Here is a 449,709-nt window from a genome sequence, read left to right on the forward strand (position 1 = left end):
CGGCTGCCGCCACCGGCTCCGGCGCGGCCTCGACGCCGAAGAACCCCTGCACGTCCTGCACCCGCTGCGTGCGCCGGAAGGGCGGCAGCGAATCCAGGAACACGCGCCCATACGGCTTGCCGGTCAGGCGCGGATCGCACAGCACCAGCACGCCACGATCGGTCTCGCTGCGGATCAGCCGGCCGACCGCCTGCTTCAGCGCGATCACCGCCTGCGGCAGTTGCTCATCGCGGAAGGGATTGCCGCCGGCGCGACGCACCGCTTCGAGCCGCGCTTCGAACACCGGGTCATCCGGTGCCGCGAAGGGCAGCTTGTCCACCACCACCACGCTCAGCGCATCGCCGACCACGTCAACGCCCTCGCGGAAACTCGCCGCGCCCAGCAGCACGCCGTTGCCGGATTCACGGAAACGCTGCAGCAGCGTGCCGCGTGGCGCCTCCCCCTGCACGAACAGCGGCCAGGGTCCACCGCGCAAAGCGTCGGCCGCCTCGCGCAACGCGCGATGCGAGGCGAACAGCAGGAACGCGCGCCCCCGCGAGGCTTCCAGCACGGGCCGAAGTGTGGCGATCAGCGACTGGCCGTAACCCGGTGCATTCGGATCGGGCAGCCCGGTGGGCAGGTAACACAGCGCCTGCCGAGGCCAGTCGAACGGACTGGGTTGCAGCAACGTGGGCGGATCGTCCAGCCCCAGCCGCACGGCGAGATGGTCGAAGCGACCGCCTACCGCCAGCGTGGCCGAGGTGAACACCCATGCCGCGCGCGATTGCTCGCGGTGCTGGCGCAGCGGGCCGGAGACATCGAGCGGCGTGCGCTGGCAGCGGAAGGCGCGCGGCGTCAGTTCGTACCACAGCACGTCGCTGGCGTCGTCGGCCCTGGAGGTTTCTTCGTCAAACGCGCCTCCGCCCGACGGTGCCTCGTACCAGCGCGACAGCCGCGTGCCGAATTCCTTCGCCCGCGCCGCACAGGCTTCCAGTCCGAGCGAGGCCGCCGCCAGCGGAGCAAGGGCCGCAGACAGGTCGCCGAGCGCGCCGGCGAGCGCGTCGAAGCCTGTCCCCACCTCCGGCTTCGCCAGCAAGCGCTCGCGGGTGCCGCGTGCCGGCAGTCCTTCCATCGCCGCGCGCAATTCGCGCAAGGACTGCTCCAGCGCGCGCACCGGCGGCTGCAGGACCGACAGAGCGCCCGCCGCGTCTTTCGATTCGGCCAGGCAGTCGCGTGCCAGTTCCTGCAGGGGGCGCATGCCGAAGCCTTCGCCAAAGAAATTGGCGGCGAGTTCGGGCAACTGGTGCGCTTCGTCGATGACGAAAGCCTGCGCACCGGGCAGGATCTCGCCGAAGCCTTCCTGCTTCAGCGCCAGGTCGGCGAGCAGGAGGTGGTGGTTCACCACCACGATGTCGGCGGCCTGCGCGCGCTGCCGCGCCTGCACCACGAAGCAGTCGTCCCAGAACGGACATTCGCTGCCCAGGCAGTTGTCGATGGTGGACGTGACCAGCGGCAGCAGCGGGGAATCGTCCGGCAACGCGGCCAGTTCGGCCATGTCACCGAACTGGGTGCGCCCGCCCCAGGCAACGATGCGCTGGAACTGGTCCACCTGCTCGCGGCTGGTGAAAGTGGTCCGCAACGCCTGCGGATCGCCCTTGGCCTGGTTGAGGCGGTAGCGGCACAGGTAATTGCTGCGGCCCTTCAACAGCGCGGACTTCAGGCCCGCGACCCCGAGCGCATCCCGCACGCGCGGCAGGTCGCGATGGTAGAGCTGGTCCTGCAGCGCGCGCGTGCCGGTGGAAACGATGGTCTTCAGTCCCGAGAGCAGCGCAGGCACGAGGTAGGCGAAGGTCTTGCCGGTGCCGGTGCCGGCCTCGGCGAGCAGCACGTCGCGCGCGTCGAAGGCATCGGCGATCGCCGCCGTCAGGCGCTGCTGAGCGTCGCGGGGGGCAAAGGCGTCGAGTCGTTCCGCCAGCGCACCGCCCTCGCTGAGGGCGTCGCGGCTGGCCTGGGCTAGCTGGGACATCGTGGAAACGTAGGGCGGCGTGCAGCGACAAGGGTACCGCGTCGCATCGCGCGCAGCATGCGCTTCACATGCGCTCGATCACGGGCACGGTGCAGGCATCGCGCCGGCTTTCGGCGTCGGTGATCGCCGCCCGCGTGGTCGCTGCGCGGGCGGCATGCTGTGCGGCATCTTCGGGCGTGTGGCGGGCGGGCAGCGATGGCTGCACCGCAAACTCGTGCTGGCGCACCTGACGCACGGTTTCCCAGTGCTGGCGGCACAGCGGTCCCACCTGCGACCCCAGCTGGAAAGCACGCTGCGCCAGCGTGTCGGCACGCGCATAGTCGCCCTGCGACAACGCCACTTCGGCCCGTTCCTGCAGCACGGCGGGATCTTCGGGGACCAGCAGCAACGCCTGGTTGAGCGCCTCGGCCGCCCCCGCGTAATCGCGGGCCGCACGGGCTCGCTGCGCCTTCTCACGCAGGTCCTCGACCTGCGGATCGCGCAGCGGCTGCACCGCGAGTTCGCGGTCGTCGTCACCTGCAGCGGCCAGGATGGCGGCAACGCGCTGTTCGGGCGTCACAGGATCGCGGGCGACCGGGGTTTCCGGCACGGGTGCGGTCGCGCAACCGGCCAGCATCATCAGGAACAGGAGGAATACGTACTTCATGGTCACGGCTGCTGCGGGGGAGTCTCTTCGAGCGGCGGCGCGGCTTCTTCCTCCCGGTCCAGGCCGAACCAGCTGCGCCAGCCGCCACCTTCGGTCTCCTCGCCATCGATCACCGGCTGCTCGACCACGCAGGCCGCATACGCGGGCGCGAAGCCTGAAACGAAGGGCAACTGGCGTGCGCCGGCGCAACCGGCATCGGTGCTGTTCGAACCGACGACCCATTGCCAGTCCAGCCCCTTGTCCGACACCTTCAACGGTGCGGTAGGCAGGCGAGCGAACAATCCGGACCACACGCGCATCGCGCCCGTACCACCGTACAGTCCGGTCTGTTCGTTCTGGTCGTTGCCCATCCACACCACGGCCAGGTGATCGCCGGTGTAGCCGGCATACCAGCTGTCACGGCCATCGTTGCTGGTGCCGGTCTTGCCCGCGGACTGCAGGCGGCCCAGCCCGTCGCCGATCAGTTGGCGGCCGGTGCCGTTGGACACCACTTGCTGCAGGGCCACGGAAATCAGGTTCGCCGCGATGGAATCGCCTTCCTGTGCCGGGGCGGGCGTCTTGTCGTAGCGCTTGAGCAGCTTGCCATCCGGGTCGAGCACGCCGCGCACCGCGTGCAACGGCTGGATTTCACCGCCCGACGCGAGGAACTGGTACAGCTGCGCCATCGCGTACGGGCTCTGGTCGGTCGCGCCCAGTATCAGCGCGGGATTCGGCTCTGCTTCGATGCCGGCCAGCACGCGGATCAACTGCGCCAGGCGTTCCGGCTCGACCTTCATGCCCACGCGCACGGTGGCCTGGTTGTACGAGCGCGCGAGCGCATCCACGAGGCGCACGGTGCCATGGCTGCGACGGTCGGAATTGGCCGGCGTCCAGCGCCGGTTCTTGCCGAGCTGGACGGTCACCGGCGAATCGTCGACCCACGATGCCAGCGAATACTGGTCCGGCTGCGCAAGCGCGAGCAGGTAGACGAACGGTTTGAGCAGCGAGCCCACCGGACGTTGCGCTTCCACCGCACGGTTGAAGCCCACCTCCGACACGTTGCGGCTGCCGACCACCGCCAGCACGTCGCCATCATGCACGTCGGTCACCACCATGCCGGCCTGCAGCGGGGGCCGGCGCTTGTTCTCCAGCGCCTTGATCGTGCGCGTGACCGATGCTTCCGCGTAGGCCTGTGCCGACGGCGACATGCCGGTCAGCACACTCAGGCCCGCCCCCTGCAGCGCGCTCTCGGGGTAATCGCGCGCCAACTGGCGGCGAACGAGGTCGACATACGCCGGGAAGCGGTTAGCGGCGGCCATGCCCGGCGTCTTCGTCACCCCGAGCGGCGCGGCGAGTGCGCGCTTGTATTCGGCGTCGTCGATCAGCCCGGTCTCATGGAGTTTCAGCAGTGCGTAGTCGCGGCGGTCCTTGGCGCGATCCGGATTGCGTCGTGGATCGTAGTGCGACGGCCCCTTCACCATGCCGATCAGCAACGCGACCTGTTCGGTGGTCAGGCTGTCCAGATCGCGACCGAACCAGAATTCCGATCCTGCGGCCACGCCATGGATCGCCTGGCTGCCGCGCTGGCCCAGATACACCTGGTTGAAATACGCCTCCAGGATGGTGCGCTTGTCGTAGCGGGCCTCGAGGATCAACGCATACAGGATCTCGTTGAACTTGCGCGTCGGCGTCTGTTCCTTGCCGATGCCGAGCAGGCCGCTGCGCGCCAGCTGCTGGGTCAGCGTGCTGGCGCCCTGGCGCGTATCGCCACCCGAACGCACCAGCAGCCACGCCGCACGCACCATGCCCGACAGGTCGACGCCGTGATGATCCTTGAAGTCGCGGTCCTCGACGGCCTGCAGGCCCGTCACCAGCAGTTCCGGCACTTCCTCCAGCCGCACCAGCCGGCGCTCTTCCTGCTTCTGCCCGTACAGCGTCGCGATGCGCGCCGGATCCAGCCGCGCCGCTTTCAGCGCCTGCTTGCGCGCGATGTCGCGCACGCTCGCCACCCGGCCGCCGGACAGGCTGACCTGGATGCGCCGGGGCGCCACGCGGCCATCCACGTCGATGTAGCCACGGCTGGAAATGGTGAAGCGACCACCTTCCCGGGCGTAGGTGCCGGGGGCCTGGCCCGTGCCATCGTCGCGATACGACGCGGCATCGAGCTCGGTCTTCAGCGTCTGCGCGTCCATCGCCAGCCCTGGCGCGACCTGCAGCGGACGCGCGTACACCCGGGTGGGGATCTGCCAGCGCAACTCGCCGAAGCGCTCGGTGACCTGGTGGTTCAGATACAGCGTGTAGGGGATCAGGAATCCCAGGCCCAGACCCACCAGGGCCAGGCCCCACGTCAGCAGGCGCTGCCGCCAGCCGGGGCCGCCGCCGTCATCGATGTCGTCTTCGTCCAGCGCTTCGTCGTCGTAGTCGTTGCGGGCCACAGGGGATGCGACAATGGGAATTCGGGCGAGTCTAGCGCAGTCCCAAGGGTGCGTCCGGCCCGGTTTCCCCCTTCGCTCAGCTGGAGTTGCAACGGAATGTCGATGTCGTGGGCCCACGTGCGCTTCATGCTGGAACGCGCGCGCGGCCTGGTCCGTCGAGGTCTGGCCAGCCTGCGCACGCGCGGCCTGGGCCCGACCTGGGCGCGGGTGCGCAGGCAGTTCGCGCGACGTGCGCCGCCGGCCTCCGGACCCCTCTACTTTCCCCATGCCGGCGCATTCCAGCCTTTTGCGGTGCCGGCCAGCGGCGCGCCGCGCGCCAGCATCGTGATCCCGGTCTACAACCAGGCGGCGCATACCCTCGCCTGCCTGCGGGCACTCGCCGAACACCCTCCCACGACCGCCTGCGAAATCATCGTGGTCGACGATGGCTCCCACGACGAGACGCACGCATGGATGCCGCAGATCACCGGACTGCGCTACCACCGCCGCGCAGTCAACGGCGGTTTCATCGCGGCCTGCAACGACGGCGCGTCACGCGCGACCGGTGACTGCCTGGTATTCCTCAACAACGACACCGTGCCGCAACCCGGCTGGCTTGACGCGCTGCTCGCCACGTTCGATGCACACCCGGAGGTGGGCCTGGTCGGTGCACAGTTGATCTATCCGGATGGCCGCCTGCAGGAAGCCGGCGGCGTGGTATTCAACGATGGATCGGCCTGGAACTACGGGCGCTTCGACTCGCCCGACGACCCCCGCTACGCCAGCGTGCGCGACGCGGACTATTGCTCCGGCGCGGCGATCGCGGTGCGCGCGGCGCTGTTCGAGGAAGTGGGCGGATTCGATACACGTTACGCGCCGGCGTACTACGAGGACACCGACCTCGCCTTCGCCTTGCGCGCGCTGGGCCATCGCGTGCTGTACCAACCGGCGTCGCGCGTGGTGCATCTGGAAGGCGTCACCTCCGGCACCGATACCGGCAGTGGCACCAAGGCCTACCAGGTGCGCAACCGCAGTGTGTTCGCAGAGAAATGGGCAGCGGCGCTTGCCACGCACCCCTCCGCGGACAGCCTGCCTTCGGCCGGCTCGGTCGTCCAGCCGCAGCGGCAGATCCTCATCATCGATGCGGAAACACCGCGACCGCAGCATGATTCCGCGTCCCTGCGCCTTGCCAACCTGATGCGGCTGCTCAATGCCGACGGTGCCCACGTGGTGTTCCTGCCGGCAGATCTCCGCTATGCGGGCGACGACACGGCGCGCTTGCGGCAACAGGGCGTCGAAGCCTGGCATGCGCCGTTCGTGCAACGCCCGTCCGCGTGGCTGCATGAGCACGGCCATCGCTTCGACCTGGTGATGCTGTCACGCCACTATGTGGCGGCGGAATTCCTGCCCCTCGTCCGACGATTCGCGCCGCAGGCGCGCGTGGTGTTCGACACGGTCGATCTGCACTTCTTGCGCGAGATGCGTGGCGCGGAACTCGCCGGTGACGCCACGCTGCGCCACGCTGCCGAAAGGACGCGCGAACGCGAGCTGTCGGTGATCCGCGCCTCGGACACCACGCTCGTGGTCAGCCCGGCCGAGCGCGACATGCTGTCGGCGCTGTTGCCGGGGGCCGATGTCGAAGTCCTGGCGAACCTGCACGAAGTGGCGCATACCGGGTTGCCCTTCGGGCAGCGGCACGATCTGGTCTTCGTGGGCGGCTTCCGCCATCCGCCCAACGTCGATGCCGTGCTGTGGTTCGGCCGCGAGGTCTTCCCGCTCATCCACGCGCGGCAGCCGGACATCCGCTTCCACTGCATCGGCACGGCGCCGCCGGCCGACGTGCTCGCACTGCAGGCGCAGCCCGGCATCGTGATCCATGGGCACGTGGCGGACCTGGGGCCCTACATGGACGGTGCGCGCGTCGCGGTGGCGCCCCTGCGTTTCGGTGCGGGCGTCAAGGGCAAGGTGAACCTGAGCATGGCGCACGGCCAACCGATGGTGGCCACGGCCTGCGCCGTCGAGGGCATGCACCTGACAAGCGGGCACGACGTGCTGGTCGCTGACGACGCCGCGGGATTCGCCGATGCCGTCCTCACGTTGTATCGCGACGAAGAACTGTGGGAACGACTCGCAGCCCATGGTCGCGCGAACATCGAGCAGCATTTCTCGATGCAAGCGGCACACGGCACCGTGCAGCGTGTTTTCCGGCGCTAGCGTGCGGGCGCGGCCTGCGCCACCTTGACGCGCGCCTCGAAGTCATCCAGCCCGGGCGAGTCGACATCCAGCTTGCGCGCTTCCTCGAGCGCCTGCGTCGCGAATGCCACGTCACCTGCGCCCAGTCGTTCCGCACCCACCGCGATCCATTTTTCCGCCAGCCGCCTGCGTACATCGGCCAACGCAGGATCGCGGGGCTGCAAGGTCTGCCATGCCTGCTGGCAGGCTTGCGCACGACGGATGCGATTGGCGCGCAACTCGTCTTCGTAGCAGTCGCGCACCGCCGGCAACAGCCGCGCTGCGGCCTGCCTGACCGCGGGGTGGTCAGGCGACAACGCCTGTGCCGCGCGCAACGTGTCGTAGGCGCTCTCCCCGGGAGGGGTCAGCCATTGCCCTTTCGTCTCGGCCTGCTCCATGGCTGCGAGCAATGCACGCACGCGCTGCTCGCGCTCGCGCGCCGGCACGTTGGACTCCCGGCCCTGTCGTTGGTGCGCCTCGCGCGCACGTGCCACGGCCTGCTCGGCCTGTGCCACGCGCATCGACTGCGGCGCCAGGGTGCGCGCCAGACCGAGTTGGTGCTCTGCCGGCCCGAAGCGGAAATCGGCCGCCTGCCGTTCCGCCTGCCGGGCGTATGCAATGCCCACCTGCTCCAGTCCCTGCCTCGCGGCGGCGTCTTCCGGCAAAGCCACCAGCACCGCCTCGTATGCCGAGCGTGCGGACTCCAGGCGTCCCCGCGCCAGATCGCGTGCGCCAGCACGGCGCCGCGCGTCCAGCGCCTCCGTCAACGCGGCTTCCGCCTGGGGGAGATCGACGTGGCCGGCGTCGAATCCGCGCGCCGCCGCGATCCGCGCAGCGGCTTCTGCGAGTTCATGGCGCTGGAGATGCCTGTTCGCTTCCTGGAGGAGATCGGACAACGCATCCTCCCTCCCCTCCAGCGCCTCGATGCGTGTCGGCTGCAGGGCGAGCACGCGCTGGTAGAGCGGGAGCGCGGCATCGTCACTGCCCAACAGCCGATGCGCGGCATGCGCCTGCGAGGCCGCCTGGAGCACGCCGTCGATGCCTGCGTGTTCGGCCTCGCGCGCGCGCAAGCGTGCGGCGAGCGCATCGGCCTGTGGGCGCGGCACCTGCAGTTCACGCGCCAGCAGAAGGTGCGCGCGCGCCTCGTCGAAGCGATTCTGTTGCAGTGCCTGCCCCGCCGCGCGCAAGGCTGCCTGGGCGACGCGCGCAAGACCCTTCGCGGCCTCGTTGCGATCCGCATCGAGCGCTTGGGCCGCTTCGTAAAGCTGGCGCGCGCCCGTGCCGTCGGCGGCATCCAGGCGCCCCTCGCGCAGGGCATGATCCGCCTGGCCAAGCAACGCCTGTACGCGCGTCTCCGGCCACAGCACATCCGCCAGTGGGCGGCGCAGCAGCATCACCAGTACGATCAGGACGAGGACCGATGCCGCCGCCCAGCGCCAATACCGGCGGCTACGCCATGCGGGGACCGGCGCGACACGGGATGACACCTCCGGCGCCGGTGCGCGGGTCCAGTCGATGCGCGGCTCGATACGACGGCTCCGTCCGGCGTCATGGTGGTCTTCGCGGGTCACGCCCGCAGCATAACCAGTCAGCCTGAACGTCGCGCGTCTTCAACGCCCGGCAGCGCGTCCAACTTCCCCAGCAATGTCGACAGCTGGCCAAAATCGGCCACCTTCAGGCGCAGTCGCAGATGAACGCGCCCGTTGGCGCGGTTGCCCTGGCTGTTGATGTCCAGCACGTTGGCTTCTTCCTGCGCGATCAGCGTGGTGATGTCCTTGAGCAACCATTTGCGGTCAAGCGCGGTGACCTGCACGTCGACCTCGTAACCGCCGCCCGCCTGCCCCCACTCCACCGGCAGCACCCGCTGCGGACTGGCCGCCGCGAGCCGGGCGAACGCCGCGCAATCGGCGCGATGCACGGTGACCCCGCGCACGCGGGTCAGATACCCTGCGATGGGTTCGCCCGGCACCGGCTGGCAGCAGCGCGCCAACTGCACGAGCAGGTTGCCCACGCCCTGCACGGTGAACTTCGATTTGCCTGGTGCAGCGACTTTCCTCGGAGGCCGGCGCAGCGGCAGCGACGTTGGATCGGGCTCGGCGGCGGCGCGCTGCTCCTCGTGCAGCGCGCGGCCCACCTGGTGCGGCCCCACGTCGCCGAGGGCCACCTGGATGTAGAGCTCGTCGACGCTGTCGGCATGGAACTTCTTCGCCGCGCCGGTCAGGTCGGCGTGGTGCAGTCCCAGCCGCTTGAGTTCCTTCTCCAGCAGCTCACGCCCGGCCTGCAGATTGCGTGCCCGGTCCAGCTTGTGGAACCAGGCCCGCACCTTGTCGCGCGAGCGCCCGCTGGCCAGGAATCCATTCGCCTGCAGCAACCAGTCGCGACGCGGCTCCGGTTCCTTCGAGGTCAGTATCTCGACGCGATCCCCGCTGCGCAGCACGTGATTGAGCGACACGATGCGGCCATTGACCTTCGCGCCGCGCGTGCGGTGCCCGACCATCGTGTGCACGTGATATGCGAAGTCGAGCACGGTGCCGCCCTGCGGCAGGTCGACGACCTCGCCCTTCGGCGTCAACGCGTAGACGCGGTCCTCGACCAGCTCCGCATCCAGGTCGCCGGCCAGCGCGCCGTCGCCGGCGGCACCTTCGGCCGCCCCGTCCAGCAGCCGGCGCATCCAGGCGATCTTGCGATCGAACGCATCGCCACCGCCCTTGCCTTCCTTGTATTTCCAGTGCGCCGCCACGCCCAGCTCGGCCTGCGCGTGCATCTCGTGCGTGCGTATCTGCACTTCCAGCGTGCGGCCTTCGGGGCCCACCACGGCGGTGTGCAGCGACCGGTAGTCGTTGGCCTTGGGCCGTGCGATGTAGTCGTCGAACTCGCTGGGAATCGGCACCCACAGCGCATGCACGATACCGAGCGCGGCATAGCAGGCAGCCACGTCGTCCACGGCGATGCGTACCGCGCGCAGGTCATAGAGCTCGTCGAACGCCACCTGCTTGCGCTGCATCTTCCGCCAGATGCTGTAGATGTGTTTCGGCCGCCCGCTGACATCGGCACGGATGCCGTTCTCGCCAAGGGCGGCGCGGAGCGCTTCGATGACCGCGCCGATGTAGCGCTCCCGGCCCATCCGCTTCTCGTCCAGCTGCGTGGCGATCTGCTTGTAGGTCTGCGGCTGCAGGTACCGGAAAGCCAGGTCTTCCAGCTCCCATTTCAGCTGCCAGATGCCGAGCCTGTTCGCCAGCGGCGCGTGGATGTCGCGCGTGAGCCTGGCCAGCGCCTGGCGTTCCTCCTCCGGCAGGGCGCCGGCGGCGCGCATGCGCGCCAGTTGGCGGGCCAGCAGGATCGGCACCACGCGCAGGTCCCGCACGATCGCCAGCAGCAGCCGGCGCAGGCCCTCGGTATTCACCCCGCGCGCCTGTTCCGCGTGCAGGGCCCACACCTGCGCCGCAGCGACCTGGCCTTCCAGCAGATCGGCCAATCCGGGCGCAAGCCTGGCGACAGCGGGCTGCACGGCCGGCAGCCCATGCAGGATCGCCGCGAGGATGACATCGCCATCCGCGCCCAGCGTCGTCAGGGTATCCAGCGTGTCCGCCAGCACGCCCACCGGATCGGGCATGCCCTCGCCGGCGCCCGGTGCGGCCGAGGCATCCGCGAGCGCACGTCGCAGCGGTGCAGGCAGCGCCTCCAGGGCGGGCCTCTGCAGCAGCGTGGCGATGTCGGGATCGGGGGAGGTCATCGGGATTCGGCGTGGCGGTCAGTCGCCGCCAGAATGACTACACTACCGGCCAGTCGCCCAAGGGAACAACCATGAAGATGAGCCGCTTGTTTCTGTCTGTCGCACTACTGGTGGCCACATCGCCGGTGTTCGCGCAGGACGCCGCGAAGGACGCGCACCTGGGCAAGCTGCGCGAGGCGATGACCGACACGGAGTTCAAGGCGGCCGGCCTGGACAAGCTCAGTCCCGCCGAACTCGCAGCGCTGGACGAATGGCTGCAACGTCGCGTCGGCCAGCAGACGGCGCAGGCCGTACGGCAGGCCAAGCAGGAAGGCCGCAAGGAAGTTGAGCAGGAGACGCGCGGCTTCTTCGATTTCGGCACCGCCGAACCCATCAAGAGCACCATCGTGGGAGCCTTCACCGGCTTCGCGCAGGGCCGCCAGTACACGCTCGCCAACGGACAGGTCTGGGAGCAGGTCGAAGCGGTCTCCCTGGCCGGGGTGCGTCGCCAGGACCCCACCGTGAACATCACGCCCTCCCGCTTCGGCAACAAGTGGTTCCTGAAGATCGACGGCTACAACACCGCCGCCCCCGTCCGCCGCATCAAGTGATGCCCACCTCGAGGATGCCCATGCGCCCGATCCGTCTTTTCCTGCTCGCCGCACTGTTCGCCGCCACCCTGCCCCTGCAGGCCCGCGAGTACGTCGCCATCGAGAAACGGCTGTCCGCCGACCAGATGAAAGCCACCGGCCTGGACCAGTTGACCGGGCAACAGCTCGACCTGCTCAACCGCCTGCTCAGCGACGACCAGCAAGCCGTCGTGAAGGCCGCACGCGAAGACAGCGCCACGAAGGTGCGCGGCGCTTCGTTCTCGGACGAGGGCGTCAAATCCATCTCCAGCGCCCTGGTGGGCGAGTTGCGCGGCTGGACCCGCGGCACGGAGTTAACCCTCGCCAACGGTCAGCGCTGGCGCGTCACCGAGGGCGACTACACCTCGATGAAGCGCATCTCCAACGCGAACGTGACCATCACGCCGGGACTCGTGGGCGGCTGGTACCTGCAGGTCGAGGGACATGTGCCCAGGCCCAAGGTCACCCGCATCGACTGACGCCCGCGACATGCATCAACCGCGCAGCGCCTGCAGGCGCTGCGCGAGCTTCTTCGGCGACACGCCCGCGCGCGCGCCAAGCTCCTGCGCAAACACCGACACCCGCAGCTCTTCCAGCTCCCACCGCAACGCCTGCCAGCCGGCGTCATGCGCCACGCCGGACGCATAGGCGCCCTGCAAGGCATCCACGAAAGGTTTGAGTTCGAGCATCCGTGCCTGGTCACGCGCCGGATCGCGTTTGGCACGTTCGGCACGCAGCGTCATCGCCTTCAGGTAACGCGGCAGTTGCGCCAGCGCATCGGCGGGCGTCTCGCGCAGGAAGCCCGGATGCACCAGCGCCGCCAGTTGCTCGCGCAGGTCATCCAGGTTGCCGCGCGCCCACCCCATCAGCGGCGCCTCAAGCTGCGGCTTCAGTTCCGCCACCGCGGACAGGATCGCGTCCGCCAGTTTCAGGCGTTCCATCGCTTCGCCGAACAGGCGTCTGCCCGCCTCGTCACGCCGCTGCTCGAAAGCCGGTCGGTCGCGGATCCCATCCAATCCTTCCGCCAACACGGCGTTGATCGCCGCATCCACGATGTCGCCGCGCAGGCGCTCCTGCGATTCGATGCTGGCATACAGCAACCCTGTCTTCGGCGACACCGGCAACTGCTTGCGCGCCTGCTTCATCTTGTCGGCCAGCGCGAATTCCAGCAGGCGGCGCACGCCAAGCGGATGCGCGGCCTGCGCCTGCGCGCGATCGGCGAACACGTGCAGGGCCACGCTGTCGCCGTCATCGCGCAACGCGGGGTACGCGGGCACCCCGGCCTCGCCCGGTACCTGCAGTGGAATCGGCTGCGCCGGGAAATCATGCAGGCCGGTCGCCGCCATCTCGCGGCCCGCGCGCGCGGCGAACGCCTGCCCGGCGCGATCACCGAAGCGCGCACGCAAGTCCTCGAGATCGCGCGACTCGGCCAGCACGCGGCCTTCACCGCCGCCTCGCGGGTCTTCGCGCAGCCGCAGGTTCATGCGCAGGTGCGGCTCCAGCGCGATTTCGTCGAAATCGATGGCGGCGACCGCCACGCCGGTGGCGCGGGAAAGGAATCGCGCGAGTTCGCCACGCACATCGTCGGCGCTCGGCTTCGGGAACGCCTCGAAGAACGCCCGCGCAAAATCGGGCGCCGGCACGTAGTTGCGCCGCATCGCCTTGGGCAGGCTGCGGATCAGGCCCGACGCCTTGTCGGCAACGAAACCCGGCGCCAGCCACGACAGGCGCGCGGGGTCGAGCGCATTGAGCAGGTGCAACGGCACCTCCAGCGTCACGCCGTCATCGGCTGCACCCGGCTCGAATCTGTAGTGCAGCGGCAGCCGCGCATCGCCCAGGGCGAAATACTTCGGATAGCGATCCTCTTCGCTGCCCTCGCCGGGCAACAGGTCCACGAGTGACCAGTGCAACGCACGGCGCTTGTCCGCCGGCAGCGCCTTCCACCACGCATCCAGACCGGCGGCGGAATGGATGTCGGACGGTACGCGGTCCAGGTACCAGCGGGCCTGCCAGTCCTCGTCGGCCACCAGGCCGGCGCGGCGCAGTTTGGCTTCTTCCTCGCGGGCCTGCTCCAGCGTCTTCAGGTTGTCGGCCACGAACGCCGCACGCGTGTTGATTTCGCCGGTGACCAGGGCCTGGCGCACGAAGATGTCGTGCGCTTCGCCGGGCGCGATGCGGCCGTAGTGCACGGGCTTCTTCGGCGCCAGCACCAGTCCGAACAGGCTGATCTGCTCCGACGCCAGCACCTGCCCTTGCGCGCGCGACCAGTGCGGATCGAAATGCTTGCGCAGCAGCAGGTGCGGCAGCTCGGTGATCACCCAGTCCGGCTCGATCGCCGCCAGGGTCATGCCCCACACCTTCTGGGTGTCCAGCAGGTTGGCCGCCAGCAGCCACGGCGGAGGTCGCTTGGACAGCGCCGAACCGGGAAACGGCAGGAAGCGGCGCTGGCGTGGCGCCTGGAAGTCGCCCTTTTCGGTGCGATGGCCGATCTGCGTCGGCAGGCCGGCGATCAGCGTACGGTGCAGGGTCTGGTAGGCACTGGCGCGCGCGCGTTCGCTGTAGCCGCCAGCGGTCGGCACCTGGTCCTGCTGCGCGCGCGCGGCCACCGGTGCAGGTGCGACATCGGCCTTCCCTTCGCGGGTCAATCGTGCGGCGCGATGCAACTGGCCACGGGTCGCCTTGACCGCGGCGGCGGTGTCATCGCGCACGACCGGCGGCGCACGGCTGCCGTCGAGCAGCGGCGCCATCGAGGCATCGGCGTCTTCTTCCTTCCAGCCCAGCTCCTCGCACAGCAGGCGCAGCTGGCGATGCAGCTCGCGCCACTCGCGCATGCGCAGGAAGCCCAGGAAATGGCGGCCGCACCAGTCGCGCAGCTTCGACTGGGTCAGGTCTTCATGGGCCTGCCGATAGGCATCCCACAGGCGCAGGACACCGACGAACTCGGAGCGGCCATCGGCAAACTGCGCGTGCGCGGTATCCGCCGCGCCGCGCGCATCGGCCGGACGCTCGCGCGGATCCTGGATCCCCAGGAACGACGCGATCACCAGCATCGGCCGCAGGCAGCCCGCGGCCTGCGCGGCGACCAGCATGCGTGCCAGCTTCACGTCCACCGGCAGCCGCGCCATCTGCTTGCCGATGGTCGTCAAGCGGCGTTCGCCGTCGATCGCGCCCAGTTCGGTCAGCTGCTGCCAGCCATCGGCGACGGCGCGTTCGTCGGGGGCCTCCAGGAACGGGAAGTCCTCGATCCGCCCCAGGCCCAGCTGCAGCATGCGCAGGATCACCCCGCCCAGGCTGGAACGGCGGATTTCCGGGTCGGTGAACTCGGCGCGGGACTGGAAATCGGCCTCGGCGTACAGGCGGTAGCAGATGCCTTCGGCAACACGGCCGCAGCGGCCCTTGCGCTGGTTGGCGCTGGCCTGCGAAATGGGCTCGATGTGCAGGCGGTCGAGCTTGTTGCGCGGGCTGTAGCGCTTGACGCGGGCGAAGCCGGGATCGACCACGTAGCGGATGCGCGGCACGGTCAGCGAGGTCTCGGCCACGTTGGTCGCCAGCACGATCCGACGGCTCGGTCCCGGGTTGAACACGCGGTCCTGGTCCTGGTTGGACAGGCGCGCGTACAGTGGCAGCACTTCGGTCTGGCGGTACTTGCGCCGCTCCAGCGCCTGGTGCGCATCGCGGATCTCGCGCTCGCCGGGCAGCAAGACCAGCACGTCGCCGCGCGCGTCCAGCCGGGTGATTTCGTCGATGGCGCCGACGATGGCATCGTTGACCGTGCGATCGCCGCCGCGGTCTTCCTCGCCCTCGTGCGCTTCCCCTTCCAGCGGCCGGTAGCGGACCTCCACCGGGTAGGTGCGGCCTTCCACGCTGATCACCGGCGCATCGTCGAAGTGGCGGGCGAAGCGTTCGGTATCGATGGTCGCGGAGGTGACGATGACCTTCAGGTCGCGGCGCTTGCGCAGCAGCTGCTTCAAGTAACCGAGCAGGAAGTCGATGTTGAGGCTGCGCTCGTGCGCTTCGTCGACGATGATCGTGTCGTAGGCCGACAGCCAGCGGTCGCTGGCGATTTCCGCCAGCAGGATGCCGTCGGTCATGAACTTGATGTGGGTGTCTTCGCCGACCTGGTCGTTGAAGCGCACCTGGAAGCCCACACCCCGGCCGAGCTCGGTCTTCAGCTCTTCCGCCACGCGTCGCGCCACGGCGCGTGCCGCAATGCGGCGCGGCTGCGTGCAACCGATCATGCCGGCCACGCCGCGCCCGGCCGCCAGGCACAGCTTGGGCAGCTGGGTGGTCTTGCCGGACCCGGTCTCGCCGGCGATCACCACCACCTGGTGATTGCGGATCAGCTCGATGATGCGCTCGCCCTCGCGGGCGATCGGCAGCGACGCGTCCAGCGTCACGGCCGGCACGGTGGACTCGCGGCGCTCGCGGGTGGCGATGGAGGCATTCAATGCCTGTTCGAAGGCCTGCCGTGCGCCCGCATCGGCCGGCTTGCCCTGCCAGCGCGACCACAACCCGTGCAGGCGGCCGCGGTCGCGGCTCAGGGCGCGATCAAGCGATCGCCGCGCCTGCTCGAGAACGGCGCGGTCGGGGCTGGCAGGGGAAGGGTCGCGGGAAGTCGTCATCTTTACAGCAAGCGCTTGAAACTCTTTGCTCACGCCACATGTTCTAGTGTGTCTATTGTGCCGTCTCAACCCACCCTCAGGAGAATCCGCATGGCCAAGCCGAAGACCAAGCCCGCCAAGACCAAGGCCGCGCCCGTCACCGCTCCCCTCGCATCGGCCCCGTCGGCGCCGAATATCGATATCGGGATCAGCGGCGGCGAACGCAAGAAGATCGCCGACGGCCTGTCGCGTTTCCTGGCCGACAGCTACACGCTTTACCTGAAGACCCACAATTTCCACTGGAACATCACCGGCGCGATGTTCAATTCGCTGCATACGATGTTCGAGACGCAGTACACCGAGCAGTGGACGGCGCTGGACGAGATCGCCGAGCGCATCCGTGCGCTGGGGTTCAACGCCCCGGGTTCGTACCGCGAATTCGTCAACCTGACCTCGATCCCGGAAGAGCCGGGCCTGACCGACAGCGCCGACTGGCGCGAGATGGTCCGCCAGCTGGTGATCGGCAACGAGGCGGTCTGCCGCACGGCGCGCAAGGTGCTGGACATCGCCGACGACGCCGACGATGCCCCGACCGAGGACCTGCTGACCCAGCGCCTGCAGACCCACGAGAAGTACGCCTGGATGCTGCGTTCGCTGCTGCAGTAACCGGAGCCCGAGTGAAGCGCGAGACGCCCGGCTGGTCCGGGCGTTTTGCTGTCAGCCTCTCCCTGCTGTCAGGCCCCTTTTCCTGTTTTTGAGCCCCTCTCCCCGCGGGAGAGGGATTGGGGTGAGGGCCAACGGAGTCCGTGTCCTTCCCTGCCTCAGGCCGCAACTACATCCGCGAAGGCTTTACGTTTGGTGGCCTTACGGGATGGACTTCTTCTTGGATGCATGGCGCCGCTCGCCGCGGGGGCATTCTTTCTTTGCTTGTGCAAAGAAAGAATCAAAGAAACGCACCCCAGGCGGCGCGCCCTGCACTTCGCTCCGGGTTTGCGAGCGGGTCGGGAATTTCCGTAAGGCACATCCCTTTGCCATACGGAAACGCCGCCCATCCAGGGCGGCGCCCTTCGGGTTTTACCCGGCCCACTCGCCGTGCCTCATGGGGCCCAAAGGCAAGAGCAAAAAACCAAGCCCGCTCACGATGCTTCAGGTGCCGCTCTTGGGGCCCCTGAGGTCCGGCAGTCACGTCGGGTCAAACCCGGAGGGCGGTGCACAGGCCAGCGGCACCATGCTTAGCCTCAGGCAGACCCACCCCGAAAGATGCCCTCCATAGGTTCGTCGAGGGGGAGCGCTCCGGTGAATCGCGGATGCTATGGCGTCGCCGGCTGTCGATCTTGACTGACTTCGTTGACCCTCACCCCAACCCTTCTCCCGCGGGGAGAGGGGCTTGATCTCGTCCCGCTCAAACCCGGACGAATTCCTACCCCGCAGCACGCCCGTTTCCGATCGCTCCCGACACCAGAGAATCAGGCTGCCGCACCCGCTCGCGGTATCCTGTCCCCATGTCATCCCCCGCACTTGAAACACTGCAGCGCGTCTTCGGTTACAGCGCCTTCCGTGGTCACCAGCAGGCCATCGTCGAACACCTTGCCGCCGGCCACGATGCCCTGGTCCTCATGCCCACCGGCGCCGGCAAGTCCCTGTGTTACCAGGTGCCGGCGCTGCTGCGCGAAGGCACCGGCATCGTCGTCTCGCCGCTGATCGCGCTGATGCAGGACCAGGTGGACGCCCTGCGCCAACTCGGCGTGCGCGCCGCTTTCCTGAACTCATCGCTGGAAGCCGCCGAAGCCGCACAGGTGGAACAGGCGCTGCTCGGTGGCGAACTGGACCTGCTGTATGTCGCGCCGGAGCGCCTGCTGACCGGCCGCCTCCTGTCGCTGTTGGACCGCAGCCGGATCGCCCTGTTCGCCATCGACGAGGCGCACTGCGTCTCGGCCTGGGGCCACGACTTCCGCCGCGAATACCTGGAACTGGCCCTGCTGCACGAGCGCTGGCCGGACGTACCGCGCATCGCCCTGACCGCCACCGCCGACCCGCCCACCCAGCGCGAGATCGCCGAGCGCCTGAACCTGGTCGATGCGCAGCGCTTCGTCAGTTCATTCGACCGCCCCAATATCCGCTACACGGTGGTGCAGAAGGACAACGCCCGGCACCAGCTGCGCGACATGCTGCGCAAGCACAAGGGCGAGGCCGGCATCGTCTACTGCCTGTCGCGCAAGCGGGTCGAGCAGTTTGCCGACTACCTGGCCGAACAAGGCTTCAATGCGCTGCCGTACCACGCCGGGCTGGATGCCGGCGTGCGTGCGCACAACCAGCGCCGCTTCCTGCGCGAAGACGGCATCGTCATGGTGGCGACCATCGCCTTCGGCATGGGCATCGACAAGCCCGACGTGCGCTTCGTCGCGCACGTGGACCTGCCCAAGTCGATGGAGGGCTACTACCAGGAAACCGGCCGCGCCGGCCGCGATGGCGAGGCCGCCGAAGCGTGGCTGTGCTACGGGCTGGGCGACGTCGTGCTGCTGAAGCAGATGATCGAGCAGTCCGAGGCCGGCGAGGAACGCAAGCGACTGGAACGGCGCAAGCTGGACCAGTTGCTGGGCTACTGCGAATCGACCCAGTGCCGCCGGCAGGTGCTGCTGGCGGGCTTCGGTGAAACCTATCCGCACGATTGCGGCAACTGCGACAACTGCCTCAGCCCGGCCGAGACCTGGGACGCCACCGAGGCCGCACAGAAGGCGCTGAGCTGCGTGTACCGCAGCGGCCAGCGCTTCGGCGTGAACCATGTGATCGATGTGCTGCGCGGCAGCCAGAGCGAACGCATCCAGCAGTGCGGCCACGAACATCTGACCACCTACGGCATCGGCAAGGACCTGGATGCCACCACGTGGCGCAGCGTGTTCCGCCAGCTGGTGGCCTGCGGGCTGCTGGAAGTGGAGGCCGAGTTCGGCAGCCTGCGCCTGACCGAAGGCAGCCGCGCCGTGCTGAGGGGCGAGCGGCGCCTGCAGTTGCGCAAGGAGCAGCGCGAGCGCCGCGAACGCGAGCGTGGCCCACGCAGCGGACTGCCGGTGGAGGCCGCGGACCTGCCGCGCTTCCAGCTGCTGCGCGACCTGCGCGCGCAGCTGGCGCGCGAGCAGAATGTGCCGGCCTACGTCATCTTCCACGACAGTACCCTGCGCAACATCGCCGAACTGCAGCCCGCCACCCTGGACGAACTGGGTCGGGTGGGCGGCATTGGCGGGGCCAAGCTGGAGCGCTATGGGCAGCGCGTGCTGGAGGCGCTGGCTGCGGCGGGCTGAAGTTCCCGATCGCCGACCGCCGCCATCAGCCGGCATTCAATCCACGGCTGTTACGTTGCCATGCAGGTCCGCCATCCGGCGCACCACCGCTCCGGGATTCCCCATGAAGACCCTGCCCCTCGCACTGCTGGCCCTGCTGACCACCGTGCCCGCGTGGGCGCAGTCGAGCGCGGAGGCATTGGACCTCAGCCTGCCGCAGGCAGCGGCCTACACCAAGGATCCGCCCGGCACGTGGTACGGCGACACCCGGCCAACGCGACCGAAATCGACGGCACCTGCAACGCCCGTCGACCCCTGCGTCTGGTACGGCGATGACGACGGCGACGGCGTCTCAGGCAGCGTGACCACCGGCATCGGCTACAGCAAGGGGCACGGCCGCAGCACCTACAACGCGGTCAACCTCAACCTGTGCAAGACCACGTACAACGACGAAGGCAAGCCGCGCACGTTCAACTTCAACATCAACGTCGACCGCTATGACGGTCCCGGCGGCTACTACGGGCCCTACGATGCCTATCCCGGCGGGCCGATGATGCGCGGCACGCCGCGCCGCTAACGCGGCAGCAGTTCGAAACTCACCGCCTCGCCAACGGCGCTCGAGGGCGCCACCCACAGGTCGAACAGGCCGGGCTCGGCCACCGGACGATTGTCGACCCCGTGGAATTCCACATCGGCACGGGTCAGGGTGAACTCCACGTCCTGCGATTCGCCCGCTGCCAGCGTGATCTTGCGGAAACGCTTCAATTCGCGCACGGGCCGCACGCGGCTGGCGGTACGGTCGCGCAGGTAGAGCTGCACCACTTCTTCTCCCTCGCGCATGCCGGCATTGGTGATGCGGGTGCGGATGGTCAGCGTGTCGTCCCAGCCGAGCGCTCCGGTGCTGAGCTGCGGTACGCCGTAGTCGAAGCGCGTGTACGACAAGCCGTGGCCGAACGGATACAGCGCGGCGTGCGTCACCTCGCGCCAGCGCGTCTGGAAGGCGCGGGGCGTGCCCGGCACGTTGGGACGCCCGCTGGCGGGATGGTTGTAGAAGTACGGCTGCTGGCCCGCGTCCTGCGGGAAGCTCACCGGCAGGCGTGCGGACGGGCTGTAGTCGCCGAACACCACGTCGGCCACCGCCGGCCCGGTCTGCGTGCCGAGGAACCACGTGACCAGGATCGCCTGCGCATCGCGTACCGCGCCCTCCAGCGCCAGCGCGCGGCCATTGCGCAGCAGCACCACGACCGGCGTGCCGGTGGCGGCCACCGCCTCCGCCAGCGCCTGCTGCGGGGCAGGCAACACGATCTGCGTGCGCGACTGCGCCTCGCCGGAAAACTCGTGCGGCTCGCCCACGGCCAGCAGCACCACGTCGACACCGCGCGCAGCGGCGACTGCTGCGTCGATGCCACCGTCGAGGGCCTCCTCGATGCCGCTGCCCGGCACGATCGTCAGCGCGGATGGATCATCCAGCGCGGCGAGCAGCCCGGTTTCCAGATCGATCATGCGCGCTGCGTCGCCGAAGATGTTCCAGCAGCCACCGAGGTTGGCCGTGTCCTGCGCAAACGGACCGATCAGCGCGATGCGCTGGCCGGACTTCTTCAACGGCAACAGGTCGCCGTCGTTCTTCAGCAGCACGATGGAGCGCCGCGCGCAGTCCCGCGCCAGTGCATCGTGCACGGGGATGTGCGACTGGTCGGCTTCGCGTTCCGCGTCCAGGCAACGATAGGGATCGTCGAACAGGCCGACGGCGGCCTTCACGTGCAGTACGCGCCGCACCGCCTCGTCCACTTCGGCCATCGTCAGCCGGCCCTGCTCGACCAGCGTGGCGACATGGCCGGCATAGATGCCGCTCTGCAGGCTCATGTCCAGGCCGGCCGACAGCGCCTTCTGCGCCGCGTCGGCTTCGTCGCTGGCGTAGCCGTGCGCGACCAGTTCCAGGTCCGAGGTGTAGTCGGAGACCACGAAGCCCTCGAACTTCCATTCGCCGCGCAGGATATCGGTCAGCAGTTCGCGGTTGGCCGAAGCCGGCACGCCGTTGATGTCGTTGAACGAGCTCATCAGCGTCAGCGCGCCAGCGTCGATGGCGGCCTTGAACGGCGGCAGGTGCACGTCGCGCAGCGTCTGTGGCGCCATGTCGACGAAGTTGTAGTCCAGGCCCGCGGAGATGGCGCCGTAGGCGGCGAAGTGCTTGGGCGTGGTCAGCAGCGAATCGGGGGCGGTCAGGTCGGCGCCCTGGAAGCCGCGCACGCGGGCGGCGGCGAATTCGCACGTCAGGTACACGTCTTCGCCGGAAGTTTCGGCGACGCGGCCCCAGCGCTGGTCACGCGCGATGTCGACCATCGGCGCAAAGGTCCAGTGGATGCCGGCGGCGGTGGCTTCCTTGGCGGTCGCGCGCGCGGTGCGTTCGGCCAGGTCCGGCTCGAAGCTGGCGGCTTCGCCCAGCGGAATCGGGAACACGGTCCGCATGCCGTGGATCACGTCGGCGCCCAGCAGCAGCGGAATACCCAGCCGGCTCTCTTCCACCGCGATGCGCTGCGCCTCGCGGCCTTCCGCCGCACCCACGCCATTGAACAGCGCGCCGACGCGGCCGCTGCGGATCTGCTCACGCACCTGCTCGGCATCACGGGCGAAGGTTTCCGGATTCACCTCGAAGGCGAACGGCCGCAGCGCATCGGCGAAGGCGCCGAGCTGGCCGATCTTCTCCTCCAGCGTCATGTCGGCGATCAGGCCCTCGATCCTTCGCTGATGCGGCATGTAAGCGATCCTCCCGGGAACGCGGGTGTTACGGGGAAGCCATTATGAAAACGTTTACAGTTACGGTCAAACCCGTCCGGACCCTGGGTGGACCGCCCTCGTCGCCATCCCCTCGGATCGCTCAGCCGGCCATCCCGGAATGCCGCAGCAGCGCCTCGATGCGCGGCGCCCTGCCGCGGAACGCCCTGAAGTTCTCGGCGGCACCGCGGCTGCCGCCCCTGGCCAGGACCTCGTGCCGGAATCGTGCGCCGGTCTCCGCGACCTGGCCCGGCGCTTCCTCGAACGCCGCGTAGACATCGGCGCTGAGCACTTCGGCCCATTTGTAACTGTAGTACCCGGCCCCGTAGCCGCCGGCAAAGATGTGGCTGAACTGGTGCGGGAAGCGGTTCCATTCCGGTGGCACGTTCACCGCCACCTCGCCGCGCACGCGAGCAAGCAGGGCGAGCACGCTGTCGCTCGCCGCGTTGAAACCACTGTGCAGCTGCATGTCGAACAGGCCGAACTCCAGTTGGCGCACGGTCGCCATGCCGCTCTGGTAGTTCTTCGCTTCCACCATCCTGTCGAACAGCGCGCGCGGCAGTGGCTCACCGGTATCCACGTGCGCGGTCATCGCCTGCACACGCTCCCATTCCCAGCAGAAGTTCTCCATGAACTGGCTGGGCAGCTCCACCGCATCCCATTCCACGCCATTGATGCCGGCGACGCCCAGTTCGCCCACCTGCGTGAGCAACTGGTGCAGGCCGTGGCCCATCTCGTGGAACAACGTGGTCACGTCGTTGTGGCTGAAGGTGGCCGGCTTGCCGTCCATGCCCTTGCCGAAGTTGCAGACCAGATAGACGATCGGCGTCTGCGCGCCACGGGCGGTATCGCGACGGTTGCGGCAGTCATCCATCCACGCGCCCCCCCGCTTGCCCTCGCGGGCATACAGGTCGAGGTAGAACTGGCCCACCAACGCGCCGTCACCATCGACCAGGCGGTAGAAGCGCACATCGGGATGCCAGGTCGGCGCCTGGTCCTGCTCCACGCGCAGCCCGTACAGATCGCCGATCACGCCGAACAGGCCCGCCAGCACCGCCGGCTCGGTGAAGTACTGCTTCACCTCCTGTGCGGAGAAGCTGTAGCGCGCCTGCTTGAGTTTCTCGCTGGCGTAGGCGATGTCCCAGGCTTCGAGCGTTTCAAGGCCGAGCTGCTCGCGCGCGAAGACGTCCAGCTCCTCGCGGTCGCGCTGCGCATGGGGCCTGGCACGTGCGGCCAGGTCACGCAGGAACTGCAGCACTTCGTCCGGAGTATCGGCCATCTTGGTCGCCAGCGAATACTCGGCGTAGCTCCCGAAACCGAGCAGCGAGGCGAGTTCGGCACGCAGTGCGAGGATGCGGTCGATCAACGCGGAGTTGTCCAGCGCCTCGTTGTCGGCGAGTTCCGATGCACGCACCGCATTGGCGTGGTACAGCGTCTCGCGCAACGCGCGATCATCCGCATACGCCTGCACCGGCAGGTAGCACGGCATCTGCAGCGTGAACTTCCAGCCCGGCTCATCCTCGGCCTTGGCCGCGGCACGCGCGGCAGAAACGACGTCGGAAGGCAGTCCTCCCAGGTGCTGCTTGTCCTTGATCCAGAACTCGTACTCGTCGGTGGCATCGAGCACGTTCTGCGAGAACTTCGCCGACAGGCCGGCCAGTTCTTCCTTCAATGCGCCGAAGCGCGCCTTCTGCTCATCCGGCAGTTCGGCGCCGCCGAGGCGGAAGTCACGCAATGCGTTGTCCAGCACCTTGCGGCGCGCTTCGTCGTACCGGGCTGCCTCCGGCGCCCCGGCCAGTGCGCGGTACTGCCGGTACAGCGCGAGGTTCTGCGCGAGCCCGCTCCAGAAGCGCGTCACCTTCGGCAATTGTGCGTTGTAGGCGTTGCGGAGTGCGGGGGTATTGACCACCGCCTCCAGATGGGTGACCTGGTTCCAGGCACGCGCGAGCCGTTCGGTGGCGTCGTCCAGCGGGACGACGAACGTGTCCCATGTCACCGGCGCGACCGCTTCCGCCGTCTTAACCGCGATGTCGGCCTCGGCCAGCAGTTGCTCGATGGCGGGCGCGATGTGCTCGGCGCGGATCGCGTCGAAGCGCGGCAGACCGGAAAAATCGAGCAATGGATTGGTCATGGGAACACCTTCTGCAATGGGAAATCAGTTCGGCCAGTCGGCCATCGCCAGCGTTGGCAGCCCGCGTCCGGCGACGGCGGCCGCGATGGCATCGTCGCTTTCCACGATGGGGATGCCGCGCTCCAGATACCAGTCCCGGTTGTAGTAGCTGTGCGCGTAGCGTTCACCGCTGTCGCACAGGATGCTGACGATGGAGCCGGTCAGGCCCTCGTCGCGCATGCGCGAGGCAGCGGCGAGGATGCCGACGAAATTGGTACCGGTCGATCCGCCGACACGCCGCCCCAGCACCGCGCTGACGTGGCGCATGGCGCCCAGGCTGAGTGCATCAGGCACCTTCACCATCGCGTCGACGCAGGCCGGGATGAAGCTGGGCTCGCAGTGCGGGCGTCCGATGCCTTCGATGCCCGAGCCGCGCTCGCAGGTCAGTCCATCGTCGGGCTGGCCGGCGCAAGCGCCGCGATAGTGGTCGAAGAACACCGAATGCTCCGGGTCCGCGCACAGCACGCGGGTGGGATGGCGGCGGTAGCGCACGTAGCGCCCCAGCGTGGCGCTGGTGCCGCCGGTGCCCGGGCTGCACACGATCCATGCCGGGACAGGATGCGGTTCTGCCTCCATCTGCTTGAAGATGGATTCGGCGATGTTGTTGTTCGCGCGCCAGTCGGTGGCCCGTTCGGCATAGGTGAACTGGTCCATGAAATGGCCACCGGTCTCGCGCGCGAGTTGCCGCGACACGGCGTTGATCGCGCCAGCCTCCTCGACCAGATGGCAGCGACCGCCCTGGAACTGGATCGCGGCGACCTTGTCGGGCGAGGTGGTGGCCGGCATCACCGCAATGAAGGGCAGGCCGAGCAGCCGCGCGAAATAGGCCTCGGAGACTGCGGTGGAGCCACTGGAGGCTTCGATCACCGGCGCACCCTCCCGCAGCCAGCCATTCGCCAGCGAGTACAGGAACAGCGAACGCGCCAGCCGGTGCTTCAGGCTGCCGGTCGGATGGCTGGATTCGTCCTTGAGATAGACGTCGATGCCGGGAAAACCAGGCAACGGCAGCGGGATAAGGTGGGTATCGGCGGACCGGTTGAAGTCCGCTTCGATGCGCTGGATCGCCTGCGCCGTCCAGTCACGCGCTGCCGTGGTCACGCCGATTTCCTCGCGGGCGCCGACGCGGATACGGCGCGATGATGACGCGGCGGGATGTGCGTGGTGGGCCGTGAAGGATTCGAACCTTCGACCAAAAGATTAAAAGTCAGCACGGCAGACCTTGGATATCAAGGGGATACGGGCCGAATATTTACGGATAGGACGTCGTGAAACGCTTACTATTGGGCGGCCCACATGCTCTTTTTTACGGACCGGCGCAGTTGCGTACAGCTGTTTCCGGGCCCACTTGGTTCACCACTGAAGATTGGCGAACACATCCATCATGGGCTGGCTCAGGTAGTTTTCTATGTGTGCCTGGGGAATGCCGTAGCGCCGTGCAATAGCAGAGAAATCCGGGTTTCCGTTCGAAGCCAGAAGAATGGCGGCTCGCTCGGCGTACGGGAACAGGAATTCCATGGCGGCGACTTCCGCAAGGATCTCCCACGCCACGGGACTATTGGGGCGCGAGTCTTGCGTAGAGAACGAGGCCGTCGCCTCTTCGAGGTGACGATAGATGTCCATGCTGCGGCAGCGCTCCTGATCGAGCACGACATGGAATAGTTCTTTGCAGAGCACGAAGCGCCGCTCGCGCTCACCCAACTCGGCGAGTACGTAAATTTCAAACGTGCCGTCGGCCAGTGCAGCAAACATTGCGCGAATGACACGGTCTTCTGCCGGCAGATTCAGTTCACGGATGCGAACCGTCTTCTCAAGATATTCCCCGCAGATCTTGACCAGGTCATCGACCGACCGCGCGTCGCGGTCTGCCGCAAGCGTGTACAACTTGTACTGCTCCGCGATTTCCTTGGCCTTTTGGAGGCCAAAGATGACGTCGCCCGAGTCCAGAATCATTCCCTTCCCCCAACAAAAAAGGACACCCCCGCTAGGGAGCGTCCTTTTATTTCAAAAAAGTGACGGCCTTACGTTACCGCGCAGAATCATTCAGCGGCTTCAAATTGTCAAAGCGGCTCCCCAGCACGGCTTCGAACAGATCCACCACCTCAGAAACCACAGAGGTCAAGGGCTTGTTGTTGTGGTCGAAGAAGAACTTGACGTCCACGACCCCACGCTCACGGAGCGCGGACTCAAGAGTCTGCAGCTGTGCCTTAGCGTTCATGTCGTTCTCCACCATAAAGTCCCTACCTATCTCGTCTATGAAAATTTGCCTAACTCAGTGAAAGTGCGGGCGATTCTGACGCATGCAACCGCCGATTATAGGCCACCGTTGCTAAACCATTCAACCCGGCTCATCCCAAGTATTGAATAGGTCATCGGACCCTACACTGAATTCTTTAAAGATTTGGTGAAACGCAGCGTGCCACCGAAGTGCATTCGCCCCCCCCCTGCTCGTCCGCGTCTCACCGGCGATCGAGACTCAAGCATGTGCCCCTTGACATCTCTTGTACCCGATAAGAATTGGGCCGCGCAAGTGTTGGGAGACACCCGGGGAGGTTCAGGAGTACCAACGGTACAGAGTGACTCTGGCGGACACAGGCCGGTTCCCGCAATAGGGGTTTCCCTGACACGGATGGGCCAAATCGCCGTCCGAATGGAGCGATCCCCCGCTAGGGCCCTGCCTCCCACCACGCGGTCAGATAGCGCACAGCCTAGAATGAGGCCAAGTCATCCTTTTTCAACGCCCTAATCCCCTGCTCACGGGGAAGCGCGGTTGAGCGGCCGAAGGCCCGCGCCGGGCGGTGGCCAAGATCCTCCATTTGCCGTCCTGCGCAAATCGGCAAAGTCCGCGTCAGCTCGTAGGACTTGCCCTACTCGGGCATCAACATGCCCAATCCGGGTATGGTCTCCCGCATGGACCGAGATCCCCCAAATCCCTACCGCGACATGCCCCTGCGGGTGCTCCACCAGGTCATGAACGAGCGCGCCGGCGAGCTGCTGAAGGGCGCTAACGTTAGCAGGCGGGATATCGCCTACCTGCTGCTCGCCGCGGCCTTCCCGCTGGCGACGGGGGAGAACCGGCCGGGGTCACCGGCGCACCGGGTCCGCCAGGGCGCCGACATCGCCGATGCCTTCTGGCCCGAGCTCCAGCAGGACTTCCGGGCGGTGATGCACTTGACCTTTGAGCATGCGCGGGAGGCCGCCCAGCTCACCTGGGAGGACCTGCACCGGTACGGGGAGACGCTCTTGGCCCAAGGCGTTCCGAGTTGCTGGGGCACGGACACGGAAGCAGATCTCCGCCGCTCCCTGGAGCAGCTGCAGGCCGCAAAGGAACTGAAGGCGGCGGGCTGGCAGAGGTCTTGACGCCGTACCGGCAGCGCCCCGGTATAGTCCGCGCCATGGACACCCAGAGCATCGTGCACGAGCGCCTGAACGGGCCTGAGTGGCTGGCCTTCCTGGAAGGCGTTGGCATTGCGATCGCCGACCTCTCCGCAGGCGCGGCGGCGTTCCAGCGTGCCGTCGACATCGCCAAGGCGCCGCTGTTCGACGGCGTGACGGAAGAAGATGGCCAGCTCCTCGAGGCGGCGGTGATGGCCGAGCTTGAGGCGCGGAATGTGCTGGACGAATACACCAGGGAGCTTTGACCCCATGTGCTATTCCGCCATGATCCAGGCCGACTACGACAAGTTCTGCCGCCACCACGGGGCGATCATGAGCTTGGAGGAATTCGCAGCGAACGTGTGGGCCGCGCCCGACCGGGAGCGCAAACGGACGACCCGCCGCCGGATGCCCAAGGCGATCGAGGACTGGTTCCTGCGGCCCCAGCGCGAGGGCCTGGGACAGGAGATCGGCCTGGCGATCCGCGACGCCCGCGCCGAGGAGATGGCCGAACACGCCACCGACCTCGCTGGCCAGCGCGAGCGCCTGGCCGTCAACGCAGCGAAGCTCGCGGCCAAACCGACGAAGACAGCCTCCGAGGAGGTCCGCAAGGCCGGCAATAAGATCGCGCAGATCGAGCGCTGGATCGCCGACGCCGAGCGCGTGCAGCAGCTGCCGCGCGATTTCCGGTTCTTCCCGCAGTGGTGGGTACCAGTGATGGTCATGGAAGACGACCAACTCGTGGTAAAGCCCATGCGCTACCAGCTCCGCAAGCCGGGCCTGCCGGCATCGGCGGACTGGATCGAGGGCAAGACCCTGGCCAGCGGCAAGAAGTCCCCGCGACGGCTGAGCGGTACCTACAACGCCAGGCGCGACAACCTCACGCGCTACTGGAAGAGCCAGTTCGGCCATAAGCACGGCGTCCTGGTCATCGACAGCTTTTTCGAGAATGTCTCGTTGCACAAAGCCGAGGGGCGCGAACTGGCGCTAGGTGAACCCGACGTAGGAGTAGAGATCGAGTTCACGCCACAGCCCCGTGAGCCGATGCTCATCGCCTGCATCTGGGATCACTGGGAGGGCGCGGAGGAAGATCCTTTCGACAGCTTCGCCTTCATCACGGATGACCCGCCACCTGAGGTGGCAGCCGCCGGCCACGACCGCATTCCGATCCGCCTGCAGATGGACAACTTGATGGCGTGGTTGACGCCACAGGGGCGCTCGTCGGAAGAGCTGCAGGCCATCCTCGACAATCGCCCCGAGGCCTTCTACGGCCACACGATACCCAAGGCGGCATGATGAACAACGACGAGCTATCGCAGCGCATCGCAGGCCTGGAAGCTTGGGTGATCGAATTCCGGCGAACCAAGCGGCATTGCACGTATGGGGAGTTCTGGGCCGCCTACAAGGCACATGACCCTGAGCTCCTGCAGGTCATCAACGGGCCGGAAGCGGCGAGTTTTCCCGCGAGCATCCGATCGCAGCTCGACGCGCTTTTTGACGGGATGGAGATACTGATGGACGGGCAGAGGCATCCGGACCGCCGCATCAATGATCTATCCCCCATCGATGAGTAAGCCGGGCGGGGCGAGTTGCTCCGACCAAGGCACACGGAACGTGCGCGCGGCGCTGGATCCAGTCCAGCCCCCTTCTCCCATCCCAGCGCGAGCCTGAGCACCTATACTCAACCCACTCAAGGAAAGGGGATCTCCATGCGCAAGACCATTCTCTGCCTCGCCCTGCTTCTGGCCAGCGCCGCTGCGTTCGCCAACACCTACAACTTCGGCAACCGCGTGGTCTCCAGCGGAGACAGCATCGGTCGCCTGGTCGAGATCGCCGGCAAGCCGGATCTGGTGACGCCCATCCAGAACGAATACGGCGCCCAACGCGGTGAGAAGTGGACCTACTTCCGTGATGGCAAGACCATCGTTTTCACGATCGACACCAACGGAAAGATCGTCGCAATCAGCGAATCGCGCTGATCAGATATCCAGATCCACCAACGGCAGGTTCGGGCCCGTCTCGATGGCTTTTCCGTCCTGCACCCAAACGTTGTAGGGGATCGTGCCGCCCAGCTGGTTGCGCACGCGGGTCGTGCTGCCGTCGATCAGGGTGACGCTGCTGGTGCCGTCGCCGTTGTGGGCGGTGACGGTGGCCAGCAGGCGCGGTGCTTCCTGAATCAGGTCGCCGAATTGGCCCCACAGGTCAGTCCGCATCGGTGTAGTGCCTTTCCAGGGTGATGGTCTGCTCGACCACGAGTGCCTTGTCGTCGGCGCGCGCCTCGAGCTGGTAGCCAGTGCAGACGCCGTGCCAGGTCTCGCCGGCCTCCTGCACCTCACCCAGCATCAGCGGCAATACGCGGCCGGTCTGGCCCGCCAGCAGCGGCGCAGCGAACAGCGGGTGCGTCAGCGTGATGGCCGCCTGCTCGCCGCGATCGCTGATGACGTTGCGCCCGCGCTCGCGCGCCGCGGCGTCGGTGTTGATCAGCGGGCTGGCCGCCTGCGGCGCGTAGAGCGTGCGCGGCTCGCTGGCGCGACCGACGCGAGCGGTGACACCTTTGCCCTGGATCTCGCCGGTCACGACCACCGCGTCATACGGCGGCGCACTGCGCACCTGCAGCGTCTCGCTGGTGACGATGTCGTCCAGCAGGGTGAAGTCAGGGGCTGTCGCCGGCCAGTCCCATGGACTCACCGGGTAGCGAGGTCGGATGACCAGGTGCCGGTCGGCCGGGTCGGATTGGACGACGGCGCCGCTCGCTTGCGCCAGCCGCGTGATCGCCTCGATCGGTGTCAGGCCATCGTAGAACCAGGCGCCGGCGGGCACCTCCCAGTCCACGGTGTCGTAGTCGGCGGTGAACCCGGTGCCTGCCAACTCCTCGTCCACCAGCTGCGCGACGGTACGCGCCTCCGTCGTCGTCTTGCTGCGAGTCGGCGCAAATGGCGCACCCAGAAGGGCGGTCGACGATCGCCCACTGACGCTGATGCCGCCGGCGTTGAACTGTCGCTGGCGCTGGTAGTCCTCAATGATGAAGACATGCACGTAGCCGTTGACCGTCACGCGCACCTCGCGCGGCCCGTCGACGGTGGGCTTCAAGAGTGCAAGGTCGGACGGCTGTAGCAGCGACATGGAGAGGGTCAGGCACCAGCTGCCGGCGTCGCCGGCGATGCTGATGCCGTCCACCTCGATCGGCGCCAGGTCGGGCAGGCGCACCACTTCGATTTCATTGATCACGATGTAGGTCCTGCGACGCGGGCGCACGGCGTAGCAGGCCGTGACGCCCAGGTTGAGGGGTGCGTGGCCACCGATGCCGACGACAGGACAGCCCAAGTCCAGCCCCACGTAGTTGCCGGGCGGGAAGATAGACGGCGGTGTAGGCGGGTCCGGTGGGACAGGCGGCGTGACAATCCAAGGCAGCCGGCCGGCCTGACCCCAGCGCATCCGCCAGTTCCGATCGCGATGGGCCAGCTGCGCCCATGGGAAATTCCGTCCGCGAAGCAGGGCAGACAGTCGCGACCCAAAAGGCACCAAGCGGCCCTGCATATGCTGGCCGAGGTTTCGCCAAGAGACGCCCGCAGACTGCCGGGCGGACTTCATGGCGGACCAACGTGCCAACGTCTCCTCGGCCGTGCGTGGGAGCGCTGCCCAGCGCGACTCCATCCCACGTGAACGGCGCAACGATCGTGAGGGCCACGGGATGGCCGTTCGGCTCGCACGGCGGCGGAGATCGCCCCACGCGCTCAGCACCGTCCGCGCTCGCGACGCTCCCTGACCCCATGGCATGCCGGCGACCATCCGGGCACGCGGCGCCTCCGCCCACGCCGAAGAGATTATGCGACTCGTGACCCTCGCCATGCCCCAGGCGATACCCACGCCTTTCTGTGGTCCAGAAAGGCCGGGCTCCGGATCGGGCCCTGGGTTGTGCCAGTGCACGCCCAGATTGAGCGGGACGTGCGAGCCCTGTCCAAGGTACTTCGGACCCAGATCCAGCGATGCGTACTGGGCAGGAACGGGCGCCATCGATCACGGCGCCGGCAAGGCCGGTCGCACCCAGTCCTGGATCGCGGCGTTCGAAGTGCCAGCATCGTTGAAACCGACGACGAAAAAGTCGCGGGAGGGATCCAGGCGCTCGATTTGCCATGTGCCGTCCGCAGCGCTGCGTACCCCGGCCACAACTACCATAGTGAGCCGATCGACCGCGACGATCCGCACGCGCGAGGGGACATTGAGGATCTTCGCCCGACCGTCGAGGTGGTCAGGATTGGGGTCGGGAGGCAGGCTGCCGGCCAAGTAGCCTTTGCCTTTGAACCGTTCCCGGTCAGAGATGATCATGTCGAAGATCAGCGCCGGCGTGCTCACGACTGCGCCTCTGTCGTAATGTCGAAGATGCCGACACCCCAGTTCGTAGCGGACGCGCCGCACGGCAACGTGAGCGCGAGAAAGCTAACCCCCGGGAAGCCCTCAAGATCGGTCACTGGCGTGTCATTCACGAACGGCCGGTAATGCAGTGGCGCGTACACATTCGGAAGAAAGCCGCGAATGCGCCACGCGCCGTCCACGACATGTACGCGCTCGATCATCAGCCCGCCGCCGACAGGGTCGGGATAGGGGGGAGCCGCGCTGTAGCCGCCCAGCGTGATGTTGCTCGCCACAGTAAAGCGACTGAGGGAGGGAACTCCGTTGCAGCACCACTTGCTGGGGGTACCATCAGATCCTTGCAGCACCACCAGGGACCTCTGGGAAATGACCTCTGCGGCGTATCCCGCGCCAATGGCGAACGTGCCCGAGTTGAAAGTGGCATTCGTCGTGTAGGTGATGGTAGGCGACCATGAAACCGCGAAATTCGTGGTATCTCCCGGCAGACGCGAATCCAGGTCACCTGCAAAAAATGGAACGTTTCGGAACTGCTCGTTGGTCAGCCCGGAAGAACTGACGTTGACGAACAGGTAGAACCACTTCTCGGTGGCGATCGCAAGCCACGCATTAGCGGCCGACGTGAGCAGTCCACTCTTCAGCCAGAGAGATCCGTTAGCGGCATCGGCTGGCGGCGGAATCTGGCCCGCCCCCGTGTCGATATCCGACATGCTCGCGAAACCCTTGATCGCTGCCGTACGCGCGTTGTTGACGGCGCCGGTGTCGTCCACACGCAGATAGCTGCCGGTACCGGTGATCGGGTTGTTGCGATAAACGCGCTTGTTGCTGGACGTATAGGTGATCGTCCACCCGGCAGCAGGCTTGGCATCGGAACCGGATCCGTAGCCGTTGACCAGAATAGCGTCCAGCAACGCCACCATGTCGCCCGCAGTGCCGCTGATCGTCGGTGCGCCAGCATCCGTGCTTCGGTAGACGCGGGGCACGAGGCTCATACTTCGATCTCCTCACTGTTGCCGATCACCTCGAAACGGAACGAGTCGATCGCCGCCTCAGGTGTACTCGGCCTCACGGTGCGAACGAACCACACCGGCGCCAGTCCACCGATCGTGTTGTGGCGAAGCGCATTGCCACTGACCCAGCCCAGCCCCCACCCTCTCCGATCAATGAACATGTACGGCTCCCCCGTGCGTGGATTGATTGGCGCGAAATCCGCACCCGTCGAGCCCGTCGCAATGGTGCCCACCGTTTCGCCGCGGAGCTCGAACGCCGTTGCGCCGGTGAACACGATGGCCCACCGCTCAGTGATGGCACTGCGGTTGTCCACAAGGATCGGGTAGTCGATGTCGTTGTACGTCGCAGCCGCCGGCGAGCCGACCACGGTGTCGGACCAGATGCTCGAGCTGCTCCATGTGGCCTGGTCGAACAGGTTCTCCACGCGCGCCACGAGGTTGAGCGACCCATTTGCCTCGCCCAAGCGCAGGCATGTGCTGAGCAGCGTGCCCTCAGGAAAGTCGCGCGATAGGGCACTGTTGAGCTCGATCACGCCATTGATCTGCACGCCGGCGCACAGCCGGCGGTTGTCGATTCGGTGGCGGATACGCACAGGCATGGCGTACGCGGCCAAGTTGAGCGGGTCCGACCACTCGACCGTGCCAGCATCCAGGTCGATCGTGTACCACACGCTGTCGATCGGCGTTCCCTCGCTGTCACGCACTTCGCAGTACGACAGGTTGATCCGGCCCAGATCCGTCGTGGTCCCGGCGACAGGCGTGAGGCTGGTTTCCCCCGTGTGGTGCACCAGAACGGTCTGGCCAGCCTTGAAGCACGGCACCCGGCCGTCCGGCGGCAGTCGCGTCGGATCCAGACCCACGACGACCGAGGACAGCGGCAGGGACTTGAACACGACCGCGTTGTAAAAGATGGTCGAAGCCACCACCAGGTGCGGCTTCCACACGTTGCCGCCGACCACGTTCTCGACGTCGTACCAGGGTTCGCCTTCGTTGCCGGCGGCGGTCACCATCTCGCCGAACCGCACCCGCACCACCCCCGTTTCCCAGTCTACGGTGCCGTCGATCAGCGAACCCGTGATCACGCCCCCGACGTCGCCGGTGGCAGTCAACAGATCACCTTCCAGCGTTGTCGCGCGTAGCGTGAACTGGCCCGGCGCCAGCGGAGAACCGAGCGTTCGGAACGTCACCACGTCCAGGCCCACTTCGAAAGCAGTGGTGAGCAGCGCCTTCATGGTCACCGCGTTGGTGCCGCCGGCTTCCCACAGGGCGAGCGAGGCGATGCCGCTGCCATAGTCGATCGAGCCTGCGTACGTGCCTGCACCGGTAACCGGGTCGATGGTGCGGTAAAGAGACCCGCTGCGGTCCACGTACGTGTGCCCGCGAAACACGAATCGCACGCTCCCCGGTACCACGGCATCGATGATGCCCGGCGTCAGGTCGAGCGTAACGTCCGGCAGTGGGATTGCCTCATCGGCGTCGGTGTCGGCCACTGCGGCCGTCTGCCAGTCCGCGCTGAGCTGCGTGCCCGCGGAGAATGCGCCGGTGCCGTTGGCGCGCGTCACCGACGACACACGCCAGTAATCGCGGCCGCCGGTCTTCGTATAGACAGGGAACGGCACGTTGGCGATGGACAGGCTGCCGGCCTGCAGGCTGATCGCGCCGGAGGTGTAGTTGATGGTGCCCAGTGTGCCGGTTAGCTTTGCGCCGCCGGCGAACGTGGCCACCAGCTGGCCCGCGCCGTTGTCTTTCGCCTGGATCCGCAGGGAGACCGTCGGTGCGCCGAGATCCGTGTTGTTCGATGGACGAACGGTCACCATCCATGCCAGCGCCACGCTGCCCGGGCGCACGGGCGCCTCTGGCAAGGTGAACGCGACAATGCCGCCGCCATCAGGCGTCGGGGTGAAGATCTCGTTCTCCAGCGCGGACCACGCGTACTCGCATACGATCTGGGTGCCTGCGTCAGGCAGCGTGGCCGGACGAATGTGCACCTCGCCCGTGGCATAGACGATCCGACCCCGGTCCACGCCGCCGATTAGGAGGACCCCGTCACCGCCGCTGTCGCTGGCCACCACTGGGCTGGCACCCACCGTAAGGGTGGCGGTAAAGGTGCCGGGATTGACTCCCTCGTTGGCAAGGAAGAAGTGCAGCTCGGGCGGCGTGATGGTCACATCGCCGTCGCGACGCTCCGCCGTGACGCCCGTGCCGTGCCCGACCAACATGTCGGACTCCAGGTCCGGAAGCGCGCCACAGGTCACCAGCAGCGTACCCGTGGCGTAGTTGACGGTGCCGGTGCCCTCGCCCGGGTTGCCGACCAGCGTGCCGGTGCCGTTGTCAGTGAGCTGGATCCACTTGCCCAACGCCCGATAGTTGACGGTGGTCGTGCCCGGCGCCGGCAGCGGCGACAGGCTGAACACGTGGTTGTAGGTCTGGCTGGCCAGCTCAATCGTCTTGCGCTGGGTGTAAGCCTGCTGCGCCACCATGCCCGCCGCTGTCGCCGTGATGCTGGCTGACGTCAGACCAGCACCCGCGTCGTTGCGCAGGCTGATGGCGCCACTGGCGTAGTCGACGGTCCCGCCCCAGGGCGTGGTGGACCCCGTGACCAGATTGCCTTCGCCATCGTCGCTGAGCGTCACGCTGGCGACCACCACCGACACGCTGCCCTTGGCCAACGAGCTGCCCAGGAAGCGCGTCACTGCCACGCCTGCCGTGTACACGGCGCTGTAGGTCAGGGCCAGGTCATTGGTCGGCCCCGCCTGCACATAGGCGGTAGCACCATTGCCGGCCAGCTCATCGACCACGGGCGTCTCGGCCAACGTCGACGGGACGATCGGCACGTATGGGCTGTCGATCTTCACCGACAGATCGCCTGCCTCGGCAACCTCGCTGAGCGCCTTGACCGAATAGAAGCTTGCGGCCTCCACCACGTTGGTACGGAACACGCGGGTGGGCGGCTTCGTGGCAGAGATCCGGACCGGCTCTTGGCCGTAGAACGGATAGAGCAGCGCCGAGCCGATGCCCATGATGATGACGTCGCGACGGAATACGCCTTCCCCGTCAGTGAACTCCTCGGTAGTGCGCTGCAGGACCTCGCTCACGCGCACGTATTGCTCGTTCGGGGTATAGCCCACCGCGGTGGTGGACAAGCAGAAGTTGTCGTTGATGTCCGGCGTCGGCGCATCCGGCATGCAATACACGCTGATGGCCTGCTGTCCGATGAAGTGGTTACCCATCAGCACATAGCGAGACTCGACACCCTTCGTGATGTAGCTCTCGACGATGTTGCGCGCGTCGGCGCGGACGTCGCTGTAGCTGCCCGTGCTGAACATGGTGACGCTGATCGCGTCGTCCTCCGGCGGCTGAAGGATGATGCCGATGGCGTCGGTCAGGATGTCCCGGTTGGGCGTATCGAGGTGCACGAAGGCTTTACGCAGCGTGCTGCGACCGGTCGTGCGCTCCTCGTCGCCGATATTCGGGAACAGGTTGTTGAGCTGGCCGTCGACAACTTCGGCCTGCACCATGCGGCCACCGCCGTCAGGGTTGTCGGTCAGGCGTTGCGACTGGCGAATCTTGATGTTGGCGGCGGAGATGGCCATGGAGGTTCCTGGTCAAACGGTCATGAGCCGTAGCGAGACGGCGAAGAAGTCGGAATCGAGTGCGGGCGCGGCGAACCGGATGGGCGTGGCGGTAATCGCCAGGCCGCCTTCCCGGTTGAAGGCCACGGTGAAGCTGCGCGTGCCCCCGTTGTGCGCAGGCATCACCAGCGTGTACGTGGCTCCGGGGATTTCCTCTAACGCCTGGAGAGCGCGCAGCACGGCCAGGCGCAAGGGAGCGACGTAGGCGGCACCGGCGCGCGTGGTGTCCAAGGTGATCGGACGGCCTGCCTGCAGGGCCGCTTCCTGCACGATGCGGGCGCCCGTCAGCGAGGTCTTGATGTTCTGGCCGACCTTCCATGCCGTGAACTCGTCGGTCCATTGCAGGTCGCCCGGCAGCGTGACGCCACCCAGCACGATATCGCTCATCGGCTCCCCCGATTGCTGCTGGCCCGGGCGCGCGAGATGGCCTGGATGATCTTGGGCGTGGCCAGCTTGACGACCACGTCCGCCAGTTCGTTGAGGATCTTCTGCAGGTTGGTGACCTGCGTGTTGGTCGGGGTGATGAATTCGATCCGGATGGCCTCGTCCCCAGATTTCACCGTGTCGCTACGGCCCGCCGCCTGTTCGGCGGCCTGTTGCAGGCCCTGCGCCGTCTTGAGGCGCGCCTCGTCCCGCTGACGCTGCTGATCCTGCTCCTGCTGGTACGCCTGGGCCTGCGCCTCGCGCGCCGACTTGATGGCCTGCTCCTTCTGCAGGATGGCCTCGATCTCGTCCTTGCCGACGAAAGAGAACTTCCGCTGGAGCTCTTCCCGCCGCTGGGCCAGCGCGTCGAAGGATTGCGCGGTCTTGTCCAGCTCTGTAGCGTAGTCGCGCAGTTCCCTCCGCTCGCGATTGAGCGTTTTCAGCATCTGGGCCAACGCTGCAATGGGATTGCTGCCCGGCTGCATCGCCCGGCTCATCTGCCGCCAGGTGTCCCAAAAGGCCTCGCCCACCTGTCCAATAGAGAAGGCCATGCCCTGTGCAGCCTGCGCGCCTTGGGCGAGCTGGCCAGTGGCGCCCGCGGCTCCGGCCCCGACGGCCTGAACCGCGTCGGACGCCGCACCTGCGGATGCCGCGACATTGTCCAGCGCACCGGCTGCTGCACTTGCGCCGGCACTGACCGCCTCACCTGCGGCACCGCCCTGCTCCGCCAACCGCTCGAGCGCGCGACCACTGTTGATGACCGCATCCATGACGGCCAGCTCGGAATCGACCCGGTCACGCGCTGCGGCGTCGCTGTCGGCGACCGTGGCACGGGCTGTGCGCGCGTATGCTTCGAACGCACGGCGGACATCCTCGACGCTGGCCTTGCCGCTGGCGGCTCCGCGGCGGATCGCATCGAACGCGTCATAGGCCGCGTCCTTGGCTGCGTTGAGCGAGGCCTGGGATTGGATGCCCAACAGTGCGAACTCATCGACCAGGGGGTCGACGGCCGCGGTAATGGACCTGATGCGCGCGTCCACCAGCTGCATCGCGCGGGCGGTCTGGTCGAAGCCGATGGCGCCCTGCTCGCCCGCTGACCGCAGGAGGTCGCCCAGCACGCGTACTTCATCGACCGTGGCCACCTTGCTCAGAGCGGCCCGGAACGCGGTCTCGATCTGTTGGCTGGTGGCGTTCGCGTTCTCGAGGATGGCACTGAAGGCAGCGGTGGCGTCACGCCCGCTCTGGGTAAACTGCGTGCCCATCCGCTCGGCGGCAACATTGAGCCGCTCCATGGCCGCCACGAGTGTGGCCTCCAGGACGGCAGCGGCCTGCGCAGGACCGATTTGCCACACGTCGAATGCCGCCTGTGACGCGGTCTGGAAGCGCAGCAGCTCTTCGCCAGACAATGTACGCAAGGTCTCCAGCAGGCCCTCGCGCACATTGCGATCAGCTACCGCACCACCGGCTGCAATCTGGGCGAGCGCCACACCCACGTCGCCCAGCTTGTTGCTGTCGGCGAAATTGAGACCCTCAAAGACCTTCTTGATGGATTCGCGCGCCGCCTTGGCGTCGCTGTCGATGCCACGCAGACCATCGGCCACCGCCTGCGCGCCGACGCCGATGCCGTTCTTCAGGGCGTCACCCGCCGTGCGCGAGGCCTGCTCCAGTGCGGAGATGCCTTGGCGCACCTCCTCGAGCCGTGCCTTGACGCCCTCCCATTGCTTGGCCAGGTCGGGCGTGAGCGCGCCCGCACGCTGCATGGCCTGGTAGTAGCGATCGAGCTCCACCAGGTAGTCGCGCAGCCCGCCTACGCGCGCGGCATACGAGGCGCGCTCCTCTTCGCCCAAACGTGCCGCCGCCTCGGCGCTGAGGACCTGTTGATGCGCATTCGCCTCCAGGCCTTTTGCCGCCTCGCTCGCCGCCCGCGCGGAGGCCAGCCACTGCTTTTCGATCTGTGCTTCGACCTCGCGCAGGCGCGCCGTGCCTTCGCTGTACCGCGCCAGCCAAGTGCCTAGCCGCTCGCCGGCCTTGTAAGCCTGCTCAATGCCAACCAGCGCCACGCCGATAGCGATGCTGGCGGGCAGCCCCCGCAGCAGGGCGCCGAAGCTGAGCGCCGACTTGCCTGCGGCGTTGATCGCCGTGTTGGTGCGCACCAACTCGTTGGTGGCGTTCCACAGCGAGATCCGCCACTGATTCATCTGGACCAGCGCTTGGCCGATCTTGAACGCGGCATAGGCCTTGGCAGCCAGCAGCAGCGCACCGCGGTGTTCGTACAGGAACTGCGTGCCTGTCTTCAGCGAATTGGCCACCGAAATCACGGCGTCGGACACGCGCTGCGCCCACTGCGCCAACGCGCCGTCCGCCGACATACGCGCGATGGTGTCGCGGATCTCCGACAGTTGCGCCTTGAACCAGTCCAGGGCGCCGCTGTTGGCCACGTCGCGCGCGAAGCCCTGCACGTCGTCGACGAAGCCGCGCCACAACCCGCTCAGCGTGTTGATGTTCTCGGCTGCCGCGCCATCGGCCGAGCGCGCCATCTCATCCAGCAGCTGCTTGATGACGTCGCGGCCCAGCTCGCCGGCGCTACTCAGCCGCTGCAGCTCCGTGACGTTCTTGCCCGTGGCCTGCGCCAGCAGGTCCCACACCGGGACGCCTCGCTCGACCAGCTGCAGGATTTCCTCACCCTGCAGATTCTGCTTGGACCAGGCCTGCCCGACGGCCAGGATGAGGCCATCGAGCGATTCCATGGATCCACCCAGCAGGGCGTTCTGGTCGACCAGACCTTGCAGCGTGCCGTCGAGCGGTTCCAGACCGAACGATTTGAGCTTGAGCGCGGACTGCAGCAGGCTGTCGAACTGCAGGCTGGCGCCACGCGCCAGTTGCTGGATCGTGTCGAATGCCTGGTCGCCCGCACCTTCACCATACAGCCGGTTGAGCCGCTTGCGCGTCTGCTCGGCCGCATCGCCCAGGCCGAGCATTTGCTTCGTCGCGTTCCATGCGCCCTGCACGCTGAAGAAACTGGTCAGGCCGCCGACCACTGCAGCGAAGCGCGCCATGAAGCGCGAGCCGGTCTGAGAAGCACTGGCCAGCTCGCGCGTGCCACGCTCGGCCGCCGCGGCTCGCTCGCGGTACTGCCGGAGGCTCTCGCCTGCTGCGCGACTGCTCTCGGCTTGCTTGCGGAAGGCGGCGTCGCCGTCGGCCATACGCTGCTTGAGCTCGCCGACCGCGGTAGATTCCGCACGCACGGACTGTGCCTGCCGCTCGATCGCCACGGCCGTGCGTCCGATCTCATTGCGCAACTGGGCCTGCAGAGCAGCCAGGTCGCGCGTGTCGGCGCCAGTGGCCTGCAATGCTCCATCGGCCTTCAGAAGCGCGGACCATTGACTCGCGTACGCCTTCTCGAGGCGCTCCACTTCGGTACGTGCCGCCTTTTGCGCCTGCGTCAGCTCGCGGGATGGCTTGTCAGTGGCCGCCAATTGCAGGGTGAGCTGGTAAGCGGCCTTCTGGGCACTGTCCAGCGCCTCTTCGGTGCGCTGCAGCTCGTCGGTCATGCGTTGCAGGTCGGTCGCCTTGGCCGCCTGCTCATTCAGACCGGTAATGCTGTCCAGCAGCTTGTTGGTGTCCGCCAGCGTCTCCGCCGAGACGTCGCCCACTTCGGCGAGTGCACGGCGCAGCGCTTCGACACCCTCGGTGCCTGCGGTCTCCAGGACGATACGGATGGCTTCTTCGAGGCGATCGCCGGCCATCACGCAGCTCCCAGCTTGAACTGGCGACTCAGCTCCGCCAGGTAGAACGTGCGCAGCGTGCCGAGCAGCGCTTCGCTGGCCGCGCGGGATCCACGGTGATCGAGCCCGGAGATCATCTCGAACGGGCTAGGGCCGTAGAGCATGCGCACCGGCCCGCGCCCATGGCGACGGCCGGTGCTGGCGAACGAGCGCACGCGGATCGCGCGGCGCCCTTGGATCGTGGCAATGAAGGCGCTGTCGTAGGTCTTGCTACGTCCGGCCTGGATGCTGGCCACCGCACCTGCCGTCCGGGCGCCCCCCCAGCGACCGCCGAAGGCGAGCAGTGGGATGGCGCGCGTGCTGGCCCACAGGCCGATGTAGTCCGAGCGGTCGCCGCGCCGCCCGCGGCTGCCCATCTCCGCGCGGTACTTGCCGGACAACGTGCGCGCCTGTACCCCGTACTGCTCGCGGACGGCCCGGTTGGCCATCGCCACCGCGCGCCGCTGCGTGCTGACGGTCGCGCGGATCACCGAGGTGTCGTACGCCGACAGGACGCGGCCCGCTACATCCGTGATGCCATGCAGATCTTTGGCGCGACGGCCATTGACGTAGAACTTGAGCGCGCTGTTGCGCCGATTGCTGGCCATGGATCAGACCGCCGCGCAGAAGAAAAGCGGCGGCAGCGTTTCCGCTGCCACCGCCCCCGGACCCACCAGGGCGCGAGCTTCGACCATGCGTTACGCGGCCTGCTCGTAGACTTCGAACGTGTACAGCGCCGACTCTTCCGACCGGAACACGACGTTGCCCGTCAGCGTCACCTGGATCGGCTCGGCGCTGAACCAGTCGACGTCGCCGTCGACGGTCAGGTCCACCTGCGGGATGCGCAGCAGGCCGTTCTCGCCGCTGATGCGGTCCTGCACGTCGCCCATGATCAGGAACTTCTCGTTGGGCGTCGCACCGCCGTTGATGGCCGTCCGTACGTAGTCGTCGTAGCTGTAGCTGATGGTCAGCTCGTCGCCCGACTCGATCGCGCCGCCGGCCTTCGGGATCAGCAGACCCTGGCGATTGTCGATGGTGTAGTCGGTACCGGCGACCAGCGGCGTGCCGGCCTTCTCCACGACGGGCGTGGGGCTGGCCAGGAGGAAGCGGTGCGCCAGCTGCAGCGGCACATCCGCGGAAAGTACGGTGTACGCGACGTCGGTCACGGCGCCTGCGGTGACCGCGCCCGACTGGCCGCTGCCGTACAGCATGCGGGCCAGGATCAGCGGCGGCACTTCCAACAGCGTGATGCTGATGCCGGTGGTGCCCGGGTTGGAGTCGGACTGAATGATCTGGCCGTAACGATCATCCCGACGCTTGCTGGTGACGTTGGTGGTGTCGCCGGCTTCGTACGAGAAGACGAGCGAGGTCTGTTCGATCGGCTGGTTGCCGAAAGCGTCGGCCGCTTCGGGGATCACCGGGATGCGCTCCGGGCCGGTGCCGTGCTGCCAGATGCGCAGGTCGCCGGCGAACTTGCGAACTTTGGGTTGTGCCATGGGAGTGTCTCCAGTTACAGGGCGGGCGCGTGGGTTTCGGTCAGGCCCGCCCGCGCGGTGACCTGAGCCAAGGTGAAGGGAGTGCCGGCCTCGTCCGCGTCCGACAGGAAGCGGGAGCCGGTGATGTCGAGCTTGTTGAAGCGCACGGCCAGGCCGCGCAGATCCACGCCCAGGGCGCGCACGATGTCGGCGCGCGCGCGATGCGCGACGAGCTCGGGGTTGTCGCTGCCGAAGGGCACGGCGACCTCGATGGTCAGGTCCATCTCGCTGACCGTCGTGCGGCCACTGCTCGCCGCGGCGCTGACACCCAACTCACCGGCCACCACCAGCGTGATCGGGGCGTTGCCCTCGAGCTTCAGACGTGAGCGGTCCGTGAGGATCACGCCCTGCCCAATGGCGGTATGCCAACCGGTCGTGCCGTCGATCTGTTCCAGCAGGCCCTTGATGGCCTGCAGCGCCTCCCAGGAGATCGGCTCAGCCACCGCGCACCAGCCAGCGGCTCAGCGAGCCGTCGTTGCTGATCTCGTAAACGTTGGTTAGCGTGTCGCCGTCGACGACCAGCACGCCCTCGGCGGCAGGAACCGTGGGCGTCATGGAAGACAGCACGTAGACCACCTCGGTGCGCGAGCTGCGCGCCTGGCCGAGGTCACCGACGTCCTGCACGCTGCGGTCGACGAACACATCGCACGACACCGCTGTCCCGCCCTTCGGCGTGTATTGGCCGTGGTCTGCCATGCCCGCGGCAGCAAATGCTGCGTGCGCGCCCTGGTCGAATTGAGCCATGAAGTCTTTCTGGCTCATGGCTTCACCTCGGCAGGCCGCTCGTAGCAGACGTTGAGCAGACCCTGCGCAGCCTTCAGTCGGGCGATGGCTTCGCTGTACTGGGCGTCGAAGCCGCCGGCAAGACCAAGAACTCGGCCGATAGCGTCTGCTCGGCCTCGATCGACGAGGGCAAACCCTCCAGCAAGTTCGGTGCCTTGCCAGGCATTGGCTTGCGGACAACGGTCTCGCCAGACGTCCCGCACCCGCTGAGTGCCAGCAGCAATAGCAGCGCCAGTGCGGCGCCCACGTTCATACGCATCGTTCATCTCCTGAGCACGCGTGGCTGCAGCCACGCCCTTCTCGTTGTGATAAGTCGCCTTGGCTTCTGCAGCCTGTACGGCCAGCTGTGCCGATTGCTCCGCCACCACTCGCGCGTCACGCGCGACCTCCGCCAGTGTTTCGGCGCGGTCAGCCTTGGCCACTTGGAGCCTGTAGGACTGCAGCGCAGCGATGCCACCGAGCACCAGCGACAGCGCTGCCAGCGCGTACAAGACGGGCGCGGTCAGAAAGCGCGTCATGGTGCGTCGTCCCACAGTCCACCGCCCACGCACCAGGCCGTGAAGCAGGCGCCCAATACGAAGCCAACCACGCCGCCCGCGGCCGCAGCGATGAGCGCTTGGCCGGTCAAGACGCATCTCCCAGGCAGACGCGCAGCTCAGCCTTACGGCGATTGGTCAGCCCGCGAACCTCCCGCAGCTGGCCATTCACGCGCGCCTTGTTCCACCTCAGCAGCTCGGGGCACCACGCGGCGCCCGGCTGCCCTTGATTGATCTTGCGCACAAGCGTGGAAGCGCACGCGTTGGCGACCCCGACGTTGTAGGTCCAGCTCGTGACCGCCGCCATCTCGTGCACCTGCACGGGCCGAGTTATGCAGCGGGACACGCCGGCATAGTGCTTACCGATCTCGCTGTCCAGCAGCGCGTCGCAATCAGCATCGGAGTAGCGACGGCCAGGGATAACGGCCTTGCCCGTTACGCCCTCGCACACCGTCCAGATGCCGACGAGATCGCGGTACGGCACATGCTCCCTGCCCTCCCACGGCTTGATGATGCCCGCCGCTAGCGCCAGCACCGCGGCGACGAGCGCGCCGGCAGCGGGAGCGATGGGTGCAGAGCGTGGAGTAGCGCGGTCAGCCATCGCCGCGCACCCGACCGTAAAGCCGACGCACATCGGCCCAGCGGCTCTTCCACCAGCCGATCCACTCGCCCCAGTTCTTGATGACCGTGGTAAACAGCAGCGCCGCCGTGTAGAGCACGGACAACCACACCAGAATCGATTGCGGCGAGATGGCGCCCGCTTCCGTCGCGGCGGCGACAACGGCAGGCGGTGCGACCTTGGCACCCATGACCGCGAGGTCCTGGCTGATCTGTTCTTTCACGTGGGTCCCCTGTGGACGCTTCATAGGAGGCCCCGCCGCCACGCACGCCACCCGGGCTTCTGTGCGCGACGGCGGGCCTGGGCTTAGGTCAGCGCATCCAGCATCGCGGCGAAGCTCTCCGCGTGCCGCACGGCGACGTCGACGTCCTGGTGGACGATCACGCGCACAGTGCCGGCCGCGCCACCCGTGTACGGATCCACCAGCAGGTCCAGCCCGCCCCACATGCCGATGATCAGATCCGCCCAGTTGCCGAACACGATGGCCGAACACACGTCGGCGGAGGTGCCCTTGTCGAGGTTCGACGGCACGGCGTTGGTCACACCGGCACGGTAGCCGTTCAGCGGCGCATCGCCCTGCTGCCACACGCGCTCGCCGGCGCCCGGGCCATCGACGAAGGTCTTCTTCAGCTTGCCCCGCACCTTCGCATTGGTCAGGTAACCCAGCGTGCCGACGTCAGCGTTCGCGACCGCGACCGCCGTCTCGAGATCGACGATATGGTCCCAGGTCGGCGCGAGGCCATTGGTGCCACCGGCCACGTTGCCGATCCCCACCGTACCCAGGATGCCGAGCGGCTGGTTGCTGGCGCCCGACCCATTGATGGCAGCCTGCTGGATGCCCAGCGCAAGCGTCGTGGCGAGGTCGCGCTGCGTGAATGCCTCGACGTCGATGCTCGACTGCAGCAGCAGCTTGCGGCTGATGTCCGTCATGGCACCGATGGTCTTCGGGCTCATGGTGACCTGGTCGAAGGCCTGCTGGCTCTCGGTCACGCCGCCACTTTCGGCCACCCAGTAGTAGGTCGCGCCGCCGGTCTGCCGGGGGATGGCGATGTTGCCCTGCAGGCCCGTCAGGTACTGGGCACCCATGCCGGCGATCACCTGCGCATTGCGCAGCATGTCGATGAAGCTGCCGGAGAGCAGGTTGGTGGACACGGTATGACCGCCTGCGGTGGCGGTGCCGACGGTGAGGTCGCGCGCCAGCACATCAAACGGGACGATCAAGCCGCGCGAGGCCTTGCCCGACTTCTGCGCGGCAGCCAGCGAGCATTCGATCTCGAAGCCCGCCGCGTTGCGAGCGGCCGCATCGTTCGGGTTGGCCAGGAAGTGCAGTGCGCGCACCAAGCTGTACTGGCGCTTGTCCTTGTCGGACATGCCGATATCGGCCGACGGCATCGGCGCCGAGGTCATCTTCTCCATCGCCTTGGCGCGGAACTCGTCCACGCTCATGCCGGAGCGGACGGCCTCGTTGGCGAGTTCGCCCAGGTTGTAACGCTTGTAGCCCTCATTGTTGGCGATGGCCAGGATGGCGCTGGTGCGCTGACGTTCGGCGTCCGCGCCCTGCGCGACGAACTTGCTCGTGTCGACGGGCTGCGCCGGCTCCGCATTGCGCTGCTGCTGGTTGTTGTCCATTTTCGGTTCCTTGCTGGGATGGGAATCGTCGTTGTCGGCGCTGCGGCCCACCCCGACGTTGATGTCTGCCGGTACGCTCACCACGCTGATCTCGTGGGGCTCCCAGTCCGTGATGCGGTAGGTCTCCACGCCGTCCTCGGACTTTTCCAGCACCGCCTTGTGGATGCGGTAGCTGACCGAGATGTTGGTGCGGATGCCGTCCTGCACGTCCTGGAAGATCTCGCTGGCACGCGCGCTCCTCCCGAAGCGCACCACGGCGCGGCCTACCCGGTCCGCGTCGATCCGTACCGACTCGATGACTCCCACCTGGTCACGCCAGTCGTGGTCCATCAGCAGGGCACCGCCCCGCTTGATGCGCTTGTCCCGCATCGCGCCAGTGGCGTGATCCAGGATCTCCATGCCCCACCAGCGCTCCACCGGCGTCTCGCTGGAGAAGGCGATCTCGACCGTACGCGCGTCGATGTCGATGGCTGCCCGATCGAACAGGCAATTCGCACGAGTGACGGTTGTTCCCGGCTGGACGTCTTTGGGCAGGGGCTTGTTCATGACGCGATGCTCTCGTGGTCAGGGCGAAATGGATAAGACAAACCGTTTCGCATCACGCGTCCGCTTCCTCCGCCTTCTCCGGCGGACGCGGTTTGGGTGATGCCGGCATTGGGATCTGAAGGCCACGCTCCTCGAGCAACTCGTGGTAGCGCTTGATGTCGTCAAGCACGTCGACGATGTCGCGGCCGGTCTGCGCCGCGATCTGCTGCGGGCTGGCCAGGTTGTTCTCGATCGCAATGACACTGGCTTCGACGTCCTTGAGCGGGTCCACCCACGCCCAGCGCCGCCCCTGCCACGTGTGCTCGCGGAACTTGTCGAGCTTGCCGGCCGGCAGCGCCGAGCCGTTCGGCAGCCGGATGCTGCCCTGCATGAGCGACCAGGCCAGCCAGTCTTCGAACACCTCCACCAGCGTGGTGGCGATCAGCCAGGCTTGGATCACCATCCACTCTTCGCGCTCCTCCAGCACACCGCTGCGGATGCTGCTGAAATTGACTCCCTCGAGGTCGTTGCCGAGGCTGGGATAGGCGACGCCGATGCCGCTGGAGATGCCGCGCAGCGCCGCCTTGCAGAAAACATCGAACTGGTCGTGCGGGTAGTTGGGATCCCAGGTCTTCAGGTCGTAGCCGTCGGGCGCAACCTCGAACGTGCCGGGCTCGGCGCTGGTGATGAAGTTTCCGTCGGCGTCCTCGCCCTCGTTGGGCGGCTGGATATCCTGGCCGGTGCGGGTATAGATTCCCATCTTGCTGGCGCCGATGCGCGCAGCAATGACCGCCGCCTCCCGATAGCCGCCGAGCTGGCGGAGCAGATGCATCGCCGAGTGCATCCACGGCAGTCCGCGCGTCTGCTCGATTTCCCACGGAATGAAACGGTGGATGATCTCCGCCGCCGGCACGCGATCTCGCTCACGACTCGAGGCACTGGCGCGCAGGTGCTTGAACAGGTGATAGGCCACCGGCTTGCGGTAGCTGTCAACCTCCACACCCATGATGATGGCATTGCTGCCCGGCGTCGCTTCGCGATTGAAGTTGGTGTCCAGGCGTGCCGGGTCCAGCAGCTGCAGCTGGTAGCCGTATTCGCCACGCCCATTTCCTCGAACCTTGCGCGCAAGCAGTTCGCCGTCGCGCGCCACGCCGCAAATGGCGGTGCGCCAGAAGTCATCGGCCGATAGCTGGCCGGTAACGTCGAAGCTTCCCGGCCGGCACTGCCGGTACCATGCGGCCTCGATCGCCTTGTTTGCCTGCGTATCCGGCTTGCCGTCGTTCTCCACGGCCGCGCACTGCAGGACGAAGCCCTGCGCGCCAACGACGTTATTGCGCACCATGCGCATGAACTTGGCCGCGTATGCGTCGTTCTTGCAGAGATCGCGCGAGCGGTTCCGCAACGCGTCGAGGTCGCGCCTCAGCTCCTCGTCGATGCTGGCGCTGCCGGCCATCCAGGACGCAGTGAGGCGACTGATCTGCGCGCCCTCGAATCGGCGCACGCCGTGACGGCCTGAGGGCGCCTCTCCTTCCTTCAGGCGCGCCATGCGTAGTTCCGCCTGATCGGCCGGCACGATGGCGAGAAGCCGCTGCCTCGCTGCCGCCGCGCTCACAGCTTCACCAGCATGCGGCGCACCAGGCCCTTGTTGCCACTCAGCTCATTGGCGACGATCGCCGCATAGCGGTCACGCAGGGCCAGCAGTTCGGCGAGCGAGTGGTGACGGACTCGCCGGCCATCCAGTTGCATTTCCCCGGCAGTGGCAGACTTACCCTCCAACCACGCATTGAGGTTGTCCAACACGCGCTGTGCATGGGACCGCGTATCGACGGCGCCGGTCGCTTCCGCGAGGTTGGGCAGCACGCGGACCGCGTACGCGCCCAGCGTGAACCGCTCACCGGCCTGCTCTACGTATTCCACGAGCGTGTAGGGACCAGCCGACCATTCGCGCGTGGCGCTGGCCGACACCGTCACGCGGTGCTCATCGCCTTCGGCCGCTGCGGCGAAGCTTTTCACTCCCGCCGCGCCGACGAGCGTGTACTTCAGCTCCCAGCCGGCGGATGCAGGGCGATCAGGGAGTGAGCGCAACCAGGATACGGTGTCACCCGCACGGAATTCATGCGGGACTTCGGGAGGGCGGGCGCTGGGCATGCGGCATGCTGGTCGCCGACATGCGAAATGGATAAGACAAACCGTTTCGCGTCACGCTTTCAGGATCTGCTGTATGCGGCGAAGCGATAGCCCCCACTTGCGTGCCAGCAGGCCAGGGCGCTCACCTCGCCTCGCGTCCTCCCGAATGGCCAGTTCTCGACGTGATCGCTCAAGGCGCCCCACCTCGCCGGCCTTTGCGATGTAGGGCCTGTCGCCGCCCCAGTCCCGCCGGATCTCGCCCTCGACCTTCTGCAACACCTCGTTCGCTGGCGCTCCTTCCCAGCAGGCGATGACCCGCTGAATGATATCGGTGACGATGTCGTCGGGCGGGTCAGTAGCGGCTGACGAAGCTTCCGGCGGCGCGCTTTCGTTTGGTTTCACGGGAATCCTTGGCGGGTGCCGGGAGGAGCGGGTGCGGTTGGTCATGGCGGTCTGCCGGGATTGAGGTTTCACGGGGATCCAAAGGCGCCGAGAAAAGATCGTCGGCGGGCTGGACCTGCTGTTCGAGCTGCTGCCACCACTTCGCCTTCCTGGGCCCCCAGAGGTCGAGGCGCTCTTCCAGCCAGATGGTGTAGGTGAGGCAATCCTTCACCTCGATGCGCTTGCGCGTCGGCGTCCAGCGCGTTTCCGTTCCGTGGGCCATGCGGCGCGTCGCGCGGATCTCGCCCGCCAGCTGCTTGAACCACTCGGTCGACAGGTCAGCCGACATGTGGACGTAGCCCGGGCCAGGGGCTGTCACTTCGAGACGGCTCTGGAAACGGTCCTTGGCTAGGTTCGTGCCCACGTGCCACAGCACCGGACCGTTCTTCTCGACCTTGCCGTTCCACTTGTAGCCGACACGGCTGTTGCCATTCTCGATGGACCGCTCGCGGCTGCTGGCGCCCTTGACCGCATGCACCCGCAGCGCCTTGAGCCGATGCGCGAAGGCGTACACTGCGTCGGCGTGGTGGCCACCGGAGTCGATCGCCGTCGCGTAGATTCGCTGCGGCCGGCCGCTGGCGTGGCTGTACTCCTGCGTACGCAGGAAGTCTTCGACCTCCGCCCAGATGTCCTGCTGGGCGGGATTGCCGAAGAAGACACGGTGGTCGATGGTCCACATACGACCGCCGCGCCCGTAGCCCCACACGGCCAGCTCCAGTCGGTTGTCCTGCGTATCGATCGCGCAGAGCAGGAGCAGGCAGTCCCGCGGCATGTGCTTCAGCGGGAACGGCTCAGCGCGCTGCTTGAGCTCGTCGGCGTCCGTTCGCTCGACCTCGCCTTCCCACGCGTTGCCCAGGGTGGTGTTCACCCAGGCTTTCATCTTCGTGTCGTCACCCTCGAGCTGCTTCGCGTAGGCCGCAAGGAACTCGCTGACGATCTGATGCCACGACACCGCCGGGCTGTAGGCCGTCCAGACATGCAGGCCGATGTGGCGCGGCGCCGGCAGCGCGTCTCCAGCCGGCGTCGTGAACTTACCGTCCGCGCGCAGCCACACGTCGCCGCGCTCGTTGATGTATTCGCCCAGCTCGGCGGCGGCCAAGTAGCCGGACTGCGTCAGCGGAAACGTGCAGTGCGGGCACATGTGGAACACCGCGAGGACGTTGCCGGCGTCATCGCGCTCGAACTTGAAGCCGTGCGGCTCGTCCTTGCCGCCCCAGCTGAGCGCATGCCGCACGCCGCACTGCGGGCATGGAATCTGGAAGGTGAAGCGCTCGTCGGCGAGGGTGAAGCGCGTGTCGATCAGGCTGAAGCCCTTGAGCTTCGGCGTGCTGCCGCAGATGAACTTCGGGAACGTAGCGCCCTCAAGGCGCTTGAAGGCCAGGGAGTCCGGCGCGCCTTCCTTCTCGATGTCGTTGTCGAAGGCATCGAGCTCGTCGAGGTAGCCGACGTCGATCGAGATGCGGCGGTAGTTCTTCGATGCCTTGCCGCCGCGCACGCGCAGCATCGAGCCGATGAACTTCTTCTGCTGGAGGGTGTTGTCCTTGTGCCGCGCCAGGTAGGACGGGAACACCGCGCGCATCGCTTCGACGTCGCGCAGCATCGGATCGAGCTCAGACTTGACGAAGTCCTCGGCGTCGTCATCGGTAGGCTGCCACACGCACTGGTTGCGGCGGCGATGCTCGGCGTTGTACCCGACCGAGGCCAGCAGCATCTTCGTGTAGCCGATGCGCGCGGACTTCTTGAGGTCGACGGCCACGACGTCGTCGTTGCTCATCACCGCGAGGACTGCGCGCTGGAATGGCCACGGCGTCCAGCTCTGCTCGACGTAGCTCGACTCGGCGGACAAGTAGAAGTTGTCCCGCGCCCACTGCTCGAGCGTGATCGGTTCCTTTACCGACCACGCCTCGAGCCCCTTCTGCAGGTGGCGCTCGACGGCCTCGAGCTGCGATGGGTCAATGTCGCGCAGGATGCTCATTCGCCGGCGACCTCGGCGGCCAGGTCCACGGGGTCGCCTGCATCATCGTCGGTATCAACGTCGGCCAAGCGCATGTTGGCGGCGATGTTCCGCGCCTTGGCCACGACCAGGGTGACGGCGGCGATGTCGTCGGACGTGAGCCCCGGCAGTCGACGGCGCAGGAGGCCCGGGATCGTCTCCAGGATCCTCCCCGCGCGAGCGCCAGCCTTCGCGAGCACCTCTTCCAGCAGGTAGGCGGGCGCCAGCTCGCCGCGCGTCACGGCGTTCTGCATCGCGACTTTGTCGGCCTGCTCACGCGCGAGGCGCGCGCGCTCCGTGGCCAGCACCAGGCTGCCCTCACCACCGCGGCCGGCTGCCATCTCGCGCAGGTGATCGGTGTACGCCAGCAACCACTCGCGCAGCGGCGCACCATCGCGCAGGATCTCGCGATACACCAGGTTGCTGACAGCCTGCTGCGAGATCCCAACGATCTCACCGAACACCGACTGCGACGATGGCGCGTCGAGGTTAACCACCACAACCCCCTAGGAAAACCCTCGTGACTAGGGAGATTTCGCGCGTCTGATTACCCGTGCAGGCAACCTCGGGAGAGGACCCGCAGCCGCGGCCGAAGCTGAACGGAATGAACGGCCTGTCCGACCTCCGCCCGCCCCGCTGGATTCCCGTGGAACACGACGCGCGCCCAACCTGCCCGACCACAACGACTACGTTGGGACACCCGAAACCCTTGCGGCACAATGACTGTCCCAACCTGACCAACCTGCCTAACCTGTTTGAGTTGTTGTGATCGAAGGAATGGCGGCGCAATCCCCATGCGTGCACGCGAGAAAGGTTGGGCAGGTTGGGCAACGCCCACGGCGTAACGCTCGAGGTCGGGACACGAGGTTGGGCAGGTCGGGACAGATCGCAGGAGGTTGGGTCAGAAGTCCGGCGCATCCTCACCTCCCTGGGCAAGCTTGCCCCTCTGATCAGCGATCCAGGTCTTGACGTCTACGCTCGCGCGGAACCAGCGCCTCTCTCGCCCGCCGTCCGGCCATCGCTCACGGTGATGCTCGAACCCCAGCGACCGCATGATGTTGGCCACGCGCATCTGTTCCGGCCGGCCATGCTTGGCCGCGTCCATGCCGATGGCATGACACAGAATCTCGTCAGTGGTGACCCACTCGGGCTTACCCGCACTGAACTTGAGCCGTGTCGGATAGCGCTCCTCTGCCGCGCGGCCATCGACCCACCGCTCCACTCGATCCTCCCAGCTGTCGCCCACGTACCGCGCCGCCTGTTCGTCTGCCGCGTCTGCGGGCAGATCCCACCATGGCGCCCCCTCATCGAAGAGGTGGACAGCCTCGGCCCACAGCTGGTCACGTTGGCGTGAGATCTCGTCGATCAACACCTCCCCGTCCGTACGCACAGGCAGGAAGCGCCGACCACCGGTCGGATCGCGCAGGTACTGGTGCTCGTTCGTCGTACCGGCGAACACGCACTCACGTCGATAGGATCGCGGCACACGCTCGTACGGCGCACGGAACTTGTCCACCCGTCGGGTGATGGCGGTCTTGACGCTGGTCACGTCCGCCTTTGAGAAGCTGTCCATCTCCCCGATCTCGACACCCCAGCATCCCTGGATGACCTGGTAGAAGTCCTTGCCGCTGGGCGATTCGGATGTCTCCACAAACCAATTGCTGCCGAACAGCGCCCGCAGCGCGCTCGACTTGCGCTTGCCCTGCTCGCCCTCCAGCACCAGCATGAAGTCCACCTGCGCACCCACGAAGGGCTGCTTGGCGTCGAACCAGAGGACGCGCGCGATGGCACCCACCATGAAACATCGGGCTGCGCCGTGGCTGTAGGCGTTGTCTGGCGCACCGAAAAGATCCACCAGCATGCGCTCGACACGCATCTGTCCATCCCATTTCAGGCCGGTGAGGTATTCACGGATCGGGTGCCGGCGATGCCGGCGCGCCACGGCGATGACCGCCTTGAGCACGGTCTCATCGCCGCACTTCACCCAGTACGTGTCGGGATCTTGCAGCCATGCCGCCAGCTCGCAACTGTCCGCGTCGGTGAACTCGTCGCGATTGCCCCCCTTCCAGGGCGGATCGCGGGAGAGCACCACCTGGTTGCTGGATTCATTGAGCCACCACAGCCCAGCCAAGCGCTCGTCGTTCTCCAGGATCAGCAGCAGGTTGTGCAGCGTACCCTCGACGTTGCCGTCACGGTTTCGCGTGAGCTGCTGCACCCATGCATTCGAGTCTGGTGCACCGCCGTCCGGTGGGCCACTGCCCTTTCCGCCGTCGATGACCGTCATGGATTTACGTGCCGCCAATGTCATGCCTGCCCTGCTGACGGCTGCGCGCCAGGGCGCACCACGTTCAGTTCGATCACACGACCCGCCGCCCACGCCGCCAGCTGACGTGGCGTCCATCCCTCAACTTCGAGGGCGTCGGCGACGTCCCAGCCGTGCGGCCGGCCGGCCGTATCGATCATGCGAATGGAACGAGCGCCCACCCGCGCCGCAAGCTGCGCGATGCCTGGCTGGTAGGCGCCGCCATCGTTGCTCCAGCCCCGCATGGCCTTGTCGCCGGCAGCATCCGCATCGGGCCACAGCACAACATCACGGCCCGCCAAGGGAGACCAATCGGCCTTCGCGACGCCATGGCTTCCGCCGGGCCAGCTGACCACCGCGTATTGCGGCCACGCGCCAGCGCCAGCCGCGCGGCATTTCTCGCCCTCCACGACCAACACGGGCGCTTGCGGTCGCGCCGCCAGGTCGTCGAGGCCAAGCAGCGGACGCGGGCGCGGGAAGTGCTGCAGGCACCACTGACGCTTGCCATCTGGTCCCACGCACCAGGTCACCTGCGGCGTCCACTTCTTCGTCTTGCCGGTGGCGCGATCGACAATGTCGGCGCGCAGCACGTATCCCAGCAGCTCGCCGCTGGCATCGCGGTACGCATCCAATCGGGTGGGCTTGAGGCGCGTCACGCGTCCTCGCTTCGGATTCCAGATCGGCACCGTCCAGCCACCGGTCGACATGATCTCCGGGGCATCAACAGGCACTGGCATCAGCGGCACCCAGGTCACGTCGAGGGGCGCTTCGACCTCAATCCGCACCCCATCGCGCGCCGACGAGAACTCCCGCGCGCCGAGCTGCACGCACGCCTCCTTGAAGTCGCATCCCGTGATGTGCATCAGGAAGCCGATCACGTCGTGATGTGCCCCGCAGCCGAAGCAATGCACGAAACCCTTGCCGGGGTTGACGGTGAAAGACGGGCTGTTCTCGGCGTGGAACGGACACAGGCCTGCGTACTCACGTCCCTGCTTTCGCAACTGCACGTAACGCCCGACTACGGCAACCAGGTCAACGCCGGCCTTGAGCGCTTCGACGTCCAGATCTTGCCGGCTCACGTGCGCACCGTCCCGCGACGGTTGGCGTCGCGCCTGGACTGCATGCGGTACTGCGTGCGCAGGTAATCCCGCACGCGCTCCCTGCAACCCTTTCCACCCGTGCAGTCGGTGTTCGGGCAGATCTCGGGGAGCTTCTCGCTCGCCTCACCCCAGCCAGCTCGCGGCTGCTGGGCGATGGCCATGGCGTGGTGCATGCAACGGCTCACGCTCACGGGCTACCTCGCAACGGCAAGACACCCTGTCCCGATCGGCGCGCTTCATCCTCGCATCGAATCCGCTCGCGCTCGGCCAGCGCCTCTTCGTGCGTCAGCACCGGCAGAGCATCGTCGTACAGCGCCGCCATCGCAGCCAGCAGTCCGGGCACATAGCGGCGTGCATTCGGCAAGCCCGGTACGAGCGGGCGGTAGTGAGTCCCCCTGTCCATGCGACTATGCCCCCGGAAGGATGTTCTGTACCTGTCGCCGCACGCTCAACACGGCGCTGATCAGGTCGTCGGATTCGTTGAGGATGCGGCGCGCGAACTGCGCGTCGGCTTCACTAATGCGGCCATCTGCGAGCGCGGGGCCAAGGGCCTCGACGAACTGCCCGAACTCCAGCAGCAGCCGCGCAAGACCCACCGCCTCCCCCGCCTCGTCGGTCTGCAGTTGATGCACGACCAACAGGCCACGGCGCCGCGACAGGTCACGTTCGCACTCACCGCGATAGGGCTCCGGCAATGCCATCACCCACGCGTCTTCCAAGTCGGCCGGCAGCGCCTTGACGGTGCCGTCGAGATAGCGGCGCAGGATCTGCGCGTTGTGCTTCATGTCGGCGGACGGGTCGTCGCCGAGGCGGAACGGAACGCCGCGCACGTCCGGCGCCACGCTGCTCAGGTAGCTGTCGGCCAACGCCATGGCGAAGGACTGATAGTTGGTCGCGGTCTGATCCAGCATGCGACGCGTATGTCCGTAGACAACGGACTGTCGCGGGGGCAGGAACTGACGCATGGGCTTCATGCGCTACCCCCACGCGGCGCAGCAGACTGCGCGCCATGCCCAACATCCTTCCCTTCCCCACGCGCTTCGTGTTCACCGCGTTGCGCGCATTCCACACGCGCACCGGACCAGGCGCCGTCATCGCAGTCCTGTTCGGCCCATCGCACGGCCTCCCACACAAACGTACCGGCCAAGGCCAGCAGGGTCAGGGCAAGGGCAAGGGCCAACCACAGGAACATCGCCGTGGACGAGACTGAATCCCGCCGCCGGTCTTCCGGCCACTCACCGCGTAGGCGCTTGGCGTCGCTGGTGCTCAGGACCATGGAGAGAATTTCGGATTGCGAGAGATTGCGACGGGCACGCGGCATGTCAGCGGGCCTCCCGTTCGGCGGTCTGCCCCAGCGGAAATTTGTCCGCCATGTGGAGATGCAGCCACGTCCGCCGTGGCTCGGGCAGTGGGTCGTCCTCGCCCCATTGCGCCACCGCTGCCCGGGACACGTTGAACATCCTGGCCAGGGCAGCGTCGCTCTCCAGGCCCAGGCGTTCGCGAACGAATTTCTTTGTCAGCTGGCTCATGGGACGTGGAGGCTAAGCCGTCTTAGCTTAAACGTCAAGCCCGCTTGGCACGTCAGTCGCTAAGCTGGCTTTACTATGACGAAGCCCACCATAGGAAGCCGTCTGAGGTCCGCCATGGAGCGGAAGGGTCTCATTCAGGCCGAACTCGCCCGTAGGGCGGGAACTTCCCCCGAGACGGTCGGCAACTACATGCACGACCGCGTTCTGCCGGATCACGTCAAGGCTGCGCAGCTGTTCGCGATCGCCAACGCCGTGGACCTAAGCGGTCATCAGTTGCTTACCGGCCAGCCCGAACCATGGACTGCAGACGCCAGATCGATCGCCGAGCCGCAGGCGTCATATCAATCTCAACCGGTGCAACTCGAAGAATGGACAGTCGCTTTCCAGCTGGTAGCGGAAGTCCTTGACGAGCGAGGACTGCAGTTGCCACCCGCAAAACGAGCAGAAGTCACGCTTCTCGCACACGATCTGCTCATCGAGGGAATGCAACGGGCGAAGGTGCTGCGCTTCGTCCAAGCAGCGGCGGCGTAAGCGCCGCCAAAGGGGAAGTCCATGTCGCGTGAGAAGGTCAGTCGCCTTCGGCAACTGCTGAGCGAAGCCGTGCCTCAAACCACCGTGGCGCCGTCCGTTGAAGAGACAGATGCTTGGCGCCGATACCAAGCGTTCGCGGAGAACGACCCGCTCCCCGATCACGACACCTCTCCGCGCGCTCGACGAGTTCGCAATGTCAATCGCATTGCGATCTGGTACGGCTGGACGAGGGAAATCCAGCGATTCCTGGACAACCACGACGCGGTCAGCATTTCCTCGCTCGACGACGAGCTGGTCGAGCGTTTGCATGACCACTTTGTCACTTTGGAGCAGTGCGTCCAGGAGGGATGCGACCCGCCGGATACCCCCGCCGCGCGCTAAGTGCGAGCAATGCTAAGCCCTCTTGACATGCGAAGCTAAGACGGCTTATCGTCCATCCCGCCAGCCCACCAGCTGGCGGGCGACCGGCGGGTCGCCACCCTGCCGGACCTCCCCTTCCGGCCGCTGACCGGCCCCTCCCCAGGCCATAGGCACTGACCCGCCGGCGCCCTCCCTTCATCCGGAGAGCGCCATGTCCAATGCCGAAGCCCGCTTCACCTACCCCACCGGCGACGCCGCCACCAGCCTGACCGTCGTCGACACGACCACCAGCCTGGAATGGCTGCGCAAGCCGCTGGCCGGTCGCTACGAACACCAGCAGGCCATCGACGCCTGCGAAGCCGTGGCCCTCGTGGGCGGCGGCTTCCGCCTGCCCACCCGCGCCGAGCTGCTGACGCTGGTCGACATCACCAAATTCGACCCGGCCATCGACACCGAGGCCTTTCCCGACATCAAGGGCGGCTGGTTCTGGACCAGCGACCTGTGCGCCTGGTCCTCGGCGTCCGCGTGGTACGTCTACTTCGACTACGGCGGCGTCGTCAGCTACCACCGCTACGGCTCCGGGTTCGCGTTGGCCGTGCGCCGCGTCGGTCAGTAATTGGCCCCTCTGCCTACCTGACCGGAGACGCTGCCATGTTCGACGCCCATACGCCGTCCGACGACCAGCAGACCGACACGCTGGTCCCGCTTCCGCACGCCGCTGCGCGCTGCCTGCGCACCTGCAGCAACCATGACCACGCGCATGCCGAACAGCTGCGCGCGGGCCACAACCGCCGCCACGTGCCGCGCCTGCACGTCCGCAGCGAGCGCGAGGAAGTCCGTGCCCGCGAACTGGCCAGGGAGGCGCGCTGATGGCCGCCTTCGCGATCGACTTGGAAGCCGTGCGCCGCGCCCACCGTGAGCTGGATCGCGCTGGCCTTCCCAACCTGCGCCGCGACGCCACGCGCCTGGTGATCTCCGAGAACCAGCACGGCCGCACCGGCAACTACGTGGCCAGCCACATCCGGCTGCTGCGTAGGCAGGCCGAGTGTGCGCAAGGCGGTGCGGCATGAACGCAGGCGCGGACCTCCAGCGCGCCGGTGTCATGGTGCAGTTCGAGTCTGTCGACGGCGCCCCCGACTATCGCGGCTGGGTCAAGGATGCAATCCGAATCGGCAGCTTTCACGTCCACCGAACTGTCTACGGGAACCATCAGACTCAGGACGTGGGTGGTGAGTACTACGGCTTCACGCTGACACATTCGCTCACCGGCATAGCCGTGGCCCGTCACGTCCCCAGCGCTGAGGCCGCTTGCGAGCTGGCGGCCTTCATGGAGGCGCTCCAGATCAACTGGCAGTCGACCGACTACCAGGCGATCCGTGCCAGTGCGGGCCCTCTACTTCGCACCGATATTCGCGCACGGGTAACGGCATGTGGTGGTCGGCTATGAACGAAGCCCCCGCCTTCGACCGCCGCCGCGACGCGGCCAACGCCACGCTGCCGCCCTACCTGCACCTGCAGGACCACAGCGCCTGCGACCACCACCCGTGCTCGGCCTGCATTGGAGTGCGCATCGTCAAAGGCAATCGCGACATCGAGCCCAGCAGCCGGTGGGCCGTCGCACCCAGGAGCCACGCATGATCACCACCATCCTTGCCGCGACTGCAGTCGCGCTCCACATCCTGCTCGTCGTGCTGGTCACCCGCCGCCATGATTGCGAACTGGCCGACGCCGAGGCCAGTGCCGACGAGCACGGCATCACGCTGCAGCAGCGCGCCGATGCCGTCGCCATGGCCCACCAGGCATCGCTGGACAACCTCAAGCGACTGCGCCTGGTGCGCGACGAAGACCGCAAGCGCCTGTGGCTGACCGTGCGCGACGCATGCGATGCCGAGATCCAGGACGTGCACGCCGCCCTGCAGGCAGGTGTCGCATGAAGCGCACGCCCTTCCTCGGCGCGCTGGAGAGCATCCAGCACACCACGCCCGACTTCACCCCGCCCACCCGCACGCGCCTGCGCGCGGCCGGTGCCATCGGCTGGCTGCTGCTGGCCACCCTGATCGTCCTCACCCTGGCCGCTGCCGGCGGCCGCTGGAGCTGACATGCCCGAGTTGCAACCCAAGATGCGCGACGCCCTGCTCGCCGCCATCGCCACGCCTTCCCACACGCTGCAGCGCGCCTGCGGCGGGTACGTCGCCCTGGGCACGTCCACCGTGCGCCACAGCGGCCCGAAGCTGTTCCAGGCCTTCACCCGCCGCACCGTCAACCGCCTGCTCGACGCCGGCCTGGTGACCTTCGACGAGCCCGAGTTCCCCACCCGCATCACGTTGACCGATGCCGGCGTGCGTAGCGCGCAGGAGCTGGCGCAGGCGGGAGGCCGCAATGGCCTGTGATACCTGCGGCCGCACTGGCCTGCCGCTCGTTGACCTGCTCAGCATCTACCAGACGGACCGCGTGAAGCAGGTGTGCCGTGAGTGCGAGGACCTCATCAATCGACAGCTGCGCAACGCGCAGGATGTCGCGGCGAAGATCCAGCGCAGCCTGATGACCCGCTTCCTCGATCACCTTCGCTGGCGGAACTGGTCCTGCGCTGAGCGCTGCCTGCAGCCGGGTTGCACACAAACCGACGGCGCGCCGTGCGCCTATCCGGAGTGCCCGCAGCGGAGTCGCCAAGGATGATCCTGCCGCCCCGCAGCCGTCAGAAGCAGGCCGAGAGCGACGCGATCGCCGGCGACCTCCAGCGCTTTCTCAAGAAGAAGGGCAACACCATCGAGGTGCTCGGCAACACGCCCATCCGCGAGGGCAAGTCCATGAAGGCCATCGAGCGCGCCAAGCTGCTGATGATCAAGCGGCAGAACCGCGAGCAAAAGCGACGGCGGCTGTCCGACGAAGAGGAATGACCACGCCGTCCGCCCCGCGCCTGGGCAAGCAACTGAGGCGCGCCAACCAGCTTCTGCGAGACGCCGAGCGCGTCTTCCACGACCTACCCGACCACCACTGCCCTCGCCTGCTGCTGGAACGCATCCAGCTGCACCTGGCGAAGGACCAACCACCGCCTGGAGAACCCGAATGCCCAAAGAACTGACCGGACCCGACGCCCTCGGCGCGCTTGCGAACGCCGCCGAAGGCAAAGGCCTGCCCATCGACGCCAACCACTTCGAGCGCCTTGAAAAGCAGTGGCGTGCCGACCAGCAGTACATCGAGGTGCTTGAGACGCAGCTCGCCGACCAGGGCAAGCCGATCCCTGATCGCGCCATGCCCCAGCACGCCATCACGCCGACCGACCGGCGCCACTGAGGACCACGCCATGGACAACATCACCATCCACGCCGAACACGTGACGCTCAACCTGCACCCGCAGCCCGAAGCCAACTCCGGCCGCCCGGTCGTGGCCCCGCTGAAGGTGAACGTCGACCGCAACGCCGTCGCTGAGCTCGTAAGCGAGGCGGTGACCCAAGCCAAGGCGCAGGCCACCGGCGCGCGCTTCAGCAAGGTCCTCGCCGACGACACAGAAGTGTCCGCCGAGGATCCGCGTGACACCCATGTCGCGGTGATCGATCACCATGCGGGCCTGATGTGGTCCGTCGAGTCGCTGGGCGATCCGAACGACGAAGACAGCGGCATGTCGCAGGACAAGTGTGTCGAGCTGGCACGGGAATACACGCTGCTGGGCTACGAGGACTGGTTCCTGCCTACGCGCGCACAGCTGGCCAGCCTGGTCGACGACACGCGGCACGAGCCCGCCATCGACACCAACCTTTTCCCGCGCGTGAAGCCGCGCTGGCACTGGACCAGCACGCCCTGCGCCTGGTCCTCGGCGTCCGCGTGGCTCGGCTTCTACGGCGGCAGCGTCGGCGACAGCCACCGCTACGGCTCCGGGTTCGCGTTGGCCGTGCGCCGCGTCGGTCAGTAGTTGGCCCCTTTGCCCTTCCATCCAGGAGCACACACCATGAAAAAGCCCACCCTCATCAAGCTGGCCGCCGATGGCCAGGAACTGCCCGCCGACGCGACCGACTGGGTCGCCGTGAAGCTGCCCGAGCAGGGCCTGATCTTCACCGCCACCCAGATCAACGAGGAGGAGACCGACCAGGAGTCGCTGCAGGCGCAGGCCGTGGCGCTGGACCTGCTGGGCGCGACCGACTGGGACCTGCCCACCATCGACGAGCTGCAGCTGCTGATCGACCGCGATCGGTATGACCCGGCCATCGACACGGCGTTCTTCCGCGACATCCAGAGCGACTGGTACTGGAGCAAGACCCCGGCCGCCTGGTCCTCGGCGTCCGCGTGGGGCGTCGACTTCGTCAGCGGCGACGTCGGCGGCCTCCACCGCAGCAACTCCGGGTTCGCGTTGGCCGTGCGCCGCGTCGGTCAGTAATTGGCCCCTTTGACCTGATCTGACCGATGACGTCCCGCTACCAGCCACCGCCGATCATCAAGGCCGCACAGCGTTTGCTCGTGGACATCGAGCAGTTCGTGCGCGGCTTCGACCGCTACCACAAGTACCAGATCGGCAGCGACCTGCGGCGTGCGGCCAGCACCGTGGTGCAGCTGGCCTCGCGCGCATGGCGCGACCAGGCGCACCGTCGCCGTTGGGTCGGGCAGCTGATGTGGGCCGTCGACGAGCTCAAGCAGCACATGCAGACGGCCAAGCTGATCAAGGCCTTCCGCAGCTTCCGTCACTTCGAGCACCTCGCACGCCAGGCTGAAGAGCTCGGCGCGCAGGTCGGCGGGTGGAACCGCCAGCTTTCCCCTCAAGCCCAGAATGCGGGCGGCGGTCGTGCCGCCCCGCAGCGTGGCCAGAAACTGAGTACCCATACCGCCTCTGCGGGGGCCAATCGATGACGAAGCCACGCTACCCACATCCGGGCTGCGTGGCCTGGTCGCAAGTGTATGGGGAGGCGGCCGCCTGGTCCTCGGCGTCCGCGTGGAACGTCAACTTCAACAACGGCAACGTCAACAACAACCACCGCAACAACTCCGGGTTCGCGTTGGCCGTGCGCCGCGTCGGTGAGTTTCAAGGGGAACGGAAGCCCTCGCTGCTGCAGGGGCTGTACTACGCATGGAAGCGCGCACGCCGGCAGAAGGTGCCCAGCCACAACCAGCTGCGCTTCGATGACCGGTGGATGGACGGGCTGCTCCAGATCGAACGCGAGATCCTCACGGGCACATGGTCGCCACGCCCATCCACCTGCTTCATCGCCACACGCCCGAAGGCGCGCGAGATCCACGCACCGGACTTCGCCGACCGCATCGTGCACCACTGGCTGGTGCCGCAGCTCGAGGCTGTCTGCGAGCCGCGGTTTATCCACGACAGCTTCGCCAACCGGCGCGGCAAGGGCACGCACGCGGCGGTGAGGCGTGCGCAGGCGTTCGCCCGGCAAGTGCACAGCGGCCAAGGCGGCGGCTACTACCTGCAGCTGGACATCCACAACTTCTTCAACAGCATCCACCGCACCACCTTGTGGCGCATGCTCAAGCCGCGCCTGAAGCGCGCCGGACTGCCCGATCAAGCGCTGCGCGTGGCACATGCGCTGCTACGCCACGATCCGGGCAAGGCTGGCGTGCAGGTTCGTGCGACAGCCGACGAGCTGGCGCAGGTGCCGCCACACAAGCGGCTGGCCAACGCCCGGCCGGGCTGCGGCCTGCCGATCGGCAACCTGTCGTCCCAGTTCTTCGCCAACGTCTACCTGGACGCGCTGGACCAGTTCGCCAAGCACGTGCTCAAGGCCCAGCGCTACCTGCGCTACGTCGACGACTTCGTGCTGTTCCACCACGACCGCGCGCAGCTTGAGCGCTGGCAGACGCAGATCGTCCAGTTCCTCGCCACCGAGCTGCGACTCTCGCTCAAGCCCGAGATCCGCCTGCGCCACCTGACCGATGGCCTGGACTTCCTCGGCTACGTGATCTACCCCACACACACGCTGGCGCGGCCGCGTGTCATCGCTCACCTGCGCAAGGCACTGGCCGAGTGGGAAGGCACCCACGTCGCTGGCGGCCGCATCCGCGCCACACCCAACGATCTCGCCCGCATCCGCTGCGTGGTGTCCAGCTACGCCGGCCACCTGCAGCACGCCAACAGCCACCGCCTGCGCACGGCCATCCGCCGGCGCTTTCCGTGGCTTCGCACCGCCGCGGCCCCGCGCCGCTTCCATCACCGCCTGTCTGCCAGGCGCATCACGCTGAAGATTCGCACATGATTTCTCAGCGCCAACACGGAACGGTGATCTCATCGACGCAGGCCGAACTGTTCACGGAGTGCGAGTACCGCGCCCTCGGCGCGCCGCCGCGGCCGAACGAGCACGGCGTCTTCGAACCCGACGAGGTGCTCGCCTGCTCCGCCACCCGCAAGCAGTACGACGTCGGTGGAGCCGTCATGCGCCGAATCCCGGTCGCAGAAATCCGCCTCGTGCATATCCCTGAGGGTGGCTGGTTGTTCGCCTACTCGTACAGCCTTTCGGAGTGCGGATCCGGGTTCGCGCCGTCGTTGAAGTGGCGGGACACGCTGCGGCCGACGCGCGAGGAAGCCATCGACGCCGCGCGAGCCTCGATGGCCAAGTCGCTGGCCGGGCAAGGGGACAGCAGCAAGTGCAAGGTTGGACGCGTGGTCACCGCGTGGCTGGCCAGCGGGTGCACACAAGCGCCTGGAGACCCCAAGTGATCGGCCCTGTCCTCGAATTCTCCGACCTGCAGCAGATCAGCGGCTACACCAGGCGCGCTGACGTCGAGCAGTGGGCCGAGAAAACGGGCGTACCGGTCAAGCCATGCCGGGGCGGCGTGTGGACCACGCTGGACGCGCTGAACCGGGCGCTGGGCGTGCGGCCGGCCAACGAAGATGCGGGCGCCTACGGCCCGGATGTAGTCTGACGCTATGGCTCCTCGCGGTCGCGCTCGCAAGCACAACCCCTCCATCCCGGCCCACATCGACCAGGCCGCGCTTCCGGCCGGCGTGTACTGGGATCCCACCGGGCGCGGCCGGTGGTACGTGTTCGTCCGCAAAGAAGGTCGGCCCGCGCGCGAGACGATCGCGGGCCCGACAGCCAAGCTGTCCGAGCTGCATCACCTAGTCGAGGAGCGTGACGGCGGCCCGAAGCACGGCACCGTCACCTGGGTGCTGGCCAGCTTCGAGGACAGCGCCCGCTTCAATGAGCTGGCGCCCGGAACCCAGCGCAATTATCGCCAGGCGCGAGCGGTGGTGGAGCAGTTCCCAACAGCGATCGGCGTGAAGTTCGGCGCGCTGGTGGCTGCCCGGCTGACGCAGACCAACGTGCAGCGCTTGCACGAGAGGATCGTAAAGCAGGGCCATCCCACGAAGGCCAACCAGGTGCTGCGGTACCTGCGCCGCGTGTTCAAGTGGGCCGGCCCGCACCTCGGTTTGACTCACAACCCGGCCAAGGGCATCGAGCAGGCCAGAGAACGCAAGCGCCGCCGTCTGCCCACGCCCGAGGTCTACGCCGCCGTCGTGGAGTACGCACGGACGCGCGGCGCGCTGGTGCCGCATTCCAAGGGATCGCAGCCGCCGTACCTCTGGATGGTGGCCGAGCTGAGCTACCTGTGCCGGCTGCGCGGCATCGAGACCGTCACACTGGTGGAAGCCCAAGGCGAAGCCGACGGCATCCGCACCGATCGCCGCAAGGGCAGTCGCAACAACGTCGTGGAATGGACTCCGCGCTTGCGCGCCGCGTGGGACGCAGCACTAGCCCACCGCGCCGCCGTCATCGAGCGCCGTCGGCAACCGCTCCAGCTGCGCCCGGAAGCCCGCTTCCTGTTCCTTTCCGAGGACGGCGAGCCTCTGACCAAGGACGGCCTAGACAGCGCCTGGCAGCGCCTGATCAAGGCCGCTATCCGAGATCGTGTGATCATCGACGAGCAGCGCTTCAGCCTCCACGACTTGAAGCGCAAAGGCGGCACCGACACCGCCGGCAACGTCGCTGACAAGCAGACGGCGCTGGGCGTCAGCCCGGCCATGATGAAGGTCTACGACCTCAGTGTGCCACGTGTGAAACCTTCCGACGCTACCTAGCTAACGCGGCGCGGATCTGGGCCGTAGTGATCGTCCATTTCGCGAACCATTGCCGCCGTCTCACGTTCCACGAATTCCGGCGTCACGCCAAGGGTCAGCCATACCTGCTCATACAACGGGGTCACTTGCTCATCCGCCCGCTGGAACAGGTCGATCATGTCAATCAGCATGGACAGCATGTGCCGCTTCCCGCCACCGTGCATCAGCTCGGCCGCGTGCTCCCGAAAAAAAGCATGCGCGAGGTAGTTTCGCCTTGCTAGAGCATCGTCCAGCAACTTGTCCAAGTCGGGTGCGACAGGTATGAGCAGACGCGCTGCCTTCAACAGTCGGCCCAGCGTCTTAGCCTCCAAGCCTTGGAAGGTATCTGCGAACACCTCCCGGATGATTGCCGGCTCCTTCGCCAGCCGCAGTCCTGCCGCCAGGTTGATTAGGCTTGTCTCCAGTAAATTGGCCGCGTAGAGCGCGAGCCCAGCGAAGGCATAGAGTTCCTTCGGATCGTCGTGGTCGGGTGTCGGGATAGCGGCGGGCATGGGCGCACGTTACCGCGCCCCTCCCTCGCGAGAAACCTCTCGCCGCAGCTGATTTTTACGGAGGATCTTTACGGAGCGCGCACCGCGAAGCTCGTAAGTCTTTGATGTGCGTGGTGGGCCGTGAAGGATTCGAACCTTCGACCAAAAGATTAAAAGTCTTCTGCTCTACCGACTGAGCTAACGGCCCGGGAACGCATCCCGGCCTTGCACCGGGATGCGCATTCTAACGCATCGCCCGCGATGGGGCGAAACCCGCCCGGTTCACGCGTAGTGCGTGGGGTCCGCCACGCCGGCATCGGCGAAGCCGGCGGCACGCAGGCGGCACGCATCGCAGTGGCCGCAGGCGCGGCCCTGCCCGTCGGCCTGGTAGCAGGACACGGTCTGCGCGAAGTCGACGCCCAGCCGCATGCCCTCGCGCACGATATCGGCCTTGCTCATGTGCAGCAGCGGCGCCTGGATGCGCAGGCCCGCCCCCTCGACACCCGCCTTGGTGGCCAGGTTGGCGAGCGTCTCGAATGCTTCGATGAACTCCGGGCGACAGTCGGGATAGCCCGAGTAGTCCACCGCATTGACGCCGCAGAAGATGTCGCTGGCGCCCAGCACCTCGGCCCAGCCCAGCGCGACAGACAGCATGATGGTGTTGCGCGCCGGCACGTAGGTCACCGGAATGCCCGGGCCGCCGGCTTCCGGCACGTCGATGTCGTCGGTCAGCGCCGAGCCACCGATGCTGCGCAGGTCGACGTGCACGGTCTTGTGCGCAGCGGCACCGAGCGTGGCGGCGACGCGCGCGGCGGCATCCAGTTCCGAGGTGTGCCGCTGGCCATAGCGCACGCTCAGCGCGTGCACGGCGAAACCCTGCTCGCGGGCGATGGCGACGACGACGGCGGAATCCATGCCACCGGAGAGAAGGACGACGGCGTTTTTCATGGGGTACGCGATTCGTTATGAAGGTTACGGGGCCGGGGATCAGGCTCGTCATCCCAGCGCACGCTGGGATCCATGTTGCCGTTGCGTCCGCTCATTGTCCAAGCGAAGAGCGAATGGATCCCGGCGTGCGCTGGGATGACGGCAACCTCTAGGGATCACCGCCCCGGCTCGTCGTTCCACAGCAGCTTGTGCAACTGCATCTGGAAGCGTACCGGCAGGCGGTCGGCGATGATCCAGTCGGCGAGCTCACGCGGCTCCAGTTCGGACTTGCTGGGCGAGAACAGCACGTCGCAACGCTCGGCCAGGCGGTGCTCGGCGACCATCCCGCGCGCCCACTCGTAGTCGGCGCGGCCGCAGAGCACGAACTTGACCTGGTCGCGCGCGGTCAGCTGCGGCAGGTTCTCCAGCCGGTTGCGGGCCATTTCCCTGGAGCCGGGTGTCTTCAGGTCCACCACGCGCGAAACGCGCGGATCCACATCGGCGATGTCGATAGCGCCAGAGGTTTCGAGCGAGACGTCATGGCCGGCATCGCAGAGCTTCTTCAGCAGCAGCAGGCAGCGCTTCTGCGAGAGCGGTTCGCCGCCGGTCACGCAGACGTGGCGGACGCCATGGCGGGCGACCTCGGCCACGATGTCGTCGATCTCGCGCCACTGCCCGCCATGAAAGGCGTAGGCCGTGTCGCAATACTGGCAGCGCAGCGGGCAGCCGGTCAGACGGACGAAGACCGTCGGCCAGCCGACCGCATTCGCCTCTCCCTGCAGGGAGAGGAATATCTCGGTGATCTTGAGGCGTTCCAGCGGGGACTGGACGATCTCGCTGGGGCGGGCGGCGTCATTCATGGGGTGCGCATGATACGCCCTGCCGGCCCGGCGGCCCCAGGTGGGGCCGGAGACGGCGTTTCTTCAGCGCAGGCGGCCGAGCTGGATGGCGCGCAGCCGGTCGTCGGCGGTGCGGGCGACATCGGTGCCCGGATACTTGGCGACGACCTCGCCGAGGATGCGCTCGGCTTCAGGCAATTTGCCCAGGCCGTAGTCGCAAAGGCCCATCTTCAGCAATGCACCGGGCGCCTTGTCGTGGGTCGGATACTGCGCCAGCAACGCACGGAACTGGTCCGCAGCCAACGCGTAGTTCTGGGTGACGTAATAGCTCTCGCCCAGCCAGTACAGGGCGTTGGGCGCGTACACGCCGCCGGGGTAGAGCTGGAGGAAGCTGGTGAACAGCTGCGCGGCATCGGCGTACTCGCCCGCTTTCAGGCGGTCGAAGGCGACGTTGTACGCGGTGCGCTCATCGCCGGCAGCGGACATCGCCCCCATGTCGCCATGGACGCTGGGCGGCGGCTCGGCGGTGGCTACGGCGGCGGGCGCCGGCACAGTGGCCGGCGGCGATGCGGGAGCCTGGCTACCGAGGGGCGGGCTGGCAGGCGTGGTACCGACGGGGGCCGGCGCAGTACCGCCCTCGAGGCGGTTGAGGCGACCGTCCAGGTCGAGATACTGGTCGCGGCCGCGCTGCTTGAGCTGCTCGTTCTCGTTCTGCAGCTGTTCCAGCTGCGCACGCAGTTCGCGCAACTCCGCTTCCTGCTGCGTGAGCTTGTTGAGCAGGTCGAGGTTCTGTTGCGGGTTGTTGGCCTTCGCTTCCAGCGCCGCAACGCGGTCAGCCAGGCTGACGCGTTGCGCCTGGGCGGGAGCGGCGGCCACCAGGGCCGCCGCCAGTACCAGCATGTACTTCTTCGCGATCATCGTGGCGATGACGGCTTACTTCGCCGTGTACACGATCTCGACGCGACGGTTCTGCGACCAGCAGGACTCGCTGGAATCGGTGCAGACCGGACGCTCTTCGCCGTAGCTGACCACGGTCAGCTGGGCGGCCGAGCCACCGCTGGCCTGCAGGGCCGAGTTCACCGCGTTGCCGCGGCGCTCGCCGAGGCCCAGGTTGTACTCGCGGCTGCCGCGCTCGTCGGCGTGGCCTTCCAGCGAAATGCGCGAGGACGGACGGTCACGCAGGTACTTGGCGTGGCAACCCATGATGGCCTGGAACTCCGGCTTCAGGGCGTCCTGGTCGAGGTCGAAGTAGACCACGCGCTGGCGCAGGCAGGCGTCGGTGTCCAGGTCGTTCGGGCCGTAGACGCCCGAGGTGGTCGGCGTGGTCGGGGTGGTCGGCGTCGTCGTGGTGGTGTCGGTCGGCGCTTCCGGCTTGACGGCTTTCTTGCAGCCTGCCAGCACGGCAACGGACATCAGGGACAGCATCAGAACACGGGCGGTGTTGTTCATGGTGATTCCTTCGTCGATAAAACGGGGGGTCAAGGGAACGGACATTGTAGACAGAAACTTAACGCACGGTGCGATAGGGCGACCACGCCGGCTCGCGCACATCGGCGTTGGCCACGACCAGACGCTGGCGTACGCGCGCATCGGCGGAGACCGCGTACAACACGCCCCGCCCGCCTTCGCGCGCGGCGTACAGCACCATGCTGGCGTTGGGGGCGAAGCTGGGCGATTCGTCCAGCGAGCCCGGCGACAGCGACGACCAGCGCGCGCCACCCAGGCTGCTGTCCATCAGCGAGATGCGGTAGTTGTTGCCCGCACCCTGCACCACCGCGATCTTCTTGCCGTCATACGACACGCTGGCGGTCGCGTTGTAGCTGCCGTCGAAACTCACCCGGCTCGCACTGCCGCCACCGGCGGGCACGCGGTAGATCTGGGGGCGGCCGCCGCGGTCGGAGGTGAAATAGATGCTGCTGCCATCGGGACTCCACACCGGCTCGGTGTCGATGGCCGAGGTGTTGGTCAGCTGGCGCAGCGACCGGCTGCCGAGGTCCATCACGTAGATCTCGGGATTCCCGCTGCGCGACAGGGTGAGTGCCAGCTGGCGGCCATCCGGCGAGAACGAGGGGGCGCCATTGATGCCGCGGAAGCCGGACACCTTCTCGCGCGCACCCGTCGAAATATCCTGGATGTAGATCGCCGAGTTGCCGCTCTCGAAGCTGACGTAGGCCAGCTTGCGGCCGTCGGGACTCCATGAAGGCGACAGCAGCGGCTCGGCGGAGCGGACCACGGTCTGCGGATTGAAGCCGTCCGAATCGGCCACCATCAACGCGTAACGCGTGGCCTTGCCGGTACCGGCGGCGGTGATGTAGGCGATGCGCGTCCAGAACGCGCCACGCACGCCGAGGATCTTCTCGTAGATGGCATCGGCCATCTGGTGGGCGACATCACGCAAGGCGTTCGAGCGGGCCGTCATCGCCAGGCCGAGCATGCGCTCCTGCTTGGCGACATCGAACAGTTCGTACTCCACGCGATATCCACCATCGCCCGCATCCACGACCCGGCCGACCACAATGTAGTCCTGGCGCAGCGCGCGCCATGTCGGGTACTGGATTTCGCCACCGCGCGTCGGGCGCTCGGTGATGCTGGCTTCGGGCAGCGTGCGGAATGCACCCGAACGCTCCAGATCGGCGCGCACCACGGCCGAGACATCCGTCGGCGGCGTGCCCGCACTGCCCTGGTAGGGCATCGGCACCACGGTGATGGGCAGGGCGGAGGCATTGCCGCCGATGATGTCGATCTCGAGCCCTTGCTGCTGGGCGGACGCCAGGGCGGGCACCAGCGTGAACAGGAACAGGGCGAACCAGCGCAGCGGTTTCTTCATGGGCAGCGACTCTGCGGTTGTGCGGGGCGGCAAAGGGATACCAGCCCGCGCGTGAACGTTTTAACAATTGTGAACGGAGGGCAGCGAAACGCCGCGTGAAGTCAGCGGTCGCGGGCCTCGAAATTCAGGGTAAGTGTCCGGGCGAACACGGATTCGAAGCCCTGGTAGGGCAATGGCCGGGCCTTCAGGACCGCACGCTCGATAGAATCCTGCCCGGCGGCGTCCATGGCACAGCCGGGCTGCACCTCGGCACTGACCACGTCACCGCCGGGCAGCTGGCGGATCACCACGCGGCAGCGCGTGCCCACCGGCACCGATTCCGGGCGCGTCCACTGGCGCAACACCGCCTCCTGGATAGCGGCGGCATAGCGGCCACGCAGGTCTTCGTCGGTCCCGCCAGTACCTGCGGGGCCGGTCGCCGGTGCAGGCGTGGAGGCCGCTGCGCCCGCCGCCTGGCGCGCACGCGCATCCGCGAGCTGGCGCAGTTTCTGTTCGGCCAACTGGGCCTCGCGCGCGGCCTGGGCGCGCTGGCGGCGGATCTCCTCCAACCGCTTCTGATCCGCCGCCTTCTGCTGCGTTTCGGCGGCCACGCGCTTCTGGCGATCTTCTTCCTGCTGCGCGGCGAGGCGGCGCTGCTGCTCGGCCTGCTCCTGCCGCTTGCGCTCCGTCAGGTCGATCTGCTCCTGGCGCCGCTTGGCTTCCTGCTCCTGGCGGGCCTTCTCCTGCGAGATGGCATCGCGGCGGGCTTCGTCCTGGTCGACCGTATCCGGCACCGGCACGCGCTCCTGGGCCTGCGCCTGACGCTCGACCGGCGCATCCTGCGGGGCCGGTTCGGGGATCGGCTGAGGTGGCGGGATGGTGTCCTCGGGGGCCGGCTCCTGCACGGGTTCGGGCATCGGCTCCGGTTGGAAATCGAGTGCCTGTGCGACCGCACGCTGGTCGGCCGCGGACACATCAAGCGTGGCTTCCATCGCCTGCGAGCCTGCCGCATTCAGGCGATCACGGTCCCAGGTCAGGAACGGCGACACCAGCAACAGCACGAGCAACAGCACATGCAGGCCGATGGCCCATGCCACCGCCCTGCCCAGCCCTTCGTCCTGCACGGGCCGCTGGCGCTGGAGGACTTCAGCGTGCATTGCCACCCGCGTTGGTCATCAGGCTGACATTGCCCACCTTCGCGCGCCGCAGCACATCCATCGCGTCGAGCACCTTCTGGTACGGCGCTGCACCTTCGGCCGCGACCATGATGCGGAGCTCATCGCCCTGCTGCGCGCGGATCGCCGCAACCTTGGCTTCCAGCGCTGCCGCGTCCAGCACTTCCGGCAGCTTGGCTTCGGGCAACTTCAGGCCGTACCGGCCGTCGGGGTAGGCAATGACGATCACCGGTTCGTTGCGCGTCTCCACCGCCTTCGCGTTGGATGACGGCAACTTGACGTCGACGCTCAGCGTGAGCAGCGGTGCGGTCACCATGAAGATGATCAGCAGCACCAGCATCACGTCGATGTAGGGGACGACGTTGATCTCGGATTTCAGCTTGCGCCGCTTGCGATGGAAGATGCTTCCGGCCATGGTGGGCTCCGCTTACTCGGCCGAATTCTGTCGCTGCAGGATGGAGCTGAATTCCTCGGCGAAGCTCTCGTAGCGCACCGACAGCCGCTCGACGCGGGTGGTGAAGCGGTTGTAGGCCCACACGGCCGGAATGGCCACGAACAGACCGATGGCCGTGGCGAACAGGGCCTCGGAAATGCCCGGCGCCACCGCGGCGATACCCGCCTGCTCACCGCTGTTGAGCATGTCGTGCATGGTCACCATGATGCCGAATACCGTGCCCACCAGGCCCACGTAGGGCGCGGTCGAGCCGATGTTGGCCAGCAGTTCCAGATTGCGTTCGAGCTGGTCGACTTCGCGCGTGTAGGTGACGCGCATCGCACGCTGCGCGCCTTCCAATTGCGCGCGCCCGTCGAGGCCGCGCTTGTCGCGCAGGCGGGTGAACTCGCGGAAGCCGGCTTCGAAGATCGCTTCCAGCCCGGTGACCACGCGGTTGCGGTCGGCGGCGCCGGCATACAGCTTGTGCAGCTCCGCGCCGGACCAGAACCGGCCCTCGAATTCGTCGGCATCGCGGTTGGCGGTCTTGAACACGCGCGCCTTGCGGAAAATGATCACCCAGCTGATCAACGACCCGGCCAGCAGCAACAATACGATCAACTGGACCGGCAGGCTCGCCTTGAGCATCAGGTTGATGTAGTTGATCCCGCTGTGCACGGTGCCTGCCGTGGCCTCGGCGGCGGCGGCGGCGGTCTCCGGCGGCAATGCCTCCACCACGGTGTCCTGGAAGGCCAGCAGCGTTGCGATCATCCGTTGTTCCTCGAGTCTCGGTTCGTGTTGCGTATCGGGTTAGAGCGGACGGCCCGGTGTCTCGAGCCGGCGGAACTCCTCGTACAACGCCCCAGGCAGCGCGACGGGTCTGAAACCCGAGGCGCTGAGCGCGGCGACTTTCACCTCGGCGGTCAGCAGCACTTCGCCATCCCGCTCGATGGACTGGGCGAAGATCACGCTGGCCCGCTTGCACTGGTGGATGCGCGCGCTCACCTGCAGCAGATCGTCCAACCGGGCGGGGCGCAGGAAATCCAGGCGCATCGCACGGACGGCGAACACCAGGTCGTGGGTCTGGCGCAGTTGTTCCTGGGCGTATCCACGGGCCCGCAACCACTCGGTGCGGGTCCGCTCCAGGAAAGCCACGTACTGCGCGTGGTACACCACGCCACCGGCGTCGGTATCTTCCCAATAGACGCGTGTCGGAAAGATGAACGGAGCCGGATCCCCGGCGATCATCGGCGAATCAGTCGTCAAAGCATGCGCTCCCGCACGTTGTCGTGCATACCATCCTGAAACCAGTGGCCGTCAGAAGAGTTCGCCGGGCGCATCACCCGCATCGGGCACGCGGCCCTTCGGCGTCAACCCCAGGTGCAGATAGGCCTTGCGGGTGGCCATCCGGCCGCGCGCGGTACGGACCAGGAAACCCTGCTGGATCAGGTAGGGTTCGATGACGTCTTCCAGCGTGCCCCGCTCTTCGCTCAGGGCGGCCGCCAGCGACTCCACGCCCACCGGGCCGCCGTCGAAGTTGTCCACGATGGTGCGCAGCATGCGGCGGTCGAGTTCGTCGAAACCCTCCGGGTCCACCTTCAGCATCTGCATGGCGGCGCGCGCGACGTCGACGTCGATGTGGCCATCGGCCTTGACCTGCGCATAGTCGCGCACGCGGCGAAGCAGCCGGTTGGCGATGCGCGGGGTGCCGCGCGCGCGCCGGGCGATCTCCCCTGCCCCTTCCGGCACGCAGTCCATGCCCAGGATGCGCGCCGAACGCTGCACGATGCGGGTGAGCTCGTCGGGCGTGTAGAACTCCAGCCGCTGCACGATCCCGAAGCGGTCGCGCAGCGGCGCGGTCAGCAGGCCGGCTCGCGTGGTGGCGCCGATCAGGGTGAAGGGCGGCAGGTCCAGCTTGATCGACCGCGCGGCAGGCCCCTCGCCGATCATGATGTCGATCTGGAAATCCTCCATCGCCGGATACAGCACTTCCTCGACCACGGGCGACAGGCGATGGATCTCGTCGACGAACAGCACATCGTGCGGCTGCAGGTTGGTCAGCAGCGCGGCCAGGTCGCCCGCCTTCTCGATCACCGGGCCGGACGTGGACCGCAGGTTCACGCCCAGTTCGTTGGCGATGACGTGGCTCAAGGTGGTCTTGCCCAGCCCCGGCGGCCCGAAGATCAGCACATGGTCGAGCGCTTCACCGCGACCTTTCGCCGCCTGGATGTAGATGTCCAGCTGCTCGCGGACCGGCTTCTGGCCCAGATACTCGTCGAGCCGCTTGGGGCGGATGCTGGCCTCGATGGCCTCGTCTTCGCGCGTGGCGGACGAGGTGATGATGCGGTCTGCGGTCATGCGGGGATTATGCGTGAAACCGCCCGCCATGCTTCATCTTTCCCGCGCCGCGCAGGTCAGATTTCGACCTGCGCCCCCAGTTCCACCAACCGGTTGCCGGGAATGCGGAAGAAGCCGGTCGCGGGCGCGGCGTTGCGGTGCATGACCGCGAACAGCTTGTCGCGCCAGACCGGCATGCCGCCGTGGCGCGCGGCCACGATGGTTTCGCGGCTGGCGAAATAGGTGGTCTCCATCGGGTCGAAGTACACACCACCCTGGTCACAGGAGCCCATCAGCGCCTGCGGCACGTCAGGTGTCTCGGCGAAGCCATAGCTGATCACGACGCGGTAGAAATCGTCGCCGATGGGCTCGATCTTCAGGCGCTTCTTCTTGGGCGCATAAGGCACCGTCAGCGTCTCGACCGTGAGGAACACGTTGCGCTCGTGCAGCACCTTGTTGTGCTTCAGGTTGTGCAGCAATGCGTGCGGCACCACGCCCTTGTCAGCCGTCAGGAAGATCGCCGTGCCGGGCACGCGCACGGGCGGCGCCAGCATCAGGCCCGGCAGGAAGGTGTCCAGGCGGATGCCTTCCTTCTGCACTTCGCCATGCAGCAGTTCGCGACCGCGGCGCCAGGTACGCATCATGGTGAACGCGGTGATGCCGATGAACAGCGGCACCCACGCGCCGATTCCGGTCACCAGTTTGGCGCCGTTGGCGAACAGGAAGGCCAGGTCGATCACCAGGAACACGCCGCACAGCGGCAGCACCCATTTGCGGGAATCCGGCCAGCGCGTATACGCCACGATCGCCAGCAACAGCGTGTCGATCAGCATAGTGCCGGTGACCGACAGACCGTATGCGGTGGCCAGCGCGCCGGAGCTCTGGAAGCTCAGCACCAGCACGATCACAGCCAGGTAGAGCATCATATTGACCGAGGGCACGTAGATCTGTCCGATCGTGTCCTTCGAGGTGTATTTGATGTGCAGGCGCGGCAGGTAGCCCAGCTGGATGGCCTGGCGCGTCACCGAGAACGCACCGGTGATCACCGCCTGCGAAGCCACCGCTGCCGCCGTGGTCGCCAGCACCAGCATCGGGATCTGCGCCCACCCGGGGATCGACATGTAGAACGGATTGGCCACGGCTTCCGGATGCTTCAGCAGCACGGCGCCCTGGCCGTAGTAGTTCAGCACCAGCGCCGGCAGCACGAAGGCGAACCAGCCCCAGCGGATGGGACGCTTGCCGAAGTGGCCCATGTCGGCATACAGCGCTTCGCCACCGGTGACGGTCAGCACCACCGCGCCGAGGATCAGCACCGCGTGCCAGTCGTGGGTGACGAAGAAATGCCAGGCCCAGTAGGGATTCAGCGCGGCCAGCACCGAGGGGTTGTGCGCGATGTTGTAGATGCCGAAGCCGGCCAGCACGATGAACCAGATGATCATCACCGGTCCGAACGCCTTGCCCACCTTGGCCGTGCCGAAGCGCTGGAACGCGAACAGGCCGGTCAGGATGACCAGGCTGATCGGCACCACCCATTGCTTGAACACCGGCGAGACCACCTCCAGGCCCTCGACCGCGCCCAGCACGGTGATGGGCGGCGTGATCATGCCGTCACCGAAGAACAGCGCCGCGCCGAAGATGCCCAGTATGCCGACCGTGTAGCTGAGCCGCGAGCCCTTGGTGAGGCTGCGCTGGGCCAGCGCGGTCAGTGCCATGATGCCGCCCTCGCCATCGTTGTCGGCGCGCATGATGACGATGACGTACTTCAGCGTGACCACCAGCAGCAGCGACCAGAAGCCGAGCGACAGCAGGCCGCGCACGGTGTCCGCGTCCGGCGTCAGGCCGAAATGGGGATGGAACATCTCCTTGATCGTGTACAGCGGGCTGGTGCCGATGTCGCCGAACACCACGCCGACGGCGCCGGCCACCAGCGCGGCCATGCCGGCTTGCGTATGACCGTGCTGCCCGGTGTTGCCGGCGTCGGTATGGGGAGAGGAAGGGCTGGACATGGCGGCCGGAGGGTAGCGCTCGATGAGTGAAGAGGTGCTCTAAAGCCGCGATCAGCGCAAGGCGGACTGCAGGGCCTTGCGGATGATGGTGGCGGCATCGTCGCCGGCCGCGGTCGCGTCGCGTGCCATGCGGGTCGCTTCCGCCGGCTTGTAACCCAGCTGCTGCAGGGCGATGGTGGCTTCGGACTGCGGATCGGCCGGCAGCGCGCTGATGCCGCCCACGCCGGTACCCATCAGGTCGGCCGCGCGGTCGCGCAGTTCCACCACCATGCGTTCGGCGGTCTTCTTGCCAATGCCGGGGATGCGCGTGAGCGCAGTGATGTCGCCGGCCTGCACCATGCGCGCGAACTCGTCCACGCTGGCGCCCGACAGCACCGCCAGCGCGATCTTCGCGCCCACGCCGCTGACCTTCTGCACGTCGCGGAACAGCCTGCGTTCGCCTTCGCGCAGGAAGCCGTACAGCGACACGCTGTCTTCTTTCTGCGCGTAATGGGTGAACAGCAGCACCTCGCGGCCGACATCGGGCAGATCGTAGAAGGTGCTCATCGGCGCTTCCAGCTCGTAACCGACCCCGCCCACATCGATGACCAGCCAGGGGGGCGACTTGTACGCCAGGATCCCGCGAAGACGTCCGATCATGGAGAAACTCCTGCGTTTCCCTTCTCCCACCGGGAGAAGGTGGCGCGACGCGCCGGATGAGGGCCGAACCGAGTCCATGGCGGCGAACAGCGGAGCGCGGTCTGTCGCATGAGTCCTCGATCATCCGGACTTCCGCTGCCCTCACCCCAACCCCTCTCCCGCCGGGAGAGGGGCTCGCTCAGCGAACGCCGACCGATCATTTCCTGCTCCAGGCCAGTTGCGAACTCACGCCCAGCCGCTTGGCCGTGGCGCGTACGTGCGCGTGGGTGATGGCGACCGCCAGCGCGTCGGCGGCGTCGGCCTGCAACTTGCCGTGCAGGTTCAGCATGATCCCGACCATGTGCTGGATCTGGCCCTTCTCGGCGCTGCCGCGACCCACGACGGCCAGTTTCACTTCCTTGGCCGCGTACTCGTGCACGGGCAGGTCGCGCAGTACGACCGCGCTGATGGCAGCGCCGCGCGCCTGCCCCAGCTTCAACGCCGAATCGGGATTGCGCGCCATGAACACCTTCTCGATCGCGACTTCATCCGGCTGCCAGGTGGTGATGATGTCGGCCAGGCCGTCCAGCAGGCGACGCAGCCGCTGCGGGAAATCGTCGGCACCCAGCAGCACCAGCGGCGCATGATAGACGTGCGTGGTCTTGCCCGCCGCATCCACGTCGATGATGCCCACGCCGGTACGCTGAGAACCCGGGTCGATGCCGAGGATGCGGGTCACGGGACGTGATGGCCCGCCATCACCCGTTCCCGCGCACGGCGACTACACATACGCATCCGCGCCCAACTCGGCGTTGGAGTAAACGTCCTGCACATCATCCAGGTCTTCCAGCATGTCCAGCAGCTTCTTCACCTGCATTGCCGTGTCGCCCTGCACGGCGATGTCGTTGTCGGCGCGGAAGGTGATCTCGGCGTGGCCAGGCGCCAGTCCGGCGGCTTCCATCGCGTCCTTCACCGACGAGAACGCCTCGGGCGTGGTGACCACGTCGATGGATCCGTCATCGGGATACACCACGATGTCGTCGGCGCCGGCCTCGATGGCGGCTTCGGTGATCTTCTCTTCGTCCGCGCCAGGGGCGTAGCTCAGCACGCCCAGCCGCTTGAACATGAAGGCCACCGAGCCTTCGGTGCCCATGTTGCCGCCGCACTTGCCGAACGCATGGCGGACTTCGGCCACGGTACGCACGCGGTTGTCGGTCAGGCAGTCGACGATCACCGCCACGCCGCCCGGCGCATAGCCCTCGTAGCGGATCTCCTCGAAGACCACGCCTTCCAGCTCACCGGTCGCCTTCTTGATGGCGCGCTCGATGACGTCCTTGGACATGTTGGCCGACAGGCCCTTGTCCACCGCTGCGCGCAGTCGCGGATTGTTGGCTGGCTCGCCGCCACCGGCGCGGGCCGCCACGCCGATCTCGCGGATGATCTTGGTGAAGATCTTGCCGCGCTTGGCGTCGGTGGCGTTCTTGCGGGCTTCGATGGACGGGCCTCTGCCCATGGTGACTTCCGGAGTGCACTGACAAGGGCGCGGATTATACGCGCCCCCATGCGCACGTCAGTCCTGCCCGTCGAAGCGGCCATCACGCAGGAAACGGGCCGCCTGGCGTGCGGCATCGGCCGAGAACACCAGCCCCGTATGGCTGGCCGGCACCACGCAATGCGCGGCCAACCCCGGCAGCCGGGTTTCATCCAGCCCGACGGTGCCATCCGATTCGCCGTCGAAACGGGTGATCAGCCGACCGATGCCGCGCGCCACGTTCCCGGCCACCATCCCCACCGGCACCGTTCCCTGCCAGGGCACGCAACCTGTCTGCAGCAGCGCACCGCTGCGGCCGAGCACGGCCGCCGTCCATGCACGCCGGCCCAGGCTGCGGGCCGCGCCGCTGCCACACAGCGGCGACCCCAGGCAGACCATGCGCTGCACGGGCAGGCCGGGCGCGCGGCGCAGCGCTTCCAGTCCGATCAGCCCGCCCAGGCTATGGCCCACCAGATGGGTGGGCGGGCCGTCCTGCAGGCGGCGGATCAGTGCGGCGATCGCCGGCTCGGGGCCACCCAGGATGCTCGGATAGCCGAACACCTCCACCTCGAAGCCCTCGTGCCGCAGGCGCCGCGCAAGCGGCGTCAACCAGGACTTCGCGTTCCAGATGCCGTGCACCAGCAAGACACGTGGCCTTGAACCCGCCTCGACTTTTTCCATGGTTCCAGTCTGGCGTGGCCGCCGCCGGAACACCACCGCATCAGGAGGCGGGCTTCTTCACCGTCACCCGCGTCCCTGCCTGAAGCAGCGCATTGGGCGACAACACGACCTGGTCGCCCACGCTCAGTCCGTCGAGCACTTCGACATCGCCCCCCAGGTCGCGCCCCAGCAGCACGGGCCGGAATTCGAGCACCGAATCCGCACCCACCCGGGCCACGCGCGAGCGCCCGGCCGGACCGGAGATCGCCGACAGCGGCACGAGCACCGCCGGCGCGGCGCGCGGTACTTGCAGGCTGACCTGGCCGACCATGCCCGCGGGAATGCGGTTGTCCGGGTTGGGCAGGCGCAACTCCACCCGCATCCCACCGGCCTCGTCGGAAATGCTCTGCGCGCTGCGCACGATCTCCGCGGCGAAGCGCTGGCCCGGCAACTCGGGAAAGGTCACTTCCGCCTGCAGGCCCGGCCGCACCTGCAGTGCGGCGCCCTGCGGCACGTCCACCAGGATCCGCAGCGGATCGAGTGCGTTGAGTTCGAACAGCGGTGCGGCGGTGGCGGCATCGCCGACCACGCGGTCGCCCCGGTCCACGTTGCGCGCGGCGATCACGCCGGCGAACGGTGCGCGCACGCGCTGGAACCCCTGTCGCTCGCGCGCGCTCTCCAGTCGTGCCTGGGCCGCTGCCAGCGCGGCCCGTGCGGCATCGCGGTTGGCGCTGCGGTCGCTGTACAGCTCGCGCGAGATCGCGCCGGATTCCACCAGCGCCGCGGCGCGGTCGTAGTTCACCCGTGCCAGGTCCAGCGCCGCGCGCAGGCGGACCACTTCGGCCTGCGCTTCGCGCACGGACTGGTCGGCCTCGGGATTGGCGATCACGGCCAGCACCTGCCCTTCCGCAACGTGGTCGCCCAGGTCCACCAGGCGCTCGCTGACGAAGCCGGTGGCCCGCGGATAAAGCTGCGCGGTTTCGCCGGCCAGCGCGCGCGCCGGCAGGGTCATCGCGAAGTCCGCCTCGGCGGCGCGCGCCTGTGCCGTCAGCACTTCCGGCACGGCCTGCGCCGCAGGCGCCTCCGCCGCGCTGCGGCTGCAGGCGGACAGCAGCACCAGCGCGACCGGCGCCAGCGCGATGGGGAAATACTGACGCATGGCAAGCATCGGCTTCATATCGCTACTCCTGCATCGGCGCCCTGAGCGCCGGCTTCGATTCGGGATTCGGAACGCCGCAGGCGGCGGCCCAGCACGGCCAGGATGGATGGCACGATGATCAGCGTGGCCGGCGTGCCGAACAGCAGGCCGCCGATCACCGCACGACCCAGCGGCGCGTTCTGCTCACCGCCCTCGCCCAGGCCCAGCGCCATCGGGATGATGCCGAGCACCATCGCGCTGGCCGTCATCAGTACCGGACGGAGGCGCACGGCCGCGGCTTCGTACGCGGCCTGTTCGGGATCGTGGCCGTCGGCGATCAGGCCGCGGGCGAAGCTGGTGACCAGCACGCTGTTCGCGGTGGACACGCCGATCACCATCATCACGCCCATCAACGCCGGCACGCTGAGCGGCGTGCCGGTGACCAGCAGGCCGACCGCCGCGCCGGCGATCGCGATGGGCAGACCGGACATCGCCACCAGCGGCTGGATCCACGACTGGAAGTTGACCACCAGCACCAGGAACACCAGCACCGCCGACATCAGCAGGCCCGTGGCCAGTTCGCCATACGCGTTCTGCATCTCGCCGGCCTGGCCGACGATCTCGATGCGGTTGCCCGGCTTCAGGCGCGGCTCCAGGTCGGCGACGATGTCGCCCAAAGCCGCATGCACGGCGCCGAGATCGGTGCCCTGCACGTTCGCCATCACGCTGGCCGTGGGCGCCATCATCGTGCGTCCGACGCTCGCCGGCACCGTGCGCGGCGACACCTGCGCGATGCTGCGCAGGAGCACCGTCTGGCCGTCGTCGCCGATCCGTACCGGCGTGTTGAGCAGCGTCTCCAGCCCGGCCAGGTTCGCCGGCGGCGCCTGCACCTGCACCGTGTACGACGTGGCATTGGCCTGGTCGACCCAGTACACCGGGCTGACCGTGCCGGCCGAGCCCAGCACCGCGAGCACCGCACGGCTGGCGTCCTGCGCGCTGATGCCCAGCTGCGCGGCCCGCGTGCGGTCGATGGCGATGTAGTACTCCGGCAGGTCCAGCACCTGGCGCAGCATCACGTCGACCGCGCCGGGCACGTCGCGCAGGCGCGATTCCAGTTCGCGCGCCAGCACCAGGTTGCCGGCGGCATCGCGGCCGTTGACGCGCACTTCCAGCGCACCCACCGCGGAGCCGGCCAGCGTGCGGCTGGTGGCATCCGGTGGACGCTCGAATACCTTCGCGTCGGGATACTTCTGCGCCACGCGCTCGCGGATCTTCGCCAGGTAGTCCGCGCTGGGTCCGTGCGGGCTGCGCAGCTGGAGCATCACTTCGGCCTCGAACGAGCCCACCACCGCGCTGTCCACCCACGCCAGGTTCACCGCGTCGGGAATGCCGATCTGCTCGTAGACCGTCTGCAGTTCGCTCGCCGGCACGATCTCGCGGATCTCGCGCTGGATGTCGGCCAGCCGCTGCGCCGTTTCCTCCAGCCGCAGGCCGCTGGGCAGGCGGACCTGCAGGCGGATCTGGCCCGCATCCACGTGCGGAAAGTACTCGCGGCCCAGCGACAGCGCCGACACCGCGCCCGCGCCGATCATCAACAGGGCCACCACCAGCAGCACGCCACCATGGTGGCCGAGCTTCACCAGCAGCGCGTGGTGGCGGTCGCGCAGGCCGTCGAGTACGTGCTCCACGCGGTGATTGACCGCCAGCAGGCGGCGCTCGGCCGCCCAGCGCGGCGCCTGCCGGCTGCGGATGTCGGCCGGCAGCAGCAGGTAGCACAGCACCGGGATGAGCGTGCGCGAGAGCAGGAACGAGGCGGCCATGGCGAAGATCACCGCCAGTGCGAGTGGCGTGAACACCCACGCCGACAGGCCCGTCATCAGCAGGATCGGCGTCAGCACGATGCAGATGGAGACCGTGGAAACGAATTCCGGGAACACGACTTCCTTCGCGCTGGCCAGGATCGCGCTGCGCACATCCTTGCCCTCGGCGATGTGGCGGTTGGTGTTCTCCACGTCCACCACCGCGTTGTCGACCAGGATGCCGATGGCCAGGGCCAGCCCGCCCAGCGTCATCACGTTGAAGGTGTAGCCCAGCAGGTAGAGCATCGTCACCGAGGCCAGCAGCGCCAGCGGGATCGCCGACAGCACGATCAGGCTGGAGCGCCACGAGCCGATGAACACCAGCACCACCAGCGCCACCAGCACGCCGACCAGCATGGCCTCGTGACGGATGGAGCCGATCGCGTTGTCGACGAACACCGACTGGTCGAAGATCGGTTCGATCCGCATGCCGGGCGGCGCGGAAGCCTCGATCTCGGGCAGGCGCTCGCGCACGGAACGCACGATCTCCACCGCCGAGGCGCCGCCCATCTTGATCAGGGCCACCGACACGGCATTGGCGCCGTCCATGCGCGCGATGTTGGTCTGCAGCGCGCCGCCGTCGCGCACCGAGGCGACATCGCGCACGTAGATGACGTTGCCGCCGCGCGTAGTGATGGGCAGGTCGAGGAACCCCGCGGCGTCGGCCGGGCTGGTTTCCAGTGCGATCTGCAGTTCACGCGTGCCTTCGCGGATCGTGCCGGATGGCAAGGTAGGGCTGCCGCGCTCCAGTGCGCCGGTGACCTGTGCGGGCGTCAGCCCATGGGTCTGCAGCGCGCGCGGATCCAGGTCCACCATGATCTGCCGCGCAGCACCGCCGTACGGCAGGGTCATGCGGATACCGGGGATGGACTGGATCTGCGAACGCAGCTGCAGGCGTGCGTAGTCGTACAGCTGCGCCTGGCTCAAGGCATCCGACGACAGCACCAGTTGCAGCACCGGCGTGCTGGAAACATTGTTGCGCACCACCAGCGGCGGCGACGTGCCCGGCGGCATGCGCCGCAGGATCGTCTGCGAGACGGCGGTGATCTGCGCCAGCGCACGTTCCAGGTTCACGCCCGGCTGGAAGTCCACCCGCGCGATGCCGATGCCGCTCAGGCTTTCCGAGCGGACTTCCTTGATGTCGTCGACGTTGTTGAGGACGGCGATCTCGGAGAACGAAGTCAGCTTGGCCGCCATCTCCGCCGCGGGCAGGCCGCTGTACGTCCAGATGATGTTGACCGACGGAATGCCGACCTCCGGCAGGATGTCGGTGGGCATGCGGCGTGCGGACTGCACGCCGAACAACAGGATCAGGATGGCCAGCACGCCGATGGTGTATCGGCGCGACAGCGCGTATTCGACGATCCACATCGGGATGTTTTCCGTCAGCCTTGGGGGAGGAGATGCCGCCGCATCGCGCAACGCGACGACATGCAGGCACGATAGGCCAGCGCCTGCCCTGGCGGTTAGTGCATTGCTGCGCGAAACTTGCCCGATTCTGCAAACCACGCAGGCGCGACGATGCACGCCCACGCTTCGTCGCGCTAAAGTCACGCTTCGCCGCATGGACCCCCACGCCATGAACGACAATGCTTTTCCCGACAGCGTCGCGCAACTTCCGCGCCACGCACCGCAAGCGGAACTCGCCGACCGGATTGCCCGATTGGCGACCGACGACGGCGTGCATGCCACGGCCATCCCGTCGCTTTTCCTCATGCGCTTCAGCGAACCGCGGCCGTGCAGTGCCGTGCTGTACGAACCCCGCCTGTGCATCGTGGCGCAGGGCCGCAAGATCGCGATCCTGGCGGGCGAGACCTACCACTACGACCCGCTCCACTACCTGGTGGTGTCGATGACGCTGCCGGCACTGGGCCAGATCATCGAGGCCACGCCGGAGCACCCCTACCTGAGCCTGCGCCTGGACATCGACATGGACCAGCTGGGTGCGCTGATGCTCGAAACACCGGCTTCGCGCACGGCCGAAGCGGTGGACCGCGGCCTGTACTCGGCGCGCGCCAGCGGCGCCCTGCTCGATGCGGTGCTGCGGCTGATGCGGCTGCTGGAGGAACCGGAGGATGTGGGCGCACTCGCCCCGCTGATCCAGCGCGAGATCTATTACCGCGCGCTCACCGGCGACCTCGGCCACCGCCTGCGCGAACTGGTCACCGCCGGCAGCCGTTCGCACCGCATCGCCCGCGCGGTGCAGGCCCTGCGCGACCGCTTCCACGAGCCGCTGAGCATCGATGCGATGGCCGAGTCGCTGCACATGAGCGTGTCGTCGCTGCACCACCAGTTCAAGGCAGCCACCTCGATGTCGCCGCTGCAGTTCCAGAAGCACCTGCGCCTGCACGAGGCCCGCCGCCTGATGCTGGGCGAAGGCCTGGAGGCGAACACCGCCGCGCGCCGCGTCGGTTACGAGAGCGCCTCGCAGTTCAGTCGCGAATACAAGCGCCTGTTCGGCGCGCCGCCGCGTTCGGAGATCGTGCAGCTGCGTGCGCAGCCGGCCGCACGCCGGCAGGACGCCTGACGCGGCTCAGGCAGCCGCTCCGGCCTGGCGTTTCCATTCGCGCGGCGACAGGCCGCTGTGCGCCTTGAACGCACGCGACAGCGCGGCCTCGCTGCCATAGCCCACGTCGGACGCAACCACCTTCAACGGCTTGCCGCGCTGGAGCGCCTGCTGCGCCAGGCCCACGCGCCAGCCCTGCAGGTACTGGCCCGGCGTGATGCCCAGCGCCTCGCGGAAATGCGTGGCGAACACGCTGCGCGACATGCCCGCCACGCGCGCCAGCTCATCCAGCGTCCAGTCCTTCGACGGCGCTTCGTGCATGGCGACGATCGCGTTGCGCAGGCGCGGATGGGAGAGGCCGGCCAGCATGCCGCCCTTCACCTCGCCCGTTTCCATCAGCTGGCGCAGGATCTGGATCATCACCACTTCGAACAGCCGGTTGACCAGCGCGGTGCGCCCACAGCGCTGGGTGAAAGCTTCCTCGAACAGCAATGCCAACACGTCCGACGCGCCGAAGATGCCGTCCAGCGGCAGGCACACCACGTCCGGCAGCGCGGCACAGATCGGGTTCTGCGCGCCACCTTCGAACCGCAGGTTGGCGCACGCCATGTCCGCGCCTTTTTCCGCATCGCTGACAAACCGGTGCGACATCGCGCGCGGGTAGAGCAGCAGGCTGGGCTGGTCGATGCCCAGGGACGTGTTGCCGTGGAAGACCTCCAGCGGCCCACGCCGGATCAGGTGCAACTGGCCCACACCCGCCTCGCCTTCCAGCGTGTTGATGCCGCACAGCGCGCCGGCATGGAACACCTGCGCCGTGACCGAGAAACGTTCCAGCAGGACCGCCAGCCTGTCGACCATGAAGAAACTCCTGATCAAGTTTTCAGGATTCTACATCACCCTTCGTACTGCCTGGCGGCGCAAAGTACACCTCACCGGACGACACCCCGTCTGGACCACCCACTCACCAGAAGGAACACCGCCATGTCCGTCGAAAAGATCCTCTACACCGCCACCGCCACCGCCACGGGCGGCCGCGAAGGCCAGGCCACCTCGTCCGACGGCGTGCTGGACGTCAAGCTGTCCACCCCGCGCGAACTGGGCGGCGCCGGCGGCGACGGCACCAACCCCGAACAACTCTTCGCGGCCGGCTATTCGGCCTGCTTCCTCGGCGCGCTGAAGTTCGTCGCCGGCAAGCAGAAGGTCGCCCTGCCCCCCACGACCACCGTCACCGGCAAGGTCGGCATCGGCCAGATTCCCACCGGTTTCGGCATCCAGGCCGAACTGACCATCGCCGCCCCGGGTGTCGCCCGCGAGCAGCTGCAGGCCCTGGTCGACGCCGCCCACATCGTCTGCCCTTACTCCAACGCCACGCGCGGCAACATCGACGTGACGCTGGTGATCGCCGACTGACCTTCCTTCCTGACCCACCACCCCTCGCAGGAACCGACACCATGAACGCCTTCACCCGCACCCTCGCCGCCACGCTGCTGGCCGTCGCCACCCAGGCCAGCTTCGCCGCGCAGCCCGCATCCACCACCGCCCCGGTCGCTGTCGAACGCACGGCGAGCTACATCACCACCGCCGATGGCGTGCACCTGTACTACAAGGACTGGGGCCCGAAGAACGGCCCGGTCGTCACCTTCAGCCACGGCTGGCCGCTGTCCTCGGACAGCTGGGAATCGCAGATGATCTTCCTGGCCTCCAAGGGCTACCGCGTGATTGCGCACGACCGCCGCGGCCACGGACGCTCCAGCCAGCCGTGGGACGGCAACGACATGGACCACTATGCAGACGACCTGGCCACCGTGATCAACACGCTGGACCTGAAGGACGTCACCGCGGTCGGCTTCTCCACCGGTGGCGGCGAAGTGGCGCGCTACATCGGCCGCCACGGCACCGGCCGGGTCAAGAAGGCCGTGCTGATCAGCGCCGTGCCACCGCTGATGCTGAAGACCGCCGACAACCCGGGCGGGCTGCCGATCGAAGTGTTCGACGGCATCCGTAACGGCTCACTGGCCAACCGCTCGCAGCTTTACCTGGACATCGCCTCCGGCCCGTTCTACGGCTTCAACCGCCGGGGCGCGAAGGTGTCGCAGGGCTTGATCGACAGCTGGTGGGCACAGGGCATGCAGGCCGGCCACAAGAACACCTACGACTCGATCGCGGCGTTCTCGGCCACCGACTTCCGCAGCGACCTGAAGAAGTTCGACATTCCCACCCTGGTGATCCACGGTGACGACGACCAGATCGTCCCCATCGACGCCTCCGGCAAGGCCTCGGCCAAGCTGATCAAGGACGCCCACCTGATCGTCTACCCCGGCGCCCCGCACGGCCTCACGGACACCCACAAGGACCGCGTCAACCAGGACCTGCTGACCTTCCTGCAGAAGTAAGCACAGCTCCACCAACAGCAACGGCCGCTAACGCGGCCGTTTGCTTTTGATTTTCCTGCGTCGATGCGCCAGCGAGCCGACCAGACCCGAAGGGCGGCGGGCAGGACGCCCGCCGTTTTCCGATTCGCCAGGAAGGCGAACCGGAAAATCCACATAGCGCCCGAGTTATGAGATTGCTTCGTCGGGAAAAGCGCTTTCTTTTGGTAACTTTTCTTTGCGCTTACAAAGAAAAGTTGCCCGCTGGCCCGCAGGGCTAGCGGAATGCTTTTGCGTCAGCCGAATGAAGCATCCCGCCGCAGGATGAACTCATCATCCAGCGTCTTCCCCACCGCAAACTTGTACCCACCCACGCGCGAGAACCCCTGCCGCTCATAAAACCGCTGCGCGCCGAAATTCTCCGACCACACCCCGATCCACACCGTCCGCGGCCCATCCTTCATCAACCACCGCTCGACTTCCGCGAACAGCTTCCCGCCCCACCCACCATTCTGGTGCGACGCCAGCACATACAACCGCTTCAGCTCACCATCACCGACCTGCACCTCCGGATGCGGCAACCCGCACGGCCCGGCGGCGGCATGACCCACGGCCACACCGTCGTCTTCCAGCAACCACACCGCGTAGTCCGGGTGAGACAGGATCGTCCGCTGCTTGCCCACCTCGTAGGCATCGGCGAGGAACGCCGCCAGATCCTCGGCGGGATACAGATGGCCGAAGGTCTCGGTGAACGTGCGCGACGCCAGGTCCGACAGCACGGCAGCGTCATCGACGGTGGCGCGACGGATCCGCACGCTCAGGCGTCCTCTTCTTCCTCTTCGTCTTCGTCCGCCTCGTCTTCCTCGTCGGCGTCCTCGTCTTCTTCCTCTTCGTACTCTTCTTCGTCTTCTTCTTCGTAATCGTCTTCGCCGAAGTCCTCGCCGTCCCAGCGGCCCTGGCCGTCCGGCACGAACGTCACCGCCATCGCCGCCGGCGACGTGCCGACGCGCACCAGCCAGCCACCGAACACGCGCGCGCGTTCCGTCACCAGCGCTGCATCGGCGCCTTCATTGCCCAGGCGTTCCCACTCCAGCGAAAAAGCAACTTCCGTCATTTCTTGGTTCTCTCGATCAGTCTTTCTTGGGGCGCACTTGAATGTGCACTTCCGCCAGCTGCTCATCCGGGATCGGCGACGGGGCGCCGGTCATCAGGCACTGCGCGGTGGTGGTCTTCGGGAACGGGATGACGTCGCGGATCGACTCCGTGCCGGCCATCAACGCCGCGATGCGGTCGATGCCGAACGCGATGCCGCCGTGCGGCGGCGCGCCGAAGCGCAGCGCGTCCAGCAGGAAGCCGAACTTGGCTTCCGCTTCTTCCGCGCCGATGCCGAGCAGCTCGAACACCGTGCTCTGCATCTCGGGGCGATGGATGCGGATCGAACCGCCGCCGATCTCGTTGCCGTTCAGCACCATGTCGTAGCCGCGCGATACCGCCGTCTTGGCGTTCGCGCGCAGGTCAGCGATGTCGTCCACCGCGGGCGCGGTGAAGGGGTGGTGGAGCGCGACGTAGCGCTGTGCTTCGTCGTCGTACTCGAACATCGGGAAATCGGTGACCCACAGGGGCTTCCAGCCGTCCTGCACCAGGCCGAAGTCCTTGCCGGCCTTCAGGCGCAGCGCGCCCATGAAGTCGCTGACCTTGTTGTAGCCGCCCGCGCCGAAGAACACGATGTCGCCGTTGCCGGCGCCGACATGCTTCACCAGCGCCGCGAAGGCGTCTTCGGCGAAGAACTTCTGGATCGGCGAACTGACCGCGCCCGCCTCGTCGATCTTGATGTAGGCCAGGCCTTTCGCGCCGTACTTGGCGGCATGCGCGGCGTACTCGTCGATCTGCTTGCGGCTCAGCGACGCCCCGCCGGGGATGCGCAGCGCGGCCACGCGGCCGTCCGGATCGTTGGCCGCACCGGTGAATACGGCGAACTCGCTGGACTTCACCAGCTCGGCCACGTCCACCAGCTCCAGCGCGATGCGCAGGTCCGGCTTGTCCGAACCATAGCGACGCATCGCCTCGGCCCAGGTCATGCGCGGGAACTGTGCATCCAGCTGCACGTCCATCACTTCGGCGAAGATGTCGCGGATCATGCCTTCGACCGCGTCCTGCACGTCGCGCTCGCGCACGAAGGCGAACTCCATGTCGAGCTGGGTGAACTCCAGCTGGCGGTCGGCGCGCAGCGCCTCGTCGCGGAAGCAGCGCGCGATCTGGTAGTAACGGTCGAAGCCGGCCACCATCAGGATCTGCTTGAACAGCTGCGGCGACTGCGGCAGCGCGTAGAACTCGCCCGGGTGCATACGCGCCGGCACCAGGAAGTCGCGTGCGCCTTCCGGCGTGGCCTTGGTGAGGATCGGCGTTTCGATGTCCTGGAAGCCGCGCGCGTCCAGCCAGCGGCGCAGCGCCTGCACCAGCTTGATGCGGGTGCGCTGCTTGCGCTGCATCTCGGGCGTGCGCAGGTCGAGGTAGCGGTACTTCAGGCGGATGTCTTCGCCGGGGTTCTCGTGCGCATGGAACGGCAGCGGCTCGGCCTTGTTGAGCACGGTGATCCTGGTGGCGATCACTTCCACCTGGCCGGTGCGGATCTTGGTGTTGACGGCTTCGCGCGCACGCACGACACCCTCGACCTGCAGCACGTCCTCGTAGCCCAGCGACGCGGCGACCTTGAACACCTCGGCATTGGACGGGTCCACGGTCACCTGCACGATGCCCTCATGGTCGCGCAGGTCGATGAAGCACACGCCGCCGAGGTTGCGGGCGACGTCGGTCCAGCCGCACAGGGTCACGGTCTGGCCGATCAAGGCCTCGTCGACGAGGCCGCAGAAATGGGTACGCATGGGGGCTCCACAGGTCGTCCGGCAGTGCCGGAAGGTTTCAAAACAGCCACTGGCTGGTCAAGCCGGCTAGTTTACCCCGTCATCCGCCCGCCTACCCTCCCGGCCTTCCCTGCATGGCCTTAACGGCTCCGGCGTATGCTGGCGCCTCCCTCGGAGGGTACCGCCATGAAGAAGCCGTTGTTGCAGTCCGTCCTCGTACTGTTGCTGGCCTTCATGGCCGGCAGCGCGTTCGCCCAGGTCGGCACGCGGGCCTACGCCCCGGAAGACCTGCGCCAGTTGTCCGTCCAGGACCAGACGCGCGTGATCAGCCTGGAATACTCGGAGCAGTCCCGCGGTCGCCGCATCCCGGACGACCAGCTCCGCTTCTACCTCGACCAGGTCAACCGGTCCCGTTGGACCTTCAGTCGCATCAAACAGGACATCGCCCAGTCGCTCGGCGGCAACAATGGCGGCTGGAATCCGAATCCACCCGCCAACGGCCAGGTCACCTGCGAAAGCAAGGACAACCGTCGCCGGGAATGCCGGACCGGTTTCCGGCGCAACGCCGTGCTCGCGCAGAACCTCTCGAGCACCCGCTGCGTGGAGGGCCAGAACTGGGGCAGCGGCAATGGCGTAGTCTGGGTGGATCGCGGCTGTCGCGGCCGTTTCACCGAAGGGTCGGGCGGAGGCTGGGGCGGTTCGGGCGGCTCCACCGTGGTCTGCGAAAGCGCCAACAATGCCTACCGCGAATGCCGTACCAGCTTCCGCGGACGCGCGGTGGTCCAGCGCAACCTGTCTTCGACCCGCTGCAACGAGAACCAGAACTGGGGCCAGCGCCAGGGCATGATCTGGGTGCGGAGCGGCTGCCGCGCCGAGTTCCGCGACTCGGGCAACGGGTGGGGCGGTGGTGGCAACAACGGCTACACCATTACGTGCAGCAGCGACGACAACCGTCGCAAGACCTGCGCCTACGACCCACGCCAGGGCCGGCCGATCCTGCAGCAGCAGCTGTCCAACACCAGTTGCCGCGAAGGCTACAGCTGGGGCTACTCCGGCACCCAGGTGTGGGTGGATCGCGGTTGCCGCGGCCGTTTCGGGCCACGCTGACATCCGGTCATTCGCCCCCTTCAAGGCAAGCGACGACAGCAGCAACATCGATTTGGGTCCCGGCTTTCGCCGGGACGACGAAAGTGCACAACACCTCTTACCGTCGTCCCAGCGAAAGCTGGGAACCCTTTCGGCTCCCGCCTCTCCCGCCTGGCGATGGGGCCGGGCGCCTCATCCGCCCTCGCCACTGCCCCACGGCGCCGGTGGCAGGGTCACCGGCGTGGTGAGGTCGAACTCCACCCGGAACAGGCGGCCATTCGGCCGGCTCAGTTCATAGACGAAGGTCTTCGCGGGCACCAGTTCCATGGCCCAGGTGTTGTTGAGCGAGGCATTCAGGCCTTCGCGCTTGAACATCGCCACCGATTCGGCATCCACGGGAAACGCCTGCCGCTGCGCCGTGCCGGCATCCACCGTGCCTCCACCGTACATCGTCACCGCGTCCGGACTGCCGTCTTCGTGGCGATGGTCATGCTTCAAACGCAGGCCGGCCGTCGTACGCGTGACCACCCAGGTGCGCGAGTGGTCGTCGCCGACATGGAACGGCACGCGGATCTCGCGCGCAGGGTCATCGCAGCCACGTACATGCATCACCAGCGCCTTGCCCTCGAACGCGTCCGGCGTGGTCGACGCGGGCTGGTTGGCGGTGATACGGCCCGCATAGGCCTTGCCGCACTGGGCCCCCAGCGCAGCGAGGAAGGCGTCGGCAGGCGTCGATGACGACGCGCCCGTGGATGACGTGGCGCAGCCGGCGACGGACAACGCAGCGAACGCGAGCAGGGTCTTCTTCATGGCATCCCTTCATTTGCAGGAAGGGATGCACCTTACACCGCCGGCCTCAGGTCGAGGACGTCGACGACGGCGTTGCAGGCTTGGCGTCGGTCTTCGCAGGCGACGACTCGGCAGGCTTGGACTCGCTGGAAGGTTTGGCGCCTTCGCCACCGTCGGCCAGGTTGCGCTTCTTGTCGCCGTCCTTCTTGAAATCGGTCTCGTACCAGCCACTGCCGGCCAGCCGGAACGATGGCGCCGTCAACTGCCGTTTGACCGTCTGCGCGCCGCAGGACGGACAGGTATCGGGGTCGGGATCGGACAGCTTCTGCAGTCGGTCGAAACTGTGGCCGCACTGGGTGCATTCGAAAGCGTAGATGGGCATGGGAATGATGGGCCGAGCGGACGGGGGGTGGTGTGGGGATGCCAGGTGCGCGATTCAAGCGTCGTCGTACAACGCCGACCAGGCCTGCTCCGCCTTGGCCAGTTGCTGCTGCAGCGCCTCGCGGTCCCGGCCCAGTCGCGCGGCCAGGTCGGCATCGGCATAGGTTTGCGAATCCGCGAGTTGCGCGTCCACGTCCGCCAGCTTTCCTTCCAGTTCCGCGACTTTCGCTTCGGCCTCGGCGAGTTTGACGGGATTGATCTTGCGCGACGGTGCCGGCACGGACTTCGGCGGCGGCGCAGGCTCGCTGCGCAGCGGCTTGCTGCCCTGCGCGGAGGCACGCGTGCGCAGCCAGGCGGCGTATTCGTCCAGGTCGCCGTCGAACGGCTCGACCACGCCATCCGCCACGCGCCAGAACGTGTCGCAGACCAGGCCGATCAGGTGGCGGTCGTGCGAGACCATGACGATGGCACCATCGAAGTCGCTGAGCGCTTCGGCCAGCGCTTCGCGCATTTCCAGGTCGAGGTGGTTGGTGGGTTCGTCGAGCAGCAGCACGTTGGGCTGCTGCCACGCGATCAGCGCCAGGGCCAGGCGCGCGCGCTCACCGCCGGAGAAGCCATCGACCGGTTCGAACGCGCGGTCGCCGGGGAAATTCCATTTGCCGAGGAAGTCGCGGAACGACTGGTTGCTGGCGTCCGGCGACAGATCGCGGAAATGGTCCATCGGCGACTGGCCTTCGTGCAGCGATTCCACGGTGTGCTGCGCGAAGTAGCCGATCCGCAGGTCCGGGTGCGCCATGCGGTCGCCGGCCAGCGCGGGCAACTCGCCCACCAGTGTCTTCACCAGCGTGGTCTTGCCGGCGCCGTTGGGGCCGAGCAGGCCGATGCGCTGCCCCGCTTCCAAGCCGAAGCCGACGTTGTGCAGGATCACCGCATCCGGCCCATAGCCGGCTTCGACATGATTCAGGCGGATCAGGGAGAACGGCAGCTTGGCCGGCTCGGCGAACTCGATGCGGAACTCGCGCTCGGCGCGCACCGCCTCGGTGCCGGCCAGCTTGGCCAGGCGCTTCATGCGGCTCTGCGCCTGCGCGGCCTTCGAGGCCTTGGCCTTGAAGCGGTCGATGAAGCTCTGCAGGTGCGCGCGTTCGGCCTGTTCCTTCTCGTGCGCGATCTGCTGCTGGCGCAGCTGTTCGGCGCGCTGGCGCTCGAAGTCGGTGTAGCCGCCGGTGTACAGCTTGGCGCCGCCGCCGTGCAGGTGCAGCGTGTGGGTGGCGACGTTGTCGAGGAACTCGCGGTCGTGCGAGATCAGCAGCAGCGTGCCCGGGTATTTCAGCAACCATTGCTCGAGCCACAGCACCGCATCCATGTCGAGGTGATTGGTGGGTTCGTCGAGCAGCAACAGGTCGCTGGGCATCATCAGTGCACGCGCCAGGTTCAGGCGCACGCGCCAGCCACCGGAGAACGACGACACCGGCCGGTGGTGCGTATCGGCCGGGAAGCCCAGCCCGTGCAGCAGCTTGCCGGCGCGCGCCTCCGCGTCGTAGGCGCCGATCTCCGCCATGCGGGTATGCGCGTTGGCCACCGCCTCCCAGTCCTCGCGCGCGGTGGCGTCGGCTTCGGCCTGCAGCACGGCGGCCACCTCGGTGTCGCCCCCGAGCACGAACGACAGTGCCGGATCGGGCAGCGACGGGGTTTCCTGCGCCACGCTGGCGATGCGTACCTTGCCGGGCAGGTCGAGGTCGCCCTTGTCGGCTTCCAGTTCGCCCTGCACGGCGGCGAACAGGCTGGACTTGCCCGCGCCATTGCGGCCGACCACGCCCACGCGGTAGCCCGCATGCAGGGTCAGGTCGACGTTGGACAGCAACAGGCGCTCACCGCGGCGCAGCGCGAAATTACGAAGGGAGATCAAGAAACAACCTAAGGGGATTTGGGGGGAAGCGGCCGCGTAGTTTATCGATAGCGCCTCTGTCCACAGTTGTTAAGAAACCATTGACATCCATGTCATGGCCCTGTAACCAGAGTCTGTAGCGCCTAAGTCCATGGTTTCAAAGGAAACTTTGCAAGCCCTGATCCACTTCAAGCATCACTTCGCAGTCCTTCCCGGAGCCCCCCATGACCCGCAAGCTGTCGCCCCTGACCTTCGCCATCAGCCTGGCGCTGGTCGCCCCCGCCGTATTCGCCCAGGAATCCGCCCCTGCCGAGGCGCGCACGCTGGACACCCTGATCGTCACCGGCACGCGCGTCTCCGACCGCACCGTCGCCGAATCGCAGTCGCCGATCGACATCATCACGCCGGAGGCCCTGCAGGCGACCGGCACCACCGAACTCGCAACGGCACTGGCACGCGCCCTGCCCTCGCTGAACTTCCCGCGCCCGGCCGTCACCGACGGCACCAGCGGCGTCCGTCCGGCGCAGCTGCGCGGCCTGTCGCCGGACCAGGTGCTGATCCTGGTCAACGGCAAGCGCCGCCACATCTCGGCGCTGGTCAACGTCAACGGCAGCATCGGCCGCGGTTCGTCGGCGGTGGACCTCAACGCCATCCCCGTGTCGGCGATCGAACGCGTGGAAGTGCTGCGCGACGGCGCTTCGGCGCAGTACGGTTCCGATGCCATCGCCGGTGTGGTCAACATCGTGCTGAAGGGCGCAGGCGAAGGCGGCCGCCTGGCGGTGGATGTGGGCGGCTATTCCGCCGGCGACGGGCGCAGCACGCAGCTGTCCGGCGATACCGGGGTGTCCTTCGGCGGCGGTCGCGGCTTCGTGCACGTCGCGGGGCAGCTGACCCAGCAGGACGAAACCAACCGCGCCGGCCCCTACCAGGGCACCGCGCCCAACACCGGCAACAATCCCGCCATCGGCACGGTGGCCTTCGTCTACGGTGATCCGCAGGTGGATGCCGGCGCGGTGTCGGCCAACGCAGGCTTCGACTTCAGCGACAACGTCAGCGCCTACGCAACCGCCATCGCCAGCAACCGCGACATCGTCTCGTTCGCCTTCTACCGCTCGATCGGCCACAACGCGCTGGTGCCGCAGGTGTATCCGGAAGGTTACGTGCCGGAGATCAACCAGCTCTCGCAGGACCGCTCGCTGGTGGCGGGCGTCAAGGGCGACACCGAAAGCGGCTGGAAGTGGGACGTCAGCTACAACTACGGCTACAACCATTTGAAGTTCCACACCCAGAACAGCATCAACTACAGCCTGGGCGCGACCAGCCCGCGTCGCTTCTACGACGGCGCGCTGGAGTACACCCAGAACGTGCTGAACGCCGACATCAGCAAGGCGCTTGAGATCGGGCTGGCGTATCCGGCCACGCTGTCGTTCGGCGCGGAGTACCGCGAGGAGAAGTGGAACCAGTCGCCTGGCGAACTGGCCTCCTACACCGGCAGCGGCGCACAGGGTTTCGGTGGCTTCACACCGGCCAACGCGGTGCATTCGGACCGCGACAGCTATGCGGCCTACGTGGGCCTGGAAGCCGACCTGACCGAGAAGTTCTCGGCCGGCATCGCCGGTCGCTACGAGGACTATTCCGACTTCGGAAGCGAGGTGTCGGGCAAGCTGTCGGCGCGCTATGCCTTCACCGATGCGGTGGCGCTGCGCGCGACCGTGGCCAGCGGCTTCCGCGCGCCGGCGCTGGCGCAGCAGTACTACCAGGTGGTGACATCGCAGTACAACGCCACCCTCGACCGCTTCTTCGAATCGGGCACGTTCCCCGCCACCGGCCCTGTCGCGCAGGCGCTGGGAGCCGATGCGCTGACCGCCGAGACCTCGCTGTCGTACGGACTTGGCCTGGTGCTGCAGCCGGTGGACCGCCTGTACGTCACCATCGATGCGTACCAGATCGACATCGATGATCGCATCGTGCTGTCCTCCAACCTGCTGCTGGGCGGCAACGCGGCGGCGCAGGCGCTGCTGGCCAGCCTCGGCGTCAATGGTGTCACCAGTGCGCGCTACTTCACCAACGCGGCCGACACCCGCACGCGCGGCGTCGACGTGATCGCGCAGTACACCGTGCCGCTGGCCAACAGCAGCCTCGCCCTGACCGCCGGCTACAACTACAACAAGACCGAGATCCAGCGCATCGCACCGAATCCACCGGAGCTGACCGCCCTGGGCGCGAACCTGTGGCGCATCGGCCGCGATGAGCAGGGCCGCATCGAGGAAGGCTATCCGCGTGACAAGACCACGCTGACGGCGGCATGGAACCTGGCACGCTGGGACTTCACCTTCGGCGCCACCCGCTACGGCGAGTTCACCACCCGCGTCAGCGAGACCGGCAATCCGGTCAACGACCAGACCTACGGCGCCAAGTGGATCCTGGATGCCTCGACCAGCTACCGCCCGAGCGAGAACTGGACGCTGACGCTGGGCGCGGACAACCTGCTGGACGAGTATCCGGACCGCACCATTTTCCCGAACTCGAACAGTGGCCAGTTCCCCTACAGCAGCCAGTCGCCGGGCGGTTTCAACGGCGCGTACGTGTACGGGCGCATCGCTTACACGTGGTAACACGCTGCGTTGCCTGATGCACCCGGAACGCCCCGCCCCGTGCGGGGCGTTTCCGTTGTGGCGGTGACGAAAGGCGCGGGACACGACACGCCCGACGGCCTGCGCCGGTTTGCGGCGGAGCGTCCGCATCGGCGACACTCGACGCTCATGCCGAGGAAAAACGCCCATCGATGCATCATGACACCGACCTGATCAACATCATCGCGGTGGGGTTGGCCCTGGCCTTCGTGCTGGGTGCGATCGCCCACAAGCTGCGCTTGTCGCCACTGGTCGGTTACCTGCTTGCAGGCATCTTCGTCGGTCCGTTCACGCCCGGCTTCGTGGCCGACCAGGAGCTGGCCAACCAGCTGTCGGAACTGGGCGTGATGCTGCTGATGTTCGGCGTGGGCCTGCACTTCTCGCTGGAGGATCTGCTGGAGGTCAAGGCGATCGCCATCCCCGGCGCCATCGCGCAGATCGTCGTGGCCACGGCGCTGGGCTGGGCGCTGGCATGGGGCATGGGTTGGACGCCGTTGAACGGCTTCGTGTTCGGGCTGGCGCTGTCGGTGGCGAGCACCGTGGTGCTGCTGCGCGCGATGGAGGACCGACGCCTGCTGGATACAAAGCGCGGCCGCATCGCGGTGGGCTGGTTGATCGTGGAAGACATCGCGATGGTGCTGGCGCTGGTGATGCTGCCGGTACTGGCGGAAACCTTCGGCGACACCGCAGGCGGCGAACCCGCCAGCTTCGGTACCTTCGCAGTGGCCATCGTGTGGACGCTGATCAAGCTGGGTGCCTTCGTCGCCTTCATGCTGGTGGTCGGCCGCCGGGTGATTCCGTGGACGCTGGAGAAGATCGCCGCCACCGGTTCGCGCGAGCTGTTCACGCTGTCGGTGCTGGCGATCGCCCTGGGCGTGGCGTTCGGCTCGGCCACCCTGTTCGGGGTGTCGTTTGCACTGGGCGCGTTCTTCGCCGGCATGCTGCTCAACGAATCCGAGCTGAGCCACAAGGCGGCCAACGACTCGCTGCCGCTGCGGGATGCCTTCGCGGTGCTGTTCTTCGTATCGGTCGGCATGCTGTTCAACCCGGCGATCCTGGTGGCGCATCCATGGCAGGTGCTGGCCACCTTCGGGATCATCGTGGTGGGCAAGTCGGTGGCGGCGTACTACATCGTCAAGGCGTTCAAGCACCCCACCGGCACCGCGCTGACGATCTCGGTCAGCCTGGCGCAGATCGGCGAGTTCTCCTTCATCCTCGCCGCCCTGGGCGTCTCGCTGAAGATCCTGCCCCCGGAAGGCCGCGACCTGATCCTGGCCGGCTCGCTGCTGTCGATCATCGCCAACCCGTTCCTGTTCTCATGGCTGGATCGCTGGCAGAAGAAGCAGGAGGCGCTGGCACCGGTGCCGGCGGAGCCCGAGATACCGCCCGGACCCTCGCTGGATGTCACCGACCACGCCATCATCATCGGCTACGGCCGCGTGGGCAGCGAACTGGCACGCGTACTGCGCGACCGCGGCGTACCGCTGATCGTCATCGACGACAACGGCGACCACGTGGCACGCGCGCACGATGCCGGCATTCCGGCCATCCGCGGCAGCGCGGCAGCCGACAAGGTGCTGGCCGAAGCGCATCCCGAGCGCGCCAAGATCGCGGTGCTGGCGATCCCCCAGCCCCTGGAGGCCGGCGAGACCCTGGCCAAGCTGCGTGCGATCAATCCTTCGCTGACCCTGCTCGCCCGCGCGCACAGCGAGGGCGAAGTGAAGCATCTGCTCGAGCACGGTGCCGACGGTGCCGTGCTGGCCGAACGCGAACTGGCGTTCTCGCTGGCGGAGATGGTGATGTCGACACCGCCCTACCGCCCGCAACGCATCAATGGCTGAGCCGGCGGATCAGCTGCGGAAAACGGCGGCCTCTGCGGCAGTTTCCGCCAGCACCTCGGCCAACGGCCGCGGGGCACCGTACAGGTAACCCTGCACGCGCTGCACGCCCAGTTGCCGCAGGCAGTGCTCCGTGGCTTCGTCCTCGACGAACTCGGCCACGGTGATCGCGCCAAAGGCGTTGGCCACGGCAACGGATGCCTGCACGACCGCATGGTCCTTGCCCAACTGGGCTACGTTGCGGACGAACGAGCCATCGATCTTGATGACATCGACAGGGAGTTCGCGCAGGCGCGCGAAACTCTGCATGCCGGTGCCGAAATCGTCGATGGCGATGTGGCAGCCCAGCGCGCGCAGGTCGGCCAGCAGGTGGCTGGCGGCGGCCGTGTTGGAGATGGCGGCAGTTTCGGTGACTTCGAAACACAACGCGCTCATCGGCAGCGGCGAACCTGCCAGCAGGGTGCGCAGTTCCACCTGGAAACTCATCGAGGCCAGGCTCTGGCCGGTCAGGTTGATCGCGATCTCGCGGCAATGCGGCAGCGCGGCGGGCGACTTGCGCAGCAGACGGAACAACGCGCGCACGACCGCCAGGTCCAGTTCCGCACCCCGGCCAGCCGCTTCCAGCGGCGCCATGAAGCGCGCAGGCGACATGATCTCGCCCCGCTCGTCCAGCAAGCGGCACAACACCTCGCCCGTCAGCCCACGTGGCTCGCCATGGACATCGGCAAGTTCGCGGATCGGCTGGAAGTACAACACCACGCGCTCATTGCGCAGGCTCGCCAGGGCCTCGGTGGCGTCGTGCAGTTGCCGGCGATGCGTGCGCCGCAACTGGCTATCACCGATATCGGTGTAGCGGGGCCTCAGTTCGCCGTGGTGGCGAGCCTCGAAGGCCAGATGCGAAGCGGCGACCACCGCCGCATCGATCACGCTCGCCTGCGTACCGTTGAACGCGGCCACTCCCAGGTAGGGCAGCAAGCGCATCGGCTGCCCGCCCGCATCGATCTCCGCATGCTCCACGCGCGCCATGACCCGCTCCCACAGGTCGGCGTCGCGCGAGAACTTCGGCAACAGCGCGAACTGGCCGGTGCCGACGTAATACGTCTCCACGATGTCCTCCAGGCGCCGTGCGGTCGCATTCATCGCCTGCGCCTGCGTATCCAGGCCGAAGCCCGCCACCAGCGTGTCGGTCTGGTCCAGCAGCAGGTACCCGAGTTCGGTCCGCGCGAGCGGCCGCGCCACCCGCTCGCGCAACGCCTTCAGGTTGGGCAGGCCGGTGATCTGGTCGCGCAGGGTCTCGCTGGAAAGCCGTTCGGCCAGTTCGAAGCGGTCACGGTTGGTCAGCCACAGGTACATCATCGCCAGCAGCAGGATGTTCAACTCCAGCGTGATGTGCAGCAGGTTGAAGAAACCCACCGGACTGTTCGCGTATTCGGCCGTGCCCGCCACCATGCCCACCAGCAGCAGCAAGGTCAGCGACAGGGCCGCCATCGCCCACCGCGACGACAACCGCAGCATGCTCCAGCCCAACACCAGCAGCAGCGCGAAGCGATAGTCCATCAGCACCATGCGCGGCGCGGTGCCGTCCGCCATGTAGGCCTGCCGCACCAGCACCGCCATCCACACGCTGAGCACCAGCCCGGCCGCCAGCGCGACCGGCCACATCCAGTGCGAAGCAGCATCTAGCCTGGGCGCGGGATACCCGCGTTCCCGCCACGCCACCACCAGCGGCAATGTCACCACGGCCACGCCGAACTGCTTGGCGAAGAACATCTGGAACGCCGAACTGATGGCCAGCGCGGATGTCGAAATCGCCGCGATGCTGAAGCCGGCAAGCGCGAGCACCAGCGGATAGAGCAACAGGCCTATCGAAGCGAACCGGACCAGGTCGCGCCGTTGCACGCGCTGGCCGGGCGCACGCGGCCACCGCATCCATCGCGCGCACGCCAGGCTCCAGCCCAGCGTGAAAAGATAGCTGGCCGCGCCCCAGGCGAGCACCGGACCCGGTTGCCACTGGTCGAAATAAAGCTGGCGCACGGTCCAGCCCACGAACGTCAGCAGGAAACAGCCCGCCACCACGCGGCGGTCCCTTTCCAGCATGGCGATGGCCAGCAGCAGGCCCGCATGCAGGTGGACCAGTGAAGCGTGGGCCAGCTCGCCGAAGAAATCGATGCGGTAGCTGACGGGGATCTGCTGCAACAGCAGGCACAGCCCTCCCAGCAGGAGCACTTTCGTGCTTCCACCCATTCCGTGCTCTTCCCTGTGGACACCGTTGGCAACCATCAGTCTGCTGGTCCCCCGACGCGTCGCCATCCTGCCACGGATTCCTGAGGGCAGGCCATCGCCATCGCACTTGCCCAGATTCAGGCTAAACGGAATGGGCGGCGCCGGCCGGCCACCACCGGAAAACGAACATCAGCGCGCGTGGAGGCCGGAATCGGGCAGCAGCCAGTCGAAGATGGGGCGGGGGCGACCCAGATGGTAGCCCTGCCCCCACTGCACCCCCAGCGCGCGCAACTGCAGTACCTGGCTGGCGTTCTCCACATATTCGGCAACCGTCGCCAGGCCGTGAGCCTTGGCGACCGCTACGGCCGCCCGCACGATTTCCAGGTCACCCGGCTCGGTATCCAAGTGGCGGATGAACTGGCCATCGATCTTCAGGCTGTCCACCGGCACCTGTTTCAGGCGCTCGAAGTTCTGCACTCCGCTGCCGAAATCATCCAGCGCCAACCGGCAGCCATGTGCCCGCAGCTCCTGGAAGAGCTTGAGGGCGGAATCCTGGCTCGCGATCACGGCGGTCTCGGTCAGTTCGAAGCACAGCGCGCGATGATTCAACGGCGAGCATCGCAACAGGTCGGCAAAACGCGCGCGGAACGAGGCGGACGCCAGGCTGCGACCGCTCAGGTTGATGCCCAGGCGCGCGATACCGGGCATGGCGTCGGGATGCGCCTTCAGCCAGTCGAACAGGCATTCGACGACGGCGATGTCCAGATCCGCCACATGGCCGCTCTCCTCCAGGTCGGGGATGAATTCGGCCGGCATCAGCAGCCGCCCCTGCGCTGTGCGCAGGCGGCACAACACCTCGCCCTGGAACCCGGACAGCGCGGCGCCTCCATCAATACGGACGATAGGCTGCAGGTGCAGTTCGATGCGCCCTGCGTGCACGCACTGCAGGGCCTCCGCAGAGGCCACCAGCCGATGCTGCCTCGCCAACACGGCGCTCCCCTCCCGCGTGGATACGTAGTGCATCGGACTGCATTCCCCCTCGCGACGTGCGCACAGGGCTGCATCGCACGCGTTGGCAAGACATTCGTCCAGCGACTGCGCGCCCAGCCGTTCGGGTCGCACCAGGCCCAGATAGGGGTTCAGCCGCAACTGCGCATCCTTCCACTGGAACACACGCCCCTGCAGGCGTTTCAGGATGTCGTCCCACGCGCACGTCTCGCCGCCCGTGCCGGCAGGCTGGCGTGGCAGCAGGACGAAATGCCCACCCCCCAGGTGAAAGGTGCGCGCCAGTGGTGCCATGATCCGCCCCGCTTCGCGCAGCAACAGCGTTTCGGCGCGCCAGCCATAGCTGCCGAGGACACGTTCCACCTGATCAAGCAGCAGGAAGCCCATGACGGGCGGCGTCGCGGGAAGCATTCGCCAGGCTTCCTGCAGGGCGTGGGCATTGGCCAGTCCGCTGCTCGCATCATGCCGTCCCATCTTGCGCACATGGCGATAGCGTTCCATGCGTTCGCGGTTGAGCAGGAACAGCAATGCGAGCACCAGCACCATGAAATTGCACTCGACCATGTGCACCAGCAGGCGCTGCATCTGCATTGCAGACTCGGCCTGCTGGGCCTGGTCCGTCAGCGCATGCAACAACAGCAGGTGGGTCACCGTCAGCAACGGCATCGAATACTCCACGCGCCAGAGCAGCATGGCGATGGCCATCAATGCGCCGATCAACGTGCGGTATTCGTAAACCAGTTCAAGCCATGGCCGGACCACGCCATCGCCCGAGTACTCAAGCAGCGCCCCCACCACCAGCACCAGACACAGCCATGCCACGATGACGAACCAGCGATGCCCGGGAACCTGTCGCAGGCGTTCATCGCTCCACACCAGCAGGAAAGGCAATGTCAGCATGCCCACGCCGACATGCTTGGCGAGCAGCAGTTGCAGCGACGCGCTCGCCACTACGGGCGGGCCCTGCCCGATCAATGTGTACAACGCGGCTGCCAGGGTCGCCCAGCCGAAAGGAAACAGCAGCAGGCACACGAGCAGGTAACGCCCGATGCCCGACACCTGCATGCGTCGGCGACGGCCCATGGGGCCGCCGGCCCATCCTGCACATGCCACGGTCCAGCGCCATTGCAGCATCATCGCCGCGGCAACGGCCACGATGTAGAGGAGCGACAGCGGCACCTGCAGCTGCGCACGCCACCACCACTGCACGAAATTGGCCAGGAACGCCATTGCCAGCACCCGCCAGTCGCCCCCCAACAGGGCGATCGCCATCAGCAGGCCGGCATGGGCGTGCAGCAGCGAGGCCTGTCCGCCCTGCCAGCGTTCACCGAAGAAGTGCGCGCCATACCCGACCTCGATGCTCTGCAGCACCAGACAGGCCAGCGATACGAGGCCAGCATCAATCCACCAGGCGCGGGGTCGTGTGTCCATCGTGGCGCGCATCCCTTCACGTGATGACGGGATGCACGCATCGACGCGCTACCCCCGCTAGGGAGGCACACTACTCTGGCATTCGTGCATGCGCGATACCGCGCATGCAAGTGTGATTTGAACCGCGCACGATGGCGCGGTCACCCTTCACAGGTCAGACGTCCGCAGTGCGCCGTTCGAACTGCAAGTGCCCGCCGTCGGCGTGCACACGCACCTTGTCGCCTGCTCCGAATTCGCCCGACAGAATCTTGTGGGCCAGCGGATTCTCCAGCTGCGCCTGGATCGCGCGCTTCAGCGGCCTCGCGCCATACACCGGATCGAAGCCCACGTTGCCCAGCAGCATCAACGCCGAATCGTCCAGCTCCAACACGATCTGGCGCTCGGCCAGGCGCTTGGCCAGGTAGCGCGTCTGGATGCGGGCGATCTCGCGGATCTGCGCCTTGTCCAGCGGATGGAACACGACGATGTCGTCCAAACGGTTGATGAATTCGGGCCGGAAATGCGCCTGCACCACGCCCATCACGGCCGCCTTCATCTGCGTGTAGCTCTCCGGCGTGTCGCCTGCGCCGCCACCATCGCTCATGTCCTGGATCAGGCTGGAGCCCAGGTTGGAGGTCATCACGATGACCGTGTTGCGGAAATCCACCGTGCGGCCCTGGCCATCGGTCAGGCGACCGTCGTCCAGCACCTGCAGCAGGATGTTGAACACGTCCGGGTGCGCCTTCTCCACTTCGTCCAGCAGGATCACGCTGTACGGGCGACGACGCACGGCCTCGGTCAGGTAGCCGCCTTCCTCGTAACCCACATAGCCCGGAGGCGCGCCGACCAGGCGGCTCACCGCGTGCTTCTCCATGAACTCGCTCATGTCGATGCGGACCATCGCGTCGCTGCTGTCGAACAGGAATTCGGCCAGCGCCTTGCACAGCTCGGTCTTGCCCACGCCGGTCGGGCCGAGGAACAGGAACGAGCCGCTCGGACGGTCGGGATCGGAAATGCCGGCACGCGAACGGCGCACGGCGTCGGACACGACCTTGATCGCCTCTTCCTGGCCGATCACGCGGCCGCGCAGCGACTGCTCCATCTGCAGCAGCTTCTCGCGCTCGCCTTCCAGCATCTTGCTGACCGGGATGCCGGTCCAGCGGCTGACGACCTCGGCGATCTCCTCATCGGTGACCTTGTCCTGCAGCAGGCGGAAGCCCTTCTGCTCGGCCTCCTGCGCGGCGGACAGCTGTTTTTCCAGTTCCGGCAGCTGGCCGTACTGCAGTTCGCTCATGCGCGCGTAGTCCTGCTTGCGCTGCGCGGCTTCCAGTTCCAGCTTCACGCGTTCGATCTGTTCCTTGATCTTCGTGGCGCCGGTCAGCGTGGCCTTCTCGGCCTTCCAGATTTCTTCCAGGTCGTTGAACTCGCGCTGCAGCGATTCGATCTCGGTCTCGAGATCGGCCAGGCGCTGCTTCGACTGCGCGTCCTTCTCCTTCTTCAGCGCCTCGCGCTGGATCTTCAGCTGGATCAGCCGGCGCTCCATGCGGTCCATTTCTTCCGGCTTGGAGTCGATCTCCATGCGGATGCGCGATGCCGCTTCGTCCATCAGGTCGATGGCCTTGTCGGGCAGCTGGCGGTCGGCGATGTAGCGGTGCGACAGCGTGGCCGCGGCGACGATGGCGGGGTCGGTGATCTCCACGCCATGGTGCACGGCGTACTTCTCCTTCAGCCCGCGCAGGATGGCGATGGTGTCCTCGACGCTGGGTTCGCCGACGAACACTTTCTGGAAACGGCGCTCCAGCGCGGCGTCCTTCTCCACGTACTTGCGGTATTCGTCCAGCGTGGTCGCGCCGATGCAGTGCAGTTCGCCGCGCGCCAGCGCGGGCTTCAGCATGTTGCCGGCGTCCATGGAGCCTTCGGCCTTGCCGGCGCCGACCATGGTGTGCAGTTCGTCGATGAAGAGGATGATCTGGCCTTCGTTCTTGGCCAGGTCGTTGAGCACGGCCTTCAGGCGCTCTTCGAATTCGCCGCGGAACTTCGCGCCGGCGATCAGGGCGCCCATGTCCAGGCTCAGCACGCGCTTGCCCTTCAGGCCTTCCGGCACCTCGCCGTTGACGATGCGTTGCGCCAGGCCTTCGACGATGGCGGTCTTGCCCACGCCGGGCTCGCCGATCAGCACGGGATTGTTCTTGGTGCGGCGCTGCAGGACCTGGATGGTGCGGCGGATTTCCTCGTCACGACCGATCACCGGATCCAGCTTGCCGATCTCCGCGCGCTCGGTGAGGTCGATGGTGTACTTCTCCAGCGCCTGGCGCTGGTCTTCGGCATTCTCGGATTGCACTTTCTCACCCCCGCGCAGACGATCGATGGCGGCACGCAGCTTCTGCTTGTCGGCGCCGCTGGCCTTCAGTTCCTGCCCGGCGGCCCCGCTGTCGTCCAGCGCAGCCAGCAGGAACCACTCGCTGGCGATGTAGGTATCGCCACTGTCCTGCGCCAGCTTGTCGGTGACGTTGAGCAGCCGCGACAGGTCGTTGCCGATGGACAGGTTGCCGGCCTGGCCGGTCACCTTGGGCAGCTTGTCGAGCGCTTCGCCCAGCCGCTCGCGCAGCAGGGGCACGTTGACGCCGGCCTGCGACAGCAACGGACGCGTGCTGCCGCCCTGCTGTTCCAGCAACGCGGTGAGCACGTGCACCGGTTCGATCATGGTGTGGTCGCGGCCCACGGCCAGCGATTGCGCGTCGGCCAGCGCCTGCTGGAAACGCGAGGTCAGTTTGTCCATCCGCATCGGGAGAACCTCAAGGAAAGTAGGGGCCGGCGAACGCCAGCCGATGCTACCCAGATGAGGTTAAGCAGCGGTGTTTCAAGGCCGACTGAGACCCGGATTCACCGTAGGGTGGGCCCTGGCCCACCTTCTTGCACGTGCCGAATGGCGGGCCAGGGCCCGCCCTACGCTTTCTTCTGCAAGGACAGCAGGCCCAGCAGCACGGCCAGCGCGGCGTAGGCCCCTGCGAACTGCCACAGGATCGTCGCGCGCAGTCCTTCCACGTCCCACGGCAGATAGATGCCACCGCGCGGGTCGACCGAATGGATGATGCCGAACAGCGTCAGCACCGCGCCGACCAGCAGCGCGACGACGGCGCGGCCGTTGCGCCCGTCGATCATCGCCACCAGCGCGGTGGTCCAGATCATCGCGGTGATGATGAAGCCGTTGCCCAGTGTCACGATGGTGGCCAGGTCGGGCAGGCCGTGGCCATCGACGCCTTCGTACAGGCCAGCGAAATGGTCGGGAGCGATCCACGCCGGATTGCCGAACTTGATCGTCAGCAGGTAGGCCACCGACGGCAGGAAGCCCAGCGCCACTGCAATGGCGTGCTTGCGCGGCGTTTCGGTGAAGGCCTGCACGGTGATGTCGAGGCCCACGTAGACGATGATCGGCGCCAGAACGGCGACCGGCAGCCACTGCACCAGCCCCGACACGTAGCCCAGCACGCCGCCCAGGCCGATGAAGAGCCCGGTCAGCAGCGTGTAGCCCTTGCGCGCGCCCATGTGCTTGTACGCAGGCTGGCCGATGTAGGGCGTGGTCTGCGCCACGCCCCCGCAAAAGCCCGCGACCAGGGTGGACACCGCCTCGGCCAGCAGTACGTCGCGTGTGCGGTAGTCGTCGCCGGCGGCGCGCGCGCTTTCGCTGACGTTGATGCCGCCGACCACCATCAGCAGGCCGAACGGCAGCAGCAGCGGCAGGTAGGGCACCGTGTAGGCCAGGCCGTCCAGCCAGCCCAGCGTGGGCAACGGCAGCGTCACCGCCAGCGGCACGGCGTCCGGCACCTTGAAGCCCGGCGCGCCAAGGCCAGCGAGACCCAGCGCGTAGTACAGCGTGGTGCCGACGATGAAGGCCAGCAGCACGCCCGGGATCTTCACCGGCAACTTGCCCTTGGCCACCAGCACATACAGCAGCAGGCCGAAGGTGACGAAGCCGACGATGGGCTGACGCAGCGTTTCGATCAGCGGCAGGAAGCCCAGCAGCGTCAGCGCCGCGCCACCGATGGAGCCCAGCAGGCCCGCGCGCGGCACCGCCCGCGTGACCGCATCGCCGAAGAACGACAGCACTAGCTTCAGCACGCCCATCACCACCAGCGAGGCCATGCCGAGCTGCCAGGTGGCAGTGGCCGCGGCCTGTTCGTCCAGGCCCGCCTGCTTGAAGCCGACGAAGGCCGGGCCCAGCACCAGCAGCGCCATGCCGATGCTGGTGGGCGCGTCCAGGCCCAGCGGCATCGCGGTGACGTCATCGCGCCCGGTCTTGGCCGACAACCGGTGCGCCATCCACGTATAGATCAGGTTGCCGACCAGCACGCCCAGCGCGGTGCCGGGGAACATGCGGGTGAACACCATCTCGGCCGGGAACTGGAAGATGCCGATCAATGCGGCGGCGATGAAGCCGAGGATGGACAGGTTGTCCACCACCAGGCCGAAGAAACCGTTGAGGTCGCCGGGAACGAACCAGCGGCGCACGGGAGAAGCCGATGCGGTCATGGGAGGCCGAAGAAGGAAAAGGGAAAGGAGGGAATGGCGGACCACAGGATAAGCCGCCTTCCCCCGCACGCGGGGGAAGGAGCAGATCGACTCAGAACGATACGTCCACCGCGTGGCGCGACCACAGCACCGACTGGTGGCCGGTGGCCTGCTTCCACGCCAGGCGGATCGCCTCGACATCGGCGCGGCGCTGCGGCGTGTCCTCGTGCAGCACCACCAGCACCTTGGTCTTCAGGCGATTGGGTTCCTTCGCACCACGGAACAGCCACTGGCCGTAGGCATCGAACACGGTCAGGCCGTCCGGGAAGCGCGAGGTCACTTCCTTGTCGAGGAAGGCGCGCCACGTCGCTTCGGTGATGGGCTCGGCCTGGGGGCGGTCCGCCGGTCCCGTCTCCTCTCCCACCCCGAAGTACAGCTCGCTGCGCACCCAGCCACTCGCGCTGGCCGGACGCAACGTGTCGCCTTCCAGCGTGGCGGTGGTGGCAGAGGGCGATGCGACAGGCGGCGTGGACGCACACCCGGCAAGCGCAAGAAGGACCAGCAGCCAGACAGCACGGTGCGACATGGGGGAAGACCTCGTGGGAGAAGGACAGGATGGAGCATGCCGCCGCGATGGCCATATGACGCGGCGGCATAAGGTGATGGAGAGCGGAGATGACACACGGTCCGCAGCGGCGGTTAATATATCGCTTCATCGCAATATAGCGATAGACTCCGCCCTGCTCCCTCCCTCGCCCCACGAGACCCGCATGTCCCACCCCGTCCTTGCTCCGCTCGGCGCCGCCATCGTGCTGGCGCTCGCCGTCCCCGCCCATGCCCAGACCGCGCCTGCCGGCGCCACCGACCTGGACGCCGTGATCGTCACCGGCACCCGCGCCACCGACCGCACCGCGCTGGAATCCACCTCGCCCATCGATGTGCTGACCGCCGAAGACATCCGCCAGGCCGGCGTGCTCAACGGCGAGCTCGGCAGTGCGCTGCAGGCGCTGCTGCCGTCGCTGAACTTCCCGCGCCAGTCCAACTCCGGCGGCGCCGACCACATCCGCGCCGCGCAGCTGCGTGGCCTGAGCCCCAACCAGGTGCTGGTGCTGGTCAACGGCAAGCGCCGCCACACCAGCGCGCTGGTCAACACCGACAGCAAGATCGGCAAGGGCAACACGCCGGTGGACTTCAATGCCATCCCGGTCAGCGCGATCAAGCGCATCGAAGTGCTGCGCGACGGCGCTGGCGCGCAGTACGGCTCCGATGCCGTCGCCGGCGTCATCAACGTCATCCTCGATGACACGCCGGAAGGCGGCGCCATCGAAGCCAGCTATGGCGCGCACCACACCAAGGTGGAGCCGATCGACCAGACCGTCACCGACGGCCAGACCGGCTTCTTCAGCGCGCAGGTCGGCGACCGCATCGGCGACGGCGGCTTCTTCCGCGTGGGCCTGGAGTACAAGCAGCGCGAAGGCACCAACCGCGCCGGCTTCGACCAGATCCCGTTCTTCGAGGAGCAGACCCCGGACAACCTCGCCCTGGCCGGCCAGCGCAACTACGTGCTGGGCGACGGCAGTTCGAAGGACATCAACGCGTGGCTCAACGCGGCCGTGCCGCTGGGCGAATCGGCCGAGCTGTACGCCTTCGGCACCTACCACCAGAGCGATACCGAAGGCGCGAACTACTTCCGCTACCCCGATGGTGTGGCGAACTGGAAGGAGGTCTATCCGAACGGCTACCGCCCGATCTCCGAAGGCGAGAACCTCGACCTGGCCGGGGTGGCCGGCGTGCGCGGCCAATGGGGCGAATGGGATTACGACGCCAGCCTCAATCATGGCCGCAACGAATTCACCTACCGGCTGCGCAATTCGCTCAACGCCTCGCTGGGCCCCAGCAGTCCCACGCGCTTCAAGACCGGCGACTACGAGTCCGCACAGACGCTCGCCAACCTCGACCTGAGCCGCGTGTTCGGCGCGCATACGTTCGCCACCGGCCTCGAGTTCCGTCATGAAACCTTCGAGACCGGCGCAGGCGATCCTGCCTCGTACGCAGCCGGTCCCTTCACCGACCGCCCGACCGGCTCGCAGGCCGGCGGCGGGCTGACGCCGCAGGACACCGCCGACCTCGACCGCGATGTGTCCAGCGTCTACGCCAGCCTCAGCAGCCAATGGGGCGAGAAATTCACCACCGACATCGCCGCGCGCTACGAACATTACGACGACTTCGGCGGCGAACTGACCGGCAAGCTGGCCGCCCGCTATGAGTTCGCGCCCGCCTTCGCGCTGCGCGGCTCGGTGTCGAACAACTTCCGCGCACCGTCGCTGAGCCAGATCGGCTTCGAATCCACCTCCACCGGTTACGACGCGTCCGGCCAACTCACCCAGGGCCGCCTGCTGTCGGTCAACAACCCCATCGCCCGCGCCCTGGGCGCGCAGGACCTGGACCCCGAGAAGGCGCTGAACCTCAGTCTCGGCTTCACCAGCCGCATCGGTGAGCATTTCGACGTATCGCTGGACGTGTTCCGCATCGACATCGACGACCGCGTGGCGATCACGGAACGCATCACCGGCGATGCGCTGACCGATTTCGTGCTGGACAATTTCGGCGTGCCGGGCGTGCAGAGCGCCAACTTCTTCATCAATGCCGCCGACACCCGTACCGAAGGTGCGGAGCTGGTGGCCAACTGGCGGCAGGTGCTGGGTGACGGCAACCTGCTGTTGACCGGCGCCTACAGCTACGCGAAGACGGAACTGAAGAACATCGCCGTTACGCCCGCCGAACTGCTCGCCATCGACCCCACCTACGTGCTGTTCGGCGTTGAGGAGAGCAACACGCTGACCGATGCCGCACCGCGCACGCGTGGCATCTTCACCGCGAGCTGGAACAACACCGATTGGTCGCTGCTGGGACGCGTCAGCCGCCATGGCAGCGCCAAGCGCGTGTTCAACTTCGGCGGCGGCTTCGAGCCGGAACAGACCTACGGCGCCGAGTGGCAACTGGACGCGGAAGTGGAATACCGGTTTTCGCCGCAGTGGAGCGTCGCGCTGGGCGGCCTGAACCTGACCGACGAGTACCCGGACCTGTCCAGCGCGGACATCGCCTACTTCGGCAACCTGCCCTACGACGTGCTGTCGCCGATCGGCAGCAACGGTGCGTATTACTACACGCGGGTGCGCTACACCTTCTGAGTGCCACGGGCATCGCCGCCTCCCTCACGGAGGCGGCTCGACGAACTGATCGTCCGGGGGCCGCAGACCACGAACGCATCGCAATGCGCCCGGACGGTGAACAACAGGGACGCCGCCTTGCAGCCAAGCATGAAGAACTCGCCGCCACGCGCCCGGATGACGAACAACCTGTAGGAGCAGCTTCAGCCGCGACCGGATACCTGCACGCCGCAGGAAACACATGCGCATCGGCTGCCATCGCCCGCGACAGGCATCATCACGAGCACGGTCGCCGTGCGGTCGCGGCTGAAGCCGCTCCTACAGGAAGCGCGCCCGCTCCTCCTCCGTCGGCACCCGGCATGCCGTCATCCCGAACCACCGGTACCGGTGTCGCGCGATCCAGCGGTATAGCGGATCGCGCACACCACGCGGCACCAGGGCGATCACCAGGGCAAGCCGCCACGCACCGCCCAATCCCATCAGCACGCGACGGATCGCATCGCTGTCGGTCCATGCGCGATGACCATCGACCAGCAGGAACGACGCAGGATCGTCGGGATCCAGCCCATGCCCTGCCAGCAGCGCGCGCCCTGCGTCCGACTGCATGGCGGCGAAGCGATAACGTCCCACGCGATCATGCTTCAGCAGGAAGCGTACCCATCCATTGCACAGCACGCAGATGCCATCGAAGACGATGATGGGGCCTTGTGCAGCGGAGGGGTCGTTTGGGGTCATTCAACCTCTCCGTGACGCTTGAGGGCTCCCCTCTCCCCGCATGCGGGGGGAGAGTGCCAACGACGAGTGAGGGGCGAACGGAGTCCGCCATCCGTCGGCCCACTGCGGTGATGCAACAGGCGACGCACGGACATACGCTCGTCTTGCGAGCGACGAAAAGCGCCCCTCATCCGCCCTCCGGGCACCTTCTCCCCCGCGCGCGGGGAGAAGGAAGGCCCATCACGCGTCGCGGACATCGAGCCACCCGCGGTAGTGCACCAACAATCCGGTGAACGGCAACGACGCCCAGACGTCGAACCGGTAGCGCCCGTCCTCGCCGAACTCTCGTGCGCCCACGCCCGTGAACCAACGCGCCGGCAACGACACGCCGAACACACTCACCCGGACGACGCGCCATGCGATGGCGTGGTCCACGACCTCCAGTCGGAAGCCGAACGTCGCCAGGCCCAGCCGCTCGCACAGCACCTCACCGTCGCGCCACAGGCGCGAGGGCATCGCACGCCCGCCGATGAAGCGCGTCCAACGCTCGGTGTCAGGCGATGCCTCAATCTCCACGCATAGCGGGCCGGCGCCAGGGGGCGGAAGATGGGTGGCCGCGGCGATCAGCCGCGACAGCCATCGACCGCCGCGCTCGACCTCGACGCCACCCCGGTACCGATTCACGCCCTGCGCCATGTGCAACGCGCGCACCGGCGCCGGCAGCCCGTCGAACGCCGGCCCCAGCACCTGCGCGAACAACGACCTTACGGCTGCATCCATGCCAGCGTGGCGATGCGGCCGCTGCGGCCATCGCGGCGGTGCGAGAAGAAGCGCGCTGGCTCGCTGATCGTGCAGAGATCGCCGCCGTGGATGTCCGCGGGCGTCACGCCATGCGCGACCAGCCGTCGGCGTGCCAGCGCCGGCAGATCGGCCAGCCAATGGTTCTCGCGTGTCGGCACGAAGCAGGCTTCGGCATCCGCATCGTGTGCGACGAACACGTCGAAGACGTCCTTGCCCACTTCATACCGCCGCGGCCCCGCAGCCGGACCTATCCACGCCATCACCTCCGCCGCCGGCGTCGTCATCGCGTCCAGCGCGGTTTCCAGCATCCCTTTCGACAGGCCGGGCCAGCCGGCATGCGCGGCCGCGATCTCGCGACCGTCCTTCGCGGCGAACACCACCGGCAGGCAGTCGGCGGTGAGGATGGCCAGTACCACGCCGGGTGTCGCCGTCACCAGCGCGTCGGCCACCGGTTCGTCGGCATCCGGATCGGCGGGCGCATCCACACGCAGCACGTCGATGCCATGCACCTGCTTCAGCCAGTGCGGCACCGACGGCAGGCCGGCGAGTTCGACCAGTTGCGCGCGATTGCGCGCCACCGTGGCCGGGTCATCGCCATCGGCGGCGTAGCGGTTGCCGAGGTTGAAGGTGTCGAACGGTGCCGCCGAGCATCCCGCGCCATGACGCAAGGTGGTGAAGGCATGCACGCCGGGAGGCGCGGGCCAGCCGGCGGACACGACCGGCGCGCGGTTCATCCGCGCTGCGCCTTGCTGTCCGCGCGCAGGGCCGCCAGCAGCGCCACCATGTCGGCCGGTACGGGCGCGGTGACGCGGACCGGTTCACCGGTGGCGGGGTGGGCGAACTCCAGGGTCTCGGCATGCAGCGCCTGTCGCCGGAAGCTGCGCAACACGGCGATCAGTTCCTCGCTGGCGCCCTTGGGCAAACGCAGCGGCCCGCCGTACAGCGGATCACCGATGATCGGGTACTTGATGTGCGCCATGTGCACGCGGATCTGGTGCGTGCGGCCCGTTTCCAGCCGGCACTCCAGCGCGGTGTGCGCGCGGAAGCGTTCGCGCAGGCGGTAGTGGGTGACCGCATCGCGGCCATCCTCGCGCACCGCCATCTTCAGCCGGTCGCGCGGGTGGCGGTCGATCGGCGCATTCGCCGTGCCGCCGGAGACCATCGCCCCGACCACCACGGCCAGGTACTGGCGGTGCACGTCGCGCGAGGCCAACTGCGCCACCAGCGAGGTATGCGCCGGCACGGTGCGTGCGACCACCATGACGCCGGAGGTGTCTTTGTCCAGCCGGTGCACGATCCCGGCGCGCGGCAGCGCCGACAGCGACGGGTCGCGGAACAGCAGGGCGTTGACCAGCGTGCCGGTGGGGTTGCCCGCACCGGGATGCACCACCAGCCCGGCAGGCTTGTCCAGCACGAACACATGCTCGTCCTCGTACAGCACGTCCAGCGGGATGTCTTCGGGGAGTGCGTGGGTCTGGGTGTCCAGTACCACGTCCAGGCTGGCGGTCTCGCCGCCGCGCACGGGGTCGCGCGGGCGCACCACCTGGCCGTCCAGCAGGGCGTTGCCGGACTTGATCCACTCGGTCAGGCGCGACCGGGAGAACTCGGGGAACAGCTCCGCCAGCGCGGCGTCAAAGCGCCGGCCGGCCGCGCTGGCGGGCACGATGGCGGTGCGGAGGCTGTCGGGGGAATCGGTATCGGTCATGCGGAAAGACATCCAGGGAGGCCATGCTCGGTCCGTATTGGCCGATTGTTCATGGCGAAGGCGGCGCCTAGGCTATCATCGACAGCCTGTTTCCCTGCCGCGGCCTGCCGCCAGCCCATGACCCAGCGTGCCCTTCCCCGCTCCACCCGCCGTTCCGCGCCCGCCCGTTTCGTCCTGCTGGCGCTGGTAATCGCCTTCGCCGGGACCGGCTGCGGCAAGATCTTCAAGAAGAAGGAAGCAGCGGAAAACCAGCCTGTCGAGGTGATGTACCAGGAAGCCCACCAGGCGATGATGAACAACAACTGGGACCGCGGCCTGCAGAACTTCCGCCGCCTGATCGCCCAGTATCCGTACGGCCCCTATACCGAACAGGCATTGATGGAATCGGCCTACGCCGAGTACAAGTCGGGCAAGCTGGACGATGCGGTCACCACCATCGACCGCTTCATCCGCACCTATCCGACCCATCGCAACGTCCCGTACATGTACTACCTGCGCGGGCTGGCCAACTCCAACCGCGACACGGTGTTCCTGCAGAAGGTCTGGCGCCTGGAAGCCAGCCGTCGCGACCTGGCCACGCCGATGCAGGGTTACAACGACCTCAACCGGGTCGCCGAGAACTACCCCAACAGCCGCTATGCCGCCGATGCGCGCCAGCGCATGAGCGTGCTGCGCAACCAGTTCGCCCTGCACGAGCTGGACACCGCGATCTACTACCTGCGCCGCGATGCGTGGGTGTCCGCCGCCAGCCGCGCCAAGTACCTGCTGGAAACCTACCCGCAGAGCAGCCACCAGAACGACGCCATCGCCGTGCTGGCCGAGGCCTACACCCAGCTGGGCAACGAAACCCTCGCCGCCGACGCCAAGCGCGTGCTGGAAATCAACGATCCGCAGCACCCCTGGCTGGCCGGCAAGTGGCCCGACTACCCGTGGATGGTGCGTCGCCTGAACCCGTTCGGCGCCGAGAAGTCGATCAATACCGCCGACAGGCGCAACGACGACTGATCCAACCGGACACGGAAACGGAAAAGGGCCGCAAGGCCCTTTTTCATGTGCGGATGCCTGCGCGCCCTGCATGCGCAGGTGTTCCGGCTCCGCCCGGAGCGCGGCGACTCACTCGTCGTCCGCAGCACCTTCCCAGTCGAAGCGCGTAAGCACCGCCAGCTGCTGCGGTTCGATCACGCCGTTGTGCTCGATGCCATCGATGACCCAGGTGGGGAACACGGTCACGCCCGCCGCCGCACAGGTAGCCGTCATCGGCGCGTTGCGCCCGCCGGGTGAGCATTCCACGTAGGGCAACTGCTCCGCCGCGTGCCCGAAATGGCGCTTCTGCCGGCTGCACTCCACGCACCACGAAGCACCGTAGAACTTCGCGCCATACGCGGACAGATGCTGCGCCAGCGCCTCCGCACGTCGACTCTCCGGACGCTGGTGCAGCAGTCCGCTCTGGTGCACATGCAGGATCGCGACCACCAACAGCACCGGCAGCGCGTGGACGCCCCACCAGCGGCCCCAGGACTGGCCTGGCGCGGACGCGGGGCGACGCGCCTGCAGCCACGCGAACATCGCCACCAGCACCGCCAGCGATGCCAGGCAACCCATGCAGAAGGCATCCAGTACCCATGCACCGACCACCGTCAGGTAGACGCTGATCGCCAGCCCCAGCAGCACCAGCCGCCACTGCCGTTGCCAGCGCAGCAGCGGCGATGCCTTGCGCATTGCCGATACCAACGCGACCACCGCATACAGTCCGAAGCCCCACAGCGCCATCGGCACGCCGAGCAGGGTCGACCAGCCGCTGCGCTGGATCGCATCGCAGCCGCCGTCGCTGGTGCAGAACGCCGAAGCCGAACCGCTGCCCGCCGTCCAGGCCAGGTAGCCGGTGATCAGCAGGCCCAGCGCCGCCAGTGCCAGCATCACCCGGTCCGGCGGCGTCGCGGGACGGGGTGCGGGGGATGCCGTGCGGTCGCGGTGCGGCGAGCGCTTCTTCTTCCTTGCCATGCCGTTTCCTTCCTACAACGCGTACTTGTTGGTGATCGGGTAGCGGCGTTCGCGACCGAAAGCCCGGCGCGACACCTTGGGGCCGGGCGCCGCCTGGTGGCGCTTCCACTCGTTGATGCGCACCAGTCGCAGCATGCGGTCCACGGTCGCTGCATCGAAGCCGGCAGCGACGATCTCGTCCCGCGACTGCTCCAGGTCCACGTAGCGGAACAGGATGGCGTCCAGCACATCGTACGGCGGCAACGAATCCTGGTCCTTCTGGTTCTCGCGCAGCTCCGCGGACGGCGGACGGTCGATCACGGCAGGCGGGATCACCGGCGCACCGCCCACGGTGTTGCGCCAGCGCGCCAGCGCGAACACCTCGGTCTTGTACAGGTCCTTGATCGGCGCATAGCCACCGCACATGTCGCCATAGATGGTGGCGTAGCCGACCGCGTATTCGCTCTTGTTGCCGGTGGTCAGCAGCAGGCCGCCGAACTTGTTGCTCAATGCCATCAGGATCACGCCGCGGCTGCGCGACTGCAGGTTCTCCTCGGTGGTGTCGGTGGGCGTGTCGCCGAACACCGGGCCGAGCGCTTCAAGGAACCCCTTGAACGGCGCCTCGATGGAGATCGCCTCCAGCTTCACGCCCATCGCCGCGCACTGCTCGGCGGCCAGGTCGTTCGACAGGCCGGCCGTGTAACGCGACGGCAACCGCACCGCGGTGACGTTCTCCGCGCCCAGCGCATCCACGGCCAGCGCCAGCACCAGCGCCGAATCGATGCCGCCGGACAGGCCCAGCCACACCTTCGAAAAGCCGTTCTTGCCGCAGTAGTCGCGGATGCCGCGCACGATGGCGCGCCACGCCAGCGCATCGCGGCTCTCGTCGCCATCGTCCATCCAGACCACCGGACTGAACTTGCGCGTGGCCACGTCGAAATCGACCACCAGCCACTGGTCGGTGAATGCCGCCGCCGCAGGATGCACGGTGCCGTCGCCATCGGCGACCACGGAGGCCCCGTCGAACACCACCGCATCCTGTCCGCCCACCACGTTGAGGTAGGCCAGCGCCATGCCCGTCTCGCGCGTACGCTCGGCGATCAGTGCGTCGCGCTGCGCATGCTTGTCGCGGTCGAACGGCGAGGCATTCGGCACCAGCGTGAGCACCGCGCCGGCCTTCCCGGTTTCGGCCAATGGCTCGGGGAACCAGAGGTCTTCGCAGATGACCAGCCCCACCTGCGTGCCTTTCACCTCGAAGACACAGCTGCCACCGTCCGGATCGACATCGAAGTAACGGCGCTCGTCGAATACCGCGTAATTGGGCAGTTCGCGCTTGCGGTAGGTCACCTCGACCGCGCCGTCGCGCAGCACGCTGGCCGCGTTGTAGACCACGCTGCCCGCACTCTGCGGCCAGCCGACCACGGCGACGATGCCGTGCGTGGTGGCGGCGATCTCCGTCAGTGCCGTCTCGCAGTCGGCCAGGAAGCGCGGCCGCAGCAGCAGGTCCTCCGGCGGATAGCCACTGATCGCGAGTTCGGGAAACAACACCACGTCGGCGCCGTATTCGTCGCGCGCCTCGGCGATCATGCGCTGGATGCTCGCCGTGTTCTGCGCGACGCCGCCGACCGGGAAGTCGAACTGCGCCATGGCGATGCGGAGGGTCTGGGTCATGTCGGCCTTCTGAAACTGCCCCTTCCCCCGCACGCGGGGGAAGGCTGGGATGGGGGCGAGTGTCCTAGCCAACTGAGTATCAGCGCCCGGACACCTTCAAGATTCGCCATGACCTCATTATTCCAGAAGCGCAGGGTGCAGAACCCTTTCCCACGGAGAAACGCATCGCGCGCGCAGTCTGTCTCGGCGTCCATATGCTGTCCGCCATCCACCTCGACGACCAGTGCGCCTTCGAGGCACGCGAAATCGGCGATGTATGGGCCTATCGGAACCTGCCGAAGGAAGCGGAAGCCTTCAAGTTGCCGACGACAGAGGATGCTCCGGAGCCGGCGTTCCGCGAGCGTCATGCCGCGCCGCAGTTCGCGCGCGCGGTTGCGTTTCTGTCCTTGTCGCATAGTGCACGTCCTGTGCTTGGGCTTCGTGGCCATTTTGCCCCCATCCCAGCCTTCCCCCGCAAGCGGGGGAAGGGGCGGACCGCGCGCGGGATCGGGATCGGGATCGGGATCGGGATCGGGATCGGGGATCTTGGACCGGAACCGGGAAACTTTGCGGACCCCGGACAAGGCCCCCTCCTCCGCTTGCGGGGGAGGGTTGGGGTGGGGGCAACGAAGCCTGTGTCCCCACACTTGCCCGGAACAACCCGAACGTCACTCCCTTTCACCCGCCGCCCAGAAAGCAGAAAGCCGCCCGAAGGCGGCTTCCTGCGTGACGCGCGACAGCGAGGCTTACTTCACCAGCTTCGCGATCGCCGCGCCCAGGTCGCCCGGCGAGCGGACGGTGACCACGCCTGCGGCTTCCATCGCCGCGAACTTGCCTTCCGCCGTGCCCTTGCCACCCGAAGCGATCGCACCGGCGTGGCCCATGCGCTTGCCGGCCGGGGCCGAGGCGCCGGCGATGAAGCCGACGACCGGCTTCTTCACGTACTTGGCGATGTACTCGGCACCGGCTTCCTCGGCGTCGCCGCCGATCTCGCCGACCATGATGATGCCTTCGGTCTGCGGGTCTTCGTTGAACAGCTTCAGGCAGTCGACGAAGTTCAGGCCGTTGATCGGGTCGCCGCCGATGCCGATGCAGGTCGACTGGCCCAGGCCCACTTCGGTGGTCTGCTTGACCGCTTCATAGGTCAGCGTGCCGGAGCGCGACACGATGCCGATCTTGCCCGGCTTGTGGATGTGGCCCGGCATGATGCCGATCTTGCATTCGCCCGGGGTGATCACGCCGGGGCAGTTCGGCCCGATCAGCACGGTGTCCGGGTGCGAGCCCTTCAGCACGTTGTCCACGCGCAGCATGTCCAGCACCGGGATGCCCTCGGTGATGCAGACGATGACCTTGATGCCGGCCGCGGCCGCTTCAAGGATGGCGTCGGCCGCGAACGGCGGCGGGACGTAGATGACGGATGCATCGGCGCCGGTGCTCTTGACGGCATCGGCGACGGTGTCGAACACCGGCAGGTCGATGTGGGTGGTGCCGCCCTTGCCCGGCGTGACGCCGCCGACGACCTGGGTGCCGTACTCGATCATCTGGGTGGCATGGAAGGTACCCTGCTGGCCGGTGAAGCCCTGCACGATCACCTTCGTGTTCTTGTTGATCAAAACGCTCATGGATAGTTCCTTCGGTGTCGTGGATCAGGCGGCAGCTTTGACGGCAGCGACGACCTTCTTGGCACCGTCGTTGATGTTGTCGGCCGGGATGATGGCCATGCCGCTGTCACGCAGCAGCTGCTTGCCTTCTTCCACGTTGGTGCCTTCCAGGCGGACCACCACCGGCACCTTGACGCCCACTTCCTTCACCGCGGCGATGATGCCCTCGGCGATCATGTCGCAGCGGACGATGCCGCCGAAGATGTTGACGAAGATGCCCTCGACCTTGTCCGAGGACAGGATCAGCTTGAACGCTTCGATCACGCGCTGCTTGTTGGCGCCGCCGCCCACGTCGAGGAAGTTCGCCGGCTCGCCGCCGTTGAGCTTGATGACGTCCATGGTGGCCATGGCCAGGCCCGCGCCGTTGACCATGCAGCCGATGTTGCCGTCCATGGTCACGTAGTTGATGTCCATCTCCGAGGCCAGCACTTCGGTCTCGTCTTCCTGGCTCTTGTCGCGCATCGCGACCAGGTCCTTGTGGCGGAAGGCGGCGTTGTCGTCGCTGTTGAACTTGCCGTCCAGCGCGTACAGGTTGCCGTCGTCCAGGATCGCCAGCGGGTTGATCTCGACCAGCGCCAGATCCTTCTCGTTGAAGATGCGGTACAGGTTGACCATGATGCTGGCGAACTGGCCCGCCTGCTTGGCGGTCAGGCCCATCTTGAAGCCGAATTCGCGGCCTTGGTACGGCTGCACGCCTTCGACGAAGTCGACATTGAGGCTGTGGATCTTGTCCGGCGTCTCGGCTGCGACCTGCTCGATCTCCACGCCGCCCTCGGACGAGGCGATGTAGGTGATGGTGCGGGTGCCGCGGTCGACCAGCACCGACAGGTACAGCTCCTTGACGATCTCGCCGGCGGTGGTCACCAGCACCAGGTTGACCGGCAGCTCGACGCCGGCGGTCTGGTAGGTGGCCATCCTGGTGCCCAGCATCTTGCCGGCGGCCGCCTTCACGTCATCGACGGTCTTGCAGAACTTGACGCCGCCGGCCTTGCCGCGGCCACCGGCGTGGATCTGGGCCTTGACCATCCAGGGACCGTTGCCGAGGGACTGGGCGGCAGCCACTGCTTCGTCCGCCGTGGAGGCGACTTTGCCGGCCGGGACCGGGATGCCGTACTCGGCCAGCAGCTGCTTGGCCTGATATTCGTGGAAATTCATGCGTCACCGTGGGTAGGGAACAGAAGACATCGCCCACGGCCGGGGCCACGGGGGCGGCGGCGCGGGCGAGCCCCCTATTGTCGCCGACCGGGCCGGATGGCGCAAAACCCGGCACCTAAGCCTTTGGTGGAACAGGCGGAAACACGGTCCCGGCGCGCAGCCGGGGGCCAGCCTGCCTATACTGGCCGCCTCGTCACGGGGAAGTACGAGTCTTGCGTCAGGCCCAGTCGCTCCTGTCCCGCATCGAATCAGTACCGCGCCGCGAACTGTATTTCTTCGCGCTGTACCGCGTGCTGGAAGCGGGCATCCTGGCCGCGCTGATGTTCAGCCCGCTGGGCGATGTGCTCGGCCAGCCCCGCCACGAAGACCTCGGCATGCTGGTGGCCATCGGCTACCTGGTGCTGGCGCTGGTGCTGTTCTTCGTCGGTCGCAGCGTGCAGTGGCTGGTGTGGATCGTGTTCGTCAGCGTCTGCCTGGACGTGCTTGTCGCAGGACTGATCACCCACGCCCTGCCTGGCGCCACGGCCGGCGTGGCGATGATGCTGCTGTTCAATGTGTCCGCAGCGGCCCTGCTGCTGCCGTCCACCCGGATGGCCCTGGTCGTGGCGCTGATCGCCATTGCCGCGCTGTTCGGCGAGTATTTCTTCACCCTGTTCCACGACCAGAACAGCAGCCGCTCGCTGGCCGAAGTCATCATGTTCGCGGTCAGTTACCTGGCCCTGGCCTACCTCGCCCACCAAGCCGGGCAGAAGGCGCGTGCCAGCCAGGCGCTGGCGGACAAGCGCGGCGAGGAAGTCGCCAACCTGTTCGAAGTCAACGAACTGATCATCCGCCGCATGCGGACCGGCGTGCTGGTGGTCGACGCCGACAACCACATCAAGCTGTCCAACGAGGCCGCCAGCCTGCTGCTCGGCGACGGCGGCGACGGCAAGGGCGTCGACGGGAAGGGACTGTCGCTGCAGCACGCGGCACCCGAACTCGCCCGCCGCCTGCAGCGCTGGCGCAACGGCTGGCAGACCGACGAAACCCCGATGCAGTTCTCGCCGGACCAGCCGGAAGTGCAGCCCCGCTTCGCCCGCCTGCTGGCCGACAGCGACACCTCGTTGATCTTCCTGGACGATGCCACGGTGGTCTCGCGCCGGGCCGAATCCCTGACCCTGGCCGCGCTCGGCCGCTTTTCGGCCAGCCTGGCGCACGAGATCCGCAATCCGCTGGCCGCGATCAACTACGCCGTGCAGCTGCTGGAGGAATCCCAGCAGGTCAGCGACGGCGACCGCCGCCTGCTGCAGATCATCCACCAGCAGTGCCAACGCACCAATGGCATCGTCGAAAGCGTGCTGGGGCTGGCCCGTCGCGAACGCGCCACGCCCGAGCACGTGGACCTCAACACCTTCGCGCGGCGTTTCGTGGACGAGTACCAGCAGACGCTCTCCATCGAGACCGACACGCTGGAAACCATCATCGGGGCCAAGCCGGTGCCTGCGCTGGTGGATTCACGCCACTTGCAGCAGGTGGTCACGGTCCTGGTGCAGAACGCGCTGAACTACGGGCGCCTGCCGGGGGAACCCGCGCGCATCCGCATCCGCGTGTTCAATGCCGATGGGCGTCCGACCATCGACGTGATGGACCGCGGCCCCGGCATCCCCGAAGCCGTGGCGGCGCAACTGTTCCGGCCGTTCTTCACCACGTCCGAGCATGGCACCGGCCTGGGGCTCTACATCGCCCGCGAGCTGTGCCGGGCCAACCAGGCCACGCTCGAATACGTCCCGGTGCCGGGCGGCGGCAGCTGTTTCCGCATCATCCTGCCCGGGCCGCACGCGTTGTTACCCGCGTAGGCACGGTTGGCCGCGCCGCCGGAATCCCCTGCAGGAGACCCTTCATGCCCCACCGCGGCACAGGCAGGATGCCTTCAGATGTGATCATGCAACCGCTTCTTGCCCAAGAGCGCCCATGCGGGCAAGCCCGGGACGCACGGCATACATGCCACGCCACGATCACAGGCCGTTGCCTACCATGATTCACATTCAGCCGGTACACTGCCCGCACAGGGGCAAGAGGGGGGATGCATGAATCAAAGCCGTAGTGCCCTGATCGTCGATGACGAGCGCGACATCCGCGAACTGCTGACGCTGACGCTGGGCCGCATGGGCCTGCGCATCGACACCGCCGCCAATGTAGGTGAGGCCCGCGAGTTGCTGGCACGCAACACCTACGACCTGTGCTTCACCGACATGCGCCTGCCCGATGGCAACGGCATAGACCTGGTCGGCGAGATCTCCCGGAACTATCCCAATACGCCGGTCGCCATGATCACGGCGTTCGGCAACATCGAGCTGGCGGTGGAAGCCCTGAAGGCTGGTGCCTTCGATTTCGTCAGCAAGCCCGTGGACCTCGCTGTCCTGCGCGGGCTGGTCAAGCACGCGCTTGAACTGAACAACACCGATCGCGCTCCCCCGCCTCCTCCTCCGCCCGAACAGGCCAGCCGCCTGCTGGGTACGTCGGCCGCGATGGATGCGTTGCGCGAGACGATCGGCAAGGTGGCGCGCAGCCAGGCGCCGGTCTACATCATGGGCGAGTCCGGCACCGGCAAGGAGCTCGTGGCCCGCACCATCCATGAGCAGGGTGCGCGCGCTGCCGGTCCGTTCATTCCGGTCAACTGCGGCGCGATTCCCGCCGAGCTGATGGAAAGCGAGTTCTTCGGCCACAAGAAGGGCAGCTTCACCGGCGCGCACGCCGACAAGCAGGGCCTGTTCCAGGCCGCCAGCGGAGGCACGCTGTTCCTCGACGAGGTGGCCGAGCTGCCGCTGCCCATGCAGGTCAAGCTGCTGCGCGCCATCCAGGAAAAAGCGGTGCGCCCGGTCGGCGCGTCCGGCGAGGCGCAGGTGGACGTACGCATCCTGTCGGCTACCCACAAGGATCTTGGCGAACTGGCCGCCGACGGCCGCTTCCGCCACGACCTGTACTACCGCATCAACGTGATCGAACTGCGGGTGCCGCCGCTGCGCGAGCGCACGGGCGACCTGGCCCAGCTGACCAGCGCCGTCCTCGAACGGCTGGCGGCCCAGCACGGCCGCATGGCGCCGTCGGTCTCGCCGGAGGCGATGGAAGCGCTGGGCCGCTACCCGTTCCCGGGCAATGTGCGCGAACTGGAGAACATCCTGGAGCGCGCGCTGGCCATGTCCGAGGGCCACAGCATCGAGATCGACGACCTCTACCTGCCGCAGGCGCCTGCCGGCAAGAAGTTCGGTGGCGATTTCAGCCCCGGGGAAGTGATCCGCGATGTCCCGGGCGCGGTGGATGTCGACCCTGCTGCCGGCGCCCTGCCCGAGTACATCGAGCAACTGGAGCGCGCCGCGATCCAGAAGGCGCTGGAAGAGAATCGCTGGAACAAGACCAAGGCCGCCGCCCAGTTGGGCATCACCTTCCGGGCGTTGCGCTACAAGCTGAAGAAGCTGGGGATGGAATAGGCCAGCGCACGCCGCGCGCCATTCCCAACGTACCCGCAGGATCGGCCCCGGGGCTCGATGCTCCTGGATGGGTCACTCGTGAAAGCATCGCGCCGAAGGGCGCTCCTGCACGACGTATGTCATGCACCGGGGCGCTGTGGGATACCGCGCCCGCATGCGCGATGCGTGGGACGCTGCCTGCGGAGACACCTTCTACACAATGAGCTGAACTGGGCTGGCAGCCTTGAGCATCGCGCCTGAAGGCGCTCCTACAGACGCAGGGTGGGGTCCCGCCCGGGAGCCGCCCGACCCGGCCATATCACCGAAACCCGGCCGCCGTCACAGGCGCGCCGCTTCCCTTGGGCGGATAACCGGCTAACATGGGGCGATGAAGTCCGGATGGGGAAAGCCGGACAGGGGAAATCCGATGGCCGTGACCCGTTCCGCCGCCAAGAAAGCCGCCTCCGCGCCCGTCCGCGAGAACCCGCTGAACCTGTTCGTCTGGGAAGGCACCGACAAGCGCGGCGTCAAGATGAAGGGCGAGCAGCAGTCCAAGAATGCCAACTTCCTGCGCGCCGAGCTGCGCAAGCAGGGCATCACGCCCAACGTGGTCAAGGTGAAGCCCAAGCCGCTGTTCGGGTCGGCGGGCAAGACCATCTCCGCCAAGGAGATCGCCTTCTTCAGCCGCCAGCTGGCGACGATGATGAAGTCCGGCGTGCCGATGGTGTCCTCGCTGGAGATCATTGAGGGTGGGCAGAAAAACGTCCGCATGAGCAAGATGGTGCAGCAGATCCGCTTCGACATCGAAGGCGGCTCATCACTGTATGAGGCCATCAGCAAGCATCCGGTGCAGTTCGACGAGCTGTACCGCAACCTGGTGCGCGCAGGCGAGTCGGCAGGCGTGCTCGAAACGGTCCTGGATACGATCGCCAACTACAAGGAAAACCTGGAAGCGCTGAAGGGAAAAATAAAGAAAGCGCTGTTCTACCCGGCCACTGTTATCGCGGTCGCCCTGCTGGTATGCGCAATCATTTTGATCTATGTGGTACCCATCTTCGAAGAGACCTTTGCGGGTTTCGGCGCCGAACTGCCTGCATTCACTCAAATGGTTGTTGGATTGTCCCGCTTCATGGTCAGCTGGTGGTGGCTGTTGCTGATCATCATCGTGGGAGCCGGCTTTGGCGCCGTGGCCGCATTCAAGCGCTCACCTGCATTCCAGCATGCGGTGGACAAGCTCGTCCTCCGAGTGCCGGTGATCGGACAGATCATGCACAACTCGTCCATTGCGCGCTTCGCCCGTACCACCGCCGTGACGTTCAAGGCGGGTGTTCCGCTGGTGGAAGCACTGAGCACGGTGGCCGGCGCCACGGGCAACACGGTTTATGAAAAAGCCGTACTGCGCATGCGTGATGACGTCTCAGTGGGCTACCCACTCAACATGGCGATGAAACAGACTCAGTTGTTTCCTCACATGGTTGTGCAGATGACCACTATCGGCGAGGAAGCCGGCGCACTCGATGCGATGCTGTTCAAGGTTGCGGAGTACTACGAGCAGGAAGTGAACAATGCAGTGGACGCTCTGTCGAGTCTGATCGAGCCCTTCATCATGGTCATCATCGGCACACTCGTCGGCGGCCTAGTGATCGCGATGTACCTGCCGATCTTCAAGATTGCCGCAACGGTCGGTTGATCCGTGGCATTCCTCGATCAGCACCCCGAACTGGGGTACCCGGTGGTGGCAGGCTTGGGCCTGCTGGTGGGCAGCTTCCTCAATGTGGTCATTCTGCGGCTGCCGCGGCGGCTGGAGTGGGAGTGGAAGCGTGACGCCCGCGAGGTGCTGGAAGAGCCGGAGATCTACGATCCGCCGCCTCCCGGCATCGTGGTGGAACGCTCGCACTGCCCGCACTGCAAGACGGCGCTGTCGTGGTACGAGAACATTCCGCTGTTCAGCTGGTTGGCCCTGCGCGGCAAGTGCCGCCACTGCAAGACTCCTATCTCGCCCCAGTACCCCATCGTGGAGTTGCTGACCGCGTTGCTGGCGGTGGCCTCGGTATGGCGGTTCGGGTTCGGCTGGCAGGGTTTCGGCGCGGCGTTGCTGAGCTGCTATCTGGTGGCGCTGAGCGGCATCGACCTGCGCACGCGGCTGCTGCCCGACCAGCTGACGCTGCCCTTGATGTGGCTGGGCCTGATCGGCAGCCTCGACAACCTCTACATGCCCGCCAAGCCGGCACTGCTGGGCGCCATCGCCGGCTATGTGTCGCTGTGGCTGGTGTGGTGGCTGTTCAAGCAGATCACCGGCAAGGAAGGCATGGGCCGGGGCGATTTCAAGCTCCTCGCCGCCCTCGGCGCTTGGGTCGGGTTGAATGGCGTGCTGCCCATCATCCTGATCTCCTCGCTGGTGGGCGCCGTGGTGGGTTCGGCCTGGCTGGCGATGCGGGGCCGCGACCGCGCCACGCCGATTCCGTTCGGCCCCTATCTGGCCATCGCCGGCTGGATCGTGTTCTTCTGGGGTCAGCAGATCGTGGACGCCTACCTGCGTTTCGCCGGCCTGAAGTAGCGGCGCCCCGCGGGCGCTCGTACATAATCGGCCCATGAGCGACTACTTCATCGGATTGACCGGCGGCATCGCATCCGGGAAAAGTGCGCTTGAGAAGGCGTTTGCCGCACATGGCATCACGGTGGCGGATGCCGACCTGCTCGCACGCGAGGTGGTCCGCCCCGGCGAACCTGCGCTGGACGCCGTGGTGGCGCGCTTCGGGCGCGATGTGCTGATGGCGGATGGCCAACTGGACAGGGCGGCGCTGCGCGTGCGCGTGTTCGGGAACGATGAGGAGCGGCGTGCGCTGGAAGCGATCCTGCATCCGGCCATCCGCGCGCGGCTGCTCGCCCTCTGTCGAACTGCCGACAGCCCCTATGCGATCGCGACGGTCCCCCTACTCACCGAAGGCGGGGGCCGCCGGGCCTATCCCTGGCTGCACCGCATCGTGGTGGTGGATACCCCGGTCGCCGTGCAGAAGGCACGGTTGATGCAGCGTGACGGCATCGACGCGGCGCTGGCGGAGAAGATGATGGCCGCCCAGGCCTCGCGCGCCGAGCGCCTCGCACTGGCCGACGACATCGTCGTCAACGACGGCGACATCGCCCACCTGCAGCATGCAGCCGATGGACTGCACCTGCGCTACCTGGCGTTGGCTGGATTCGTTTCCTCGTAGCGCGAAGCTTGCTCTGCTGGAGCCTGTCGGAAGCGCATCGCGTAACCGAACACACTCGGCTCTACGTCATCCACGGCGCTTCCTAGGCGGCGGCCGGCCACAGTCCGCGGATCGCGGCAATGCCCTGCGCACCATGCCGGCGCGCGTCGGCGATGTCGTCGGTCGTCATGCCGCCGATGGCATAGATCGGCAACGACACGCCCTCGCGCAGGCCGGCGAAGCCCGGCCATCCCAGCGACACCCCGCCGGGATGGCTCTGGGTCGGGTAGATGCTGCCCACCACCGCGAAATCGCATCCCAGCGCCTCCGCCTGCCGCAGGTCCGCTGCGGCATGGCAGGACGCCGCGACCGGCAGTCCTTCCGGCAGCGGCCGGGTCGATAGCGCCGCCAGTTGCGTGGCGCGCAGGTGGACGCCGACCTGCAGTTCGCGCGCCAGGTCGATGTCGCCGTTGAGCAGCGTCTCGACGCCCGCCTCGCGGCAGCGCGCGATGGCCTGGCGGGCCAGCGCACGCCAGGGCTCGCCCTCCAGTCCGCGCGCGCGGATCTGCACGCGACGGGTCCCGCGCGCCACCGCTTGCTCGAAGCCATCCAGCCAGCGCGGGACGTCGTCCGGCTCCGGGGTGACCAGATAGCGGTCCGGCTGGAGCAGCGCGGCCACCACCGGGCGATCGGCCGGCGGCATGTCGTAGCGCATCAGCTTGTCCGGGGCGACCCAGGCCAGCGCCTGGCCTTCGTGTCCGCGCGGCGTGCCCTCCCATCCGGTCAGGTGCCGCACTTCCAGGCACAGGCGCTTGTCGGGGTATTGCTGGGGCACGCTGATGAGGTGGTCGCCGACGTGGGCCTCGATGCCAAGTTCCTCGCGCAGTTCGCGCACCAGCGCCTCCTCGGGACGTTCCCCGGGCTCCTGCTTGCCGCCAGGAAACTCCCAACGCCCCGCCAGGTCGCGCCCTTCCGTCCGGCGGGTCAGCAGGATGCGGCCGCGCGCGTCGGTGATGACGGCGGCCATGACGTGGATGGAGCGCAGCGGAGTAAGCATGGAAGAAGCTTGCCGGGAACGGTCAGGTAGACGCAAATAGTCTCGCCCGGACCGGATGTCGCGCGCAAAGAAAAAAGCCGCGCAGTGCGCGGCTTTTCCGTCAGGCGGGGTGGTGTTGCGGCGACTCAGCCCAGCTGGCCGTGGCAATGCTTGTATTTCTTGCCGCTGCCGCAGGGACAGGGATCGTTGCGGCCGACCTTGGGCGCATCGCGGTGCGCCGGCATCGGACCGGACTGCACGTAGCCACCCTGCGCCGCGGCCAGTTGCCGGGCCTGTTCGGCTTCCTCGTCGGCGCTGTAGCCGCCGGCATCCTGGTGCTGGAACTGCATCTGCCGGGCCTGCGCCTCGGCCATGGCGCGCTCCTGCGCTTCCAGCGCGGCGACTTCCTCCTCGCTGCGGATGCGGACGCGCGACAGCAGGGTCACCACTTCGCTCTTCACCCGTTCCAGCATGCCGGAGAACAACTCGAACGCTTCCTTCTTGTACTCCTGCTTCGGCTGCTTCTGCGCGTAGCCGCGCAGGTGGATGCCCTGGCGCAGGTAGTCCATGCGCGCCAGGTGTTCCTTCCAGTTCTTGTCCAGCACGGTCAGCATGATGTGCTTTTCAAGCGCCCGCATGGTCTCGTCGCCTATCACCGCTTCCTTGTCGGCGAAGTGCTTGTCCATCGCTTCCTGTACGCGACGCTCGATGGTCTCGGCATCGAGCTCCTCGGCATCCTCGCGCCAGCGGCTCACGGGCAGCTCCACGCCCATTTCCTCGCCGAGTTCGCGCTCCAGACCCTGCAGATCCCACTGCTCGTCCACCGAGTTCAGCGGCACGTAGCGGGCGACCGTTTCGGCGACCACGTCGCCGCGGATGCCGTCGATGTTGTCCTTCACCGAATCGGCGTCGAGCAGTTCGTCGCGCTGCGCGTAGATCACCTTGCGCTGGTCGTTGTTGACGTCGTCGAAGTCGAGCAGGTTCTTGCGGATGTCGAAGTTGTGCGCTTCCACCTTGCGCTGCGCCTTCTCGATCTGCCGGCTGACCAGCTTGTCCTCGATGACGTCGTCTTCCTTCATGCCGATCAGCTTCATCGCCTTCTGGACCCAGTCCGAGGCGAAGATGCGCATCAGGTTGTCTTCCAGCGACAGGTAGAAGCGGGACGAACCCGGGTCGCCCTGACGGCCGGAACGGCCACGCAGCTGGTTGTCGATGCGGCGCGATTCGTGGCGTTCGGTGCCGACGATGTGCAGGCCACCGGCGGCCTTCACTTCGTCATGGCGCTTCTGCCATTCGGCCTTCACCGCGGCGCGGTCGGCGTCGCTGGCGTCTTCCGGCAGCGTCTCGTACTCGGCTTCCAGTGAACCGCCCAGCACGATGTCGGTACCGCGGCCGGCCATGTTGGTGGCGATGGTAATCGCGCCCGGACGACCGGCCTGCGCCACGATGTGCGCTTCGCGCTCGTGCTGCTTGGCATTGAGCACTTCGTGCGGCACGCCAGCCTTGGTGAGGAACTCGGACAGCATTTCCGACGTCTCGATGGACGTGGTGCCCACCAGCACCGGCTGGCCGCGCTGGTAGCACTCCTGGATGTCGGCCAGCACCGCCTTGAACTTGCCTTGGCGGTTGAGGAACACCTGGTCGGGCGAATCCTTGCGCACGGTCGGGCGGTTGGTCGGGATGACGATGACTTCCAGGCCGTAGATGCTCTGAAATTCGAAGGCTTCCGTATCCGCCGTACCGGTCATGCCGGACAGCTTGTTGTACATGCGGAACAGGTTCTGGAACGTCACGCTGGCCAGCGTCTGGTTCTCGCGCTGGACCGGCACGCCTTCCTTCGCTTCGACCGCCTGGTGCAGGCCGTCGGACCAGCGGCGGCCTGTCAGGGTGCGGCCGGTGAACTCGTCGACGATGACCACTTCACCATCGCGCACGATGTAGTCCACGTCGCGCTGGTAGATGGCATGCGCGCGCAGTGCGGCATTGAGGTGGTGCACGACCGACAGGTTGTTGGCGCCGTACAGCGGTTCTTCCTCGCTGATGATGCCGGCCTGCAGCAGCAGTTCCTCGGCGTGCTCCATGCCCGCTTCGGACAGGTGCACCTGCTTGCCCTTTTCGTCGACCCAGTAGTCGCCTTCCGCTTCCTCGTTCTCCTGCTTGATCAGCTGGGGCACGATGCGGTTGACGCGGATGTACAGCTCCGGCGATTCGTCGGCCGGGCCGGAGATGATCAGCGGGGTGCGCGCTTCGTCGATCAGGATGGAGTCGACTTCGTCGACGATGGCGTAGTGCAGGCCGCGCTGGAAGCGGTCGGCGCGCGACATCGCCATGTTGTCGCGCAGGTAGTCGAAGCCGAATTCGTTGTTGGTGCCGTAGGTGATGTCGGCGGCGTAAGCGGCGCTCTTGTCGCCGTGCGGCATGCCCGGGTACACCACGCCCACGCTCAGGCCCAGCCAGTTGTACAGGCGGCCCATCCAGGCGGAGTCGCGGCGGGCCAGGTAGTCGTTCACGGTGACGACGTGCACACCCTTGCCTTCGAGCGCGTTGAGATAGGTGGGCAGCGTGGCGACCAGCGTCTTGCCTTCACCGGTACGCATTTCGGCGATCTTGCCCAGGTGCAGCACCATGCCGCCGATCAGCTGCACGTCGTAGTGGCGCATGCCCAGCACGCGACGGCTGGCTTCGCGGCAGACCGCGAAGGCTTCGGGCAGGATCTTGTCGAGTGCTTCCCCGCCCGCGATGCGCTGCTGGAACTCCGGCGTCTTGGCCTTCAGCTGCTCGTCGGTGAGCTGCTGCAGCTCCGCTTCCAGCGCGTTGATCTTGTCGACGGTGCGATGCAGCTGCTTGAGCAGGCGTTCGTTGCGACTGCCGAAGACACGGGTAAGCAGGTTGTTGATCATGTAGGGAACCGGATGGGAAAAGGACGCCGGGGCCGCGCGGCGGTTGCGGGCCCAAAACGAAACAGGGCGCTAGGCGCCCTGTCTGGCAACACCGTATTGTAGCTTGGGGCGCCGCCCGGGGAATCAAGGCCGGCGGTAGGACCGCGACTTTCCCGTTTGGTTCCGCGCGCTATCAGCCGCGCTTGACCTGCCCCACCGGCGTGGGGCCTTCGCCCAGGAACTTGCGCGGATTGACCACACGCTCGTTCTCCCACACTTCGAAGTGCACGTGCGCGCCCGTCGAACGACCGGTGGAACCGGCCTTGGCCACTTCCTGGCCCACGCGCACGAGGTCGCCGGCACGTACGGTCAGGCGCGAGTTGTGTGCATAGCGGGTGACGTAACCGTTGCCGTGGTCGACATCGACGACATTGCCGTAGCCGCCCTTCACGCCGGCGAAGCTGACCACGCCGTCGGCCACCGCGAGCACGGGATCCCCCACGCTGGCCTTGAAGTCGATGCCCTTGTGGTATTGGCCACCGCCACCGAACGGATCGGCGCGACCACCAAAACCGGACGTGATGTAGCTGTTCGCGATCGGCATGCGGCCCGGGGTCGCATTCCTGTCGAGTTCGCGGTTGAACAGCAGTGCCTCCAGCACGGACAGCTGACGGCCAGACGCGGCGAACTGCTTCTCCAGCTTGTCCACGCCGGAGGTCAGGTCGGCGGGCTTCATGTCGTAGGACACGTCGTTGCCGCCCACGCCGACCGGCTCGTTGAAGTCGAACTCGCCGTCCTGCAGCTGGCCCACGCGGGTGAGGCGTTCACCGAGCGCATTCAGGCGATTGGCCTGCGCCTGCAACTCGCCAAGGCGCGCGGCCATGGCGTTGATTTCCTGCTGGGCGCCACGGCGGACCTGCTCAAGCTCGGTATCGCGCTGCTCGGCCTTGGCCTGCAGCATCGAGACCTGCGCCATGCCGAGGGCGCTGCGCCCCCCCATGCCCACCAGCAGGCCGGCGGCGACGAGCACCGCAGCGCTGGCGAGCGGCCGGGCGTGGAACGCGAGGCGGATTCGATAGGCACCATGGGCCGATGCATGGGCCCACCAGGTACGCGAATTGTTTACGATGGTCTTAAAGCTCATAGATACCGATGTCTGATTCGAAGTCCAAGCCGCGCCGTACCGGCACCGCGCAACCTGCCCTGCAGGCTGCCTTGACGGATGCCGCCACCGACCCGGTGCGTCGTGCCATGTGGCTGGACGCCTTGGAACAGCAGCTTCGCCCCTGCCTGCCGCCTGCCCTGGCGCCCCATTGCCGGTTGGCGAACGTGGCGGGCAAACGGCTCGTTTTTATCGTCGATTCCCCGGTGTGGCACGCTAGGCTTCGCCTGGCCGCACCCGAACTGATCAACGTGGCCCAATCCATCGGACTGGCGGTCACCGAAATCACCGCCAAGACGAGCCTCGCGCCGCTCCATCCCGTGAAGCCTGCGCAAGATCCGGTCGTACCTGTGTCGGAGGCGTCCCGCAAAGGGCTGCAAGCGGCCCTCGACCTCCTGTCCGCCCCGGACTCCGCCGGTACGCCCACCCCGGGGGGTGGTCATCGTAGACGCCGCGGATGTTGAGCCGGCCATCACGAGGGACGGGGCATGGTACCGGCCACCGTCGGTCGGGGCGTTAGCCAAAGGTTAGGAAAATGTTATTTCCAGCCAGATTTCCTGACACAGTTCACATTTTGACCAAGGCGTAACCATTCGCACATCACTGCGTGATGACGGTGGGAAACCGGTCGACAGCAAGGTCACCGTCCGCAGCGGACGGGCGTCTCAGATCGCCAGGACGGGCGTCGCATAGGTGACCGGGGACGGCGCGGTGCGGTCCTCGAAGGTCACTTCTTCCCAGGCCGAGGTCTCGGCCAGCAGGGCGCGGACCAGCTTGTTGTTCAAGGCATGGCCCGATTTGAAGCCCTCGTAGGCACCCAGGATGGGGCGCCCGGCGAGGTACAGGTCGCCGATGGCGTCCAGGATCTTGTGGCGGACGAATTCGTCCGTGTAGCGCAGGCCGTCCTCGTTCAATACGCGGAACTCGTCCAGCACGATGGCGTTGTCCATCGAGCCGCCGAGGCCGAGATTGCGCTCGCGCATGTATTCCAGGTCGCGCATGAAACCGAACGTGCGCGCGCGCGCGACTTCCTTGATGTAGGCGCCGGTGGAGAAATCCACTTCGGCCCGCGACTGCGAGGCGGGGATCATCGGGTGATCGAACTTCACCGTGAAACCCAGCTTGAAGCCGTCGTACGGCTCGAAGCGCGCCACCTTGTCGCCCTCGGTCACTTCGATGGGACGGGTGATGCGGATGAAACGCTTGGGGGCGTCCTGCTCGGCAATGCCGGCGGACTGGATCAGGAACACGAACGGGCCTGCGGAGCCATCCATGATCGGCAGTTCGGCCGACGACAGTTCCACGTAGGCGTTGTCCACGCCCAGGCCGGCCATCGCCGACATCAGGTGTTCGACGGTCTGCACCTTGGCGCCCTCGCAGGTCAGCCCGGTGCACAGCGTGGTCTCGGTGACCAGCTCCGCGCTGGCGGGAATCTCCACCACCGGCTCCAGGTCGACGCGCCGGAACACGATGCCGGTATTCACGGGAGCCGGGCGCAGGGTCATGTAGACCTTTTCGCCGCTGTGCAGCCCCACGCCCGTCGCGCGGATCACGTTCTTGAGGGTGCGTTGCTGGGCCATTCGAAGGAATCGCAGGTGGGGGGAACCTGAGCGGGCAGCGAGAATATCACGCAGACCACTGAATCTTAACGGAAGAACCGGTCTGTCCCACCCCTGCAACAACGGAATGCTACGGCCGTCGGGAAAGGGCTGCCGGACCGGTGAAGGTCCGGCAGCGAAGGGACACGGCGATGAAACGGCACATCATCTGCGCCCTCCCCTGTTTACGGGGGAGGGTTCCACTTCTACGTGATCAGTCCGCCTGGCGGCGCAGGAACGCCGGGATGTCCAGGTAGTCCGGCGGCAGGTCGGCCGCGATCGGGGCCGATACCGGCGCGGACGATGCCGGCGCAGCCGACCCACGACGCAGGCCCATGCCGCTGGTGGCGGCGCTGATCGGGTCCACGGCGAAGCCGTCGTCGATCGCCATCCCGGTGGTGGCGTCGCGGACCAGCTTGATCGGCGCGCGCATCGGCTCGCGCAGGTCGCTGCCACGGCCGACCGGCTGGCGGGCGGCATTGCGGTTCAGGCCGGTGGCCACCACGGTCACGCGCACTTCGTCCTGCATGTCCGGATCCAGCACGGTGCCGACCACCACGGTGGCGTCTTCCGAGGCGAAGCCTTCGATGGTGCGGCCCACTTCGTCGAACTCGGCCATGGTGAAGTCCGGACCGGCGGTGATGTTGACCAGGATGCCGTTGGCACCGTTGAGGTTGACGTCGTCCAGCAACGGGTTCTGGATGGCGGCTTCGGCGGCGGCCTGCGCGCGATCATCACCGCGTGCCGAGCCGGTGCCCATCATGGCCAGGCCCATCTCGCTCATCACGGTGCGCACGTCGGCGAAGTCGACGTTGATCAGACCCGGACGGACGATCAGGTCGGCGATGCCCTGCACGGCGCCCAACAGCACGTCGTTGGCGGCGCGGAACGCCTGGATCATCGTCGCGTTGCGGCCCAGCACGGTGATCAGCTTTTCGTTCGGGATGGTGATCAGCGAATCGCAGTGGTGGCTCAGTTCCTCGATGCCCTTCAGCGCGACCTGCATGCGGCGGCGGCCTTCGAACGGGAACGGCTTGGTGACCACGGCGACGGTCAGGATGCCCATCTCCTTGGCCAGCTGCGCCACGACGGGCGCGGCGCCGGTACCGGTGCCACCGCCCATGCCGGCGGTGATGAACACCATGTCGGCGCCATCAAGGGCGTCGATGATGCGCTCGCGGTCTTCCAGCGCCGCCTGCCGGCCGACTTCCGGATTCGCGCCGGCGCCCAGGCCCTTGGTGACGTTGCTGCCGAGCTGCAGCTGCAGCTTGGCGCCGCAGTTCTTGATCGCCTGCGAGTCGGTGTTGGCGGTGATGAACTCCACGCCATCCACGCTGCCGTTGACCATGTGCGCCACGGCGTTGCCGCCGCCGCCGCCCACGCCCACGACCTTGATCACCGCATTCGGGGCCATCTTTTCAACCAGTTCGAAATGTGCCATGTCCTTGTCCTCGTTTATTTAGTTATGTGTTGCTGGGTGGAACGAACGTCGTGATGCCTTTCACTTCGCGGAGGATGTCGCCTCACTCAGAACTCGCCGCGATACCAGTTCTGCAGTTTCTTGAACCAGCTGCCCGCCTTGCCCGTGGGCAGCGACGGACGCCGGGGATGTTCGATCTGGCTGCCCATCAGCAGCAGGCCGACGCCGGTGGCATGCACCGGGTTGCCGACCACTTCGCCCAGGCCGGTGACGTGCTGCGGAATGCCGACGCGCACAGGCATCTGCAGCATTTCCTCGGCCAGTTCGACCACGCCTTCCATCTTCGATGCGCCACCTGTCAGCACCATGCCGGCGCGCACGCGCTCCTCGAACCCGGAGCGGCGCAGTTCCGCCTGCACCATCTCGAAGATCTCCTCGTAACGCTGCTGCACCGCCTGCGCCAGCGCATGGCGCGGCAGGCGGCGCGGCGGGCGGTCGCCCACGCTGGGCACCTGGATGCTTTCTTCCGCCGTTGCCAGCTGCGCGAGCGCGCAGGCGTAGCGCACCTTGATCTGCTCGGCTTCCGGCGTGGGCGTGCGCAGCATGTGCGCGATGTCGTTGGTCACCTGGTCGCCGGCGATGGGCAGCGACGCCGTGTGGCAGATCGCGCCCTGCACGAACACCGCCAGGTCGGTGGTGCCCGCCCCCATGTCGACCAGCACCACGCCGAGCTCGCGTTCGTCGCTGGTCAGCACGGCCACGCTGGAGGCCAGCGAGGAGAAGATCAGGTCGTCGATCTGCAGGCCGCAGCGCTGCACGCACTTGCTGATGTTGGCGGCGGCCGACTGTGCGCAGAACACCAGATGCGCGTCCACTTCCAGGCGCACGCCGGTCATGCCGACCGGGTTGCGGATGCCTTCCTGCGAATTGTCCAGCTTGTACTCGCGCGGGATGGCATGGAGGATCTTCTGGTCGGCCGGGATCGCGACGGCCTTCGCCGCTTCCAGCACGCGGTCCAGGTCGCCCCAGGTCACCTCGCCGTCGCGGATCGGGACGATGCCGGGCGAGTTGCGGCACTGCACGTGGTTGCCTGAGATCGACGCGTACACCGAGCGGATCTCGCAGCCGGCCATCAGCTCGGCCTCCTCGATCGCGCGCTGGATGGACTGCACCGTCGACTCGATGTCCACGACGACGCCGCGCTTGAGGCCGCGTGACTCGTGCGAGCCGATGCCGATCACCTCGATCGGATTGCCCGGTGCGTACTCGCCGACCAGCGCCGTCACCTTGGAGGTGCCGATGTCCAGCCCGACGATCAGCGATTTGTCACCCTTGCGATTCATGTAGTGCCCTGCAGAAGACGACCTGCGACCGCGATCGGCGCAGGCAATGGAGACGGTGTGGAAGCTGGCGGCGGCGCCTTCGGCGCTTCGCCCCAGCTGAGCGCGAACCCGTTGGTGTAGCGCAGGTCCGCGCGCACCAGCGGCTGTGCCTGCGCGGTGGCCAGCAGCTGCGGCAGCATCCGCGCGAAGCGGCCCAGGCGTGGACGCGCATCGGTGCGGCCGACGACCACCTGGGTGCCGTTGCCCAGCAGCAGCGACCAGCTGCCGCGCGCATCCATCACCAGCGTGGTGACGTCCAGGCCCAGCGGCGCGAACAGCTGGCGCGATTCGTTGTAGAGCGCCGTCACTTCCTGCACCTGGGAGTCCGGCCCACCCAGTTGCGGCAGATCCAGGCCGGCGAGCTCCTTCGGCAGCGGAAACAGGCGGCCGTGCTCGGACAGCAGTTTGTCATTGCCCCAGCGCGCGAACGGCTTGTGCTCGGTGATGCGTACCTCCAGCACGTCCGGCCAGCGCTTGCGCACGTCCGCGCGTTCCACCCACGGCAACCGCTCGACCGCGTGCTTGGCGTCTTCCAGCGGGACGGCAAAGAAGCCGCGCTTCGCGTACGGCAGCACGGCGGCCTGCAACTGCGCCGCGTCCACGCGTTCGAACTCGCCCTGCACGCGCAGCCTGGACAACGGCCACCGGTCGGCGCCGATCCAGCCATTGACCACGGCCACGACCGGCAGCGCGACCAGCGCCAGCGCCAGCAACCAGGCCATGATGCGCAGGGCGGCATTCATCAGCCGGCGACCTCCGGCACGGTCTGCTCCAGGATGCGCCAGCACAGTTCCTCGAAACCGATGCCGACCTGCGCCGCTTCCTTGGGCACCAGCGAGTGACTCGTCATGCCCGGGGCGGTGTTGACCTCCATCAACAGGAAACGTCCGTCCGCGTGACGCATCACGTCGACCCGCCCCCAGCCACTGCAGCCGGCGGCGCGGAAGCCCTCGAGCGCCAGTGCACGGATCTGTGTTTCCTCGGCCGCGTCATCCAGGCCGGGACAGAGGTATTGCGTATCGTCGGCGATGTACTTGGCGTGGTAGTCGTACCAGCCCTGCGCCGGCACGATCCGCACCGACGGCAGTGCGAGGTCGCCCAGGACGGCCACGGTGAACTCGCCGCCGGTCAGCATCTGCTCCGCCAGCAGCTCGCCGGGGTAGGTGGATGCGAACGTCGCGGCGGGCACGAGGTCGTCTTCACCCAGGATGCGGAACACGCCGACACTGGACCCTTCCGCGCTCGGCTTCACGAACACGGGGAAGCCCAGCGTGCGGACCGCTGCCGCGAGGTCGCCACCCGGCGGAATCCGCACGAAGCCTGCGGTCGGCAGACCGGCCGCCTGCCACACCTGCTTGGTGCGGATCTTGTCCATCGTCAGCGCAGAACCCAGCACGCCCGGGCCGGTGTACGGCACCCCGAGCGACTGCAGCAGGCCCTGGAGCACGCCGTTCTCGCCATCGCCGCCGTGCAGGATGTTGAACACCCTGTCGACCTTGCCCGCGCGGATCGCCTCGATGAGGGCCGGCACGCCATCGACGGCGAACGCCTGCACGCCGCGCGCCAGCAGCGCCGCCAACACGTTCTGGCCCGAGTTCAACGACACTTCGCGCTCGCTGGACACGCCGCCCATCAGCACGGCGACGCGGCCGAAACGGGCCGGATCCTTGAAACGCGGCGGTTGCACGGTCACGGTGGTCATGCCGGGTCCTTCGCGGTGAAGCCATGCGCGGCGATGTGTTGCGACATGTGGCCGATGTCACCGGCCCCCATCAGCAGCAACAGGTCGCCGTCCTGCAACACGTCCGGCAGCACGTCGACCAGGTCCGCGACCTGGCTGACCACCACGGGTTCGTTGCGGCCACGCGCACGGATGGCGCGCGCCAGCGATTTCGCGTCGGCGCCTGCAATCGGCTGCTCACCGGCGGGGTACACCTCGCTCAGCACCAGCGCATCGACCTCCGACAGGACCGCGGCAAATGCATCGAACTGGTCGCGCGTGCGGCTGTAACGGTGCGGCTGGAAGGCCACGACCAGCCGCTTGTGCGGCCAGCCACCGCGTGCGGCGGCGAACACCGCCGCCAGTTCCTTCGGATGATGGCCGTAGTCATCGACGAGCTGCACGCGCGCGCCCTGCGGCGTGGCGATCTCGCCCAGGTCGTTGAAGCGGCGACCGATGCCGGCGAACTTCTCCAGCGCAGCCGCGATGTTCTCCGGCGACACGCCGAGCTGCCATCCGATGGCCGCCGCAGCAAGCGCGTTCTGCACGTTGTGGCGCCCCGGCAACGCCAGGCTGACGCGGATGCTCGCGTCCTCCGGCAGGCGCAGGGTGAAATGCATGCGGCCGCCGTCCTGCTCCACGTCTTCGGCACGCACGTCGGCGTTCTCCGCGAAGCCATAGCTCATCACGTGGCGCGGCGTTTCCGCGGCAATGGCGGCGACTTCCGGATCGTCGATGCACAGCACCGCCAGGCCGTAGAACGGCAGGCGCTGCAGGAATTCGGCGAAGGCCGCCTTCACGCGCTCGAAGTCGTTGCCGTAGTTTTCGAGATGATCCGCGTCGATATTCGTGACGATGGAGATCAGCGGATTCAGGCGCAGGAAGCTGCCATCGCTTTCGTCGGCTTCCGCCACCAGCCATTGCCCGTCGCCGAGCTTGGCGTTGGCACCGGCCGCGAGCAGCTGGCCACCGATGACGAAGGTCGGATCCAGCCCGCCTTCGCTCAGCACGGCGGCCGTGAGACTCGTCGTGGTGGTCTTGCCGTGCGTACCGGCGACCGCGATGCCGCGACGGAAACGCATCAGCTCGGCCAGCATCGCCGCACGCGGGACGATCGGGATGCGCTGGCTGCGCGCTTCCATCAGTTCGGGGTTGTCCTGCCTGATCGCACTGGAGACCACCACGCAATCGGTGCCCAGCACGTTGGAGGCATTGTGGCCGCGCATCACGCGCGCACCCAGCGACGCCAGGCGACGGGTCGCGGCGTTGTCGGCGTTGTCCGAACCGGATACTTCATAACCCAGCGTGCACAGCACTTCCGCGATGCCGCTCATGCCGGAGCCGCCGATGCCGACGAAGTGCACGCGGCGGAACTCCTTCGCCAGGTTGCCGGTGTGTTGCAGGCGGCGCTCGCGTGCAGCAGCCATCATCATGCCTGCGTCCTCATGTTCGTTGTTTCCTCGAGAATGATGTCGGCGATGCGGTCGGCCGCATCGGTCTTCGCCAGCGCGCGCGCGGCCTGCGCCATGGCCAGGCGCTTGTCGCTGTCGCCAACCAGCTGCCGCAGCGTGGTGGCCAGCGCGTCGGCCAGCGTGTCGTCCTGCTTCAGCAGCACGGCTGCGCCACCCTCGACCAGGTATTCGGCATTGCGGGTCTGGTGATCATCGACGGCTTGCGCGAACGGCACCAGGACACTGCCGACGCCGACCGCGCATAGCTCGGCCAGGGTCGAGGCGCCGGAGCGGCAGACAACCAGATCGGCCCACGCGTACGCGGCCGCCATGTCGGTGATGAAGGCTTCCACGCTTGCGGCCACGCCGGCGTCGGCGTAGGCCCGGGCGGCTTCGTCGCGCAGCTTTTCGCCGCATTGATGACGTACTTCGATGCTGCCCGCCGGCAACGTCGCGATGGCCTGCGGAACTGCGAGATTCAGCGCACGCGCGCCCTGACTGCCGCCCAACACGAGCACCCGCAGCGGGCCACTGCGGCCCGCCAGGCGTTCGGCCGGCGGCGGCAGCACCGCGATCTCGTCCCGCACCGGATTGCCGACCACTTCTTCGCGCGACGGGAACGCACCGGGGAAACCGGTCATCACGCGGCGCGCGACCTTCACCAGCATGCGGTTGGTGAAGCCCGCAGCGCGGTTCTGTTCGTGCACCAGCAGCGGCAAACCCATCAGGCGCGCGGCGACACCGCCGGGACCGGCCGCGAAACCACCGAAACTCACTACCGACCTCGGTGCGCGGCGGCGCAGCACGAAGCCTGCCGCGCGGATCGCGCGCAGCACGCGCACGGGCGCACCCAGCAACGCCAACCTGCCTTTGCCGCGCAGGCCGGTGATGGCCAGCGTGTCCAGCGGAATGTCGTGCGGCGGCACCAGGCGCGTTTCCATTGCCCCGTCCGCACCCAGCCAGACCACCGGCACGCCGCGCGCGCGCAACACCTTCGCCACGGCCAGCGCGGGGAAGATGTGGCCGCCGGTACCACCGGCCATGATCATGACGGGAGCGCCCGCACTGCTCATGCGATCCTCTCGAACGTGGGCTCGACGCGTTGCTGCAGGCGGCTGGTGCCGCGCAGCGTCTGCGAGAACGAAGCAGGCGCGGCAGGCACCGGGCGCGGATCGACCGGCGCAGGCGAATCGCCCGCACCCTGGATCACTTCCCCGCGCAGCGCGACCTGGCGCTGCGTGCGCTCCAGTTCGTAGGACACGCGCAGCAGCAGGCCCATCGCCACGCAGGTCATCAGGATGCTGGAACCGCCCGATGAGATCAGCGGCAGGGTCAGGCCCTTGGTCGGCAGCAGGCCCAGGTTCACGCCCATCGACACGAAGCTCTGCATGCCGATCCACAGCGCGACGCCGAATGCGATGTAACCCGCGAAGTGCCTGCGCATTTCCACGCAACGCAGGCCGATGACGAAGGCGCGCCCCACCAGCAGCGCGTACAGCGCCACCACCAGGCAAACACCCACGAAGCCAAGTTCTTCGCCGATCACCGAGAAGATGAAATCGGTGTGCACTTCCGGCAGATAGTTGAGCTTGAGCACCGAACCGCCGAGGCCGATGCCGCCCCACTCGCCGCGACCGATCGCCATCAGCGCATTGGTCAGCTGGTAGCCGCTGCCGAACGGGTCGGCCCAGGGATCGGAGAACGAGGTCAGCCGGCGCATGCGGTACGGCTCGGCGATTGCGATCACCGCAAGGATCGGCAGGCCCACCAGCACCGGACCGAACATGCGCGGCATGTTGACGCCACCGAGCACGAGCATGCCGGCGGTGATCGCCAGCAGCAGCGAGGACGAACCGAAGTCCGGCTGCATCAGCAGCAGCGCGACCAGGACCACCACCACGCCCAACGGCTTGAGCATCGCGGCCCAGGTTGCGTTGACCTCGTCGCGGAATCGCACCAGGTAGCTGGCCAGCCAGACGATGAAGAACACCTTCACCGCTTCCACCACCTGGAAGTTGGACACGCCCAGGTTGATCCAGCGGTGCGCGCCCTTCACGCTCACGCCCAGCCCGGGCACGAACACGAGCAGCAGCAACACCACGCACCCCAACAGCAGCAGGTGGTTGCGCGCCTCGATGCTCTTCAGCTCGGTACGCATCACCCACCACGCCAGTCCCGCGCCGGCGACGAGGAACATGCCGTGGCGGACCAGGTAGTAGAACGGATTGCCGTGCTGGTAGATCGACGCCGACGCCACCATCACCACGCCCAGCGACGCCAGCGCCAGCATGGCGCCGAGCAACCAGGGGTCGAAGCGGCCCCCGATGGCTTCAAGACGTGTGGCCTGGCGCGGCGTGTCGTTCATCAGCGCACCTTCAACGTGGCCAGGCCGATGAGGACCAGCACGACGGAGATGATCCAGAAGCGCACGATCACGCGCGGCTCCGGCCAGCCCTTCAGTTCGAAGTGGTGGTGGATCGGCGCCATGCGGAACACGCGCTTGCCGGTCAGTTTGAACGACGCCACCTGGATCATCACCGACAGCGTCTCGATGACGAAGATGCCGCCCATGATCACCAGCACCAGCTCCTGGCGCACGATCACCGCGATGGTGCCCAGCACGGCGCCGAGCGCCAGTGCGCCGATGTCGCCCATGAACACCATCGCCGGATACGTGTTGAACCACAGGAAGCCCAGGCCGGCGCCCGCGATCGCGGCGCAGATGATGGTCAGCTCGCCCGCGCCCGGCACCTGCGGGATCTGCAGATAGCTGGAGAACACCGCGTTGCCCGAGGCGTAGGCGAACACGCCCAGCGCACAGGCCACCAGCACCGTGGGCATGATCGCCAGGCCATCCAGGCCATCGGTCAGGTTGACGGCGTTGGAGAAGCCCACGATCCAGAAGTACGCAATGGCGACGAAGCTGATGCCCGCCAGCGGCAGCGCGATCGACTTGAAGAACGGCACATAGAAGGTTGTCGCCGCCGGCACGTCGGCATACAGATAGAGATACAGGCCGGCGGCAAGGCCGAAGATCGACTGCAGCAGGTACTTCCAGCGCGACTTCAGGCCGTTGGGATCGCGCTTGACGATCTTGATCCAGTCGTCGTACCAGCCGATGGCGCCGAACGTCGCCATCACCAGCAGCACCACCCATACGTACTTGTTGCGCAGGTCGCCCCAGAGCAGCACCGACAGCAGCACCGTCACCAGGATCAGCGCGCCGCCCATCGTCGGCGTGCCGGCCTTGGAGAAGTGCGACTGCGGGCCGTCCTTGCGGATCGGCTGCCCGCCCTTCAACTGGCCGAGCTTGCGGATCACCGCCGGGCCGAGCCACAGCGACAGGAACAGCGACGTGAGCGCAGCGAGAATGCCGCGGAACGTCAGGTAGCCGAACAGGCCGAAGAAATTCTCCAGGCTCTGCAACCAGCGAGCCAGCTCAAGCAACATGCGATGTGTCCTCCCCGGTGGACAGCAAGATGGCGACGATCCGGTCCATCGCGCTGCCGCGCGACCCCTTGACCAGGCAGCGCACGCCGGGTCGCAGCTCGATGCCCAGGGCATCGGCCAGCGCAGCGTGGCTGTCGAACGGATGCGCGCCTTCACCGAAGGCGGCGGCAGCGGCGGCACTGAGCGGACCCAGCGTGTACAGGCGACGGATCCCGGCGGCCTTGGCGCGACGACCGGCATCGGCATGCAGCGCCTCGGCATCGTCGCCCAGCTCGCGCATGTCCCCGAGTACCAGCCACCCTTCGCCACCGGCCTGCGCACTCGCCGCGGCCAGCGTGTCGATGGCGGCCACCAGCGAGCCCGGATTGGCGTTGTAGCTGTCGTCGATCACCACCGCACCATTGGCGAGCACGTGCGCCACCTGGCGACCCGCCACCGGCTGCGCGGCCGACAGGCCCTCGGCGATGATGGCGAGTGATACGCCGCAAGCCATCGCGATGCCGGCGGCCGCCAGCGCATTCAACACGTTGTGCCGGCCCGGCAGGTGCAGGCTCACGCCCACCTCGCCGTGCGGAGCGACCAGTACGAAGTCCGAACCCTCCGCCGTCGCGCGGATATCGCGCGCGGAGAGGTCGGCCGTGGTCTCCAGGCCGAAGCGCAGGATCCGGCGATCCGGCACGCGGCTGGCGAAGTACTCGGCGAAGGCATCGTCGGCGTTGATCACCGCGGTACCGTCAGCGGGCAAGGCATCGTAGATGGCGCCCTTGGTCTCCGCCACGCCCATCAACGAGCCCATGCGCTCCAGATGGGCGGCCGCGATATTGTTCACCAGCGCCACTTCCGGCGTCACGATGTCGGTCAGGTAGGCGATGTCGCCCGGCTTCCCCGCACCCATCTCGTAGACCGAGAAGTCGGCATCGTCGGGCGCGTCGATGACGGCCATCGGCAAGCCGATCTCGTTGTTGCGGTTGCCGGGATTGAAGTAGGTGACGCCGGCGCGCTGCAGGATGGAGACCACCAGCGTCTTGACCGTGGTCTTGCCGTTGCTGCCGGTGATGGCCACGGTCTTCTCCACCCGGTCGCGTTGCAGGCCGGCGGCGATGCGCGCGATCGCCAGCAGCGTGTCCGGCACGACGACCTGCGGCACGTCGACCTTCACCTCATGGTCGACCAGCACTGCAGCAGCGCCGCGCATGGACGCGTCGTAGGCGAAATCATGGCCATCGAACCGCTCGCCGCGCAGGGCGACGTACAGGCTGCCCGGCACCAGCGTGCGCGTATCGTGGGTCAGCGAGCCGATCACGAGGTCATCGCCCAGCAGTTCACCGCCCGCCCAGTGCGCCAACAGGGAAAGGGGAAGACGCTTCATCGGCGCTCCTCCAGTGCCTGACGCGACACGGCGGTGTCATCGAACGGGTGCTTCACGCCATGGATTTCCTGGTAAGGCTCGTGACCCTTGCCTGCGACCAGCACGATGTCGTCGGCGCCGGCCTGCGCGATCGCCTGCGCGATCGCCTGTGCGCGGTCGCGCTGCACCGTGACGGCGTCCGGACGGGAGAAGCCCGCCATGATGTCCGCCACGATGCGGTCGCCCTCTTCGGTGCGCGGATTGTCGTCGGTAACCACCACCACGTCCGCCAGGCGCTCGGCAATCGCGGCCATCTGCGGACGCTTGCCCGCGTCGCGATCGCCGCCGCAGCCGAACACGCAGAAGAGCCTGCCCTGCACGTGGTCGCGCAGGCTGGCCAGCGCCTGTTCCAGCGCGTCCGGCGTGTGCGCGTAGTCGATGACGACCAGCGGGCGAAGGTTGCCTGCGGCATCGCTGTCGCCGCCGAGCCGGTTCATCCGGCCATGGATCGGCGCCAGGCGCGACAGCGTGCGCGCGATGTCGGCCGTGGTATCGCCCAGTGCATGCAGCGCGCCGGCGACCGCCAGCAGATTGTCCACGTTGAAGCGCCCCAGCAGGCGCGACTGCACGGGCTGCACGTCGTCGCCGACGACCAGTTCGAACGCGATGCCGTTACCGTCCAGGCGCAGTGCATCCGCGCGCACGCTGGCCTCGGCCTGTCCGCGCGAGCTCACGCCGATGCGCTGCACGCCATGCGGCAGGCGCGCGAACAGGTCGCGCCCGTAGGCATCGTCGAGATTGACCACGCCAGCCTTCAGGCCGGCACGGAAGAACAGCAGCGACTTCGCGGCACCGTAGCGTTCCATGTCGCCGTGGTAGTCCAGATGGTCGCGGGTGAGGTTGGTGAACATCCCGACATCGAAATGCACGGCGTCCACGCGGCCCTGGTCCAGCGCATGCGAACTGACTTCCATCGCCACGGCCTTGGCGCCGGCGTCGCGGAACTGCGCCAGCAGCGCATGCATCTGCAGCACCAGCGGCGTGGTGAAGCCGGTGGGCACCACTTCGCCGTACATGCCGGCGCCCAAGGTGCCCACGGTCGCGCAGCGCACGCCGCGCAGGTGCCACGCCTGCGCCAGCAGCTGCACGGTCGATGTCTTGCCGTTGGTGCCGGTGACACCGACCATCTTCATGTCGTGCGACGGCGCCGCGTGGAAGCGGTCGGCCATGACGCCCATGCGCGCGCGCAGGCCGGGCACCGCGATCGCATCGCGCGGCGCCTCCAGCCCGTCCGGCACCGGCGGCTCGAACAGGATCGCGCTGGCGCCGTTTTCCTTCGCCTGTGCGGCGAAGTTCAGGCCATGCGCACCGAACCCGGCGATGGCGACGAAGGCATCGCCCGGCTGCACGCTGCGGCTGTCCAGCGTCAGGCCACGCACGACGATGTCGCGCGGCACCTCCACGTCGGGCAGCAGTTCGGCCAGGGCCATCATCCGCCTCATCGCGTCGCCCCCGTCGCCGGCAACACGGCCCGCGGGGCGTCGAACGCGGACGGGTCCATCGTGTCGACGGCGTCGTCGACGAGGGCCGCCGGCACGGGTGCGCTGCCTCCGTTGGGCTTCTGCGTGTTCCTGGCCTGCGCGGCGAGCCACGCCTCGATGTCATCCGGCGGCACGTCCATCAGGCGCAACGTTCCGTCCATCACGTCGTGGAATACGGGGGCGGCGACCAGGCCGCCGTAATAGCCGCCTTCCTGCGAATCGTTGATCACCACGACGGCGGCGAAACGCGGATTGCTGGCGGGCACCAGGCCGGCGAAGAACGACGCGTAGCGACCTTTCGCGTAACCACCGCCGGACGCGATGCGGGCCGTACCGGTCTTGCCCGCCACCCGATAGCCGAGCACGCCGGCACGCTTGGCGCCACCCTCGGTCACCACGGTTTCCATCATGCCGACGACTTCGCGCGCGATCGCCGGATCCAGCACCTGCGGCGCTTCGCCCCGCTGGCCCTTCACGAACGTCGGCGTCACCAGCCGGCCGCCATTGCCCAGCGCCGAGTAGGCGCGCGCGATCTGCAGCGGCGTGACCGCCAGGCCGTAGCCGTACGACATGGTCGCCTTCTGCAGGCCATTCCAGCGATCCGGCGGCGCCAGCATGCCGGCGGACTCGCCCGGGAAGCCGCTGCCGGGCTTCTGGCCGTAGCCGAAGCTGTGGATGCTCTCGTAGAAGTAGGCGTTCGGGAGCTTCTCTGCAATCTTGATCGAGCCGATGTTCGAGCTCTTGGTGATGACGCCCGTGACGGTCAGCACGCCGTTGTTCCGGGGAACATCCCTGATGGTGTAGCGGCTGTTCAACGCCATGTAGCCCGGATTGGTGTTGATCAGCGTCGAGGGCGTGACCACGCCGGCCCTCAACGCCGTCGACACGGTCAAGGGCTTCATCGTCGAGCCCGGCTCGATCATGTCGGTCAGTGCGCGGTTGCGGCGCGCGTCCGGCTTCACCCGCTCGATCGCGTTGGGGTTGTAGGTCGGCAGGTTGACCATCGCCAGCACTTCACCCGTGGCCACGTCCATGATCACGATCGAGCCGCTGCTGGCCTGGTGCTCGAGCAGTGCATTGCGCAGCTCGCGGTGCGCGAGGTACTGGATGCGGCGGTCGATGCTGAGCGTCAGGTCCTTGCCCGGCTGTGCGGAGCGGATCAGGTCGACGTTCTCCACGATGCGGCCGCGGTTGTCGCGGATCACCTTCTGGGCACCGGGCGTGCCGCTGAGCCATTCGTCGAACGCCAGTTCCAGGCCTTCCTGGCCGCGGTCGTCGATGTTGGTGAAGCCCAGCACGTGGGCCATCGCCGGCCCCTGCGGATAGAAGCGGCGGAATTCGCGCTGCGAGAACACGCCGGGAATCTTGTGCGCCAGGATCCGCTGCGCCTCGTCCGGATTGATCCGGCGCTTGAGGTACAGGAATTCCTTGTCGGCACGCTGCGACAGGCGGTTGGTCAGGTGGTCGACCGGCACGCCCAGCGCCTTCGCCAGCTCGGGCAGACGATCCGGCGCCTTCAACAGCTCCTGCGGATTGCCCCATACCGATTCCACCGGGGACGACACCGCGACCGGCTCGCCATTGCGGTCGGTGATCATGCCGCGCGAGGTGGGGATGGGGATCTCGCGCAGGAAGCGCGCATCGCCCTGCCGCTGGTAGAAGTCGTGGTTGATCAGCTGCACATAGGCTGCGCGACCGACCAGGCTGATCGAGCACAGGCCCATCGCTCCCAGCACCAGCGCAAGGCGTCCGCGCAGGTTGAACCGGGCGCGGTTGCGGTTTTTCGCGGGCGCGGCATTCATGGCCTGATCACCACCACGTCAGCCGTCTCGGGAAACTTCATGCCCAGGCGGACGCGTGCCACCTGGTCGATGCGCGTGGCCTCGGCGACGGTGGCCTGCTCCAGCTGCAGGCGGCCGAACTCGACGTTCAGTTCGTCGCGGGCACGCTCCAGCCGCGTCACTTCATCGAACAGCACGCGGTGGCGATGGCGCGCGTACACCACGCCGATCGCCGAGGCGATGCTGGCCAGCACCAGCACGATCAGCAGGAAGCGGGTCATGCCGCCACCTCCAGCTTCTCCGCCACGCGCAACACCGCGCTGCGTGCGCGCGGGTTGGAGGAGACTTCGTCGGGTTCGCCTTTCTGTCCACTGCCGATCGCACGCAGCGTGGGCACGAAGGTATCCGCCACGGGCAAGCGTCGATTGGCTGGCGGTGCCTTCGCGTGCCGGTTGATGAACTGCTTGACGATGCGGTCTTCCAGCGAATGGAAGCTGATCACCGCCAGCCGGCCACCCACCTTGAGCCGCACCAGCGCCGCGTCCAGTCCTGCCTCGAGATCGGCCAGCTCGCGATTGATGTGGATGCGGATGGCCTGGAAGCTGCGCGTGGCCGGATGGATCTTGTCGCCGCGCGGCATCACCGACGCGATCGCGGCGGCCAGGTCGGCGGTACGCACGAACGGCTGGGTGGCGCGGCGCGCGACGAGGGCGCGCGCGATGCGGCGGCTCTGCTTCTCTTCGCCGTAGGTCCAGAGGATGTCGGCGATCTCGCGCTCTTCGGCGCGGGCGATCCAGTCGGCGGCGCTTTCGCCGGCATCGGGATCCATGCGCATGTCCAGCGGACCATCCTTGCCGAAGCTGAAGCCGCGCTCGGCGACATCGAGCTGGGGCGACGACACGCCCAGGTCGAGCAGCACGCCATCCAGGCCTGCGGCGGTTTCGTCCCATTGCGCCATCGAGGCGAAGCTGCCGCGACGGATCGCCACGCGCGCGTCGCCCGCGAACATCTGTTCGGCATGCGCGATCGCGTCGGGATCCTTGTCCATCAACAGCAGCCGGCCTCCCGGGCCGAGTTGTTGCAGCACGCCGCGCGCGTGGCCTCCGCGCCCGAAGGTGCCGTCCAGGTATGTTCCGTCCTCTTTCACCTGCAGCCCTTCCATGACCTGCGTGTACAACACCGGCAAGTGCAGCGCTGGGAGGTGACCGGCCGGCGCGGACTGCCGCATGCCGTCACCCTTGCTCACAAGCGCAGCTCGAGCATGTGCGCGCTCAGATCGTCGTCAGTGAGGGTCTGACGGATCTGCGCGTGGTGCGCCTGTTCGCTCCAGAGTTCGAACTTCTCGCCCATGCCCAGCAGCACGGCCTTCTTCTCGATGCCCACCGCACTGCGATGGCTGGCCGGGATGCTGATGCGCCCATTGCCGTCCAGTTCCACGGGCGAGGCGGCACCGACCAGCTTCAGTTGCAGGTTGCGGTGCGCGCGCTGGGTGCTGGGCAGCTTGTTGACGTCATCGCGTACGCGCTGCCAGACCTGTTCCGGGTAGAGATAGAGGCTGCCGGCTTCGAAGGGGTTGTAGGTGATGACCAGGCGATTGCCGCACTCGCGCGCGACGAGGTCGCGGTACGCGGTGGGCACCGCGAGCCGTCCCTTGTCGTCCACTGTGATGGCGGTCTCACCCTGAAACACGGCCCCTGCCTTCCCGGTTCGCTAAAAGAGCGATCAATTGAACCACGGAAAACCACTAAAAACCCGGTTTTCCCTCTGCTACCCACCTTAGCACTGCGCACAGGGTTGTCAACAGGAAAGCGGAAGGGAAATCGCTTGGCGGATCAATGGCTTGCAGCAAACTTCAGAGACTTGTTCAAGCCTTATCCACAAGTTGCTGTTTCGTCTCAAATTTTGAGATTGAGGAAGGATTCAGTGAGGTGATCGTCGTTTCACATATCGGCTGACGGCGACGCAGGGGCCGGAGTGGAACTGCGCAAACCACCGGTCCAGAATCCCCCCATGTGCCTGGTCGCGCTCGCCTGGAACGTCCATCCCCGCTGGCGGCTGTTGCTGGCGGGCAACCGTGACGAGTTCCACGGGCGCCCGACCGCAGCGCTGGCCGCCTGGGCCGAGGCGCCGGGCGTCCTGGCGGGCCGCGACCTCCAGTCGGGCGGCACCTGGGCCGGCGTGGACCAGCAGGGCCGGATGGCGGTGGTGACCAATGTGCGCGACCCGGCCATCCAGGTGCCGGGGGCGCCCTCCCGGGGCCACCTGGCGGCGGGATTCCTGGGCTCTCCCGACGGCGCCGACCATCGGGCGGCGGGTCTGCTGACGGCGGCGGAAGGGTTTGCCCCGTTCAATCTGGTGCTGGCCGATGCAGTCGCATGCGAATACGTCAGCAACTACCCCACTCCACGCCGGATCGCCCTGGCACCCGGCCTGCACGCCGTCTCCAATGGGGACCTGGACGAACCCTGGCCCAAGACGATGGCCCTGAAGGAACGACTGGCCGCGTGGGTCGCCTCCGGGGAAGATGACGTGGCGCCCTTGTGGCACGCCCTGTCGGACGAAACCCGCGCGCCGGATACACGTCTGCCCGACACGGGTGTTGGACGGGACCTGGAGCGAATGCTCTCGTCCGCCTTCATCAGCGACGCCCGCTACGGCACCCGCGCCAGCACGCTGATCGCCATCGACCACGGCGGACGTGGCTGGATAAGCGAGCGCCGGTTCGGTCCGGAGGGGGTGTTCGAGGGGGAGACGACGTTGCGGATAGGAACGGGTGTTTAGTCGACCCCTCCACGTCTGAAGTCGTGCGGTCGCGACTGACGTCGCTCCTACAAGAAAACGGCAAGCACCTGCTTACGAGCCCCCTGAGTCAGGGGGCGACGAGCGCAAAGCACGAGCGGGGTCTGGAGGCCAAGGACCTGGGTCCCAAGGTTTGCGCCGCAAACCTTGGGACTTTCCGAAGCGCCGGTGGCGCTTTGGAAAGCGGCGGAGCCGGCCGGTAAGCCGGGTTCTGTCGTGGACAGTCATTCCTCTAGGCGCAACGTCACCGTTACGCTCAAGCAACCTACCCGGACCCGACGCGGGCCGCGCCATGAGGTCCCTATTTGGTCTTGCTCCCGGTGGGGTTTGCCGTGCCGGTCCGTTGCCGGACTCGCGGTGCGCTCTTACCGCACCATTTCACCCTTGCCGTCCTGCCGAAACAGTCTTAGGCGGTATCTTTCTGTTGCACTTTCCGTCGGCTCGCGCCGCCCAGGCGTTACCTGGCACCGTGCCCTGTGGAGCCCGGACTTTCCTCGGCATTGTTTCCAATGACGCGACTGTCTGGCCGGCTCCGCCGCGTGCATTGTCGCACAGCTGCCGCCCCCGGCCCGTCGCGAATGATCAGGGGAATGCGTGCAGCAACATGCCGAGCAGAGGCATCCCCAGCACGACCCACGCCATCGGCACCCGCATCGCCAGCGCGGCGATGCCCGCAACCACGGCTACCACGTCCCATGCCCCGGACACCGCTTCCGTCCAGAGCGGATCGTAAAGCGCTGAAAGCAGGAGGCCCACCACAGCCGCATTGATGCCCGCCAGGACGCCACGCATGCGCGGCAGCGCCACGATGCGGTGCCAGAACGGCAGCACCCCGATGACCAGCAAGAACGAGGGCAGGAAGATGGCGACCAGTGCCAGCAAGCCGCCGGCCCACCCGCCGGATCCAGCGCTCATGGACGCACCCAGGTAGCCGGCAAAGGTGAACATCGGTCCCGGCACCGCCTGCACCGCGCCGTAGCCCGCGATGAAGGCGTCCTGCGCCAACCAGCCCGGCGCGACCACGCCCGATTGCAACAACGGCATCACCACGTGCCCGCCGCCGAACACCAGCGCGCCCGCACGATAGAAAAGACCGAACACGTCGGCGGAAGAACCTGGCCCGGACAGCCACCATGGCAGCATCAGCAACGCGGTGAACACAACCAGCGCGACGACGCCCACCCGGCGCGAGGGTACGCCACGCATCGATGGCGTCGGCGCACTCTTCAGGTCCCGCCGCAACGCCAGCCCCGCCACCGCACCCGAGACGATGACGGCCAGTTGCATCCATGCCACCGGCCACGCGACCAGCACCGCCGCGCACCCCAGCATCAGCAGCCACGTGGCCGCATTCCGGCAGAACGCACGCGCCATTCCCCATGCCGCATGCGCAACCACGGTCACCGCCAGCAGCTTGAGTCCATGGACCAGGCCCTCCGGGATATCGCCCCATCCATGCGAGATGCCGGCACCCAGGCCGATCATCAGCAGTGCGGAAGGAAGGGTGAAGCCACACCAGGCCGCGAGCGCACCGGGAAGACCCGCACGGCCCAGGCCGACCACCATGCCCACCTGGCTGCTGGCCGGCCCCGGCAACAGTTGGCACAGCGCGACGATGTCCGCGTACCCGGCCTCGTCCAGCCAGCGACGACGCACCACGAACGCCTCGCGGAAGTAGCCAAGATGGGCGATCGGCCCGCCGAACGAGGTCAGCCCGAGACGCAGGAAAACAAGGAAGACGCGCCACGCTTCCATGGCGTCAACGAGGCTTGCGCCACGCCATCAGTCTTCCGCCTTCATTCCGTACAGCGCCTTGCGCGGCGCGCCGGTGATCTCGGCTGCCAGCTTGGCGGCCGCCGATGGCGGCAGGTGCGCGTTGAGCAGGGCGTAGACACGGCGCCCTTCCACCAGTTGCGCACTTTCATCGTCCGCGGCGCCCTGCACCATCACCACGAACTCTCCCTTGCGCTGGTTGTCATCGGCATCGACCCGCGCCTGCAGCTCGGCGAGCGTGCCATCCAGCACGGTCTCGAACAGCTTGGTCAGCTCACGCGCGATCACGGCAGGACGGTCTGCGCCAAAGGCCATGCCCATGTCCGCGAGGGATTCGGCGATGCGGTGCGAAGACTCATAGAACACCAGCGTGCGCGCCTCGCCCGCCAGGCGCTGCAGTTGCTCCCGCCGCGCGGACGCCTTGGCAGGCAGGAAGCCTTCAAACGTGAACCGGTCACTCGGCAGCCCGGCCACGCTCAGCGCCGCGATCGCCGCACACGCGCCCGGCAAGGGACTGACCTTGATGCCCGCCGCGCGCGCCGCACGCACCAGGCGGAAACCGGGATCGCTGACCAGCGGCGTGCCGGCATCGCTGACCAGCGCCAGCGAGTCGCCGGCCAGCAGGCGTTCGACCACGCGTTGCGACAGGGCATCCTCGTTGTGCTCGTGCAGCGCCAGCAGGGGCGTGGAAACACCGAAATGCGACAGCAACTGGCCGCTGCGCCGGGTGTCTTCGGCGCAGATTGCCGCGACGTTGCGGAGTGTCTCCAGCGCGCGCGGCGTGAGGTCGCCGAGATTGCCGATCGGCGTGGCGACGATGAACAGGGTTCCGGCAGGCATTCCAGTGGGGCTCGATGGCTGAGGGTAGAATCGTAGCCGGTTCCCCTGCCCGATCGCCGATGCCGCCCATGAACCCGCCTGTTGCAAGCAAGCTTTCCGTACGCATCCGCCCCGCAAGGGCCCTGCTCGCGTTGCTGCTGGCCGCGTTGCTGGCCAGTTGCGCCACCACGCCCGGCGCCGGACCCACCGCATCGGCAGTGCGTTTCGCCCCGGCGTTCGGCAATGCCGCGGCGCTGGCCCGGCAGGATGCCACCCTGAGCGGGCAGGCACGCAGCGACAATGCGCGCGAGATCGACCGCCTGCTCGCCACGCTGGACGATGCCACGCTCGCTCGCGACGCCGCCGCATTGCAGGCTGGCGATCCGCTGTACAACTTTGCCGGTCGCGCGCTGCAGCGCCGCGGCCTGCCGCTGCCGCGCCCATTCGACCGCGGCACGCAATGGCATTTCGATGCGGGCAACCGCCCGCCTGCGGATGCCGACGGCTACCGCCCCCCCATGAAAGTGGCCGTCCTGCTCCCGCTGTCCGGCACCCTCGCCACCGCCGCCGCACCCGTGCGCGACGGCCTGCTGGCGGGTTACTACGGCGAACACCGCCGCCGCCCCGAAGTGCAGTTCTACGACACCACCGGCACGGCAGCGGGCGCGACCACCGCATACGCGCGCGCAGCGGCCGAAGGCGCCGATTTCGTGATCGGCCCGCTCGGCCGCGACGAAGTCAGTGCGCTCTTCCAGCAACCGCAGCTCGCTGTCCCGATGCTGGTGCTGAATCGCGGCGTGGTGGCACCGCCGGACGGCAAGGCCGGCTTCTCGCTGGCCCCGGAAGACGATGGATTGGCCGCCGCGGAGTATCTGCTGGCGCGCGAGCGCCGCATGGCGCTGATCATCGAGGGCAGCGACGACAACGGCCGCCGCGCATCCCAGGCGTTCCGCGAGCGCTTCAGCGAGCGCGGCGGCAAGGTCACGCGGGTGGTCAGCGTGGCCGAAACCCCCGGCGACCTGTCGACCATCCTTGCGACCGCTTCGCAGGAGGGCGTCGATGCGGTCTTCCTGGCCGTGCGCGGCAGCACGGCGCGCGTCCTGACCCCGCAACTGGCGCTGGCCGGCCTGGGCGGCAAGACGCGCGTGGGCACTTCGCAACTGACCTCGGGCACCGGCAAGCCGGTGGAAGACATGGCACTGGACGGCATCGCCTTCCCGACCGAAACCTGGACCTCGCGCGGCGTGCCGGCACTGCCCGCCGCCAGCGTGACCGGCGAACGCGTGCCGACGGCACGTGGTGCTGCCGCGCGGCTGTTCGCGTTCGGCTATGACGCCTGGCTGCTGACGGCCTATCTGGAGAAGTTGGCGCTGGGGGCGAACACCGAGATCCGTGGCGCCACCGGGCGCCTGCAACTGGACGGCTTCGGCAACGTGGTGCGCACGCCCTCGTGGTCGGTGTTCAGTGGTGGCCAGGCCGTGCCCGTGGCGGATGGCGGTTGACCGCAGGAAACGCGGGCAAGCCGTCGAAGCAGCGGCGCGCGAGTTGCTGCGCCGCGCCGGCCTGACCGATCTGGCTGCCAACGCCCTTTACCGCGGCGGTGAACTGGATCTGGTGATGCGGGACGCCACGCGCCCCGGCACGCCGACCGTGGTGTTCGTGGAAGTGCGCTACCGCCAATCGCAGCTCTTCGGTGGAGGCGCGGCATCGGTCGATGCCGGCAAGCGCCGCCGCATGGTGCATGCCGCCCTGCGCTTCCTCCAGGATCACCCCGCACTCGCAGATGCCCCCTGTCGGTTCGACGTGATCGACGCGCAGGGCGATCCTGCCGCACCCCGGCTCACCTGGATCCGCGACGCGTTCCGCGCCGACGAAACCTGAGCCGTGCACGCCGCGCCTACAATGACGGCGTGAATCCATCCCTGCCCACCGAACTGCACGAAGCCCTGTCCACGCGCCTGGGGGACAGCTGGCTCACCGGCGATGCCTGCCGTCCTTATGGTGGCGACGATTCGCGCCAGTGGGCCATGCCGTGGGCCGTTGCCCTGCCGCGCACGCACGAAGACGTGCTGGCCCTGGTGCGCGCATGCCGTGCGCATCGCGTTCCCATCGTCGCGCGTGGTGCAGGCACGGGCACCACCGGCGCCGCCGTGCCTTCACAGGGCGGCGTGGTGGTCTCGTTCTCGCGCATGGACCGGATCATCGACATGCGCGCTGCCGACCGGTGCGTGGTGGTGGAACCCGGCGTGCTCAACGGCAACCTGCAACAGGCACTCGCACCCCATGGCCTGTTCTGGCCACCCGATCCGTCCAGTGCCGACCTGTGCAGCGTGGGCGGCAACCTTGCCACGAATGCCGGCGGACCGCGCGCGGTGAAGTACGGCACCGCACGCGACAACGTGCTGGGGCTGGTCGCCGTGACCGGTGCGGGCGAACTGATCCGCTGCGGGGGCGCCTACACCAAGGACGCGACGGGTTACGACCTCACCCACCTGCTCGTCGGCAGCGAGGGCACCCTGGCGCTGATCGTGGAAGCAACCCTGAAGCTGGCGCCGCGACCACGTGCGCAGGCCGGACTGCGCGTGCTCTACCGCGACGCCGCCACGGCCGCGGCGGCGGTGTCGCGCATCATGGCGCGCCCGGCGACGCCGACCATGCTGGAATTCATGGACCGCAGCGCCCTCGCGTTGATCCGGCGCAACGGCAGCGATGTGCCCGAGGCGGGTGCGATGCTGCTGGTCGAAGCCGACGGCGATGACGACACGCTGCCGTATTCGCTGCAGGCATTGGCCGACGCCGCCGAAGGCGATGGCATGCTCACGCTGGATGTCGCGCAGGACGGTACCGCACGCGACCGGTTATGGGCCGCACGGCGCGCCCTGTCGCCGGCGCTGCGCACCATCAAACCCGGCAAGATCAACGAGGACGTGGTGGTGCCGGTGTCGCGCATTCCGGATCTGGTGGCGGCAATGGAAGCACTGTCGATCGAGGCCGCGCTGCCGATCGTCGTGTTCGGCCATGCCGGCAACGGCAACCTGCACGTCAACATCATGTACGACGACGGTGACGCCGCCGAGACGGCACGCGCGCATGCGGCCTTGCCGAAGGTCTTCGCGCACGTGCTGGCGCTGGGAGGCACGCTGTCCGGCGAACACGGCATCGGCCTGAGCAAGCGGGATTTCATGGCGGATGCGTTCAACGTGGCGACGCTCGACGCGATGCGTGCGGTCAAAGCCGCGCTCGACCCCGACGACATCCTGAACCCCGGCAAGGTCCTGCCACCGCGGAAGCCCGTGTAGGAGCGACGGGAGTCGCGACCGTGCGCCATGCGCGCCGTGAAAGCCACCGACAGACTTCTCCGTTCCCTCTTGCGCTTGATGCCGGGCCACGAACGCCGACGACATGCGGTCGCGACTTACGTCGCTCCTACAACAGCCTCAGGACTTCGCAAAGTGGTCATAACCGCGGCGCGGTGAAGACCACGGCGTGCCATCGGAACGCATCGGCTGCACCCCCTCGCCCGCCACGATGCGTCCTATCCGCGTGATCCGCAGATCGAGCTGCGAGAAGATGGCGTCGATGCGTTCACGCGCATCGGCAGGTGCGGTGAAGCAGAGTTCGTAGTCGTCGCCGCCGCTGGCCTGCAACGGCACGCGCGTCGCTTCATCGAACGTCGCCATCAACGCATCCGACACCGGCAACGCGTCGATGTCGACCTGCGCGCCCACGCCGCTCCGCGATGAGATATGGCCGAGATCCGCCAGCAGCCCGTCGGAAACATCGACGCAGGCGGTAGCAAAGCCCCGCAGCGCGCGCCCCACTTCCACGCGTGGCGTGGGACGATCCAGCCGCGCACGCAGCGCATGAGCCGGTTCGCGGTCGAGCAGCGCCAGGCCGCCCGCCGCATCGCCAAGCGTTCCGGTGACCCAGACGTCATCGCCAACGCGCGCGCCGTCGCGGCGCAAGGCGCGACCGGGCTCGACCAGACCCATCGCCGTCACCGAGATCGAAAGGGGACCCCGCGTGGTGTCACCCCCCACCAGCGCGATGCCGTGGCGCCCTGCCAGATCCAGGAAGCCATCGAGAAAGGCATCGATCCACGCCGCATCGGACCGGGGCAACGACAGCGACAACGTGCACCATGCGGGTTCGGCACCCATCGCGGCGAGATCGGACAGGTTCACCGCCAGCGCCTTCCAGCCGACGTCGGCCGCTGCGCTGTCTTCGGGAAAATGGACGCCGGCATTCAAGGTGTCGGCGGTGACGACGAGCTGCAAGCCCGGCGGTGGCGCCAACAGCGCAGCGTCGTCGCCGATGCCGAGCACGATGTCGGCGCGCGTCCCCGCGCGGGCACGGATGCGGGCGATCAGGTCGAACTCGCCGGCACTCATGGCGGCGTCAGGCGCGCGATCGCGCGAAATCGACGGCGGACTGGATCGCCGCACGTGCCTGCGGGCTGTTCTTCCAGCAACTGGAACCGGTCAGCCCTGCGGCACTGGCGACGATCTCCGATGGTTCTGCGGCGGCCAGCTGGCGCAGCGAAGCAATGCCCATCTGTTCCAGCCGCTGCACGACAGCAGGGCCCATCCCCTTCAACGCGAGCAACGCATCGCGCTCTTCCAGGGGGAACCGTGTGTCGCCGCCCGACACGTCAGCGCCGTGCCTGCGCCTCGGCGGGGCGCCATGCCACGGCCGCCTGGTCGAGCACACCGTTGATGTACGTGTGCCCGTGTTCGGAACCGAAACGCTTGGCGGTCTCGATGGCCTCGTTCAGCACCACGCGGTACGGCACGTCGATGCGGTGGATCAACTCGTAGGCGGCGATGCGCAGCACCGCGCGCTCGATGGGGTCGACCTCTTCGACCGTCCGGTCGAGGAACGGAAGCAGCGCCTCGTCCAGCGAGGCGCGATGCTTCACCACGCCGCGCACCAGGTCTTCGAAATACTCGAGGTCCGCGATCTCGTGCGCCTGCTCATGGGCGAACTGCGCGATGACCTGCCCCACTTCGCCACCCGACATCTGCCACGCATAGACAGCCTGCAGCGCGCGGCGGCGCGCACGGGCACGCGTGACCGGATCGACGCCGTCCTTGCGGTGGGATTGATGATGTCGGCTCACGTCTGCTCCTGCGATTCTTGGGTTACGGCAACTGTTCCAGCAACTGCGCCATCTCGATGGCGGCCAGTGCGGCCTCTTCGCCCTTGTTGCCATGGCTGCCGCCGGCGCGCGCCTCGGCATCCTCGATCCTTTCCACCGCCAGCACGCCATTCAGCACGGGCACGCCGGAATCCAGCTGCACGCGCATCAGGCCTTCAGCGCAACCATCGGCGACGTGCTCGTAGTGGCGGGTGTCGCCACGGATCACGCAGCCCAGCGCGATGATCGCCACGTGGCGCCCGTCTCCGGCCAGACGCGCGGCGGCGACCGGGATCTCCCACGCTCCAGGCACGCGCACCACGTCGATCGCCTCTTCGCCCACGCCGTTGCCGGCCAGGCTCTGGCGCGCGCCGGCCACCAGCACATCGGTGATGCGGGGGTTCCAGCGGCTGGCGATGATCGCGAAGCGGGCGCCGTCGGGCGCGCGCAGATCGCCTTCGTAGTGGGACATGGCGGGTTCCTTGGGGGTGGGAAAGTCTAACAGCCGGGCGCGGTGACGGGTCCGCCCGGTGGGGATCAAGGCTGGACGTACTCCACCACGTCCAGCCCGAAGCCGGCCAGGCCGACCTGCCGGCGCGGCGTGCCCAGCACCCGCAACCTGCCCAGGCCCAGGTCGGCCAGGATCTGCGCACCGGCACCGTTGCGGCGCCACTGGCCCACGTCCTTGGCGTTGGCGCGCACTTCGGGCTGCTTGCGAAGCCGCGCCAGCAGCGCCTCGGCGCTGCGGGGTTCGGCCAGCACCACCATCACGCCCTGCCCTTCGGCGGCGATCGCCCGCAGTGCGTCGGTGGCGTGCACGCCGAAATCGTCGCGCCGCCAGTGCAGCAGGTCGCTCAGCGGGTTCTCCACCTGCACCCGTACCAGCGTGGGCGTGGCCGCCTCGGGCGTGCCGCGCACCAGGGCGAAGTGCAGGTCATGGGCGATACGGTCGCGGTAGGTCACCAGCCGGAAAGGACCGAACTCGGTCTCGATGTCGCGCTCGTCGATGCGCTCCACCGTGTGCTCGGTGGCCAGCCGGTAGGCGATCAGGTCAGCGATGGAGCCCATCTTCAGGCCATGCTCGCGCGCGAACACCTCCAGCTGCGGGCGGCGCGCCATGCTGCCGTCGGGGTTCAGCACTTCGACCAGCACGCCGGCCGGTTCCAGCCCGGCCAGCATCGGCAGGTCGCTGGCGGCTTCGGTGTGCCCCGCGCGCGTCAGCACACCGCCGGGCTGGGCGATCAGCGGGAAGATGTGGCCGGGCTGGCTGAGGTCGCTGGGCTTCGCATCCGGCCGCACGGCGGTACGCACGGTGTGCGCGCGGTCGTACGCGGAAATGCCGGTGGTGACGCCTTCCGCCGCTTCGATGCTGACGGTGAAGTTGGTGTGGAACTGCGCGGTGTTGTGCTGGACCATCGGCGCCAGGCCGAGTTGCGTGCAACGTTCGCGCGTCAGCGACAGGCAGACCAGGCCGCGCGCATGCGTGACCATGAAGTTGATGTCGGTCGGCTTCACCAGCTCGGCGGCCATGATCAGGTCGCCTTCGTTCTCGCGGTCCTCGTCGTCGACGATGACGACCATGCGGCCGTTGCGGATCTCTTCCAGCAGTTCGGGAATCGGTGCGAAGTTCATGCGGCGTCTCCGCCAGCGCGCGCGCCCAGCAGGCGTTCGACATAGCGGGCCACCAGGTCGATCTCCAGGTTCACCGCATCGCCGACGGCGGTCTGCGAGAAGGCGGTGTGCGAGACGGTATGCGGGATCAGCGCGACCTCGAATCCCTCGCCATCCACCTCGTTGACGGTCAGGCTCACGCCATCCACGCAGATCGAGCCCTTCTTCGCGATGTACTTCAGCAGGGGGGCCGGCGCGCGGAAGCGCCAGCGCTGCGCACGCGCGTCCTCGTGCACCGACAGCACCCGGCCGACACCGTCCACATGCCCGCTGACCAGGTGGCCACCGAGGCGGTCGGTGGGGCGCATCGCACGCTCGAGGTTCACCAGTGCGCCTTCGCCCAGGCCACCGAGCGTCGTCAGCGACAAGGTCTCGGTGGACGCATCGGCCTGGAAGCTCGATGCATCGAACGCGATCACGGTCAGGCACACGCCATTCACCGCGATGCTCTCGCCGAGCTGCACGGCGTCGAACGGCAGTGTGCCGACGGCGACGGTCAGGCGGACGTCACCGCCCAGCGGCTGCAGCGCGGCGATGCGGCCGACGCCCTCGATGATGCCGGTGAACATCAGCACACCTCCGGCAGGAGGACGGGGAACGCAAAGGAAATCGTGGAAGGCATGGAACGTCTCTCGCTTGAACAGAGCGGAGACGCCTCCGGGCGCGAAGGCAGGCGCACGACGCCACGCTCGCGCATGGCTCGGCGATGCCGTCTTCTTTCATCCGGACTATGACCGTCGGCTCCGGCATCTGACCGGATCTGCTGACCCTTCGGTGGGACCGAAGGCGCTCGCGGGCTCGTCGCTGGGCGACCTACCGCCGGTGGGGAATTACACCCCGCCCTGAAGACGTCGTTGGTGGTATGCCGGCGAACCGGCCGGGGCATTCTAACGCCTCGATCCGGCGAAGGCCCTGAACGCAGCGTTCCGCGCCACTGCAGGAGGGGCTTCAGCCCCGATGCTTCCGGCGCCACCGCGGACGGAAACGGCCGGTCGGGGCTGAAGCCCCTCCTACACAGCCTTCCTGCGCAGGTGCAGGATCAGCGGCCAGCGCATGGTGCGGACGCGCTGCGGATCGCCCCAAACTTCGGCCAGGGCCGGTGTATGGGCGTAGACCGGATCCTCGCCGGTCGCGGCGCGGTAGCTGCCGGTCGCCGACAGGCTGCCGAAGTAGCCCAGCAACGTGGGCAGGTTCCATTCGGCGGTCAGCCACAGGCGTGGCGTGGGTACGGCCTCGAACGGCCACACGTAGTCGCCGTACCCCATGTCCACATCGGCGCGTTCGGGCGGCCAGTAGGGGTCGATATCGTCGCGGACCTTTTCGGCCACCTCGGCCAGATCGTCTTCGAAAATGATGTCCTGGTAGGTCCAGGCGGCCAGCACGCCGCCTGGCCGCAGCACGCGGTCGCAGGTATCGAAGAAGCGGTAGCGGTCGAACCAGTGCAGCGCCTGCGCGACGGCCACCAGGTCCACGCTGAGGTCCGGCAGGCGGGTGTCTTCGGCCGGTTCGACCGCCAGGCTGACATTGGCGACGGCGCGCTCCTTCGCCCAGTGGCGCTCGATCTGCGCCGCACTGGGGTCGGTGGCGTACACATGGGCGAAGTGCGCCGCCAACCCGTGCGTCGCCTGGCCGCTGCCGCAACCAGGCTCCCAGACCCGCGCATTGGCGGGCACGGCCGACGCGATCGCCTCGTACAGCGCCTCGGGATACGTGGGGCGCGAAGCGAGGTAGACATCGGCGACGCCGGAAAAATGATCCTTGAAAGCCACCATGGCGAGCGGTCAGCGGGCAGGTTGCAGCAGGAGGCGGTGATCTTCGCCAATCATGCGGCTGTCGACAATCTCCAGCTGCAGACGGTCCGCCATCGCCTGGATGCCCAGTCCCCCGAACAACGGCCGGGCCTGGTCGCCCAACAGCATCGGCGCGACGTACAGCAGCACCTCGTCGGCCAGCCCGGCGGCGAGGAACGCGCCGGCCAGCGTGGCGCCCGCCTCGGCATGCACCTCGTTGATGCCGCGCGCGCCAAGCAGCTCCAGCACCGCCTTCAGATCGAAATTGCTGCCCGTCGCCGGCGCCACCACGCGCTGCACCGCCGTGTCGCGCGGCGGTTTGGCATCCGCGGCATGGATGTACAGCGTGGGGGCTTCGCCTTGCCGCACATTGCCGCGCGCCACCGTCGCCAGCCCGGGATCCAGCACCACCCGCAGGGGCGGCTCGAACACCGTGTCATCCCCGAAGCGCACCGTCAGCGACGGATCATCCGCCAGCACGGTACCGGCGCCGGTCAGGATGGCCCCCGCACGGGCGCGCCAACGCATCACGTCGCGGCGGGAGGCTTCGCCACTGATCCACTTGGAATCCCCGTTCGCCATCGCCGTGCGGCCATCCAGGCTGGTCGCCAGCTTCACCCGCATCCAGGGCCTGCCGCGTTCGACGCGCGACAGGAATCCACGATTCAGGCGCCGCGCCTGCGTCTCCATCAGTCCGGACTGCACGGCGATGCCCGCCGCGCGCAGCCTGTCGAAACCGGCACCATCGACCTGCGGGAAGGGATCGCGCATCGCCGCCACCACGCGGACCACACCCGCCGCGATCAGCGCATCCGCGCACGGGCCCGTGCGACCGGTATGCGCACACGGCTCCAGGGTGACGTAGGCCGTCGCGCCCTTCGCGCGTTCGCCCGCCGCCTGCAACGCGAACACCTCCGCGTGCGGCCCGCCGGCTTTCTGGTGCCAGCCTTCACCCACGATCTCCCCACCCTGCGCGATCACGCAACCCACCATCGGGTTCGGACGCGTGGTGTACGCCCCGCGTTCGGCCAGACGCAACGCACGCGCCATGCAGGTGTGATCCAGGGAGGAAAAAGCGAATTCGGTCATGCGTCATCCACGCGGCACGTCAGGGGCATGTGAACCAGTATGCGCCACGCGCTGCGCGGGCCGGATGGACATGACCACCACCGGTGTCCCATGCAGCGACGTGCGCTCATCGACCTGCCAGCCCAGCGAGGTGTAGAAATCCTCATGCCACAGGGTGAACAGCCGGAGCACTGCCACGCCTTCCTGCGCAGCGTGCGCAACGGCGGCGTCCACCAGGACCCGTCCACCGCCACGACCGCGCGCCTCCGGCAATACGAACAGGCTGCCCAGCCAGGGACTGCCGCGATCCTGCAGCGCCGGCGCATCCTCCAGCAGCAGACTGACAGACCCCAGCAGCGCCCCGTCATCCATCAGCAACAGCGTCGTCGGCACCGACGTGCGCGCCGCGTGATCCTCCAGCTCATCGGTGGCCATCTGCAGGGTCCAGTCGTCGTACAGGCCGCCCCATTCGGCGTGATGCCACGCGGCAAGCGCAGGTATGTACTGCCGGTGCCGACCGATCCAGTCGATGTGCACGAATCAGCGCTTCTTGTTCTTGTCCGCGTGCTTGTCGAACGGCACCACATCACCGCCCAGCAGCGAGAGCTGGCCGGCGCCCGCAGGCAGGTCGCGCTCCAGCTTCTCGATCTCCTCGCGGAAATCGGCCACGTCCTCGAAACTGCGGTAGACCGAGGCGAAGCGCACGTAGCCCACATGGTCGAGCTTCCGCAGCTCGTTCATGACGAACTCGCCGATCTTGCGCGAGGCGATCTCGCGCTCGCCACTCATGCGGATGGCATGGATCACCGCACGTACGGCCGCTTCGATCTGTTCTTCGGATACCGGCCGCTTCTGCAGCGCGCGGTCGAAGCCGGCACGCAGCTTGCGCGCATCGAAGGTGTCGCGGCGGCCATCGCCCTTGATGACCGCCGGCAGCTTGATCTCGATGTTCTCCAGCGTGGAGAACCGCTCCCCGCACGCCTCGCACTCACGGCGACGACGGATCGTCGCGCCGTCCTCGGATACGCGCGAATCGATCACGCGGGTATCGGTGTGCTGGCAGAAGGGGCAGTGCATCGTCGATCAGCCGTAGACGGGGTACTTCCGGCACTGCGCGGTCACGTTGTCCCGCACCTTCGCCAGCACGGCCTCGTCGGTCGGCGCGTCCAGCACATCGCAGATCCAGTTGGCCAGGTCGATGCAGTCCTGCTCGCCATAGCCACGCGTGGTCACCGCGGGGGTACCGATACGCAGGCCCGAGGTCACGAAAGGCTTGCGCGGGTCGTTCGGCACGGAGTTCTTGTTGACGGTGATGTGCGCCTTGCCCAGCGCCTCTTCCGCGTCCTTGCCGCTGACGTCCTTGCCGATCATGTCGACCAGCATCAGGTGGTTTTCGGTGCCGCCGGACACGATCTTGTAACCGCGCGCGATGATCGTCTTCGCCATCGCCTGCGCGTTCTTCACCACCTGCGCCTGGTAGTCCTTGAATTCCGGCTCCAGCGCTTCCTTGAAGGCCACGGCCTTGGCCGCGATGACGTGCATCAGCGGACCGCCCTGGATACCCGGGAAGACGATGCTCTGCAGCTTCTTCTCGATCTCTTCGCCCGCACCCTTGGCCACGATGATGCCGCCGCGCGGACCGCGCAGCGTCTTGTGGGTGGTCGAGGTGACCACGTGGGCATGCGGCAGCGGATTCGGGTAGACGCCGGCGGCGATCAGGCCTGCCACGTGCGCCATGTCGACGAACAGGTAGGCGCCGACCTTGTCGGCGATGGCGCGGAAGCGCGCCCAGTCCACCACTTGCGAGTAGGCGGAGAAGCCGGCCACGACCATCTTCGGCTTGTGCTCCAGGGCGAGCTTCTCGACCTCGTCGTAATCGATCAGGCCCTGGTCGTTCACGCCGTACTGGATGGCGTTGAACAGCTTGCCCGAGGCGTTGACCTTGGCGCCGTGGGTCAGGTGGCCGCCGTGGGCCAGGCTCATGCCCAGGATGGTGTCGCCGGGGTTCAGCAGGGCGAAGTACACGGCCTGGTTGGCCTGGGAGCCGGAATGCGGCTGCACGTTGGCGTAGTCGGCGCCGAACAGCTGCTTCACACGGTCGATCGCCAGCTGCTCGGCGATATCCACGTATTCGCAACCGCCGTAATAGCGCTTATGCGGGTAGCCCTCGGCGTACTTGTTGGTCAGCACGCTGCCCTGGGCCTCCAGCACGCGGGGGCTGGCGTAGTTCTCGCTGGCGATCAGCTCGACGTGATCCTCCTGCCGGCGCGCCTCGTTGGCGATGGCTTGGGCCAGTTCGGGATCGTAGGTTTCGATGCGGGCGTCGCGCGGGAACATCGGGTCTCCGGGGCAAGGTCGGTCGGGAGGGCCGATTGTAGCCCGCCCGGGACCCCACGGACGAAGCGCCCTCCCGGTCCCGCTTGCCCACCGCCGGGAAAAGAAAAGCGCGCCGAAGCGCGCTTTTCGGTCACACCCGACCTTGGGCGTCAGTGATGCAGCAGCAGGTCCGCGATGATGCCGGTGGCGATGGCCACCATCAGCATGTTGCCGCGGTCGTCGCGGACCCAGTGGTAGCCACGGGGCGGGCGGCGCAGATCGTAGTAATCGTAGTCGTTCACCACGTACACCGGGCCACGGTAGTAGTCGCGGTAACGCTGGCCCTTCGCCCAGCGATGGTAGCCGGGCGCCGGGCGGTAGACCACGCGCGGCGGTGCGTAGTAGCGGCGGTCGTCGTAACGACGGCCATCGTGGTAGCCGTGACGGTACGCCTGGCGCTGATCACGATAGTCGCGACGGTCATCGCGGCGGTCTTCGCGCCAGTCGCGGCGATCATCCCGCCGGTCATCCCGGCGGTCGTAGTGGTGCGAACGACCCCGGTCGTGGCCGCGATCATCGTCGCGCGCCAGCACGGGAGCGGTGACGGCGAAGGCCAGGACGGCGCAGGCCATGCTCTGGAAAATGCGCTTGGTATTCATGGAAACCCCTCTGTGTGGCACGTGAGTCCATGATGCGGATCGCATCTGAACCGATTCCCGCTGGAAAACGGTTACGGCTGTGTCAAAGGCGGGTTGGCGAAACGTATTCAGCCAGCGGTCGGGCGAGCCTTAGCGGCTATAATCGCCGCATTCCCAATTTGCCTCCCCGCCCGCCGTCCCCGGCCGGGCGCCGGGGCCTGCGTACCGGAGCCTGCATGTCCTCGCAATACATCTACACCATGAACCGGGTCAGCAAGGTGGTCCCGCCCAAGCGGCAGATCATCAAGGACATCTCGTTGTCCTTCTATCCGGGCGCCAAGATCGGCCTGCTGGGCCTGAATGGCGCCGGCAAGTCCACGGTACTGAAGATCATGGCCGGCGTGGACAAGGATTTCGAGGGTGAGGCCCGCCCGCAGCCCGGTATCAAGGTCGGCTACCTGGCGCAGGAGCCGGAGCTCAACCCTGAACACACCGTCCGCCAGGCCGTCGAGGAAGGCGTGGGCGATGTGCTGCAGGCGCAGGCCGCCCTCGAAGCCGTGTACGCCGCCTACGCCGAAGAAGGCGCCGACTTCGACGCCCTGGCCAAGGAACAGGAGCGTCTGGAAGCGATCCTCGCCGCCGGCGACGCGCACACACTGGAAAACCAGCTGGACGTGGCCGCCGACGCGCTGCGCCTGCCGCCGTGGGATGCCATCGTGGGCAAGCTGTCCGGCGGCGAAAAGCGCCGCGTGGCGCTGTGCCGCCTGCTGCTGCAGAAGCCGGACATGCTGCTGCTCGACGAACCGACCAACCACCTGGACGCGGAATCCGTCGAGTGGCTGGAACAGTTCCTTGCCCGCTACACCGGCACCGTGGTGGCCGTGACCCATGATCGGTACTTCCTCGACAACGCCGCCGAATGGATCCTCGAGCTCGACCGTGGCCGCGGCATCCCGTGGAAGGGCAACTACACCGACTGGCTGGTGCAGAAGGACGAGCGCCTGAAGCAGGAAGACAACCAGGAAAAGGCCCGCCAGAAGGCCATCCAGAAGGAACTGGAGTGGTCGCGCCAGAACGCGAAGGGTGGCCGCTCCAAGGGCAAGGCGCGCCTGGCGCGCCTGGAAGAGCTGCAGTCGGTCGACTACCAGCGCCGCAACGAGACCAACGAGATCTTCATCCCGCCGGGCGAGCGCCTGGGCAACAACGTCATCGAGTTCAAGAATGTCTCGAAGAAGTTCGGCGACCGCCTGCTGATCGACAACCTGAGTTTCCTGGTGCCGGGCGGCGCGATCGTCGGCATCATCGGCCCCAACGGCGCGGGCAAGTCGACGCTGTTCAAGATGATCACCGGCCAGGAAAAGCCGGACTCGGGCACCATCACCACCGGCCCCACCGTGCAACTGGCGTACGTGGACCAGAGCCGTGAAAAGCTCGAAGGCAACCACAACGTCTTCCAGGAGATTTCCGGCGGCCTGGACATCCTCAACATCAACGGCGTCGAGATCCAGTCGCGCGCGTACATCGGCCGCTTCAACTTCAAGGGCCAGGACCAGCAGAAGATGGTGGGCTCGCTGTCCGGCGGTGAACGCGGCCGCCTGCACATGGCCAAGACGCTGCTGCAGGGCGGCAACGTGCTGCTGCTCGACGAACCGTCGAACGACCTGGACATCGAAACCCTGCGTGCGCTGGAAGACGCGCTGCTGGAATTCCCCGGCAACACGTTCGTGATTTCGCATGACCGCTGGTTCCTGGACCGCATCGCCACCCACATCCTCGCCTTCGAAGGCGACTCGCACGTGGAGTTCTTCCAGGGCAACTACCGCGAGTACGAGGAAGACAAGAAGCGTCGCCTGGGCGAAGACGGCGCCCGTCCGCACCGCCTGCGGTTCAAGGCGCTGAAGTGACGTGTTCGCGCGCACAGATGCCTGATCGCCTCTGACCTTGCCCAACGAGAACGCCGGCCCTGTGCCGGCGTTCTCGTCTGCGATCGGTCACTGCGTTCGACCTGCAAATATGCGGCAATCGAATGCAAGGTGGGGTACTACCCTCCGACGGAGGTCGCCATCACCACTGCCACCGCTACCCCCCCATTACCCCGATGACAACGAAGAAGAGCCCACAACCCAGAAGGCCGCGCAGCAGCGATTTCCAGCGCGCATACGGCTGAAACAGCTGCATCAACGAAAAGATGCCGTAAACCGTCGAGACCAAGACCGACCACGCCGGCAAACCCGGGACCCAGCGTTGCAGAAGCAGCGCGATCGACCAGAAGACAAAGGTCTGGACGGTCAGGAAGGCCGCTATCACCAGCCATTCCGGGTAGTTCAGCGAACCGACGCGGTGAAAGGCCAACCGGAACGCCACTGCTTCGAACGGCAACAGCAGCAACGTCGCAGCCGCGAAATAGGCGTTCATCCAATCGCCGATCGACTTGGACGTGGTCGCCAACGCGGACGGCGATGCAGTTGCTCGCGTCGCCCATGCCGGTCTCCTGTCCGTGGTGCGCGGATTCGGGGCAAGCACCGCGCATGCGTCCAACACGCGACGTCTGGCCGCCCCATCCCGGGGAAATCGCGCACCGCGACGGTGCCGATTAAAGCACTCCGCTTGCGCGCCGATAGCGCCTCAACACGGGGAGCGACTTCACGCTGCCGCATTCCGGCGCCGTGTCGCCCCGCCCCCTTCCCCACAAGGAGTTCCATGAACGCATGCGCTGTCGCCCCCGTGCCCGACGCCGGCATCGACGACCACATCCAGTCGGTATCGGGATTATCGGATTCCTTGCTGAAACAACTGCGGCAATCGCTGCAGAAGATCGACGAGATCAACCGCATCACCCGCATCATCTCGATGAATGCACGCATCGAGGCCGTGCGTATCGGCAGCGCCGGACGCAGCTTCGGCGTGATCGCCGAAGAGATGGACACGCTGTCGCGACGGGTCAGCGACACCGCGCAGGAAATCGACCGCATGGCGGGTCGCACCAGCACCGATCTGCGCGAGCGACTGGACCAACTGCAGACCGACGTGCGCCGGACGCGGCTGACGGACCTGGCGCTGGCCAACATCGACCTGATCGACCGCAACCTGTACGAGCGCAGTTGCGATGTGCGCTGGTGGGCTACCGATGCGGCGATCGTCGCCGCCGCACAGGACCCGCAACCGGCCGCGCTCACGCATGCCAGCCAGCGGCTCGGCCAGATACTGGATTCCTACACCGTCTATTTCGACCTCGTGCTCACCGACCTGCAAGGCAATGTGCTGACCAATGGCCGGCCACGCCAGTACCCGTCCGCAGGCCACTCGGTCGCGCAGCAGGAATGGTTCCAGTCCGCCATGTCCACGCGCAATGGCGAAGAGTTCGGCTTCCAGTCCATGCATGCGAGCAGGCTTGCGGGCGGTGAGCGCGTGCTGGTCTACGCCTGCACGGTGCGCGAAGGCGGTCGCGTACAGGGGCGCATGCTGGGCGTGCTCGGTATCGTGTTCCGATGGGACGCACTGGCGCAGACCATCGTGGAACGGACGCCATTGTCGGAGGTGGAATGGCGCCGTAGCCGGGTCTGCATCGTCGATGCGCAGGGCCGGTTGCTGGCCGACACGCAGTCCGGCGCGGATGCCTCGCGACTCGATTTTCCTGGGCATGCATCCCTGTTCGCCCAGCCCCGTGGCGCGATCGACGTATCCATCGAAGGCCGCCCCCATTGCGTGGCACAGGCCGCGTCACCCGGCTACGAGACCTACCGCACCGGCTGGCATTGCGTGATCGTGCAAGGCGTCGACTGACGCCAGCAGCGCGGCTCAGTCCAGCCACACCTCGCCGTCACGCACCTGCACGGCGACGGCGCACAGCGAATCGCCGCGGCAGGGCCCGGCGACGCAGTCACCGCGTACGAGTTCGAACGAGGCACCGTGGGCGGCACAGACAAGATGGCCGTCCTTGCTCTTGAGGAATTGACCAGGCGCCCAGTCCAGCCGTCTGCCGGCGTGGGGACAGACATTGAGCCATGCGCGCACATCGCCGCCATCGCGATGCAGGATCAACGACTCGGCATCGTCGCCGATCACGGCTTCAACCTCGGCGAAACCGCCGTCGGCGATGTCATTCAGTGCGCTCAGTCGCATGTCGCTTAACGAAGTCCTCACACGGTCATCAAACGGTCATCCGATACTGCGCGTACCGGCTCCGGCCGCATTCTGTCACGACGCAACGCCATGTACGCACGCCATTTCCAGTTCAATGCCTTCCGCCACGTGTTCGCTCCGCGCAAGCCGCGCCATCCGCTGCTGCGGGTCGGCCTGGGCCTGCTGGGTGTGCTGCTGCTCGGCGTGCTGGTGTTCTTCAGCGTGTTCGTCGGTGCCGCGATGATCGCCGGCGGCCTGGCTTACAAGCTCCTGCGCCAGCGGGGCAAGCCCAGCGCGCGCGATGCGCGGGTGGTCGACGCGGAGTACCACGTGGTCCGCAAGCCGGTGCTGCCCCTCTCGCATTGAGCATCTTGGCGGGGCGAGCGCGTTCCCGCCTAAACTCTGCGGCCACATTCCCCGGGTGGCCGACATGACCGACATCATCCCTGCTCCGCCTGTTCCGCGCGTTCCGGTGCGCGGTGGCGGCACGTTCCCGGTGCGCCGCATCTTCTGCGTGGGCCGCAACTTCGCCGACCACGCGCGCGAGATGGGCGCGACCGCACCCGCTTCGAAGGCCGAGCGCGGCAGCCCCGTGTTCTTCCACAAGCCGGGCGACGCGATCGTCACCGCGAATGCGGATGTTCCCTACCCGCCGGGCACGCGCGACCTGCACCACGAGGTGGAACTGGTCGTCGCGCTGGGCAGCGACGCACCGCCCGGACCGCTCTCCCCCGGGGCCGCGAAGGCGCTGGTGATCGCCTACGGCGTCGGCCTGGACCTGACCCGTCGCGACCTGCAGGGCGCGGCCAAGGCCAAGGGCCTGCCCTGGGATACCGGCAAAGGCTTCGATCATTCCGCACCGGTCAGCGAACTGGTTCCAGCGGCGGATGTCGGGGTGCTGGAAGACCGCACGCTGACCCTGCGGGTGAACGGCGACATGCGCCAGCATGGCGCGCTGCACGACCTCATCTGGGACGTGGCCGACATCCTGCACGAGTTGTCCATGCTTTACGCACTGAAGGCGGGCGACCTGGTCTTCATGGGCACGCCCGCAGGCGTGGCTGCGCTGGTGCCGGGCGACACGTTCACCGCCACCCTCGACGGCGTGGTCGAGTTGCGCGGCCGTATTGCCGGCTGATCGACGGTGCGTGCGATATAGTCGGCGGCGACGCCGCAGAGGCGCCGACTGACGAGGACATGGGATGGGCATGATCAGCGAGTTCAAGGAGTTCGTATCGCGCGGCAACGTGGTCGACCTGGCCGTCGGCGTGGTCATCGGTGCCGCGTTCGGCAAGATCGTCAGCAGCCTGGTGGATGGCATCGTGATGCCGTTGGTGGGCCTGACGATGGGCGGCGTGAAATTCAGCGACCTGGCGGTGACCCTGCGCGCGGCGCAGGTGGATGCGGCAGGCAAGGAGATCGTGCCGGCGCTGCTGTTGAAGTATGGCGCTTTCCTGCAGACCGCCATCGACTTCCTGATCATCGCGTTCGTGATCTTCCTGTTCCTGAAAGCCTACAACCGCGTGCGTGCACCCGCGCCGGAAGCCGCCACGCCCGAGGACATCGTGCTGCTGCGCGAGATCCGGGACGCACTGAAGAAATAACGGCACGCGGCGTTCCGGATCGGCAACGCCGTCGACGGAAACACGGGGCCACGGGCTGGTAAGCTCGTGGCCTTCGTTTTTCCGGGACCCTCCATGCGTCTTGCTCCGCTGCTGCTCGCCCTGGCCGTCACCGCGCCCGCCTTCGCCGCCTCCCGCGAAACCCGCATCCCCGACACCGCACTGGCCACTGCCGCGCAACTGCGCGAGCAGGCCCTCACGGACCGCACCGGCTGGAACGTCGTCGAATCACTGACGACCGAAGTGGGCCCGCGCCTGGCCGGCAGCGAGGCCGACGCGAAGGCGGTCGCGTGGGCACAGGCGAAGTTCAAGGCACTCGGTTTCGACAAGGTGTGGATCGAACCGGTGACGTTTCCCAAGTGGGTGCGCCGCAGCGAAAGCGCGGCCGTGCTCGGCACGCACGCGCAACCGCTGACGATCACCGCGCTGGGCGGCAGCCCCGCGGGCAAGGTGGACGCGGAGATCGTGCGCTTCGCCGACCTGGCCGCACTGGAAGCGGCACCGGCGGGCTCGCTGGCCGGCAAGATCGCCTTCGTCGACTATCCGATGAAGGCCGCGCGTGACGGCAGCGACTACCGCAACGGCGGCGCGATCCGCTCGAAAGGACCCTCGGCGGCGATCCGCAAGGGCGCCATCGCGTTCCTGATGCGCTCGGCCGGCACCGACAACCACCGCGTCGCGCATACCGGCATCACGCGCTTCGACGAGGGCCTGACGCCGGTACCGTCCGCGTCGCTGACCATCCCCGATGCCGACCAGTTGGCGCGTCTGCTGCAGCGCGGCGCGGTGCGCGTGTCGCTCGCACTGGATTGCGGCTGGGACGGCGAGTACACCTCGCACAATGTCATCGGCGAGATCACCGGACGCAGCCTGCCCAAGGAAGTGGTGGTGATCGGTGGCCACCTGGATTCGTGGGACCTGGGCACCGGCGCGATCGACGACGGCGCGGGCATCGGCATCACCATGGCAGCGGGGCATCTGATCGGCCAGCTCAAGCAGGCGCCGAAGCGCACCATCCGCGTAATCGCCTTCGCCAACGAAGAGCAGGGCCTCTACGGCGGCAAGGCCTACGCGGAGAAGTACCTGGCCGACATCACGCGCCACCAGATCGCCGCCGAAAGCGACTTCGGCGCGGGCCGCATCTACGCGTTCAATACCGGCGCGCCGGACCATGCGCGCAAGGCGACCGAACAGATCGCGCAGGCACTGGCGCCGCTGGGCATCGAGTACGCACCCGGCAAGGGCAGCGCAGGCCCGGACATCAGTCCATTCGCCGCGAAGGGCATGGCGTGGGCGTGGCTGGCGCAGGACGGCAGCGACTACTTCGACCTGCACCACAACGCCGATGACACGCTGGACAAGATCGACCCGGCGGCGCTGGCGCAGAATGTCGCGGCGTACACGGTGTTCGCGTACCTGGCGGCAGAAGCCGAGGGCGATTTCGGCAGCCAGCTGAAGGAGTAGACCTGTAGGAGGGGCTTCAGCCCCGACCCTCACTGCTGACTACCGAGATCGCAAAAAAACGAAGTCGGGGCTGAAGCCCCTCCTACAGTTTTGTCGACAGACGCTGCTTCCACTGCGCCAGGAACACCGCCGTCGCGGCGGCGACGTTGAGGCTCTCGACTGCACCGCTGCCGGGAATCGACAGGCGCAGGTCGCAGGCCTCGGCGAGGCGCGCATCCATGCCCTCGCCTTCCGCGCCCATCACGTAGATCAGGCGTTGCGGCAGTCTTGCCGCGAACAGGTCATCTCCCCCGCGCACGACAGTGGCGGCCAGCGCAAAGCCTGCGCCGCGCAATTGCGCCAGCGCATTCTCCGGGTTGCCCATCCGCACCAGCGGCACCTGTTCGGCGCCGCCCTCGGCCACACGCGCCGCCGCACCGGACAGCGCCAGCGTGGAGTCGCGCGGCAGCAGGATGCCGGCCACGCCGAAATGCGCGGCCGAGCGCAGGATGGCGCCGAAGTTGTGCGGATTGCCCACGCCGTCCAGCCACAGCGCTGCGGCCGGCTGTCCCTCGGGAAGCGCACGCAACCAGTCCGTCATCGGCGACGGCGCCAGTTTCAGCACGTCGGCCACCACGCCTTCGTGGTGCGTGCTGGCAGCCAGGCGATCCAGATCACCCTCCTCCACCACCCGGTAGCCGACACGGTGCTTGACGCACCATGCCAGCAGGGGTTTCAGCGCGGGGATGCGCGCTTCGAGGAGATACAGCTTGCGGATGGCGTCGGGGCGCCGCGCGAACACTGCCTGCACGGCATTCAGACCGTACAGGCGCAGTTCCTCGCGTGAAGCGTCCGCAGGACGTTCGCCACCGGAGGCTTGGACGCGGGGTGGACGCTCATCCTGCGCCCTTGGCGGACGCCGGCGATCCGGCGGATTGCCGGGCGGACGCGGCGGACGGGTGTTCCAGGGATTGCTCACGTCAGGCCTGCTTCTTCCAGAAGTGCGCGTTGCGGATGCCGAGCGCTTCCGGATCGAAGGTCGGGTCCAGCCCCTGCTTCTTCTGCCGCTCGTAGTCGCGCAACGCGATCAGGGCCGGCTTCTGCAGGATCAGGATGGCGATGACGTTCAACCATGCCATCAGGCCCACGCCGATGTCGCCCAGCGTCCACGCCATCGCGGCGTTGTGGTACGCGCCGAACACGACCATGCCCACGATGCCCAGGCGCAGCAGCAGCGTCGCCAGCGGGTGGGTTTTCTTCACGCCGGCCAGGTAGGTCAGGTTGGTCTCGGCCATGTAGTAGTAGGCCATGATCGTGGTGAAGGCGAAGAAGAACAGCGCCAGCGCCACGAAGCCTGCGCCCCAGCCCGGCAGCACCGATTCCACTGCCGCCTGGGTGAACTGCGCACCTTCCGATGGCTGCAGGCCGGGAACGCCGGAGAATATCTCGACCAGCGTGTCCTTGCCGTTCTCGCTGACCGTCTTGAACGTGTTGTACATGCCCGTCGACAGCAACAGGAACGCCGTCGAGGTGCACACCAGCATGGTGTCGAAGTAGATCGCGAACGCCTGCACGTAACCCTGCTTGGCGGGGTGCGAGACTTCGGCGGCCGCGGCGGCGTGCGGGCCGGTGCCCTGGCCGGCTTCGTTGGCGTAGATGCCGCGCTTCACGCCCCAGGCGATGGCCTGGCCGATGATCGCGCCGAAGGCCGCATGCGCGCCGAACGCGCTGGAGAAGATGTCGGCGAACATCGCCGGCACCTTGCCGGCGTTGGCGATCATCACGATCACCGCCATCAGGATGAAAGCCAGCGCCATGAACGGCACCACGACCTCGGCGAAGGTCGCGATGCGCTTGATGCCGCCGAAGATGATGACCGCTAGTACGGCCGCCACGCCCAGCCCGATCCAGAGTTTCAGCGCGCCGGTGCCGCCCACGGCGGCGCAGTCGCCCATGCCGCACAGCACGTTGGTGGCGCTGTCGGCGATCGCGTTGGCCTGCACACCCGGCAGCAGCAGGCCGGTGGCGATGACCGTGGCCACGGCGAAGGTCACCGCGTACCACTTCAGACCCATCGCCTTCTCGATGTAGTAGGCCGGGCCGCCGCGATAACGCCCTTCGCCGTCCTTCTCCTTGTAGATCTGCGCCAGGGTGCACTCGATGTACGAGGTCGACGCGCCCAGGAAGCCCATCACCCACATCCAGAACACCGCGCCCGGGCCGCCATAGGCGATCGCCGTGGCGACGCCGGCGATGTTGCCGATGCCCATGCGTCCGGCCATCGAGATCGCCAGCGCCTGGAACGAAGACACGCCGGCGTCCGACTTCTGGCCGGTCACCGTCAGGCGGCACATCTCGGCGAAACCGCGCACCTGCATGACGCGGGTGCGGATGGTGAACCACAGGCCGGCACCCAGGCACAGCGCGATCAGCGCATTGCTCCAGATGATGCCGTTCAACCAGGCAAAAAAGGCTTCCACGGGGATGGGTCTCCGGTCGTTGATGCAGGGATGCGGGAAAGCGGCGGCCGAACGCTGCCAGGTCCCTGAAAGATACCCGTAACCTGCGCCGCTGCGCAGTCCCCACGTGGATTCAGGGCCAGATCCGGCCCAGGAGCCGCAGGTCGTGCAGCCCGTCGGGCTTGCGCACGGCCGCACGGCGCACGCCTTCCTGCTGGAAGCCGTTCTTCTCCAGCACCCGTGCCGAGGCGGGATTGACGTCCAGCACGTTGGCCTCGATCCGATGCAGATCGAGCGCAGGCACCGCCCATTCCAGGTAGGCCGCGACGATACGGGTCATGTGCCCGTGCCCCCAATGGCGGCGTCCCAGCCAGTAACCCAGTTCCGCCGCATGGGCCTTCTCGCCGTGGCGCGGGCGCACGCCGATGCCGCCGCAGGCCTCGCCGTCGATTTCTATCGCGAGCACGGGATGATCGAGGTCGACCACGCGACCGGCGAGGAAGGCTTCGCCATCCGCGCGCGTATAGGGATGCGGGAAGCGGTCGCTCAACCCGCGCGGTACAAGCGGGTCATCCGCATGCCGCACCAGGGCGTCCAGGTCATCATGCTGCCAGGCACGCAGCACGAACCCCTCGCCCTCCAGCCGGACGCCGGCGAACGGACGTCCGCCGGACTCAGCCATGGCCGCCCACGGAAGGGGTTTCCGCTTCCAGTTTGCCCAGCTCGTGCGCGACGGCTTCGGGCGAGCGCGTGTACGGCGCCAGCAGCGCATAGAACGCAGGCACCACGTACAACGACAGCAGCGTGGAGAAGGTCACGCCGAAGATCACCACGACGCCGATGGTCGCCCGGCTGGCCGAACCCGGGCCGCCGGCGAGCACCAGCGGCACTGCGCCCATCACCGTGGCCACCGACGTCATCAGGATGGGACGCAGGCGCACGCGCGCCGATTCGGCGATGGCGCGCGCCACATCCGCCCCGTCATCGCGCAGCTGGTTGGCGAACTCGACGATCAGGATGCCGTTCTTCGCCGCCAGCCCGATCAGCATCACGATGCCGATCTGGCTGAAGAGATTCAGCGTACCGCCGGTGACCCACAGGCCGATCAGCGCGCCCAGCACCGCCAGCGGCACGGTCAGCATGATGATCAGCGGGTGGATGAAGCTCTCGAACTGCGCCGCCAGCACCAGATAGACGATCAGCAGCGCCAGCGTGAAGGTCAGCAGGATCGCGCCACCGGCTTCCTGGTACTCGCGCGACTCGCCCTTCCAGTCGATCTGCGCATAGTCCGGCAACTCCTCGGCCACCGTCTGCCGCGTCCATTCCAGCGCCTCGCCCATCGTGTAGCCGGGCGCGAGGCCGGCGCTGATGGTGATCGCCCGCAGGCGGTTGAAGCGGTTGAACGTGCCCGGCTCGGCGATCTCGCTCAGCGTCACCAGGTTGGACAGCGGGATCAGCGCGCCGTCGCTGCCGCGCACGTAGGTCTGCGCCAGATCCTCGGTGTTGGCGCGCTTGTCGCGGCCGGCCTGCAGCATGACGTCGTACTCCTCGCCGTTGTCCACGTACGTGGTCACCTGGCGCGAGCCCATCATCGTTTCCAGCGTGCGGCCGATCTCCTGCACCGACACCCCGAGGTCGGCGGCGCGGTCGCGGTCGATGTTCACGCGCATCTGCGGCCGCGTTTCCTTGTAGTCGGAATCCGGGTCCTGGATGCCCGGGTTGGATTCCATCCGTTGCAGGATGCGGTCGCGCCACTGCGCCAGCTCGACGTAGTCGGGGCCACCCAGCACCAGCTGGTAGCGCTGGCCACGGCTGCCGACCAGGCCGCCGGCCACGTTGGCGCGCGCCTGCACGCCCGGCAGCCTGGACAGCTCGGCGCGCAGGCCGTTGACGACGTCGTCCGTGGTGGCCTCGCGCTCGTGCCAGTCCTGCAGGAACACGATCACCTGGCCGGTATGCATGTCCTCGCTGCCGCCGAAGCCGCGCGGCACGCGCGAGTTGGCGCGTTCGATCGGCTTGTCGCCGCCCACCTGGCCCATCACGATGCGCTCGACCTGCTGCATCTGGTTGACCATGTAGTCGAAGCCCGCGCCTTCCGGGCCATCGACCATGACGAAGAAGCGGCCGCGATCTTCCGCAGGCGCCAGTTCGCTCGGCACGCGCAGGCCGAGCACGACGATGGCGATGCCGCACAGCGCCATGGCCGCCAGCACCAGGCCGAGGATGCGCTTGCCGGTCAGGCCGACCAGGCGCTCCACGTGCCGGCCGTAGCCGTCGCTGACGCGGGTCAGCGTGCGGTTGGTCCACGCGTTGAGTCCGCGCGGCTCGGTATGCGGCCGCACCAGCTTGGACGACATCATCGGCGTCAGCGTCAGTGCGACGAAGGCCGAGATCGCCACCGCCGCCGCCAGCGCCACGGACAACTCGCGGAACAGGCGCCCGGTGTTGCCCTCCATGAAGCCGACGGGCAGGAACACCGCCACCAGTACCGCCGTGGTCGCGATCACCGCGAAGGCCACCTGGGCAGTGCCGCGGCGCGCGGCCACCAGCGCCGGTTCGCCCAGATCGGCGCGGCGCTGCACGTTCTCCAGCACCACGATGGCGTCGTCCACCACCAGGCCGATGCAAAGCACCAGCGCGAGCAGGGTCAGCAGGTTGATCGAGAAGCCGAAGGCATAGAGCGCGATGAAGGCGGAAATCAGGCAGACGGGCACGGTCACTGCGGGGATCAGCGCCGCGCGCAGGCTGCCGAGGAACAGCCAGATCACCAGGAACACCAGCACCATCGCCTCGCCCAGCGTCCAGTAGACGCGTTCGATCGAGGCCTCGATGAACGTGGTGCTGTCGAAGGCGACGAAGATGTCGGTGCCTTCCGGCAGCGTCTGCTGGATGATCTCGGCCTCGGCGCGCGCCGCGCGCGCCACGTCGAGCGCGTTCGCGGTGGACGTGCGCACGATGCCCAGGCCGACGTTCGGCACCGCGTTGCTGCGCAGGTAGGAGCGACGCTCTTCGGCACCCAGTTCCACCTTGGCCACGTCGCCCAGCCGCACCACGTAACCGTCGGCGCCCTTGCGCAGCGGCAACTGGGCGAACTGCTCCGGCCGCTGGTACCCGCGCTCGACGCGCAGGGTGAAGTCGCGCGTGGCCGATTCGATGCGGCCGGCCGGCAACTCGATGTTCTGCGCGCGCAGCGCGGTCTCGACATCGCCGGTGGTCACGCCGCGCGCCGCCATCGCCTCGCGGTCCAGCCAGATCCGCATCGCATAGCGCTGACCGCCGCCGAGCTGCACGCGCGCCACGCCATCCAGCGCGGACAGGCGGTCCAGCACATAACGGTCGGCGTAGTCGGTCAGCTCCATCGTGTCCATCACGGTGGAGCGCATGTTCAACCAGATGATGACGTCGGCGTCGGCCTCGACCTTGGAGATCTGCGGCGGATCGGCTTCGTCCGGCAGGCGGTTCATCACGCGGCTGACACGGTCGCGCACATCGTTGGCGGCAGCCTCGATGTCGCGGCTGAGGTTGAACTCGATGGTGACGTCGGCGCGGCCGTTGCGGCTGCTCGACTGGATGGTCTTGATGCCCTCGATGCCCGACAGACCGTCCTCGAGGATCTGGGTGATGCGTGTTTCGACCACCGCCGCCGACGCGCCCGGATAGTTCACTTCCACCGACACGATGGGCGGGTCGATGTTGGGCAGTTCGCGCAGGGTCAGCCGCAGGAACGACATCACGCCCAGCACGACCAGCAGCAGGCTGACCACCACCGCGAAGACGGGGCGCTTGATCGACAGATCGGAGAGCTTCATGCGCTCAGTCCTGGCCGTCGGCGGCGGGGGCGTCCTGCTTGGGCGTCGCCGCCGGGGCGGCATCGGCCACCTTCACGCCCGGACGCAGCTTGCCGGTGCCGTCGATGACGATGCGGTCGCCGGCGGCAATGCCCTTCACGATCTCGACCCGGCCGTCACGCCGCACGCCTGCGGTCACCGCCGCCTGCTCGACGCTGCCATCCGGCTTGACCCGGTAGACGAACGAATCGCGGCCCACCTGCACCACCGCGATCTCGGGAATCACCAGCGCCTGCCGCTCGGGACGGAACAGGCGTACGTCCAGCAGCATGCCCGGACGCAGCTTGCGCTCGGTATTCGGGAACACCGCACGCACGGTCACGGCGCGCGTGGTCGCGTCGATGCGCGCTTCGATGGTCTCCACCTCGCCCTCGAACGACTCGCCCGGATACGCGGCAGCAGTCGCGGTCACCGTGTTGCCGGCCTCGACGGACGCCAGCGCGGCCTCCGGCACCTGGAAGTCCACGTACATGCGCGAAATGTCATCCAGCGTGGCGATAGTGCTGTTGGCGGTGATCAGCGAACCGGGACTGACCTGGCGGATGCCCAGGACCCCGGCGAACGGCGCGCGCACGCTGCGGTCGCCGATGTCAGCGCGCGCCTGGCGCACGCGCGCGGCGGCGGCATCGCGCAGCGCGAGCTGGGTATCCAGTTGCGAACGGGCGATCAGCTGCTGGTCGGCGAGTTCCTTCTGTCGACGGTAAAGACGTTCGGCCTCCGCGTAGGTCGCCTCCGCCTGCACCAGCGTGGCCTGCGCGGCGTCGCCCTTCAGCGTGACCAGGGTCTGGCCAGCCTTGACCTGCTGGCCGCTTTCGAAATGCACGTCCTGCACGATCTCGCTGACCTTCGCGGTCAGGGTGACGGACTCGCGTGCCTTCGCCGTGCCCAGCGCCTGCAGGGTGTCGTTCCATGCGGTCTGCCGGACGACCTGGGTGGTGACCGGGATGGGCCGCTCGCCCGCGCCGCCATTGCCGTTGCCCTTCGCCTGCGCACCCTTGTCACCGCCACAGGCGGCAAGCAGCAAGAGGGGCAGCGCGACCAGCAGGGCGCGGGGGGCAAATCGGTTGAGCATGGAACTTCCCGTAATTTCCGTTATTCACGCAGTCTACCGGCCGTACGTGAAACACGCTGCAGCGGATGCGGCGGTTCGTGCGGGAAACGCGCCAAAGGGCATGGGGTGCACATGCCAAACCATGACCTATGACCCTTGCCGGCTGCGGCGAGGTCGGCCCTTGCGTTACTCCAGGCCCAGCTTCGCCAGCACCTGGAGCGCCAGGGCCTGGGGGTCCTGTTCGCCCGCGTGCAGATGCACATCGGGGTGCTCGGGGGTTTCATACGGCGAATCGATGCCGGTGAAATTCGGGATCAACCCCGCCCGGGCCTTGCGATACAGGCCCTTCACATCGCGCGCCTCGGCGAGATCGAGGGGCACGTCGACGAAGACCTCGATGAACTCACCGTCGGCGAACCGGTCGCGCGCCATCCGCCGCTCCGCGCGGAAGGGCGAAATGAAACTGACCAGCACGATCAGGCCGGCGTCGGTCATCAACTTCGCCACCTCGGCCACGCGACGGATGTTCTCCACGCGATCCTCGTCGGTGAAGCCGAGGTCGCGGTTCAGCCCATGGCGCACGTTGTCGCCATCCAGCAGGAAGCTGTGGTAGCCCAGTGCATGCAGGCGCTTGTCGACCAGGTTGGCGATGGTGGATTTGCCCGCGCCGGAAAGGCCGGTGAACCACAGGACTTTCGGCACCTGCCCCTTCTGGCGCGCACGCGCGGCCTTGTCGACATCGACATGCTGCCAGTGCACGTTGCCGGCGCGGCGCAGCGCGAAGTCCAGCGTACCCGCAGCGGCCGTGCCGTTGTCGTAACGGTCGACCAGGATGAAGCTGCCCAGCGCGCGATTGCGCGCGTAGGTATCGAAAGCGACCGGTTCATCCAGGCTGAGGTTGCAGTAGCCGACCTCGTTGAGCTCCAGCCGCTTGGCGGCCAGGTGCTCCTGGGTGTTCACGTCGATGCGGTGCTTGATCTCCGTCACCGTGGCCGACACCGTGCGCGCACCGATCTTCAGCCAGTAGGGCCGGCCCGGCAGCAGCGGCGCGTCGGACATCCACAGCAGGTGCGCGGCGAACTGGTCGGCGACCTCGGGCGGATCGCCGGCGGCGGCGATCACGTCGCCGCGGCTGATGTCGATCTCGTCCGCCAAGGTCAACGTCACGGCCTGGCCGGCGTGCGCCGTGGCGACTTCGCCATCCGGGCCAAGTACCTGCTCGATGCGTGAACGGCGCGCGGACGGCAGCACCACCACCTCGTCGCCCGGCTTCACCTCACCCGCCGCGATCGTGCCTGCATAGCCGCGGAAATTCTGGTGCGGGCGGTTGACCCATTGCACCGGCAGGCGCAGGCCCGCGCCGGTATCGTGCGCGTCGACCTGCACGCTTTCCAGGTGTTCCAGCAAGGCGGGGCCGGTGTACCACGACGTGCGTACGGAACGCGTGGACAGGTTGTCGCCTTCCAGCGCCGACAGCGGAATGCAGGCGATGGACGCAATGCCGAGTCGCTGCGCGAGCGTGCGGTAGTCGGCGGCGATGCGTTCGAACACGGCCTGGTCGAAATCCACCAGATCCATCTTGTTCACCGCCAGCACCACGTGGCGGATGCCGAGCAGCGAGACGATGTAGCTGTGCCGGTGGGTCTGCGTCAGCAGGCCCTTGCGCGCATCCACCAGCACCACGGCCAGGTCCGCGGTGGATGCGCCGGTGGCCATGTTGCGCGTGTACTGCTCATGCCCGGGGCAGTCGGCGACGATGAACTTGCGCTTGTCCGTATCGAAGTAGCGGTAGGCCACGTCGATGGTGATGCCCTGCTCGCGTTCGGCGGCCAGGCCGTCCAGCAGCAGCGCGTAGTCGATGCGCTCACCCTGGGTGCCGTGCTTGCGGCTGTCCTTTTCCAGCGCGGCCAGCTGGTCGTCGAACAGGCGCTTGCTGTCGTACAGCAGGCGGCCGATCAGCGTGCTCTTGCCATCGTCCACGCTGCCGCAGGTGATGAAGCGCAACAGCGGCTTGGATTCGTGCTGCTTCAGGTAGGTGGCGATGTCGCTTGCGGTATTCATGCAGCGGCCACCGACATCATCTTCATGCGCGTCAACTCCAGACCGGTATCGTCATCCCAGCGAACGCTGGGATCCATCTTGATCTTGCAGGGAGCCCAGGCAAGCGTCATTGATCGCGCGAACACCAACTTGGATCCCAGCGTGCGCTGGGACGACGGCGGAGGGATGCTCATCAGAAATAGCCCTCCAGCTTCTTCTTCTCCATCGATGCACCCGGATCCTGGTCGATCACCCGGCCCTGGCGCTCGGAACTGGTGGTCACCAGCATCTCGGCGATGATCTTCTCCAGCGAATCGGCGTTGGAGTCGATGGCACCGGTCAGCGGGTAGCAACCCAGGGTGCGGAAGCGTACGCGGCGCTGCTGCGGCACTTCGCCGTCGCGCAGCGGCAGGCGCTCGTCATCCACCAGGATCAGCGCGCCGTCGCGCTCCACCACGGGACGTTCGGCGGCGAAATACAGCGGCACCACCGGAATGTTCTCGCGGTAGATGTAGAGCCAGATGTCCAGTTCGGTCCAGTTGGACAGCGGGAACACGCGCACGCTCTCGCCCTTGTGGATGCGCGCGTTGTACAGGTTCCACAGTTCGGGGCGCTGGTTCTTCGGGTCCCAGCGGTGCTTGTCGTTGCGGAAGGAGAACACGCGTTCCTTGGCGCGCGACTTCTCCTCGTCGCGGCGGGCACCGCCTATCGCGGCATCGAAGGCGTACTGGTCCAACGCCTGCTTCAGGCCCCGGGTCTTCATCACGTCGGTGTGCACGGTGGCACCGTGGCTGATCGGCCCGATGTCCTGGGCGATCCCGTCCGGATTGATGTGTACCCGCAGGTCCACGCCGGTCTCGGCGGCGCGCCGGTCGCGGAAGGCGATCATCTCGCGGAACTTCCAGCGGGTGTCCACATGCAGCAGCGGGATGGGCGGCCGGGCCGGGGCGAACGCCTTCAGCAACAGGTGCAGCAGCACCGAACTGTCCTTGCCCACCGAGTACAGCAGCACCGGATTGCGGAATTCGGCGGCGACCTCGCGGAGGATGTGGATGCTTTCCGCTTCCAGGCGGTCGAGATGGGAGAGGCGGGGTACGGCGGTCATCGAGGCAGGCAAAGGGGGCGAAGGACCCGGACACGCTAGCCTAGCAGGGCGTTGGTGCCGGGTCCGGAGGCCGGGAAGTATTCGGCTCGCGCCTCATGCCGGCGAAATAAGCTCAGGCCATAAGCCCATAACCATGCGTCCTTTCAACGCGTGGCGTCGCCTTCCTAACATCGGTTGTCCCAGTCGCGCCCACGGGCCATACCGAATGTCCGCCACCCAGCCTGTTCCTGCCCCCATCCCCCTCGCGGAGGAACGGCGGGCGCTGCTGGCCCAGGCGGTCGCCGGCCTGGATGGCGCCAGCCTGTGGTGGATCTCGGGGTACACGGCCGGCCTGGCCCAGGCGCAACTCGCGCCGGCTGCCCACGCCGCCCCCCAGCCTCTGGCCGTCGTGCCGGCCGCCGGCCCGCAGGCCGGCCAGCGCCTGACCATCGTCTACGGCAGCCAGACCGGCAACGCCCGCCGCACCGCGGAAGCGCTGGCGCAGCAGGCGGAAGCCGCCGGATTGTCGGTTCGCCTGCTGCGGGCCGATGCCTACCCGCAGCGCGAGCTCGCCAGCGAGCGCCTGCTGTACATCGTCATCAGCACCCAGGGCGAAGGCGACCCGCCGGATGACAGCATCGGCCTGGTGGAATTCCTGCGCGGCAAGCGCGCGCCGAAGCTGCCGGAACTCAAGTACGCCGTCCTCGGCCTGGGCGATTCCAGCTATGCCGACTTCTGCGGCATCGCCACGCGCCTGGACGTGCGCCTGGCCGAACTGGGCGGCAGCCGCCTGTTCGCTGCCGGCCTGGCGGATCTCGACATCGATACCGTCGCCGCCCCGTGGCGCGAACAGGCGCTGGGACATGCGCGCGAGCTGCTGAAGGCACCCGCCGTCACCTCGCTCGCATCCGTCACCCCGCTGCGCCCGGGCCATGCGGCCGCGTGGTCGCACGAGCACCCGTTCCCCGCCGAGCTGCTGCTCAACCAGCGCATCAGCGGTCGCGACTTCAAGGGACCGCGCTTCGGCCAGCACGGCGTTGCCGACAAGGACGTGCGCCATATCGAACTGTCGCTGGAAGGCAGCGGCCTGCACTATGAACCCGGCGACGCGCTGGGCGTGCGCCACCGCAATCCCGCTGCGCTGGTCGATGGCGTGATCGAGGCGCTGCAGCTGGACGGCGAGAGCGCCGTCAGCGAAGGCGGCGATACCCTGCCGCTGCGCGAATGGCTCGCGGCGCGCCGCGAACTGACCCGCGTGTCGCGTCCGTTCCTGGCCACGCATGCCGCACACGCGCAGGCGGAAGAACTCAACACCCTGCTCGGCCCGGCGAACGCACCGGCGCTGGCGCAGTTGTTCGGCACCCACCAGATCATCGACGTGCTGCGTCGCTGGCCCGCCGACTGGTCCGCGCAGGAACTGGTCGCCGCATTGCGCCCGCTGGCGCCACGTCTGTACTCCATCGCCTCCAGCCGCAAGCGCGTGGGCGAAGAAGCCCACCTGACCGTCGACGTGCTGGGCTACGACGCCTTCGGCCATGCACACGGCGGTGCGGCCAGCGGCTTTCTCGCCGCACGCGGGGAAGGCGACCAGGTACCGGTCTACATCGAGGCCAACGAACGCTTCCGCGTGCCCGCCGATGGCAGCCGCGACATCCTGATGATCGGCCCCGGCACCGGCGTGGCGCCGTTCCGCGGGTTCGTGCAGGAGCGCGCCGAGACCGGCGCACGCGGCCGCAACTGGCTGTTCTTCGGCGCCCAGCATTTCAACCACGGCTTCTTCTACCAGAGCGAGTGGCAGGACGCGCTGCGCAGCGGCGAACTGCACCGGCTGGACCTGGCCTTCTCGCGCGACCAGGCCCGCAAGGTGTACGTGCAGGACCGCCTGCGCGAACGCGGCCGCGAGGTCTACGACTGGCTGCAGAACGGCGCGCACCTGTATGTCTGCGGCGCCATCGCGATGGGCAAGGACGTGCAGGCCACGCTGCAGGCCATCGTCGCCGAGCATGGCGGGATGGATGCGGAAGCGGCGCGCGAGTATCTGGTCCAGCTGCAGACGGAGGGACGCTACGGGCGCGACGTGTACTGACGACCCCGCTTTTGTAGGAGCGACGTAAGTCGCGACCTGCAACCTTCCGGTCGCGACTTACGTCGCTCCTACAGTGGAACACCGATGAGCACCCACTCCGTCGAAGACATCAAATCCGAGAGCAACCGCCTGCGCGGCAGCCTGCTCGAGAGCCTGGCCGATCCGGTCACCGGCGCGCTGCGCGAGTCGGACCAGACCCTGATCAAGTACCACGGCAGTTACCAGCAGGACGATCGCGACCTGCGCGACGAACGCCGCCGCCAGAAGCTTGAACCCGCGTTCCAGTTCATGATCCGTACGCGCACGCCCGGCGGCGTGGTCACGCCGGAGCAGTGGCTGAAGCTGGACGCCATCGCCACACAGTACGCCAACCATTCACTGCGCATCACCACGCGCCAGGCCTTCCAGTTCCACGGCGTCATCAAGCGCGAACTGAAGGCGACGATGCAGGCCATCAACGCCGCACTGATCGACACGCTGGCCGCCTGCGGCGACGTCAACCGCAACGTGCTGGTCGCCGCCAATCCGCTGGAGTCGCGCGCGCACGCCGAGGTGCAGGCCTGGGCGGCAAAGCTGTCCGAACACCTGCTGCCCAACACCCGTGCCTACTACGAGATCTGGCTGGACGAGGAGCGCGTGGCCGGCAGCGGCGAGGAAGAAGAGCCCATCTATGGCGCCACCTACCTGCCGCGCAAGTTCAAGATCGGCTTCGCGGTGCCGCCGGTCAACGACGTGGATGTGTTCGCGAACGACCTCGGTTTCATCGCCATCCTCGAAGACGGCGCCCTGGCCGGCTTCAACCTGGTGATCGGCGGCGGCATGGGCGCGACCCATGGCGATGCGGAGACCTATCCGCGCGTCGGCAACGTGGTCGGTTTCATCACGCCCGACCAGCTGCTCGAGGTCGCCACGGCCGTCGTCACCACCCAGCGCGACCTCGGCAACCGCGAGCTGCGCAAGCGTGCGCGCTTCAAGTACACCATCGACGACCATGGCTTGGAGAAGGTGGTCGGCGAAATCGAACGCCGCAGCGGCGTGGCCCTGCAGCCCGTGCGTGCCTTCCGCTTCGACCACAACGGCGACCGCTACGGCTGGGTCGAGGGCGAAGACGGCCGCTGGCACCTGACCCTGCACCTGTACGCCGGCCGGATCGCCGACGCCGGGACCACGACGCATCTCACCGGCCTGCGCGAGATCGCCAACGTACACCGTGGCGAGTTCCGCATGACCGCGAACCAGAACCTCGTCATCGCCGGCGTGCCGGCGGGCGAACGCGAGCGCATCGACGCGCTGGTGAAGACGCACGGTCTGGATGCCGGTGAACGCCTGGGCACCGCCCTGCAGCGCGCGGCGGTGGCCTGCGTGGCACTGCCCACCTGCGGCCTGGCGATGGCCGAGGCCGAACGCTACCTGCCCGGGTTCACCGACCGGCTGCAGCCCCTGCTCGACAAGCACGGCCTGCGCAAGGCGCCGATCGTGCTGCGCATCTCCGGTTGCCCGAATGGCTGCTCGCGTCCCTACCTGGCCGAGATCGCGCTGGTCGGCAAGGCGCCGGGGCGCTACAACCTGATGCTCGGCGGCGACGCCCGTGGCCAGCGGCTCAACACGCTGTACCGCGAGAACATCGACGAGGCCGCCATCCTCGACACGCTCGACGGCCTGTTCGCGCGCTACGCCGGCGAACGCGACGACGGCGAAGGCTTCGGCGACTTCCTTCACCGCAGCGGCGTGGTCGCCCTGCCCGCCTACCCCACCCACCGACAGATCGCACTGGAACTGCACGCATGAGCGCCCTCGCCCTTTCCCTGGACACGGACCAGATCGCCGAGCACAACGCGTGGCTGGAGACGCAGACCGCCGAGCAGCGCATCGCGTGGGCGCTGGAGCATGGCCCGGCGGAAGCGGCGATGTCGTCGAGCTTCGGTGCGCAGGCGGCCGTGCTGTTGCATATGGTCACGCAGCAGAAGGCCGACATCCCGGTGGTGCTGATCGACACCGGCTACCTGTTCCCCGAGACCTATCGCTTCGCCGACGAACTGACCGAACGCCTGCAGCTCAACCTGCAGGTGTTCCGCCCGCTGGTCAGCCGCGCATGGATGGAAGCGCGCCATGGCCGCCTGTGGGAACAGGGCCTGGTCGGCATCGAGCAGTACAACAGCCTGCGCAAGGTCGAACCGATGAAGCGCGCCCTGAAGGAACTGGGCGTGGGCACCTGGTTCACCGGCCTGCGCCGCAGCCAGGCCACCAGCCGGGCCAGCGCACCAGTGCTGCAACAACGCGAGGACCGCTGGAAGCTCAACCCCATCGTCGACTGGACCGACCGCGACGTCTGGCAGTACATGAAGCAGCACGGCCTGCCGTACCACCCGCTGTGGGAGCAGGGCTACGTGTCGATCGGCGACTTCCACACCACGCGCCGCTGGGAGCCAGGCATGCGCGAGGAAGACACCCGCTTCAACGGCCTCAAGCGCGAGTGCGGCATCCACATCGACGTCTGATGGCAGCCCCGGCAGTCTGAGGCATTCGCGTCGGGCCAGCCCGGTTTCGTCGCCGCATCGCGGGGTCCGTCGCGCACCCTCTTCCCTCCCGGGACGGGCAGGCTATCCTCCACGGCACTCCCGAAGCCGCGGTGTCCCACGTGTTCCCAAGCCTGCTCCTGATCGTCCGCATCCTCGTCGCCTGGTTCGGCGCAGTGCTCATGGCGGGCTTCATCTGGAACGGCATCTTCGAACGGACCATGCTGTCGGGTGCGGCCGAATGGCTCTTCAACCTCGCCTCGACCCTGGTGATGCTGTCGGTGCTGATCGGCCTGATCAGCCATCTGCGCCGGATCTGGCTGATCACGGGACGGCTGGACAGCACCACACTGTCGAGCCGCCAGCGCCGGCAGATCGAAGTGCCGCTGGATACGGCCGCCGCCTTCGCCCTGATCGAAGGCGCGCTGCGCGAACTGCCGCGCGCGGAGGAGGCGGAGAGCGCCCCCGACAGTCTGCAGGTACGGGTCAAGGTGCGTCGGGTGGACAGTTTCGACGGTCCCAGCCAGCCCTCACGCTTCAACATCATGGCCCGCTTCGCGGTGAAGCGTGACTTGGTGCAGGCCACCGTCACCCCCGGCAATGGCACCAGCAGCATCACCCTGATGCTGGGCCCGGATGCCAGCGCCTGGCTCGACCTGTTCGTGCTGGACGACGGCGTGAACGTGGAGAACGCTGAAGCCGTCACCCGCGCCATCACCCGCCGCGTCGCCGACCAGCGCCGGCAGGAACAGGCCGACGTCGAGAAGACCGTCAGCGAGAAGGAACTGACCGTGGCGCGCCTGAACCTGCTCAACGCGCAGGTGGAACCGCACTTCCTCTACAACACGCTCGCGAGCGCGCAGGTGCTGACCCGCACCGATCCACCGCGTGCCGACATCATGCTCGGCCACCTGATCCACTACCTGCGCAGCTCGCTGCCGCGCACCGACGAGGCGCTGTCCACCTTGGGCGAGGAACTGGAGCGCACCCAGGCCTACCTGGAGATCCTGAAGATCCGCATGGGCACCCGCCTCAACGTGCAGGTCGAAGTACCGGACGCACTGAAGCCGGTGCCTATGCCGTCGATGATGCTGCAGACACTGGTGGAGAACGCCATCAAACACGGCCTGGAGCCCAAGACCGGCGGCGGCACCATCTGGATCCTCGCCCGCAAACACGACGACCACGCCACGCTCACCGTCGCCGACGACGGCCAGGGCTTCGGTGGCCAGAGCACCGGCACCGGCATCGGCCTGAAGAACCTGCGTGAACGCTTGCGCCTGACCTTCGGCAGCGAGGCTTCGTTCGCCATCGTGTCCAATTTCCCCAGCGGCGTAGCCGCCACGCTGACGCTGCCGCTGACCGGCAAGGCAGGTGCCGCATGAACTTCCGGGGCGTGATCGCCGAAGACGAGGAGCTGCTGCGCACCGCGCTGTCCTCGCTGTTGAAGGAAGCCTGGCCGCAGCTCGACATCGTGGCCGAGTGCGAGGATGGCGCCAGCGCGCTGGAATCCATCGCCGAGTTGCAGCCCGACGTGGCGTTCCTCGATATCCGCATGCCCGGCCTGACCGGCATCGAGGTCGCTCGCGGCCTGGCCGATGCGAGTCCACGCACGCAGGTGGTATTCGTCACCGCCTACGACCAGTACGCCATCGATGCGTTCGAGCAGGGCGCCATCGACTACCTGCTCAAGCCGATCACGCGCGAGCGGTTGCTGGCCACCGTGCAGCGCATCCAGGCACGCGCCGCGGCGGGCCATCCCGACGGCGCAACGCTGGAAGCGCTTCTGCGCCACCTGTCGGCACGAGAAGTAACGTCGTCGAAGCCGCCGCTGGTGTGGATCACCGCCAGCGCGGGCAAGGACACCCGGCTGATCATGGTGGACGACGTGGCCTACTTCCAGGCCGACAACAAGTACACCACCGTGATGACCGCCGAAGGCGAATCGCTGCTGCGCACCCCACTGCGCGAGCTGCTCGATTCGCTGGATGCCAACACCTTCAAACAGATCCACCGCTCCACCATCGTCAACATGAAGGCCGTCGCCTCGGTCAGCCGCGATGACGCAGGCCGTGGCCGGCTGAAGTTGAAGACGCGTCCGGAAACCCTGACCGTCAGCCAGCCCTTCATGAGCCTGTTCCGCAACATGTAGTCGCCGTTCTAAACCCGGCCGCCCCGCGCGGCATCCAACGTGGCATCACCGGCACGGCGCGCCTGCGTCGTGGATGGCTTGCCTTTGCCCATCGAAACACCAGAGGAAACGCCATGCGCATCGTCACATCCCTGCTGTCCTGCCTGATGGCCCTGGCAGGATGCAACGAGAAGCCCAGCGTCACCACCATCCACCACAGCAGCGCCAACGGCGTGGACACGCTCTTCAGCAAGACCACGGTGCGGGAGGGCGTGGCGAGGTTCGAGTGCTTCGCCAGCGAGAGCGGCCAGTGCCATTACCTCGTTTACACCGAACACTGCCCTGCGCCCGCACCGGGCAAAAGCCCTGCGCCCTGCACGCGCACGACGCTGGAGAACTTCGCGCTGGCGCCCGGCAAGACCCATGAGATACGCGGACTGCCCACCCGCTACCGGGAATGCGTGGCGCAACAGCAGGTCGGGGAGAGTTGCCCCTCGTAGACGGGAACCCATGTGCGCCTCATGCCGCCGGGGCGCCGAGATGACGGCGCTCCAGCAGGAGCGCCAGCAGGAAGCCGATCAGGTAGGCCAACACGTCCAGCGCATCCGGCGTGCTGCCCAGCACGACGCGCAGCACGGGTGAGGACACCTGCCAGCCCGTCTGCTGGCTGACGTACTGCGCGGCCTCGATCGCGAGCCCCACGGCGAGCGCCAGCAAAGGCCGCACCGGCGGACGCATCCAGGCAACGGTGGCGAGCAGGCAATGCACCCAGAGCACTGCGAGCACGTCGCCCACGAAGCTCCTTGTCCAGCCGAGCCCCGCGCCGACGGTCGCCAGCAACACGAGCAATACCAGCAATGCCAGCGCCCAGGCGGCGGAAACCGCGTCGAACCGCCACCTCATGCGTGCGCGCCGCCCGTCAGCCGCCAGCGCAATGCGCGCCCTCCAGCGACTTGCCACCACAAGCCAGGCATTTGCGGTACTTCTGTCGCTGCCGGTTGTAGCGCACGCGCGACATCATGCCGCCGCAGGCGCAGCGCAGCTCGCGGCCCCGCGCCCAGCGGTACAGCCGCCAACTGGAATGCAGCGCCCACGCGGTGCCCAACAGGATGGCGAGCAGGAACGACAACGACGCCAGTCGTTGCGGCGGAATACCCACCAGCACGCGCTCGGTGCGGGTGACGGCTTCGGCCGTCGCCAGCCCGCCGAGGGTGATGACGACCGCCGGCACGTACATGCGCAGCACCATCTTCGATATGCGGTTCATCGCGGTATCCGACCGTGTCGACGAGACTTCAGGCTCGCGCAGGTCGGGGGATGCCGTCAATCACGTGATCGGGGGACGATTCAACTGGTGATCGTCTGGGTGAGCGCTGCCCACGTTGGGGGCTCGGGCCAATCCGGATCCTGGTTGCCGTCGATCACCCGGCGCAGGTCGCGGCGGTCGATCTGCGGTGCCAGCGCGCGCACCAGGTCCAACGCGTAATCGCGCAGCACGCGCTCACGCGGCAGCACCGCCCACGTGATGCATTCCTTGACCTCCGCCGGTGCCGGCCATGCGCGCAGATCGGTGTCAGTGGCATTCACCGCCATCTCGGCCAGCAGACCCACGCCGAGGCCGGCGCGGACGTAGGTCTTGATCAGATCGGCATCGAGCGCGGTCAGGGCGATGTTCGGCTCCAGCCCCACCTTGGCGAACGCGCGTTGCAGCGATGACCCCGGCCGGGTGGAGGATTCGTAGCTGATGAGGGGCTGCCCGGCGAGATCGGCCATCCCCGGCACGCGACCGAGCTCTTCCAGCGCGTGGCCGCGTGGCACCAGCACCAGCCGGCGCCAGCGGTACAGCGGCACGGCGATGCCCGCCTGTGGCTGATCGCCGGCGGTACTGACCACGGCCATGTCGGCATCGCCCTGGGTCAGCAGGTCCAGCGCCTGGCTTTCCGGCGCCTGCTGCAGATGCACGCTCACCTGCGGGAAATCCCGCTTGATCTGCGCGATGGCCGGCGGCAGCACGAAGCGCGCCTGCGTATGCGTGGTCACCAGCACCAGCTGGCCCTGGCTCTCGCGGCGCTGGTTGGCGGCGTAGGTGCGGATGTTGTTGGCCTCGGCCAGCACCAGCCGCGCGCGCTCGATCACTTCGTTGCCGGCAGGCGTCACGGCTTCCAGGCTCCTGCCCTTGCGCACGAACAGCAGGAAGCCCAGCTCGTCTTCCAGTTGCTTGAGCTGCTTGGACAGGCCGGGCTGGGTGGCATGCACTCGCGCCGCCGCCAGCGTGATGTTCAGGTCGGCATCGGCGATGGCCACCAGATAGCGAAGTTGGGTCAGCGTCATCGGCGTGGGGCGCGCATCGGCCCACCGGGAGGGGGCCTTGGACTGTAGAGGATTTGTCCGGACCGTAGCCGGCCGGCCTTATAACCGCAGGATATATGGTTCTCGTGGGATGTCATTTCCGACCGCCATGAGGCGGCAGTACGGTCAGCAACCCAGCCGCAACCCTCTCCATGCCCGTGAGTGCTCCGTTGTTCCCCCTGTTCGCCGACCTGCAAGGCCGCCGGGTACTCGTCGTGGGGGGCGGCCCGGTCGCGGAAAGGAAGACAGCCGCGCTGCTGCATGCCGGCGCCCATCCGCGCGTCGGCGCGCCGGAGCTCACGCCCAGGCTGCGCACGTGGCACGAGGAAGGACGCATCGACTGGATTGCCGGGCGTTTCGATGCCCACTGGCTGTCGGGGGCATGGCTGGTGGTCGCGGCGACCGACGATGCGTCGGTCAACCGCGCGGTCGCCGCCGCCGCCGAAGCGCGCCACGTGTTCGCCAATGTCGTGGACGATGGCGAACTCTCCAGCTTCCAGGTGCCCGCCATCGTCGAACGCGGCCCGCTGCAGATCGCCATCTCCAGCGGCGGCGGCGCACCGATGCTGGCCCGCCACCTGCGTCGCCAGCTCGAAACCCTGCTGGATGATTCCTGGGCCTCGCTGGCCGACCTGTTCACCCGGCAGCGCCTGCGCATCCGCCAGCGCTTCCCGCAGCCTGGCGAACGCCGCCGCTTCTTCGAGAAGCTGCTGGCAGGCCCCTTGCCCCGCCTGTTCCGCCAGCAGTTGCACACGCAGGCCGAACAGCATTTCCAGGCCATGCTGGATGAGCGCACCGCTGCCACGCACGCCGGTTCCGTCGCGGTGGTTGGCGCCGGCCCCGGCGATGCCGGCCTGCTGACGCTCAACGCCTTGCGCGCCATGAACGAGGCCGACGTCATCCTGCACGACCGCCTGGTCAGCGACGACGTGCTGCGCCTCGGCCGCCGCGATGCGGCCTACATTGAAGTAGGCAAGTCGGCCACTGGCCACAGCACCCGCCAGGAGGAGATCCATGCGCTGATGCTGGAGCACGCGCGCGCCGGCAAGCGCGTGGTGCGACTGAAAGGTGGCGACCCGTTCGTGTTCGGCCGGGGCGGCGAAGAACTGGAATTCCTGCGCGCGCACGACATTCCCTATGAGGTGGTGCCCGGCATCACCGCCGCCGTTGCGTGCGCCGCGTACGCCGGCATCCCACTGACCCATCGCGACCACGCGCAGTCGGTGAAGCTGGTGACGGCGCACTGCAAGGAGTCGTTCGACACGCTGGACTGGCAGGCGCTGGCGCAGGAGCGGCAGACACTGGCGGTCTACATGGGCGTGGCGGGGCTCGAAGGCCTGCGCGACCGGTTGGTGCAGCACGGCCGAGCAGCGTCCACGCCCTTCGCTCTGATCGAAAACGGCACGCGCCGCGAGCAACGCGTGCTGAATGGCACCCTGGCCGATCTTCCGGAAACCGCGCGTTTCCATCAGGTACGTTCACCTGCCCTGCTGGTCCTCGGCGAGGTGGCCGCGCTGGCAGACGCGCTGCACTGGTTCGGCGCGCCGCCGCTCGGTGCAGGCGCGCCCACACATTCCCGCAACCTCCCGGCGCCCACACTGCAGGCCGCCTGATCCACCGCTTACCTACGGAGACCCCATGGCCGTTTACGACAGCATCCTCGACACCATCGGCCGCACCCCGGTCGTCAAGCTGCACCGCATCGCACCCGAGCACGTCACGCTCTACGCCAAGGTCGAATCGTTCAACCCGGGCGGGTCGGTGAAGGACCGCCTGGCGCTGGCGATCATCCTCGATGCGGAGGCCAAGGGACTGCTGAAACCCGGCGACACCATCGTCGAAGCGACCTCCGGCAACACCGGCGTCGCACTCGCCATGGTCGCCGCCGCGCGCGGCTACAAATTCGTGGCCACGATGGTCGAGACCTTCTCGATCGAGCGCCGCAAGCTGATGCGCGCGTACGGCGCCAAGGTGATCCTGACACCGGCCGCCGAGCGTGGCAGCGGCATGGTGCGCCGCGCCGAAGAACTGGCGAAGCAGCACGGCTGGTTCCTCGCCCGCCAGTTCGCCAATCCCGCCAATCCCGCCTACCACCGGCAGACCACGGCGGCGGAAATCCTGCGCGATTTCGCAGGCCAGCGACTCGATCACTTCGTCACCGGCTGGGGTACCGGCGGCACGCTGACGGGCGTGGGCGAAGTGCTCAAGGTTGCGCGTCCGGAAGTGCGCATCACCGCCTCCGAACCGGCGGGCGCCTCGTTGTTGCAGGGCAAGGAATGGCAGCCGCACAAGATCCAGGGCTGGACCCCGGACTTCGTGCCGGACGTGCTGAACCGCGAGGTGGCCGACGAGATCCTGCCGGTCACCGACGTGGAGGCCATCGCCACCGCGCGCCGCCTCGCGGCCGAGGAAGGCATCTTCGTCGGCATCTCCGGCGGCGCCACGGTCGCTGCCGCGCTGCAGGTTGCGCAGAAGGCCAAGCCCGGCGACGTACTGCTGGCGATGCTCCCGGACACCGGCGAGCGCTACTTCTCCACGCCGCTGTTCGAAGGCGTCAACGAGGGTTCGGACGACGACTGGCTGGCCTCGCTGGGCGACGCCGCGCTGCCGTGACGGATCAGCCGGACGGCGGCGCGTCGCATTCGCGCCGCCACGTCCATTCCAGCGCCTTGCCGTCATCGCGGCCGTCGTCGACGCGGGCATGCAGCGTGTCGACGTCCCGTCGCTGGTAGATCACGCGACGCGGAAAGTCGTGCGAAGGATTGGCGAACACGACGCGATCCTTCTCCACGCTGGCCGCCGGGAACGCGGTGACCGCTCCACCGCCCGGCTGCGCCAGCAACACCCAGCGCCCGTCCTGCTGCGCGATGCGCATGAACTCGAAGCCTGTCGCCTTGCCATCGCGCGAGTCACGGTGCATGCCGACCAGAAGGCCGCCGCGCGGCGCCATCCAGGTTTCCTCGCTGAATGTCTTGCCATGCTGGCCGCACCAGTGGCCCGCCAGCCACTCCAGTTCTCCGGCGTGTGCGCCGGAGGCGATCGCCAGCAGCAGGCCGGTCATGCACGGGATGGTTGGCTTCATGGCATTGCCCTCATCGACGTGACGCCTCAATACATCGGCTTGCCGTCGCTGTCGACGGTGACGGTACAGATCTCCACGATCGTCCAGATGTACATCGGCAGCCAGAGCAGCCAGCACGAGAGCACGCTGACCAGCAGCTGGATCAATCCCCTCTGGTTGTAGCCGGCATAGAAGTTGTGCACCCCCGGCACACCGATCAATCCCAGCAGCGCACCGAACAGGATGAAATTGGTACGGCTTTTGCCCTGCGCCACGGCCTGCTGGAAGTATCCCGTCGCCACGCCACATTGCGGGCACGCGACGGCCTCGTCGACCAGCTGCTGGCCGCATTGTCTGCAGAACATCCGACATCCCCCGAGTGAACGGCACGCACGTTAGCAGGCCGACGCGGGCGAATCCACGTTTGTACGGGGTCCTGTAGGCGCGACGTGAGTCGCGACCGCCTGTCGTCCGCCATATTGGCCTCTGGTCAAGCCGGGCGCGGCAAGATGATGCGCTGTCTGCGAGATCCCAACATGGATGGCGTGCGGTCGCGACTCACGTCGCTCCTGCAGTGAGCACCTCACTGCTCGTACAGCTCCAGCGGCAGGTCGTCCGGATCGGCGAAGAAGGTGAAGCGACGACCCGTGTACTCGTCCACGCGGACCGGCTCGCATTCCACGCCATGCGCGTAAAGATGGGCGACGGCGACATCGAGGTCCGCGACGCGCAGCGCCAAGTGGCGCAGTCCGCACGCCTCCGGTCGCGACACACGCGGCGGCGGCGAGGGAAAGGAGAACAGCTCGACCTGCGCGCCATCGGGCAGCGCGAGGTCGAGCTTCCAGGAATCGCGTTCTGCGCGGTAGTGCTCGGCGACCACGCGCAGTCCGAGCGCACCGGTATAGAAGCGCTTCGAGCGCGCGTAGTCGGACGCGATGATCGCGACGTGGTGCAGGCCTTCGATCTTCATGCGGGCAGTGTAAACGCAGGCATCGCTACCGCTCTCCGGCACTCAATGCGCCGCAGCGGCATCCGCACCGGCACCCCCCGACGGCGCCTTGCCGCCGCGCATCAGCAGCACCAGCGGCATCGACACCAGGGTGAGCAGCATCATCAGCTTGAAGTCGTTGAGATAGCCGATGGCCGCTGCCTGCCGGTTGACCTCGGCATTGAGCATCGCCAGACCGGTGGCCGTGGACGGATCCATCGCCGCGGGCAGCAGCGTGGTCTCCGCGCCAAACGCGGGAATGCGCGCGCCGATCTCGGCATGGTTCACCTGCATCGCGCGCGACAGCATCGTCATCACCACCGAGATGCCGACCGACGAGCCGATGTTGCGCACCAGGCTGAAGAGGCCGGCGGCTTCGGTACGCTGGTGCGGCTCCAGCGTCGCGTAGGCAACCGTCGAAATGGGCACGAATACCAGACCCAGCCCCATGCCCTGCACCACGCCCAGCCAGACGATGGACTGCATCGACGCGTTCGGACCGAACTGCGTCATGCCATGCAGCGAAACGACCATCAGCGCCATGCCGACCAGGATCGGCCAGCGTGCGTCGATGCGGCCCAGCAGGCGGCCGACGACCATCATGCTGAACATCGTGCCCACGCCGCGCGGCGCCAGCACCAGGCCGATGGTCAGCACCGGATAGTTCATCAGCGTGCTCAGGTACGGCGGCAACAGCGCCAGCGTGGCGAACAGCACGATGCCGACGACGAAGATCAGCGCGCAGCCGACCGCGAAATTCGCATTCTTCAACAGGCCAAGATCGAGCAGTGCGTGCTCGCGCTTGCGCCACCACCACAGGCCGTACATGTACAGCGCGAGGAAGGCGAGCGCGGCTTCGATCTGGATCTCGACACTGCCGAACCAGTCCTCGCTCTGCCCGCGATCGAGGAACAGCTGCAGCGCGCCAATGCCCAGCGCCAGCAAGCCGAGACCGATGCCGTCGAGCTTGCGCTCCTGCACCGCGTCCTTCTTGACGCTGGCCATGATGCCGACCAGCGCCAGGATGCCGATCGGCAGATTGATCAGGAACACCCAGTGCCAGCTGTAGTTCTGGGTCAGGAAACCACCCAGCGGCGGCCCCAGGATGGGCCCGACCATGATGCCCATGCCCCACATCGCCATCGCGGCGCCGTGTTTTTCCTTCGGGAAGGCATCCAGCAGCAGCGACTGCGAAATCGGCACCAGCGAGGCGCCGAACACGCCCTGCAGGATGCGGAACATCACCATCTCGCCGATGCCGTTGGCGATGCCGCACAGCAGCGAGGCGACGGTGAAGCCGCTGACCGCGATGATCAGCAGGCGGCGGCGCCCCAGTCGGCCCGCCAGCCAACCGGTCACCGGGGTCAGGATGGCGGCGGCGACGATATAGCTGGTCAGCACCCACGATACCTGGTCCTGGGTGGCCGACAGCGAGCCCTGCATGTCGGGCAGCGCGACGTTGGCGATGGTGGTGTCCAGCGCCTGCATCAGCGTGGCCAGCATCACCGAGCCGACCAGCAGCGTGCGCTTGCCAGTGTCGTCGTGCGTGGCTGCAAGGGGGACGGCAGTCGTGCTCATGGAAAAATCCGGAGGGGATCGACGCACGCGGTGCGCGACGATCCAGAGGTCACCCGGGGCGCGGCGTCAGCGGGGCCGGGCCCCACCACAGTGCCCTCGCCCGCGTCCGCGCACGCCCGGGATGACATGGAAAGGAACTCAGCGCGCGGCGGTGGCGCGGCTGGAGGCGGTACCGCCCTCGCGCAGTTCGACATGCACGTCGGCGCTCATGCCGGCGCGCAGCTGCGGCGCGTCGGCGGCAGCACTGTCGATCTCGAGACGCACGGGAATACGCTGCACGATCTTCACCCAGTTGCCGGTCGCGTTCTGCGGCGGCAGCACGCTGAACTCGGCGCCGGAGGCGGGTGCGATGGAAGCGACGTGTGCCTTCCACTTCACGCCGGGATACGAGTCGACCTCGATGGTCGCCGGCTGGCCGACCTGCATCTTCGTCAGCTCGGTTTCCTTGAAGTTGGCTTCCACCCAGATCGGCGAGGTGGCGACCAGCGGCATCGCCGACTGGCCGACGTTGATGTACTCGCCCACCTGAAGGTCGTGCAGGCCGACGATGCCGTCCGCGGGCGCGCGCACTTCGGCGTGCGCCAGGTCCAGCCTGGCTTTGGCCAGCATCGCCATCGCGGCGCGATACTCGGGCAGGTCCTGCGTAGGCGTACCCGGGCTGCCGCTCAGCGAAGCGGTGGCTTCGGATTGCGTGGCGATGGCATCGCCCAGGTCGGTGCGCGCTTCGGCCACGGCGTGGCGCGCGTCGTCCAGCATCTTGCGCGAAACCAGTTGCTGGCCGGCGAGCTGCTGCATGCGCTGGAAATCGCGCTGCGCCCACGCCAGCGTCTCGCGCGCGGCCTGGATCGAGGTGCCGGTGCCGACGACCTTGGCGCGGCTGGCGCTGGCCGAATTGGCCATGCGCGCGACCAGCGCTTCGTTCTGCGCGACCGCGATCGTCAGCGGATCGGCATCGATGCGGAACAGCAGGTCGCCCTTCTTCACCGGCTGGTTCTGCTGCACGGCGACTTCGACCACGCGGCCGCCGACCTGCGGCGCGATCAGGATGCGCTCGGCCTTGATGTAGGCGTTGTCGGTACTCACTTCGCGCTGCGAGGCGAGGTACTCCCAGCCGAAGAAGCCGGCGACGGCCAGCGGGCCGGCCACCCACAGCCACACGGGCACGCGGCGACGCTTGGGAGCGGAGGGGGTGGCCGCGTTTTCGCCGGCCTGGTTGATCTTGCTGGTCATGGTGGGGGTCAGCTCTTGCGGAGGGAGGATTCGCCGCGGCTGGCGCGGTCGAGCTGGGAAAGGTTTTCGCGGATCTGGCCGAGCACCTTCAGGGTCGTCGCCAATTCGTCGGCACCGACGCCGGCCAGGCAGTCCTCGCGTACGGAGACAGCGACGGCTTCGATGTCGTGCATCACCGCGTCGGATTGCGGCAACAGGTGCAGGCGCCATACGCGGCGGTCGTCCGGGTCACTGCGGCGTTCGATGAAGCCGGCCTTCTGCAGGCGATCCAGCACGCGTCCGACGGCGATCGGCTCCATGTCGAGCAGGTCGGCCAGCTCTGACTGGGTGATGCCTTCGCTCTGGTGGATCCGTTTGAGCGCGCGCCACTGCACGCGGGTCAGGCCCAGGTGCGCGGCGCGCCGGTCGAACACGCGACCGAACAGCCGGCTGAGGTCCGCGATGAGGTAACCGATGGTGCTCTTGGCGTTTACAGTGCTCATGGGTGCCTATGATATAGATGCTTAAGCAGTAATGTTCAAGGCAGAGAATTTCGTTCAGCCGCGCTTTCGTCACGGGCCAGTGTTTCAGGAACGAACCGCTCGCTCCCCGCATGACGAGACCATCCCCCTCACTCCTTGACGGGATGGATGCCCGGGCCAAGCGACAGAGGGGTCCTCGTTCCCGCGCCTTTCATGCCCCGAAGCCGAAGGCGCCGGTTTCCCGCCCGCGCGGGAATGACGGTCGGGGAAATGGACGCCCTGCCCCCCGAATTCCGGATCGCGACCTCCAGAAACGACGACGCCGGCACAAGGCCGGCGTCGCGATCACTGCACGGTGGCGCGGGCGCTTACCCTTCCCACTTGCCCAGCGCGGCCAGGCCATTCTCCTTGGCGCGCTCATAGACCACGGCCTGCGCCTTGGCGAAGTTGCCCTTCAGGTCCTGCGACCACAGCTTCAGCGCGGCCTGCTGCATGGCGCGGCCATAGGAGAAGCTCAGCGGCCACGGCAGGTTGCCCAGCTGGTTCATGGCGTTGAGGTGGGCGGTCGACTGCTCGTCGGTCTGGCCGCCGGAAAGGAACACCACGCCCGGCAGGATCGCCGGCACGGTGCTCTTCAGGCACATGACGGTCGACTCGGCCACTTCGTCGACGTCGGCCTGCTCTTCGCAGTCCTTGCCGGCGATGACCATCGAGGCCTTCAGGATGGTGCCTTCCAGCAGCACGTTCTGCTCGTACAGCGCACCGAACAGCGAGCGCAGCACGGCTTCGGTCACTTCGTAGCAGACCTCGATGTTGTGGTCGCCGTCCATCAGCACTTCGGGTTCCACCATCGGCACCAGGCCGCATTCCTGACAGAGCGCCGCATAGCGGGCCAGCGCATGCGCGTTGGCCTCGATGCAGGTGCCGGACGGGATGTCTTCGCCGATGGTGATCACCGCGCGCCACTTGGCGAAGCGCGCGCCGAGCTTGTAGTACTCCTTCAGGCGGTCACGCAGGCCGTCCAGGCCTTCGGTGACCACTTCGCCCGGGCAGCCGGCCAGGGCATGCGTGCCCTTGTCGACCTTGATGCCGGGAATGATCCCGTTGTCGCTCATGTACTTGGCGAACGGCACGCCGTCCTTGGTGGACTGGCGCAGGGTCTCGTCGAACAGGATCGCGCCGGAGATGTAGTCCGACAGCTTCGGCGTGGTGAGCAACAGCTCGCGGTAGGCGCGACGGTTCTCTTCCGTGTTCTCGATGCCCACGCCCTCGAACCGCTTGGCGATGGTGGTGGTGGACTCGTCGATCGCGATGATGCCCTTGCCCGCGGCCACCATGGCCTGGGCGGTTTCGGCAAGCTGTTCGATGCTCATGGGGTTCCTGGGGAAGCGGCGGGAAAGATACCAATTGTAGCCCGCACCGCGCCGGCAGCGGGCAACCATGACGACGGACGCGCCGCAACGCGCCCGGATCCGGACGCGGCGGGAATCCCGGGAAAGCGGTTACAGCTCGCCCAGCCCCTCGGCCTTGCCGCGCTCGCCCATCTGCAGCAGGCGAAGGGTATTGGTGGCGCCGTGCTTCTCCATGTGGTCGCCGCTGGTGAAGATCACGCGGTCGCCCTCGGCCAGCAGCTCTCGGTCGTGCAGCACGCGCATCGCATCGCGAGCGGCCTCACGGGGCGCAAGCCCACGGCTGTCGAAGGCGATGGGGAACACGTCGCGGATCATCGCCATCTTGCGGCGTGCGCCGTCGTGGCGCGAGAACGCGTAGATCGGCGCATTGGAACGGAAGCGCGACAGGAAGCGCGCGGTACCGCCGGATTCGGTCATCGCCACGATCGCGCGCACGCCGATGTGCTCGGAGAGGAACATCGTCGCCATCGCGATCGCCTGGTCGGCGCGCTCCAAGTTGCGCGGCGCCTTCTCGAAATCCGTGTCCATCTCGAACTGCTTCTCGGCGCCGAGGCAGATGCGTGCCATCGCCTCCACCGCACGCACGGGATAGCTGCCCGCGGCGGTTTCCGCCGACAGCATCACCGCGTCGGTGCCGTCGATGACGGCGTTCGCCACGTCCAGCACTTCGGCGCGCGTGGGGATCGGGCTGTCCACCATCGACTGCAGCATCTGGGTGGCGGTGATCACCACCTTGTTGCGCGCCAGCGACTCCCGGATGATCTTCTTCTGCAGGCCGGGCAGCTCGGCATCGCCGATCTCCACGCCCAGGTCGCCGCGCGCCACCATCACCACGTCGCTGGCGTCGACGATCTCGGCCAGGTTCTCGATCGCCTCGGTGCGTTCGATCTTGGAGACCAAGGCCGCATCGCAACCATGCTCCCGCGCGATGCGGCGCGCCTCGTTCATGTCGTCGGCATTGCGGCAGAACGACACGGCGATGAAGTCCACGCCGATGTTCTCGGCCACGTAGGCGATCAGCTCGCGGTCGCGCTCGGTCAGCGCGCCCAGCGACAGGCCGCCGCCCTGCTTGTTCAAGCCCTTGCGGTCGGACAGCACGCCGTCGTTGAGCACGGTACAGACGATGCGCTCGCCATCGACCTTCACCACCTGCAACTGCATCAGGCCGTCGTCCAGCAGCAGGACATCACCGGCTTCCACGTCGCCCGGCAGGCCGAGGTAGCTGACGCCCACCTGCGAGGCATCGCCCGGGGGCGCGTCGACACTGGCCACCAGGTCGAAGCGGTCGCCGGTCTTCAGCACCACCTTGCCTTCGGCGAACCGTTCGACACGGATCTTCGGTCCTGGCAGGTCGGCGAGGATGCCGACCTCCGCGCCCACGCGCTGTGCCGCCAGACGCACCGCTGCGGCGCGCTTGGCCTGGCCCGACGGATCACCGTGGGAGAAGTTCAGGCGCACCACGTTGACGCCGGCACGGAACAATTCCTCGAGCACGCCGGGCGGGTCCGTCGCCGGTCCGAGGGTGGCGAGGATCTTGGTGCGGCGCTGGCGTTCGGTCATGGTGCGGATTCCCTGTGATCGCGCAAACGCTACCACAGCGAAACTTCTTCGGAACGACTGACATTCCCCACGTCATGCCGCTGTCCCGGGACAGCCCTCCGCGCACAGGGTGTGGCGCGAGGAAAGTGCTGTTTCAAAGCACTTTCCTGGTGATCCGCGCACACGCGCGACTGGTATTTTTTTGGTCTCTGCGTGCAAGCCGCATGCTGCGCACGCACACCCGAGTGCGCAAAAAACCGAGCGATGAAACGCGCGTTTGACCGCACGCGTTCCGGCTCAGGCGAACAGTGGCCGCAATTGGTCGGGCGCGCCCGCGAGGTGGCTGGCGCCGGCCTCACGCAGCTCCTGTTCGCCACCGAATCCCCACAACACGCCGACACTGCGCATGCCGTGATGGCGCGCACCATCGATGTCCATGTGACGATCCCCGATCATCCAGCACGCCCCCGGTGCCAGCGACAGGCGTCGCAATGCTTCGCCAATCAGGTCCTTCTTGTGGCTCAACCGGCCATCAGCAGTGGCGCCGATGATGTCCTCGAAATGCTGGCCGAACGGCAGGTGCGCGAGGATCTTGCGCGCATGCGGCTCGTTCTTCGCGGTGACTACCGCCAGCCGGTGACCGTCGGCACGCAACCGTTCGATCGCCTCGCCGATACCGACGTAGACCTGGTGCTCCAGCCACCCGTGCGACTCGAAGCGCTCGAGATACAGTTCGACCGCCGCTTCGACCTTCGCCGGGTCGCCCAGCAGCGGCATGAAACTGGTCCGCAGCGACGGGCCGATCCAGCCGCGCAGCTCGGCTTCCGTCGGTATCGGGTGCTCCAGCTGCGTCAGTGCATGCACGATGCAGCGCGTGATCCCGACGGCCGAATCGATCAGCGTACCGTCGAGATCGAAGAACAGCGCGGCACGACTCACTGACCGCGTGCCTCCAGCGCTGCGACGGCGGGCAGCGTCTTGCCTTCCAGGAACTCCAGGAATGCGCCGCCGCCGGTGGAGATGTAGCTGACGTCACCGACGATGCCGTACTTGTCCACTGCCGCGAGTGTGTCACCGCCACCGGCGATGGAAAATGCATCGGATTGCGCGATCGCACGCGCCAGCGTCTCGGTGCCCTTGCCGAAGGCGTCGAACTCGAACACGCCCACGGGCCCGTTCCACACCACCGTGCCGGCCGACTTGATCAGTCCGGCATAGCGCTGCGCGGTCTGCGGACCGATGTCGAGGATCAACTCGTCGGCCGCGACCGCGTCGACGGCCTTCACCGTCGCCGGCGCATCGGCGGCGAACGCCGTGGCGACCACCACGTCGGTCGGCAGCGGGATCTCGGCGCCACGCGCCTTCGCGTCGGCATCGATCTTCCTGGCGGTGTCGATCAGGTCGGCCTCGTACAGCGACTTGCCCACGGCATGGCCTTCCGCGGCGATGAAGGTGTTGGCGATGCCGCCGCCGACGATCAGCTGGTCGACCTTGCCGACCAGGCTGGTCAACAGCTCCAGCTTGGTGGAGACCTTGCTGCCGGCGACGATGGCCAGCAGCGGGCGCGCAGGGTTGGCGAGCGCCTTGTCGAGCGCATCCAGCTCGGCCATCAGCAGCGGGCCGCCGGCCGCCACCGCAGCGAAACGGATCACGCCGTGCGTGGACGCCTGCGCACGGTGCGCCGTGCCGAAGGCATCCATCACGAACACGTCGCACAGCGCCGCGTACTTTCTCGACAGCGCTTCGTCATCCTTGCCTTCGCCGATGTTCATGCGGCAGTTCTCGAGCAGGACGACCTGGCCCGGCCGCACGTCCACGCCGTCCACCCAGTCCTTCACCAGCGGCACGTCAACGCCGAGCAGTTCGGACAGGCGCGCGGCTACCGGCGCCAGCGAGTCGGCTTCGCTCCACACGCCTTCCTTCGGTCGGCCCAGGTGCGAGGTGACCATCACCGCCGCGCCTTTCTGCAACGCCAGTTTCAGCGTGGGCAGGGAGGCGGTGATGCGCTGCTCGGAGGTGATGCGGCCATCATCGATGGGCACGTTCAGATCCTGGCGGATCAGCACGCGCTTGCCGGCGAGGTCGAGGTCGGTCATGCGGACGATGGGCATCTTGGGTCCTGGGCAGCGGGGAAGATGCTCATTGTCCCGCCTGCCCACCCGTGCCGCAAACGAACGCCTGGACTACGCGGGTGGACGGTTGCGGAGCAGGCTGAAGGCGAATGCCGCCACCAGCCCTGCGCCCAGCACCAGCAGCGCCCACAACAACCAGGCCTTCCAGTCGCGCGGAGTCGGCGGCGGCACCAGCGCGGCATCGCCGGCCAGCGATGCGGAAGTGGCGAGGTAGGCGGGCGAAGGCTGCCACTCGGCGCCGCGATCGCGACGCAGTGCATCGAGCAGTTCCGGCATCGGCACCGTGGCGCGACGCGCCGCTGCGCTTCCGGCCACCAGCGCGTAAGGCGGCGTGCCCTGCGCAAGGAAGACCATCACTTCCGGGCGATACCCCAGGCGCAGCGTGGGCGCCTGTTCCGGCAGCGCGCCGCGACTGCGCAGGCGCCAATAGCGGTCGCGCGCGGGGCCGCTGGCCAGGGGTTGTTCGGGCGATGCACTGGGCCGGTCGCCGCCCACGCGATAGGCCACCCAAGGGCCGGCACGCAGGCGCCAGGGTGCGTCGGTCGCGTCGCGACTCTCCAGCGTCCATTCGCCCACGGCGTAGTCGTCCATCGCCAGGTCGGCGAGCGCGATCGGGTAACGTCCATCGCCCTGGTAGACGTAGCTCTCCACGCCCTGCTCGGATGTCCTGCGCCCCTGGAGTTCCGACCACTGCACCGCCTGCTGCAGGTGCTCGGCGTCCAGACGCACGCGCACCTGGCGGATGGGCAGCGCGGGCGATGCATCCAGCGGCACGAAACGGACATAGCGGAAGCCGCCGTTGATCGACACTTCGTCACGCAGCAGGCGCTGTGGCCCGCGCTGCAGCTCGACCAGCGTCGCACGTGCCTGCAGCACCTCCCATGCCTGCAGGTCCTGGCTGCCTTCCACGCGGTAGCTCGCCTCGCGCGGGGTGCCCGGATCCCAGGTGATTTCCAGCGCTTCCATGCTGTCGCGGACCCCGCTCAGGTCCACCAGGAAGGCGCGCGCGGGCGCCGTGGTTCCCGTGCCCGCGCTGTCGGCCTCGATACGGACGATGCGTCCGTTCTCACCGAACTGCGCCGACACGCGCGACGAGGTGCCGGCGTCCTGTGGCGTTGCCGGCAGCGCGAACCAAGGCACCACGATGCGTCGCGCGGGCAGCGCCGTCGGTTGTTCGGGCCCGAACAACGCGGCTGCCACCGGCTTGCCGTTCGCATCCAGCACGTCCACGTCGCGCAGGTCGGGCCATGCCGTGATGGCGTAGACCTCGCGATCCAGCACCACCCGGTACGCGCCGGCCTGCTCGCCGGACAGCACCAGCGGCCAACGCTTGGCGTAGGACGCGGGCGTCTGCGCCAGCGCGGTGGCCGGCAGCAGCAACAGCATCACCAGGAACGTCTTCATGCGGCGGCCTCCTCTTGTCCCGATCGACGCGGCGGCGCCGGCGCCAGATAACCCACCACAGTGCACAGCAGGCCATAGGCCATGAATGAGCCGATGCCCAGCAGGTTGCCCAGGTGCTGGCGGTCCACGAACACCAGCTTCGCCAGCACCACGGCCATCAATACCGCACCGCCCAGCCACAGCATGCGCTGGCCGCGACGCGAACCGATCACCCAGCCCAGCACGCCCAGCACGCTCCAGGTGACCGTCAGACTGGTCTGCGCCAGGCTGCCGGAGATCAAGCTGTCGCTCCAAGGCACCCCACCCCAATGGTGGACGGCATGCAGCACCACGGAGGTGATCCAGACGAATGCCAGCGTGGACAACAGGACGATCTGCGTCGGCGGCAGCACGCGTGCTTCCGGCATCCACCAGCGCAGCAGCAGCACCAGCGTGGCGAGCTGCGCCAGCTCCATCGGATTCAGCACGGGAATCCACGGCAACGGGGCGGCGCCACCGGCCACGAACAGCGACCCCATCCACCACAGGCCCAGCGCGGCGAACAGCGTGCCCAGCAACGGCGTACGCCAGGCGTCGAAGCGCCCGCCCAGCGGCGCGGCCAGCCAGTGCCAGCGGAACAGCGCGAGCGCCACGACGACCAGCCATGGCAGCGCGATGAGGCCCGCCTGCCAGCCGTCGCCCATGCCTTGCACGTGTTCGGGCAGCCATGCCAGCAACAGGCTGGCCACCAGCGGCCACACCAGCCACCACACGAACTGTGCAGCGCCGGCCAGGCGATGTTCGCTGTCGCGCAGGCACATCAGGCTGCGCACGCCGAGCACCGCGTAAGCCAGCCACGCCCAGCCACCGTGACCGGCGAACGGCTGCTGGTGCGCGCCGGACTGCCACAGGGCCAGCGGCACGGCCGAGGCCAGCGCGGCCAGCGTGGTCCACGCCAGTGCGGTGCCGGGACGTCGGCGGTGCACTTCCGCTGCCAGCCAACCGGTCAGTGCGGCGAAGGCCAGCATCGCGTCGGGTTCGTCGCGGTGGCCGAGGTGGGTCAGGATCTCGACCGCACCGTTGCCCAGCCACCAGGCCAGGCCCCAGAGGTAGTACAGCAGCGCCACACCACCGAAGCGGCCGCGGTACGCCCATGCACTGGCGAAACCGGCAACGGCGATCAGCAACGCGCTCATGAACGCGGCATTCGCGAACATCGGCATGGCCGTTGGCGCATACCCGGACGCCGCATCCGCGCTCGCGATGAAGAACGCCACCGCCGCCGCGAGTTGCAGCCCCGCGCCGGTCAGTTGCGGCAACAGCCGCGACTGCCGCAGGCCCAGCCACGCCAGCGCCGCGCCCTCGAGCGCGAACACGCAAGCTGTGGCCTGCGCCGACAACGCCAGCGGTACCGCCAATGTGGCGAAGCCGACCGCCAGCAGCGCGTAGGAGTGCGCGAGCGTGTCGTAGCTCTCGCGGCGACGCAGCAGCCACGACAATCCCGCGTACAGCACGCCCAGGCCCAGCGCACAGAACGCCAGCGGCAGCCGGCTGTCCTCGAACGTGCCGCCTTGCATGAGGCCGGCCTGCAGCGAGAACACGACCAGCGGCATGCCGAACACCAGGCAGCCGTCGATGAAGTCGCGCCGACTCGCCGGCTGCCGTCGCGCGAACAGCAACGGGATGAGCAGGTAGAAGACGAAGAACAACGCCAGGAAGGGCTGCGTGGTGGCGTACTTCTCCGGCGCATAGTCGAACAGGCCCCACGCCGTGCCGATGCCGAAGGTGAAGACGAAACCGAGCAGGTTGAGCACGCGCCACGACTTGTACCAGGCAATCCCCACGATGGCCGCATTGAGCACCGCGTAGTACGAGAACAGCGCGACGTGGTTGCCACTTCCCGTCGACAGCCAGATCGGCGCGAGGAAGCCCGCCAGCAGCGCGAAGACGGCGAGCGACTTCGCGTCCTGCAGGACCGCGAGCATGCCCGCGCCGGCCACCAGCACGATGCTCAGCGCGAACGCGGCACCGGCAGGCATCAGGCCGAAGATCTTGAACGCCGCAAACACCACCAGCAGCAGCACGCCGATGGCGCCGCCCTGCAGGCTGAGCGCGAACGTGCGATTGCTCTCGCGCTTGCGCCACGCGAACGCCAGCGCGCCGAGTGCGGCCGCCGCGATCCCGGCCAGGCGAAGCTCGGGCGGGAGGGTGAACCAGCCCTGGTCGGCGCCGTATTTCAACAATGCCGCCACGCCGGCGAACAGCACCAGCACACCGATCTTCACCGGCACGTTGCCGACGGTGAACCAGCGTTGCACTGCGCGCACGGCTTTCGTCGCGAAGTCGGGGCGCGACGGTGCGGTCGGACGCGGCGACGGCGCAGGCTGCTGATAGGCCTCGGGGCGTGGCGACGGCGGAATGGGCGGTGGCCCGGCCGGGCGCGACGGCGGCGTTGCGGCGGTGGGCGCCGGACGGGGTGGCGCGGGTTCGCGCATCAGGTCCGCCAGCGTGGGACCTTCCTCCGCTACCGCAGCCTGCACCGTGGGTGCGGGCGCAGCGGCGCGCACGGGGGCGGGTGCAGGTTCGGTCGCGCGCGCACTGCGCAACTGGGTCACCTGATCCTCGAGCATCGCCACGCGGCGCCTCAGCCCGCTGACCGCCACCAGCGCGACGATGAGCAGCACCGGCATCGCCAGCACGGCCAGCCCCACCAGCACCAACAACCCGACCACGTCATCCATTCCCCGACCTCGCCTGTGCGTGTTTCCGGTGCAAGGACGTGGAATGCCGCGCCCTCCGGCCGTCCCTGCAGCCGCGTCCGCAGACTCGGGCATGGCCCGACGATTTGCAAGATTCCGATCCGCGGGTGGCCACGGACGGCGCGCCGGGTATCACCTCGCAATACCCGGAAACGACACGAGCGCCCTGGGGCGCTCGTGTACGCAACTTCCGGCCGGACCGGCCGGCGTGGCGGCTTACTTGCCGGCGACCACGCGGACCATTTCCAGGCACTTGTTGGAGTAGCCCCACTCGTTGTCGTACCAGCTGACGATCTTGACGAAGGTCGGGTCCAGCGCGATGCCGGCCTCGGCGTCGAAGATCGAGGTGCGGGTGTCGCCGCGGAAATCGGTGGCGACCACCTTGTCCTCGGTGTAGCCCAGGATGCCCTTCAGCGCGCCCTGGCTCTGCGCCTTCATCTCGGCCTTGATCTCTTCGTACGTGGCCGGGTTTTCCAGTTCGGCGGTCAGGTCGACCACGGACACATCGCTGGTCGGCACGCGGAACGACATGCCGGTCAGTTTCTTGTTCAACGACGGGATCACCACGCCGACGGCCTTCGCTGCACCGGTGCTGGACGGAATGATGTTCTCCAGGATGCCGCGGCCGCCGCGCCAGTCCTTGTTGCTCGGGCCATCGACGGTCTTCTGCGTGGCGGTGGCCGCGTGCACGGTGGTCATCAGGCCGCGCTTGATGCCCCACTTGTCGTGCAGCACCTTGGCGATCGGCGCCAGGCAGTTGGTGGTGCACGAGGCGTTGGAGATGATCGCCTCGCCGTTGTAGGTCTTGTCGTTGACGCCGTAGACGAACATCGGCGTGTCATCCTTCGACGGCGCCGACAGGATGACCTTCTTCGCGCCGGCATCCAGGTGCTTCTGCGCGGTGGCCTTGTCGAGGAACAGGCCGGTGGATTCGATGACGACCTCGGCACCCACTTCATCCCATTTCAGGTTGGCGGGGTCGCGTTCCTGGGTCAGGCGGATCGGCTTGCCGTTGATCACCAGCGTATTGCCCTCGACCTTCACGTCGCCATCGAAGCGGCCGTGCACGGAGTCGTACTGCAGCATGTACGCCAGGTAGTCCGGCTCCAGCAGATCGTTGATGGCGACGATCTCGATGTCGTTGCCGAAGTTCTGCACGGCGGAACGCAGCACGTTGCGCCCGATGCGGCCGAAGCCATTGATACCCACCTTGATCGACATTGCTCAGGACTCCTGCGGCCACGCGCGCGGCGCGGCGGGGTTGACGGGGGCCGCCATTCTAACAGGCCGCCCCCGCGGCGACGCCGCACGGGCATTGATCAGGATCAAGGCGGCGCCGGATGCGCGGGCAGAGACTGGCACCACATTCCAACGAGCGTCACCATCATGAAGAAGACCCTGATCCCGATTGCCATCGCCCTCGCACTGGGCGCCGCCGTTCCCGCCTTCGCCCAGTCCAAGGGCGAGTGGACGCTGGGCGTGGGCGCGCACCAGGTGAACCCCAAGTCCGACAACGGCTCGCTGGCCGGCGGCACGCTGCCGCTGGACATCGACAGCGACGTCAAGCCGACCATCACCTTCGAGTATTTCCTGCGCGACAACCTGGGCCTGGAAGTGCTCGCCGCGCTGCCGTTCAAGCACGACATCGCCGTGGACGGCGTCGGCACGGTGGGCAGCACCAAGCACCTGCCGCCGACCGTCTCGCTGCAGTACCACTTCAACGGCAAGGGCAAGGTGTCGCCGTTCCTCGGCGCCGGCCTGAACTACACCACGTTCTTCAGCGAAGACACCAAGGGCGCGCTCGCAGGCACCGACCTCAAGCTGGGCGATTCCTGGGGCCTGGCCGCACATGTCGGCATGGACATCAAGGTCAGTGAGCGCGGCGCCGTGCGCGTGGATGCGCGCTGGATCGACATCGACTCCGACGTCAAGGTCGATGGCGCCAAGCTCGGCACCGCCAACATCGACCCGCTGGTCTACGGCGTGGCGTATGTCGTGAAGTTCTGAGCAGATAGCCGCATCGCCTGACGAGGTCAAATGGGGACGGCCCGTGTCGGTTAAAGTACCGGCATGGTCCGTCCTCTCTTTTTTGCCGCCTCCCTCGCCCTCTCCTTTGCTCTCGCGCTGCTTCCCATGCCTGCGCATGCGTGGGGTCCCCTCGGCCATCGGCTGGTGGCGCTGCTGGCATGGGATGACCTGGCGCCGGATACGCGACGCCAGGTCGAAGCCCTGCTGCAGGGCGAACCGGATCCGACGCTGGCCGGCGTCGCCAGCTGGGCCGACGACCTGCGCGAGAACGATCCGGTCCTCGGCCGCAAGACCGCACGCTGGCACTTCGTCAACATCGGTGAGCACGACTGCGTCTACGAGCAGCCGCGCGACTGCCCGGGCGGCAACTGCGTGGTGGAAGCCATCAGGGCACAGACCGCGATCCTCGCGGACACCCGGCGCACACGCGCCGAACGCGTGCAGGCGCTGAAGTTCGTCGTGCATTTCGTCGGCGACGTGCACCAGCCGCTGCATGCAGGCTACGCGCACGACAAGGGCGGCAACGATGTGCAGGTGAACTGGAACGGACGCGGCACCAACCTGCACACCCTTTGGGACAGTCGCATGCTGGCATCCACCGGCCGCAGCGAAGCCGACTACCTGCGCCATCTTCGCGCGCTGCCGAAGCCATCCCTCGACACGATCACCCTGCCGCCGCCCTCGCCCGCCTGGGCCGAGCAATCGTGCCGCGTGGCGACCCAGCCCGGTTTCTATCCGCCTCGCGCGAAACTCGAGCAGCGCTACGTCGACCAGCACCTGCCGGTGGCCGAACGCCAGCTTCGGGCAGGCGGCGCGGCATTGGCTGCCGTGCTGAACAAGGCCCTCGACCATCACTGACCCCCTGCTCACCGCTCACCGCTCACTGCCGAAGATCATCGAATAGTCCGTTCCCCCAGGAGTCGTTCGCATGAACCTGCCCACGTCGCTCCGCCGAGCATCCGCTGCACTGGCCCTGCTCGCGGCCGCCTTCGTTGCCCCTGCCGTGCAGGCGCAGGACGACGCACCGCTCACCGTGTTCGCCGCCGCCAGCCTGAAGGAATCGCTGGACGAGGCCGCAGCGGCCTACCAGAAGCAGACGGGGGTGTCGGTCCGCGTGTCCTACGCCGCCAGTTCCGCGCTCGCGCGCCAGATCGGACAAGGCGCACCGGCAGACGTGTTCTTCTCCGCCGACCTGGAATGGATGGACTACCTGCAGCAGCGCGGCAAGCTGCAGGTCGCGACGCGGCGGGACCTGCTGGGCAACCAGCTGGTGCTGGTCGCACCGAAAGCGCGCCAGGCAAGCGTGGACCTGAAGCGCCCGGCGACACTGCTGGCCGCACTGGGCCAGGGCCGCCTCGCCGTGGGGCAGACCGCGACGGTCCCGGCAGGCAAATACGCCCGCGCATCGCTGGAGTCGCTGTCGCTCTGGAACGGCGTCAAGGCGCGCCTGGCCGAATCGGAAAGCGTGCGCGCGGCATTGATGCTGGTGGCACGCGGCGAGACGCCGCTCGGCATCGTGTACGCCTCGGATGCGAAGGCCGAGCCGGCCGTGCGCGTGCTGGCGACGTTCCCGGAGGATTCGCATCCTCCCATCGTGTATCCCGTGGCTGCGCTGCGGGGCCCGCGTACGGCACGGGCGACGCCCTTCGTGCAATGGCTGGCGTCACCCGCTGCCGATGCGATCTTCGCGCGGCATGGCTTCACGACGACGGACTGACGCCGACGTGTTCGACGTCTTCAGCCCGGAAGAACTCACCGCGATCCGGCTCAGCCTGAAGGTGGCGCTGGTGGCGGCCCTGGCGAGCCTGCCCTTCGGCGTCCTCGTCGGCTGGCTGCTGGCGCGCACGCGCTTTCCCGGCAAGGCACTCCTGGATGCCGTCGTGCACCTGCCGCTGGTGCTGCCGCCGGTGGTGATGGGTTACGCGTTGCTGGTGACGCTGGGCACGCAGGGAACTGTCGGCCGCTTCCTGCAGGAACAGCTCGGCATCGTGTTCGCGTTCCGGTGGACCGGTGCGGCACTGGCGTGCGCCGTGATGGGATTTCCATTGATGGTGCGTTCGATCCGGCTCTCGCTGGAAGCCACCGACCGCCGGCTGGAGCAGGCCGCCTCCACCCTCGGCGCCGGCCCGTGGCGCGTGTTCTTCACCATCACCCTCCCGCTGGCCTGGCCCGGGCTGGTCGCCGGCAGCGTGCTGGCGTTCGCCAAGGCGCTGGGGGAATTCGGCGCCACCATCACCTTCGTGTCGAACATTCCCGGCGAAACACAGACGCTGTCGTCGGCGATCTACGGCCTGATGCAGGTGCCGGGCGGCGAAGCCGGCATCTGGCGCCTGGCGGCCGTGGCCGTGGTGATCTCGCTGGCCGCGCTGCTGTTCTCCGAATGGCTGGTGCGACGCCACCACACACGGCAGGGAGAGGACAGCTGATGCTGCGGCTGGACATCGAACTGCGCCGCGGGAACTTCCACCGTCGCGTGCACATCGACGACGATGCACGCGTGATCGCGCTGGTCGGCCCGTCGGGCGCGGGCAAGACCTCGGTGCTCAATGCCATCGCGGGGCTGCTCACGCCGGCGGCCGGCCGCATCGACGTGGACGGCCATTGCCTGTTCGACAGCGCGCGCCACGTCGACGTGCCCGTGCATCGCCGCCGCGTGGGCTACGTTTTCCAGGATGCGCGCCTGTTCCCCCATCTCGATGTGCGCCGGAACCTGCAATACGGCCGTCATGGCGGACGGGGCGCGCCGCAGTTCGGTTTCGACGCCGTCGTGGACCTGCTCGGCATCGCGCCCCTGCTCGCCCGCCGTACGCGCAACCTGTCGGGCGGCGAAGCGCAGCGGGTGGCGATCGGCCGCGCCCTGCTCTCGCAACCCTCGCTGCTGCTGTTCGACGAGCCGCTGTCCGCACTGGACCAGGCCCGGCGCGAGGAACTGATCCCGTACCTGCAGCGCGTGCGCGACGAGATCCGCCTGCCCATCGTCTATGTCAGCCACCATCCGGACGAAGTGCGGCGCGTCGCCGATTCCGTACACGTTCTCGACTGAGCGGCGCGTATCCTGCCGCCACGATATTGGAGCGGCGCCATGACCAGGCAGAAGCGCTGGAAGGAGTTGCCGGTGGACCAGGTACGTCGCTACCTGGAACCCGGTCCCGTCGTGCTGCTCAGCACGGCACACAAGAACGAACGCGCCATCATGACGCTGGGCTGGCACATGATGCTGGGCTACGACCTGGTGGGCACCTACATTTGGGACGCCAACCGCAGCCACGCGCTGGCACGCGCCAGCCGCGAGTGCGTGATCAACCTGCCGACCGAAGACCTGCTGGACACCGTCGTGCGCATCGGCAACTGCAGCAGCGCCGAACAGGACAAGTTCGACCGCTTCGGCCTCACCGCCCTGCCCTCGCGCGAGGTGGATGCGCCGCGGATCGCCGAATGCCACGCGCAGTTCGAATGCCGATTGCACGAGACCCGCATCACCGCCGACTACCCGTTGTTCGTGTGGCGCGTGGTGCATGCGCGCGTCGCCGCGTCGCCGCGCATCCCCCGCACCCTGCACTACCGCGGCGACGGCCGTTTCATGGTGTCGGGCCGCGAGGTATCGCGGCGGCGCCTGTTCCGTCCGGACATGCTGGAGCAATGAGGCCATGGCCGATCAACGCGCGGCTCGTTACGCTGGCACCATGACACAGCACCTCACTACGCTCGACGAAGCCGTCGACCTGATCCTGTCCCGGACGCCGGGCCCGTTGCGCATGGGCGCCCCGCTGGGCATCGGCAAGCCGCATCGCCTGTTGAATGCCCTGTACGCGCGCATCGCACGCGATCCGGCACGCCCGTGGTCGCTCTACACCGCGCTGTCGCTGGACCCGCCCGCCGGCGGCAAAGGCCTGGAGGGCCGCTTCGTGGCGCCGTTCGCCGCGCGCCACTTCGGCGGGGACTTCCCGCGCCTGGACTACGTGCAGGCGATGAAACGCGACGCGCTGCCGCCGAACATCGAGGTGGAAGAGTTCTACATGCAGGGCGGCGCCCTGCTGCGTTCGAGCACCGCGCAACGCCATTACGCCAGCCTCAACTACACCCATGTCGCGCGCGCCCTGGCCGACCGCGCGCTCAATGTGATCGTGCAGAAGGTCGCGCGCGAGCCCGGTGGCACGCGACTTTCGATGTCGTGCAACAACGACCTGACCCAGGACACCGTGGATGCTGTCATGGCCCGCGGCCTGCCCCGCCCCTTGCTGGTGGCCGAAGTGGATCCGCAGCTGCCCTGGATCGGTGGAACGGCGGCGGTGGACGAAGCGTACTTCGACATCGTGGTCACGCCACCGGGGCCCTATCCGATGCTGTTCGGCCTGCCGCGCCAGCCGGTGTCGGATGTGGATTACGCCATCGGGCTGTATGCCAGCACGCTGGTGCGCGACGGCGGCACGCTGCAGATCGGCATCGGCGCGCTGGCCGACGCACTGAGCCATGCCCTGGTGCTGCGCCATACCGACAACGCCACGTACCGGCGTGTGCTGGCGGCCCTGGATCCGGAACTGGAGCGGCATCCCGCCGTCCTCGCCAGTGGCGGGCTCGACCCGCTCGCCATCGGCCTGTATGGCTGCAGCGAGATGGTCAACGAAGGCTTCAAGCGGCTGGTGGAAACCGGCGTGATCCGGCGCAAGGTGGCGGACGACGAGGCACTGATGCAGCGCATCGCCGACGGCAGCGCGAACCTGGGCGACCATGCGCGACTGGAGCGCGATGGCGAATACCTGCACGGCGCCTTCTACCTTGGCTCGCCCGCATTCTACGACTGGCTGCGCGAACTGCCGGATGACCAGCGCCGCGCCATTGGCATGCGCCGGATAAGCATGATCAACGAACTGCAGCACGGGCAGGAAACTCTCGCACGCCTGCAGCGCCGCGATGCGCGCTTCTTCAATTCCTGCATGATGGCGACGGTACTGGGCGCGGCCGTCTCCGACGGCCTCGACGACGGGCGGGTGGTATCCGGCGTGGGCGGGCAATACAACTTCGTCGACATGTCGAACGCCCTGGACGGCGCGCGCAGCGTGCTGATGTTCCGCGCGGTACGCGAGGATGCCGGCAGCGCCGGATCGAACGTACGCTGGAACTACGGCCACACGACCATCCCGCGCCACCTGCGCGACCTGTACGTCAATGAGTACGGCATCGCCGACCTGCGCGGAAAGAACGACGAGGACTGCATCATCGCCATGGGCGGCATCACCGACACGCGTTTCCAGCGGGGGCTGATGGAACAGGCGCAGCGCGCGGGCAAGCTGCGCATCGGCTTCCACCCGGCTGCGCACTGGATCGACAACACGCCCGTGCACTTGTCAGCGCGCCTGCGTGCCTTCCGCCACGACGGCACGCTGCCGGACTACCCGCTGGGCAGCGATTTCACCGGGGTGGAACAGCGCATCGTCAAGGCACTGGGCTGGCTGAAGGCGAATACCGCCACGCCGTGGAAGAAGGCGGGCATCGTGCTGCGCGCGATGGCTGCGCAGACCGACGACGAGGAAGCCATGGTGCGCATGGGACTGGCGGCACAGGGAAGCCTGGGTGAGCGGATCGAAGCGAAGTTGCTGGCGTTGGGCTTGCGGGAGACCCGCTGATGGCTGCAGGCGTCGGGGCTGAAGCCCCTCCTACAAGAGCTGCATTCTGTAGGAGGGGCTTCAGCCCCGACCGCCGTCCCATCACTCCAACCAGACTGCATCCCAAAAGGGGTAGTCACCAACGCGCGCAACCAGTCCCGCTCTCATAGGGTTGGCTATGATGTAGCGAGCAGCTACCCGTGTATCGTCGTCCCTTCGCAGCGCGCGATCATGGAATCCGCCTGCCCAGACCCGCTTCCCGGCCAAGACGTTACGCGTTGCATGCGCTGACCGTCCCTTCGCCAAGCCCACTACCTGCGCGAGCGGCGCGGTGCCGGTCAACCGCACCAATCCATGCCAATGGTCTGGCATCAGCACCCAACAAAGCAGTTCTGCGTGCGGCGACCATGTGCTGCGACAGGCGAGCACCTCCGACATCCTGCTGGCCACTTCCCATTGGGTGAAATGAGGATCGCGCCGGTAAGTCGTAGTGGTTACCAGATAGATGCGACCAGGCTCGGACCAACGACCTCGGCGCAACGCTTGGTGACCAGAGCCCGGATGTTGAAAAGCCATGGCGCAGGGTCATGCGCCATGGCTCCAGCAACTATCGGTGAAACCCTTTCAGCGAGCGGGCAGAATTCCGACGCGGTCGGGGCTAAAGCCCCTCCTACAGCGGCAGATGGACCGCTTCAGAGCGACTTCGCCGCCTCGACCACCGCCTCCGCGGTGATACCGAAGTGCTTGTACAGCGCATCGGCGGGGGCGGACGCGCCGAAGCCCGTCATGCCGATCACCGCGCCATCCAGGCCCACGTACTTGCGCCAGAAATCGCTGATCGCCGCTTCCACCGCCACGCGCTTGCGCACGGCCTTGGGCAGCACGGTCTCGCGGTAAGCCGCATCCTGGCGGTCGAACACATCGGTGGACGGCATCGACACCACGCGCGTCTTGAGTCCCTGCGCGTCCAGCGTCGCCTTGGCCTGCGTGGCCAGGCCGACTTCCGAACCGGTGGCGATCAGGATCACGTCCGGCGTGCCATCGGCGTCGGCCAGCACGTAGCCGCCGCGCGCGATGTCGCCCACCTGCGCGTCGGTGCGCGGCTGGTGCGGCAGGTTCTGGCGCGAGAACACCAGGCAGCTCGGGCCGTCCTGGCGGACGATGGCCTGCTTCCACGCCACCGCTGACTCCACCGCGTCGCACGGGCGCCACACGTCGTTGTTCGGGATGTAGCGCAGCGAGGCCAGGTGCTCGACCGGCTGGTGGGTCGGGCCGTCCTCGCCCAGGCCGATGGAGTCGTGCGTGTACACGTGGATGGCGTGTGCCGGGATCAGCGCGCTCATCCGGACGCCGTTACGGGCGTAGTCGCTGAACACCAGGAAGGTGGCGTCGAACGGCACGAAGCCGCCGTGCAGCGCCAGGCCGTTCGCAATCGCGGTCATGCCGAACTCGCGCACGCCGTAATACACGTAGTTCGCGTTCGGATCGGTGGTGGAGACCGACTTGCTGGCCTTCCACAGCGTGAGGTTGGAGTGCGCCAGATCGGCCGAGCCGCCGACCAGTTCCGGCAACAGCGGCGCGAAGGCCTCGATGGTGTTCTGCGACGCCTTGCGCGAGGCGATCACCGGGCCTTCGGCCTGCACCTTGGCGATGTAGGCATCGGCCTGCGCGACGAAGTCGGCCGGCAGTTCGCCGGAGGCGCGACGCTTCAGTTCGGCGGCCTGCTCCGGATACTGCGTGGCGTAAGCGTCGAACAGCGCATTCCAGTCGGCTTCCCGCGCCTTGCCGGCATCGACCTTGTTCCAGCCGGCGTAGATGTCGGCAGGAATCTCGAACGGGCCGTACGGCCATTCCAGCGCGGCTCGGGTCGCGTCCAGCTCGTCCTTGCCCAGCGGCGCGCCATGGCTGGATTCCTTGCCGGCCTTGTTCGGCGAACCGAAGCCGATCGTCGTGCGGCAGCAGATCAGCGTGGGCTTGTCAGCAGCCTTCAGCGCCGTGTCGATGGCGGTCTTGATCTCGACCGGATCATGGCCGTTGACGTTGCGCACCACCTGCCAGCCGTAGGCCTCGAAGCGCGCCGGCGTGTCGTCGGTGAACCAGCCATCGGTGTTGCCGTCGATGGAGATCTTGTTGTCGTCCCAGAAGCACACCAGCTTGCCCAAGCCCCAGGTGCCCGCCAGCGAGGCAGCCTCGTGAGAGATGCCCTCCATCAGGCAGCCGTCGCCCATGAACACGAAGGTGCGATGGTCGACGATGGCGTGGCCTTCGCGGTTGAAGCGCTGTGCCAGCAGCTTCTCGGCCAGCGCGAAGCCGACCGCGTTGGCGAAGCCCTGGCCAAGCGGACCGGTCGTCGTTTCCACGCCCGGCGTCTCGTGGCGCTCCGGGTGGCCGGCGGTCTTGCTGTGCAGCTGGCGGAAATTCTTCAGTTCCTGCAGCGGCAGGTCATAGCCGGCCAGGTGCAGCAGCGCGTACTGCAGCATCGAGCCATGGCCGTTGGAGAGGATGAAACGGTCGCGGTTGAACCAGTGCGGGTTCGACGGGCTGTGGCGGTAGTAGTCGTTCCACAGCACTTCGGCGATGTCGGCCATGCCCATGGGCATGCCGGGATGGCCGGAATTGGCGGCCTGCACCGCGTCGGCGGCGAGGAAACGGATGGCGTTGGCGAGCTGGCGGCGGGTGGGCGTCGTCATGGGGATCGGGGCAGAGGGGCGGCGCCCGGCGGGCTGCGGGCTGCCCATTGTCCCACCCCCCGCCCGCCCTGTCGCGGTTGCGAGGGCCTGCGCGGGGTGTTAGCCCGGCTGGCCCGGCAGCTTCACGTCGACGCGTTCGCCCTTGGCCACCAGCGACGCGAGGGTCAGGTCGCCGGTGACATTGAGAGTGGTCCGGCACATGTCGAGGAAGTGGTTCACGCCCAGGATCAGGCCGATGCCGATGGGGTTCACACCGACCATGGCGCAGATCAGCGCCACCACCGGCAGCGAGCCGGACGGGACGCCGGCCGTGCCGATGCCGCCGAGGATGCAGACCAGCATCACCATGAACTGCTGGCCCAGCGACAGGTCCACGCCGAAGAACTGGGCCAGGAAGATCACCGTCACGCCCTCGAACAGCGCGGTGCCGTTCTGGTTGGCGGTCGCGCCCACGGTCAGCACGAAGCGCGACACCGTGCGCGGCAGGCCCAGCTTCTCGTCCGCCACGCGCAACGCGGTGGGCAGGGTGGCGTTGCTGGAGGCGGTGGAGAACGCCATCACCATCGCTTCCTGCGCGCCGCGGAAGAACGTCAGGGGCGAGTAGCCGGCCAGCTTCAACGCGACCGAGTAGCTGACCACCAGGTGCAGCGCGAGCGCCAGCACCACCACGCCGACATACGCCCCCAGGCGCACCAGCAGGTCGAAACCGAAGATCGCCGCCAGGTTGAACATGAAACAGGCCACCGCGTACGGCGCCAGGCGGATCACCAGACCGATCAGCGTCATCGAGATCTCGAATACGCCTTCGATGCCGCGCTTGAGGACGCCGGTGTTCTCCGACGGGGTCAGCACCAGGCCGACACCGAACATGACCGCGAAGAACATCAGCGACAGGATGGCGGCGTTGCTGGACGCCGCGCCGATGACGTTGTCCGGCACGATCGACAGCAGCATGTCCATGCCGGTGGGCTGGCTGCCGACGCTGGCAACGATCTCCTTCGTCCGCTCGGCGTTCTCGGCGATCAGCTGCTGCGCCAGCGCGGGATCGACCCCCACGCCCGGCTTCAGCACGTTCACCAGCACCAGCCCCAGCAGCACCGCCACCGCGGACAGCACGATGGTGTAGGCGAGCGTCTTCCAGCCGATCCGGCCCAGCGCACGGATGTCGCCCATCTCGGCGATCCCGCAGACCAGCGCCGAGAACAGCAGCGGCACGATCAGCATGAAGATCAGGTTGAGGAAGATCTTGCTGAAGGGCGTGGTGACGTACTTCGTGACGTCCTGCACCCAGCCCGCGTCGCCCTGGCCGGAGGCATGCACGATGAGACCGACGATCAGGCCGATGCCGAAGCCGATGGCCATCTTCCAGTGCAACGGGAGCTTGGCGCGGTTGGCGGGCGTGGCGTCGGTCATCGGCGGGTCCTGCAGCGACAAAGTCGGGAGCTTAGCAAACCCGGCATGGTGGCCCGTCCACGCATGGCGGCGCGCGTGGGTGCCACCTGAAGGGCATCGCTTACGGCAGAGGGATGACGAACATCGGCCTGGTTTCCCCTACCGTGGATACAACGGCGGCAGCGGTTCGTCCGCCACGCCGACGTTGCCTGCCTGCCACTGAGGCCCTCCACGGAAGGCTTCGCGCAGCGCAAGGCGGGCCTGTGCCGGATCGCCGCCGGCCCAGCGGGCACGGCGCAGCAGGTCCACTGCGGCACGCTGCGCCGGCATGGCGAGGCGACGCTGCAGGTCGTCCAGGTCGATGGCCGCAGGACGCGCCATGCCGCAGAGCACGGCTTCGATATCGTCGAGATCACCGGCATCGAGCACGCGTTTCAGGTCGGCCGCCGTGTGGGTGGCGGAGGATGTCATCGGACGGGCCGGGTCCGTCACATGTCCGCGGTTGCGGGCCACGTTCGCGCCACCCGGCCGACGCGACAGCCCCCACACCAGCGTGGCCAGCCACAGCAACGCAAAACCGGCGGCCAGCCACGGCCAGAGGTGGGCTGGCAGGCGTCGATCGCCGGACAGCGCCATGACGCCGTCGTCCGTGGCGGCCGGCGCCATGGGCGCTGCGGCATCCCGTGCCGGCGGATGCGCCGCCTGCCCGCTCCCCTGCACGACCGGGATCGCCAGGTCCTGCAGCGTCGCGCGCTTCGCCGTGCCGGTACGCACGTCCCACCACGCTATCGCCACGCCGGGCACCGACAGCGAGCCCGGCTGCGAGGGCACGACGGAGTAGCGACGCGTCAGCTTCACCTGCGGCGTACCACCATTGAACGTCTCATCGTATTGCGGCGGCTCCGCGAACACCTGCGCGCCGGGTATCGAGGGCACGGGCAGTTCGGGCAGCTGTGCCTGCGTGGCGCCGATGACGGTGGTCTCGATGGCAAGCGTGGCCGCTTCACCCGTACGCAGTTGATCGGGCACTGCGGTGTAGCGCAGGCGCAGATCACGCACTGGCAGCCAGGGCTGAGGTGCGTTCGCCGGCTGCGCGCGAACCTGCAGCGTGCGCGGCGAGCCGGTGATGTGGACCTCGCGACTGTTGCCGCCGAGCAGGTCGTCCATCCAGCCGCCCGCACCCCGTCCGCTGAAACGCGGGCCGGGCAGTGTCAGCGGGCCGCTGCGCTCCGGCACCAGCAGGAAGCGACGCTCTGCGGTGCTGTAACGTCGCCCGTCGATCTCGCGGCTGGACTGCACGATGTCACCGACCCGCTGCAGCAACGCGCCCTCCGGCGGATCCAGGTCGAGCTGGCCGGAGACCAGCGGCGTGGCGTAGTAGAGCCGTACGGTGACGCCCACCGACTGCTGCACGTACGGGCTTGGATCGTCGATCTCGGTTTCCACGAACACGAGACCGTTCGATGCCGCGCTGGCGGTGGGGGTCGCGGTCACTTCGAGCATCAGCGGGGCGGTGCGTTCGCCGCCGACCTGCAACGCCGGGATCGCCAGCGTGCCCGCGCGCCGCGGACGCAGCGTCAGCGCGAACGTGGTGCTGCTGCGCACGCGCCCGTTCACAAGTCCGACGCTGCGGCTGTCGGACTGCCCTTCCACCTCGAAATCGCGCATCAGCGGGGTCAGGTCGGGCGTGGCGGACACCGCATCGGTTTCCACATTCAGCGTGACCGCCTGCCCGAGCGTGACGGTGGGTTGTTCCAGCCACGCGCGGGTGGCGGCCATCAACGAGAACGGCCATGCCACCAGCAGGCACAACAGGATCAATACCCGATGCTTCATCGCCCTTCCCTCTGCCGGCGTTCGTGTTCGAGCCGGAACTTTGCCTTGAGCAGCGAACCGGGTTCGTCCGGCACACGCTTCAGCCATGCATCGACCGCCTGGCGCCGTTCGCGCTGCTCTGCGGTTTCGACCGGAACGGCAGGCGTGTTCTCGGTTGCATCCCTCCCAGCTCCGGATTCGCGCGCCATCGCCGCACGCATGCGCTCACGCTGTGCCGCATCGGCAGCAGCCTGCGCGGCAGCATCCGGCGTGGATGATGGTGGCGCGCCGGTGCGCGATGGATCTGCGTCAGCAGACGGCTTGCCCGCATCGCGCGCTGTTGGGGAGGCGGAAGGCGTGTCCGCAGGCGATGGCGATGCGTTCCTGCCATCCGCGGGATCGGGCTTCGCGTCGTCCTGCGCCTCCGGATTTTTTCCGTCGCCCTGCGGTCCTGGCTTGCCTTGGCCCTCCCCTGGCGACGGGGGGCGCTTGCGTGCCGCGTCCACGGCCGCACGGTTCGCCAGTGCGTCGGCCATGCCCGGCTGCACGCGCAATGCACGGTCGTACGCCGCGATGGCGTCGTCGTAACGCTGCTGCTTCGCCAGCGCGTTGCCGAGGTTGTACCAGCCCTCGGCGGTATCGATGCCGGTGAACGCCTGCTCGGCGGCAGCGAAGTCGCCCTGCCGGTACGCATCGGCGCCCTCGGCGATGCGCGCGTGTTCGGCCTGGTCCGGGCGCTGCCACCACTCAATGCCAGCCGCATGCGCCGGTTGCGCGAGCGGGAGCCAGAGCGCCCCCACCAGCACCAGCGCGGCGCCACGGCGGAACCACAGCAATGCGAGCATCAGGATCGGAATCAGCAACCAGTAGCCTTCATCGCGCCATGCCTTGCCACCACCCGCGGCGGCACTGCCTTCGCCCACCTGTTCCGGCGAGCGCAGGCCGAGTGATGCAAGATCGGACTCGTCCGCGGTCAGTGTGTGGTAACGACCGCCTCCCGCAGCCGCCAGTGCGCGCAGCGATGCGGCATCCAGTGCGGCACGTCCGATCACGCTGTCGCCGCTGCGATACGCAGCGCCCGAGGCGGTGCCAACCCCCAGCGCAAAGACGGCAAAGCCCTGTGCACGGGCATCGGTGGCGGCGCGGAGCGCGGCATCATCGGCCCGGTCGCTGAGCAGCAGGATGTCCCCCTTCCGGACGTCGGCCTGCGTCAGCAGACGCGCTGCCCAGGCGATGCCGCGATCGGCGCGCTGCCCGTCGACCGGCATGATGTCCGGCGCAAGATCATCGAGGAACAGGCGGATGTTGGCGGTGTCGTCGGTCAGTGGCGTCACCGTGAACGCGTCGTCCGCGTAGACGACCAGTGCAAGGGGACTGCCTGCACGGACCTCCAGCACCTGGGCCAGTTTCGCCCGCGCCTGGAGCAGGCGCGACGGCGGAAGATCCGTGGCGGTGATGCGACTGGAGAGATCCAGCACCACCACCAGCGGGCGTTGCGCCTGCCACAGCGGTTGGTCGGCCTGGCGCCAGCTGGGGCCGGCCAGCGCGAGCACCGCGAGTACGAAGGCGATGGCGGCCGCAAGCACTCCTGTTCGCGCGCCGGCACCGCCCCGCACCAGCAGATGCGGCAGCAGATGGGCATCGACATGTCCCCGCCAGGCATTCCTGCGTTGCCGACGGATTCGCCACGCCCACGCCAGCGCGGGTAGCGCAAGCAGGGCCCATAACGCATGCGGCCGCAGGAAATGCAGGGCGGTCCAGTCGATGTTCACCTGCGCCTCCCTGGCAACACGAAGGCCAGCAGGGCCACTGCAAGCGCGCCGGCCAGCGGCCATGCATAGCGTTCGATGCGCGGACGCACGGCCTTGCCGGGCTGTTCCACCGGCTCAAGACGGTCCAGCTCGGCATAGATGCCGGCCAGCTCGCCCGTATCGCGCGCGCGATAGAAGCGGCCACCCGTGCTGCTCGCCACTTCGCGCAGGGTGGCTTCATCGATATCCTCCGGCGAACTGGCGGGCAGCGGCAGCGGGATGCCGAACACGCTCATCGCGCCGTCGCTGCCGAACGCGATAGTGTGGATGCGGACACCCTCTTCCTTCGCCAGCTCCGCCGCCTTCTGCGGTGTCAGGACGCCGGCGGAATTGACGCCGTCGGTGAGCAGGACCAGCACACGCTGGCCGTCCTGCTGTGTGCGCAGGCGACGCACGGCCAGGGCAATCGCATCGCCGATGGCGGTCTCGCGGCCAGCGAGCCCGGCCACGGCGTCACGCAACTGGTCGCGCACGGTCTGCAGGTCGCGGGTGAGCGGTGTCATGGCATACGCGCGCTGTCCGAACACGAGCAGCCCGACCCGATCGCCCTCGCGACGGTCGAGGAAGTCGGCAAGCACCGCCTTCGCAGCCGTCAAACGGTCCACTACCGCGCCTCCCAGCTCCATGTCCGGCTCGGTCATGCTGCCGGACAGGTCGACCGCCAGCATCAGGTCGCGTCCACTCACCGGCGGCGTGACCGCATCGCCAAACTGCTGCGGACGCGCCGCAGCGGCGCACAGCAGGAACCACACGAGCCAGGCCAGCGCGGCGGCCCGCCCCGGCATGCCTCGGCCGCCGCGCTGCGCGATGGCCTGCACCGAACGGCCGTAAGGCACCCTGAGCGCATCGTCCTGGGTTCGCCGCGCGGGCAGCAGCCAGCGCACTACCCAGGGCAAGGGAAACGCCAGCCAGAACCACGGCCATGCGAAGCCGGCGTAGCCGTCCTGCAGGAACTGCAGCATCGGCAGTGAACCGCTCAACGCGAACCCGCCATCAGTTCGAGGAAGCGCGCGCGCGCGACGGTGCGCGCTGCAGCCAACTCGGCCGCGTCCACGTCGCGGCGGTAACCGCCCTCCAGCAACAGGCGGCCGGGCCCCTGCGTGAACGCGTGGCCGTGTCCACCATCAAGGAAACGCAACCATGCCTCGCCTTCCAGCCGGTCCGCCGAAGCATCCAGGCGGCGCGCGGCACGCCGCAGCAGCTCCGACATCGCGGCCACCTGTCCGGCAGGCGATGATTCCTCGTTCGTCGCATCGAACCAGCGTTGCCATGCCTGGCGACGTCGATGGCGATGCAGTCGCCATGCCATCGCGCCGACAATGAGCAGCAGGACGACAGCGATCAACAACCACCAGCCCGGCGCCAGCGGCCACCACGACGGCGACGCCGGGACATGCACATCACGCAACACCAGCGCCGCCATGCCCATGCTCAGGCCACCTGCGGCTGCGCGCGGCCCAGCGCGACGAGCCACGCGTCGCTGTCCGCATCGGTGGACAGCGTCCTTACTTCCACGCCGCGTGCAGGCAGACGATCGAGCGCGCGATCGAGGGGCTGCTCGAACTCGGCACGCCACGCGTCGCGTTGCGCGGTGCTGGCAAGATCGAGCTCCACGCGCTGGCTTCCGGTGACGAAGGGAAGGCGCTGCGTTGGCGGATCCGTCTCCAGCGGATCGGTCAGCAAGAGCACGACCACGTCATGATGCGCGGCCAGTGCCGGCCACCGCGTCTCCGGGATGGTGGCCAGGCTGTGGGGATCGGCCAGCACCAGCAGGCGCGAGCCCGGTCGCAGCAGGCGCGCCGCGTGGTCGAGCGCGAACGCCAACCCGAGATCCTCCGGCGGTGGCTCCGTATACCAGCGCACCAGCGCATCGAGGACACGCAACGCTCCACGCGTACCCGATGCGGGCGGAACAGGCGCTTCGGTCATGCTGCCCCGCACGATCGCCAGGCGATCGCCGTCGCGCACGGCCTGCCACGCCGCCACCGCGCCGGCACGCGCAGCCTGTACCGACTTGAAGCGCGTGCGCGTGCCGAAGTACAGCAGGGGCGACGTGTCGGCCACGACCAGCGTCAGGCGTTCGCGTTCGGCCTGGAACAGTTTGGTATGCGTGCGCCCGCTGCGCGCCGTCAGTCGCCAGTCGATGTGGCGGACATCGTCGCCCGCCACGTACTCGCGGGACTCCGCATATTCCATGCCGCGACCGCGCAAGGGCGAGGCGGCGGGCCCGGTGATGGAATGCCGTCCGCGCCGCGCCGGAGGTCGTCGCTGCGCGCTGGCCCGCAACGCGATCAACTCGGCAAGGGTGGGTACGATGCCTTCGCTCATGGGCATGCCATGCGGACGTTCGCGCAGGCGCTCAGGGCAGCGGGACCACGTCGAGCAACGCCTTCACCAGGCGATCGCCATCCCAGCCCTCGGCCGTCGCCTCGTAGCTGGGCAATACCCGGTGGCGCAGCACGTCCGGCGCGATGGCGCGGATGTCGTCGGGCGTCACGTAGTCGCGGCCCGCTAGCCAAGCGCGCGCACGTGCGCAGCGCTCCAGCGCGATGGAGCCCCGCGGGCTTGCGCCCCAGGCAATCCGCCGCGCCAGCGTCGCGTCGTAGCGCGCGGCATCGCGCGAGGCGAGGACCAGTTCGATCAGATAGCGTTCCAGTGCGGGTGCTAGGTGCAGGTCCAGCACCTGTGCCCTCGCACTGAAGACATCCTCCAGCGGCATGCGCTCGACCGCCGCCGGGACCGACTGCATCTGTTCGCGCGCGCGATCACGTGCCAGCCGCAGGATGTCGGCCTCCGCCGCCGCCTCGGGGTAACCGATCTTCACGTGCATGAGGAAACGGTCCAGCTGCGCCTCCGGCAACGGGAAAGTGCCTTCCTGCTCGATCGGATTCTGCGTGGCCATCACCAGGAACAGTGCCGGCAACGGGTAGGTATGCCGACCCACTGTCACCTGGCGTTCGCCCATGGCTTCCAGCAATGCCGACTGCACCTTGGCCGGCGCGCGATTGATTTCATCGGCCAGCAGCAAGGGGTGGAAAACCGGTCCGGGCTGGAATTCGAACCGGCCATCCTGCGGTCGCCAGACCTCGGTACCGGTGAGGTCGGCGGGCAGCAGGTCCGGCGTGAACTGCACGCGCGCGAAGTCCGCCTGCAGCCGCGACGCCAACGCGCGGATGGCCGTCGTCTTCGCAAGTCCCGGGGCGCCCTCGACAAGCAGGTGCCCATCGGCCAGCAACGCGATCAACAGCCGCTCGACCAGCGCGGATTGGCCGACGATGGTCCGGGAGAGGTTCTCGCGCAACGCGATGAAGCGATCGAACAGCGTACGGGTGTCCTGAGACGGATGATCCATGGGCGTTCCGGAAGGCATGGCGTGCCTGTGACCGCAGTTTGCCATGGCGGTTCCCGCAGGGAACAACGGATCGGAACCGGATTCAGCCGCAGGTGGGAAGAAACGAAACGGGCCGCAATCGCGGCCCGTTTCGATGATGCGATGAGCGCGACGCGTCAGCGCTTGGTAACCGACAACACCTTCGGCGTGATGAAGATCAGCAACTCCGCCTTTTCCTTGCTGCGTCCCTTCTTCTTGAACAGGTTGCCCAGGAACGGGATGTCGCCGAGGAACGGCACCTTCGCCACGCTGCTGCGGTCGGCGAACTCGTACACGCCACCGATCACGACGGTCTGGCCATCCTCGACCAGCACCGCCGTGTTGATTTCGCGCTTGTCGATCGTCGGAACGGTGCCATAGCCTTCGAGCGTGATCAGCTCCGCCACCTCATCCTTCTTGACGTTCAGGTTCAGGAAAACGCGATTGTCGTTGGTGATGGTCGGCATGACCTTCATTTCCAGCAACGCTTCCTTGAACTGCACGTTCGGCGTGGCGACGCCACCCTGGCCGGCGGTGATCGTGACGTAGCCGATTTCCTTGCCCTGCCGGATGACACCCTCGCGCTGGTTGGCCGTCACCAGGCGAGGATTGGAGATCACCTCACCGCGACCTTCTTCCTGCATCGCCGACAGCTCGATGTCCAGGTCGAAGTTGCGACCCAGCAGCGTGTACGCGATCGCACCAGCGGCCGACTGGGTGAAGCCGCCTGCAGGCAGGTTGACATTGAGGTCGCGCGGCAACTCGCGGTCGTCGCCGTTGCCGACATTGACATTGTCCGCGATGTTGCCGCCGATGATCTGTGTGCGATCACCCGAGCGGCGGCCATTGATGCCAAACCGTGCACCAAGATCACGAGCGAAAGTGTCGCTTGCGATCACAATGCGGCCTTCGATCAACACCTGGTCAACGGGACGATCGATCATCGAGATCAGCTCGCGCATCTGCGCGACCTTCTTCGGGATGTCGCTGATCATCAGCATGTTGGTGCGTTCATCTGCAACGAGGCGACCGCGCGGGGAGAGGAAACCGTTCTCCTGGTCCCGGCCACTACCACCGCCACCACCACCACCGCTGTTGTTCTGGTTGCCGATGCCCTTGGCTTCGGTCAATGCCTTGAAGATCGCGGCGGCGCTGTGATAGTTGATCTGGACGTAGTCGGTGACCATGTCCTCGCGGTTCTCGATCGCGATGCGTGCGTCTTCCTTGTCCTGCTCGAACTTGGCCAGTTCGGGCTGCGGAGCGACCCAGACCACGGCGCCATCACGGCGCTTGTCCAGGCCCTTGGCGCGCAACACGATGTCCAGCGCCTGGTCCCACGGCACGTTGACCAGGCGCAGCGTGACGTTGCCCTGGACGGTGTCGGACGCGACGATGTTGAGATTCGACTCTTCGGCGATCAGTTGCAGCACCGTGCGCACGGGCACGTCCTGGAAGTTGAACGTCACCGGGCGGCCACTGTAGCGGCGTGCCTCGGAGGCCACTTTCTGCGCTGCCGCGACCACGGCCGAAGCACTGGTCCCGGAGGTGGCATTCGCACCGCCCACGGCCTTCTGTCCGGCGCGCGGCACGATCTCCACGACGTACTCGTTGCCCGACTGGTAGGCCAGCGATTCGAAATCACCGCGGGTGCTGAGCACCAGTTGCGTTCCACCGCCCTTGCTCTGCGCTTCGACACGCTGCACGGGCGTGGCGAAATCGACCACGTTGAGCGGCTTCTGCAGTGAAGCGGGCAGTGTCGCGTTGCCGACATTCACCACAACGCTGTCGCCCTGGTTGCGCAGGTCCGGGGCAGCACCCTGGCCATCGAACTTGACGATCAGCCGACCCGAGCCATCTTCGCCGCGACGGAAGTCGATGTTCGACACCGAAACTGAGGACGCAGGCGTCGCGACGGTGGCGGGGGACGTGGCCGGTGGCGTTGGCGACGCGGCGCCTGCGGCATTGGCAGCCGCAAGCAGGCCGATGGCCAGCCCAAGAGAGCAGACCCGGAAAGTAGCCAGGCGCCGGGACGGCCGCGGGCGGTGGGCATTCGTAGCGGTCATCGTGTATCCCCCAATCATTGATCTTCAAGCGCAATCGACGCCGGCCGTTCCAGCCATCCGCCTGCGCCATCCGGCACTAGTTCGACAAGTTCCAAGCCATCTTCGCGGACCGAGGTGACCCGGCCATCGCTCTGCCCCAGGTAGTTCCCCGGACGTACCCGGTAGGTGACCTTGTCGGGTCCCATCACCAGTGCCACCAGACCTGCCCCCTTGCCGAGCGTGCCGACCATGTCGAGGCTGTCCAGCGGGTACTGCTCCAGTGTTTCCTTGCGCCGGTCAGGATCCGGCCGCAGCCCGCCGCCATCGGTATTGCTCCAGGCGTTGCTGAAAGGATCCCGCAGCGTCTGCGCCGCGTATTCGAAGGTTTCGAACTGCTGCATCACGGGCAGCGGTTCAAGCGGTGGTGCGGGACGGGCGCGCACGTCTTCCACCCAGGTCTGCAGATTCGGCGCATCCCCGGGCGTGCTGGTGATGCCGCGGGCGCAGCCGGACGTCAGCACGACCGCAGCCAGGATCATGAAGTGCCAGTTGCCGCGCATCATTGCTGCCCTCCCGCTGCGGGCGCCTTGCCCTTGCCGCTCGCCTTGGCAGCTTCAGCCGCCGCGGCCTCCTGCTCCGCAACCTCGGTTTCATCCAGGTAGCGATACGTCTTCACCGTGCCCGAGAGCTCCAGGGCGCCGCGATTGATGCCGCCCTTGCCTTCCTTCGGTTGCAGCGAGATGTCGTGCATGGTCAGGATCACCACCCGCGGCAGCGATGCAACGCCACTGACGAAGGCACCGAACTGATGGTAGTTGCCCACCATGCGCAGCTGGATCGGCTTCTCGGCGTAGAACTCCTTCAGCGTTTCGGGCTCCGGCTGGAACAGCTCGTTGGTCAGGCCGCTGGACAGCGCGGTCTGCGAGATGTCGATGATCAGGTCGGGCATTTCCGTCTTGCTGGGCAACTGGCGCAGCATCTGCTGGAGCACCTGCTCCATCTGGGCCAACTGCTGCTTCAGGGGTTCGAGGTTGGCGGCCTTGGCCTGCTCCTTCTCGAAGTCCTGGCGCAGGCGCACCTCTTCCTGCTCGAGCGAATCCAGCGTCTCCACTTTCCCCTTGACGAAGAGGAAGTAGGACAGGACAAGGATGAACAGGGAGAGCACCACGCAGAATCCGATCTTGGCGTTCTGCGGCCATGCACCGATGTTGTTGATGTCCAGGTTCTTGAGCGACGTCTTCTGGCTCATGTGTTGCTCCCGGAAGCCTGGGGCGAACTGACTGCGGGTGCGGCCGGTGTCGGGGTGGCGGGCGCAGGCGCGGCGGGTGTGGCGGGCGCGGGTGCCGACGGTTGCCCCTCCAGCGGCGCTGCCGGAGCAGGGGTCGTGGCCGGGGCGTTCGGGTCGGCAGGTGCAGCGCCGGCAGCGGCGCTTTCCGCTTCCTGTTCCGCCGTCGGATTCGCCAACCGCACCTGGAGCGTGAACACGTACGGCAGCGCGCTGCCTGCACCGGTATTGGTCAGCGTTTTGACCTCTTCCGGCTTGGCTTCGATGATCGACAGTTCAGGCTTGGTCATCCAGCCGGACGTTTCCAGGTTGCGCATGTAGGTACTGACACGCGCGTTGGATTGCGCGCGCCCCTGCAGCGTCAGCACTTCGCCTTCCTGCTTGATGTTGGCCAGCATCACGCCGTCCGGAATGGTCCGCACCAGCGAGTCGAACAGGTGCACCATCTGCGAACGGTTGGCCTGCAGTTTCTCGATGACGTCCTTGCGGGCCAGCAGGCGGCGCTTCTGCTCGTCGAGGCGCTCGATTTCCTTGTTCTGCGCCTGGACCTTGCTGATCTCGTCTTTCAGGAAGTCATTGCGCTTGGTCTGGCCGGATACCTGGCCGTCGTAGTGGAACCACAGCAGGAAAGACAGCAGCAGGCCCGCGATCGCCGCTGCACCCAGCATCACGTAGAACTCGCGCTGCCGCTGGACGCGGCGCTCGGCGCGCCACGGGAGGAGGTTGATTCTTGCCATCAGTCGAAGCTCCTCAAAGCCAGGCCGGTGGCGATCATCAGCGCGGGAGCGTCCTGGGCCAGCGCATGTGCCTGCACGCGCGGACCGAGGGTCATCTGCGCCAGCGGGTTTGCGACCACGGTGGGTACGCCCAGTTGCTCTTCCACCATCTCCGGCAAGCCGGCCAGTGCGGCGCAGCCGCCTGCCAGGACGATCTGGTCGACGCGGTTGAATTCACTGCCCGCGTAGAAGAACTGCAGCAGGCGGCTGATCTGCTGGACCGTCGCCTCCTTGAAAGGCTCCAGCACTTCGACTTCGTAGCTTTCGGGCAGGCCACCCTGGCGCTTCGCCAGGCCGGCTTCCTCGTAGGTCAGCCCATAGCGGCGCATGACTTCGTCGGTCAGCTGCTTGCCGCCGAACACCTGTTCGCGGCTGTAGAGGCTGCGGCCACGGCGCAGGACGTTCAGCGTGGTCATCGTGGCGCCAATGTCGACCAGCGCCACCACACCGTCCTGCGGCACGGGCAGGTCGTTGGCCATCAGGGCAAAGGCGTTCTCTACCGCGAAGGCTTCCACGTCCATGACCTTGGCGGTCAGGCCCCCGAGTTCCAGCGCGGACTGCCGCAGCTCCACGTTCTCCGAACGCGAGGCGGCCAACAGCACCTGCACCATCTCCGGGTTGTTGGGCATGGCGCCCAGCACCTCGAAGTCGATGTTCACTTCCTCGATGGGATACGGGATGTAGTTGACGGCCTCGAGCTCGACCTGGGCCTCCAGATCGTTCTCGTCCAGGTCGGCGGGCATCGGAATGATCTTGGTGATCACCGCGGATCCGGCCACTGCGGCAGCGGCGTGCTTGGCCTTGCTGCCGGCGCGGTTCACTGCGCGACGGATGGCTTCGCCGACGGCTTCCACCTCGACGATGTTCTTCTCGACCACGGCATTGGGCGGCAGCGGCTCGACGGCGTAGTGCTCAACCCGGTAACGGTTGCCCACACGCGAGAGCTGCAGCAGCTTTACCGCAGTCGAACTGATATCGACGCCGATCAGCGACGACTGGCTTTTTGGGATTAGCCCCACGGTCTTTCCCCTTCCGACGGGCACTGGGCGCACGACACGCGCCGACATTAATAACCAAGTTTTTACTCTTGGCAACCGACGTTGACGTGGCTGTGCGGCTTGTCACGTTTCACGAGGGTTGTTCCCCAAGTCCCTGTTCCCCTTGGGATCACCCGTGGTGATCCCGGCGGTCATCTATACTCTGCCGCTACGAATTCTGCAATCGGAAAGCACTGGATGTCCCGTTTCCGTCGTCTTCTCCGTTGGACCCTCATCACGTTCCTGATACTTGCCCTCGCCGGCCTGGTCGGTCTGGGGGTGCTGTACTACACGGTTTCGTCCAAGGTCCCGGACGTCCAGTCCCTGCGGAACGTGGAACTGCAGGAACCCCTCTACATCTACGCCAGCGACGGCCGGCTGATGGGGCTGTACGGCGAGATCCGGCGCTATCCCGTCCAGATCGACAAGGTCCCGGCCCGGGTCAAGCAGGCCTTCGTCGCGGCCGAGGACAGCAAGTTCTACGAGCACAACGGCATCGACCCCACGGGTATCGCCCGTGCCGTCTGGCAGATCGTCAGCCGCAAGGAAGGCCGCGTGGCCGGCGGCAGCACCATCACCCAGCAGGTGGCCCGGCAGTGGTTCCTCAGCTCCGAGTACAGCTACACCCGCAAGCTGGTGGAGATGATGCTCGCCATCCGCATCGAGAAGATGCTGACCAAGGACGAGATCCTTGAGCTGTACCTCAACAAGAGCTTCTTCGGGAACCGCTCCTATGGCGTGGCCGCCGCCGCCGAGTACTACTACGGCAAGACGCTCGACCAGCTGACCCTGGCCGAGACCGCCACCCTCGTCAGCGCATTGAAGTTCCCGTCCAGCGGCAATCCGATCAGCAATCCCGGCCGCAACCAGCAGCGCAGCGCCTATGTCGTGGAACGCATGCGCGAGGATGGTTACGTCACTGCCGCCGATGCCGTGCAGGCCAAGGCCGAGCCCATGCACGCCAAACCGCATGAGCGGCCGATCGAGGTGTATGCGCCCTACGTGACCGAGATGGTGCGCCAGGAGATGATCGCGCGCTTCGGGCCCGAGGCGCTGACCAAGGGCTACCACGTGACCACCACGCTGGATGCCACGCTGCAGGCTGCTGCCAACGACGCGGTACGGGACGGGCTGGGCCTGTACGACCACCGCCATGGATGGAACGGCGTTGAACAGCATTTCGACGTGGGCGCCGACGCGGATGCGACCGCGCTGGCCGCGCACCTGCGGGGCGTGCCGGCGCAGAACGGCATGATCCCGGTGGTGGTGGCGCGTACCGCCGCTGACGGCAGCGCGACGGTGGTGATGGCGGATGGCAAGGAACTCGTCCTGCCTGCCGCCGCCAGCAAGTGGACCGGTCGCACGCCCGCCAAGCTGTTCAAGCGCGGCGACATGGCCCGCATCAAGGCCGGCAAGGAAGAAAGCACCTATGTGGTCGACCAGATCCCGCGCGCGCAGGCCGCGCTGGTATCGCTGGACGCGAACAACGGCGCCCTGCGCGCGCTGGTGGGCGGCTACAGCTTCGCCGGCAACAAGTTCAACCGTGCCACCCAGGCGCGGCGCCAGCCGGGCTCCAGCTTCAAGCCGTTCGTGTATGCGGCAGCGTTCGAGAAGGGCTTCAATCCCGCGTCCATCGTGCTGGACGCACCGGTCGTGTTCCGCGACCGCCGCGGCCACATGTGGCGCCCGCAGAACGACGGCGGCGGCTTCCGCGGCCCGATGCGGCTGCGCGAAGCGCTCGTGCAGTCGCGAAACCTGGTGTCGGTGCGCCTGCTGGACGGCATGGGCGTGCCGTTCGCGCGCACCTACATCAGCCAGTTCGGCTTCGAGGAAGCCGAACTGCCGCCGAACCTGTCGATGTCGCTGGGCACGGCCTCGCTGACCCCGCTCTCCGTGGCACGGGGTTATGCGGTGTTCGCCAATGGCGGTTCGCGGGTGACGCCGTGGTTCATCGACGAAGTGAAGGACCGCGAGGGCAACGTGGTGTTCAAGGAAAATCCGGCCGTCGCCTGTCGCGGGTGCGGCCAGGGCCAGCATGGCGGCAGTACGCCGTCCAGCCAGGTGGTGGACGGCTTCAACTTCGGTCCTGCCGATGCCGCCAAGCCCGCCGCGGCCGCCGTCACGCAGAAGCCCACGGAAGAAGTGAAGCCGGCCGACCCGAATGCCGTCACCGCGCCGCGCGCCATCGACGAGCGCACCGCGTACCAGCTGGTGTCGATGATGCGCGACGTGGTCCAGCGCGGCACCGGCACCGCAGCCAAGGTGCTGGGGCGCGAAGACGTGGGCGGCAAGACCGGCTCCACCAACGACCACCGGGACGCATGGTTCGGCGGCTTCGGCGGCACGTACGCCACCGTGGTGTGGGTGGGCCGCGACAACTTCCAGTCGCTCGGCTATCGCGAATACGGCGGCAAGGCCGCGCTGCCGATCTGGATCGACTACATGCGCGTGGCGCTGAAGGACAAGCCGGTCGCGCTCAACGATCCGCCCGACGGCATGGTGCAGGCCACGCTGAACGGCGTGACCGAATGGGTGAAGGTCGAAGACATGGATCGCATCCAGGACTACGACCTGTACGGCCCCGAAGATGCCGTGCCGGACGAGGAAGCGTTCGACATCTTCTGACGGTCCGTCCGGCCGATGAAGACCGCATGACGGCGCTTCGGCGCCGTCATGGACACGTCGGGCGCATGGTGTACATTCGCGGTCAGTTTCGACGCGGAGGCTCACCATGCACCACGCCCGTCAACACGCCGAAACCCGCACGCGCGAGCGCCGCCAGCGCCTTGCCCACGAGGCTGCCCGGCTGATGGCCGAGGGCGGCATCCGCGACTTCCACCAGGCCAAGCTCAAGGCGGCCAACCGGCTCGGCATCCACGACGATGCGTCGTTGCCCCGCAACCGCGAGATCGAGGACGCGCTGCGCGAGTACCTGCGCCTGTTCGTCGGCGAGGCGCACGCGGTGGGCCTGAGGCAGCGGCGCGAAGCTGCGCTGCGCGCGATGGAGTTCCTGTCGGGATTCTCGCCACGCCTGGTGGGCCCGGTGCTGGAAGGCACGGCCGATGCGAACACGCCCGTCCACATGCATGTCCACAGCGACGACCCGGATGCGGTCACCCGCTTCCTCGAAGAGCATCGCATCCCGGCCGAACCGCGCGAACGCCGCTTGCGCCTCGACCGCGAGCGCGTGGCGGACCTGCCCGTGTGGGTATTCAGCGCAGAGGAACTGGGCTTCGACCTCACCGTGCTGCCGCACGACGCGCTGCGCCAGGCGCCCTTGTCCTCGGTGGACGAAAGGCCGATGAAGCGGGCCTCCGCCACGCAGTTGCGGCAGTTGCTGGCGGAGGAGGAGATCGCCCGCTACGAATCCGGCGCGCCGCAGCGCTGAGAGCGCGGCAAAGCGCAACGCCGTGCAAGACGCCGCCGCCCGGTCGGCGTCCACTTCCCGCTTCGCACGCCCGCACCATGCAGCGGCGGCATCGTCGGGAGAGGGAAGCATGCGCTACCGCGTCTTCGGCAACACCGGCCTGCGCGTTTCAACACTCGCGCTGGGCACCGGCAACTTCGGCAAAGGATGGGGTTACGGCAGCGACCGTGAGGACGCGGCGCAGATCTACGCCCGCTATCGCGATGCCGGGGGCAACTTCATCGATACCGCGGACCAGTACCAGTTCGGCCAGTCCGAGGAGATGGTTGGCGAGTTCATTGCCGGCGACCGTGATGCGCTCGTGCTGGCCACCAAGTTCTCGCTGGGGGCGCGCGCCGACGCCGGACTGCAGGAGACCGGCAACAGCCGCAAGACGATGATCCAGTCGGTCGAGGGCAGCCTGCGCCGCCTGAAGACCGACCGTATCGACCTGCTGTGGGTCCACATGCCGGATGGCCACACGCCCGTCGAGGAAATCGCGCGCGGACTGGATGCGCTGGTGCGTGCCGGCAAGATCGTCTACGCGGGACTCTCCGACTTCCCCGCCTGGCGGGTGGCGACCGCCGCCACCCTGGCCGAGTTGCGCGGCTGGGCGCCCATCTCCGCCGTGCAGCTGGAATACAGCCTGGTCGAACGGACCGTGGAGCGCGAACTGCTCCCGATGGCGCGCGCTTTCGGCCTGGGCACCGTGGGCTGGTCGCCGCTTGGTGGCGGGTTGCTGACAGGCAAGTACCGTAAGGGTGAAACCGGACGCGCGCAGGGCCTGGGCGTGGTGATCCACGGCGAGAGCGACGCCCGCAAGACGGCGACGGTCGATGCGGTGCTTGCCGTCGCTGAGGAAACCGGCCTTCCGCCCGGCCAGATCGCCATCGCATGGGTGCTGGGGCGTGGCGTGTTGCCCATCATCGGTCCCCGCACGCCGGAACAGCTGGCGGACAACCTGGCCGCAACCGCGGTCACCTTGAGCGCACCGCAGCGCGCGCGCCTGGAGGAAGCCAGCGCCATCCCGCCAGGCTTTCCGCACGACATCGTCGCCGCGACCGCCCCGCGCCTGCGCGGCGGCAAGGAGGCGCTGCTGGACCTGCCGGACGTGCCAGTGCGCTGACCCCAGTGCCGCGCCTTACGCACAAAGAAAAAGGCCCCTCGCAGGGCCTTTCTCGTGGCACGGCAGGAGCACTCAGCGCTTGTCGGCCGACACGTAGTCGCGCGGTGCGTAGCCGGTGTAGATCTGGCGCGGACGGCCGATCTTGGCTTCCGGATCGACCTGCTGTTCCAGCCAGTGCGACACCCAACCGGCGGTGCGGCCGATGGCGAACATGACGGTGAACATCTCGGTCGGGATCTTCAGCGCCTTGTAGATGATGCCGCTGTAGAAATCGACATTGGGATACAGCTTGCGCTGGATGAAGTACTCGTCCTTCAGCGCCGCTTCTTCCAGCCTCATCGCCACTTCCAGCAGCGGATCGTCGACGCCCAGCTCGCCGAGCACCTTGTGGGTCATCTCGCGGATGATCTTGGCGCGCGGATCGAAGTTCTTGTAGACGCGGTGGCCGAAGCCCATCAGGCGGAAACCCGATTCCTTGTCCTTGGCCTTGGCGACGGCGGAAGCGACGTTCTTCGCATCGCCGATTTCCTCCAGCATCTTCAACACGGCCTCGTTGGCGCCGCCATGCGCGGGGCCCCACAGGGCGGTGATGCCGGCGGCAACCGAGGCGTACGGATTCGCACCGGTCGAACCCACCAGGCGTACCGTCGAGGTCGATGCATTCTGCTCGTGATCGGCGTGCAGGATGAACAGCAGGTCCAGCGCCTTGGCGACCACGGGATTGAGTTCCAGCGGCTCGCTCGGCACTTCGAACATCATGTGCAGGAAGCGGTCGACGTACTCGAGGTTGTTGCGCGGATAACGGATCGGCCAGCCGATCGAGTAGCGGTAGGCAGCGGCGGCCAGGGTCGGCATCTTCGCCAGCAGGCGGATGGCGGCCAGGCGGCGCTGCTCGGGATCTTCCAGGTCCAGCGTGTCGTGGTAGAACGCCGACAGCGAGGCGACCGTGCCGGCCAGCATGGCCATCGGGTGCGCGTCGTAGTGGAAGCCGTGCAGGAAGTTCTTCAGCGACTCATGCATCATCGTGTGATGCGTGACTTCGTGCTCGAAGCTGGCGAACTCTTCCTTGGTCGGCAGTTCGCCGTTCATCAGCAGGTACGACACTTCCAGGAAGCTGGAATGCTGCGCCAGTTGCTCGATGGGGTAGCCGCGGTACAGCAGCACGCCGTTGTCGCCATCGATGTAGGTGATGGCCGACTTGCAACTGGCGGTAGCGGTGAAACCGGAGTCGTAGGTGAAAAGACCCGTTTCCTTGGTCAGCTTGGAAATGTCGACGCAGTCGTTGCCAAGCGTGGGTTTCAGGACTGGCAGGACGACGGATTTGTCGCCGGCATTCAGCGTGACCTGGTCAAGTTCGGACACAGTGTGCGCTCCTTCGTGGGGTAACGCCGGCCGGAAGCCGGGCGGCGCGGGACGGGAGTCCAGGGAGTGAACCTTGGATGACCCGAATTATCGCACAGCGGGTTTGGAGCCGTCGCTCGATACAGCACCAAAGTCAGACCAAAGAATGAGGCCGCTGGCGCAACCGTGCGTTCCGGCGCCGCGCATCATCGGGGACGCGCAAACGCGAACGGCCGCGCACTAGGCGCGGCCGCAGGCGGATCAGGCGAACGACGGTTCGATCAGCGCGCGTAGCGCTTCTGGAACTTGTCGATGCGGCCGCTGGTGTCGATGACCTTGTGCTTGCCCGTGTAGAACGGGTGCGAAGCCGAGGAGATTTCGACCTTGATCAGCGGATAGTCGTTGCCGTCTTCCCACTTCGTCGTTTCCTTGCTGCCCAGCGTGGAGCGGGTCAGGAACTTGAAATCGGAGGTCACGTCGTGGAAGACGACTTCGCGGTAATTGGGATGGATGTCGGCCTTCATGGCGGGCACACCGTGTCGCGGGAATGGAAGAGCGGCATTGTAGACCGCCCTCCCGGTCCGGCGCAACCCGCGCTTCAGACCGCCGCCAGGGCCGCCTGGATCAACGCCTCGAACCGCTGCTGGTCGTAGCGCAGCAGGATATTGGCCTTGTCGGGCCGTCCGCCTTCCCGGCGCCAGTCCACGATGGACGCCCCGCGGGCATGGACACCCGCCAGTTCGATGGCCAGCGGCCGTTCGGCCAGTTCGAGCGCCCCCTCCGGTGCCAGCACGAAGGCCATGGCCAGGGCATCAGCCGCATACCAGTGGTCGCCACGTCGGTCGGCGGACCACAGGCGGGTCTTCTCGGAAATGCGGTCGTAGAAGCGGGCGCGGTCGGAATCCGCCTCCAGCCAGCCCGCCACCCGCTCATGATGGAGACCGTGGGCGATGGTGGCCTCCCAGTCGGCCAGGTCGTAGCGCTCGAACGCCTCGAGTACCAAGTGCGCCGCTTCCGGATCGAAGAAGAAATTGAACTCGGCCGCCGGCGTGATGTTCCCGTGGCAGGTCACCGCACCCCCCATTACCACGAAGCGTGCGATCCGCCGGGGCAGCGTGGGGTCCAGCTTGAGCGCCAGCGCGATGTTGGTCAGCGGCCCCAGTGCGACCAGCACCAGCCGGCCCGCGTGTTCGTGCGACAGGCGCAGGATCGCCAGCGCCGCGTGTTCGGCTTCCGCATGGCGCGCAGCCGGCGGGAAGCCGACATCACCGAAGCCATCCTGCCCATGCACGTAGCCCGCATCCGGCGATGGATGCAGCAGCGGCGCAGGCGCGCCGGCGAATACGGGAATGTCTTCGCGACCGGCCACTTCACACAGCTTCAGCGCATTGCGCACGGTGTGCTGCAAGCCCACGTTGCCGGCCGCGATGGTCAGGCCGACGATGTCGTGGTGCGCATCGTTGAACGCCATCAACAAGGCTAGCGCATCGTCGACGCCGGGATCGGTGTCGATCAGCAAGGGAATCCTGTCCGTCATCTTCTTCTCTTCGTCTTCTCGGCCGCCGAGTCTCGCACCGCAGGCGACGCCATGGAAGCATGCGCGTCTTGTAGGAGGGGCTTCAGCCCCGATGCCTTTCGATCTGGCTTCAGTTGGCTGACCGAAGAGCCTCGGGGCTGAAGCCCCTCCTGCGAGAAGCGGGCTACGCGGACGCATACCGCGCCGCGCCGCCGACCCAGCGCTGGATCACGCGATCCGCCGCCCCGGGGTCGTCGGCGAGCAGCCGCTCAGCCAGCGCATGTACCTGTGGAAGCAGGGCTGCATCACGCGCCAGATCCGCTACGCGGAAGGCCGCCAGTCCTGTCTGCCGCGTGCCGAGCAATTCGCCGGGGCCACGCAGTTCCAGATCCTTCTCCGCGATGACGAACCCGTCGTTTGTCTGCCGCATCGTCGCGAGCCGGTGCTTGGCCATCATCGACAGGGGCGGCTGGTACATCAGCACGCACGTGGACGCCGCCGCGCCGCGGCCGACGCGACCGCGCAACTGGTGCAGTTGGGCCAGCCCCAGGCGCTCCGCGTTCTCGATGATCATCAGTGACGCGTTGGGCACATCGACGCCGACTTCGATCACCGTCGTCGCGACCAGCAGGTCCACTTCGCCCTGCTTGAAGCGCCGCATCGTATCCTGCTTGTCCGCTGCCTTCATGCGCCCGTGCACCAGCGCGATACGCGCCGCGGGCAGCGAGGCCGACAGTGTCTCGAACGTGGTCTGTGCCGCCTGCGCGACGACTTCGTCGCTGTCGTCGATCAGCGTGCACACCCAGTACGCCTGGCGTCCTTCGGCGCAGGCGGTGCGGATGCGTTCCACCAGTTCCGGCCGCCGCTCCGCGCTCAGCGCAACGGTCTGCACGGGTGTGCGCCCCGGCGGCAGTTCGTCGATGGCCGATACATCCAGATCCGCGTACGCCGCCATCGCCAGCGTGCGGGGGATCGGCGTGGCCGTCATCACCAGCTGGTGCGGCACATGGTGCTCGCCCGCCCCCTTGTCGCGCAGCGCCAGGCGCTGGTGCACGCCGAAACGATGCTGCTCATCCACGATGGCCAGGCCAAGGTCGTGGAAGGTCACCGCCTCCTGCATCAGCGCATGCGTGCCCACCACCACCTGCGCTTCACCGGACGCCACCTGCGCCAGCACGTTCGCACGCGCCTTGCCGGTGACCTTGCCGGCCAGCCACGCCACGCGCACGCCCAAGGGTTCGAGCCACGCGCGCAGGTTGGCGAGGTGCTGCTCCGCCAGCAACTCGGTGGGCGCCGCCAGCGCCACCTGCTTGCCCGCTTCCACCGCGAGCATGCCCGCCAGCGCGGCCACCACGGTCTTGCCGCTGCCCACATCGCCCTGCACCAGCCGCAACATCGGCGACGGCTTGCGGACATCCTCGCGGATCTGCGCGAACACGCGCTGCTGCGCGCCCGTCAGCTTGAACGGCAACGCCTTGACCAGCGCTTTCGCCAGCGCGCCCTTCCCCGCCAGCGCGGGCGCGTGGCGCTGCTGCAATGCCAGACGCTGGCGGCGCAGGCTCAGGTGATGGGCCAGCAACTCCTCGATGGCCAGCCGGCGCTGCGCAGGATGCGTGCCCAGTGCGAGCGCTGCGACGTCGGCGTTGCGCGGCGGACGATGCATCGTCAACAACGCGTCGCGCAGCGAGGGCAGGCCCAGGCCTGCCAGCAGCGGTGCGGGCAGGAGTTCCAGCGCATCGGCGGCCGGCAGCCGCTCCAGCGCCTGCCCGATCAGCTTGCGCAGCGTGGCCGGTCCCATGCCCTCGACCGCCGGGTAGACCGGGTCGAGGGCATCCCCCAATGCCATCTCGTCGTCATCGCCCAGCACACGGTAACTGGGATGCACGATCTCCAGCCCGTTCTGGCCCGGCTTGGGCGTGCCGTAGCAGCGGATGCGCGCACCCACGGCGAACTGCGCCACCTGCGCCGCGCGGAAATGAAAGAAACGCAACACCAGCGTGCCATGCGATTCGTCGCCTACGGCCACGCGCAGCACGGGCCGGTAGCGGAAGCCGCGCTCCACGGCCTCGACCCGACCTTCGACCTGCGCGGGCACCCCGGGCTGCAGTTGCCTGATCGGGGTGAGTGCGGTGCGATCCTCGTAGCGCAGCGGCAGGTGCAGCCAGAGGTCCTGCATCGTCGACAGTCCGCGCGCGGCCAGCTTCTCCGCCACGCGCGGCCCCACGCCCGGCAGGCGGCTCAGGGGTTCTGCGGAAAGATCGATGGGGGGGGCTTCACGACGTGCGGGCATGGCGCAAGGATGCCGGGAACGGCCCGAAACAAAAACCCCGGCACCTCACGATGCCGGGGCCCACGTCCAGCGCGTCTCCGCGCGGCTCAGAACTTCACGACGACTTCCATGCCGTAGGTGCGCGGCTCGCTGATGGTGGCGCCCACCACGCCCAGCGGTCCGCGCCCGTAGGTGTTCAGGCCCTTCACGTACTGGTTGTCGAACACGTTGTTGCCATAGATCGCCCAGCTCCAATGTCCGCTTGGCGCTGTCCAGCCGACACGCATGTCCGTGCGGTCACGCGCTTCGCCGATATCGAGCAGCGCATTGACGCCACAGTCGCCCTGCAGGTCGGAGCCGGCATTGCAACGGCTGCGTCCGCGGTAGGCATGGCGTGCGGAGAAGCGCAGATCGCCGTGCCCGGCCAGGTCCACGCGATACGCCGCGCCGATCGACGCGGTGAACCGCGGCTCACCCGTGGGCTCGCCGTCCAGGTCGATGCCTTCCGGCGTCACGTAATCCTTGTACTTGGAATCGATCCATTCTGCCTGCGCATCCAGCGTGAATGCATCCGTCACTTTCCAGCGCATGTCGAAATCGATGCCGGTCGCTTCGAGGTCGCCGGTATCGAACACGAAGCGCGGGATGTCGACCGGATTGTTCGGGTCAGGATCGATCAGCCGGATCGACTGCCGGTTGTCGTAGCGATAATGGAACAGCGATGCGTTGTACGAAAAGCGGCCGAAGGACTGCTTGATGCCGGCCTCCAGGTTCCATACATCCTCGTTCTCGAACGCGGGGCCGATCTGCAGTGCATTGAAGCCACCGGCCTTGTAGCCCTTGGCCAGCGAACCGAACACCATCGTCCTGTCGTTGACGTGGTAATCCACGACGAAGCGCGGGCTGAAATCGCTCCAGCTGCGCTTGTCGCGCACCAGCACGCCCTTGTTCACCATGGCCGGCGGATCGATGAACGCCATGTCGAAGGTCAGCAGTTCACGCGTGATCGGAATTCCCATCTGCTCCAGCGCAGCGAAGAACCCGAGCGATTCCAGCATATCCAGCTTGCCCTCCAGCTCGGGTGCATTGCGCGGCGTGTTGAGCCAGGTGAAATCCTTCTCGTCGCGCGTGTAGCGCAGGCCGAAGGTCAGGTTGAGCTTGTCGGACGCGCGCCAGATCACGTCACCGAAGGCGGCGTACGCGGTGGTCGACAACGTATTGGTGAAACGCTCGTTCCAGCGATCGCCCACCAGCGAGACGGGGATGCCCACGGTCTGGGCCAGGAACGAAGTGAACCCGAACAGGCTGCCATCCGGCGTCGGTGCGATACCGAGGTTGCGCACGATGTTGTCCACCGCCTCGGTATTCGTGTTGACCTCGCTGGTCTGGTCGGCATCCTCCTTGAAGAAGCTGGCACCGGCCACCCAGTCCAGGCGCGCGTTGCTGCCGGCGAACTTGAACTCCTGGTAGAACGTCTCGTTGCTTTCGGTGTTGACCGAATCGATGTACAGGTCGGCCCGGTTGGTGCCGTCCTCCTCGGTCTGGTTCAGCGAATCGTACTGCCGCCACGACGAGGTCGACGTCAGGTTGCCCCAGGTGAACGCGTGATCGACGATCAGGGTGACGCCGTCGAACGTGCGCCATTCGGCGTTCTCCGCATCGCTGTAGGTCGGCACCTCGCGCGGGTCGAAGTAGTCGTCCGGATCCACGGGCACCGGGGGGCGCTGCGGGTAGGCCGGCAACGGCACGATCCCGGTGGTCACACGGCCGTTCTGGTCCAGGCTCTCGTGGTCCCAGCTGACCAGGGCGGTGGTGTTCTCGCCCATGCGGACCTGCCAGGCTGCGCGCGCCGCCCACACGTTCTCTCCCCCGAGGTCCTTGCCGGTGGCGCCGTCCTGGAACCAGCCGTCGCTGTGGTTGAACAAGGCGTTCACGCGCAGCGCGGATGTCTCGCTGGTGGGGATGTTCCACATCGCATCGGCGTACTGCTTGCCGTAGTTCCCCAACCGCAACCGCAGGCGCGCCTCGGTTTCGTCCTGTGGCCGGCGCGTCACCAGCGAAATCGCACCCGCTGCCGTGTTCCGCCCGAACAGCGTGCCTTGCGGGCCTTTCAATACCTCGATGCGCTCGACATCGAGGAACGGCAGCAGCACGCCGCCGCCGCGACCGCCGTACACGCCATCCACGAATATGCCGACCGCCGGATCGGTCCCGATGCCGAAGTCGCTGGTCTCCACGCCACGCAGGCGGAACGAAGGTTGCGTGGGCTGCACGGCATCCACCACCAGGCCAGGCACGAACGCATCGATGTCACCGAGGTTCTCCGCCGCCACGTCGTCGAGCAGTTGCTGATCCACTACCTGCAATGCGATCGGCACGTCCTGGAGCTCCTGCGAACGGCTCTGCGCGGTCACGGTGATGGTGTCCAGGTCGGTCGCCTGCTGCTCGCCCTCGGGCGTGGCCTGCGCCCAGGCCGTGCCGCCCGTGCCCAGCACCACACAGCCGCCGAACAGTGCGCGACGCAGACCCACGACCAGATTCCGTTGCATCACTTTCATCACTCCCTCCCGAGAAGCGTTGTGCGGATACCGGCTTCAGACGGCCGGCGGCGGTTGAATGTCTGTTTCATTCGCTGCATCGCAGCTTCCCGGCTGCGCATTGATCCACGCGCGGATCAGTTCGACGCCCTCGCGGTGGACGACCGACCGGCCCAGCTCGGGCATCATGATCGCGGGATCGTTGCTGTCCATGCGGAAATCGAAGATGGACTCCTCCGCGCTGCCTGGCACGATGTCGTGCATCCGGTTGCCGGTGCCCTTGCCCGCGGCGATGGGCTGCTTGCAGAAACCCAGCTTCAAACGGTCCTGCGTGCCCGCATCCAGCCACAGGCCGGAGGTGATGGCCGGACCGGTGGCGCTGTGGCAATGCCCGCAGTTGATGTCGAGATAGGCGCGTGCACGCGCGTCGAGCGAAGCACGCGCATCGGACGCATCCGCCAGCCGCGGCGGCTGCGCGGGTACGCCGGCCAGATAGCCGATCCGCGCGAGGTGGGCCAACTGGTTGTCGCGACCACCCGCGTAGTCGAAGTCGCGGTTGAGGTGGCGGGCCTTCGGCCCGATCGGCAGCAGCTTGCGCGACTTGTTGTCGGTGATGTGGCAGCCGCCGCACTGGTTCTGGTCGGGCACCTGGTAGTTCGCGACTTCGCGGCCACCCTGTGCATCGACCAGGTCGAACGTGACCAGCTCACCGGTGCGCTTCAGCGTGGCCTCGGTCTGGGCATCGTTCCACACGTAGGGAAGCGCGACCCAACCTTCCGCACGGTGCACCAGCAGGCGGGTTTCAACCAGGCGGACCTTCGACAGGTCCAGCGCTTCGCCTTCGAGCGAAGACGATGACGGCGGCGTGCGCGCCACCGATTTCCCATCCCACGCCCTGCCGGCGGGCAACGGGTAGTAAAACGTCTTGCTGAGGATGGTGCCCACCGGGAAGTCGAAACTCCGTTCCGGCTGATAGGTGGCCGTCATGCCCACCGGCATCCAGACGGTGCGCAGCTTGTGCGCGTAGTCGCTGAACAACGGCGTATTGAGGTCGTAGGGCACCACGCCATCATTGAGGCGCAACCAGCCGTCTTCGACCCGCAACACACCCCACTCCGCCAGGGACGCCGGCTGTCCTTCGGCAATGAAATGCACACGGGATGCGGGCTGGCAGGCGACCAGTACCAGGCACGCTGCCAGCAGCAGGAGGAACGCCGTGCACCGATGCCGCATGCGTCTTCCTCAACCGCGCTTCAGGTCGACTGCGGGCAATCGCGGCAGTTCGCAATCGTGCGCCTTCATGTCCTTGCCGGGACTCTTGTAGCCACCGGGCCCGTCGGCATTGACCACGCCGCTGACATCGCGCAGGCAGATCTGCGGACCGATTTTCCTGCCATCCACCACGCGATCCTGGTTGAAGTACCCATCCCAGAGCACGTCGGGAAAGCTGCCGCGCAGGCCGTAGACCGCCACCTTCAGCGCCTTGAGGTCGAAGCCGTCGGGCGAATCCCCGCCGCCGGAGAGCGTGTTGCCATGGATGAAGATGCGCTCGGGATAAGGATCGAAGTTGGGCGAGGCGCTGCTGTCCTTGTACCCGGTGGAATACACGCTGGACACGATGATGTTGGCCGTTGCGTTGTCGCGGATCTCGTTGGCGAAGACTTCGATGTCGTCGTTGGAGTTGATGACGATGCCCGAGCCCGCCGGCACGCTGGCGACCGGTGTGCCCTTGGCGCCGAAGTTCTCGTGGTTGTTGGCGATGACTTTGTTGTTGTACACGCGGATGTTGCCGCCCTGCTGGGACAGGCCCGGCATGTTGAACACCAGGATGCCGCCGGTGTTGCCGGTGGCGACGTTTTCGTAGACGTCCGCGTTGATCGTGTTCTCGACCTCGATGCCGGCGACGTTCTGTTCGGCGCGGCTGCGGCGCACGATCACCCCGTCGGACTGGCCCACGTAGATCCCTGCATCGGACGCACCGATGGACACCGTGTCCTCGATCAGCACGTTCTTCGTCAGCACCGGGTAGATGCCGTAGGCACCGTTCTTGGTGCTCGGCCCACCGGTCCACTGCACTTTCACGCCCCGGATGGTGATGTTCGCGGACTCGCTGATCTTCAGGCCGTCGCCCTTGGAATCCTCGATGGTGAGGTTCTCGATGGTGAAGTCGTTGCCGTTCACCAGCAGGCCTTCCGCGCCCGCCTTCTGCCCCTTGAAGCTCAGCACGCTCTTGTCCATGCCGGCGCCCCGTATCGTCACGCCATCGGCGCGCAGGCTCAGGCTGCGGTCGAAGCTGTGGCGGCCGGCCGGGATTTCGATGACATCACCCCGCTTGGCATCCAGCAGGCGCTCCTGCAGGGTGGCGGCGAAGCCTGTATCGGCGGCCGCGACGGTGTCGGTCCCGGATGTCCCGGGCTGGCAGCCCACTGCCAGCAGCGCCAGCGCGCCGGCTATCGCCAAGGAAATGCTGCGTTGCATGAGTCTCCCCTCCCATACGCCTGCGTAGTGCAGGCCAGTCTGGTGTGCGGGCACGTATGACACGGAGGGCGGGAGCGGCATACTAAGGGGGGCAAAGCGGACAAGCTGGAGGGGCTTCGATGCGCTGGAAAACCGGACTGGGCAATCCCCTGTCGATCGCCAATCTGCCCACCAACATGCTGTGCGGGCTGGTGCTGCTGGCCGGCGAATTCGGCGTGAATGCCGAGAGCTGGTTCGCCGGCATGCGCTTGAACGTGCAGGAAATCCACGACCCGCAGGCCCGCGTGTCCTACCGCCAGGCCAGCGAGATCATCCGCCGCGCCCTGCCCACCTTGCCCATCGATGGCGTCGGCCTGGCCATGGGCGGCAAGCAGAACGGCGGCAACTTCGGCCTGCTCGGGCTGGCGATGAAGACCGCGCCCACGTTCGGCGATGCGGTGCAGATCGGCCTCGAGTACCAGCGCAACCTGGGGCCGCTGATGGACCTGGAACTGGAAGACCGCGATGAAGGCGCGTTGGCCGTGATCGCCACGGCACCGGAAGAGGCCACCGACCTGCTGCCGTTCCTGTGCGAGGAAATGTTCGCCAGCACGCTGATGCTGGCGCGCGAACTGGCCGGCCCGGACTTCCGTCCGTTGCGGCTGGAACTCGGCTATCCCGCACCGCGCTACGCTGCCCGCTACGACGACCTGTTCGGCTGCGAGGTCCGCTTCAACCAGCCGCGGCACGCCATGGTGGTGGACCGTCGTTGGCTGGAACTGCCGTTCGCCAGCTACAACCCGGTGACGTCACGGCAGGCGCTCGCGTTGTGCCAGGCACAGCTGACGGCGATGTCGTTGCGTGGCGAGACCACGGCGGCGGTGGAGCGGCAGTTGCGTCCGCGCCTGCGCGAGAATCCGCAGATGACCGACGTGGCCACCGCGCTGCACCTCAGCGAACGCACGCTGCGCCGCCAGCTCGCCGAGGAAGGCACCAGCTTCAGCGCGGTGCACGACCGCGTCCGCACGGAGCGTGCGCTGGAACTTCTGCACGACGAAGAAACCACCATTGCCACCGTCGGTAGCCAGATAGGATTCAACGATGTGCGGGAGTTCCGCCGCGCGTTCAAACGCTGGACCGGGCACACACCCAGCGACACGCGACGGCGCCCCGCGTAGAGCGCAGATTGCTCCGCTGTCCCTCTGCCGACGGGATACAGGATGTCCGTGCAGCGCAGAGAAAATTCAGCGCTGCGCGGACACCGCGGTCACTCCAGCACCATCACCGCATCGACTTCAAAAGCCGCACCCTTCGGCAGGCCGGACACTTCAATCGTCGAACGTGCGGGGTAAGGCGCGGCGAAATATTCCTGCATCACCGCATTGACCGCCGCGAACTGCGACAGGTCGGTCAGATACAGACCCAGGCGCACGATGCGGTCCAGCGAGCCGCCCGCCGCTTCGGCGACCGCCTTGAGGTTGTCGAAAGCACGGCGGGCCTGCGCGCCGATGTCGCCTTCCACCAGGTTGCCGGTGGCCGGATCCAGCGGAATCTGCCCGGAGAAGTACACGGTATTGCCTGCGCGCACGGCCTGCGAATACGGACCGATGGCAGCGGGGGCGTGATCGGTGTGGATGATCTGCTTGGTCATGGGCGACTCCTCAGTGGATAGCCGATTCTACGTAGGGCGGGCCCAGGCCCGCCATCGCGCGCGACCCGATCACCTTCGCATTGATGGAAACAGGCAACCCAAGCAGATCGCCGCCATTGCGAACATGGGCGCCACGACGGCGGGCCTGGGCCCGCCCTACTTCACTGCCGGCGCACGCCGTGCACGACGTTGAGGCGCCGCAGCCGCCGCATCACTTCCGCCAGGTGGTTGCGGTCGCGGACCTGGATCGAGAAGCGCAGCACGGCGACGTTGATGTCGCGCTCCAGATATTCCACGCGCTCGATGTTCGACTGGCTCTTGGCGACCGCCGCGGCGACCTGCGCCAGCACGCCGGGACGATTCTCCACGTCGATCAGCAGGGCGGCGTCGTAGTCGCCGGTGACGCGCGCATCCCAGGCGATCGGCACCCAGCGTTCCGGCGACTTGCGGAACTCGGTGACATTGGGGCAATCCAGCCGGTGCACCACGATGCCCTTGCCGGCCGTGTGGTAACCCATGATCTCGTCGCCCGGGATGGGTTGGCAGCATTGCGCGAAGCTGACCACGCCGCGCTCGCCACCGGTGATCAGTATCTTTTCCTGCGAGTGCTTGGAGTGGCCGCCGGCACGCAGCTCGGCGAACGCGGTCAGCGCCTGCGCCGCCTGCGCCGGCATCCAGTTGCCCAGCGCCACGTCCGCCAGGAAGGCTTCCAGGCGCGGATACTTGTGCTCGGCCAGGAAGGCTTCCAGGCGCTGCTGCGGCAGGCGCTCGAGCGAACTGTCGAGGTCCTCCAGCGCGCGGTCCAGCATGCGGTGGCCGAGCTGCACGGCATCCTCGTGCTCCAGTTGCTTGAGCTGGTGCCGGATCGCGGTACGTGCCTTGCTGGTGACGACGAACTCCAGCCACTGCGGCTTGGGCGCGGCCGACTTGGCGGTGATGATCTCCACGCTCTGCCCGCTGGCGAGCTTGGTGCGCAGCGGCACCAGTTTCTTGTCCACGCGCGAGGCCACGGCCTGGTTGCCCACGTCCGTGTGCACGGCATAGGCGAAATCCAGCGCGGTGGAATTGCGCGGCAGCGACAGGATCTTCCCCTTCGGCGTGAACAGGTAGACCTCGTCCGGGAACAGGTCGACCTTGACGTTCTCCAGGAATTCCAGCGACGAGCCCGCCGCGTGCTGGTTGTCGATCAGCTCCACGATCCATGCGTGCGCGCGGTTCTGCGCGCTGTTCGGCGTATCGGTACCGAACTTGTAGGTCCAGTGCGCCGCAATGCCGCGTTCGGCGATCAGGTCCATCTCGGCGGTGCGGATCTGCACTTCGATCGGCGAGCCGTAGGGTCCGAACAGCACCGTGTGCAGCGACTGGTATCCGTTGGCCTTGGGGATGGCGATGAAGTCGCGGAAGCGACCATCCAACGGTTTGTACTGCGCATGCACGGCGCCGAGCGCGTGGTAGCACGACGGCACGGAATCGACCACGACGCGGAACCCGAACACGTCCATCACCTGGTCGAAGCTTTTTCCTTCGCCCTGCATCTTGTTGTAGATGCTCCAGGGCGTCTTGACCCGGCTGACCAGGCGATGCTCGAGTCCTTCCTTCGCCAGCCGCTGCGACAGGTGCGCCTCGATCTGCGCCATCGATTCGCGACGCATCACCGGCTGGCTGCGGATGTGCTTCTCGATCACGGCGTGCCGCCAGGGATGCAGCGCGCGGAATCCCAGGTCCTGCAGTTCGGACTTGACCAGGTTCATGCCCAGCCGCTGGGCAATGGGCGCGTAGATCTCCAGGGTCTCGCGCGCGATGCGGCCACGCGCCTCGGCACTCTGCGCGCCGAGGGTCCGCATGTTGTGCAGGCGGTCGGCCAGCTTGATCATGATCACGCGCAGGTCGCGCGACATGGCCAGCAGCATCTTGCGGAAGCTCTCCGCCGCCGCCTCCTGCCGGTCGCGGAACTTCAGCTTGTCCAGCTTGGTGACGCCTTCCACCAGTTCGGCCACCGACTCGCCGAACTCGGCCGCGATCTCCGCACCGGTCAGCGGCGTGTCCTCGATGGTGTCATGCAGGATGGCCGCGATCAGCGTTTCCGCGTCCATGCCGAGTTCGGCCAGCACACCGGCCACCGCCACCGGATGGGTGATATAGGGCTCGCCCGACTTGCGGGTCTGGCCGACATGCGCGGCGGCACCGACCTCCCAGGCGCGCCGCAGCAACGGCAGCTGGTCCTTCGGCAGGTAGCGCGCGGTCTTCTCGAACTGCGCGACGTACTCCGGCACCGTTTCGTCGTGCGGCGAAGCGGGGGTGCGGACTGCCTTGGCGATGCGACCTGAACTCATGCCGCCAGCCTATGCCAGTCACGTCGCAACGGCAACGCGCGCGCGCCTGCCTGAAACGCAGAAAGCCCGCTTGCGCGGGCTTTCCGGTCATCGCGGGTTTCGGTGGAAACCCGAGGCGGGATCGATCTCAGTCGTCGCCCTTGGACAGGTCGTCGTCGGCGACCACTTCGGCGGCGGCCCATTCCAGCGCCTCGCGCTCGGCGCGCTCGCGCTCGGCCTTCTCGACGCGGTCGATCAGGTCGTTGTCGATCCTGCGGGCGGCGATTTCACGCAGCGCCAGTACGGTGGGCTTGTCCTGGTGTTCGCTGTTGTCGATGGTCGGCTCCACGCCGTTCGCCAGCTGGCGGGCGCGCTTGGCAGCCATCGTGACCAGGTCGAAACGGTTATCGACGACTTCCAGGCAATCTTCAACGGTGATGCGGGCCATGCGGGCTCCCGGCAGCCTGTTGGCCGCCCAGTGAATGGGGAAAGGGGCGGCGATTGTAGGTGGGCGGCCCAGGCAATGCAAGCCTTTCCTTGAAAATCAGTTAGTTAGAAGCCAATCCCTTACGGGTGGAGGCTTCAACCCCCGACCAGCGGCCAGCGAACACCATTGCCTTGCGGTCGGGGCTGACGCCCCTCCTGCAGCTGGACCACTATTCGGCCAGAAGGGTGGCAATCAGGCCGGCGTGCCGGACATCCTGGGCCTCCCGGCGCAGGCGGCTGGCGGTGAAGATCGCGTGCATCTGCTCGACGGCGGTCTCGAACACATCATTGACGATCACGTAGTCGAACTCCGCGTAGTGCGACATCTCCTCGCGGGCGGCGGCCAGCCGGCGCTGGATGACTTCCTCGCTGTCCTGGCCCCGTGCACGCATGCGCTGCTCCAGCGCATCGCGCGACGGCGGCAGGATGAACACGCTGACCGCGTCCGGCACCTTCTCGCGCACCTGGCGGGCGCCCTGCCAGTCGATTTCAAGCAGCACGTCCTTGCCGGCGTCGAGCTGAGGCTCCACCGACTGGCGCGCCGTGCCCTTCCAGTCACCATGCACCTCGGCGTACTCGAAGAAGTCGCCGGCGCGGATCATCGCCTTGAACTCGTCGGCGCTGATGAAGTGGTAATGCTGCGCATGGCGCTCGCCCGGACGCGCGCCGCGCGAGGTGAACGAGATCGACAGCGCGATGTCCGCGTCCCGCGCCAGCACGGCGTTGACGATGCTGCTCTTGCCCGCGCCCGACGGCGCCGCGACGATGTAAAGGGTTCCGCGCTTCATTCGATGTTCTGCGCCTGCTCGCGGATCTGGTCGATCAGCACCTTCAGTTCCACCGCGATGTTGGTGGTACGGATGTCGACGGACTTGGAGCCGAGGGTGTTCGCTTCGCGGTTGAATTCCTGCAGCAGGAAGTCCAGCCGCCGGCCCTGCGGCTCCTTCTGGGTGAACACGCGGCGGATTTCCTTGACGTGGCTGTCGAGGCGGTCGAGCTCCTCGTCCACGTCGAGCTTCTGCAGCCACAGCACCAGTTCCTGCTCCAGCCGTCCCTGCTCCATGTTCTGCGCCACATCGGCGAGTCGCACTTCCAGCTTCTGACGCTGGCCCGCGCGGATCTGCGGAATCAGGGTCCGTACTTCGGCCGCCAGCGCGGCAATGCCGTCCACGCGCTCCAGGATCGCCGCCACCAGCTTGCCGCCCTCGCGTTCGCGCGCCGCGACGAACTGGTCCAGCACCGCGTCAAGCAAGGCCAGGGCCTCGGCCTGAAGCGCGTCCATGTCCACGCCCTTGCTCTGCAGCACGCCAGGGAACTGCAGCAGGTCGGTCAGCTCGGTACGCAGGTTGGGCAGGCGCGAAGACAGTTCCAGCGCCAGCTCCGACAGGTGTGCGATGACGCGGGGATTGATCTGCAGCGCACCCTCGCCTTCAGGTGCCCGCAGGCGCAACGTCAGGTCCAGCTTGCCGCGCGAGACGCGCGAGGCCACCCGTTCGCGCAGCGCCGGTTCGAGCACGCGCAGTTCATCCGGCAGGCGGACACCCAGTTCCAGGAAGCGGTGGTTGACCGCGCGCAGTTCGGCGGCAAGCGAGCCGCCATCGGTGGCGCGCTCGGCGGTGGCGAACGCCGTCATGCTGCGGATCATGCAGGTGCCCATCGGACCAGTGAGCGGCGCATCTTAGCAGTACGCGTGGCGCGGACCGGGGCCGGCGGGACCAACCGGGCCAAACGGCTTGGACTGCTAGACTTCGCCCCCCTCATCGCGGATGCCCCCATGTCCTTCTCCCGCCCCAGCGCCCGCCTTCCCGACCAGATGCGTGACGTCGGCATCCTGCGCAACTACACCCGCCATGCCGAAGGCTCGGTGCTGGTCAGCTTCGGCCACACGCGCGTGCTGTGCACCGCGACCGTGGAGAACAAGGTGCCGGGCTTCCTGCGCGGCAAGGGCGAAGGCTGGGTGACCGCCGAATACGGCATGCTGCCGCGCTCCACCCATACCCGCAGCGACCGCGAAGCCTCGCGCGGCAAGCAGGGCGGGCGCACGCTGGAGATCCAGCGCCTGATCGGCCGCACCCTGCGCGCCTGCGTGGACCGTGGCGCCCTGGGCGAACGCACCATCACCCTGGACTGCGACGTGCTGCAGGCCGACGGCGGCACCCGCACCGCCGCCATCACCGGTGCCTACGTGGCGCTGGTGGACGCGGTGAACTGGCTGAAGGCGCGCAACGAGATCAAGCGCGACCCGATCCATGGCGCGGTGGCTGCGGTGTCGGTGGGCATCTACCGCGGCGTGCCGGTGCTGGATCTGGACTATGCCGAGGACAGCGACTGCGACACCGATATGAACCTGGTGATGAACGACGGCGGCGGCTTCATCGAGCTGCAGGGCACGGCCGAAGGCCACGCGTTCCGCCGCGATGAACTGGATGCGCTGCTCGCCCTGGGCGAGAAGGGCATCGGCGAGTTGTTCGCCGCGCAGCGGGCGGCGCTGGCGGGCTGAGATCCGCGGTGGGAGCGACGTCAGTCACGACGAGGCTTCACCGTAGACCTTCGCGACTGACGTCGCTCCCACAACCGGGTACCACCACGGAAGCCGACATGAAACAACGCCTCAGCCTGGTCACCCTGCTGGTCGACGACTACGACCGCGCCATCGCGCACTACTGTGGCGCGCTGGGCTTCGAACTGCGCGAGGACACGGATCAGGGCCGCAAGCGCTGGGTGCATGTCGCCCCGCCGGGCAGCACCGAAACCGGCCTGCTGCTGGCCGTGGCCAGCACCGACGAACAGCGCGCGCGCATCGGCGACCAGACCGGTGGGCGCGTGGGTTTCTTCCTGCAGACCGATGACTTCTGGCGCGACCACGCACGCATGGTCGCCGCCGGCATCGAGTTCCTCGAAATCCCGCGCGAAGAGAGTTACGCCACCGTCGCCGTGTTCCGCGATGCCTACGGCAACCGCTGGGACCTGCTGCAACCCAAGGACTGATCCGACATGAAGCTCGTTCTCGCCTCGTCCAACCACGGCAAGCTGGAAGAACTGCGCAGCCTGCTGGCCGACACCGGCATCGAACTCATCGCGCAGTCCGACCTGGGCGTGGAGGATGCCGACGAAACCGGCGCCACGTTCATCGAAAACGCCCTGATCAAGGCGCGCCATGCCAGCCTGCAGACCGGGCTGCCCGCACTGGCTGATGATTCCGGCATCTGCGTGGACGCGCTGAACGGTGCGCCCGGCCTGTATTCGGCACGCTACGCCGGCGAGCACGGCCATGCCGACCGCAACATCGACAAGTTGCTGGACGCCCTGAAGGACACGCCTGGCGAACAACGTGGCGCGCACTTCTATTGCGTCCTGGTGCTGCTGCGCCATGCGCACGATCCGCAACCGCTGATCGTCGAAGGCGAGTGGCAGGGCCGCATCCTGCATGAGCGCCGCGGCACCGGCGGACATGGCTATGACCCGGTGTTCTTCGACCCCCAGTTCGGCCAGTCGGCAGCGGAAATGCCGCTGGACGAGAAGAACCGCATCAGCCATCGCGGCAAGGCGCTGGCCGGATTGAAGCAGCGGCTGCGGACGATCCTGTAGGGGCGCCCTTCATGCCCCATCGGGGTATTCATGCCCCATCGGGGCAAATGGGCGCGATGTATTGCCCTGCGGCCACGCACGAAGCGTCTCGGGCATCTACCCCATGCGGGGCATGAAGCCCGCTCCTACAATAGACCCATGCTGATCCCGCCTCCCCTGTCGCTGTACGTCCACATGCCGTGGTGCGTGCGCAAATGCCCTTACTGCGATTTCAACTCGCACCAGGGCAAGGGCGCGCTGCCGTTCGATGCCTATGTCGACGCCTTGCTGCGCGACCTGGACCACGACCTGCCGCTGGTCTGGGGGCGCACGGTGCACAGCGTCTTTTTCGGCGGCGGCACGCCCAGCCTGTTCCCGCCGGAGGCCATCGACCGCTTCCTGCAGGCCGCCAGCAGCCGGTTGCGCTTCGCACCGGGGCTGGAAGTGACGCTGGAGACCAATCCGGGCACCGCCGAGCATGGCCGTTTCGAGAGCTACCGCGTGGCCGGCGTGAACCGCATCAGCTTCGGCATCCAGAGCTTCGACGACGGGAGCCTGGAGAAGCTCGGCCGCATCCACGACAGCCGCGAGGCCGAGCAGGCCGTGAAGCTGGCGCAGGATGCCGGCTTCGACAACATCAACCTCGACCTGATGTACGCCCTGCCCGGCCAGACCCTGGCCATGGCCGAACATGACCTGCAACGCGCCTTCGCGCTGCGACCCGCGCACATCTCCCACTACCAGCTGACGCTGGAGCCGAACACGGTGTTCTTCTCGCGGCCGCCCCAGGGCATGCCCGACGACGACCACGCCTGGGACATGCAGGAACACTGCCAGGCACTGCTTGCCGCTGCCGGCTATGGCCACTACGAAGTCAGCGCCTATGCGCAGCCCGGCCGTCGCTGCGCGCACAACATGAACTACTGGCGTTACGGCGATTACATCGGCATCGGCGCCGGCGCGCACGGCAAGATCACCGTGGGCGCCACCGCGCAGATCCTGCGTCGCTGGAAGGTGAAACACCCCACGAGCTACCTGGCGACCGCTGGCACGCCGCAGGCCATCGGCGGCGATGACGACATCACGTCGGAGCGCCGCCCGTTCGAGTTCATGCTCAATGCACTGCGGCTGCAGGAAGGCTTTGCGCTGGCGGATTTCACCGCCACCACCGGACTGCCCGTGGCAACGATCGAGGCGGCGCTGGAACAGGCCAGGCGGCATGGCTGGCTCGACCTGTCCGACACCCACGTGCGGCCCACGGCCCTGGGCCGCCGGTTCACCAACGACGTGATCGAACTGTTCCTCGACGCCTGAAGCCCACGTCCTCTCCGCGTGGCGACGGATGGATGCGCAGGCAACGCAGGGTGTGATAATGATGGGGCTACAGGGGAGCTCACTGCACCGATGACCGCGCCACGATCGCCTTCGCCTGCCGCCGCGCCGACCACCATCGCATCGGCCGCGCTGCCGCCGCGCGTGCGCCGCGTGCTGCAGAACCTGTTCGACCATATCTCGCCGGACTTCATCACCGCGTTGAATGCCATGCTGGTGGAGTTCGAGCAGCAGCTGTTCAAGCAGGCGGAGCATGCCCGCAGCAACCACTTGCAGACACAGATCTTCGTCGACCTGCGCGCCCTGCAGAAGCACCGCACCGAACTGGTCCCGCATTACATGTTCGGCCTGGAAGGCGAACTGGCGGGCCTCCGCGCGCCGCGCGCCGAAGCGAATGCGTCGACGGCGCCCCGCCTTGACTACCAGACACTGACGCTGGTGGAAGATGCGGTGATGGACCAGGAGATCGTGCTGCGCGAAGTCGCGCGGCGGCATGAGCAGCGCGGCAACGCGCAGATCCTGATGCTGGGCCAGCGCTTTGGCGTCCTTGCCCGCGCGCCCGCCTACGACGCGGACACCCTGCCGCTCGGGCCGAACCGCCTCTGCCACGTGCTGAAGGACGCTGCGGCGTGCCTGGAGCTGTCGCTGGATGCGCAGCTGGTGCTCTACCGCACCTTCGACCACAAGGTGATGCTGAACTACAGCGAGTGGGCCAGCACGGTGAACCAGTTCCTGTCGCGCGAGGGCATCCTGCCGGGGCTGGTCTACATGCCGCGCCGGGGCCGCGTGCAGGAGGCGATACGGCGGCACCCGCTCGACGAGGGCAGTGCTGAACCACGCCCGATGACCGCCTGGCAGGGCCAGGCCGGTGCTTCGCACTGGGCCACGCTGACGCCGGACCAGCTGCAGGCTGTCGCCGGCGCCATGACCGACGGCAGGGCACCCGAACCGGGCCACGGCGGGTCATCGCCGCCGGCACCGTCGAGCGCCGCCGCGACACCGGCCGTAGCGGAAACACCGGCGGCCGACAACACCGCAGGTTCGTTCGAAGTGCTGCAGAAGCTGCTCGCCATCCGGCGCGGCGGTCTGCAAGCCGATGCCCATGCCCTCGCCGCTTCCGGCGGATACGGAAGCGCTGGTGGCCTCGGCGGCCTGGGTGGCCACGAAGGACAGGGTGGCCAGGGAGGGGGCACTGGCACCGGAGAAGGCAGTGACCAGGGCGGCGGCCAGGGCAGCGCCCCGACGGGCGATGCCACCGGCGCGACCGCACCGGCCGCACCGACCCATCGGCTGCTGCCCACGCCCGATGTGTTGAGGACGTTGCAGGCCCTGCAGACGGCACCGCTTCCACCGCGCGCGCCCGACCAGCCGCGCCGCACCGTGGCCGACCTGCAGCAGGCCATGCTGGCCGAAGTGCGTGCCAAGCATGGCCCCAACGCCACCCTGGCCAGCGCGGATTCGGACACCTTCGAACTGCTGGACCTGCTCTACAACGAAATCGAGCGCGAGGTGCAGCACGACGCACCCGCCGCCGACATGCTGGTGCGGCTGCAGGTCCCGGTCGTGCAGGCCGCCTTGCGCGACCGCAACTTCTTCCTGCGCGCGCAGCACCCGGCGCGCGACCTGCTCAACACGGTGGCCGAATCCGGCGCCACCTGGCTGGGCGACGAGGACGTGGATCCGCAGCTGGTGCAGAAACTGCATCGCGCGGTCGAGGCGGTGGTCGAGACCTACGAAGGCGACGAAGCCGTCTTCGAGGACGCCAACCGCGATGTCCAGCAGCACCTGCAGGCCGCCGCGCGCAAGGCCGAACTGGCCGAGCGCCGGCAGATCGAGGCCGCACGCGGCAAGGACCGGCTGGAAGTCGCCAAGCAGCGCGCTGCGGAGACCATCGAATCCGCGATGGCCGAGGCCAAGCCACAGAAGTTCGTGCAGGCCCTGCTCAGCCAGGCCTGGGCCGACGTACTCACGCTCACGCAGCTGCGCAACGGCGAATCGTCCACCGAGTGGACCGACCAGCTGCAGACCACGCTGGAGATCGTCGCCGCCACCACCACCTCGCAGGAACCGAGCCCCGCGCTGGCCGACAAGATCGAGAAATCGCTGGTGCAGGTGGGCTACCACGAAGACGAAGCGGCCGCGATCGCGCGCCGCCTGTCGAGTGCCGAGGAGGATGAAACCACGTCGCGCACCGAGCTGACCGCGCGCCTCAAGGCACGTGCACGGCTGGGTGGCCAGGGCGAGATCAAGAAGAAGCCGGCGCAGCCGCGCACGCCGCAGGAACAGGAGTGCTACGACTACCTGCGCACGCTGCCGTTCGGCACCTGGTTCGAGTTCACCCGCAACCAGCAGGGCGACCTGCAGCGGCAGCGCCTGTCGTGGTTCAGCCCTGTCACCGGCAATGCGCTGTTCGTCAACCAGCGTGGCCAGCGCGTGGGCGAGCACTCGCTGGACACGCTCGCGCACCTGATGGCCAAGGGTCAGGCGCAAGTGGTCACCGAAGACCGCGGCCGCCTGATCGACCGTGCATGGAACGCCACCCTCAGCGCGCTGCGCAGCCTCACTGGCCGCCGTGGCGAGACCGAAGCCGCAGGAGACGCCGCATGATGCGCGAGTTCCGCCGTGCCCGCCGACGCAGCGTGCCCAAGTCCGTTCCCGTGTTCGACCTGATGACCGAACAGGTCATCGGCCGCCTGGGCAACCTCTCCGAGTCGGGCATGCTGCTGGTCGCCACCGAACCGGTGGTGGACGATGCGCTGTACCAGCTGCGCTTCCACCTGCGCGATGAACGTGGCCAGGACGTGCCGATCGACGTGGGCGCACACCTGCTGTGGTCCGCCCAGGCCAATACGCCCGGGCAGGCCTTCGCCGGCCTGCGCTTCCTGACCATCGACCGCGAGCCGCTCGAGCGTCTGCGCCAGTGGGTCAATGCCGGGCCCGAGGCCGAGTAGGCTCCACGCCACGGCCTGCGCGGGCCGGATGCGGCAAAATGGCGGCTCTTTCGCACGAGCCGCCGCCATGAACGCCCCCGCCTCCTTCGACACCGACCTCGTCCCGCTCTACGCCGACCACCTGGCGACGATGAAGCGCCGCGCCGACGAAGCCCTGGTGCGGGGCGGTTTCGATCACCTGGTCGTACCCAGTGGTACGCAGCACTGGCAGGTCTTCGACGACCGCGACTATCCGTATGCGGTCAACCCGCAGTTCAAGGCCTGGCTGCCGTTGACGCGCGTGCCGTACAGCTGGCTGGTGTACACGCCGAGCGGACGCCCGAAGGTGATCTTCTACCAGCCGTTCGACTACTGGCATGTGGTACCGGACGCACCCAGCGGCTGGTGGGTGGACCACTTCGACATCCACATCATCCGCAAGCCCGACGAAGCGCTCGCCCTGCTGCCGCCCGCCGCGCGCAGCGCGATCCTTGGCGAGCCGCAGAGCGCGCTGGGCGCAGCTCCCGGCCCGCACTACGCACCGAACAATCCCGAGCCGGTCATCCAGTACCTGGAGTACCAGCGCTCCTACAAGACGCCGTACGAGATCACCCTGATGCGCCAGGCGCAGCGCCTGGCCGTGCGCGGCCATCGCGCCGCCGAGGCGGCGTTCCGCGCGGGCCAGAGCGAGTTCGGCATCCACATGGCCTACTGCTCCGCGGTGGGCCAGGACGCCAACGACCTGCCCTACGGCAACATCATCGGCCTGAACGAACATGCGGCCGTGCTGCATTACACCGAACTGCAGCGCGTCGCGCCCGACCCGTTGCGCAGCTTCCTGATCGATGCCGGCGCGAGTTTCCACGGCTATGCCAGCGACATCACGCGCACGCATGCCTACGACACCGGCAGCGAGTTCCAGGCGATGATCGATGCGGTCGATGCCGCGCAGCAGGCGATGTGCGCCGGCGTGCGCAGCGGCGTGGACTACAGGCAGCTGCACGTGGATGCGCACCTCACCCTGATGGGCATCCTGAAGGATTTCGGCGTGATCACCGTGTCGCCGGAAGCCGCCGTGGCCACCGGCGTGAGCGCGGCGTTCTTCCCGCACGGCCTGGGCCATCCCATCGGCCTGCAGGTGCACGATGTGGCCGGCTTCGCCGCCAGCGACCGCGGCGGCCGCATCGAACGCCCCGCCGGCCATCCCTACCTGCGCATGACCCGCGTGCTGGAACCCGGCATGGTGGTGACCATCGAACCAGGCCTGTACTTCATCGACCTGCTGCTGGACGAGGTGAAGAAGAACGGCCACGCCGCCAGCGTGGACTGGTCGCGCGTGGATGCGTTCCGCCCGTATGGCGGCATCCGCATCGAGGACGAAGTGCTGTGCACCGGGGGCGACGCCGACAACCTGACCCGGCCGGCGTTCGCGGAGGCGGGCTGAGCCTGCGCACAGGCAGCTGTTTGACGGCGCTACGGCGCGGTCACAGAATCGCGCTGTCCATGGGGAATGGGCATGCCGCAAGGGAACCGCAAGCATGATGTTCATGATCGGCCAGGGTGAGCGCACCGTGCCGGTGGGCGAGCCGGAACCGCAGCACTGCCCCCGCTGCGATGAGATGCGCGATTTCGAGCCGCAGCTCGCATACAAGTACGGCGAGTTCGACCTGCTGTTCGGCTTCGTCTATGGCAGGCGCTACCAGCTCGCTTGTCCGGCGTGCAACCACGGCTGGAGGCTGGACCGGCGGCAAGCCGAACAGCGGTATGGCAAGCCCTCCATCCCGTTCCGGCTGCGCTTCGGCTTCATCATCCTGCTGGGACTGTGCGCCGCCCTCGGCGCGGCGTACCTGTCCACCATGCCGGTGTAAGAGGCCATGGCCATGGATACGACCCTGCTGCTGCCGATGACGGCGCACGTCACGCTCGCGGCGTTGCTGTACGGGCTGCTGACGGTGGCGCGTGCACCGGCGATCTGGGGCATCGGCCGGCGCGCCGACGGCAGCAATCCCTTCGCGACGATGGAACCCCGCATCAGCGCCAACCTCTCCAACCAGTTCGAGTGGCCACTGTTCTTCCATGTGGCCTGTGTGCTGCTGATGCTGCTCGGCACCAGCCGCATCGCCGTCGCGCTGGCCTGGCTCTTCATCGGCGGCCGCCTGCTGCACAGTAGCGTGCAGATACTGACAGCGAACGTCCGCCTGCGCGGCGTCGTGTTCACGCTGAACTTTCTCGCTGTACTTGGCCTGTGGGCGTTCGTGCTGCACGCAGCGCGGCAACACGCCTGATCCCGCTATCGGAGAGGAGCACGTCCATGCCGTTGGGGGATATCGCAGGCGAGGCATTGGGCGGCGTGTTCCGCGTCATCGCACGGATCGTGTTCGAAATCGTGGTGGAATGGCTGCTGCGCGGCACCGGGGCGCTGATACTGCGCGTGCTTCGCCCAAGGCACGCGCCTGGCGAGGCCGCAGCGGCGCTGACCGGCGTGGTGTTCTGGGTCGCGATGATCGCGTTGGGTGTGTGGATCTATCGGGAGGCGGGATGACATGACAGGCACCACCTGGTTGATCGTCGTCTCGGAACGGGTCGCCGTGGTCCTGTTGGTGAGGATCTCGCGTACTCGGCTCCCCGGGTTCGAGAAGACAGCGCTCACGGTGCTGGCCGTCGTTCCGCTGATCGGACCGTTCTTCGCCTGGTGGCTCTGCCATCAACCCGTCCGCGCGCCGCCTTCGCTACAGGACTGTCAGGGCATGTCGCTCAACGCGCATGATCGCTGGCGCGATGTTTTCGACGAAAAGGATCCGGACGTCCGCAAGCAGAATGCGGCGCTGCTGAGGGACATGCATCCGGGCGACCAGGCCCGTGTTACCGCACCGTTTTCTCCCGACGCATGCCACGCACTCCACTCCATCTCGCACCCGACAGAGTTCACCGACCATGCCCCAGTCCGAATACCTCCTCATCTCCCGCGGCCAATGGGACGAAACGGCGTCGAAGCAGGATGTGCAGGACGCCATCGACCGCTTCTACATCTGGTATGAGCGCGGCGTGGCGGAGGGCGTGCTCAAGCCCGGCAGCCGGCTGGAAAACCGCGGCAAACAGGTATCGCGCGACGGGGTCACCGACGGACCGTTTGCCGAGGCGAAAGAACTCGTGGGCGGCTACTGGTTCATCGTCGCCGACTCGCTGGACGCCGCCGCACGGATCGCCGCCGAGAATCCCTGCCTCGCGTACGGCCTGACGCTGGAGATCCGGCCGCTGGAAGCCGCCCGTGCCCGCGCGCAGGATGTGACCAACGAGACGCCCCCGGCCTGGCGTCCGGACGAAGGCTGATCCACGCCCATGACCGCGGCACATCCCACGCTTGAAGGCGGCTGCCATTGCGGCGCGATCACCCTCGCCTTCTCCACCGCCCTGACACCGGAAACGACTTCGCCGCGCGCGTGCGACTGCAGCTTCTGCCGGGCGCACGGCGCCGCATGGATATCCGATCCCGCCGGCCAGTTGGTCATCCGCGCACAGGCCGATCGCCTTCGCCGGTACCGACAGGGCTCCCTGGCGGCTCAGTTCCTGCTGTGTGGCGAGTGCGGCGTGCTGGTGGGCGTGCTGTTCCAAGAAGGCGCACACCGGTATGCCGCGGTCAACGCCGTATGTCTGGCAGCCCGCGAGGCCTTCGCCCCGTCGGTGTCCTCCTCGCCCCAGATGCTGGCGCCCGACGACAAGGCGTTCCGTTGGCGGCAGCTGTGGGTCCGTGATGTACGGGGATTGGACTGAGTCACCCCATGTCGCGCAACGGATGGTGGGGGCAGCGAGCCTGGACGCGGGTCTTTATTTGGGATCAGCCAGATTCAATGGCACACGGGCCGGTACGGACATGTCATGCGCAAGCTTTGGACGCGTGCACGCGTGGCGTGCCTGCTCGTGAATGAGACTCGCCGGAAGAAGAGCGACACATCCGGGCGCCACCATGGTTCACGACGGTGGACTCGAGCCCAACGTCGGGGGAAGCACGGAACCCAAGGAGGAATGCTTGCGCACAAAACAAGGAAGGGTCGCAGTGGTACACGACCTCGACGAGCATGTAGGCTTTGAGCTGGACGGTTCAATCGATGAGAGAAGTCTGCGTGAAACGTGGATATGTTAAGTACGTGATCCTCGCCGCAGCACTGCTGGGCAGCGCAGCAGTTGTCTCCCAGCTATTGAGCAATAGCAGAAACCAGTCGCTATCGGCCAAGACACAGGCAGAGCCCACTTCTCCGAGGAGTGGTTCACTTCAAGATCGCCCTAAGGATAGGGCTCACGAATCGACTACGGTCAAAACCATCGTTGCACATCAAACCACGCAAGTGCCGACTGACTACAGCGAGATAAAGTCGTGCCATTCGTACAAGCGACTGAAGGAGTTCTATGCCTCGAAGATGAGCGACCCCTCATCTCCACTCGGAAACCAAGAGCTCTTCCAAAAGTTGCCAAGGGACCAGCAGGAGTTCGCCAAGAACGTCATGCAGCGTCTGGAGAGAGACGAGAGTCGGTGTTCCCATTGGGCATCAAGTACCGACGCTACCCAAGCGTCCCTGCAGATTTATGCTGCGGCGAGACGAGCGGCGTCGAATGGAGACGTGGATGCCATGACTTGTTACGCCTTGGCGGGATGGCAGACGCCGCCGGAAGATCACAAAGAGTACGAGGAGCTTGGCCAGAATTATCGCGAGGACGTGCCCAGGCTGCTCGACAGAGCAATACATCAAGGCCATTGGCGCCCCATCATCGCTCTGGCATCGAATCTCGGTGAGCAGAGAGGATTGTCAGCAAACACGGGGCTTCGGCCTGATCAGAAGTACATGATCGCCAGGCTTGCCGAGCTGGGAGCATCAGATAGTCTCAAGGCTTCGCAGTACGCGCTCCATGCCGCTGAGCAATCACGGCACCTCAAAGGCGATGAACTGAACGTCGTAGAGATGCGCGCCAACGCTCTCTATGTTGAAAAGTTCGGGCGGTCCAGATACGAACGACAAGACATCCTGGATGGATGTGTCAACTGACAAGGTGTAGATCGCCTCGCCTTCAGAACCATAGGCCGGGGTGAGCGCAGCGAAGCCCGACACCGTCAGCCTTCTTCTGCACGGAAGGTACTCCCGGACGACATAGCCCCTCTGCGGGGTTAACCGCGCTCAGCACGCCGCCACGGTGAGACCCCGACCCAAGAAGGGGCGCACGCAAGACATCGAACTTCGACGGCGAGGCTTCTTTCCTCGACCGCAAGGCACGCTGGAACGCCGCCAAGGAAAATTTCCTCGGCCGCGAACCTCGAAGGTGGGATGACAAGGAGGTTTGCCTCGGCATCGGGATGCTTTCAGGTGAGGCGAGAAGGCAGTTCGCCTTTCCGTCGATCCATTCCGGTTCGGGCGCAAGGCTTTTCGCCTCGACGTTGAACCACCGAAGTGCGGGCGCGAGGCTCAACGGCTCGGCGGCGAGGAAAATGTCCTTGGCCACGCCATGCCCCTCACCCCGCCATCGCCGCCTCGATCTCATCGGCGCTGCGTGCCAGCGCGTCGGTCAGCACGACGGGCTCGCCGTCGGTGACCAGCACGTCGTCCTCGGTGCGAATGCCGATGCCGCGCCACTTCGGGTCGACGGTCTCGTCATCGTGGCCGACGTACAGGCCGGGCTCGATGGTGAACACCATGCCCGGCTCCAGCAGCCGCGACTCGCCCTCGATGCGGTAGTCGCCCACGTCGTGCACGTCGAGGCCCAGCCAGTGGCCGGTCTTGTGGCGGTAGAAGCGGCGATAGGTGCCTTCGGCGAGGTTCTTTTCCAGCTTGCCTTTCAGCAGGCCCAGCCTGAGCAGGCCTTCGGTGAGGGTTTCCACGGCCGCGACGTGCCCGGCCTCGTAGGGCACGCCGACGCGCGCGCACGACAACGCAGCGCGCTGGGCGTCGCCGACCAGGTCGTGCAGCGCGCGTTGCGCGGCGGTGAAGCGGCCGTTGACCGGAAAGGTGCGGGTGATGTCGGCGGCATAGCCACGGTATTCGGCGCCGGCATCGATCAGCACCAGCTCGCCATCGCGCGCCTGTGCGGTATTGGCGCGGTAATGCAGCACGCACGCATTGCGGCCGGCGCCCACGATGCTGTTGTAGGCCGGCCAGGCGTCGTGGGCGCGGAACACGCGCTCCACGTCGGCCTGCAGTTCGTACTCGCGGATGCCGGGTTTCGCGGCGCGATAGGCGGCCTGGTGCGCCAGCACGCTGATGTCGGCGGCGCGCTGCATCAGCTTGATTTCTTCCTTGGACTTGAACAGCCGCAGGTCGTGCAGCAGGTGGCCGAGCTCGAGGAATTCGTGCGGCGGCTGCGCGCCCTGCTTGACGTGCGCGCGCACGTGGCGCACCCAGCCGATCAGTTTGAGGTCGAAATCAGCATCGCGGCCGAAGTGGTAGTAGACGCGCGAGCGCCCTTCCAGCAGGCCGGGCAGGATCTCGTCCAGGTCGTCGATGGGATAGGCATCGTCCATGCCGTAATCGCTGACCGCACCCTCCTGGCCGGCACGCGGGCCGTCCCAGCCTTCGCGTTCGGGGTCGCGTTCGCGGCAGAACAGGATGGTCTCGCCGTGCTTGCGGCCCGGCACCAGCACCAGCACGGCATCCGGCTCGGGAAACCCGCACAGGTACCAGAAGTCCGAGTCCTGCCGGTACGGATAGTGCGTGTCGTGGCTGCGGACGCGCTCCGGCGCCGCGGGCAGGACGAGGATGGCATCGTTGCCGGCCAGCCGCATCAACTGCCTGCGGCGGCGGGCGAACTCGGCCGCGCTGATCCCGGCCAGTGCCTTCATCAGTTCAGGCTCCGGCGATGCCGGGGCCCGAGCACGCAATCGCCATGCAGCAGCAGGACGGCGACGCGGACGAACTCTTCCAGTTCGGCCAGGGCGTCTTCATCTTCATCGTCGTCGCTGCTTTCGGCCGACGCCTGGGCCAGCCGCGCGAGGTCCTGCAGCGCTTCCTGTCCTTCCTCGGACAGGGGCGGCGAAGCGCCCGTCGCCAGCCCGAAGGCGCCCAGGAAACCCTGGCACCACGAGAACAGCGCTTCGGCACGCTCGTCCAGCGGACGGTCGGCGGCCGGCAACAGCAGGTCGAAGGCGAAGCTGCGGTCTTCGAGCTGCGCCACGGCGGTCTGGCGCAGCTGGTCCAGGGCACTGCCGGCGGCCGGGGCAGGCAGTTGATCGTCGGCCAGCGCACGGGCCAGCCAGGTGCCGTCGGCGGCACCGCCACCGGCCAGCCAGCCGCACAGTGCGCCATGCAGTTCCGGCGCCTCCATGGCCAGTCCCAACTGGCGGGAAGCGGCGGTCACGTCGGCGATATCGGGAAGGTCGGGCATAGAAGAACGCAATCCGCCAAGGGTTTCGGACAACCTCGCAAGTGTAGCAACGAAAACCCGCGTCCCGGCTTGTTGTGCGTGTGTACGCATGCCTACACTCCAGCATCGCTCAGGCTCGGCACGGTCCGTCCACCCGCATGCACGCCCTCTCTGTCGTCGCACTCCTCGCAACGGCGTCCCCGCTGTCGTCCCGGGTGCCGGTCATGCTGCTTGCCGGCGTGGTGCTGGCGGGCGTGGTGGTGATCGGCACGCGCCGCTGGTGGCAGGCCTGGCTGGCGGCCCGGCAGTTGCCGCAGGAACCGCTGCGCAGCGAATCCCTGCGCAACCGCGACGAGCGCCTGAAGCTGGCGCTATGGGCATCCGGCGAACAGTTCTGGGACTACGACCTGGTGCAGCGCAGGCTGTACCGGATGCGCGCCGACGAGACCGCCGTGCAGACGGGCGACATCACCGTGCTCACGCGGCAGGGCGAAGTGCCGACCATCCACGAGGAAGACCTGCCCCTGGTGATGGAGCGCCTGCGCCTGCACCTGCAGGGCAAGGCGCCGATCTTCACGTCCGAGCACCGCATGGACATGCACGGCAACGGCACGTGGGTGTGGGTGCGCGCACGCGGCCGGGTGGTCGATCGCGACAACGAGGGCCAGCCGATCCGCATCGCCGGCACCGCGCGCGACATCACCGCCAGCCGGAATGCCGAATACGAGCACCGCATCGCCGGCGAGGTGATGCGCAGCATGAACGAGGCCGTCGCGGTGCTGGACTGGGCGCACCAGTTCATCACCATCAACCCGGCATTCACCCGCATCACCGGCTACGCCGAAGAAGAGATCATCGGCCAGCCGATGACCATGCTGGACAGCGACCAGCACGAGGATGCGTTCTTCGAACGGATGAACCGCGAGCTGCGGCTCACCGGACGCTGGTCCGGCGAGATCTGGAAGGTACGCAAGGACGGCGAGGAGATCCTCTGCCGCATCGAGACCAACGTGGTGCCCGATGCCAGTGGCGAACGCCCGCTGTACGTGCAGGTGCTCACCGACATCACCGAACAGAAGCGGGCCGAGCAGGAACTGCGCTACCTGGCCAACTACGACACGCTGACCAGCCTGCCGAACCGTTCGCTGCTGTCCGAACGCCTGTCGCGCGCCATCGTGCGTGCACGCCGCGAGCACGGGCACGTCGCGGTGCTGTTCATCGACCTGGACCGGTTCAAGGACATCAACGACTCGCTGGGCCACGCCACCGGCGACCGCATCCTGCGCGCCGCCGCCGCGCGCGTGCAGCAGACGGTGGGCACCCAGCACACGGTGGCGCGCCTGAGCGGCGACGAGTTCACCGTGGTGCTGGAGGACATCAACGGCATGCCCGACGCGGAGGCCGTGGCACAGCGCATCATCCAGGCGTTCCGTGCCCCGCTGAATTTCGGCGAACGGCTGGAGCTGGCGGTGTCGCCGTCGATCGGCATCAGCCTGTATCCCGAGCACGCGCAGGTGCCGACCGAACTGCTGAAGCATGCCGACACCGCCATGTACCAGGCCAAGGCGATGGGCCGGCACACGTACGAGATGTACTCCGAGTCGATGGACGAGAAGAATCGGCACCGCGCGATCCTCGCCAGCGCACTGCGCCGCGCGATCGACCGCAACGAGTTGTCGCTGGTGTTCCAGCCACGCCTGTCGATCTCGCGCCAGCGCATCACCGGCGTGGAGGCGCTGCTGCGTTGGGACAGCAAGGAATTCGGCATGGTCTCGCCGGCACAGTTCATTCCCCTGGCCGAAGAATCCGGGATGATCCTGGAGATCGGCGCCTGGGCGTTGCGCGAAGCCTGCCTGACCCTGCGCAACTGGCATGACCAAGGCCTGGAAGAACTTTCCATGGCGGTGAACGTGTCCGCCACCCAGCTCCAGCGCGGCGACCTGCAGACGGTGGTGGCGCGCACCCTGCAGGAGACGGGCGTTCCCGCCGGCAGGCTGGAGCTGGAACTGACAGAAAGCGTGGTGATGGCCAGCCCCGAACAGAACGCGGACACGCTGCGCGCCTGTCGCCGGCTGGGCATTTCGCTGGCGATCGATGATTTCGGCACCGGCTACTCATCGCTGGCGTACCTGAAGCGCCTGCCGCTGACGACGCTCAAGATCGACCGGGAGTTCATCAGCGACCTCACCCACGATACCGACGATGAAGCGATCACCAGCACCATCATCACGATGGGCCAGTCGCTGGCGCTGAAAGTGGTGGCCGAGGGCGTGGAAACGTGGGACCAGTACGAGTTCCTGCGCAACCACGGCTGCGACGAAGTCCAAGGCCACTGGGTCTCGCAGGCGCTGAGCCCGGACCAGTGCCTGCGCTTCATCCGCGACTACTACCCCGGCTCGGGCATGCGCGTCGCCTCCTGAATTCCCTTGCGGGAGCGACGCCGGTGGCGATCAGGGTCCCGGTATCGCGACGGGCGTCGCTCCCACGCCCCCGGCCGCCCTTGACCGCCCGCCAAGCGCATGCCTAATGTGCCCGCCATGGACAACGCCGACCTCCTCGACCAGCTCCGCGCGCTCAGCACGCGCATCCAGGACCTGGCGGACCGCTGCCATCGCCTGGCGGACGAGAACCGCAGCCTGCGCCAGCAGCAGGAACAGCTGGTCGGTGAACGCTCGCAATTGCTGGCCAAGAACGAACAGGCGCGTTCGCGGGTGGAAGCGATGATCAGCCGCCTGAAATCCCTGGAGCAGCACACGTGAGCGCCAACGAACCGGTCAGCGTCCACCTCCTGGACCGCGAGTACACCGTCGGCGTCGCGCCCGATGAACGTTCCAGCCTGATGGCGGCCGCCAAGCTGCTCGACAGCCGCATGCGCGAGGTGCGCGGCAGCAACCGCATGGCCGCGGTCGACCGCATCGCCGTGCTGGCCGCATTGAACCTGGCACACGAATTGCAACAATTGCGCGATGAACAGCACGCACGCAACCGCGATGTCGAGCGCACGCTGCAGGACCTGCACCGCAAGCTCGACGGCGTGCTGGGTACGCCGTAACAGCATGTGCATGTCGCCGACCGCGCACTGAATCGGCCGACGAACGGGCTAGGCAAAAAGTCCTCAATCGCTATACTGGCCTCGCGTCCTCTGCTGTACTCGACAGTGAGCGCAAACATTCGCCTTGTCCCTTAATTACGACCACGGGATGGTGACGGTTACCGGGAGTGCAGGTCTGCCTCGCAGCGGAAAGCCCGATGGTTGCCCAACCTTCCCACTTGAACCCCGGGTTCAAGGTCGTTTCGCGAACATCGTGCATGGCGGAGGACGTATTTTTCCCGCGGCAGCGGCATCAGCCGCGACCCGGCCGGTCCTGTTGCACCCGCCCTTGAGCGGGATGACTTCGAAACGAAGCCGACTGCACTAGGGATCCGACGCCCAGGGCCGTGACTGACGCCGCTCCCGCGGTCCCACCGGCAACGCCGGTGTGCATGCCGTAAAATTCACGCATGCCCGACTCCCCGTCTTCCGCCATGGCCGCCGAGCGCAATGCGCTGCGCCGTGAACTGCGTGCGCGCCGCCGCGCCCTGCCCGCCGCCGAGCGCATCGCCGGCGCCGACGCACTGGCCACGCGCCTGTTCGCACTCCCCTTCTTCCCCGCCACAGGTTACGTCGCCGGCTATTGGGCGATGGACGGCGAAATCGGCCTCCACAGCTGGCAGCTGCGCCTGCCACCGGGCCTGGTCTACTGCCTGCCTGTATTGGCCGACGACGAAACACTCCGCTTCGCACCCTGGCGGCCGGGCGACGAGCTGGTGACCAACCGCTACGGCATTCCCGAACCGGATGTCGATCCACGCGCCGGCCTGGTCGCCACGGACATGGCGTTGATCGTCGTGCCACTGGTGGGGTTCGACGCCGCGGGCCACCGTCTCGGCATGGGCGGCGGGTGGTACGACCGCACGCTGGCGCCACGCCTGCAACGCCCCGCGCCGCCGTGGCTGGTCGGCGTCGGCTTCGAGGCGCAGCGCATCGGCACGGTCGGCGCGCAGGCCTGGGACGTACCGCTGGATGCCATCTGCACCGAGCGCGACACGCTGCTTCCTTCCTCCTCTTTGCCGGACGCCCCACCATGACCGCCCGCAAGCGCTACTGGCTGATGAAGTCGGAACCGGATGCCTTCTCCATCGATGACCTGGAAAAGGTCGGCACCGAGCCGTGGAACGGCGTGCGCAACTACCAGGCGCGCAACTTCATGCGCAGCATGCAGGTAGGCGATGGCGTGCTGTTCTATCACTCCAACTGCAAGGAACCGGGCATCGTCGGCACGGCCACCGTGTCCAGTACCGCCTATCCGGACGAAACGCAGTTCGATCCGAAGTCGGACTACCACGACCCCAAGAGCACGCGCGAAGATCCGCGCTGGTCGCTGGTGGACGTGACGTTCGAGCGCAAGCTCACGCGCACCATCACGCTGGAAGAGGTCAAGCAGCATGCCGATGCGCTGGGGGAAGGCTTCGCGCTGACCCAGCGCGGCAGCCGCCTTTCCGTATCGCCGGTGACGGCCGCACAGTGGAAGTTCCTGCTGGCGCTGGAGTAGCCATGCCCCTGTAGGAGCGACGTAAGTCGCGACCGCACGCCCTGCAGGCCGGGGGAGAATGACAGCACCGCGCTTCCCACGTCCCCTGCCTTCCCCTGCGTCCCCACCCTCCCGGTCGCGACTTACGTCGCTCCTACAACAACCCCATCCTGTACACGAGTGTTGAACCCATGAGCGAAGCAAAGCGCCTGGCCGGCGAGAAGGCCATCGAGTTCGTCGAGGACGGCATGATCGTCGGCGTGGGCACGGGCTCCACCGTGGCCTTCTTCATCGATGCGCTGGCCGGCATCAAGGACCGCATCAAGGGCGCAGTGTCCAGTTCCGAACAGAGCACGGCGCGCCTGAAGCAGCACGGCATCGAGGTGCTGGACCTCAATCACACCGGCACGCTGTCGCTGTACGTGGACGGTGCCGATGAATGCGACCCGCACAAGCGCCTGATCAAGGGCGGCGGCGCGGCGCTGACGCGCGAGAAGATCATCGCCGAGGCCAGCAAGCAGTTCGTCTGCATCATCGACCCCAGCAAGCAGGTGCCCGTGCTGGGCAGGTTCCCGCTGCCGGTGGAAGTCATCCCGATGGCGCGCAGCCTGGTGGCGCGCGAGATCCTCGCGCTGACCGGCGGCCAGCCGGTGTGGCGCGACGGCGTGACCACCGACAACGGCAACGTGGTGCTGGACATCCACAACCTGTCGATCACCGACCCGGTCGCGATGGAACGCGAGATCAACCAGATCCCCGGCGTGGTCAGCGTGGGCCTGTTCGCCCGCCGTCCGGCGGATATCGTCATCGTCGGCGGCGAACCGCCGGTCGTGCTGCGCTAGGCGACCGGCACAGGCGGCCGAGCGCTTTTACGCCTCGTCCGCCAGCGCTTTCACCAGTTCGCCCACGAGTTCGCGCTTCTTCGGCGGCAACCGGAGGAAGGCATCGATCACCTGGCGCTCGCGGCTACCGGCGCCGGCAGGCCACGTGGCCCGCGTTTCGGCCACGCGTGAGCGCGTGCTCGTGCCGAAGCGCAGGGTATGCGGATCCGCCCCCAGCAGGTCCGCCAGCACCTGCAGCTTGTCCTGCGCGGGAATCGCGCGGCCACCGAGCCAGCGCGACGTGGTCTGGAAAGTGACAGAGCGGCCGCGATAGCGGGTGTTGAACAGATGGAACAACACCGTCGGGCGTGGCTCGTAGCCAGCCTGCTGCATGGCGTGCGCCAGTCTCTGCGAGAATTTTTCACGCTCGTTGCCCATGCGGGGAACGTTAGCGGCGGCGAATCACACTTATTAACCAATTAAGTTAATTGACGTGAACTTATCGAGTTCATAAAGTCGGTACCGATCGCGTGGCGGCGTTCCTGCCCACGGAAGCCGGGCCACCGCGAGCCTTCCCACAGACACAAGGAGATGTCGATGCCATTGATGGACGCCAACGGGCACGAAGCGCCCGCCGCCGATACATGTGATGTGGCGATGTCCGCACCGCCCCTCATCCCGCTGGATGACGCACTGCACGTACTGCAGGCCGATCCCGGCCACAGCCTGGCGGACCCGGGCCTCGCCAGACTGCCGCCGGCCGGGCTCGACAGGCTGTTCCTCGCGGCACGCAGGCAGGCCGAACGCAACCATGACGGCATCCTGCTGCTGCTCGACCTGCTGCAGGTCGCCCAGCGCGCGGACAGCGCCCGTCATCACCAGCTGATGCCGGGCGTCGTCCGCCAACTGCGCCATCACGTGGAAGACCAGCAGCGCTGGCACGCGCTGGCGGAGAACGCCGCCTACTATCGCGACAACCGGCTCGCGGCGGAGAGGATCGCCGCGAAGCTGCGCACGGACTGAATCCGCTGCGGCGCGCGCGCCCATCACCGCAGACCGACAGGCTCCGGGCACGGCGCTACACTACGGCCCTCCTCGAACAGCGGACTTCGACATGCGCCTCCCCCAGCTGACCGTGCTCGCTTTTACCCTTCTCCTCAGCGGCTGCGCCAACGGCGGGCCATGGGTCGAAGTGGGCGGCGAGCGCTTCACGGTGGAGATCGCCGACGACGATGCCGAGCGTGCGCGCGGGTTGATGTTCCGCGATGCGATGGCCGATGGCACCGGCATGCTCTTCATCCACGACGCCGAAGAGCCGCAGGCGTACTGGATGAAGAACACCCGCATCGCATTGGACATCCTCTACTTCGACAACAGCCGCAAGCTGGTGTCGCAGCAGCGCAACGTGCCGCCCTGTTCCGGCGGCAATGCCTGCCCGTCCTACCCCAGCGCCCGGCCGGCCCGTTACGTGCTTGAACTCAATGCCGGCGAAGCGGAACGGCTGAAGCTCGAGGACGGCGCGGAACTGGGCCTCGGCGATGGCATTCCGCCCGTCCGCTGAGGCTTGATTGTCGGCGCGAACGGCCGCACTCTGTGGCCATGGGGGATCGACTGACATTGCCGGAATGGAATGCGTTGGCCAGCCAGGCGGATGAAACCGTGCCGCTGCTGGAAACCGCGCTGCTGATCGCGCGCGACGAGTACCCCGACCTGGACCCGGACCTTTACGACACGCTGGTCCAGAGCCACGCCGAACATCTGCGCCATGAGATCGACACGATCGAGCCGTGGCCGCTGAAGATGGCGGCGATCAACCGGCACCTGTTCGACGAACTGGGCTATACCGGCAACCACGACGAGTACTACGACCCGCGCAACAGCTACCTCAACCAGGTGTTCGAGCGCCGGCTGGGCAACCCGGTGTCGCTGGCGATGGTGCAGATGGAAGTGGCCCACCGGCTGGGCGTGCCCCTGGACGGTGTGTCCTTCCCCGGTCATTTCCTGGTGCGCCTGCCGGTGGACGACGGCCTGCTGGTGATGGATCCCTTCAACGGTGGCCGTCCGCTGGGCGTGGACGAACTGCGCGAACGCGCCAAGCCGCATCTGGGCGGCGATGTCCCCGACGATGCAGCGCTGCTGCACATCCTCAACCCGGCTTCACCACGCGCGATCCTGGTGCGTACGCTGCGCAACCTGCACGGCGTGTACGCCGAGCGCGAGGAGTGGGACCGCGCCGCGCGCAGCGTCGATCGCGTGCTCAAACTGACGCCCGATCAACCGGATGCCCTGCGCGACCGCGGCCTCGCGTACCTCAAGATGGATCACCGCCATGGCGCCCAGCGCGACCTGACGCGCTATCTGCAGCTGGCGCCGGAGGCGAACGACACGTCGGCGATCCGCGAGCAACTGGTGGAGCTCAGCGCGGTGCGTTCGTCGCGGATGCATTGAGCGTCAGGAGCAGGCCACTTCCTGCGTCCCCTGTAGGAGCGACGTGAGTCGCGACCGCACAACATGAACTCCATCGTCCCGGCTTTGCGCGCGTTACCTCACGCTGTTTCGCCGTAAACAACCCTCCCCTGCCGGGGTCGCATTACGGACATCCGACGCCTCCGGTCGCGACTCACGTCGCTCCTACAGGGGCGCAGAAAGCATGTCAGTCCAGCTCCACCATCTCGAAATCGTCCTTGCCCACGCCGCAATCCGGGCAGGTCCAGTCGGCCGGGATATCGTCCCAGCGCGTGCCCGGGGCGATGCCTTCTTCCGGCAGGCCATCGGCCTCGTCGTAGATGAAGCCGCAGACCACGCACATCCAGGTGCGGAAGATGGTGGCGGTGGCGTCGGTCATCGGATAATGCACGCTGGAAGGAGCGGCCATTGTCCCACCGCCGCCCGTGCACCGGAAGTTCACCCATGACAGCCCTGCCGCCGTCCGTCCGCACTGCCCGCGGGCTGTACCTGATCACGCCGGAAGAGCCGGACACCGCCCGCCTGCTGGCGCGCGTGGCGGCCGTACTCCCCTATGCCACGTGGCTGCAATACCGGCAGAAGGCTGCCGGCGCTGACCGCCGGGGCGAACAGGCCACCGCGCTGCACGCGCTGTGCGTGCAGGCCGGCGTGCCGCTGATCATCAATGACGATGTCGCCCTGGCCGAAGCGGTGGGGGCAGCGGGGGTCCACCTGGGCGAGGACGACGGCGATATCGCCACCGCGCGCGCGCGACTGGGTGAAGACGCCATCGTCGGGGCCTCCTGTTACGACGAGGCCGTGCACGCACAACGCGCGGTCGCCGCGGGCGCCAGTTACGTGGCCTTCGGCGCGTTTTTCCCCACCACCAGCAAGGTGACCACGCGCCGCGCCGCGCCGGCCCTGCTGACCGGCGCTGCGGCGCTGGGCGTGCCGCGGGTGGCGATAGGTGGCATTACCCCGGACAATATGGGGCCGCTGGTCGCCTCCGGCGCCGACCTGGTTGCCGTGATCGGCGGCGTGTTCGAGGCGCCCGATCCGGTGGCGGCGGCGATCGCCTATCGACGTGGCTTCGGCATCTGACCCGTGTAGGAGGGGCTTTAGCCCCGACCGCCTTCGTTGCCGAAGCTCTCGGGGCTAAAGCCCCTCCTACAGATATCCCTTATTGGAACCCCCATGAACCACGACCAGTCCCACGCCCTCTTCACTCGAGCCAAGGCCTTGCTGCCCGGTGGCGTCAATTCGCCGGTGCGCGCGTTCAAGTCGGTGGGCGGCGAGCCGTTCTTCGTGCAGCGTGCCGATGGCGCCTGGCTGCATGATGTGGATGGCAATCGCTACATCGACTACGTGGGCTCGTGGGGCCCGATGATCGTCGGCCACAACCATCCGGCGGTACGCGACGCGGTGCAGGCTGCCATCCAGAACGGCCTGTCGTTCGGCGCACCCTGCCCGGCCGAAGTGACGATGGCGGAAACGATCACGCGGCTGGTGCCGTCGTGCGAGATGGTGCGCATGGTCAATTCCGGCACCGAGGCCACGCTGTCGGCGATCCGCCTGGCGCGTGGCGCCACCGGCCGCAACCGCATCGTGAAGTTCGAAGGCTGCTACCACGGGCACGGCGATTCGTTCCTGGTGAAGGCCGGCAGCGGCATGCTCACGCTCGGCGTGCCGACCTCGCCCGGCGTGCCGGCCGGCCTGAGCGAACTGACCCTGACGCTGAGCTACAACGACTTCGACGGCGCCACCGCCATGTTCGAGCAGTACGGCAGCGAGATCGCCTGCCTGATCATCGAACCCGTCGTCGGTAACGCCAACTGCCTGCCGCCGCGTGAAGGCTACCTGCAGCACCTGCGCGCGCTGTGCACGCAGCATGGCGCGCTGCTGATCTTCGACGAAGTGATGACCGGCTTCCGCGTGGCGCTGGGCGGCGCGCAGGCGCACTACGGCATCACGCCCGACCTGACCACCTTCGGCAAGATCATCGGCGGTGGCATGCCGGTGGGTGCCTACGGTGGCCGCCGCGACCTGATGCAGCAGATCGCGCCGGCCGGTCCCATCTACCAGGCCGGTACGCTGAGCGGGAATCCGGTGGCGATGGCCGCCGGGCTGGCGATGCTGGAGCTCATCCAGGCCCCAGGTTTCCACGATGGTCTCGCTGCGGCGACCACGACGCTGTGCGAAGGCATGGAAGCCGCCGCACGCGAGGCCGGCGTTCCGCTGACCACGACCCGCGTCGGCGCGATGTTCGGCCTGTTCTTCACGGATCAGCAGGTCGACACCTATGCACAGGCGGTGGCCTGCGACACGGCGGCGTTCAACCGCTTCTTCCACGCCATGCTGGAACGCGGCGTGTACCTGGCACCGTCGGCGTTCGAGGCCGGCTTCATGTCCAGCGCGCACACGCCCGAGGTGATCGAGGCCACGCTCACCGCCGCCCGCGACGCATTCAAGGTGGTCGCGGCCGGATGAAGCCGCGCATCCGGCAGGTGCTGTTCGATTTCGATGGCGTCCTGGCGCATTACCGGCACGAAGTCCGGATCGCACACCTGGCCGCGCATGCCGGCTGCGAACACGCGCGCGTGCGCGAGGTGCTGTTCGTGTCGGGGCTGGAAACCGAGTACGACAGCGGCAGTGTCGACACGGACACTTACCTGCAGCGGCTCGGCGAAGGGATCGGCGCTGCCATTGACGAGGACGCATGGATCGCGTCGCGGATGGCCGGCAGCACGGCCATGGACGACGTGCTGACCCGCATCGCCACGCTGCACGCGGACGTGGCGATGGGCGTGCTGACCAACAATGGCGCGATGATGATGCAGGCCATCCCGCGCATCGTCGCGCCACTGGCGGCGCGGATCGAGGGTCGGATACTCACCAGCGGCGGGTTGCAGAGGCGCAAGCCGGCCCCGGCCACCTTCACGCATGCGCTGGAACTGCTCGGCTGGGATGCCGCCAGCACGCTGTTCGTCGACGACAAGTTCACCAACGTGCAGGGCGCGCGCGAAGCCGGCCTGCACGCGGAGACCGTCACCGACGGGCGCACGCTCGGCAAGGCGCTGAAACGCTACGCCTTCGGCCCCCAGACCGGCTGGTGACCGGCCTGGTTTGAAGCTTGATTGATCCGGCGACAGGACACTGGTGCCCACCCACCGGAGAACCGTCGTCATGCGCTTCATTCCACGCACGTTCCACCTCGCCTGCACACTCCTGCTGACCACCCTCGCCGCACCGCTGCACGCGGCGGATGCGGGCAGGATCCTGATCGTCGTCAGCGGCGAAGGCCGCGACCAGGGCAAGACCCGACCGGGCTACGAGTTCGACGAGCTGTCGCAGGCGTGGCTGATCTTCAAGGCGAACGGCTTCGCCATCGAGGTCGCCAGTCCGCAAGGGGGTGCCGTGGAAGCCGACAAGTACAACCCGCAGGAGTCGTTCAATGCGGCCCTGCTCGCCGATGCGGACGCCACACGCGTGCTCGCGGACACACGGAAAACCCGGGACGTGAAGGCGAGTGACTACGCCGCCATCTACGTGGTCGGCGGCAAGGGCGCGATGTTCGACCTGCCGCGCGATGCTGCGCTGGCATCGCTGCTGGCCGATGCGTACGAACACGGCGCCGTGATCGGCGCGGTCTGCCATGGACCGGCCGCGCTCGCTGACGTCCGCCTGCGCAATGGCGCGTCGCTCGTGGATGGCAAGGCCCTGACCGGCTTCACCAACGAGGAGGAAGCCCTGTTCGGCAAGCGCTGGGCGAAGGAGTTTCCCTGGTTGCTGGAAGACAGGCTGCGCGAGCGCGGCGCACGCTGGGAGGAGGCGCCGCTGATGATGCCGAAGGTCGTCGTCGACGGCCGTCTCGTCACCGGGCAGAACCCCTACTCCACTCCCGGTGTCGCCGAGGCCATCGTGCGCGCCACGGGCCGTACGCCGGTCGCGCGCACGGCGTGGCGCGACGAACTGACGATGGCACTCGCAGCGCAGGCACGCGAAGGCGACACCCGGAGCGCCGCGGCCGCCCTGGCCGCCGAGACCGCGCGCTACCACGTCGACCTGCTCGGCCTGCTCGGCTACTACCAGGCGCAGGCCGCTTCCCACGACGACGACATCCGCCACGCGCTGCAGCTGATGCAGCTGGCGATGCCGTACATGGCGCAACCGGAGCTGAAACTCGGTGCCGCCGAAGCGCACCTGCGGCTCGGCGAACATGCGCAGGCCAGGGCACTGGTGCAGCGCGTGCTGGAAGGCAAGCCCGACATGGAAGAAGCTAGGGCCCTCCTGCAACGCATCGACGGTTGAACCGATGAAGGCCTCCGCGCTCCGCGTCCTGGTGATCGAGGACAACCCGTTGCTGCGCGCGCAGCTCGATGGCCTGTTCGCAGCGGAGGGGATCCAGGCCGAGTTCGCCGGGGATGGACGGAGCGGATTGCAGATAGCCCTGGACGCGCCGCCCGATGTGGTGGTGCTGGACCTGGGACTGCCGGGGCTCGACGGCGTCCGTCTCTGCGAGCGCCTGCGGGCCGAAGCCGACCGGCATGTCCCCGTGCTGATGCTGACCGCGCGCGATGCGCTGGAGGACAAGCTGCAGGGCTTCCGGGCCGGTGCCGACGACTACCTGGTAAAGCCGTTCGCGGGCGCGGAACTGCTGGCGCGCTGCATCGCACTGTCGCAACGGCATCGTGCCGGGCAGACGCATGTGCTGCAGATCGGCTCGCTGCATATCGACCGTCGCAACGGCCGGGCGCGACGGGAAGGTCACGACCTGGACCTCCACCAGACCAGCTACCAGATCCTGCTGGCGTTGGCCGAGGCCTGGCCGCGCACGCTGACGCGCAGCGAACTGATCCAGCGCCTGTGGAACGACGCGCCACCGGAGTCCGATCCGCTGCGCACGCACCTGTATCTGCTGCGGCAGGCATTGGACAAGCCCTTCACCACCCCGATGCTGAAGACCGTGCACGGCGTGGGCTTCCGCCTGCAGGCCGACGCATGAGCCGCAACGCCCACGCGCCCCGCAGGCGCCTGCGCAACCGCCTGATGCTGGCGTTCGCCACGTTCACCGTGGTGGTCGCGGCCGTGTTCGCGCTGTACGTACTGCTGTTCGTCTACACGGTCGAAGACCACCTCTTCGAGGCGATGCTCGAACGCGAGGTGGCTGCGCAGTTGCAGCATCATCGCGACCACGGGACGTGGGCGACGCCGCGCGACGGCTTCATGTCCGTGGTCACCGACATGTCCGCGCTCCCGGACGGCATGGCCGACGTGCTGCGCCAGGAACCGCGGCGGCGGGAATTCTCCGGTGCCGCGGGCCGGCACTACCACCTCCGTCCCCTCGATCCGCCCGGCGCGGCGGGTTCGCGTGCGTGGCTGGTCGCCGAAGTGAGTTCTCTGCTGGCGGTCCGGCCGATGCGGACGCAGATCCTGCACCTCCTGTTCTGGACAGGCGTCGCAGTGGTGACCCTGGCCCTGCTGCTCGGTGGCTGGCTGGCCCATCGCATCACAGCGCCCCTGTCGCGACTGGCCCAGGCGGTGGGAGACGCCACGCCGGAGCGACTGCCGCCGAATTTCGCCGCCGCATTCCCCGACGATGAAGTGGGTTTGCTCGCGCGCCGGCTGGACGACCTGATCGCGCGCGTGCGCGCCTTCGTCGAGCGCGAACGCGAGTTCACCCGCGATGCCAGCCATGAGCTGAGGACGCCGCTGACGGTGATCCGCACCGCGACCGAGCGCCTGGGCACGGAGCCGGGGCTGTCGGAGGCGGCGCACCGCAGCCTGGACCACATCGCGCAATCGTCGCGGCAACTGGAACAGACGGTGATGCTGCTGCTGTCGCTGGCGCGCGAGCAGGCAGCGCCGGGGCCCGCGAACGCCACCGCGGTGCTGCCGGTGCTGGAACGCGTCGTCGTCGAGCAATCGCCGTTGCTGGACAACAAGCAGGTGGACGTCCACGTCGATGTCGCCAGCCACCACGCGACGAACCTGCCCACCACGGTGCTGAACATCCTGCTGTCCAACCTGGTCGGCAACGCGTTCGCGCATACCCGCGAAGGTCGCATCGCCATCGCCATGGACGGCGACACGCTGTGTGTCTCCAACCCGGGCGCCGGCGTGCGCGACGTGGATTTCCAGCCCTTCATCAAGCATGACGACAGTGCAGGCTTTGGCCTGGGCCTGTCGATCGTGCAGCGACTCTGCGAACGCCACGGCATCGACCTGCGGATCGAGAGTGTGCCCGGCCGTACCGTGGCGCGCCTTACCCTGCCGGCCGCCTGATCATGCCCGCCATCGGGAGGGCTGCACCGCTCAGGCAGCGAACGCCCGCAGCGCCGCATGCAGGCGCCGGAGGCCCTCGGCCACTTCCTCGTCGGTGATGTTCAGCGCGGGCACGAAGCGCAGCACGTCGGGGCCTGCCTGCAACAGCAGCAGGCCTTGCGCCGCCGCCCGGTCCAGGACCTCGCCGGCCCGGCCGGCATGCTTCGCGCCGAGCACCGCACCCAGCATCAGGCCGCGTCCACGCAGCTGCGAGAACAGACCGAGTTCCGCATTGATCGCATCCAGCCCCTTGCGCAGCGCCGCGGCCTGTCGCGCCACGTTGTTGGCGATCTGCGGGGAGGCCAGTTTGCGCAGCGCGACGCGCGCGACGGCCGCCGCCAGGGGATTGCCGCCGAAGGTGGTGCCATGTGCGCCGAACTGCATCACCTCGGCCACTTTCGGGCCAGCCAGCATCGCGCCGACCGGAAAACCGCCGCCCAGCGCCTTGGCCAACGTCACGATGTCGGGCACTACGCTGTCCTGCCAGTGCGCGAACAGCGTACCGGTGCGCCCCATGCCCGCCTGGATTTCGTCCAGCACCAGCAGCGCCCCATGGTGATCGCACAGCGCGCGCACGCCGGCCAGGAAGCCGGGCGCGGCCGGCATCACGCCGCCCTCGCCCTGCACCGGCTCGACCATCACCGCCGCCACATCGCCGCAGGACATGGCGATCTCCAGCTGGGTCAGATCGTTGAAATCGACGTAGCGGAACCCGGCGGGCAGCGGCTCGTAGCCTTCCTGGTACTTCGGTTGCGCCGTCGCCGTCACGGTGGCCAGTGTGCGGCCATGGAAGCTGCCACGGAACGTCACGATCACGCGCTGGTCCGGCGCGCGGCCCTGCGAGGCGGCCCACTTGCGCACCAGCTTGATCGCCGCTTCATTGGCCTCCGCGCCGGAGTTGCACAGGAAGACCCGCTCGGCAAAGCGCGATGCGGTGACCAGTTCCTCGGCCAGGCGCAGCGGCGGCTCGCTGTAGAAGACATTGCTGGTATGCCACAGCTTGCCCGCCTGCTCGGTCAGCGCCGCGACCAGGTCGGGGTCGTTGTGGCCCAGCCCACAGACGGCGATGCCGGCGGACAGGTCGATGAATTCGCGTCCCTCGCTGTCCCAGACGCGCGCGCCCTGGCCGCGCTCCAGGATGACGTCGCGCGGACGATACACGGGCAGGTAGTAGCGCTGGCCGTTGGCCAGCAGGTCGGCGGCGGTCGTGGCGCTCATGGCAGCGGCTCTGCAGCGGAAATGGCCGTGTATTGTCGCCGATCGCGGGGTCCGCGCCAGCGGGCGCCGCAGCATCCCGCCGCTCAGGCGGTGAAGGCGATCCCGTCGGCCGGCAGCGCCCGGATGCTCACGCCGAAACTGCGGATCGCCGGCAGCGTGGCGTTGTGGTGCGTGCGGATCTGGTCGGCCGTCGCGTGCGCCTTGTCGTGGGTGGTGTGCGCGTCGGCGGCCAGCACCACGTGGTACCCATGCGCCGCCGCGCTGCGCGTGGTGGTGTCCACGCAGAACTCCGTGGCGTAACCGCACAGCACCACACCTTCCACGCCGCAGAACGACAGCACCTCGTCCAGTCCGGTGCGCAGGAACGAGTCCGGCGTGCTCTTGCGGATGCGGTGGTCGCCCTCGGCCACCGACAACGCGGGATGCAGCGCCCAGCCGGTGGATTGCGGCTCCAGGTCGCCTGCGCGCTCATGCTGCACGAAAACAACGGGCATGCCGGCTTCGCGGGCCTTCGCCGACAGCGCGTTGATGCGCTCGATCACGCCATCGGCATCGGCCGGCGACGGTTGCGGCTCGAACAGGCCACGCTGCACATCGATCACGACCAGGGCGAGGTTCATCGGGCACCTGCATTGAGGGAACAGGCTGCCAGCTTCCCTCATCGCGCCCGCACTGCCAAGGTGCGGGCGCGGAGGTCGTTCACTTCCTCATCATCGGCGGGGCCGCCACCGTCCCTCAGCGCGCCAGCTGCGCGATGTTGCGCGCCAGCAGCGCATCGCCCGGAAGCCCCTGGCGCGCCTCGAGCGTGAGGCGCCCGGCGTCGTCGGCCCGTTCGTCCGCGCGCGCCACCAGCGCAGCGGCGAAACGCAGCGAAGCGTCCTGCGGCCGCAATGCCACGGCCTGGGCGATCCGCACGCTACCGTCTTCGCGTGCCAGTTGCGCGCGCAACGCGGCGACATCGATCCGGCCGGTCCGCGGCATGTCATACCGCTGCAGGCGCAGCAGGTCCTGCAGGGTTTCGCGGAAATAGCCCGCATCGAACAGCGCAAGCGCGCGCGCCGACGCGCCCGTGGCTGCGGCGACGCGCGCTTCCAGTCGCGCGGACAGGTCGCGCAGCACAGCGCCGTCGCGACTGGCGTAGATCGCCGCGCGGCGAAGCGTTTCCATCCGCGCGATGACCGGCGTGTCGGCGGCCAGCAGGCGCTGGGTGTCGGCGACGAGGCGGTCGAGGCCATAGGCCGGCGACGGCGTGTTCCACCCCGCGCCCCAGGGCAGCGATGGCGCACCCGCGGTGTCGAACGGTTCGCACAGCAATGGCGGGCCGGCATGCGCGGGCATGGACAGGGCACTGAGGCCCAGCAGGACGGCACAGGCACGCAGGTGCAGCGGGACGATCTTCATGACGGTTCTCCGGTGATGGGGCAACGCCGTGCGGCGTGCCGCGCGACGTTGCCGCGCATGAGAAAAGACGCCACGGGTGCGCGCCGCGTTAACCCGTGCTCGTCACTCAGCGTGGTGTTTCCCGCAGCAGCGTCCTCGCGTCGGCGCGCGCCTCGAACACGTCCGGCCACTGCATCCACCAGTGCTTGATGCGCGGATACGGCAACGCGTCCCACCACGGCGACAGCGCCCGCGCGCCCTGGGCGCGGATGCCGGCGCGGGTGACGCGCGCATCCGCAGGCATCCACGACGACAGGCGATCGAAGACCGGCCCGTCGGCAAGAGCGGGGTGCGCCTGCACCAGCGACAGCAGGCTGATCGCATCCTGTGGACGGGCATGCGCCAGCAGGCGCGCAACCGCTTCCTGCGTATCGCCCTCCTGCCCCTGCGCCACGCGTGCATCAACATCGCGCAAGGCCGACAGGAAAGCCGCGCTCGCGCCCAGGTCGTAGGGCATGCCGGGCCGGCCGCCCGCGTCGAAGTCGACGCGGGCGCCCTGCGGAACAAGCACTTCGCGCCACGCGTTGTCCACCTGCACCCAGCCACTGCGCACCGTCAGCGAGCCCGCGCCCTCCTGGCCCGCCTCCAGTACGAATTCGCACCCGAGGTCGAAGACCTCGCCCGCGTGCGTATCCACGCCGAAGGAGCCCGGTGGCGCCCAGATACGCGCCCACATGCGACCGTGCTCAAGCCGGGTGCGATGGCGGCCGCTGCGTGTTTCCACCAGCCGCAGGCGCGCGCCTTCTCCCAATACCAGCTCGCCGATGCGGGCCACGCGCACGCGCGCATGCGCGCCACGCCCGGTTTCCAGCACGCTCCCCGGGCTGAAGGACGCGTGCGCGCCTGCCGTCGCACCGTCGATGCGGACCGGGCCCGCAACGTCCGCGACCTGCCATGCCTGATCCACCGGCCAACGCAGGCGGCGCTCGTAACCGCCAAGCAGGCCCACCGCCAGCATCGCCAGGGTGGCAGCCATCGCCCAGCCGATACGCGCGCGCAGCGGGCGTCGGGGGGCGGGCGCGGGAACACGCGCGACCCGCACGGAAGAGACGTCGCGCCAGCGGTAGAGCGACAGCTGCCGCTCCAGTCTCGCAACGTCGTCGTCGATCGCGCCACTGCGATCCCACAGGTAGTCGTCGCCGGGCGAAGCGTCGTCGGTCGGGGTCATGTCGATGCTCCTCGTATAGGCGTGGACAGCGCGGCGCGCAGCAGGGCCATGCCACGATGCAGGTTCACCCGCACGCTGCCGGGCGCCAGGCCGGTGCGTTCTGCGATCTCCTGCCCCGTCAGGCCCTCCACCAGGCGCAGCAGCAGCGTCTCGCGATAGGCTTCCGGCAAGCTGCGGATGGCCTCCATCGCGCGCCGGGCTTCCACGTGCGCTTCGACGTCGGTGCCGTCGGTGAGATCGTCCATCGCGATGCCCGTCAGCGGCACGCGCCGGCGCGCGGCGTCGAGCGCCGCATGGCGGGCGATGCTGGCGATCCACCCCGGGAACGCGGCATCCTCCCGCAGGGAAGACAGGCGCGCGAGCGCGGTCTCGAACACGTCCTGCGTCAGGTCATCGGCATCGGCCGGCTGCAGGCGCGCCAGCAGGATGCCGTGCACCACCGGCGCGAAACGGCGATACAGGGCCTCCAGCGCCGCGCGCTGACCGGTCCGTGCGGCCTTCACCAGTGCCGCGAGGGTCTCCGTCGCGTCCACGCCACTCCCTGCTCGTTCTTCCTGCGTAGGACGTCGTGGGCGCCGCGGGTGTTAACAGGCAGAGGGCGCGGAAGTATCCGGCGGCCGTCCCCGGCCGTCACCAGACGCCGGTATTGCCCATCGACAGCCAAGGCTCCTGCGGTGGCAGCGCGGCTCCCTTCTGCAGCAATTCGATCGAGATCAGGTCCGGTGTGCGGACGAAGGCCATGCGGCCATCGCGCGGCGGGCGGTTGATGGTGATGCCCAGCGACTGCAGGTGCGCGCAGGTCGCATGGATGTCGTCGACCTCGAACGCGAGATGGCCGAAGTTGCGCGCACTGCCATAGTCCTCGGCGGGCGATCCGTCTTCCGGCGGCCAGTTATAGGTCAGTTCGATCTCCGCCTCCGGGTTGGCCGGCGCGCCGAAGTAGACCAGGGTGAATCGCCCCTGGGGACTGTCCATGCGCCGGGTTTCCACCAGGCCCAGGCCTTCGGTGAGGAAACGGCCGGTGGCCTCCAGATCGTGGACGCGGATCATCGCGTGCAGGTATTTCATGACAGCCTCATGTCGGAACGGAAGAACGGGTGCGGTGCGCCCACGCATTGGCCAGCAGGCAGGCGATGATCAGCACGCTGTACTCGGCGCCATTGCGGCCAAGGCCCACCACGAACCAGCCCGCCGGCGCGTGCACCAGCCAGATGCCGCAGGCGTAGATCGCGCTGAACACGAGCGCGATCGGCGTGATCCATCGGCCCGCCGCGAACACCGGTGCCGCGACCAGTTCGAACACCGTCACGAACCATGCGATCCCCAGTCCGAACGGAAATCCGCGCGACTCCAGGAAAACGCCGAAAGGCGCCACGCCATCGGCCAGCACGCGCGCGATGCCGTGGACGAAAAGCAGCGTGGCCAGGGCCATGCGGATGAACGCCAGCGCCTGGCGTCCTGCGGTTTCAGATGGCGACATCGTCGTGGCTCCTCTTCATGACCGGCATCGAAGACAGGTTGCGCAACGCACCTGCCCGCTATTCCAGGAACAGGTCCGGCAGCAGCGGTTGCGACGGATCAACGGCATACGGCGCGAAATCCGCGACGCCGGCTTCGCGCAGCACATCCTCATCGATCAGGAAGTGACCGTGGAAACCACGCGCATCACGGGCCAGCACGGCATGCGCGGCGTCGGCGACGATCTGCGGCGTGCGGCAGCGCGGGATCTCCACGCCGGGAATCATGTTCAACGCATCCGTGGCGATGATGGTACGCGGCCACAGCGCGTTCACGGCAATGCCCTGCGGACCGAATTCGCCTGCCAGCCCGAGGGTCACGAAGCTCATGCCCATCTTCGCCAACGTGTAACCGGTGTGCGGCGCCCACCACTTCGGGTCCAGCGTGGGCGGCGGCGCGAGCATCAGGATGTGCGGATTGGGGGCCTGCTTCAGGTAGGGAAGCGCGGCCTGCGCGCACAGGAAGCTGCCGCGCGCGTTGACCTGCTGCATCAGGTCGAAGCGCTTCATGGGGGTTTCCAGTGCGCCGGCCAGCCAGATGGCGCTGGCATTGTTGACCAGGATGTCGATGCCGCCAAAGGCATCCGCCGTGGCCGCCATGGCGGCTTTCACGTCGTCTTCTTCGCGGATGTCGCACTTCAGCGCGAGTCCGCGTCCCCCCGCCGCGTTCACCGCCTCGGCTGCCGTGTGGATGGTGCCCGGCAGCTTGGGGTTGGGTACCGAGGACTTGGCGGCGATGGCCACGTTGGCGCCATCGCGCGCCGCGCGCAGGGCGATGGCCAGGCCGATGCCGCGCGAGGCACCGGTGATGAAGAGGGTCTTGCCAGACAGTGGATTCATGGTGCATCCCGTGGGAAAGGGGCGGAGGCGTCGCACAGCCGACGCGCGTAGCGTTGCAGCAGGTGGGGCACGATCAACCGATGGATCGGATCCACCGGCAGCATGTAGAGCCGACCCAGCCAGTTGGGGTGTTCGACCACCGTGGCGCAGTAGAGATGCGCGGCATCGTGCTGCCGTCTGACTTGCAACGACAGCGACACCCGCAGGTGCCGGTCCTGGTCACCCAGCACGATCTCGTCCGGGGCGTGGCTGAGCACGGTGAAGATGCCGACCTTCTCGCCGACCCGCACATCACGTGCCCGGCCTGCGGCACGGATACGCCCCAGGTCCTTCATGCCCAACCACCGCATCACGCAGTTGCGTGCCGTCATCATTCCCTCGAACCAAGCGGGTACCAGATGCGCGATGTCCTGGTACACCTGCAAGGCGGACACGGGCGCGCGCGACAGTCCGATGGCGGCGCAATGCACGAAGTAGGCATCGTCGGCCGCGGCGCGCAGCGTGCTGTCCGCAGGCACCGCACAGGAGACCGCGCGTGCTCGCCGGAAGCTCACGGCTTCGGTCCCTGCCCTTCGTTGTCTTCCCACTTCAGCAACCGCCGGGTGATGAAGCGGTAGACGGGCTTGCCGGTGCGGAACCAGAGGTCACGCAGCCAGGACGTGCGCTTGAGCACCCGCTTCTCGATGGGGGTGAGCGACGCGCCGCAATACATGCGCTTGTGCTTGAGCAGATGGCGCAGGTCCTGGCGCGCCAGCAGGCGCATCCAGCGCGAGCGCGGGTCGCCGCGGGTGGCGAGCTGGAAATCGATGATCGCCGGGCGGCCGTCTTCCAGCACCAGCCAGTTCGCCTCCTTGGCGAGATCGTTGTGGGCGATGCCCCGGCGGTGCAGGTGCTGGAGCAGGCGGCGTGCGGCGCGGAAGTAGGCCAGGTCGCCGCGTGGCGGGCGCTGGTACATCGCCGCCCCCTCCATGTAGCTGCGGTCGAGCCGGCGGCCGGTCCAGTCGAGCAGCTGGGGCACGTCGGCCATCCCCGCGACCTTGCGCAACGCCAGAGCCTCGCGCCGCGCCAGCCACCAGGCGGGCAGCCGCAGCCACAGGGGCACGTGCGCGAGATCGCGGCGCACGAACGGACCCGACGGTCCCTGCATCAGGGAGATGCGACCGAAGCTGTCGGCCTTGAGTGCGGTGATTTCGGAGGGCGAGCGCAAGTCCACGACGTCATTCTACTGCCCGGGGGTGGCAGACGCGGGTCAGGAACAGCCGCCTATAATCCCGCGATGGAATCTTCCTGGTTCGACAACCTGCTGGCCTGGATCAGTGCACATCCTGTCGCCGCGGGCCTGGTGATCTTCGCCATCGCGTTCTGCGATGCGGCGATCATCATCGGTGCCATCGTGCCCGCCCTGCCGCTGCTGTTCGCGGTGGGCGTGCTGATCGGCCTGGGGGAGATTTCCGGCCCGTATGCGGTTGCCTGCGCCACGCTGGGCGCCCTGATCGGCGATGCGACCAGTTACTGGATAGGACACCGCTGGGGGCAACAGCTGCGGACGGTCTGGCCATTCCGCAAATACCCGCAATTGCTCGATCGCGGCGAACTGCTGTTCCGGCGCAATGCGTGGAAGAGCATCTTCGTCGCGCGCTTCGTCGGGCCCATCCGCCCTTTCGTGCCGGCCGTGGCCGGTATCTCGCGGATGCCGCTGCGCCGTTACCTGGTGGCCAGCGGCGCAGCCAGCGTGGCGTGGGCGGCGGCGTTCCTGCTGCCCGGCTGGGTGCTGGGCCATGCCTACGATGCCGTCGCCGCCGTGGCGGGCCGACTGGCCCTGGTGCTGGGCCTGCTGGTGCTGGTGCTGGCGCTGGCCTGGGCGCTGGTGCTCTATACCTACCGATGGTTCGCCGCGCACGCCGACGCCCTGCTGGCGCGCGCACTGGCGTGGTCGCACGCGCACCCCGTGCTGGGGCGCTACACCGCAGCCGTGTTCGACCCCTTCCGACGCGAGTCCGTGCCACTCGCGCTGCTGGCGATCCTGCTGCTGGCGATCGTGTGGGTGTGGTTCGCGTTCCTCATCATCGTGATCGGCCACGGCGAACCGCTCGCCATGGACCTGTGGGTCCACGAACTGATGCGTGCGCTGCGCAATCCGCTGGCGGACTATCCGCTGGCCGCAATCGCCTCGCTGGGCGACGAACAGGTGCTGGCACCGGCGTCGCTGCTGGTGCTGGTCTACCTGTGCTGGCGCAGGCGCTGGATGGCGGCCGGGCACTGGCTCGCGGCGCTCGCCTTCGGCCTGGCGCTGACCGCATGGCTCGGCGCGTCGGTGGACATCCCTAAGCCGCCCAGCGTCAGCAGCGGCTTCGGTTTTCCCTCCATCGCGGTGACGATGTCGACGATCACCTTCGGCTTCTTCGCTGTGTTGATCGCGCGCGAACTGCCGGGCCGCACGCGCGTGTGGCCTTACCTGGTCTCGGGCATCGTGGTGGCGCTGATCGGCTTCGCGCGCATCTATCTGGGCGCGCACTGGCTCAGCGACGTGGTGGGCGGCATGTTGTTCGGCCTGGTGTGGCTGCTGGTGCTGGGCATCGCGTACCGCCGCCGCATGGTGCGCTCGTTCTGGATCAAGCCCATCGCATGGTTGTTCTACGGCAGCTTCGTGCTGGCCGGACTGTGGCATGCGCCGCGCAACGTGGAGCCCATGCTGGCGCAGTTCCAGGCACCGGTGATCGAACGGACGATTGCGCTGCAGGACTGGTGGCAACGCGACTGGCAGTCACTGCCGGCGCGCCGGAACGAATTCGATGACGAACAGCGCTGGCCGCTGGACGTGCAGGTCGCCGGGCCGCTGGCGCCATTGAAGGCCAGCCTGACGGCCGCCGGTTGGCGCGAACAGCCGCAGGCCGGGTGGGAGGAAGCCCTGAACCTGCTGGACAGCGACCTGCCCGACGATGAGCAGCCGGTGCTGCCGGCCACGCTGGATACCCGCGCGGAGAGCCTGCTGATGCTGCGCGACGGCGACCAGCCCGGCGAAGTGTTCGTGCTGCGCCTGTGGCCGGCGGACACGCGGCTGCAGCCGGGCAATGTACCGCTGTGGATCGGCAGTGCGCAGGTGCTGCAGCAGCAGCGCGCCTTCAATCTGGTGCGCCTGTGGCGGCCACTGCGCGAAGCGCGCACGGCGCTCGACGCGGTGACGCAGGCCACGCCGGATCTCGCTCACGCGATCGCGCCGCATCCGGATTCCGGGCTGCCGGTGCTGCGCTTGCGCACCAGTGGCGAGGCGGTCCCGCCCTGACTCACCGGGAAGGTTCCTGCAGGAGGGGCTGACCAGCCTTGCTGGCTGTTGAAAGCCAACCCCGACGCCCTCCCGTCAGGCATCCCGGAATTCAGTACGTGCGGTCGGGGCTGAAGCCCTCCCCGCCGGGCCGGTGTCAGTCGATCCACTCCAGCAGGCGCTGCAGGCGCGCGTGCACGTCGTCTTCCTGCAGGATCGACACGCGCTGCTCCGGGGTGATCGGCAGCACCTGCGCCAATCGCCATCCCACCCAGGCGGCGTGCTCGAAGATGCGCGGCGGCAATCCATTCAGATCGCTGCCCACCTTTTCCATCATGGTCTGCAGCAAGGTGCCCAGCAGTGCATGCTCGGGACGGATCTCCCAGTCCTCGTCGGCGCACAGCCATTCCACATCCGCCATCACCAGCCCGTTGTCGCGGACGCGCGTGCGGACCACGTGGAAACGCCGGTGGCCGCGCACGCGCAGCGACAGCAGTCCGTCCTCGCCCATGTCGAAGTTCTCGATACGCGCTTCGACGCCGTAGGCCACGGGCGTCGCGGGCGCCCCCGCTTCAGAGCCCTCCAGGATCAGGCAGACGCCGAACCCGCTCCCGGCGCGTCCGCAATCCCGAACCAGGTCTAGGTAACGCCGCTCGAAGATGCGAAGATCCATGGCGGCACCGGGCAGCAGCACCTTGTGCAGCGGAAACAGCGGCAGGGACTCGTGCGCCATAGCGGCCACCTCAGCCTTGCAGTGCCGCCAGAAAACGTCGCGGCGCACCGTCGAAGCCGCCGTTCGACATGAACACCACGTGGTCACCAGGCCGCACCTGCGTCTTCAACGCCGCGATCAGCGCATCGGCGTCGGGGACGGTGCGTGCGTCGCCGCGGATGGCGCCGACGACCTTGCCTGCATCCCACGCGAGTTCCGGCCGGTGCAGGAAGACGACCGCATCCGCGATGTCGAGCGAGGGTGCCAGCGCTTCGGCATGCGCGCCGGAACGCATCGAGTTGCTGCGCGGCTCCATCGCCACCAGGATGCGCGCATCGCCGACACGCGCACGCAGACCTTCCAGGGTGGTGTGGATGGCGGTGGGATGGTGGGCGAAGTCGTCGTAGACGGTGATGCCGTCGTGCTGGCCGATCACTTCCAGTCGCCGCTTCACGCTGCGGAACGCCGCCAGCGCCGGCAGTACGGTGGCGACATCGACGCCGACCGCATGGCAGGCGGCGAGCGCGGCCAGGCCATTCAGCACGTTGTGGCGGCCGAGCATGGGCCAGTGCACCTCGCCGATCTCGTTGCCGTGGTGGCGGACGGCGAACGCGCTGCCGTCGTCGCGGATCAGGCGCGCGCTCCACTCCAGCGCGGCATCGAAGCCGAAGCGCTCCACCGGGGTCCAGCACCCCATTGCGAGCACTTCTTCCAGCCTCCTGTCTTCGCCATTGACGATCAAGCGACCGCGGCGCGGTACGGTGCGCACCAGGTGGTGGAACTGGCGCTGGATCGCGGCCACGTCCGGGAAGATGTCGGCGTGGTCGTATTCCAGATTGTTGAGGATGGCGACCAGCGGGCGATAGTGGACGAACTTGCTGCGCTTGTCGAAAAAGGCCGTGTCGTACTCGTCGGCCTCAACCACAAACTCACGGCCGCCACCAATGCGCGCCGATACGCCGAAGTCCTCGGCCACGCCGCCGATCAGGAAGCCCGGCGAACGCCCGGCCGCGTCCAGCAGGTAGGTCAGGATGGTCGTCGTCGTCGTCTTGCCGTGCGTGCCTGCCACGGCGAGCGTGTCGCGGCCGGGCAGCACGCGTTCGGACAGCCATTGCGCGCCGGAGATGTAGCGCCGGCCCTGGTCCAGCACCGCCTCGACCGCAGGGTTGCCGCGCGAGAGGGCATTGCCGATGACGATCTCGTCGCAGTCCGGCGCGATGTTCTGCGGCTGGTAGCCCTGCGCCAGCGCGATACCTAGCTGCTCGAGCTGAGTCGACATGGGCGGGTAGATGGCCTGGTCGCTGCCTTCGACGGTGTGGCCGAGTTCGCGGGCCAGGGCGGCCACGCCGCCCATGAAGGTGCCGGCGATGCCGAGGATGTGGATCTTCAAGACTGCGGTTCCCGAATGAGTCCGCGAACTTTAGCCGAGCGCGCTGGGTTCGGCACCTCCTGCAAGGCGTGGGCGTGACGCGGGTTCAGCGGGAAAAATGCAGGGCCTGCAGATCCAGGCCATCGCTCTCGGCCTTCACTACCAGCGTGTTGCGCCCGGGTGCGAGTCGCAGCGCACGGAATCCGCGGGCGCGTTCGGCGGCCTTCACCGGTACCCCGTTGAGCACCAGCGAGACACGCCCCGTGCCGTGCCCGTCCAGCGCCAACCGATATTGGCCGCCGGCACCGGCATCGAAGGTGTACTTGAGCCACTCGCCGCGTCGCATGCCCGCCACATGGAGTGCACCGTCGTCGCCCTTGCCCAGGTCGACACCGTCGTTGCGGTAAGTCATGGCCGGGTTCCACACCACGCGCTCGCCACCGTCGGAAATATGGTGATTGGCTGGCGTGAGATCGTGGTAGGCCACGCCGTTGCGGCCCATGTCGAAATCGACCGCCGCGATGATGCCGCCCTGCGCACCGATCGTGTGCGCCTTGAACGGCACCGACCGGTCCGAATGCGGCGCGCGGAACAACGCATCGATCACGTCCGGATGCTGCACGTTGTTTTCGTAGCGCACGTCCTCGCGGGCGAGGTGCATGAGCGCCGCTTCTGCCTCCTCCGAGGACGGACGCGGACCCTCGCCCTTCCAGTACGCAAGCACCCGGCGATAACCGTCGTTCGGCACCACCTGCAACGGGTTGTTGTAGCGGATCTTCTTCAACGGCCACCACGCCCAGCCGATGCCCTCGCCTTCGACAAGGGCCACGGTGCGGGCGAACCAGTCGTTGGAGTTCTCACCGGTTTCGCCCAGCCACAACGGCATGCGGTGCCTGTCGCGCAGCGCCAGCAGGTCGGTGATGCTCTCGCGCGTGGTGACGTTCCAGTACTTGTGGAAGCTGATCACCAGGTTGTCGTCCCACGGGCCGTCGTCGAGCACGCCGCGGTAGTTGTTGCCCCAGCAATTGCCCTCGATGACGATGATGTGGCGTTTGTCCACCTCGCGGATCGCGCGCGTGGTGCGGACCAGCAGGTCCTTCAACGGCGCGTTGCCGTCTTCCTTGCAGCCGTTGCTGTCGGCCTTGTCGGCGAAGCCCCAGTTGGGCTCGTTGATGATGTCGTACGCGGCAATGTACGGCTCGTCCCTGTAGCGCTGCGCCAGCTTCTTCCACAGTGCCACCATCTTGTCCTGGTGGCGCGGGTAGTCCCACAGCGAGGGCTGCGTGGGATCGCGGTCGGCGATGTTGTTGTCGTTGCCCTGCCCGCCGGGCGCGGCGTGCAGGTCGAGGATCAGGTACAGATCATTGGCCTTGGTCCAGGCCAGCAGTTCGTCGGTACGGCGGAAGCCTTCTTCCACCCAGGTCTGCCGGCCGGCGACCGGCTCCTGTTCCACCGGCAGCGTGTACAGCGCGTAGTGCATCGACAGGCGCACGGAGTTGAACCCCCAGCGCGCCATCGCGTCGATGTCGGCCTTGGTGGTGTGGTTGTCTCGCCAGGCCTGGTAGAAGGCATCGGCCTTCTCCGGCCCGATCAGCTCGGCGATGCGCGCATGGATGCTGCGCTGCGTGCCCGTGCCGTCGATGTCCAGCATGTAGCCTTCCTGCAGCATCCAGCCGCCCAGCCCCATCCCGCGCAGGATCACCGGCCTGCCCGCCTCGTTGACGATCTGCGTGCCCTGCGCGCGCAGGAAGTCCCTCGCTTCGGCGGCCGATGCGGTGAGCAGGCTGGCAAGCAGCAGGCAGGCGATGCGCTTCATCGACGACTCCGGGCGTCCCCTCGGGACCCGGACCATAACAGCCGGCCCCTGCGGCCCGCGATGCCCGCCATCACAGCCCTCAACGAAGAAGCCCCGCATGGCGGGGCTTCGTGGAGTCGCGTCCGGGAATGCGGGGACGTCAGCCCACTTCCTTGGCCGGTGCCAGCGCCTCGGTGATGCGGGTGAACACCTCGTCCAGCGAACCCACACCGTCCACCACGGTCAGCTGGCCGTGCTGGCGGTAGTAATCGATCACCGGCGCGGTCTGGGTGGTGTATTTGTCCAGGCGGTTGCGCACCACCTCGGGCGTGTCATCGTCACGGCCTTCGGCGGCGGCACGGCCGGCGATGCGTTCGACCAGCAGGTCGGCCGGCACTTCCAGTTGCACCGCATAGTCCATGGGCTGGCCAAGCCGGGCCAGCAACGTGCCCAGCGCATCGGCCTGGGCCTGGTTGCGCGGATAGCCGTCCAGGATAAAACCGTTGGCGGTGTCGGGGCGTGCGAAGCGGTCTTCCAGCATGCCGAGCAGGATGTCGTCGCTGACGAAGTCGCCGCGCGCCATGATTTCCTTGGCCTGCAGGCCCAGCGGGCTGCCGGCGGCCACTTCGGCGCGCAGAAGGTCGCCGGTGGAGATGTGTGGTACCTGCAGGTAGTCCTTCAGGCGCGCCGCCTGAGTGCCCTTGCCCGACCCGGGTGGGCCCAGTAGAACCAATCGCATGCTGTAACTCCCAAACTGGAATCCTGCGGGCGGTGGACCGCGCCGGGCGCCGGGCGCCGCGCTGCACCGCGTCATCTGTGTGAAGCTTACCGCATCCCGGCAACCCGGAACGAACCCCACATGGCATCTGGCACCCTACTTTATGCGCAGTCCGGCGGTGTCACCGCCGTCATCAACGCCTCCGCATCGGCGGTCATCACCGAAGCGCGGGCCCGGAAAATCAAGGTCTTGGCGGCACGCAACGGCATCCTCGGCGCCCTGCGCGAGGAGTTGATCGACACCAGCAAGGAGTCGGCCGCCGCCATCCGCGCCCTGGCCCACACGCCGGGTGGTGCCTTCGGCAGCTGCCGCGTGAAGCTGAAATCACTGGAGGCCGACCGCGCGAAGTACGAGCGCCTGCTGGCCGTGCTGAAGGCGCACGACGTGCGCTGGTTCCTCTACAACGGCGGCAACGATTCGGCCGACACAGCGTGGAAGGTCTCGCAGCTGGCGCAGGCGTTCGACTACCCGCTGACCTGTATCGGCGTGCCGAAGACGGTCGACAACGACCTGGCCGTCACCGATACTTGCCCCGGCTTCGGCTCGGCCGCCAAATACACGGCCGTGTCCGTGCGCGAGGCCGCGCTGGACGTGGCCGCGATGGCCGAGACCTCCACCAAGGTCTTCGTCTACGAGGCCATGGGCCGGCACGCCGGCTGGCTGGCCGCGGCGGCGGGCATGGCCGGGCAGTCGCCCGACGAGGCGCCGCACATCATCCTGTTCCCGGAGCGCGCCTATGACGAGACGCAGTTCCTCGCGCAGGTGAAGAAGGTCGTCGATCGCGTGGGCTGGTGCGTGGTGGTGGCCAGCGAAGGCATCCAGCATGCCGATGGCCGCTTCGTCGCCGATGCCGGTGGCGGCAAGGATTCGTTCGGCCACACGCAGCTCGGTGGCGTCGCCTCGTACCTGGCCGGGCGCGTCAAGGACCAGCTCGGCATGAAAGTGCACTGGACCCTGCCCGACTACCTGCAGCGGTCGGCGCGCCACATTGCGTCGAAGACGGACTGGGAGCAGGCGCAGGCGGTGGGCAAGGCCGCCGTGCAGTTCGCGCTCAAGGGACAGAACGCGGTGATGCCGGTGATCGTGCGCACGTCCGACGCACCGTTCCGCTGGAAGATCGAGGCCGCGCCGCTGTCGAAGGTGGCCAACCACGAGAAGAAATTCCCGCCGGGCTTCATCCGCAAGGACGGGTACGGCATCACGCCCGCCGCGCGGAAGTACCTGCAGCCCCTGATCCGCGGCGAAGCCTATCCGCCCTATGGCACCGACGGCCTGCCGAAGTACGTCACACTGAAAAACGTGGCGGTGAAGAAGAAACTGCCGGCGTGGGAAGGCTGACGGAGGCGTGACGCTGAGCATCGTCCGGCTTGGCAGCCCGCGCGCGAAGGACGAAGGCCTGCGCATCGGCACGGTGCGAAGGCCGCCACGTGGCGTGCCGAAGGCGGAGTTCGCGGCGCAGGACTGGTACGACGTCTGGTATCCCAATCTCGCGCCCAGCACGGAGCTGGTGAAGCAGGCGCAGGAGGCGACGACACCCAAGGCCTGGGCTGCCTTCGCCAGGAAGTATCGCGCCGAGATGGCCGTGCCCGACAATGCCCGCACGCTGGACCTGCTCGCCGCGCTGTCGCACGGCAGCGACTTCTCGGTCGGCTGCTACTGCGAGGACGAAGCACACTGCCACCGGTCGGTGCTGCGCGCGCTGCTGGCCGAACGCGGCGCCAGCATCAAGGCAGGATGACTTCAGGCACCGTCGCGGCTTGCGCGGCGGTGCTAACGTGGATCCGTCGCCACGCCACCGGGTGCTCCCATGTTCCGCAAAGTGCTCATCGGACTGCTTGCCGTCGCCATCGGGCTCGCTGTAGCAGGCGCCGGCTACCGTTTCGGGCAGTATCTCGCGCACAAGGACGCGGCAAGCTCCACCCTGCGCGCAACGACCTGACCGACGTCTCCTCGCGCTAGCATGGCCCGATGGATGATCTGCTCGCCGAACTGTCGGCCCTCGAATCCGAACTCCATCACCCCGGCGTGACCTGCACGCGCGAACGGCTGGAGCGCCTGTTGCATGCCGACTTCCATGAGGTGGGCCGTTCGGGCACGCGCTATACGCGGCAGACCGTCATCGACTTTCTCGCCGATCGCCCGTCTCCGCCCCGCGTCCTCGCCTACGATCACCGCATCGAGCGGCTCTCGGACGGCGTGGCGTTGCTGCACTTCGCCTCGCACGGAATCGCTGGCGACGGCACACGGCACAGTGCCGCGCTGCGCATGTCGGTGTGGCGACATACCGCGCTCGGCTGGCAGCTGTCCTATCACCAGGGTACCCCTGCCGCTTCGTAGCGGGCGCCTGCGGCACCCGGCCCTGGCCACGGAATGGCCGCTTCCCCCGCTTGGCGACCCCCTTCTGTTGCGCTAGCGTTGCCGCCAGGGGGGAACATGCAAAGACAATGGACATGCGTGGCCGCGGGCCTGCTCGCGGTACTGTGCGCCTTGCCGTGCGGCGCGCAGGACGCGCCGGTGCCACCTGCTCCCGTCAGCGGTGAAGCAGCGCAGCCTGCGTGCTGCGTACTGCCTGATGGCACGCTGCTCGTCATCGAGATACTCGACCCCATCAGTTCCGCGCACGCCCACCGCGGCGACGCCTTCCGTCTGCGCCTGAAGGAACCGGTGGTCGTGGACGATGCGGTCGTGATCCCCGCCGGCATCGAAGGCACCGGCGAGATCGTGCATGCCGAGCCCTCGCGCGGTGGAGGCAAACCCGGCGAACTCATCCTCGCGGCGCGGCGCCTCCAGATCGGCGACCACACCATCCGGCTGCGCGGCTTCAAGCTGGGAGGTGCAGGACGCGACACCAGCGGCGCCGCACTGGGCGCGTCGCTAGGCATCGGACCCTTCGCGCACTTCATCCACGGCAAGGAAATCGAAATACCCGCGCTGACGACGGCGACGGCCAAGCTCGCCGGCTCCTTTTCCACGGAAGCCACCACGAGCGGCATCGCGCCAGACGCGGCGGCCCCGACGCCCTCGACGTCCGACATCCCCTCCACCCCGAAACCACCCGACACACAGGAGTAACCCATGCGTCATCCGTTGAACCGTTCGCTGCTCTGCCTCGCCCTGCTGCTGCCGATGGCGGCCGGCCACGCCCAATCGCAGGAGGCCGCTGCGCCTGCCGCCACGGAAGCACCCGAGGCAGCGCCCGCGCCTGCGCCGGCAGCGGGCGACAGCCTGATCGGCGCACCGTCCGAAGGCATGGGCCAGATCGTGTTCTTCCGCGAGAAGAAATTCGCCGGCGCCGCGGTGAAGTACAAGGTCCGCGAAGGCGAAACGGAGCTCGGCAAGCTCAGCAGCGGCACGTACTTCATCGCCTCCGTCGCGCCGGGCACCCATCAGTACACCGTGCACTCCGAAGCCAAGGACGTGCTGACACTGGAAGTGGAAGCAGGCGAGACCTACTACGTGCTCGGCTCGATCACGATGGGCTTCATGGCCGGTCGCCCGAACCTGTCGCCTTCCGACGAGGCCGCCTTCAACGGCATGGCGAAAGAGCTCAAGCCCGCGAAGAAGTAAGCGCGGAAGCGGACCCCGCGGCGACGGTCTCCCCCAGGGAGATCGTCGCCGTCCTTATTTGCAGGCCTTGCCTTCCACCTCAAGCTTCGCCGCATACACCGTCAGCGACGGCGCCTGTGCCGCAGCGCCTGCCTGCTGCTTCGCTTCCTGCAGGTAGATGCGCGACTGGCCCTGTCCATCCAGCGGCGGCGGCGTGGCGCTGCCGGGCTTGCGCCACACACGCACGACCGCCTGCTGCGAGGGACACGCGGCGTTCGGCACGCGGATCACGTCATTGAGTTTCCAGCCTGTCGCGACCGATGGCTTCGCTTTGTCGAAATCGATGAAGCGCGCGCGCGGCTGGCACTGCGGACTCGTTCGCACCGGGGCATAGCGATAAGGCTGCGTCGCGTCGCCGGTGAAGGCGCCTTCCAGCCGCGCGCAAGCCTCGGGGATCTGCCGCAGGCTGTGCACCGCACCGACCGCCTGCGGCGCGCCGGCAGGACGCTGGATCTCGGGCGCCGGATCGGCCGCCTGTGCGGGCAGCGCCAGTGCGAGGCAGGCGGCGAGCAACGGTAGTGCGACGGTCTGGCGCATGGCAACTCCTTGAAACGGATGCGAAAACAGGATCGGGGGCGAAAGGCTGGCATGGAATGCCTGAACCGGCCCGTCACCGCTGGCGGCACGCATCGCATCCGGTCATACTCGGGCCAGCTCCAGGGATGTCTGAACAAGGGTTTCGTGCTGCAGTCCATCGCAGCGGTCGAGTGCGCTCAATCGTTCAACAGGCTCCACCGGGATTGGGTTGCGTGTTCAAGCGTTCTGCTGGACGACATCCATCAACCTTGGGAGGGGTCATGCTGGAACAACACGGTTTGACGCTGGCGCTGATCTGCGCCGGCGTGGCGATCATCTACGGCGTGGTGGCTGCGCGCTGGATCATGAAACAGCCCGCGGGCAATGCCCGCATGCAGGAAATCGCGGCGGCCGTGCAGGAGGGCGCCAGCGCCTACCTCAACCGGCAGTACACCACCATCGGCATCGCCGGCATCGTGCTGTTCGTGCTGATCGGCTTCTTCCTTTCCTGGGCCAGCGCCATCGGCTTCCTGATCGGCGCCGTGCTGTCCGGCGCGGCAGGCTACATCGGCATGAACGTCTCGGTGCGCGCCAACGTACGCACTGCCGAAGCGGCGAGAAAGGGCATCAGCGCGGCGATGGACGTGGCCTTCAAGGGCGGCGCCATCACCGGCATGCTGGTGGTCGGCCTGGGCCTGCTGGGCGTGGTCGGCTACTTCGCGGTGCTCCACCTGCACATGGGCTACACCGAGGCCGAAGCCCTGCATGCGTTGATCGGCCTGGCCTTCGGCTCGTCGCTGATCTCGATCTTCGCGCGCCTGGGCGGCGGCATCTTCACCAAGGGCGCCGACGTCGGCGCGGACCTAGTGGGCAAGGTGGAAGCGGGCATTCCCGAAGACGATCCGCGCAACCCCGCCGTGATCGCCGACAACGTCGGCGACAACGTCGGCGACTGCGCCGGCATGGCGGCCGACCTGTTCGAGACCTACGCGGTCACCATCATCGCCACCATGCTGCTGGGCAGCCTGATGGCGGCGCAGGCCGGCGAGAACGCCGTGCTGTATCCCCTGGTGCTCGGTGGCGTGTCGATCATCGCCTCGATCATCGGCGCCTTCTTCGTCAAGGTGAAGGCGGGCGGCTCCATCATGGGCGCGCTCTACAAGGGCGTGATCGTGTCGGCGGTGCTGGCGGCCGTCGCGTTCTACCCCATCACCACGCAGTTGATGGCCGATTCCAGCTACGGGGCGATGAACCTCTACTTCTGCGCGCTGGTCGGACTGGTGCTGACCGGTGTGATCGTGTGGATCACCGAGTACTACACCGGCACGCAGTACGCGCCGGTCAAGCACGTGGCCGCTGCATCCACCACCGGGCACGGCACCAACATCATCGCCGGCCTGGGCGTATCGATGCGCTCCACCGCATGGCCGGTGGTGGCGGTGTGCGCCGCCATCCTCGGTGCGTATGCGCTGGGCGGGCTGTACGGCATCGCCATCGCCGCGACGGCGATGCTGTCGATGGCCGGCATGATCGTGGCGCTGGACGCCTACGGCCCGATCACCGACAACGCCGGTGGCATCGCGGAAATGGCGGAACTGCCGCCGGAAATCCGTGCCATCACCGATCCGCTGGATGCGGTGGGCAACACCACCAAGGCGGTGACCAAGGGTTATGCGATCGGTTCGGCCGCACTGGCCGCGCTGGTGCTGTTCGCCGATTACACGCACAACCTGCAGACCGCGCACCCCGGCACGGTGTTCACCTTCGACCTGTCCAACCACCTGGTGATCGTCGGCCTGCTGATCGGCGGTCTGATCCCGTACCTGTTCGGCGCGATGGCGATGGAAGCCGTGGGCCGCGCGGCGGGCAGCGTGGTGGAAGAAGTGCGCCGGCAATTCCGCGAGATCCCCGGGATCATGGCGGGCACCGGCAAGCCGGACTACAGCAAGGCCGTGGACATGCTGACCAAGTCGGCGATCAAGGAAATGATCGTGCCATCGCTGCTGCCGGTGATCGTGCCGATCATCGTCGGCCTGCTGCTGGGACCGCAGGCGCTGGGTGGCCTGTTGATCGGCACCATCGTCACCGGCCTGTTCGTGGCCATCTCGATGACCACCGGCGGCGGCGCATGGGACAACGCCAAGAAATACATCGAGGACGGCCACCATGGCGGCAAGGGCAGCGAGGCGCACAAGGCCGCCGTCACCGGCGACACGGTCGGTGACCCCTACAAGGACACCGCCGGCCCCGCGATCAATCCGCTGATCAAGATCATCAACATCGTCGCGCTGCTGCTGGTCCCGGTGCTGCCTGTCAATGGCTGGCTGGGCAGCGCCACGTCGACGGAGGTCGCCGCGCATGCCGCGCCGATGGCCGCCGGCGAGGTGGTGGACGGACGCAGTGCGCGCATCCTGTTCGACAGCGGATCGGCGGTGGTGCCCTCGGATACCAGCGCGCGGATGGCCGGCGTGCTGGGCACGCTCGGTGCCGATCCGGGCAAGCGTGTCCGCGTGTCCGGCTTCCACGATGCCAGTGGCGATGCCGCTGCGAACGAGGCGCTGGCGAAGCAGCGCGCCGAGGCCATCCAGCAATGGCTGGTGGTCAATGGCGTGGCGGTGGAGCGGATCGCGCTCGACAAGCCGGCGCAGACCACCGGCAGCGGCGATGCCGATGAAGCGCGGCGCGTGGATGTGCTGGTGGAATAAGCGAAGCACGATGCGTCAAGCAGAAGGGCGGCCATTGGCCGCCCTTTCTCAATCCCCTGTAGGAGCGACGCGAGTCGCGACCGCACGCTATCGGCGCACGTAAGCCGAACGCACTAAGACAAACAAAGGAACATCATCATTCGATCTGTTCCTGCCGATTGGGCGCTTCCCGGCGCTTACACCGTGCGGTCGCGACTCGCGTCGTTCCTACAGGGACCTTAATTCGCAAGGGCGATGATCGGATCAGGACGTCGGTTGCAGCGCCACCACGCGCACGTCGACATCCTTGCACGCGTCATCCTTGCAGATGCCGTTCACCCAGGCTTCGCCGTTGCCGAACATCACGCCCTTGTAGTTGACCATCAACTGCGAATACTTCTGCCGCGTGATGGCCTCGGCGATGGCCGGCAGCATGATCCTGTCGTAATCGCGCACGAACGCTTCGGCATCCGCCACCTTCATCGGCTGCCCTTCCCGCACGGTGGAGAACGGATAGTCCACCAGCGCGGCCACGGCCGCCGCGTCGTTCGCTGCGACCGCCTGCTGCAGTTGACGGATCACGGCTTCATAGCGCGCGTGCTCGCCCAGCACTTCATCGATCGTCTGGTTGACCGCCGCAGGATCGTCCGCAACCTCGGCGGGAGGTGCCGCCGTCTTGACCACCGCCGCCTGCGCGGGCGCCGCGGCAGGCGTGGCCCGGGTATCCACCTCGGGCGCAGATGGCGCGCAGGCCGCGAGGCACAGCACCATCGATGCTGTCATCAGCTTGTTCATCGTTCGGATTCCTGGTCAGGTGGCAGACGCGGTGCGGTGGTCCATCCATGGCGCGACAACCCAGCTCCGGCGATGCGCCTCCATCCTAGCCAGCCGCACGCCGGCTTGCGTTCGGGAATCGTTAGCCGGAACCCGACCGCATCCACCGTCGTCCCGGCGAACGCCGGGACCCAGCTTGCCTTTGCTCGTGTTCGCAAGCCGCGGGGGCAGCCGCAACCGCCAACGGGACGCAACGAACGTTGGGACGACGTTGCGCGGCTGCCGTCGTCAACTCAGCACGTCGGCCAGCACCTTGCGCCCCACCGCTGCCGCGGCTTCGGCCTCGGGCGCCGTCCCGGCGGCGGCGCGCGCTTCGGCCTGCTGCTTCAGGTAGACCGGGCAGTGTTCCATCATGTAGTCCACGTCGAACTTCATCCGCTCGACCAGGAAATCGACGAACGCGCGTACCTTCGGCGATTGCACGTGGCCGCGCGGGAAGACCGCGTTGAACTCGTACTCCTGCCCGGTCCAGCCGGCCAGGACACGCTGCAGGTGGCCCTGCTCCAGGTACGACTTCACCATGACATCGGCGCCCAGCATCAATCCCTCCCCGCACAGCAATGCACCCTTGAGCGCGGCCGGGTCGTTCGCGACCAGGATGGGGTTGATCGGGTAGTCGCGCTCGCCGCTCGCATCACTGAGCGTCATCGCCCACCCGTTGCCGCGGCGGTGCTTCTGCATGGCCAGCACGCGATGGTGCTGCAGGTCGTCGGGATGCAGCGGCTCGCCATAACGCGCCAGGTACTTCGGGCTGGCATACACCTGCGTGCGCAGGGTGCTCAGCCGGCGCGCGACGAGGTTGGAATCCGGCAGGCTGCCTATGCGCAGCGCCACATCGATCTCGCCAGAGATCAGGTCGAGCGTGTCGTTGGCCAGCACCATCTCCACGCGGATCTCGGGATACTGTGCATGGAATTCGCCCAGCAGCGGCGAGATCTTGTCGATGCCGATCGAGTACGGCGCGGTGAAGCGCAGCCAACCGCGGGGACCCGCGTGCAGCTGGCTGACCGCACTCGCGGCCTCGTTCAATTCGCGCGCGATGCGCTGGCAGTGTTCGTAGTAGACGTTGCCGGCTTCTGTGAGGCCGAGCTTGCGCGTGGTCCGGTGCAGCAGTTGCGCGCCGAGGCGCGTCTCCAGCTCCTGCACCTTGCGGCTGACCGTGGTCTTGGGCAGGCGCAGCACATTGGCAGCGGCGATGAAGCTGCCCTGCTCCACCACCTTGACGAAGATCAGGGTGTCGTTGAGATCGTGGCTCATCGTATGACTCCAGAGGACGAAGGGCACATTGGCCCGCTGACGGGATGATTATTCCCCTAAATCAGGACTAATCAAGTCCTCATTGGGGGCGTAACGTGGCGCCTATCGTCCTCCACCGGGTACCGCCCCCATGCTGTTCGCCCGCCTCTTCCAATCCCTGGAACACCCCGAAGATCCGCAGGAATCCCCGGCACCACGCGCTTTCCGTCGCGGAAAAAGCCTGTTGTTGCGGGATCTCCCGGGCCACGTGGCCGCGCCGCGGTCGCAGCGTGGTGGCGTGCTGGGTGGTGGACGCCGCATGGGCGGGTTTGCCTCGCTGGCTGGGATTATCCCTGTCGCGGGAGGATTCATCCCATGAGCGGGACACTAGCCCGTCGCCTTCCGACGAACGGCGTCGCCCCCGGTGCCGATGACCGCAGCACCCCCGCGCTGCGCCTTGGCACCTGCCAGGCGTTCGTGGCCACCCCCCTCGAGGGCGTGCAGGATCAGGCAATCGCGCAACAGGATCCGGATATCGCGATCACCGCACCGGTCGCCAGACTGGCGCCCATGCCTTTTTCCTTTCCGAGTGCCGCCATGCGCTGGCTCCGTGCCGTTGCGCGTGCGCTGGCCGAACGCTTCCGCAGGCCGGCCGACCCGTCGTCATCCTCCCCCGCGACGGGTCGGTCCGCCGTGCGCCTGCCGTTCGCAAGCAAGGCCACCGGCTTCCGCGAGTTCACGCTGCCCCGCCATCTGGCCGATGGCGGTCGTCTGCGCCTGCGGGTGAAGGCGGCCGGTGCCAGCGCGCGTATCGCACCGCTTTCGATGCGGAGCAAGCAGTGAACACGATGAAGGACACCCTCACCCCGGGCGCGCTGGTGCTGGGCGCAGGCGGCAACGTCGGATTCGGTGTGGTCGGTGCGCTGCTCGAAGCCGGCAGCCCGGTGCTGGCGGTCGGTCGCGACGGCCCGCGCATGAGTGCGCTGGCGGAACATTTCGAGGACGAGCCAGGACTGGAGCTGATCCATTCCCCCTGCATCCACGACGACCGCGATGCCGCGCGCCTGGCCGAGCAGGTGCGCGACCGTGGTCGCCCGCTGCGTGCGGTGTTCGCCAGCATGGGCACGCCGCTGCAGAGCGGACGCCTGCTGGATCGCCCGGCATCGTTCCTGCTGGAAAAGCTCGAAGCCGACCTGATCCCGCATCTCGCCGCCGCCCGCCACCTGCTGCCGGTGCTGGCCGAAAGCCAGACCGCCGCCAACTACGTGCTGATCGGCGGGCCGTATGCGGAGCGCGGCTGGTCCGGCTATGGCCATGCCTCGGTCACCGGCGCCGCGATGCGCATGCTGGCGCAGGTGCTGCACGAAGAAGCGCATGCCCTCGGCGTGCGCGTGCAGCTGCTGTCGGTGGACAAGCCGGTCTGCACGCCTGAAAACGCGATCAACGCGTGCGCGGAATGGCCCGATGCGCTGGCCGTCGGACGCAGCGCGGTATCGCTGCTGACGCGCACCGGCCGCTCTTCGCAATCCATCGTCACCTGGTCCGCGCGCGATGCGAAGCCGCCGGAGCAGACCGTGGCGTGCGACTTCGAGGACGCGTTGTGGGCCGTCGCCGGCGCCCGGCGCAATGGCCGCGCATCCGCCTGACTGTCACGCCGCAACGCACCGCTCCGTCTCCGCCTGCATCGATCCGATCCGCCGCTTGACCTCAACCTGACTTCAGGTCGCAGTCTGGGCCCCCGTTTCCTCCTCTCCCCCAAGAGACCACCACCCATGAACACGAATCTCCCCACTCCCCCGCGCGCCCGCCGTCTGCTGGCGCTGGGTGCGTTCAGTGCGCTCGCCCTTGCCGTGCTGGCCGGCTGCAGCGGACAGGCCGCCGAACACGGCGCGCCGCCCCCGCCGGAGGTCAGCGTCGCGGCCGTACCCGTGAAGTCGGTCAGCCAGTGGGACGAATTCAGTGGCCGCGTCGAGGCCATCGAGCACGTCGACCTGCGTCCGCGCGTGTCCGGCTACATCGATCGCGTCAACTACACCGAAGGCCAGGAAGTGAAGAAGGGCGACGTTCTCTTCACCATCGACGCGCGCAGCTACCGTGCCGAACTGGCACGCGCGCAGGCCGAACTGGCACGCGCCCGCACGCTGGCCGAACTCGGCCGCAGCGAGGCCTCGCGCGCCAAGCGCCTGTCCGACCTGCAGGCCCTGTCCACCGAGGAGTACGAACAGCGCCGCGCCAACGCCGACCAGGCACAGGCGAATGTCGCCGCCGCGCAGGCGGCGCTGGAAAGCGCGCGTCTGAACCTGGAATGGACCCAGGTGCGCGCCCCCATCAATGGCCGCGCCGGTCGTGCGCTGGTCACCGCCGGCAACCTGGTCAGCGCCGGCGATGCCGCCAGCGTGCTGACGACCGTCGTCTCGCTGGACAAGGTGCACGTGCACTTCGATGCCGACGAACGCGCCTTCCTGCGCTACGCCGAGATGGCCCGCAACGGCGAGCGTCCCAGCGAACGCGACGGCAAGGTGCCCGTGCAGGTGGCACTGGCCGACGAAACCGACTTCCCGCATGCGGGCGTGGTCGACTTCCTCGACAACCAGGTGGACCGCAGCACCGGCACCATCCGCGCCCGCGCGCTGCTGGACAACGCCGACCGCGTCTTCACCCCCGGCCTGTATGCCCGCGTACGCCTGCTGGGCAGCGGTGAATTCAAGGCCGCGCTGGTGGACGACAAGGCGGTACTGACCGATCAGGACCGCAAGTACGTCTACGTGGTGGACAAGGAAGGCAAGGCCCAGCGCCGCGACGTGCAGGTCGGCCGCATTGCCGACGGCCTGCGCATCGTGGAGAAGGGCCTGTCGGCCGGCGACCGCGTGATCGTCAGCGGCGTGCAGAAGGTCTTCTTCCCCGGCATGCCGGTGCAGGCCAAGGCCGTGGTGATGGGGGCGGCCGACGCGCCGCCGACCCAGGCCGTCGCCAAGAACTGACGCTCCGCGCATCGCCCTGATTGACCCCACGCCTGCCACTCCCCTGGCAGGCGACGGGGACGCTCTTTCTTCTTTCCAGGAAATCCACCCATGGACTTCTCAAGATTCTTCATCGACCGGCCGATCTTCGCCGCCGTGCTGTCGATCGTGATCTTCGCCGCCGGCCTGATCTCGATCCCGTTGCTGCCGATCGGCGAATACCCCGAAGTGGTACCGCCGTCGGTCGTCGTCCGTACGGTCTACCCCGGCGCCAACCCCAAGGTGATCGCCGAAACCGTGGCCACGCCGCTGGAAGAGGCCATCAACGGCGTCGAGGACATGATGTACGTCAAGTCCGTCGCCGGCTCGGATGGCGTGCTGTCGCTGACGGTGACCTTCAAGCCGGGCACCGATCCCGACGAAGCCGCCGTGCGCGTGCAGAACCGCGTGGCGCAGGCACAGGCGCGCCTGCCCGAGGACGTGCGCCGGCAGGGCGTCACCACCCAGAAGCAGTCGCCCGTGTTCCTGATGGTCGTGCACCTGACCTCGAAGGACGGCAAGTACGATTCGCTGTACCTGCGCAACTACATGCGTCTGCACGTCAAGGATGAGCTGGCTCGCATCCAGGGCGTCGGCGATGCGCAGCAGTTCGGCGGCGGCGACTACGCGATGCGCCTGTGGCTGGACCCCGACAAGGTGGCCGCCCGCGGCATGACCGCCGGCGACGTGCTGCGCGCCGTGCGCGAACAGAACGTGCAGGTCTCGGCCGGCCAGCTCGGTGCCGAGCCGATGCCGAACGGCAGCGACTTCCTGCTGCCGATCAACGCCAAGGGCCGTCTGGAAACCGTCGAGGAATTCGGCAACATCGTGCTGAAGAGCGGCACCGACGGCGAGATCGTGCGCCTGGCCGATGTCGCCCGCATCGAACTGGCGGCAGGCGACTACACGCTGCGCGCCCGCCTGGACGGCAAGAACGCCTCGGCAATCGGCATCTTCCAGGCCCCCGGCGCCAACGCGCTGGAGATCCGCGACGCCGTGGTCGCCAAGATGGACGAGATCCGCCCGACGCTGCCGCCGGGCGTGGAGATCCAGTCGATCTACGACACCACCATCTTCGTCCGCGACTCCATCAAGTCCGTCGTCATGACCCTGCTGGAAGCCACCCTGCTGGTGGTGCTGGTGGTGATCCTGTTCCTGCAGACCTGGCGCGCTTCCATCATCCCGTTGCTGGCGGTACCGGTCTCGGTGGTCGGTACGTTCGCCGTGCTGTACCTGCTGGGCTACTCGATCAACACCTTGACCCTGTTCGGCCTGGTGCTGGCCATCGGCATCGTGGTGGACGACGCCATCGTGGTGGTGGAGAACGTCGAGCGCCACATCGAACTCGGCGCCACGCCGCTGGAAGCGGCCCACCTGGCAATGAAGGAAGTCTCCGGCCCGATCATCGCCATCGCGCTGGTGCTCTGTGCGGTGTTCGTGCCGATGGCCTTCCTGACCGGCGTGACCGGCCAGTTCTACAAGCAGTTCGCCGTCACCATCGCCATCTCCACGGTCATCTCGGCGATCAACTCGCTGACCCTGTCGCCGGCGCTGGCCGCCAAGCTGCTGAGATCGCACCATGCGCCGAAGGACGGCCCGTCGCGGCTGATCGACCGCCTGTTCGGCTGGCTGTTCCGTCCGTTCAACCGCTTCTTCAACCGCAGCTCGCAGCGCTACGAAGGCGCGGTGTCGCGCGCGCTCGGCAAGCGCGGTGCGGTGTTCGCGGTCTACATGGTGCTGTTGATCGGCGCGGGCCTCATGTTCAAGGCGGTGCCGGCGGGCTTCATTCCCGTGCAGGACAAGCTGTACGTGATCGCCGGCGTGAAGATGCCGGAAGGCGCCTCGATCGAACGTACCGACACCGTGCTCAAGAGGATGGCGGCACTCGCCAACGAAGTCGACGGCGTCGCCAGCGAGATCGCGTTCCCCGGCCTCAACCCGCTGCAGTTCACCAACACACCCAACAACGGTGTGATCTTCTTCACCCTCGACCCCTTCGGTGAGCGCTCGCGTTCGGCCGAGGAGATCACCGCCGAACTCAACCAGAAGTTCTCCACCATCCAGGAAGGCTTCACTTTCGCCTTCATGCCGCCGCCCATCCAGGGCCTGGGCAACGGTTCCGGCTGGTCGCTGTTCATCGAGGATCGCACCCGCCTGGGCTATGGCGAACTGCAGAACGCCGTGCAGGCGTTCCAGGGCGCGGCGTCGCAGACGCCGGGCCTGGGCTTCCCGATCAGCAGCTACCAGGCCAACGTGCCGCAGCTGGATGCCGAGGTCGACCGGGTGAAGGCGAAGGCGCAGGGCGTGCCGCTGACCGAGCTGTTCGACACGCTGCAGACCTACCTCGGTTCGGCCTACGTCAACGACTTCAACATGTTCGGCCGTACCTGGCAGGTGATCGCCCAGGCCGACGGTCCGTTCCGCGACAACGTCGAGGACATCGCCAATCTGCGTACCCGCAACGGCAATGGCGAGATGGTGCCGATCGGCAGCATGGTCAGCGTCAAGCAGACCTACGGCCCGGATCCGGTGATCCGCTTCAACGGGTATCCCGCCGCGGACCTGCTGGGCGACGCCGATCCGCGCGTGCTGTCCTCCGGCGAAGCCATGGCCAAGGTCACCGAGCTGGCGCAGCAGGTGCTGCCGACCGGCATGGGCATCGGCTGGAGCGATCTGAGCTACCAGCAGATGACGCAGGGCGGCGCCGCGCTGGTGGTGTTCCCGCTGGCCGTGCTGCTGGCGTTCCTGGTGCTGGCCGCGCTGTACGAAAGCTGGACGCTGCCGCTGGCGGTGATCCTGATCGTGCCCATGACGCTGCTGTCCGCCCTGTTCGGCGTGTGGCTGGCCGGTGGCGACAACAACGTGTTCGTGCAGGTGGGCCTGGTGGTACTGATGGGCCTGGCGTGCAAGAACGCCATCCTGATCGTGGAGTTCGCCCGCGAGCTGGAGCTGCAGGGCAAGGGCATCGTCGAATCAGCACTGGAATCCTGTCGCCTGCGCCTGCGTCCGATCATCATGACGTCGGTGGCCTTCATCGCCGGCACCGTGCCGCTGGTGCTGTCCAGCGGTGCCGGCGCCGAAGTCCGCTCGATCACCGGCATCACGGTGTTCGCCGGCATGCTGGGCGTCACCCTGTTCGGCCTGTTCCTGACCCCGGTGTTCTACGTGGCCCTGCGCAAACTGGCCAACCGTCCGCTCGTTTCCCATGCGCCGGCCACCGATGCCACGGCATCCCACTGACGCTTCCTCTCCTCCCTCACGAGGCAATGCCATGAACACTTCATCCAACAAGATCGCCCTCGTCACCGGCGCCACCCGCGGCATCGGCCGCGAAACCGTCCGCCAGCTGGCCGAAGCCGGCGTGCACACGATCCTTGCCGGCCGCAATCGCGACAAGGCCGTCGAAGCCACGCTCGACCTGCAGGCCCAGGGCCTGCCGGTGGAAGCCATCGCGCTGGACGTCACCGACGCGGCCAGCATCGCCGCGGCCGTGAAGGAAATCGAACAGCGCCACGGCAAGCTCGACATCCTGGTCAACAACGCCGGCATCATGGTCGACGACATGACCAAGGGCGTGTCCGGCCAGTCGCTGGAGACCTGGCGCACCACGTTCGAGACCAACGTGTTCGGCCTGATCGAAACCACGCAGGCCTTCCTGCCGCTGCTGCGCAAGTCCGACGCGGGCCGCATCGTCAACGTATCCAGCCTGCTGGGCTCGATCTCGGAGCACCAGAACCCGGCCTCCTTCATCTACGAGTTCAAGGGCGTACCGGCCTACAACGTGTCCAAGAGCGCGGTGAACGCGTGGACCGTGCACCTGGCGCACGAGCTGAAGGACACCGGCATCAAGGTCAACACCATCCATCCGGGCTACGTGCAGACCGACATGAACAAGTCCGGCGACCAGCAGAACGGCGAACTGTCCGTGCCGGAAGGCGCGCGCACCAGCGTGCAGCTGGCCCTGATCGGCAACGACGGCCCGACCGGCGGCTACTTCTACTTCGACCAGGTGCTGCCATGGTGATCCGTTCCCTCACGCTGGGCGTGGCAGCCGCGCTGCTCGCCGGCTGCGTCACCGTGGGCCCCGACTACACCGCACCGCAGACCGCACCGGCGGCACTGCAGCATGCGGCATCGGCCGGCTACGTGGCGGACCATCCGGTCGCCACGTGGTGGGGCCAGTTCGACGACCCGGTGCTGGACCAGCTGGTGCGCGATTCGCTGCTGGCCAATCCCGACGTACGCATCGCGATATCGCGCGTCAACGAAGCGCGCGCGGTGTTCTCCGAACGCCGCCTGGACCTGGCCCCGCATGTCACTGCCGGCGTGGAAGGCACGCGCACCAAGCAGCCCGTGGAAGGACAGGGCCGCGTGGAGACCGACAGCTACTCCGCCGGCTTCGATGCCGCGTGGGAGCTGGACCTGTTCGGTCGCGTGCGCCGCAATACCGAAGCCGCGCACGCGGACCTGCAGGCGCAGCGCAATGACCTGCAGGCCGCGCAGGTGAGCGTGGCTGCGGAGGTGGCACGCAACTACTTCGAACTGCGCGGTACGCAGAAGCGGCTGGAAGTGGCGCGCCGCATTCTGCAGACGCTGGGCGACACCCAGCGCCTGACCGAATCGCGTTTCGACCTGGGCGCCGGCAGCCAGCTGGAAGTGCAGAGCAGCCTGGCGCGCGTGCGTGCGGTGGAAGCCGACGTGCCCGCACTGGAAGCGAGCGAAGGCCAGTCGCGGCATCGGCTCGCCGTGCTGGTGGGCAAGCGCCCGGGTGAACTGGACGCATTGCTCGCCCCGCGCGAGGCGCCGGCGTTCGCCAAGGCCCTGCCGATCGGCGACACCACCGAACTGCTGCGCCAGCGCCCCGACGTGCGCGCGGCCGAACGTCGCCTGGCGGCGGCCACGGCCCGCGTCGGCGTGGCAACGGCCGATCTGTTCCCGCGGGTCAGCCTGCGCGGCTTCATCGGCTTCCTGTCCGGCGGCTGGGGCAACCTGGTGAGCGGCGACAACCGGGCCTGGCAGGTCACGCCCTCGATCAGCTGGGCCGCATTCGACATGGGCAGCGTGCGCGCACGCCTGCGTGCCAGCGAAGCCCAGGCCGATGGCGTGGCGGCGCAGTACGAAAAGACCGTGCTGGGTGCCCTGGAGGAAACGGAAAACGCACTGCTGTCCTATGCCAAGCAGCAGGCACAGCTGAAATTCCGGCTGGAACAATCCGTTGCCGCGCGCCGTGCAGCAGAACTGGCCGAAGTCCGGTATCGTGCCGGCTCGTCCGACTTCCTCACCCTGCTGGACGCGCAGCGTACCCAGCTGGCCGCCGATGACGCGCTGGCACAGGCAGAGGCTGGCGTGAATGTCGGGGTGGTGGCGATCTACAAATCGCTGGGCGGCTGGGGCGAACAGGACGTGGCCCCCGCGTTGGCGGCGCAGCCCTGAGCCTGACGCGTCGCCTTCACTCGCCCTGCCCAACCTGGAAAATGTACCGCCGCGCCCACGGGCGCGGCTTGTTCCCCTTGATCGAGTGTGTCCGTGTCCAACCAGAACCTTGCCGTCACCCCCTCACGCGCCCGTCGCCCCTCCCCCCTTCCCCTGCTGAGCCGCTGGTCCCTGGCCGGCCTGCTGGCGCTTGCCGCCGGTACCGCCACCGCCGCCGAGCCGCGCGCGGCCTGGTTCGTGCAGGGCGGCGTCGCCGAGGACGCGCACGCGCTGACCGTCGGCGCGAGCCGCGACTGGCGCTGGGAAAAGCAGTACCGCTACGGCCACGTCAGCGGCCAGTGGCAGGGCGAGATCGGCCGCTGGCACAGCGACAGCGACAACAGCACGCAGGTCGGCTTCACGCCCGCGCTGCGCTGGCGTCCGAATGGCTGGAGCGAAGGCTGGTTCGTCGAAGGCGGCATCGGCGTGAACGTGATCTTCCCGAAGTACAACACGCGGAAGAAAGAGTTCGGCACCACCTTCAACTTCGGCGACCACATCGCCGTGGGCAAGGCCTTCGGCGCGGATCGCCAGCACGAATGGTCGCTGCGCTTCCAGCATTTCTCCAACGCACGCATCGAGAAGCCGAACCCGGGCGAGAATTTCCTGCAGTTCCGCTACACGCACAGGCTTTGACGTTTCGGCTTTTGTAGGAGCGACGCAAGTCGCGACCGCACGGTGTGATGGTCTTTGTAGCGCCAGTACCCCCGCGCTTGCTGCGGATTCCCTGGAGCCTCAGTTTTCGCGGTCGCGACTCACGTCGCTCCTACAACGGCAACATGCATCCTCTATCTCAGCGGCGCTGCCATGATCAACGGGGCCAGGTCGTACCCCATCGCTTCGGCCTTCGCCTTCAGCTGCTCGAACTGCGCGCGCTCCATCGACGGCTCGCGCGAGAGGATCCACAGGTAGTCGCGGCCGGGTTCGCCCACCATCGCCCACTGGTACTCCGGGTCGAGCGCGATCACCCAGTAATCCGCCCATACCCAGGGCAGCCATGACAGCCATTCGGGGGCGAAGCGGACCTCCAGCCGACCCGGATGACCTTCCACCGGACGTGCCACGCCCTGGGCCTGGTCGATGCTGCCGTCCTTCGTCCTGCATGCATTGAGCACACCGATCTTCCCCGGCGCATCCAGCGAATAGCGCGCGGTGATGTCGCCCACGCACTGCTTCTGGAATGCCATCGGCAGATGCGCGATCTCATGCCACTGGCCGGCATAGCGCGAGATGTCCAGCTGTGGCACCGAGGTGACGGGCGCGGCAGCCTGCACGGAGAACATGCTGCACGCCAGCAGCGCGGCAACGGTGATCGGACCCAGGTGTCGGCGGCTCATCGGTCACGCCCTCGATGGATGAGAAAGGTGGAAGGCATACGGCAGAAACAGAGGAGCGGATGCACCCTACGCTGGAGTACATCCGCTCCGTGCCACACCTCGGGACCGCGGCTTACTTCGCCGCGAGTGTCAGGCCGCTGGCGTCAACCTTGGAAACGCCCTTGATCTGCTTGGCCACTGCGATGGCCTTGTCCTTCTGCGCCTGGTTGGAAACGGCGCCGGTGAGCGTCACCACGCCATTGACGGTCTCGACCTTGATATCGAGGCCGGACACGTTTTCCGTGGCCAGCAGGTCGGCTTTCACCTTGGTGGTGATCCAGGTGTCATTGACGGGCTGCGAGGAGTCGTTCTGCGTGTTCTCCTCGGGCTCATTGGGGGGATTGTCGGCCAGCACATGGGCGCTGGAGAACAACAGGGCCGTCGACAGAGCGGCGGTCAACATCGAACGTGTGCGTACATGGTTCATGGTTCTTTCTCCTTTCGTGGTGCGTTCGGAGTGTCGGGGCGCGGGGGTACAGCGCACGTGAAGAGGATCCGTACTGTTCAGTTAAGCGTTGCGTGACGTTCATGCAGGTGGACGCGTGATCAATTCGCGTGTTGCACCTACTATGTCCACTGGCTCCCGGACACTGCCCGCATGACTGCCTCACTCAACGTCGCGCTGGTCGGCTATGGCTTCGTGGGCAAGGTGTTCCACGCGCCCCTGATCCAGGCCACGCCCGGCCTCGCGCTGCATACGGTGGTTTCGCGCGACGCCGGCAAGGTGCACGCCGACTGGCCCCGCACGCGTGTCACTCCCGATGCACACGATGCGTTCGCGGATCCCGCCGTGGACCTGGTGGTCATTGCCTCGCCGAACGACTCGCACGCACCGCTGGCGATCGCGGCGCTCGGCCTGGGCAAGCACGTGGTGGTGGACAAACCGTTCACCCTCACGCTGCGGGAGGCGCGGGAGGTCGTGGCGGCCGCAGCGCACGCGGGGCGCGTGGTCAGCGTGTTCCAGAACCGTCGCTGGGATGCGGATTTCCTGACCGTGCAGCGTTTGATCGATGAAGGTGCGATCGGGCGCGTGGCCGAATTCCACTCGCACTTCGACCGCTTCCGCCCCGCCGTACAGGACCGCTGGCGCGAGCGCGACGAACCCGGCGGCGGACTGTGGTACGACCTGGGCCCGCACCTGCTGGACCAGGCAGTGCAGCTGTTCGGTGTTCCCGAAGCGATCACCGCGGACATCGCCCGCCTGCGCGACGGCGCGCGCGCACCCGACTACTTCGACGTCACGCTCCGCTATCCGCACCACCGTGCCCTCCTGCATGCATCCGCCCTCGTCGCCGGCAACGGCCTGCGCTTCGCGGTGCACGGCACGCGCGGCAGCTACCTCAAGCACGGGCTGGACGTGCAGGAGGACCAGCTGCGTGCCGGCGTGGTGCCGGGCGCGCCGGGCTGGGGCGTGGATACGCGTGCGGGAGAACGGGTGGCCGAACGCGAAGGCCGCCTCGTCGCCGGCGTCGCGCAGGCCGAGGCCGGCGACTATCGCCGCTACTACGGCGGCATCCGCGATGCGATCCTGCTGGGCACCGCGCCCCCGGTGACGACACAGGAAGCGCTGGACGTGATGCGCCTGATCGAGTCGGGCGTGCAGAGCAGCGAGGAGCAGCGCGCGATCCCGCTGGGCTGACTGCTTCCCTGTAGGAGCGACGCGAGTCGCGACCGCAAGGCCGGATCACCCGAGTCACCAGGCACCTGCATTGCGCTCACCCAGACGACAGGTCGGGAGCGCGCCCGGGATCCTGTGTTGCGGATGGCGTGCGGTCGCGACTTACGTCGCTCCTACAGGAACGCAGATTCAGGCCACCGCCTTGCCGCGATACGTCCGATGGTGCGCCATCGCCAGCATGGCCTGGTCTTCAGGCGTATCCCCGTAGGCATGGATGGCGGCATACGCCCGTGGATCGCACAGCGCGTGCACGCGGCGCACCTTTTCTTCGCCGACGCATTGCGGCCCCGCATAGCCGGTAATGCGTCCATTCCGCTCGGCCAGCACCGAGCACAGCAGGTCGACGCCGTGTGTCGCGCACCACGGGGCGAGATAGACATCCAGCCCACCCGAGACGACCACGATGCGGTCGCCACGCTCGCGATGCCACGCCAGGCGCGCCATCGCTTCCGGCCGCAGCACACCGGGCAGCACGTCATGCGCGAAGGCTGCGCCCTGCGCGCGCAGGCGTTCCGCATCCACGCCGCGCAGTCCCACCTGCACGATGCTGGCCCGGGTGGGATTGCCCGCCACCCAGCCACGCCGGTAGCCGAACACCACCGGCGCGAGCAGCACGCTGCCGATCAGCAGCCGCGAACGCGCGACGGCATGGCGCATGAAATCCGGAAACGTCTCGCGCGTGGTCAGCGTGCCATCGAAGTCGAACAGCGCAAGGTCCCGTCCGTCCGTGTGCTCAGTGGCCGCCATGCGGTGCCGTCGCCTCGGGCTCGGCCTGGGCATTCTCCAGCTCCTCGGCCAGCAGCTTCTGCATCTCGGGCATCAGGCTGCCCATGCGCGACTGCATCGCCTCCATCGAGTGCTGCATGACCACCGGCATCTTGTCGACCACGGCCTGCCCGGCTGGCGTCCGATAGAACGCGAGCATGCCCTGCACTTCGTCCTCGGTGAACGACTTGCCGTAGATGTCGACGTACATCGGCGCCAGCACCTCCCAGGACAACTCCTTCTTCACCAACGCCATCATGCGCGTGCTGAGCCGGTCGACGCGGGCCTGCTGCTCGGCCGACAACGTGCCCCCGAACGCCTGGCGCATCGAGCCGGCGTACATGGCATCCACCTGGGCATACACCTGGTCCAGCATCTGGCGCGTCTTCGTGACGTCCAGCAGCTCGCGTACCGAGGCTTCGCTGGCCGGCGCGGCGGCGGCAGTGAACGCGGGCGACACCACGACAAGCAACAAGCACAGCATCCACTTTTTCATGCGTCCTCCTTTTCGGCGCCGACCTTGGCGCCCGCGCAGGATAGGACATCTCCCGTGCCGCCTACCCGTCCGCTTCCAGCAACCGGGCGCCGGGGCCCTCCTCGCCCAGTTCGTCCCACGGATTGCGCAACGGGCACGCCTTCAACGAGAGGCAGCCGCAGCCGATGCAACCGTCGAGCTGGTCGCGCAAGCGGGTGAGGCTGGCAATGCGGGCCTCGAGTGCGGCGTGCCAGCGCGCGGAGAGCTTCTTCCAGTCGGCGGCGGTGGGCGTGCGGTTATCGGGCAATGAGGACAACGCGGACTGGATCTCCGCCAGCGGAATGCCGGTGCGTTGCGCGACCTTGATGACGGCCACGCGGCGCAGCACCTCGCGTGGATAGCGGCGCTGGTTGCCCGCATTGCGCCAACTGTGGATCAGCCCCTTCGCTTCGTAGAAGTGCAGGGTGGAGACGGCGACGCCGGAACGCGCGGCCACCTGGCCGACGGTGAGTTCCGTTTCGATGGGCGGATGCTGTTTTCCAGGCATGGCGGGTTGACCTCAAGATTGCTTGAGGTTCTACCCTGCCCGCCTCTCCCCTGGCAATACGTGGACCGGCATGACGCCACCCCTCAACCTCGCCCTGCTGTACGGCAGCACGCGTGAAGGCCGCTTCTGCGACACCGTGGCCGACTGGCTGCGCGGCCTGCTGGCGCAGCGCCGCGACTACGCCGTCGATGCGATCGATCCGGCCATGCTCGACCTGCCGCATCGGCACGGGGGCGCATCGAGCGTGGACCTGGTGAATCTGCAACAACGCATCTGGCGCGCAGATGCCTTCGTCGTGGTCACGCCGGAGTACAATCACGGCTACCCCGCCGCGCTCAAGCACATGATCGACCTGGTGGCCTCGCACTGGCATGCGAAGCCGGTCGGCTTCGTCGCGTATGGCGGGCTCAGCGGCGGCTCGCGTGCAGTGGAGCAGTTGCGACAGGTCTTCAGCGGGCTGCACGCTGCACCGGTCCGCGACGGTGTGTATTTCACCCAAGCCTGGAGCCGCTTCGACGCCGGCGGCCGACCGCACGACGCCGATGCCAGCGAGCGTGCGGCGCGACGCATGCTCGACCAGCTGGCGTGGTACGGGCATGCGCTGCGCCAGGCACGCGCGGCCTGGCCGTATCCCGCGGGCTGAGCACGCAAACCCCACTCACCGGTGCGCCGTGACGGCGGCACCTGCCATGGACCGACCCGATGTTCCGATTCTTCGAAACCCGCATCAATCCGTACCCCAAGGGCGAACCCGCCACCCCGCCCCGCAAGCTGCTGCCGTTCCTGCTGCACTATTCGCGGCCGCTGCTGCCGTGGCTGATCGCGATGTCGGTGCTGACGGGCGTGATCTCCGCGCTGGAGATCACCTTCTTCGACTACATGGGGCAGCTGGTCGACTGGATGGGCAGCACCGGCCGCGACAGCTTCCTGCAGGTGCATGGGCAGAAGCTGCTGTGGATGGGCCTGCTGGTGGTGGTGGCCTACCCGCTGCTGGTACTGGTGCAATCGCTGATCATCCACCAGACGATCTTCGGCAACTACCCGATGATCGCCCGCTGGCTGTCGCACCGTTATCTGCTGCGGCAGAGCGTCGGCTTCTTCCAGGACGAGTTCGCCGGCCGCATCTCGCAGAAGGTCATGCAGACCGCGCTGTCGATCCGCGAGACGGTGATGAAGCTGATGGACGTGTTCGTCTACGTCGTCGTCTACTTCGTCGGTACCGTCGTGCTGGTCGCGCAGGCCGACGTGTGGCTGGTGCTGCCGCTGGTCGTGTGGCTGGCCAGCTACCTGGTGCTGGTGTTCCACTTCGTGCCCCGCCTGCAGAAGGTATCGATGGCGCAGTCGGACGCGCGCGCGCAGATGACCGGCCGCATCGTCGACAGCTACACCAACATCCAGACCATCAAGCTGTTCGCCCACACCATGCGCGAGCAGGACTACGCGCGCGGCGCGATGGACGAGTTCATGGTCACCGTGCACGCGCAGATGCGGCTGGTCACCCAGCTGACCGTCGCCCTGCACACGCTCAACGCCTTCCTGCTGGCCAGCATCGCCGGCGTGGCGATCTGGGCGTGGCTGCAGGCGTCGATCTCGATGGGCGCGATCGCGGTGGCCATCGCGCTGGTGATGCGTATCCGCTCGATGTCGGACTGGATCCTGTGGGAAGTGGCCGGGCTGTTCGAGAACATCGGCACCGTCGAGGACGGCATGGGCACCCTGGCCCAGCCGCTGGCGATCGCCGACGCGAAGGATGCGAAGGACCTGGACGTCACGCACGGCGAGATCCGCTTCGACCATGTGAAGTTCCACTACGGCCGCGAAGCCAGGGTGATCGACGACCTGTCGCTGGTGATCAAGCCGGGCGAGAAGGTCGGCATCGTCGGCCGCTCGGGCGCGGGCAAGTCGACGCTGGTGAACCTGCTGCTGCGCTTCTACGACGTGGAAGGTGGCCGCATCCTGATCGATGGCCAGGACGTGGCGCGCGTTACCCAGGAGTCGCTGCGCCGGAACATCGGCATGGTCACCCAGGACACCTCGCTGCTGCACCGTTCGATCCGCGACAACATCCGCTACGGCCGCCCCGATGCGACCGAGGCCGAGCTGATGCAGGCCTCCGAACGCGCGCACGCCGACGAGTTCATCCGCGGCCTGACCGACGCCAAGGGCCGCAGCGGTTACGACACCCAGGTGGGCGAGCGCGGCGTGAAGCTGTCCGGCGGGCAGCGCCAACGCGTGGCCATCGCGCGCGTGCTGTTGAAGGACGCACCGATCCTGGTACTGGACGAAGCCACCTCGGCGCTGGACTCGGAAGTCGAGGCCGCCATCCAGGAGCAGTTGTACGCACTGATGGAAGGCAAGACCGTCATCGCCATCGCGCACCGCCTGTCCACCATCGCCGTGCTCGACCGCCTGGTGGTGATGGATGGTGGCCGCGTGATCGAAAGCGGCAGCCACGAGGAACTGCTCCAGCAGGATGGGCTGTATGCCGCGCTGTGGCGCCGCCAGTCCGGGGGCTTCATCGGCGTGGATCTGGAGGATGTCGAGGCTTGATGTCCTTCTCCCCGCGCGGCGGGGAGAAGGTGGCCGAAGGCCGGATGAGGGGCGAGCGCGGCGACGCATCGCTTCGCGTCTTGAATCCGATCTTGGATACGATCCGTCGGCATCAAGAGCACGGGCTTCGTCGCCCCTCACCCGCCTTCGGCACCCTCTCCCCGCTGCGCAGGGAGAGGGGAAAACACGTCACGACAACCAGCCGCGCGTCTTCACCTTGTCCGCGTACCGCCACAGGAACAGCGCGATCACCAGCAGCACCGCCGGCATCACCAGTCCCACCGGCCCGTAGGCCGCCCAGGCCGGCGTCACCACGTAGGCGCCGATCATCTGCACCAGCAGGGCGATCAGCGACAGCAGGAACATCGTGCCTGCCCAGCGCTTCTTCAGCAGCAGTCCCAGCGCGCCCAGCACGCCGGCGAACACCGCCACGGCGAAGGCGATGTTGAGCCAGCCGGGTGTCGCTTCGTAGACCTGGCGTTGCGGCTCGGTCATCGCCGCCAACTGCTCGGCGGACATGTTCACCTGCAGGTACCACATGGCCACGCCGATCAGGTTCCAGACCAGCGCGAACGCGCCGATGATCCAGAAGCCGAGCGGACGCTTGGATGCAGCGGTGTTGGTCGTGTTCATCTCCCCTCCCCAGGGTTGGTTGTCGGACCGAGGCGGAGCATACGCCCGCCCGTCGCGATACGCGCGTTACGGTCGCGTGGCCGGGGCCACGCGCCAGACCATGTTGCCTACGTCGTCGGCCAGCAGCACACCGCCGCGCGCATCCACGGCGACACCCACGGGCCGGCCACGCGCATTGCCGTTGGCGTCGAGGAAGCCGGTCAGCACGTCGGCCGGTGTGCCCTGCGGGCGTCCGTTGGCGAAACGCACGAACACCAGCCGGTAACCGGCCGGCTCGCGCCGGTTCCAGGACCCGTGCTCGCCGATGAAGGCACCGCCCTGCAGCGCCACCGGCCAGCCCGCCCCATCGTGGAAGGCCAGTCCCAGCGCGGCGACGTGCGCGCCCAGCGCGTAGTCCGGCGCGATCGCCCGTGCCACGAGGTCCGGGCGCGGCGGCTGCACGCGCGCGTCGACGTGGTCGCCGTAGTAGCTGTAAGGCCAACCGTAGAACGCGCCCTCGCGCACGGACGTCAGGTAGTCCGGCACCAGCGCGTCGCCGAGTTCGTCGCGCTCGTTGACGACGGTCCACAGCGCGCCGCCTTGCGGTTCCCACGCCAGGCCCACCGGATTGCGCAGGCCCGAGGCGAACACGCGGCGCGCGCCGGTCGCCGCGTCCACCTGCAGGATCGCGGCGCGGTCGGTTTCCATTGCCACGCCGTTCTCGCCGACATTGCTGTTGGAGCCCACGCCGACATACAGGTGGCGCCCGTCCACGCTGGCCAGCAGGCTCTTGGTCCAGTGATGGTTGAGCGGGCCGCCGGGCAGGTCGACGAGTTTCACCGGCGTCGCATCGCTGACCGTCTGTCCCTCGCGGTACGGCACGCTGACGATGGCATCGGCGTTGGCGATGTAGAGCCGACCATCGACGAGCGCCATGCCGAACGGCGAGAACAGGCCGGTGAGAAAGGCCGTGCGCAGCTCCGCCACACCATCGCCGTCGGCATCGCGCAGCAGGGTGATGCGGTTGGCGCTGGGCGCGGCCGCACCTGCCTTCTTCATGGCGCGCTGCATGAACCAGGTGCGCAGGCCCTGCTTCTGTGCCGGCTTGGGGGGCGCATTGGTCTCGGCAACCAGCACGTCGCCGTTCGGCAGTACGTAGAGCCAGCGCGGATGGTCCAGTCCACGCGCGAACGCGGTGACGTCCAGGCCGGGCGCGGCCGCCGGCGCAGTACCCTCCGGCCAGCCCACGGCCGGGGCCACGTTCACCGTGGGAATCCAGCGCTCCTGCGGTGCCGGCAGCGTGGGCTGCGGCCCGGTTTCGGCCGGCGATTGCGCGCGCCCGGTGCAGGAGAGGCAGCCCAGCAGCAGCACCGGCAACAGGCAGCGGATCGGCACCATGGCACGCGCTCCCGACGGAATGCTGCGAGCCTAGGCGCGGCGGTGCGAACACCGCGTCAACGGCTCAGGCCTCGTCCTGTCCCCACGCGTCCACCTCGGCCATTCCGTCCGCATCGATGGTCACCCGCACCTCGATGGGCTTGCAGCAGACATGGCAGTCCTCGACGTAGCGCTGGTCGCCGGCCGAATCATCCACGACCAGCGTGATGACTTCCCCGCAGTACGGGCAGGTGATGTCGGCGGATGGCAGGTGCGGCATCAGGCCGAGCCCAGCGCCGTCACCGACGCGATACGGTCCAGCCACAGGAAATGCGCCACGTGCGGGCGCGCGCCGTCGTCGATGCGGACCACGGCATTGAAGCCTTCATGGCCTTCGGCATCGCGGAACACCTGCACGCTGGGCCGCACCGGCACGATGCCGGTGATGGAGCCGCCATCGGTGAGCTTCAACTCCACCATCGCCTCGTCCGGCAATTGCAGGATCAGCGCCTCCATGCGGGCGATGTCGTCCTGGCGGGTGTAGAGATGCTGTGGCGCGTGCGTCATGGCTCGGCTCCGTGCGGATGGCCCACCCTAGTCCCGGCGCGGTAAGCGGCCGTGAACACATCAACGCAACAGGCGCAGCACGTCCTCGGCCGCGGCTTCGGACGAGGCGGGATTCTGTCCCGTCACCAGCCTGCCATCGGTCACCACGTACGACTGCCACACCGCGCCGCGCTCGTAGTGCCCGCCGTTCTTCTTCAGCACGTCTTCCAGCGAGAACGGCACCACGTCGGCCAGACCGACCGCCGCTTCCTCTTCGTTGGAGAAGCCGGTCACGCGCTTGTCCTTCACCAGCGGTTCGCCCAGGGCGCCGCGCGTGTGCCGGAACACCGCCGGCCCATGGCACACCGCCGCCACCGGCTTGCCGGCGGAGAACGCCTGCTCGATGAGCCGGATGGAATCGGCATCCTCGGCCAGGTCCCACAGCGGACCATGCCCGCCCGGATAGAACACGGCATCGAACTCGCCATCCACCACGTCCTTCAGGCGCAGCGTGCCGGCCAGTGCGGACAGTGCGTCCGCATCCTCGTTGAAGCGCACGGTGGCGGCGGTCTGCGCATCGGGTGCGTCGCTCTTCGGGTCCAGCGGGGGCTGCCCGCCCTTCGGCGACGCCAGCATGACCTCCGCGCCCGCATCCTTGAACACGTAGTACGGCGCGGCGAATTCCTCCAGCCAGAAGCCGGTCTTGTGCCCGGTATCGCCCAGGCGATCGTGGGACGTCAGTACCATCAGGATCTTCATCGGCGTTTCCCTCGTGTCGATGCGGCCAGACTAGCCTCGCCTGCGATAAGGCCAGGTGAGCCTAGCCCTGCTTCACCGCATGCCCGCCGAACTCGTTTCGCATCGCCGCCAGCAGCTTGTCGGCATAGGAATCGTCATCGCGCGAGCGCAGGCGTTCCAGCAGCGACAGCGTGATCACCGGCGCGGAGACATTGAGGTCGATGGCCTCGGCCACGGTCCAGCGGCCTTCGCCCGAATCGGCCACGTAAGGCGCGATGCCCTGCATCTCCGGATTCTTCTTCAGCGCATCGGCCGTCAGGTCCAGCAACCACGAGCGCACCACGCTGCCATCGCGCCAGATGTCGGCCAGCGCCCCCAGGTCGAACGCCATCTCCTGCTTTTTCTTCAGGATGGCGAAGCCCTCGGCGTACGCCTGCATCATTCCGTATTCGATGCCGTTGTGGACCATCTTGGCGAAGTGGCCCGCACCGCTCGGACCCACCCGGCCCCAGCCACTGTCCGGCGCAGGCGCCAGCGTGGCGAACACGGCGCGCAGCTGCTCCACCGCGCCGGCGTCGCCGCCGATCATCAGGCTGTAGCCTTCCGCCAGGCCCCACACGCCACCGCTGGTGCCGCAGTCGAGATAGTGGATGCCGGCGTCGCCCAGCTGTGCGGCACGGCGCTGGCTGTCCTTGTAGTTGGAGTTGCCGCCATCGATCACCGTGTCGCCCGCCGACAGCAGCGGACGCAACTGGTCCAGGGTGTCATCGACCACGTGCCCCGCCGGCACCATCAGCCACACCACGCGCGGCGTGGGCAGCGCCGACACTGCGTTCTGCAGGCTGGCGTGCGCGACGATGCCGCGCGCCTCCGCCTGCTGGCGCGCGGCATCGCCCGGATCGTAGCCGCGCACCGCGTGGCCGCCGCGTACCAGCCGCTCGGCCATGTTGGCGCCCATACGCCCCAGCCCGATCATCGCCAGTTCCATGTGTACTCCCGTGTGGTCAGTCAAGAAGAAGAGGTTCCCGCGCATTGTCCGCCCTGCGCACGGCCATGGCGTGCATGCGCGTGCGGCGGCTCATGCGGCCAGCAGCCAGTCGCGCAGGACCGTCGAGGTTTCCTGCGGGACTTCCATCGGAGGCAGGTGTCCGCAGCGCGCGAACACATGCAGCCGCGCGCCCGGAATGCGCTCGTGCAGGATCCGGGATTCTTCCGGCAGCGTCATGCGGTCGTCCTCGCCCACGCCGACCAGCGTCGGCACGGCGAGGGTGGGCAGCAGCGGCAGGGAATCCGGACGATCGATGATGGCGCGCTGCTGGCGCAGGAACGCATCGCGGCCGACACGCTGCGCCATGGCCATCACCTCCGCGCCCACGGCGTCGTCCACCCGGCTCTCGTGCACCAGCTGCGGCAGCAGCTTGCGGGTGACCCCCGCGAAACGCCCGGACTCGGCCATCGCCAGCCCCGCCCGCCGCACGGCGAGCCGCTTCGGCGGATCCAGGCGCGCACTGGTGTCCAGCAACGCCAGCCGCGCAACGCGCTGCGGCGCCTGGCGCAGGATCTCGAACGCGACATAGCCGCCCATCGACAATCCCGCCAATGCGAACACCGGCGGCGCCGTGGCCAACACGCGCGCGGCCATGCCGGCGACGCTGTCGTCCCGGGTCAGGTCGGCGTGATGCACCGCCGCGACGTCGGCCAAGGCTTCAGCGGGCGCACGCCACAAGCGCTCATCGCACAGCAGACCGGGGAGCAGGAGCAGGGGTAGCGAAGCCATGCCGACAGTGTAATCACCCGCATGCCGGACCATCGCCGATCACCGTCGACGGTCCGTTCCACATCCGCAACACGCACACCTGCGTAAGCTGGAGGCATCCCTCACGAGTCCCGCTGCATGCGCGTCCTGATCACCGGCGGTACCGGCTTCATCGGCCAGGCCCTCTGCGCCCGCCTGCTGCAGGCCGGCCACACCGTCAGCGTGCTGACGCGCGACCCTGCCCGCGCCCGCGCGCAGCTGCCGGGCGTGGACGCGCTCGCCACGCTGGAGGAGGCCAGCGGAGTGGAAGCGGTCGTGAACCTGGCCGGGGAGCCGCTCATGGCCGGGCGATGGAACGCGGAGCGCAAGGCGGCATTCCGGGTTTCGCGCATCGGTACCACGCAGGCACTGATCGCGTGGATGGCACGCCAGGCCGCGCGCCCGCGCGTGCTGGTATCCGGCTCGGCGATCGGCTACTACGGCCCGCGCGACGACGTGGCGCTGGACGAATCCGCCGCCCCCGGCGACGACTTCGCCGCACGCCTGTGCCTGGACTGGGAAACCGAAGCGATGCAGGCCGAAAGCCTGGATGTCCGCACCTGCCGCGTGCGGACCGGCATCGTGCTCGGCAGCGAGGGCGGCGCACTGGCGAAGATGCTGCCGCCGTTCCGCATGGGAGTGGGCGGACCGATGGGCGATGGCCGGCAATGGATGAGCTGGATCCATCGCGACGACCTGGTCAGCCTGGTCCAGTGGCTGCTGGAACGCGATCAGGCCGGCGGCGCCTACAACGGCACCGCACCCGCGCCGGTGACCAACCGCGACTTCGCACGCGCGCTGGGCAAGGCCCTGCATCGCCCCGCCGTACTGCCCACGCCGGCCTTCGTGCTGACCCTCGGCTTCGGTGAAATGGCCCAGCTTCTGCTCACCGGCCAGCGCGTGCTGCCCGCGCATGCACTGGCAGAGGGGTTCACGTTCCGCTTTCCCACGCTGGAGACGGCGCTTGAGGACCTGCTGCGGAGCCCGGCGAGGTGACCGCGGCCGCCCGCGAGACGTTTTGCCTGAGCCACCAGCCCATGTGTGAGTGGAACGAGGCTTTTCGCCTCGTGCGCCAGCACGGATGAGAGAAGCGCCAGGCTTTTCGGCTGCCGCGTCAGGCTATGTGTGAGTAGAGAGAGGCTGTTCGGCTGGCGCGCCAGGCTTGATGAGAGAAGAACGAGGCTTTTCGCCTCATGCGCCAGCCCGGATGAGAGAAGCGCCAGGCTTTTTGGCTGTCGCGTCAGGCTATGTGTGAGTAGAGAGAGGCTGTTCGGCTGGCACGCCAGGCTTGATGAGAGAAGAACGAGGCTTTTCGCCTCATGCGCCAGCCCGAGTGAGAGTAGCGCCAGGCTTTTTTTCGCACGCGCTAGCCTTGACGGGAGAAGCGCCGGCCTTCTCCACGGACACGCCCGGTCATCGGTGACGCGAGTCCGGTTTCCGGATGCCCACGGCAAGCGCAGCGTGAATGTCGCGCGCCCCCATGGCGGCAGCGATCACGACGATCTTCATCGCCTGCCGACGGAGGCGTAACGTCCGCGCACTTAGGGTCGGGACGTTCCTTCCAGGAGTGCGTCATGCCCACCAAGAAGCGCGTCAACCGTCCGCAGACCCAGCGTCGCCAGCCCGGCCGCCAACCACGGATGCAGCCCGAACCCGAAACCATCCGCCCCGGCTACCGCGGCAGCGGCCGGCTGGAGGGCAAGGTGGCGCTGGTGACCGGTGGCGACAGCGGCATCGGACGGGCGGTGGCGGTGCATTTCGCCCACGAGGGTGCCGATGTCGCGATTGCCTACCTGGAAGAAGATCGCGATGCACGGGAAACGCAGCGCCTGATCGAGGCCACGGGTCGCCGCGCCCTGGCCGTGCGCGGCGACCTGGCCACGCCGGCCCGCTGCCGCCGCGTGGTCGCACGTACGGTGAAGCAGTTCGGTGCGCTGGACGTGCTGGTCAACAACCACGCGCAGCAGTACCCCGTGGATGCGCCGGAAGAACTGACGCCCGCGCGCCTGCGGCATACCTTCGAGACCAACCTGTTCTCGTTCTTCCACCTGGTCGACGCTGCGCTGGAACACCTGCCGGAGAAGACCGGCTGCATCATCAACACCGGCTCGGTGACCGGCGTGCGCGGCCACGACACGCTGCTGGACTATGCCGCGACCAAGGGCGCGATCCATGCGATGACGTTCTCGCTGGCCAAGTCGCTGGCGGACCGGGGTATCCGCGTCAACGCGGTCGCACCGGGTCCCATCTGGACGCCGCTGATCCCGGCCTCGTTCACCCGCAGGCAGGTGGCGGAATTCGGTTCGGACACGCTGATGAAGCGCCCCGGCCAGCCGTCGGAAGTCGCGCCGGCGTATGTATTCCTGGCCAGCGAGGATGCGCGCTACATCACCGGCCAGCTGATCCACATCAACGGGGGCGGGCATATCTCGGCGTGAGCCGAGGCGCGGCATACTGAGGATGCCGCCCCGGTGTCCTCGTCCTCGTTCTCGTCCATGCCGACGCTTCGCCCCTACCGTCCCGACGACGCTTCCACGCTGGCCGATCTGTACGCCAGATCCGTCATGCACTACGGGCCACGCGCCTACACCGCGGCGCAGGTGTCCGCTTGGGCGGCGACGGCGACCCTCGAGGGGACGGCAGCCCGTTGCACCGACGGGCGCCACGTGCTGGTCGCGCAGGATGCCGACGGATCGGTGCTGGGCTTCGGCGACATGGAAGACGACGGGCACCTCGACTTCCTCTACATCGCACCGGAAGCCGAAGGCATGCGCGTGGGTTCGCTGCTGTACGCCGCACTGGAGGCGCATGCGCTGCACTTGCACGTGCCGCGCATCTTCCTGGAAGCCAGCGAGCTGTCGCGGCCGCTGTTCGAGCGCCGCGGCTTCCTGATGCTGGGCCGCAACGATCTGTCGCTCGGCGGCGTGGCCATCCACAACTACCGGATGGAGAAGCGGTTGCCGGCGTGATGGACCATCGCGCCGGGATTCCACTCACCCGAAGGCCGGGATGGAACCAAGCGCAATCGCGGCATCCACGGGCTACCTGCGATCCGCCTTCGCCTGCTGCGCCTCGCGCGCCTGCCGCGCCATGTCCTCGTAGCGGGCGCGCAGGGCGTCGAGCTCTTTCTCTTCCATTTCCTCCAGGTCGAGCAACGCGTTGTTGGCGTTGCGCGAGACACGGATCAGCTCGTCCAGCTTGATCTGCATGGCCTCGGTGTCGCGGTTCTGGGTGTTCTGGATCAGGAACACCATCAGGAAGGTGATGATGGTGGTGCCGGTATTGATGACGAGTTGCCAGGTGTCGCTGAAACCGAACATCGGCCCGCTGATCGCCCATGCCAGCAGCACCGCCAGCGCCAGCGCGAAACACGTGGGCCTGCCGGTGAACGTGGAGGCCGCCTTGGCCACGCGGGTGAACAGGGAGGGGGACGACATGGCGGGCGATCCTGTGCATGGCAAGGCACGCAAGGTAATCCGTTGCACGAAGACGGGTGTGAACATCGTCGCCTCGCGGACAGCCGCTGCCCTCGACCGTGTCGGGGCCGGCGCTTCGCCCGCCGTGGCGGCGTTAGCATGCCTGCATGGATGTCGCCGCCCTCAAACGCCATTGCAGGTCCCTGCCCGGCGCCGTCGAACAACGGTACGACGCACCGGCCAACATCCTGGTGTATGCGGTGGGCGGCAAGCGCTTCGCCTACTTCAAGACCAGCGAACCGGAGCGGTGGCGTTTCAGTTTCAAGGTGCCGCCGGAGCGCTTCCTTGAACTGACCGACCAGCCCGGCATCAAGCCTGCGCGCTGGCTGGGGCACCACCGCTGGGTCACGGTGGTGGACGTTTCCACCGTGCCGGCCGATCACCTGAAGGACTTGGTGGCGTGGTCATACCGGTACGCCTGGGACAGGTTGAGCCGGCGGCAGCGTGCCGAGATCCGGGAAGGGGCGACGGCCCCGGACGGAAAGGTCCGCTGAGCGGCGTGCGCCCCGAATGAAGAAGACCGGCCTGGCATGTCGATTCCGGGCACGCCGGTTCGTCGAAGGAAAGAAGCAGGGCTGGCCAGGCCCGTACCCATCACCCCAAGGAGCGCACCATGAACGTCAATCCCTACCTGATCCTCAATGGCGACTGCGAAGCCGCCTTCACCTTCTACGCGCAGGCCACGGGCGGCACGCTGGGGCCGATGATGCGCTTCGAGGGCACCGAAGGCTGCGAGGACATGCCGGCCGAGTACAAGCAGAAGATCATGCATACGCATGTGATGTTCGGCCAGACCGTGCTGATGGGGTCGGACAACCACCCGTCCTATCCGTACGAAGGCGTGAAGGGCTGTTCGGTGTCGCTGTCGGTGGACAGCATCGCCGACGCGGAACGCATCTTCGCCGCGCTCTCCGATGGCGGCCAGGTGACCATGCCGCTGGCGCAGACCTTCTGGGCGGTACGCTTCGGCATGCTGGTCGACACGTTCGGTGTGCCGTGGATGATCAACTGCGAGAAGGATGCCTGATGCCCGTGTGGGAACGTCGTGCACACCGTGATGCCCCTATTCGCTGCGCTGCGACTTTCACCGGTCGCGGCGCCGTGGTGTGATGCGCGGCATGTCGACCTCCCCTGCCCATCGCGCGATCGATGCCGTCTGGCGCATCGAATCCGCGCGCGTGATCGCCGGTCTCGCCCGCATGCTGCGCGACCTGGACCTGGCCGAAGAACTGGCGCAGGACGCGCTGGTGTCCGCCCTGGAAACCTGGCCCCGTGACGGCGTGCCGGACAACCCGGGGGCGTGGCTGATGACCACCGCCAAGCGCCGTGCGATCGACCGGTTGCGGCGGCTCCAGTTGCTGGACCGCAAGCACGAGGAACTGGCGCGCGAGCTGGAGGATGTGCAGGAGGAACGGCGCGCGCGTGACGAAGACGCGCTGGATCACGACATCGACGACGACCTGCTGCGGCTGGTCTTCGTGTCGTGCCATCCGGTGCTGTCGATGGAGGCCCGCGTGGCGCTGACGCTGCGCCTGCTGTGCGGGCTGACGACGGACGAGATCGCGCGCGCGTTCCTGACCTCCGAACCTACTGTCGCCCAGCGCATCGTGCGTGCCAAGCGCACGCTGGCCGACGCCGACGTGGCGTTCGAGGTGCCACGCGGGGAAGAGCTGCAGGAGCGCCTTTCGTCGGTGCTCGGCGTGGTGTACCTGGTCTTCAACGAAGGGTATTCGGCCACCAGTGGTGACGGCTGGATGCGGCCCGCGCTGTGCGAGGAAGCGCTGCGTCTGGGCCGCATGCTGGCCGCACTGGCGCCACGCGAACCGGAAGTCCACGGGCTGGTCGCGCTGATGGAGATCCAGGCCTCGCGCCTGCACGCGCGCACCGGCAAGGACGGTGAGCCGGTGTTGCTGCTGGACCAGGATCGCGGCCGTTGGGACCACCTGCTCATCCGGCGCGGCCTGGCCGCGCTGGAGCGCGCCGAACAGCTGGGCGGTGCATTCGGCCCGTATGCGCTGCAGGCCGCCATCGCCGCCTGCCATGCCCGCGCCGGCACGGCGGATGCGACGGACTGGGCGCGGATCGCGACGCTGTACGCGGCACTGGCACAGGTGAATCCGTCACCGGTGGTCGAACTGAACCGTGCGGTCGCCGTGTCGATGGCCGCCGGTCCGGCCAGTGCGTTGCCGCTGGTGGACCGGCTGCGCGACGAACCGGCGATGAAGCAGTACCACCTGCTGCCCAGCGTGCGCGGCGATCTGCTGTTCAAGCTGGACCGCCGCGACGAAGCACGTGCGGAGTTCGAGCGCGCGGCGGCGATGACCCGCAACGCGCGCGAGCAGGCCCTGCTGCTGGCGCGCGCGCGCGAGTGCGCCGCCGGATAAGCCCCGCTACATCCAGCGCGACAGGCGGATCTCGGGCCCGGCCAGGGCGGCAGTCTGGTCGTAGTCCAGTTCGCGCAGTTCCTGCGAGGTGTGTTTCACCAGATCGCTGACCTTCAACCGTCGCCGGTCCCCATGGCCCCCGGCCAGCATGCGGCGCATGTTCTTCACCAGCGCATAGGTGAACGCGCCATGCTGGACCGCGCCGTGCTCGTATTCGTAGGCGAATTCGCCTTCCTGGCACGCGTACAGCAGCAGCGGCATGTACGGTCCCTTGTGGCCGAGCTTCTTGCGCATCTGGCGCGCTTCACCCAGCGGCAGCGTGCGTACCGGCAATGCGTAGCCCAGGCGGCCGCTCATGTCGCCCAGCGGCATGGTGTCCTGGTCGACCGCCAGCTGCTTGCGCTCGTTGAGTTCCAGTTCGCGCGGTACCCACATCTCCCGGGCGGCGTTCCACTTCATCGCCCGATGGCGGATGTCGTCCGGCGGATTGAGTCCGCGCATGCGCGCCGGACCACCCTTGGCCATGCCGCCGGAATGGCAGCAGTCCAGCAGGATGCTGAAGTCCACGTCGTATGGCAGCTGCACGTAGCGCTCGAACAGCCAGTCGTCGGTGAGCGCGGTGTCCTCCGTCCAGTCGAAGTCGTAGGGCACCAGCGTTTCATCCATGCGGTCGACACGGTCCCCCAGGCCGTAGCTGGGCAGCTGGGCGCCGTGCCCGCTGTAGTACAGGATGCGCTGGTCGCCACTGCGCACGCCTTCGAGCAGCCAGTCCACGCGCTCGCGGATGCCATCGGCGGTGGCGCGCTCGTTCAGCACCACGCGGATGTCGCCGGCATCGAAGCCCTGTTCCTGCAGCATCGCGCTCATCAGGAAGACATCGTTGACGCAACCGCCCAGGCGCTGGTCCGGGTCGGGATAGTCGTTGATGCCGATCAGCAGCGCACGCTTGCGCGGCGTCGCCACGCGGCAGGCGACCGGCGTCTGTTCGCGCAGGGCGCGGGTGATGCGCGTGGTTTCATCGTTGAGCACATCGAACCAGAACGTGCTGATGGCCTGCGGATGGCGCAGGTACTCCTCGGCCGCATGGTCGGCGTTGCCGGGAATGTCGAAATGCGTATCGACCTGGCGGAAATTGTCGGCGGCAATGGAAACGCGCGCCGTGAACACCGAATCGAAACGGTTGTAGAGGTGGTACCAGAAGCGCGCCTTTTCGATCGCGCTGAGGCGGCCGGCCTGGTATTCGCCACGCACGAAGGGATTGCCGATCTGCGAGCCGAGCGATGCGAAGTAGCGGCCATTGGCGGTGGCGCGCGTTTCTTCATGGGTGAAGGTGTCGTAGCAGACCAGCGACCCGAGGCTGTGGCCGAGCACCACGTGCGGCTTCATCGCCTCGATGCGCTGTACCAGCCGCGTCCGGGTCTGCTTGCGGAACGTCGCGCTCTCGACCCACTTCACCACCATGCCGGCGGTGTGGCGCAGCTTAGAATCGTCGCCGCGCGCACGCCTGAACGGGGCAGTGATGCCGTTCGCCAGCAGCCGCGCCAGCGCTTCGAGCGTGTCCCCGAGGCTGACCTTGTGCTGGGCGAAGATATCGTCGTAGTGGCAGTACTGGATGTCGAGCGCGCGCTCGGCATCGACCTGCCGACAGGCGTCGTGGATCGCCGCCTCCCATTGCTGCTGCCATGCCCCGCCCGGCGGATGCTGGCCCACGCCATGCACGCACAGGATACGTAGTGCCGTTGCCATCGCTGCTTCCTCCCTGATGTGGTCCCGGCGTCCGCGCAGGCGAGGTGGCCTCGCATGGCGTGGATGCCCGGCCGACAGTATCGGAGCAGCGGGTCGCATGCCGTGACACGGGCAGCAATCCGTCGCCGCAGGGCAACCGGCTCCTCAGGGAAGCCACCGCACGGCAGGGAGCGCGCGGTTCACTCCTGACAACGCCATGCGGTGGTGGCGGAGGACACCGCTCAGGCGGCGGGGCCGAGGTAGTCCAGCTTGCCCAGCGGCACACCGTTGTGGCGCAGGATGGCGTAGGCGGTGGTCACGTGGAAGAACAGGTTGGGCAGGGCGAAGCCGAGCAGATAGCCACTGCCATTGAACGTCAGGTCGCCGCGCGTGCGCGAAGAGAGCGTGACCACGCGATCTTCGCTGCCTTCGAGGGCTTTCTGGTCGAACGTGCCGAGATACGCGGCCACCGCATCGAGTCGCGCAAACAGTTCGGCGAACGTGGTCTCCACGTCCTCGAAGCGTGGCGATTCCACCCCCGCCAGACGCGCCGCGCCGAACTTCGCGGTATCGGTGGCGATCTGCACCTGCCGGACCAGGGGCAGCATGTCCGGATACAGCCGCGACTGCAGCAGTACGGCAGGTTCATATCCCTGTTCGCGCGCATGCGCCTCGCCCTTCTCCAGGACCTGGCGCAGGTTGCCCAGCGCACGCAGGAAGACGGGAATGGAAGCCTGGTACATCGACAGCGCTGCGCTCATGGCGGAGTTCCGGAGAAAAGAAGAGCGCGAGGATAGTCGGGCGCGTGGTGGTTGATTAGCCACGGTTCGCGGGAGAGTGCATCCCATCGCGCCGGTTCCGTGCGCGATGCGCCGGAACGCGCTGCGTGATGCAGGAAGGAAGCAGGCCCGCGTGTGTTCCATCCGCGGGAAAGTGCGTCGCCATCATCGGCCTTGGGCGCCATCCCGCCACGCCCATCTTCTCCGTGCAACGACAGCTGCCCTGGCATTCCGCCCGGACCTGTCGCTGGCGACACCGCTCTCCCTCCCCCCGCGGTGTTCCTGCTGGAGTTGATAGCAATGAAGAAGAACAAGATCCTGTCCCGCACTCTCCTCGCCGTGCTTGTCGGCGCTGCCGCGTTCGGTGCGCAAGCCGCCGACAAGGGGTTCCATGTCGGCGCAGGCGTGGGCCAGTCGCTGGTGGACGAAGCCGGGTACGACGACGAGGACACCGCGTTCTCCGTGTTCGGTGGTTACCAGTTCAATCGCTGGTTCGGTCTTGAAGGTGGCTACGCCGATCTCGGCAAACTGGAAACGGACGGCATCGGCCGCGACATCGAGGCCAGCTCGGTCTACCTGACCGCGGTGGGCACGGTGCCCTTTACCGACAAGTTTTCCGGCTACGCCAAAGCCGGCTTCCAGCGTTGGGACCTGGATACTGCGCTGCCGGGCGTGACCGGCACGACAGACGACAACGGCACCGACCCGGTCTACGGCGTCGGCCTGCAGTACCGGCTCAATGACACGGTCGCCCTGCGCGGCGAGTACAGCCGCTTCGAAGTGGAAGATGCCGATCTGGACCTGGCGCAGCTCCAGGTCCGTTACGACTTCTGAGCAGCACCCGACCGCAAGCCACGAGCCGCTGGCCCTGCCAGCGGCTCTTCTTTTTTCTGCGGATGACGCGACTGCGTTAGCATCGGCGGCCTCCCTGGACCCGAGCTCCCCATGCCCGCCTGGACCGATCACATCCGCGACGTGCCCGACTTCCCCAAGCCCGGCATCCTGTTCAAGGACATCACGCCCGTACTGGCGCACGCGGTTGCCTTCGCCGATGCGATCACCTCGATGGCCGAACCCTGGCGTGACGCAGGCATCGGCGCGGTGGTGGGCGTGGAAGCGCGCGGCTTCATCCTGGGCGCCGCGGTGGCGCGCGAACTGGGAGTCGGCTTCGTGCCCGTGCGCAAGCCGGGCAAGCTGCCGGCGCACACGCTGGCGCTGGACTACGGACTGGAGTACGGGCGTGATCGTCTCGAGATCCACGCCGATGCCATGCCTGCGGGCGCGCGCGTCATCGTGGTGGACGACGTGCTGGCGACAGGGGGCACGCTCAAGGCGGCCGTGCAGCTGGTCGAACAGCAGGGCGCCACGGTGGTCGGGACAGGCGTACTGGTCGAACTCGGCTTCCTGGGAGCGCGCAGCGCGTGGACCCATCCCGCGCCGCTGTACGCGTCGGTGGTGTTCTGACATCCATCGCACCGCCTGGCGCGGACACCGCGCTCACTCGATGACGCGGCTCACATAGGCCCCAGTGCCGACGACCAGGAAGGTGTCGTTGTCGATGCGGCGTACGCGGCTCCCATCCTCCAGCACATACCTCGGCATGGCGGGAGCGTCGCCATGCGTCGCATCGCCTGCGTTGCCACGATGTACCTCGATACGGCAGCGACGACCCTCGGCATCCTGCGCCGTGAAGACATGGGTGCTCATGCGGGTGCTCCTGACAACAGGGTGCCCGAGCATAGGCGGCGAACCGTTAAGCGGACTGAAGCGGAATGTAATCAATCCGTGTGTGCGCAAAGAACGAGGGGGAGGCATTGCACCTCCCCCTCAGGCGCCGAAGCGCGATACCCGTCATGTGTCGGGCATGACGGGCTGCGAGCCGGTTCCTTGGGGATCGGGCCGGCCCACCTAGCTGTCGGGCGGGGAGCGCCGACAGATAGCCTTCGGAAAGAGGCGATGTCGCGCAGGCAGCTCCGCCTGCAGAAGCATTCCCCCCAACCATGTGATGAATCCGCAGATGCATGTCGCGCAATGACACCGGGCCATCATGCGAAGCAGCGTGGGCTACCGCACCCAGGGGAGGCTTTCCTCCGGGCGCCCTGCTTTCCACTTCCCGTACATGCCGCGCGAAACGCGTCTCACGAAGCGCGCATTGCCCGGCTGAGATGCTTGGTGTTGTTGCGATGGAGATAGCGTTCGACCAGGGCCTGGAGGTCTCGCCCACGCTGGTCCTGCCGATCGAACCGCGCAAGTACCTCGTTCCAGTTGCCGTCCTGCGCCCAACGGATGAACCGTACATAGATGCCGTGCCAGGAGCCGAATTCGCGCGGCAGATCCGACCAGTACGCGCCGGTCTGCGCCACCCAGAGAACCGCTTCGATAAACCGGCGCGCATTGCCGCCATGGCGCGCACGCGCGCCAACCCGGCCCGGGAGCGCCTGCATCAGGAAATTCCATTCCTCCGCACTGAGCCGCTGCGTAATCGGCCATTGGCTGATGGCACGCGGACCCAGCCCCTGGGGCAGAGGCCAGGACTGCGGCCCTGCGACGAGGGGGTGCTGACGTGTCACGAGTTCGTCGCCTTCTTCACGCAACGTGCCCATCAATGCCTCATGCCGCATGCAGAACCCCTCGGGCCGCCGCGAGGGAAAACCCCCGCGTCATGGCCAGATTGGCTGGAAGACCCCTACCACAGACTCTTTTCGCGCTATGCATGACACCCCTCTTGCTGGTCGACCGTTCGCCCGGAAACACCCAGGCCCCCCCACTTCCCACCCCTTTGCAGGGATGCCTTCTCCACTGCGACATGACCCGCGAATGCGCCGTTACGGCTTGCATGTCCAAGCGCAGCCGGGTCATATATGGGACGAGATCGTGATGAAAGGCACAGTCCGGACATGAGAGAGAAGAGGGACCCGGATGGCGCTGGACCTGATACGAGCGGCATGCTGCACCCCCGAGGCAACGAGGATCTGGCCCCGCCGGACCCGGATTCGGTCACCCAACTGCTGCGCAACGTGGAGAACGGGCAGCCCGGGGCCTGGAACCAGATCTACGCGTTGCTGTACCGGGACCTGCACCAGATTGCCCGGTCGCAGATCCGCCAGCAGCGCCGCAGTCATGTGAGGTCTCCTACCTCGCTGATCAGCGAGACCTGGCTCAAGCTCGCCAGCGCCGATTTCAGCGTCGAGAATCGTGCCCATCTGGTCGCACTGGTGGCGCGCGCGATGCGCTTCGTGCTGTTGGACGAAGTGCGGCGTGCGCTGGCGGAAAAGCGCGGCGAAGGCATGGACCTGTTGCCGCTGGACGAGAACACGGAGCCGGGGCAGGGTTCACGGCTGGAGCAACTGCTGATCCTCGATCAGGCGTTGAACGACCTTGCCAAGCTGGACGAGCGGCTGGCGCAGGTGGTGGAGATGCGCTATTTCGGGGGCCTCAGTGAGCTTGAGATCGCCGGCGTGCTGAAGGTGACCGAGCGCACCGTGCGCCGGGATTGGCGCAAGGCGCGCGCGTTCCTGTTCAGTCACCTTGGCGACGGTGAGCTGCCTGAACCGTTCTGACCGGGCAGCACGCGTATCTTTCATTACGCCGGACGTCCGGGATTGCGGCCGGAAGGCGAATGATCCCGATGTGAGCGAAAACCTTCCCCTCCCTCAAAGGTTCACGGCCCCGGAAGCGGAGCCGTTCCCGCCGTCTGACAGGGCGGCGATGGGATGAAGGCCTGCCTGACGCTCGCGCTGGAACTGTTCGACGCCTATTCGGACATGGGCGATGAAGAGCAGGCTGCGGCCCTGGCCGTCCTGAGACGGTCCGATCCAGCGCTGCATGACGCGCTGGTCCAACTGCTGGTCACCGATGCCCTGGACCATGAAATGGACGTGCCGCCCTGGGTCGGCCACGCGGGCGCCACCGACGCCATGGCAATGGACGAACTGCCGGATGGCGCGACGGCTGAACCGGCGGGCGGGCGCACCCAGCGCGCCTGATGACGGCGCCACGCTGCGGCCCGTCGCGCACGCCGATGCAATGCAGGGAAGGCCTGCGGCGCGATGCTGCCGCTTCGGACCACTGTCCGCGTCATGAGGACACGCTGCCATGTCTCCCATGCAGGGCTATCCCGCCGGGCGTACCGCGCTGCTCTTCGTAGACCCTTACAACGACTTCCTCGCGGAAGACGGAAAACTCTGGCCGCTGGTGGCCGACATTGCGCGCAGCGTGGACCTGCACGCCCACCTGCGCACCGTGGTGTCCTGCGTCAGGCAGGCAGGATTGCCCGTGTTCATCGTGCCGCACCATCGCTCGGAGCCGGATGATTTCAAGGGCTGGGACCATCCGACGCCGTACCAGTTGGGCGCGGCACGCGTGCAGCCCTTCGCAAAGGACAGCTGGGGCGGCGAGTGGCACCCGGATTTCGCGCCGCAACCCGGCGACATCATCGCCAAGGAACACTGGGGAGGCAGTGGCTTCTCCAACACCGACCTCGATTACCTGTTGAAGCAGCACCGCATCACCCATGTGATCCTGGTGGGCCTGATCGCCAACACCTGCATCGAAACCACGGGCCGGTTCGCCTCGGAGCTGGGCTACCACGTGACCCTTGTGCGCGATGCCACCGCAGCCGCCAGCGCGGCCGCGATGCATGCCGCGCATGAGATCAACGCCCCCACCTACGCGCACGCCATCCTGACCACCCAGGGCCTTGTCGATGCGCTGACGGCACGTGCGCGCGCCTGATCGGCTCCGCGCAAACCTACTTCCGCGATGACCAGGTTGCATAATCCGTCGGCGCGATGCGGGCAGCGCCCGTGGGCAGCAACGTGTCGTCGTCCAGCGATACGCCGAAATACAAGGCCCCGGCGGTGGCCCTGACCTCGCGCTTGTCACCGCAGGTTCGCAGGTGGTCCGCAACGAATGTCGCCATCGGGCGCGCCTCCGGCCCGGCGATCTCCACGATGCCCTCCACAGGCGTCGAATCGACCACGCCCGCCAGCATGGCGGCCACGTCATCGGCCGCCATCGGTTGCATGCGCGCCATCGGCAGCAGGATGTCTTCGCCCTGCACGCCGGACTGCGCGATGCCATCCATGAACTCGAAGAACTGGGTCGCGCGCACGAGGGTGTAAGGCACCCCACCCGCCCGGATGCGCTGCTCCTGCGCCCACTTGGCACGGAAATAGCCACTTCCCTGCAGGCGTTCTGTACCGACCACCGACAGCGCCACGTAGTGACGCACACCGGCGTGCGCTGCGGCTGCCAGCAGGTGTCCGGTGGAGGCTTCGAAGAACGCCTTCACCGCCGCATCCTCGAACGAAGGCGCGTTGGCGACATCGACCACCACATCGGCGCCCGCGAGTGCGGCCGCCACGCCTTCTCCGGTCACGGCGTTCACACCGGTGGACGGCGCTGCGACCACCACTGCATGCCCCTCGGCCGTGAGCAGCGCGACTAGGCGCTTCCCGATCAGACCGGTACCTCCCACAACGACGACTTTCATGGATCGACTCCCTTGGACTGGATGGAATGACAGCGCTTCGAGCCGCCATGCCATCCAGGACGCCGTACCGCGCCACGGCGTGACAGCCCGCCGGTCGCGGCCGCTGCGCGCGTTTCCCGCCCGCATGCTGAGGCATGCGTCGCAATCCGGCTCACAGTCACGCCGAACGCCTGCCGCGCTGCCCCGTTCATCATCACGACGGAATGTGGAAGTGCGACGGTGTTAGCAACCGGCCACCCGGGGATTGTCGCTAGCATGGCGTGGTCGGGCCGTCACCGGCCCGGTTCTCGCGCAAGGAGCGCACATGACCACACATGCGGCCGCCGGATTCGCCGGCACCTGGCACCTGCTACCCGAGCAGTGCGACTACCAACTCGGGCGCCCTCCGCGGAGGGCGCTGTATCAACTCGACTGCGCCGCCGACGGTGCGCTGTCGATCGCGTCGGAATGGCTGGGCAAGAACGGCAAGCGGCATCGGGCCGCCTTCGACGGCCGTGTCGACGGCACCCCGTATCCGTACCACAGCACGCCGCATGCCGATGCGCTGAGCTTCGAGTCCGTATCTCCCACGCAACTGCACTCCACCACCTGGCACGACGGCCGCGAAGTGCAATGGTCCGAGCGCGAGCTGGTCGATCCGGACACCCTCGTGATCCGCATGCGCGGCCATCTCAGTGATGGCCGTTGCTATACCAATGTCGGCGTCTACCGTCGCCAGGACAGCTGACGCCACGGCGGAACGCTACGCCTGCCACGCACCCCCTCAGCAACTGACACAAGAAGGGCGCCCATGGGGCGCCCTTCCTTTGCACGTCGTTCCCGGTCGTTCACGTCCGGGACCGGATGCGGGTCATCGCGTCTGCACGCAGTTCTGCAGCCACAGTACGCGCTTGAAATCGTCATAACGCAGGAACTGGCCCTTGAACGTCACCTTGTCGCCCTTGCGGAACGTCAGCACGTTGGCCAGCTGGTTGGGACGGAACAGGCACGCCACGCCCACGCGCGGCTCGTTGTCGCCCGGCACCTGGATCAGCATCTTGCTCTGGTCGGGGATCTCGAAGGACACGTTGTAGTCCTCACCATCTTCTTGCACGTAGTCCACCCGGCCACGCAACGCGTAGTTGCGGCCCTTGTGGCGCGCGGTGACGGCCACGGCATTGCCCTTGGCTTCACGCGCGATCTCGCGCGAGAAAATGAAGACGTCCTTCACCGTGACATCGGCGTTGTTCTGCGTCTTCGCGCCCTGGGCCGCGGCGGCACGGCCTTCCTTGCCCCCCTTCAGCTTGGCGAACAGCGTGCACATGTAGGGACGCATGGCGTCGGCCTTGGCGATCTGGCCCTTCTCGGTCTTGACCGTCATCTGCACGATCGCATCCTTGCCCTCGGCGCTCACGTTGATCAGGGTGGGAATGGCGCGCGTGGTGCCGGTGGAACGCTGTTCGACCAGCATGGAACCGGTCTCCGCATCCTCGGTGATCACGTCCATCTTCTCGGCGATCATGATGCCGCGCAGCTGGCCCATCGCATCCTTGACGGTCGAGTCCGGCACGGTGACGCGGCTGCTGAAATCGGTGCCGGAGAAAATGCTGCCGGACTTGCTGAAGTTGTCCTCGCATTCACCCGCGATGGCCGCGGGCGCCACGCTCGACAGGGCGAGCGCGATGGCGGCAAGTAGCTTGTAGGTCATGTGGTCCTCACATAGTGGAAGTGTCTGGGGTCCGGATACGACGGGCGGCGCTTCCTGCCCGCGCCAGACCCGGCCCCACGGCATTCTTGCAAGGGGGACCGTGCATCACAAGCAGCCCGTGCCTTCGCGCGCTGCACCTGCCGTACCGGACCCACGATCCACCTGCCATAGAATGCGCAACCAAACTTCAAACGCGCATCAAATCCATGACCGCAGGACCCTGCCGTTCCCACCGCCCCGGGGTTCTCCGCATTCCGGCGCTGGCAGCGTTGTCGCTGGTGGCGGGCATGGCCTGCGGCGGCGAGCCGGCCGCCCCGCGTGAACTCCCTCCGGACGTCCAGGCCGATGTCACCGCGATCGCCGGGCACCTGGCGCAGGTGAGCGACACCTCGCCGGCCCTGTCATGCGACAAGGCCGTGGAGAACGCCCGCTGGGGCGTGGAGACCATGCTGGAGGTCGGCGAGAAGAACCTGCGCGCCGGCTACATGAGCCAGCCCGCCTACGATGCGGCCACCCCGGCGCTGAAGCGCCTGCTGGCTGCACTGACCGCGGAAGACTGTGCGGCCGCCACCGGCGCGCGGCGCGACTTCTACCAGTGCATGTCCAGCGACTACAACCACGTCTACGCATGCGGCAAGGCCCATCCCTTCGACCCATGATGCGCGCGGTTGACCATCCGCGAGGCGCGGGCCACCCTTCCAGCATGAACATCCAACTCTCACTGGCAAAGGCGCCGACGGCGCGTCATGCATCGCGGCAGGAAGGCTGATGGCGTCGCTGCGACTTCCCGACTGGTTGCAGGAATGGGCGAGCCTCGCGATTCCCGTCGCGCAGGCGCTCGGGATCCTGCTTGCCGCCTGGCTGCTGTTGCGCCTGCTGCGCATCGTGGTGCGCCGGATCTGCGATCACTACCGGTTGCCCGCGCAGGTTGCCGTGAGCGCGCGCCGGTTGCTCGGCGTGCTGCTCTACGTTTCGGCGTTCATGCTCGCATTGGGACGGCTCGGCGTATCGGGCAGCGTGCTGTGGACCGCACTGACGGGCTTCACCGCGGTCGCCGCAGTCGCGTTCTTCGCCGCATGGAGCGTGCTGTCCAACATCTTCTGCAGCGTGCTGATCCTGACCACGCGTCCGTTCCGCGTGCACGACCACATCGAAGTGCTGGAGAACGGCGACAAGCCCGGCCTGCGCGGGCGCGTGATCGACATCAATCTGCTTTACACCACCCTGCTGGAAGAAGACGCGCTACGCGGCGACACCGTGCTGCAGATCCCCAACAGCCACTTCTTCCAGCGCACCACGCGGCGCTGGCGGTCGGGTTCGCCGCCCGCGACCACCTCGCCCGAATAATCCGCCAGCGCTGGTACCCGACTAGGCAGCGGCCAGTGCGCGTACACGGCCAGGGGCGAGACCAGGCGACGCACGCGGATCCAGCACGAACACATTCACCGCCCCGATGAGTTCGCGCGCCTGATCTTCCATCGAGCGGGCGGCGGCCGATGCCTCTTCCACCAGCGCGGCGTTCTGCTGGGTGGTTTCGTCCATCTGCACGATGGCCTGGTTGACCTGCTCGATCCCGGCACTCTGCTCCTGCGAAGCAGCCGAAATCTCCGCCATGATGTCGGTCACCCGCTGCACGGCGGTGACGATTTCGCCCATCGTCGCACCGGCCTGGTTCACCAGCGCCGAGCCATCGGCCACCTTGTCCACCGAGGTCTCGATCAGGCCCTTGATCTCCTTGGCGGCATTGGCGCTGCGCTGTGCCAGCGTACGCACTTCGGAGGCGACCACGGCGAAGCCACGGCCCTGCTCGCCGGCCCGCGCCGCTTCCACCGCAGCATTGAGGGCCAGGATGTTGGTCTGGAAGGCGATGCCGTCGATGACCGAGATGATCTCGGCAATCTTCCGGGAGGATTGCTCGATCTCGGTCATCGTCGTGACCACGCGTGCGACCGTCGCACCGCCTTCCGATGCCACGCTGGCCGCGCCGATCGCCAGCTGATTCGCCTGGCGTGCGGATTCGGCGTTCTGGCGCACCGTGGAGGTCAGTTCTTCCATCGAAGCGGCGGTTTCTTCCAGATTGGCCGCCTGCTGCTCGGTGCGGCGCGACAGGTCGCTGTTGCCTGCTGCGATCTCCCCCGCCGCCGTGTTGATCGATGACGACGCGCCCTGGATCTGGCGCACGATGGTGCGCAGTTGCGCCACCGTGGCATTGGCATCGTCCCGCATGGTGGCGAACACACCGTGGAAGTCGCCTTCCATGCGCGCCGTCAGGTCGCCGCGCGCGATGGCCTGCAGCAGCGACGACACATCCGCCAGGTTGCCATCCGTGGTTTCCATCAGGCGATTCAGGCCGTCCACCATGTCGCGGAAATCGTGCTGGTATCGCTGCGTGTCGCCGCGACGGCTGAAGTCGCCCGACGCCGCCGCCAGTGCCAGCTGCCTGATTTCGGCGTTGATCGCAGAGAGATTCGCCTTGGTGGTGCGCATGGCGTCCGTCAATGCGGCTTTCTCACCGGGCAGCGCCTCCATGTCGATGGACAGGTCGCCGACCGCGTAGCACTGCATGATCTCCACCAGCCGCTGCATCACCGCGATGTGCGACGCCACCAGCGCGTTGGTGTCACGCACCATGCGCCCGTATTCGCCGGGGAAGCGCGAATCGTCCATGCGGAAGCTGATGCTGCCTTCGTCGTGGCGCAACGCCATTTCGCCCTGCTCGGCGATGACGCCCTGCAGGGTCGCGGTCATGTCGGCCATCGCCGTGCCCAACTGGCCGATCTCGTCGCCACTGCGCACGTCGACCCGCTTGTCCAGGCGCCCGGCCGCGACCGCCCGCGCGGCAGCGGCGGCCTCGACCACGGGACGGATCACCGACCGCCGTATCCACCACGCCAGTACCAGTACCAGCACGATCGCCGCCACCACCGACAGGGCCGCGCACCCCACCAGCATGCGACGCGCATCCTGAGAGCGCGCCACCACTGCCGCATCGGCAATCGTCTTGGTGCGCGCCACCAGGGCTTCGAGCGTCTCGCCCAACTGGCGGTCCATGCCCTTCACCAGGCGATCGCCTTCCTGCGTGTCGTAGCCCCCCGCCGCGAACTGCACCAGTGCGGCGCGGTAGTTGCCTTCCAACACGTGATGCTGGGTGGCGAAATCGGCCGCCAGCCTGCGCGCCTGCGGATCGGCGATCCCGCTGGACAGGGTCTTCGCCAGGGCGGCCACCTCGCGCCCCTTCCGATCGAAGGCGCCGACGTACTTCGCCCGCTGCTCCTCGTCGTGTCCGCGGATGAGGATGTTCTTCCACTCCTGCACCTGCACGCGGAAGTCGCGGCTCAGGCGCTCACCCTCCGCGGCCTGGGCCACCTCTTCGGGCACCTCGGTGGAAAGACTGAGCCACGCCGAACCCAGGCCGGCCAGCGCGCACAACAGGATGACGGCAAGCCCCAGGGTCAGGGCGCCCAGCAGCTTGGTCTGCAGGCTGAGGGGGCGGGAAGCGGAATAGGACGACATGGCGGTACGACGTTGGGAAGGAATACACCTTCCTTAGCGGCGCGCGGCACGGCGAATTGACGCGCCACCGCCCTGCATTCCGCAATCCACGACCGCCATCTCTTTGTTTCAGTTTGATGACACGCATGTTGCCGCACGACAGCGCGCGTAGCTCAGCGCGTCAGCTCGCAGGCGAGCGCCGTCGCCTCGGCGCGGGCGGTATGCCGCGCCCATGCATAGACCAGCAGGCCCACCACGGCGGTCGCCGCACCGACGTAGCCGGTCGATGTCCAGCCCAGGCCGGCAGTGATCGCCATGCCGCCCAGCCAGGGGCCGAGTGCATTCGCGGTATTGAAGGCCGCGTGGTGTGACGCGGCGGCAAGCGTCTGCGCATCGCCCGCCACATCCATCAGGTGCGACTGCAGGATCGGCCCCAGCGCGCCCATCAGGCCGATGGCGACGGTGGCCAGCAGGATCGTCGGCAACGTGGTCGCCAGCCACGGAAACAGCAGCAGCGCCACGATCGCCCACGCCAGCACCATCCACGCGCCGCGCAGCTGGAAACGGTCGAACAGCCAGCCACCGACGAAGTTGCCGATCACGCCGCCCACGCCGAAACCGGCCAGGCCCAGCGGGATCCAGGCCGGCGATACGCGCGTCACGTCCAGCATCGTCGGCGCGAGGTAGCTGAAGACGCAGAACATGCCCGCGAAACCGATCGCGCCGATGCCCAGCGCCTGCCAGACCGGCACGCGGTTGAAGGCACGCAGCTCATCCAGTGGCTTGGCCTTCGGGCCATCGATGCCGACCGGCAGCCAGACCGCCAGCAACACGCCCGTCACCAGCGCGATGATCGCGACGAAGGCGAACACCCAGCGCCAGTCGATCATCTGGCCCAGCCAGGTCGCCAGCGGATTGCCGATCAGGATGGCCAGCGTCAGGCCCAGCATCACCAGGCTGATCGCACGGCCGCGCTTGTTGGGCGGGCTGATCGCCACCGCCGTCAGTGCGGCCACGCCGAAGTACGCGCCATGCGGCAGCCCGGCGATGAAGCGGAACACCAGCAGGCTTTCGTAGGTCGGCCCGAGCGCGCTGGCCAGGTTGCCCAGCGCATAGAAGCCCATCAGGGCGAGCAGCAGCGTCTTGCGCTTCCAGCCCGCACCGAGGATGGCCAGCAGCGGCGCGCCCACCACCACGCCCAGCGCGTAGGCGCTGATCAGATGGCCGACCTGCGGCTCGGTCACGCCGAGCGAGGCCACCATGTTCGGCATCAGCCCCATGCTGGCGAATTCGCTGGTGCCGATGGCGAAGCCCCCCAGCGTCAGCGCGAACAGGATCAGGCCGATCTGGCGCGCGGTGAGCTGGTCGGCGACGGAAGGGAAGGAAATCGGGGGCGTAACGTCCATGACGCATTATGCTGCGATGCAGCACCCGCAGTCGACCCCACGACTGGAACGCTGTCCGCCGTCAGCTCCCGCACTGCCTCACTTGGCGACGAACTTCAGCGGTCCCGCGTACTGCGGCCAGGCGATCGAGGCGGGGCCACGCGTGTTGAGCGCGGTTTCCGGCGTTTCGCCGGCCTCGGTCATGACGCGCGTCATCAGTGTGGGCATCCAGAAATTGACCGCGAAGGTCGCGTCGCGACGGATCACCGGATTCACCGACAGCGTGGTGGTCTTGCCCGGCTCGATCCGGAACGTCACCACGTCCTCGTTCACGAATGCGCCCCGTTCCAGCACCTTCTTCACGCTGAAGGCGGTGGTCATCTCCAGGCCGATGCCGGTGACGCGGTAGTCGCCCGCCGGCAACGAAAGGGTCTCCTGCTGGCCGTAGCGGGTCATGTGGTTGAGCGGGAAATCGATGAACTGCTTGTTGACCAGCGAGAACACCACCTGGCCATCGCGCACGCCCCATTCCAGCGCGCCGCTCTTCAGCTGCTCGTCGACCTTCTTCGGCAGTTCCTTCTCACTGGTGAACGGCTTGACGTCCACCACCAGCGTGCCGGTCTCCACCGCCGCCGCCTGCGGCGCCTGCTCCTGCGCCGACACGGACACCGCCACGCCCGCCTGCAGCAGCAGGCCCATCATCAAGTTCCGCATCAAGTCCCCCTGGAAGCGCCCCCCGGCGCGCATGCGCCATTCCATCGCAGTCCGGCCGGGCGCGCAATCCTGCGGCCCGGCTCAGCGTTCCGTCACGCGGAACGGCAGGTTGGCGTATGCGGCATGGCCCTGCCCATCGAGCACGTCCACGAACAGCCGGTACGCACCGGGCTTGCCGGGGGCAGCGAAACGCACCCCGCCCTTGCCGTCGTCCTGCATCGCCAACATCACCTCCGGCGGCACGTCCTCGCGATCGCCGCCGATGCTGGTGGCGGTGGTTTCGTGCAGCACCGTCCAGCGATAGCGCAGCGGGTCGCCGTCGGCGTCGCGCGCATCGACCTGCGCGGTGTATTCCCTGCCCGGCTTCAGCGTGATGCTGTCGATGGCGCGCCGACCGTCCAGCGTCAACGGTTGGACCGATGGCGCACGGTTGGACGGCCACGCGCCGGTCCAGACGTACTGCATCGCATCCACCGCCGGCGTGCTCTCCCCGCTCGGCAGGAACAGGCCGTACCACGTGGGCGTGCGCTCCTGCTTGTTGCCCCACAGGAACACGTACGAACCCAGTCCCTGTTCCGTATCCGCCGCGATCACCTGTTCGTAGCGCTGTTGCAACAGCATCGCCTTGCGCGAAGCATCGTCCTCGATCGGCGCCTTCCACGCCGTCAGCGGGCTTTCCCAGTGCCCGGTCGGGCCCCATTCGGTGACCACGTACGGACCGGTCCAGCCGCTGGTCGCCAGCTTCTCCGGCAATGCGCCGATGTCGCCGTAAAGCTGGATGCCGATCAGGTCCAGCGACGGCGCGCGCGCCTTCAACAGGTCGATCAGCTTCCGGTCGAAACCGGCCAGCGTGGTCATCACCGGGTGGTGCGGGTCCTCGCGATGGATCATGTCCGCGATCTGCCCGACCGCATTCCACACCTTCGGGTTGCTGTAATGCAGGTTCAGTTCGTTGCCCACCACCCACATCAGCACGGCGGGATGGTCGCTGTAGAGGCCCACTTCCCGGCGGATGCGTTCGAGCTGTTCGGCCACGGCGGCGTCGTTGTCGTAGTCGAAGCCATGACGCTCGTTGCCCACCTCGATGCCCATCGCCACCTTCAGCCCGTTGCGCTGCGCGCGGTCCAGCATCGCGCGCACGTCGACGTGATCGGTTCCCGTGCTCCAGGTGCGGAAGCTGTTGCCGCCTCGCGCGGCCAGCGCCTCCTGACCGGCACCGGCCATGCCGGCCCCTTTCACGTGGAAGGGCTGTCCGTCCACCAGCAATACGTATGCGCCCTCCTGCTGCACGATGCGGACCTGCGACGGCGCCGCGACTGCCCACGCGGGCACGGCCAGGGCAAGGATCGACACGAACAGGCGCTGCAGCATGCGGGCGTTCTCCGGCCATATGGACGACGGGGCATCATGCCACGCAGCCCGTCGCGGCACGGACGGGCGCTAGAATGCCGGCATGAATACCATCCTGATCCCCGTCTCCATCGGCGAACTGGCCGACAAACTCTCCATCCTCGAAATCAAGGCCGAGCGCATCGACGATGCCGGCAAGCGCGCGCACGTGCAGGTGGAACTGGATGGCCTGAACGCACTGTGGAGCGGGCTGGCGGCCGCGCAGCCGGAACTGGCGGGCCTGAAGGTGGATCTGCGCACCATCAACGAATTGATGTGGGACGTGCAGGACGCCTTGCGCGCCAAGGAAGCGGCGCAGGCCTTCGACGCCGACTTCATCGCCCTGGCACGCGCGGTGGCGCAGCACAACGGCAAGCGCATCGAAGTGAAGAACACGATCAACCGCCTGGCCGGCTCGCGCTTCATCGAAGAGAAGCAGTACCAGGCCTGACGGCAGCGCTCACGCCGCGCCGTGGCGCTCGCGGATCACCTGCAGGCGTTCGCGGTAGTACAGCGCATCGGCGGCGATCTTCGGCGGGTTGTCCGCCAGCCACTCCAGCGCGTCACGCAGGATCGCCGCCTTGTCGGCCTCGGGGGCTTCCAGCGCGGTGTCCACGCGGTCCAGCTGCAGGATGACGTCTTCGCGGGTGGTCTGTGCCATGGCCATGCTCCTCCGGGATGGGTCACAGCGTAGGACGGCGCGCGTCATCACCACGTCATGGCGTGCCCCGCGCGCGTCCGCAGTGGCCGGTTCCCTCGTCTCTGCCGTCCGGCTCACGCCCTGAGACACGAATCCTGATCATGTCCCGATTGATCCGGAGTCCTGTCCCATGTGCGGCTACTGCACGGAACACAGCGCGTTCGCCGCGCACCTGGTCGCGCTGGAAGCGCGCGTACCGCTTGCGCCCGATCCCCTCCTCCTGCCCGTCCACCTGCAGGAAGCCACGGACTGGCAGCAGACCTGGTTGCGCGCGGCGGCGCCGGACGATCCCGTCGCCGCCATCGTGATGCTGTGTCGCGCGTGGACCGACCGGCTGGACGGGAAGACCGGGACGCCGCTGCGCGATGTCCTGGGACCTGCGTTGCACGAGCGCCTGCAACAATGGCTCGCCGCGTGCGACCTGCCCGATGCCTGGGCGTGGCTCCGGCACACGGAGGGCGAACCGCCCCATCCCCTGCCCCTCGACGACGCGCGCGATGCGCTGGATGCGTACCTGGCCGGCTGGCTGCTCGCGCAGGAAGGAACGTCTGCGGCATGGGACGAAGCCCTGCTGCACGAACGACTGCCGCAACTCTCGGTGGCACTGGACATCCTCCGGCGTGACGCGCCCGACGACGATCGCATCCACCGGCTCGCACTCTCATCACCCGGCACCGGATCGCCCTTCAGCGCCATCGACCTGTGGCTGCAGCGCCGTGCCGTGCGTGCGCTGGTCGCACGCCAGGGCATGGCATCCGTCGCCACTCTGGTGGACCGTCTGCGCAGCCCCACCCTTCTTGCCACCATGCTGCACGGCGAGATGGACCACCATGATCTTCTGCATCTGCAAGCCGCACTGCAGGGCCATCCGGACACCGGATCGGAAGGCGCGCACAACCTGCATGCGGCGGTTTCCCTGCTGCTGGAATCGGGAATGACTGCCGCGTAAAGCAGGCATTGCATGTGCCTGCGGTGTCGTCCGCGCTACAGCGTGCGCATGAGGTTGGCCACGACGAACCACAGGAACCAGCCCACCACCATCAGGAACAGCGCTTCAACTCCCTTGCTGCGCCGGCCCGACAGGGCGTAACCAAGCGCCACGAAGATCGCGATGCCGGGAAGCAGGACGCACAGCACTTTCATGAAGACGGGAAGGGCTTCCTGCGCGACGGTCGTGGATGCCGGCACCGGCGATGTCGCGGAAGGCCTCCTGCCGAAGCGCGCATCATGGATGCCACGCCGTTCGAGCTCCTCGCGCGCGAGAAGGATCGCGTCCTCGGCGTAGGCGTCTGTTGCCGACAGCGCAATGAGCATCAACCTGTCGGCATCCAGTTCGCGATAGCGCTGCTGCACGGCGTCCGCGTCGAAGTAGATGCTCATGCCATCACGCTCCTCGTCGGGAGCGGGCCGGATGCGGTGCCAGGCCGAACTGTCCGCGTTCCACGCCATCGCTCCATCTGTCCGGCAACGGCTGCCAGGGACCCTCACCCAACACCGCTTCCACAAGGTGCGCGAGAGGGAACCCCAGGTGGTGTTCCGCGGCCAGCCCGCCATCCTGCAGATGTGCGTGCGCGACGAACAGCCGGAACGCAGCTTCGTCGCCGGCGGCGAGGCGGGTGATTTTCTTCGCCAGGTCGTACGACAGGCGATTGCCCTCGTCGGTGCGCAGGAAGGACTTGCCGGACCAGAAGGCCTGGATGCTGTCGGCGTCCCAGTACGCGGCGTGCTGCGCGGCGATCTCGTGCGGGAAGTAGAGCTGCGCATGCGGCGCTGCCAATTGCGGAAACAGGGTGTGCTCGGTGTTCACCGCCAGGCCCTCGTTGAGCCAGGCGGGAATCGGCAGGTGGGTCAGCAGGCAGTGCGTGAGTTCATGCGCGATGACAGGCTCCATCGCATCGATCTGCTCCAGCGGCATGACGAAATGTCCGTAGCCCGCCTGTATGAACATGCCGGAGGACATCGCGTACTCGCCACCTTCCGGATAGTAGTGGCTGACATAGGCGTAGTAGTCGTCGGGGTCTTCGAACACCATGACGACATGCCTGCCCCAGCCCCCGTCGTCGGCCAGTTCGCCCAGGCTCCGGGTGATGCGTGCGCGCATGCGCTGACAGGTGGCCAGGAAGACCTGTGCGGGCCGGTCCTCCAGCGGAGACAGCAGCAGGAAATCGTGCGTTCCCGTGATCCTGTAGTGGGTGCCCAGCGCGTCGCGCAGCGCCTCCAGCCATGTCTGCGCCGCGGAATCCCAGTAGGCATGCGCCGCCTCGCCGTCGAGCCCCGCTGCGTCGCCTTCGTGCATCGATGCCCAGTCGGGAATCGGCAACTGCGTGTCGGCGAACCAGTGCATCTGCACGCTCACGCGCACCGGTGTCGGCGCGGCCGTGGATGGGGGGCGGGCGAAGAGGCGGGCGAGCCGACGGATCATGCGTCGATGCGTTCCTGCACGGCGGATACGGGTCGAGTGGATGAGCATGGCGCCCCTGCCGTGGCATTCCCCTGTTTGCACGGGCGGGTGCCACGATAGCAGTGATGCCGGAGGTTGCGCGATGCGCTCGCCGCAGCTTCCCGCTGCTGCCGCCAACATCGCATGAGGGAGGCATGCGTCAAGCGGAGGACCCGTTCGTCCACATGCCGGCGCGAGCGTAAGCTACCCACCGCACGTCGCCGGAGTTCCGCCATGGCTCTCATCCCGTCCCTGCCGGGCATCGACCTTCCTCTCATCCAGGCGCCCATGGCGGGCGTGCAGGATGAAGCGCTCGCACTGGCCGTGGCCCACGCGGGCGGCCTCGGTTCGCTGCCATGCGCGCTGCTCAGCGCAACACAGCTGGAAGCGGCCCTGCAGACGTTCGCCACGCTGGACCGCCCCATCAACCTCAACTTCTTCTGCCACGCGATGGCGGATCCCGACCCGGCGGATGAGCAGCAATGGCGGAACGCGCTCGCGCCGTACTTCGACGCGTTCGGCGTCGAACCTCCGCCGCCCTCCACGGCCGGTGCACGCCGGCCCATCGATGCGGCCACCGTGGATCTGCTGGAACCGTTCCAGCCGAAGGTCCTCAGTTTCCACTTCGGCCTGCCCGACGCCGCCCTGCTGGCGCGCATGAAGGCGTGGGGCGCACGGGTGATGGCGTCCGCCACCACGGTGGAGGAAGGCCGCTGGCTGCAGCAACGCGGTGTCGACCTGGTGATCGCGCAGGGGATCGAAGCGGGCGGCCATCGCGGGCATTTCCTTGCCGACGAGCTCACCGCGCAACCGACCACCCTCGACCTCGTCACCGCACTGTCGAAGGTGCTGACGGTGCCGGTCATCGCGGCAGGCGGCATCGGCGACCGGACCGATGTGCAGCGGCTGCTGGCGGCGGGCGCAAGCGCGGTGCAGGCCGGCACCGCCTATCTGTTGTGCCCGGAAGCCACCACCTCGGCCGTGCATCGCGCCGCGCTCCAGCAGGAGGGCCGCGACAGCGCGATCACCAACCTGTTCAGTGGCCGCCCCGCGCGCGGCCTGGTCAATCGCCTGATGCGCGACCTCGGCGCGATCTCCACGCTGCCGCCCGCCTTCCCCTGGGCATCGCAGGCCCTCGCCCCCCTGCGTGCGGCGGCGGAAGCGCGCGGGCGGGATGACTTCTCGCCGCTGTGGTCAGGCACGCGTCCCGGCCGGTTCCCCGGCGTGGGCGCTGCGGCGGTGACGCGGGCGTTGATGGGGATGGACTGAGGGGTGCCGCAGGCGGGGCGACCCGACCTCCCACCTCCGTCGGCCTGCCTCAATGACGGTGGATATGGAATGGGATCGCGGTGCACCGCCAGTACGGAATCAGCTTGCTGCGGATGCCCTTGAACGAAGACACATCGAAGCGCCGGGTGGCAAAGGTGCCGGTGGGCGTGTGGCGCAGCATGATCTCCACCTCGCGCGCATTTTCCAGCGCGTCCATCAGGTTCTCGTCGCTGTACCAGACCTCCCAGTTGATCGCGATGGCATGGTCGCGGCCCGGCGAGCCCTGCACATCGAAGCGACCGGGGAAGGGTTTGCCATCCAGCATCACACGCACGGCGTCGGTGTCCCAGGTGCGTGGACGGGTGCGGTCCTTGAGCTCGTCACGGAACTGCAGGCTGGAAGTCATCAGGTCCGACAATGCACGGTGGTCGGGGGGACGCAGGTCGTGCGATTCATCCGAGGCAGCGTGACTGAAGGAAATGCCGAGGGTGAAGGTCTCGTTCGGCCCGGCATTGGGCGACGCGATGGAATAGCGCGCGGTCCCCACGATGACGCCACCCAGTTCACTCCGGTGCCAGCCTTCGATCTCGGTATCCGGCAGCATCGGCTTCGTGCACTGCTGCGACCAGGCGGTGGCAGGCAGCACGGCGAACAGAAGGGCCAGCCAGCCCGGACATCTGGACATCGAATTCCCCTGGTGGATGGCGCCCTCCCCAGGGCGCGACAGGGCTACTAAAGCACGCTTCCGGCGAAGGCGCCATCGTGGCGGAGGGCATGCGCGTGCATCGCATGGGAACCGTCAGAAACGCGCCGGAAACGTCCTGACACTCCACTCCGCGTTCTTTTCGTCCAGCGTCGCTGCCAGCAGGGTCTCGCCATCCGTGCGCACGTTGACCAGACCATAGACCAGGCCCGACACCACGTAGGCCCCCCGTGCCTTGCGGAATCCCTTCTTCGGGCGCAGATCGCCCGCCTTGGTGGTGCGGTAGTGCAGCGTGGTGCGGGCAAGATCGTCGCCCTCGACGGCCGCACCGCCGGGCACCTCGATCCTGTCCAGCTTGCCGACCGCATAGGAGCGGGCGAGTTCGGTGGAGTACACCAGCGGCGTCACGATCTCGTCCTTCACCACCGTCAGGTGGCCCGTCGCGCCGCTGGCGGCCACGATGGCCGGCCGCGGGTGGTCGTGTCCCTCCGCGTCCCCCGATGAAATGATGGTCGCCGAGGGCGCCATCGCCTGTAGGAAGGCCAGCGACACATCCGCGCTTCCATGGTGGCAGGCCTTGGCCACGTCGCACTGCAGTTCCAGCAGGCTGCCGGCCATCGCGTGCAGGATGTCCTGCTGCGCGCCCTTGTTCAGATCGCCCGTCAACAGGGTGCGCGTGCGCCCGTAGTCGACGCGCAGCAGGATGCTGTGGCCGTTGGTGTTGAGCTCGCTCCGGCCGAGATTGCGCAGCGCCGCGCGCCCCTGCACCTCGGCCTCGATGGGGGCCAGCACGCGGATGGATACCTCGCTGGTATCGGGATCGAAGCCGGGGAGCCAGGGCGTCTCGTCGCTGAGCCTGGCGAACACGCAATGGCCACCATCGGCGGTGGTGGTATCGGCCACGCGCCGGATGAACTTCGCCCACTCGCCCTGCAACGGCCGTGGGCTTGCGGCATCCAGGCCCTGCAGCGCGGAATCGCGGTCATCCAGCAGGTCGACCAGGTAGCGTTCGCCGTCGTGTTCCACCACCTCGCCGAGCGAGCGCTTCCCGCCCACCGTCCACCACGAAACACCGGCGTGATAGAAGCGGTCGACGTGGATGGCCTCGGCATCCAGTTCCTCGGTCACATCGACGCCCAGCAGATCGGAAAGTCCGCCGTAGTGGTCCTCGTCGTTGTGCGACGAGATCAGGGCGTCCAGCTCCACGCTCGACAGCCCGTAATCCTTCACGAACTTCCAGTCGATGAAATCCGCCGCCGATTTTCCGCTGGGCTGCTTGTCGCGCGGAAATCCCCCGTCGATGAGGATGTGCTGGAACGAGGGGGTCTTCACCAGCACGCCATCGCCCTGCCCCACGTCGATGAAGTAGAACTCCAGCAGCGATGTGCCATCGAGCGCGGAGGCCAGCACCCATCCCGTCCTGCCGCGCGCGGTGACCTTGCGCCGGCTGCCGGTGCCCGGCGCGCCTTCGAATTTCACCCCGTCGCCCCACAGCACGTACGCGAAGGCCTTCCCTTCCTCGGCCGCGTCGTACATCGGCACGGGCTTCCTGGATCCAACGAACGCGTCGAACGGATTGTCGATCATGGGGTTCCTCACGGGACCGTGGCGAAGGAGGGACGCGACCCGGGCTGGCCATGTTCGCGCTCCTCCATGCCAACGCCATGACCATGCACACAAGGTCATCCATCGGTCGGGCGGCTCCGCTCGAAGCATCCCGGGTGTCGGCGCATCCCTGCTGGCGGGCTTGACCCCGCCCTACGCCGCCCTGCGCAGGCCGCGGATGCCGAACCAGACCAGGACAGCGGCCAACGACAGGAAGGTCGCGGCGATCGCAGCTTCGCCTCCCGCCAGCGGCAGTCCCAGCGCGCGCGTGGGCAGGGAGGCATCGTAGAGACTGACGGTGGCGAGCACCGCGCCGCCGATGATGAGCAGGGTGGATCGTAGTTTCTTCATGCGATTGCTCCGTTGCGGCCTGATGGCGGGGAGCAGGGTCGTGCGCGCGCCGGGGCACACGCAACCCGCGTGCGACCAAGCCACCGGAGATCCGACGAAACGGGGTATCGGATGACGGGCTTCACCCGCGTGGACCGGCTGTGGAAGTGGTAGCGTGGCAGCCGCAACGCTGCAGGCCGTCATCCGGGGGGATGCCACGATGAAACTGTTCTTGCCGGGTCCGATGACACTGCTGCTCTCCCTGCTGATCAGCTTTTTCCTGCTGAGGTCGGACACCCTGCGGGCGGTGCAGACATCGGGCGCACACGCGCATGCCGCATCCGCCGCAACCCGGGTGAACACCCCGCACGTCACAGCGCCAGCGGGAGCGTCGCCCCCGCGTCCCGTGCGTGCAGACGGGGCGCCCGCTCCGCTCGCGACGGCGCCGTCGCAGACCGACCCGTTCGCGCCGGTGTACATCGTGACCTCGCGCGACACCTGGCAGGGGATCCGCGGCCTGGCCCGTGATGCGGTCGCGCGGCGCGACAGCACCGGCACGCCGCTGGTGATTTCCGAAACCCGGGCCGACCGCCTCGGCGAGATCAGCCGCTACGTGCATGTCAGCGAGCGCCGCTGCGGTGGCTATTTCGCATTCCCCAGCCGCGCGCAGGCCGAGGCCTTCGTCAGTGCGGATCGCGCGAAGCAGGCGATGACGAAATCGCTGGCCGCCGGCTACACGCTCGACAACCAGGCCACCGTGAGCCGCTGGTTGCCGCAGGTGCAGGAACAGCGCCTCTACGACACCATCAACCACCTCTCCAGCTATCGCAACCGCTACTTCGCCAGCAGCCACGGCAGGACATCGGCCGAATGGATCCGGGACCACTGGCAATCGCTCGCCGCCGGCCGCGATGATGTCAGCACGGAGTTGTTCACCGCCTGCGCGAACTGCAGCACGCAGCCTTCGGTCATCCTCACCATCCAGGGTCGGGACCTGCCCAACGACGTCGTCGTACTGGGCGCGCACCTGGACTCGATCAACGGCAGCAATCCCTACGATCCCAACCAGCATGCGCCGGGCGCCGACGACGATGCATCGGGCATCGCCACGCTCACCGAAACGCTGCGCATCGCACTGGCCGACGGCTGGCAGCCGCGGCGCACGGTGAAGTTCATGGGGTATGCCGCCGAGGAAGTCGGCCTGCGCGGCTCGCATGCCATCGCGCAGTCGTTCCGCGCCAGCGGCGTCAACGTGGTCAGCGTGCTGCAGGTGGACATGACCAACTACAAGTCGGGCGCGGTGACGGACATGAAACTGATCAGCGACTACTCCAACACCGATCTGAAGAATTTCTTCATCACCCTGTTCGATACCTACCTGGCGCCGATGGGCCTGACGCGCAGCAGCGTGGCGTGTGGTTATGCGTGTTCGGACCATGCCTCATGGACGAACGCCGGCTATCCCGCGGCGATGATGTTCGAGGCCGGCGGGCCGAACGGCAGCTTCCCCTACATCCACACGCCCCAGGACACGCTGGCGACGATGGGGGAATCGGCGCAGCACAGCGTCAAGTTCACCCAGTTCGCCCTGGCCTATCTCGGCGAGACCGCCAAGACGCGCGGGAAGGTCACCGGAGGGCCGGCGCAGGTGTTGCCGGTGCAGTGAGCGGCAGGGTGGGCCCTGGCCCACCGTGCGAGGTATGTGGATGGCGTGCGAAGGTGGGCTTGCGCCCACCCTGCGCGCAACGCTTGGAGACCAAGATGAGACATGCATTTGCGAACATCGCCTTCACCCCCGCGGTACGCGACGTGCAGGCACGCGACGGCAGCCGCGCGAAGTACGCGCGGGCCTTCGAATCCGGCGACGAGGTACGCAATGCCGAACTCGGGGCCGACGAAGCCGCCTTCATCCACGCGCAGCGCAGCTTCTACATGGCGACCGTCTCGGAAACCGGCTGGCCGTACGTGCAGCATCGCGGCGGCGCGCCGGGTTTCCTGCGCGTGGTCGATGCGAAGACACTGTCGTTCACCGACCTGCCCGGCAACCGGCAGTTCATCAGTGTGGGCAACGTGGCACAGGACGATCGTGTGGCGTTGATCCTGATGGATTACACGCATCGCCAGCGCCTGAAGCTGCTGGGCCGGTTGAGCGTGGAAGAGTCACCGGGCGCGGGACGCACCGAGCGCACGATGACGATCCATGTGGAAGCCTTCGACTGGAATTGTCCGAAGTACATCCCGGTGCGTTTCGAAGCCGAAGACGTGCAGCGCGCACTTGCCGAGCGCGACGCGCGCATCGCTGAGTTGGAGACGCAGGTGGCCGAACTGCGCCGGATGCCGTAGGGCGGGCCCCGGCCCGCCGTTCGACGTGTGTGGATCGCGTGCGATGGCGGGCTTGAGCCCGCCCTATGACTGCGTGGATCAGGTGCCCAGCAATTCCACGTCGAACTTCAGCGTGGCGTTCGGCGGGATGACGCCGCCGGCACCGCGCGCGCCGTAGCCCAGGTTGGCGGGGATGATGAGGGTGCGCTGGCCGCCGACCTTCATGCCCTGCACGCCTTCGTCCCAGCCCTGGATGACCATGCCGCCGCCGAGGGGAAAGATGAAGGGTTCGCCGCGGTCCTTGCTGGAATCGAACTTGGCGCCCTGCGCGCCGTTGTCGTACAGCCAGCCGGTGTAGTGCACGGTGACGTTGCTGCCGGGCTTGGCTTCGATGCCGCTGCCGACGACGGTGTCTTCGAATTGCAGGCCGGAGGTTGTGGTGGTGAATGCCATGGGGTGTTCCTTGTGGGGATCGGGATGTTCGTGGTGCGTAGTTTATCGCCCGTGCGGTCCAGAGGAGGAAAGGGGTAGAGAGTCGTAGGGGGCCTCGCCCTCATGCATATACGCGCACGGCCTACGTGGACGGGCTCAAGCCCGCCTTCAGCACTATGCCGACGGCCGCCTGCCCCGCATGAATTCCAGCATCGCTTCGAACACGGGCTGCAGGCGCACGGCCTGGTCGGTGAGTTCGTACTCCACGCGTGGGGGGACTTCCGCGTAGAGGGTGCGGCGTACCAGTCCGTCGCTTTCCAGCTCGCGCAGTTGCGCGGTCAGCATGTGCTGGGTCACGCCGGGAATGGCGCGCCGCAGTTCATTGAAGCGGTGCATGCGCTGGTGCAGCAGCCAGAGGATTTCCAGTTTCCATTTGCCACCGAAGATGGCGACGGCCTTCCTGATGTCGCCATGTATTTCATCGATGTTGTGTGCGATGTCGGTGCATACCTGCTCAGTATGGTTTTGCATACCTGGTACTCAAATCAATCCTTCTTGTTGACACGACTATACGCCACTAGATTTTCGCGACGCGGTGGCAGCGGCGTCACGGAGACGATCGACATGCGGCCGCACTCCTTCCCCACAAGGCACTTGCCCCATGAAGATCCTGCATATCGATTCCAGCATCACCGGCGGCGATTCGGTCAGTCGCACGTTGACCGCGGCGGTCGTCGCACGCCTGGTCGCGCTCAACCCCGACGCCGACGTCACCTATCGCGACCTTGCCGCGCAGCCACTGCCGCAGGCGTCGGCGCCGTTGCTGGCGGTGGCGGCGGGCGCTGACGTGCCGGCGCAGGACAGCGCGCTGCAGGCGGACGTGTCGGTGGTGGGCCGTGTGCTGGACGAGGTGCTGGCGGCGGATATCATCGTCATCGGCGCACCGATGTACAACTTCAGTGTGCCCAGCCAACTGAAAGCGTGGCTGGATGCGATCGCGGTGCCGGGCAGGACGTTCCGCTACGACGCGCAGGGCGTGCACGGGTTGCTGGGCGAGAAGCGCGTGATCATCGCGTCCGCACGCGGCAACGTCTACGCGGCGGGCTCCCCGGTCGCGGGGTACGAGCACCACGAGTCCTACCTGCGCAGTTTCCTGGACTTCCTGGGCGTGACCCGCATCGAGGTGGTGCGTGCCGAGGGCGTGCGGTTGGGCCCCGAGCATGCGCAGGCCGCGATGGCCGGCGCGCTGGCGCAGGCGGGCCAGCTGGAAGCGGCGTGATGCACGTGCAGGGTGAACGTTCACTCTGCTGTCGGGGTGCATGGCGGCTTATGCCGCGTGAGCCGACGCCTTGGTCGCACGCTTGAAAAAAAGGCGAGCCGAAGCCCGCCTTTCTTTTGCATGACGCTGCGCTCACGCGGCCGGTTCGGGTTCCTGCCGGCGCTTGCGGTTGAAGCGGGCGCCCAGGGCTTCCTTCAGTGTGTCCAGTCCATCGCCTTGGCCGGCCACCTTGAGGTGGGCGTAGCCTTCCAGGGAGGCGACCATCAGGTCGCTGCCGAGGGCCATTTCGCTGTCGACCATGCGGTCGTACACGCGTTGCAGGCGGGTGAGCAGTGGACGCAGGGTGTCGAGGGCGGCCAGGTCGGCGCGGTATTCGTCCACGTCGAAGTTGCGCGGCAATACGTCGGAGTGTTTGCCCAGGGTGATGACGGCCTGGCGGCAGAAGGCTTCGGACTTGTCGCCCATCTTGGTGAGTTCGCGGCGCTCGTCGGGGGTCAGGCCGATCAGGCCGGTGAGGCGCTGCTCCAGGGTGGTGATGGCGTCTTCGGCGGCGACTATGTCTTCGCCGGTGAGGCGCAGGGAGATGCGGTTCTGGGTCATGTTCACTCCATTGATCACATTGAAAGGACACGTCGGCGTTCATCGCCGACGACCGCAGCCTAGCGCGCATGCGTTCGCAAAACCTCTCACAAATGCAGGGCGCTCTCGGAATGAGATGGAGCTCGGAATCCCAACGACCGAGCGCGGAAAGCGATCGATGGCATTCGGAATGTGAGGTCTGGAGCTCGAAGCCTTGCAGATGGCTTTCGGAAAGCCAGGGTATGGCTCTCGGAGTGCCATCGATGGGTCTTTGAAAGCGATCGATGGCTTTCAATGTGAGAGCGACGGGGCTCGGAATGCCATCGATGGGTTTGGGAGAGCCATCGATGGGACGGGCGCGCTCAGCGCTTGGGGATTTTTGCCCTATGCGAGGGGCTCGGAGCTCCATCGATGGGGTTTAGCACTGCGCCGGGTCGTTGCCTTGACTGAGACAGCTAGTCCTATTGATTTCGCAGAGCCCTACTCGGACCGAGCGGGCGGAGGAATTGGACTCTCCTCCGCCCAAGCTTCAGATCAGATCCACTGACAATTTACATAGCGTTCGCCGTTCGGTCCGGTAGTAGACGTACATGCCAGCCTACGACGGGAGCCAGGGCCGGTGATTGGTACACCCAGCAACTGAAGCTGGTAGATGAAGTCATCCATGTTGTCGTCGTTGAATGTGAAGTCGAACACGACAGTTCCCGTATCCGAACCGACGATCTCATCGCGAGTGGTGGGGATTCGATTGTTAGCCTTATCACGATAGCTGTTCGGAACCACGACAAACGTTCTCCGCGACGTATCCCACTGATAGCGGGACACGCTGCCATCGGAATAGCGCACATTGATCACCAAGGTGCCGCTGTATCCAAGCGCGGACAATCCGTTCAAAATGCTCTGAACCCGACCCTCGAAAGTCTGATTCAGCAGGTAGTTGCCTACATTGGTGCGATAGTCAGGATAGAGAATTTCCGTGTAAGCGCTGTCAGGGAGATTTCCACCGGTTGGCAACGGTTGTGCTTCAAGTTGCTGCTTGAGAGCAATGTAGTCGCTGATGATGGGCTCGACGGGCTTCGGCACAGGAAATGCCGAGACGGTGCACTCGATGGGTGTGCTCGGCGGCGGTGGCACTACATTGCAGTGTGGGCCGCCACCCGGATTAATGTACTCCTTGTTCACGTAGTACTTCCTGGCGAACGATTGCGAAACGTTGACGAAGTAGATGTTGACCGTGGATGGTGTTGGGAGCGACTGTATCCGTCGCTGAAGTTCGGTGTTGATCTGGGCGTTTGTACACCCATTGCATTCATAGATGAGTGCTTGTTGTGCCGAGGCCTTTGGCGCAAAACCGAGAGCCAAAGCCGCCAACCCGATTGCGGAAAGCAGTCGGGCCCTATGAACTGTTGCTTCCATATAAGTTCCCCTGATGGATGTGCGTCGAACTAACGCAGAAGAAGTTCTATCACCGTCGGGGAAGGTAAATACACTGAAGGAGTGTTCGTAGACTGAGGTCTGGCCCACCGTTCGACGGGTGCGTATGGCGCGCGAAGGCGGGCTTGAGCCCGGCCTACGATCGATGCGGGCGGCCACGATGTGGTCAGCGGCGTCGGCGAGGTGGGTGGAGCACGTAGCCCGGATCATGTCATAGGCCGCACCCGAGGATCGGTAACGTCGCGTGAGAGCGCCCCGGACGCCCTGCGCGTGTTCGGGCTACGCGGGCTGCCAGCACGCCATAGGTGGGCCTTGGCCCACCGTCCATATCGTCCGGCGGCTGATGGGAGAGTGGACTGAAGCTCACCTACGGGTCAGAGAAATTCCGTCCGAGCGATGCAACGGAACGTACCGTCGTCCGCCTTGCCTACCCGGCGACAGGTCTCCATGCGGGTGATCGTCGAGCGCGGGATGGCTTCGGTCTTCTCGCTTCTCAGCAGGACGCACATCTCGCTGCCGCACTGCATGACCAACGCCGGCCATGCGGATTCGGCTTCGGTGTATCCGAGTACCCAGTTGCGCTCCAAGGTTACGAGTTTGGCCAGTGCGACGCGCTCTTTCTCAGCGTCTGCCTTTGCTTTGGCCGCGGCGGGTTTGACTCCGAGATAGATCAACCCGACGGCGAACAGAAACAGCATAAGAAAGCTGAGCACACCCGCTTGTAGGGCCTCAAACCCTGCATCGACCACGTTGACCAGCGCGCGATGCCTTGGGGCGACGCGCCAAAGTCGACGCATCTCCGCTCGGAACATCCTGGCCCTCCTGCTTGCGCCGAACAGGCGAGGAATCCCGAAGGTCCTGATGCACGCGAGGATGACAAGAACAGGAACGAACACCCATGCGGCAACCGCGACCCATGTTGCGCTCTCCAGTACGGATCGAATGAGCACCAACGCGCCCCAGCGGATGTAATCCGTACTGGTGTAGCCAAGCAGCCCGTCGCCGATGCCGAACTCGCCCCAGTAGGTATCCAGATACGCCCACCCAGCGAAGTAAAGCGCGGGCACCCCGATGATGGTGAGCTTGGCGGCCAACTCGATCAGGTGCTGGGTCTTGGACCCGATGCTTGCCCATACGCCCATCCCCGACGCTCCTTGTTGCTATCCCGTACCAGCGACTATGCCATCAGGCGGTCATGGCAGCGACGAGGCGGTCGGCGGCGACCATGAAACGCGTAGCTCGGGTAAGGCCGAAGGCCGCACCCGGGGATCGGAACAGTTCCGTGTAGAGCGTCCCGTGTGCGCTGCGCTTACCCGGGCCGCGCTGGCTCCGCGCTATTCGAACAGCTTGGTGGAATCCTCGACGAAGACGAAGCGGCTCAACACCCAGCCCTGGGTGCCGCGGTACCAGACGAAGTACCAGACGATGGCGTGTTCGTCGAAACGGTGGAGGAAGATCGTGCGTACCAGCGAGTCGCCCATCGTGTCGTTGCGCAGCAACTCGTAGCCGGTGCTCTTTCCGAACCGGGCGCCCCAGGTGTCCTGGTGGGTCTTCACCTGCTTGTTGAAGTCGTCCATCTGCGCCTTCGTCACCAGGGCGTGCGGTAGCGCCAGGTCGAAGCCTTCGGCGGGCTTGCCCGCCACGATGAACTGCATGATGCGGTCGGACAGCGCCACGGCCGCGTCGGCCGAAGGAAGTGCCTGGGCCGCTCCCAGGACACGCTCCTGGTTCGCTGGTGGTGCCCTGCGGGCGACCAGCGCGGCGATCTTCTCGCCGAAGATGGCGGTGGACTGTTCCGTATCCAGCTTGGGTTTGACGACGCGGCTCGATGCAATGTTGGCCGCAAGGGACGCTTTGATGAACCGCTGACCCAGTTCGCTGGCGTAGAAGGCGATCAGGGCGTCGGCATCGGCGACGGTGAGACTATCGTCCAGGGCGCGCGCGAAGGCCGCCCTCGCCTTGGTCTGGTCGTAGTCGCAGTAGTTGGCCATCATCGCGGCGTAGGCCGCTTCGGCTTCGGCGAACTCGGGCTCGCCCCGCTTGATACCGGCAAGGATCTGCGGGTTGCTCTTCACGGCCGACTCAACGTCGTACTTCGCCATCACTTCGTGGCAGACCATGATGTTGTCCTCGAAGGCTTTGTCGAATGCCATGGCCTCCATCAGTCGCTGTCCGTGGGAGGGCTCGGCGGCCTGCGCTGGCGCTGCCATCGCCGCTGCCGCCAGCCACGCCGCCATCGCGCATGCGCGCGTCATTCCTTGCTTGACCATGTGTCCCCTTCCTGTGTGCAAGGCGGGGCCGCGTACGGCCCGGCCATGATGCGTGTGTTTGCGGTGCAGACCCCGCTGCGCCCGTAGGGACTATGCCATGCCAAGGCGCACGTAGCGCCGGTAAGGTCGAAGGCCGCAGCCGGGCGGGGATCGGAACGTATCGGCGCAAAGCGCCCGGGTGCGCTGCGCTTACCCGGGCCAAGCGACCAGTGAGCCGACGAGCGGCTGTCCTAACCCCTTGCTTCGCAGCACGGCCAATAGCAGGCTCGCGCAAAACCGGGAGAAAGGGCATGGCCAGCAAAACCAAACTGATGCTTATGTCTGTTGCCGTTGTCGTAGCGGCATCGTTTTCCTTGCATCTCAATGCACAGCATTACTCAAGCAACGATCCCGCCGATCTGAAGGCGCGCGCTGATTTCGTTCGAAAGTTGAACGACCACGAACAACAGGAAATTAAGGAAGCCGTCAGCAGGATGCATGGCATGGGAGTAAGTCCCATGATCATTGTCACCAGACTCGTGCCGTTTGGCGACTGGGACTACTACTATCTTGACGGCAACATCATATGGAAACCGAATCCCGGCCAGAACTTCAAGGAAGTTGTCGTGCCTCGCGGGTTCGTAACCGATCTTACGAGCGTACCTCGCGCTTTCTGGCAAGTGATGAGGCCCGAAGGGCGTTATGCCTATGCAGCCGTTGTGCATGACTACCTGTACTGGACGCAGGAGCGAAGCAGAGAAGAAGCCGATCTGATATTTCGCTATGCAATGCAGGATTCGAAAGTTGATCCAAGGAAGGCAGATGCAATTTACGGCATGGTCCGTAAGTTCGGTGATGCATCTTGGAAGGATAACGCGCGCCTCAAGGCCAATGGCGAGAAGCGCATCATGAGGGCGCTCCCACACGATCACACCATAAGCTGGGGGTCGTGGAAAACTACGCCTGGCGTGTTTGAGTGATGCAGACGGTCCTACCAAACGAGGAAGATCTACCTTACTCGCTAGCGATGTAGCGCGGACAGAAGCGTGCGTAGCCCCGGCTAAGGCCGAAGGGTGCATCCGGGGGGTTGGAGCCGGTGTATGGACGGCGTCGCGCGCGCGCTGCGCTTACCCGGGCTACGCGGGTCGCGGCACGGCCTTGGCGGGTTGTTTTTGGCCGTCGGTCGGACGTGTACTGTCCGGCTGTCCGTCGCGCGGTGGTGATCGCGTTGCATGAAGGAGCGCCGGGTGCCGGCGCCTTACGCGGAGGAACGCTCGATGGCTTTCACATGGATCAAAGGAAAGGACGGCACGCAGTACTACGTTAACGACACTAACGGGGTGGTGGCCGGCATGTACAAGGATGCCGACAACGGCGGGGAGATCTTCAAGGTCGGCTTCGGGGGCGACTTCGTCAAGCTATACCATACCGAGCCACGGGCACGCAGTGCGATCCAGAGCATGGCACCTGCACCTGTGCAAGCCACCAAGACACCAGCTGCGAATGGGGTGCAAGCGGCCACGCCCAAGGCGGCGGCCACCGTGTCCCGCAAGTCGACGGCAAACGCTGCGAGCAAAGCGAAGTCCAAGCCCGGGCCCTAATAGGGACGATACCGTGGTGTGTGGCGACTGACAGGAAAGACCCCGCGCGCGCGGGGTCTTCTCGTCTGTTGGTGCAATGGCGTGCTTAAGCCCGCCCTACGAGGTGGGTCATGCGGTGACGGCGGCGACGATGTGGTCGGCGGTGTCGGCGAGGTGGGTGAAGCAGTGGGCCAGGCCGGCGCGGGGGAGGATGAGGTCGTCGGGGTTCTGGTGTTCGGGGGTGCTGAGCTGGGCCAGCAGGTGCAAGTGGTCGCGCAGGGCCTGCAGTTCGGCGTGGGCTTCGGTGGGCAGGTGGTAGCCGGGGTCAGTGAGCGTTCCGTGCTTCATGGCGGTGTCCTTCCGCGTGCGTGGTGCAAGGCGTGCCTGCGGGCGCGGCATGCGCCCGCAGGGTGTCGGGAGGTTCGAACCGCTAGTAGCCGGCGGGCATATTTCCCTGAGGGGTGTTGTATTAGCCGCCCTCCCGACGCGGAACAGTCTGCGTCGGATGTGCCCGATGCACGGGGCACAAAAACCCACCAAGGTATCGGAGGTGGGTACCGCTACTAGGGAGATTCGACGCTCCTTGGAGGCGAGTTTGCGTCGGGGATGTTGGGGTGTCTATTTACATTTGATCGCAGTAAGCGCAAAAACCTTCGTGGCATGCAACCGGCAAAGCCGACGCATTGCCTCGCAGCCAGAGCTGAGCCAGTTTTCGGAGAGCAATGTGGCCAAAGTAAGAAGTGCTCGGAGGGGGCACTCTCATACAGATCCCTAGCAGATACCTACCCAGTCCTAAGACATCCTACCCAATGTCAGAAAGCCCGTTAACCGCAAGGAAAGCAGACGAATGGACATCAGCGAATCAACGCTAGACGACTTGATGAACGTCGCCCTCGACACACTGATCCGCGAGGGCAAGAAGGAAACCGCAAGCCGAGGCGAGTTTCTAGAAGCTGTCGGTTGCCATCTGATACTGACAAACCCACTAGCTAGGCTGAGCAGAAGCGAGGAGCGCGGCAAACTATTCAGCGCGCTAGGCGAACTGTTCTGGTATTTGTCAAGAGATACGATGCTCGACTTCATTGAGCACTATGTTCCAGGCGGGGTATACGCCAAAGAATCCGATGACAACATCAGAGTAAGAAGCGGATACGGCCAGCGACTATTCTCACTGCGAGATCAGAACCAACTCGGCAACGTAATTCATCTCCTTAGCGAGAAAGCATCGTCGCGACGCGCAGTTATTCAGATATTTGACGCAGAGGATCTTAGCGAACCCTTCAAGTCAGTGCCGTGCACAAATTCAATCCAGTTTCTAGTTAGAGAGAACGAACTACATCTCGTCGTAAGCATGAGATCGAATGATGCATATCTCGGACTTCCTCATGACGTATTTTGCTTCACGATGCTGCAAGAGATTGTTGCGAGAACGATAGGCGTAGAACTTGGCACCTATCATCATTTCGTCGGAAGCCTTCACTTGTACGAAGAGCAGCGCGATGCTGCTGTCAGATATCTGGACGAGCGATGGCAAAGCAAGATTTCCATGCCAGAGATGCCGCGCGAAGATCCATGGAAAAACATTCAGAAAGCTATGGCCGTTGAAGAGCAAGCGCGCCTCGGAGACTACAAGAGTATTGACGTCGGCAATGAGCCGTACTGGAGCGACATATGCCGCCTCCTGTGCGCATACTCCGCATCTAGAAAAGGAGATCAAGAGTTCATTGCGGAAGCGAAGAACCGCATGAGCTCTAAAGTCTACGATATCTTCCTACTTGCTCGAATGGACAAAGCGAAAGCAATCAAGTGAACTTAGAAATGGCGCGAAATAGAAACAACGAACTCTGCAGAGAGATGCTTCACCTAATCAGAGAGCTTGATGACTCTAACGTCATCAAGCAGTGCTCCATTCCTTGGGCCTCTCCCGTCCTGTGTTTCGGCTCTCTTAGTAGTCGAATTGCAACTCTCGGACTCAACCCTAGCAATCTTGAGTATGTGGACAGAAGCGGGAAACCGCTCTCGGCTCAAGAAGCTCGACTAGAAACACTATCGTCTCTCAGCATCAATTCTTGGCGAGAAGCCACTGAGGTTCATGCCAGTAAGATTATTCAGTCCTGCGAGGACTATTTCCTACGCAATCCATACAACCAGTGGTTCCGACCACTTGATCGGCTACTCGCACCATCACGGGCTTCTTACTACACACAGATCGGCACGACCGCGTGTCATTTGGATCTAGTTCCTTATGCGACGCGCGATAAATGGTCATCGCTTCTAGCTCGCGAACGAAGCGCTCTGCTCCAGGTTGGCGTCAGATCACTAGCCAAAGTACTGCAGATGTCCGACGTTCGAATCCTGATATTGAATGGAAGATCGGTCATCCAAGAAGTCGAGAAGACATTCGTCATGGACTCATCATGGACTTCCAGCTCAATTTCAATGCCAGAGTGGTCTCTTCAGAATGGGCGAGTGCCAGGATTTGCATACACGGCGAAGACAAGGCGCATCGGCGATATCGAGTTAGGGAGGACAATCCTTCTACTTGGCTACAACCATAATATTCAAAGTAGTTTTGGCGTAACATCAGAAGTGACAAGCAGAATTTCTAGATGGGTTAAGGAACTCGGGGACAATTGGAATGACCAACCATGAAGGCAGCTTGTATCTTGAGCTTGAAGCTAAGCTTGATGCTGTGAATCCAGAACTCATCCCTGGACTTAAGGGCGCAGCGAGACGCCGTGCCTTTCTCTTTCAATTGATAGATAGCGTGCGCCGTGTTGAGTTCGTTGGCACGATCAGCAAAAGGGATATCAGCCCCGAGCGCGCCAATGGAACCAGCCCCCTCTTCGACCCAGTAAGGGCCGCCCTCCTAAAGCGCGACGAGGGTCAGTTCGAGGAAGCGTGCTGGCTGACATTTCTGTTCGTCCATTTTGGTCGTCATTCCATTTCGGGTTACCGGTACACGGCTGAGGTTTATTCGGCATTGGGCAAGAAAGATCCTTGGACTTTCGAAGAGACATCCAAGAACATTCCAGCGATCCGTGAATGGCTGGACAAGAATGAGGCACATCTGAGAAGAGGCACACGCAGAGGCTTCGGCAATCATCGAAAGTACCAGAGCCTTTCTGGAACTAAGAAGAATGGCACTGGTGACGCTATCGATACCTACATTCAGTGGGTCCGTGCCCACGGCGACCATAAGACCCTATTCGATATCGCGAGAGATCAAAGCGATGGCACACCCGAAGGGATGTTCGAGTGGCTCTACCAATCCATGAGGTCAGTGACCAGCTTCGGAAGAATCGCCAGGTTTGATTTCTTGACAATGCTAGGAAAGCTAGGGCTTGCAGATATTCGGCCTGGTCGACCCTACTTTGATTCGACCACAAAAGGGCCTAACAAGGGCGCCAGGGTCGCCTTTGAGGGAGAAGACCAACTGACGATCGCCGAACTAGAAGAACGAGCCACAAGCCTTGGGGAGCAACTCGGAGTAGGTATGCAAGAGATGGAGGACGCCCTTTGCAACTGGGGCAAGAACCCTGCCAAGTACGTATTCTTCAAAGGGTGAGCTCAGAATCGTTCCATCTGTAGCGGGTTTTCAGGTAATTGAAATGGTTGTAGGGAACTCTCTTGGATCTCTGAAGTTCTCCAACCACGATTCCTGGCGCTATGCCCGCGCGCCGAGCCAGCCGAGCGATTGAGTACTTTGTGAGCTCGACGGTTCTTAGGGATGACACACCAACCTCTTCCAAGAGTGCGCCGATTGCGAAATCATCCGCCTCATCCTCGAGTTTGGCGTCAAGTCTTTCCTCATCTTCAATGAAAACACCACTTGGAGCATGGAGTACCAAGTGACCGATCTCATGAAACAGCGTGAACCAGAACTGGTCATCCGCCAGATATCTTGAACTTAGTTGAATCAGGGCACTGTCTGGGGTGAGGAAACGAGCAACGCCACTCGCACGACACCCCTTTGGGGCGCGCGAAACAACAAAAGCCACGCCGCAGGTAGCCAGCACGGCTTTCAGTCGGGGAATGAATTCAACGGGATTGCCAATCATCGTTAAGGCCCGAATTTCGGCCTGCGAAGAGCGCAGCAACTCCGGATTCCAACCGGCCGTGCTGATAGATCGGGCAACGACCTCTCCGTGACGCAGCCAGGTAGCGAGCGATGAGTCGTTACTCTTGAAGGCGTTACTCGTCTTGTAGCGTGCGCCGTCGAAGAGAGTTTCGTACTGGCGCTCAAAACCTTGGTCGGAAGTCGTACCAAAGAACGCACATGCATTTAGCCGTGTCTCATACGCATTTCGACCTTCCGGAATCCATCCGTAGCTAACGGCCTCTCGCAGCGGGATTAGACTCAACCACTCTGCGTTGCCAGCACTTGTCGCTTCCTCGCAAAGCCTCTCCAAGTCGGAGCGATACTGCTGTTCTCTCCTTAGCCAGAAGCCCTGTGAAGCCCCTAGGCACTCTGTTAGAGCCTGCGCCCACTCTGTCGTAAGCGGCTCAACCCCATAGATCAGTCTCGACACATCACCTAGAGTCTTGTTGGCGATCTCAGCTAACGACTCAATTGATATATCTCGCTCCTCGAGAAGTGCGGATATGGTTGCGCCCGGAGGCACAAACCAGTTCGGCTGAAAGCCCATCTCAGTTGACATTGATGTTCTCCAGAGAGACAACCTTCACTCGCCTAATTGTTAGCCATGAAGATTCTGAGGCGCCCCGGCGAACGCCCTTACCTTGAGGCACGATCACCAGTGCATGTTGCGGCGTGAGCTCATAAATGAGACTGGGAAACTCATCATAGACTCCCTTTGCGGGCTGGGAGAGCTGAAGATCATCGTAGTTTTCCGCGGCACGAATGTCGGAAAGCCTGATACGTAGCAGTTCAGCATCCCTTTTCGACAAGCTCGCCTCCGCGAGAACTTCATCCTCGCAGAGGTCTCGCAACTGCCTTGTCTCGAAAGAGATTTCCAAATGGCGTCAAGGTTCCGTCGTCGAATCAGGCCCACAAAATTCGCCAGCGAAGCTCACCCGCACTTCGAATACCCACAGTTCAAACACGTCGCGCACCCGTCCATGATGACGAGCGCCTTGGTGCTGCACTTGTGGCACAGGGTCGCAGAGGGCGGGAAGCTGGCGCCATCGCCGGTGACGGCGATGTCTTCCGAAGAACCGGGCATGACGGCAGAAGCGCCCTCATCCGCCCTTCGGACACCTTCTCCCACCGGAGCGGGAGAAGGAACAACGCTTACGTCAGAGTTTTTTTTTGCGCGGTCTTCGTACTGCTTGCGCTTCTCGGCCAGGATGGCGCGCTGGTGCGCGCTCATTTCCGGATCGTGGATCAGGCCGATGGACTTCATGTGCTCTTCCACGATGGCGCCCAGCTCGGCGACCAGCGACGGCATGTACACGCCGCCGGCCTTGAAGTAACCACCGCGCGGATCGAACACGGCCTTCATCTCGTCCACCAGGAACGTCACGTCGCCGCCCTTGCGGAACACGGCCGACATGATGCGCGTCAGCGCCACGATCCACTGGAAGTGCTCCATGGACTTGCTGTTGACGAAGATCTCGAACGGACGGCGCAGCTCGTGCTCCGTGCCCGCATTCAACACGATGTCGTTGATGGTCACGTACATGGCGTGCTCCACCAGCGGCGACTTGATCTTGTAGGTGCTGCCGATGAGGACTTCCGGGCGCTCGATGCGCTCGTGCATCTGGATGATGTTGTCCTGCGGCACTTCCTTTTCCACCGTCTCGCGCGGCACCGACGCCGTGGGAATCAGCGCAGCGGCTTCGCGCGCCTTGTCTTCCGGGGTGAGCACGCTGTAGCCCTTGATTTTCTTGTCGATCTTGACGGCCATGACGGTGGAATCCTGTTCGTGTTCTGAAAGTTGTCATCGATGGGCGGGGCCTGGCCTTCCGGGCCGGCGACCGCCCCAACCCTCCCCCGGACCCGGGGGAGGAGGGGTGCATCAGGTCTTACTTACGGGCCGCTTTTTTTGCTGCTTTCTTTGCGGCTTTCTTCGGGGCTGCCTTGCGCACGGCTTTCTTGGCCGCTTTCTTCGGAGCGGCCTTCTTCGCCGCCTTCTTCACGGGCGCCTTGCGGGCGACCTTCTTTGCTGCCTTCTTCACCGACTTCTTGGCGACGGCCTTCTTGGCCGTGGCCTTCTTGGCGACCTTCTTCACGGCCTTCTTGGCAGCCGTCTTCCTGGTGGCTTTCTTCGCTGCCTTCTTCGCCGTCTTCTTGGCGGCCTTCTTGCCGGTCACCTTCTTCTGCAGGCTGGCGGCTTCGGCCTTGGCGGCGGAACTGGCGGCGGCCAGTTTCTTCTTCGCCTTGGCGACGGTCTTCTTCACCGCCTTGGTGGCCTTGTCGGTGCGCTTGGCCACGGCCTTCTTCGCCTTGGCGATGTCGGCGGTGACCGTCTTGCGCGCCTTCTTGGCCGCCTTCTTCGCCTTGGCGACCGTTTCGCTGGCGGTGGTGGCCACCGCTTCGCCGATGCCTGCCACTGTTTCCTTCACGCTTTCGGCCGCGCCGGAAAGCGTCGCCGTGACACCATTGCCGTTGCTCATGTTGCCCTCCTTGTGGGCGAGGTTCGTGACGCTGCCGATGCTATACCCGATTGCGCGGGGTGAAACGGTGAAGCCGATGAATCGAAGCCTGCCGTGATGCGCCCCTTCCCCCGCGTGCGGGGGAAGGGTGGGATGGGGGCGCGTTTCGCGAAGAGCAAAAGCAGCTCGCTGCGCTCGCTCCCCCTCACCTGCCCTTCGGGCATCCTCTCCCCGCAGGCGGGGAGAGGGGTACAGCCGATCTCCTTCTTTCCCTTCTCCCCGCGAACGGGGAGGAGTTCCCTTTTTCCTTCTCCCCGCAAGCGGGGAGAAGGTGCCGAAGGCGGATGAGGGGCCGCTTTTCGCGAAGAGCAAGAGCAACTCGCTACGCTCGCTCCCCCTCACCTACCCCCGTATCAAGTACGGGGCAGGCTCTTCGGGCATCCTCTCCCCGCAGGCGGGGAGAGGGGTAAAGCGTCAGAACTTGCCGTAGTAGCCTTCCTTCAGCGCATCGAACAGGTTGGCGGCGGTGTGCATCTCGCCGTCGTATTCGATCTGCTCGTTGCCCTTCACCTCGACCACGTTGCCGTCTTCCAGCTCGAAGCGGTAGGTGGTGTTCTCCAGGTCGGCTTCCTTCACCAGCACGCCCTGGAAGGCGGCCGGGTTGAAGCGGAACGTGGTGCAACCCTTCAGGCCCTGCTGGTGGGCGTAGCGGTAGATGTCCTTGAACTGCTCGTACGGGTAGTCCGTGGGCACGTTGGCGGTCTTGGAGATGGAGCTGTCCACCCACTTCTGCGCGGCGGCCTGCACGTCCACGTGCTCCTTCGGGCTGATGTCGTCGGCGGCGATGAAGTACTCCGGCAACTTCGCATCGGCGTCGTCCGAGAACGGCATGGCCTTCGGGTTGACCAGTTCGCGGTAGGCCAGCAGCTCGTACGACCAGACGTCGACCTTTTCCTTCGACTTCTTGCCTTCGCGGATCACGTTGCGGCTGTAGTGGTGCGCGAACGAGGGCTCGATGCCGTTGCTGGCGTTGTTGGCCAGCGACAGGCTGATGGTGCCGGTGGGGGCGATGGAGCTGTGGTGGGTGAAGCGGCTGCCGACTTCGGCCAGTTCGTCCACCAGCTCCGGGGCCACGCTGGCCACGCGCTGCATGTAGCGGCTGTACTTGGCGTGCAGCACCTTGCCGGGGATCTCCTGGCCGACCTTCCAGCCGTCCTTCGCCATTTCCGGGCGCTGGCGCAGCATGGCGGCGGTGACGGTGAACAGCTCGTCCATGATGGGCGCGGCGCCCTTTTCCTTCGCCAGCGCCAGGCCCATTTCCCAGCCGGCCACGGCCATCTCGCGGGCGATGGCTTCGGTGAACTCGCAGGACGCCGGGCTGCCGTACTTGTGCTTGAGCATGGTCAGGGTGCTGCCCAGGCCCAGGAAGCCCATGCCGTGGCGGCGCTTGCGCAGGATCTCGGCGCGCTGCTGCTCCAGCGGCAGGCCGTTCACTTCGACCACGTTGTCGAGCATGCGGGTGAACACGCGCACGACTTCCTTGTATTCCTCCCAGTCGAAGCTGGCCTGGTCGGTGAACGGGTTGCGCACGAAGGTGGTCAGGTTGACCGAGCCCAGCAGGCAGGCGCCGTAGGGCGGCAGCGGCTGCTCGCCGCACGGATTGGTCGCGCGAATGGTCTCGCACCACCAGTTGTTGTTCATCTCGTTGACGCGGTCGATCAGGATGAAGCCCGGTTCGGCGTAGTCGTACGTGGACACCATGATCATGTCCCACAGGTGCCGCGCGCGGATGTGGCCGTAGATCTTGCAGGCCACCAGGCCGTCGTCGCGGACGATGTAGTTCTTGTGGGTGGGCCACTCGCGCCAGACCACCTGGGCGGCGTCCTCGACGTCGATGTCGCCCTTCTCCTTGATGTTCACCGGGAACACCAGCGGCCAGTCGGCGTCGGTGTCCACGGCTTCCATGAAGCCGTCGGTGATCAGCAGCGACAGGTTGAACTGGCGCAGGCGGCCGTCTTCGCGCTTGGCGCGGATGAAGTCCTTGACGTCGGGGTGGGAGATTTCGAACGTGCCCATCTGCGCGCCGCGGCGGCCGCCGGCCGACGAGACGGTGAAGCACATCTTGTCGTAGATATCCATGAAGGACATGGGGCCGGAGGTGTACGCGCCGGCGCCGGCGACGAAGGCACCCTTCGGGCGCAGCGTGCTGAACTCGTAGCCGATGCCGCAGCCGGCCTTGAGGGTCAGGCCGGCTTCGTGGACCTTGTCCAGGATGCCGTCCATCGAGTCCTCGATGGTGCCGGACACGGTGCAGTTGATGGTGCTGGTGGCCGGCTTGTGCTGCTGGGCGCCGGCATTGGAGGTGATGCGGCCGGCGGGAATGGCCCCGCGGCGCAGCGCCCACACGAAGCGCTCGTACCAGTAGGCGCGCTTTTCCGGGGTGCCTTCGGCGTCGGCCAGGGCACGGGCCACGCGCTGGTAGGTGCCATCGATGTCGGCGTCTAGGGCGTCGCCCTGCTTCGTCTTCAGCCGGTACTTCTTGTCCCAGATGTCCTGGGATGCCGGTTGCATGGGAATCAGGGCAGGCTGTTCCGTCTTGATCGCCTCGAGGCGCACCGTACTCATGGTTATGTTGTTCTCCTAAAAACGACTGGAACGTGTGTTGGCTGTGGCAGGTGGGCGGTGGGGCCCACCCCCGCGATTCACTGCGGGATGTTCATGGCGGACCCGGACGACGGGGACGGCGCCGCGGGCAGCCGCACAGGATGCGCCGCCCGGGTTGCCGGATTGTGGAAGTGGGACCTGCCATCGCCATGGTGCCCACTGCTTCCCTCGCCCTCATGCGCCAATCCCCAAAGGCGCCCGATTTCCCAAGCGCAAAGCCCGAAAAAACACCAGTGCTTGGGTCCGCTTCGTGCTGGACCGCAACATCTTGTGTCCGCGCGAAGCCGTCAAACTACGCCCGGGGGTGACCCCTGTCAACCGGATTGACATGACAATTGCATGGCATCCACCCCACCGTCCGTCATCACGCGCCGGTGCCGGATCAGGGGCCGCGGAGGCCGGACTTCATTGCAGGTTTAGGGGTCCGTCAGCAGACTCATTCAGGTTGAACGGGCGCCCTTCCGGCCCCACTCCCTTCCCGACGCAACGACCTGCCGACCGACCATGAAGAAAGCGCTGCGCCCGTTTCCCACCCTGCTGGCCCTGACCGCCGCCGCCGCGTTCGGCGGTTTCGCCGCCACCGGCCTGAACGATCTGCTGCAGAAGCCGGCCCAGGCGGCCCCTGTCGCCGCAGCCGCCGTCCCGGCTGCCGCCGCCCTGCCCGCCACCGCGGACGGCCAGGCGCTGCCTTCGCTGGCCCCCATGCTCAAGCGGGTCACCCCGGCGGTGGTCAGCGTGTACAGCCGGCAGACCGTCCGGGTGGCCAGCCCGCTGGGGCCGTTCGGCGATGACCCGGTGTTCCGCCGCCTGTTCGGCATCCCCGACATGCCGCGCGAGCGCGTGGAGCGCGCACTGGGCTCGGGCGTGATCGTCGATGCCACCCGGGGCTACGTGCTGACCAACCACCATGTGGTGGAGAACGCCGACGGCGTGTCGGTCACGCTGAGCGATGGCCGCCAGGTGGAGGCCGAGTTCATCGGTTCGGACCCGGATACCGACATCGCGCTGATCCGCATCCCCACCCAGGGCCTCACCGCCGTGCCGATGGCCGACAGCGACCAGCTGCAGGTGGGCGACTTCGTGGTGGCGATGGGCAACCCCTACGGCCTGGGCCAGACGGTGACGTCGGGCATCGTGTCGGCGGTGGGCCGCAGCGGCATCCCGGTGGCCGGCTACCAGAACTTCATCCAGACCGATGCCTCGATCAACCCGGGCAACTCGGGCGGCGCATTGGTCGACCTGCAGGGCCGGCTGGTGGGCATCAACACCGCCAGCTTCAATCCCCGCGGCAGCATGGCCGGCAACATCGGCCTGGGCTTCGCCATCCCGATCAACATGGCGCGCGGGATCATGGACCAGTTGATCGCCAACAACGGCGTAGTGCGCCGGGGCACGTTCGGGGTGGAATCGCAGGACGTGGACGAACGCGTCGCCCGCGGGCTGGGCCTGGAGGCCCCGCGTGGCGCCCTGCTCACGCGCGTGTATGCGGGCTCGGCTGCCGCTGCGGCAGGCCTGCAACCCGGCGACGTGGTGGTGGCCGCCAACGGCCAGCGCATCGACAACCGCGCCGCCCTGCACAACTTCGAAGGCCTGCAGCCGGTGGGCGCACGCGTGGCATTGGAAGTGCGCCGCGACGGCAAGCCGCTGCAACTCAACGTGGCGCTGAAGGAAGGCGTGCGCAGTGCGGAAGGCGCCAGCCTCGATGCACGCCTGACCGGCGCCACGCTGAAGGAACTGGACGAATCGGCACGCCAGATACTGCGCAGCCAGGGCGCCAACGGTGGCGTGCAGGTCAGCAACGTGGTGCGCAACAGCCGCGCCTGGAACAGCGGCCTGCGCGCGGGCGACATCATCGTGGCCGGCAGCAGTGGCGAGTTCGGCGACCTGCCGGGTTTCCGCGCCAGCTTCGAACGCAAACCCGAGCAGCTGGTACTGCAGATCCTGCGTGGACGCGGCACCGGCCGCCTGCTGATGCAGTGACCGGCGATCACGGTGGACGGGCATAACAGCCCGTTCACCGCCGTGCATTAGAGTGGCCCCATCCCCCGCCCACAGGAGCCGACCATGACCATGCCCACCAACACCGATGCGCTGAAGTCCAACCTGGGCGAAGCCGGTTCGCATCTCGCGTCCGCCGCCGCCGCTGCCGGCGAAGCGATCAAGGGCGCCGCGAGTGCCGCCGGCGATGAACTCCGCCTGGGCAAGGCCAACGTGAAGGCGGAACTGGCCGACACCGCGCTGTCCGGCATCGCGGCCGCCGAAGCCGGCGGGGGTGCTGCGCGCGAACAGGTGGACGCGCTGATGGACAAGGGCCGCGACCTGATCGACAGCGCCGCGGACCTGATCCGCGAACGCCCGCTGGCCTCGTTCGGCGTGGCCTTCGCGGCCGGCTGGATCATCGCCAAGCTGGCGCGCAGCGGCGGCGGCGACAAGTAAGCCCACCGCGTGAGCGACGCGCCCCGCGAATCCGGCGATGCCGGCACGTCCGGCGATGTTCCACCGCCGGATTTCGCCGACAGCCTGAAGCAGGTCGGCGCCGCCGGCCGCGCGGCCTATGGCTCGGCCAAGGGCACCGGCCGTGCACTGCGCGGGCTGGTGTCGGCGGATTTCGCGCTGGCGCGCAGCGCGTTCGGGCGCGCACTGGCGTGGGCATGCGTGGCCATCGTGTTCGGCGCCTCGGCCTGGCTGCTGGTGACCGGCGCACTGATCGCACTGATGCAGCGCCTGGGATTCTCCTGGCTGCAGTCGCTGTCGCTGGCCGCCTTCATCAGTCTGGCCATGACCGCGTTCGCGGCGTGGAAGGTGGGCCGCTACTTCGACTACACCGGCATGCATGCCACCCGTCGCCAGTTGGCGAAGCTGGGGCTGTTCGATGAGGACGAGGTGGTCGACGACGATCCCCCGCCCGGTACCGCGCATGATCCGCGCGCGGCCGACCACGGGGGCGCGTGATGCGCTTCGAACAGTTGCTGCAGCACGTGCAGCGCGCGGAACAGCGCGTCGAACTGCGCGCCACGCACACGCAGTTGCAATGGATCACGCTGAAGCAGGCATGGCGCGCAGGCTGGACGCCGGGGCGCATCGTCATCGCGGGCGTGGTGAGCGGCTTCCTGGTGGGCCGCGCCGAACCGCTGCGCACGCTGACCGGTGCGCGCTGGATGCAGATGTTCACCGCCGTCTCCAGCTTCGTGGCCACCGCGCAGGCGGCCGCCGCCGCCGAGACCGCCGAGCAGGCCGCCGACACGGCGCAGGATGCGCAGGAGCAGGCCGAGGGCCTGGCCGACGACGAACCGATGGTGGACGAGGCGTTCGACGAGGATGAGATCGTGGTGACCGCGCCGCGCCCGGCTGAAGCAGCCACGGAACTCTCCGAGCGCTGAGGCGCCTGCACGTTTGCGGGCGTTTGCAGGAGCGACGTGAGTCGCGACCGCACGAGTCAAGCCTTCCTTGCACCGAACTTCGCCGGAAAAGGCAGCGGCCTGTCCGAAGCCTCCCCGACGTCTGCCTCTTCCGGTCGCGACTCACGTCGCTCCTACAGGGTTCACTGCACAATCGCGCATCCACCCTGGCGGCCGACTGCCCATGAGTACACCCGCTCCAACCGACGCACCTGCCGCCCCCACTCCTCCCCCGCCGCGCCCCCGCGCCTCCACGCCGATGCTGGTGCTGGCCACGCTGGCCGTGGGCTACACGCTATGGGCCGCGCAGGATGTGTTGCTGCCCGTGCTGCTGGCCATGTTCTTCGCGCTGGTGGGCAATCCGATCATCCGCATGCTGCGCCGGTTGTACGTGCCGCGCTTCCTGGGCGCGCTGGTCGTGCTGCTGGGCGGCATGGCCGCGACCGGACTGCTGGCGCACAAGATGCTGCCTTCGGCGATGGAATGGGCACAGCAGGCGCCGCGCGAGATGCGCCAGCTCGCGCCCAAGCTGCGCGAACTGACCAAGCCGGTGCAGGACGCCAACAAGGCGGCGGAGAACTTCGCCCGGGCCGCTGGCGGACAGACCGGCAAGCAGCCGCAGGTGGTGCACACCGCACCCCAGGACGAGCCCTACCGGAAACTGCTGGCGACGCCGCGTTTCCTCGCATCGCTGCTGGCGGTGGTGCTGCTGACGTTCTTCTTCATGGTCTACGGCGAGAACCTGCAGCGCAACGCGATCGCGCTGTTGCCGGGGCGGCAGCAGAAGAAATTCACGGTGGACATCCTGCACTCGATCGAGCGCGAGGTGTCGCGCTACGTGCTGACCATCAGCATCATCAACACCGTGGTGGGGCTGGTGTTCGCCGGAGTGCTCTACCTGCTGGGGCTGCCCCTTGCCGAGGCGCTGCTGTGGGGCACGATGGCGGCGCTGTTGAACTTCGCGCCGTACGTGGGCCCGCTGATCGGGATCGTGGCGATGCTGCTGGTGGGGTTCATCAGTTTCGAGGAACCGTTCCAGTCGATGCTGCCGGCGGTAGCCTACCTGGTGCTGCACACGATCGAGGGCCAGATCATCACGCCGATCATCCTGGGCCGGAGGATGGCGCTGTCGCCGCTGGTGCTGATCCTGGCGCTGATGCTGTTCGGCTGGCTGTGGGGGATCATCGGGCTGTTGCTGGCGGTGCCGCTGCTGGTGTGCGTGAAGCTGGTGCTGGCGCGGGTGGAAGGCATGGAGGGGTGGGCGCGGTTGCTGGAGTGAATCCTGCGTTCGGTGCGGGTCTGCTTTAGGTCACGCATGGTGCCGCTCGCCGCGGAGGCCTCACTTTCTTTGCTTGTGCAAAGAAAGTAAGCAAAGAAACACACCCCAGGCGGCACGCCCTCCGCGCTACGCGCTGCGGGTCCGCGAGCGGGCCGGGAATTTTCGTAAGGCACATCCTTGTGCCATACGAAAACGCCGCCCATCCAGGGCGGCGCCCTTCGGGTTTTACCCGGCCCACTCGCCGTGCCTCAAGGGGGCCCAAAGGCAAGAGCAAAAACCAAGCCCTCTCACGATGTTTCGCGTGCGGCTCCTGGGACCCCTGAGGTCCGGCAGTCACGGCGGGTAAAACCCCAACGGGGCCGCGCACAGGACGTGCGCCGTTTTCGTATGGGCCAGGATGGCCCTTACGAAAATTCCCGCCGGGACTGCGCACCCGCCGCGCAGCGGTGGGCGGACCGCCGGGGTGTGCTTTCTTTTGCCTACTTTTCTTTGCACAAGCAAAGAAAAGTAGGGCCCCGCGGCGAGCGCACCATGCTGGCGTACTAAAACAACCATCCCGCCAGGCCCAAGACCCTAAAGCGACGATGCGCCCTTGGACACGCTCAAGGTCCGCACCCCCAACCCCTCTCTCCCACAGGACTTCCTTTAGTCGCCGCAGGGAAATGGGCTGGATCCGCGCCGGATGAGGGGCAAAGCGGGACTGGGGTGTAAAATCGCCTCGATGAGCTTTCCTGTCCGCGCCATCACCCTCGACCTCGACGACACCCTGTGGCCGTTCGCCCCCATCGGCGCGCGCATCGAACGCGTGCTCGACGACTGGCTGCGCGAACACAGCCCCGCCACTGCCGCCATGTTCCCCGTCGAACGCATGCGTGCCGTGCGCGAAGAAGTCTTCGCCGCCCATCCGCAGCACAAGCACGACCTCAGCATCCTGCGCCGCATGACGCTGGAGCGCGCCCTGCGCGAGAGCGGCGCCGACATGGCCCTGCTGGAACCGGCCTACGAGACTTTCTATGCCGCGCGCAACCAGGTGGAGTACTACCCCGACAGCCTGGATGCGTTGCAGCGCATCGCCGCCCGCCTCCCGGTCGCGGCCGTGACCAACGGCAATGCGGACCTGCAGCGGATCGGCCTGGACCACCTGTTCGTGCACAAGATCCACTCGCGCGAGCACGGCGCCGCCAAGCCCGAGGCCAGCATCTTCCACGCTGCATGCGACCTGCTCGGCGTACCGCCCGCCGAAGTGCTGCATGTCGGCGACCATATCGAGATGGATGTCGTCGGTGCCGTGCGCGCGGGGCTGCGCAGTTGCTGGATCAACCGGCCGGAAGACCACGACGGCCGCCCTCAGGCCTGGCCCCACGAGGCGCTGCGCCCCGACCTGGAATTCGACACCCTTGCCGCGTTGGCCGACTGGCTGGACGCCCACCCCTCTTTCGCCACGGAACACGCCGCCGCATGAGCGCTGCCCTCGCCTACACCGATTCTTCCGCCAGTGCCCGTCCGCTGCATGTACTGGAGCGCGCGCAGCTGGCCGCGTGGCGTACGACGCAGTCGGCGGCGGTCAATGCCTGGATCGATGCGCAGAACTTCACCGCATCGCCCGGCGCGCTGCTGGCGTTGCCTGGCGAGCAGGGCCTGGCCGGCGCCGTGATGGGCATCGGCGACGCGCTCGATCCGTATGCCTACGCGCATGCGCCGTTCGGCCTGCCGGCGGGCGATTGGGAGATCGCAGGCGAGTTGCCCGCCGATGCGCGCACCGCGCTCCAGCTCGGCTGGGGCCTGGGCAGCTACAAGTTCGACCGCTACAAGCAGCCGGCGCGCAAGCCGGCGCGCCTGGTACTGCCGCAGGCCGATGCCGAAGCGCTCGACCTGCTGGCCGCCAGCGTGCAGGTGCGCGACCTGGTCAACACGCCCACCGAGCACATGGGTCCGGACGATCTGGAAGCCGTCGTCCGCGCACTGGCGGACGTGCATGGCGCCGACGTCGACGTGATCGCGGGCGACGCGCTGCTGGCGCAGAACTTCCCCGCCATCCACGCGGTGGGCCGCGCCTCGCACCGCGCGCCGCGCCTGATCGCGCTGCGCTGGGGCGACGCATCGCGGCCGCACGTGGCGCTGGTGGGCAAGGGCGTGTGCTTCGACACCGGTGGCCTGGACATCAAGCCCGCCGACGGCATGCGCCACATGAAGAAGGACATGGGCGGCGCGGCACATGCCATTGCGCTGGCGCAGCTGGTGATGGCGCGCAAGCTGCCGGTGCGGCTGACGTTGCTGGTGCCGGCGGTGGAGAACAGTATCGGCCCCAACGCCTTCCGTCCCGGCGAAGTGATCGCCACGCGCAAGGGCGTCAGCGTCGAGATCGACAACACCGATGCCGAAGGCCGCGTGATCCTGTGCGATGCGCTGACCTATGCCGGCGAGCAGTCGCCCGACCTGCTGCTGGATTTCGCCACCCTGACGGGTGCCGCACGCATCGCACTGGGACCGGACCTGCCCGCGCTGTTCGCCAACGACGACGCCGTGGCCAATGACTGGATCGCCGCCGGCGAGCGCATGCGCGACCCGGTATGGCGCATGCCGCTGTGGCGTCCGTATCTGCGCTACCTGACCAGCGGCATCGCCGACCTGGCCAATGCCGGCTCGCGCATGGCCGGCGCGGTCACCGCCGCGCTGTACCTGGAGCGCTTCGTGCCGGACGGAATGAAGTGGGCGCACCTGGACGTGTACGCATGGAACGACAGCGACCGCGCCGGTCGCCCCGCCGGTGGCGAAGCGCTCGCGCTGCGCAGTGCGTACGCGATGCTGAAGGCGCGCTACGGCGGTTGACGTCGCCCCCGCTGTAGGAGCGACGCAAGTCGCGACCGCACGCTGTCAGCGCTCCCGTTCTTCCGCATTGCCGCGTAGCGTCGCGAAGCGCTTCGTGTCTGCCGGATAGGAGCGAGTGGATTCCCGGGTCTGCGGCCGCGACTTGCGTCGCTCCTACAGAAGGCACTTCATTTCCTACAACCACCCCCGCTGCCGCGCCATCCGATAGGCCTCGATACGATTCGCCACACCGAGCTTGCCGATGGCTTCGGACAGGTAGTTGCGCACGGTACCCTGCGAGAGATTGAGCTGCTTTGCGATGTCGCCAGCCGATTGCCCCTCGCCCGCCAGCCGCAATACCTGGCGTTCGCGGTCGTTGAGCGGATCGGCATCGGACCATGCCTCGAGCGCGAGTTGGGGATCGATGGCACGGCCGCCGCGGTGCACCTTGCGCAGCGCCTCCGCAAGATCCTCGGCCGGCGCATCCTTCAGCAGGTAACCCGAGACGCCCGCGTCCAGCGCGCGCCGCAAGAAACCGCCGCGTGCGAACGTGGTGACGATGACCACCTTGCACGCAAGCCCGTGCCGCTGGATGCGCTGCGCCAGTTCCAACCCGCTCAGGCCCGGCATCTCGATGTCGGTGACCAGCAGGTCGGGTCTGAGCCGCTGCAGGTCTAGCCATGCGGTCTCGCCATCCGCCGCGCTGCCCACCACGTCGATGTCGCTCTCCATGCCCAGCAGGGCGGTGAGTGCGCCACGCACCATGGCCTGGTCTTCAGCTAGGAGCACGCGGATCATCGGGAGGCCGGCAGGGAAAAGTCGGACGACACGCTAGCAAATCAATCAAGGGAAGTGGGCCGCTTTCTGTAGGAGCGACGTAAGTCGCGACCGCAAGATGAAGACCCCAGTGAGCATTGGCGCGCGTGCCGGCCGTGCGGTCGCGACTTACGTCGCTCCTACAGGGGCTTTCGTGGGGGCTGCCACGGCGTCATCGCTCGACGGGAGCGGCAACATGATCTCCACGCACGTCCCCTGCCGCAGCGTGGAGTCGATGCGCAGGCGCCCGCCGCGCGACTCGACGCGCTCGCGCATGCCGCTCAGGCCGTTTCCGGGCACGGCGGCACTGCCGACGCCGTTGTCGCGGATGCGCAGTTGCACGTGCCCGTCGCTGCAGGCCAGGGTGACCTCGGCGATCGTGGCGCGCGCGTGACGCTGGATGTTGGTCACCGCCTCGCGCAGGCTCAGCGCAAGCACCGTCTCCAGATCGGCCGGCAACGCCACGTCCTGCGCTTCGTAGCGCAGGGTGACGCCGTCGGATTCGAGCAGCAGGCGGGCGGAGGCGAGTTCGGCCGCCAGCCCCGCCGCCCGGATGCCGGTCACCGCGCGGCGTACCTGCGCCAGTGCGTCGCGGGCGACGCGGCTGACTTCGTTGATCTCGTTGCGGGCGGCCTGCGGGTCGCGGTCGACCAGCCGGCCGGCCAGGTCCGACTTCAGTGCCACCAGCGATAGCGTGTGCCCGAGCAGGTCGTGCAGGTCGCGGCCGATGCGCTCGCGCTCGGCCAGCGCGGCGAGCCGACGCACTTCCTCGTGCGACAGTTTCAGCTCGGCACGCTTGCGCACCGTCTCGGCCTGGAAGTAGTTGCCGGTGAACACGGCCACCGACACGATCGCGGTCACGGCCGGCACGAACACCGGGAACCCCAGCCAGACCGCCATGCCGCAGTAAGCGATGATCAGCAGGGCGAAGACTTCGAGCCGGATCCACATCGATCCCGGCATCAGCGCCACGAAGGCCGCCGCGTAGATGACGTAGGTGTTGGAGAACGCGTTGAACGGCATCAGTCCGTAGCCCAGCGCCGCGATGCCCAGCGTGCACAGCACGCGCGCCAGCGCGCTGCCGCGATAGGCCAGGAAGTACATCGGCAGGAACACGGCGATGGATGCCAGCGTCGGCCAGAGGTACCAGCGCACGCCCTCGCCCCAGTCGGCGTTGGACGGCACCAGCACCGGGACGAACAGGAACACCAGGTAGCCCAGCAGGAAGATGGGCATCCAGCCCAGGCCCAGCGCTTCGGGTACCAGGCGGTCGCGCAGGCGCGTCAGCGTGGACAGCAGGGGCGACGAAAGATGCTTCATGGACGACTCCTTGCGCCGGTGCTCCGGCTCACTGCACCAGGCGGCGGCGGGCCAGTACGAAGAACACGGCGGTGATGGCGGCCAGCACGGCCACGTGCAGCCCCAGCGGACGCCCCGTGCCCACGCCGACGGCCTGTTGCGCGATGTGCGCCAGATGATACGCCGGCCATACCGGCGCGGTGGTCTGCAGCACCGACGGCAGCATCGTCAGCGGCACCCACAGGCCCGACAGGAACGCCATGGGCAGATAGATGAGATTGATCAGCGCGGGGGCGCCGCGTCCGCTGACCAGCGTGCCCAGCCACAGGCCCAGCGCGCTGAAGGGCAGCACGCCGACCAGGCAGGCGGTGACCCATGCGGTCCACTGCGTGGCTGACAACTGCACGCCGGCCACGCCCGCCGCGAGCACGGCCAGCAGCGACAGGATGATCGCGGCGAACAGCAGGGCCATCGCCATCTTCGCCACCAGATAGGCGCCCGGCGGCATCGGCTGCGCGCGCTTGAGTGTCAGCAGGCCCTGTTCGCGATCCATCGCCACGGTCACGCCGAAGCCGAACAGCGCCACGCCGATCACGCCGAACACGCCGTAGCCCGCCAGCATGTAATGCGCGGCGACCGAGCCGCCCTTCCCCCCCAGCAGCACGCCGAACAGCAGGTAGAACACAGGCGGGAACAGCAGGCATGGCAGCGAGAACGACGGCGTGCGCAGCAGGCGCAGGAATTCATAGCGCGCTTCGAGCAGATAGGCGCGTGTGGAAGAGAATGGCGGGGCAACGAGGGTGCTCATCAGGCGGCTTCCTTCTGGGTGGCATCGCGGGTAAGGGCGAGGAAGGCGTCCGCCAGGCCGGCGCGCTGCACTTCCAGGTCTGACAGGGTGGCGTCTTCGGCCAGCAGGCGGCGCACGATGGGTTCGGCGAATTCGGCCACGATCTCCAGCCGCTCGCCGTCGCGTTGCGCAAGTTGCACGCCCGGCCACTCCTGCACGTGCGCGGCCGACAGCGAACTGCTGCAGCGGATGCGACGCTGGGACACGCGCGCGCGGATCTGCGCCACGGTGCCCTCGGCCACTGCGCGGCCGTGGTTCACCACCACCACGCGATCGGCCAGCGCTTCGGCTTCTTCCAGGTAATGCGTGGTCAGCAGTACCGCGCAGCCCTGCGCGCTGAGTTCGCGGATCGCCTTCCAAAGCGTCTGCCGCGCATCGATGTCCAGCCCCGTGGTGGGCTCGTCGAGGAACAGCAGCGCCGGCCGGCCGCATACCGCCAGCGCGAACTGCACGCGGCGCTGCTGGCCGCCCGACAATTGCCCGTAGCGGCGCTCCATCAGACCATCCAGTCCGGCCAGCGCCACGCAGTCGGCCACGCTGCGGGGCTGCGGGTAATAGCTGCGCGTCAGGTCGATCAGTTCGCGCACCTTGAGGGTGTCGGGCACCGCCGCGCTCTGCAGCATCACGCCCACGCGGCGGCGTGCTTCCAGCGCCTGCGGCGGCAGGCCGAACAGGTCGGCACTCCCCGCATCCGCGCGCTGCAGGCCCAGCAGCAGGCTGATCGCGGTGGTCTTGCCCGCGCCGTTGGGACCGAGCAATGCCAGCACCTGGCCTGAGGGCAGGCTCAGATCCAGCCCATCCAGCGCCAGGGTCTTGCCGTAGAGATGGCGGACGCCGCGCAGGCGGGCCAAGGGTGCGGAGGTGAAGCTTGCCACGTTCATGCGACGCCCTCGTCAGTAAGTGGGGGCATCGTGCCCGCATGCGGCACCCGTGATGAGTGCAGCCCCTCAGGCGAATCAGGTGACAGTTGTCACTGGGATCGCGGAGGACGCTGCCTCAGGATGCCTCCGGTGGACGGCCCGAGCCGCTCGCCTGCGCAGGAAGTGACTTCCGGCAACTAGGCTTCCGTTACTCTTGCTGGTCACACTTCCCCGCATTCACCGTCTGGATACGCATGAACACGTCTGCCGACCTGCTGAAGGAACTCCGCATCGACCGCAAGGCGCCGCCGCCGGCCCCGCCGTCGCGCCGTGGCCTGTGGATCACGCTGGGCGTGGTTGTCGCGCTGCTGGTGCTGGCGGCCGCAGGCTGGGCGTTCTTCGGCCGGGAGAAGCCGATCGAAGTACGCACCGCGCCGACGGTCGCGCTGGGCAACGGCGGTGCGGCGGCCTCGGTGCTGGATGCTTCCGGTTATGTGGTTGCCCGGCGCATGGCCACGGTGTCGGCGAAGATCACCGGCAAGGTGCGCGAGGTGCTTATCGAGGAAGGCATGAAGGTCGAGGCGGGCCAGGTGATGGCCACGCTGGACCCGGTCGATGCCGACGCCAGCCGCGCGCTGTCGCAGGCGCAGGTCGAATCGGCGCGTTCGCAGGTGGCCAACGTGCAGGCGCAGCTCACCGATGCCGAGGCCAACGCACGCCGCCTGTCCACCCTGGTGCAGCAGCAGCTGGTGGCGCGTTCGCAATACGACCAGGCGATCGCCGGGCGCGATGCCCTGCGCGCGCAGCTGCAGGCTGCGCAGCGCAACGTCACCGTGGCCAGCCGCAGCCTGGCGATTTCCGACAACGGCGTGGACAACACCATCGTGCGTGCGCCGTTCGCCGGCGTGGTCATCGCCAAGGCCGCGCAGCCGGGCGAGATCGTCTCGCCACTGGCAACGGGCGGGTTCACCCGCACCGGTATCGGCACCATCGTCGACATGGAATCGCTGGAAGTGGAAGTGGAGGTCAACGAATCCTTCATCGGCCGCGTGCAGCCGAAGATGCCGATCCAGGCCACGCTGAATGCCTACCCGGACTGGCAGATCCCCGGCGAGGTGATCGCCATCATTCCCACCGCCGACCGCAGCAAGGCCACGGTGAAGGTGCGCGTGGCGCTGAACGTCAAGGATCCCCGCATCGTGCCCGACATGGGCGTGCGCGTGAGCTTCCTGGAATCGGCCAAGCCGCAGGCAACGCAGGCACCGAAGGGCGTGCGCGCCCCGGCCGCCGCCATCAGCGAACGCGACGGCGCCCAGGTGGCGTTCGTGGTGGGCGATGAAGACACGGTGGAACAGCGCACGGTGAAGGTCGGCGGCAAGCTCGGCGACGACGTCCAGGTGACCGACGGCCTGATCGCCGGCGAAACCGTCGTCATCGACGCCCCGGCCGAACTGAAGGACGGCGCCAAGGTGAAGCTGGCCGAGGACGCCGAGTAAGGCCCCGCTGCAACGGCGCGCGTGAGGAAACCCACGCTGCGACGAATCACGGGGTTTGCTGTTGCATTTCAGCGCTTTGCTTGTACGGGCCCCATTAGGTACGGCAAGCGGAGCGGGTAAAACCCGCAGGGCGGCGCACAGGACGTGCGCCGTTTCCGGATGACACAGGATGTGTCTTCCGGAAATTCCCGTTCCGGTTGCGGACCCTGCGCGCCTGGCGCGCAGGGCGTGCCGCCTGGGGTGTGCTTTCTTTGGTCCTTTCTTTGCACAAGCAAAGAAAGGACGCCCCGCGGCGAGCGCACACGAGCGACTGACCTTTTTCTCAGAGCACAACCCGCATCAAGCACCTCCAGCGAACAATCGGCATCGTGTCGATAACCGCCGCTCCGCTTCGTCGTACGCAAGACTTCGCACCCTCCGCCCATCAGGTCAGAACCCGCCCTGATTGTCCGCAAAGATCGCAGTCCCGCACACGCCATATTCCCGAACACCACCGAAGGAAAACGCCCATGTCCTCCCTGGTCTCCCTCCGCAACCTCACCAAGACCTACCAGCGCGGCCCCGAAAAGGTCCAGGTGCTGCACGGCATCGACCTGGACATCCCGCACGGCGACTTCGTCGCCCTGATGGGCCCGTCCGGTTCCGGCAAGACCACGCTGCTCAACCTGATCGGCGGTCTGGATACGCCCAGCGGCGGCGAGATCGAGATCGAGGGCCAGCGCATCGACCGCATGAACGATGCCCAGCTTGCGCAGTGGCGCAGCCACCATGTCGGCTTCGTGTTCCAGTTCTACAACCTGATGCCCACGCTGACCGCGCAGAAGAACGTCGAACTGCCGCTGCTGCTGACCAAGCTGGGTGCCAGCCAGCGCAAGCGCAACGCCGAGATCGCCCTGCAGCTGGTGGGCCTGGCCGAACGCGGCGCGCACCGGCCCAACGAACTCTCCGGCGGCCAGCAGCAGCGCGTGGCGATCGCCCGCGCCATCGTCTCCGACCCCACGTTCCTGATCTGCGACGAGCCCACCGGCGACCTGGACCGTCATTCGGCCGAGGAAATCCTCAACCTGCTGCAGATGCTCAACAAGGAACACGGCAAGACCATCATCATGGTCACCCATGACCCGAAGGCCGCCGAGTACGCCACCCACACCATCCACCTGGACAAGGGCGAGCTGGCCGATACACCGGCCGCGCACTGACGGAGGCGGTCATGAAATATTTCTCGCTGATATGGGCCGCGCTGTTCCGCAGCAAGACACGCACCGCGCTGACGCTGTTGTCGGTGGTGGCCGCGTTCCTGCTGTTCGGGCTGCTGGACTCGGTGCGGGTGGCATTCACCTCGGGCGGCGGCGTCGCCGGTGCTGATCGCCTGGTGGTGTCCTCGCGCCTGTCGCTGACGCAGATGCTGCCACTGAACCTGGAGCAGAAGATCGCTTCCACCCCCGGAGTCAAGAAAGTGGCCTACGCCGCGTGGTTCGGCGGCATCTACAAGGACCCGCGGAATTTCTTCCCCAACTTCTCCGTCAGCGACAACTACCTGTCGCTGTACCCGGAGTACGTGGTGTCCGACGCGCAGATGAAAGCGTGGCAGAACGACCGCACCGGCGCGATCGTCGGCGAGTCGCTGGCGAAGAAGTTCGGCTGGAAAGTCGGCGACACCATCCCCCTGCAGGCCACCATCTTTCCGCAGAAGGACGGCAGCAACGCGTGGCCGCTGACGCTGCGTGGCACGTTCGTCGTCGCCGACGACAAGAAGAAGGGCGAGGAAAACCAGCTGCTGTTCCACTGGAAGTATTTCGACGAAGCCAACCAGTACGTCAACGGCCAGGTCGGCTGGTACATGGTCAAGCTGGACAACGTGGACCATGCCACGCGGGTGGCGAAGGCCATCGATGCGATCTCGGAGAACTCCGACCGCGAGACCAAGTCGCAGACCGAGCAGGCGTTCAACCAGTCCTTCCTCAAGCAGTTCGCCGACATCGGCTTCATCGTCACCGCCATCATGGGCGCGGTGTTCTTCACCCTGCTGCTGCTGACCGGCAACACCATGGCGCAGGCCGTGCGTGACCGCGTGCCGGAGCTGGCCATCCTGAAGACGCTGGGCTTCACAAACGGCAGCGTGCTGGCGCTGGTACTGGCCGAATCGGTGTTGCTGGTAGTGCTGGGCGGACTGATCGGCATGGGACTGGCGGCCATCATGGTCCCGGTGCTGGCGGCGCTGACGGGCGGAGCACTGCCGATCGGCGCCATTCCTGTCGAGACATGGGTGATGGGGCTGGCGCTGATGGTGGGCATCGGCCTGGTAGTGGGGGCGTTGCCTTCACTGCGCGCGATGCGCCTGAAGATCGTCGATGCACTGGCCGGCCGCTGAGGAGAGAACGCGATGAAGAAGAATTTCTGGATCGGAAACCTGATCGCGGTGGTCTGCATCGTGCTGGGACTGGTGGCGTGGATCATGTTGCCCTGGCAGGGCGTGCTGGGCGTCGTCGTGCTGCTGGGCTTGTGGCTGGCCTTCACCCGCACCGGCCGCGTCGCACTGGCGGCGACCCGCATCGGCATCGCCAGCCTGCCGCAGCGCTGGGGCGCATCGTCGGTGATCATCGTCGGCATTGCCGGCGTGGTCGGCGTGCTGGTGGCGATGCTGGCGATGGGCGCGGGCTTCGAGGCCACGCTCAAGCAGACCGGCAACGAGACCACCGCCATCCTGCTGCGCGGCGGTTCGCAGGCGGAGACCAATTCCGTCATCACCCGCGACCAATCGCCGCTGATCGGCAGCCTGCCCGGCATCGCCAAGGACGCGCAGGGCCGTGCGGTGGTGTCGGGCGAGCTGTCGCAGGTGGTCAACCTGCCCACCGCCAGCACCGGTGAGGACGCCAACGCGCAGTTCCGCGGCGTCAGCGATGCGGCATGGGCCATCCGGCCGAACATCAGGATCATCGAGGGCCGCAAGTTCAACGTGGGCGTGCGCGAGATCGTGGTGGGCCAGGGCGCGAAAGGGCAGTACCGCGGGCTGGATGTAGGCAAGACCATCAAGCTGGGCAACCAGGACTGGACGGTGGTGGGCGTGTTCGCCGCCGGCGACGCTTTCGACTCGGAACTGTGGACGGACATCGAAACGCTCTCGTCGGCGTACGACCGGCGTGCCTTCCAGTCCGTCACCGTGGGACTGGACGGCAAGGAGGGTTTCGCGAAGCTGAAAGCCGCCCTGGACGACGACCCGCGGCTGAAGCTGGACGTGCAGACCACGCAGGACTATTACTCCAAGCAGACCCGGCAGCTGACCACGATCATCACCTGGCTCAGCATCGTCATCGGCGCGATCATGGCGGTGGGTGCCGTGTTCGGCGCGTTGAACACGATGTACGCGGCCGTCGCCGGACGCGCACGCGAGATCGCCACCATGCGCGCGATCGGCTTCCGCGGACTGCCGGTGGTGATGGCGGTGATGCTGGAAACGATGCTGCTGGCCCTGCTGGGCGGCGTACTGGGCGGACTGATCGCCTGGGCCATCTTCAATGGCTACAGCGTGGCGACGTTGGGGTCCAACTTCAGCCAGGTGGTATTCCAGTTCAAGGTGACGCCGGAGCTGTTGTGGAGCGGCCTGAAGTGGGCGCTGGGTATCGGCCTGGTGGGCGGCCTGTTCCCCGCGCTGCGCGCGGCACGGCTGCCGATCACGCAGGCGTTGCGCGCGATCTGACCCCGCCATGACAGGCACCGGCCTGCGCCGGTGCCTGTTCCTTCATCACGCACCCACCGGGTCCAGCCACCCCTTCGCCACGGCGACCGCCACATCATCGGGCGTGTCGATGTCGTGCTCCAGGCCAGGAGCGTCGCAAGCCGCGACCCCCGCATCCGTGGCGCTGAGCACGTCGCGCAATCCGCGATCGCCATCCGGCAATGTCCGCGCCTGACGCAGCATGGCAGGCGATACGAGCGCCGGAATACCAAGCCGGTCGCCGAACCGCGTTGCCGCCGATCCTGCATCCGCGCGTTGCGCGGCCTCCCGCAATCCACGCAGATGCGTGGCCTCCAGCGCAGGCTGATCGCAGGCGAGCAGGAAGGTGGCGCCCGCATGTGTCGCCAGCGTTTCCGCCGCCACGCGCACGCTGCCCGCCATGCCGGACGACCAGGCGGGATTGACCACGCATTCGACCGGCAGGTCCGCCACCGCGGCACGCATGTCGTCCGCCCGTGCACCGATGATGACGAGCACGCGCGACGCACCGGACTCCAGTGCGAGCCGGGCCACGCGATGCACCAGCGCTTCTCCGTCACGCGTAAGCAGCTGCTTCGGCCGCCCGAGCCGACGACTGCTGCCTGCGGCCAGCACGACCGCCGCGTGCAACGCGCTCATGCCGATTCGCCGTGATGCCAGGCCTGCAGCTGCGCGGCGATGCTCAATGCGATCGCCTCCGGTCCCTGGCCACCCAGTTTCAGGCCGATCGGCGAACGCAGTCGCTGCGACAGCACGCCATGCAGGTGCGCGGGAATCACCCGCAGCAGGTCTTCGCGCCGGCGCACCGGGCCGAGCAGACCAATGAACGGAATGGGGGCTTGCGCCAGCGCCACCAGCGCTTCGCGATCATGTTCGAAATGGTGATGCATCACCAGCGCTGCATGCGGCGCGGGCCGCAGCACGCGAAGCGCTTCGTCGGGCGCGCGCATCAGCCATGCATCCGCGATATCGGTATCGGGAATCCAGCGCGCGCGCCGCTCCACCACGGTGACGTGCCAACCGAGCTGGCGCAGCCAGCCCACGAGCGGTGACGTTTCGGGACCGGCGCCGAAGATCGCCACGCGCGGCGGCGGCGAAACGACCACATCGCCCGCGGTGTTCCCGATCGCCCCGGACGCTGCCAGTGGCAAGTGCCAGTCCAGGCAGATGTCGCCCACCCGCGCCTGCACCTCGCCCCCGGCGGATATGCGGAGCGAAAGCGGCCCCTCTCCCTGCCACCACGCCTGCACCGCACGCGACCAGCCCGGCATGTGGTCCAGCGGCAGCAGCGCCAGATGCAGGCGACCACGACAGCCGACGGCGGAGCCTGCCAGCAGGTCCTCGTCATCGCGCGTGTCGATCTCCATCGCATCGAGGTGCCCTTCGGCGACCGCATGGCGGGCACGCCGCGCGATCTCCGGTTCCAGGCAGCCTCCGCTCAGCCAGCCGGTCTGCGCATCGTCCGCCGCGAACACCGCCATCGCACCCTGGCGGACATAGGTGGAGCCTTCGGTGGCGGTCACGACCGCCAAGGCGCTGCCGTCGGCGGCCTCGCTGGCGCGCGCGGATACTTCCAGCGGGTGGCGGTGGACGGACATGCCGGCCACGATGGCGCAAGCACGGGGCCGAAGGCAACGCCTCCCGCGGCGGTCCGCGCATCGGGCAATGATCCCGCAGGATCATGCAAGCATCGGCCCCCGCCTTCACTGGCACGGCACGTTTCCGCGGAGTATCGTCAGCCGGTCCCACGCCGCCGCCAGGGAGACACCATGAAGTTGAACGTCAACGGTTCCGAGCGCGACATCGATGCGCCGGATGACATGCCGCTGTTGTGGGTCCTGCGCGACCTGATGGGATTGACCGGCACCAAGTTCGGTTGCGGCATCGCACAGTGCGGCGCCTGCACGGTGCATGTCGATGGCTCGCCGCTCCGTGCCTGCATCACGCCCGCTTCCGCCGTCGCCGGCAAGAAGATCACCACCATCGAAGGCCTGTCGGCCGACGGCTCGCATCCGGTGCAGAAGGCGTGGGCGGAACTGGACGTGGTGCAATGCGGTTACTGCCAGTCCGGCCAGATCATGTCGGCGGTGGCGTTGCTGGCCGTGGTGCCCACGCCCACCGACAGCGACATCGACCAGGCGCTCTCCGGCAACCTGTGCCGCTGCGGCACGTACCAGCGCATCCGCGCCGCCGTGCATCGCGCGGCGGAACTGGGCAAGGCCTGATCCCCATGCATCCACGGCGCTCCCTGCGCCGTGGCCCCGATCCGATGTTCGACGGAGGTCGTGTCCGTGAACCTTGAACTGAAATCCTCGCGCCGCGACTTCCTGCGCTCCACCGCCCTCGTCGGCGGCGGACTGGTCATCGGCATCGCCGTTCCCGGCGCCCACCGCTTCGCCTGGGCACAGGAGGGCCAGCCCGCTGCCGCCGCTGCGTTCGTGCCCAATGCGTTCCTGCGCATCGCCGCAGACGATTCGATCACCGTGCTGCTCGCGCATGCCGAAATGGGCCAGGGCATCTGGACCACCCTGCCGATGCTGATCGCGGAGGAACTGGACGCGGACTGGTCGAAGGTCCGTGTCGAACACGGTCCGGCCGACAAGGCCTACACCAGCCCCGTGTTCGGCATGCAGGGCACGGGCGGATCGACCACTACGTGGTCGGAGTTCGACCGTTACCGCCAGGCCGGCGCCGTCGCCCGGGCGATGCTGCTGCAGGCAGCCGCGACCCGCCTCAACGTGCCGGTGGCGCAATTGCGTACCGAGAACGGCGCCGTGGTCTCCGGCAACCAGCGCCTGCGCTATGGCGAACTCGCCGATGCCGCCGGCAAGCTCACCGCGCCCGATCCTGCGTCGCTGAAACTGCGCGACCCGAAGGACTGGCGCCTGATCGGCAAGGCGACCAAGCGGCTGGATACGCCGGAGAAGATCACCGGGCGTGCGGTGTTCGGCATGGACGTGCAGTTCGACGGCCTGCTGACCGCCGTGGTGCTGCGTTCGCCGGTGTTCGGCGGCAAGGTCAAGACCTTCGATGCCACCGCCGCCCGCGCCGTGCCCGGCGTGCGCGACGTGGTGCAGGTGCCCAGCGGCGTGGCCGTGGTGGCGAACCACTTCTGGGCGGCGAAACTGGGCCGCGACGCATTGCAGGTGGTGTGGGAAGCCGGCGACGGCGCCAAGCTCGACAGCGCGACGCTGCGTCAGGAGTTCTCCCAACTGGCGACCACCGACGGCCCGACCGCCGTGCGCGCCGGTGATGTCATTGCCGAACTCGGCAAGGCCGCGAAGACGGTCGATGCCGAATACGCGGTGCCGTACCTCGCACACGCGGCGATGGAACCCCTGAACTGCACCGTCAAGATCGGCGACGGCGAGTGCGACATCTGGTGCGGCACGCAGTTCCCCACCCTGGACCAGAACAGCACCGCGAAGATCCTCGGCATTCCCCCCGAGAAAGTCCGCATCCACACGCCTTTCCTGGGCGGCGGCTTCGGGCGTCGCGCCACGCCCGACTCGGACGTGGTGTCCGAAGCCGTGCACGTGGCCAAGGCCGCGAAAGCGCCGGTCAAGACGGTATGGACGCGCGAGGACGACACGCGCGGCGGTTACTACCGGTCCGCGTTCGTCGAGAAGATCAAGGTGGGCCTGGGCGAAGACGGCTCGCCTGTCGCATGGCACCAGGTGATGGTGGGCCAATCCATCATGGCCGGCACCTTCATGGAAGCGATGATGGTCAAGGACGGCATCGATGCCACCTCGACCGAAGGCGTGGCCAACTCGCCCTACGTGCTCGGCACGCCCGCGCACAGGGTGGACCTGCATTCGCCGAAGACCGGCATCCCCGTGCTGTGGTGGCGCTCGGTAGGCCACAGCGTCAACGGCTTCGTGATGGAGAGTTTCGTCGACGAACTGGCGCATGCGGCCGGCAAGGATCCGGTGGAGTACCGGCGCGCCCTGCTGAAGGACCATCCGCGCCATCTGGCCGCACTGAACCTGGCCGCGGAAAAGGCCGGCTGGGCGACGCCCGCCACCCAAGGACGCGGACGCGGCATCGCCGTGCACGAATCGTTCGGCAGCTACGTCGCGCAGGTCGCCGAGGTGTCGGTGGAGGATGGCCGGATCCGCGTGCACCGCGTGGTCTGCGCAATCGACTGCGGCGTGGCGGTCAATCCCGCCGCCGTCGCGGCGCAGATGGAATCCGGCATCGTCTTCGGGCTCGGCGCCACGCTGCATTCCGCGCTGACACTCAAGGAGGGCCAGGTGCAGGAATCCAACTACCACGACTACCGCGTGCTGCGCATGCACGAGATGCCGAAGATCGAGGTCCACATCGTGCCGAGCACCGACAGGATGGGCGGCGTGGGCGAGCCCGGTACGCCGCCGATCGCACCCGCCGTGGCCAACGCCGTGTTCGCCCTGACCGGACAGCGTTTGCGCGAACTTCCCCTGCAACTGCCCGTTGCTGCCACCCCCGCACCGACCGCCTGAGGAGACCGCCATGCGCATCGCGCTGATGTCGTTGACCGTTCTCCTGCTCACCGCCTGCGGCCCCCGCATCAGCGAGGAGCAGAAGGCGCAGGCGCTGACCGCCTTCGCCACCATCGAGAAGGTGTTCCAGCACCCCCGCTGCAGCAACTGCCATATCCCGGGCGACCAGCCGCTGCAGTTCGACGCGCAGACACCGCATGCGATGAACGTGGTGCGCGGTCCGGAAGGCAAGGGCGCGCCCGGGCAACCGTGCTCGACCTGCCACAACGAAGCCAATCCGCCAGCCAGCTACGGGCCGCATGCACCGCCGGGGGCGCCGCACTGGTCGCTGCCGCCGCCGGACCACAAGATGGCCTGGATCGGCCTGCCCGCCGATCAGCTGTGCGCGATGATCCAGGACAAGAAGCGCAATGGCGGCCGCGACTTCGCCGCGCTCACCAAGCACGTGGCGGAAGACAAGCTGGTGCTCTGGGGTTGGAATCCCGGTGGCGAACGCGCACCGGTGCCGGTGCCGCACGACCAGTTCGTCGCCGCATTCAAGACCTGGGCCGATGCAGGCGGGCCTTGCCCCGCCCCCGCCGCGAAGACGTCGGGCTGAACTACTTGCCCGGGGTCGCCGTCGCGAGCACATCGCGACGGCGTGCGCGCCACAGTCCATCGCTGGCGAAGATCAGCAGGCCCGTCCAGATGGCTGCAAAGCCGATCGCACGCTCCACGCCGAAGGCTTCCTTGAACACCAGCACGCCGATCAGGAACTGGATGCTGGGTGCGATGTACTGCAGCAGGCCCACCACCGACAACGGAATGCGCCGCACGCCGTAGGCGAACCCGATCAGCGGCACCGCCGTCACCACGCCGCCGAACACCAGCAGCAGATCGTTCTTCCAGCCATAGCCGCTGACGAAGCCGCCACCGTGGCCGAACTCGCCCCAGGCCACGTAGGCCAGCGCGGGCAGGAACAGGTAGAGGCTCTCGACGCCCAGCCCGGCGACCGGGTCCACCGCCACCAGCTTGCGCACCAGCCCATACAGACCGAACGAGAACGCCAGACCCAGCGCGATCCAGGGCGGTGAACCGGACTGCAGCGTGAGCCACGCCACGCCCACAAGCGCGAAACCCACCGCGATCCATTGCGCGGGCGACAGGCGCTCGCGCAATACCAGCACGCCCAGCACCACGTTGATCAGCGGATTGATGAAGTACCCCAGGCTGGTCTCGACCACATGGCCTGCGTTCACCGCCCAGATGTACAGGCCCCAGTTGAACGCGATCAGCAGGCTGCTGACGCCCAGCCACGGCACGGCGCGCGGTTGCGCACGCACCTGCTTCCACCAGCTGCGTCCGTTCTTCAGCAACAGCCAGCCGACCACCAGCACCGCGCTCCACACGATGCGGTGCGCGATGATCTGGAACGATGGCACCGCCTTGAGCAGATGCCAGTACAACGGCACCACGCCCCAGATCAGGAACGTGCCGGCGGTGATCGCCAGCCCTTTGCGGTCGATGGCTGCCGCACTCATTTCGCTTGCCGCGCGCGCGCCAGGGTGATGACCACCACGCCCGCCAGGATCACCACCATGGCGCCGATATCGTGCGAAGTGAACGTCTCGCCGGCAATGAAGGCACCCAGCGCCACCGCGATCACCGGATTGACGTAGGCATAGCTGCCCACCAGCACGGGGCGCGCATGGTGAAGCAGCCAGACGTAGGCCGTGAACGCGATGATGGAACCGAACACCGCCAGATAGGCAACGGCCAGCGCACCCGTCACTGTCCACTCCGCCGTGTTGAAACGCTCACCATGCAGCAGCCCGGCGAGCACCAGCATCACGCCCGCCGCCAGCATCTGCGCAGCGGCGGTCATGAAAGGTGACGGCAGGTCGCGGCCGCGCGACCACACCGAGCCATAGGCCCATGCGATCGGCGCGATCAGCAACAGCACCAGGCCGACCGGCGACCCTGTCAGCGAACTGCCCGCATTGAGCCACACTACGCCGGCGAACCCGATGATGATCCCCAGCCATTCCCCGCGCGTCGGATGTTGCCCGCGCATCGCGCCGAACAGGCCCATCCACAACGGCATCGAGGCCACCGCGACGGCGGCCAGGCCGGACGACACTGTCTGTTCGGCCAGCACCACCATGCCGTTGCCCATCAGCAGCAGCAACGCGCCCATCACCAGCAGGTTCTTCCACTGCGCGCGCGTCGGCGCCGTCACGCCGCGCCAGCGAAGGAACAGGAACAGCACCAGGCCGGCGACGACGAAGCGGCTGCCCGACACCATCAGCAACGGCGGGAAACCGCCTTCCAGCGCGAAGCGGATGCCCAGGTAGGTCGAACCCCAGACCACGTAGACGATGGCCAGGGCGGCAGCGACGGCCAACCCGCCACGTGCAGGCGCGGCGGTGGAAACGGAAGAGGTCATGGGAACCGTGGGGGAGTTCGGCGTCATGCAATTCTAGGCCACTCGCGGGCACGCGGCGTGGCGCCGATGTCCTCGACTGCTTGAAACGTTTCCGGCCCGGCTTGAATCCCGCTCAAGCCTGCATCTCCGTTGTCGCAGGAACAGAATCCGTCGCCGATCAAACGCGCTCCCGCGCAAGCAACTCCTGCTTGCGGGGCAGTCCCCAGCGATAGCCACCCAGCGAGCCATCGCCCCGGATCACCCGATGGCAAGGCACCACCACCGCGATGCGGTTGTGTGCGCAGGCGCTGGCAACCGCGCGCGCCGCGCGGGGTGCACCCAGCGTGCGGGCCAGTCCGGCATAGCTGACCGTCTCGCCTGCGGGAATCTTCATCAGCGCCTCCCACACGCGCTGCTGGAACCCCGTGCCCAGCAGGTCCACCGGCACCGCCGTATCGCGCCCCGCCAGGCGTTCGGCGACGGCGCGCAGGCGGGGAGCGAGGAATTCGTCGCGACCGGCTTCGACGCCTTCCAGCTGCGCCTGCGGAAACTCTGCGCGCAGCCGTTGTTCCAGTGCCGCGTCGTCGTCACCCAGTTCCACCGCGCAGATGCCGCGCTCGGTGGCCGCCACCAGCGCACGACCGAGGACGGTGTCGACAATGGCCCAGCGGATCGTCATGCCGCGGCCGCCAGCGCGATACGTGGCCGGGGTCATGCCCAGCTTCGCCGCGCCCTGTTCGTACAGCCGCGAGGGCGAGCCATAGCCGGCGTCATACAACGCGGTGGTGACGTCGCTGCCTTCCCGCAACGCATGCTTCAGCGTCCCCAGCTTTTTCCTCGCCAGGTATTCGGCCGGACTCAGTCCGAAGCGCGCACGGAAGCGCCGCTGCAGATGCGAAGCACTGAGACCGGTATGCGCCGCCAGTTCGGCCAGCGAGGGATCGCCTTGGTCGAGAAGGCGACGCGCCGCCTCCAGGGGATCGGCGAGGCCGGCGCGGGCGGGTTCGGGAAGCGATCGGCGTGACATGGTGTCCATGCGCCCAGACTACGGCGCACGCCAGGGGGGCGCTATCCGGATCTTGTGCCTGGCGTGCCTTCAGCCCCGAAGATCTTCCACGGGAAGGGCTGGCCAGTGGGCCGGCTGAAAACCAGCCCCAAACACACCTCCAGGACCGCGCGACACCGATCGAAGGGCATCGGGGGCCAAAGCCCCTCCTACAGAGCGATCATTCGGCCCAGCGACCCGGACCCGGCGAATCCGGCAACACCTGCGCGGAGAGCTTGCGGTCCTGGCCGAGGATGCCGATGGCGTCGGAGAGGATCGCGGCGGATTCGCGCAGCAACGGGTCCGGACGCTTGTCGGCCAGCTTCTCGCGCTGCGCATCCTTCACGATGTCGCGCTCGGAAGCGCCCAGCCCGTCATCGGCGAGGTCTTCGGCCAACGGATCCAATGCCAGGCCCAATGCCTTGCGTTCGGCCTGCCGCTGCTTGCGCTGCACTTCCTGGCGGTCACGCTCTGCGCGGCGCTCGGCCTCGTTGAGCGAAACATATTTCTTCGCCGCTTCGGCACGGAACTGGGCCACGTCTTCCGACCACCACTGGAACTCCTTGTCCTTGGCCGACCGCGCCGCGTGCAAAGCCTCCAGACGGGGCAGCAGCGGCGCGAAGTTGCCGTACTGCGTGTGCGGCACGGCGGCGATGCGGGTCCACGGCAATGCGTTGTCGTAGGTGCTCTCGCCGTACTCGCTGGCGTCCACGCTCACCGGGAACGCGATGTCCGGCACCACGCCCTTGTGCTGGGTGCTGCCACCGGCCACGCGGAAGAACTGGGCGATGGTCAGCTTCACCGAGCCGAAGCGCGGCGCTTCGTTGGCAGGCCAGCGGTCCAGGTCCACCATGTTCTGCACGGTGCCCTTGCCGAAGCTGGTTTCGCCGATCACCAGGCCACGCCCGTAGTCCTGGATGGCGCCCGCGAAGATTTCCGACGCCGAGGCCGAACCACGGTTGATCAGCACCGCCAGCGGACCTTCCCAGGCCACTCCGGTCTTGCGGTCGCTGTTGACCGTCACGCGGCCGCCCGATTCGCGCACCTGCACGACCGGGCCCTTGTCGATGAACAGGCCGGTGAGTTCCACCGCCTCGTCCAGCGAGCCGCCGCCGTTGTTGCGCAGATCCATGATCACGCCATCCACGCCCTGTGCCTTGAACTGCACCAGCAGCTTGGCGATGTCGCGGGTAGCGGAATTGAAATCGTTGGGGTTGCGGCGACGGCCTTCGAAGTCCTGGTAGAACGCCGGCAACTTGATCACGCCGATGCGTCGCTCGGCCTCGCCCCCGCTGGCCGGCAGGGTGATGGTTTCCGCCTTCGCCGCCTGCTCTTCCAGCTTGACCTTCTGGCGCGTGATGGTGACCTGCGCATGCTTGCCGTCGATGCCGGCCTCGACCGGGATGTACTCGATGCGGACCTGGGTGTCCTTCTTGCCACGGATCTGCGCCACGACGTCGTCGATGCGCCAGCCGATCACGTCGGTCAGCGGCCCCGACTTGCCCTGCCCGACGGCGACGATGCGGTCGCCCACCTTGAGCTTGCCACTCAGGTCGGCCGGACCACCCGGTACGATCTCGCGGACGGCGACCAGATCGTCCTGCCGCTGCAGCACGGCGCCGATGCCTTCCAGCGAGAGCGACATCGACTGGTTGAAGTTCTCCGCCGTGCGCGGCGTGAAGTAATCCGTGTGCGGATCGATCGCGCTGGTGTAGGCGTTGAGGAAGGTCTGGAAGACATCCTCGGTCTTCAGCTCGTTGATGCTCCGCTGCAGGTTGGCGTAGCGCTTGTCCAGCGTCTTGCGGATGTCGTCGGGCTTCTTGCCGGCCAGCTTCAGCCGCAGCCAGTCGTTCATCACCGACTTCTTCCAGATCGCATCCAGGGCCTTGCCATCGGCGGCCCACGGCGCATCCTCGCGGTCGTAGTCCCAGCGTTCGTCGCCGTTGAAGTCGAAGTCCTGCTTCAGCAGCGCACGTGCAAATGCCACGCGCTGGCCGACCCGCTGCTTGTAGACGGTGAAGATCTCGTAGGCCGGCGCAAGATCGCCGCTGCGGATCGCATCATCCATCTTGGTCCTGTAGGGCGCGAAGCGCTCCACGTCGGCAGCGGTGAAGAACTGCTTGCCGCCATCCAGCGCTTCGAAATAGCGCTTGAAGACATCCTGCGACAGGGTGTCGTCCAGCGGGCGCGGACGGTACGCGTAGCGGCTGTCGGACAGCAGGCCGTAGACCAGCTTGGACGTATTGGACTGGTCGGTGGTGGGTGCCACCGTGACCGCGTCCCCGTCGCCGCGCGCAAGCAGTGCCAGCGGGGTCGAGAGGGCCAGGGCCAACAGCAGGAGGGGGGCTTTCTTCAGTGTCATTGCGTACTCATGGCCCGGAGGCCCGTCAGGCTGGAACGGATTGCGGATTCGACACGCCGACAGTGCACAAAGTTGCGCGCATTGTCATCTGCCTTTGGGCAGCCTAAAGGCCGGAGCGTAGGAAAAGGTGAACCGTGGCCGTGCCATGGCCGGGAGGCGGACATGGCGACGCCGACGGGGTGGTCCGGCGTCACGGTTCCGGAACGGGATTCAGCCCGCGTGTTGCGCAGCGTGGGCCGCCTGCGCCGCCTGCTGGTCGGCGTGGTAGGACGAACGCACCAGTGGGCCGGACGCCACGTGGCTGAAGCCCAGTGCGTTGCCGTAGAGCTCCAGTTCCTTGAACTCTTCCGGGGTCCAGTAACGCAGCACCGGGTGGTGGTGGGCCGTGGGCTGCAGGTACTGGCCGATGGTCACCATGTCCACGTCGTGCGCGCGCAGGTCGCGCAGCGTGGCCTGCACCTGCTCCATGGTTTCGCCCAGGCCCAGCATGATGCCGGACTTGGTGGGCAGGTGCGGGTGCTGCCGCTTGAACCGCTGCAGCAACGTCAGCGACCACTGGTAGTCGGCACCGGGGCGGACATTCGGGTACAGGTCCGGCACGGTTTCGATGTTGTGGTTGAACACGTCCGGCGGATTGACCGCCAGGATCTCCAGCGCGCGGTCCATGCGGCCCTTGCCGCGGAAGTCCGGGGTCAGGATCTCGATGCGGGTGGCGGGCGAGTGTTCGCGGATGGCGGCGATGCAGTCGACGAAATGCTGGGCACCGCCGTCGCGCAGGTCGTCGCGATCCACACTGGTCACCACCACGTACTTCAGGCCCATGTCGGCGACGGTGTGGGCAAGGCTCAGCGGTTCGGACGCGTCCGGCGGCTTCGGGCGGCCGTGGGCGACGTCGCAGAACGAGCAACGCCGCGTGCAGACCTCGCCCAGGATCATGAAGGTGGCCGTGCCGTGGCCGAAGCACTCATGGATGTTCGGGCAGCTGGCTTCTTCGCAGACGGTGACCAGGCGGTTCTCGCGCAGCTTGGCCTTCAGCTTGGCCACCGACCCGTCGGAGGGAATGCGTACCCGGATCCAGGACGGCTTGCGCAGTACCGGCGCGTCCGCGAACTGCACCGGCGAACGCCCGATCTTGTCGCCTCCCAGCTGTTTGGCGCCCGTCTCCAGGGGAGCGGGCGAAGAACTGACGACCTGGAGCGGAATCACGCGTGCGGGGGTATCGGCCATGGGCCAATTCTAGCCGCTTTCGCCTGGGGCCCTGCGGTCGACAAAGGTCTTGCACCACGCCGCGCGCTGGAATGCTGCGGCGCAAAGCCCATGAGTCAGGGCGGGGGACGACGGCAGTACGGTCATGGACCGGGATTCGCGCAGGGGATCCCGGGCTTCCACTCCTGCTGCTGCAGGCATAAAAAAGCCCGCAATGGCTAGGCCACTGCGGGCTTGCTCCCTCCCCCACGTCGGGATGCGGAGCCATCGTGAAGGGTCCGTTACGCGTCTTGCACGCTGCACTGCAAAACAGAACCGGACGGTTCAGCGCGCGCCTGCGTCGAGTCACAAATATGAACGTGCGCCAAACCCGCGCCCCTGCTGCGTGTTACCGATATCAGACCAATTCGGGGGCACCGCGCCGGAATCCCGGTTACGTTCTTCACTGCATTTACCTGAACAGGTGACGCCGTTTCCAGACGCGCGACGACTGCGCAAACCTGGCTATTCCAGGTAGTGGGGGCGACCGTCGTACCAGGCCCCGGCACGGACGAGGTGGAACTTGCGCTGGGTACCCTGCAATTCCACGCCGACGCTCAACGCCCGCCATTTGGCGTAGAGATCGCCCTGCCGCCGGGCACCCTGCAGCCGCATCCGTGCCCGCATTTCGTAACGGTCGTTGCGCGCCTGCAGGCGATCCAGGACCAGCACGTCGTCCTGCCATTGCACGCGACCATCGACACGCGCTTGGCCTGCATCGATCAGTCGGTAGACCCAGGCCGGGTACTCCTTCTTGCGGGAGAACAGGGCCAGCAGGAAGCCCACGTCCTTCATCGTCACGTCGGCAAGTCCGCCCGCGCTGAGCGGACGATCGATGTCCAGCCGCGCGCGCCCCAGCGTCGCGCGGGCCCACCAGCCCGTGCGGGTCCCGCCATCGGGTTCGCGGAAGCTGACATTGCGCACCTGCAGCGTGCTGCCGTCGGCCACGAACAGATGGCGCTTCAGGTCGGCCCGGCGCAGGCGCAGCGCCAGATCGACATCGCCCCGAAGCTGGATGCCGGCAAGGAACATGCGCGTGCCCCGCCCGGCGATACGCAGCGAACCATGCCCGACCTCACCGGCAGCATCCAGCGACAGGTCACCACTGAGGTAGCCTGCACCGCCGTCGAACCGCATGTGACGCCGCGGCAGGAACGGGTTGTAGACACGCAGGTCAGGCACCGTGGCATCGTCGAACACCACACGCGCCTTCAGCGTCTCGCGCATGCGCGTGCCATCGTCCGCATTCACCGACAGGCGCAGGTTGCGCCCGCGCACGTACGGCTTATCGGGCGCTTTCACCGCCGCGACGTCGAACGTCTCCATCACCGCCTTGAGCCGCGGCAGCAGTTCGCCGCCAGCGCCGGCATCAAGCCGGATGTCCGCGCGGGCGCGCCCACGGATGCGGTTGCCCATCACGTCGACGACCGCGTCCACGCCCGGCACCTCGATGCGACTGCCGGGCGCGAGCCTGCCGTCCACCACCTGCACGTCGGCGCTGATCGCACCGGCACCATCGAGCTTCAGCCATGGCGCCTGCGGGAAAAGCCCGGACAACCACCGCAGCGAATCGAAATGCCAGGTCCCGGCCACATGTCCGGATGCGCGCGGCAGGACACCGGCGAAGTCGCGCAAAGGCACGCGTCGGCCACGCAGGCGCATATCCGCCTCCAGTGCCAGCCTGCCATCGGCCTGCGGCGGCACGGTCGCCTTGATCGCGATGTCCCGGTCCACGGCCACATCGATGCCCAGGATGTCGTGGCGCACGGCGCCCGTGATGTCGTTGCCGGCGACGGCCATCGTCCATTGCGCGCGGCCGCCCGGCGCGAGCAGGCCACGCTCGAAGGCCAGGGCGATGTCCGCCCTGCCCTCGCCCGGTACCAGCTTGACCGCGACCTCTCCGCGCGGACTGACGGCGACGTTCAATCCTGAGGTGCGGCCGCCAAGCCGCAGGTCCAGCCGCGTCTTGAGCAGCTTGTCGAGCCCGGCGGCCTGCTCGCGCCGATGGCGATCAAGGGCGAACCCGGCATGCAGGGTCGTCTCGCGCAGCACCTCGGCGCCCTCGCGCGTCACCCGTGCGCCGGTCATGTCGAATGTCGACGGCATCAGTTCCATCGGTCCACCGCGCAACTGCTTGTAGAACCCGACCTGCGCGCGGCCTTCGCCTTCGAGCACCCATGCATCGAATGCGGCGCGGCGGACCGAATCGCTGGCGATGCGGTCGAACTGGAGCTCCCAACCGCCCGCGCGCGGCGGTGGCGGCGCCAACTCGCTTGCCACACGCCGGACCCCGCCATGGACCTGGTCCGCGCGTACCTCGGGCACATGCAACCGTCGCGAAAGCAGCGGCCACAACGCGATGCGGCCCTCCACGCGTGAGGCGTGTGCGTCCCAGGCGATGCGCCGCGCCTGACCCTGGAGGGTGACATCGGTCAGGCTGACCCGCCCCGGCCACCAGGTACTGCCGGACGCCCATTGCATCCGGAAACGCTCCGGCTTGCGGTTCAGGGTGGCTTCGCCCAGTGCCGTGTTGAGGAACACGTTGCCTGCGAGCAGATAGAGCGCATAGAGGGCGACGAGGGCCAGCAGCCCTCGCCGCAGCCAGCGCAGGGGGGTGCCGCGACGGGATGTCCTTTCCATCCGCACAGGATGCCGCATCCACGTCCCGGCAAGAACAGCCGCATGGGATCAAGCGGCGGCGAAGTGGCCATGGAAGCCCAGCGGCACGGTGTACGGCAGCCACGCCTGGGCAACAGGACCCGCTTCCACGCGGCCCGCGTCGAGCACCGCGATGCCGCTGCGGCCACGCGCGGCGTCCAGCAGCGTGCCGACCAGCCAGCCGTCGTCGGGGCGTGTGCTGCCGGGACGCGGCACGAACAGGTGCTCTTCCACCAGCACATCGCGACCGTAGTCATGTACCTGGCGCCGGTCACGCGGTACATCGAAAGCGCCGACGCCGTTGAAGTACGGCGCAACCGAAGCGCTCGCGTGCACGGGCGCATACAGTCGCGCGGGACCGGCAGACCGCGTGCGCGCATCGAACACGGGGAACTCGATGCCGGCGATGCCCGTCTCTTCCCAGCGGGCATCGCCGCGGCGCAGATCGAGCACGAGTTCACGCAATGGCCCGTTTCCGCCATGCACATCGCCGTCGCCGTTCATTGCCGCCTTCAGGGGCGAGCGTGCCTCTTCCACATCCAGATGCTGCACGGCGCGCAGCACGATGCGGCCATCACGCTCGTACGCATCGCCGAAGTGATAGATCGCCGCGAAATCGGCTTCGAACCAGCGCGCCTGCGCGGGCGCATGCTTGTCCACGACGGCGATGCGCAGCGGCTGGTCCTGCCGGAAGCGCAGGCGCTCGAAGAACGCACCGGCACCGTCCAGGTAGCGGAACGGGATCAGGACGAACACCAGGTGGCGATCGGTCATCGCGAAACTGTGCAGATAGCCGGGCACGGGTGTCTCCAGCACGTCGGCCGACGCCAGCGTACCGTCGCGGCCGATGTGCCACACCACCAGGCCATTGCCGCCCATCATCGAGATGGAACCGAAATTCCACACCGAACCGTCGCGATCCACCAGCGGATGTGCCGAGAACGGGATCGCCGCCAGGTCGTGACGCCAGGTCACCGGCCCGAGCGTAGCCAGCTGGTCGGGATCGAGCTCGAACGCCGAGCCCGCCTCGCATAGCGCGAACAGGCGGCCGTTGATCATCGTCACCGAGGTGTTGGCCGCGTTCGCATCGTCGTTGTTGCGGATCGGCTGCATGTCCGGAACGGACGTGCCGGCGACGGGGTACAGGAAACGCCCTGCCTCCTGCTCGCGGGTGAACTTGGGCGTGGCCACCATGCGGGCACGGTGGGTCAGCGTGCCGTCGCCGTTGAAGCGCCATCCGTGGACCATGCCGTCGCCGTCGAACCAGTGCTCGTAGCGGAACCCCGCACGCTCGGTCCATGCAGGGCCGTTGCGGTACAGCGTGCCACCGAAGCCCGCCGGCAGCCGTCCTTCGATCCGCACGTTTTCCGGGCCCAGGGTTTCGGACTGCACCGACTTCCAGCCGGCCAGCCACGGGCGTTCGCGCAGGCCGGCGGCGAAGCGGGCGGGATCGCCGGCCAAGGCGTCCTGGCCGCGCAGCAAGGCGGGGGCGACGGCCAGCGCGGTGGCGCCGGACAGGAGGTTGTACAGGAAGCGGCGGCGGTCCATGGCATCGCTCCTCAGTGCAGCGCGATGTCGATGGCGGCATCCTGCGCGCCGATGTCGAAGCGGGCTTCGTCCCACGTCGGCTTGCGCATCACGCGCGGATTGTTGCTGAAGCCGTAGCCTTCGGTCGGCATGCCGATCATGTTGCTGTCGAGCTTGCCGTTGCCGTTCTCGTCGTGGGTGACCATGACGGCGTATGTGCCGGGCTCCAGGTCCTTGAAGACGAAGGTGGAGGTGTCGCCGCGCGGCGGCGCGCCATCGCCCTGCACCGGGGGCGCCTGGCCGTCCCAGCCGGCCTGGCTGTCGACGACCGCCAGCTTGATGAGTCCTGTCTGCGCGCGTACGCCGCGCAGGGTGACGGTGAGGTCGGCGGCCTGCGCCGGTGCGATGGTGGCGATCAGCAGCGCGACGAGGCAGAGCGGACGACAGACGGAACGGTGCATGGCGGACTCCGGTGCATGGCAGGAACGTGCTGCCAGTGTCGCCACCGCCCTGCGACCGGTCAGTTGCCAGCCGTCACCTCTTCGACCTGCCGGAAGTCACTTCCGGGGAGCCCGCACTCAGGCTGCTGCGGATACCTCGCGCCGTGCACGTCGCCGGCGCACGGCGATGGCGAGGCTTTCCAGTACCTGCACGGATGCCTCCCATCCCAGGCATCCATCGGTGATGCTCTGCCCGTACGTCAGCGGCTGGCCATCGACCAGGTCCTGGCGCCCACCCGCCAGGTGGCTCTCCACCATCACGCCGACGATGCGCTGCTCGCCCGCCTGCAGCTGCGCGGCGATGTCATCGACGACCGCAGGCTGGTTGTCCGGGTTCTTGCCGCTGTTGGCGTGACTGGCGTCGACCATCAGGCGTGCCGGCAGGCCCGCCTTCGCCAGCACCTGGCTCGCCGCCTCGATGCTGGCCGCGTCGAAGTTCGGCGTCTTCCCGCCGCGCAGGATCACGTGGCAGTCGGGATTGCCCGCCGTGGCCGCGATCGCCGAACGCCCCTCCTTGGTCACGGCCAGGAAATGATGCGGATGCGAGGCCGCACCCACCGCATCAACCGCGATCTTCACGTTGCCGTCGGTGCCGTTCTTGAACCCGACAGGGCACGACAGCCCGCTGGCCATCTCGCGATGCACCTGGCTTTCGGTGGTGCGCGCCCCGATCGCGCCCCATGCCACCAGGTCGCTGATGTACTGCGGCGAGATGGTGTCCAGGTATTCGCACCCCGCCGGCAACCCCAGCGCATTGATGTCGCGCAACAGCCGGCGCGCCAGGCGCAGGCCGCGGTTGATGTCGAAGCTGCCGTCCAGCGCCGGGTCGTTGATCAGCCCCTTCCAGCCGACGGTGGTGCGCGGCTTTTCGAAATAGACGCGCATGATGATCTCCAGTTCGCCGGCCAACGCGTCGCGCAACGGCTTCAGCCGGCTCGCGTACTCCATCGCCGAGGCAGGATCGTGGATCGAGCAGGGACCGATCACCACGATGAGGCGATCATCGCGGCCATGCAGGATGTCGTGCAGCGCGCCGCGTGCATCGGACACGGTCTGCGACACCACGTCGTCGCAAGGCAGTTCGCCGATCACGGCGGCGGGCGTCACCAGCTCATCGAGTTTGCGGATGCGCAGGTCGTCGGTATGGGGGGCCATCGGGTTTCTCCGGGTCAACAAAAAAGCCGCCAGGGTGGCTGGCGGCTTCAAGGGGATTCTTCTGGTGTCTTGCCTAGAATGAATGCAACCTCGCCTCCGCCGCTGGCATCGGAAAGCCGTAATACCAAAACCAGAAGCGGGCACGGGTGGTGTTCATTCGCGGCTAGAGATAACACGCCATGCCGGCGATGGCGAATGTTTCATCTGCAACGTGGAGCGTGTTCCCCCAGACCCGCCGCACAGCGGCGGTGGCCGCCCGGCCACGGGCGCCGCGTTTGCCAGCATGTCCGCTTCGAGGACGACACCCGCGCAGGTGTTCCATGGAACTGACCCGCCGACAGTTGCTCGCGGCGCCCGCCGCGCTCGCCGCCACGTTGTTGCCCGGGCGCCTGCTGGCGGCAGTGACGGCGCAGACCCCCGCCCTGCCCGACCTCTCCACCTGGGAATCGGTACGCGCGCAGTTCGCGCTGGACCCGGCGTACCGCCACTTCGCCTCGTTCTTCATCGCCAGTCATCCGGCACCTGTGCGTGAAGCGCTGGAAGGCTACCGGCGCGCGATGGACGCCAACCCGTTTCTGTTCGTGGAGCGCGCGATGTTCGAGGACGACGCGCACAATCTTCCGCTGCACGTCTGCGCGCAGGTGGCCGAATACCTGGGTGGTCGAGGCGAGGATGTCTGCACGACGCGAAGCACCACCGAAGGCTTGGCCCTGGTCTATCACGGCCTGCCGCTGAAAGCCGGCGACGAGGTGCTGACCACGGTGCACGACCATTACTCGCACCATGAATCGATCCGGCTTGCGACGGCGCGCTGCGGCGCGTCGATGCGCAAGGTGGCCCTGTTCCGGACATCGCGCGACGCCAGCGTGGACGAGATCGTCGGCAACCTGCAAGCGGCCATCCGCCCGCAGACGAAGGTGGTGGGCGTGACGTGGGTGCATTCCAGCACCGGCGTCCGGCTGCCGATCCGCGAGATCAGCGCGATGCTGCGCGGCCTGCCGCAGGCCCCATGGCTGGTGGTCGATGGCGTGCATGGACTGGGCGCCGCAGACGAGACCATCGCCGAGATGGGCGCCGACTACTTCTGCGCCGGCACCCACAAGTGGATGTTCGGGCCACGCGGCACCGGCATCGTGTGGGCGAACGCCGCGAACTGGGCACGCCTGCAGCCGTTGGTACCCAACTTCACCGAAGTCGAGAGCTATGTCGCCTGGACCAAAGACCGGGCACCGGCCGGCCCGTGCAATGCCGCGCGGATGACGCCCGGCGGGTTCCACGCCTTCGAGCACCAGTGGGCGCTGGCGGCCGCGTTCTGCATGCACGGGCAGATGGGGCGCCAGCGCGTGGCGGCGCGCATCCGCGCACTGAACGATCAACTGAAGCAGGGCCTGGCCGATCTGCCAAAGGTGAACGTGCACACGCCTCGCTCCGCAGCGTTGTCGGCGGGGCTGGTCGCCTTCGAAATCGAGGGTGTGCGGCCCAACGACATCGTGAAGCAGTTGCTCGCGCGACGCATCATCGCCAGCACCAGCCCTTACGCCGTGAGCTACGCGCGACTGGCGCCGAGTCTGGTCAACACGCCCGCGGAGGTCGACGAGGCGGTGCGCGCGGTGCGTGCGATCGCGGGCTGAACGCGCCCGACGATCGGTATCCGCCGGGCGGTGGCCCGAGCGCCGGGATTTGCGCGTTGGTTCCTGGTACCGGTCGCTGCAAGGCGACGACCCGTTGTCCCCTCCGTCATATCCGGATCGTCATGCCCCCGAACGACGCTTCCCCCCGCCCGCTGGACGACATGTTCGGCGAGGTCTACCAAGAGTTGCGCCGGCTGGCGCACAAGCAACGATTTCCCCGCGATGGCGCCACGCTGGACACCACGGCGCTGGTGCACGAGCTGTACCTGCAGATGAGCCACCAGCAGCCCCAATTCACCCATACGCGGCAGTTCTATGCGTATGCGGCGCGCGCCATGCGGCACATGCTGGTCGACCGCGCGCGTGAACGCGCACGCATCAAGCACGGTGGCGACCTGCGTCGCACCGACTATCGCGACACGCTGGCCGGCCAGGTGACGATCGATCCGCAACACGCATTGGAACTGGACCAGGCGCTGCGCCGCCTCGCGCTGGACGATGCGCGTGCCGCCGAAGTCGTCGAACTGCACTACTTCACCGGCCTGCCGCTGGAGCGCATCGCCGAGCTCTGCGAACTGAGCGTGCGCACCGTCTACCGCGACTGGCAATACGCCCGGGCGTTCCTCGGCGCCCAGCTGGCCGCGTAAGCGCGCCGGCGTGTCAGGGTCCGGCCCCGAAAGTCGCTTGGTGGCAGACCCTTTCCCGCAGACACACGCCATGCCTTCCCTGCGCCAATCGTTCGATGCGGTCGTGGACCTGCCCCCGCAGGCACGGCGCGACTGGATGGACCGGCACTGCCCCGACCCGACCGACCGCCGCCACCTGGAAGCGCTGCTCGCCGCCCACGCACGCACCGAACCCGTCCTGCTCGACACACCCGTCGCCGCTCTGATCGATGCGTTGAAGGCGGAAGACATCCGCCCGCCGCAGGCGTGGATCGGCGAGCGCATCGGTGACTTCCGGCTGATCAGCCCACTGGGCCAGGGCGGCATGGCCACCGTGTTCCTCGCCGAACGCGAGGATGTCGATTTCCAGCAACGCGTCGCGGTCAAACTGCTGCGGCGCGGACCGTATTCCGAACTGCAGCAGCAGCTGTTCCGCCGCGAACGGCAGACGCTGGCGGCGCTCACGCACCCGGCCATCGCGCGCCTGATCGACGGCGGCGTCACCAACGAAGGCGTGCCCTATCTCGTCATGGACCACGTGGACGGGCTACCGATCACCCGCCACGCGGAACTCCGCAACCTGGACCGGACTGCACGACTGCAGCTGCTGTGCGACGTCTGCCGCGCGGTGGACGCTGCGCACCGGCAACTGGTCGTCCATTGCGACCTCAAGCCCTCCAACATCCTGGTCACGACCGACGGCTCGCCGCGGCTGCTGGATTTCGGTGTCGCGCGCCTGATCGACGCCACCGGCGACGGCGAAGGCGCAACCGCCATCGGGCTGACGCCGGGGTACGCAGCACCCGAGCAGTACACCGGCGCTGCCGTGACCACCGCCACGGACGTGTACGCGCTGGGCGTGCTGATGCGGGAGTTGCTGAGCGGCGAGCGCCCCGATGAAAGTACGCGCCAGGATGCGTTGCCGAAGGGCGATCTTGGCGCGATCCTGTCGAAGGCTACCGCGGCCGAGCCCGCCCGTCGCTACGCATCGGCAGGCGATCTGGCCGAGGATCTCGAACACCACCTGCGCCACGAGCCTGTCCGCGCGCGGACGCCGTCGCCGCTCCATCGCATGCGCCTGTTCGCCCGCCGCCATCGCGGTGGCGTCGCCGTCGCGGCCATGCTGATGGTCGCCGTGCTCGCCAGTCTGTCGGCCGCACTCTGGCAGGCGCACACCGCGCGCGTGGCCGCAGACGAAGCGCAGGAGCAGGCTTGGCGTGCGCGCAACGAAGCGCAGCGTGCGAATGCCGTGCGCGACCTGCTCGTGCAGTTGTTCGAGAATGAAGCTCCCCGGGGTCCGCGCGCGTCGCTGCCGGATACCGCCACGCTGCTGCAGCGTGGGGCCGAACGCGCACGCACCGATCTGGTGGCCTCGCCAGCGTTGCAGGTCGAGATGCTGGTGGTGATCGCACGGATCTACGACGAGATGTCCCGCTACGACGACGCACGTCCGCTGCTGGCACGCGCCGTCGCCATCGCGCGCGCACTGCCCGCGCGCGACCACGCCGCGCTCGGGATGGCGCTCAGCCAGCAGGGACAACTCGCGTCCAGCGAGAAGGACTATCCCGCGGCGCTCGCGTTGTTGAACGAAGCGCTCGCGGTCCAGCGCAGCGTCGATCCGCAGGGGCTCGCCGCCTCCCTCACCTACCACCGCCGCGCGATCGTGCGCAGCGAGATGGACGAGCACCAGGCCGCCATCGCCGACCACTTGGCCGCCATCACGATCCAGCAGGCACGCCTGCCGCCACGCGATCCCCGCCTGGTCCGCAGCTACGGCGCGCTGGGTACCGCGTACACGCGCGCGCACCGGGCCGACCAGGCCGTGCGCTGGCAACGGCATGCCCTGGCGTTGACGCGCGCGGCGTACGGCAATGAACATCCGGAGACGTCGCGACGGCTCAGCAACTACGGCATCGCGCTGATGGCGGTTGGACAGATGGCGGAAGCCGAGGCGCCGCTCCGTGAAGCCGTCGGCATCGCGCGCCGCATCTATCGCGAACCGAACGCGGACGTCGCGCCGCGTGTGCACAATCTCGGCGGCGTGTACCTTGCGCTGGGTCGCCTCGACGAGGCCGAACCGCTGCTGCGCGAAGCCATGGCCATCGAGCATGCGATCGGCCGCGAGCGCTCGCCGGGCATCGGGTTCTCGCTGGCGAAGCTGTCCCGCATCCAGGAACTGCGCGGCGACTTGACCGGTGCGTGCACATTGGCCGATGAGGCGCGGGCCCAATTGGACAGAGTGCTGCCACCCACGCACGAACAGCGTCTCGACGCCGAACTGCGCGTCCTCCGCCTGCAGTTGGTGGCTGGCCTCGATCATGACCTGCGGGAACACGCGATCGACCTGCAGCGGCGCGTCGACGCACAACACGAGCCGTATCTGTCGGCGAACGCCCTGTACGTGCGCGCCCTTGCGCATGCGCGGCAGGGGGAGGACGCGGCGGCGATCGCCATGATCGATCAAGCGTTGCGGATCGGCGACCGTCCGCGCTCGTTCCCGCACGACCTGCTCGCGTGGTACGCCACGCTGGCGCAGCTGCATGCGCGCAATGGGCGTCCCGAGGCAGCCGCACGCACGCGCCGGGAGGGCCTGGCGTTTGCGGACCGTATGGACATTCCTGCCAACCATCCTGCCCGCATTGCGTTGGCGACCGCCTCCTTCGTCACGATGGCCAACGCGCCCTGAATCGTTTCGCCCCGCATCGTCGGGACGTGTCAGTGAGCACGGCAGGAAAGCGCTTGTCTCTGTGAACCCTCACGCAGAGACCGGACTTCCATGCTGCTTTCACGCCACGCCACGCACGCCGCCGAACCGCTGACCGACGTTCCCTCCCCGTCCGCCGCCGCTCCACGCGGCGGCGATACCGAACCCAGGCCTCCGACCCCCTTCAACCCGTGGACGCGTGCGGTGCAATGTCTCATCGGCCTGCTCGCACCGCGCCACGCCGCACGCAGGGGGTTGCTGCAGCTCGATGACGAGACCGGCTTCGCCGGCTGTCCGCGATACGTAGAAGGCTGCCCGGAACGCCGTGAAACACTGGCGTTGCGCGGCCGGTGCCTGCAGGTAGTGTCCTGGGGCGATCCGCACCGGCAGCCGTATGTGCTGCTACCGCCGCTTGACGCGACGGGCCGTGAGGCGATGGCCGGCTGGGTGCGCGCTCTGACGGCGCACGGGTACGCCGTCGTCGCCTTCGCCCGCGAGGGCCGTACGGTGGCCACGCAAACGTCCACCTTGCTGGAGACCGCGGGCGACATGCTCGAGGTCGGCCGCCGCTGCGGCGAAGCGGCCGCGGTCATCGGCCATTCGCTGGGCGCCATGTCGGTGGTGCTCGCGCTGCACCAGGGCCTGCGCGCGAAGCGGGCGATCCTGGTCTCCGCGCAGGCCGATCCTCGCGCGGCGTTGCAGCGCTTCGTGGATCGTTCCGGCATGGGACCGCGCGTGGGCGCGCGCATCCTGGCGCTGCTCGAATCCCGCATTGGCCAAGGATTGGATGCGCTGCAGGCGCACCGCATCGCACCGGCCATCGGCATCCCGGTGCTGGTGGTGCACGATCTGCTCGACGACGAAGTGCCCTGGGATGAAGGCGAGCGTTTCGCCCGGCACCTCACTGCTGCGCGGCTGCTGACCACGCTCGACCTCGGCCACCACGGCGTCCTCAACGACCCGACGGTGCTGCGCGACTGCGTGCGTTTCCTGGAAGGCGAAGCGATCGGCGACAAGGTCGTGTCATCGCCCAATCTTCCTTACGGCTTCAGCTGACATGGTGCCGGCGCGCCGCCACGACGTGGCGCCTGCCTGCATCATGCGATTCCGCCACGCGCGCAGGAGTTCCGGCCACGATGCCGGCGACGCCATGACGGGCCTCTGCCTGCGCGGTGGCCGCGGGATGCATGCGCCGCCCGCGTGCAGCGGCTGCACGCTGGTCATCGCGCTGCGCGGCGAGGCGGACGTCGAGACCGACGACGGCGTATTCCGGCTCGCCGGCCGCCGGTTCCTGGCGCTGCCGGGCGACGCGCCCAGGCGCCTGCTCGCCGGGCCCGGCGCGGACTGGGTGCTCGTGCACGCGCCCAGCCACTGGGCACAGGCGCTGTCCGAGCCTGCAGAGCGTCGCGGCCTGGCGGCGCCACTGCTGCTGCCCGCCGTACTGCCCATGGACCGCCCGATGCTGCAGCGACTCTCCGCATTGCTGCGATGCGCGCCGCATCCTTGCGACCGCGAATCGGGGCGCGAACTGGCCGCCGTGATGCTGGCAGCGCGCAACGCGCAGGCACGCGCCGCGGACTGGGTGGAGCGCGCCTACGGTCGCAGCGAACGGCATCGGCGCGCGGTCGTGGCACGCCTGCTGACCGCGCGCAACCGCATCCTCAACGCCCCGTTCGATGCGCACGACCTTCGCGCCCTGGCCGAGGCTGCGCGCTACTCGCCCTCGCATTTTCTGCGTTCGTTCCGTGACGTGTTCGGGATGACGCCCCACGACCTGCTCACCCAGACCCGCCTGCTGCGTGCCTGCGCACTGATCCAGGATGGCCGGCTGGCGATCTGCGAGATCGCCGCGAGCGTTGGCTACGAGAGTCGGCATGCGTTCTCGCGTTCTTTCAAACGCGCCACCGGGGTCACCGCGACCCGCTTCCGTACCGCGGGCGGCGCCCGCTGAGCCATCACCATCCCGAAGCGCGACAGGCGTACCCGCACATCACGACGGCGGACACCGCCACCCGCGTGCATCGCGCAACACGGGCGGCACGACATGCGTCGCACGCGACTGCGCACCGGGCCTCTCTCCCCGGTGCGCTTTTTTCGCACGTGGAAAGGCCGCGCCCTCATGGACGCGGCCGGCTGGACCACTGCGGACGACTCAGAACTTCTGCTGGTACTTCAGGTAGACGAACCGTCCGATGTCGTAACCACCGTAGTACGAGTAGCCCGAGCTAGGCTGCGAGTACATCGGCGGCCCATAGCGCTCGAACACGTTGTTGGCCCCGAACGAGATCGTCGCGTTCCAGGGCGCCTGGTAGCGGACCTGCACGTCGTGGAAGGTCGTGGAAGGTCGCTCGTGCATCCGCAGGATCTCGCCGCCCGTCCAGGGCGCGCGGTAGTTCGGCAGGCTGCAGATGTCGTCGAAGACGCAGCGCTCCTTCACCCCCGCGTAGTACCGCATCCCCCAGGACACGCCCCATGCCCCGTGCTCCCAGCCCAGATTGAGGTTGGAGCGGATGCGGAAGTTGCTGCCTATGCTCGTCGCGATGCCATTCAACTGCTGCGGCGGATTGTCCTCCAGGTCGTCGGTCTTCAGTTCGAGCTTGCTGATGTACGTGCTCAGCCAACTGGCGCTGAAGATGCCCCACGGTGTCGTACGGCGGTAATTGACATCGAAATCGAAACCCTCGGTCTCGACATGGCCCACGTTGATCGGCGTAGTGGTGAACGAAAGGATCTCGCCGGTGGCCGCATCACGTTCGAAGCGCGAGCCCGTCGATGCGTTGCAACGCGCCTCGATCCCCCGCAGGTAGCAATCGTCCAGCACCTGGGTCTCGGTGTCGGCCACGATGGTGTTCTCGATGCGGATCGTCCACCAGTCCAGCGACACGTTCAGCCCCGGCGCGAACGATGGACTGAATACCACGCCCAGCGTCGTCGATTCGGACGTTTCCGGAGTGAGGTCGGGATTCGAACCCGATACGAAGGGGATCGGCGTCTGCGTCCCGGGACCGTCTGCGATGCCGTCGGCGTCATTGGCGGGCTGGCGGAAGTCGGCGGGCACGTCCTGCAGGCATCGCGCATTGCCGCGCGCGGCGCCGAAGGCGGTGTCGCACGGATCCGTGTAGAACGAGAACGTCTGCGACGCGCCGCCGTACAGATTGCTGACATCCGGCGCACGGAAGCCCTCTGCCCACGTGCTGCGGACGAGCAGCGAGTCCACGGGCTTCCATTTCAGGCCCAGCTTGCTGTTGGTGGTGTCGCCGAAGGTGTCGTAGTCCGAATAGCGCGTCGCCGCACTGAACGTCAGCTCGCGGGCCAGCGGCACCTCGGACAGCAGCGGCACCTGCACCTCGGCGTAGATTTCGTCGAGGCTGTAGCCGCCCGCCGTCGGCCCGGCCGCGAGATCGGTGGAACCGCCCGACTGGGCCAACGCATCGGGCGAGAATTCGCCGTATTCCTTGCGGTGCTCCACGCCCAGCGCGACCGCCAGGTCGCCGGCCGGCAGCGTCGCCAGCGTGCCGGTGATGTTGGCGAAATAGTCCTGCGTCTTCGTCATCGAGACGGCCTGGCCGACCGGGAAGATGAACTGCCTGACGGCCGGGTCCGTCGCCGAGCCGTCACCCGGACCGCCATAACCGAATGGCAACAGCGGATTCCACGGCGTGCATTCGCCCTGGCTGGTGCCCAGCGGAATCGGGTTGTCCGGCGTGCCGCACTGGACCACGCCCTGGCTGTTGAGGAACGAAGGGCCCACCGCCATCCGCACGGCGGCAAGGTTGAGGTTGCCGGTGCCGACCTGCACGCCCTTGTTCTGGTTGTAGAGGTAGCCCACGTCCCAGTCCCAACTGCGGCCGGCCAGGTCGAAGTAGCCCGACAGCGTGCCGCTGAAGCGATAGGTGGTCAGCGAAAGCCGGTTCTCGCGCGGCACTTCCCAACCGCGACGGGTGAAATGCACTTCGGTGGGCTCCGCGTCGCCGCTCTGGTTGCCGACGGGGTTGTAGTAGCTGTCGATCGACATCGGCGTATCGAACGCCTGCGACGAGTATGGATAGCCTGCATTGCGCGAGAACGAGGCGCGGTCGGTGTAGAGCATGTCGCCGGCGAAGCGGATGCGGTCGCCGAGCGCGTGATCGAGGTTGACGAACACCGACTTGCGTTCGATGCCCGCCAGCAGCGTGGACTGCTGGACCGGCAGCGAGAAGTCGGTGTCGTCCAGCGCGCGGTAGCTGCCCAGGTCGCGCGGATCGAGTCCGGGCGTCTCGCGCCGGAGCGTGAAGTTGCCGCGCCCGGGGACGATCAGGCGACCGTACTGCGTGGTTCCGCTTTCACCACCCGGCCTCGGCACCCTGCCCTCGCCCATCGGGAAGCGGCTCGCGGAGAACCAGCGATCGGTGGCCCATACCGGATCTTCTTCCGTGTACTCCGCGCCGACTGTTACCGAACCGCGGTCGCCACTGAAACCGGCGATCAGGTCCAGTACCGTGCGCTGGCCGTCGCCCTGCGAGTATTGGCCGCCATAGACGCTGGCCTGCATGCCATCCATGTTGCGCCGGGTGATGAGGTTGACGACGCCGGCGATCGCATCGGAGCCGTACAGCGTCGATGCGCCGTCCTTCAACACTTCGATCCGTTCGATCATCGCCGCCGGAATTTGCGAGAGGTCCTGGAAGCCGCCGGTGGTGATGCCCAGCCGCTTCCCGTTGACCAGCACCAGGGTGCGGTTGGGGCCGAGGTTGCGCAGGTCGATGTACGCACCGCCCACCGCTTCGCCCGCGGCAAGCGGCGTGATGCGGCTCACCGCCGGACTGCCCGCGCTGGTGATGTTCTGCAGGATATCGGCGACGGAATTGAAGCCCTGCTTCTGGATCTCCTCGCGCGAGATCACCAGCACCGGCGCGGCCGTCTCCACATCCACCTGTCGGATGCGCGACCCGGTCACCTCGATGCGATCCAGTGTGGTGGGCGCCGGCGCCTCCTGCGCGTGGGCCGTCGCCGCGGTGGCCGCGCACGCGACCAGGGCGACGCGGATCGCGTCGCGCAATGCATGTCGTTTCATTTGAATCCCTCTCCTCCGATGGCTGTCGTTCGCGTCGTGTTCGGTGAAAACATCGTTAAGCACCGAAGTTCGTACGCTACGGAGCCGGTCCGGCAGAGAGGTGTCCCGCGCGCGGCTTTGCCGGAACGCTTGTTGCGGTGTCGCGGTGCGCATATCGCGGAAAAACAAAAAGGCCCCGCATCGCTGCGGGGCCCTTCCTGGAACGGTGACGCGGGAAGCGGGACTTAGAAATCCATGCCGCCCATGCCGCCCATGCCACCGCCGGCCGGCATCGCCGGCTCGTCCTTCTTCGGAGCCTCGGCCACCATCGCTTCGGTGGTGATCATCAGGCCTGCGATCGAAGCGGCGTTCTGCAGCGCGGAGCGCGTGACCTTGGTCGGGTCCAGGATGCCGAACTCGATCATGTCGCCGAACTCGCCGTTGGCGGCGTTGTAGCCGAAGTTGCCCGAACCGTCCTTGACGCGGTTGACGATTACCGACGGCTCTTCACCGGCGTTGGTGACGATCTCGCGCAGCGGGGCTTCCATCGCGCGCAGGGCGATCTGGATGCCGTGGTTCTGGTCTTCGTTGGCGCCCTTCAGGTTGCCGATGGTCTGCAGCGCGCGGATCAGCGCGACGCCGCCGCCCGGGACCACGCCTTCTTCCACCGCCGCACGCGTGGCGTGCAGGGCGTCTTCGACGCGGGCCTTCTTTTCCTTCATTTCGATCTCGGTCGAGGCACCGACCTTGATCACGGCCACGCCGCCGGCCAGCTTGGCCACGCGTTCCTGCAGCTTCTCGCGGTCGTAGTCCGAAGAGGTCTCTTCGATCTGCGCCTTGATCTGCTTGATGCGCGACTGGATGCGCTCGGCATCGCCGGCGCCGTCGATGATGGTGGTGTTCTCCTTCGAGATCACGACCTTCTTCGCACGACCCAAGTCGTTGATGGTGGCCTTCTCGAGCTGCAGGCCGACTTCCTCGGAGATCACCGTGCCGTTGGTCAGCGTGGCGATGTCTTCCAGGATGGCCTTGCGGCGGTCACCGAAGCCCGGCGCCTTGACGGCGGCGACCTTGACGATGCCGCGGATGGTGTTGACCACCAGCGTGGCGAGGGCTTCGCCTTCCACTTCCTCGGCCACGATCAGCAGCGGCTTGCCGGCCTTGGCGACGCCTTCCAGCACCGGCAGCAGTTCGCGGACGTTGGAGACCTTCTTGTCGTGGATCAGGATGAAGGGGTCGTCGAATTCGACCTGCTGCGACTGCTGGTTGTTGATGAAGTACGGCGACAGGTAGCCGCGGTCGAACTGCATGCCCTCGACGACGTCGAGTTCGTTCTCCAGGCCGGAGCCTTCTTCAACCGTGATCACGCCTTCCTTGCCGACCTTCTTCATGGCCTCGGCGATGATGTCGCCGATGTTGCTGTCGGAGTTGGCCGAGATGGTGCCGACCTGGGCGATGGCCTTGTCGTCGGCGGTGGGCTTGGAGAGCTTCTTCAGCTCTTCGACGGCAGCCTTCACGGCCTGGTCGATGCCGCGCTTCAGGTCCATCGGGTTCATGCCGGCGGCGACGGCCTTGGAGCCTTCGCGGATGAACGCCTGCGCCAGCACGGTGGCGGTGGTGGTGCCGTCACCGGCATTGTCGGAGGTCTTGGAAGCGACTTCCTTGACCATCTGCGCGCCCATGTTCTCGAACTTGTCGGCCAGTTCGATTTCCTTGGCGACGGACACGCCGTCCTTGGTGATGGTGGGGGCGCCGAAGCTCTTCTCGAGCACGACGTTGCGGCCCTTCGGGCCGAGGGTGGCCTTGACGGCATTGGCGAGGATGTTCACGCCGCGCACCATGCGCGTACGGGCGTCTTCACCGAAACGGATATCTTTGGCTGCCATGTGCAACTCCAGGAGTATTGAGTGTGGTTCGTGAGGCGGGCAGGCCCGCCATCAGGAGGAATGCGGTGACGTGGGCGGCGGCGCGGAGCCGCCACGCGCGATCAGCCGAGGATCGCGAGGACGTCGTCTTCCTTGATGATCTTGTACTCGACGCCTTCGTACTTGTAGGGCGAACCCGAGTACTGGCCGTAGATCACCTTGTCGCCCACCTTCACCTTCGGGGCGCGCACGCCGCCGGTGGCGTCGATGAACTTGCCTTCGCCGACGGCGACGACTTCACCCTTGGTGGGCTTTTCCTTGGCGGCGTCGGGGATGATGATGCCGCCGACGGAGGTTTCTTCGGCTTCGATCGGCTTGACCACCAGGCGGTCGTACAGCGGCTTGATATTGCTCATGTCAATCCTCTTAAGTGATTGATTGGACTAGGAAAGGGGCGGCGATGTTAGCACTCCCCACGGGAGACTGCCAACGCCAGGGGCACAAAAACCCGACAGGGCCGGGATGCGAGGGATATCGGGGTGCCCGGCGCGGTTTCAAGGGCTGGGTGCACATATCGGTCGCGGGGGCGCCCGGACCGGGTCTGCGATAATCGATGCCCCATGCCCGTCTTCCTGATCCTGTCGACCTGTCCCGACGCCGACACCGCCCAGCGGTTGGCACGGGCGCTGGTGGACGAGCGCCTGGCCGCCTGCGTCAGCGTCAGCGTGCTGCCCGGCATGGTGTCGACCTACCGCTGGCAGGGCCAGGTGGAACAGGCCAGCGAGGTCCAGCTGCTGGCCAAGACTCCCGCCGACCGGCGCGACGCCCTGATGGCGCGGCTGGCCGAACTGCACCCGTATGAACTGCCGGAGATCCTGGCGGTCGAAGCCGCCACCGGCCTGCCCGCCTACCTGGCGTGGGTCGCCGCTGAAACCCGGGCCGATGGCGCCCCCTCGAGTTGAAGACCCAGACCCGATGACGCTGATCCGCACGCTGTTCGCCTTCCTGGCCGTATCCCTGCTCGCCGTGGTGGCACCCGCTGCATCCGCGGCGATCACCCAGGACGACCTGCTGCCGGTGGACGAGGCCTTCGTGCTGACGGCCACTGCACCGGCGCGGGACCGTATCGAGATCCGCTGGAAGATCACCGACGGCTACTACCTCTATCGTCACCGTACCAGCGTGGAGGCGGGCGCCGGCTTCGCGGCGCAGCCGTTGCAGCTGCCCAAGGGGAAGGCGTATCGCGACGAATTCTTCGGCGACGTCGAGACGTATCGTGGCGAACTGATCGCCGCCCTGCCCGGCCAGCCTGCGCCCGAGGCCGACAGCGTTACCTTGAAGATCAAGTATCAGGGCTGCGCCGACGCCGGCATCTGCTACCCGCCGCAGACACGCACAGTGAAGGTCGCGCTGCCGGCCGCTGCGGGCGAGGCGTTCGTACCGCTCGGTGCGGGTGCGCTGACGGGTGGACTGCTGGGGCAGAGACCGCAGGCGGGCATGGATACCCTGCCGCTGCCGGCCGAACAAGCATTCGGCTTCGAAGCGATCGCCTTCAATGGCAACGAGCTGCTGTTGCGCTTCACGCCGGCACGCGGCTATTACGTCTACCGCGACCGTACCTCGATGGCGCTGGAAGGCGCCGCTGGCGTGTCGCTGCAGGCACCGCGCTGGCCGGCCGGCAAGGCCCACCGCGATGAGCACTTCGGCGATGTCACGGTCTACTTCGAGCAGGCCGAAGTGCCGGTGCCGCTGCGAAGGGAGCACCCCAAGGCCGTGCCGGCCACGCTGCGCGTGACCTTCCAGGGCTGCCAGACCGACGGCATCTGCTACCCGCCGATGACGCGACGGGTGACGCTGTCGATCCCGGCCGGCGCGGCCACGCCGGCCAGCACACCCGACGTGCCCGCACCCGCCGCCGTCGCACCGCTGCCGGCAACGGCGATACCGGACGATGCGACCGCCAGCGCGCCGGCCACGCCCGCAACGACCGCAGCCGACGTGGAACGCACCCGTCCCCCCCAAGAGGTTCTGGCGCGCAACCAGCGCGGCGCCACATCCCTGCTCGCGGCGCTGGCGCTGGCCCTGTTCGGCGGATTGATCCTCAACCTGATGCCCTGCGTGCTGCCCATCCTGTCGCTGAAAGCGCTGTCACTGGCCGACAGCGGACGCAGCGGCGGACAGGCGCGCCGCAGCGCGCTCTGGTACACCGCCGGCGTGCTGGTCAGTTTCGTGGCGGTCGGTGCGCTGGCGATAGCCTTGCGCGCGGCTGGCCAGGCGCTGGGCTGGGGATTCCAGTTGCAGCAGCCGTGGGTGGTCGGACTGCTGGCCTATGTGATGTTCGCCGTCGGCCTGAGCCTGTCGGGCGTGTTCGCCATCGGCCATCGGCTGGCGGGCGCCGGGCACGGCCTGGCGTCGCGCAGTGGCGCGGCAGGCGATTTCTTCACCGGCGTGCTGGCGGTGGTGGTCGCCAGCCCGTGCACCGCACCGTTCATGGGCGTCGCGCTGGCGTACGCCTTCACCGCGCCGACACCGCTGGCACTGCTGGTGTTCGCGGTGCTGGGACTGGGGCTGGCGCTGCCGTTCCTGCTGATCGGCTTCGTGCCCGCGCTGGCCAATCGCCTTCCGAAGCCCGGCGCCTGGATGGAAACACTGAAGCAGGTGCTGGCGTTCCCGATGTACCTCACCTCCGTGTGGTTGCTGTGGGTACTGGGAAATCAGCGCGGCATCGACGCGGTCGGCCTGGCGCTCGCCGGCCTGGTGCTGCTGGCACTGGGGCTGTGGTGGTTCCAGCGTGTGCGCTTCGCCGCAGCGCCACTGCAGCGTGTGTCGGCGCTGATGCTCACTGTCGCCGCACTGGTGCCGCTGGCGATGGTGCACCGGCTGCCGGCGGAGGCTGCGGCGGCACCGACGGCCGACGGCCACGTGGCCTATTCGGCGGAACGTCTGGCAACGTTGCGTGCCGAGCGCCGCATCGTGTTCGTCGACATGACCGCCGACTGGTGCGTCACCTGCAAGGCCAACGAAAAAGCCGTGCTGAACACCACCGCGTTCCGCGACCTGCTGGCAGAGCACGACGCGGTGATGATGACCGGCGACTGGACCAACGTGGACCCTGCGATCACCGCGTTCCTCGAGCAGCACGCGGCCGTCGGCGTACCGCTGTACGTGATGTATCCGCGCAATGGCGGCGAGGGCGAGGTGTTGCCCACCGTGCTGACCCACGACACGATGCGCCAGGCGTTCGAACGGGCGGCACGATGAAGGTCACCACGCCGCGCATCCTGGCCGTCGCCCTCTTCGCCGGTGGCCTGGGCCTGGTGGCCAGCCTGTGGTTCAACGGCAATCCGCTGTGGCGGACCGGACCCGGCGAGCGCGCCCTGCACGCCGCGGTGAATGCGACCGCCCCCAGGCCTCCGGAAGGCGTCACGCCTGCCGGCATCGGCGATCCCATGCCGGCGCTCGCGCTGCCGGGGCTGGATGGAAAGATCGTCGATCTCGCGGCCACCTATCGGGGCAAGCGCCTGCTGATCAACGTCTGGGCCAGCTGGTGCGGGCCCTGCATCGAGGAGATGCCCGAGTTGCAGCGCTTCGCCACGTCCCAGGGAACCGGGGGCGTCCAGGTGGTGGGTCTGGCGCTGGACACGCCTGAGGGCGTGCAGGACTTCCTGTCGCGCGTGCCGGTCGGCTATCCCATCGTGCTGGACACGCCCGGTCCGGCCGACGCCAGCGTCTGGCTGGGCAACGCCAAGGGCGTGCTGCCGTACACCGTGCTGGTGGGCGCAGACGGGAGGATCGAACGGCAGAAGGTCGGGCCCTTCCAGCACGGCGAGATCAGCGGGTGGGTGGACTAGGCTCCCGCCGGGAAGTTCATCGAACCTGCTGCCATCGTGGCGTGACCACCGTTCGGCACACGCGCCGTCGCGGTTTGCTCCCCCTTGCAAGTCCTTGATCCGAGATGGGTCGCCCCAGAATCAAACAATCGCTTAAAACAAGGCAAACTTCGGCGAACTGGACAGCATCGCCGGCTTCAAGCAGACTGCCGCCCTTCCGCTGGAGGCGTCGATGGCGAAGCTGCTGGTCCTGCATGGCCCCAACCTCAACCTGCTCGGCACCCGCGAGCCGGAGGTCTATGGCCACGCGACGCTGGCCGACATCGATCTGGCACTGACGGCACAGGCGCAGACCGCCGGGCATGAACTCGCGACGTTCCAGTCCAATGCGGAACACGCGCTGGTCGACCGCATCCAGGCGGCCCGCACCGACGGCACCGCCTTCATCCTGATCAACCCCGCCGCCTTCACCCACACCTCGGTCGCGATCCGCGATGCCCTGGCGGCCGTGGCCCTGCCCTACATCGAAGTCCACCTGTCCAATCCGCACACCCGCGAGCCGTTCCGCCACACCAGCTACGTCAGCGACAAGGCGGTCGGCGTGGTCTGCGGCTTCGGGGCGGACAGCTACCGCTACGCGCTGGATGCCGCCCTGCTGCGGCTGCCCGCCTGACTTTCCTCTGTTCCCCGCGGGGAACGACGTTCAACCACGAGGCTCCCATGGATCTCCGCAAAATCAAGAAACTGATCGACCTGCTGGAAGAGTCGAACCTGGCCGAAATCGAGATCAAGGAAGGCGAAGAATCCGTGCGCCTGGCGCGCACGCCCAAGGGCGGCTATGCCGTGCCGGCACCGGCCCCCGCCGCCTACGCCGAACCGCGCCCCGCCGCGCCGATGCCGATGAGCTCGCCCACCGAAGCCTCCACCGGCGGCACGGCCAAGGCCGGCAACGCCCTGCCGGACGGCCACGTGGTGCGTGCGCCGATGGTCGGCACCTTCTATGCGTCGCCGTCGCCGGACAAGCCCGCGTTCGTCGCCGTCGGCCAGTCGGTGAAGGCCGGCGAGACGCTGGCGATCATCGAAGCCATGAAGATGTTCAACCCCATCGAAGCCGACGTCTCCGGCACCGTGCTGTCGATCCTGGCCGAAAGCGGCCAGCCGATCGAATTCGATCAGCCGCTGTTCGTGATCGGCTGAGGTCCGCGCCATGCTGGACAAAGTCGTCATCGCCAACCGGGGTGAGATCGCGCTGCGCATCCTGCGCGCCTGCCACACCCTGGGCATCCGCACGGTCGCCGTGCATTCCACCGTCGACCGCAACCTCAAGCACGTGGCCATGGCGGACGAATCCGTCTGCATCGGCCCTGCTGCGTCGAAGGACAGCTACCTCAACATCCCGGCGATCATCGCCGCCGCCGAGGTGACCGACGCGCAGGCCATCCACCCGGGCTACGGCTTCCTGTCGGAGAACGCCGACTTCGCCGAGCGCGTGGAGCAGTCCGGCTTCATCTTCATCGGCCCCAAGGCCGACACCATCCGCATGATGGGCGACAAGGTGGAGGCGATCCGCGCGATGAAGGCGGCGGGCGTGCCGTGCGTGCCCGGCAGCGGTGGGCCGCTGGGCGAGGACATCGTGGCCAACACCAAGATCGCGCGCGAGATCGGCTATCCGGTGATCATCAAGGCCGCGGGCGGCGGCGGCGGCCGCGGCATGCGCGTGGTGCATGTGGAGGGCGCGCTGAAGGCCGCCATCGAGACCACCAAGTCCGAAGCCAAGGCCGCGTTCGGCAACGGCGAGGTCTACATGGAGAAGTTCCTGGAGAATCCGCGTCACGTGGAGATCCAGGTGCTGGCCGATGGCCAGGGCAATGCGATCCACCTGGGCGAGCGCGACTGCTCGATGCAGCGCCGCCACCAGAAGGTGGTGGAGGAAGCGCCCGCTCCCGGCATCACCGACGAACAGCGCGCGGAGATCGGCAAGGTCTGCGTGGAAGCCTGCCTGCGCATCGGCTACCGGGGCGCCGGCACGTTCGAGTTCCTGTACGAGGACGGCCGCTTCTACTTCATCGAGATGAACACTCGCATCCAGGTGGAGCATCCGGTGACCGAACGCATCACCGGCATCGACCTGGTCTGCGAACAGCTGCGCATCGCGGCCGGGCAGAAGCTGACCATCAAGCAGTCCGACATCGTGCTGCGCGGGCATGCCATCGAGTGCCGCATCAACGCGGAAGACCCGGACACCTTCATGCCGCACCCGGGCCTGATCCAGCACTTCCATCCGCCGGGTGGCCCCGGCGTGCGCGTGGATACGCATATCTACGAAGGCTACCGCGTGCCGCCGAACTACGATTCGATGATCGCCAAGCTCATCGTGCACGGTCCTGACCGCGAAACCGCCATCGCCCGCATGCGCGTGGCGTTGAGCGAGATGGTCATCGACGGCATCAAGACCAACATCCCGCTGCAGCAGCGCATCATGCGCGACCAGGGATTCCAGGCCGGCGGCCAGAACATCCACTACCTGGAAAAGCGCCTGGCCGAACGCAAGAACAAGACGATCTCGCTGGTCTGAGCAGAGGCTGGATCAGCCCCGCGCGTCCGCGCGGGGCCTTGCATGTGGCGGAAGCCGGCGGGTCGCCGGCTGCAGGCCAGCATCGCGGAATGGCGCGCACGCACACGAAAGAGAAGGGCCGGGATGTCGCCATCCCGGCCCTTCTCTCGTCTGCAGCCATCCACGGGGACGCTCAACGATCCGCAGGCACCCGCTGCGTGCCGGGCACCGTCCGCACGCCGAGTGGCGAGGATGGATCGGTGATCCGCACCAGTTCCGAAGAGCCGTCCGCCCATACCACCCGGATCGTGCTGCCGGGCGCCAGCGTCGAGAACGGCGTGCCGCTGCGCGCCCGGTAGAGCGCGGCGACCTGGCTGGCGCCAAGCCGGCGCGCATCGTCCGGCGCATGGATCGTCATGTGGCCCACGCGCGTGAGATCCCGGTACTCGGGATCACGTGTCTCGATGACGATCGTGGCGGCAGCGGCGGCATACGCCACCACCACCAGGCCCCAGACCAGGAGATTGGCTCCCGGTCGCGTGTGCTTGTACTTCATCCGTCAGCTCCCGGGTGGGACAGCAAGGTGCCCACCATCTCGTCAACATTGCCGGCACCCTGGCGCGGCACGCCCGCATCGCGCGCGAAGGTGGTGAAATCCTGTGATTCATCCTGCGAACATATGCCGCCGTTCACGCAGTAGTTCGTCATCATCGCGCCGTCCGGACTGCAATCCATGCCCAGCTCGCATGACGCGATGCGCCAGGCGATCTCGCTGAGTTCACTGCCCGATACCTCGCCCAGCGTGTCGCGCCGACCACTCGCACTGGTGCCCATGACCGGGGCGATGGCGAAGAAGGCGAACGGATCATCCGAATCGAGCACGCGCTGGACCAGTTCGCGCCGATAGTCATCGTCGTCGCGCAATGGCTGCTCCATCGCCAACAGTGCCGCCTCGGCCGCCAGGCTGCCCGCGCGCGCGGCCTGCTGGCGCTGGGTGAGGATGGTCGGCAACGACAGTCCGTCCTGCGGCACGAACCTGGCGCATCGCTGCTGCACGCGCTGGCGTGCGGAGAGCATCGCGCCGCCGTTGGACAATCCCAGCGTTGCAATGACGCGCGAGTCCTGCGCATAACCGGCCGGGTCTGCGGCAAATCCCGCGCAGTAGTCCTGTACCAGGCTCAGCAGCCACATGGCATCGGCATCGCCGGCTGCGGACAGGGCGAGCAGTTCGCGCGAATAGGCGAACAGGTCGGTGCTGTCCTCGAATGCGCGCCGCAGCGGCGACAGCATGGGCGTCGAATGCGCAGCGACAGGGCGCAGGACAGCGGGTGTGGTGGACGGCAGGAGCGCTGTCGTCCCGGCCGGGGCGGAAGCCGCATCGTCCGTCGGCATCGCGAACGGCGCCAGCCCCGCCTGGCGCAGCGGCATCCACGCCAGCGCCCCCAGCAGGCCCACCAGCATCATCGGCAGTAGCAGCTTCCGGGGCACCCCCGCATTATCCCGGTGCATCCCAAGCTGTTCAACGCGAAAACGCCGCGTTCAGCACGCCCGCCACGCCTTCCGTCGCCCGCCTTGCCGGGCCTTCGCCTGAACGCATGAGACAATGCACGCCTTCTCCGCTTCCCGCCCCCTTGTGCCATGCCCTATCTGGAGCTCTCCCTGCGCTGCACCGAAACCGAGCAGCCGCGCTACGAGACCGCCCTGGAGGACGTCGGCGCGCTCTCGGTCACGCTGCTGGATGCGGACGCCGATACCGGGCACGAACGGGCCATCCTGGAGCCCGGTGTCGGCGAGACTCCCTTGTGGAAATCGCTGGTGCTGACCGCACTGTTCGATGCGGATATCGATGGGCTCGCGCTGCTCGCCGCACTGGAGTCGTTCGATCCGGGACTCGACTGGACCCACGCGGGGTTCCGCAAGGTCGAGGACGAGGACTGGGAACGCGCGTGGCTGGACCAGTTCAAGCCCATGCGCTTCGGCGCCCGTACCTTCATCGTGCCCTGGAACCACGAAGTGCCCGCGGAAGCCGGCGACGATGCCGCAATCGTGCGACTCGATCCGGGCCTGGCGTTCGGATCCGGCACGCACCCCACCACGGCACTGTGCCTGCGTTGGCTCGACGGGCTCGCCGATGACGGCGCGCTGGAGGGCCAGCGCGTGCTCGACTTCGGTTGTGGTTCCGGCATCCTCGCGCTCGCCGCCTTGAAACTCGGCGCCGCGCAGGCCGTGGGCGTGGACAACGATCCGCAGGCATTGCTGGCCAGCGCCGACAACGCGCAGCGCAACCAGGTGGATGCGAAATTCAATGCCTACCTCCCCGAGGACGAACCGGTGATGACCTATCCGGTGGTGGTGGCCAACATCCTGGCCTCGGCGCTGGACGCACTGGCCGACATCCTCGCCGCCCGCGTCGCGCCCGGTGGCCGCATCGCACTGTCGGGCATCCTCAAGGGACAGGAAGACGAACTGCTGGCCCGCTACGCGACGTGGTTCGATGCCCTAGTGGCCACGCAGGACGGCGACTGGATGCGTATCGACGGCATCCGTCGCTGACACCGCTCTCCGCCGCGTCCGCGATCACAACACGCGCGCGGGCGTGCATGGTTGAATAGGGGCCATGTTCACGGCCTGTCCGCATTGCCAGTTCCTTGTCGCCCGCGACCGGCACACCGATGCCGTGCCCGCAGACTGTCCCCGCTGCGGCAGACCATTGGCCACGGCGGACGAAGCGGCGGTGGCTGCATCGCCCAGCCTCGCAACCTTCCTGAATCCTGCAGCAGCCGGCGCGGAAGCATCGCCGGGTGCGCCACCGGACGACACGCCCGCGGCACCATTCCTGGCAGAGGAAGAGGCGGCTTCGCGAGACGCCATGCCTGATGCGGCGGACGTGGCGATACCCGTCGATGACACCCCCGACATCACCGCGCACGCGGCAGACGCTGCAGCACCGGAAGACGCGACGCCTGTCGATGTCATTCCGGTCCATGCAATGCCCGAGGACGCAGCGGCTTCCGCCATCGAGCCGGCGCCCGTCATCACCGCCACGCCCACGCCCACGCGCAAGGCAACGGATCCCCGGTTCCTGCAACGCACGCGCACCATGCCGGTGCATGCAGCCCGCGCACGCTGGCAATGGGTTGCCGTGGGCGCACTTGCAACACTGCTGTGTGTACAGATCGTACTGGCCGACCGCGCCCGTCTGGCGACACAGGCGGGGTGGCGCCCCCTGGTGATGATGCTGTGCGGCGCGTTCCGCTGCGACGTACCGATGTGGCACGAGCCCAGCGCCTTCACCATGCTGAGTCGCGATGTGCGGCCGGTCACCGGCCAGGCGGGAACACTGCAGGCACAAGCGACGTTCCGCAACGAAGCACGCTGGGAACAGGGTTGGCCGGTGATCCTGCTGACGCTGAAGGATGCCGATGGCCGCACCCTGGGCGCGCGTGCGCTGGCACCACGCGACTACCTGCCACAGGACGCGGTGTCCTCATCGATCGGCCCCGGACAGAGCGCCCAGATGGCCGTGCTTGTGCGCGAGCCGAGTGCGAACGTCGTCGCGTTCTCCTTCGACTTCCGTTAAGCGCGCCGGATTCATCAAAAAGCGGATGCGCGCGCCGCGATCAGGCGCTAGACTCGTCCCCCCGCCGAATACCCACAAGCACATGGCGGGCATCCGCATCCGTTGCACCAGGGGATCCGATTGAACGCTGCCTCCGCCCGTCAGGACACGCCACGCGCCACGTCGCGCCCGCCGCTGCGCGAGCATGTCGCCGTGTCCGTCCGCCGCTACCTGCGTGACCTGGATGGCTGCGAGGCGGACGACGTGTACGAGATCGTGCTGCGCGAGATGGAGATCCCGCTGTTCGTGGAAGTGCTCAACCATTGCGAAGGCAACCAGAGCCGCGCTGCCGCCATGCTGGGCATCCATCGCGCCACGCTGCGCAAGAAGCTCAAGGACTACGGGCTGGCCTGACAGGCCGCCCGGCCGAGGGCCGGGCGCGATGGTGCGGCGCGTTATAATTCGCGCCCCGCTCCGTACTGCCCTCCCCATGACCCTCGATTTACAGCCCGTGCGCCGGGCGCTGCTGTCCGTATCCGACAAGACCGGCCTGCTCGACCTGGCCCGCGCGCTCGCCGCCCGCAATGTCGAACTGCTGTCCACCGGCGGTACTGCCAGGACATTGCGTGACGCCGGCCTGTCCGTGCGCGACGTGGCCGAGGTCACCGGATTCCCGGAAATGATGGATGGCCGCGTCAAGACGCTGCACCCGATGGTCCACGGTGGCCTGCTAGGCCGTGCGGGTACCGACGACGCCGTGATGACCGAGCACGGCATCGGCGCCATCGACCTGCTGGTGCTCAATCTCTATCCGTTCGAACAGGTCACCGCGAAGGCGGACTGCACGCTCGCCGACGCGGTGGAGAACATCGACATCGGCGGCCCGGCGATGCTGCGTTCGGCCGCGAAGAACTTCGCGCGCGTGGCGGTGGCCACGGACCCGTCGCAATACGACGGCATCGTGCGCGAACTCGACGCGAATGACAGCGCCCTTTCCGCGCAGACGCGCTTCGCGCTGTCGGTGGCCGCGTTCAACCGCGTGGCCCAGTACGACGCCGCCATCAGCAACTACCTGTCCGCCGTCACCGACGCCTCGGGCGACGTGCCGGTACGCGCGGCGTTCTCGGCGCAGGCCAACGGCAGCTTCGTCAAGGTCATGGATCTGCGCTACGGCGAGAACCCGCACCAGCAGGCCGCGTTCTACCGCGACCTGCATCCGGCACCCGGCTCGCTGGCGACCTTCACCCAGCTGCAGGGCAAGGAACTGAGCTACAACAACATCGCCGACAGCGATGCGGCGTGGGAATGCGTGCGCCAGTTCGATGCGCCGGCCTGCGTGATCGTCAAGCACGCCAATCCCTGCGGCGTGGCGGTCGGCGTGGCCTGCGGCGATGCCTATGAACTGGCCTACGCCACCGATCCGACCAGCGCATTCGGCGGCATCATCGCCTTCAACCGCACGCTGGATGCCGCGACGGCGAAGGTCATCCTGGACCGCCAGTTCGTCGAGGTGCTGATCGCGCCGGACTACGAGCCGGCCGCGCTCGACTACGCGGCGAAGAAGGCCAACGTGCGCGTGCTGCGCATTCCGCTGGCGCCAGCGTCGACCGGCTTCATCGATACCAAGCGCGTCGGTTCCGGCCTGCTGCTGCAGACCGCCGACGACCGCGTCGTGACGCGCGACGAACTGAAGGTGGTGACCAAGCTCGCGCCGACCGACGCGCAGTTCACCGACCTGCTGTTCGCGTGGAAGGTGGCCAAGTTCGTCAAATCCAACGCTATCGTCTATGCGAAGGACCATCGCACCATCGGCGTCGGCGCCGGGCAGATGAGCCGCGTGTATTCGGCGCGCATCGCCGGCATCAAGGCTGCGGATGCGAACCTCGTGGTCGAAGGGTCGGTGATGGCGAGTGATGCGTTCTTTCCGTTCCGCGACGGCATCGACGCCGCCGCAGCCGCCGGCATCAAGGCGGTGATCCAGCCGGGCGGTTCCATGCGCGATGGCGACGTCATTGCCGCCGCCGACGAGCACGGCATCGCCATGGTGTTCACCGGTGTGCGCCACTTCCGGCACTGACCGTCGTGCCCGATGATGCCGCCAACGGCGGTCGTCATCTGCGCGGCAGCTTTCTCCGCTCGTTGTCCAGCACGGGAGCACCACCACGGCCATGAAGATCCTTCGCACGCTTTCCGCCATGCTCGTCCCGGCGTTCGTGGTCCTCGCATTCACCGGCTGTACGGACACGCAGGCCCGCCTGCACGAGGCGCATGCGAAGGTCGCTGCCACGTTGCCCGCTCCCCACTTCGAGGATCTGGTGACCGAGTCGGTCGCCATCGAGGGTGACCGGCTGGTGCTGCTGATACGCAGCCCCGAGGGCAACGCCGCCAAGACACGCAAAGCCCCGGGCTTCGAGACGCTGAAGGAAAGCGAGCAGTACGCGCTGCGCGAGCTGTGCGCGCAGCCCGCGATCACGCCACTGATCGACACCGACGCCATCCTGGTGCGGCGCTTCGTCGACCGTCACGGCGCCGTTTTCTTCGACGTCGAACTTCCGGCACGCGCGTGCCTGACTCCGCCGGCCGACGCGCCGGTCCAGCCATGAGGAATACCCCTTGAAAGTCCTGGTCATCGGTTCCGGCGGTCGCGAGCACGCCCTCGCGTGGAAGCTGGCGCAGTCGCCGCGGGTGGACGAGGTGATCGTGGCGCCCGGCAACGCCGGCACCGCGACGGAGGCGAAGTGCCGCAACGTCGCGGTCAAGGTCACCGACATCGACGGTCTGCTGGCCTTGGCACAGGAGGCAGGCGTGGGCCTGACCGTGGTCGGTCCCGAAGTGCCGCTCGTGGCCGGCGTGGTGGACCGCTTCCGTCTGGCGGGATTGCGTGTTTTCGGTCCCACCGCCGCTGCGGCGCAGCTGGAGGGCAGCAAGGCATTCGCCAAGGATTTCCTGGCGCGCCACGGCATCCCGACCGCGTTCTACGCCGTGCATACCGATGTGGACGCCGCGCTCGCCTATCTCCGCGAGAAAGGCGCGCCGATCGTCGTGAAGGCCGACGGCCTGGCCGCCGGCAAGGGCGTGATCGTGGCGATGACGCTGGCCGAAGCCGAAGCCGCGGTGCGCGACATGCTGTCGGGCAATGCGTTCGGTGATGCCGGTGCACGCGTGGTGATCGAGGAATTCCTGGAAGGCGAGGAAGCCAGCTTCATCTCGATGGTCGATGGCACCACCGCGCTGCCGATGGCGACCAGCCAGGACCACAAGCGGGTCGGCGACGGCGACACGGGCCCCAACACCGGCGGCATGGGGGCGTATTCGCCCGCCCCGGTGGTCACGCCCGAAGTGCATGCGCGCGTGATGCGCGAGGTGGTCAATCCCACGGTGCAGGGCATGATCGCCGACGGCGTGCCGTTCACCGGTTTCCTGTATGCCGGGCTGATGATCGATGACAGCGGCGCCCCGAAGGTGATCGAGTTCAACGTGCGCTTCGGCGACCCCGAGACGCAACCGGTGATGCTGCGCCTGCAATCCGATCTGGTGGACCTGGTCGAAGCGGCCATCGACGGACGCCTCGATGTCACAGAAGCGCGCTGGGATCCGCGCCCGTCGCTGGGCGTCGTGATGGCCGCGGCGCCTTATCCCGAAACACCGGTCACCGGCGACGTGATCGCCGGGCTGGACGACGTGCCTGCGACCGCCAAGGTGTTCCATGCCGGCACCGCGCTTGACGCGGAAGGCCACGTGGTCAGCGCCGGAGGCCGCGTCCTGTGCGTGGCGGCGCTGGGCGATTCGGTATCGGATGCGCAGCGCAATGCGTATGCCGGCGTGGACCGGATTCGCTGGACCAACGAGTTCCACCGCGCCGACATCGGCTGGCGCGCGATCGCGCGCGAACGCGCGGACACCTGATCGGCGGCTATCGCGCCTGCACGAAGTTCGCCGCGTGCTCGCGCGGCGCGCTGCGCAGGTACTGCGGCGCGACCGCGATCTTCGCGTCCAGCACCACGGCCGCATGCCATGGCCAGCGCGGGTCGTAGAGGATGCCGCGTGCGAGCCCGATGGCATCGGCCCGATCCTGCTGCAGGATGTCTTCGGCATGTCGCGGCTCGGTGATCAGGCCTACCGCGATCACCGGCATCGCGACATGCTGCTTGATGGCGGCGGCGAACGGCACCTGGTAGCCCGGCTCCAGGGCGATCTTCTGCGCGGGATGCAGGCCGCCGCTGGAGACATGGATGAAGTGACAACCCCGTGCGTCGAGCGCCTGCGCCAGGGCGATGCTCTGGGCAGGATCCCAGCCACCCTCGACCCAATCGGTGGCGGAAATGCGGATGCCGACCGCCATCGACGCGGGTACGGCCGCCTTGATCGCATCGAACACCTGCAGCACCAGCCGCATGCGGTTTTCCAGCGAGCCGCCATACGTATCTTCGCGATGGTTACTGAGCGGCGACAGGAACTGGTGCAACAGGTAGCCGTGCGCCGCATGGATCTCGATCAGGTCCAGACCCAGCCGCACCGCACGCCGCGCGCTGTCGGCGAACGCGGCGACGACCGCATCGATGCCCGCCTGGTCCAGCGCAACCGGCGAAGGATGTCCTTCGGCATAGGGCGTGGCCGATGCCGATACGGTCTGCCATCCGTGTTCGGCACCGGGCGCGATGGCGGCACCGTGGTGCTCCCACGGGCGGTGCGTCGACGCCTTGCGTCCGGCATGGGCGAGCTGCACACCGATCGCCATGGAGGAATATCGACGCGTGGCGGCGAGCGCCGTGGCGAATGCCGCTTCGGTAGCGTCATCCCACAAGCCGAGATCGGCCCCGCTGATGCGTCCTCGCGGCTCGACTGCCGTCGCTTCGACGATCGCGAGCCCGGCACCGGACTGGGCGAGGTTCGGCCAATGGAAGGCATGCCACTCGGTGGCGCGCCCCGCTTCGGCGGAGTACTGGCACATCGGCGCGATCACGATGCGGTTGGGCAGGCGCAATGGCCCCAGATCCAGGGGTGAGAACAGACGGCTCATGAGGGAAGGTGTCGACGACGTGGGGGCGCCACTATCCCCCTGCCCCTGTGGCCCATCAATGCCACGGGCGGAACACTGTCGGGCGCACCGGCTCGCGGAGCCATCGTGATTTGCTAGGCTGCGCGCAACCCACGGAGGGCGCATGTCCAGCCACAGCCAGTTCTCGCTGCTGAAACAACGACGGTTCCTGCCGTACTTCACCGTCCAGGCGCTGGGCGCCTTCAACGACAATGTCTACCGTCAGGCGATCATCGCGCTGCTGTTCTTCCTGGGCGCCAGCGATGGCGAACTTTCGCTGTACGCCACGCTGGCGCCGGCGATCTTCATCCTCCCCTACTTCCTGTTCTCCGCCATCGCGGGCCAGTTCGCCGAGAAGCTGGAGAAGCACAGGCTGATCGTCATCACCACGACGATGGAAATCGCCATCATGTCGCTGGCGGCGGTCGGTTTCCTGCTGCAGAACATGCCGGTCCTGCTGGTCGCGCTGTTCTGCACCGGCGTGCAGTCGACCCTGTTCGGGCCGGTGAAGTATTCGGTGCTGCCTTCGATCCTGAAGCCGGAGGAACTGACCGGCGGCAATGGCCTGGTCGAGATGGGCACCTCGATCTCGATCCTGTGCGGCATGATCGCCGGCGGCATGATCTTCCAGGTGGCCGGGGTTTACGGCCCACAGGCGGCCGCCGTCGCCATCGTGTTGCTGGCGGTGCTGGGCAACGCCGTGTCACGCCTGATCCCGCGCATGGACGCGGGTGCGCCCGACCTGGTCATCCGCTGGAACCCGATCCCGGAATCGCTCGCCGTGCTGCGCATGGCCAAGCAGCAACTCGCCGTGCGCAACGCCATCCTCGGCGTGTCGTGGTTCTGGTTCTTCGGCACGCTGCTGACTTCGCAGCTGCCTGCCTACGCGAAGCTGCACCTCGGCGCGGCCGACGGTTCGTCGACGCTGTACGTGTTCGCACTGGCGCTGTTCTCGGTCGGCACGGGCGTGGGTTCGCTTCTGTGCGAGAAGCTGTCGGGGCGCACTGTCGAGATCGGCCTGGTACCGGTGGGCGCGTTCGGCATGACGGCGTTCCTGCTCGATCTCTACTTCGCCAGGCCGGGCGCCGCGCCCGTCACCGGGCTGGGGGTGGCCGAGTTCGTCCGCCAGGCCGGCAGCGTGCGGATCATGATCGACCTGGTCGGCATCGGCATGTTCGCAGGCATCTTCGTGGTGCCGCTGTTCGCACTGATCCAGAGCCGCACGGACAATTCGCGGATGGCACGGGTGTTCGCCGCGCTCAACATCCAGAACTCGGGCTTCATCGTACTGGCCGCGCTGGTCGGCCTGGGCCTGCATGCGCTGGGCTGGAGCGGCCCGCAGCTCTTCCTCGCGCTGGCCATCGCCAACGCACTGGTGGCGATCTGGATCTTCACCATCGTGCCCGAGTTCCTGATGCGCTTCCTCAGCTGGCTGCTGGTGCGCGGCCTGTACCGGCTGCGCCTGCACGGCATCGAGAAGCACGTGCCGGACGAGGGCCCGGCATTGATCGTGTGCAATCACGTCAGCTACATGGACGCGCTGATCCTGGCCGCGACGATCCCGCGTCCGGTGCGCTTCGTCATGTACTACCGGATCTTCAACATCCCGGTGATGAGCTGGATCTTCCGCACGGCCAAGGCCATCCCGATCGCCGGCGCGCGGGAGAACCCGGAACTGATGCGGCGCGCATTCGAGGAAATCGACGCGGCCCTGGCGGCGGGCGAGATCGTCGGCATCTTCCCCGAAGGCGCGTTGACGAAGGATGGCGGGATCGCTGCGTTCAAGTCCGGCGTGGAGAAGATACTCGAGCGCCGCCCGGTGCCCGTCGTGCCCATGGCGCTGAAGGGAATGTGGACCAGCATGTGGAGCCACCGCGATACCCGGATGGGGCGCATGCGCGTGCCCCGCCGTTTCCGCGCGCATGTGGACGTGGTGGCCAGCGAACCGCTGGATGGCACCGCCGTGACCGCCGAGGTCCTGGAAGCCCGGGTACGTGCGCTGCGCGGTGATGCGGCGTGACGGTTTCGCGTCGTCGCCATCCCCGCTAGGCTAGCGGCGGGGATTTTCGTCATCCATGCCCGCCCTCGCGGCGGCGGCCCCTTCCTGTCCCTCGCCCGCAAGAGAACCGTCATGAGCGCCATTCCGCCCTCCACGCAAGGCCCTTACGTACCCAATCACCTGGTATGGGCCATCCTCAGCACGCTGTTCTGCTGCCTGCCGTTGGGCATCGTCTCCATCGTGTTCGCCGCGCAGGTGGACGGCAAGCGCGCCGCCGGCGATCTGGCAGGTGCGCAGGACGCATCGCGCAAGGCGTTGAACTGGGCCATCGCCTCCGCGCTGATCGGTCCGATCCTGGTCGCGCTGTGGTTCTTTTTGTTCGGCGGTCTGGCACTATTGGGCGGCCTGAGCGGCATGTGAGCCGACTCGCACGACCCTTCATCCCTGTACAAGGAAAGCCTGCATGAGCGCCGTACCTCCCATGCCCCCGACCGCCACGCCGGGCAACGTTCCCAACCATCTCGCATGGGCCATCGTGTCCACGGTGCTGGCCACCTGCCTGTGCTGTCCGCTGGGCCTGATCGGCATCGTCGCCATCGTGTTCTCGACCCAGGTCAACAGCAAGCTCAACCAGGGCGACCTGGAGGGCGCGCATCGTGCGTCCGCCAACGCCAAGACCTGGTGCTGGGTCGCCACCGCGTTCGCCATCATCGGTCTGCTGATCAACATCGCCATGTTCGCCACCGGCGGCATGGAGCAGTACATGATGATGCTGGAGCAGATGCAGCAAGCGCAGTGATCGCACTGCGTCCCCTGCACTATCTGGCACTGACGGCGGCGGCCCTTGCGGCCGCCGTCGGCGTCTGGCTCCTGCTGAACTTCGATCCGAATGCGGCCGACAGTCCTTTCCCTGGCTGCATGTTCCGCGCACTGACCGGCTACTTCTGCATCGGCTGCGGCCTGACCCGCGCGCTGCATGCGCTGGTCCACGGCGACATCCTGCGCGCATTCGCCATGAATCCACTTGCCATCCTGATGTTGCCGGCGATCCCGATGATGGTCGCCCACGGCCAGGGTTGGCGCCCCCGTGCGCTCGAGCCCTTGATGCGCGTCCTGCTCGCACCGATGTTCTGGCTCGTACTGTTGCCGGTGTACTGGGTGGCAAGGAACTTGCCCTGGTTCCCCTTCACCTTGCTGGCGCCGGGCTGATATCGGTTCACCTCGCCAGCGGATGCCGGGGCACGCGCCGCGGCATGCGAAACACGGACCGTCAGCTGACCCAGCCACCGATCACGAACACGGCAAGCAGTGCCAGCCACAGCAACAGGATGCGCCAGACCAGGCTCATCGCGTCGCGCAATTCGGGCAGTTCGCGCATGGCCTGGACCATGCCCTCCTCGGCGTATTCCTCCGCCTCCTCGGCCAGTTCGCAGCGCACGCTGGCGCGTGCGGCGTGGCCAAGGAATCCGGTGTCCAGCCGGAAGCGCGTGCCGCCGGCTTCGCGCCAGGCGGTGAACACCGTATCGAAGTTGCCGACCAGCGCCATCGCCAACGTCATCAACTGGGCGACAGGCCAGTCCAGTGCGGTCTTCACCGCACGCGCGCCAAGGCGATTCTCTTCGGGCAAGGTCGAGGCCCATTCGTCCTGCGTCGCCAGTACCGACAGGCGATAGAGCACCGCGCCGACCGGACCCAGCAGCAGGAACCAGAACAGCACGCCGAACCAGCGTTGCAGTGCGTTGACGAACACCGCTTCCACCAACGCCGGCCCATCCAGCGCCGCAGCTTCACCGGTCAGTCCGAGCCGGGCGATCGCGGTGCGACGGGCAGGCGCATCATGCGCGTCGATGACGGCCTCGACATCCACGTCCAGGTCGCGCGGCCCCCAGGCGTAGACCAGCACCGCGATATCGAACAGCAGGCCGGGCAACCCGTACAGGGGACCATCGAGCATCCATTGCAGCAGCGCGACCACCAGCAACACCGGCACCATGGCCAACGCGATGCCGTAGCGCGCCTGCCAGACGCCCGCGCCGCCGGAGCGCTCGCCCAGCCAGCGCAACCATGCGCCATACCATGCGTACTGGCGAAACGATGCGACCAGCGCGGGTGCGACATGCCCCAGCACCAGCGCAAGCACGACGGCGACGAGCGTGATCGACATGCAATTCCTCCGAGCCGGGATTCTAGCGCGGCTGTCTGTTAATGCCCGGTCTTGTCGGGGATCTTCGAGTCGCGCGTCGCGCGCATGCCGGCATGCCAGTGTTCTATCAGCGAGCGCGCGATGGAGATGGACGGCGACAGCAGCAGCCCATCGCCCGTGTTGTCGTCTCCACGCGCGAGTGCGGCATCGATCTCGTCGAACGTGAACCAGCGCGCGTCCTCGAGTTCGCCGTCCACCTGGGGCGGATCCGGCTCGGCATCGGCGCAGAATCCCAGCATCAACGCGCCCGGGAACGGCCACGGCTGCGCGCCGAGGTAGCGGCAATCGCGCACCCGCACCTGCGTTTCTTCGAGCACTTCGCGCGCAACGGTCTGCTCCAGCGTCTCGCCGGGTTCCACGAAGCCCGCGATGACCGAGTAGCGGCGTGGTGGCCACGATGCCTGCCGCCCCAGCAGCAGGCGCTCGCCATCGCTGGCCGCAACGATGACGGCAGGGTCCACGCGCGGATAATGATCCTTGCCGCACTGCGTGCAATGGGCGATGTAACCCGCGCGGCGGAACGTGATGGCGCCGCCGCAGGCGCTGCAGAAGCGCGTGGACGATTGCCAGTGCAGGAGCGCTCGCGCCATGGCGAACACGCCGGACGTGAAGGCAGGCCATGCCGCGGCCGCGCGCCGCAGGTCCAGCCACGATGGCGCCTGCACCGCATGGTGCCGGGCATGCGCCGCGAACCATGCCACGCCATCCTTCAGCCCCAGGAACAGGCTCGCGCCCGGCCCACCGCCGAGCGACGCGCCTTCCGGTGCCAGCAGCGCACCGTCGGCTTCCACCATCGCGCGCCCGTCGTCGTCCAGCAGCATCACGCGGGCGGCCGGCCACAAGGCGGTCAACGCGTCGGTGTCGTCGCGCAGCGCGTCGGCGCGATCCAGCGTATCGCCCGCGAAGGCGAAACCGGTGAGCGGCACGGTGGAGGAGACGGGACCTGTCACGGAACGCGGCAGGCCGGCATTCACATGCTGAAACTGCTGCCGCAGCCGCAGGTGGTCTTGGCGTTGGGGTTGCGGATGACGAACTGCGCACCCTGCAGGCTTTCGCTGTAGTCCACTTCCGCGCCCATCAGGTACTGCAGGCTCAGCGGGTCGACCAGCAACGACACGCCATCGGTATCCACGGCCACGTCGTCTTCGGCACGGTTCTCGTCGAACTCGAACCCGTACTGGAAGCCGGAACAGCCGCCGCCCTGGATGTAGACGCGCAAGGCCAGGGCTTCGTTGCCTTCCTCCTGCACCAGCTCGCGCACCTTGGCCGCCGCGGCAGGCGTGAAGTTCAGCGGCCGGTCGATGGACTGGTAGTCCGGAGCGGCGGCTGCGGTCGGCAGGGAAACGACAGTGGTCATGGCGAAAGGATGGGGGCTGGCGGGAGGCAGTTCAAGCTCAACGTGTGCCGGTGCTGCCTTCGCCCGCGCCTTCCTTGGCCGCCGCCTGCGCCCACGGGAACGATTGCTCGACGGCTGCGCCACTTTGCGGCACCACGCGGGCGATCACGCGGACAGGCTTGAAACCCGGCGGCAGCAGCAGGTCGCCTTCGACCTGCTGGAAGTACTTGAACGAATACGGCACGCCGGGCGCATTGGGCTGCTGCCGCAGATCGGCCCACCCCAGGCGGCGCAGCTTGCCCGCCTCGGTGCCCTCCACCGATACCAGCAGGCGGCCGGCGTTGACGGCGCCGCGATTGAGGTTCTGCGTGAGCGTGGCGGTGAAGTGCCACGCCTGCTCGTCCTGCGGCTGCAGGGTGAGCTCGTGCACCGACAGGCCACGGCGCTGCGCAGTGGCACCGACGAAACGCTCGTAGAAGGCCACGTCGGCGCGCAGGCCGGCGATTTCCTCGTCGCGTTCGGACAGCGTGGCCTGCAGGTCGCGGTTGGCGTCGCGGCTGATCTGGTCCGAGCGCGCCAGCGTGGCGCTGCGCTGCTCCAGGATCTCGATGCGCTGCTGCTGCTCGCGCGACTGGGCGGCCGTGGGGGCCTCGCCCACATGGCGCGCGAACACCTGCCAGAGACCCCAGCCGCCAAACGAAAGCGCCACCGCCAACACGGCAATCAACACGGGCCAGCCCACCAGCCTGGGGGGCGGGACACTGGGCGGTACGGGCTGGGGACTCATGGCCGCAGGATAGCGCGGCCGATCCCAGCGGGCTCTGAATGCCCCGGTCAGGCGTCGGCGGTGGCCCACGCTTCCGGCAAGGCAGCACCGTCATGCGACGGCGATCCCGCAGGCACGGCATCCGCATGCACCAGGCGCCCGGTCAACTGCGCGCCCGCGCTCATCTCGACGACCTTGTAATGCAGGTTGCCCTGCACGCGCGCCTTGGCGGCCAGCTCGATCCGGTCGAAGGCATGCACGTCGCCGGTCATGCGGCCGTTGATGACCACCACGGGCACCTGCACTTCGCCTTCGATGCTGCCCTGCTCGGCCAGCGTCAGGACGGCGCGCTCGCCGGCTTCGGCGATGACCTTGCCCTGGATATGGCCTTCCACGTACAGGCCGCCACTGAACACCACGTCGCCACGGATGGTGACCTGTGGCCCGATGAGCGTGTCGATGGCGCCCACGTCGGGACGGATGGGCTTGGTCTTGAACATCTCACTTGCCTCCTGCGGCTGTGGCGGTCTTCCAGTCGAAGGCCTGCTCCACCGCCGCGTCTCCGCCATTCAGCGTCACTTTGACGCGCTGTGGCGTGAACCCGGGCGGCAGCATCACGTTGCCATCCAACTGCTGGAAATAACGGAATGAATAGGTCTGGCCCGGCGCGCTGCGCTGCTGGTGCAGTTCGTCCCACTGCACCGCGGCCAGCTTGCCTTCGCGCACACCCTCCACGGTGAAGCGCATCTGGCCCTGGCTGATCGCGCCGCGGTTGAGCGTCTGCGTCAGCATGATCTGGTAACGCCAGGTGCCGCCGGCCTCCGGTGCGAACTCGGCCACGTGCACGCTCAGGCCCTTGCGCTGGCTGGTCGAACCGACCAGACGCTCATAGAACGCCACATCGGCACGCAGCGCAGCGATCTCTTCGTCGCGCTCGGCCAGCGCATCCTGCACCTCGGCATTGGCCGCGCGGCTGATCTGATCGGAGCGGGAGAGCGTGGACTCGCGCTGGCGCAGGTTGCGCAGTTCGCCGCGCACCACGGCCAGCTCACGTTCCGCCTGTATACGATCGGCATCGGCCTTCGCCAATCGCGGCGCGGCGGTGTAGCTGGCGGCGAACCACATGGCCGCCAGGCTGCCTGCCCACGCCAGACCGAACAGCAAGGAGGCTCCACGACGACGCACAGCCGCGTCACGCGGCACGATCCTGAAGCGGGATGGAGCAGGTGCAGACATGACGGACAAGCGGCATGCGGCACTCAGCCGGCAGCCAGACGGGACCCCTATACTCGCCGCAGTGGCGTGAGCCCACGAGTCTAACGGGAGTGGCCGGCATGTCCGAAGCGCATCTTTTCGTAATTGGGATCCTGTTGGCATGGATGGCCGGGATCCGCGTCTATCTCACCGTCTTCGGGTTGGGCCTCGCCGGGGCGCTGGGCTGGCTGGATCTGCCGCCCGCCTTGCAGGTGACCGAGTCCTGGTGGGTGCTGGGGACGTCCGGGGCGCTCGCGTTGACCGAGTTCTTCGCCGACAAGATCCCGGGCGTGGACTCTGGCTGGGACCTGCTGCAGACCCTGGCCCGCGTGCCGGCAGGTGCGTTCCTCGCAGCCGCTACCCTGTCGCCGGACGGCCAGCTCAGTGGCGGCGCGCTGGCGGCGGGTGCCGGCGTGGCGCTCACCAGCCATCTGCTGAAGAGCGGCTCGCGCGCACTGATGAACACCTCGCCCGAGCCGGTCAGCAACTGGACCGCCTCGGTGGCGGAAGACGCCGTGGTCGTGGGCGGCCTTGCGATGGCCTTTGCGCACCCCTGGATTGCGTTGTTCCTTGTGATCGGAGTGTCGCTGCTCATCGCGCTGGCGGTCTGGTGGGTCTGGCGCAGCGTGTCGCGCGGACTGAAACGCTTGCTGCAGACAGCGCCTTCAGCTCCCGTGTCGCCCCCGACCTCCGGCCCGTGACAGGCGTCGGCGCATCGGGGATCATGGGTCTGCCTCACCCGTGAACTTCATCGCATAATGGGGCTCAGCTTGGGGAAGCCTGATGTCCGCCATCGATTCCACATCCCGCCCGCAGGATGAGCCTTCACGCTCGCGCCTGCGCGCAGAAACCCCGCCGGCGCACCATTGGCGCCGCTGGGTGGACGATGCCGCCCCCGAAGACGCGGCCGAACCCGGCGCCGGAGAGCCCGTCGAGATGACCAGCCAGCCCCCCACGCCTACCGAGCCCCCTGCGAGGTCCGCACCCCCGCCGGCACCGGCTGCCGCGACGCCGGCTGGACCCCGTGAACCCGTCGATCCGGAATCGCCCTATCGCGTGCTGATCGTCGAAGACGACCGCGGGCAGGCCCTGTTCGCCCAGAGCGTGCTGCATGGCGCCGGCATGCAGGCCGACGTGCAGATGCAGTCCGATGGCCTGCTCGATGCCATGCGCCGCTTCCGTCCCGACCTGGTGCTGATGGACCTGCACATGCCCGGCAGGGACGGCATGTCGCTGACCATGCTGCTGCGGCAACAGCCCGAGTACCTGCACCTGCCGATCGTGTTCCTGACCGGCGACCCGGACCCGGAACGCCAGTTCGAAGTCCTGGAGAGCGGCGCCGACGACTTCCTCAACAAGCCGATCCGTCCGCGCCACCTGATCGCGGCGGTGTCCAACCGCATCCAGCGCGCGCGCCAGCGCAGCCAGGCCCAGCAGGCGCCGCGGCCCTCGCTCAACACCGATACCGGCCTGCCCACCCGTACCTTCGTGCTGCAGCAGCTAGGCGAGTCGCTACAGCGGCAGGGGCGTGGCGGGCTGTTCTTCGTCGAGGTCAACAGCGCGCTGAGCCTGCGTGAACGCTATGGCTATGCGGTGTTCGAGCACCTGATGAGCCAGGCCGGGCGCCAGCTGGCTGCCGCTGCGTCGCCGCACCCGGTGGCCCGATTGAACGACAACAGCTTCCTGATGCTGGCCGACAGCGTCGACGAGGCGACCTTGGCCGCCCTGGCGCAGCAGTTGCGCGACGGACTGGCCGGGCATGACTTTGAAACCCGCCCCAGCGAAGTGCTCAAGCTTCGCGGCTCGATCGGCTACACCGCGCTGTCCCTCGGCTTCGCCGACGCCGGCAGCGCGCTGGAGGCCATCGAGCGTGCCGTGCTGCAGGCCCGCCTGAAGTCCGACAGCCTGGCCGAGTACATACCGGCCCAGGTCGACGACGACGCCCCGCGCATCTCGCTGGAGGATGGCCAGTTCGAACTGGCCTACCAGCCGATCGTGGCGGTGGCTGGCAACGACCAGGCGCAATACCAGGTGCTGCTGCGCATGCGCCAGCCCGATGGCTCGCTGCTGCCCGCGTCACAGGTGATCCCGGCGGCCGAACTCGCCGGAGGCATCGCGCAGATCGATCACTGGGTGCTGGAGCACGCACTGTTCGTGCTGGCCGAGCGACAGGCCATGGGACCGTCGCTGCGCCTGTTCGTCTCGCAGTCGCCGCGCTCGCTGGCGCGCGAATCGCATGCCCCATGGCTGCTGGATGCACTGCGCGCGCGCGGCATCGAGGGCACGTCGCTGGTCATCGACCTGCGCCTGTCCGACGCCCTGATCCACACCGTCACCCTGCGGCAGTTCTGCCAGCAGCTGATGCCGGCCGGCGTGCAGTTCTGCCTCAGCCAGTTCGAGCCCGGAGTGGAAGCCGACGCCCTGCTGACGCAGCTGCCGCTCGGTTTCGTACGTGTTTCCAGCAAGTACGCCAGCGCCCACGCCGATCCGGTCCTGCGCGACCAGTTGCGCGGGATCATCGACAACGCCCACCGCCAGGGCCTGCAGGTGATCGGACAGCAGATCGAAGATCCCCAGGCCGCAGCGGCCATGTGGATGGGCGGTGTCGACTTCATCCAGGGCAACCTGGTGCAGGCAGTCGGCAGCGAGCTCGGTTTCGACTTCCACAACGCGGTGCTGTAACGATGCCCACCACCGGACGGACGCCGGTGATGCCGTGGGTGACGGTGGCGCTGGCTGCGTCGTCGGTGGCGTCGATGGGCCTGCACTGGGCGGGCATCGCGGGCCCCTGGATACCCGTCGCACTCGGAACAGGCGCGGCGGGGCTGGCCGCGGCCGTCGCCGCCGGGCTGCAATCGCGCAGCGAAGCCCATCAGCGCGCCGGTGTGCAGGCGCGTGCGGCGATGGCCGAATCCGAGCGCGACAGCCTGCAACGCGATCTGCACCGCCACGACCGGCTTGAACAGGAATTGATGCGCGCCAAGCAGGCCGCCGAATCCGCCGCGATGGCCAAGGGCGAATTCCTGGCCACGATGAGCCATGAAATCCGCACCCCGCTCAACGGCATCGTGCCGATGCTGGAGATGCTGTCGCGTGCACCGCTGGCACCGGACCAGCGCGAGATGCTGAGCACGGCCACCGCATCCTCGCACCAACTGCTGCGCATCGTGGACGACATCCTCGACTACTCCAAGCTCGAGGCGAACAAGCTGGATCTGGAGATCACCGGATTCAACCTGCGCGAACTGCTCGACAGCGTGCTGCAGCTCATGTATCGCCCCGCGGAAAACAAGGGGCTGCGGCTGAGCCTGCAACTGGATCCTGCGGTGCGCCTGCCGGTCCGTGGCGACCCTGTGCGGTTGCGCCAGGTGCTCACCAACCTGGTCGGCAACGCGATCAAGTTCACCGACCGCGGCTCGGTCACGCTGGTGGTGCGACGGCTCGGCGAAACCGCCGCGCAGCATCTGTTGCGCTTCGAGGTGCGGGATACCGGCATCGGCATCGAAGAAGATGCACGCCATCGCCTGTTCCATTCCTTCAGCCAGGCCGATGCGTCCACCACCCGACTGTACGGCGGCACCGGGCTCGGCCTGGCGATCTGCCGGCGCATCGTCGACCTGATGGGCGGCCGCATCGACGTGGTCTCGGAGATCGGGCGCGGCTCCACGTTCTGGTTCGAAGTGCCGCTGATGAAAGTCATCGGCGACCTGCGCCAGCGCGACAACGGCGCGCTGGACCACGGCCGCGTGCTCATCGTCTCCCCCGATGCCCGGCTGCGGCAGCGACTCACGCTGCTGGCCACCAACTGGGGCATGCAACCGGTGGCGGTGGAAACCACGCAGGAAGCGCTGGACCGGCTGCGTCTGGTCAGCGAACAGGCGCAGCAGGATTATCTGGCCGTCCTCGCCGACATCGGTGGCATCCGCAGCACCGCACTGGCGCTGCATCGCGCCATCGCGCGGCGTCCTTCACCGGATCTGCTGCGCTTGGTCTGGCTGTACGGCGACGAGACCGTCCCGACCGAGCTGCACCCGCGCAGCACCCTGCTGTCGCGGCAGTCACCGGATGCGGACCTCCGTGCAGCGCTGACCGGTGCGGCGCCGGAGCCTGACCAGGAAGCGGGTGCCGCCGCGATGGAAGAGATATTTCCGGAAGCCAGGACCACTGCTTTGCCGCTCGATCCCGCGCCGCCCAGCCTGACCGAGGCACGTGAGGCGCAGGCACCGGTCGTCCCTGCCGTTCGTGAGGCGGAGGCGCCCGCTGCGGGCCGGGAACCCGCCGTTGTCAGCGCCATGCGCACCGAGCCCCGCCTGCTGCTGGTGGAAGACAACCCGGTCAACCTGCTGGTGGCGCAGAAGCTGCTGTCGGCACTCGGCTTCAACTGCGAGACCGCGGCCAATGGCGACATCGCCATCAAGCGCATGCAGGTGGAGCACTTCGATCTGATCCTGATGGACTGCCAGATGCCGGTCCTGGACGGCTACGCCGCGACGCGACGCTGGCGCGACCTGGAGGCGCAGCGCGCCGATGGCGTCCGCCTGCCCATCGTCGCGATGACCGCCAATGCGATGGCCGGGGACCGCCAGCGCTGCCTGGATGCCGGCATGGACGACTATCTCGCCAAGCCGGTGTCGCGCGAGCAACTGGAAAGCTGCCTGCACCGCTGGCTGCCGGACCGCATGAACTTCGTGCTGCGCAACGCCGCGCTCGTGCCCTCCGCGGAACCGGCACCGCCGGTCCCGGCCGTCGCCACCGCGCGCGCGCCGGCGCCGAGTTTCCCGGTGCTGGACCAGACCATGCTGGAAGAACTGCGCGAGATCGCCGGCGACGAAACCACGCGCATCATCACCATCTTCCTGGAAGACGCGCCGCGCCTGATCGGCACGCTGGAGAAGGCGGCTGCCGTGCCCGATCTGGATGCCATGCGCGATGCGGCGCATACGCTCAAATCATCCAGCGCCAACGTGGGCGCGATGGCGTTGTCGGCCGCCGCCAAGCGTGTGGAACTGGGCGCACGTGCCCGCAAGCTGGAGCGCCCAGCCGTGGCCGTGGCGCTGGTCATCGCCGAATACGCGCGTGCGCGCATGGCGCTGCAGGGCTACGCCGCGCAACAGCTCGGCAGGCCGCTGTTGCCGCCGGCAGCGGCGAACGGTCAGTCGTCGCCTTCGAGCTTGGTCAGCAGGTAATTCGGCTCGCCGATGCGGTCGATCACCGACAACTGCGTTTCCAGCCAGTCGATGTGCTCTTCCTCGGAATCGAGGATGTTGGCGAACAGCTGCCGGCTGACGTAGTCGGCCACCGATTCGCAATAGGCGATCGCTTCGCGCAGCGGCGGCAGCGCTTCCTGTTCCAGCGCTAGGTCGCACTCGAGGATCTCGCGCGGCGTTTCGCCGATGCGCAGTTTGCCCAGCGCCTGGAAGTTGGGCAGGCCATCGAGGAACAGGATGCGTTCCGACAGCTTGTCGGCATGCTTCATCTCGTCGATGGATTCCTTGTATTCGTGCTCGGCCAGCTCCTTGAAGCCCCAGTTCTTCAGCATCTTGGCGTGCAGGAAGTACTGGTTGATGGCGGTCAGCTCGTTGTAGAGCGCCTTGTTGAGGTATTCGATGACCTTGGCGTCGCCTTTCATGGCCATGCTCCGTGGGCGGAAGGACGGCAAAGGTTAGCCCGTGCACGCGCGCCGTGACGGAACGCGAATCGTGATCATTCTGGAAGGATGCCGCGCCGCCGACGGGCGGTCGCGTGGACGTCAGGCTGCGTGCGAGAGCGTCAGGATGGGGAACAGCGGCTCGCGCGATGCGGGTTGCGCGGCCTGAAGCACGTCCATCGCCATGTCCAGGCAGCTGCCGCAGTTGGCGCCCGCGCCCGTACGCATGGTCAGCTCGGCCACGGTGGTGCATCCCGCGGTGGCGGCTTCACGTATCTGGCGGTCGGTCACGCCGTTGCAGATGCAGACGTACACGGTGGCGGTGGCAGTGCGGCGGGCACGGGATGGCCCGCCACCATTTCACCCAAGATGAGAATGATTGTCAATTCTTGGCAGGTTCACCGGTACCACCCCGTTTACGTGCCGGCCGGTCACGGCCACGCCAGCGGGATCCTTCCACCGAAGCCCGGGGGTCGGGCAGCTGTGGCGGGATCGCCTGCGGGCCCGCGACGCCGCGGGCAAAGGAGGCCAGGTGCCCCAGCGCGCTGGCGTACACGCGGCGCTTGAACATGACCACGTGCTCGAGCGGATACCAGAAATCCACCCAGCGCCAGTGGTCGAATTCCGGGCTCTCGGTCAGGTCCAGGCGGACGTGGGCTTCGTCGCCGACCAGGCGCAGCAGGAACCACACCTGCTTCTGGCCGATGCAGACCTGGCGTTCGTTGCGCCGGATGGCGCGGGGGGGCAGGCGATAGCGAAGCCACCCGGGCGTGACGCCCAGAACTTCCACATGTTCGGGCAACAGGCCGGTTTCTTCGCGCAACTCGCGGTACATGGCCTCGACCGGTGTCTCGTCCGTGTTCATGCCGCCTTGCGGGAACTGCCAGCCATCCCGGCGCACGCGTCGCGCCCAGAACACCCGGCCGTCCGGCCGCATCAACACGATGCCGACGTTGGGTCGGTAGCCGTCCGGATCGATCACGATGCGGACTCCATAAATCTACTGTGCCCGACTCTGCCACGCCCCGCCGCAGGCGACAAGCGCGGCACCCCGGCTTGACAGGCATGGGGTCGAAATGAAGAATACGCGGTTCACGCGGCTATGTAGCTCAGCCGGTTAGAGCACAGCACTCATAATGCTGGGGTCGGTGGTTCGAGTCCACCCATAGCCACCAGATTCCCCAACGGAATCAACGCGTTGAAACAAACCCGCCGCGAGGTGGGTTTTTTGTTGGGCGTGATCCGGGACTGCAGGCCGGTGTGGCCCGGCATCAGGGTGACTTAGGGGGCAACCCATGTCGGGGTTGGATGGGTGGCGATGCACCGTCGGGCAGTACGACGGTTGCGCGCAGACCGCCTCCCTCGCGCTGGGAAAGCCGCAAGGTGCCGCCCAGCGCCTGCGTGAGCTGCTGGGCGATGGCCAGTCCCAGGCCCGTCCCACCCGTGGAGCGGCCACGCGAAGGCTCGAGCCTGTGGAATGGCTTCAGTGCCGCCTCCAACTGGTCGGCAGGGATGCCGGGGCCACGGTCGAGCACATCGATGCAGGCACGCCCCTCGTCATCGACGCGCAGCTGCGTCTCCGCACTGCCGGCATGGTTCAGTGCGTTGTCGATCAGGTTCTGCAACACGCGCCGCAGCACCTGCGGGTGCGTATCGCGTGACGCGAGCGTGCCGTGCAGCAGGTGCACCGGGCGACCCGCATCCTGGTAGTCGCCTGCGATGCTCTCCAGGAACGCCGTCAGGTCGAGACGGATCGCGGGCCCCAGTGCCACGCTCGCGCTGCGCGCATAGTCCAGGCCCTCGCGGACCAACTGGCTCACCTGGTCGATATCACCGAGGAGCTTGTCCTGCGCGCTGCCGGCTTCCATGGTTTCCACGCGCAGCCGCATGCGGGTGATCGGAGTCTGCAGGTCATGCGAGATGGCGGCCAGGATCTGCGTCCGTTCGGCGACGTGCGCCGTGACGC

Annotated in this window: 435 protein-coding genes, 2 tRNA genes, 2 other RNA genes, 2 pseudogenes and 1 riboswitch (2 of these 442 running past the window's edge); of the genes and pseudogenes, 186 read left to right on the forward strand and 255 right to left on the reverse strand. The window is 67.3% G+C overall.

The window, feature by feature from the left end; genetic code table 11:
* The 3 genes from WBN46_RS10200 to mrcB form a co-directional block, all read right to left on the reverse strand.
* Nucleotides 1–2,005, reverse strand: the 5' portion of a protein-coding gene (locus WBN46_RS10200; RefSeq protein ID WP_337731398.1) for an ATP-dependent DNA helicase. The gene continues 41 nt to the left of window position 1, outside the view; 2,005 of the gene's 2,046 nt are visible here — the first part of the coding sequence; its start codon is at nucleotides 2,003–2,005; the stop codon falls past the left edge of the window.
* Between the two features lie 64 nt (nucleotides 2,006–2,069).
* Complete coding sequence (locus tag WBN46_RS10205) at nucleotides 2,070–2,621, reverse strand: hypothetical protein (protein WP_337731912.1); 552 nt, start codon at nucleotides 2,619–2,621, stop codon at nucleotides 2,070–2,072.
* Nucleotides 2,622–2,653: 32 nt separating this feature from the next.
* On the reverse strand, nucleotides 2,654–5,065 hold the full coding sequence (mrcB, locus tag WBN46_RS10210) for a penicillin-binding protein 1B (protein WP_337731399.1): 2,412 nt from the start codon (nucleotides 5,063–5,065) through the stop codon (nucleotides 2,654–2,656).
* A gap of 96 nt (nucleotides 5,066–5,161) precedes the next feature.
* On the opposite strand from mrcB, the gene WBN46_RS10215 reads away from it, so the two are divergent.
* Entirely contained in the window at nucleotides 5,162–7,258 is a 2,097-nt protein-coding gene (locus tag WBN46_RS10215) for a glycosyltransferase (RefSeq protein ID WP_337731400.1), read from the forward strand.
* Here the strand turns inward: WBN46_RS10215 and WBN46_RS10220 are convergent.
* On the reverse strand, nucleotides 7,255–8,847 hold the full coding sequence (locus tag WBN46_RS10220) for a hypothetical protein (protein ID WP_337731401.1): 1,593 nt from the start codon (nucleotides 8,845–8,847) through the stop codon (nucleotides 7,255–7,257). The genes WBN46_RS10215 and WBN46_RS10220 overlap by 4 nt on opposite strands.
* Before the next feature lie 17 nt (nucleotides 8,848–8,864).
* Nucleotides 8,865–11,009 (reverse strand): bifunctional (p)ppGpp synthetase/guanosine-3',5'-bis(diphosphate) 3'-pyrophosphohydrolase, encoded by a 2,145-nt coding sequence (locus WBN46_RS10225; RefSeq protein WP_337731402.1) that lies wholly within the window; start codon nucleotides 11,007–11,009, stop codon nucleotides 8,865–8,867.
* Between the two features lie 77 nt (nucleotides 11,010–11,086).
* On the opposite strand from WBN46_RS10225, the gene WBN46_RS10230 reads away from it, so the two are divergent.
* Together WBN46_RS10230 and WBN46_RS10235 are read left to right on the forward strand one after the other, a co-directional pair.
* Nucleotides 11,087–11,599, forward strand: a complete 513-nt coding sequence (locus tag WBN46_RS10230) for a hypothetical protein (RefSeq protein WP_337731403.1) — start codon at nucleotides 11,087–11,089, stop codon at nucleotides 11,597–11,599.
* 20 nt (nucleotides 11,600–11,619) lie between these two features.
* Nucleotides 11,620–12,096: a hypothetical protein gene (locus WBN46_RS10235; RefSeq protein ID WP_337731404.1), complete on the forward strand. Its 477-nt coding sequence runs from the start codon at nucleotides 11,620–11,622 to the stop codon at nucleotides 12,094–12,096.
* A gap of 15 nt (nucleotides 12,097–12,111) precedes the next feature.
* Here WBN46_RS10235 and hrpA read toward each other — a convergent pair whose 3' ends face one another.
* Nucleotides 12,112–16,239 carry an ATP-dependent RNA helicase HrpA gene (hrpA, locus tag WBN46_RS10240; protein WP_337731405.1) on the reverse strand — a complete coding sequence of 1,376 codons (4,128 nt, stop codon included), beginning with the start codon at nucleotides 16,237–16,239 and terminating at the stop codon, nucleotides 12,112–12,114.
* Between the two features lie 90 nt (nucleotides 16,240–16,329).
* Between hrpA and WBN46_RS10245 the strand changes: the two genes are divergently transcribed.
* The 3 genes from WBN46_RS10245 to WBN46_RS10255 all read left to right on the forward strand — a co-directional run bounded on the left by WBN46_RS10245 (nucleotide 16,330) and on the right by WBN46_RS10255 (nucleotide 20,070).
* Complete coding sequence (locus tag WBN46_RS10245; protein WP_337731406.1) at nucleotides 16,330–16,884, forward strand: Dps family protein; 555 nt, start codon at nucleotides 16,330–16,332, stop codon at nucleotides 16,882–16,884.
* A gap of 836 nt (nucleotides 16,885–17,720) precedes the next feature.
* Nucleotides 17,721–19,514 (forward strand): DNA helicase RecQ, encoded by a 1,794-nt coding sequence (gene recQ, locus WBN46_RS10250; protein WP_337731407.1) that lies wholly within the window; start codon nucleotides 17,721–17,723, stop codon nucleotides 19,512–19,514.
* A gap of 103 nt (nucleotides 19,515–19,617) precedes the next feature.
* Complete coding sequence (locus tag WBN46_RS10255) at nucleotides 19,618–20,070, forward strand: hypothetical protein (protein ID WP_337731408.1); 453 nt, start codon at nucleotides 19,618–19,620, stop codon at nucleotides 20,068–20,070.
* On the opposite strand, the gene WBN46_RS10260 is transcribed toward WBN46_RS10255, so the two are convergent.
* The 5 genes from WBN46_RS10260 to WBN46_RS10280 form a co-directional block, all read right to left on the reverse strand.
* Entirely contained in the window at nucleotides 20,067–22,247 is a 2,181-nt protein-coding gene (locus WBN46_RS10260; protein ID WP_337731410.1) for a glycoside hydrolase family 3 N-terminal domain-containing protein, read from the reverse strand. The two genes, WBN46_RS10255 and WBN46_RS10260, sit on opposite strands and share 4 nt — an antisense overlap.
* Nucleotides 22,248–22,368: 121 nt before the next feature.
* The gene (locus tag WBN46_RS10265) at nucleotides 22,369–24,396 is read right to left on the reverse strand and encodes a M3 family metallopeptidase (RefSeq protein ID WP_337731411.1); all 2,028 of its coding nucleotides are present in this window, start codon (nucleotides 24,394–24,396) and stop codon (nucleotides 22,369–22,371) included.
* Nucleotides 24,397–24,420: 24 nt separating this feature from the next.
* On the reverse strand, nucleotides 24,421–25,533 hold the full coding sequence (locus WBN46_RS10270) for a PLP-dependent cysteine synthase family protein (protein WP_337731412.1): 1,113 nt from the start codon (nucleotides 25,531–25,533) through the stop codon (nucleotides 24,421–24,423).
* A gap of 252 nt (nucleotides 25,534–25,785) precedes the next feature.
* Nucleotides 25,786–26,385: an ImmA/IrrE family metallo-endopeptidase gene (locus WBN46_RS10275; RefSeq protein ID WP_337731413.1), complete on the reverse strand. Its 600-nt coding sequence runs from the start codon at nucleotides 26,383–26,385 to the stop codon at nucleotides 25,786–25,788.
* Between the two features lie 73 nt (nucleotides 26,386–26,458).
* Nucleotides 26,459–26,650, reverse strand: a complete 192-nt coding sequence (locus WBN46_RS10280; protein WP_337731414.1) for a hypothetical protein — start codon at nucleotides 26,648–26,650, stop codon at nucleotides 26,459–26,461.
* A gap of 752 nt (nucleotides 26,651–27,402) precedes the next feature.
* Here WBN46_RS10280 and WBN46_RS10285 point away from each other — a divergent pair.
* The 5 genes from WBN46_RS10285 to WBN46_RS10305 all read left to right on the forward strand — a co-directional run bounded on the left by WBN46_RS10285 (nucleotide 27,403) and on the right by WBN46_RS10305 (nucleotide 29,786).
* Nucleotides 27,403–27,792, forward strand: coding sequence for a hypothetical protein (locus tag WBN46_RS10285; RefSeq protein WP_337731415.1), 390 nt, complete (start codon nucleotides 27,403–27,405; stop codon nucleotides 27,790–27,792).
* A gap of 35 nt (nucleotides 27,793–27,827) precedes the next feature.
* Entirely contained in the window at nucleotides 27,828–28,073 is a 246-nt protein-coding gene (locus WBN46_RS10290) for a hypothetical protein (RefSeq protein WP_337731416.1), read from the forward strand.
* A gap of 19 nt (nucleotides 28,074–28,092) precedes the next feature.
* Complete coding sequence (locus WBN46_RS10295; RefSeq protein ID WP_337731417.1) at nucleotides 28,093–29,103, forward strand: SOS response-associated peptidase family protein; 1,011 nt, start codon at nucleotides 28,093–28,095, stop codon at nucleotides 29,101–29,103.
* Nucleotides 29,100–29,381 (forward strand): hypothetical protein, encoded by a 282-nt coding sequence (locus WBN46_RS10300; protein ID WP_337731418.1) that lies wholly within the window; start codon nucleotides 29,100–29,102, stop codon nucleotides 29,379–29,381. The genes WBN46_RS10295 and WBN46_RS10300 overlap by 4 nt, the downstream gene beginning before the upstream one ends.
* A 135-nt stretch (nucleotides 29,382–29,516) precedes the next feature.
* The gene (locus WBN46_RS10305; protein WP_337731419.1) at nucleotides 29,517–29,786 is read left to right on the forward strand and encodes a DUF2845 domain-containing protein; all 270 of its coding nucleotides are present in this window, start codon (nucleotides 29,517–29,519) and stop codon (nucleotides 29,784–29,786) included.
* Here the strand turns inward: WBN46_RS10305 and WBN46_RS10310 are convergent, their stop codons facing one another.
* The 26 genes from WBN46_RS10310 to WBN46_RS10435 form a co-directional block, all read right to left on the reverse strand.
* On the reverse strand, nucleotides 29,787–30,020 hold the full coding sequence (locus WBN46_RS10310; RefSeq protein WP_337731420.1) for a hypothetical protein: 234 nt from the start codon (nucleotides 30,018–30,020) through the stop codon (nucleotides 29,787–29,789).
* Entirely contained in the window at nucleotides 30,010–31,143 is a 1,134-nt protein-coding gene (locus WBN46_RS10315; RefSeq protein WP_337731421.1) for a hypothetical protein, read from the reverse strand. Before WBN46_RS10315 ends, WBN46_RS10310 begins: the two co-directional genes overlap by 11 nt.
* A gap of 681 nt (nucleotides 31,144–31,824) precedes the next feature.
* Entirely contained in the window at nucleotides 31,825–32,160 is a 336-nt protein-coding gene (locus WBN46_RS10320) for a hypothetical protein (protein WP_337731422.1), read from the reverse strand.
* The gene (locus WBN46_RS10325; protein ID WP_337731423.1) at nucleotides 32,157–33,167 is read right to left on the reverse strand and encodes a hypothetical protein; all 1,011 of its coding nucleotides are present in this window, start codon (nucleotides 33,165–33,167) and stop codon (nucleotides 32,157–32,159) included. Before WBN46_RS10325 ends, WBN46_RS10320 begins: the two co-directional genes overlap by 4 nt.
* Nucleotides 33,164–36,778, reverse strand: a complete 3,615-nt coding sequence (locus tag WBN46_RS10330; protein ID WP_337731424.1) for a hypothetical protein — start codon at nucleotides 36,776–36,778, stop codon at nucleotides 33,164–33,166. The genes WBN46_RS10325 and WBN46_RS10330 overlap by 4 nt, the downstream gene beginning before the upstream one ends.
* A 12-nt stretch (nucleotides 36,779–36,790) precedes the next feature.
* Nucleotides 36,791–37,204, reverse strand: a complete 414-nt coding sequence (locus WBN46_RS10335; RefSeq protein ID WP_337731425.1) for a hypothetical protein — start codon at nucleotides 37,202–37,204, stop codon at nucleotides 36,791–36,793.
* On the reverse strand, nucleotides 37,201–40,893 hold the full coding sequence (locus tag WBN46_RS10340; protein WP_337731426.1) for a tape measure protein: 3,693 nt from the start codon (nucleotides 40,891–40,893) through the stop codon (nucleotides 37,201–37,203). The genes WBN46_RS10335 and WBN46_RS10340 overlap by 4 nt, the downstream gene beginning before the upstream one ends.
* Before the next feature lie 92 nt (nucleotides 40,894–40,985).
* Nucleotides 40,986–41,612, reverse strand: a complete 627-nt coding sequence (locus WBN46_RS10345; RefSeq protein WP_337731427.1) for a hypothetical protein — start codon at nucleotides 41,610–41,612, stop codon at nucleotides 40,986–40,988.
* Nucleotides 41,613–41,702: 90 nt separating this feature from the next.
* Complete coding sequence (locus WBN46_RS10350; protein ID WP_337731428.1) at nucleotides 41,703–42,500, reverse strand: hypothetical protein; 798 nt, start codon at nucleotides 42,498–42,500, stop codon at nucleotides 41,703–41,705.
* A 14-nt stretch (nucleotides 42,501–42,514) separates the two neighbouring features.
* The gene (locus tag WBN46_RS10355) at nucleotides 42,515–42,982 is read right to left on the reverse strand and encodes a hypothetical protein (protein ID WP_337731429.1); all 468 of its coding nucleotides are present in this window, start codon (nucleotides 42,980–42,982) and stop codon (nucleotides 42,515–42,517) included.
* Nucleotides 42,975–43,301, reverse strand: coding sequence for a hypothetical protein (locus WBN46_RS10360; RefSeq protein WP_337731431.1), 327 nt, complete (start codon nucleotides 43,299–43,301; stop codon nucleotides 42,975–42,977). The genes WBN46_RS10355 and WBN46_RS10360 overlap by 8 nt, the downstream gene beginning before the upstream one ends.
* Nucleotides 43,298–43,840, reverse strand: a complete 543-nt coding sequence (locus WBN46_RS10365) for a hypothetical protein (protein WP_337731432.1) — start codon at nucleotides 43,838–43,840, stop codon at nucleotides 43,298–43,300. The genes WBN46_RS10360 and WBN46_RS10365 overlap by 4 nt, the downstream gene beginning before the upstream one ends.
* Nucleotides 43,841–43,946: 106 nt before the next feature.
* Nucleotides 43,947–44,459: a lysozyme gene (locus WBN46_RS10370; RefSeq protein WP_337731433.1), complete on the reverse strand. Its 513-nt coding sequence runs from the start codon at nucleotides 44,457–44,459 to the stop codon at nucleotides 43,947–43,949.
* Nucleotides 44,452–44,700: a hypothetical protein gene (locus WBN46_RS10375; protein WP_337731434.1), complete on the reverse strand. Its 249-nt coding sequence runs from the start codon at nucleotides 44,698–44,700 to the stop codon at nucleotides 44,452–44,454. Before WBN46_RS10375 ends, WBN46_RS10370 begins: the two co-directional genes overlap by 8 nt.
* Nucleotides 44,701–44,783: 83 nt before the next feature.
* Nucleotides 44,784–46,652 carry a phage major capsid protein gene (locus tag WBN46_RS10380; RefSeq protein ID WP_337731435.1) on the reverse strand — a complete coding sequence of 623 codons (1,869 nt, stop codon included), beginning with the start codon at nucleotides 46,650–46,652 and terminating at the stop codon, nucleotides 44,784–44,786.
* 52 nt (nucleotides 46,653–46,704) lie between these two features.
* The gene (locus WBN46_RS10385) at nucleotides 46,705–48,177 is read right to left on the reverse strand and encodes a phage portal protein (RefSeq protein WP_337731436.1); all 1,473 of its coding nucleotides are present in this window, start codon (nucleotides 48,175–48,177) and stop codon (nucleotides 46,705–46,707) included.
* 62 nt (nucleotides 48,178–48,239) lie between these two features.
* Nucleotides 48,240–48,779: a hypothetical protein gene (locus tag WBN46_RS10390; protein WP_337731437.1), complete on the reverse strand. Its 540-nt coding sequence runs from the start codon at nucleotides 48,777–48,779 to the stop codon at nucleotides 48,240–48,242.
* Between the two features lie 51 nt (nucleotides 48,780–48,830).
* Nucleotides 48,831–49,160: a Mor transcription activator family protein gene (locus WBN46_RS10395; protein WP_337731438.1), complete on the reverse strand. Its 330-nt coding sequence runs from the start codon at nucleotides 49,158–49,160 to the stop codon at nucleotides 48,831–48,833.
* Nucleotides 49,111–51,174: a terminase gpA endonuclease subunit gene (locus WBN46_RS10400; protein ID WP_337731439.1), complete on the reverse strand. Its 2,064-nt coding sequence runs from the start codon at nucleotides 51,172–51,174 to the stop codon at nucleotides 49,111–49,113. The genes WBN46_RS10395 and WBN46_RS10400 overlap by 50 nt, the downstream gene beginning before the upstream one ends.
* A complete protein-coding gene (locus WBN46_RS10405; protein WP_337731440.1) occupies nucleotides 51,171–51,689 on the reverse strand; it encodes a terminase small subunit in 519 nt (172 codons plus the stop codon). Before WBN46_RS10405 ends, WBN46_RS10400 begins: the two co-directional genes overlap by 4 nt.
* A gap of 404 nt (nucleotides 51,690–52,093) precedes the next feature.
* On the reverse strand, nucleotides 52,094–53,476 hold the full coding sequence (locus tag WBN46_RS10410; RefSeq protein ID WP_337731441.1) for a VapE domain-containing protein: 1,383 nt from the start codon (nucleotides 53,474–53,476) through the stop codon (nucleotides 52,094–52,096).
* Nucleotides 53,477–53,496: 20 nt separating this feature from the next.
* On the reverse strand, nucleotides 53,497–54,573 hold the full coding sequence (locus WBN46_RS10415; RefSeq protein ID WP_337731442.1) for a DNA primase: 1,077 nt from the start codon (nucleotides 54,571–54,573) through the stop codon (nucleotides 53,497–53,499).
* Complete coding sequence (locus WBN46_RS10420; RefSeq protein WP_337731443.1) at nucleotides 54,570–54,767, reverse strand: hypothetical protein; 198 nt, start codon at nucleotides 54,765–54,767, stop codon at nucleotides 54,570–54,572. Before WBN46_RS10420 ends, WBN46_RS10415 begins: the two co-directional genes overlap by 4 nt.
* 14 nt (nucleotides 54,768–54,781) lie before the next feature.
* The gene (locus WBN46_RS10425) at nucleotides 54,782–54,997 is read right to left on the reverse strand and encodes a hypothetical protein (protein ID WP_337731444.1); all 216 of its coding nucleotides are present in this window, start codon (nucleotides 54,995–54,997) and stop codon (nucleotides 54,782–54,784) included.
* A 4-nt stretch (nucleotides 54,998–55,001) separates the two neighbouring features.
* On the reverse strand, nucleotides 55,002–55,568 hold the full coding sequence (locus WBN46_RS10430) for a hypothetical protein (RefSeq protein ID WP_337731445.1): 567 nt from the start codon (nucleotides 55,566–55,568) through the stop codon (nucleotides 55,002–55,004).
* A gap of 348 nt (nucleotides 55,569–55,916) precedes the next feature.
* Nucleotides 55,917–56,123, reverse strand: coding sequence for a hypothetical protein (locus WBN46_RS10435; protein WP_337731446.1), 207 nt, complete (start codon nucleotides 56,121–56,123; stop codon nucleotides 55,917–55,919).
* A gap of 75 nt (nucleotides 56,124–56,198) precedes the next feature.
* Here WBN46_RS10435 and WBN46_RS10440 point away from each other — a divergent pair, with 75 nt between their 5' ends.
* From WBN46_RS10440 to WBN46_RS10540, 21 genes are all read left to right on the forward strand, one after another.
* Complete coding sequence (locus tag WBN46_RS10440; protein WP_337731447.1) at nucleotides 56,199–56,654, forward strand: helix-turn-helix transcriptional regulator; 456 nt, start codon at nucleotides 56,199–56,201, stop codon at nucleotides 56,652–56,654.
* 21 nt (nucleotides 56,655–56,675) lie between these two features.
* Entirely contained in the window at nucleotides 56,676–57,035 is a 360-nt protein-coding gene (locus WBN46_RS10445) for a hypothetical protein (protein WP_337731448.1), read from the forward strand.
* A 190-nt stretch (nucleotides 57,036–57,225) separates the two neighbouring features.
* Nucleotides 57,226–57,630 (forward strand): DUF1566 domain-containing protein, encoded by a 405-nt coding sequence (locus WBN46_RS10450; protein WP_337731449.1) that lies wholly within the window; start codon nucleotides 57,226–57,228, stop codon nucleotides 57,628–57,630.
* 35 nt (nucleotides 57,631–57,665) lie between these two features.
* Nucleotides 57,666–57,884 (forward strand): hypothetical protein, encoded by a 219-nt coding sequence (locus WBN46_RS10455; RefSeq protein ID WP_337731450.1) that lies wholly within the window; start codon nucleotides 57,666–57,668, stop codon nucleotides 57,882–57,884.
* The gene (locus tag WBN46_RS10460; protein WP_337731451.1) at nucleotides 57,884–58,084 is read left to right on the forward strand and encodes a hypothetical protein; all 201 of its coding nucleotides are present in this window, start codon (nucleotides 57,884–57,886) and stop codon (nucleotides 58,082–58,084) included. Before WBN46_RS10455 ends, WBN46_RS10460 begins: the two co-directional genes overlap by 1 nt.
* Nucleotides 58,081–58,461, forward strand: coding sequence for a hypothetical protein (locus WBN46_RS10465; protein WP_337731452.1), 381 nt, complete (start codon nucleotides 58,081–58,083; stop codon nucleotides 58,459–58,461). The genes WBN46_RS10460 and WBN46_RS10465 overlap by 4 nt, the downstream gene beginning before the upstream one ends.
* Nucleotides 58,458–58,652, forward strand: coding sequence for a hypothetical protein (locus WBN46_RS10470; protein ID WP_337731453.1), 195 nt, complete (start codon nucleotides 58,458–58,460; stop codon nucleotides 58,650–58,652). Before WBN46_RS10465 ends, WBN46_RS10470 begins: the two co-directional genes overlap by 4 nt.
* Nucleotides 58,649–58,948 (forward strand): hypothetical protein, encoded by a 300-nt coding sequence (locus WBN46_RS10475; protein ID WP_337731454.1) that lies wholly within the window; start codon nucleotides 58,649–58,651, stop codon nucleotides 58,946–58,948. The genes WBN46_RS10470 and WBN46_RS10475 overlap by 4 nt, the downstream gene beginning before the upstream one ends.
* Complete coding sequence (locus tag WBN46_RS10480) at nucleotides 58,945–59,112, forward strand: hypothetical protein (RefSeq protein ID WP_337731455.1); 168 nt, start codon at nucleotides 58,945–58,947, stop codon at nucleotides 59,110–59,112. Before WBN46_RS10475 ends, WBN46_RS10480 begins: the two co-directional genes overlap by 4 nt.
* 1 nt (nucleotide 59,113) lies before the next feature.
* On the forward strand, nucleotides 59,114–59,404 hold the full coding sequence (locus WBN46_RS10485; RefSeq protein ID WP_337731456.1) for a hypothetical protein: 291 nt from the start codon (nucleotides 59,114–59,116) through the stop codon (nucleotides 59,402–59,404).
* Complete coding sequence (locus WBN46_RS10490) at nucleotides 59,394–59,690, forward strand: hypothetical protein (RefSeq protein ID WP_337731457.1); 297 nt, start codon at nucleotides 59,394–59,396, stop codon at nucleotides 59,688–59,690. Before WBN46_RS10485 ends, WBN46_RS10490 begins: the two co-directional genes overlap by 11 nt.
* Nucleotides 59,687–59,911 carry a hypothetical protein gene (locus WBN46_RS10495; RefSeq protein ID WP_337731458.1) on the forward strand — a complete coding sequence of 75 codons (225 nt, stop codon included), beginning with the start codon at nucleotides 59,687–59,689 and terminating at the stop codon, nucleotides 59,909–59,911. Before WBN46_RS10490 ends, WBN46_RS10495 begins: the two co-directional genes overlap by 4 nt.
* Complete coding sequence (locus tag WBN46_RS10500) at nucleotides 59,908–60,096, forward strand: hypothetical protein (RefSeq protein WP_241046256.1); 189 nt, start codon at nucleotides 59,908–59,910, stop codon at nucleotides 60,094–60,096. Before WBN46_RS10495 ends, WBN46_RS10500 begins: the two co-directional genes overlap by 4 nt.
* Nucleotides 60,081–60,308 (forward strand): hypothetical protein, encoded by a 228-nt coding sequence (locus WBN46_RS10505; protein ID WP_337731459.1) that lies wholly within the window; start codon nucleotides 60,081–60,083, stop codon nucleotides 60,306–60,308. The genes WBN46_RS10500 and WBN46_RS10505 overlap by 16 nt, the downstream gene beginning before the upstream one ends.
* A 10-nt stretch (nucleotides 60,309–60,318) precedes the next feature.
* Nucleotides 60,319–60,924, forward strand: a complete 606-nt coding sequence (locus WBN46_RS10510) for a DUF1566 domain-containing protein (protein WP_337731460.1) — start codon at nucleotides 60,319–60,321, stop codon at nucleotides 60,922–60,924.
* A gap of 36 nt (nucleotides 60,925–60,960) precedes the next feature.
* Complete coding sequence (locus WBN46_RS10515; protein WP_337731461.1) at nucleotides 60,961–61,386, forward strand: DUF1566 domain-containing protein; 426 nt, start codon at nucleotides 60,961–60,963, stop codon at nucleotides 61,384–61,386.
* A 26-nt stretch (nucleotides 61,387–61,412) separates the two neighbouring features.
* Nucleotides 61,413–61,853, forward strand: coding sequence for a four helix bundle protein (locus WBN46_RS10520; protein ID WP_337731462.1), 441 nt, complete (start codon nucleotides 61,413–61,415; stop codon nucleotides 61,851–61,853).
* Nucleotides 61,850–63,208, forward strand: a complete 1,359-nt coding sequence (locus tag WBN46_RS10525; RefSeq protein ID WP_337731463.1) for a reverse transcriptase domain-containing protein — start codon at nucleotides 61,850–61,852, stop codon at nucleotides 63,206–63,208. The genes WBN46_RS10520 and WBN46_RS10525 overlap by 4 nt, the downstream gene beginning before the upstream one ends.
* On the forward strand, nucleotides 63,205–63,669 hold the full coding sequence (locus WBN46_RS10530) for a hypothetical protein (protein WP_337731464.1): 465 nt from the start codon (nucleotides 63,205–63,207) through the stop codon (nucleotides 63,667–63,669). The genes WBN46_RS10525 and WBN46_RS10530 overlap by 4 nt, the downstream gene beginning before the upstream one ends.
* Nucleotides 63,666–63,875, forward strand: a complete 210-nt coding sequence (locus WBN46_RS10535) for a hypothetical protein (protein ID WP_337731466.1) — start codon at nucleotides 63,666–63,668, stop codon at nucleotides 63,873–63,875. The genes WBN46_RS10530 and WBN46_RS10535 overlap by 4 nt, the downstream gene beginning before the upstream one ends.
* Nucleotides 63,876–63,993: 118 nt before the next feature.
* Nucleotides 63,994–65,031, forward strand: a complete 1,038-nt coding sequence (locus WBN46_RS10540; protein WP_337731467.1) for an integrase — start codon at nucleotides 63,994–63,996, stop codon at nucleotides 65,029–65,031.
* Here the strand turns inward: WBN46_RS10540 and WBN46_RS10545 are convergent.
* The 19 genes from WBN46_RS10545 to WBN46_RS10635 all read right to left on the reverse strand — a co-directional run bounded on the left by WBN46_RS10545 (nucleotide 65,028) and on the right by WBN46_RS10635 (nucleotide 83,237).
* Nucleotides 65,028–65,561, reverse strand: coding sequence for a hypothetical protein (locus tag WBN46_RS10545; RefSeq protein ID WP_337731468.1), 534 nt, complete (start codon nucleotides 65,559–65,561; stop codon nucleotides 65,028–65,030). The two genes, WBN46_RS10540 and WBN46_RS10545, sit on opposite strands and share 4 nt — an antisense overlap.
* Nucleotides 65,562–65,672: 111 nt before the next feature.
* Nucleotides 65,673–65,748: transfer RNA gene (locus tag WBN46_RS10550), tRNA-Lys, on the reverse strand.
* Nucleotides 65,749–65,822: 74 nt separating this feature from the next.
* A complete protein-coding gene (queC, locus tag WBN46_RS10555; protein WP_337731469.1) occupies nucleotides 65,823–66,488 on the reverse strand; it encodes a 7-cyano-7-deazaguanine synthase QueC in 666 nt (221 codons plus the stop codon).
* Nucleotides 66,489–66,643: 155 nt separating this feature from the next.
* A complete protein-coding gene (gene queE / locus WBN46_RS10560) occupies nucleotides 66,644–67,327 on the reverse strand; it encodes a 7-carboxy-7-deazaguanine synthase QueE (protein WP_337731470.1) in 684 nt (227 codons plus the stop codon).
* Nucleotides 67,328–67,390: 63 nt separating this feature from the next.
* Nucleotides 67,391–68,224 carry a tol-pal system protein YbgF gene (gene ybgF, locus WBN46_RS10565; RefSeq protein ID WP_337731471.1) on the reverse strand — a complete coding sequence of 278 codons (834 nt, stop codon included), beginning with the start codon at nucleotides 68,222–68,224 and terminating at the stop codon, nucleotides 67,391–67,393.
* Between the two features lie 15 nt (nucleotides 68,225–68,239).
* Nucleotides 68,240–68,755 carry a peptidoglycan-associated lipoprotein Pal gene (gene pal, locus WBN46_RS10570; RefSeq protein WP_192201974.1) on the reverse strand — a complete coding sequence of 172 codons (516 nt, stop codon included), beginning with the start codon at nucleotides 68,753–68,755 and terminating at the stop codon, nucleotides 68,240–68,242.
* A 58-nt stretch (nucleotides 68,756–68,813) separates the two neighbouring features.
* On the reverse strand, nucleotides 68,814–70,133 hold the full coding sequence (gene tolB / locus WBN46_RS10575; protein WP_337731472.1) for a Tol-Pal system beta propeller repeat protein TolB: 1,320 nt from the start codon (nucleotides 70,131–70,133) through the stop codon (nucleotides 68,814–68,816).
* Nucleotides 70,134–70,234: 101 nt separating this feature from the next.
* Nucleotides 70,235–71,269 (reverse strand): cell envelope integrity protein TolA, encoded by a 1,035-nt coding sequence (gene tolA / locus WBN46_RS10580; RefSeq protein WP_337731473.1) that lies wholly within the window; start codon nucleotides 71,267–71,269, stop codon nucleotides 70,235–70,237.
* A complete protein-coding gene (locus WBN46_RS10585; RefSeq protein ID WP_337731474.1) occupies nucleotides 71,259–71,702 on the reverse strand; it encodes an ExbD/TolR family protein in 444 nt (147 codons plus the stop codon). The genes tolA and WBN46_RS10585 overlap by 11 nt, the downstream gene beginning before the upstream one ends.
* 12 nt (nucleotides 71,703–71,714) lie before the next feature.
* Nucleotides 71,715–72,488 (reverse strand): protein TolQ, encoded by a 774-nt coding sequence (tolQ, locus tag WBN46_RS10590; protein WP_337731475.1) that lies wholly within the window; start codon nucleotides 72,486–72,488, stop codon nucleotides 71,715–71,717.
* A gap of 39 nt (nucleotides 72,489–72,527) precedes the next feature.
* Nucleotides 72,528–72,965 carry a tol-pal system-associated acyl-CoA thioesterase gene (gene ybgC, locus WBN46_RS10595; RefSeq protein ID WP_337731913.1) on the reverse strand — a complete coding sequence of 146 codons (438 nt, stop codon included), beginning with the start codon at nucleotides 72,963–72,965 and terminating at the stop codon, nucleotides 72,528–72,530.
* Between the two features lie 69 nt (nucleotides 72,966–73,034).
* Nucleotides 73,035–74,075 carry a Holliday junction branch migration DNA helicase RuvB gene (gene ruvB, locus WBN46_RS10600; protein ID WP_337731476.1) on the reverse strand — a complete coding sequence of 347 codons (1,041 nt, stop codon included), beginning with the start codon at nucleotides 74,073–74,075 and terminating at the stop codon, nucleotides 73,035–73,037.
* 56 nt (nucleotides 74,076–74,131) lie between these two features.
* Nucleotides 74,132–75,991: a potassium transporter Kup gene (locus WBN46_RS10605; RefSeq protein WP_337731914.1), complete on the reverse strand. Its 1,860-nt coding sequence runs from the start codon at nucleotides 75,989–75,991 to the stop codon at nucleotides 74,132–74,134.
* A 120-nt stretch (nucleotides 75,992–76,111) separates the two neighbouring features.
* A complete protein-coding gene (ruvA, locus tag WBN46_RS10610) occupies nucleotides 76,112–76,699 on the reverse strand; it encodes a Holliday junction branch migration protein RuvA (RefSeq protein ID WP_192201981.1) in 588 nt (195 codons plus the stop codon).
* A 196-nt stretch (nucleotides 76,700–76,895) separates the two neighbouring features.
* Nucleotides 76,896–77,417 carry a crossover junction endodeoxyribonuclease RuvC gene (gene ruvC / locus WBN46_RS10615; protein ID WP_142125756.1) on the reverse strand — a complete coding sequence of 174 codons (522 nt, stop codon included), beginning with the start codon at nucleotides 77,415–77,417 and terminating at the stop codon, nucleotides 76,896–76,898.
* 42 nt (nucleotides 77,418–77,459) lie between these two features.
* Nucleotides 77,460–78,191, reverse strand: coding sequence for a YebC/PmpR family DNA-binding transcriptional regulator (locus tag WBN46_RS10620; RefSeq protein WP_337731477.1), 732 nt, complete (start codon nucleotides 78,189–78,191; stop codon nucleotides 77,460–77,462).
* A gap of 57 nt (nucleotides 78,192–78,248) precedes the next feature.
* On the reverse strand, nucleotides 78,249–78,890 hold the full coding sequence (locus tag WBN46_RS10625) for an alpha/beta hydrolase (RefSeq protein WP_337731478.1): 642 nt from the start codon (nucleotides 78,888–78,890) through the stop codon (nucleotides 78,249–78,251).
* Between the two features lie 40 nt (nucleotides 78,891–78,930).
* Nucleotides 78,931–80,046: an efflux RND transporter periplasmic adaptor subunit gene (locus WBN46_RS10630; protein WP_337731479.1), complete on the reverse strand. Its 1,116-nt coding sequence runs from the start codon at nucleotides 80,044–80,046 to the stop codon at nucleotides 78,931–78,933.
* Nucleotides 80,043–83,237 carry an efflux RND transporter permease subunit gene (locus tag WBN46_RS10635; protein WP_337731481.1) on the reverse strand — a complete coding sequence of 1,065 codons (3,195 nt, stop codon included), beginning with the start codon at nucleotides 83,235–83,237 and terminating at the stop codon, nucleotides 80,043–80,045. Before WBN46_RS10635 ends, WBN46_RS10630 begins: the two co-directional genes overlap by 4 nt.
* A 208-nt stretch (nucleotides 83,238–83,445) precedes the next feature.
* Here WBN46_RS10635 and WBN46_RS10640 point away from each other — a divergent pair, with 208 nt between their 5' ends.
* Nucleotides 83,446–84,393, forward strand: coding sequence for an AraC family transcriptional regulator (locus WBN46_RS10640; protein WP_337731482.1), 948 nt, complete (start codon nucleotides 83,446–83,448; stop codon nucleotides 84,391–84,393).
* Between the two features lie 6 nt (nucleotides 84,394–84,399).
* Here WBN46_RS10640 and WBN46_RS10645 read toward each other — a convergent pair whose 3' ends face one another.
* Entirely contained in the window at nucleotides 84,400–85,230 is an 831-nt protein-coding gene (locus tag WBN46_RS10645; protein WP_337731483.1) for an AraC family transcriptional regulator, read from the reverse strand.
* Between the two features lie 123 nt (nucleotides 85,231–85,353).
* Between WBN46_RS10645 and WBN46_RS10650 the strand changes: the two genes are divergently transcribed.
* Both WBN46_RS10650 and WBN46_RS10655 read left to right on the forward strand, forming a co-directional pair.
* Nucleotides 85,354–85,782 (forward strand): organic hydroperoxide resistance protein, encoded by a 429-nt coding sequence (locus WBN46_RS10650; protein WP_337731484.1) that lies wholly within the window; start codon nucleotides 85,354–85,356, stop codon nucleotides 85,780–85,782.
* Between the two features lie 41 nt (nucleotides 85,783–85,823).
* A complete protein-coding gene (locus WBN46_RS10655; protein ID WP_337731485.1) occupies nucleotides 85,824–86,765 on the forward strand; it encodes an alpha/beta hydrolase in 942 nt (313 codons plus the stop codon).
* Nucleotides 86,766–87,037: 272 nt separating this feature from the next.
* Here WBN46_RS10655 and WBN46_RS10660 read toward each other — a convergent pair whose 3' ends face one another.
* The 3 genes from WBN46_RS10660 to aspS are packed head-to-tail and all read right to left on the reverse strand — an operon-like array spanning nucleotide 87,038 to nucleotide 89,623.
* A complete protein-coding gene (locus WBN46_RS10660; protein ID WP_337731915.1) occupies nucleotides 87,038–87,562 on the reverse strand; it encodes a GNAT family N-acetyltransferase in 525 nt (174 codons plus the stop codon).
* Nucleotides 87,559–87,855, reverse strand: coding sequence for a DNA primase (locus WBN46_RS10665; RefSeq protein ID WP_175455731.1), 297 nt, complete (start codon nucleotides 87,853–87,855; stop codon nucleotides 87,559–87,561). The genes WBN46_RS10660 and WBN46_RS10665 overlap by 4 nt, the downstream gene beginning before the upstream one ends.
* A gap of 16 nt (nucleotides 87,856–87,871) precedes the next feature.
* Entirely contained in the window at nucleotides 87,872–89,623 is a 1,752-nt protein-coding gene (gene aspS / locus WBN46_RS10670; protein ID WP_337731486.1) for an aspartate--tRNA ligase, read from the reverse strand.
* A gap of 165 nt (nucleotides 89,624–89,788) precedes the next feature.
* Between aspS and WBN46_RS10675 the strand changes: the two genes are divergently transcribed.
* Complete coding sequence (locus tag WBN46_RS10675) at nucleotides 89,789–90,709, forward strand: DUF3011 domain-containing protein (protein ID WP_337731487.1); 921 nt, start codon at nucleotides 89,789–89,791, stop codon at nucleotides 90,707–90,709.
* Between the two features lie 171 nt (nucleotides 90,710–90,880).
* On the opposite strand, the gene WBN46_RS10680 is transcribed toward WBN46_RS10675, so the two are convergent.
* Genes WBN46_RS10680 through WBN46_RS10690 form a run of 3 tightly spaced genes read right to left on the reverse strand, consistent with a single transcriptional unit; the run spans nucleotide 90,881 to nucleotide 93,764 of the window.
* Nucleotides 90,881–91,498: a hypothetical protein gene (locus tag WBN46_RS10680; protein WP_337731488.1), complete on the reverse strand. Its 618-nt coding sequence runs from the start codon at nucleotides 91,496–91,498 to the stop codon at nucleotides 90,881–90,883.
* Nucleotides 91,499–91,544: 46 nt separating this feature from the next.
* Nucleotides 91,545–91,859 carry a zinc ribbon domain-containing protein gene (locus WBN46_RS10685; protein WP_337731489.1) on the reverse strand — a complete coding sequence of 105 codons (315 nt, stop codon included), beginning with the start codon at nucleotides 91,857–91,859 and terminating at the stop codon, nucleotides 91,545–91,547.
* Between the two features lie 54 nt (nucleotides 91,860–91,913).
* Entirely contained in the window at nucleotides 91,914–93,764 is a 1,851-nt protein-coding gene (locus tag WBN46_RS10690) for an ABC-F family ATP-binding cassette domain-containing protein (protein ID WP_337731490.1), read from the reverse strand.
* Between the two features lie 203 nt (nucleotides 93,765–93,967).
* Between WBN46_RS10690 and WBN46_RS10695 the strand changes: the two genes are divergently transcribed.
* Both WBN46_RS10695 and ybaL read left to right on the forward strand, forming a co-directional pair.
* The gene (locus WBN46_RS10695; RefSeq protein ID WP_337731491.1) at nucleotides 93,968–96,358 is read left to right on the forward strand and encodes a TonB-dependent receptor; all 2,391 of its coding nucleotides are present in this window, start codon (nucleotides 93,968–93,970) and stop codon (nucleotides 96,356–96,358) included.
* Between the two features lie 170 nt (nucleotides 96,359–96,528).
* Nucleotides 96,529–98,217 carry a YbaL family putative K(+) efflux transporter gene (gene ybaL / locus WBN46_RS10700; protein WP_337731492.1) on the forward strand — a complete coding sequence of 563 codons (1,689 nt, stop codon included), beginning with the start codon at nucleotides 96,529–96,531 and terminating at the stop codon, nucleotides 98,215–98,217.
* A 9-nt stretch (nucleotides 98,218–98,226) separates the two neighbouring features.
* Here ybaL and WBN46_RS10705 read toward each other — a convergent pair whose 3' ends face one another.
* From WBN46_RS10705 to WBN46_RS10725, 5 genes are all read right to left on the reverse strand, one after another.
* Nucleotides 98,227–100,440 carry a bifunctional diguanylate cyclase/phosphodiesterase gene (locus WBN46_RS10705; RefSeq protein WP_337731493.1) on the reverse strand — a complete coding sequence of 738 codons (2,214 nt, stop codon included), beginning with the start codon at nucleotides 100,438–100,440 and terminating at the stop codon, nucleotides 98,227–98,229.
* A gap of 186 nt (nucleotides 100,441–100,626) precedes the next feature.
* The gene (locus tag WBN46_RS10710) at nucleotides 100,627–102,873 is read right to left on the reverse strand and encodes a bifunctional diguanylate cyclase/phosphodiesterase (RefSeq protein ID WP_337731494.1); all 2,247 of its coding nucleotides are present in this window, start codon (nucleotides 102,871–102,873) and stop codon (nucleotides 100,627–100,629) included.
* 154 nt (nucleotides 102,874–103,027) lie between these two features.
* Nucleotides 103,028–105,637, reverse strand: coding sequence for an ATP-dependent chaperone ClpB (clpB, locus tag WBN46_RS10715; RefSeq protein WP_337731495.1), 2,610 nt, complete (start codon nucleotides 105,635–105,637; stop codon nucleotides 103,028–103,030).
* 161 nt (nucleotides 105,638–105,798) lie between these two features.
* Nucleotides 105,799–107,382: a hypothetical protein gene (locus WBN46_RS10720; protein ID WP_337731496.1), complete on the reverse strand. Its 1,584-nt coding sequence runs from the start codon at nucleotides 107,380–107,382 to the stop codon at nucleotides 105,799–105,801.
* A 91-nt stretch (nucleotides 107,383–107,473) separates the two neighbouring features.
* Entirely contained in the window at nucleotides 107,474–107,947 is a 474-nt protein-coding gene (locus WBN46_RS10725; protein ID WP_337731497.1) for a DUF3574 domain-containing protein, read from the reverse strand.
* A gap of 184 nt (nucleotides 107,948–108,131) precedes the next feature.
* Here WBN46_RS10725 and WBN46_RS10730 point away from each other — a divergent pair, with 184 nt between their 5' ends.
* Nucleotides 108,132–110,552 (forward strand): TonB-dependent receptor, encoded by a 2,421-nt coding sequence (locus WBN46_RS10730; RefSeq protein ID WP_337731498.1) that lies wholly within the window; start codon nucleotides 108,132–108,134, stop codon nucleotides 110,550–110,552.
* A 297-nt stretch (nucleotides 110,553–110,849) separates the two neighbouring features.
* Here WBN46_RS10730 and WBN46_RS10735 read toward each other — a convergent pair whose 3' ends face one another.
* The 4 genes from WBN46_RS10735 to rluD form a co-directional block, all read right to left on the reverse strand.
* Nucleotides 110,850–111,266, reverse strand: a complete 417-nt coding sequence (locus WBN46_RS10735) for a thiol-disulfide oxidoreductase DCC family protein (protein ID WP_337731499.1) — start codon at nucleotides 111,264–111,266, stop codon at nucleotides 110,850–110,852.
* 219 nt (nucleotides 111,267–111,485) lie between these two features.
* Nucleotides 111,486–112,025 (reverse strand): DUF4166 domain-containing protein, encoded by a 540-nt coding sequence (locus tag WBN46_RS10740; protein ID WP_337731500.1) that lies wholly within the window; start codon nucleotides 112,023–112,025, stop codon nucleotides 111,486–111,488.
* A complete protein-coding gene (pgeF, locus tag WBN46_RS10745; RefSeq protein ID WP_337731501.1) occupies nucleotides 112,010–112,780 on the reverse strand; it encodes a peptidoglycan editing factor PgeF in 771 nt (256 codons plus the stop codon). The genes WBN46_RS10740 and pgeF overlap by 16 nt, the downstream gene beginning before the upstream one ends.
* Complete coding sequence (rluD, locus tag WBN46_RS10750) at nucleotides 112,777–113,751, reverse strand: 23S rRNA pseudouridine(1911/1915/1917) synthase RluD (protein ID WP_337731502.1); 975 nt, start codon at nucleotides 113,749–113,751, stop codon at nucleotides 112,777–112,779. The genes pgeF and rluD overlap by 4 nt, the downstream gene beginning before the upstream one ends.
* Before the next feature lie 117 nt (nucleotides 113,752–113,868).
* Between rluD and WBN46_RS10755 the strand changes: the two genes are divergently transcribed.
* Entirely contained in the window at nucleotides 113,869–114,756 is an 888-nt protein-coding gene (locus WBN46_RS10755) for an outer membrane protein assembly factor BamD (protein ID WP_192202008.1), read from the forward strand.
* 108 nt (nucleotides 114,757–114,864) lie between these two features.
* Here the strand turns inward: WBN46_RS10755 and WBN46_RS10760 are convergent, their stop codons facing one another.
* The 5 genes from WBN46_RS10760 to sucC all read right to left on the reverse strand — a co-directional run bounded on the left by WBN46_RS10760 (nucleotide 114,865) and on the right by sucC (nucleotide 120,197).
* Nucleotides 114,865–115,752: a vitamin K epoxide reductase family protein gene (locus WBN46_RS10760; protein WP_337731503.1), complete on the reverse strand. Its 888-nt coding sequence runs from the start codon at nucleotides 115,750–115,752 to the stop codon at nucleotides 114,865–114,867.
* A 12-nt stretch (nucleotides 115,753–115,764) separates the two neighbouring features.
* Nucleotides 115,765–117,402 (reverse strand): NAD+ synthase, encoded by a 1,638-nt coding sequence (locus WBN46_RS10765; protein ID WP_337731504.1) that lies wholly within the window; start codon nucleotides 117,400–117,402, stop codon nucleotides 115,765–115,767.
* Complete coding sequence (locus WBN46_RS10770; protein WP_337731916.1) at nucleotides 117,399–117,797, reverse strand: DUF559 domain-containing protein; 399 nt, start codon at nucleotides 117,795–117,797, stop codon at nucleotides 117,399–117,401. Before WBN46_RS10770 ends, WBN46_RS10765 begins: the two co-directional genes overlap by 4 nt.
* A 330-nt stretch (nucleotides 117,798–118,127) precedes the next feature.
* Nucleotides 118,128–119,003, reverse strand: coding sequence for a succinate--CoA ligase subunit alpha (gene sucD, locus WBN46_RS10775; protein ID WP_142125725.1), 876 nt, complete (start codon nucleotides 119,001–119,003; stop codon nucleotides 118,128–118,130).
* Between the two features lie 24 nt (nucleotides 119,004–119,027).
* Nucleotides 119,028–120,197: an ADP-forming succinate--CoA ligase subunit beta gene (sucC, locus tag WBN46_RS10780; RefSeq protein ID WP_337731505.1), complete on the reverse strand. Its 1,170-nt coding sequence runs from the start codon at nucleotides 120,195–120,197 to the stop codon at nucleotides 119,028–119,030.
* A 212-nt stretch (nucleotides 120,198–120,409) separates the two neighbouring features.
* Between sucC and WBN46_RS10785 the strand changes: the two genes are divergently transcribed.
* From WBN46_RS10785 to coaE, 5 genes are all read left to right on the forward strand, one after another.
* On the forward strand, nucleotides 120,410–122,032 hold the full coding sequence (locus WBN46_RS10785) for an ATP-binding protein (RefSeq protein WP_337731506.1): 1,623 nt from the start codon (nucleotides 120,410–120,412) through the stop codon (nucleotides 122,030–122,032).
* 231 nt (nucleotides 122,033–122,263) lie between these two features.
* On the forward strand, nucleotides 122,264–123,664 hold the full coding sequence (locus WBN46_RS10790) for a sigma-54 dependent transcriptional regulator (protein WP_142125722.1): 1,401 nt from the start codon (nucleotides 122,264–122,266) through the stop codon (nucleotides 123,662–123,664).
* A 406-nt stretch (nucleotides 123,665–124,070) separates the two neighbouring features.
* Nucleotides 124,071–125,333 (forward strand): type II secretion system F family protein, encoded by a 1,263-nt coding sequence (locus WBN46_RS10795; RefSeq protein ID WP_337731507.1) that lies wholly within the window; start codon nucleotides 124,071–124,073, stop codon nucleotides 125,331–125,333.
* Nucleotides 125,334–125,336: 3 nt separating this feature from the next.
* Complete coding sequence (locus tag WBN46_RS10800) at nucleotides 125,337–126,200, forward strand: A24 family peptidase (RefSeq protein WP_337731508.1); 864 nt, start codon at nucleotides 125,337–125,339, stop codon at nucleotides 126,198–126,200.
* A gap of 34 nt (nucleotides 126,201–126,234) precedes the next feature.
* Nucleotides 126,235–126,855: a dephospho-CoA kinase gene (gene coaE, locus WBN46_RS10805; RefSeq protein WP_337731509.1), complete on the forward strand. Its 621-nt coding sequence runs from the start codon at nucleotides 126,235–126,237 to the stop codon at nucleotides 126,853–126,855.
* A gap of 82 nt (nucleotides 126,856–126,937) precedes the next feature.
* Here the strand turns inward: coaE and WBN46_RS10810 are convergent, their stop codons facing one another.
* From WBN46_RS10810 to WBN46_RS10820, 3 genes are all read right to left on the reverse strand, one after another.
* Entirely contained in the window at nucleotides 126,938–127,891 is a 954-nt protein-coding gene (locus WBN46_RS10810; RefSeq protein WP_337731510.1) for a Nudix family hydrolase, read from the reverse strand.
* 125 nt (nucleotides 127,892–128,016) lie between these two features.
* On the reverse strand, nucleotides 128,017–130,770 hold the full coding sequence (gene secA / locus WBN46_RS10815) for a preprotein translocase subunit SecA (protein WP_337731511.1): 2,754 nt from the start codon (nucleotides 130,768–130,770) through the stop codon (nucleotides 128,017–128,019).
* Between the two features lie 172 nt (nucleotides 130,771–130,942).
* Nucleotides 130,943–131,893: a M23 family metallopeptidase gene (locus tag WBN46_RS10820; protein ID WP_337731512.1), complete on the reverse strand. Its 951-nt coding sequence runs from the start codon at nucleotides 131,891–131,893 to the stop codon at nucleotides 130,943–130,945.
* Nucleotides 131,894–131,901: 8 nt separating this feature from the next.
* On the opposite strand from WBN46_RS10820, the gene WBN46_RS10825 reads away from it, so the two are divergent.
* Nucleotides 131,902–132,375: a DUF721 domain-containing protein gene (locus tag WBN46_RS10825; RefSeq protein ID WP_337731513.1), complete on the forward strand. Its 474-nt coding sequence runs from the start codon at nucleotides 131,902–131,904 to the stop codon at nucleotides 132,373–132,375.
* 201 nt (nucleotides 132,376–132,576) lie between these two features.
* Here WBN46_RS10825 and lpxC read toward each other — a convergent pair whose 3' ends face one another.
* The 15 genes from lpxC to mraZ all read right to left on the reverse strand — a co-directional run bounded on the left by lpxC (nucleotide 132,577) and on the right by mraZ (nucleotide 149,291).
* Nucleotides 132,577–133,491, reverse strand: a complete 915-nt coding sequence (lpxC, locus tag WBN46_RS10830; protein WP_192202028.1) for a UDP-3-O-acyl-N-acetylglucosamine deacetylase — start codon at nucleotides 133,489–133,491, stop codon at nucleotides 132,577–132,579.
* A 232-nt stretch (nucleotides 133,492–133,723) separates the two neighbouring features.
* Nucleotides 133,724–134,950 (reverse strand): cell division protein FtsZ, encoded by a 1,227-nt coding sequence (gene ftsZ / locus WBN46_RS10835; RefSeq protein WP_192202029.1) that lies wholly within the window; start codon nucleotides 134,948–134,950, stop codon nucleotides 133,724–133,726.
* Between the two features lie 86 nt (nucleotides 134,951–135,036).
* Entirely contained in the window at nucleotides 135,037–136,272 is a 1,236-nt protein-coding gene (ftsA, locus tag WBN46_RS10840; RefSeq protein ID WP_142125704.1) for a cell division protein FtsA, read from the reverse strand.
* A complete protein-coding gene (locus WBN46_RS10845; protein ID WP_337731514.1) occupies nucleotides 136,269–137,054 on the reverse strand; it encodes a cell division protein FtsQ/DivIB in 786 nt (261 codons plus the stop codon). The genes ftsA and WBN46_RS10845 overlap by 4 nt, the downstream gene beginning before the upstream one ends.
* A complete protein-coding gene (locus WBN46_RS10850; protein ID WP_337731515.1) occupies nucleotides 137,054–138,013 on the reverse strand; it encodes a D-alanine--D-alanine ligase in 960 nt (319 codons plus the stop codon). Before WBN46_RS10850 ends, WBN46_RS10845 begins: the two co-directional genes overlap by 1 nt.
* Complete coding sequence (gene murC, locus WBN46_RS10855; protein WP_337731917.1) at nucleotides 138,010–139,461, reverse strand: UDP-N-acetylmuramate--L-alanine ligase; 1,452 nt, start codon at nucleotides 139,459–139,461, stop codon at nucleotides 138,010–138,012. The genes WBN46_RS10850 and murC overlap by 4 nt, the downstream gene beginning before the upstream one ends.
* Complete coding sequence (gene murG / locus WBN46_RS10860) at nucleotides 139,461–140,555, reverse strand: undecaprenyldiphospho-muramoylpentapeptide beta-N-acetylglucosaminyltransferase (RefSeq protein ID WP_337731516.1); 1,095 nt, start codon at nucleotides 140,553–140,555, stop codon at nucleotides 139,461–139,463. Before murG ends, murC begins: the two co-directional genes overlap by 1 nt.
* Nucleotides 140,552–141,847 (reverse strand): putative lipid II flippase FtsW, encoded by a 1,296-nt coding sequence (ftsW, locus tag WBN46_RS10865; RefSeq protein ID WP_337731517.1) that lies wholly within the window; start codon nucleotides 141,845–141,847, stop codon nucleotides 140,552–140,554. The genes murG and ftsW overlap by 4 nt, the downstream gene beginning before the upstream one ends.
* Nucleotides 141,847–142,932: a phospho-N-acetylmuramoyl-pentapeptide-transferase gene (gene mraY / locus WBN46_RS10870; protein WP_337731518.1), complete on the reverse strand. Its 1,086-nt coding sequence runs from the start codon at nucleotides 142,930–142,932 to the stop codon at nucleotides 141,847–141,849. Before mraY ends, ftsW begins: the two co-directional genes overlap by 1 nt.
* A complete protein-coding gene (murF, locus tag WBN46_RS10875) occupies nucleotides 142,922–144,301 on the reverse strand; it encodes a UDP-N-acetylmuramoyl-tripeptide--D-alanyl-D-alanine ligase (RefSeq protein WP_337731519.1) in 1,380 nt (459 codons plus the stop codon). The genes mraY and murF overlap by 11 nt, the downstream gene beginning before the upstream one ends.
* Nucleotides 144,298–145,782: a UDP-N-acetylmuramoyl-L-alanyl-D-glutamate--2,6-diaminopimelate ligase gene (locus WBN46_RS10880; RefSeq protein ID WP_337731520.1), complete on the reverse strand. Its 1,485-nt coding sequence runs from the start codon at nucleotides 145,780–145,782 to the stop codon at nucleotides 144,298–144,300. Before WBN46_RS10880 ends, murF begins: the two co-directional genes overlap by 4 nt.
* Nucleotides 145,779–147,623, reverse strand: coding sequence for a penicillin-binding transpeptidase domain-containing protein (locus tag WBN46_RS10885; RefSeq protein ID WP_337731521.1), 1,845 nt, complete (start codon nucleotides 147,621–147,623; stop codon nucleotides 145,779–145,781). The genes WBN46_RS10880 and WBN46_RS10885 overlap by 4 nt, the downstream gene beginning before the upstream one ends.
* A complete protein-coding gene (gene ftsL / locus WBN46_RS10890) occupies nucleotides 147,620–147,883 on the reverse strand; it encodes a cell division protein FtsL (RefSeq protein WP_192202037.1) in 264 nt (87 codons plus the stop codon). The genes WBN46_RS10885 and ftsL overlap by 4 nt, the downstream gene beginning before the upstream one ends.
* Nucleotides 147,880–148,830, reverse strand: coding sequence for a 16S rRNA (cytosine(1402)-N(4))-methyltransferase RsmH (gene rsmH / locus WBN46_RS10895; RefSeq protein WP_337731522.1), 951 nt, complete (start codon nucleotides 148,828–148,830; stop codon nucleotides 147,880–147,882). The genes ftsL and rsmH overlap by 4 nt, the downstream gene beginning before the upstream one ends.
* A gap of 14 nt (nucleotides 148,831–148,844) precedes the next feature.
* Nucleotides 148,845–149,291 (reverse strand): division/cell wall cluster transcriptional repressor MraZ, encoded by a 447-nt coding sequence (gene mraZ / locus WBN46_RS10900; protein ID WP_142125694.1) that lies wholly within the window; start codon nucleotides 149,289–149,291, stop codon nucleotides 148,845–148,847.
* A gap of 321 nt (nucleotides 149,292–149,612) precedes the next feature.
* Between mraZ and WBN46_RS10905 the strand changes: the two genes are divergently transcribed.
* Entirely contained in the window at nucleotides 149,613–150,383 is a 771-nt protein-coding gene (locus tag WBN46_RS10905; protein ID WP_337731523.1) for an NRDE family protein, read from the forward strand.
* Between the two features lie 202 nt (nucleotides 150,384–150,585).
* Here the strand turns inward: WBN46_RS10905 and rnpB are convergent.
* The 3 genes from rnpB to rsmI form a co-directional block, all read right to left on the reverse strand.
* Nucleotides 150,586–150,935: RNase P RNA component class A (rnpB, locus tag WBN46_RS10910), an RNA gene on the reverse strand.
* 48 nt (nucleotides 150,936–150,983) lie between these two features.
* A complete protein-coding gene (gene chrA, locus WBN46_RS10915; protein WP_337731524.1) occupies nucleotides 150,984–152,156 on the reverse strand; it encodes a chromate efflux transporter in 1,173 nt (390 codons plus the stop codon).
* A gap of 27 nt (nucleotides 152,157–152,183) precedes the next feature.
* On the reverse strand, nucleotides 152,184–153,014 hold the full coding sequence (gene rsmI / locus WBN46_RS10920; RefSeq protein WP_192202040.1) for a 16S rRNA (cytidine(1402)-2'-O)-methyltransferase: 831 nt from the start codon (nucleotides 153,012–153,014) through the stop codon (nucleotides 152,184–152,186).
* A gap of 215 nt (nucleotides 153,015–153,229) precedes the next feature.
* On the opposite strand from rsmI, the pseudogene WBN46_RS10925 reads away from it, so the two are divergent.
* From WBN46_RS10925 to WBN46_RS10935, 3 genes and pseudogenes are all read left to right on the forward strand, one after another.
* Nucleotides 153,230–154,495 (forward strand): annotated as a pseudogene (locus tag WBN46_RS10925) (penicillin-binding protein activator); the annotation flags it as partial.
* Nucleotides 154,485–154,874, forward strand: coding sequence for a YraN family protein (locus WBN46_RS10930; RefSeq protein ID WP_337731525.1), 390 nt, complete (start codon nucleotides 154,485–154,487; stop codon nucleotides 154,872–154,874). The pseudogene WBN46_RS10925 and the gene WBN46_RS10930, both read left to right, overlap by 11 nt.
* A gap of 29 nt (nucleotides 154,875–154,903) precedes the next feature.
* Nucleotides 154,904–156,292 (forward strand): FAD-linked oxidase C-terminal domain-containing protein, encoded by a 1,389-nt coding sequence (locus WBN46_RS10935; RefSeq protein WP_337731526.1) that lies wholly within the window; start codon nucleotides 154,904–154,906, stop codon nucleotides 156,290–156,292.
* Between the two features lie 138 nt (nucleotides 156,293–156,430).
* Here WBN46_RS10935 and thiL read toward each other — a convergent pair whose 3' ends face one another.
* The 12 genes from thiL to WBN46_RS10995 form a co-directional block, all read right to left on the reverse strand.
* On the reverse strand, nucleotides 156,431–157,384 hold the full coding sequence (gene thiL / locus WBN46_RS10940; RefSeq protein WP_337731527.1) for a thiamine-phosphate kinase: 954 nt from the start codon (nucleotides 157,382–157,384) through the stop codon (nucleotides 156,431–156,433).
* A 7-nt stretch (nucleotides 157,385–157,391) separates the two neighbouring features.
* Nucleotides 157,392–157,643, reverse strand: coding sequence for a helix-hairpin-helix domain-containing protein (locus WBN46_RS10945; RefSeq protein WP_337731528.1), 252 nt, complete (start codon nucleotides 157,641–157,643; stop codon nucleotides 157,392–157,394).
* 1 nt (nucleotide 157,644) lies between these two features.
* Nucleotides 157,645–158,112: a transcription antitermination factor NusB gene (gene nusB / locus WBN46_RS10950; RefSeq protein ID WP_337731529.1), complete on the reverse strand. Its 468-nt coding sequence runs from the start codon at nucleotides 158,110–158,112 to the stop codon at nucleotides 157,645–157,647.
* A gap of 22 nt (nucleotides 158,113–158,134) precedes the next feature.
* The gene (gene ribH, locus WBN46_RS10955; RefSeq protein WP_192202046.1) at nucleotides 158,135–158,602 is read right to left on the reverse strand and encodes a 6,7-dimethyl-8-ribityllumazine synthase; all 468 of its coding nucleotides are present in this window, start codon (nucleotides 158,600–158,602) and stop codon (nucleotides 158,135–158,137) included.
* A 65-nt stretch (nucleotides 158,603–158,667) separates the two neighbouring features.
* Nucleotides 158,668–159,762: a 3,4-dihydroxy-2-butanone-4-phosphate synthase gene (ribB, locus tag WBN46_RS10960; RefSeq protein ID WP_337731530.1), complete on the reverse strand. Its 1,095-nt coding sequence runs from the start codon at nucleotides 159,760–159,762 to the stop codon at nucleotides 158,668–158,670.
* Nucleotides 159,759–160,370 (reverse strand): riboflavin synthase, encoded by a 612-nt coding sequence (locus tag WBN46_RS10965; protein WP_337731531.1) that lies wholly within the window; start codon nucleotides 160,368–160,370, stop codon nucleotides 159,759–159,761. Before WBN46_RS10965 ends, ribB begins: the two co-directional genes overlap by 4 nt.
* 138 nt (nucleotides 160,371–160,508) lie before the next feature.
* Nucleotides 160,509–160,655, reverse strand: a riboswitch (FMN riboswitch).
* 156 nt (nucleotides 160,656–160,811) lie between these two features.
* Nucleotides 160,812–161,573, reverse strand: coding sequence for a class I SAM-dependent methyltransferase (locus tag WBN46_RS10970; protein ID WP_337731532.1), 762 nt, complete (start codon nucleotides 161,571–161,573; stop codon nucleotides 160,812–160,814).
* A gap of 9 nt (nucleotides 161,574–161,582) precedes the next feature.
* On the reverse strand, nucleotides 161,583–162,680 hold the full coding sequence (gene ribD / locus WBN46_RS10975; RefSeq protein ID WP_337731533.1) for a bifunctional diaminohydroxyphosphoribosylaminopyrimidine deaminase/5-amino-6-(5-phosphoribosylamino)uracil reductase RibD: 1,098 nt from the start codon (nucleotides 162,678–162,680) through the stop codon (nucleotides 161,583–161,585).
* A 3-nt stretch (nucleotides 162,681–162,683) separates the two neighbouring features.
* On the reverse strand, nucleotides 162,684–163,196 hold the full coding sequence (locus tag WBN46_RS10980; RefSeq protein ID WP_337731534.1) for a GNAT family N-acetyltransferase: 513 nt from the start codon (nucleotides 163,194–163,196) through the stop codon (nucleotides 162,684–162,686).
* 3 nt (nucleotides 163,197–163,199) lie between these two features.
* The gene (gene nrdR / locus WBN46_RS10985) at nucleotides 163,200–163,736 is read right to left on the reverse strand and encodes a transcriptional regulator NrdR (RefSeq protein ID WP_192202052.1); all 537 of its coding nucleotides are present in this window, start codon (nucleotides 163,734–163,736) and stop codon (nucleotides 163,200–163,202) included.
* Between the two features lie 6 nt (nucleotides 163,737–163,742).
* The gene (gene glyA / locus WBN46_RS10990) at nucleotides 163,743–164,996 is read right to left on the reverse strand and encodes a serine hydroxymethyltransferase (RefSeq protein WP_337731535.1); all 1,254 of its coding nucleotides are present in this window, start codon (nucleotides 164,994–164,996) and stop codon (nucleotides 163,743–163,745) included.
* Nucleotides 164,997–165,145: 149 nt separating this feature from the next.
* Entirely contained in the window at nucleotides 165,146–165,634 is a 489-nt protein-coding gene (locus tag WBN46_RS10995; RefSeq protein ID WP_337731536.1) for an RcnB family protein, read from the reverse strand.
* 215 nt (nucleotides 165,635–165,849) lie between these two features.
* Here WBN46_RS10995 and ettA point away from each other — a divergent pair, with 215 nt between their 5' ends.
* Nucleotides 165,850–167,517 carry an energy-dependent translational throttle protein EttA gene (ettA, locus tag WBN46_RS11000; protein WP_062357777.1) on the forward strand — a complete coding sequence of 556 codons (1,668 nt, stop codon included), beginning with the start codon at nucleotides 165,850–165,852 and terminating at the stop codon, nucleotides 167,515–167,517.
* A 175-nt stretch (nucleotides 167,518–167,692) separates the two neighbouring features.
* On the opposite strand, the gene WBN46_RS11005 is transcribed toward ettA, so the two are convergent.
* On the reverse strand, nucleotides 167,693–168,028 hold the full coding sequence (locus tag WBN46_RS11005) for a hypothetical protein (RefSeq protein WP_337731537.1): 336 nt from the start codon (nucleotides 168,026–168,028) through the stop codon (nucleotides 167,693–167,695).
* 285 nt (nucleotides 168,029–168,313) lie between these two features.
* Here WBN46_RS11005 and WBN46_RS11010 point away from each other — a divergent pair, with 285 nt between their 5' ends.
* The gene (locus WBN46_RS11010) at nucleotides 168,314–169,396 is read left to right on the forward strand and encodes a methyl-accepting chemotaxis protein (protein WP_337731538.1); all 1,083 of its coding nucleotides are present in this window, start codon (nucleotides 168,314–168,316) and stop codon (nucleotides 169,394–169,396) included.
* A 15-nt stretch (nucleotides 169,397–169,411) separates the two neighbouring features.
* Here the strand turns inward: WBN46_RS11010 and WBN46_RS11015 are convergent, their stop codons facing one another.
* A complete protein-coding gene (locus WBN46_RS11015) occupies nucleotides 169,412–169,735 on the reverse strand; it encodes a Rieske (2Fe-2S) protein (protein ID WP_337731539.1) in 324 nt (107 codons plus the stop codon).
* A gap of 90 nt (nucleotides 169,736–169,825) precedes the next feature.
* Here WBN46_RS11015 and WBN46_RS11020 point away from each other — a divergent pair, with 90 nt between their 5' ends.
* The 4 genes from WBN46_RS11020 to WBN46_RS11035 all read left to right on the forward strand — a co-directional run bounded on the left by WBN46_RS11020 (nucleotide 169,826) and on the right by WBN46_RS11035 (nucleotide 172,821).
* Nucleotides 169,826–170,101: a hypothetical protein gene (locus WBN46_RS11020; protein WP_337731540.1), complete on the forward strand. Its 276-nt coding sequence runs from the start codon at nucleotides 169,826–169,828 to the stop codon at nucleotides 170,099–170,101.
* Between the two features lie 64 nt (nucleotides 170,102–170,165).
* A complete protein-coding gene (locus tag WBN46_RS11025; protein WP_337731541.1) occupies nucleotides 170,166–170,873 on the forward strand; it encodes a fumarylacetoacetate hydrolase family protein in 708 nt (235 codons plus the stop codon).
* 64 nt (nucleotides 170,874–170,937) lie between these two features.
* Nucleotides 170,938–171,339: a large-conductance mechanosensitive channel protein MscL gene (gene mscL / locus WBN46_RS11030; RefSeq protein ID WP_337731542.1), complete on the forward strand. Its 402-nt coding sequence runs from the start codon at nucleotides 170,938–170,940 to the stop codon at nucleotides 171,337–171,339.
* Nucleotides 171,340–171,432: 93 nt separating this feature from the next.
* The gene (locus WBN46_RS11035; RefSeq protein WP_337731543.1) at nucleotides 171,433–172,821 is read left to right on the forward strand and encodes a M28 family peptidase; all 1,389 of its coding nucleotides are present in this window, start codon (nucleotides 171,433–171,435) and stop codon (nucleotides 172,819–172,821) included.
* An 82-nt stretch (nucleotides 172,822–172,903) separates the two neighbouring features.
* On the opposite strand, the gene WBN46_RS11040 is transcribed toward WBN46_RS11035, so the two are convergent.
* The 8 genes from WBN46_RS11040 to cysD form a co-directional block, all read right to left on the reverse strand.
* Nucleotides 172,904–173,779: a TrmH family RNA methyltransferase gene (locus WBN46_RS11040; protein ID WP_337731544.1), complete on the reverse strand. Its 876-nt coding sequence runs from the start codon at nucleotides 173,777–173,779 to the stop codon at nucleotides 172,904–172,906.
* A 1-nt stretch (nucleotide 173,780) separates the two neighbouring features.
* Nucleotides 173,781–175,280, reverse strand: a complete 1,500-nt coding sequence (locus tag WBN46_RS11045; RefSeq protein WP_337731545.1) for an alanine/glycine:cation symporter family protein — start codon at nucleotides 175,278–175,280, stop codon at nucleotides 173,781–173,783.
* 112 nt (nucleotides 175,281–175,392) lie between these two features.
* Nucleotides 175,393–175,941, reverse strand: coding sequence for a GNAT family protein (locus WBN46_RS11050; RefSeq protein ID WP_337731546.1), 549 nt, complete (start codon nucleotides 175,939–175,941; stop codon nucleotides 175,393–175,395).
* Complete coding sequence (locus tag WBN46_RS11055; RefSeq protein ID WP_337731547.1) at nucleotides 175,934–179,068, reverse strand: efflux RND transporter permease subunit; 3,135 nt, start codon at nucleotides 179,066–179,068, stop codon at nucleotides 175,934–175,936. The genes WBN46_RS11050 and WBN46_RS11055 overlap by 8 nt, the downstream gene beginning before the upstream one ends.
* 4 nt (nucleotides 179,069–179,072) lie before the next feature.
* A complete protein-coding gene (locus tag WBN46_RS11060; RefSeq protein WP_337731548.1) occupies nucleotides 179,073–180,179 on the reverse strand; it encodes an efflux RND transporter periplasmic adaptor subunit in 1,107 nt (368 codons plus the stop codon).
* Between the two features lie 165 nt (nucleotides 180,180–180,344).
* Nucleotides 180,345–182,219: a sulfate adenylyltransferase subunit CysN gene (gene cysN / locus WBN46_RS11065; RefSeq protein WP_337731549.1), complete on the reverse strand. Its 1,875-nt coding sequence runs from the start codon at nucleotides 182,217–182,219 to the stop codon at nucleotides 180,345–180,347.
* A complete protein-coding gene (locus WBN46_RS11070) occupies nucleotides 182,216–182,392 on the reverse strand; it encodes a hypothetical protein (RefSeq protein ID WP_337731550.1) in 177 nt (58 codons plus the stop codon). Before WBN46_RS11070 ends, cysN begins: the two co-directional genes overlap by 4 nt.
* Nucleotides 182,392–183,303: a sulfate adenylyltransferase subunit CysD gene (gene cysD, locus WBN46_RS11075; protein WP_337731551.1), complete on the reverse strand. Its 912-nt coding sequence runs from the start codon at nucleotides 183,301–183,303 to the stop codon at nucleotides 182,392–182,394. The genes WBN46_RS11070 and cysD overlap by 1 nt, the downstream gene beginning before the upstream one ends.
* A gap of 205 nt (nucleotides 183,304–183,508) precedes the next feature.
* On the opposite strand from cysD, the gene WBN46_RS11080 reads away from it, so the two are divergent.
* From WBN46_RS11080 to WBN46_RS11105, 6 genes are all read left to right on the forward strand, one after another.
* Entirely contained in the window at nucleotides 183,509–185,368 is a 1,860-nt protein-coding gene (locus WBN46_RS11080; RefSeq protein WP_337731552.1) for an assimilatory sulfite reductase (NADPH) flavoprotein subunit, read from the forward strand.
* An 84-nt stretch (nucleotides 185,369–185,452) separates the two neighbouring features.
* Nucleotides 185,453–187,156: an assimilatory sulfite reductase (NADPH) hemoprotein subunit gene (cysI, locus tag WBN46_RS11085; RefSeq protein WP_337731553.1), complete on the forward strand. Its 1,704-nt coding sequence runs from the start codon at nucleotides 185,453–185,455 to the stop codon at nucleotides 187,154–187,156.
* Entirely contained in the window at nucleotides 187,153–187,866 is a 714-nt protein-coding gene (locus WBN46_RS11090) for a phosphoadenylyl-sulfate reductase (RefSeq protein ID WP_337731554.1), read from the forward strand. Before cysI ends, WBN46_RS11090 begins: the two co-directional genes overlap by 4 nt.
* Nucleotides 187,867–188,006: 140 nt before the next feature.
* Nucleotides 188,007–189,269, forward strand: a complete 1,263-nt coding sequence (locus WBN46_RS11095) for a histidine kinase (protein WP_337731555.1) — start codon at nucleotides 188,007–188,009, stop codon at nucleotides 189,267–189,269.
* Entirely contained in the window at nucleotides 189,266–190,036 is a 771-nt protein-coding gene (locus tag WBN46_RS11100) for a LytTR family DNA-binding domain-containing protein (protein ID WP_277727251.1), read from the forward strand. The genes WBN46_RS11095 and WBN46_RS11100 overlap by 4 nt, the downstream gene beginning before the upstream one ends.
* Nucleotides 190,037–190,149: 113 nt before the next feature.
* Nucleotides 190,150–190,515: a hypothetical protein gene (locus tag WBN46_RS11105; RefSeq protein ID WP_337731556.1), complete on the forward strand. Its 366-nt coding sequence runs from the start codon at nucleotides 190,150–190,152 to the stop codon at nucleotides 190,513–190,515.
* Nucleotides 190,516–190,534: 19 nt separating this feature from the next.
* On the opposite strand, the gene WBN46_RS11110 is transcribed toward WBN46_RS11105, so the two are convergent.
* The 3 genes from WBN46_RS11110 to WBN46_RS11120 form a co-directional block, all read right to left on the reverse strand.
* The gene (locus tag WBN46_RS11110) at nucleotides 190,535–190,918 is read right to left on the reverse strand and encodes a DUF2809 domain-containing protein (protein WP_337731557.1); all 384 of its coding nucleotides are present in this window, start codon (nucleotides 190,916–190,918) and stop codon (nucleotides 190,535–190,537) included.
* Between the two features lie 16 nt (nucleotides 190,919–190,934).
* Complete coding sequence (locus tag WBN46_RS11115; RefSeq protein WP_337731558.1) at nucleotides 190,935–191,282, reverse strand: hypothetical protein; 348 nt, start codon at nucleotides 191,280–191,282, stop codon at nucleotides 190,935–190,937.
* A gap of 80 nt (nucleotides 191,283–191,362) precedes the next feature.
* A complete protein-coding gene (locus WBN46_RS11120) occupies nucleotides 191,363–192,346 on the reverse strand; it encodes a LysR family transcriptional regulator (protein ID WP_192202077.1) in 984 nt (327 codons plus the stop codon).
* 170 nt (nucleotides 192,347–192,516) lie between these two features.
* Here WBN46_RS11120 and cysG point away from each other — a divergent pair, with 170 nt between their 5' ends.
* On the forward strand, nucleotides 192,517–193,977 hold the full coding sequence (gene cysG / locus WBN46_RS11125) for a siroheme synthase CysG (RefSeq protein ID WP_337731559.1): 1,461 nt from the start codon (nucleotides 192,517–192,519) through the stop codon (nucleotides 193,975–193,977).
* A gap of 25 nt (nucleotides 193,978–194,002) precedes the next feature.
* Nucleotides 194,003–194,977, forward strand: coding sequence for a cysteine synthase A (gene cysK / locus WBN46_RS11130; RefSeq protein ID WP_337731560.1), 975 nt, complete (start codon nucleotides 194,003–194,005; stop codon nucleotides 194,975–194,977).
* Nucleotides 194,978–194,981: 4 nt separating this feature from the next.
* Here cysK and WBN46_RS11135 read toward each other — a convergent pair whose 3' ends face one another.
* From WBN46_RS11135 to gap, 13 genes are all read right to left on the reverse strand, one after another.
* Nucleotides 194,982–195,446 (reverse strand): DUF6265 family protein, encoded by a 465-nt coding sequence (locus WBN46_RS11135; protein ID WP_337731561.1) that lies wholly within the window; start codon nucleotides 195,444–195,446, stop codon nucleotides 194,982–194,984.
* Nucleotides 195,447–195,472: 26 nt separating this feature from the next.
* A complete protein-coding gene (locus tag WBN46_RS11140; protein WP_192202081.1) occupies nucleotides 195,473–195,790 on the reverse strand; it encodes an NINE protein in 318 nt (105 codons plus the stop codon).
* 218 nt (nucleotides 195,791–196,008) lie between these two features.
* Nucleotides 196,009–196,395, reverse strand: a complete 387-nt coding sequence (locus tag WBN46_RS11145; RefSeq protein ID WP_337731562.1) for a VOC family protein — start codon at nucleotides 196,393–196,395, stop codon at nucleotides 196,009–196,011.
* A 42-nt stretch (nucleotides 196,396–196,437) separates the two neighbouring features.
* On the reverse strand, nucleotides 196,438–197,991 hold the full coding sequence (locus WBN46_RS11150; protein WP_337731563.1) for an MDR family MFS transporter: 1,554 nt from the start codon (nucleotides 197,989–197,991) through the stop codon (nucleotides 196,438–196,440).
* A 138-nt stretch (nucleotides 197,992–198,129) separates the two neighbouring features.
* Nucleotides 198,130–199,221: an HlyD family secretion protein gene (locus WBN46_RS11155; RefSeq protein WP_337731564.1), complete on the reverse strand. Its 1,092-nt coding sequence runs from the start codon at nucleotides 199,219–199,221 to the stop codon at nucleotides 198,130–198,132.
* An 8-nt stretch (nucleotides 199,222–199,229) separates the two neighbouring features.
* Entirely contained in the window at nucleotides 199,230–199,703 is a 474-nt protein-coding gene (locus WBN46_RS11160) for a MarR family transcriptional regulator (protein ID WP_337731565.1), read from the reverse strand.
* A gap of 347 nt (nucleotides 199,704–200,050) precedes the next feature.
* Nucleotides 200,051–201,055 (reverse strand): class I fructose-bisphosphate aldolase, encoded by a 1,005-nt coding sequence (locus WBN46_RS11165; protein WP_192202085.1) that lies wholly within the window; start codon nucleotides 201,053–201,055, stop codon nucleotides 200,051–200,053.
* 129 nt (nucleotides 201,056–201,184) lie between these two features.
* Entirely contained in the window at nucleotides 201,185–202,654 is a 1,470-nt protein-coding gene (pyk, locus tag WBN46_RS11170; RefSeq protein ID WP_192202087.1) for a pyruvate kinase, read from the reverse strand.
* A gap of 276 nt (nucleotides 202,655–202,930) precedes the next feature.
* Complete coding sequence (locus WBN46_RS11175; RefSeq protein ID WP_337731566.1) at nucleotides 202,931–203,572, reverse strand: HAD hydrolase-like protein; 642 nt, start codon at nucleotides 203,570–203,572, stop codon at nucleotides 202,931–202,933.
* Nucleotides 203,569–204,744, reverse strand: a complete 1,176-nt coding sequence (locus WBN46_RS11180; protein ID WP_337731567.1) for a phosphoglycerate kinase — start codon at nucleotides 204,742–204,744, stop codon at nucleotides 203,569–203,571. The genes WBN46_RS11175 and WBN46_RS11180 overlap by 4 nt, the downstream gene beginning before the upstream one ends.
* A gap of 72 nt (nucleotides 204,745–204,816) precedes the next feature.
* Nucleotides 204,817–206,169, reverse strand: coding sequence for a DUF3999 domain-containing protein (locus WBN46_RS11185; protein ID WP_337731568.1), 1,353 nt, complete (start codon nucleotides 206,167–206,169; stop codon nucleotides 204,817–204,819).
* Complete coding sequence (locus WBN46_RS11190) at nucleotides 206,166–208,880, reverse strand: DUF2339 domain-containing protein (protein WP_337731918.1); 2,715 nt, start codon at nucleotides 208,878–208,880, stop codon at nucleotides 206,166–206,168. The genes WBN46_RS11185 and WBN46_RS11190 overlap by 4 nt, the downstream gene beginning before the upstream one ends.
* Before the next feature lie 243 nt (nucleotides 208,881–209,123).
* Nucleotides 209,124–210,128 carry a type I glyceraldehyde-3-phosphate dehydrogenase gene (gene gap, locus WBN46_RS11195; RefSeq protein ID WP_142125644.1) on the reverse strand — a complete coding sequence of 335 codons (1,005 nt, stop codon included), beginning with the start codon at nucleotides 210,126–210,128 and terminating at the stop codon, nucleotides 209,124–209,126.
* Nucleotides 210,129–210,293: 165 nt separating this feature from the next.
* Between gap and WBN46_RS11200 the strand changes: the two genes are divergently transcribed.
* The 7 genes from WBN46_RS11200 to WBN46_RS11230 all read left to right on the forward strand — a co-directional run bounded on the left by WBN46_RS11200 (nucleotide 210,294) and on the right by WBN46_RS11230 (nucleotide 216,559).
* On the forward strand, nucleotides 210,294–210,914 hold the full coding sequence (locus WBN46_RS11200; protein WP_192202092.1) for an OmpW family outer membrane protein: 621 nt from the start codon (nucleotides 210,294–210,296) through the stop codon (nucleotides 210,912–210,914).
* A 126-nt stretch (nucleotides 210,915–211,040) separates the two neighbouring features.
* On the forward strand, nucleotides 211,041–211,793 hold the full coding sequence (locus WBN46_RS11205; protein ID WP_337731569.1) for a S1/P1 nuclease: 753 nt from the start codon (nucleotides 211,041–211,043) through the stop codon (nucleotides 211,791–211,793).
* Between the two features lie 70 nt (nucleotides 211,794–211,863).
* Entirely contained in the window at nucleotides 211,864–212,652 is a 789-nt protein-coding gene (gene modA, locus WBN46_RS11210) for a molybdate ABC transporter substrate-binding protein (protein WP_337731570.1), read from the forward strand.
* Nucleotides 212,630–213,361 (forward strand): molybdate ABC transporter permease subunit, encoded by a 732-nt coding sequence (gene modB, locus WBN46_RS11215; RefSeq protein ID WP_337731571.1) that lies wholly within the window; start codon nucleotides 212,630–212,632, stop codon nucleotides 213,359–213,361. The genes modA and modB overlap by 23 nt, the downstream gene beginning before the upstream one ends.
* Nucleotides 213,361–213,978, forward strand: a complete 618-nt coding sequence (modC, locus tag WBN46_RS11220) for a molybdenum ABC transporter ATP-binding protein (protein WP_337731572.1) — start codon at nucleotides 213,361–213,363, stop codon at nucleotides 213,976–213,978. Before modB ends, modC begins: the two co-directional genes overlap by 1 nt.
* 39 nt (nucleotides 213,979–214,017) lie before the next feature.
* Complete coding sequence (locus WBN46_RS11225; protein ID WP_337731573.1) at nucleotides 214,018–214,578, forward strand: flavin reductase family protein; 561 nt, start codon at nucleotides 214,018–214,020, stop codon at nucleotides 214,576–214,578.
* Between the two features lie 40 nt (nucleotides 214,579–214,618).
* Nucleotides 214,619–216,559 (forward strand): acetyl-CoA hydrolase/transferase C-terminal domain-containing protein, encoded by a 1,941-nt coding sequence (locus WBN46_RS11230; protein ID WP_337731574.1) that lies wholly within the window; start codon nucleotides 214,619–214,621, stop codon nucleotides 216,557–216,559.
* 81 nt (nucleotides 216,560–216,640) lie between these two features.
* Here WBN46_RS11230 and WBN46_RS11235 read toward each other — a convergent pair whose 3' ends face one another.
* The 14 genes from WBN46_RS11235 to WBN46_RS11300 form a co-directional block, all read right to left on the reverse strand.
* The gene (locus WBN46_RS11235; protein WP_337731575.1) at nucleotides 216,641–217,114 is read right to left on the reverse strand and encodes a transposase; all 474 of its coding nucleotides are present in this window, start codon (nucleotides 217,112–217,114) and stop codon (nucleotides 216,641–216,643) included.
* A 116-nt stretch (nucleotides 217,115–217,230) separates the two neighbouring features.
* Nucleotides 217,231–219,228, reverse strand: a complete 1,998-nt coding sequence (gene tkt / locus WBN46_RS11240; RefSeq protein ID WP_337731576.1) for a transketolase — start codon at nucleotides 219,226–219,228, stop codon at nucleotides 217,231–217,233.
* A 99-nt stretch (nucleotides 219,229–219,327) separates the two neighbouring features.
* The gene (locus WBN46_RS11245) at nucleotides 219,328–220,641 is read right to left on the reverse strand and encodes a dicarboxylate/amino acid:cation symporter (protein ID WP_192202101.1); all 1,314 of its coding nucleotides are present in this window, start codon (nucleotides 220,639–220,641) and stop codon (nucleotides 219,328–219,330) included.
* Between the two features lie 138 nt (nucleotides 220,642–220,779).
* Entirely contained in the window at nucleotides 220,780–222,456 is a 1,677-nt protein-coding gene (locus tag WBN46_RS11250) for a BatD family protein (protein WP_337731577.1), read from the reverse strand.
* Complete coding sequence (locus WBN46_RS11255; protein ID WP_337731578.1) at nucleotides 222,453–224,207, reverse strand: tetratricopeptide repeat protein; 1,755 nt, start codon at nucleotides 224,205–224,207, stop codon at nucleotides 222,453–222,455. The genes WBN46_RS11250 and WBN46_RS11255 overlap by 4 nt, the downstream gene beginning before the upstream one ends.
* Nucleotides 224,204–225,208 (reverse strand): VWA domain-containing protein, encoded by a 1,005-nt coding sequence (locus WBN46_RS11260; RefSeq protein WP_337731919.1) that lies wholly within the window; start codon nucleotides 225,206–225,208, stop codon nucleotides 224,204–224,206. Before WBN46_RS11260 ends, WBN46_RS11255 begins: the two co-directional genes overlap by 4 nt.
* A gap of 14 nt (nucleotides 225,209–225,222) precedes the next feature.
* Nucleotides 225,223–225,675: a DUF4381 domain-containing protein gene (locus WBN46_RS11265; protein WP_337731579.1), complete on the reverse strand. Its 453-nt coding sequence runs from the start codon at nucleotides 225,673–225,675 to the stop codon at nucleotides 225,223–225,225.
* Nucleotides 225,676–225,677: 2 nt separating this feature from the next.
* Nucleotides 225,678–226,580, reverse strand: coding sequence for a DUF58 domain-containing protein (locus WBN46_RS11270; protein WP_337731580.1), 903 nt, complete (start codon nucleotides 226,578–226,580; stop codon nucleotides 225,678–225,680).
* 25 nt (nucleotides 226,581–226,605) lie between these two features.
* Nucleotides 226,606–227,598, reverse strand: a complete 993-nt coding sequence (locus tag WBN46_RS11275; protein WP_337731581.1) for a MoxR family ATPase — start codon at nucleotides 227,596–227,598, stop codon at nucleotides 226,606–226,608.
* A 155-nt stretch (nucleotides 227,599–227,753) separates the two neighbouring features.
* A complete protein-coding gene (locus tag WBN46_RS11280) occupies nucleotides 227,754–229,679 on the reverse strand; it encodes a type IV pilus secretin PilQ family protein (protein WP_337731582.1) in 1,926 nt (641 codons plus the stop codon).
* Between the two features lie 14 nt (nucleotides 229,680–229,693).
* Nucleotides 229,694–230,218 (reverse strand): pilus assembly protein PilP, encoded by a 525-nt coding sequence (locus WBN46_RS11285; RefSeq protein WP_337731920.1) that lies wholly within the window; start codon nucleotides 230,216–230,218, stop codon nucleotides 229,694–229,696.
* The gene (gene pilO / locus WBN46_RS11290; RefSeq protein WP_337731583.1) at nucleotides 230,218–230,907 is read right to left on the reverse strand and encodes a type 4a pilus biogenesis protein PilO; all 690 of its coding nucleotides are present in this window, start codon (nucleotides 230,905–230,907) and stop codon (nucleotides 230,218–230,220) included. Before pilO ends, WBN46_RS11285 begins: the two co-directional genes overlap by 1 nt.
* On the reverse strand, nucleotides 230,904–231,680 hold the full coding sequence (locus tag WBN46_RS11295) for a PilN domain-containing protein (RefSeq protein ID WP_337731584.1): 777 nt from the start codon (nucleotides 231,678–231,680) through the stop codon (nucleotides 230,904–230,906). Before WBN46_RS11295 ends, pilO begins: the two co-directional genes overlap by 4 nt.
* Nucleotides 231,680–232,738 carry a pilus assembly protein PilM gene (locus tag WBN46_RS11300; protein WP_337731585.1) on the reverse strand — a complete coding sequence of 353 codons (1,059 nt, stop codon included), beginning with the start codon at nucleotides 232,736–232,738 and terminating at the stop codon, nucleotides 231,680–231,682. The genes WBN46_RS11295 and WBN46_RS11300 overlap by 1 nt, the downstream gene beginning before the upstream one ends.
* A gap of 216 nt (nucleotides 232,739–232,954) precedes the next feature.
* Here WBN46_RS11300 and WBN46_RS11305 point away from each other — a divergent pair, with 216 nt between their 5' ends.
* From WBN46_RS11305 to WBN46_RS11315, 3 genes are all read left to right on the forward strand, one after another.
* On the forward strand, nucleotides 232,955–235,381 hold the full coding sequence (locus WBN46_RS11305; RefSeq protein ID WP_337731586.1) for a penicillin-binding protein 1A: 2,427 nt from the start codon (nucleotides 232,955–232,957) through the stop codon (nucleotides 235,379–235,381).
* A 106-nt stretch (nucleotides 235,382–235,487) separates the two neighbouring features.
* Entirely contained in the window at nucleotides 235,488–236,144 is a 657-nt protein-coding gene (locus tag WBN46_RS11310; RefSeq protein ID WP_337731587.1) for a hypothetical protein, read from the forward strand.
* A gap of 109 nt (nucleotides 236,145–236,253) precedes the next feature.
* Nucleotides 236,254–237,288 carry an aldo/keto reductase gene (locus WBN46_RS11315; protein WP_337731588.1) on the forward strand — a complete coding sequence of 345 codons (1,035 nt, stop codon included), beginning with the start codon at nucleotides 236,254–236,256 and terminating at the stop codon, nucleotides 237,286–237,288.
* Between the two features lie 72 nt (nucleotides 237,289–237,360).
* Here the strand turns inward: WBN46_RS11315 and WBN46_RS11320 are convergent, their stop codons facing one another.
* The 7 genes from WBN46_RS11320 to WBN46_RS11350 form a co-directional block, all read right to left on the reverse strand.
* A complete protein-coding gene (locus WBN46_RS11320) occupies nucleotides 237,361–238,650 on the reverse strand; it encodes a citrate synthase (RefSeq protein ID WP_337731589.1) in 1,290 nt (429 codons plus the stop codon).
* A 260-nt stretch (nucleotides 238,651–238,910) separates the two neighbouring features.
* Nucleotides 238,911–239,153: a type B 50S ribosomal protein L31 gene (locus tag WBN46_RS11325; protein WP_055940095.1), complete on the reverse strand. Its 243-nt coding sequence runs from the start codon at nucleotides 239,151–239,153 to the stop codon at nucleotides 238,911–238,913.
* Nucleotides 239,154–239,227: 74 nt separating this feature from the next.
* On the reverse strand, nucleotides 239,228–240,166 hold the full coding sequence (locus tag WBN46_RS11330; RefSeq protein WP_337731590.1) for a nucleoside hydrolase: 939 nt from the start codon (nucleotides 240,164–240,166) through the stop codon (nucleotides 239,228–239,230).
* 163 nt (nucleotides 240,167–240,329) lie between these two features.
* Nucleotides 240,330–242,435 (reverse strand): ATP-dependent DNA helicase RecG, encoded by a 2,106-nt coding sequence (gene recG / locus WBN46_RS11335; RefSeq protein WP_337731591.1) that lies wholly within the window; start codon nucleotides 242,433–242,435, stop codon nucleotides 240,330–240,332.
* Between the two features lie 86 nt (nucleotides 242,436–242,521).
* On the reverse strand, nucleotides 242,522–244,972 hold the full coding sequence (locus WBN46_RS11340; protein ID WP_337731592.1) for a TonB-dependent receptor: 2,451 nt from the start codon (nucleotides 244,970–244,972) through the stop codon (nucleotides 242,522–242,524).
* 36 nt (nucleotides 244,973–245,008) lie between these two features.
* Nucleotides 245,009–246,184, reverse strand: a complete 1,176-nt coding sequence (locus WBN46_RS11345; protein WP_337731593.1) for an SO2930 family diheme c-type cytochrome — start codon at nucleotides 246,182–246,184, stop codon at nucleotides 245,009–245,011.
* A gap of 9 nt (nucleotides 246,185–246,193) precedes the next feature.
* Nucleotides 246,194–247,429 (reverse strand): parallel beta-helix domain-containing protein, encoded by a 1,236-nt coding sequence (locus tag WBN46_RS11350; protein ID WP_337731594.1) that lies wholly within the window; start codon nucleotides 247,427–247,429, stop codon nucleotides 246,194–246,196.
* A 119-nt stretch (nucleotides 247,430–247,548) separates the two neighbouring features.
* On the opposite strand from WBN46_RS11350, the gene WBN46_RS11355 reads away from it, so the two are divergent.
* Nucleotides 247,549–248,586 (forward strand): AraC family transcriptional regulator, encoded by a 1,038-nt coding sequence (locus tag WBN46_RS11355; protein WP_337731595.1) that lies wholly within the window; start codon nucleotides 247,549–247,551, stop codon nucleotides 248,584–248,586.
* 89 nt (nucleotides 248,587–248,675) lie between these two features.
* On the opposite strand, the gene WBN46_RS11360 is transcribed toward WBN46_RS11355, so the two are convergent.
* The 5 genes from WBN46_RS11360 to WBN46_RS11380 form a co-directional block, all read right to left on the reverse strand.
* Entirely contained in the window at nucleotides 248,676–249,059 is a 384-nt protein-coding gene (locus tag WBN46_RS11360) for a RidA family protein (protein ID WP_337731596.1), read from the reverse strand.
* 161 nt (nucleotides 249,060–249,220) lie between these two features.
* A complete protein-coding gene (locus WBN46_RS11365) occupies nucleotides 249,221–251,392 on the reverse strand; it encodes a bifunctional (p)ppGpp synthetase/guanosine-3',5'-bis(diphosphate) 3'-pyrophosphohydrolase (protein WP_337731597.1) in 2,172 nt (723 codons plus the stop codon).
* A 127-nt stretch (nucleotides 251,393–251,519) separates the two neighbouring features.
* A complete protein-coding gene (gene rpoZ / locus WBN46_RS11370; protein ID WP_142125611.1) occupies nucleotides 251,520–251,819 on the reverse strand; it encodes a DNA-directed RNA polymerase subunit omega in 300 nt (99 codons plus the stop codon).
* A gap of 208 nt (nucleotides 251,820–252,027) precedes the next feature.
* A complete protein-coding gene (gene gmk / locus WBN46_RS11375; protein ID WP_192202121.1) occupies nucleotides 252,028–252,645 on the reverse strand; it encodes a guanylate kinase in 618 nt (205 codons plus the stop codon).
* Nucleotides 252,642–253,502: a YicC/YloC family endoribonuclease gene (locus WBN46_RS11380; RefSeq protein WP_337731598.1), complete on the reverse strand. Its 861-nt coding sequence runs from the start codon at nucleotides 253,500–253,502 to the stop codon at nucleotides 252,642–252,644. Before WBN46_RS11380 ends, gmk begins: the two co-directional genes overlap by 4 nt.
* A gap of 129 nt (nucleotides 253,503–253,631) precedes the next feature.
* Between WBN46_RS11380 and rph the strand changes: the two genes are divergently transcribed.
* From rph to WBN46_RS11445, 13 genes are all read left to right on the forward strand, one after another.
* The gene (gene rph, locus WBN46_RS11385) at nucleotides 253,632–254,357 is read left to right on the forward strand and encodes a ribonuclease PH (RefSeq protein WP_337731599.1); all 726 of its coding nucleotides are present in this window, start codon (nucleotides 253,632–253,634) and stop codon (nucleotides 254,355–254,357) included.
* A 98-nt stretch (nucleotides 254,358–254,455) separates the two neighbouring features.
* Entirely contained in the window at nucleotides 254,456–254,845 is a 390-nt protein-coding gene (locus WBN46_RS11390) for a VOC family protein (protein ID WP_337731600.1), read from the forward strand.
* 6 nt (nucleotides 254,846–254,851) lie between these two features.
* Nucleotides 254,852–255,445: an RdgB/HAM1 family non-canonical purine NTP pyrophosphatase gene (rdgB, locus tag WBN46_RS11395; protein ID WP_337731601.1), complete on the forward strand. Its 594-nt coding sequence runs from the start codon at nucleotides 254,852–254,854 to the stop codon at nucleotides 255,443–255,445.
* A gap of 138 nt (nucleotides 255,446–255,583) precedes the next feature.
* Entirely contained in the window at nucleotides 255,584–256,738 is a 1,155-nt protein-coding gene (gene hemW, locus WBN46_RS11400; protein ID WP_337731602.1) for a radical SAM family heme chaperone HemW, read from the forward strand.
* Nucleotides 256,739–256,828: 90 nt separating this feature from the next.
* Nucleotides 256,829–259,363 carry a DUF1631 family protein gene (locus WBN46_RS11405; protein ID WP_337731603.1) on the forward strand — a complete coding sequence of 845 codons (2,535 nt, stop codon included), beginning with the start codon at nucleotides 256,829–256,831 and terminating at the stop codon, nucleotides 259,361–259,363.
* Nucleotides 259,360–259,707 (forward strand): PilZ domain-containing protein, encoded by a 348-nt coding sequence (locus WBN46_RS11410; RefSeq protein WP_192202128.1) that lies wholly within the window; start codon nucleotides 259,360–259,362, stop codon nucleotides 259,705–259,707. The genes WBN46_RS11405 and WBN46_RS11410 overlap by 4 nt, the downstream gene beginning before the upstream one ends.
* A gap of 67 nt (nucleotides 259,708–259,774) precedes the next feature.
* Nucleotides 259,775–261,130: a Xaa-Pro dipeptidase gene (pepQ, locus tag WBN46_RS11415; protein ID WP_337731604.1), complete on the forward strand. Its 1,356-nt coding sequence runs from the start codon at nucleotides 259,775–259,777 to the stop codon at nucleotides 261,128–261,130.
* Between the two features lie 94 nt (nucleotides 261,131–261,224).
* A complete protein-coding gene (locus WBN46_RS11420) occupies nucleotides 261,225–261,554 on the forward strand; it encodes a hypothetical protein (RefSeq protein ID WP_337731605.1) in 330 nt (109 codons plus the stop codon).
* A gap of 12 nt (nucleotides 261,555–261,566) precedes the next feature.
* A complete protein-coding gene (locus WBN46_RS11425; protein WP_337731606.1) occupies nucleotides 261,567–261,971 on the forward strand; it encodes an MAPEG family protein in 405 nt (134 codons plus the stop codon).
* A 26-nt stretch (nucleotides 261,972–261,997) separates the two neighbouring features.
* Nucleotides 261,998–262,228 (forward strand): hypothetical protein, encoded by a 231-nt coding sequence (locus WBN46_RS11430; protein WP_337731607.1) that lies wholly within the window; start codon nucleotides 261,998–262,000, stop codon nucleotides 262,226–262,228.
* Between the two features lie 392 nt (nucleotides 262,229–262,620).
* A complete protein-coding gene (locus tag WBN46_RS11435) occupies nucleotides 262,621–263,016 on the forward strand; it encodes a YciI family protein (RefSeq protein ID WP_337731608.1) in 396 nt (131 codons plus the stop codon).
* A gap of 9 nt (nucleotides 263,017–263,025) precedes the next feature.
* A complete protein-coding gene (locus tag WBN46_RS11440; protein WP_337731609.1) occupies nucleotides 263,026–263,457 on the forward strand; it encodes an aldehyde-activating protein in 432 nt (143 codons plus the stop codon).
* Between the two features lie 350 nt (nucleotides 263,458–263,807).
* On the forward strand, nucleotides 263,808–264,725 hold the full coding sequence (locus WBN46_RS11445; RefSeq protein ID WP_337731610.1) for a hypothetical protein: 918 nt from the start codon (nucleotides 263,808–263,810) through the stop codon (nucleotides 264,723–264,725).
* Nucleotides 264,726–265,186: 461 nt separating this feature from the next.
* On the opposite strand, the gene WBN46_RS11450 is transcribed toward WBN46_RS11445, so the two are convergent.
* Both WBN46_RS11450 and WBN46_RS11455 read right to left on the reverse strand, forming a co-directional pair.
* A complete protein-coding gene (locus WBN46_RS11450; protein ID WP_192202137.1) occupies nucleotides 265,187–266,509 on the reverse strand; it encodes an aminopeptidase P N-terminal domain-containing protein in 1,323 nt (440 codons plus the stop codon).
* Nucleotides 266,509–267,051 carry a UPF0149 family protein gene (locus WBN46_RS11455; RefSeq protein WP_337731611.1) on the reverse strand — a complete coding sequence of 181 codons (543 nt, stop codon included), beginning with the start codon at nucleotides 267,049–267,051 and terminating at the stop codon, nucleotides 266,509–266,511. The genes WBN46_RS11450 and WBN46_RS11455 overlap by 1 nt, the downstream gene beginning before the upstream one ends.
* Before the next feature lie 137 nt (nucleotides 267,052–267,188).
* On the opposite strand from WBN46_RS11455, the gene WBN46_RS11460 reads away from it, so the two are divergent.
* The 7 genes from WBN46_RS11460 to rpiA all read left to right on the forward strand — a co-directional run bounded on the left by WBN46_RS11460 (nucleotide 267,189) and on the right by rpiA (nucleotide 272,443).
* Nucleotides 267,189–269,450 carry an EAL domain-containing protein gene (locus WBN46_RS11460; protein ID WP_337731612.1) on the forward strand — a complete coding sequence of 754 codons (2,262 nt, stop codon included), beginning with the start codon at nucleotides 267,189–267,191 and terminating at the stop codon, nucleotides 269,448–269,450.
* Between the two features lie 117 nt (nucleotides 269,451–269,567).
* Nucleotides 269,568–269,789: a TIGR02449 family protein gene (locus WBN46_RS11465; protein WP_142125592.1), complete on the forward strand. Its 222-nt coding sequence runs from the start codon at nucleotides 269,568–269,570 to the stop codon at nucleotides 269,787–269,789.
* The gene (locus WBN46_RS11470; RefSeq protein ID WP_142125591.1) at nucleotides 269,786–270,082 is read left to right on the forward strand and encodes a cell division protein ZapA; all 297 of its coding nucleotides are present in this window, start codon (nucleotides 269,786–269,788) and stop codon (nucleotides 270,080–270,082) included. The genes WBN46_RS11465 and WBN46_RS11470 overlap by 4 nt, the downstream gene beginning before the upstream one ends.
* Before the next feature lie 84 nt (nucleotides 270,083–270,166).
* Nucleotides 270,167–270,353, forward strand: a non-coding RNA gene (ssrS, locus tag WBN46_RS11475) — 6S RNA.
* A gap of 178 nt (nucleotides 270,354–270,531) precedes the next feature.
* Complete coding sequence (locus WBN46_RS11480) at nucleotides 270,532–271,158, forward strand: 5-formyltetrahydrofolate cyclo-ligase (protein ID WP_337731613.1); 627 nt, start codon at nucleotides 270,532–270,534, stop codon at nucleotides 271,156–271,158.
* On the forward strand, nucleotides 271,155–271,622 hold the full coding sequence (locus tag WBN46_RS11485) for an EVE domain-containing protein (RefSeq protein WP_337731614.1): 468 nt from the start codon (nucleotides 271,155–271,157) through the stop codon (nucleotides 271,620–271,622). Before WBN46_RS11480 ends, WBN46_RS11485 begins: the two co-directional genes overlap by 4 nt.
* Nucleotides 271,623–271,792: 170 nt before the next feature.
* Nucleotides 271,793–272,443 (forward strand): ribose-5-phosphate isomerase RpiA, encoded by a 651-nt coding sequence (gene rpiA, locus WBN46_RS11490; protein WP_337731615.1) that lies wholly within the window; start codon nucleotides 271,793–271,795, stop codon nucleotides 272,441–272,443.
* A 27-nt stretch (nucleotides 272,444–272,470) separates the two neighbouring features.
* Here rpiA and WBN46_RS11495 read toward each other — a convergent pair whose 3' ends face one another.
* Nucleotides 272,471–272,860, reverse strand: coding sequence for a transcriptional regulator (locus WBN46_RS11495; RefSeq protein WP_192202140.1), 390 nt, complete (start codon nucleotides 272,858–272,860; stop codon nucleotides 272,471–272,473).
* A gap of 159 nt (nucleotides 272,861–273,019) precedes the next feature.
* On the opposite strand from WBN46_RS11495, the gene WBN46_RS11500 reads away from it, so the two are divergent.
* The 3 genes from WBN46_RS11500 to WBN46_RS11510 all read left to right on the forward strand — a co-directional run bounded on the left by WBN46_RS11500 (nucleotide 273,020) and on the right by WBN46_RS11510 (nucleotide 274,870).
* A complete protein-coding gene (locus WBN46_RS11500) occupies nucleotides 273,020–273,445 on the forward strand; it encodes a hypothetical protein (RefSeq protein WP_337731616.1) in 426 nt (141 codons plus the stop codon).
* A 91-nt stretch (nucleotides 273,446–273,536) separates the two neighbouring features.
* Complete coding sequence (locus WBN46_RS11505; protein ID WP_337731617.1) at nucleotides 273,537–273,983, forward strand: DUF192 domain-containing protein; 447 nt, start codon at nucleotides 273,537–273,539, stop codon at nucleotides 273,981–273,983.
* A gap of 38 nt (nucleotides 273,984–274,021) precedes the next feature.
* Nucleotides 274,022–274,870 (forward strand): SirB1 family protein, encoded by an 849-nt coding sequence (locus WBN46_RS11510; protein WP_192202143.1) that lies wholly within the window; start codon nucleotides 274,022–274,024, stop codon nucleotides 274,868–274,870.
* A gap of 205 nt (nucleotides 274,871–275,075) precedes the next feature.
* Here the strand turns inward: WBN46_RS11510 and WBN46_RS11515 are convergent, their stop codons facing one another.
* Nucleotides 275,076–275,297, reverse strand: a complete 222-nt coding sequence (locus WBN46_RS11515) for a rubredoxin (protein WP_337731619.1) — start codon at nucleotides 275,295–275,297, stop codon at nucleotides 275,076–275,078.
* A gap of 35 nt (nucleotides 275,298–275,332) precedes the next feature.
* Here WBN46_RS11515 and thiE point away from each other — a divergent pair, with 35 nt between their 5' ends.
* The 6 genes from thiE to WBN46_RS11545 all read left to right on the forward strand — a co-directional run bounded on the left by thiE (nucleotide 275,333) and on the right by WBN46_RS11545 (nucleotide 281,149).
* Nucleotides 275,333–275,968 (forward strand): thiamine phosphate synthase, encoded by a 636-nt coding sequence (gene thiE / locus WBN46_RS11520; RefSeq protein ID WP_337731620.1) that lies wholly within the window; start codon nucleotides 275,333–275,335, stop codon nucleotides 275,966–275,968.
* Between the two features lie 93 nt (nucleotides 275,969–276,061).
* The gene (hemL, locus tag WBN46_RS11525) at nucleotides 276,062–277,354 is read left to right on the forward strand and encodes a glutamate-1-semialdehyde 2,1-aminomutase (protein WP_337731621.1); all 1,293 of its coding nucleotides are present in this window, start codon (nucleotides 276,062–276,064) and stop codon (nucleotides 277,352–277,354) included.
* On the forward strand, nucleotides 277,351–277,980 hold the full coding sequence (locus WBN46_RS11530; protein ID WP_337731622.1) for an HAD-IA family hydrolase: 630 nt from the start codon (nucleotides 277,351–277,353) through the stop codon (nucleotides 277,978–277,980). Before hemL ends, WBN46_RS11530 begins: the two co-directional genes overlap by 4 nt.
* 70 nt (nucleotides 277,981–278,050) lie before the next feature.
* Entirely contained in the window at nucleotides 278,051–279,175 is a 1,125-nt protein-coding gene (locus WBN46_RS11535; RefSeq protein WP_337731623.1) for a DJ-1/PfpI family protein, read from the forward strand.
* Nucleotides 279,176–279,179: 4 nt separating this feature from the next.
* Nucleotides 279,180–279,869, forward strand: coding sequence for a response regulator transcription factor (locus WBN46_RS11540; RefSeq protein WP_337731624.1), 690 nt, complete (start codon nucleotides 279,180–279,182; stop codon nucleotides 279,867–279,869).
* Nucleotides 279,866–281,149, forward strand: coding sequence for a HAMP domain-containing sensor histidine kinase (locus WBN46_RS11545; protein ID WP_337731625.1), 1,284 nt, complete (start codon nucleotides 279,866–279,868; stop codon nucleotides 281,147–281,149). Before WBN46_RS11540 ends, WBN46_RS11545 begins: the two co-directional genes overlap by 4 nt.
* A 30-nt stretch (nucleotides 281,150–281,179) precedes the next feature.
* Here WBN46_RS11545 and WBN46_RS11550 read toward each other — a convergent pair whose 3' ends face one another.
* The 10 genes from WBN46_RS11550 to WBN46_RS11595 all read right to left on the reverse strand — a co-directional run bounded on the left by WBN46_RS11550 (nucleotide 281,180) and on the right by WBN46_RS11595 (nucleotide 288,518).
* Entirely contained in the window at nucleotides 281,180–282,406 is a 1,227-nt protein-coding gene (locus WBN46_RS11550; protein ID WP_337731626.1) for an acetylornithine transaminase, read from the reverse strand.
* 83 nt (nucleotides 282,407–282,489) lie between these two features.
* Entirely contained in the window at nucleotides 282,490–283,026 is a 537-nt protein-coding gene (locus WBN46_RS11555) for a cysteine hydrolase family protein (protein WP_337731627.1), read from the reverse strand.
* Between the two features lie 115 nt (nucleotides 283,027–283,141).
* Entirely contained in the window at nucleotides 283,142–283,807 is a 666-nt protein-coding gene (locus tag WBN46_RS11560) for a hypothetical protein (RefSeq protein WP_337731628.1), read from the reverse strand.
* 106 nt (nucleotides 283,808–283,913) lie between these two features.
* A complete protein-coding gene (locus tag WBN46_RS11565) occupies nucleotides 283,914–285,014 on the reverse strand; it encodes a hypothetical protein (RefSeq protein ID WP_337731629.1) in 1,101 nt (366 codons plus the stop codon).
* Entirely contained in the window at nucleotides 285,011–285,547 is a 537-nt protein-coding gene (locus WBN46_RS11570; RefSeq protein ID WP_337731630.1) for a sigma-70 family RNA polymerase sigma factor, read from the reverse strand. Before WBN46_RS11570 ends, WBN46_RS11565 begins: the two co-directional genes overlap by 4 nt.
* 97 nt (nucleotides 285,548–285,644) lie before the next feature.
* Nucleotides 285,645–286,082: a VOC family protein gene (locus WBN46_RS11575; protein WP_337731631.1), complete on the reverse strand. Its 438-nt coding sequence runs from the start codon at nucleotides 286,080–286,082 to the stop codon at nucleotides 285,645–285,647.
* A 7-nt stretch (nucleotides 286,083–286,089) separates the two neighbouring features.
* Entirely contained in the window at nucleotides 286,090–286,494 is a 405-nt protein-coding gene (locus WBN46_RS11580; RefSeq protein ID WP_337731632.1) for a DoxX family protein, read from the reverse strand.
* Nucleotides 286,495–286,552: 58 nt separating this feature from the next.
* Nucleotides 286,553–287,371, reverse strand: coding sequence for an NAD(P)-dependent oxidoreductase (locus WBN46_RS11585; RefSeq protein WP_337731633.1), 819 nt, complete (start codon nucleotides 287,369–287,371; stop codon nucleotides 286,553–286,555).
* Nucleotides 287,368–287,925: a DUF2867 domain-containing protein gene (locus WBN46_RS11590; RefSeq protein WP_337731634.1), complete on the reverse strand. Its 558-nt coding sequence runs from the start codon at nucleotides 287,923–287,925 to the stop codon at nucleotides 287,368–287,370. The genes WBN46_RS11585 and WBN46_RS11590 overlap by 4 nt, the downstream gene beginning before the upstream one ends.
* Nucleotides 287,922–288,518 (reverse strand): phosphotransferase, encoded by a 597-nt coding sequence (locus WBN46_RS11595; protein WP_255431487.1) that lies wholly within the window; start codon nucleotides 288,516–288,518, stop codon nucleotides 287,922–287,924. The genes WBN46_RS11590 and WBN46_RS11595 overlap by 4 nt, the downstream gene beginning before the upstream one ends.
* 129 nt (nucleotides 288,519–288,647) lie before the next feature.
* Here WBN46_RS11595 and WBN46_RS11600 point away from each other — a divergent pair, with 129 nt between their 5' ends.
* On the forward strand, nucleotides 288,648–290,654 hold the full coding sequence (locus WBN46_RS11600; protein ID WP_337731635.1) for a VTT domain-containing protein: 2,007 nt from the start codon (nucleotides 288,648–288,650) through the stop codon (nucleotides 290,652–290,654).
* A 136-nt stretch (nucleotides 290,655–290,790) separates the two neighbouring features.
* On the opposite strand, the gene WBN46_RS11605 is transcribed toward WBN46_RS11600, so the two are convergent.
* The 4 genes from WBN46_RS11605 to WBN46_RS11620 form a co-directional block, all read right to left on the reverse strand.
* Nucleotides 290,791–291,366 carry an LON peptidase substrate-binding domain-containing protein gene (locus WBN46_RS11605; RefSeq protein WP_337731636.1) on the reverse strand — a complete coding sequence of 192 codons (576 nt, stop codon included), beginning with the start codon at nucleotides 291,364–291,366 and terminating at the stop codon, nucleotides 290,791–290,793.
* Nucleotides 291,367–291,376: 10 nt separating this feature from the next.
* Complete coding sequence (gene mpl, locus WBN46_RS11610; protein ID WP_337731637.1) at nucleotides 291,377–292,735, reverse strand: UDP-N-acetylmuramate:L-alanyl-gamma-D-glutamyl-meso-diaminopimelate ligase; 1,359 nt, start codon at nucleotides 292,733–292,735, stop codon at nucleotides 291,377–291,379.
* 85 nt (nucleotides 292,736–292,820) lie between these two features.
* Nucleotides 292,821–294,530: a cellulase family glycosylhydrolase gene (locus WBN46_RS11615; RefSeq protein WP_337731638.1), complete on the reverse strand. Its 1,710-nt coding sequence runs from the start codon at nucleotides 294,528–294,530 to the stop codon at nucleotides 292,821–292,823.
* A gap of 139 nt (nucleotides 294,531–294,669) precedes the next feature.
* Entirely contained in the window at nucleotides 294,670–295,248 is a 579-nt protein-coding gene (locus WBN46_RS11620) for an adenylate kinase (RefSeq protein WP_142125568.1), read from the reverse strand.
* 120 nt (nucleotides 295,249–295,368) lie between these two features.
* On the opposite strand from WBN46_RS11620, the gene WBN46_RS11625 reads away from it, so the two are divergent.
* From WBN46_RS11625 to WBN46_RS11650, 6 genes are all read left to right on the forward strand, one after another.
* A complete protein-coding gene (locus tag WBN46_RS11625; protein WP_337731639.1) occupies nucleotides 295,369–296,625 on the forward strand; it encodes a 6-phosphofructokinase in 1,257 nt (418 codons plus the stop codon).
* Nucleotides 296,626–296,632: 7 nt separating this feature from the next.
* Nucleotides 296,633–297,025 (forward strand): DUF488 family protein, encoded by a 393-nt coding sequence (locus WBN46_RS11630; protein ID WP_337731640.1) that lies wholly within the window; start codon nucleotides 296,633–296,635, stop codon nucleotides 297,023–297,025.
* Between the two features lie 69 nt (nucleotides 297,026–297,094).
* Nucleotides 297,095–297,226 carry a hypothetical protein gene (locus WBN46_RS11635; RefSeq protein ID WP_337731641.1) on the forward strand — a complete coding sequence of 44 codons (132 nt, stop codon included), beginning with the start codon at nucleotides 297,095–297,097 and terminating at the stop codon, nucleotides 297,224–297,226.
* Between the two features lie 29 nt (nucleotides 297,227–297,255).
* Nucleotides 297,256–297,624: a DUF4440 domain-containing protein gene (locus WBN46_RS11640; protein ID WP_337731642.1), complete on the forward strand. Its 369-nt coding sequence runs from the start codon at nucleotides 297,256–297,258 to the stop codon at nucleotides 297,622–297,624.
* A 96-nt stretch (nucleotides 297,625–297,720) separates the two neighbouring features.
* The gene (locus WBN46_RS11645; protein ID WP_337731643.1) at nucleotides 297,721–298,359 is read left to right on the forward strand and encodes a hypothetical protein; all 639 of its coding nucleotides are present in this window, start codon (nucleotides 297,721–297,723) and stop codon (nucleotides 298,357–298,359) included.
* 3 nt (nucleotides 298,360–298,362) lie between these two features.
* Nucleotides 298,363–298,854 (forward strand): DUF2846 domain-containing protein, encoded by a 492-nt coding sequence (locus tag WBN46_RS11650; RefSeq protein ID WP_337731644.1) that lies wholly within the window; start codon nucleotides 298,363–298,365, stop codon nucleotides 298,852–298,854.
* Nucleotides 298,855–298,908: 54 nt separating this feature from the next.
* Here WBN46_RS11650 and WBN46_RS11655 read toward each other — a convergent pair whose 3' ends face one another.
* Entirely contained in the window at nucleotides 298,909–299,430 is a 522-nt protein-coding gene (locus tag WBN46_RS11655; protein WP_337731645.1) for a hypothetical protein, read from the reverse strand.
* 260 nt (nucleotides 299,431–299,690) lie between these two features.
* Between WBN46_RS11655 and WBN46_RS11660 the strand changes: the two are divergent.
* Together WBN46_RS11660 and WBN46_RS11665 are read left to right on the forward strand one after the other, a co-directional pair.
* Nucleotides 299,691–301,718 (forward strand): annotated as a pseudogene (locus WBN46_RS11660) (sodium-translocating pyrophosphatase); the annotation flags it as partial.
* A gap of 60 nt (nucleotides 301,719–301,778) precedes the next feature.
* On the forward strand, nucleotides 301,779–302,114 hold the full coding sequence (locus tag WBN46_RS11665) for an OmpA family protein (protein WP_337731921.1): 336 nt from the start codon (nucleotides 301,779–301,781) through the stop codon (nucleotides 302,112–302,114).
* Between the two features lie 243 nt (nucleotides 302,115–302,357).
* Here the strand turns inward: WBN46_RS11665 and WBN46_RS11670 are convergent, their stop codons facing one another.
* A complete protein-coding gene (locus WBN46_RS11670; RefSeq protein WP_192202170.1) occupies nucleotides 302,358–302,888 on the reverse strand; it encodes a hypothetical protein in 531 nt (176 codons plus the stop codon).
* A 267-nt stretch (nucleotides 302,889–303,155) separates the two neighbouring features.
* Nucleotides 303,156–304,184, reverse strand: coding sequence for a LysR substrate-binding domain-containing protein (locus WBN46_RS11675; protein ID WP_337731646.1), 1,029 nt, complete (start codon nucleotides 304,182–304,184; stop codon nucleotides 303,156–303,158).
* A 354-nt stretch (nucleotides 304,185–304,538) separates the two neighbouring features.
* On the opposite strand from WBN46_RS11675, the gene WBN46_RS11680 reads away from it, so the two are divergent.
* From WBN46_RS11680 to WBN46_RS11710, 7 genes are all read left to right on the forward strand, one after another.
* A complete protein-coding gene (locus WBN46_RS11680) occupies nucleotides 304,539–305,006 on the forward strand; it encodes a hypothetical protein (RefSeq protein WP_337731647.1) in 468 nt (155 codons plus the stop codon).
* Nucleotides 305,007–305,011: 5 nt separating this feature from the next.
* Entirely contained in the window at nucleotides 305,012–305,809 is a 798-nt protein-coding gene (locus WBN46_RS11685; RefSeq protein ID WP_337731922.1) for an SDR family NAD(P)-dependent oxidoreductase, read from the forward strand.
* A gap of 126 nt (nucleotides 305,810–305,935) precedes the next feature.
* Complete coding sequence (locus tag WBN46_RS11690; RefSeq protein WP_337731648.1) at nucleotides 305,936–307,144, forward strand: efflux RND transporter periplasmic adaptor subunit; 1,209 nt, start codon at nucleotides 305,936–305,938, stop codon at nucleotides 307,142–307,144.
* A gap of 90 nt (nucleotides 307,145–307,234) precedes the next feature.
* The gene (locus WBN46_RS11695; protein WP_337731650.1) at nucleotides 307,235–310,402 is read left to right on the forward strand and encodes a multidrug efflux RND transporter permease subunit; all 3,168 of its coding nucleotides are present in this window, start codon (nucleotides 307,235–307,237) and stop codon (nucleotides 310,400–310,402) included.
* 31 nt (nucleotides 310,403–310,433) lie between these two features.
* Nucleotides 310,434–311,186, forward strand: a complete 753-nt coding sequence (locus WBN46_RS11700) for an SDR family oxidoreductase (protein WP_337731651.1) — start codon at nucleotides 310,434–310,436, stop codon at nucleotides 311,184–311,186.
* On the forward strand, nucleotides 311,180–312,595 hold the full coding sequence (locus WBN46_RS11705; RefSeq protein ID WP_337731652.1) for an efflux transporter outer membrane subunit: 1,416 nt from the start codon (nucleotides 311,180–311,182) through the stop codon (nucleotides 312,593–312,595). The genes WBN46_RS11700 and WBN46_RS11705 overlap by 7 nt, the downstream gene beginning before the upstream one ends.
* Nucleotides 312,596–312,688: 93 nt before the next feature.
* Nucleotides 312,689–313,270, forward strand: a complete 582-nt coding sequence (locus WBN46_RS11710; protein WP_337731653.1) for an acyloxyacyl hydrolase — start codon at nucleotides 312,689–312,691, stop codon at nucleotides 313,268–313,270.
* 152 nt (nucleotides 313,271–313,422) lie between these two features.
* Here the strand turns inward: WBN46_RS11710 and WBN46_RS11715 are convergent, their stop codons facing one another.
* Nucleotides 313,423–313,971 carry a lipocalin family protein gene (locus WBN46_RS11715; protein ID WP_337731654.1) on the reverse strand — a complete coding sequence of 183 codons (549 nt, stop codon included), beginning with the start codon at nucleotides 313,969–313,971 and terminating at the stop codon, nucleotides 313,423–313,425.
* 112 nt (nucleotides 313,972–314,083) lie between these two features.
* Complete coding sequence (locus WBN46_RS11720) at nucleotides 314,084–314,437, reverse strand: BON domain-containing protein (protein WP_337731655.1); 354 nt, start codon at nucleotides 314,435–314,437, stop codon at nucleotides 314,084–314,086.
* Nucleotides 314,438–314,608: 171 nt separating this feature from the next.
* Here WBN46_RS11720 and WBN46_RS11725 point away from each other — a divergent pair, with 171 nt between their 5' ends.
* A complete protein-coding gene (locus WBN46_RS11725) occupies nucleotides 314,609–315,649 on the forward strand; it encodes an oxidoreductase (protein ID WP_337731656.1) in 1,041 nt (346 codons plus the stop codon).
* A 168-nt stretch (nucleotides 315,650–315,817) separates the two neighbouring features.
* Here WBN46_RS11725 and WBN46_RS11730 read toward each other — a convergent pair whose 3' ends face one another.
* The 3 genes from WBN46_RS11730 to soxR form a co-directional block, all read right to left on the reverse strand.
* A complete protein-coding gene (locus WBN46_RS11730; RefSeq protein WP_337731657.1) occupies nucleotides 315,818–316,435 on the reverse strand; it encodes an HAD family hydrolase in 618 nt (205 codons plus the stop codon).
* Entirely contained in the window at nucleotides 316,422–316,949 is a 528-nt protein-coding gene (locus tag WBN46_RS11735) for a DUF2059 domain-containing protein (protein WP_337731658.1), read from the reverse strand. The genes WBN46_RS11730 and WBN46_RS11735 overlap by 14 nt, the downstream gene beginning before the upstream one ends.
* A 61-nt stretch (nucleotides 316,950–317,010) precedes the next feature.
* A complete protein-coding gene (soxR, locus tag WBN46_RS11740; RefSeq protein ID WP_192202184.1) occupies nucleotides 317,011–317,475 on the reverse strand; it encodes a redox-sensitive transcriptional activator SoxR in 465 nt (154 codons plus the stop codon).
* 70 nt (nucleotides 317,476–317,545) lie between these two features.
* Between soxR and WBN46_RS11745 the strand changes: the two genes are divergently transcribed.
* Both WBN46_RS11745 and WBN46_RS11750 read left to right on the forward strand, forming a co-directional pair.
* A complete protein-coding gene (locus WBN46_RS11745; protein ID WP_337731659.1) occupies nucleotides 317,546–318,118 on the forward strand; it encodes an NAD(P)H-dependent oxidoreductase in 573 nt (190 codons plus the stop codon).
* A gap of 59 nt (nucleotides 318,119–318,177) precedes the next feature.
* Nucleotides 318,178–320,025: an ABC transporter ATP-binding protein gene (locus tag WBN46_RS11750; protein ID WP_337731660.1), complete on the forward strand. Its 1,848-nt coding sequence runs from the start codon at nucleotides 318,178–318,180 to the stop codon at nucleotides 320,023–320,025.
* Nucleotides 320,026–320,214: 189 nt separating this feature from the next.
* Here WBN46_RS11750 and WBN46_RS11755 read toward each other — a convergent pair whose 3' ends face one another.
* From WBN46_RS11755 to WBN46_RS11785, 7 genes are all read right to left on the reverse strand, one after another.
* Nucleotides 320,215–320,658, reverse strand: a complete 444-nt coding sequence (locus tag WBN46_RS11755; protein ID WP_337731661.1) for a hypothetical protein — start codon at nucleotides 320,656–320,658, stop codon at nucleotides 320,215–320,217.
* A 66-nt stretch (nucleotides 320,659–320,724) separates the two neighbouring features.
* A complete protein-coding gene (locus WBN46_RS11760; protein WP_337731662.1) occupies nucleotides 320,725–322,035 on the reverse strand; it encodes a sorbosone dehydrogenase family protein in 1,311 nt (436 codons plus the stop codon).
* A gap of 64 nt (nucleotides 322,036–322,099) precedes the next feature.
* Nucleotides 322,100–322,294, reverse strand: coding sequence for a CPXCG motif-containing cysteine-rich protein (locus WBN46_RS11765; protein ID WP_337731663.1), 195 nt, complete (start codon nucleotides 322,292–322,294; stop codon nucleotides 322,100–322,102).
* Nucleotides 322,294–322,581, reverse strand: a complete 288-nt coding sequence (locus WBN46_RS11770) for a DUF3247 family protein (protein ID WP_337731664.1) — start codon at nucleotides 322,579–322,581, stop codon at nucleotides 322,294–322,296. The genes WBN46_RS11765 and WBN46_RS11770 overlap by 1 nt, the downstream gene beginning before the upstream one ends.
* 60 nt (nucleotides 322,582–322,641) lie before the next feature.
* A complete protein-coding gene (locus WBN46_RS11775) occupies nucleotides 322,642–323,319 on the reverse strand; it encodes a type 1 glutamine amidotransferase domain-containing protein (protein WP_337731665.1) in 678 nt (225 codons plus the stop codon).
* A 61-nt stretch (nucleotides 323,320–323,380) separates the two neighbouring features.
* Nucleotides 323,381–324,286 carry a phosphogluconate dehydrogenase (NAD(+)-dependent, decarboxylating) gene (gene gnd / locus WBN46_RS11780; RefSeq protein WP_337731666.1) on the reverse strand — a complete coding sequence of 302 codons (906 nt, stop codon included), beginning with the start codon at nucleotides 324,284–324,286 and terminating at the stop codon, nucleotides 323,381–323,383.
* Nucleotides 324,287–324,376: 90 nt separating this feature from the next.
* Nucleotides 324,377–325,075 (reverse strand): alpha/beta fold hydrolase, encoded by a 699-nt coding sequence (locus tag WBN46_RS11785; RefSeq protein ID WP_337731667.1) that lies wholly within the window; start codon nucleotides 325,073–325,075, stop codon nucleotides 324,377–324,379.
* 117 nt (nucleotides 325,076–325,192) lie between these two features.
* Here WBN46_RS11785 and WBN46_RS11790 point away from each other — a divergent pair, with 117 nt between their 5' ends.
* The 3 genes from WBN46_RS11790 to WBN46_RS11800 all read left to right on the forward strand — a co-directional run bounded on the left by WBN46_RS11790 (nucleotide 325,193) and on the right by WBN46_RS11800 (nucleotide 328,062).
* Nucleotides 325,193–326,089 (forward strand): TIGR01777 family oxidoreductase, encoded by an 897-nt coding sequence (locus WBN46_RS11790; RefSeq protein WP_337731668.1) that lies wholly within the window; start codon nucleotides 325,193–325,195, stop codon nucleotides 326,087–326,089.
* A 578-nt stretch (nucleotides 326,090–326,667) separates the two neighbouring features.
* Complete coding sequence (locus WBN46_RS11795) at nucleotides 326,668–327,531, forward strand: SDR family oxidoreductase (protein ID WP_337731669.1); 864 nt, start codon at nucleotides 326,668–326,670, stop codon at nucleotides 327,529–327,531.
* A 57-nt stretch (nucleotides 327,532–327,588) separates the two neighbouring features.
* Entirely contained in the window at nucleotides 327,589–328,062 is a 474-nt protein-coding gene (locus WBN46_RS11800; protein WP_337731670.1) for a GNAT family N-acetyltransferase, read from the forward strand.
* A 72-nt stretch (nucleotides 328,063–328,134) separates the two neighbouring features.
* On the opposite strand, the gene WBN46_RS11805 is transcribed toward WBN46_RS11800, so the two are convergent.
* Nucleotides 328,135–328,530 carry a low affinity iron permease family protein gene (locus tag WBN46_RS11805; RefSeq protein ID WP_337731671.1) on the reverse strand — a complete coding sequence of 132 codons (396 nt, stop codon included), beginning with the start codon at nucleotides 328,528–328,530 and terminating at the stop codon, nucleotides 328,135–328,137.
* A gap of 146 nt (nucleotides 328,531–328,676) precedes the next feature.
* Between WBN46_RS11805 and WBN46_RS11810 the strand changes: the two genes are divergently transcribed.
* The 3 genes from WBN46_RS11810 (at nucleotide 328,677) to WBN46_RS11820 (ending at nucleotide 330,953) form a co-directional block, all read left to right on the forward strand.
* Nucleotides 328,677–329,063 (forward strand): MmcQ/YjbR family DNA-binding protein, encoded by a 387-nt coding sequence (locus WBN46_RS11810; RefSeq protein ID WP_337731672.1) that lies wholly within the window; start codon nucleotides 328,677–328,679, stop codon nucleotides 329,061–329,063.
* A 119-nt stretch (nucleotides 329,064–329,182) separates the two neighbouring features.
* On the forward strand, nucleotides 329,183–329,596 hold the full coding sequence (locus tag WBN46_RS11815; protein ID WP_337731673.1) for a VOC family protein: 414 nt from the start codon (nucleotides 329,183–329,185) through the stop codon (nucleotides 329,594–329,596).
* Nucleotides 329,597–329,687: 91 nt separating this feature from the next.
* A complete protein-coding gene (locus WBN46_RS11820; RefSeq protein ID WP_337731674.1) occupies nucleotides 329,688–330,953 on the forward strand; it encodes an RNA polymerase sigma factor in 1,266 nt (421 codons plus the stop codon).
* 6 nt (nucleotides 330,954–330,959) lie between these two features.
* Here WBN46_RS11820 and WBN46_RS11825 read toward each other — a convergent pair whose 3' ends face one another.
* Together WBN46_RS11825 and WBN46_RS11830 are read right to left on the reverse strand one after the other, a co-directional pair.
* Nucleotides 330,960–332,699 carry a caspase family protein gene (locus tag WBN46_RS11825; protein ID WP_337731675.1) on the reverse strand — a complete coding sequence of 580 codons (1,740 nt, stop codon included), beginning with the start codon at nucleotides 332,697–332,699 and terminating at the stop codon, nucleotides 330,960–330,962.
* 221 nt (nucleotides 332,700–332,920) lie between these two features.
* A complete protein-coding gene (locus WBN46_RS11830; RefSeq protein WP_337731676.1) occupies nucleotides 332,921–333,439 on the reverse strand; it encodes a DUF1993 domain-containing protein in 519 nt (172 codons plus the stop codon).
* 318 nt (nucleotides 333,440–333,757) lie between these two features.
* Here WBN46_RS11830 and WBN46_RS11835 point away from each other — a divergent pair, with 318 nt between their 5' ends.
* Nucleotides 333,758–334,291: an outer membrane beta-barrel protein gene (locus WBN46_RS11835; protein WP_192202202.1), complete on the forward strand. Its 534-nt coding sequence runs from the start codon at nucleotides 333,758–333,760 to the stop codon at nucleotides 334,289–334,291.
* A gap of 111 nt (nucleotides 334,292–334,402) precedes the next feature.
* Nucleotides 334,403–334,921 (forward strand): adenine phosphoribosyltransferase, encoded by a 519-nt coding sequence (locus tag WBN46_RS11840; protein ID WP_337731677.1) that lies wholly within the window; start codon nucleotides 334,403–334,405, stop codon nucleotides 334,919–334,921.
* A gap of 33 nt (nucleotides 334,922–334,954) precedes the next feature.
* On the opposite strand, the gene WBN46_RS11845 is transcribed toward WBN46_RS11840, so the two are convergent.
* Both WBN46_RS11845 and WBN46_RS11850 read right to left on the reverse strand, forming a co-directional pair.
* On the reverse strand, nucleotides 334,955–335,164 hold the full coding sequence (locus WBN46_RS11845) for a hypothetical protein (RefSeq protein WP_337731678.1): 210 nt from the start codon (nucleotides 335,162–335,164) through the stop codon (nucleotides 334,955–334,957).
* 431 nt (nucleotides 335,165–335,595) lie between these two features.
* Nucleotides 335,596–336,060 (reverse strand): transposase, encoded by a 465-nt coding sequence (locus WBN46_RS11850; protein ID WP_337731679.1) that lies wholly within the window; start codon nucleotides 336,058–336,060, stop codon nucleotides 335,596–335,598.
* A gap of 342 nt (nucleotides 336,061–336,402) precedes the next feature.
* Between WBN46_RS11850 and WBN46_RS11855 the strand changes: the two genes are divergently transcribed.
* The 3 genes from WBN46_RS11855 to WBN46_RS11865 all read left to right on the forward strand — a co-directional run bounded on the left by WBN46_RS11855 (nucleotide 336,403) and on the right by WBN46_RS11865 (nucleotide 338,191).
* A complete protein-coding gene (locus WBN46_RS11855) occupies nucleotides 336,403–337,017 on the forward strand; it encodes an ECF-type sigma factor (protein ID WP_337731680.1) in 615 nt (204 codons plus the stop codon).
* A 153-nt stretch (nucleotides 337,018–337,170) separates the two neighbouring features.
* Nucleotides 337,171–337,443 carry a hypothetical protein gene (locus WBN46_RS11860; RefSeq protein WP_337731681.1) on the forward strand — a complete coding sequence of 91 codons (273 nt, stop codon included), beginning with the start codon at nucleotides 337,171–337,173 and terminating at the stop codon, nucleotides 337,441–337,443.
* A gap of 109 nt (nucleotides 337,444–337,552) precedes the next feature.
* Complete coding sequence (locus WBN46_RS11865) at nucleotides 337,553–338,191, forward strand: isochorismatase family cysteine hydrolase (RefSeq protein WP_337731682.1); 639 nt, start codon at nucleotides 337,553–337,555, stop codon at nucleotides 338,189–338,191.
* Nucleotides 338,192–338,207: 16 nt separating this feature from the next.
* Here WBN46_RS11865 and WBN46_RS11870 read toward each other — a convergent pair whose 3' ends face one another.
* Nucleotides 338,208–338,951, reverse strand: coding sequence for an SDR family oxidoreductase (locus tag WBN46_RS11870; protein WP_337731683.1), 744 nt, complete (start codon nucleotides 338,949–338,951; stop codon nucleotides 338,208–338,210).
* A 304-nt stretch (nucleotides 338,952–339,255) separates the two neighbouring features.
* Here WBN46_RS11870 and WBN46_RS11875 point away from each other — a divergent pair, with 304 nt between their 5' ends.
* The gene (locus WBN46_RS11875; protein ID WP_337731684.1) at nucleotides 339,256–339,678 is read left to right on the forward strand and encodes a hypothetical protein; all 423 of its coding nucleotides are present in this window, start codon (nucleotides 339,256–339,258) and stop codon (nucleotides 339,676–339,678) included.
* A 123-nt stretch (nucleotides 339,679–339,801) separates the two neighbouring features.
* On the opposite strand, the gene WBN46_RS11880 is transcribed toward WBN46_RS11875, so the two are convergent.
* Nucleotides 339,802–340,638 carry a hypothetical protein gene (locus WBN46_RS11880; protein ID WP_192202211.1) on the reverse strand — a complete coding sequence of 279 codons (837 nt, stop codon included), beginning with the start codon at nucleotides 340,636–340,638 and terminating at the stop codon, nucleotides 339,802–339,804.
* A gap of 206 nt (nucleotides 340,639–340,844) precedes the next feature.
* Between WBN46_RS11880 and WBN46_RS11885 the strand changes: the two genes are divergently transcribed.
* Together WBN46_RS11885 and WBN46_RS11890 are read left to right on the forward strand one after the other, a co-directional pair.
* Nucleotides 340,845–341,297: a hypothetical protein gene (locus tag WBN46_RS11885; RefSeq protein ID WP_337731685.1), complete on the forward strand. Its 453-nt coding sequence runs from the start codon at nucleotides 340,845–340,847 to the stop codon at nucleotides 341,295–341,297.
* Between the two features lie 109 nt (nucleotides 341,298–341,406).
* The gene (locus WBN46_RS11890; RefSeq protein WP_337731686.1) at nucleotides 341,407–341,985 is read left to right on the forward strand and encodes a mechanosensitive ion channel family protein; all 579 of its coding nucleotides are present in this window, start codon (nucleotides 341,407–341,409) and stop codon (nucleotides 341,983–341,985) included.
* Nucleotides 341,986–342,006: 21 nt separating this feature from the next.
* Here the strand turns inward: WBN46_RS11890 and WBN46_RS11895 are convergent, their stop codons facing one another.
* From WBN46_RS11895 to WBN46_RS11910, 4 genes are all read right to left on the reverse strand, one after another.
* Nucleotides 342,007–344,151, reverse strand: a complete 2,145-nt coding sequence (locus WBN46_RS11895) for a methyl-accepting chemotaxis protein (protein WP_337731687.1) — start codon at nucleotides 344,149–344,151, stop codon at nucleotides 342,007–342,009.
* Between the two features lie 152 nt (nucleotides 344,152–344,303).
* Nucleotides 344,304–345,536 (reverse strand): MFS transporter, encoded by a 1,233-nt coding sequence (locus WBN46_RS11900; protein WP_337731688.1) that lies wholly within the window; start codon nucleotides 345,534–345,536, stop codon nucleotides 344,304–344,306.
* Between the two features lie 78 nt (nucleotides 345,537–345,614).
* Nucleotides 345,615–346,229 (reverse strand): hypothetical protein, encoded by a 615-nt coding sequence (locus WBN46_RS11905; RefSeq protein WP_337731689.1) that lies wholly within the window; start codon nucleotides 346,227–346,229, stop codon nucleotides 345,615–345,617.
* Nucleotides 346,230–346,310: 81 nt separating this feature from the next.
* Complete coding sequence (locus tag WBN46_RS11910) at nucleotides 346,311–347,600, reverse strand: glycoside hydrolase family 2 TIM barrel-domain containing protein (RefSeq protein WP_337731690.1); 1,290 nt, start codon at nucleotides 347,598–347,600, stop codon at nucleotides 346,311–346,313.
* 82 nt (nucleotides 347,601–347,682) lie between these two features.
* On the opposite strand from WBN46_RS11910, the gene WBN46_RS11915 reads away from it, so the two are divergent.
* A complete protein-coding gene (locus tag WBN46_RS11915) occupies nucleotides 347,683–348,069 on the forward strand; it encodes a DUF6165 family protein (protein ID WP_192202218.1) in 387 nt (128 codons plus the stop codon).
* A 9-nt stretch (nucleotides 348,070–348,078) separates the two neighbouring features.
* Here the strand turns inward: WBN46_RS11915 and WBN46_RS11920 are convergent, their stop codons facing one another.
* Entirely contained in the window at nucleotides 348,079–348,279 is a 201-nt protein-coding gene (locus tag WBN46_RS11920; protein WP_337731691.1) for a hypothetical protein, read from the reverse strand.
* A gap of 169 nt (nucleotides 348,280–348,448) precedes the next feature.
* Between WBN46_RS11920 and WBN46_RS11925 the strand changes: the two genes are divergently transcribed.
* On the forward strand, nucleotides 348,449–349,267 hold the full coding sequence (locus tag WBN46_RS11925; protein WP_337731692.1) for a hypothetical protein: 819 nt from the start codon (nucleotides 348,449–348,451) through the stop codon (nucleotides 349,265–349,267).
* Nucleotides 349,268–349,302: 35 nt separating this feature from the next.
* Here WBN46_RS11925 and WBN46_RS11930 read toward each other — a convergent pair whose 3' ends face one another.
* Complete coding sequence (locus WBN46_RS11930; RefSeq protein ID WP_337731693.1) at nucleotides 349,303–349,698, reverse strand: hypothetical protein; 396 nt, start codon at nucleotides 349,696–349,698, stop codon at nucleotides 349,303–349,305.
* Nucleotides 349,699–349,702: 4 nt separating this feature from the next.
* Nucleotides 349,703–350,740: a hypothetical protein gene (locus WBN46_RS11935; protein ID WP_337731694.1), complete on the reverse strand. Its 1,038-nt coding sequence runs from the start codon at nucleotides 350,738–350,740 to the stop codon at nucleotides 349,703–349,705.
* Between the two features lie 252 nt (nucleotides 350,741–350,992).
* On the opposite strand from WBN46_RS11935, the gene WBN46_RS11940 reads away from it, so the two are divergent.
* Entirely contained in the window at nucleotides 350,993–352,027 is a 1,035-nt protein-coding gene (locus WBN46_RS11940; protein WP_337731695.1) for a nitronate monooxygenase, read from the forward strand.
* A gap of 49 nt (nucleotides 352,028–352,076) precedes the next feature.
* On the opposite strand, the gene WBN46_RS11945 is transcribed toward WBN46_RS11940, so the two are convergent.
* The 3 genes from WBN46_RS11945 to WBN46_RS11955 all read right to left on the reverse strand — a co-directional run bounded on the left by WBN46_RS11945 (nucleotide 352,077) and on the right by WBN46_RS11955 (nucleotide 354,686).
* Nucleotides 352,077–352,712: a hypothetical protein gene (locus WBN46_RS11945; RefSeq protein ID WP_337731696.1), complete on the reverse strand. Its 636-nt coding sequence runs from the start codon at nucleotides 352,710–352,712 to the stop codon at nucleotides 352,077–352,079.
* A gap of 114 nt (nucleotides 352,713–352,826) precedes the next feature.
* Nucleotides 352,827–354,317 (reverse strand): hypothetical protein, encoded by a 1,491-nt coding sequence (locus tag WBN46_RS11950; RefSeq protein ID WP_337731697.1) that lies wholly within the window; start codon nucleotides 354,315–354,317, stop codon nucleotides 352,827–352,829.
* A gap of 171 nt (nucleotides 354,318–354,488) precedes the next feature.
* Nucleotides 354,489–354,686, reverse strand: coding sequence for a hypothetical protein (locus tag WBN46_RS11955; RefSeq protein WP_337731698.1), 198 nt, complete (start codon nucleotides 354,684–354,686; stop codon nucleotides 354,489–354,491).
* A gap of 199 nt (nucleotides 354,687–354,885) precedes the next feature.
* Between WBN46_RS11955 and WBN46_RS11960 the strand changes: the two genes are divergently transcribed.
* Nucleotides 354,886–356,331, forward strand: a complete 1,446-nt coding sequence (locus WBN46_RS11960) for a M20/M25/M40 family metallo-hydrolase (protein ID WP_337731699.1) — start codon at nucleotides 354,886–354,888, stop codon at nucleotides 356,329–356,331.
* A gap of 95 nt (nucleotides 356,332–356,426) precedes the next feature.
* Nucleotides 356,427–357,008 carry a pyridoxamine 5'-phosphate oxidase family protein gene (locus WBN46_RS11965; protein ID WP_337731700.1) on the forward strand — a complete coding sequence of 194 codons (582 nt, stop codon included), beginning with the start codon at nucleotides 356,427–356,429 and terminating at the stop codon, nucleotides 357,006–357,008.
* Between the two features lie 78 nt (nucleotides 357,009–357,086).
* Here WBN46_RS11965 and WBN46_RS11970 read toward each other — a convergent pair whose 3' ends face one another.
* Together WBN46_RS11970 and WBN46_RS11975 are read right to left on the reverse strand one after the other, a co-directional pair.
* The gene (locus WBN46_RS11970; RefSeq protein WP_337731701.1) at nucleotides 357,087–357,440 is read right to left on the reverse strand and encodes an FKBP-type peptidyl-prolyl cis-trans isomerase; all 354 of its coding nucleotides are present in this window, start codon (nucleotides 357,438–357,440) and stop codon (nucleotides 357,087–357,089) included.
* A gap of 153 nt (nucleotides 357,441–357,593) precedes the next feature.
* On the reverse strand, nucleotides 357,594–357,950 hold the full coding sequence (locus WBN46_RS11975; RefSeq protein ID WP_337731702.1) for a helix-turn-helix domain-containing protein: 357 nt from the start codon (nucleotides 357,948–357,950) through the stop codon (nucleotides 357,594–357,596).
* Nucleotides 357,951–358,080: 130 nt separating this feature from the next.
* Here WBN46_RS11975 and WBN46_RS11980 point away from each other — a divergent pair, with 130 nt between their 5' ends.
* On the forward strand, nucleotides 358,081–358,698 hold the full coding sequence (locus tag WBN46_RS11980; RefSeq protein WP_337731703.1) for an NAD(P)H-dependent oxidoreductase: 618 nt from the start codon (nucleotides 358,081–358,083) through the stop codon (nucleotides 358,696–358,698).
* A 132-nt stretch (nucleotides 358,699–358,830) separates the two neighbouring features.
* Here the strand turns inward: WBN46_RS11980 and WBN46_RS11985 are convergent, their stop codons facing one another.
* The 4 genes from WBN46_RS11985 to WBN46_RS12000 form a co-directional block, all read right to left on the reverse strand.
* A complete protein-coding gene (locus tag WBN46_RS11985) occupies nucleotides 358,831–359,298 on the reverse strand; it encodes a hypothetical protein (RefSeq protein ID WP_337731704.1) in 468 nt (155 codons plus the stop codon).
* A 513-nt stretch (nucleotides 359,299–359,811) separates the two neighbouring features.
* Complete coding sequence (locus WBN46_RS11990) at nucleotides 359,812–360,693, reverse strand: hypothetical protein (protein ID WP_337731705.1); 882 nt, start codon at nucleotides 360,691–360,693, stop codon at nucleotides 359,812–359,814.
* 392 nt (nucleotides 360,694–361,085) lie between these two features.
* Entirely contained in the window at nucleotides 361,086–361,853 is a 768-nt protein-coding gene (locus WBN46_RS11995) for a hypothetical protein (protein ID WP_337731706.1), read from the reverse strand.
* Between the two features lie 192 nt (nucleotides 361,854–362,045).
* Nucleotides 362,046–362,981, reverse strand: coding sequence for a DUF2059 domain-containing protein (locus WBN46_RS12000; protein ID WP_337731707.1), 936 nt, complete (start codon nucleotides 362,979–362,981; stop codon nucleotides 362,046–362,048).
* A gap of 290 nt (nucleotides 362,982–363,271) precedes the next feature.
* Here WBN46_RS12000 and WBN46_RS12005 point away from each other — a divergent pair, with 290 nt between their 5' ends.
* On the forward strand, nucleotides 363,272–363,940 hold the full coding sequence (locus tag WBN46_RS12005) for a DUF1353 domain-containing protein (RefSeq protein WP_337731708.1): 669 nt from the start codon (nucleotides 363,272–363,274) through the stop codon (nucleotides 363,938–363,940).
* A gap of 297 nt (nucleotides 363,941–364,237) precedes the next feature.
* Nucleotides 364,238–364,561 (forward strand): hypothetical protein, encoded by a 324-nt coding sequence (locus tag WBN46_RS12010; protein ID WP_337731709.1) that lies wholly within the window; start codon nucleotides 364,238–364,240, stop codon nucleotides 364,559–364,561.
* A 108-nt stretch (nucleotides 364,562–364,669) separates the two neighbouring features.
* Here WBN46_RS12010 and WBN46_RS12015 read toward each other — a convergent pair whose 3' ends face one another.
* The gene (locus WBN46_RS12015) at nucleotides 364,670–364,888 is read right to left on the reverse strand and encodes a hypothetical protein (RefSeq protein ID WP_337731710.1); all 219 of its coding nucleotides are present in this window, start codon (nucleotides 364,886–364,888) and stop codon (nucleotides 364,670–364,672) included.
* A 499-nt stretch (nucleotides 364,889–365,387) separates the two neighbouring features.
* Here WBN46_RS12015 and WBN46_RS12020 point away from each other — a divergent pair, with 499 nt between their 5' ends.
* The gene (locus tag WBN46_RS12020) at nucleotides 365,388–366,350 is read left to right on the forward strand and encodes a thymidylate synthase (protein ID WP_337731711.1); all 963 of its coding nucleotides are present in this window, start codon (nucleotides 365,388–365,390) and stop codon (nucleotides 366,348–366,350) included.
* Between the two features lie 828 nt (nucleotides 366,351–367,178).
* The gene (locus WBN46_RS12025; protein ID WP_337731712.1) at nucleotides 367,179–368,108 is read left to right on the forward strand and encodes a hypothetical protein; all 930 of its coding nucleotides are present in this window, start codon (nucleotides 367,179–367,181) and stop codon (nucleotides 368,106–368,108) included.
* On the opposite strand, the gene WBN46_RS12030 is transcribed toward WBN46_RS12025, so the two are convergent.
* The 5 genes from WBN46_RS12030 to WBN46_RS12050 all read right to left on the reverse strand — a co-directional run bounded on the left by WBN46_RS12030 (nucleotide 368,098) and on the right by WBN46_RS12050 (nucleotide 373,723).
* On the reverse strand, nucleotides 368,098–369,201 hold the full coding sequence (locus WBN46_RS12030) for an ImmA/IrrE family metallo-endopeptidase (RefSeq protein WP_337731713.1): 1,104 nt from the start codon (nucleotides 369,199–369,201) through the stop codon (nucleotides 368,098–368,100). The genes WBN46_RS12025 and WBN46_RS12030 overlap by 11 nt on opposite strands.
* Nucleotides 369,191–369,520 carry a hypothetical protein gene (locus tag WBN46_RS12035; RefSeq protein WP_337731714.1) on the reverse strand — a complete coding sequence of 110 codons (330 nt, stop codon included), beginning with the start codon at nucleotides 369,518–369,520 and terminating at the stop codon, nucleotides 369,191–369,193. Before WBN46_RS12035 ends, WBN46_RS12030 begins: the two co-directional genes overlap by 11 nt.
* A 53-nt stretch (nucleotides 369,521–369,573) precedes the next feature.
* Nucleotides 369,574–370,410 carry an NrdJb gene (locus WBN46_RS12040; protein WP_337731715.1) on the reverse strand — a complete coding sequence of 279 codons (837 nt, stop codon included), beginning with the start codon at nucleotides 370,408–370,410 and terminating at the stop codon, nucleotides 369,574–369,576.
* 118 nt (nucleotides 370,411–370,528) lie between these two features.
* Nucleotides 370,529–371,476, reverse strand: a complete 948-nt coding sequence (locus WBN46_RS12045; protein ID WP_337731716.1) for a hypothetical protein — start codon at nucleotides 371,474–371,476, stop codon at nucleotides 370,529–370,531.
* A 96-nt stretch (nucleotides 371,477–371,572) separates the two neighbouring features.
* The gene (locus tag WBN46_RS12050; RefSeq protein ID WP_337731717.1) at nucleotides 371,573–373,723 is read right to left on the reverse strand and encodes an adenosylcobalamin-dependent ribonucleoside-diphosphate reductase; all 2,151 of its coding nucleotides are present in this window, start codon (nucleotides 373,721–373,723) and stop codon (nucleotides 371,573–371,575) included.
* Between the two features lie 555 nt (nucleotides 373,724–374,278).
* On the opposite strand from WBN46_RS12050, the gene WBN46_RS12055 reads away from it, so the two are divergent.
* The 7 genes from WBN46_RS12055 to WBN46_RS12085 all read left to right on the forward strand — a co-directional run bounded on the left by WBN46_RS12055 (nucleotide 374,279) and on the right by WBN46_RS12085 (nucleotide 381,268).
* Complete coding sequence (locus WBN46_RS12055; protein WP_337731923.1) at nucleotides 374,279–375,742, forward strand: Do family serine endopeptidase; 1,464 nt, start codon at nucleotides 374,279–374,281, stop codon at nucleotides 375,740–375,742.
* Between the two features lie 90 nt (nucleotides 375,743–375,832).
* Nucleotides 375,833–376,198 carry a hypothetical protein gene (locus WBN46_RS12060; RefSeq protein WP_192202439.1) on the forward strand — a complete coding sequence of 122 codons (366 nt, stop codon included), beginning with the start codon at nucleotides 375,833–375,835 and terminating at the stop codon, nucleotides 376,196–376,198.
* A gap of 9 nt (nucleotides 376,199–376,207) precedes the next feature.
* Nucleotides 376,208–376,714, forward strand: a complete 507-nt coding sequence (locus tag WBN46_RS12065) for a phage holin family protein (protein ID WP_192202241.1) — start codon at nucleotides 376,208–376,210, stop codon at nucleotides 376,712–376,714.
* Nucleotides 376,714–377,142, forward strand: coding sequence for a protein sip-5 (locus WBN46_RS12070; RefSeq protein WP_337731718.1), 429 nt, complete (start codon nucleotides 376,714–376,716; stop codon nucleotides 377,140–377,142). The genes WBN46_RS12065 and WBN46_RS12070 overlap by 1 nt, the downstream gene beginning before the upstream one ends.
* A 202-nt stretch (nucleotides 377,143–377,344) precedes the next feature.
* On the forward strand, nucleotides 377,345–378,439 hold the full coding sequence (locus tag WBN46_RS12075) for an AI-2E family transporter (RefSeq protein ID WP_337731719.1): 1,095 nt from the start codon (nucleotides 377,345–377,347) through the stop codon (nucleotides 378,437–378,439).
* A 721-nt stretch (nucleotides 378,440–379,160) separates the two neighbouring features.
* Nucleotides 379,161–379,901 (forward strand): HAD-IA family hydrolase, encoded by a 741-nt coding sequence (locus WBN46_RS12080; protein ID WP_337731720.1) that lies wholly within the window; start codon nucleotides 379,161–379,163, stop codon nucleotides 379,899–379,901.
* Nucleotides 379,898–381,268, forward strand: a complete 1,371-nt coding sequence (locus WBN46_RS12085) for a leucyl aminopeptidase family protein (RefSeq protein ID WP_337731721.1) — start codon at nucleotides 379,898–379,900, stop codon at nucleotides 381,266–381,268. Before WBN46_RS12080 ends, WBN46_RS12085 begins: the two co-directional genes overlap by 4 nt.
* 174 nt (nucleotides 381,269–381,442) lie before the next feature.
* Here WBN46_RS12085 and WBN46_RS12090 read toward each other — a convergent pair whose 3' ends face one another.
* From WBN46_RS12090 to WBN46_RS12105, 4 genes are all read right to left on the reverse strand, one after another.
* Complete coding sequence (locus WBN46_RS12090; RefSeq protein WP_337731722.1) at nucleotides 381,443–382,045, reverse strand: response regulator transcription factor; 603 nt, start codon at nucleotides 382,043–382,045, stop codon at nucleotides 381,443–381,445.
* A gap of 147 nt (nucleotides 382,046–382,192) precedes the next feature.
* Nucleotides 382,193–383,383 (reverse strand): sensor histidine kinase, encoded by a 1,191-nt coding sequence (locus WBN46_RS12095; RefSeq protein WP_337731723.1) that lies wholly within the window; start codon nucleotides 383,381–383,383, stop codon nucleotides 382,193–382,195.
* Nucleotides 383,384–383,411: 28 nt separating this feature from the next.
* Nucleotides 383,412–384,170 carry an ABC transporter permease gene (locus tag WBN46_RS12100; RefSeq protein ID WP_337731724.1) on the reverse strand — a complete coding sequence of 253 codons (759 nt, stop codon included), beginning with the start codon at nucleotides 384,168–384,170 and terminating at the stop codon, nucleotides 383,412–383,414.
* The gene (locus WBN46_RS12105; protein ID WP_337731725.1) at nucleotides 384,170–385,090 is read right to left on the reverse strand and encodes an ABC transporter ATP-binding protein; all 921 of its coding nucleotides are present in this window, start codon (nucleotides 385,088–385,090) and stop codon (nucleotides 384,170–384,172) included. The genes WBN46_RS12100 and WBN46_RS12105 overlap by 1 nt, the downstream gene beginning before the upstream one ends.
* 233 nt (nucleotides 385,091–385,323) lie before the next feature.
* Here WBN46_RS12105 and WBN46_RS12110 point away from each other — a divergent pair, with 233 nt between their 5' ends.
* The 4 genes from WBN46_RS12110 (at nucleotide 385,324) to WBN46_RS12125 (ending at nucleotide 390,262) form a co-directional block, all read left to right on the forward strand.
* On the forward strand, nucleotides 385,324–386,565 hold the full coding sequence (locus tag WBN46_RS12110) for an efflux RND transporter periplasmic adaptor subunit (RefSeq protein ID WP_337731726.1): 1,242 nt from the start codon (nucleotides 385,324–385,326) through the stop codon (nucleotides 386,563–386,565).
* 509 nt (nucleotides 386,566–387,074) lie between these two features.
* On the forward strand, nucleotides 387,075–387,764 hold the full coding sequence (locus WBN46_RS12115; protein WP_337731727.1) for an ABC transporter ATP-binding protein: 690 nt from the start codon (nucleotides 387,075–387,077) through the stop codon (nucleotides 387,762–387,764).
* Between the two features lie 11 nt (nucleotides 387,765–387,775).
* On the forward strand, nucleotides 387,776–388,936 hold the full coding sequence (locus WBN46_RS12120) for an FtsX-like permease family protein (RefSeq protein WP_337731728.1): 1,161 nt from the start codon (nucleotides 387,776–387,778) through the stop codon (nucleotides 388,934–388,936).
* Nucleotides 388,937–388,948: 12 nt separating this feature from the next.
* Entirely contained in the window at nucleotides 388,949–390,262 is a 1,314-nt protein-coding gene (locus WBN46_RS12125) for an ABC transporter permease (protein WP_337731729.1), read from the forward strand.
* Nucleotides 390,263–390,307: 45 nt separating this feature from the next.
* On the opposite strand, the gene WBN46_RS12130 is transcribed toward WBN46_RS12125, so the two are convergent.
* Entirely contained in the window at nucleotides 390,308–390,919 is a 612-nt protein-coding gene (locus WBN46_RS12130) for a nucleotidyltransferase family protein (RefSeq protein ID WP_337731730.1), read from the reverse strand.
* On the reverse strand, nucleotides 390,916–391,878 hold the full coding sequence (locus tag WBN46_RS12135) for an XdhC family protein (RefSeq protein ID WP_337731731.1): 963 nt from the start codon (nucleotides 391,876–391,878) through the stop codon (nucleotides 390,916–390,918). The genes WBN46_RS12130 and WBN46_RS12135 overlap by 4 nt, the downstream gene beginning before the upstream one ends.
* Before the next feature lie 171 nt (nucleotides 391,879–392,049).
* Here WBN46_RS12135 and WBN46_RS12140 point away from each other — a divergent pair, with 171 nt between their 5' ends.
* From WBN46_RS12140 to WBN46_RS12150, 3 genes are all read left to right on the forward strand, one after another.
* Nucleotides 392,050–392,505 (forward strand): (2Fe-2S)-binding protein, encoded by a 456-nt coding sequence (locus tag WBN46_RS12140; RefSeq protein ID WP_192202256.1) that lies wholly within the window; start codon nucleotides 392,050–392,052, stop codon nucleotides 392,503–392,505.
* A gap of 66 nt (nucleotides 392,506–392,571) precedes the next feature.
* Nucleotides 392,572–394,764: a xanthine dehydrogenase family protein molybdopterin-binding subunit gene (locus tag WBN46_RS12145; RefSeq protein ID WP_337731732.1), complete on the forward strand. Its 2,193-nt coding sequence runs from the start codon at nucleotides 392,572–392,574 to the stop codon at nucleotides 394,762–394,764.
* Between the two features lie 10 nt (nucleotides 394,765–394,774).
* The gene (locus WBN46_RS12150; RefSeq protein WP_192202258.1) at nucleotides 394,775–395,362 is read left to right on the forward strand and encodes a hypothetical protein; all 588 of its coding nucleotides are present in this window, start codon (nucleotides 394,775–394,777) and stop codon (nucleotides 395,360–395,362) included.
* Between the two features lies 1 nt (nucleotide 395,363).
* On the opposite strand, the gene rarD is transcribed toward WBN46_RS12150, so the two are convergent.
* The 9 genes from rarD to WBN46_RS12195 all read right to left on the reverse strand — a co-directional run bounded on the left by rarD (nucleotide 395,364) and on the right by WBN46_RS12195 (nucleotide 407,660).
* Nucleotides 395,364–396,284, reverse strand: coding sequence for an EamA family transporter RarD (gene rarD / locus WBN46_RS12155; RefSeq protein WP_337731733.1), 921 nt, complete (start codon nucleotides 396,282–396,284; stop codon nucleotides 395,364–395,366).
* Complete coding sequence (gene yedA / locus WBN46_RS12160) at nucleotides 396,281–397,189, reverse strand: drug/metabolite exporter YedA (RefSeq protein WP_337731735.1); 909 nt, start codon at nucleotides 397,187–397,189, stop codon at nucleotides 396,281–396,283. The genes rarD and yedA overlap by 4 nt, the downstream gene beginning before the upstream one ends.
* Nucleotides 397,190–397,346: 157 nt before the next feature.
* Entirely contained in the window at nucleotides 397,347–398,195 is an 849-nt protein-coding gene (locus WBN46_RS12165; RefSeq protein WP_337731736.1) for a methylated-DNA--[protein]-cysteine S-methyltransferase, read from the reverse strand.
* A gap of 199 nt (nucleotides 398,196–398,394) precedes the next feature.
* Nucleotides 398,395–400,575, reverse strand: a complete 2,181-nt coding sequence (locus WBN46_RS12170; protein WP_337731737.1) for a carboxy terminal-processing peptidase — start codon at nucleotides 400,573–400,575, stop codon at nucleotides 398,395–398,397.
* Nucleotides 400,576–400,785: 210 nt separating this feature from the next.
* Nucleotides 400,786–401,802, reverse strand: a complete 1,017-nt coding sequence (gene lipA / locus WBN46_RS12175) for a lipoyl synthase (protein WP_337731738.1) — start codon at nucleotides 401,800–401,802, stop codon at nucleotides 400,786–400,788.
* A 483-nt stretch (nucleotides 401,803–402,285) separates the two neighbouring features.
* On the reverse strand, nucleotides 402,286–404,460 hold the full coding sequence (locus tag WBN46_RS12180) for a hypothetical protein (RefSeq protein ID WP_337731739.1): 2,175 nt from the start codon (nucleotides 404,458–404,460) through the stop codon (nucleotides 402,286–402,288).
* A 48-nt stretch (nucleotides 404,461–404,508) separates the two neighbouring features.
* Nucleotides 404,509–406,026 carry a carotenoid oxygenase family protein gene (locus tag WBN46_RS12185; protein ID WP_337731740.1) on the reverse strand — a complete coding sequence of 506 codons (1,518 nt, stop codon included), beginning with the start codon at nucleotides 406,024–406,026 and terminating at the stop codon, nucleotides 404,509–404,511.
* A gap of 11 nt (nucleotides 406,027–406,037) precedes the next feature.
* Nucleotides 406,038–406,466, reverse strand: a complete 429-nt coding sequence (locus tag WBN46_RS12190; protein ID WP_337731741.1) for a DUF2141 domain-containing protein — start codon at nucleotides 406,464–406,466, stop codon at nucleotides 406,038–406,040.
* A 117-nt stretch (nucleotides 406,467–406,583) separates the two neighbouring features.
* Nucleotides 406,584–407,660 (reverse strand): 3-deoxy-7-phosphoheptulonate synthase, encoded by a 1,077-nt coding sequence (locus tag WBN46_RS12195; protein WP_337731742.1) that lies wholly within the window; start codon nucleotides 407,658–407,660, stop codon nucleotides 406,584–406,586.
* A gap of 320 nt (nucleotides 407,661–407,980) precedes the next feature.
* Here WBN46_RS12195 and WBN46_RS12200 point away from each other — a divergent pair, with 320 nt between their 5' ends.
* The 5 genes from WBN46_RS12200 (at nucleotide 407,981) to WBN46_RS12220 (ending at nucleotide 414,611) form a co-directional block, all read left to right on the forward strand.
* Nucleotides 407,981–409,291 (forward strand): aminotransferase class V-fold PLP-dependent enzyme, encoded by a 1,311-nt coding sequence (locus tag WBN46_RS12200; protein ID WP_337731743.1) that lies wholly within the window; start codon nucleotides 407,981–407,983, stop codon nucleotides 409,289–409,291.
* A 122-nt stretch (nucleotides 409,292–409,413) separates the two neighbouring features.
* Nucleotides 409,414–409,938, forward strand: a complete 525-nt coding sequence (locus WBN46_RS12205; RefSeq protein WP_337731744.1) for an ECF-type sigma factor — start codon at nucleotides 409,414–409,416, stop codon at nucleotides 409,936–409,938.
* Nucleotides 409,939–410,008: 70 nt separating this feature from the next.
* Nucleotides 410,009–412,642, forward strand: coding sequence for a serine/threonine-protein kinase (locus WBN46_RS12210; protein WP_337731745.1), 2,634 nt, complete (start codon nucleotides 410,009–410,011; stop codon nucleotides 412,640–412,642).
* Between the two features lie 90 nt (nucleotides 412,643–412,732).
* Nucleotides 412,733–413,716: an alpha/beta hydrolase gene (locus WBN46_RS12215; RefSeq protein WP_337731746.1), complete on the forward strand. Its 984-nt coding sequence runs from the start codon at nucleotides 412,733–412,735 to the stop codon at nucleotides 413,714–413,716.
* A 43-nt stretch (nucleotides 413,717–413,759) separates the two neighbouring features.
* On the forward strand, nucleotides 413,760–414,611 hold the full coding sequence (locus WBN46_RS12220; RefSeq protein WP_337731747.1) for a helix-turn-helix transcriptional regulator: 852 nt from the start codon (nucleotides 413,760–413,762) through the stop codon (nucleotides 414,609–414,611).
* Between the two features lie 201 nt (nucleotides 414,612–414,812).
* Here the strand turns inward: WBN46_RS12220 and WBN46_RS12225 are convergent, their stop codons facing one another.
* The 3 genes from WBN46_RS12225 to WBN46_RS12235 form a co-directional block, all read right to left on the reverse strand.
* On the reverse strand, nucleotides 414,813–417,719 hold the full coding sequence (locus tag WBN46_RS12225; RefSeq protein ID WP_337731924.1) for a TonB-dependent receptor: 2,907 nt from the start codon (nucleotides 417,717–417,719) through the stop codon (nucleotides 414,813–414,815).
* Between the two features lie 218 nt (nucleotides 417,720–417,937).
* On the reverse strand, nucleotides 417,938–419,578 hold the full coding sequence (gene groL / locus WBN46_RS12230; RefSeq protein WP_142126166.1) for a chaperonin GroEL: 1,641 nt from the start codon (nucleotides 419,576–419,578) through the stop codon (nucleotides 417,938–417,940).
* A gap of 101 nt (nucleotides 419,579–419,679) precedes the next feature.
* Entirely contained in the window at nucleotides 419,680–419,973 is a 294-nt protein-coding gene (locus WBN46_RS12235; RefSeq protein ID WP_142126167.1) for a co-chaperone GroES, read from the reverse strand.
* Nucleotides 419,974–420,177: 204 nt separating this feature from the next.
* On the opposite strand from WBN46_RS12235, the gene cutA reads away from it, so the two are divergent.
* The 6 genes from cutA (at nucleotide 420,178) to accC (ending at nucleotide 425,962) form a co-directional block, all read left to right on the forward strand.
* Nucleotides 420,178–420,519: a divalent-cation tolerance protein CutA gene (gene cutA, locus WBN46_RS12240; protein WP_337731748.1), complete on the forward strand. Its 342-nt coding sequence runs from the start codon at nucleotides 420,178–420,180 to the stop codon at nucleotides 420,517–420,519.
* Nucleotides 420,520–420,532: 13 nt separating this feature from the next.
* A complete protein-coding gene (locus tag WBN46_RS12245; RefSeq protein WP_337731749.1) occupies nucleotides 420,533–422,818 on the forward strand; it encodes a protein-disulfide reductase DsbD in 2,286 nt (761 codons plus the stop codon).
* A complete protein-coding gene (locus WBN46_RS12250; protein ID WP_337731750.1) occupies nucleotides 422,815–423,408 on the forward strand; it encodes a TlpA disulfide reductase family protein in 594 nt (197 codons plus the stop codon). The genes WBN46_RS12245 and WBN46_RS12250 overlap by 4 nt, the downstream gene beginning before the upstream one ends.
* 211 nt (nucleotides 423,409–423,619) lie before the next feature.
* Nucleotides 423,620–424,060, forward strand: coding sequence for a type II 3-dehydroquinate dehydratase (aroQ, locus tag WBN46_RS12255; protein WP_337731751.1), 441 nt, complete (start codon nucleotides 423,620–423,622; stop codon nucleotides 424,058–424,060).
* Nucleotides 424,061–424,107: 47 nt separating this feature from the next.
* The gene (accB, locus tag WBN46_RS12260; RefSeq protein ID WP_277727522.1) at nucleotides 424,108–424,584 is read left to right on the forward strand and encodes an acetyl-CoA carboxylase biotin carboxyl carrier protein; all 477 of its coding nucleotides are present in this window, start codon (nucleotides 424,108–424,110) and stop codon (nucleotides 424,582–424,584) included.
* 10 nt (nucleotides 424,585–424,594) lie between these two features.
* A complete protein-coding gene (gene accC / locus WBN46_RS12265; RefSeq protein ID WP_337731752.1) occupies nucleotides 424,595–425,962 on the forward strand; it encodes an acetyl-CoA carboxylase biotin carboxylase subunit in 1,368 nt (455 codons plus the stop codon).
* A gap of 172 nt (nucleotides 425,963–426,134) precedes the next feature.
* Here the strand turns inward: accC and WBN46_RS12270 are convergent, their stop codons facing one another.
* Nucleotides 426,135–426,497 (reverse strand): hypothetical protein, encoded by a 363-nt coding sequence (locus WBN46_RS12270; RefSeq protein WP_337731753.1) that lies wholly within the window; start codon nucleotides 426,495–426,497, stop codon nucleotides 426,135–426,137.
* A complete protein-coding gene (locus WBN46_RS12275) occupies nucleotides 426,494–427,429 on the reverse strand; it encodes a hypothetical protein (RefSeq protein WP_337731754.1) in 936 nt (311 codons plus the stop codon). Before WBN46_RS12275 ends, WBN46_RS12270 begins: the two co-directional genes overlap by 4 nt.
* A gap of 150 nt (nucleotides 427,430–427,579) precedes the next feature.
* Between WBN46_RS12275 and prmA the strand changes: the two genes are divergently transcribed.
* The 6 genes from prmA (at nucleotide 427,580) to purD (ending at nucleotide 433,406) form a co-directional block, all read left to right on the forward strand.
* Nucleotides 427,580–428,494 carry a 50S ribosomal protein L11 methyltransferase gene (gene prmA / locus WBN46_RS12280; RefSeq protein WP_337731755.1) on the forward strand — a complete coding sequence of 305 codons (915 nt, stop codon included), beginning with the start codon at nucleotides 427,580–427,582 and terminating at the stop codon, nucleotides 428,492–428,494.
* 64 nt (nucleotides 428,495–428,558) lie between these two features.
* The gene (locus WBN46_RS12285; RefSeq protein WP_337731756.1) at nucleotides 428,559–429,521 is read left to right on the forward strand and encodes a DUF3426 domain-containing protein; all 963 of its coding nucleotides are present in this window, start codon (nucleotides 428,559–428,561) and stop codon (nucleotides 429,519–429,521) included.
* Between the two features lie 120 nt (nucleotides 429,522–429,641).
* On the forward strand, nucleotides 429,642–429,914 hold the full coding sequence (fis, locus tag WBN46_RS12290; protein ID WP_337731757.1) for a DNA-binding transcriptional regulator Fis: 273 nt from the start codon (nucleotides 429,642–429,644) through the stop codon (nucleotides 429,912–429,914).
* 76 nt (nucleotides 429,915–429,990) lie between these two features.
* Nucleotides 429,991–431,577 (forward strand): bifunctional phosphoribosylaminoimidazolecarboxamide formyltransferase/IMP cyclohydrolase, encoded by a 1,587-nt coding sequence (gene purH, locus WBN46_RS12295; RefSeq protein ID WP_337731758.1) that lies wholly within the window; start codon nucleotides 429,991–429,993, stop codon nucleotides 431,575–431,577.
* Nucleotides 431,578–431,668: 91 nt separating this feature from the next.
* Nucleotides 431,669–432,103, forward strand: a complete 435-nt coding sequence (locus WBN46_RS12300; RefSeq protein ID WP_337731759.1) for a hypothetical protein — start codon at nucleotides 431,669–431,671, stop codon at nucleotides 432,101–432,103.
* 10 nt (nucleotides 432,104–432,113) lie between these two features.
* The gene (purD, locus tag WBN46_RS12305; RefSeq protein WP_337731760.1) at nucleotides 432,114–433,406 is read left to right on the forward strand and encodes a phosphoribosylamine--glycine ligase; all 1,293 of its coding nucleotides are present in this window, start codon (nucleotides 432,114–432,116) and stop codon (nucleotides 433,404–433,406) included.
* A 7-nt stretch (nucleotides 433,407–433,413) separates the two neighbouring features.
* On the opposite strand, the gene WBN46_RS12310 is transcribed toward purD, so the two are convergent.
* Nucleotides 433,414–434,520, reverse strand: coding sequence for an NADH:flavin oxidoreductase/NADH oxidase (locus WBN46_RS12310; protein WP_337731761.1), 1,107 nt, complete (start codon nucleotides 434,518–434,520; stop codon nucleotides 433,414–433,416).
* Nucleotides 434,521–434,662: 142 nt separating this feature from the next.
* Here WBN46_RS12310 and WBN46_RS12315 point away from each other — a divergent pair, with 142 nt between their 5' ends.
* From WBN46_RS12315 to WBN46_RS12330, 4 genes are all read left to right on the forward strand, one after another.
* Nucleotides 434,663–436,558 carry an MFS transporter gene (locus tag WBN46_RS12315; RefSeq protein WP_337731762.1) on the forward strand — a complete coding sequence of 632 codons (1,896 nt, stop codon included), beginning with the start codon at nucleotides 434,663–434,665 and terminating at the stop codon, nucleotides 436,556–436,558.
* Between the two features lie 111 nt (nucleotides 436,559–436,669).
* Nucleotides 436,670–436,957, forward strand: coding sequence for a CD225/dispanin family protein (locus WBN46_RS12320; protein ID WP_192202286.1), 288 nt, complete (start codon nucleotides 436,670–436,672; stop codon nucleotides 436,955–436,957).
* A gap of 43 nt (nucleotides 436,958–437,000) precedes the next feature.
* Nucleotides 437,001–437,336 carry a CD225/dispanin family protein gene (locus tag WBN46_RS12325; RefSeq protein WP_337731763.1) on the forward strand — a complete coding sequence of 112 codons (336 nt, stop codon included), beginning with the start codon at nucleotides 437,001–437,003 and terminating at the stop codon, nucleotides 437,334–437,336.
* Nucleotides 437,336–437,746, forward strand: a complete 411-nt coding sequence (locus tag WBN46_RS12330; protein ID WP_337731925.1) for a DUF2752 domain-containing protein — start codon at nucleotides 437,336–437,338, stop codon at nucleotides 437,744–437,746. The genes WBN46_RS12325 and WBN46_RS12330 overlap by 1 nt, the downstream gene beginning before the upstream one ends.
* Before the next feature lie 61 nt (nucleotides 437,747–437,807).
* On the opposite strand, the gene ampE is transcribed toward WBN46_RS12330, so the two are convergent.
* Genes ampE through WBN46_RS12360 form a run of 6 tightly spaced genes read right to left on the reverse strand, consistent with a single transcriptional unit; the run spans nucleotide 437,808 to nucleotide 442,078 of the window.
* Nucleotides 437,808–438,701: a regulatory signaling modulator protein AmpE gene (gene ampE / locus WBN46_RS12335; RefSeq protein WP_337731764.1), complete on the reverse strand. Its 894-nt coding sequence runs from the start codon at nucleotides 438,699–438,701 to the stop codon at nucleotides 437,808–437,810.
* Nucleotides 438,702–438,739: 38 nt separating this feature from the next.
* On the reverse strand, nucleotides 438,740–439,690 hold the full coding sequence (nudC, locus tag WBN46_RS12340) for an NAD(+) diphosphatase (RefSeq protein ID WP_337731765.1): 951 nt from the start codon (nucleotides 439,688–439,690) through the stop codon (nucleotides 438,740–438,742).
* 20 nt (nucleotides 439,691–439,710) lie between these two features.
* Nucleotides 439,711–440,097 carry an iron-sulfur cluster insertion protein ErpA gene (gene erpA, locus WBN46_RS12345; protein WP_337731766.1) on the reverse strand — a complete coding sequence of 129 codons (387 nt, stop codon included), beginning with the start codon at nucleotides 440,095–440,097 and terminating at the stop codon, nucleotides 439,711–439,713.
* A gap of 37 nt (nucleotides 440,098–440,134) precedes the next feature.
* Nucleotides 440,135–440,863 carry a DUF6776 family protein gene (locus tag WBN46_RS12350; protein WP_337731767.1) on the reverse strand — a complete coding sequence of 243 codons (729 nt, stop codon included), beginning with the start codon at nucleotides 440,861–440,863 and terminating at the stop codon, nucleotides 440,135–440,137.
* A gap of 47 nt (nucleotides 440,864–440,910) precedes the next feature.
* Nucleotides 440,911–441,342 (reverse strand): polymer-forming cytoskeletal protein, encoded by a 432-nt coding sequence (locus tag WBN46_RS12355; RefSeq protein WP_192202291.1) that lies wholly within the window; start codon nucleotides 441,340–441,342, stop codon nucleotides 440,911–440,913.
* Between the two features lies 1 nt (nucleotide 441,343).
* The gene (locus WBN46_RS12360) at nucleotides 441,344–442,078 is read right to left on the reverse strand and encodes a DUF6776 family protein (RefSeq protein ID WP_337731768.1); all 735 of its coding nucleotides are present in this window, start codon (nucleotides 442,076–442,078) and stop codon (nucleotides 441,344–441,346) included.
* 98 nt (nucleotides 442,079–442,176) lie between these two features.
* Here WBN46_RS12360 and WBN46_RS12365 point away from each other — a divergent pair, with 98 nt between their 5' ends.
* The 3 genes from WBN46_RS12365 to WBN46_RS12375 all read left to right on the forward strand — a co-directional run bounded on the left by WBN46_RS12365 (nucleotide 442,177) and on the right by WBN46_RS12375 (nucleotide 447,282).
* Nucleotides 442,177–442,797, forward strand: coding sequence for a DUF4126 domain-containing protein (locus WBN46_RS12365; RefSeq protein ID WP_142126192.1), 621 nt, complete (start codon nucleotides 442,177–442,179; stop codon nucleotides 442,795–442,797).
* 82 nt (nucleotides 442,798–442,879) lie between these two features.
* The gene (locus WBN46_RS12370) at nucleotides 442,880–444,778 is read left to right on the forward strand and encodes an EAL domain-containing protein (protein WP_337731769.1); all 1,899 of its coding nucleotides are present in this window, start codon (nucleotides 442,880–442,882) and stop codon (nucleotides 444,776–444,778) included.
* Between the two features lie 29 nt (nucleotides 444,779–444,807).
* Nucleotides 444,808–447,282, forward strand: coding sequence for an ATP-binding protein (locus WBN46_RS12375; RefSeq protein WP_337731926.1), 2,475 nt, complete (start codon nucleotides 444,808–444,810; stop codon nucleotides 447,280–447,282).
* On the opposite strand, the gene bfr is transcribed toward WBN46_RS12375, so the two are convergent.
* From bfr to WBN46_RS12390, 3 genes are all read right to left on the reverse strand, one after another.
* Nucleotides 447,249–447,725 carry a bacterioferritin gene (gene bfr / locus WBN46_RS12380; RefSeq protein WP_337731770.1) on the reverse strand — a complete coding sequence of 159 codons (477 nt, stop codon included), beginning with the start codon at nucleotides 447,723–447,725 and terminating at the stop codon, nucleotides 447,249–447,251. The two genes, WBN46_RS12375 and bfr, sit on opposite strands and share 34 nt — an antisense overlap.
* Before the next feature lie 120 nt (nucleotides 447,726–447,845).
* A complete protein-coding gene (locus WBN46_RS12385) occupies nucleotides 447,846–448,058 on the reverse strand; it encodes a (2Fe-2S)-binding protein (RefSeq protein WP_337731771.1) in 213 nt (70 codons plus the stop codon).
* 67 nt (nucleotides 448,059–448,125) lie between these two features.
* Nucleotides 448,126–448,725: an RNA pyrophosphohydrolase gene (locus tag WBN46_RS12390; RefSeq protein WP_337731772.1), complete on the reverse strand. Its 600-nt coding sequence runs from the start codon at nucleotides 448,723–448,725 to the stop codon at nucleotides 448,126–448,128.
* 116 nt (nucleotides 448,726–448,841) lie between these two features.
* Here WBN46_RS12390 and WBN46_RS12395 point away from each other — a divergent pair.
* Nucleotides 448,842–448,918, forward strand: a tRNA-Met gene (locus tag WBN46_RS12395).
* A 96-nt stretch (nucleotides 448,919–449,014) separates the two neighbouring features.
* On the opposite strand, the gene WBN46_RS12400 is transcribed toward WBN46_RS12395, so the two are convergent.
* Nucleotides 449,015–449,709, reverse strand: partial view of a HAMP domain-containing sensor histidine kinase gene (locus WBN46_RS12400; RefSeq protein WP_337731773.1) — the 3' portion only. The gene runs 676 nt beyond the window's last position; only the last 695 of its 1,371 coding nucleotides appear in the window; the start codon falls outside the window, past its right edge; it ends in the stop codon at nucleotides 449,015–449,017.

It is taken from the genome of Pseudoxanthomonas sp. CCNWLW251, assembly GCF_037402255.1.
In the GTDB taxonomy this organism is placed as follows: domain Bacteria; phylum Pseudomonadota; class Gammaproteobacteria; order Xanthomonadales; family Xanthomonadaceae; genus Pseudoxanthomonas_A.

Bases quoted from the DNA above. Each gene is read 5' to 3' on its own strand.
- WBN46_RS11295 (WP_337731584.1), bottom strand. From the start codon at position 231,680: ATGGCAAGAATCAACCTCCTCCCGTGGCGCGCCGAGCGCCGCGTCCAG.
- WBN46_RS10640 (WP_337731482.1), top strand. From the start codon at position 83,446: ATGAACGACAATGCTTTTCCCGACAGCGTCGCGCAACTTCCGCGCCAC.
- WBN46_RS12285 (WP_337731756.1), top strand. From the start codon at position 428,559: ATGTTCACGGCCTGTCCGCATTGCCAGTTCCTTGTCGCCCGCGACCGG.
- cysD (WP_337731551.1), bottom strand. From the start codon at position 183,303: ATGACCGCCGTACCCCGCCTCTCCCATCTCGACCGCCTGGAAGCGGAA.
- WBN46_RS11790 (WP_337731668.1), top strand. From the start codon at position 325,193: ATGCGCGTCCTGATCACCGGCGGTACCGGCTTCATCGGCCAGGCCCTC.
- WBN46_RS10810 (WP_337731510.1), bottom strand. From the start codon at position 127,891: ATGCTTACTCCGCTGCGCTCCATCCACGTCATGGCCGCCGTCATCACC.
- WBN46_RS10345 (WP_337731427.1), bottom strand. From the start codon at position 41,612: ATGGCCAGCAATCGGCGCAACAGCGCGCTCAAGTTCTACGTCAATGGC.
- clpB (WP_337731495.1), bottom strand. From the start codon at position 105,637: ATGCGGATGGACAAACTGACCTCGCGTTTCCAGCAGGCGCTGGCCGAC.
- cutA (WP_337731748.1), top strand. From the start codon at position 420,178: ATGCCCGTCTTCCTGATCCTGTCGACCTGTCCCGACGCCGACACCGCC.
- recG (WP_337731591.1), bottom strand. From the start codon at position 242,435: ATGCCCGCACGTCGTGAAGCCCCCCCCATCGATCTTTCCGCAGAACCC.
- WBN46_RS12195 (WP_337731742.1), bottom strand. From the start codon at position 407,660: ATGGCCCCCCATACCGACGACCTGCGCATCCGCAAACTCGATGAGCTG.
- WBN46_RS12075 (WP_337731719.1), top strand. From the start codon at position 377,345: ATGAGTACACCCGCTCCAACCGACGCACCTGCCGCCCCCACTCCTCCC.
- WBN46_RS11575 (WP_337731631.1), bottom strand. From the start codon at position 286,082: ATGAAATACCTGCACGCGATGATCCGCGTCCACGATCTGGAGGCCACC.
- WBN46_RS12205 (WP_337731744.1), top strand. From the start codon at position 409,414: ATGCCCCCGAACGACGCTTCCCCCCGCCCGCTGGACGACATGTTCGGC.
- WBN46_RS11305 (WP_337731586.1), top strand. From the start codon at position 232,955: ATGTCCCGTTTCCGTCGTCTTCTCCGTTGGACCCTCATCACGTTCCTG.
- WBN46_RS11110 (WP_337731557.1), bottom strand. From the start codon at position 190,918: ATGAGGTGGCGGTTCGACGCGGTTTCCGCCGCCTGGGCGCTGGCATTG.
- WBN46_RS12125 (WP_337731729.1), top strand. From the start codon at position 388,949: ATGAAGAAGAATTTCTGGATCGGAAACCTGATCGCGGTGGTCTGCATC.
- WBN46_RS11815 (WP_337731673.1), top strand. From the start codon at position 329,183: ATGAACGTCAATCCCTACCTGATCCTCAATGGCGACTGCGAAGCCGCC.
- WBN46_RS11005 (WP_337731537.1), bottom strand. From the start codon at position 168,028: ATGAACGCCTATTTCGCGGCTGCGACGTTGCTGCTGTTGCCGTTCGAA.
- WBN46_RS10205 (WP_337731912.1), bottom strand. From the start codon at position 2,621: ATGCTGGCCGGTTGCGCGACCGCACCCGTGCCGGAAACCCCGGTCGCC.
- WBN46_RS11625 (WP_337731639.1), top strand. From the start codon at position 295,369: ATGGCATCTGGCACCCTACTTTATGCGCAGTCCGGCGGTGTCACCGCC.
- WBN46_RS11270 (WP_337731580.1), bottom strand. From the start codon at position 226,580: ATGCCCATGAGCGAAGGCATCGTACCCACCCTTGCCGAGTTGATCGCG.
- hemW (WP_337731602.1), top strand. From the start codon at position 255,584: ATGCTGATCCCGCCTCCCCTGTCGCTGTACGTCCACATGCCGTGGTGC.
- tolB (WP_337731472.1), bottom strand. From the start codon at position 70,133: ATGAAGAAACCGCTGCGCTGGTTCGCCCTGTTCCTGTTCACGCTGGTG.
- WBN46_RS11695 (WP_337731650.1), top strand. From the start codon at position 307,235: ATGGACTTCTCAAGATTCTTCATCGACCGGCCGATCTTCGCCGCCGTG.
- WBN46_RS11455 (WP_337731611.1), bottom strand. From the start codon at position 267,051: ATGCCCGACCTTCCCGATATCGCCGACGTGACCGCCGCTTCCCGCCAG.
- WBN46_RS11480 (WP_337731613.1), top strand. From the start codon at position 270,532: ATGCCCGACTCCCCGTCTTCCGCCATGGCCGCCGAGCGCAATGCGCTG.
- WBN46_RS10725 (WP_337731497.1), bottom strand. From the start codon at position 107,947: ATGTCGCACCGTGCTGTCTGGCTGCTGGTCCTTCTTGCGCTTGCCGGG.
- WBN46_RS11410 (WP_192202128.1), top strand. From the start codon at position 259,360: ATGATGCGCGAGTTCCGCCGTGCCCGCCGACGCAGCGTGCCCAAGTCC.
- WBN46_RS11530 (WP_337731622.1), top strand. From the start codon at position 277,351: ATGAAGCCGCGCATCCGGCAGGTGCTGTTCGATTTCGATGGCGTCCTG.
- WBN46_RS12100 (WP_337731724.1), bottom strand. From the start codon at position 384,170: ATGAGCACCCTCGTTGCCCCGCCATTCTCTTCCACACGCGCCTATCTG.
- WBN46_RS10505 (WP_337731459.1), top strand. From the start codon at position 60,081: ATGCCCAAAGAACTGACCGGACCCGACGCCCTCGGCGCGCTTGCGAAC.
- accC (WP_337731752.1), top strand. From the start codon at position 424,595: ATGCTGGACAAAGTCGTCATCGCCAACCGGGGTGAGATCGCGCTGCGC.
- WBN46_RS10225 (WP_337731402.1), bottom strand. From the start codon at position 11,009: ATGACCTCCCCCGATCCCGACATCGCCACGCTGCTGCAGAGGCCCGCC.
- rsmH (WP_337731522.1), bottom strand. From the start codon at position 148,830: ATGCGGCAGTCCGCGCCGGCCGGTCACCTCCCAGCGCTGCACTTGCCG.
- WBN46_RS11265 (WP_337731579.1), bottom strand. From the start codon at position 225,675: ATGGGCATGGCGGCGCTGGTGTTGCGTGATGTGCATGTCCCGGCGTCG.
- WBN46_RS10480 (WP_337731455.1), top strand. From the start codon at position 58,945: ATGAAGCGCACGCCCTTCCTCGGCGCGCTGGAGAGCATCCAGCACACC.
- WBN46_RS11405 (WP_337731603.1), top strand. From the start codon at position 256,829: ATGACCGCGCCACGATCGCCTTCGCCTGCCGCCGCGCCGACCACCATC.
- WBN46_RS11880 (WP_192202211.1), bottom strand. From the start codon at position 340,638: ATGACCTACAAGCTACTTGCCGCCATCGCGCTCGCCCTGTCGAGCGTG.
- cysN (WP_337731549.1), bottom strand. From the start codon at position 182,219: ATGAATACCGCAAGCGACATCGCCACCTACCTGAAGCAGCACGAATCC.
- WBN46_RS10500 (WP_241046256.1), top strand. From the start codon at position 59,908: ATGACCACGCCGTCCGCCCCGCGCCTGGGCAAGCAACTGAGGCGCGCC.
- WBN46_RS11665 (WP_337731921.1), top strand. From the start codon at position 301,779: ATGGCCGCCGGCGAGGTGGTGGACGGACGCAGTGCGCGCATCCTGTTC.
- WBN46_RS11895 (WP_337731687.1), bottom strand. From the start codon at position 344,151: ATGTCGTCCTATTCCGCTTCCCGCCCCCTCAGCCTGCAGACCAAGCTG.
- WBN46_RS11915 (WP_192202218.1), top strand. From the start codon at position 347,683: ATGAATACCATCCTGATCCCCGTCTCCATCGGCGAACTGGCCGACAAA.
- rluD (WP_337731502.1), bottom strand. From the start codon at position 113,751: ATGACCGATACCGATTCCCCCGACAGCCTCCGCACCGCCATCGTGCCC.
- WBN46_RS10310 (WP_337731420.1), bottom strand. From the start codon at position 30,020: ATGCGGACTGACCTGTGGGGCCAATTCGGCGACCTGATTCAGGAAGCA.
- WBN46_RS12115 (WP_337731727.1), top strand. From the start codon at position 387,075: ATGTCCTCCCTGGTCTCCCTCCGCAACCTCACCAAGACCTACCAGCGC.
- WBN46_RS11840 (WP_337731677.1), top strand. From the start codon at position 334,403: ATGCCCGCCTGGACCGATCACATCCGCGACGTGCCCGACTTCCCCAAG.
- WBN46_RS11025 (WP_337731541.1), top strand. From the start codon at position 170,166: ATGACCGACATCATCCCTGCTCCGCCTGTTCCGCGCGTTCCGGTGCGC.
- WBN46_RS10520 (WP_337731462.1), top strand. From the start codon at position 61,413: ATGACGTCCCGCTACCAGCCACCGCCGATCATCAAGGCCGCACAGCGT.
- WBN46_RS11180 (WP_337731567.1), bottom strand. From the start codon at position 204,744: ATGCCCATCGTCCGCATGACCGACCTCGACCTCGCCGGCAAGCGCGTG.
- sucD (WP_142125725.1), bottom strand. From the start codon at position 119,003: ATGAGCGTTTTGATCAACAAGAACACGAAGGTGATCGTGCAGGGCTTC.
- WBN46_RS11970 (WP_337731701.1), bottom strand. From the start codon at position 357,440: ATGGCATTCACCACCACAACCTCCGGCCTGCAATTCGAAGACACCGTC.
- WBN46_RS10380 (WP_337731435.1), bottom strand. From the start codon at position 46,652: ATGAACAAGCCCCTGCCCAAAGACGTCCAGCCGGGAACAACCGTCACT.
- WBN46_RS10545 (WP_337731468.1), bottom strand. From the start codon at position 65,561: ATGCCCGCCGCTATCCCGACACCCGACCACGACGATCCGAAGGAACTC.
- WBN46_RS11605 (WP_337731636.1), bottom strand. From the start codon at position 291,366: ATGGCGCACGAGTCCCTGCCGCTGTTTCCGCTGCACAAGGTGCTGCTG.
- WBN46_RS11960 (WP_337731699.1), top strand. From the start codon at position 354,886: ATGAAACTGTTCTTGCCGGGTCCGATGACACTGCTGCTCTCCCTGCTG.
- WBN46_RS10620 (WP_337731477.1), bottom strand. From the start codon at position 78,191: ATGGGCAGAGGCCCGTCCATCGAAGCCCGCAAGAACGCCACCGACGCC.
- WBN46_RS10665 (WP_175455731.1), bottom strand. From the start codon at position 87,855: ATGACGGAAGTTGCTTTTTCGCTGGAGTGGGAACGCCTGGGCAATGAA.
- WBN46_RS11440 (WP_337731609.1), top strand. From the start codon at position 263,026: ATGACCGCGGCACATCCCACGCTTGAAGGCGGCTGCCATTGCGGCGCG.
- WBN46_RS12185 (WP_337731740.1), bottom strand. From the start codon at position 406,026: ATGGACCGCCGCCGCTTCCTGTACAACCTCCTGTCCGGCGCCACCGCG.
- WBN46_RS12370 (WP_337731769.1), top strand. From the start codon at position 442,880: ATGTCCGCCATCGATTCCACATCCCGCCCGCAGGATGAGCCTTCACGC.
- WBN46_RS11060 (WP_337731548.1), bottom strand. From the start codon at position 180,179: ATGCTCAACCGATTTGCCCCCCGCGCCCTGCTGGTCGCGCTGCCCCTC.
- WBN46_RS12320 (WP_192202286.1), top strand. From the start codon at position 436,670: ATGAGCGCCATTCCGCCCTCCACGCAAGGCCCTTACGTACCCAATCAC.
- mscL (WP_337731542.1), top strand. From the start codon at position 170,938: ATGGGCATGATCAGCGAGTTCAAGGAGTTCGTATCGCGCGGCAACGTG.
- WBN46_RS10605 (WP_337731914.1), bottom strand. From the start codon at position 75,991: ATGGCCGCGCTGGTGGCCGGCGCCGTCGGCGTGGTGTTCGGCGACATC.
- WBN46_RS11535 (WP_337731623.1), top strand. From the start codon at position 278,051: ATGCGCTTCATTCCACGCACGTTCCACCTCGCCTGCACACTCCTGCTG.
- WBN46_RS11310 (WP_337731587.1), top strand. From the start codon at position 235,488: ATGCACCACGCCCGTCAACACGCCGAAACCCGCACGCGCGAGCGCCGC.
- WBN46_RS10530 (WP_337731464.1), top strand. From the start codon at position 63,205: ATGATTTCTCAGCGCCAACACGGAACGGTGATCTCATCGACGCAGGCC.
- WBN46_RS10295 (WP_337731417.1), top strand. From the start codon at position 28,093: ATGATCCAGGCCGACTACGACAAGTTCTGCCGCCACCACGGGGCGATC.
- tolQ (WP_337731475.1), bottom strand. From the start codon at position 72,488: ATGATCGCAACGCTGCTGGCCTTCCAGGACACCGTGGTGGAGGCATTG.
- WBN46_RS12110 (WP_337731726.1), top strand. From the start codon at position 385,324: ATGAACACGTCTGCCGACCTGCTGAAGGAACTCCGCATCGACCGCAAG.
- WBN46_RS11260 (WP_337731919.1), bottom strand. From the start codon at position 225,208: ATGCTGCAGTTCCTGCAGGACGGCTACGCCGGCTTCGCATGGCCGTGG.
- WBN46_RS11685 (WP_337731922.1), top strand. From the start codon at position 305,012: ATGAAGGACACCCTCACCCCGGGCGCGCTGGTGCTGGGCGCAGGCGGC.
- WBN46_RS11350 (WP_337731594.1), bottom strand. From the start codon at position 247,429: ATGCAACGCAGCATTTCCTTGGCGATAGCCGGCGCGCTGGCGCTGCTG.
- cysK (WP_337731560.1), top strand. From the start codon at position 194,003: ATGGCCGTTTACGACAGCATCCTCGACACCATCGGCCGCACCCCGGTC.
- WBN46_RS10235 (WP_337731404.1), top strand. From the start codon at position 11,620: ATGCGCCCGATCCGTCTTTTCCTGCTCGCCGCACTGTTCGCCGCCACC.
- WBN46_RS11950 (WP_337731697.1), bottom strand. From the start codon at position 354,317: ATGATCGACAATCCGTTCGACGCGTTCGTTGGATCCAGGAAGCCCGTG.
- WBN46_RS11925 (WP_337731692.1), top strand. From the start codon at position 348,449: ATGTGCGGCTACTGCACGGAACACAGCGCGTTCGCCGCGCACCTGGTC.
- WBN46_RS10795 (WP_337731507.1), top strand. From the start codon at position 124,071: ATGGCCGTGACCCGTTCCGCCGCCAAGAAAGCCGCCTCCGCGCCCGTC.
- WBN46_RS11325 (WP_055940095.1), bottom strand. From the start codon at position 239,153: ATGAAGGCCGACATCCATCCCAATTACCGCGAAGTCGTCTTCCACGAC.
- WBN46_RS11200 (WP_192202092.1), top strand. From the start codon at position 210,294: ATGAAGAAGACCCTGATCCCGATTGCCATCGCCCTCGCACTGGGCGCC.
- WBN46_RS12360 (WP_337731768.1), bottom strand. From the start codon at position 442,078: ATGTCTGCACCTGCTCCATCCCGCTTCAGGATCGTGCCGCGTGACGCG.
- glyA (WP_337731535.1), bottom strand. From the start codon at position 164,996: ATGTTCCCGCGCGACGCCCGCATCGAAACCTACGATCCCGAACTGGCC.
- WBN46_RS11345 (WP_337731593.1), bottom strand. From the start codon at position 246,184: ATGCGGCATCGGTGCACGGCGTTCCTCCTGCTGCTGGCAGCGTGCCTG.
- secA (WP_337731511.1), bottom strand. From the start codon at position 130,770: ATGATCAACAACCTGCTTACCCGTGTCTTCGGCAGTCGCAACGAACGC.
- WBN46_RS11795 (WP_337731669.1), top strand. From the start codon at position 326,668: ATGCCCACCAAGAAGCGCGTCAACCGTCCGCAGACCCAGCGTCGCCAG.
- WBN46_RS12080 (WP_337731720.1), top strand. From the start codon at position 379,161: ATGAGCTTTCCTGTCCGCGCCATCACCCTCGACCTCGACGACACCCTG.
- bfr (WP_337731770.1), bottom strand. From the start codon at position 447,725: ATGAAAGGCGACGCCAAGGTCATCGAATACCTCAACAAGGCGCTCTAC.
- WBN46_RS11140 (WP_192202081.1), bottom strand. From the start codon at position 195,790: ATGTTCTGCAGACAATGCGGCCAGCAGCTGGTCGACGAGGCCGTCGCG.
- WBN46_RS11090 (WP_337731554.1), top strand. From the start codon at position 187,153: ATGAGCGCCCTCGCCCTTTCCCTGGACACGGACCAGATCGCCGAGCAC.
- WBN46_RS11635 (WP_337731641.1), top strand. From the start codon at position 297,095: ATGTTCCGCAAAGTGCTCATCGGACTGCTTGCCGTCGCCATCGGGCTC.
- ybaL (WP_337731492.1), top strand. From the start codon at position 96,529: ATGCATCATGACACCGACCTGATCAACATCATCGCGGTGGGGTTGGCC.
- WBN46_RS11830 (WP_337731676.1), bottom strand. From the start codon at position 333,439: ATGAGCGCAGCGCTGTCGATGTACCAGGCTTCCATTCCCGTCTTCCTG.
- WBN46_RS12105 (WP_337731725.1), bottom strand. From the start codon at position 385,090: ATGAACGTGGCAAGCTTCACCTCCGCACCCTTGGCCCGCCTGCGCGGC.
- WBN46_RS10760 (WP_337731503.1), bottom strand. From the start codon at position 115,752: ATGGCAAGGAAGAAGAAGCGCTCGCCGCACCGCGACCGCACGGCATCC.
- WBN46_RS11745 (WP_337731659.1), top strand. From the start codon at position 317,546: ATGACGCCACCCCTCAACCTCGCCCTGCTGTACGGCAGCACGCGTGAA.
- WBN46_RS11670 (WP_192202170.1), bottom strand. From the start codon at position 302,888: ATGAACAAGCTGATGACAGCATCGATGGTGCTGTGCCTCGCGGCCTGC.
- WBN46_RS11785 (WP_337731667.1), bottom strand. From the start codon at position 325,075: ATGGCTTCGCTACCCCTGCTCCTGCTCCCCGGTCTGCTGTGCGATGAG.
- pal (WP_192201974.1), bottom strand. From the start codon at position 68,755: ATGAACAACACCGCCCGTGTTCTGATGCTGTCCCTGATGTCCGTTGCC.
- WBN46_RS11890 (WP_337731686.1), top strand. From the start codon at position 341,407: ATGGCGTCGCTGCGACTTCCCGACTGGTTGCAGGAATGGGCGAGCCTC.
- murF (WP_337731519.1), bottom strand. From the start codon at position 144,301: ATGAAGCGTCTTCCCCTTTCCCTGTTGGCGCACTGGGCGGGCGGTGAA.
- WBN46_RS12245 (WP_337731749.1), top strand. From the start codon at position 420,533: ATGACGCTGATCCGCACGCTGTTCGCCTTCCTGGCCGTATCCCTGCTC.
- WBN46_RS10370 (WP_337731433.1), bottom strand. From the start codon at position 44,459: ATGGCTGACCGCGCTACTCCACGCTCTGCACCCATCGCTCCCGCTGCC.
- WBN46_RS11990 (WP_337731705.1), bottom strand. From the start codon at position 360,693: ATGGAAGCAACAGTTCATAGGGCCCGACTGCTTTCCGCAATCGGGTTG.
- WBN46_RS11560 (WP_337731628.1), bottom strand. From the start codon at position 283,807: ATGAAGATCGTCCCGCTGCACCTGCGTGCCTGTGCCGTCCTGCTGGGC.
- WBN46_RS10430 (WP_337731445.1), bottom strand. From the start codon at position 55,568: ATGAAGCCCATGCGTCAGTTCCTGCCCCCGCGACAGTCCGTTGTCTAC.
- WBN46_RS10695 (WP_337731491.1), top strand. From the start codon at position 93,968: ATGACCCGCAAGCTGTCGCCCCTGACCTTCGCCATCAGCCTGGCGCTG.
- ruvB (WP_337731476.1), bottom strand. From the start codon at position 74,075: ATGACCGCAGACCGCATCATCACCTCGTCCGCCACGCGCGAAGACGAG.
- WBN46_RS12085 (WP_337731721.1), top strand. From the start codon at position 379,898: ATGAGCGCTGCCCTCGCCTACACCGATTCTTCCGCCAGTGCCCGTCCG.
- WBN46_RS11715 (WP_337731654.1), bottom strand. From the start codon at position 313,971: ATGAGCCGCCGACACCTGGGTCCGATCACCGTTGCCGCGCTGCTGGCG.
- WBN46_RS11545 (WP_337731625.1), top strand. From the start codon at position 279,866: ATGAGCCGCAACGCCCACGCGCCCCGCAGGCGCCTGCGCAACCGCCTG.
- WBN46_RS11885 (WP_337731685.1), top strand. From the start codon at position 340,845: ATGACCGCAGGACCCTGCCGTTCCCACCGCCCCGGGGTTCTCCGCATT.
- pepQ (WP_337731604.1), top strand. From the start codon at position 259,775: ATGAACGCCCCCGCCTCCTTCGACACCGACCTCGTCCCGCTCTACGCC.
- WBN46_RS11870 (WP_337731683.1), bottom strand. From the start codon at position 338,951: ATGAAAGTCGTCGTTGTGGGAGGTACCGGTCTGATCGGGAAGCGCCTA.
- WBN46_RS12250 (WP_337731750.1), top strand. From the start codon at position 422,815: ATGAAGGTCACCACGCCGCGCATCCTGGCCGTCGCCCTCTTCGCCGGT.
- rpiA (WP_337731615.1), top strand. From the start codon at position 271,793: ATGAGCGAAGCAAAGCGCCTGGCCGGCGAGAAGGCCATCGAGTTCGTC.
- coaE (WP_337731509.1), top strand. From the start codon at position 126,235: ATGAGCGACTACTTCATCGGATTGACCGGCGGCATCGCATCCGGGAAA.
- WBN46_RS10485 (WP_337731456.1), top strand. From the start codon at position 59,114: ATGCCCGAGTTGCAACCCAAGATGCGCGACGCCCTGCTCGCCGCCATC.
- WBN46_RS11705 (WP_337731652.1), top strand. From the start codon at position 311,180: ATGGTGATCCGTTCCCTCACGCTGGGCGTGGCAGCCGCGCTGCTCGCC.
- WBN46_RS12090 (WP_337731722.1), bottom strand. From the start codon at position 382,045: ATGATCCGCGTGCTCCTAGCTGAAGACCAGGCCATGGTGCGTGGCGCA.
- WBN46_RS11235 (WP_337731575.1), bottom strand. From the start codon at position 217,114: ATGGCTTTTCAACATCCGGGCTCTGGTCACCAAGCGTTGCGCCGAGGT.
- WBN46_RS10465 (WP_337731452.1), top strand. From the start codon at position 58,081: ATGAACGCAGGCGCGGACCTCCAGCGCGCCGGTGTCATGGTGCAGTTC.
- WBN46_RS10280 (WP_337731414.1), bottom strand. From the start codon at position 26,650: ATGAACGCTAAGGCACAGCTGCAGACTCTTGAGTCCGCGCTCCGTGAG.
- rarD (WP_337731733.1), bottom strand. From the start codon at position 396,284: ATGAGTGCGGCAGCCATCGACCGCAAAGGGCTGGCGATCACCGCCGGC.
- WBN46_RS12120 (WP_337731728.1), top strand. From the start codon at position 387,776: ATGAAATATTTCTCGCTGATATGGGCCGCGCTGTTCCGCAGCAAGACA.
- WBN46_RS11495 (WP_192202140.1), bottom strand. From the start codon at position 272,860: ATGGGCAACGAGCGTGAAAAATTCTCGCAGAGACTGGCGCACGCCATG.
- ftsL (WP_192202037.1), bottom strand. From the start codon at position 147,883: ATGACCCGCTTCCTGCTGATCGTGCTGGTGCTGGCCAGCATCGCCTCG.
- WBN46_RS10630 (WP_337731479.1), bottom strand. From the start codon at position 80,046: ATGAAGCCGATGCTTGCCATGCGTCAGTATTTCCCCATCGCGCTGGCG.
- ribB (WP_337731530.1), bottom strand. From the start codon at position 159,762: ATGAACTTCGCACCGATTCCCGAACTGCTGGAAGAGATCCGCAACGGC.
- WBN46_RS10880 (WP_337731520.1), bottom strand. From the start codon at position 145,782: ATGAGGCGGATGATGGCCCTGGCCGAACTGCTGCCCGACGTGGAGGTG.
- WBN46_RS12270 (WP_337731753.1), bottom strand. From the start codon at position 426,497: ATGAAGTACAAGCACACGCGACCGGGAGCCAATCTCCTGGTCTGGGGC.
- WBN46_RS11565 (WP_337731629.1), bottom strand. From the start codon at position 285,014: ATGACCCCGACCGACGACGCTTCGCCCGGCGACGACTACCTGTGGGAT.
- WBN46_RS12130 (WP_337731730.1), bottom strand. From the start codon at position 390,919: ATGAGCGCGTTGCACGCGGCGGTCGTGCTGGCCGCAGGCAGCAGTCGT.
- ribH (WP_192202046.1), bottom strand. From the start codon at position 158,602: ATGTCCCACTACGAAGGCGATCTGCGCGCGCCCGACGGCGCCCGCTTC.
- WBN46_RS10255 (WP_337731408.1), top strand. From the start codon at position 19,618: ATGAAGACCCTGCCCCTCGCACTGCTGGCCCTGCTGACCACCGTGCCC.
- WBN46_RS12300 (WP_337731759.1), top strand. From the start codon at position 431,669: ATGAAGATCCTTCGCACGCTTTCCGCCATGCTCGTCCCGGCGTTCGTG.
- WBN46_RS11340 (WP_337731592.1), bottom strand. From the start codon at position 244,972: ATGAAAGTGATGCAACGGAATCTGGTCGTGGGTCTGCGTCGCGCACTG.
- WBN46_RS10510 (WP_337731460.1), top strand. From the start codon at position 60,319: ATGGACAACATCACCATCCACGCCGAACACGTGACGCTCAACCTGCAC.
- WBN46_RS11500 (WP_337731616.1), top strand. From the start codon at position 273,020: ATGCCATTGATGGACGCCAACGGGCACGAAGCGCCCGCCGCCGATACA.
- thiL (WP_337731527.1), bottom strand. From the start codon at position 157,384: ATGAGTGCCGGCGAGTTCGACCTGATCGCCCGCATCCGTGCCCGCGCG.
- WBN46_RS10720 (WP_337731496.1), bottom strand. From the start codon at position 107,382: ATGACCGCATCGGCTTCTCCCGTGCGCCGCTGGTTCGTTCCCGGCGAC.
- WBN46_RS12220 (WP_337731747.1), top strand. From the start codon at position 413,760: ATGCGATTCCGCCACGCGCGCAGGAGTTCCGGCCACGATGCCGGCGAC.
- WBN46_RS11430 (WP_337731607.1), top strand. From the start codon at position 261,998: ATGCCGTTGGGGGATATCGCAGGCGAGGCATTGGGCGGCGTGTTCCGC.
- WBN46_RS11505 (WP_337731617.1), top strand. From the start codon at position 273,537: ATGCGCCTCCCCCAGCTGACCGTGCTCGCTTTTACCCTTCTCCTCAGC.
- WBN46_RS11845 (WP_337731678.1), bottom strand. From the start codon at position 335,164: ATGAGCACCCATGTCTTCACGGCGCAGGATGCCGAGGGTCGTCGCTGC.
- WBN46_RS12200 (WP_337731743.1), top strand. From the start codon at position 407,981: ATGGAACTGACCCGCCGACAGTTGCTCGCGGCGCCCGCCGCGCTCGCC.
- WBN46_RS10825 (WP_337731513.1), top strand. From the start codon at position 131,902: ATGTCTGATTCGAAGTCCAAGCCGCGCCGTACCGGCACCGCGCAACCT.
- WBN46_RS10265 (WP_337731411.1), bottom strand. From the start codon at position 24,396: ATGACCAATCCATTGCTCGATTTTTCCGGTCTGCCGCGCTTCGACGCG.
- WBN46_RS10360 (WP_337731431.1), bottom strand. From the start codon at position 43,301: ATGAGCCAGAAAGACTTCATGGCTCAATTCGACCAGGGCGCGCACGCA.
- WBN46_RS10390 (WP_337731437.1), bottom strand. From the start codon at position 48,779: ATGCCCAGCGCCCGCCCTCCCGAAGTCCCGCATGAATTCCGTGCGGGT.
- WBN46_RS12365 (WP_142126192.1), top strand. From the start codon at position 442,177: ATGTCCGAAGCGCATCTTTTCGTAATTGGGATCCTGTTGGCATGGATG.
- WBN46_RS11615 (WP_337731638.1), bottom strand. From the start codon at position 294,530: ATGAAGCGCATCGCCTGCCTGCTGCTTGCCAGCCTGCTCACCGCATCG.
- murG (WP_337731516.1), bottom strand. From the start codon at position 140,555: ATGAGCAGTGCGGGCGCTCCCGTCATGATCATGGCCGGTGGTACCGGC.
- modB (WP_337731571.1), top strand. From the start codon at position 212,630: ATGGCTTCACGACGACGGACTGACGCCGACGTGTTCGACGTCTTCAGC.
- WBN46_RS10305 (WP_337731419.1), top strand. From the start codon at position 29,517: ATGCGCAAGACCATTCTCTGCCTCGCCCTGCTTCTGGCCAGCGCCGCT.
- WBN46_RS10330 (WP_337731424.1), bottom strand. From the start codon at position 36,778: ATGGCCATCTCCGCCGCCAACATCAAGATTCGCCAGTCGCAACGCCTG.
- erpA (WP_337731766.1), bottom strand. From the start codon at position 440,097: ATGACCACTGTCGTTTCCCTGCCGACCGCAGCCGCCGCTCCGGACTAC.
- WBN46_RS10475 (WP_337731454.1), top strand. From the start codon at position 58,649: ATGATCACCACCATCCTTGCCGCGACTGCAGTCGCGCTCCACATCCTG.
- WBN46_RS11750 (WP_337731660.1), top strand. From the start codon at position 318,178: ATGTTCCGATTCTTCGAAACCCGCATCAATCCGTACCCCAAGGGCGAA.
- WBN46_RS10385 (WP_337731436.1), bottom strand. From the start codon at position 48,177: ATGGCGCGCCTGAAGGAAGGAGAGGCGCCCTCAGGCCGTCACGGCGTG.
- WBN46_RS10230 (WP_337731403.1), top strand. From the start codon at position 11,087: ATGAGCCGCTTGTTTCTGTCTGTCGCACTACTGGTGGCCACATCGCCG.
- WBN46_RS11425 (WP_337731606.1), top strand. From the start codon at position 261,567: ATGGATACGACCCTGCTGCTGCCGATGACGGCGCACGTCACGCTCGCG.
- WBN46_RS11115 (WP_337731558.1), bottom strand. From the start codon at position 191,282: ATGAACCGCATATCGAAGATGGTGCTGCGCATGTACGTGCCGGCGGTC.
- WBN46_RS10850 (WP_337731515.1), bottom strand. From the start codon at position 138,013: ATGACCACCGTGACCGTGCAACCGCCGCGTTTCAAGGATCCGGCCCGT.
- sucC (WP_337731505.1), bottom strand. From the start codon at position 120,197: ATGAATTTCCACGAATATCAGGCCAAGCAGCTGCTGGCCGAGTACGGC.
- ftsZ (WP_192202029.1), bottom strand. From the start codon at position 134,950: ATGGCACATTTCGAACTGGTTGAAAAGATGGCCCCGAATGCGGTGATC.
- WBN46_RS12165 (WP_337731736.1), bottom strand. From the start codon at position 398,195: ATGTCACGCCGATCGCTTCCCGAACCCGCCCGCGCCGGCCTCGCCGAT.
- WBN46_RS11585 (WP_337731633.1), bottom strand. From the start codon at position 287,371: ATGAATCCACTGTCTGGCAAGACCCTCTTCATCACCGGTGCCTCGCGC.
- WBN46_RS11285 (WP_337731920.1), bottom strand. From the start codon at position 230,218: ATGCGCGGCAACTGGCACTTCATGATCCTGGCTGCGGTCGTGCTGACG.
- WBN46_RS10435 (WP_337731446.1), bottom strand. From the start codon at position 56,123: ATGAGCCAGCTGACAAAGAAATTCGTTCGCGAACGCCTGGGCCTGGAG.
- WBN46_RS12030 (WP_337731713.1), bottom strand. From the start codon at position 369,201: ATGTCAACTGAGATGGGCTTTCAGCCGAACTGGTTTGTGCCTCCGGGC.
- rpoZ (WP_142125611.1), bottom strand. From the start codon at position 251,819: ATGGCCCGCATCACCGTTGAAGATTGCCTGGAAGTCGTCGATAACCGT.
- WBN46_RS11225 (WP_337731573.1), top strand. From the start codon at position 214,018: ATGACCAGGCAGAAGCGCTGGAAGGAGTTGCCGGTGGACCAGGTACGT.
- WBN46_RS12235 (WP_142126167.1), bottom strand. From the start codon at position 419,973: ATGAGCAATATCAAGCCGCTGTACGACCGCCTGGTGGTCAAGCCGATC.
- WBN46_RS11725 (WP_337731656.1), top strand. From the start codon at position 314,609: ATGACTGCCTCACTCAACGTCGCGCTGGTCGGCTATGGCTTCGTGGGC.
- WBN46_RS11735 (WP_337731658.1), bottom strand. From the start codon at position 316,949: ATGAAAAAGTGGATGCTGTGCTTGTTGCTTGTCGTGGTGTCGCCCGCG.
- WBN46_RS11155 (WP_337731564.1), bottom strand. From the start codon at position 199,221: ATGACCAGCAAGATCAACCAGGCCGGCGAAAACGCGGCCACCCCCTCC.
- WBN46_RS11805 (WP_337731671.1), bottom strand. From the start codon at position 328,530: ATGTCGTCCCCCTCCCTGTTCACCCGCGTGGCCAAGGCGGCCTCCACG.
- WBN46_RS10275 (WP_337731413.1), bottom strand. From the start codon at position 26,385: ATGATTCTGGACTCGGGCGACGTCATCTTTGGCCTCCAAAAGGCCAAG.
- WBN46_RS12060 (WP_192202439.1), top strand. From the start codon at position 375,833: ATGCCCACCAACACCGATGCGCTGAAGTCCAACCTGGGCGAAGCCGGT.
- WBN46_RS11580 (WP_337731632.1), bottom strand. From the start codon at position 286,494: ATGTCGCCATCTGAAACCGCAGGACGCCAGGCGCTGGCGTTCATCCGC.
- WBN46_RS11640 (WP_337731642.1), top strand. From the start codon at position 297,256: ATGGATGATCTGCTCGCCGAACTGTCGGCCCTCGAATCCGAACTCCAT.
- WBN46_RS12135 (WP_337731731.1), bottom strand. From the start codon at position 391,878: ATGTCCGTCCACCGCCACCCGCTGGAAGTATCCGCGCGCGCCAGCGAG.
- WBN46_RS12050 (WP_337731717.1), bottom strand. From the start codon at position 373,723: ATGAGTACGGTGCGCCTCGAGGCGATCAAGACGGAACAGCCTGCCCTG.
- WBN46_RS12025 (WP_337731712.1), top strand. From the start codon at position 367,179: ATGACCAACCATGAAGGCAGCTTGTATCTTGAGCTTGAAGCTAAGCTT.
- ybgF (WP_337731471.1), bottom strand. From the start codon at position 68,224: ATGATCGCGAAGAAGTACATGCTGGTACTGGCGGCGGCCCTGGTGGCC.
- WBN46_RS11865 (WP_337731682.1), top strand. From the start codon at position 337,553: ATGTCTCCCATGCAGGGCTATCCCGCCGGGCGTACCGCGCTGCTCTTC.
- WBN46_RS10515 (WP_337731461.1), top strand. From the start codon at position 60,961: ATGAAAAAGCCCACCCTCATCAAGCTGGCCGCCGATGGCCAGGAACTG.
- WBN46_RS11205 (WP_337731569.1), top strand. From the start codon at position 211,041: ATGCCTGCGCATGCGTGGGGTCCCCTCGGCCATCGGCTGGTGGCGCTG.
- WBN46_RS11070 (WP_337731550.1), bottom strand. From the start codon at position 182,392: ATGAGCATCCCTCCGCCGTCGTCCCAGCGCACGCTGGGATCCAAGTTG.
- chrA (WP_337731524.1), bottom strand. From the start codon at position 152,156: ATGGAAGCGTGGCGCGTCTTCCTTGTTTTCCTGCGTCTCGGGCTGACC.
- WBN46_RS11620 (WP_142125568.1), bottom strand. From the start codon at position 295,248: ATGCGATTGGTTCTACTGGGCCCACCCGGGTCGGGCAAGGGCACTCAG.
- WBN46_RS10335 (WP_337731425.1), bottom strand. From the start codon at position 37,204: ATGAGCGATATCGTGCTGGGTGGCGTCACGCTGCCGGGCGACCTGCAA.
- ftsW (WP_337731517.1), bottom strand. From the start codon at position 141,847: ATGAACGACACGCCGCGCCAGGCCACACGTCTTGAAGCCATCGGGGGC.
- WBN46_RS10440 (WP_337731447.1), top strand. From the start codon at position 56,199: ATGACGAAGCCCACCATAGGAAGCCGTCTGAGGTCCGCCATGGAGCGG.
- lipA (WP_337731738.1), bottom strand. From the start codon at position 401,802: ATGGCCGATACCCCCGCACGCGTGATTCCGCTCCAGGTCGTCAGTTCT.
- WBN46_RS12005 (WP_337731708.1), top strand. From the start codon at position 363,272: ATGGCCAGCAAAACCAAACTGATGCTTATGTCTGTTGCCGTTGTCGTA.
- WBN46_RS11860 (WP_337731681.1), top strand. From the start codon at position 337,171: ATGAAGGCCTGCCTGACGCTCGCGCTGGAACTGTTCGACGCCTATTCG.
- WBN46_RS11775 (WP_337731665.1), bottom strand. From the start codon at position 323,319: ATGAAGATCCTGATGGTACTGACGTCCCACGATCGCCTGGGCGATACC.
- WBN46_RS10765 (WP_337731504.1), bottom strand. From the start codon at position 117,402: ATGACCCAGACCCTCCGCATCGCCATGGCGCAGTTCGACTTCCCGGTC.
- WBN46_RS12190 (WP_337731741.1), bottom strand. From the start codon at position 406,466: ATGCACCGTTCCGTCTGTCGTCCGCTCTGCCTCGTCGCGCTGCTGATC.
- WBN46_RS11765 (WP_337731663.1), bottom strand. From the start codon at position 322,294: ATGCCGCACCTGCCATCCGCCGACATCACCTGCCCGTACTGCGGGGAA.
- ruvA (WP_192201981.1), bottom strand. From the start codon at position 76,699: ATGATCGGACGTCTTCGCGGGATCCTGGCGTACAAGTCGCCCCCCTGG.
- WBN46_RS10460 (WP_337731451.1), top strand. From the start codon at position 57,884: ATGGCCGCCTTCGCGATCGACTTGGAAGCCGTGCGCCGCGCCCACCGT.
- rdgB (WP_337731601.1), top strand. From the start codon at position 254,852: ATGAAGCTCGTTCTCGCCTCGTCCAACCACGGCAAGCTGGAAGAACTG.
- WBN46_RS11760 (WP_337731662.1), bottom strand. From the start codon at position 322,035: ATGGTGCCGATCCGCTGCCTGTTGCCGGTGCTGCTGCTGGGCTGCCTC.
- queE (WP_337731470.1), bottom strand. From the start codon at position 67,327: ATGAATGACGCCGCCCGCCCCAGCGAGATCGTCCAGTCCCCGCTGGAA.
- WBN46_RS11645 (WP_337731643.1), top strand. From the start codon at position 297,721: ATGCAAAGACAATGGACATGCGTGGCCGCGGGCCTGCTCGCGGTACTG.
- WBN46_RS10735 (WP_337731499.1), bottom strand. From the start codon at position 111,266: ATGACCCCAAACGACCCCTCCGCTGCACAAGGCCCCATCATCGTCTTC.
- WBN46_RS11770 (WP_337731664.1), bottom strand. From the start codon at position 322,581: ATGACGCACGCGCCACAGCATCTCTACACCCGCCAGGACGACATCGCC.
- WBN46_RS11540 (WP_337731624.1), top strand. From the start codon at position 279,180: ATGAAGGCCTCCGCGCTCCGCGTCCTGGTGATCGAGGACAACCCGTTG.
- WBN46_RS10455 (WP_337731450.1), top strand. From the start codon at position 57,666: ATGTTCGACGCCCATACGCCGTCCGACGACCAGCAGACCGACACGCTG.
- WBN46_RS11965 (WP_337731700.1), top strand. From the start codon at position 356,427: ATGAGACATGCATTTGCGAACATCGCCTTCACCCCCGCGGTACGCGAC.
- WBN46_RS10350 (WP_337731428.1), bottom strand. From the start codon at position 42,500: ATGGCACAACCCAAAGTTCGCAAGTTCGCCGGCGACCTGCGCATCTGG.
- WBN46_RS11940 (WP_337731695.1), top strand. From the start codon at position 350,993: ATGGCTCTCATCCCGTCCCTGCCGGGCATCGACCTTCCTCTCATCCAG.
- WBN46_RS10470 (WP_337731453.1), top strand. From the start codon at position 58,458: ATGAACGAAGCCCCCGCCTTCGACCGCCGCCGCGACGCGGCCAACGCC.
- WBN46_RS11150 (WP_337731563.1), bottom strand. From the start codon at position 197,991: ATGAGCACGACTGCCGTCCCCCTTGCAGCCACGCACGACGACACTGGC.
- WBN46_RS11380 (WP_337731598.1), bottom strand. From the start codon at position 253,502: ATGATCCGCAGCATGACGGCGTTCGCCACCGCCGAGCGCGCCACCGAT.
- WBN46_RS11550 (WP_337731626.1), bottom strand. From the start codon at position 282,406: ATGAGCGCCACGACCGCCGCCGACCTGCTGGCCAACGGCCAGCGCTAC.
- hemL (WP_337731621.1), top strand. From the start codon at position 276,062: ATGAACCACGACCAGTCCCACGCCCTCTTCACTCGAGCCAAGGCCTTG.
- WBN46_RS11935 (WP_337731694.1), bottom strand. From the start codon at position 350,740: ATGATCCGTCGGCTCGCCCGCCTCTTCGCCCGCCCCCCATCCACGGCC.
- WBN46_RS12215 (WP_337731746.1), top strand. From the start codon at position 412,733: ATGCTGCTTTCACGCCACGCCACGCACGCCGCCGAACCGCTGACCGAC.
- WBN46_RS11105 (WP_337731556.1), top strand. From the start codon at position 190,150: ATGCGCATCGTCACATCCCTGCTGTCCTGCCTGATGGCCCTGGCAGGA.
- yedA (WP_337731735.1), bottom strand. From the start codon at position 397,189: ATGACCTCTTCCGTTTCCACCGCCGCGCCTGCACGTGGCGGGTTGGCC.
- WBN46_RS10260 (WP_337731410.1), bottom strand. From the start codon at position 22,247: ATGCCGCATCAGCGAAGGATCGAGGGCCTGATCGCCGACATGACGCTG.
- WBN46_RS11420 (WP_337731605.1), top strand. From the start codon at position 261,225: ATGATGTTCATGATCGGCCAGGGTGAGCGCACCGTGCCGGTGGGCGAG.
- WBN46_RS11930 (WP_337731693.1), bottom strand. From the start codon at position 349,698: ATGAGCATCTACTTCGACGCGGACGCCGTGCAGCAGCGCTATCGCGAA.
- pyk (WP_192202087.1), bottom strand. From the start codon at position 202,654: ATGACCGAACGCCAGCGCCGCACCAAGATCCTCGCCACCCTCGGACCG.
- WBN46_RS11035 (WP_337731543.1), top strand. From the start codon at position 171,433: ATGCGTCTTGCTCCGCTGCTGCTCGCCCTGGCCGTCACCGCGCCCGCC.
- WBN46_RS11800 (WP_337731670.1), top strand. From the start codon at position 327,589: ATGCCGACGCTTCGCCCCTACCGTCCCGACGACGCTTCCACGCTGGCC.
- WBN46_RS11460 (WP_337731612.1), top strand. From the start codon at position 267,189: ATGCACGCCCTCTCTGTCGTCGCACTCCTCGCAACGGCGTCCCCGCTG.
- gap (WP_142125644.1), bottom strand. From the start codon at position 210,128: ATGTCGATCAAGGTGGGTATCAATGGCTTCGGCCGCATCGGGCGCAAC.
- WBN46_RS10290 (WP_337731416.1), top strand. From the start codon at position 27,828: ATGGACACCCAGAGCATCGTGCACGAGCGCCTGAACGGGCCTGAGTGG.
- WBN46_RS11160 (WP_337731565.1), bottom strand. From the start codon at position 199,703: ATGAGCACTGTAAACGCCAAGAGCACCATCGGTTACCTCATCGCGGAC.
- WBN46_RS12020 (WP_337731711.1), top strand. From the start codon at position 365,388: ATGGACATCAGCGAATCAACGCTAGACGACTTGATGAACGTCGCCCTC.
- groL (WP_142126166.1), bottom strand. From the start codon at position 419,578: ATGGCAGCCAAAGATATCCGTTTCGGTGAAGACGCCCGTACGCGCATG.
- rph (WP_337731599.1), top strand. From the start codon at position 253,632: ATGTCCTTCTCCCGCCCCAGCGCCCGCCTTCCCGACCAGATGCGTGAC.
- WBN46_RS11655 (WP_337731645.1), bottom strand. From the start codon at position 299,430: ATGCGCCAGACCGTCGCACTACCGTTGCTCGCCGCCTGCCTCGCACTG.
- cysG (WP_337731559.1), top strand. From the start codon at position 192,517: ATGCCCGTGAGTGCTCCGTTGTTCCCCCTGTTCGCCGACCTGCAAGGC.
- WBN46_RS12210 (WP_337731745.1), top strand. From the start codon at position 410,009: ATGCCTTCCCTGCGCCAATCGTTCGATGCGGTCGTGGACCTGCCCCCG.
- WBN46_RS10740 (WP_337731500.1), bottom strand. From the start codon at position 112,025: ATGGATGCAGCCGTAAGGTCGTTGTTCGCGCAGGTGCTGGGGCCGGCG.
- WBN46_RS11435 (WP_337731608.1), top strand. From the start codon at position 262,621: ATGCCCCAGTCCGAATACCTCCTCATCTCCCGCGGCCAATGGGACGAA.
- WBN46_RS12355 (WP_192202291.1), bottom strand. From the start codon at position 441,342: ATGTTCAAGACCAAGCCCATCCGTCCCGACGTGGGCGCCATCGACACG.
- ettA (WP_062357777.1), top strand. From the start codon at position 165,850: ATGTCCTCGCAATACATCTACACCATGAACCGGGTCAGCAAGGTGGTC.
- WBN46_RS11010 (WP_337731538.1), top strand. From the start codon at position 168,314: ATGAACGCATGCGCTGTCGCCCCCGTGCCCGACGCCGGCATCGACGAC.
- WBN46_RS11315 (WP_337731588.1), top strand. From the start codon at position 236,254: ATGCGCTACCGCGTCTTCGGCAACACCGGCCTGCGCGTTTCAACACTC.
- WBN46_RS11165 (WP_192202085.1), bottom strand. From the start codon at position 201,055: ATGAGCATCGAACAGCTTGCCGAAACCGCCCAGGCCATGGTGGCCGCG.
- mraY (WP_337731518.1), bottom strand. From the start codon at position 142,932: ATGTTGCTTGAGCTGGCTCGCTGGTTGCAGAGCCTGGAGAATTTCTTC.
- WBN46_RS10215 (WP_337731400.1), top strand. From the start codon at position 5,162: ATGTCGATGTCGTGGGCCCACGTGCGCTTCATGCTGGAACGCGCGCGC.
- WBN46_RS10645 (WP_337731483.1), bottom strand. From the start codon at position 85,230: ATGGTCGACAGGCTGGCGGTCCTGCTGGAACGTTTCTCGGTCACGGCG.
- WBN46_RS11900 (WP_337731688.1), bottom strand. From the start codon at position 345,536: ATGGACGTTACGCCCCCGATTTCCTTCCCTTCCGTCGCCGACCAGCTC.
- WBN46_RS10790 (WP_142125722.1), top strand. From the start codon at position 122,264: ATGAATCAAAGCCGTAGTGCCCTGATCGTCGATGACGAGCGCGACATC.
- WBN46_RS10285 (WP_337731415.1), top strand. From the start codon at position 27,403: ATGAACGAGCGCGCCGGCGAGCTGCTGAAGGGCGCTAACGTTAGCAGG.
- WBN46_RS10755 (WP_192202008.1), top strand. From the start codon at position 113,869: ATGACCCAGCGTGCCCTTCCCCGCTCCACCCGCCGTTCCGCGCCCGCC.
- WBN46_RS11875 (WP_337731684.1), top strand. From the start codon at position 339,256: ATGACCACACATGCGGCCGCCGGATTCGCCGGCACCTGGCACCTGCTA.
- hrpA (WP_337731405.1), bottom strand. From the start codon at position 16,239: ATGACGACTTCCCGCGACCCTTCCCCTGCCAGCCCCGACCGCGCCGTT.
- rsmI (WP_192202040.1), bottom strand. From the start codon at position 153,014: ATGCCTGCCGGAACCCTGTTCATCGTCGCCACGCCGATCGGCAATCTC.
- WBN46_RS11700 (WP_337731651.1), top strand. From the start codon at position 310,434: ATGAACACTTCATCCAACAAGATCGCCCTCGTCACCGGCGCCACCCGC.
- WBN46_RS12315 (WP_337731762.1), top strand. From the start codon at position 434,663: ATGTCCAGCCACAGCCAGTTCTCGCTGCTGAAACAACGACGGTTCCTG.
- WBN46_RS12070 (WP_337731718.1), top strand. From the start codon at position 376,714: ATGCGCTTCGAACAGTTGCTGCAGCACGTGCAGCGCGCGGAACAGCGC.
- WBN46_RS10965 (WP_337731531.1), bottom strand. From the start codon at position 160,370: ATGTTCACCGGCATCATCGAGGGCGTCGGCCGCATCGCCGCGCTGCAG.
- WBN46_RS10820 (WP_337731512.1), bottom strand. From the start codon at position 131,893: ATGAGCTTTAAGACCATCGTAAACAATTCGCGTACCTGGTGGGCCCAT.
- WBN46_RS11810 (WP_337731672.1), top strand. From the start codon at position 328,677: ATGGATGTCGCCGCCCTCAAACGCCATTGCAGGTCCCTGCCCGGCGCC.
- WBN46_RS10675 (WP_337731487.1), top strand. From the start codon at position 89,789: ATGAAGAAGCCGTTGTTGCAGTCCGTCCTCGTACTGTTGCTGGCCTTC.
- pgeF (WP_337731501.1), bottom strand. From the start codon at position 112,780: ATGAACCGCGCGCCGGTCGTGTCCGCCGGCTGGCCCGCGCCTCCCGGC.
- WBN46_RS12040 (WP_337731715.1), bottom strand. From the start codon at position 370,410: ATGGCCGTCAAGATCGACAAGAAAATCAAGGGCTACAGCGTGCTCACC.
- WBN46_RS12170 (WP_337731737.1), bottom strand. From the start codon at position 400,575: ATGACACTGAAGAAAGCCCCCCTCCTGCTGTTGGCCCTGGCCCTCTCG.
- WBN46_RS11680 (WP_337731647.1), top strand. From the start codon at position 304,539: ATGAGCGGGACACTAGCCCGTCGCCTTCCGACGAACGGCGTCGCCCCC.
- WBN46_RS11730 (WP_337731657.1), bottom strand. From the start codon at position 316,435: ATGGCGGCCACTGAGCACACGGACGGACGGGACCTTGCGCTGTTCGAC.
- WBN46_RS10845 (WP_337731514.1), bottom strand. From the start codon at position 137,054: ATGAATGCCGCCCTGCGCATCATGGCCTGGTTGCTGGCGCTGGCGCTG.
- purH (WP_337731758.1), top strand. From the start codon at position 429,991: ATGACCCTCGATTTACAGCCCGTGCGCCGGGCGCTGCTGTCCGTATCC.
- WBN46_RS11755 (WP_337731661.1), bottom strand. From the start codon at position 320,658: ATGAACACGACCAACACCGCTGCATCCAAGCGTCCGCTCGGCTTCTGG.
- WBN46_RS11825 (WP_337731675.1), bottom strand. From the start codon at position 332,699: ATGGCAACGGCACTACGTATCCTGTGCGTGCATGGCGTGGGCCAGCAT.
- cysI (WP_337731553.1), top strand. From the start codon at position 185,453: ATGAGCACCCACTCCGTCGAAGACATCAAATCCGAGAGCAACCGCCTG.
- WBN46_RS10685 (WP_337731489.1), bottom strand. From the start codon at position 91,859: ATGCCCATCTACGCTTTCGAATGCACCCAGTGCGGCCACAGTTTCGAC.
- WBN46_RS10450 (WP_337731449.1), top strand. From the start codon at position 57,226: ATGTCCAATGCCGAAGCCCGCTTCACCTACCCCACCGGCGACGCCGCC.
- WBN46_RS10525 (WP_337731463.1), top strand. From the start codon at position 61,850: ATGACGAAGCCACGCTACCCACATCCGGGCTGCGTGGCCTGGTCGCAA.
- WBN46_RS11855 (WP_337731680.1), top strand. From the start codon at position 336,403: ATGCTGCACCCCCGAGGCAACGAGGATCTGGCCCCGCCGGACCCGGAT.
- WBN46_RS11955 (WP_337731698.1), bottom strand. From the start codon at position 354,686: ATGAAGAAACTACGATCCACCCTGCTCATCATCGGCGGCGCGGTGCTC.
- WBN46_RS11250 (WP_337731577.1), bottom strand. From the start codon at position 222,456: ATGAAGCATCGGGTATTGATCCTGTTGTGCCTGCTGGTGGCATGGCCG.
- WBN46_RS11450 (WP_192202137.1), bottom strand. From the start codon at position 266,509: ATGAAGGCACTGGCCGGGATCAGCGCGGCCGAGTTCGCCCGCCGCCGC.
- WBN46_RS11650 (WP_337731644.1), top strand. From the start codon at position 298,363: ATGCGTCATCCGTTGAACCGTTCGCTGCTCTGCCTCGCCCTGCTGCTG.
- gmk (WP_192202121.1), bottom strand. From the start codon at position 252,645: ATGAAGCGCGGAACCCTTTACATCGTCGCGGCGCCGTCGGGCGCGGGC.
- WBN46_RS10905 (WP_337731523.1), top strand. From the start codon at position 149,613: ATGTGCCTGGTCGCGCTCGCCTGGAACGTCCATCCCCGCTGGCGGCTG.
- WBN46_RS10970 (WP_337731532.1), bottom strand. From the start codon at position 161,573: ATGGTGGCTTTCAAGGATCATTTTTCCGGCGTCGCCGATGTCTACCTC.
- modA (WP_337731570.1), top strand. From the start codon at position 211,864: ATGAACCTGCCCACGTCGCTCCGCCGAGCATCCGCTGCACTGGCCCTG.
- WBN46_RS11510 (WP_192202143.1), top strand. From the start codon at position 274,022: ATGGGGGATCGACTGACATTGCCGGAATGGAATGCGTTGGCCAGCCAG.
- WBN46_RS12150 (WP_192202258.1), top strand. From the start codon at position 394,775: ATGCGCATCGCGCTGATGTCGTTGACCGTTCTCCTGCTCACCGCCTGC.
- WBN46_RS11465 (WP_142125592.1), top strand. From the start codon at position 269,568: ATGGACAACGCCGACCTCCTCGACCAGCTCCGCGCGCTCAGCACGCGC.
- WBN46_RS10635 (WP_337731481.1), bottom strand. From the start codon at position 83,237: ATGTGGATCGTCGAATACGCGCTGTCGCGCCGATACACCATCGGCGTG.
- WBN46_RS11120 (WP_192202077.1), bottom strand. From the start codon at position 192,346: ATGACGCTGACCCAACTTCGCTATCTGGTGGCCATCGCCGATGCCGAC.
- WBN46_RS11360 (WP_337731596.1), bottom strand. From the start codon at position 249,059: ATGACCAAGCAGATCATCCACACCGATCACGCCCCCGCTGCCATCGGT.
- WBN46_RS11835 (WP_192202202.1), top strand. From the start codon at position 333,758: ATGAAGAAGAACAAGATCCTGTCCCGCACTCTCCTCGCCGTGCTTGTC.
- WBN46_RS12000 (WP_337731707.1), bottom strand. From the start codon at position 362,981: ATGGTCAAGCAAGGAATGACGCGCGCATGCGCGATGGCGGCGTGGCTG.
- WBN46_RS10930 (WP_337731525.1), top strand. From the start codon at position 154,485: ATGGCGGTTGACCGCAGGAAACGCGGGCAAGCCGTCGAAGCAGCGGCG.
- WBN46_RS11100 (WP_277727251.1), top strand. From the start codon at position 189,266: ATGAACTTCCGGGGCGTGATCGCCGAAGACGAGGAGCTGCTGCGCACC.
- murC (WP_337731917.1), bottom strand. From the start codon at position 139,461: ATGATGGCTGCTGCACGCGAGCGCCGCCTGCAACACACCGGCAACCTG.
- WBN46_RS11145 (WP_337731562.1), bottom strand. From the start codon at position 196,395: ATGAAGATCGAAGGCCTGCACCACGTCGCGATCATCGCGTCCGACTAC.
- WBN46_RS12350 (WP_337731767.1), bottom strand. From the start codon at position 440,863: ATGAGTCCCCAGCCCGTACCGCCCAGTGTCCCGCCCCCCAGGCTGGTG.
- WBN46_RS10650 (WP_337731484.1), top strand. From the start codon at position 85,354: ATGTCCGTCGAAAAGATCCTCTACACCGCCACCGCCACCGCCACGGGC.
- tolA (WP_337731473.1), bottom strand. From the start codon at position 71,269: ATGCACGCTGAAGTCCTCCAGCGCCAGCGGCCCGTGCAGGACGAAGGG.
- WBN46_RS11920 (WP_337731691.1), bottom strand. From the start codon at position 348,279: ATGGCACAGACCACCCGCGAAGACGTCATCCTGCAGCTGGACCGCGTG.
- WBN46_RS11910 (WP_337731690.1), bottom strand. From the start codon at position 347,600: ATGCTGCAGCGCCTGTTCGTGTCGATCCTTGCCCTGGCCGTGCCCGCG.
- WBN46_RS11050 (WP_337731546.1), bottom strand. From the start codon at position 175,941: ATGGCTGAGTCCGGCGGACGTCCGTTCGCCGGCGTCCGGCTGGAGGGC.
- WBN46_RS11280 (WP_337731582.1), bottom strand. From the start codon at position 229,679: ATGACCGCTACGAATGCCCACCGCCCGCGGCCGTCCCGGCGCCTGGCT.
- WBN46_RS11135 (WP_337731561.1), bottom strand. From the start codon at position 195,446: ATGAAGCCAACCATCCCGTGCATGACCGGCCTGCTGCTGGCGATCGCC.
- recQ (WP_337731407.1), top strand. From the start codon at position 17,721: ATGTCATCCCCCGCACTTGAAACACTGCAGCGCGTCTTCGGTTACAGC.
- ybgC (WP_337731913.1), bottom strand. From the start codon at position 72,965: ATGATCGCCGGGGATCCGGCTCCGTTCATCTTTCCGACACGCGTCTAT.
- thiE (WP_337731620.1), top strand. From the start codon at position 275,333: ATGACAGCCCTGCCGCCGTCCGTCCGCACTGCCCGCGGGCTGTACCTG.
- ftsA (WP_142125704.1), bottom strand. From the start codon at position 136,272: ATGAATCGCAAGGGTGACAAATCGCTGATCGTCGGGCTGGACATCGGC.
- WBN46_RS11275 (WP_337731581.1), bottom strand. From the start codon at position 227,598: ATGGATCATCCGTCTCAGGACACCCGTACGCTGTTCGATCGCTTCATC.
- modC (WP_337731572.1), top strand. From the start codon at position 213,361: ATGCTGCGGCTGGACATCGAACTGCGCCGCGGGAACTTCCACCGTCGC.
- accB (WP_277727522.1), top strand. From the start codon at position 424,108: ATGGATCTCCGCAAAATCAAGAAACTGATCGACCTGCTGGAAGAGTCG.
- pilO (WP_337731583.1), bottom strand. From the start codon at position 230,907: ATGAGCCAGAAGACGTCGCTCAAGAACCTGGACATCAACAACATCGGT.
- WBN46_RS10245 (WP_337731406.1), top strand. From the start codon at position 16,330: ATGGCCAAGCCGAAGACCAAGCCCGCCAAGACCAAGGCCGCGCCCGTC.
- WBN46_RS12140 (WP_192202256.1), top strand. From the start codon at position 392,050: ATGAAGTTGAACGTCAACGGTTCCGAGCGCGACATCGATGCGCCGGAT.
- ampE (WP_337731764.1), bottom strand. From the start codon at position 438,701: ATGTCGATCACGCTCGTCGCCGTCGTGCTTGCGCTGGTGCTGGGGCAT.
- WBN46_RS11185 (WP_337731568.1), bottom strand. From the start codon at position 206,169: ATGAAGACGTTCCTGGTGATGCTGTTGCTGCTGCCGGCCACCGCGCTG.
- WBN46_RS11080 (WP_337731552.1), top strand. From the start codon at position 183,509: ATGTCCGCCACCCAGCCTGTTCCTGCCCCCATCCCCCTCGCGGAGGAA.
- nrdR (WP_192202052.1), bottom strand. From the start codon at position 163,736: ATGCACTGCCCCTTCTGCCAGCACACCGATACCCGCGTGATCGATTCG.
- WBN46_RS11985 (WP_337731704.1), bottom strand. From the start codon at position 359,298: ATGACCCAGAACCGCATCTCCCTGCGCCTCACCGGCGAAGACATAGTC.
- WBN46_RS11020 (WP_337731540.1), top strand. From the start codon at position 169,826: ATGTACGCACGCCATTTCCAGTTCAATGCCTTCCGCCACGTGTTCGCT.
- WBN46_RS10445 (WP_337731448.1), top strand. From the start codon at position 56,676: ATGTCGCGTGAGAAGGTCAGTCGCCTTCGGCAACTGCTGAGCGAAGCC.
- WBN46_RS10365 (WP_337731432.1), bottom strand. From the start codon at position 43,840: ATGACGCGCTTTCTGACCGCGCCCGTCTTGTACGCGCTGGCAGCGCTG.
- WBN46_RS11980 (WP_337731703.1), top strand. From the start codon at position 358,081: ATGAAGATCCTGCATATCGATTCCAGCATCACCGGCGGCGATTCGGTC.
- WBN46_RS12180 (WP_337731739.1), bottom strand. From the start codon at position 404,460: ATGGAAAGGACATCCCGTCGCGGCACCCCCCTGCGCTGGCTGCGGCGA.
- WBN46_RS10770 (WP_337731916.1), bottom strand. From the start codon at position 117,797: ATGCGACAAGGACAGAAACGCAACCGCGCGCGCGAACTGCGGCGCGGC.
- WBN46_RS10420 (WP_337731443.1), bottom strand. From the start codon at position 54,767: ATGCACCACGCCATGGCCATCGCCCAGCAGCCGCGAGCTGGCTGGGGT.
- WBN46_RS10625 (WP_337731478.1), bottom strand. From the start codon at position 78,890: ATGGAAAAAGTCGAGGCGGGTTCAAGGCCACGTGTCTTGCTGGTGCAC.
- WBN46_RS10655 (WP_337731485.1), top strand. From the start codon at position 85,824: ATGAACGCCTTCACCCGCACCCTCGCCGCCACGCTGCTGGCCGTCGCC.
- WBN46_RS11820 (WP_337731674.1), top strand. From the start codon at position 329,688: ATGTCGACCTCCCCTGCCCATCGCGCGATCGATGCCGTCTGGCGCATC.
- WBN46_RS10410 (WP_337731441.1), bottom strand. From the start codon at position 53,476: ATGACGGTCATCGACGGCGGAAAGGGCAGTGGCCCACCGGACGGCGGT.
- WBN46_RS10325 (WP_337731423.1), bottom strand. From the start codon at position 33,167: ATGAGCCTCGTGCCCCGCGTCTACCGAAGCACGGATGCTGGCGCACCG.
- WBN46_RS12375 (WP_337731926.1), top strand. From the start codon at position 444,808: ATGCCGTGGGTGACGGTGGCGCTGGCTGCGTCGTCGGTGGCGTCGATG.
- WBN46_RS10490 (WP_337731457.1), top strand. From the start codon at position 59,394: ATGGCCTGTGATACCTGCGGCCGCACTGGCCTGCCGCTCGTTGACCTG.
- WBN46_RS10680 (WP_337731488.1), bottom strand. From the start codon at position 91,498: ATGAAGAAGACCCTGCTCGCGTTCGCTGCGTTGTCCGTCGCCGGCTGC.
- lpxC (WP_192202028.1), bottom strand. From the start codon at position 133,491: ATGGCCCAGCAACGCACCCTCAAGAACGTGATCCGCGCGACGGGCGTG.
- WBN46_RS11595 (WP_255431487.1), bottom strand. From the start codon at position 288,518: ATGCAGGGACCGTCGGGTCCGTTCGTGCGCCGCGATCTCGCGCACGTG.
- WBN46_RS11015 (WP_337731539.1), bottom strand. From the start codon at position 169,735: ATGCGACTGAGCGCACTGAATGACATCGCCGACGGCGGTTTCGCCGAG.
- WBN46_RS11945 (WP_337731696.1), bottom strand. From the start codon at position 352,712: ATGTCCAGATGTCCGGGCTGGCTGGCCCTTCTGTTCGCCGTGCTGCCT.
- WBN46_RS11515 (WP_337731619.1), bottom strand. From the start codon at position 275,297: ATGGCCGCTCCTTCCAGCGTGCATTATCCGATGACCGACGCCACCGCC.
- WBN46_RS11230 (WP_337731574.1), top strand. From the start codon at position 214,619: ATGACACAGCACCTCACTACGCTCGACGAAGCCGTCGACCTGATCCTG.
- ribD (WP_337731533.1), bottom strand. From the start codon at position 162,680: ATGACCGAATTCGCTTTTTCCTCCCTGGATCACACCTGCATGGCGCGT.
- WBN46_RS10585 (WP_337731474.1), bottom strand. From the start codon at position 71,702: ATGGCCGGAAGCATCTTCCATCGCAAGCGGCGCAAGCTGAAATCCGAG.
- WBN46_RS12015 (WP_337731710.1), bottom strand. From the start codon at position 364,888: ATGAAGCACGGAACGCTCACTGACCCCGGCTACCACCTGCCCACCGAA.
- aspS (WP_337731486.1), bottom strand. From the start codon at position 89,623: ATGCGTACCCATTTCTGCGGCCTCGTCGACGAGGCCTTGATCGGCCAG.
- WBN46_RS10425 (WP_337731444.1), bottom strand. From the start codon at position 54,997: ATGGACAGGGGGACTCACTACCGCCCGCTCGTACCGGGCTTGCCGAAT.
- WBN46_RS11975 (WP_337731702.1), bottom strand. From the start codon at position 357,950: ATGCAAAACCATACTGAGCAGGTATGCACCGACATCGCACACAACATC.
- WBN46_RS11850 (WP_337731679.1), bottom strand. From the start codon at position 336,060: ATGGGCACGTTGCGTGAAGAAGGCGACGAACTCGTGACACGTCAGCAC.
- prmA (WP_337731755.1), top strand. From the start codon at position 427,580: ATGCCCTATCTGGAGCTCTCCCTGCGCTGCACCGAAACCGAGCAGCCG.
- WBN46_RS11995 (WP_337731706.1), bottom strand. From the start codon at position 361,853: ATGGGCGTATGGGCAAGCATCGGGTCCAAGACCCAGCACCTGATCGAG.
- WBN46_RS11355 (WP_337731595.1), top strand. From the start codon at position 247,549: ATGCGCTGGAAAACCGGACTGGGCAATCCCCTGTCGATCGCCAATCTG.
- aroQ (WP_337731751.1), top strand. From the start codon at position 423,620: ATGGCGAAGCTGCTGGTCCTGCATGGCCCCAACCTCAACCTGCTCGGC.
- WBN46_RS11905 (WP_337731689.1), bottom strand. From the start codon at position 346,229: ATGCGGAACTTGATGATGGGCCTGCTGCTGCAGGCGGGCGTGGCGGTG.
- WBN46_RS12095 (WP_337731723.1), bottom strand. From the start codon at position 383,383: ATGAAGCATCTTTCGTCGCCCCTGCTGTCCACGCTGACGCGCCTGCGC.
- gnd (WP_337731666.1), bottom strand. From the start codon at position 324,286: ATGGAACTGGCGATGATCGGGCTGGGGCGTATGGGCGCCAACATGGCC.
- WBN46_RS11690 (WP_337731648.1), top strand. From the start codon at position 305,936: ATGAACACGAATCTCCCCACTCCCCCGCGCGCCCGCCGTCTGCTGGCG.
- WBN46_RS11365 (WP_337731597.1), bottom strand. From the start codon at position 251,392: ATGAGTTCAGGTCGCATCGCCAAGGCAGTCCGCACCCCCGCTTCGCCG.
- WBN46_RS10710 (WP_337731494.1), bottom strand. From the start codon at position 102,873: ATGGACACACGACCCCGCGCCTGGTGGATTGATGCTGGCCTCGTATCG.
- WBN46_RS11245 (WP_192202101.1), bottom strand. From the start codon at position 220,641: ATGACCGACGCCACGCCCGCCAACCGCGCCAAGCTCCCGTTGCACTGG.
- WBN46_RS11600 (WP_337731635.1), top strand. From the start codon at position 288,648: ATGGAATCTTCCTGGTTCGACAACCTGCTGGCCTGGATCAGTGCACAT.
- WBN46_RS11675 (WP_337731646.1), bottom strand. From the start codon at position 304,184: ATGAGCCACGATCTCAACGACACCCTGATCTTCGTCAAGGTGGTGGAG.
- WBN46_RS10400 (WP_337731439.1), bottom strand. From the start codon at position 51,174: ATGAGCATCCTGCGCGACATTGACCCATCGCAGCTCGAGGCCGTCGAG.
- tkt (WP_337731576.1), bottom strand. From the start codon at position 219,228: ATGACGACGCCCACCCGCCGCCAGCTCGCCAACGCCATCCGTTTCCTC.
- WBN46_RS11330 (WP_337731590.1), bottom strand. From the start codon at position 240,166: ATGACGGACAGGATTCCCTTGCTGATCGACACCGATCCCGGCGTCGAC.
- WBN46_RS10300 (WP_337731418.1), top strand. From the start codon at position 29,100: ATGATGAACAACGACGAGCTATCGCAGCGCATCGCAGGCCTGGAAGCT.
- WBN46_RS11055 (WP_337731547.1), bottom strand. From the start codon at position 179,068: ATGAAGCTCTCCGATCTGTCGATCAAGCGCCCCGTCTTCGCGGTGGTG.
- WBN46_RS11485 (WP_337731614.1), top strand. From the start codon at position 271,155: ATGACCGCCCGCAAGCGCTACTGGCTGATGAAGTCGGAACCGGATGCC.
- WBN46_RS10730 (WP_337731498.1), top strand. From the start codon at position 108,132: ATGTCCCACCCCGTCCTTGCTCCGCTCGGCGCCGCCATCGTGCTGGCG.
- WBN46_RS11390 (WP_337731600.1), top strand. From the start codon at position 254,456: ATGAAACAACGCCTCAGCCTGGTCACCCTGCTGGTCGACGACTACGAC.
- WBN46_RS12310 (WP_337731761.1), bottom strand. From the start codon at position 434,520: ATGAGCCGTCTGTTCTCACCCCTGGATCTGGGGCCATTGCGCCTGCCC.
- WBN46_RS10995 (WP_337731536.1), bottom strand. From the start codon at position 165,634: ATGAATACCAAGCGCATTTTCCAGAGCATGGCCTGCGCCGTCCTGGCC.
- queC (WP_337731469.1), bottom strand. From the start codon at position 66,488: ATGAAAAACGCCGTCGTCCTTCTCTCCGGTGGCATGGATTCCGCCGTC.
- WBN46_RS11720 (WP_337731655.1), bottom strand. From the start codon at position 314,437: ATGAACCATGTACGCACACGTTCGATGTTGACCGCCGCTCTGTCGACG.
- WBN46_RS10885 (WP_337731521.1), bottom strand. From the start codon at position 147,623: ATGAATGCCGCGCCCGCGAAAAACCGCAACCGCGCCCGGTTCAACCTG.
- WBN46_RS12325 (WP_337731763.1), top strand. From the start codon at position 437,001: ATGAGCGCCGTACCTCCCATGCCCCCGACCGCCACGCCGGGCAACGTT.
- WBN46_RS10495 (WP_337731458.1), top strand. From the start codon at position 59,687: ATGATCCTGCCGCCCCGCAGCCGTCAGAAGCAGGCCGAGAGCGACGCG.
- WBN46_RS11555 (WP_337731627.1), bottom strand. From the start codon at position 283,026: ATGAACCTCGCCCTGGTCGTGATCGATGTGCAGCGTGGCCTGTTCGAG.
- soxR (WP_192202184.1), bottom strand. From the start codon at position 317,475: ATGCCTGGAAAACAGCATCCGCCCATCGAAACGGAACTCACCGTCGGC.
- WBN46_RS12010 (WP_337731709.1), top strand. From the start codon at position 364,238: ATGGCTTTCACATGGATCAAAGGAAAGGACGGCACGCAGTACTACGTT.